Source organism: Streptococcus macacae NCTC 11558 (assembly GCF_000187995.2).
GTDB classification, from domain to species: domain Bacteria; phylum Bacillota; class Bacilli; order Lactobacillales; family Streptococcaceae; genus Streptococcus; species Streptococcus macacae.
Window position 1 is genome coordinate 1 of record NZ_AEUW02000001.1, and the last position, 461,373, is coordinate 461,373.

The following is a 461,373-nucleotide window of genomic DNA, read 5'->3' on the forward strand; positions in this document are numbered from 1 at the left end:
AGGGACTTATTTTGCCGCAGCCTTGGCTGCCGCCCTTGAGCACTGAGATTTTTGTACAGGATTTACGCCAAGACTGTTTCCAAGACCTCTGGCAAGGTGAAAGCCGCCTAGAAGCTATCATCGGTATGGTCGATATTCCGAGTGAACAAAGGCAAACGGTCGGAACTTATGCGTTAGCTGACGATGGGAACTTAGCCATTTTTGGCGGTCCGTCGATGGGGAAATCAAGTCTTTTACAAACCATCGTTATGGACTTGTCCAGACAACAGACACCTGAGCAGATTCACTTTTACATTTTTGACTTTGGAACGAGCGCCCTTTACCCCTTAAAAAACTTGCCTCATACGGCTGATTTTATCACTTCGGATCAGGAAGAAAAGTTGACAAAGTTTATGGATCTCATGAAGCGGGAAATCCAGTCACGCAAACGGCTTTTTAACCGTCATCATGTCAACTCCAAAGCAATGTACCAAGCTGTAACAGATGAAGCCCTGCCTCAAATTATGATAGTGGTGGACAATTATGAGGGCTATAAAGACATTCAAACCGAGCAGCTGCGAAACGGCTTTGATACCTTGACCCAAACACTGGCCAGAGACGGTAACAGTCTTGGGATAACGGTTATTGTCAGCGGCGGCCGCTTGGCAGCTATTCGCCCAGTCTTACTGGCCAATTTCAAGACTCGCCTGAGCTTAAAATTAACAGATGAATCAGAGATCAAAACGATTATGGGGCATTACACTATGTCTACGGAAAGTATTGCAGGCAGAGGACTTATAACGATAGAAGAAGTCGAGGTCTTCCAAGCAGCCCTTTCTAATCGAGGCGCAACTCCAGTCCAACGCCTTCAAGCCTTACGTCAAGAAATTAGCCAGATGGATCAATTCTGGCAAGGTGACAGACCCGCAGAAATCCCAATCGTTCCAGAAGAAATTTCACTGGCACAATTTATGGATCGGGCAGATACAAAAAATGCCATGGCCAAGCCAGCCTTACCGCTTGGTTTGGACATGACAACAGTCGAAACGATTGCCCTTGATTTTTCTGCTTTCAGGCACCTCATTGTCTTCTCAGATAATTCAGAGCAGATCCGCCTGATGGTTGATCGCCTTATAGCGACTGTGAGCCAGTCAAACTGGAGCCTCACAACCCTCTTGCTAGATGTTAACGAGGATTATCCAAATTACGAGTCAAAGGTATCGCACTATGTCAGTGATCCGACTCTCCTGAGTGATATGACGGATTTTATGGTTTCAGAAATTAAAAATCGAGAAACGGATGGATGGGATCAATATTGTATCGCCTTTATTCCTGATTTAGAGAGCTATGAGAAAGTGTCTGGATTAAGCCAGACCGAGTTGGCGGCGCTCATGACGAGAGGCCCGAGAGTTGGCTTTTTCATCATAGTAGGGACAGCCTATTCTTATTTAGTAAGCATTCATCCCGTGCCAAAGTATCTTAAGGAAAACGGCCAGTATCACTTTATCGGTATGAAACTCAGTGATCAGAATTTCTTGGATAAGGCTTACAATGCCAAGGAAAGGCATCCAGCTATGGATGAGGCCTATATCCATAATCGTAAAACTTATTACAAATTGAAATTAAGTCATAACAGCACAGAAGCAACATTCTAAGCTCAACATAAAGGAGGCTTTTATGAAACGATCCACCAAGATCACCTTAATTAGTTTAACAACACTAGCCATTTTAGCAGGAATAGGAGCTGCCGTGATGGTAATGAGCGATTTAAACAGCCGATATCAAGCCCTCGGAAAAGAAAGGCTAGAGCAAGAAATTAAGGAAGCTGAGAAAAAGAAGCGAGAAGAGGAGAGGGCAACCAAGGAGAAGCAGGTAGCTTATCTTAAAGAACATGAACAAGAAATGACAGGATATGTCAAATCACAAAATCCAGAAATAACTACTGTAAAATTTGATTGGGATAGTATTCGTGTGGTCACAGCTGGCAATGGAACTCCACAAGGAGGAAGTAAAGTTTTATTAATTTTTGGTTATGCTAACGGAAGTAAATTGACAAATATTAAATTAAAATTTGCTGTTGATAAAGAAAATATTCCTAAAATTGATTCAATTACTTCAGATAATTTAAACGATATTTAATAGTATATAAATGACCAAGTAGATTGGGCTAGTATTTAGAAGTTCATAATAATTAAGAGAAGAGTGTCTATGACTAACTGGAACCTAGAAAATTTTGATAGTATTTATGCTTCCCTAGCAGAGAGTGCCTATACTACTCGTCCTGATTCCTTTGCGATGAGTGACTTAAAGGCTGATCGGAAGAAGAGACTAGAAGATGGAGAATCTGTTAGATTCGACTTTTCACAAGATGTTAAGAAAGATGGCCAAGTCACCCAAGGCGGTCAGCACTTTGACAGCACCGATCCCAACAACGACGGGATTGTCTACCTGCAGCCCGATCAGAAAGGGCTTTTAGAGGACAAAGAGTCTGGTTATAATGCCTATTACCTGTCTGAAAACGAGACCATCAACCAGGATACCCACCAGACTTATTTCGTGGTGCGCGGCAGTGATGGGATGGGCGTGGATACCCTTAATGACTGGATTAATAATGATGCTCGCTTTGCGCTCACTGATGACTATATTCCCCAAGCTAAATTGGCTAATAAAGCTATGAAAGCTAAGATAGCTGAATTGGAGGAAAAAGTCCCCAAGGCCAAGATGAATGTGACCGGTCACTCGCTTGGAACCATAGTATCAGCTCAAGCTGTCGCCAATCTTAGCTATGATGAGCTGGATTCGTGTAGGAGTCTCTTATGAAGAAAAGTACTAAGATCACATTAATCAGTTTAACAACACTAGCCATTTTAGCAGGAATAGGAGGAAGCCTAATGGTAGCCAATGATTTTAACAGCCGCTTTGAGGCCTTTGTCAAAGCCAAACGCGACCAAGAAGCCAAAGAAGCCGAAAAAAAGAAACAAGAAGACAAGATGACAACCAAGGAAAAGCAGCTGGCCTATGTCAAAGAACACCAGCAAGAGATTGTGAAATTAATAAAGTCACAAAGTTCCAAGGTAGAATCCGTTCAAATTGATTGGGATGAAACAAAATGGAGTGATGGTGGACTTACTAAATCAGAATACTATATTAATCTTTATGGCCATATTAATGATATTGAAGATTCAGGATGGGTTGTTGATATTCCACTCAATGATGATAACAGTGTTAATATGAGTGTTAATATGGATGAAATGTATGTAGCCAATTCTATAGATATTGGAGGTGAACCAATTGAGTAATTGGAGTTTGGAGAGTTTTGATAATATTTATGCTTCATTAGCCCAGTCAGCTTATACAGGAAGACCAATTGTCTTTGATTATAGTAGCTTAAAAAAAGATCAGCAGAAAGCACTCGATTCAGGCCAATCTGTTAGATTTGATTTTTCACAAGATGTTGAGAAAAAAGGCCAAATCACCCAAGGTGCTTCAGGCGACGGTTACCCCGATAAGAGTGATCCCAAGGCCAGTAAAACGGAACTCTACCTCCAGCCCGACCAACAAGGTCTCTTGACGGATGAGAAGACGGGCTATCAGGCTTACTATGTGTCAGATACTGCGGAGATTAACCAGGATACCCACCAGACTTATTTCGTGGTGCGCGGGAGTGATGGCTTTGGGATTGATACGGATAAGCTAGCCAAAGATCCCTTGGACTATCTGGCCAATATGAACCCCAGTGACTTCAACTACGAGGACTGGATTAACAATGACATGGCTTTCGCCCTGACGGATGCTATTGTGCCCCAAGCTGGGGAAGCGACCAAAGGCATGAAGGCTAAAATCGCCGAACTCAATGCACGGGCAGCGTCTGATGCCCAGATGAGTATCACGGGGCATTCTCTTGGAACGATTGTTTCCATTCAGGGAGCCGCGGGTCTCAGCCATGCCGAACTGCAAAAAGTGGATCAGATTGTCCTCTTACAAATTGAAATTAAGTCATAACAGCACAGAAGCAACATTCTAAGCTCAGCATAAAGGAGGCTTTTATGAAACGATCCACCAAGATCACCTTAATTAGTTTAACAACACTAGCCATTTTAGCAGGAATAGGAGGAAGCCTAATGGTAGCCAATGATTTTAACAGCCGCTTTGAGGCTTTTGTCAAAGCCAAACGCGACCAAGAAGCCAAAGAAGCCAAAAAAAAGAAACAAGAAGACAAGATGACCACCAAGGAGAAGCAAGTAGCCTACCTTAAAGAACACCAGCAGGAAATTGTGGATTTTGTGAAACAATCTAATCCTAAAATCGAATCCGTGCAGATTGATTGGACGGATGTACGATGGGGGGAAGCTGGAAATGGAACTCCCCAAGGCGGAGGAGATATTGTAAATATTTATGGTACATTCAATAATATTGAAGATTCTGGGTGGAATGTTACGATTGAAATCAAGGATGGGCAACCAGATATGGATACGATGATGTTAACTAATGGATTAAGTATAGGAGGACAGCCTTTTGAGTAACTGGAATTTAGACAATTTTGATAGTATTTATGCTTCATTAGCCCAGTCAGCTTATACAGGAAGACCAATTGTCTTTGATTATAGTAGCTTAAAAAAAGATCAGCAGAAAGCACTCGATTCAGGCCAATCTGTTAGATTTGATTTTTCACAAGATGTTGAGAAAAAAGGCCAAATCACCCAAGGTGCTTCAGGCGACGGTTACCCCGATAAGAGTGATCCCAAGGCCAGTAAAACGGAACTCTACCTCCAGCCCGACCAACAAGGTCTCTTGACGGATGAGAAGACGGGCTATCAGGCTTACTATGTGTCAGATACTGCGGAGATTAACCAGGATACCCACCAGACTTATTTCGTGGTGCGCGGGAGTGATGGCTTTGGGATTGATACGGATAAGCTAGCCAAAGATCCCTTGGACTATCTGGCCAATATGAACCCCAGTGACTTCAACTACGAGGACTGGATTAACAATGACATGGCTTTCGCCCTGACGGATGCTATTGTGCCCCAAGCTGGGGAAGCGACCAAAGGCATGAAGGCTAAAATCGCCGAACTCAATGCACGGGCAGCGTCTGATGCCCAGATGAGTATCACGGGGCATTCTCTTGGAACCATGGTCTCTATACAGGGAGCCGCGGGTCTCAGCCATGCCGAACTGCAAAAAGTGGATCAGATTGTCCTCTTTAATGGACCGGACGCGACGAAGAGCTTACAAAAGGCAGGTTACAGTAAAGAACATATCCAAGAGCTTGGGAGTAAAACCACTTACTATGTCAATCCCTTTGATCCCGTCAGTATGCTCAATCGAGAGAAGCCATGGGAGGAACAGCTGGGAACTGTTAAAGTCATTGTTCCCATGGAGTATACGAGCATGACAGATAAGCATTCCTCCCATGACTTTGGGGCTTATCAGATCGATAGCCACGGGAATCCCTTGGCGGCTTCTGCTGACTATCACCCTGAGCTCCTAACAGCCGGGCATGATTTGGCGGCCTTAGAAAAGAAAAGTATCGATAAGCTCAAGGAATATATCCCCGAGGATCTTATCCAAAGTATCGTCGCCCTCAGTCCTGATGATTTTAATGAACTGGCTAAGCTAGCGCAAAAAGTGGCTAAAAATCCAAGTTTGAGCGGTGGTGCTGAAGTGATAGAGATGGCGGCTAAATTAGGCATCAATGTGAGCGATCTTGTTAGTGCCCTGACCCATGCCGGCGAACTCAAGGATGTTTTCCAAAATTTCCAGAAAGAATACCAGGCCATCATTGACAAGGCCAAGAAAGAAAGCCTCAAATGGACTCGGGATAATATCAATAGTTTCCACGATAAGATAAAACAGGCGACCGGGGCACAGAAGATCCTGCTGCGGACAGAGCTGCTCTACATGGCGACCCAGCTGGCGGAAGAAGATGTCACGAATAAGGTTGAAGCGGCCAAGAAACATATCAGTGATGTTAAGGATGAGGTTAAGGTGCTTTCCGAGATAGCGATAGCCGCATCAAAAGGCTTAGGGGCGCACCTCAGCGACAGTGAGATTGAAGAGCTGACATCAGAGATAAAAATGTCCAATATTTGGGATGAGGGGACAGAAGAGGCCGATAAGGCTGCGCTGGATACTTATAAGAATAAAATGTCTACCTTTGGTTCCGATTTAGTCCTTGCGGCTCAAAATATTGAAGCGGTTGATAGCCAGCAGGCCGGAGATATTTTCGCTAATTTATCTTAAAAATAACTATCAGACTGGAGAATTATTGTGAAGGATCTTAAAGAATTTCTAAAAAAGCAGGAGCAGGCAGCCATTAAGGCAATTGTTTCAGCAGCCTCTTCTGCTGTCAAAAGTAAGGGAATCAGCTTAAAATCAATGCTAGATAAAGATGCGAAAGCTTTGAAAAATTATACCTCAACTTATAAAAAGAACATTGCAGATGGCTTAGAAGGCCAAGCAGCGAAGGCAGCATCGGATTTTCTCACCCAGCTTCCTAAGCCTAATTTACAAAATCCTATTAGCTAGGAGGGAATGATGGCAGATATTAACATTAACAAAATTAGAGAGCTTGATGATCAGTACGAAGCCGATTTGAAAAATATTCGTAGGAAGCGAGACAGTTTAGAAGAAGATTACCACCATTTTATGCAGGTAACAGATCATCTGAAAGAACAGGTTTATCAAGCCACTCTAGGGCATGGAATGGAACTTTCTCCAGCAGCTAAGGGCCATTTATACCAAATGGACATTAATACAGATGATTTCACGTCAGAATTTCATCAAGAAATAACTAAACTGGATGAAGAGCAATCTCAACTGAAAAGAGAATACGCCAAGCAGGTTGATAAAATTTATGAGGAAGCTCGACAAAAGCAAGGAGATACCAGCTCTTAAGAGCATAGATTTTAACGAAGGAGCATGCTTAATGCTAAAGCAGATTTCAAAAAAAGAGTCTGAATAATAACCACTAAGGCAAGTTTCTTAGGTGGCAAGGAAAAGTTATGTTTAAAAAGAAAGTTATTTAGTGATATGAATGAAAAAGAAGTCTCTTTTTAATGCGAATTTTGAGGAGAGTCGCCACTTGTGGGGAAACCCTAAGTTAGGCCGACTGACAGCAATCTACCAGTGGCTGGAACCTAGGTATAAGAAAAAGGCGAGTGATTGACCTTTTCGGCTGATGTCTGTCCTTTTATCTTTGGTCTATCCGTTGGGAATCAGTGGCTAACTCGTCTTGCATGCCTCTCATTGGCTGGATCCTCATAGGAGACAAGTCGAGATTGCCTATTAGCATTTGGCTTTAACGCCTTTTATCGTCTATTTAATAGGGCTGACCCTTTGGCTAGCTCTATTAGTTTTGCGAAAAATAGCCAAATCAGCCTTTTTGAAGGCTTATTTCTGGCAGTTCCAGCAGAAGCTAGGGCTAATCAAGAGCTTCGCTTTTCTCCGCATTATGTCGTTTTGATTACAGATGAGTCCTTGGTGATGGATCATGTTATCATGGAGTATTTTGCCAAGGATCCGACATCCTTAGGCTGCAGTTTGATTTTTGTTCAGGATATTATGCGTTCGCTGTCAGAAAATGTTCAGACAGTAGTACGTGTCAAAGACCAGCTGACTGGAGAGCTTGTGATGGGAGAAGGGGTTATTTCCTATCGAACTTTTAACGCAAAACAGGCTTTAGAACTAACTTATGTTATTGGAAAAAAGATCTAGTTCAAATATCATTCTTGCTTATAATAATGGCTAATGCTAAATGACTAATTTAGCCTTTAAAAAGTTAAAAAAACTGACTTAGCTCTAATAGAGAGGCTAAGCCAGTTTTTTAATGACTATTAAAAGGGTAATTTCCCTGCAAAGGCTCCCATTGTTTTTTGCGTAGCACTTTCAATCTGACTCAGTGCATCATTAACTGCCTGAGCCGTCATATCTTGCAGGGTTTCTGTATCGTCTGGGTCAACGACAGCTTCTTTAAAATCAATCGCTACTAGTTTCTTATCACCTGTAAAGGTTGCTGTAACCAGTTCCTGTGCTGATTTGCCAATAAAGGTTTGCTGTGCTAATTCAGCTTGTTTGCTCTCCATTTGTTTTTGAAGTTTCTGTGCTTGCTTCATCATATTTTGCATATTCATCATAAGATTTTTAAGATTCCTTTCCTGTCAAGGGTTTGAGCCTTGTTTAGATTGGTTTGCAGAAATCAAACTTGCCTTACTGAAAAGTGCGAATCCAGCTAACCAATCTGTTTTTCATTATATCATTTTTGCTTGCTGAGGGGAAGCTGTCATTGGAAAATCATAAGGTGAAATCACTTTCTTTCAATGGAAAAAGAATACAGATTTGCAGTCTTGAAGAAGATAATGCTCTGTTAGACTTATCTCTAAAAAAATTGCTGTTTTTCTAACCAAAAAGAATAGAAAAATAAGAGAATTTTTAGTATATTAGATATATTAAAGAAGGTGAAGTAATGTCTGAAATAAGTAAGCAAGTAAGGCCAAAGCCTATTGATTTAGGCGATTATAAGTTTGGTTTTCATGATAATGTTGAACCAATTGTCTCAACAGGAAAGGGTGCGACAGAAGCTGCTGTAAGAGAACTGTCACGGACAAAAGGAGAACCTAAATGGATGTTAGATTTTCGTCTGGAGGCTTTGGCAGCTTTTCACCAAATGCCTATGCCGGATTGGGGGCCTGATCTATCTGAATTGGACTTTGATGAAATTATATATTATCAAAAAGCTTCTGAAAAAGCGGAGCATTCTTGGGAAGATGTCCCCGAAGAAATCAAAGAAACCTTTGAGCGTATTGGGATACCAGAAGCTGAGCGCCATTATTTGGCTGGAGCTGTTGTTCAGTATGAATCAGAAGTTGTTTATCATCATATGAAGGATGAGTATGACCGTTTAGGAATCATTTTTACAGATGCCGATACAGCTTTGAAAGAGCATCCCGAACTTTTTAAAAAATATTTTGCTAAAATTGTCCCGCCGAGCGATAATAAATTAGCGGCCCTAAATGCCGCTTTTTGGTCAGGAGGAACTTTTATTTATGTTCCTAAAGGTGTTCAGTGTGAGATTCCTCTTCAGACCTATTTCAGGATGAATCATGAAGAGACGGGGCAGTTTGAGAGAACCTTGATCATTGTTGATGAGGGAGCCAGTGTTCATTATGTTGAAGGCTGTACGGCTCCTATCTATTCAACAGCCAGTCTGCATGCCGCTATTGTTGAGGTTTATGCTCTAGAGGGTTCGCAAATGCGCTATTCTACCATTCAAAATTGGTCTAATAATGTCTATAATCTTGTCACCAAGCGTGCACGGGCAGATAAAGATGCGACTATTGAATGGATTGATGGAAATTTAGGGTCGCATACGACGATGAAATACCCTTCTGTTATTTTAGACGGCGAAGGTGCCCGCGGGACAATGCTTTCGATTGCTTTTGCAAACAGCAAACAGATTCAGGATACTGGGGGTAAAATGATCCACAATGCTCCGCGAACCAGTTCTTCTATTGTTTCAAAATCAATTGCTAAAGGCGGCGGTGAGGTTAATTACAGAGGACAGGTAGTTTTTAGCAAACAGTCCCAAAAATCTGTCAGTCATATTGAGTGCGATACGATTATTATGGACGATCTTTCAAAATCAGATACTGTACCCTTTAATGAGATCCACAATTCGCAGGTTGCTTTGGAGCATGAAGCTAAAGTATCTAAAATTTCTGAAGAGCAGCTGTATTACTTAATGAGTCGCGGGCTAACAGAAAGCGAAGCAACTGAGATGATTGTTATGGGCTTTGTTGAGCCTTTTACCAAAGAGCTTCCTATGGAATATGCACTTGAGCTGAACCGGCTTATTTCCTATGAGATGGAAGGATCGGTAGGCTGATGATAGACTACCGTCAGTCATTTTCAATGACTGTTAGCTTAAACTATTCTTACAGCCCCAGTGTTTTTGATGGGGGTGGGACTGCAAAATCGTTTTTCTGTCAAAATACGATTGAGACCTGCTCTCTTTTATTGTAGTTAAAATCATCTTTAATAGTGAGTTTTTGGGGATAAACTGCTAAAGCGATTTGTCTATTTTAGGAATAGCCAGGCTGGATTTTTCCATATCAATTGTTAAATGATAATGGCTGTTATCACGAATGGTGTGTTCAAAATCAGTTGTATAAAGGAGGAGGCGAAGAGTGTCTCCTTTTTTCAGCTGATAAATACTAGGCTGCAAGAGCAGCGTAAAAGTCATCCATTCATCGGGAATGACAGGTTCAATTGTTAGAAGCTTATGGCGATTTTGGAGATTAAGGACACTTTTAGTGATAACACGGTAGGCAGTCTCTTTGAAAGGCAGCTCACGCAAAGCTTCACGGGAAAAATTCTGTCCATTGTCAATACTGTCTGCTTCAAGAATACGGGGAATATCTGTCAGTCGTTTTTTGCTTCCCCAATCAAGCAGCTGAACAGATAAGAGACCCTTATTGCTGCTTGATTTGAGCCTAATAGTCAATTTTATCTGTCCGCTAATCAGCAGATCTTCCTCTACTGTATAGTCTATAAGAGCGGCATTGGCCTGTCCTGCAAAAAGAGCTTCTTTAAAGGTGGAATACTGCTTGCTGTAATCTTTAAAAGTATCTTCTGGATAATGGTTTTCAATCGTTTGGAGATGTTTGCCAAGCGGGAGTATTTTTGTTTGGTCTTCTCCCCACTTGTTTAAGCTTTTCCAGGTTTGTTCCTGAGTATTGTCCTGCCAGATAATCTCAGGCAGCTGAAAATGATTTTGATAGCCCAATAATTCAGCTGTTAAAAGGGCATTCATACTTTCTCGAAAATCAATTGATTGCCAGTTATGGAGATAGACATGGGAGCCTTGATGAAGGAAGAGGTGTTTTTGAACCTGCTGAGGCAAGGCCTTAAAGATTTGATAAACTTGATTTGGCTTCACATTCCAGTCTTGCAAGCCATGAGTATAAACGACATGCGCTTGTATTTTGTGAGCCTGCGGTAAGTAGTTGCGCTCATGCCAAAACTGATTATAATCACCGCTTGTCCGGTCTATTTGTTCAGTTTGTTCTGCCAGCATTTTTTGATACCATTGATTGTTTTGCAAATAATCACCGGCTGCTAGATTGCGTGAATAGGTTAATTCCGTCAGCACGTCTAGATCTTCTCCTGGATAACCGCCTGGACTGCAAACTAAACCGTTTTCCCGATAGTAGTCGTACCAGGAAGAAATAGCTGATTCGGCTATAATCACTTTGAGTTCTTTGATTCCTGTCGTTGCAAGTCCTGTAGACATTGTCCCTAAATAGGACTTGCCTGTTGTTGCGACAAGCCCATTGGTCCAGTCGGCGACGGCCTTTTTCCTTCGTTTATGATCAGTATAAGCATTAGCCCGGCCGTTTAGCCAGTCAATAACGGATTTAAAAGATTCAATTTGAGTGTAGTCACCGCTGGTCATAAAACCATCAGATCCCTTGGTCCCAATGCCAGAGACATAGATATTGGCAAAACCGCGGGCCAGTAAGTAGTCATTTAGGCTATAACTGTTAATATAAGAGAAAGTTTCCTCAGCCCGACTAATAGGAAGATCTGCTGTGTGAACGCTGCGCGGTTTGAAACCTGGATCTTTAACTGTAATTTCCTGGCTTTGTTTTACCGCTAATGTTCCTTCCATTTGATGCAGTCTTTTATCAGCAGCCCAGTCATTTGTCCCTTCATGATAAGGACTTGCTGTCATAATGACTGGCAGCTTTACTTTAGTTTTGGGCCGAATAATATTCACTTTAATCAGATCCAGTAAACCATCCTTATCAGTATCAAGAGGCGCTTCCACATAGATAGTTTCTCGAATTAAATTGCTGGTATTAAAAGTGGCTAAACTTTTGCCATTGAAAAAATGGTAAGTATTATCAGCTGGCAGAAAACCTTGGCTGATTAGCTTATCCAGCAAAATGTTCCCATTTTTAGTCCGGCTTCCAAGCAAATGATAAAGAGTTATCAAGAAATGATTTTCTTGGTAGCAAACGGGAAATTGTTTTTCTTTTAAAAAGCTAAAAGCATCTTGAAAGTCACTAAATGGTATAAAGTCAAGCAGTTGTGAGGCCACCCAGTAAAAGATAGTCTCTGTCAGCCCCTGCGAAGAGTCCCAAAATTCCTTAAAAGTGGTCTGTTTATCAGCAATAATGGTTTGAAAAAGATAGTCACTATCTGATTGTTGAAAGTAAACTTGCTTTATAAATTGTGCCAGATTTTCTTTGTTGGTCTTTTTTCTGCTTAAAAAAAAGCCTAGTTTTTGCAGCTCTTTTTCGGCAGTTTGGATTGATTTTGGCATATAACTGTATTGGTTGTATTTCATGTTAATCTTCCTTTAGGGAAACGTTTTAATTTTTTTATATCTTTACATTATGTATTATACTTGATAAAATAGTACTTGTCTAAAAAATTCAATTCGGAGGAACAAAAGACAAATGGACGTTACATGGACAGTGAAATATATCACTGAATTTTTAGGAACTGCTATCCTAGTCATATTGGGAAATGGGGCAGTTGCTAATGTTGAACTAAAAGGAACGAAGGGACATGCCAGCGGCTGGCTGACAATTGCTATTGGATATGGTATGGGGGTGATGATCCCGGCTCTTATGTTTGGTAATGTTTCTGGCAATCATATTAACCCAGCTTTTACACTTGGTTTGGCAACTTCAGGCCTATTCCCTTGGGCACAAGTTTTACCTTATATCTGTGCTCAGATGCTTGGAGCTATTGTAGGTCAGGGAGTTGTCGTTGCAACACATAAACCTTACTACTTGCAAACAACAAATCCTAATGCCATCTTAGGAACATTTTCAACAATCGTCAATGTTGATAATGGCAAAAAAGAAACGCGCAATGGAGCGTTAGTTAATGGCTTTATCAATGAATTTTTCGGTTCCTTTATTCTTTTCTTAGGGGCTATGGCAATGACCAAAAACTTTTTTGGCGGTGAAATCCTTCAATATGCTTCATCACAAGGTGTTGATGTTTCATCAATGCAGGCAAAACTTCAAATTGGTTCTCAGATCAATGCAGGCCTTGCAGTTGGCCATCTAGGACTTGGTTTCCTTGTTATGGCTCTGGTTACCTCATTGGGAGGTCCAACAGGACCTGCCTTAAACCCCGCTAGGGATCTTGGTCCTCGCCTTCTTCATTATTTCTTGCCTAAATCAGTTCTTGGTGAAAATAAAGGGGATTCCAAATGGTGGTATTCATGGGTACCGGTTATTGCTCCAATCCTTGCAGGTTTAGCAGCAGTTGCTTTATTTAAATACTTGTATACCTAAATAAATTAGTTCAATAATGACAGAAAAGAGGTTGAGATAAAGTCTCACCTCTTTTCTTATGTTTTCGGCTTGTTTAATAGGACAGCTATCTAATAGTTCAAAAATAAACTGATATAAAGAGAGCTTTATTTCTCTTTTTTTCTAATAATGTCTTGTCAAAAATAGGGTTTTTGTCTAAAATGTAAATGTGAAGGGAGAAGAAGATGGCACTATTTGAAGATATATATTTTTATTCACCCATTATCCGTTGCAAACTGCGAGACCGTCATATTGCCTTTTATCAGAAAACTCTAGGCTTTCGATTGATAAAAGAGGAAAATACACTGGTATCTTTTAGTGACTGGTCACAAGAAACAAGCCACTTTCAGCTTGAAGAAACCCCAGGACTTTTATCAAAAGACATTAGAGGGCCAAAGAAGCTGCACCAAATGATTATCAAAACTCCCTATCCTCAGGAAATCGAAAGCTTATTAGCCAATGGCGCTAAAGCAAGCAGAATTTTTAAGGGAGAAAAGGGTTATGCATTTGAAGCTTTTTCTCCAGAAAATGACTGTTTTTTACTGCATGCCGAAAATGATCTGGCTGCTTTAAAAGAGATAACAGCAGATCAGCTTAATTTTCATGCTTTAGAGGATTTTAAAGGTTTATCAGAGTTTAAGGTAGAGCGTATTATTTTGAATGTGCTTGATAAGAAAAGCTCACAAGCTTTTTATCAAGAGCTTTTTCAAAATCAATTTCCTCTTTCTCTTGATTTTGTTGAGACTAAAGGAGCTGATTTAGCAGCCGAACCTTACATCACCAGAGACTTAGAGATTTTGGAAATTCGTGTCCCCAAGGATTACGATTTAAAGGATGCCAAAGCCTATTTTGAAAGTAAAGGACAAAAAGTATATTTGGATAAGAGCGAGAAGGTTTTAGTTATCTCTGATCCTAGCCAAATTGAAATTTGGTTTCATAAAATCAAATGAGCTATCAAAAAATCATTGATAAGATAAAAGAACAAATTCAGCAGCATATTTATTTAGGAGCGAGTTTAGCACTTTATGATGGGAAGTGGCAGGAGTTTTATTTAGGAGAAGCTACTTCCCATCATAAGACAAAGGCAGGCCTTGTTTATGATTTAGCCAGTGTTTCTAAGGTGGTCGGTGTTGGAACCCTTATTATCTTTCTTGTTCAAGAGGGCAAGCTTAATTTAGATGCGCGTTTTCAAAGCTACTATCCTGACTTTCAAGATCCATCAGTGACTGTTCGTCAGCTCTTAACACATACAAGCGGTATCGATCCTTTTATTCCCAATCGGAATCATTTAAATGATTCCGAATTAAAAAGGGCGATTCATCAAGTTACTGTTAAGGCGGATAAATCATTTCATTATACAGATATCAATTTTATCTTATTAGGTTTCTTGCTGGAAAAAATTTATGGACAGAGCTTGAATCACATTTTACAAGAGCATGTTTTTGACTTATTTGGAATGGTAAAAACAAGTTTTGGACCTGTAAGAAATGCTGTTCCTACAGCAAAAAACATTCCTATAGGAACCGTCCATGATCCTAAGGCTCAAATTTTAGGTGTTCATACCGGATCAGCAGGATTATTCTCAACGTTAAAAGATCTAGAAGTTTTCACTAGTCATTATCTGAAGGATGATTTTGCTGCAGTATTGACTCAAGACTATGCTTTTTCTGATAAAAAACGCAGTCTTGCTTGGGATTTGCAAGGAGACTGGCTTTTGCACACAGGCTACACAGGAACTTTTGTCCTTATCAATATTCAAGAGCAAAGGGCTGCTGTTTTCCTATCTAATCGTACTTACGAAAAAGATGAGCGAGCCCAATGGATTTTAGATCGCGATGAATTGATAGGAGTGATTAAACAAGCTTTGTTGGAATCATACTCTTCGAAAATCTCTTCAAACTAGGTCAGCGTCATCTTGCCCTAGCTTAGCCTTGCCTGTAGCTAGCTTTCTCGTTTGCTTTTGGATTTTCATTGAGCATAAGGTTTTCATAAAGAAAAAGAGCGCTGTTTTTATAGCGCTTTTTCCATTAGAATATGCCTGATACCAGCTTCTTCGAATTCTTGGCCAATAGGTTTAAAATGCATTTTAAGGTAAAACCCTTGGGCAGCTATTTGGGCGTGCAAGTCCATTTTTTGAAACCCTTGTTTTTTAGCAAAGTCCATTGCAGCTTCTAAGATAATTTTGCCGTAATTTTTACCGCGGTTGCCAGACAGTACGGCCATACGTTGAAGCGTCACGCTGGATTGGCTCTTATCAGGAAGCAACCTGCAAGTAGCTGCAGCTTTTTCTGTCTCATCATACAAAACAAAATGAATGCAGTATGCTTCATTTTTATCTATTTCAAGTGCTAAGGGCACACCTTGCCCCTTGACAAAAACTGTCTGCCGGATTTTAATAGCATCTAGGTAGGTAGATGAGAGCGTATCACGAGTATATCTAATTTTCATAATCTTATTATAACAAAAGAAAGAGCCAGCAAGGGCTCTTTTCTTCATTTTCAATTTCCTAATTTCCTGAAATGCTTTCTGCAGCATCATCCATTGAAAGAACTTCGTGGAAGACACGCTGAGTCAATTCAGTTTTTTGCTCTTTCGTAAGGTATTTAGTATTAACACAGTAACCTGAAATACGGACAATGACATCTTCGCCAGACATAATCTTATCATAGACATCTTTAAGATCCATAACATTCAAATTAACATGCTGACCGCCATTTTCAAAGTAACCATCAAGAATAGTGACCAGATTATTCACTTGCTCATCATAAGTTTTACCAAGAGCTTTTGGAGAAACCTGAGTTGTCAGTGAAATACCATCAGCAGCATAACCAAAATCAAGACTAGCTAGTGAATTTAAGTTTTGCAGCCAGCCGCCGCGGGCTTTATTAGATGGGTTAGCACCTGGTGAGAAGAATTCAAGTTTTGAAAGATTGACGCTGCCGTCTTCATTAAGGTAAACCCCTTTATGAACTGGAGAGTTCCCTGTTTGTTTGGAATAAGCAACATTTGAAGTAATGGTAAGTAAGGATACTGTTGCTTCAGCATTCTTATACAGTTTATGACGGCGCAGACGGGTTGTATAGGCTTCAATCAGCCATTCTGCTAATTCGTTTGAACGAGGGTCGTCTTCACCCCAACGCGGATAATCTCCGACTGTTTCATAATCGTAAATATAGCCATCTTCATCACGGATTGGTTTTACAGTAGCATATTTAATAGCTGACAAGGTATCAACAGTATTGGCAAATCCACAGATACCAAATCCCATATTAGCGCGTTGACGTGTTGGCAAAAAGGCCATTTGAACAGCTTCATAGTTATACTTATCAGTCATATAATGAATGATATTAAGAGCATCCACATAAGTATCAGTCAGCCAATCAAGCGATTTTTCGAAGTTGGCTTTAACAGAGTCAAAATCAAGCACTTCATCACGAATTGGTTTGATATCAAACACTTTATAATCCTTGTGGACATCGTCATAGCCGCCGTTAAGCCCTGTCAGAAGAGCTTTAAGAACATTAACACGGGCACCGAAGTATTGGATATTGTGACGCTGCTCTTCATTTTCTGGATCAAGCGGTGATACACAGCATGAGATACAAGACATTTCACCATAGCCATCTTTAGCCATTGTGGTTACCCCTTCATATTGGATAGAAGAGTGCTTGTGGCTCATTACCATACAATAATGGCGGAAAGCATAAGGCAGTTTATCTGTCCAAAGAACGGTTAAGTTTGGTTCAGGAGAATTACCAATGTTATCCAATGTATTTAAGAAACGATAGTCCATTTTAGTGACACGATGGCGGCCATCGGCTCCCATACCAGCCATTGAAGTTGTGATGAATGTTGGATCACCAGAATAAAGCTGGTCATAAGCCTTTGTACGAGCAAATTTTACAGTACGCAGTTTCATAACGAAATCATCTACAAATTCTTGAATTTCGGATTCTGTAAATGTTCCGCGGGCAAGGTCACGTTCAGCAAAGATATCAAGGACAATTGGAACACGGCCTAAGGAAGTAGCAGCACCGTTGATGACACGAGCGACAGCCATAAAGGCGATATTAACCCACTGAATAGCTTCTTTAACATTCATGGCTGGCTTGCGAACATCAAAGCCATAAAGATCGCCAAGTTTAACAACTTCACCAAGTGCTTGGTACTGAAGGTTAACTTCTTCACGAAGACGGATAGATTCTTCATCAATCTCAGTAATAGCATTCCAGTCATTAACTTTTTCTTGCATCAGATAATCAGCTCCATAAAGAGCAAGACGTGCATAAACACCAATGATGCGTCCGCGTGAATATGCGTCTGGAAGACCTGTTACAGTGTGTGCATGACGCGCACGGCGGATATTTGAAGTATAAGCACGGAAAATACCATCATTAACGGTTGTTGTGTATTTGGTGAAGATTTCATGAACAGCAGGATCAGGTTCATAGCCATTTTCCTTCAAAGTTGTTTCAGCCATGCGGATGCCGCCTTTTGGCATGAAGTTTAATTTGAAAAGTTCATCATTTTGAAGACCAAAAATAAGTTCATTTTCTTTATCAATGTAGCCTGCTGGGATATCAGCAATAGAAGTTGGACGGGTATCCATTGGGAAACGCGTTTCTTCATAATGAGCTTTTGTCTCTTCTACAATTTTCTTGATTTTAAGAGAGCGTTCCGTTGCACCGGCTAGGAAACTTTCATCTCCATCGTAGGGGGTGTAATTGGCTTGAACAAAACGAGAAACACTTGCTTTTTCTTTCCAATCAGATCCTTTGAAGCCCTCCCAGGCTTTTTCAAAAATGTCTGTGTTAGTTTTAACAGTTGCCATAATGATTTTCCCTCATTTCTAGTAACAATCCAATCTGTTACATCTTTACAGCTACATTCTATCATACAGTAAACGGTTTCACAATGAAAAAGCAGCCTTGTAAACACTTTCTTTTATAATACAGAATGGCAAAATAGGTAAAACTGTACTACAAATGCTAAGATTGGCAGAATAGTAAATAAGATTGTATAATAATCTTGTATCATAACAACCAAAGTTAAGGAGGGATTATCATGCTTATATTTCCGCTTATTAATGACATCTCTCGGAAAATTATTCATATTGATATGGATGCTTTTTTTGCATCAGTGGAAGAGCGAGATAATCCTAAATTAAAAGGAAAGCCAGTTGTCATTGGAGCTGATCCTCGTTTAACCGGCGGCAGAGGAGTTGTTTCCACTGCCAATTATGTGGCTAGAAAATTTGGAGTCCATTCAGCGATGAGTTCCAAAGAAGCTTATGAACGCTGTCCACAGGCTGTTTTTATTAGAGGTAATCATACCAAGTACTATGAAGTAGGAATGCAGGTCAGAAAAATATTTAAACGTTATACAGATTTAGTAGAACCTATGAGTATAGATGAAGCTTACTTAGATGTTACTGCTAATAAACTCGGTTTGACTTCTGCTGTTAAAATAGCCAAACTCATCCAATATGACATTTGGAAGGAACTGCATTTAACCTGTTCAGCAGGGGTATCTTATAATAAATTTCTGGCTAAACTGGCTAGTGATTATGAGAAACCGCATGGTTTAACTGTTATATTGCCTGAAGAAGCCAAGACCTTTCTATCTTCTTTGCCAATTGAGAAGTTTCATGGAGTTGGTAAGCGATCGGTTGAAAAGCTGCATCACATGGGTGTTTTTACAGGCAAAGATCTGCAGGAAATACCTGAGATGACCTTGATTGATCTTTTTGGACGTTTTGGTTTTGATTTGTACCGTAAAGCGCGCGGTATCAGCAATTCACCTGTTAAAAGCCATCGCATACGCAAATCAATTGGCAATGAGAGAACTTATGCTAAACTGCTGTTTGATGATGCAGATATTAAACTGGAACTCTCTAAAAATGCTAAACGCGTGGCAGAAAATTTGGAAAAAAAGAAGAAAAAAGGAAAGAGTGTTGTGATCAAAGTCCGTTATGCTGATTTTGCAACGCTCACCAGGCGCAAAACACTAGAATTTGCAACACAAAGTTTTGAGATTATTGAACGTCAGGCTCATCAGCTATTTGATGATTTACCTGAAAAGGATTCAGGAATTAGACTTTTAGGGGTGACAGTAACAGCCTTAGAAGACAGTACTACAGAAGAGCTGTCACTAACTGCCGGAGATCTTTAAGAGAAATAGGATTTAATACTCTTTGGAAATCTCTTCAAACCAGGTCAGCATCACCTTGCCTTAGGCCATACTGCCTGCATCTTGCAATAGCTCAGAAAAATCAAATGAGGCCAAGGATTTTGATCCCGGCCTCTTTCTGGCTTATAAAAATATTTTTTCCAGTTCTTTGGCAACACCGTCATGATCATTATCAAACTGTGTCATTTTATCAGCATAAGGCAGCAGGACCTTACTGGCATTTTTCATGGCATAGCCAACACAAGCAAAAGCAAGCATCTGTGTATCGTTATGTTCGTCCCCAAAGGCAATTAAATTTTCTTGAGATAGATTGAGTGTTTTTAGCAGATTTTTAAGAGCATAGGCTTTATGGACACCTTTAGGAGAGAATTCTAAAATGTTCATCGGTCCGCCCCAGCTGCCAATCTCCATTTCATTTTTGAAATAGAGACGCATGTCATCAGCCAGAGCATATTTGTCAGCTGCTCGAGTCTGCATGAGTAAAGCATGAGGGTCGCGGGTAATTTTTTCAGGTTTTAGAAGCATCTGATCTGTGAATTTTTTGACGCCAAAAATTTCGGGCTTAATGGTTTGAGGATTGTTAAGTGTTAAATAAAATTTTTTGCGGTATTCGCTGGCGATAAAGTCTGCTTCAAAAGCTTTTTCGTTTTTTAAAACTTCAAAGAGGTATTTTCGATCAATGCGAGCTCTCTGTTCGCCAGCCCACTTTTTTTCTGGGATATGCGTTAGAGAACCGTTGAAATTAATCATAGGTGTTTTCAAGCCTAAAATTTTATAATATTCTACAGCCATACGATAAGGACGCCCAGTTGTAATGATAATGAAGTGTCCTTGTTTTTGGATTTTCTTGATAATGGCAATGGAATAATCTGAAATAGTTCCATCACTTTTCAGCAGCGTCCCATCTAAATCAATGGCAATCATTTTTTGTGTCATAGAAAAATTATAACAGAAAGGTTTTGATTAGAAAAGAAGCCAAGCTGCTTTTGCTAAAATATGTTATAATTTTATTTTGCTAGCAGGGAGGATGCTATGAAAAATAAATTAATTTTGAGCCATCTTTGTTTTGTGATTATTTCAGGAGCTTTCCTTTATTTTAAGATCACCCATACCTATCTCATTTGGAATATGTTTTTGGCACTTGCTGCTTTGGATTTTAGTTTTTGTTTGCATTATTTTAAAAATGCCTTTCTGACCTTTTTATCAGCCCTTTTGTGGTTCCTTTTTTATCCCAATACTTTTTATATGCTAACAGATATTGTTCATATGAATTTTCTGGCAAGTGTTCTTAACGATAGGAGCAGTTTAATTTTATACTTTGTCTTTTTAGCTAGCGTTTTGTTTGGCCTTTTATGCGGAGTTGAAAGTGTCCAGCAGGTCTTTAAACGTTTTGTCATTAAAGACTATTACTTTCGCTTCTTTTTGATCATCTTACTTTCTTGTATTTCTAGTCTAGCCATCCATATTGGCCGCTATGCAAGGCTGAACTCTTGGGATATTTTCACAAAACCAATGGCTGTTATCAGTGAAATCATGAAAGTCTTAACACCTAGTGCCTTTCCTTTTATTTTAGGTTTTACATTCATTCAAATCATGGTTCTTTTGTTTCTTGAGGGAAAAAGCGATTAATCAGCTCTTGAATGGAACTTAAACTTTAGCTATAATAAAAGCACAGCGTTCATATTTAAAAGGAGAACTTTATTTAAAATGGAAAAGTTTTTTAAGCTTAAAGAGAATAAATCAACTGTCCAAACTGAGGTGTTAGCGGGACTGACAACATTCTTTGCTATGTCTTATATTTTGTTTGTTAATCCGTCTATTTTAGGACAGACAGGAATGCCTGAGCAAGGAGTTTTTTTAGCAACAATTATCGGTTCTATTGCTGGTACTTTAATGATGGGGCTTTATGCTAATATTCCCTATGCCATGGCACCAGGGATGGGACTTAATGCCTTTTTTACTTATACGGTTGTCTTTTCTTTAGGCTATACTTGGCAGGAAGCTCTGGCTATGGTATTTATCTGCGGGCTTATTTCTATTGTTATCACCTTAACTAAAGTACGCCGCATGATTATTGATGAAATTCCAGATAGCCTGAAAAAAGCTATTAGTGCTGGTATTGGTGTTTTTTTAACTTATATTGGTTTAAAAAATGCTGGTTTATTAAGCTTTGCTATTGATCCTGGGACTTATACAGTATCTGGTAAGGGAGCAGATAAAGGGTTGGCCTCTATTACAGCTAATTCTTCAGCCACACCTGCCTTGGTTAATTTTAACAATCCTGCTGTCATTGTTGCCGTCATTGGGATCGTTATAACTGCCTTCTTTATTATTAAAAACATTAAAGGCGGTATTATACTCTCTATCATTTTGACGACTGTTATTGCCATTTTGGCTGGGATAGTTGATCTATCCAAAATTGATTTTTCAGCGAATAATCCAGTAGCAGCAGTAAAAGATTTAAAGACTATTTTTGGTGCAGCTCTTGGAAGCAAAGGATTAGGAGCACTCTTTTCTGATATCAGCCGTATTCCTGAAGTTTTGATGACAATTTTAGCTTTTGCCCTGACTGATATTTTTGATAATGTTGGAACACTCATTGGTACTGGAGCAAAAGCCGGAATTTTTGATATTACAGATGAATCACAATCAAATGGTTTGAAAAATAAGATGGATAAAGCCTTGTTCTCAGATATGGTAGGAACCACTGTTGGTGCCGTCGCAGGAACATCTAATGTGACTACTTTTGTTGAATCGGCTGCTGGCATAGGTGCAGGCGGTCGGACAGGCTTGACCGCAGTTGTAGTAGCAGCACTTTTTGCTGTTTCAAGCTTCTTTAGTCCGCTTTTAGCGATTGTTCCAACACAGGCAACTGCAGCAGTGCTGTTAATTGTTGGTATTATGATGTTATCAAGCCTTAAAGATATTGAATGGTCAGATATGAGTGAAGCGATTCCAGCTTTCTTTGCAACTATTTTTATGGGCTTAGCTTATAGTATTACACAAGGAATTGCAGCAGGTTTCCTCTTTTATACCTTCTCAAAAGTGATCAAGAAAGAAAGCAAAGACATTCATCCCATTATTTGGGTGCTGGATGTTCTCTTTGTCTTGAATTTTATAAGTTTAGCTATTTTATAATAACCATTTGATAAAGATAAGATAAAACGTGAAGGGCACTTCATAAGCTGGCTATTAACAATCCGGCTTATGAGGTGTTTTCTTATGAATTGAATAAAATGATGCTGATAAAAGGGCTGTTTATAAATGAAGACAAAAAGATCATCCCTAATTAAACTCTAAGCCCTATCATGAGACAAATGCAAATGGCCTATTCGAACTGCAGTCAGCAAGCAGAATCTGTTTCTTTTCTAGAAAATAGTTGGAAGAGATAAAACATTTTGATATAATATGGCTATGTTTTATAGCCAAAATGAAAATCAGCTCTTGGCCCTTGGTCAAAGAATAGGTCAAAAACTTAAGGCTCAGGATGTACTTGTTTTGACGGGGGACCTAGGGGCAGGCAAAACAACGCTAACAAAAGGAATTGCCAAAGGTTTAGCTGTTGAGCAGATGGTTAAAAGTCCTACTTATACGATTGTCCGTGAATATGAAGGAAGACTGCCGCTTTATCACCTAGATGTTTATCGCATTGGTGATGATCCTGACTCTATTGATTTAGATGATTTTCTTTTTGGCGACGGTGTAACAGTTATTGAATGGGGTGAATTGCTAGATTCTAGCCTCTTGGGCGATTATCTGACTATTCGTTTAGATAAGTTAGATGATGGCAGACAAGTGAGCCTTATTCCGCATGGGCTGCGCAGTCAGCAGTTGGCTAAGGAGATAGAAGATGCTTGAAGAAAAGGAAGTCGTCTTTATAGAAGCTCATGCTGAAGATGCTGCTGGCTTTATTGAGTTTCTGAACCAAGTAAATCAAGAAAGTGATTTTCTGATAATAGATCCTCTTGATCCTGAACAAGAACTTGAACAGGTGGCTGATATCTTGGCAGAATGTTTGCTTTCAAATGACCGCCTCTGTCTTCTGGCAAAGATTGATAGGGAGATCGTTGGACTTATCAGTGTTATGACTGATCGTAAGCCCCGCTTAAAGCATATTGGAGATGTTTTTATGGCTGTAAGCCGTGATTACTGGAATCATGGGATAGGTCAGATTCTGATAGAAGAAGCCATCATTTGGGCTAAAGAAAATCACATTTTAAGACGCTTAGAGTTAACCGTACAGGCCGGCAACAGCAGAGCTGTACATATTTATCAAAAATTTGGATTTAAAATTGAAGGCACTAAAATTCGAGGTGCTAGTACAGAAGATGAGGAGTTTCTTGATGTTTACCTTATGGGTAAATTGATTGACTAAAAGTAGAAAGAATGAAAATTGGTAAAAAGATTTTATTGATGCTGGGTGTAATTCTTATGACAAGTATTGTCGCGGTAGGAGTTTATGCTACAAGTATTTATAATTTTTCTCTAGATGAAATTTCCAAGACTTTTAAAGATTATGGCACGGGCTCTTCTGGAGATGATGCCATTTCTAAGTCAAAACCGTTTAGCATCCTCTTAATGGGAGTTGATACAGGATCAGAAGAGCGAACTTCCAAATGGGAAGGTAATAGTGATTCGATGATTTTGGTAACTGTTAATCCAAAAACCAAAAAAACCACGATGACAAGTTTGGAACGTGATGTTTTAATTAAGCTCTCTGGCCCTAAAAACAACGAACAAAACGGCCAAGATGCTAAACTCAATGCGGCTTATGCAGCTGGAGGAGCTAAAATGGCTATCATGACTGTTCAGGATATGCTTGATATCAAGATTGATAAGTATATGCAGATCAATATGAAGGGGCTGCAGCAATTAGTTGATGCTGTAGATGGCATTACTGTTACGAATAAATTTAACTTCCCTATTTCTATTTCAGAGCATGAACCTGAGTTTAAAGCCAGTGTAGAACCAGGAACACACAAGATTAATGGTGAGCAGGCTCTAGTTTACTCTCGGATGCGTTATGATGATCCTGATGGAGACTATGGCCGTCAAAAACGTCAAAGAGAAGTTATCAGTAAGGTTTTGAAAAAGATTTTAGCCTTGGACAGTGTTGGTAAATACCGTAAGATTCTTTCTGCTGTCAGCAAAAATATGCAAACTAATATTGAGATTTCAAGTAAAACTATTCCTGATCTTTTGGGCTACAGAGATGCGCTCAAAGAAGTTAAGACCTATCAGCTAAAAGGGGAGGCTGCAACTATTGATGGCGGTTCTTATCAACTGTTAACAAGTAAGGAAATTTTAAAAGTTCAAAATCGCATTAAGAAGCAATTAGGGATTAAGGAATCAGACTTAGAAAACTTAAAGACTACTGCTATGCTCTATGAAAATTATTCTGGAGATACCAGTGTCTATGACAGCAGCTCCAGCAGTGCTTCAGATTACAGCAGCGGGAATCCAGCCGCAGGTGCTTATTCAGGGTCAGGATCTACCTATGGTTATGATTCCAATTATGGATCATCTTCTAATTATAATTCAGGTGCAAATGCTGGAACAAATTCCAATTATGGCGGCTATTCCAGCCAAGGTTCTTATCAATAACTCTTTGCCGTTATTGGGCATTAAAACAGAAATAGTAAAAAGAGTCTGGGCATGATTTTCAAGCCCAGACTCTAGTTTGCATTTATGCTGCTAAAGTACTTTCTATGTTAAAAATAGAACAGATGATTGCTGCGCAATAGCCTGTAAAAAGATCTGTCATATAGAATAGGAGAGTTAAATTGCTTAGCCCATTATTGGCAAGTTTACGATACTGTCTATCCATAAGGAGGAAAGGGATAATCAGCTTTAGTCTTCTAATTTGTTTTGTATTTATCAGCTATATGTTGAATTTCGGAAAGATGTGCTTGGCTATCAGCTTGAAAAACGCGTAGTTTATAGGCTAGATCCTGTCCTAGCTGACGCAAGGTCTTTTCTTGACTTTGCAGAAAATCCAGATTGCCTTTTATATTTTCAATATCTGCTTTTGCTTGCTTCAAGTGCTTCTTATCAGCTTTGTAGGATGTTTTTAGCTTTTCACGGTTTTTGTAAAGGCAGAATAAGCTGGCGCCAGCGATTCCTGAAAAGATAAATGTTTTTATTTTCATGCTTGTATCTCCTTTTGGATATTTCCAGCCAGCAAGCCTAACTCTTCAAAATTAGGATCATGCTCAGTAAAATGGATAGCCAATCCATCTTCCTTGTTATAGCGGGGAAGAAGGTGGATGTGCGCGTGAAAAACAGTTTGACCAGCGATGGTTTCATTGTTGTTAATAATGTTAAGTCCACTGGCTGAGGTTACCTTTTTGAGGGCACGGGCGATCTTTGGAATAGGAGAAAAGAGCTGAGAGGCCATCTCTTCAGACATCTCTAAAACATTGCGAACATGTTTTTTGGGTACAACTAATGTATGCCCCTTGGTAGCTTGTGAAATATCAAGAAAAGCTATCACTTCGCTGTCTTCATAAATCTTTGATGCGGGGATTTCACCAGCAACAATTTTACAAAAAATACAATTTTCCATTACAAATCACCTTCTCAGCTTCTTTTTGTTATAATTATAATATAGTATATCAAAGTTAGAAAGAAACGTCATGTTAAAAATAGAAAATCTAACAGGCGGATATGTAAATATCCCTGTTTTAAAAAATATAAGTTTTGAAGTTGCTGATGGTGAATTGCTGGGCTTAATTGGATTAAATGGTGCAGGTAAATCAACGACCATTAATGAAATTATCGGGCTTTTAACGCCTTATGCTGGGAAGATCAGCATTGATGGCCTAACTCTTTTGGAAAGTGGTGCGGATTATCGGAAAAAAATTGGTTTTATCCCTGAAACACCTAGTTTATATGAAGAGTTAACTTTGAGAGAGCATATCGAAACTGTTGCCATGGCTTATGATATTGAAGTGGCATTAGTTTTAGAACGTGCACAGTCCTTACTTAAGCTTTTTCGTTTAGAGGATAAACTGGATTGGTTCCCTAGTCATTTTTCTAAAGGGATGAAACAAAAAGTCATGATAATCTGCGCCTTTGCTGTTGATCCCAGTCTTTTTATTGTAGATGAACCCTTCCTTGGTTTAGATCCTGTTGCTATCGCGGATCTTACAGAACTTCTGGCAAACGAAAAAGCTAAAGGTAAGTCTATTTTGATGTCTACGCACGTTTTGGATTCTGCAGAAAAAATGTGTGATCGTTTTGTTATTTTACATCATGGCCAAATAAGAGCCCAAGGGACCCTTGCTGAGCTGCGGACTCATTTTGGGGATGAACAGGCCAGTCTTAGCGATATTTATATGCATCTGACTAAAGAGGAATACTAATGGAACATATTTTCAAAAAAAGGCGTTTGAATTTTCTCTATCAATCATTGAAATACATGCGCTATGTCTTTAATGACCACTTTGTTTTGGTGCTGATTTTTCTGCTTGGTTTTTTGATGGTTCAATACAGCCGCTTTCTAAAAGCTTTTCCGGCTAACCATGTCCCTATCATTTTAGTTTTGCTGGTTTTGCTGCTTTTTTTGCTTTTTTGGGGCAATATTGCCACCTATTTGGAAGAAGCAGACAGTCAGTTTCTCTTGGTTCAAGAAGCAAAACTGATTGAGATAATCAGAAAAGCTAAAAGACGTGCTTATATTTTTTGGACTGGTATTCAGACTTTTTGCCTTTTGTTGCTGGCTCCTTTATTTCTCCGTTTAGGACTTTCATTCCCTTATTTTTTGCTTCTTTTGCTCTTTTTAGGAGCTGTTAAGGGACTGATAATGGAAAGAAAAAGCAGACAGCTCATTTCTTCTAAAAAAGTATTCTGGGATAAAGCCATTCATTATGAGCAGAAACGGCAGCAAAGGATTCTAAAATTCTTTTCTCTCTTTACGAATGTGAAGGGAATTTCAGCTAGTGTTAAGCGGCGTTCTTATTTAGATTTTCTGACTAACCTTCTGCAGAAAAGTCACCAAAAAACATGGTCGAACCTGTATTTGCGTGCTTTTTTGCGCAGCGGAGATTATTTAGGCTTAACTTTACGTTTGCTCATTTTGAGTCTTCTTAGCTTAATTTTTATTAAGAGTCCCTTGATTTCGGCTGGATTGGCTATTCTTTTTAACTATCTTTTGCTTTTTCAGCTGCTGGCTCTCTACAAACATTATGATTATCAGTATCTGACAGTTTTATTTCCAGTAGCCGGTCAGTCAAAAAAGAGCAATTTATTTCAACTATTACGTTGTATTTTATATCTTTTGACAATTTTTGAAGTCTGTCTTAGTTTTTCTTGGTTTAAGTGCGCTCTTTTAGTAGGAGCTATGCTTCTTTTAAACGAAGTCTACTTATCTTATAAAATAAAGAAGATAATTGACGAAGGCACTTAAAACAAGTAAAATAAGACTAGCAATTTTAATACAAAAGGAGGAGCAGTGTGGCACAATCAGATAAAGATTTGACTCTGACACCTTTGAGAGGAAAAAGCGGCCAAGCCTATATTGGGACTTATCCCAATGGCGATAAAATTTTTGTTAAAATCAACACAACTCCTATTTTAGCTGCTTTGGCTAAAGAGCAAATTGCACCACAGTTATTATGGGCCAAGCGTCTTGGTAACGGAGATATGATGAGTGCGCAAGAATGGCTGGACGGGCGCCTGCTTACAAGAGCAGATATGAACAGCAAACAAGTGATTCAAGTTTTACTGCAGATGCATAAATCAAAACCCTTGGTTAATCAGCTGCTAAAACTCAATTACAAAGTAGAAGGCCCGCTGGATCTTCTTTTATCTTGGGAACGCAATGCGCCTTATCAGATTGCTGAAAATGCTTACTTGCAATCAGTCGTTACAGAGATGAAACGAGAAGTTCCTGATTTTAAAAAGGATCAAGCAACGATTGTTCATGGTGATGTAAGACACAGTAACTGGATTGTTACGACTAGCGGCCTTATTTATTTAGTAGACTGGGATTCTGTACGTGTGGCAGATAGGATGTTTGATGTAGCTCATGTCTTAAGCCATTATATTCCAAAGACGCGCTGGGCAGATTGGCTGACTTATTACGGTTATAAAAAAAATGAAAAAGTCTTTCAAAAAATCAGCTGGTATGGACAGTTGTCTTATTTATACCAAATTTTACAGTACTACGATAACCGGGATATGGAAAATGTTAATCAGGAAATTTATGAATTGCGCAAATTCAGAGATTCTTTTTAAAGGGAGATCATGAGAGTTAGAAAACGAAAGGGCGCTAAGGAGCACCTAGAAAACAATCCTCAATATGTCATAGTTCATCCAGAAAAAGCTAAGGGCCGCTGGCAAGAAGTCTTTGGCAATCAAAACCCTATTCACATTGAAGTTGGCAGCGGTAAAGGGAGTTTTATTACAGGTATAGCTGCTCAAAATCCTCATATTAATTACATTGGGATTGATATTCAGACTTCTGTTTTGAGCCATGCTTTAGATAAAGTCTTGGCCAGCAGCCTGCCTAATGTTAGATTATTGCTGGCAGATGGATCAAGTTTGAAAAATTATTTTGCAGATAGCGAAATTGCACTGCTTTATTTAAACTTCAGCGATCCTTGGCCTAAGAAACGACATGAGAAACGCCGATTGACTTCTATAACTTTTCTTGATGTTTACAGACAAATTCTGCCGGAAAAGGGAGAAATTCATTTCAAAACGGACAATCGCGGTCTTTTTGAATATAGCTTGGCAAGTTTCTCACAATATGGTATGATTTTAGAGCGGGTATGGTTAGATTTACATGCTAGTGATTTTGAAGGCAATGTGATGACAGAATATGAAGAAAAATTTTCGCAAAAAGGCCAGGTTATCTATAGGCTGGAAGCTAGTTTTTAAGGCTGTCATTCTTTGTTTTTATACGATTTGAATTTTTATAACTAAATTGTGAAGCAAAAGAAAGAGCTTTGCTGATGGACTGTTTCTTTTTGCTTTATAAAATGGAGAGGTCGCATAGTGGCTGAGTGCGCACGCTTGGAAAGCGTGTAGTCCTTAACGGGGCTCGGGGGTTCGAATCCCCTCCTCTCCTTAATAATTACGGCTTAAAAAGCGGCAGAAACTATTTCTTTTTTTGGAGCTTACGATAGAGTTAAGAAACTGGTTTTAGGCTGAAAGGCTATTTTTCCTCTATATTAGGGGATTAAAGCTTATCTGAACTGCTATATCAGAGCAGTAATATTAGCTTGTATGAACAGTGATTATGTTTTTATCCCTGTCTTATCACAATTGGAACTTGTATTTTTTAAAATTTATGTTATAATAATAAAAAATAATACAGAAAGGGGCGAAGTTGTAACTTCGCCTCTTATGTGTGTGAGGAGGGAAAGATAATCGCAGCTATTGTTGATATCGTAAGTCAAGTTATTACACCTGCTATTGCAGAACCTTTTGAATTGGTGAGTGTTGAGTATGAAAAGATGGGAAAAGATCAGGTGCTTAGTATTTTAGTTGATAAGCCTGGCGGTATTACAGTAGAGGATACTGCAGAACTGACAGAGATTATCAGTCCTTTATTGGATGCTATTGAGCCTGATCCTTTTCCAGATAGATATATGCTGGAGGTTTCCAGTCCTGGTTTGGAACGTCCGCTTAAGACAGCTGAAAGCTTGACAAATGCTATCGGTCAGTATGTTAATATCAGCCTCTATCAGGCTATTGATAAGGTCAAACATTTTGAAGGAGATCTGGTGGCCTTTGATGGTGAAACGCTGACGATCACTTATAGAGATAAGACAAGCCAAAAAACCATTGATATTCCCTATCAGATGGTTGCTAAGGCCCGTCTTGCTGTGAAACTTTAGAAAGGAAAATCTTTGTTAGGCAAAGAGAAAAAATTATGAGCCAAGAAATGCTAGAAGCCTTCCGTATTTTGGAAGAAGAAAAACATATCAATAAAAATGACATCATTGAAGCAGTGACAGAATCATTGAAGTCTGCTTATAAGCGTCGTTATGGTCAGTCAGAAAGTGCTGAAATTGTCTTTAATGAAAAAACAGGTGATTTTCAGGTTTTTACTGTTCGTGAGGTTGTTGAGGAAGTTTTTGACAGCCGGCTTGAGATCAGTTTGAAAGATGCTCTTGAAATCAATACAGCCTATGAATTAGGAGATAAAATTCGTTTTGAAGAGTCTCCAAAAGAATTTGGACGTGTAGCAGCTCAATCAGCTAAGCAAACTATTATGGAAAAAATGCGCCGCCAAATGCGTGAAATTACCTATAATGAGTTTAAAGAACATGAAAATGAAATTATGACAGGAACTGTGGAGCGTTTTGACAATCGTTTTATCTATGTCAATTTAGGCAGCATTGAAGCGCAGCTGTCTCGTCAGGATCAAATTCCAGGTGAGAGTTTTGCTTCACACGATCGTATTGAAGTTTATGTCTATAAGGTTGAGAATAATCCTAAGGGTGTCAATGTTTTTGTCAGCCGCAGCCATCCAGAATTTATTAAGCGTATAATGGAGCAAGAGATTCCTGAAGTTTTCGATGGGACTGTTGAAATCATGAGCGTGGCGCGTGAGGCTGGGGATCGGACTAAGGTTGCGGTTCGCAGTCATAATGCGAATGTAGATGCTATTGGTACAATCGTTGGCCGCAAAGGAGCCAATATAAAAAAAGTTACGGGTAAGTTTCATCCAAAGCGTTTAGACCAAAAAACGGGTCTTTGGGTTCCTGTAGAAGAAAATATTGATGTCATTGAGTGGGTTGATGATCCGGCAGAATTTATCTACAATGCTATTGCACCTGCTGAGGTTGATCAAGTCCTTTTTGATGAGGAAGATGAGAAACATGCAACAGTTGTTGTTCCAGATAGCAAATTATCTCTTGCTATCGGCCGCCGCGGTCAAAATGTTCGCTTAGCAGCTCACTTAACGGGCTATCGGATTGATATTAAATCAGCCAGTGAATTTGACGAAATGGAATCAGCCTGGGAAGATCAAAATGCGCCTCTAGAAGAAATAGCTCCTGAGGACACAATAGCTAGTGATGAGATAGATGAGATCAGTGAGCCTGCTCCAGAATTTGCAGTTGATGATATAGAATAGGAAGTTAGAGGTGTTTTATGGCAAAGACAAGAAAAATACCTTTAAGGAAATCTCTTGTTTCAGGAGAATTGATTGATAAACGCGACCTGCTCCGTATTGTTAAAAATAAGGAAGGTGAAGTATTCATTGACCCTACTGGAAAGAAAAACGGTCGGGGAGCCTACATCAAGATTGATAATGGGGAAGCCTTAACAGCTAAGAAGAAGCGCGTTTTTAATCGCAGCTTTTCTATGGAAGTTCCGGAAGCATTTTATGATGAATTAATTGCTTATGTTGATCACAAGGTCAAAAGAAGAGAGTTAGGACTTGAATAATTTACAACGGTTATCAAACTTACTGGGACTTGCTCAGCGAGCAGGGCGCCTTATTTCAGGTGAAGAAATGGCTATCAAAGCTATTCAAACACAGCAGGCAAAACTTATTTTTTTAGCTAATGATGCTGGACTAAATCTGACTAAGAAGGTAAGAGATAAAAGCAACTATTACGATATAGAAGTCTCTACAGTGTTTTCAACACTGGAATTAAGTGCCGCTATTGGTAAGCCAAGAAAAGTGCTTGTCATAACGGATACTGGATTTTCAAAGAAAATGAGGACTCTTATGGAATAAAAAGAATAGGAGGACATAATTTGTCTAAGAAAAGATTATATGAAATTGCTAAAGAATTGGGCAAAGAAAGTAAAGAAATTGTTGCACAGGCAAAATCACTGGGTTTAGAAGTAAAAAGCCATGCTTCAAGTGTTGAAGAAACGGATGCTCAGCGTATTATTGACAGCTTTTCTTCGGCAGCAGAAACCGCAAGGAAGAAAACTGAAGCAAAAGCTGAACAAACAAGTACTGCTGAAGCGAAACCAGCAGTTAAAACTGCTGGCCGTCCAAGACCGCAAAACCGTAATTTTAAAGCGGAGCGCGAAGCGCGTGCAAAGGCAGAAGCAGAACGCCGCCAAAATCATAAGAAACAGCAAAATAAAAGAAATGACAATCGCCAAAAAGATAGTCAAAATGCCTCTAAAGCTAATCAGCAAAAGACTAATAATCGCTTTGCTAAGGATCATCAAAAAAATAATCGCCCTAGCGGTCGCGATAATAATCAAAATAGCAAACAAATGGATCAAAACGGATCGCGTATTGATTTTAAGGCACGTGCAGCAGCTTTGAAGGCAGAGCAAAATGCTGAGTACTCACGGCAAAGCGAAACACGTTTTCGTGAGGCGCAAAATGCTAAACGCCGTGAGCAAGAAGAAGAAAGAGTCAGAAAAGCTAAGCAGAAGGAACAAAAGCGCACAGAGCAGCTAGCTAGCTCCCAAGAGACTCAGCAGCCGAGGCCAACTGTAGCGGAAGCTCCTAAGCCGGCAGCTATCGATACACGCCGCAAAAAACAAGCACGGCCTGATAAAAACCGTGATTTTTCACATGAAAATGAAGATGGGCCAAAACAAAATAAAAATAAGAAAAATCGGAATAAACAAAACCAAGTGAGAAACCAAAAGAATAGTAATTGGAATAAGAAAAATAAAAAATCTAAAAACAATCGCGATAATACTAATCCTAAACCTGTTACTGAACGTAAATTCCATGAGTTACCAAAAGAGTTTGAATATACGGAAGGTATGACAGTTGCAGAAATTGCAAAACGGATTAAACGTGAGCCTGCTGAAATCGTAAAGAAGCTCTTTATGATGGGTGTTATGGCCACTCAAAATCAATCATTGGATGCTGATACAATTGAGCTATTGATGGTTGATTATGGTATTGAAGCGCACCAAAAGGTAGAAGTTGATGCGGCTGATATTGAACGTTTCTTTGTTGAAGATGATTACCTTAATAAAGATAAGATGGTTGAACGGGCACCAGTTGTTACTATTATGGGACATGTCGATCATGGTAAAACAACCCTGTTAGATACTCTTCGCAATTCACGTGTGGCTACAGGTGAAGCTGGCGGCATTACCCAGCATATTGGTGCATACCAAATTGAGGAGGCTGGCAAAAAAATTACTTTTTTGGATACACCAGGACACGCTGCTTTTACAAGTATGCGCGCACGCGGAGCATCAGTAACTGATATTACTATTCTTATTGTTGCTGCTGATGATGGTGTAATGCCACAGACAATTGAAGCTATCAATCACTCTAAAGCTGCTAATGTTCCCATCATCGTTGCTATTAATAAAATCGATAAGCCAGGTGCCAACCCAGAACGTGTTATCGGTGAGCTGGCCGAATATGGCGTCATTTCAACAGCTTGGGGCGGAGATTCCGAATTTGTTGAAATTTCAGCGAAATTTGGTAAAAATATTGAGGAGCTTTTAGAAACAGTTCTTTTAGTAGCAGAAATTCAGGAACTTAAGGCAGACCCAACTGTTCGTGCTATCGGTACAGTCATTGAAGCACGTTTAGATAAAGGCAAAGGTGCGATTGCTACCCTTCTTGTACAGCAAGGGACCTTACATGTGCAAGATCCTATTGTTGTTGGCAATACTTTTGGACGTGTTAGAGCTATGACTAATGATCTTGGCCGTCGTGTTAAAACAGCTCCTCCGTCTACTCCTGTCTCTATCACTGGCTTGAATGAAGCGCCTATGGCAGGAGATCACTTTGCCGTGTATGAAGATGAAAAGGCTGCGCGTGCGGCCGGAGAAGAACGTGCTAAACGTGCTCTGCTTAAACAGCGCCAGCTGACTCACCGCGTTAGTCTTGACAATCTTTTTGATACACTTAAAGCTGGCGAAGTTAAGTCTGTCAATGTCATTATCAAGGCTGATGTACAAGGTTCTGTAGAAGCCCTAGCAGCCTCCTTACTTAAGATTGATGTTGAAGGTGTTAAGGTAAGCGTCGTTCATTCAGCTGTCGGTGCTATTAATGAGTCTGATGTGACATTAGCAGAAGCTTCTAATGCAGTTATTATTGGTTTCAATGTCCGTCCTACCTCTCAGGCTCGTCAGCAGGCAGAAGCAGACGAAGTTGAAATTCGCTTGCATTCTATTATTTATAAAGTCATTGAAGAAGTTGAAGATGCTATGAAAGGAATGCTTGATCCAGAATTTGAAGAAAAGATTATTGGTGAGGCCTTAATTCGTGAAATCTTCAAAGTTTCTAAAGTAGGAACAATCGGTGGCTTTATGGTAACCAGCGGTAAAGTGACCCGCGATTCGAAAGTTCGTGTAATTCGAGATGGAGTTGTTATCTTTGATGGTGCTTTAGCAAGTCTTAAGCATTATAAAGATGATGTTAAAGAAGTTGGTAACGGTCAAGAAGGTGGTCTTATGGTCGAAAATTACAATGACATCAAGGTAGATGATATGATCGAAGCCTATATTATGGAAGAGATCAAACGATAATATAAAAGATTTCATTTAGAAACTAATATTGCTAGTTTAGTTCACCCTACTGTCATCGAAAGAATAGCTTATTTAGCTAAGTAGGGGGATAGCTTAGACATTAAATAGTTTGAGTCTTGGCTTTTGTCTTTCATTTCTGGCTGCTGCAATGATTTAGAAAGGAAAAGATAAACAATGGTGAATTATCGTCTTGACCGCGTTGGCATGGAAATTAAACGCGAAGTCAATGAAATTCTGCAAAAAAAAGTACGCGATCCCCGCGTTGCTGCTGTGACGATTACAGATGTGGAGATGCTGGGGGATCTATCACTAGCTAAGGTCTACTATACAGTCATGAGCGATTTGGCTTCAGATAATCAAAAAGCTCAAGTTGGTCTTGAAAAAGCCAAGGGAACGATTAAGCGTGAACTAGGAAAAAATCTGACTATGTACAAAATTCCAGACTTGACTTTTATTAAAGATGAGTCTATTGAATATGGAAATAAGATAGACCAAATGTTACGTGATTTGGAAAAAAAAGAATAATATGACAAGGGCTGGGCAAAAATGTGTCCAGCCCTTATATTTTGCCCTCAGTTTTGCGCTGCTTGCTTAAGCTTTTTCTTTCCTCTATTTGGGAAGAAGGTAAGACTGCCGTTTTACCTCTAGTGGTCTTAATTTAGAAAAATTTAAGTTATGTAAAGTTATGTTAATTTCATTTTGTTGTTTCGCAACAATAGTGTAAAAAAGATGAATTAAGCTAATAAAGTATCGTCAAATACAGTATGTGAAGCTATTGTAGCGATGCTATTATAATCATTCATTAAGGGGAGATTTCATGAAAAATAGTGGGCATTATAAGATGCGTAAAGTTAAAAAAAGATGGGTAACTGTTTCTGTTATACCTGCAATGCTGTTCTTATCTTTAGGGTTGGCAACTGTTAAGGCTGATGCTGAAACATCAGATAGCATGCCTAGCTCTACAGTGAGCAGAGAACAGACAACCGACCAAAGACAAGAACCTTCAGCAGCTGCATCAGAAACAAATAAGATTGCACTTGAAGGAGATAGTGTCTCACCAAAAGTAGGGTCAGAACAAACAGATCCAGCTAATGAAAAGATATCAGAGCAAAATAAAGCAGGTATTAGTGAAGAAACACAGAGAAAAAGCAGTGTGTCAGACCAAGCAGCTGCCACTAATGAACCTGTATCAAAAGATGTAATATCAGAAACGGCTGAAGTAAAAGCAGCACAAAAGGCTGCTGCACCTAAAACAGATGGTGTTATAGTGACAAAAAATGAAGCTGAGCAGACAGCTGCATCTGATCAAGAGTTAAATCAAGCAAAGGTTCAAGAGGCTATAGATTCATTAACAGCAGCTTCAAAAGGAAAGACAGTTTCTAAGGATCAAAACAGTCAGAAAGTACAGACAGTTTCTGAACTGCAAAAGGTAAATGGTCTTACTTCTACAGGAATTTCAACCTTAGATGCTGCGGCACTGACTTATGAGTTTGAAAGGGCAAGAATTAACGGGGCAACTGATGCTAATATTCTTAGCGAAGCTCAAAAAGGCGGAAAGATAATACCTTCTAATTTGCAGTATATTGCTGATTTCTATGATAATAATACAGGAACCAGCGGAACAGCATTTAAAGATACTAATATTAATAAAGTTGTTATCGCTTATACGGGAACTAACTCTGATGGCAATGAATGGAAGGATGCTGTAGGAGCTGATATCATGGGAATTGGTTTAGCCAGAGGTCAGCATTATCAGCCAGCTTATGATTTTTATGATAAAATGGCACTGGAATATGGAGCAGCAAACATTATCTTAACAGGACACTCTTTGGGCGGTAATGTTGCTCAGCGTGTTGCTCTGAAAAGGAATGTGCCAAACACTATTGTCTACAATGCCGCTCCTTTGTACATACCAATTATTGCTTCTGTCGGCAATGCGGTATATGAGTCTATTCGTAATCGTTTTCAGCTTCCACCCAATAAGGAAGAAGCTAAAAAAACGATCAGTGAAATAGAAAATGAACGCAAAAATTTTACTGGAAAAGTGACTAGGATTACGACACAAAAAGATTCTCTTAATAATATTGTTCGCAGATTAGGAGGCGTCTATATAGGCAAAGAGTATGTTATTAACAACTCTGGCGGTCATGATCTAAAGTTTATTGCCAGTGACCCTAAACAAATTGATAATATCAAAAATATTATCACTCTTTAATATCTAACTGGAGCAACTCTTTGAAAACAGTTAGTTACTCTTATTGTTAAAAAACTTTCTCAACATTTATGAAAAGCAGCAGGTCTGTTTGTCTTTATCATTAAAGATGAATTATGCCTTTTAGCTTTCGTAAGAGTTGAGAAGTTTTTTACTTTTTAGCCTTAAGAAGCTAAAGGCCGCATTTTTATTTGTGCTATAATAAATAAAGTTTATTTTATTATGAAAGAAGATATGTTTAATATGAACATTACTGTTTATCTTGGAGCTAGCAAAGGAAATTTGCCTGTTTATGAGGAAAAGACGCTTGAGCTAGCGCGTTGGATTGCTTCTAAAAATCATGTTTTAATTTATGGAGGCAGCAATAGGGGATTGATGAGGATTTTAGCGGATGAAGTGCTTGCTCAAGGTGCTAAAGTTTATGGTTTTATACCCGATTTTTTGCAAGTTAAAGAGATTGCCCATCCTAATTTGACGGATTTAACGATTGTCAGCGATATGGATCAGCGCAAAAGGCTGATGATGGAAGAAGGAGATGTTCTTCTTGCCCTGCCTGGTGGTCCAGGAACCCTTGAAGAGATCAGTGAAGCTATTTCTTGGGCACGTATCGGACGCAATCCTAAGCCTTGTATTTTGCTGAATATCAATGGTTATTATGATTTTTTAAAAGCCCAGTTTGATCATATGGTATTTCAAGGTTTTTTGACAAAAGAAGATCGCGCTAACATCCTTTTTTCGGATGATTTAAAAGAGATAGAGTCCTTTATTGAAAATTATCAGTCGCTAAGAGATAAGTTTTAGGATTGAGGAGCGATTGGCTCTAGCTGTTTGAGAAGATTTGGTTATCAGATGCAGAAGATCTTGTTATACTTGATTGGATCAGATGAAATTGATGATCAAGAGATAAAATTTTGTCACTTTGCTGACGAAGTCAGATGAAAGTATGCTATAATTGGTCATATGAAACGAAATTTTGATCATATCAAGCGTATTGTTATAAAAATCGGTACAAGTTCACTTGTTTTGCCCAATGGGAAAATTAATTTAGATAAATTGGATCAGCTAGCTTTTGTCATCTCTAGTTTGATGAATAAAGGCTTGGATGTTATCTTGGTTTCATCAGGTGCTATGGGTTTTGGCCTTGATGTTTTGAAAATGGCTAAAAGGCCTGCCGAAGTTGCTCGTCAGCAAGCTGTTTCCAGTGTAGGGCAAGTGGCAATGATGAGTCTGTATTCTCAGATTTTTTCCCATTATCAAACAAATGTTTCGCAAATTCTTTTAACACGTGATGTGGTAGAATTTCCTGAAAGTTTAGAAAATGTAACCAATACTTTTGAAACCTTGCTATCTATGCGGATTGTTCCTATTGTTAATGAAAATGATGCTGTTAGTGTAGATGAAATGGATCATACGACAAAGTTTGGTGATAATGACCGTTTATCAGCAATTGTGACAAATATTACCAACAGTGATCTTTTGCTTATGTTATCGGATATTGATGGTTTGTTTGATCGCAATCCCACTATTTATGAAGATGCTGTTTTGCGTGAACAAGTCACAGAAATTACAGAAGAGATTATGACATCAGCCGGCGGCGCAGGCAGTAAATTTGGAACAGGCGGTATGATGAGCAAAATTCAAAGTGCTCAAATTATTTTTGACAGCAACCGTCAAATGATTCTTATGAACGGTTCGAACCCTCGCGATATTTTGCGTGTTCTAAAGGGCGATATGATCGGAACTTTTTTCTCAAAGGAGTGATTAAGCATGACGATGATTAATAGACTTGGAAAGAATGCTAGAAAGGCTAGTTTTTTATTAGCGAAGTTAGAAACTGCTTCGAAAAATGAAGCTCTTCTTAAAATAGCAGAAGGTTTAGAAGCAGAGATTCCTTATATTCTTAAAGAGAATGCCAAAGATATTGCTAAGGCAAAAGAAAATGGTATTACAGATATTATGATAGACCGTCTGTATCTTGATGCTGAACGTATTCAGACCATAGCTGCTGCGGTGCGAGATGTTGCCCAATTAGATGATCCTATTGGTCAGGTAGTGCGCGGTTACACTAATATAGACGGTCTTAAAATTGTTCAAAAGCGTGTACCTCTGGGTGTTATCGCAATGATCTTTGAGAGCCGTCCCAATGTTACCGTTGATGCCTTTAGCCTAGCTTTCAAAACTGGCAATGCGATTATCCTGAGAGGCGGCCGTGATGCTATTCATTCAAATATAGCCTTTGTGACAATTATGCGACAAATCTTAGGGCGTCTGGGATTAGATGAAAATAGTGTTCAGTTAGTTGAAGATACTAGCCATGCCCTTGCTGAAGATCTGATGGCGGCTGTAGACTATATTGATGTACTTATTCCAAGAGGCAGTGCTAATCTTATTCAAACAGTAAAGGACAAGGCAAAGGTTCCCGTCATTGAGACAGGTGTTGGCAATGTTCATCTTTATGTGGATGAATCAGCTGATTTAGAAATGGCCAGCAGCATTGTTATCAACGCTAAAACACAGCGTCCCAGTGTTTGTAATGCGGCAGAAAGTTTAATTGTTCATGAGAAAATAGCTCAAGAGTTTCTGCCAAAACTGGAGAAGGCTATTAAACAAGTACACCCTGTAGAATTTAGGGCAGATGAAAAAGCGTTAACTATTTTTGCTGATGCTAAACCAGCAAAAATAGAAGATTATGCAGCAGAATTTCTAGACTATGTGATGTCTGTAAAGGTTGTATCTGATCTAGATGAAGCTATTGCTTGGATAAATACTTATAGCAGCCATCATTCAGAAAGTATTATAACGCGAGATCTTCGTTCTGCTGAACGTTTTCAAGATGAAGTTGATGCAGCAGTTGTCTATGTTAATGCTTCGACACGGTTCACAGACGGTTTTGTTTTTGGGTTGGGAGCTGAAATTGGTATTTCAACACAGAAAATTCATGCACGAGGGCCAATGGGATTGGAAGCTTTGACGAGCACAAAATTTTATATTAATGGAAATGGCCAAGTAAGGCATTAAGTAAGAGAAGTCTTTTAATGCTGAACTTAGAGAGAAGTTTTTTGGCTTCTCTTTTTTAGTTTATTCTGGAATAAAAATATGGTAAAATAAGGATTATGACTAATGATTTTCATCATATTACGGTCCTTTTACACGAAACAGTTGATATGTTAGCAATTAAGCCAGATGGTATTTATGTTGATGCCACTCTTGGCGGGGGAGGACACAGCAGTTACCTGCTTTCAAAACTTAGTAAAAAAGGCCATCTTTATTGTTTTGATCAAGACCAAAAGGCTCTTGATCATGCAAAAAAACGCTTAAAACCTTATTTTGAAGCAGGACAGGTTAGCTTTATTAAAGATAATTTTAGAAATCTCAAAGCCTGTTTAGCGGCAGAAGGTATTTTTGAAATTGATGGTATCTGCTATGATTTAGGTGTATCAAGTCCTCAATTTGATGAAGGAAAGCGCGGCTTTTCTTATAAAAAAGAGGCTCCTCTTGATATGCGAATGAATCAAGAAGCTGACTTGACAGCTTTTGATGTGGTGAATACATATGATTATCATGATTTAGTGCGTATTTTTTTTAAGTATGGGGAAGATAAATTTTCAAAACAAATTGCTCGAAAAATTGAAACTGCCAGAAAAGAGAAACCGATTGAAACGACAGCAGAGTTAGCAGAGCTGATCAAATCGGCTAAACCTGCTAAGGAACTTAGGAAAAAGGGGCATCCAGCTAAACAGATTTTTCAAGCCATTCGCATTGAGGTCAATGATGAATTAAGTGCTATAGCAGAATCCTTGAGACAAGCTTTAGATTTATTAACTATTGATGGACGCCTTTCAGTCATTACCTTTCATTCACTGGAAGATCGTTTAGTTAAACAGGCTTTTAAAGAGGTAACTGAAGTCAATCTACCCAAGGGTCTGCCTCTTATCCCTGAAGATTTACAGCCTAAATTTTCTTTAGTTAATCGCAAACCTATTTTGCCTAGCCAGGGAGAGCTGAGCGATAATAATCGAGCGCATTCAGCTAAATTGCGGGTTATTCAAAAAATTCGAAGATAAGAGACTACTATGACAAATGAGAAACGAAGCGAAGCTCTTTCGCAAGCCTTACAAAAACGTATAAGAACATTTAGCCGCTTAGAAAAGGCCTTTTACGGAGCTATTATTATTACAGCTGTTACTTTAGCGGTTAGTATTATTTATCTGCAGAGCCGCAACCTGCAAGTTCAGCAGGAAATCAGCCGTTTAAACAGTCAGATCAATGATAAAGAAACAGAATATAATAATGCCAAGCAAGAAGTTAATGAGTTAAGCCGATACGACCGTATTTCCAAAATAGCTCAAAAAGCTGGCTTAACTGTCCAAAAAGATAATATCAAGAAGGTGGAATAACCTATGAAAAACCTTAAGAAGAAATTTTTAGATTATGTCATAGGTGATCGCAGAACACCTGAAAAAAATCGAGAACGTGTTGGGCAAAATTTAATGATTTTGTCTATCTTTGTTTTCTTTGTTTTTGTTATTAATTTTATTATCATTATCGGAACAGACAGGAAGTTTGGAGTTAACCTTTCTAAAGGAGCTTCTTCTGTCTATCAGAGCGTTCAGACCGTTCAGGCTAAACGAGGAACCATTTATGATCGCAATGGCAATCCGATTGCAGAAGATTCAACAACTTATAATATTTATGCCGTTATCAGTAAATCTCACGTCTCTACTTCAGGGGAAAAACTATTTGTTCAGCCCTCGCAGTATGATGAGGTCGCTGACATTTTCCAAAAATATCTTGGAATGGATAAAAAGTATGTTATCAAGCAGTTGAGTCAGAAGAAGCTGACACAGGTATCCTTTGGGACAAAAGGCTCTAATATTACTTACAGTACCATGTCAGCTGTCACTAAAGCTATTGACAAAGCCAAGATTAAGGGAGTGGCCTTTACAACCAGTCCTGGCCGTATGTATCCTAACGGAACATTTGCTTCTCAGTTTATTGGATTAGCACAGGTTAAAGAGAAAAAAGATGGAAGCAAGATTCTTGCAGGTGCTACAGGAATGGAGGCTGCTTTAGATAAAATTCTATCTGGTAAAGACGGCCAAGTAACCTATCAAAAAGATCGTAATGGAAATACCTTGTTAGGAGCAGCAACAACTGTCAAAGAGGCTGAAAATGGGAAGGACGTTTATACTACTTTGTCAGCCCCGATTCAGACCTACCTTGAAACACGGATGGATGCCTTCCAAGAAAAGGCTAAGGGTGTTCAAGCAAGTGCCACACTTGTTAATGCTAAAACTGGGGAAATTCTAGCTACCTCACAGCGTCCAAGTTTTAATTCTGATACAAAAGACGGCTTAAATGCTAAAGGTTTTACCTGGCAAAATACGCTTTATCAAACAAATTATGAACCTGGTTCAACTATGAAAGTTATGCTCCTTGCTTCAGCCATTGATAAAGGGGTCTTTAATCCTAATGAAACGTATAATAGTGCTGAGGTAAAAATTGCTGATGCTACAATTAAAGACTGGGACGTTAATGAAGGTATTTCCTCTGGTCAATACTTAACATATGCCCAAGGATTTGCCCACTCCAGTAATGTTGGAATGACAAATCTAGAACAAAAAATGGGCAACAAAACTTGGCTGAACTATTTAGATAAATACAGGTTTGGTCTTCCGACCCGCTTTGGTATGGGAAATGAAGCGACAGGACTTTTACCGACTGATAATGTTGTCACAACAGCTATGAGTGCCTTCGGTCAAGGTATTGGTGTAACACAAACACAAATGCTCAGAGCTTTCTCATCTGTTTCAAATGATGGCGTTATGCTGGAACCGCAGTTTATTTCTAAAGTTTATGATCCTAAGACAGGAACCACGCGCTCAGCACAAAAAGAAGTTACTGGAAAACCAGTTTCAAAAGAAGCTGCCGTTAAAACCCGTCAGTACATGGTTACTGTTGGAACGGACCCTTATTATGGCACACTTTATGCCAATGGTGCACCTGTCATTCAGGTTGGAAATCAGTCTGTTGCGGTCAAATCAGGAACAGCCCAAATTGCTTCAGGAGATGGTTCAGGTTATTTAACTGGCAGTAATGACTATATTTATTCTGTTGTTGCTATGGTGCCTTCTGAAAATCCTGATTTTGTCATGTACGTTACTCTGCAGCAGCCAGAGCACTTTAGTGTTACCTTATGGCAAGATGTTGTCAATCCTGTTCTTGAAGAAGCAACTTTGATGAAGGATACCCTGCTATCGCCAGTAGAGACACCAAAAGATCAGCAGACTAAATACCGCTTATCAAAAGTTATTGGCAAAAATCCTGGCAATATAGCAGATGAATTGCGTCAAAATCTTGTGCATCCTATTATCCTCGGAACAGGTAATAAGATCACTAAAACCTCTGTTGATTCAGGTTCAAACTTAAATGAAAATGAGCAGATTTTACTGCTGACCAGTCATTTTGAAACAGTACCGGATATGTATGGCTGGACAAAGAAAAATGTTAAGAAGTTTGAAGACTGGACAGGCATAAAAGTCACCTTTAAAGGAAAAAGTTCGGGAACAGTTACCAATCAAAGCGTTGATGTTGGTAAAAATCTTAAAAAAGTAAAAAAAATAACGATCACTATAGGAGATTAAGATGTTAATCAATTTACTAATTGCAGGGGCTGTCGCTTTCTTGTTGACGGTTGTTGCTATGCCTTTTTTCATCAGGTTTTACCAGATGAAAAAAATCACCGGCCAACAGATGCATGAGGATGTTAAGCAGCATTTAGCCAAGGCTGGAACGCCAACAATGGGAGGTACAGTTTTTCTCCTGGTTGCTATCTTAGTGACCCTTCCCTTTGCTTTTTTTGATCATCTTGCCAAAGGTTCTGTTTCTGGAGCTAGCTTTGCCATTTTATTTGTCTTGTTAATATATGGTATTATTGGTTTTCTGGATGATTTTTTGAAAATTTTTAAGAAGATTAACGAAGGCTTGACAGCTAGACAGAAGATGGCTCTGCAGATTATTGGCGGTTTAGTATTCTATTTTGTTCATGTCCTGCCAAGCGGAACGCACTCCCTTAATCTTTTTGGCTATTCCTTAAACCTAGGGGTTTTTTATATCTTTTTTGTCCTTTTTTGGCTGGTTGGCTTTTCAAATGCAGTGAATTTAACAGATGGAATTGATGGTTTAGCTTCTATTTCTGTTGTTATCAGTTTAGCAGCTTATAGCATTATTGCTTATAACCAAAAACAGTTTGATGTTTTGCTTATTATTGTTACTATGATTGGAGCCTTGTTAGGCTTCTTCATCTTTAATCACAAACCTGCTAAAGTTTTTATGGGTGATGTGGGCAGTTTAGCACTGGGAGCTATGCTGGCGGCCATTTCAATAGCTCTTCGGCAGGAATGGACTTTACTGATTATTGGGATTGTGTATGTGCTTGAAACAACTTCGGTTATGCTTCAAGTATCCTATTTTAAATGGACTAAAAAACGTAGTGGTGAAGGAAAGCGCATTTTCAGAATGACTCCTTTTCATCATCACTTGGAACTTGGAGGCTTACGCTTAGGAGAATCTACTAAAAAATGGTCTGAATGGCAGGTAGATGCTTTTTTATGGCTGCTTGGTTTAGCTGCTAGTTGCCTGGTTTTAGCTATTTTATACTTATAAATGAAAGTAAAACCTGATAAACAAAGGATTTAGCTGTCATTTTAGCTTTCTAAAAAAGCCGACTGTCTCTCTAAATACTCAAGTTTAACAGTAAAGTGAAAAATTTTACGATCTAAATAAGGAGTGAGGAAACTCAATAGCATATTTTTTGAGCTTGCTTGCTTTTTTTATTGTCAGTCTGTCGCTGTCGCTTTGCTTTAGTCTAGCGTTTTTATCTTACAATGAATAAAGAGGAAACTATGAAATTTACAGATTTTAAATTTAAACCTTATATCAATGAAGCTTTAGCTGATTTACATTTTGATACCCCTACAGAAGTTCAAAGAAAACTTATCCCTGTTGTTTTGTCTGGACGGGATCTAGTAGGTGAATCCAAAACGGGATCAGGAAAAACTCATACTTTTTTGCTGCCTATTTTTGAGAACCTAGAGGAAGACTCGGAAAATGTACAGGCTCTTATTACAGCTCCCAGCAGAGAGCTAGCTGCACAGATATACCAGGCTGCTAAGCAGATTGCGCATTTTTCTAAAAAAGACATTCGTATTTCAAATTATGTTGGCGGTACAGATAAACTTCGTCAGCTTGAAAAACTTAACAATCAGCAGCCCCATATTGTCATTGGAACGCCAGGACGTATTTATGACTTAGTGCAGACAGGCCAGCTTCTTATTCATAAAGTTCATACTTTCGTTGTCGATGAAGCAGATATGACTCTTGATATGGGGTTTATTGATACAGTGGATAAGATAGCTGCTCGCTTGCCAAACCATTTGCAGTTTTTAGTATTTTCAGCAACCATTCCTCAAAAATTACAGCCGTTTTTGAAAAAGTATCTAACCAATCCTCTTATAGAGAAAATTAAAACCAATACAGTTATTGCAGATACTGTTGAAAATTGGCTTTTATCAACTAAGGGGCGCGATAAAAATAATCAAATTTTAGAAATAGCTAAGCTTTTAAATCCCTATCTTGCTATGATTTTTGTCAATACTAAAGAGCGGGCTGATGATCTGCATGCTTTTTTGCGAGCTAATGGCCTAAAGGCCGCTAAAATTCATGGGGATATCCCTCCGCGTGAGCGCAAACGTATTATGAATCAAGTGAAAAGGCTTGATTTTGAATATATTGTTGCGACAGATTTAGCTGCTAGAGGGCTTGATATTGAAGGTGTCAGCCATGTTATTAATGATGCTATCCCTCAGGATCTGTCCTTTTTTATCCATCGTGTAGGCCGGACAGGACGCAATAGCTTACCTGGTATAGCCATCACCCTTTATCAGCCAAGTGATGATTCAGATATTCGCCGTTTAGAAAAAATGGGAATTCATTTTCAGGCTAAAATAATAAAAGATGGAGAATTTCAAGATACTTATGACCGTGACCGCCGATTTAACCGTGAAAAAGAACCAGAGAAATTAGATATTGAAATGATTGGTTTGGTTAAAAAGAAGAAAAAGAAAATTAAACCAGGTTATAAAAAAAAAATTCAGTGGAAGGTTGATGAAAAACGACGAAAAGCACGCCGTTCAGCTAATCGCGCTAAAGGTCGTGCAGAACGAAAAGCTAAAAAGCAGTCCTTTTAACATTTGACTATAAAAGAAAGAGAAATAAGCCGATTGCCTGTTTTAGCATTTTAAGGACTAAGTTAGCGGACAGCTAGCCTGCACTTGTTATCTTTGAGATATCAAGTTTTGATCATAGTGATAAAATATCTCTATCACAGTGATAAAAAATAACTATTATACACTCTCTTCTGATCATGATAGACTGGAATATAATATCTAAGAGGAGATTATAATGAAAAGCTATAAAAAATGGTTAGCTGCTTTTATCATTGTTGCAGCTGTCTTAGTCTGGTTTTTTTTCTTTTTATCAGGCAGATCAAGTTCACGGCAAACGATAGTGGTGGCAACAGATTCTGATACTGCTCCTTATACTTTTAAGAAAAAAGGAAAATTTGATGGCTATGATATTGCTCTTGTTAAGGCTATATTTAAAGATTCTAAAGATTATAAGGTCTCTTTTGAGACAGTTGCATTCTCATCTATTATGACAGGGATTGATTCGGGCCGTTTTCAAATGTCAGCTAATAACTTTAACTACAGCAAAGAGCGTGCTGAGAAGTATTTATTTTCCAACCCTATTTCTAAATCAAACTATGCTATTGCTAGTAAAGAAGGAAGATATAAGACTTTAGATGACCTATCCGGTAAATCTGTCGAAGTTTATACAGGTTCAAATTATGCAGCTGTGCTGGAAAATTGGAATAAGAGAAATCGAGATAAAAAGCCTATTGTGATTAAATATGTTGCTAATACGGTTACTTTGGCACAGCGCCTGCAGCATGTTGAGGACGGCAGAACTGATGCCTTGCTTTATGATGCTATTTCTTTAAAAACGGTCATTAAAGATCAAAATATAACATTAAAAGTTACCACTGTAAAAGGAAATATTGGCGATAAAAGAGACGGTTTAGAATATCTTTTATTGGCAAATGATAAAACAGGAAAAGCTCTGCAAAAATATATCAATAGCCGTGTCAAAGAGCTTCGAAAAAACGGAACGCTGAAAAAATTAAGTCAACGTTATTTTGCTGGTGACTATGTGTCAACACTGGACTAATATTTTAGAAAAGAGAAGGTTATGTTTCATTTCATTTTAGCAGCAAATTGGTACGATCAATTTGTCTCCATGCTGCCTAATGGCAGTCTATTTAGTTGGCGAGCTGTATTTGATGCGATACCGTCTATTTTGGGAAAGATGCCAATGACGCTCTTTTTGACATTTGCAGGTTCCTGTTTTGGCTTGCTTTTGGCGCTTCTTTTTGCGGTTGTCAAGATTAATCGTGTCAGAATTTTGTACCCTATTCAAGCGTTTTTTGTATCTTTCTTACGCGGAACGCCTATTTTAGTACAGCTCATGCTGACTTACTACGGAATTCCTTTGCTTTTAAAGGCACTCAATCAAAAGATGGGAACAGATTTTAATATTAATGATATTCCGGCTTCTGTCTTTGCTATTACCGCTTTTGCTTTTAATGAAGCAGCTTATACTAGTGAGACGCTTCGTGCAGCTATTCAGTCAGTCAATCCTGGGGAGATTGAAGCAGCTAAAAGTTTAGGAATGACAACGGCTCAGGTTTATCGTCGTGTCATCATTCCTAATGCAGCAGTAGTTGCAACACCGACCTTAATCAATACTTTGATTGGTTTAACCAAGGGAACGTCGCTTGCTTTTAGTGCTGGTATCGTTGAAATGTTTGCACAGGCTCAGATTCTTGGCGGTGCTGATTACCGCTATTTTGAACGATTTGTATCAGTTGCCCTGATTTACTGGGGAGTCAGTGTGATTTTTGAACAAATTGGCCGTCTTATTGAAAAAAGAATGGAAATTAATTCTCCTAGCAATATTACCAAAGACCAGGCTGTGGAAGGAGGTGTCAGATAATGTTTCGCATTGCAAATTTGAGTAAAGAGTTCGCGGGACAAAAGGTTTTGGACAATCTTAATCTTAATATTGAAAAAGCTGAAGTTGTCGCTTTAGTCGGTGCTTCTGGAGCAGGTAAATCAACTTTCTTGCGCAGTTTAAATTACTTAGAGCAGCCCGATTCTGGCAGCATTGAGATTGATCAATTTAAAGTTGATTTTAATACTATTAGCCAAGAAGAAATTTTGGCCTTACGCCGCAAGCTAGCCATGGTTTTTCAGCAGTTTAATCTTTTTGAACGTCGGACAGCCTTAGAAAATGTCAAAGAGGGGCTTAAAATTGTCAAGAAATTACCTGATGAGGAAGCTACAAAAATCGCTAAAGAAGAACTCGCTAAGGTTGGTTTATCAGACCGTGAAAATCATTATCCTAGACATCTATCAGGCGGACAAAAACAGCGGGTTGCTTTGGCAAGGGCTTTGGCAATGAAACCAGATGTTCTATTATTGGATGAACCAACTTCAGCACTTGACCCAGAATTGGTGGGTGAGGTAGAGCGCTCTATTGCCAATGCGGCTAAATCCGGTCAAACGATGATTTTAGTCAGTCATGATATGAACTTTGTAGGCCAAGTAGCAGATAAGGTACTTTTTTTGGAAAAAGGGCAGATTTTAGAAGAAGGTTCTCCTAAACAAATCTTTAACCATCCTAAAAAAGAACGAACGAAAGAATTTTTTGCCAGTTACAAAAGAACCTTTATTTGATATAATTAATAAGTAAGCCTAAAAGTTAAAGCTAGTAGAGCTAGATGGACCTGAATAGATACAAGAAAAAGAGATAGGCTGTTTGCTGCTTCGGAATATTTGAGACATTAAGCTCAAATCCTAGATATGGAATTCCAAAGGAAGTTGCTGCCGTTCGTATCACCCAAGGAAAGTCTTAAAAGAAGACTTTAGCTTCAATCTGAAACAGTACAGAGGGAAATTCTAGGTTGACTAAAGTCAACAGAAATTTTTCCAACCCTTACGTCTTACAAATAGCTTAGAAAAATTAAACGAGGCCAAGGATTTTTATACGTAATCTTCACGATTACACTCTTTTCTGTGGGTGCGTGCGCAGCAATCATGGCTGTCTGTCCCAGTCTCTCATTGATGGTGATGATAATGTTAGTGGAAATTTTTAATTTTTATATACAAGGTTTGCTGTTATCCAGTTTAACGGTTGTATTTGTCAGCTCAGGATGGATTCTTTATCGAGCTATACGTAAAAAGGATAAAACATCTAAAGATCGGCTGACGATTTTATATGAAGCTTTATTAATGAACCTTGTTACCATTCCTATCTTATCTTTTGCCTTTATGGCTATTATCCTAATAGTCAAAGCATAAGATTAGCAAATTTTCCAAAAATCTTTTAAAATAAAAATGGATATAGATATTGAAAGAGGAGAATAAAGCAATGTATGATATTATCATTATTGGTTCTGGACCAGCTGGGATGACTGCAGCTCTCTATGCTGCTAGAGGCAATTTAAAAGTTGCTGTCTTAGAACAAGGCGCCCCAGGCGGACAAATGAATAACACATCAGATATAGAAAATTATCCAGGCTATGAATTGATTTCAGGGCCTGAACTTTCAATGAAGATGTATGAGCCCTTGGAAAAATTTGGTGTTGAAAATCTTTACGGCATTGTAACAGCTGTGGAAGATCACGGCTCTGTCAAAAAAGTGATCACAGATGATGACATTTATGAGTCCAAAACGGTTATTGTGGCAACAGGAGCCAAGCACCGTCTGCTTACAGTTGCTGGAGAAGATACCTATACTAGCCGTGGTGTTTCTTATTGTGCAGTTTGTGACGGTGCTTTTTTCCGTGGCCAAGATCTGCTTGTTGTAGGCGGGGGAGATTCGGCTGTTGAGGAAGCCTTATTTTTAACCAGATTTGCCAATAAAGTAACGATCATCCATCGCCGTGATGAACTGCGGGCTCAAAAATTACTTCAGGAACGCGCCTTTGCTAATGACAAGATCGAATTTATTTGGGATTCAGTTGTTAAAGAAATTAAGGGAAATGACACAAAAGTAACAAGCGTTTCTATTGAAAATGTTAAAACAGGCCAAGTTAGCACTCAGCCTTTTGGAGGTATTTTTATCTATGTTGGACTAGATCCTGTTTCTGCTATGGTGGCAGATCTAGGCATTACAGATGCAGAAGGCTGGATTCCAACAGATGAAAAGATGCAAACGCAAAAGGCCGGCATATTTGCTATTGGTGACGTAAGGCAAAAAGACCTTCGTCAAATTACAACAGCTGTTGGTGATGGTGCTGTTGCAGCCCAGGCGGCTTATCACTATATTGTTAATAATTTTTGAAAGTTAAAGGGAGGCTGGGACAAAAGTCCTTAGCCTCGTTTAATTTTTTTGAGCTTTGCAAGACATATAGGTTGAGAGAATTTCTGCTGCACTGTTTCAGATTGAAGCTAAAGTCTTGTTTGAGGTCAGCAACTAGAAACTGGGACTTGCTGAAAATCGAAGACTTGGTCTGACCGATTTTTGTCTCACTCCTTCATTTATTTTGTGAGCTGGCTTTATATATCCTTGTGACTAGCTGGCAGATTTTTATAAGGATGACGATGGCTCCTATTTTTAGATAACTGGCTGTCTGAACGGGAAACATTTGCTCAAGTTGCAGAAAGGCAGTGAAGCGTTAAATGCAGGAAATCATGACTTTTGCTTTCTTCCCTTTTGTATAAATTTGAGGGTAAAAAATTGTGGTATAATGATAGCAATGAAACTAAAGGAGAAGCATAATGTATTCTGATGACAGTTTAACCTTACATACAGATTTGTATCAGATTAATATGATGCAGGTTTATTTTGATCAAGGTATCCATAATAAAAAAGCTGTTTTTGAAATTTATTTTAGGGAAGAACCCTTTAAAAACGGCTATGCTGTTTTTGCAGGGTTGGAGCGGATTGTTCGTTATTTAGAAGATTTAACTTTTTCAAAAACAGATCTAGCTTATCTGCGAAGTTTAGGCTATCCCGAAACCTTTTTAAATTATCTTGGTGAGTTAAAGTTAGAATTAACTATTCGCTCGGCTAAAGAAGGGGACTTAGTTTTTGCCAATGAACCTATTATGCAAGTAGAAGGTCCCTTAGGACAGTGTCAGTTAGTGGAAACGGCTCTTTTGAATATTGTTAATTTTCAAACGCTGATTGCAACAAAGGCTGCTAGAATCAGATCTGTTATTGAAGAAGAACCTCTTTTAGAATTTGGAACGCGCCGTGCTCAGGAAATGGATGCTGCTATTTGGGGGACGCGAGCAGCAGTTATTGGTGGTGCTGATGCCACAAGTAATGTACGCGCTGGTAAAATATTTAATATCTCGGTCTCTGGAACTCATGCCCATTCTCTTGTTCAAACTTATGGAAATGATTATGCTGCCTTTAAAGCTTATGCAGCAACTCATAAAGACTGTGTTTTTCTCGTTGATACTTATGACACTTTGCGTTTAGGAGTGCCTGCTGCTATTCGTGTGGCTAAAGAGCTAGGAGATAAAATCAATTTTCTAGGCGTTCGTATTGATTCAGGAGACATGGCTTACCTTTCTAAAAAAGTTAGAAAACAGCTTGATGAAGCTGGTTTCTCAGATGCTAAGATCTATGCCTCCAATGATCTAGATGAAAATACTATTTTGAATTTAAAAATGCAAAAGGCTAAGATTGACGTTTGGGGTGTAGGAACCAAATTGATCACAGCTTATGATCAGCCGGCTTTAGGTGCTGTTTATAAGATTGTCTCTATTGAAAACGATCAAGGGATTATGCAGGATACTATTAAATTATCCAATAATGCCGAAAAAGTTTCGACACCTGGAAAAAAACAGGTTTGGCGGATTACCAGCCGTGCAAAAGGCAAGTCAGAAGGGGATTATATCACTTTTACTGATATAGATGTCAATCAATTAGATGAAATTCACATGTTCCATCCGACTTATACTTATATCAACAAAGATGTCAGAAATTTTGATGCTGTGCCGCTTCTTGTTCCTATCTTTGAAAAGGGACAATTAGTTTATCAGCTACCTAATCTCAAAGAGATTAAAGACTATGCACGTAAAGAATTTGATAAATTATGGGATGAATACAAACGTCTTCTCAATCCTCAGTCTTATCCAGTTGATTTGGCCAAGGACGTTTGGGATAATAAGATGAATCTGATTGACCGTATTCGCAAGGAAGCCTACCAAAAAGGAGAAGTGAAATGAGTTTGCAAGAGGAAATCATTAGCCAATTAGGGGTTAAACCAAAGATTAATCCAAAAGAGGAAATTCAAAAATCTGTTGACTTTTTAAAAACTTATCTGAAAAAGCATGACTTTATGAAAACCTATGTCCTAGGAATTTCGGGAGGACAGGACTCTAGTTTAGCAGGACGTTTAGCACAGATAGCGATTGAAGAGCTCCGTCAAGAAACAGGTGATTTAGATTATCAGTTTATTGCGATTCGGCTGCCATATGGAGTACAAACTGACGAAGCAGATGCACAACGTGCGCTGGATTTTATTAAACCAGATATCAGCTTTGCTGTTAATATCAAATCAGCCGTTGACAGTGAAGTTGCTGCTTTAGCCAAAGCCGGTGTGAAGGTTTCTGATTTTAACAAGGGTAATATCAAGGCTCGCCAGCGTATGATTACACAGTATGCTGTTGCTGGGGAAAATAGCGGAGCAGTTATCGGAACCGACCATGCTGCTGAAAATATAACAGGCTTCTTTACGAAGTTTGGTGACGGGGGAGCTGATATCTTACCCCTCTATCGGCTGAATAAACGGCAAGGAAAACAGCTTTTAGTGGAATTAGGAGCAGATAAAGAAATTTATGAAAAAGTACCAACAGCTGACCTTGAAGAAGATAAACCAGGGATTTCCGATGAAGCAGCACTTGGCGTGACTTATCATGATATTGATGATTATTTAGAAGGGAAACAGATTTCCTCAGAAGCTCAGAGAAAAATTGAAAGCTGGTGGAAAAAGACAGAACATAAACGCCACCTGCCAATTTCTATTTTTGATAATTTTTGGAAATAGTTGGTATAATTGAAAAAATAAAATAGCAGGAGAAAAATGATGACAGGTGAAATAAATCAAGATTTTACAGATAAGCTATATGCTGAATTTGAAGCCAGTACAAAATTTAGGGCTGTTGAAAATGCTGTTACTCACAATGGTCTTTTGAAATCTCTAGAAAGCCGGCAGAAATCAGCTGCTAATAATTTTGCTTTTTCGATTGATTTAACCAAGGATAAAGTATCTAATCAAAAGGCTTCAGGACGCTGTTGGATGTTTGCAGCCTTAAATACCTTTCGCCATAAGTTAATCAGTGATTTTAAATTAGAAGAATTTGAACTATCCCAAGCTCATACTTTCTTTTGGGATAAATATGAAAAATCCAATTGGTTTTTGGAGCAAATAATAGCAACTGCTGATCAAGAGTTAACAAGCCGCAAAGTACAGTTCTTGTTAGATACGCCTCAGCAAGATGGCGGACAGTGGGATATGGTTGTTTCTCTTTTTGAGAAGTATGGTGTTGTTCCCAAATCAGTCTATCCAGAATCTGTTTCCTCCAGCAACAGTCGCGAATTGAATCAGTATTTAAATAAATTACTGCGCCAAGATGCTCAGATTCTTAGAGACAGTATGGCACAAAAGGAATCAGATGAAGCTATCAAACTTAAAAAAGAAGAATTGCTACAGGAAATTTTCAACTTTCTAGCGGTAAATCTGGGGTTGCCGCCGCGGCAGTTTGATTTTGCTTATAGGGATAAAGAAAATAATTATCGAGCAGAAAGAAACATTACCCCTCAAGATTTTTATGAAAAATATGTTGGCCTTAAGCTATCAGATTATGTTTCTATTATCAATGCTCCAACTTCAGATAAACCTTACGGTCAATCTTATACTGTTGAATTGCTCGGCAATGTTGTTGGAAGCCCTGCTGTGCGCTATCTTAATGTAGATATAAAACGGTTTAAAGAACTGGCCCTTTCTCAGCTGAAGGCAGGTGAAACAGTTTGGTTTGGCTCAGATGTTGGTCAGTCAAGTAATCGCCAAACAGGCGTTATGGCAACTGGTCTTTATGATTTTAAGTCGGGTGTCGATATTACTTTTTCACAAGATAAGGCAGGACGCTTAGATTATGGTGAAAGCCTGATGACCCATGCCATGGTTCTAGCAGGAGTAGATCTAGATGATAAGGGGCAGCCAATTCAATGGAAAGTGGAAAATTCATGGGGTGAAAAAGTTGGAAGTAAGGGTTATTTTGTAGCTTCTGACAGTTGGATGGATGAATATAGCTATCAAATTGTTGTTCGTAAAGATCTGCTCACTCCTAAAGAGCGCGCAGCATATGAAGCTGAACCAAACGTATTGTCCCCTTGGGATCCTATGGGAGCTTTAGCTGACTAAAACAGAATTTGAAGCAGCACTATATTTGATTTGGGACTGTATTTCGGCAGCAAGTATGGTATAGCTTTAAGCATGAAAATAAAGAGTACAGCTAATACAAATAAGGAAAGAAGCTTGGGATTATGTTATCCCAAGCTTCTTTTATGTAAAAACGGCAATTCAAGCAAATAGAAAAAGTTGGGATTGTTTGTTTCCCAACCTTCTCTTTTTAAGGATTTGTAGTGGCACTTGAAGCATTGCTAGATGCTTCAGTATTATCATTAGAAGATTCACTAGACTGTTTATTATCATCATTATTTTGGTCATCATTATTATTACTGCTGTCACTTGATGAAGCAGACGAAGCAGCAGATGTTGCCGGCGGGGTACCATATCGGCTGTTTGAACCACTAGAGCCGTTGAGATAGAGATAGCCGCCGCTGCGATATAAGCCATCAGGCATTGTCCAGTCAGAGTTGCCAGAACTAGTCAGATAAGACATCATTGTCCGGTAGACTCGTGCGGCAACTTTTAGTCCTTCCCCATAGACTGGCATGAGGCGGTTTTTGTAACCTGTCCAGACTGCCATGGAATATTGGGGAGTATAGCCGACAAAGTTTTCATCAGGTGCAATAGTTCCTAGTCCATAAGGATTTATGCCTAATTTTTGAGACATTTCACTTAATTCACTATCATCATAATTTGACGTCCCAGTTTTACCTGCTTGATAAATTCCAGAGATAGCAGCTTCAGTACCCGTACCATATGTTAAAACTGTTTTCAGCATATCTGTCATCATGTAGGCAGTAGTTTCTTTCATAGCACGACTGCCTTTGGCATCATAATTTTCAGAAGTACCATCCTTAAATTCAATTTTGTTAACATACTGAGGTTCATAATAAGTACCGCCGTTTGAAAATGCAGAGTAGGCTGCAGCCATTTTTTCACTGCTGGCACCATATTTTTGATCAGAACTGCTAGTATTGCTCGAAATGGCATTAGAATACATCATTTCAGGATAATTAATTCCAAGCCCGCTAAGGAAGTTTTTAGCTGTATCTAGGCCTGCTGCATCAAGTGCCCGAACAGCAGGGACATTACGCGATTGCTGAATAGCTGTTTGAATGGACATCCAGCCATTGTAGCGGTGATCCCAGTCATAAACCTGGGTTGTTGAACCTGGATAATAGTAAACAGAGTCATTAAGCATCTGACCTGTTGTCGTAAAGGCTTCGCTGTCTAAAGCTGGTCCGTAAGCTGAAATAGGCTTCATTGTTGAACCCCAGTCACGGTCAGTTTGAACAGCTTGGTTCGTACCAAAGGAAACATTAGTATTTTGCTTTCTTCCGCCTAATTGGGCGATAACTTTCCCATTTGTAACATCCATAACGGTTGAAGCAACCTGGAAGTTGTCATCAGGATAAGAAACATACTGATCGGTATTGTAAATATTCCAAAGATATTGCTGCGCATCAGAGTTAACATTTGTATAGACCTTCATACCAGCTGAAAAGATATCTTGGCCAGTACGTTTCTTAACTTCTGAAATAACCTGTTTGAGATAATTATCCATATATTTTGGATAACTTGAGGTACGTTTCAATTCTTGAAGGCCATCGCTGATAGGTGTTGCAACAGCAGCTTTGTATTCACTTTGAGTAATCTTTTTGTGCTTGTACATTTCAGAAAGCACAGTATTGCGTCTGCTTGTTGCTGCCTTAGGGTGTGCATAAGGATCATACTGAGTTGGTGCCTGAGGAATACCAGCCAGCATAGCTAATTGCGGGATAGAAAGATTTTTTAAGTCTTTACCATAATAGGATTTAGCGGCTGTCCGCATCCCATAGTTTCCGTTGCCCATATAGACCTTGTTGATGTAGAAAGTTAAGATCTCATCTTTACTGTATTTTCTTTCCATTTGAAGAGAAAGCCAAACTTCCTGCGCTTTACGTTTTAAAGTTTGGTCGGACTCCTTGGTTGAAAAATAAGCCAACTTAATCAACTGCTGGTCAAGTGTAGATCCACCCTGTGTAGAGCTTCTGCGTAAATTATTCCACACAGCTCCGAAAATCCGATAAATATCCACTCCGCGATGTTTGAAAAAACGGTGGTCTTCAATGGAAGTGATTGAATTAACTAAATTAATCGGAATTTTATCAGATGAGATACTTTCGCGTTTTTCTGCTCCCAGATCAGCAATTAACTTATTGTTGCTATCATAGACTAAACTTGAATTGGTTGCCTTTAGTTTAGCTTCTGACAATTTAGGCGCAGTGCTAACATAATAAGTAAACATAAGTCCGCCTATAATAATGATCAAAATAATAGCACTAAGCAGAAAGCCAGCTGTATATTTAAGTAGTTTTAACCAAAACGTTTTATCAAACTTAAGGTCTTTAAAATTGAAATCTGGTTTTTTAAATTTTATTTTATCGAATTTGATTTTAATCACCGCCTAAAATGTTTTTATCCACAATATCTAAATAAGGAATTTGCGGAAAGACTGACTCCCTCACACTGTAACCATTTTTTTTGATATAATCTATTGGCATAGACTTCCCTCCATTATCAATGCGATAAAAACGAATAAGATGGGAAGCAGGGAGAAGATAGGTCTCCTTAAGCGCAGAGAAATGCAGTAAGACAAAGCAGATTCCCTTTTGCTTTAAAACTTGTGACATATGTTCAATCTGATGTGCATGAAAATTTTTCATAGGAATAGATGTTTTATGTCTGGTTTCCTTTGCTTCGAAATCAATGTAGTGCCCTTTATAAACTCCAGAATAATCTGTTGTTGAAGCCTGTCTAAAATAGGCTTCAACAATTTTTGCACGACTGCGCTTTGGATAGTCGACTTTAACGATTTGAACTGGGGTTGGTTTTTTATGAATAACAGCAATCTGACGTGCTAAATAAAAACTATTTGTTGCATTTATTGCTGCTTCAAAGGACATACCGCGATTGGCAAAGTTTGTTGTTTTAACTGCTTGTGCGGGTTGGCTTTGTTTACGAATTATGTGATGAGGATAGTTGACCATAGTTCTCCTGACTTTATCAATAAATAATCATAACATAAAGCACTACTATTATACCATAAAAATAAGAAGGATAACAAATTATGACAACAATTCTTATAACAGGTTACAAAAGTTTTGAATTAGGAATTTTTCAAGATAAGGATCCCAAAATTGCTGTCCTCAAACAGGTCATAAAAAAGGACTTGATACGGTTCATTGAAGAAGGAGCAGACTGGTTCGTTTTTATGGGAAATTTGGGATTTGAATATTGGGCATTAGAAGTAGCTGTTCAATTGAAAAAGGAATACAATATTCAGCTGGCAACGATTTTTCCTTTTGAGACTCATGGCCAAAAGTGGAATGAGAGCAATCAAGAAAAATTAAGGCAATTTAAACAAACGGATTTTGTCACTTATACGTATAAAAAATATCAAAATCCAAATCAATTAAAAAGCTATCATCACTTCTTGCTGGATAACACAGACGGTGCTTATGTCTTTTACGATGAAGAAATGAAAACAAATCTCAGCTACTTTTCCAGCCTGATATCAGCTAAAGAAGGGTATTTCGTGACAAGGTTAACCTTTGAAAGATTAAATGAAATCATTCAGGATTTTGATGATAATTTCTAAAATTAAATACTTGCTTTTTACTTTCTTTTTCTGTATAATTGCACCTGATAGAGTCGCTTTTAGCTGCTTTTAATAAAGAATGATATGTTTGGAGAAAAAAGATGGCAAATATTATTTATACCCCTAAAGAAATTTTTGAACAAGATTTTAAGGTAAGCGTGAGAGGCTTCAACCGCAAGGAAGTTGATGAATTTCTTGATGATGTTATCAAAGACTATGAAACATATATTGCAGCTGTTGAAGAATTGCGTTCAGAAAATACACGTCTAAAAGAAGAAATCAAAAAATTAAAGCAGCGTCCTGAAGCAGCTAAAACGGCTTCTACAGTAACGCCATCAGTAGATTCCACTCATGTAGCAGCTTCAGCTGCTACAAACTTTGACATTCTTAAACGTATCAGCCGCTTAGAAAAAGAAGTGTTTGGAAAGCAAATTTCAGAATAATGAAATAGTGTAACAGTGCAATTTTTGGATAATCGCGTGGTTATTGGTGACCATGAGGAAAGTCCATGCTAGCACTGGCTGTGATGCCGGTAGTGTTTGTGTTAGGCGAAAAAATAAGCCTAAGGATGTGGTTAACACATTACGGCGGATAAAATCACTAAGTCTTATGATATGTGAGAGTCATCCTGAAAGTGCCACAGTGACGTAGTTTTTATGGAAACATAAAAAGTGGAACGCGGTAAACCCCTCAAGCTAGCAACCCAAACTTTGGTAGGGGCACGGAAAAGCTGGAAGAAGAACAGTCTTTTCTGACTGCAAAGCAGTAGACAGATGATTATCAAAGAAGATAATACCTAGTTATCTTTGGAACAAAACATGGCTTATAGAAAATTGCATAATAGGTGAGCTAGCTTTTGCTAGCTTTTATTGTTTGTTTAGTGAGGACTTTTATGAAAAAAATGTTTGATTTAATAGCTACGACAGCAGCAGGAGTTGAAGCTGTCGTCGGCAAAGAAATAAAAGGATTAGGGATTGATTGCCGCCTTGAAAACGGCAGGGTTCTTTTTCAAGGCGATGTGGAAATAATAGCCAAAACGAATCTTTGGCTGCGTGCAGCAGATCGTATTAAAATTTTAGTTGGAGAATTTTCTGCCAAAACTTTTGAAGAGCTTTTTCAGGGTGTTTTAGCGCTTGACTGGGGAAATTACTTACCCTTAGGCTGTCAATTTCCTATTGCTAAAGCTAAGTCCGTTAAATCTAAATTGCATAATGAACCCAGTATACAGGCAATTACCAAAAAAGCTATTGTCAAAAAATTGCAAAAACATTTTCATAGGCCTCAAAATGTTCCTTTACTTGAGAATGGTCCTGAGTTCAAAATAGAAGTTTCCATTTTAAAAGACAGAGCAAGGATTATGCTGGATACAACAGGTCCAAGTCTGTTTAAGCGTGGTTATCGTATAGACAAAGGCGGGGCACCGCTTAAAGAAAATATGGCCGCTGCTATTATTTTGCTGAGCAACTGGTTTCCAGACAAGCCTTTTGTGGATCCAACCTGTGGTTCAGGAACTTTTTGTATAGAAGCTGCTATGATTGGTAAAAATATAGCACCAGGAACTAATCGCCATTTTGCTTTTGAAAAATGGCCTTGGGTTGATCAAGCCGTTATGAACAAAGTTCGTTCGGAAGCAAAGAGCCAAGTAACTGATCTTGAACTGGATATTTTGGGCTTTGATATTGATGGCCGAGTGATCGAAATTGCCAAAAATAATGTAAGGGCAGCAGGTCTTGAAGATGTTATCAAATTGAAACAAATGCGCTTTCAAGACTTTAAAACAGATAAAATCAATGGGGTTATTATTTCAAATCCACCTTATGGTGAGAGATTGCTTGATGACAAAGCGATTGACATTTTGTATAATGAAATGGGTAAGGCTTTTGCACCGTTAAAAACATGGAGCCAATTTATTTTAACAAGTGATGAAACGTTTGAGAAAAAATTTAATAGACAGGCTGATAAGAAACGCAAACTTTATAATGGGACTTTAAGGGTTGATCTTTATCAGTTTTATGGTCAGCGTGTTAAACGTGAAGATAAATAGAAAGGTGAAAAAATTCGTGTCAAAAGAGGATAAAAATCCATTAGAAAATGAAAATAATGATAATCTTGACTTTCAAGATGCCAAAGAGATGACGGTTGGCGAAGCTGTTCGTAAGGATGGTGAACTAAAAGCCGGCATCACAGAAGAAGATGGTGTTCTTGATCGTTATATTAAACAGCATCGGGATGAGGTTGCTTCGCGAAAATTTGAAACGAACAGTGAAGACTTTCAAAATATCGATACTAGTACGTTGGATAATTTCATTAAACAGCAGCGAAAAGAATTGGAAGACACCGGCTTAATTGAACCAATTAAAGAAGCAGATGAAGAAACTGTCCGCGAGGAAGCTGAGGCTGCTGAAGCAAAAGATGAAGATAATCTTGAGGATACTCTCATTGCACCGGCAGTTTCTCCAAATCAAGAAATTTGGAAAAAAGCTGAATTTGAGGATGTGGCCTTATCTGATGAGAACAATCAATCTGATGGAGAAGAAAAACATTGGTCAGATAGTTTAATTCCTCAATATGAAGAAGATGATGATGATTTTGATGACTTCAAAGAGGATGAGGAAGAGAAACCTTTTTATAAAAAGAAAAAGGTTATTATTACTTCTTTGATTATTCTGCTGCTTTTAGCTGGCGGAGCAGCTTATGGAGTTTATAGATTAACACATCAGGAAACAAAAACAGCTAAAACAACTACTTCTTCAACATCAGATAATAATGACAAAACGAATTCTATAGCGGACTCTAGGAAAGCCTTTGAAAAATCTTACACAGCTTTTTTTATTGACAGTAAAAGAACCAAATTAAAAAATAATCAATTTGCTAATCTTCCTAAACTTGAAAAGATGTTGACCAGTTTAAAGGGAAGCAAATATCATGATGAAGCTAAAAAGAAGTATGATAGTTTACAGCGGCAAATCGCTGCTATCAATGCTGTTAATGGTAAATTTAAGGAAAATGCTGTTGTTGATGGGCAAAAGAAAGCTGTTACGATCAAAGACAATGCTAACTTTGATGATATTTCAGATAAAACATTAAATACTGGAAATGCTACTTTAGATACTCTTTTAAAATCAGTTATTGCAGATGGACGTAAGCAACTGAAATCTAAAAAAACAGCTAATGACTCAGCTAAATCTGCGGCAGCTAAAAAGAATAATAATGCAGAGTCCTCAGGAAATTCAACGGCTAATTCAGGCTCTTCCAACAACTCAGGATCATCGGCTAATGGTAATAAGACGCAAGCAGCACCTGCTGCTCCGCAATCTCCTAATAATGGCAGTTCATCTGCTTCTGGGTCTTCTGGCTATGGCATTTCTAATTATCAAACTTCAAAACTCCAGCGCAATCGCAGCCGTGTTCCTTTTGATAATGCTAAAATAGCTGACACTTCTAATCCAGCTTGGACATTTAATCCGGGAATTTTAGAAAAAATTGTTTCTATTTCGCAAAGCCGCGGTTATATTACAGGAAATAATTATATCTTGGAAAAAGTCAATATTATCAACGGAAATGGCTATTATAACATGTACAAACCTGATGGTACCTATTTATTTACAATTAACTGTAAAACAGGCTATTTTGTTGGAAATGCTTCTGGGCATTCTGATAAATTAGATTATTAATCACTAAAAATGAGGTTGGGACTTATTGTCCCAACCTCTTATCTTTAGTTATAGCTATAAATGAATGAGCAGCAGCCAGACAGTCCATTGGCTTATTCGTTTTACTTAAGCTTTCTTCATAAACTGGGAGTTTAAAGCTAAAATAAAAGAATCAAGTATAAGGAAAATGTCCCACTGTCTATTGCTGTTTTTGATTTTTATGGGTCTAAACAAGATGGCGTTCGTAAGGATTATCAGATAATCCCTGCTTGAGAATAAGTTTTGCCCATTCTTGGGCAGAAAACAAACTGTGATCCTTATAGTTACCGCAAGATTCAATAGTTGTTCCAGGGACATCCTCCCAGGAAATAGCCGTGGCAATTTCTTCTAAGCTTGATTTAATGGCCTTAGCAATATCAGTAGTTGTATGTTTTCCCCACATAATGAGATGAAAACCTGTACGGCAGCCAAACGGTGAGCAGTCAATCATGCCATCAAGACGCTCACGAATAAGTTTTGCTAGTAAATGTTCAATTGTATGAAGTCCTGCAGTTGGGATAGCATCAGCATTAGGCTGTACTAGACGAATATCATAATTGCTGATAACATCCCCTTTTGGACCAAAATCTTCTGAAATTAGGCGAACATAGGGAGCTTTTACAATGGTATGATCCATTTCAAAACTCTCAACAATAACTTCTTTTGTCATAGGTAAACTCCTTTTATTTTTTCATTAATCATAACATAATTTATAAGATGCTGCTCTTAAATTTTGGATTGTAGAAAATGATAATTTATGATAAACTATAATTTGGATTTTTAATTGAAATCTAATAAAGATTGAGGTAAAAGCATGTTAAATATTCTTTTAGCACTTGTTTTCTCCCTCATTGGTTTGGTTATTGGTTATGCAGTTATTTCGGCACGCTTAAAGAAAGCTAAAGAAACTGCAGAACTAACTCTTTTAAACGCAGAACAAGATGCTGTTAATGTTCGAAGTAAAGCTGAAACAGATGCCGAACATATCAAAGAAACAGCTGAACGTGAAAGTAAAGCCTATAAAAAGGAAATACTTATAGAAGCTAAAGAAGAGGCTAGAAAATATCGAGAAGAGATTGAAAAAGAATTTAAGTCTGAGAGACAAGAACTCAAACAAATGGAGGCACGATTAACAGAACGTGCAACAACTCTTGATCGCAAAGACGAAAATTTAAGTAGCAAAGAACAATTACTTGATAGTAAAGAACAAAGTCTATCCGATAAATCTAGACATATTGATGAGCGTGAGCTACAAGTCGAACAACTGGAAGTTAAAAAGACTGAGGAACTCGAAAAAGTAGCAGCCTTAAGTCAAGAACAGGCGCGTGATATCATACTTTCTGAGACTGAAAAGAATTTATCGTATGATATTGCTAATCGTATTAAAGAAGCTGATCGGGAAGTTAAGGATAGAGTTGATAAAACAGCTAAAAATGTGCTGGCTCAAGCGATGCAGCGTTTGGCTGGAGATTATGTTACAGAACAGACAATAACGACTGTACAGCTGCCAGATGACAGTATGAAAGGGCGTATTATTGGGCGTGAAGGCCGCAATATTCGCGCTTTGGAAAGTTTAACGGGCATAGATATAATCATTGATGATACACCAGAAGTAGTTGTTTTATCAGGTTTTGACCCTATTCGCCGTGAAATTGCACGAATGACTTTGGAGGCTCTTATTCAAGATGGCCGTATTCACCCTGCCCGTATTGAAGAACTTGTTGAGAAGTATCGGCTGGAGATGGATAATCGTATCCGTGAATACGGGGAAGCAGCTGCTTTTGAAATTGGTGCGCCCAATCTTCACCCAGATCTTATTAAGCTGATGGGACGTCTGCAATTCCGTACTTCTTACGGCCAAAATGTCCTTCGTCATTCTGTTGAAGTTGGGAAATTGGCAGGACTTCTTGCCAGTGAATTAGGCGAGAATGTTGATCTTGCCCGTCGTGCTGGTTTTCTTCATGATATGGGGAAGGCTATTGATCGTGAAGTTGAAGGCAGCCATGTTGAAATTGGTGTTGAATTTGCCCGCAAGTACAAAGAGAACCCAGTTGTTATCAATACTATTGCCAGTCATCATGGTGATGTTGAACCTGAATCGGTTATTGCTGTCTTAGTTGCTGCAGCCGATGCGCTTAGTTCAGCTCGTCCAGGTGCCCGTAATGAGTCTATGGAAAACTACATCAAGCGATTGCGTGATTTAGAAGAAATTGCAACAGGTTTTGATGGGGTACAAACTAGCTATGCTCTTCAAGCAGGACGGGAAATTCGTATTATGGTTCAGCCAGAAAAGCTGTCTGATGCTGATGTAACGATTTTAGCCCATCAAGTACGCAAGAAGATTGAAAGTAATTTGGATTATCCAGGAAATATCAAAGTCACGGTTATTCGTGAATTGCGTGCTGTTGATTATGCTAAATAATTTGTGATAAGGAGTAGGAAAAGATTTCCTCTCTTTTTTGCTTGAAAGACTGCTTTTTTTCTATTCTTTAAAGTAAAGCTCTTTATCCTTTTAAGGTAAATGCAAAGGCATTGATATCAGTCTTTTTGCAGTTAAATCGTTATCAGAAGTCTTTTGAGGATTGGTAAAAATAACTTGCTAATAAACAGTCTTTTTGATAAACTAAGAGCAGAAACTTTAAGGAGCAAAAAATGGCTGAGCGTGGTTTGTTAATCGTTTTTTCAGGTCCTTCTGGTGTCGGTAAGGGAACAGTCAGGCAGCAAATTTTTTCAACGCCCGATCATAAATTTGAGTATTCCGTTTCAATGACGACACGTCCTCAAAGGCCGGGTGAAGTTGATGGTGTTGACTATTTTTTTCGGACACGTCAGGAATTTGAGGAACTCATTCGGCAAGGTCAAATGCTGGAGTATGCTGAGTATGTTGGCAATTACTACGGCACACCGCTAACCTATGTCAATGAAACACTTGATAAGGGAATTGATGTTTTTCTTGAAATAGAAGTTCAAGGAGCTCTGCAGGTCAAGCAAAAAGTTCCAGACGGTGTCTTTATTTTTCTAACTCCTCCGGATTTGGCTGAGCTAAAAGACCGGCTTATTGGGCGAGGTACAGATAGTCAAGAAGTTATTGAGCAGCGGATTGAACGTGCCAAAGAAGAAATTACTTTGATGCGTGAATATGACTATGCTGTAGTAAATGATGAAGTACCATTAGCAGCCGAGCGCGTTAAGGCTATCATCGCAACAGAACATTTTCGAGTGGAGCGTGTCATTGGCCGCTATGATAAGATGATCAAAGAAGAACTTTGTAGATAAATTAGAAAAGAGATAAAAATTATGATGTTAAGACCTTCCATTGATACTTTGCTGGATAAGATACCATCAAAATATTCACTTGTTATTTTACAAGCTAAACGTGCTCATGAGCTTGAATCTGGTGCAGAGCCTACTCAAGAATTTAAGTCTGTTAAGCCGACTCTTCAGGCACTTGAAGAAATCAATTCAGGCAATGTTGTCATTCATCCTGATCCCAATGCTAAACGTGCAGCAGTTTTGGCTCGTGCTGAAGCCGAGCGGTTAGCAAAGGAAGAAGAAGAGCGTAAAATTAAAGAACAGATCGCAAAAGAAAAAGAAGTAGAAGGAGAAAAAATCTAAGGTTGCTGTCAATCTTAGATTTTTAATATTGAGGTAGAAATATGGCCAAGATTGCTAAGGTTATTGTTGACATACCATTAATGCAGACAGATAAGCCTTTTTCTTATAAAATTCCCGAAAATCTGCAAGAAGTCATTGCGGAAGGTTCACGAGTGCATGTTCCTTTTGGGAAAAGCAACCGCCTTTTGCAAGGCTTTGTTATGGAAATACTAGAAGAAAAGGATCAAGGTTTAAAATTGATCAAAGAGGTCTTGGATGCTGAACCCGTCCTAAATCAGGAGCAGCTGTTTTTAGCGGATCAAATGCGAAAAACTGTTTTTTCTTATAAAATTTCAATTTTAAAATCAATGGTTCCCAGTCTTTTAAATTCCAGTTATGATCGTCTTTTGAAGCCAGCTCCAACTCTCTCTCAGGAGGAAGGAGAGCTTCTTTTTGCTGGTAAAAAGAAGATTTATTTTTCACATTTGGCCAAAGAAGAGCAGCTCAGAAGCTTACACTTGGCTCAGGCTGGAAAGATTACAGTAGACTATGTTGCAAAAGATCGAAAGAATATCAAAACTCAAAAATATTATGAAATCAATCACCTCAATCTGGCAGACTTAGAAATTAGCAAGCGTGCCAAAAAACGTCAAGAGCTTAAAACTTATCTATTAGAGCATTCTCAGCCTCGGCTTTTATCAGAGCTTTACCATTTGTTTTCAAGAGATGTGGTTAGATATTTTATTGACGAAAATGTTCTTAAAATTACTGAGCAGGCTGTTAATAGAAGCTCCGGCCATTTTGAGAAGATTTCGCAATCCTATTTTTTAGATTTGAATGAAGAACAAAGGACAGCTGTAGAGCGCATTGCAGCTGATATCGGATCGGCCAAGACTCCTTATTTACTAGAAGGGATTACTGGCAGCGGGAAAACTGAAGTTTATCTCCATATTATTGATCGGACTTTAAAAATGGGAAAAACAGCCATCGTTTTAGTCCCAGAGATATCTTTAACACCACAAATGACGAATCGCTTTATTTCTCGTTTTGGAAGTCAAGTGGCGATTATGCATTCGGGCTTATCTGATGGAGAAAAATATGATGAATGGCGCAAGATAAAATCAAAACAAGCAAAAGTTGTAGTAGGAGCCCGCTCGGCAATATTTTCCCCTTTAGAAAATATTGGGGCTATCATCATTGATGAAGAACACGAAGCTACTTATAAGCAAGAGTCTAATCCGCGTTATCACGCACGGGATGTTGCTTTGCTGCGGGCAAAGTACCATCAGGCTGTTTTAGTTTTAGGAAGTGCAACACCAAGCATTGAAAGCAGAGCTAGAGCTGATCGGCATGTTTATCAGCTTTTGCGCCTTACTCAAAGAGCTAATCCTTTAGCACAGACTCCAAAAGTTGAAATAATAGATTTTCGTGATTATATTGGTCAGCAGGAAGTGAGTAACCTAACTCCTTTTCTGATTGATAAAATCAAGGAGCGTCTAGCCAAAAAAGAACAGGTCGTTTTGATGCTGAACCGTCGCGGCTATTCTAGTTTTATTATGTGCCGTGACTGCGGGTATGTTGATAACTGCCCCAATTGTGATATTTCTTTGACGCTGCATATGGATACAAAGACTATGAATTGCCATTACTGTGGCTTTTACAAGAAGATACCTCTTCATTGTCCAAACTGTGGCAATAACAAGATTCGTTATTATGGAACTGGTACGCAAAAGGCATATGATGAGTTGCTGCAGGTTATTCCAGAAGCGCGTCTTATCAGGATGGATGTGGATACTACGCGGAAAAAAGGAGCTCATGAAAAACTGTTAACGACATTTGAAAAGCAGGAAGCAGATATCTTATTGGGAACTCAAATGATAGCTAAGGGACTTGATTTTCCTAATGTGACCTTAGTAGGAGTTTTAAATGCCGATACTGCTCTTAATTTACCGGATTTTCGCTCCAGTGAGCGCACTTTTCAGCTGTTGACGCAGGTAGCTGGCCGTGCTGGCCGTGCCGATAAACCTGGAGAAGTCCTCATTCAAACCTATAATCCTGATCATTACGCCATACAATTGGCGAAAGCGCAAGACTATGAAGCCTTTTATCAGTATGAAATGAAAATTCGCAAGAGTCTATCCTATCCTCCTTATTATTTCACAGTAGGGCTGACACTGTCGCATAAAGAAGAGCAAGTAGCCGTTAAAAAGTCTTATGAAATCATGCACTTATTAAAAGAGGGCCTGACAAATAAAATTAAGATATTAGGACCTACACCAAAGCCTATAGCTCGTACTCATAATCTTTATCATTACCAAATTATTGTCAAATACCGCTTTGAAGAAAATATGGAAAATGTTTTGAATCATATTTTAGGTTTAACACAGGACAAAGAAAATAAAGGTTTGCGCTTAATTATTGATTGTGAGCCGCAAAATTTTATGTAAACAGAAAATTAAGCCTATTAAAATTAGGGTATGATATAATAATTAAACGACAAGAGGTGACAAATGACAAATTTAATCTTTATGGGAACACCAGAATTTTCAGCAACAGTGCTAAGGGGTTTGCTTGAGGATCCCCAGTATACGGTTATAGCGGTTGTGACACAGCCTGACCGTGCTGTTGGGCGTAAAAAGGAAATTAAAATAACACCAGTAAAAGAAGTGGCTTTAGAATATCACTTGCCTCTTTTTCAGCCTGAAAAATTATCAGCCAGCCAGGAGCTTGATCACTTAATAGCTTTAGGAGCAGATGGCATTATTACAGCTGCTTTTGGGCAGTTTTTGCCTGAAAAATTATTGCATTCGGTTCCTTTTGCTTTAAATGTCCATGCTTCTCTTTTGCCAAAGTATCGAGGTGGAGCACCTATTCATTATGCATTGATTAAAGGAGAGCAAAAAACGGGAATCACCATTATGGAAATGGTCAAACAAATGGATGCTGGAGATATGGTTGCTCAGTCTTCTATAATGATTACAAAAGAGGATAATGTAGGGACGCTTTTCGTCAAATTAGCTGCTCTAGGCCGTGATTTACTGCTTGAAACGTTACCGGCTTATATGAGAGGAGAAATCATTCCCCAAGCACAAGCTGAAAGTGAGGCAAGCTTTTCTCCCAATATCACAGCAGCTGAAGAAAAAATTAATTGGAATCTTTCAGCAGAGGAAATTTTTAATCATATACGCGGTATGAATCCTTGGCCGGCTGCGCATACTTTATGGGAAGGAAAACGTTTTAAGATTTATGAAGCACAAGAAGTTCCAGGTAATGGTCAGCCAGGTCAGATTATTGATAAGACTAAAGAAAAATTGGTGGTCGCTGCAGGGCAAGAGGCTTTATCTCTCCAACTGATTCAGCCTTGGGGAAAACCCAAGATGTCTGTAAAAGACTTTTTAAATGGCTCAGGCCGCAAACTTGAAGTGGGTGATTTTTTTGGGGAATAATTGGTCAAAAAAAGCTCGTGGGCAAGCTCTGCTCATTTTGACGGATGTTTTTGACAACAGATCTTACAGTAATATTGCTCTTAAGCATTATCTAAATCGGTCTCATTTATCGCAAGAAGATAAAGCTTTAATAACAGAAATTGTCTATGGTACAGTTGCACGTAAAATCACTTTAGAGTGGTATTTAGCGCATTTTATTGCAGATCGTGAACAGTTAGACAGCTGGCTGTACTATTTGTTGCTGATGAGTCTTTATCAGTTGCTGTACTTACAAAAAATTCCTCAGTATGCAGTGGTTAATGATGCTGTCACTATTGCTAAGGACAGAAAAACAGGAACTGATAAACTCGTTAATGCTGTACTGCGAAAATTTTTACGCCAGAAAACACCTAAAATTTCAGAAATAAAAAGAAAAAATAAGCGTTATTCAATTGCTTATTCTCTACCTGTCTGGCTAGTCAGAAAAATGATAGACCAATATGGTGAAGACAGAGCCTTGGCCATCTTTGAGAGCCTTTTAGAAAGAAGTAAGGCCAGCATTAGAGTTGTTAAAACTGAAGATTTTGAAACGATCAAGCAGGATACCAAATCAGACTATTCTTTACTATCACCTCTTGGATTGGTGAAAGAATCAGGCCATTTTGCTAACAGTCACTGGTTTCAAAAGGGAGCAATTACAATACAAGATGAATCCAGTCAGTTAGTTGCTCCAACCTTATCTATTCAGGGCGATGAAAAGATTCTTGATGCTTGCAGTGCCCCCGGCGGAAAAAGTGCCCATATGGCTTCTTATTTGACAACAGGGCAGATTATAGCACTAGATTTATATGATCATAAATTAAAGCTGATAGAGGAAAATGCTCATCGTTTGGGTTTGTCTGATAAAATTAAGACAGAGAAATTAGATGCTCGCAAAGTTCATGAAAAGTTTCAGCCAGATACATTTGATAAAATTTTAGTAGATGCTCCTTGCTCAGGCTTAGGTTTGATGAGACGAAAGCCTGATATTAAGTACAATAAAAGCAATCAAGACTTTCACAGCTTGCAAAAGCTGCAATTGGAAATTCTGGATAGTGTTTGCCAAACTATTAAAAAAGGTGGTATAATAGCCTACAGTACTTGTACTATTTTCACAGACGAAAATCAGGAAGTAATCAAACAATTTTTGAAAGATCATCCAAACTTTATACAGATCCCTTTGGAGCATAAACAAAAAAACATTATGGTTGATGGCTGTATTGTTATCACACCAGAACAATATAAAACAGACGGCTTTTTTATTAGCCAGATTAAGCGTATTTCGTAGGAGATAGAAGGAGGCTGACTTTGTCAGACAAGGTACATATGAAGATTTCCCTTTTTACAGATATTGGTCAGAAGCGGTCAAATAATCAGGATTTTATTAATAAATTTGATAACCTTTCAGGAAACACGTTAATTGTATTAGCAGACGGTATGGGAGGACATCGTGCCGGCAATATCGCTAGTGAAATGACCGTTACTGATTTAGGACGTAAATGGGTTAATACAGAGCTGACTGACTTAGGTCAAGTTCGAGACTGGTTGGTTGAAAATATTGAAATAGTAAATCAGCACATCTATAATTTGGGGCAAACTGAAGATTTTAAAGGTATGGGAACAACTATTGAAGCTTTAGTTCTTATTGATAATAATGTTTTATTTGCTCATATAGGAGATTCCCGTATCGGTTTAGTCCATGAGGGAGCCTATACGCAGCTAACAAGTGATCATTCTCTTGTTAATGAACTGGTTAAAGCGGGTCAAATTACAGAAGAAGAGGCTGCCAGCCATCCACAGAAAAATATTATTACACAATCTATCGGTCAGTCTAATCCAGTCGAACCTGATTTAGGAATTCAGACTTTGGGAGCTGATGATTATTTGGTTATTAATAGTGATGGCTTAACAAATATGGTTTCTAAAGAAAAGATCGCAGAGGTTGTAGCCAATACAGCTGAAACCTTAGATGAGAAAGCTAAGCATCTTATCCAGCTGGCTAACAAGGCTGGCGGTCTTGATAATATTACAGTTGCTCTAGTTCAAGCCGAAAGTGAGGGAGAATAATGATTCAGATTGGCAAACTTTTTGCTGGTCGCTATCGAATTCTCCAATCTATTGGCCGAGGCGGAATGGCAGATGTGTATCTGGCTAATGATTTGATTTTAGATAATGAAGAAGTAGCGATTAAGGTGCTGCGGACAAATTATCAAACTGATCAAGTTGCTGTTACGCGTTTTCAGCGTGAAGCGCGTGCTATGTCAGAGCTCAATCATCCAAATATTGTAGCTATCCGTGATATTGGGGAAGAAGACGGTCAGCAGTTCCTTGCGATGGAATATGTTGACGGTGCTGATTTGAAAAAGTATATTCAGGATCATGCACCCTTATCAAATGCTGAGGTGATCAGAATCATGAAAGAAGTTCTTTCTGCTATGACTCTGGCACATCAAAAAGGCATTATCCATCGAGATTTAAAACCTCAGAATGTCCTTTTAACAAAAGACGGGACAGCAAAAGTAACGGACTTTGGTATTGCTGTTGCCTTTGCTGAAACAAGCCTAACGCAGACCAATTCTATGTTAGGTTCTGTCCATTATTTATCGCCTGAACAAGCTCGTGGTTCGAAAGCAACTGTTCAAAGTGATATTTATGCTATGGGCATTATGCTATTTGAAATGCTGACTGGGCATATCCCTTATGATGGCGATAGTGCCGTTACGATCGCTTTACAGCATTTTCAAAAACCGTTACCATCTATTATTAGTGAAAATAAAAATGTTCCTCAGGCGCTTGAAAATGTTGTCATTAAAGCAACAGCTAAGCGGCTAACAGATCGGTATACATCAACTGAGGAGATGCTGCAGGATTTAAAAACTTGTTTACAGCCAAATCGCAGCCGAGAGAGAAAGCTGATCTTTAATGATCCTTCTGATACAAAGCCTTTGCCTAAGTTAGAACAGTCCATGACGTCATCAACAAGTGCTCAGGCTCTAAAAGATAAGGCGGCCAGCAAGGCAGCAAGTAAAGAACCAAAAGCAAAACCAAAGAAAAAGCGGGGGCTTCTTTCTCGTCTTCTTAAACTCTTTTTTATCTTAGTCGTTCTAGGAATTGCTGTTTTGGCTTATATGATATTAACCAAGCCGAGTACTATTTCAGTACCAAATGTTTCTGGCTATAAACTTTCAAGCGCAAAAAGTAAGATTGTACAAGCGGGTTTGAAAGTTGGACAGGTTCGAAGAATCGAAGACGATAGTGTTGATGCTGGTAAAGTGGTTCGTACAAATCCTAGTGCCGGCAGTAAAAAACGCGAAGGCTCTAGTGTGGATATTTTTGTATCTGGCACTAATAGTTTTGTGATGGAAAACTATATTGGGCAAAATTACCAAAGTGCTATAGATAATCTGACCAACACGCATGGGGTGCCAAGGGATAATATTAGGATTAAAGAGGTCTCATCAGATGAATACGGCGGAGGAACTGTCATTGAGCAGTCCCCTAAATCTGGAAAAACATTTACCCCAGACAGCGGTAAGAAAATTACACTCAAAGTGGTTAAAGTCACAATGCCAAATCTTAAGAATTCAACGTATGAAGAAGCTGTTGCTACTTTGAAGGCATTAGGAATTGCTTCTAGCCGTATCAAGGTTTATGATGGAAAGGATTATTCGACAAAAATTTCTTCACCGTCTGCTTCTTCAGTAGTAGTTGGGCAACGCCCTTACTATGGTAATACTATCAGTCTTACATCTGATGATGATATTATCTTATACGTATCTGATGCTGTTGACACCAATACGCATACACGCGCACCTTCTTCATCAGAAGAAGAAAGCACTGAAAATACGACAACTAATAATGCCACAACATCCAATGAGAATACTAGTGAAGCTAGTTCTCCTAATGATAGTTAATATGATGTATAAATAGTTCAAAAAGTCTGTATGTTGTACCTCTCTTACCATTGAACAAGCAGTCAGTGCGTAAGGCAGGTCTAACATTGCAGACTTTTTTAGAAGGATTATGAAATTGTAGATGAAATTTATGTTGAATTTTGATACAATGGCTAATAATTACTAGACTGAGGTAATACATGCGAAAATTTCAATTTTTTCTTATTGTTGAAACGATCTTAATTGCTTTAGCTTTTTTAACGATCTTAGCAAGCAGTGTTTCGCGCTTTATTTTAATATTGGTGATTACCCTTTTGGCCTTACGCTTTTATCGTCTCGGCAGTAAAAGCGACTTTTTATTGACAGCCAGTCTGTTGCTATTATTTTTGATTTTTATGTTAAATCCTTATACCATAGCGGCAGTACTTTTTGGAATTCTCTATGTTATGATTAATCACTTTGCTCAAGTAAAAAAGAAAAATAATTATGCTTTATTACAATTTAAAAAAGAGGATCTTGATGTTAGAAAAAAACCGCATCAATGGATTGGTAACAGTGAGAATGTCTCTGAAGAAACTTACGTTTTTGAAGATGTTAATGTGATTCGGCTTAGTGGAAGCGATGTTATTAATTTAAGCAATGTCATTGTTAGCGGTGAAGACAATGTTATTTTGATTCGCAAGATTTACGGTCCAACTAAAATTTTAGTTCCGATTGATGTCTCGGTGACATTAGATGTCAGTAGTATATATGGAAGAGTTCATTTTTTTAATGCTCCAGAGTATGATTTACGTAATGAGGAGATAAGGTTTAGTGATTCTTGGGAAAGCTCAACGCGATCTGTAAAGATTGTTATCAATGTCATTGCTGGCTTGGTGGAGGTTGAGCGCGTATGAAGAAATATACCATATTTTTAATTTTTCTATATGCCGCAGTGACCATTCTTTCTATTGTTTTTGTTATTATTAATAGCTTTCATCTGGATATATCGGCTTTATTAAGAGATTGGTTAGTTTTAGAACAATTTTTATTATCTTTATTAGCGTCTTTTATTTCACTGACTTTTCTTTTGCTTTTAGTTTGGATGATTTTGGATGATTACAGCAAACGCCAAATTAATCAGAACCTAAGGCGCATCCTTCTCAATCAAAACATTACATTAGAGGATGATACAGAATTAGGAAAAAATATCAGCCGTTTATCACATAAAATGCAGCAGCTAACGAACAATCTTCAAAAAACAGAGAATACTTATATTGCAAACAGTCAGGAAATTGTCAAAAAAGAAAGAAAGCGAATTGCCAGAGACCTGCATGATACAGTCAGCCAGGAGCTTTTTGCTTCATCTATGATATTATCAGGTGTTTCACACAGTCTTGATCAGTTAGAGAAGGAGCAGCTGCAAACTCAGCTCTCAGCTGTTGAGGAAATGCTAAATAATGCTCAAAAAGATTTACGAATTCTCTTGCTGCACTTACGTCCTACAGAGTTAGAAGGAAGAACACTTTCAGAAGGCTTTTCCATGATTCTTAAAGAAATTACAGATAAAAGCAATATTGAAGTTGTTTATAAAGAAGATATTAGGCAGCTGCCCAAAACGATTGAAAGTAACTTTTTTCGGATTGCTCAGGAATTTATTAGCAATACTTTAAAACATGCTCAGGCCAGTCGTTTAGAAGTTTATCTGAATCAGACAGCTTCAGAAGCACAATTAAAAATGATTGATGATGGTGTTGGTTTTGATATGGATGAAGTGCGTGATTTAAGTTATGGACTAAAGAATATTGAAGATCGCGTTAATGATCTTGCAGGAACTGTGAAATTTTTAAGTTCAAAAAATAAAGGTGTTGTTATGGATATTCATGTTCCTATTATGAAGGAGGCTGCTGATGGGGCAAATTAAAGTTATTTTAGTTGACGATCATGAAATGGTTCGTCTAGGATTAAAAAGTTTTCTTGATCTACAGGCAGATATTGATGTTATCGGAGAAGCCAGTGATGGACAAGAAGGTATCGCTCTGGCACTGGAATTAAAACCAGATGTTGTTGTTATGGATTTAGTAATGCCTGAAATGGATGGGGTTGAAGCTACTCTGGAAATTTTAAAAGAATGGAAAGCAGCTAACATTTTAGTGTTGACTAGCTATCTGGATAATGAAAAAATCTATCCTGTGATTGAGGCTGGAGCTAAAGGCTATATGTTAAAAACTTCCAGTGCTGCTGAAATTTTAAATGCCATTCGTAAGGTATCTAAAGGGGAATTAGCTATTGAAACAGAGGTTGATGCTAAAATAAGAGACCATCGTAATAATCCTGACTTACATGAGGACTTAACTGCACGCGAACGGGATATCCTAAAATTACTGGCTAAGGGTTATGATAATCAGACAATTGCTGATCAGTTGTTTATTTCCTTAAAAACTGTAAAGACACATGTTTCAAATATTTTATCTAAACTGCAGGTAGATGATCGGACGCAGGCAGTCGTTTACGCTTTTCAGCATCATTTGGTGCCGCAGGATGAAATTTAGCTAGTATGCTATAATAAAGATTATCATAAGGGGCTATTATGGATGTAAAAACAAAATATAAAGCTAAAAAAGTTAAAGCTGTCTTTTTTGACATTGATGATACACTTAGAGTAAAAGATACAGGCTATATGCCTGATTCGATAAAAGCCGTTTTTAAGGAACTTAAGGAGAAAGGAATTCAGACAGGAATTGCTTCTGGCAGGGCCTTCTATGGAATTGTCCCAGAAATTCGTCAGTTAGAACCTGATTATTTTGTTACGATCAATGGAGCTTATGTGATTGATCATAAGGGCCTGGAAATTTTTAATGATCCTATTCCAACAGATATAATAGAAAAATATATTGATTGGTGTCATAAAGTTGGAATTGATTTTGGATTTGCAGGCAAAGATAAAGCAGTTGTTTCAAAACGAACAAAATTAATTGATGATGCTTTAGTACCTGTTTATGGCCTTTGTGACGTAGATCCCGATTTTTATAAGACAAATGATGTTTATCACATGTGGACATTTGAAGAGGTAGGAGACGCTTTAGAGCTACCAGAAACTTTATCAAAGGATATCCGCTTTGTGAGGTGGCACGTTAATTCATCTGATGTTGTAAAAAATGGGACATCAAAGGCTTCTGGTTTGGCCCATGTTCTTGATAAAGCTGGCTTGAAGCCAGAGAACATTCTTTTCTTTGGCGATGGGCCTAATGATGTAGAGATGTTTGACTATGTTGGCTTAAAAATTGCTATGGGAAATGGCCATGGGACATTGAAAGAAAAAGCAGATTTTGTAACAAAAAATGTAGAAGAAGATGGCATCTTGTATGCTTTGGAGGAGTTAGGTTTGGTAGAAAAAAAATTAGTATTCCCACAATTAGAATTAGAAAATGCTGAAGGACCGCTTGTGGTCATAAAAACTAATTTAGGAGCTATGAAATTGCAATTATTTCCAGAAGAAGCCCCTAAAACAGTTGCTAACTTTCTTGCTCTCGCAAGAGATGATTATTATAAAGATGTCATTTTTCACCGTATTATTAAAGATTTTATGATCCAAGGCGGTGATCCAACTGGTAGTGGTATGGGCGGCGAATCTATCTATGGAGAGCCTTTTGCAGATGAATTTTCAGAAAAACTTTATAATCTTCGCGGGGCTCTTTCAATGGCAAATGCTGGGCCAAATACAAATGGCAGCCAATTTTTCATTGTCCAAAACCATGATCTGCCATACAGCGAAAAAGAGTTAGAAAATGGCGGTTGGCCAAAGAAGATTGCAGCAGCCTATGCAGAAAGAGGAGGGGCTCCGCATCTTGATCGCAGGCATACTGTCTTTGGGCAGTTAGTTGATCAGTCATCCTATGAAACGCTTGATAAAATCGCAGAAACACCTACCGGACCTGCTGATAAACCCGTAGATGACGTTAGAATTGAAAGCATTCAGGTGATCAATGATGAAGATAGGTGATAAGATAAAAGGAAAAATCACAGGAATTAAACCTTATGGAGCTTTTGTTCAATTAGAAGATAATTCCATCGGTTTAATTCATATTTCTGAAATTAAAACAGGTTATATTGATAATATTTATCAGGCTTTGACTATTGGAGATGAGATTTTGACTCAAGTATTAGATTATGATGAATATACCCAAAAAGCAAGTCTTTCTCTGAGAACGCTTGAAGAAGAAAAGCATCATTATCAGCATAGACATCGTTTTTCCAATAGCCGTTTAAAGATTGGTTTCAAACCTTTAGAAGAGCATTTGCCTATTTGGACCAAGGAAGCTCTAGAGTATTTAAAAGAAGAGTAACTGTTTGGCAGATATAACAAGCTCAAGAGGTTCTGAAAAAATAGTAAACTTGATGCTTGTCCAGCCAAAGCAAGACAAGGGCTCTTGGTATAAGCGGCCGGCCTTATCTTTAACACTGCCTTATGATATGATCTGCTAAACAAAAAGAGCTTGGGACAAAAATAGTCCCAAGCTCTTTGCTGATATTAAATGAAATTTAGTTAAATTCATAAAGAGCAGTTGAAAGATAGCGTTCCCCATTATCGGGGGCGATAGCTAAAACTTTTTTACCTTTTCCAAGTTTTTTAGCAATTTCAATAGCTGCCCAGATAGCAGCAGATGCAGAAATACCGATTAAAAATCCTTCTTTACCGCCAAAGTTGCGTCCTGTAGCCAGAGCGTCATCTGATTTGACACGGATAATTTCATCATAAGAGTCAGTATCAAGAGCTGCTGGGATAAAGCCTGTTGAGATTCCTTGGATTTTATGAGGTCCAGGTTTATCACCAGATAAAACAGCTGACTCATCTGCCTCCAAGCCATAGATTTTAATATCAGGATTATCTTTTTTGAGTACTCTAGAAACGCCAGTAATTGTACCGCCTGTTCCTATACCTGAGATAAGAGCGTCCAATCCATGAGAACCAAAAGCTTCAAGAATTTCTGGTCCAGTTGTTAATTCATGAATTTCAGGATTTGCTGGATTATTAAACTGTAGAGGTACCCAGCCGCCTATCTCTTTGGCGATTTCGTGAGCTTTATCAATAGCACCTTTAGTACCAGCACTGCCTGGTGTCAGTACTAATTCAGCACCATAAGCTTGAATAATCTTTCGGCGTTCAACACTCATTGTTTCAGGCATGGTAATAATGACCTTATAGCCTTTTGCTGCACCAACCCAGGCCAATCCAATTCCTGTGTTACCGCTTGTAGGTTCAATGATGGTGTCACCAGGTTTAATAATACCGCGCTTTTCAGCATCTTCAATCATATTAAGAGCAATTCGGTCTTTTACCGATGACCCTGGATTAAAAGCTTCAAGTTTGACATAAATATCAGCTGCCTTTTCTGGGACAATGTTATTTAGTTTCACAATCGGAGTATGGCCTACTAGTTCAGTAATGTTATTATAAATTTTTGTCATGGGAATACCTCACAAAATTATTATGTTCTCAGTATAGGATGAAACATATTCTTTGTAAAATATAAATTATTTATCACTGTGATAAGGAAATTATATCACGGGAAGTTCTATTATTTTGCTGCCAACCAGCCTAGTATTGACTTTACCTTGATAAAATTCAGTTAGTCTATTTAATATAGTTTCTATATCTGATTTATCCACGTAAATAGTCGTTTTGACATTAACAGAAAAATCAGAACTATACTCAGTCAAATGATATTTGTTTAAGAAATTCCCGAAAGTTTGATATTGAGGATATGTTAACTCTATTTCAATTCCGCTTTGTTTTTTAACATTTATCAAACCTAATGTCTTTAGATTATTGGCAACACTTCCGCTATAAGCCCGAATAAGGCCGCCTGTCCCTAATTTTATGCCGCCAAAATAACGTGTTGTCACAACAATTAAATTTGTCAGTTGATTTTTTTCCAGGACACTAAGCATGGGTATTCCAGCAGTTCCGCTTGGTTCTCCATCATCGCTGGAGCGTTTAATATTGCTGTTTTCTCCGATAATCATAGCAGAACAGGAATGGCTTGCCTTATAATGCTCCTTTTTTATTTGAGAAATAAAGGAGCGTCCTTCTTCTTCTGAAAAAATTCTTTTAGACTGACAGATAAAGCGTGATTTTTTGATAATTTCTTCTGTAATACCATCTTTTGCAATAGTTTTATAATTCATAAAAAAAGTGTACACATTTTTTTATAAAGGTGCAAGTGAGTTTTAGTATATTTAACGAATATAAAATTGATGGAAAGACTAGATGATTATTATGGACGTATTTTTACAGAAGATCAGCTAAAAGAGGAGCTGAGGGAATTTGCTAAAATTTTGCCGGCAGTAAACCATTTTACAAATAGTAGAATTTGCAATCGCTGCGGCAGCCAAATAGCAGCTGAAAATAAATTACCTGATGGCTCTTTTTATTGTCGGGAGTGCATTATTTTAGGACGAAACAGCAGCGGAGCTTTATACTATTTTGAGCAAAAACCTTTTCCTGAAGGAAAGGTTTTAAAATGGCAAGGATCATTAACAGATCTTCAAAAAGAAGTGTCGGATAGTTTGAAAATAGGAGTTGAACAAAAAGAAAACCTCCTTATACATGCAGTAACAGGTGCTGGTAAAACAGAGATAATATATGAGACAGTAGCAAGTGTACTGGATAAAGGCGGAGCCGTAGCCTTAGCGAGTCCTCGAATTGATGTTTGTCTCGAATTATATAAACGCTTTAAAAATGATTTTTCCTGTTCAATAAGCCTGCTGCATGGAGAGTCAGAACCATACAGTCGCAGTCCTTTAGTTATTTTGACAACCCATCAGCTATTAAAATTTTATAAAGCTTTTGACCTTTTAATCATTGATGAAGTTGATGCTTTCCCTTTTGTTGATAATCCAAGCCTTTACTATGCCGTTGAACAGAGTGTAAAAGCAGATGGAGTCAACGTTTTTTTAACAGCTACTTCAACTGAACAATTGGATAAACAGGTGAAAAAAGGAAAGCTTAAAAAGCTGCATTTGGCGAGACGATTTCATGCTTCTCCTCTAGTTGTTCCAAAAACGGTTTGGTTATATCTTGCTTTAGAAAAATTACAAAGGGGCAAGCTTCCTTTTAAATTATTGAGGATTATAAAAGAACAGCGGCAAAGTCAGTTTCCTTTACTCATATTTTTTCCGGTAATTAAGTTAGGTGAGTTATTTTCAAGGTGTTTGAAGAATTATTTTCTAGATGAAAAAATAGCTTTTGTCTCCAGTATGACAGAAAATAGATTAGAAATAGTGGAGAAGTTTAGAAAAGGGCAAATAACGGTATTAATATCAACGACTATTTTAGAAAGAGGAGTGACCTTTCCCTTTGTAGATGTTTTTGTTATGATGGCTAATCATTATTTGTTTACAAAAAGTTCCTTAATTCAGATAGCGGGGCGCGTTGGCAGGTCTGCTGAGAGGCCGACAGGAACGCTGCTCTTTTTCCATAGCGGAAAAACAAAGAGTATCAGAAAAGCTATTTCAGAAATTAGAAGGATGAACCAGATTGGAGGATTTTGATGATATGTTTGATTTGCCGTACTCATTTTGAAGAGGAACTTCGCTTTACGGCTATTTTATTTTTATATAAGAATAGGGAATGGATTTGTCCGCAATGTCAATCTGCTTTTGTGCCTATATCAGAGAACCATTGCTTGACTTGTTATAAAGAGGGCAATGAAAGAAAATGCAATGATTGCTGTTTTTGGCAGACTAAAGGTTCTTTTGTTTGCCATGAAGCGCTTTATAGTTATAATTCTGCTATGAAGCATTATTTCAGTTTATATAAATTTCAAGGAGATTATCTTTTAAGAAAGGTCTTTTCGAAAGAAATTAAGAAAGCTTTAAAACGGTATTCCGATTTTACTTTAGTTCCGATTCCACTAAGTGAAGCATCTATAAAGCAGAGAAAATTCAACCAAGTAAATGCTTTTTTAGATGATACAGGGATAAATTATAGTGAACTTTTAGGTAAAAGAGATACCATTAAACAACAGTCTGATAAAACACGAAAGGAACGGTTGCAGAGCCAGCAGGCTTTCTATTTGAAAAAACAAAGCCCTCTTCCTCCTAAAATTTTACTTATTGATGATATTTATACCACCGGAGCAACTATTCAATTAGCTAGTGCGATTTTTCGTGAAAACGGGGTGAAAAACATATGTTCTTTTTCTCTGGCGCGTTAATAAAAAACTTGCAAATTTTCATGAAATCGGTATAATAAAGATGAAGAAAACGCTTAAGCGTAAGAAAGAGGTAGTCTATGATTAAACTTAGCATTCGTGGCGAAAATATCGAAGTAACAGAAGCTATTCGTAGTTATGTTGAATCTAAACTTAACAAGATTGAGAAATTTTTTAATGCTGAACAAAATTTGGATGTACGTGTCAATCTCAAAGTCTATCGCGAAAAAACAGCAAAAGTAGAGGTAACAATCCCTCTTGGATCTATTACGCTTCGTGCAGAGGATGTATCGCAGGATATGTATGGTTCTATTGATTTAGTCGTTGACAAAATTGGTCGTCAAATTCGAAAAAATAAAACCAGAATTGCCAAGAAACATCGGGAAAAGAAATCTGCTGGTGAAGTTTTTACATCTGAATTTGAATTAGAAGAAATTGAAGAAGCACCAGCAGTAAAGGTAGTTAGGACTAAAAACATTACACTGAAACCTATGGATCTTGAAGAAGCACGTCTACAAATGGACTTGCTGGGACATGACTTTTTTATCTATACCGATGCTAATGATAATACAACAAATGTTCTCTATCGCCGTGAAGATGGCAATTTAGGTGTTATTGAAGCAAAATAAGCTATCAAGAAATGCATTGAAGTGATATTTTGAGAGAAGACTGCTTTGCTGTTGGTCTTTGCAAGTTTACTTAAAGGACGTTTTAAGTAACCAGCATATATAAATCTCATATGCTTATATATCTAAAAGAGGCCGTTCATGAAACAGTCTCTTTTCATTTGTCTTGCCAAAGAGCAAATTGTTATGCTATAGTAATATATATAACATTTATATAATAACAGAAAGATATGTCAAAGTAGCTAAAAATCATTTTAATAAAGCACTAGAATATGAAGTATGGAGTGATAATAAAAAGCCAATTAAAGCATCTGAATTAAAATACAGAAATTCTAAAGAGAATAGAAGAGTTAAACTGAATGATCTAGTAACTGATGATAAAAAAATGAAAAATGTTGGAAGGAAATTTCTTATTTTTCCAGATTGGCGTGTAGCTGTAAAGCCAAGCTCAGCTGAAATATCAATTAATACAAAAGATCTTGATTTGTATATTAATAATAAAAAGGTGGCTAAAACAGATAGTGATAGCTATACTAAAAAAATCACACGACTTTATCCAGGTACTTATAATTTTACAGTAAAAGGAAAAGTATCTAATCAGGATGTTGAAGTTTCATCTGAACAAGATCTCCTTGGAGAAAATAAAGAAGTTGACTTAGATGTAGAATATCTCAGTTTTAAAGTAAACAGCAATCTTAAAGATGGTGATTTATATATAGGAAGTCAAAGGATTGGTAAGCTGAAAGATGGACAATACAATATTTCAAAAATGGCTGTAACGAATGATGCTAAAGTTTTTGTACAAAAGTCATTTCCTGGTAAGCCATCACTTAAATCTGAAGTCAAATCTATTCAAGATATATATGATGGCGATACAATCACGCTTGACGCTGAAGGCGTCTTAGAACATAAAACTGCTGTTTCGCTCATTACTGGAGCCTATAACAGATTATCTTCATATGCTGCATCACATAGAACGCCGGACAATTTAGACGAAGTTTTCTCTGGCGGAGATAAAAATAGTTTTTATACAGATGTCAAAAATAATATTGATACAAATACAACTGAAGCTAAGAATCGAAGTGCAGATTCTATTTTATATAGTGATATCAATGTTACAAAAATAACACAGACCAGCCCGACGACTTATACAGTAGATTTTACAGTGATTTATAATTTTTCTTTTATGTATGATTCTGAACATGAAACATCAGGAAATATTAAACAAAAATTATCCTGGTCTGCTAATGTATCTTATAACAGGGATGAGGACGATGATGAATATAGTTTTTATAAAGATTATAAAGGTTATCGTATTACATCAAGCAATGGCAAATCAAAAGTTTTAGAAACGAAGAATACCGTAAAATAATTTAAAACTTTCACCTCAAAGTAAAAGAGGTGAAAGTTTTTTTAAAATTTATACTAAAAAAGCCCAGAAAAGAGGTTGACAAAGTTGTTTAGAGTTGCTAGAATATAATAGTTGCCTCAAGACGAGACGAGTCCTTTGAAAACTGAACAAGACGACCAAGTGAGGGTGCTAGGGGACTAGTACCCGTCAAAACAAAGAACTAGTCAGCGACAGGAAAGAAGAGTCACATCAGACTGGACAAGAGAGTTTGATCCTGGCTCAGGACGAACGCTGGCGGCGTGCCTAATACATGCAAGTGGAACGCTGTTTCTGAGTTAGCTTGCTAACTGAGACGGCGTCGCGAACGGGTGAGTAACGCGTAGGTAACCTGCCTCTTAGAGGGGGATAAGGATTGGAAACGATAGGTAATACCGCATAATATCTCTCTAAGCCTTTAGAGGGATTGAAAGGTACAACAGTATCGCTAAGAGATGGACCTGCGTTGTATTAGCTAGTTGGTAAGGTAGAGGCTTACCAAGGCGACGATACATAGCCGACCTGAGAGGGTGACCGGCCACACTGGGACTGAGACACGGCCCAGACTCCTACGGGAGGCAGCAGTAGGGAATCTTCGGCAATGGGGGGAACCCTGACCGAGCAACGCCGCGTGAGTGAAGAAGGTTTTCGGATCGTAAAGCTCTGTTGTTAAGGAAGCAAGTTGGAGAGAGTGGAAAGTTCTCCAATTGACGGTACTTAACCAGAAAGGGACGGCTAACTACGTGCCAGCAGCCGCGGTAATACGTAGGTCCCGAGCGTTGTCCGGATTTATTGGGCGTAAAGGGAGCGCAGGCGGTCTGGAAAGTCAGTAGTTAAAAGCATTGGCTTAACCAATGTCAGCTATTGAAACTGTCAGACTTGAGTACAGAAGGGGAGAGTGGAATTCCATGTGTAGCGGTGAAATGCGTAGATATATGGAGGAACACCAGTGGCGAAAGCGGCTCTCTGGTCTGTGACTGACGCTGAGGCTCGAAAGCGTGGGTAGCGAACAGGATTAGATACCCTGGTAGTCCACGCCGTAAACGCTGAGTGCTAGGTGTTAGGTCCTAAGGGGCTTAGTGCCGTAGCTAACGCAATAAGCACTCCGCCTGGGGAGTACGACCGCAAGGTTGAAACTCAAAGGAATTGACGGGGGCCCGCACAAGCGGTGGAGCATGTGGTTTAATTCGAAGCAACGCGAAGAACCTTACCAGGTCTTGACATCCCGGTGCTATTTCTAGAGATAGGAAGTTACTTCGGTACACCGGAGACAGGTGGTGCATGGTTGTCGTCAGCTCGTGTCGTGAGATGTTGGGTTAAGTCCCGCAACGAGCGCAACCCTTATGGTTAGTTGCCATCATTGAGTTGGGCACTCTAGCCAGACTGCCGGTAATAAACCGGAGGAAGGTGGGGATGACGTCAAATCATCATGCCCCTTATGACCTGGGCTACACACGTGCTACAATGGTTGGTACAACGAGTCGCAAGCCGGTGACGGCAAGCTAATCTCTGAAAGCCAATCTCAGTTCGGATTGGAGGCTGCAACTCGCCTCCATGAAGTCGGAATCGCTAGTAATCGCGGATCAGCACGCCGCGGTGAATACGTTCCCGGGCCTTGTACACACCGCCCGTCACACCACGAGAGTTTGTAACACCCAAAGTCGGTGAGGTAACCGTAAAGGAGCCAGCCGCCTAAGGTGGGACGGATGATTGGGGTGAAGTCGTAACAAGGTAGCCGTATCGGAAGGTGCGGCTGGATCACCTCCTTTCTAAGGAAAAACAAGTAACAGAGGGCGTAAAAAGCGCCTTGATTTTAGGAAATCGACGCTGTGTTCGATGAACACAAGACGATTTATCTAAATCACCAGCTTTTAGCCTGAGTACAATTACTTAAATTCTGTTATGCGTTACAGAAGCACTTGCCGTCTTGTTTAGTTTTGAGAGGGTTGTGGGGGCCTTAGCTCAGCTGGGAGAGCGCCTGCTTTGCACGCAGGAGGTCAGCGGTTCGATCCCGCTAGGCTCCATTAAAACAGGATACGAACAGACGATTCGCTTTTTCTAAGAAGTTAGTCTGGCGTTCAACTCAAGGTCTTGTTTTAGTTGATATTAGAATACGATCCTAAACTTCCTAGGAATAAGTCACAAGCGCCTAGTGTCTAAGGGACACGTCGTTGGTTGTCTCCTTATTCTACGCAAGTTTTGCGGCAAACCGCACCGGATCTTAATATCATAAGATGGTTCATTGACAATTGAATAGCTAAACCCCTCTTTCTATAGATTACTCTATAGAAAGAGAGATAACAAAAAAGAAACCGAAGCGAAAAAGCCAAGAACCAAGAAGAGGTTAAGGTAGAAAGGGCGCACGGTGGATGCCTAGGCACTAGGAGCCGATGAAGGACGTGACGAACGACGAAATGCTTTGGGGAGCTGTAAGTAAGCGGAGATCCAAAGATATCCGAATGGGGGAACCCAACAGGTTAATGCCTGTTACCCAACTCTGTTAAGGAGTTGCGGGGGAAGACGCAGTGAACTGAAACATCTCAGTAGCTGCAGGAAGAGAAAGCAAAAGCGATTGCCTGAGTAGCGGCGAGCGAAAGGGCAGGAGGGCAAACCAGAGTGTTTACACTCTGGGGTTGTAGGACTGCAGGAGTGCATAAGGGTATAGAAGAATGACTTGGGAAAGTCAGCCAGAGAGAGTAAGAGCCTCGTATTCGACATAGCCTTATAAACGAGCAGTATCCTGAGTACGGCGGGACACGCGAAATCCCGTCGGAAACTGGGAGGCCCATCTCCCAACCCTAAATACTCCCTAGTGACCGATAGTGAACCAGTACCGTGAGGGAAAGGTGAAAAGCACCCCGGGAGGGGAGTGAAAGAGAACCTGAAACCGTGTGCCTACAAGAAGTTCGAGCCCGTTAATGGGTGAGAGCGTGCCTTTTGTAGAATGAACCGGCGAGTTATGATAAGATGCGAGGTTAAGTTGAAGAGACGGAGCCGCAGGGAAACCGAGTCTGAAAAGGGCGAGAGTATCTTGTTATAGACCCGAAACCAGGTGATCTACCCATGAGCAGGGTGAAGGTAAGGTAAGACTTACTGGAGGCCCGCACCAGGACACGTTGAAAAGTGTTTGGATGACTTGTGGGTAGCGGAGAAATTCCAAACGAACTTGGAGATAGCTGGTTCTCTCCGAAATAGCTTTAGGGCTAGCGTCGACCAGAGACCCTTGGAGGTAGAGCACTGTTTGGGTGAGGGGTCCATCCCGGATTACCAAACTCAGATAAACTCCGAATGCCAAGCGGTTATAGTCGGCAGTCAGACTGCGAGTGCTAAGATCCGTAGTCGAAAGGGAAACAGCCCAGACCACCAGCTAAGGTCCCCAAATAATTGTTAAGTGGAAAAGGATGTGGGGTTGCACAGACAACTAGGATGTTAGCTTAGAAGCAGCTATTCATTCAAAGAGTGCGTAATAGCTCACTAGTCGAGTGACCCTGCGCCGAAAATGTACCGGGGCTGAAACAATTTACCGAAGCTGTGGATTCCGTAAGGGATGGTAGGAGAGCGTTCTATGGGCAGAGAAGGTTTACCGTAAGGAGGACTGGAGCGCATAGAAGTGAGAATGCCGGTATGAGTAGCGAAAGATGGGTGAGAATCCCATCCACCGTAAGACTAAGGTTTCCAGGGGAAGGTTCGTCCGCCCTGGGTTAGTCGGGACCTAAGGAGAGACCGAAAGGTGTATCCGATGGCCAACAGGTTGATATTCCTGTACTAGAGTCAGGAGAGAAGGAGGGACGCAGAAGGCTAGCTAAAGCAGACGATTGGAAGAGTCTGTCCAAGCAGTGAGGTGAGTTAGGAGTCAAATGCTTCTAGCTAAGACATTGAGCTGTGAAGGGGAGCGAAGTTAAGTAGCGAAGTTAGCGATGTCAGGCTGCCAAGAAAAGCTTCTATCGAAGAGAGACTCTACCCGTACCGCAAACCGACACAGGTAGTCGAGGCGAGTAGCCTCAGGTGAGCGAGCGAACTCTCGTTAAGGAACTCGGCAAAATGACCCCGTAACTTAGGGAGAAGGGGTGCTCAGGCAACTGAGCCGCAGTGAAGAGGCCCAAGCAACTGTTTATCAAAAACACAGCTCTCTGCGAAATCGTAAGATGAAGTATAGGGGGTGACGCCTGCCCGGTGCTGGAAGGTTAAGAGGAGCGCTTAGATTAAGGTCGAAGGTGTGAATTGAAGCCCCAGTAAACGGCGGCCGTAACTATAACGGTCCTAAGGTAGCGAAATTCCTTGTCGGGTAAGTTCCGACCCGCACGAAAGGCGTAATGATTTGGGCACTGTCTCAACGAGAGACTCGGTGAAATTTTAGTACCTGTGAAGATGCAGGTTACCCGCGACAGGACGGAAAGACCCCATGGAGCTTTACTGCAGTTTGATATTGGGTATCTGTCACACATGTACAGGATAGGTAGGAGCCAAGGAAGAGTGGACGCTAGTTTACTTGGAGGCGCTGTTGGGATACTACCCTTGTGTGATGGCTACTCTAACCCGGTTGAGTGAACCTCAACGGAGACAGTGTCTGACGGGCAGTTTGACTGGGGCGGTCGCCTCCTAAAAGGTAACGGAGGCGCCCAAAGGTTCCCTCAGACTGGTTGGAAATCAGTCGCAGAGTGTAAAGGTAAAAGGGAGCTTGACTGCGAGACGGACAGGTCGAGCAGGGACGAAAGTCGGGCTTAGTGATCCGGTGGTACCGTATGGAAGGGCCATCGCTCAACGGATAAAAGCTACCCTGGGGATAACAGGCTTATCTCCCCCAAGAGTTCACATCGACGGGGAGGTTTGGCACCTCGATGTCGGCTCGTCGCATCCTGGGGCTGTAGTCGGTCCCAAGGGTTGGGCTGTTCGCCCATTAAAGCGGCACGCGAGCTGGGTTCAGAACGTCGTGAGACAGTTCGGTCCCTATCCGTCGCGGGCGTAGGAAATTTGAGAGGATCTGCTCCTAGTACGAGAGGACCAGAGTGGACTTACCGCTGGTGTACCAGTTGTCTCGCCAGAGGCAGAGCTGGGTAGCTATGTAGGGAAGGGATAAACGCTGAAAGCATCTAAGTGTGAAGCCCCCCTCAAGATGAGATTTCCCCTAACGATAGGTTAGTAAGAGCCCTGAGAGAAGATCAGGTAGATAGGTTGGGAGTGTAAGCCTGGTGACAGGTGAAGCGGACCAATACTAATCGCTCGAGGCCTTAACCGCAAGGCGCTGAGGGAGAGGGTTTAGCTGTTCAATGGTGAGTGAGCGATCATTCAAGAAGAGGTTAAGTGACGATAGCCTAGGGGATACACCTGTTTCCATGCCGAACACAGCCGTTAAGCCCTAGCGCGCCTGAAGTAGTGGGAGGCTGCCTCCTGTGAGATAGGGGCGTTGCTTAGCCAGAGGGAGTTTAGCTCAGCTGGGAGAGCATCTGCCTTACAAGCAGAGGGTCAGCGGTTCGATCCCGTTAACTCCCATCCGTTAGGTTACTAAGGACTTTAGTCCGAGTACGAATAGGTCCCGTGGTGTAGCGGTTATCACGTCGCCCTGTCACGGCGAAGATCGCGGGTTCAATTCCCGTCGGGACCGTTGAAAGAGGCAAGAAGCGCTTTCAAAGATAAGAGGAGGGACTCGTTAGCTCAGTTGGTAGAGCATTTGACTTTTAATCAAAGGGTCACTGGTTCGAGCCCAGTACGGGTCATAAGAAGCGGGTGTGGCGGAATTGGCAGACGCACCAGATTTAGGATCTGGCGCTTAAGGGCGTGGGGGTTCAAGTCCCTTCACCCGCATGCTTAAGAGAAAGCAAGAGAGAGGCCGGCTTAGCTCAGTTGGTAGAGCATCTGATTTGTAATCAGAGGGTCGCGTGTTCAAGTCATGTAGCCGGCATTTATGCGAACGTAGTTCAGTGGTAGAACATCACCTTGCCAAGGTGGGGGTCGCGGGTTCGAATCCCGTCGTTCGCTTTAAGAGGCCGGGGTGGCGGAACTGGCAGACGCACAGGACTTAAAATCCTGGGAAGGATACCTTCGTACCGGTTCGATTCCGGTCCTCGGCATAAGATAGAAAGAGCACCCTTGGCTCAACTGGATAGAGTACCTGACTACGAATCAGGCGGTTAGAGGTTCGAATCCTCTAGGGTGCATAGGGATGGAAGAAAGGGAGATCAGATAGTGACGGGAAGTAGCTCAGCTTGGTAGAGCACTTGGTTTGGGACCAAGGGGTCGCAGGTTCGAATCCTGTCTTCCCGATTAAACAGTTTTTGATATTTTATATGGTCAGCTTATGATGGGCGACTTATTTTTTACATTTAGAAGCCCATTTATAGTGAGTTGCCATGATTTAGAATTGAGAGAGAGCGAATTCGTTCTCTCTTTTCTTCTTTCCTTGTTTCTGTGAAACAAGCTATCAAGGCATATCCTTCAGCCTTTGACACTATTCAAAGCGATGAGAATGTATTGTTTAAAGTCGTTATCTTCCGAAAGCTGAAAGTGTTGTGTTTGATGGTATTGATTAAGTAATTGGCGACCTTAATATTGGGGGATAGATGCAAAGCGTTGATTATCTTATCTTGTCTTTGTCCTTTCAAGGAGTTCTAAAAGCAGTCTAAACAAGATGAAGGTCTCAGTTCAGCTTAAAGGCACAATGGCATTCACAAATACAACAGGTTTCATACGGAAGTTTAACAGCTATGAAGATGATAACAAAGGGTTTCAGTTGATTTACGGTCTCAATGGGGATGTTACTTCTTAGAGCTGTCTTTGTGCTATCAAGCTTCATATTAGGCGATATACTGGTCACTAAGGCTTCTTCAACAGTGGCAGAGAGCTTTCTTGATATGTTTATGATTTGGTGATTTTGGAGGATAACTAGGAGCTTTTTCTCTTCACCAAGAGCTTCTGCTCATGTGGGATACCCTTCTTAAGGAACTCCCAGAGATCGTAAGTATTCTCAACCAACTAGCTAGCTGAAAAGAACACCGGAAGCTAGATGAGCCAGATAAATTTGCCGGAACGATGTTGAAGGCCAGTCCGTAGAGACAAGAACGTCGTACGGGAGTTTTGTTTAAGGGAGGCTTGGTGAAGAAGTAAGAGTATAAGCAGGGAATTCTTAATGAGGATCCTTTTTATACTTTTACGTCTATCCTATTAAAATTGGGAAGTTTTTTGAAATATAGTTGTGCGAGCAAATAAATTGACCCCCTATTTAAATAACGATATACTAGGCAAATAAAATAAGAAAGGAGCAGATATAGCAACTATGAGCTTGATCCATCCAGTCAGGCCTTTGAGAATACGGAGGTTTCTCGTGAGACAGTGGTGGCAGCAATTTTGGAAAATAAGACAGGTTGTTTTATCCATGCAGCTTTGGAGTTGAAGAGGCGGATATGCACTATTTTGAGCCATCCTGCTCCTAGGAGAATTGATAAATCAATGGTTGACTCTCCAGCGGTTGGAACGGCAGATACAAGGAGATATGGAAAAGGCTCTAAGTCAAACGTCTTGTGTCATGACGCTTAATGAATTTCAGACCCTTTATTTTCTAGAAAAATTGAAAGAAATAAGTTGCTAATTGGCGAGTTGAGTGAGAAGGTTGGCCTTAGTATCAGTGCAACCTCTCGTATGTTGCTTCGTTTTGAAAAAAATGGTGGTGTCATCAAGCGACAAGTCTGCTTGGATGATAAGAGAGCAGTGGAGATTGTTCTGACAGACTTGGGATATAATACTTGGGATATAATAAATGTCTAACAATTGCTCAACAAGCCATTCAAGTCGTTTTAGATAACTATCAAGAGCAACTGAAACAATTACATATTAAAATAGAAGAGAGACTAAATTATGACTGAATTAAGTAAAACCCCAGTCCGTGATCGTGCGGAACACAATGCCTATTTCCCATCAGATTACTCTTTGAGTGTCTATACTAGCTCTGTAACTCCTTTTGATGGTTACAAGTTTGCTCAGCCTTATACAGGTGGAGATAAGAAAGTTCTCATGGTGGCTTCTGATGAGCGCTATGTGCAAGTACAAAATGGAAAATATTTTTCAACAGGAAATCATCCCGTGGAAACTTTGCTTCCTATGATGCATATGGCTACAGCAGGTTTTGAGATTGATGTAGCGACACTTTCAGGCAACTCTGTGAAATTGGAAATGTGGGCCATGCCGAAGGAAGATAAAGCTGTAATGGATTTTTATCACGAGTATTTGCCAAAGCTGGAAAATCCCTTGAAGCTTAGTGATATCCTTTCTCAAGTGGTTTCGGTTGGTTCGCCTTATGTTGCTGTCTTCTTCCCTGGCGGGCATGGTGCTCTCTTAAATCTCCCTGAAAGTCAGGAGGTTAAGGAGCTGCTCAACTGGGCCATGGCTACAGATAAGAAGATTATAACCCTTTGTCACGGTCCAGCTGCTCTTTTAGCAGCACGACTTAATGATGGAGATTTCCTTTTTGATGGGTATGAAATGACAGTCTTTCCAGATAGTCTTGATGAAGGTGCTAACCAAGATATTGGCTATATGCCAGGTCTCCTTAAATGGCGACTACAAGAAAGTCTCGAGGATCAAGGGGTGAAAATCCTCAATGAGGGGATTACAGGTCAAGTTCATCAAGATCGCAATCTCCTGACAGGTGATAGCCCGCTTGCAGCTAATGCACTTGGAATTCTTGCAGCAGATACCTTGCTGACTATGGTTGCGAAATAAATCGTTTATTTATTGAATACTTAACACTAGAAAAGGAATTATGATGTCACAGTCAACAGTTTTATTCGTTACGGGAGCCTCAAAAGGAATTGGTCTTGAAATTGTTTTAACCGGCCTAGACCAAGGCTATACTGTCGTAGGAACGTCACGCAATGCGCAAAAGCTGGAAGAAGCCGTAGCGGCTGCTCGTCCAGATCTGATAGGGCACTTTATGGCAGTTTCCATGACCTTTGATGAAGCCAATATTCAGGAAACGGTCAAAGCCATTATTGAGCGATTTGGCCGGATCGATATTTTAGTTAATAATGCCGGATTTGCAGTGCTTGGGGCTTTGGAAGAATTTTCTTTGGAAGAAGTCAAGGCTAACTTTGATGTCAATGTCTTTGGTCTCTTAGCGGTCATGCAAGCAGTCTTACCACAGATGCGTGCGCAAAAATCTGGTCATATCATCAATCTTGCTTCTATCTCGGGAACGGTTACTGGTCCAACCCAGTCCATCTATTCGGCTACCAAAGCTTCTGTCATTATGATGAGTGAGGCTCTAGCAGAAGAGGTAGCACCTTTTAACATTCAAGTGACCGCTATTTGCCCTGGAGGGGTACGGACAGATTTCCTGGATAATTCCTCTATGCGCCGTCCAGAAAAGCATATTGCGGACTACGAAGTTGTTCATCGTACTATGGAAGGGTTAGGACGTCTTAACCATAATCAAAGCGGGGACCCTAAACGTGTCGCTCAAGCCATTTTAACAGTTGCAGCTATGGAGCAAGCTCCTCGCCGTCTCTATCTTAACTCGGGTGCTGTTGCAGGTCTCCAGCAAAAAATTCAAGAAGTGGCAGCCGAGGTCAATCAATTTATGGACCTGAGTCTTAGTACAGACAGCCCAGAAGCCTAGTTGCTGAATTTAAAGTATGTGAGTAGGTCTTATCTCACCACTGGAATGTTTTTAATCAGGAAAAGAAGTTACCATGTTTAATCAATTGTAAGATGTTACAAATTTATTAGGATTACTTTTCCGATCATCCAAGCACCGATAAATTGGTTGACTAATATGGTCTTGGCCGCAGCAGTGTCAAACGCTAGAGTTCAGCTATCTTATGTCGGCACTTGTTTTTTGATGATGCAGGAGTCACCTATGACAAAAAATAGCAAAGCAGCCTTGTTTGCTGTTAAAAACGAAGATATGCTTTTGGCAGCTAAATAACAATAACGGCTTTGCTCGTCAGTTGGTTTCATTATATGAGTATACAGAAACTCTTTTGAAAATACCCAAGATATTCATAAGCGAGGAGGTATCCAAGCAGAGAGGCTAGCAGATAACTCGGTCAATAGCATGTCTCTGTCTCTATGAATAGCGGTATCGGAATCATTCGAGATCTGCCAAATGTAAAGTCCTTAATTGTCAGTCTGATGGGAGATGCCGACTAAGGTATGTTTAGAAAAAGAGAGCATCGTATTACTGCTATACTAAAGGTAAAGGGGCTTAGGGAGCCCCATCTTTTTTTGTTCTTAGAAGGAAAAAGCAGCTGATGGTTAATGTGTTCTATATGAGATAAGTCTTTTTAATGACTTACTTTGCCATTTTTTCACTAAAAATCAGAACTTTTTATAGATACTCAAAAAGCCCTATAATATCCTAGGGGGAGTCCATCTAGGATATTATAGAGCCCATAGTTGATAATAGGTCATTTTCATTATTGTAAGATTGCAAGCGATTTTAGGCTATTAATCTTTGGCTTTAAAAAAGGTCTGGTAGAGTGCTCTAATAGCGTCTTTTTCTTGCTCAGTTTTGATGACAAACATGACTGAAACTTCACTTGATCCTTGAGAAATCATTTCTAAGTTAATGTGTTTTTTTGAAAATGCTTCGGCTGCTTTAGAAGTAACACCTATATGACTTTTCATATTTTCACCCACTATCATTATAATGGATAAGTCTCTTTCAATTTCGACCTCGTCTACTTCTAACTTTCTTGTTAGTTGCGAGATGATTTCTTGTTCTTTTATGGGTGTCAGCTCACGCCCTCTCAATACGATTGACATGTCATCAATACCAGTGGGAATATGCTCCCAGCGAATATTTAATTCTTCTAAAATTTGCAATACCTTACGTCCAAATCCAACTTCTCTATTCATCAGATATTTTGAAATATTGATACTGACAAAATCGTTATCACCCGCTATACCAACAACAGGCGCACTGTGGCTAGTATGCTCTAAGATGATTTTAGTTCCAGGATGGCTTGGGTTATTGGTATTTTTAATAACTAAAGGTATTTTCCCGCGATAAGCAGGGATTAAAGCTTCATCATGAAGGACTGAAAAACCTGCATAAGCCAATTCCCGCATTTCACGGTATGTTAATTCTGAGATGGAATCAGGTTTATGAACAATACCTGGATGCGCAGCAAAAATACCATCTACATCTGTAAAGTTTTCATATAGATCAGCTTTCACTCCGGCAGCTACAATAGAACCAGTAATGTCTGAACCTCCGCGAGAAAAGGTACAGATTTGATCGTCAGCAGTAACTCCAAAAAAACCTGGAATAATTAAAATTTCATCACTATCACGTAATTCTTCCAGTTTATCGTAGCTTGATGGTAAAAGGCGTGCATTTCCAGGTTCGCTTGTGACGATGATCCCTGCTTCTTTTGGATTGATATAACGGGCATTTAAATTATTCTTTTTAAAAAATTCGGCAATTAATTTTGCATTATTGTCTTCACCGGCAGCTAAAAAAGTATCATAGAGAAATCTATTATTATCAATAGGTAGATTCGCCAAGTCAATAATAGCTTTTGTTATTTTTTCTAAAATATTTTGACCAAGCTTAAGCTCATCAATGATATCACGATAGCGCTGAATGATCCAATTTTGATTTTCTGTGACATCTTTTTCAGCGATATAAGCTTTATAATATTTTACTAGTGCATCTGTAACTTTTGTATCTTTGGCATCTCTTTTGCCGGGTGCAGAGACAACAACAAAACGTCTATCATCATCAGAATTAACGATATTGAGCACTTTTTCAAGCTGTGCAGCGGAAGCTAATGAACTGCCTCCGAATTTGATAACTTTCATTTTTTCTCCCAAATCTAATCACGATAAACAAATTATAACAAAATTCTGACAATTTGTCAGTCCTCTTTTTTTAAAAGGACAGAAAAAATGAAATGATGACCTTACTTAGAGCTATCTGCATTAAAAACCTTAGTTAAATAAATTTTGCTTTTAAATAAAAATATTTTATATTAAATTTCCTTTTGAGAACTTCTTATTTTTATGTTAAAATAAAGGAAATAGATTTGACCTTCAAACTATTTAAATATCAAATAATACAAGTTGGGTACATCTCTTGTACTGACTATTTAAAAGAAACTAGAGTGGAGCATAAAAATGAATTTTGAAAATATTCTTTATAGTGTGGATGATGGGGTAGCCACTTTGACACTTGATCGGCCTGAAGTTTCAAATGGTTTTAATATTCCGATTTGCGAAGAGATATTAGAAGCTATTTCATTGGCTTCTAAAGATAGCAGCGTTCACATTTTATTAATCAATGCTAATGGTAAAGTTTTTTCTGTTGGCGGTGACTTAGTAGAGATGCAAAGAGCTGTTGATGATGATAATGTGCAATCTTTAGTTCGTATTGCAGAACTTGTAAATGATATTTCATTTTCGCTCAAGCGGCTACCTAAACCTGTTGTTATGAGTACTGATGGGGCTGTTGCTGGAGCAGCAGCTAATATGGCAGTTGCAGCGGATTTCTGTATTGCAAGTGATAAAACAAAGTTTATTCAAGCCTTTGTTAATGTTGGCTTAGCACCAGATGCTGGCGGTCTTTTTTTACTGACCAGAGCTATTGGGATTACTCGTGCTACACAATTAGCAATGACTGGTGAGGCCTTAACTGCTGAGAAAGCATTGGATTATGGAATAGTTTATAGGGTTTGCGAATCAGAAAAATTAGAAAAGATGACAGAGCGTATTATTACCAGATTGAAGCGTGGTTCTGTCAATTCTTATAAAGCTATTAAAGAAATGGTTTGGCAAAGTTCATTTTATGGCTGGCAAGAATATGCAGATCTAGAATTAGAATTACAAAAGTCATTAGCCTTTACGGAGGATTTTAAAGAAGGAGTCCGCGCTTATACAGACAAAAGGCGACCTAAATTTACAGGTAAGTAATAGTTGACATAAGCCATTTCATATTTTGCATTATTAAGTGCTAAAGTATACTTTAAGCATGAAAAAGATCGCTATAGAAGTTAGTAAGAAGAATCTTTAAAAAAATGAAGGTTTTGACTAAAAGCCATTAGCTTATTTTGGGGATCTTAAACAAAATGAAACAGTGTAACTAAAATTTGCAATTTCAGTAATCTTTTGATAAACTTTGATAATCAAAGTTTGTTTTGCGTATGGGAGGTGACACATGGATTATAACCAAATAAATAGTTATTTAGTTGATATTTTCAATAAAATTTTGATCATTGAAGAAATGAGTCTAAAAACCAGTCAATTTAAAGATGTTTCTTTAAAAGAGATGCATACTGTTGATATTATTGGAAAAAATACTAAAGTGACGCCGAGTGATATTGCCCATGAACTATTGGTAACGTTGGGGACCGTTACAACTAGCTTAAATAAGCTTGAGAAAAAAGGTTATATTGAGCGGACACGCTCAAGAAAAGACAGACGAGTTGTTTACTTAGACTTAACACAAAAAGGTCGATTGCTTTATCGATTACATAATAAATTTCATAAAAATGTGGTCAACCAAATTACAGCGAAGATGGACACAACAGAGTTAGATGCTTTGGAAAAAGGACTGCAGAATCTTCATCAATTTCTTGAAAGGTTAGTTTAATGGCTTTTGCAAAAATTAGTCAGGTGGCATATTATGTGCCTTCACAAGTGGTAACAAATGATGATTTATCGAAAATGATGGACACGAGCGATGAATGGATAGTTAGCCGGACAGGGATAAAAGCGCGTCATATTAGTCAATCAGAAGATACAAGTGATTTAGCCAGTCAAGTTGCAGTTAAGCTGTTGGAAAAAGCTCAGTTAGACCCACTAGATATTGATTTCATTATTGTTGCGACCATTACGCCTGATTCAATGATGCCTTCAACAGCTGCTAGAGTACAGGCATTCATTAAGGCAGAAAATGCATTTTCCTTTGATTTAACAGCAGCGTGCAGCGGTTTCGTTTTTGCTTTATCAACTGCAGAAAAGTTAATAGCATCTGGACGCTATCAAAAAGGACTTGTCATCGGAGCGGAAGTTCTTTCTAAAACCATAGATTGGTCAGACCGCTCAACAGCAGTTTTATTTGGTGATGGAGCCGGAGGTGTTTTGCTAGAAAAAAGCTCATCTGAGTATTTTATGGCTGAATCTCTCCATTCAGATGGCAGCCGAGGAGAAAGTTTAACTTCTGGGAAGCATGCTATATCTTCTCCGTTTTCTGATGGTAAAAACAGAGACAATTATTTTCTAGAGATGGACGGTCGTACTATTTTTGACTTTGCGATTCGTGATGTTTCTCAAAGCATTTCTAAGCTTATAGAGGATTCTCATGTCGCAATAGACTCAATTGATTATTACTTATTGCATCAGGCAAATATTCGTATTTTGGATAAGATAGCCAAAAAAATAGGTGCTGATAGAGAAAAGTTCCTAGCGAATATGATGCAATATGGCAATACTAGTGCAGCTAGTATTCCCATTTTGTTGGCAGAGTATGTCGAAAAGGGTATCTTAAAATTAAATGGCGGTCAAACTATTCTTATGACTGGATTTGGTGGTGGTTTGACATGGGGCAGTTTAATTGTTAAAATTTAGTTATATAAAATGTGCTCAGCACAATATATAAAATATTATTTCTTAATATAAAGGAGAAAAACATGGCAGTATTTGAAAAAGTACAAGAGATTATCGTTGAGGAACTTGGTAAAGATCCAGAAGAAGTTAAAATGGAAACTACTTTTGATGAACTTGATGCAGATTCTCTTGATGTATTCCAAGTTATTTCAGAAATTGAAGATGAATTTGATATCCAAATTGAATCTGAAGACGGACTTAATACAGTTGGTGACTTGGTTGCTTTTGTTGAAGAAAAATCAAAATAATAGAAGTTTTTTAAGAGTATTCTTAAATAGAATATTCTTTCTTCTTATTGTGATAGTTTGACTGTCAAATTATTGATTGAAAGACTTAGAAAGTTTAATTAAAAATGAAAACGCGTATTACAGAATTACTAGATATTAAATATCCTATCTTCCAAGGAGGTATGGCTTGGGTAGCTGATGGTGATTTAGCTGCTGCTGTTTCAAAAGCCGGTGGTTTAGGTATCATTGGTGGAGGAAATGCTCCTAAAGAAGTAGTCAAAGCAAATATTGATAAGATTAAAGCTGTTACAGATAGACCTTTTGGGGTTAATATTATGCTCTTATCGCCTTTTGCTGATGACATTGTTGACTTGGTTATTGAAGAAGGCGTTAAGGTCGTGACAACGGGTGCTGGGAATCCAGGCAAATATATGGAGCGTTTCCATGATGCAGGAATTACTGTTATTCCTGTTGTTCCTAGTGTAGCTCTTGCTAGGCGCATGGAAAAGTTAGGAGCAGATGCTGTTATTGCTGAAGGTATGGAAGCTGGCGGTCATATTGGGAAATTGACTACTATGACCTTGGTTCGCCAAGTTGTTGATGCTGTCAATATCCCTGTTATTGGGGCTGGCGGAGTTGCTGATGGCCGCGGAGCTGCGGCTGTATTTATGTTAGGTGCTGAAGCCATTCAGGTTGGAACAAGATTTGTTGTTGCAAAAGAGTCGAATGCCCATCAAAAATTTAAAAATAAAATTTTAAAGGCTAAGGATATTGATACGGTTGTTTCTGCTTCAATTGTCGGTCACCCCGTTCGTGCTATTAAAAATAAACTTTCTTCTGCTTATGCCAATGCGGAAAAAGAATTCTTACGTGGAGAAAAGAGTCAGGAAGATATTGAAGAACTTGGTGCTGGCGCCCTTCGAAATGCTGTTGTTGATGGAGATGTAGATAATGGTTCTGTCATGGCAGGTCAAATTGCAGGCTTTGTTACCCAAGAGGAAACCTGTGAAGATATTTTAAAAGATTTGTACTACGGTGCAGCAGAAATTATTAAAACTGAAGCAGAACGCTGGGCAGATGTGGAGAAATAAGTATGACTAAAACAGCTTTTTTATTTGCTGGCCAAGGTGCACAAAAATTGGGTATGGCAGATGATTTGTATGCGCAATATCCTATTGTTAGGGAAACTTTTGAAGCTGCGCAAGCAGTGTTAGGATATGATATTCGTGCATTAATTGATAATGAAGAAAGTAAGCTTAATCAGACACGATATACACAGCCTGCTATTTTAACAACTTCGATTGCTATTTATCGTCTGCTAAAAGCAAATGGAATTCAGCCTAATATTGTTGCAGGCTTGTCTTTGGGAGAATATTCTGCTTTAGTTGCTGCAGGAGCTCTTTCATTTGAGACTGCTCTTGCTTTAGTAGCTAGGCGTGGGGAATTTATGGAAACAGCCGTGCCAGCTGGAGTTGGTAAAATGGTTGCCGTCATGAATACTGATCCTGATCTCATTGAAGAAGTTTGTCAAAAAGCGTCTTCTAAAGGGATAGTAGCGCCAGCGAATTATAATACTCCTGCCCAAATTGTTATCGGCGGGGAAGCTGAAGCAGTGGATTATGCAGTGGCGTTATTAAAGGAAGCAGGGAGCAAGTATTTAATTCCGCTTAATGTTTCAGGTCCTTTTCATACGGCTCTTTTGAAATCAGCTAGTCATGAATTAGCCAAAGCTCTTGAAGACGTAGAATTTTCGAATTTTGAAATTCCGTTAGTAGGAAACACTGAAGCTGAGATTATGAAAGAAGAAGACATCAAGGAGCTGTTAGCTCGTCAGGTTATGGAGCCGGTTCGCTTTTATGATTCAATTGCGATCATGCAAAAATTTGGTGTAGATCAGTATATTGAAATCGGTCCAGGGAAAGTGCTCAGCGGTTTTATGAAAAAAATTGATAAGTCGGCTAAAGTTTTTAATGTAGAAAATTTGTCTGGCTTGCAAACGCTTTTAAATCAATAGAGGGAGACCTTATTCATGGAAATCAAAAATAAAAATGTTTTTATTACCGGATCAACTCGCGGTATTGGTTTAGCAGTTGCACACAGATTTGCTCAGGCAGGTGCTAATATTATTTTAAATGGCCGTTCAGAAGTTTCAGAAGATTTGCTAGCATCTTTTAAGGATTATGATGGGAAGGTGCTAGCAATTTCTGGTGATGTTTCTCAGCTTGATGATGCAAAACGTATGGTTGATGAGGCAGCTGAAAAACTGGGAAATATTGATATTCTTATCAATAATGCGGGTATTACTAATGATAAATTGATGTTAAAAATGTCAGAGGAAGATTTTGAGAAGGTTCTTAAGGTTAACTTAACTGGTAGTTTTAATATGACGAAATCGGTTTTAAGACCGATGACCAAGGCGCGCCAAGGAGCTATTATTAACATGTCCAGTGTTGTGGGATTAATGGGAAATGTTGGACAAGCAAATTATGCTGCTTCAAAAGCAGGTTTAATTGGATTTACAAAATCAGTTGCCCGTGAAGTTGCTGCTAGAAATGTCCGTGTCAATGCTATTGCACCAGGTTTTATTGAGTCTGATATGACGGATCGTATTTCTGATAAGATGAAAGCTGCAATGCTTGATCAAATTCCTATGAAAACATTTGGAACTACAGAAAATGTTGCTGATGTAGCTCTTTTTCTAGCTCAGCAGGATTATTTAACGGGCCAAGTCATTGCTATTGATGGTGGCATGACAATGCAAAGTTAAGATAGAAGAATGCCGAGATTTTATTTTGTTCATACAGATGAATACATTTCGACAGTAAAAGGAGAAGGAAATATGTCTACAAATCGTGTTGTTGTCACTGGCTATGGAGTGACTTCCCCAATTGGAAATACACCAGAAGAATTTTGGAATAGTCTTTATAATGGTAAAATTGGTATTAAGCCAATCACTAAATTTGATACTTCAGAAATTCCTGTCTTTAATGCCGGTGAAATTCAAGACTTTCCGTTTGATAAATACTTTGTAAAAAAAGATACCAACCGCATGGATACTTATTCGCTTTATGCTATTTATGCAGCTTTAGAGGCTCTTGATAATGCAAAGCTGGATATGGATACTGTTGATCGTGACCGGACTGGTGTTATTGTTTCATCAGGAATCGGAGGCTTGCAAGAGCTTGAAGATCAAATTATTCGTATGCATGAACGTGGTATGAAGCGTATTAAACCGATGTTCATTCCTAAAGCTCTTTCGAATATGGGCGCAGGAAATATAGCTCTTAAGATTGGAGCTTATGGAGTATGCAAATCGATAACGACTGCTTGTGCTTCAGCTAATGATGCTATTGGAGAAGCTTTTCGTGAAATTAAATATGGCCATCATGATGTTATTCTTGCAGGTGGTTCAGAAGCTTCTATTACACGCATTGGGATCGGTGGTTTCAATGCCCTAACCGCTCTTTCAACGACTGAAGATCCTAAACGTTCTGCTATTCCTTTTGACAAAGACCGAAATGGTTTTGTTATGGGAGAAGGAGCTGGTGTATTGATTCTTGAGAGCCTTGAACATGCTCAAAAACGCGGGGCTAATATCCTTGCAGAAGTTGTCGGCTATGGCAGCAACTGTGATGCATATCATATGACGACACCAACTCCAGATGGTTCAGGTGCAGCTAAAGCGATTAAATTATCCCTCAAAGAAGCAGAAATTGATCCTTCGCAAGTAGGTTATGTTAATGCCCATGGGACTTCAACACAAGCTAATGAAAAGGGAGAAAGCCAGGCGATTGTTGCTGTTTTAGGTAAAGATATACCTGTATCTTCAACGAAATCATTTACAGGGCATTTGCTTGGTGCTGCAGGTGCTGTTGAAGCAATTGCTACAATTGAGGCTATCCGCCGCCACTATATTCCAATGACTGCAGGAACTAAAGAACTTTCTGAAGATATCGAAGCTAATGTCGTGTATGGACAAGGCCAAGAAGCAGATGTAGAATACGCTATTTCAAATACATTTGGTTTTGGCGGACATAACGCTGTTCTTACTTTTAAACGTTGGGAGGGCTAACTGGTGGAAATTAAAGATATTAAAGATTTAATGTCGCAATTTGATACTTCAAGTTTGCGAGAATTTTCATATAGTAATCATTCAGATCAATTGACTTTCAGTAAAAATGAGCTAACACGTGAAAAACCAAATACTATTGCAGAAACAAGTACAATAGAAGCAAGACCTTCTTCTCCAGCAGAGACAGCTGTTTTGGCTCCTGCTGGCCAAGAAACAGAAGAAACAATTGTGGAAGAACAAGCCGAAGGCGATGTCGTTGAAAGTCCATTGGTTGGTGTAGCTTACTTAGCTTCTGCGCCAGATAAAGCAGCTTTTGTTTCAGTGGGAGACACTGTTAAAAAAGGACAAACACTTCTTATTATTGAAGCTATGAAAGTCATGAATGAGGTACCGGCTCCACAGGATGGGGTTGTTACTGAAATTCTTGTTGCCAATGAAGAAGTTGTAGAATTTGGACAAGGGTTGGTACGTATTAAATGATTGATATAAATAAAATTCGTGAAGCTCTTCCGCATCGCTATCCTATGCTTTTAGTAGACCGTGTTTTAGAAGTTTCAGATGATGAAATTGTCGCTATAAAAAATGTCACTGTTAATGAGCCATTTTTTAAGGGCCATTTTCCTGATTATCCTGTTATGCCAGGTGTCCTTATTATGGAAGCTCTGGCGCAAACAGCAGGAGTTCTAGAGCTATCTAAAGAAGAAAACAAAGGAAAGCTTGTTTTTTATGCCGGTATGGATAAAGTTAAATTTAAAAAACAAGTTGTTCCGGGCGATCAACTGCTTATGACGGTAAAGTTTGTCAAACGCCGCGGTACTATCGCAGTTGTGGAAGCTAAAGCAGAAGTAGATGGAAAGCTTGCTGCCAGCGGAACCTTGACTTTTGCTCTTGGAAACTAAGATGCCTATTAAACCTTAAGCACAGGAGAAATTAATCACATGTTTAATAAAATTTTGATTGCCAACCGCGGGGAAATTGCTGTCCGCATTATTCGTGCAGCGCGAGAACTTGGGATAGAAACGGTAGCAGTTTACTCTGATGCTGATAAGGAATCACTTCATACGATTTTAGCTGATGAGTCCGTTTGTATCGGGCCAGCCCGTTCGACAGAGTCTTATCTTAACATGAATGCTGTCTTATCTGCTGCCATTGTGACAGGTGCGCAAGCTATTCATCCTGGTTTTGGATTTTTAAGTGAAAATTCCAAATTTGCAACTATGTGTGAAGAGTTAAATATCAAGTTCATTGGACCATCAGGCACCATTATGGATAAAATGGGAGATAAGATCAATGCGCGTGAGGAAATGATTCAGGCAGATGTACCAGTTATTCCAGGATCTGATGGAGAAGTGTTTACTTCGAAACAAGCGCTTGCTGTTGCTGATGAGCTGGGCTATCCGGTTATGCTTAAAGCATCTGCCGGAGGAGGCGGCAAAGGCATTCGCAAGGTAGATAAATCTGAAGATCTTGTTGCAGCTTTTGAATCTGCCTCTCAAGAAGCTTTAGCAGCCTTTGGTAACGGCGCAATGTACATTGAAAAAGTTATTTATCCTGCTCGCCATATAGAGGTGCAGATACTGGGAGATAGCTTTGGAAATATTATCCATCTTGGAGAACGCGACTGCTCTCTTCAACGCAACAATCAAAAGGTGTTAGAGGAAAGTCCTTCTATTGCTATTGGGCAAACACTTAGGGATAAGATCGGTGCTGCAGCTGTTCGTGCAGCTAAGGCTGTAGGTTATGAGAATGCTGGGACCATTGAATTTCTCTTAGATGAGAAAACAAATCAATTCTATTTTATGGAAATGAATACTCGTGTTCAGGTTGAACATCCTGTAACAGAGTTTGTTACTGGTGTTGATATTGTAAAAGAACAAATTCGTATAGCAGCTGGTCAAGAATTATCTTATAAACAAGATGATATTAAGCTAAGAGGTCATGCTATTGAATGTAGGATTAATGCTGAGAATCCAGCCTTTCACTTTGCACCTAGTCCAGGCAAGATAAAAGATCTCTTTTTGCCGTCTGGAGGTGTGGGACTGCGTGTTGATTCGGCTGTTTATAATGGTTATAGTATCCCACCTTACTATGATAGTATGATTGCTAAAATTATTGTTCATGGAGACAATCGATTTGATGCACTGATGAAAATGCAGCGCGCCCTTTATGAACTTGAAGTTGAAGGTGTTGTTACAAACAGTGATTTTCAGCTTGATTTAATTTCTGACCAGCGCGTTATCGCTGGAGATTATGACACATCATTTTTGATGGAGACATTCTTGCCCAATTACCAAAAAGATGAGAAATAGGAGTAATTAATGGCTTTATTTCAGAAGAAAGATAAATACATTCGCATTAACCCTAATCGTTCCATGAAGAATGTTAAGCATGTTGATCCTGAAGTGCCAGATGAATTGTTTGCTAAATGCCCTAACTGTAAACATATGATCTATCAAAAAGATCTAGGAGCAGAGAAGATCTGCCCAAAGTGCTCTTATAGTTTTCGGATTTCTGCTAAAGAGCGTTTGGCTATTACTGCCGATGAGAACTCTTTTGCAGAAATGTTTACAGATCTTAAAACAAGAGATCCCTTGCATTTTCCTGGTTATCAAGAGAAGTTAAAGGCAGCTCAAGAAAAAACAGGGCTTGATGAGGCTGTTGTGACAGGGGTTGCAGAATTTCATGGGCAAAAGGCTGCTTTAGCTATTATGGATTCTAATTTTATCATGGCCTCTATGGGGACTGTTGTTGGCGAGAAGATAACACGCCTTTTTGAGTATGCTGCAGCTAAAAAACTTCCGATTGTCATTTTTACGGCTTCAGGAGGAGCTCGTATGCAAGAAGGCATTATGAGTTTAATGCAGATGGCAAAAGTTTCTGCAGCAGTAAAACGTCACTCTAATGCAGGCCTTTTTTATCTGACAGTTTTAACAGATCCAACGACAGGTGGTGTGACAGCAAGTTTTGCTATGGAAGGTGATATTATTTTAGCAGAACCGCAAACTTTGATAGGATTTGCGGGCCGCCGTGTGATCGAAACAACTGTTCGTGAAACACTTCCGGATGATTTTCAGAAAGCAGAATTTCTTTTAGAACATGGTTTTGTGGATGCTATTGTTAAAAGGACTGAGATGCGCAAAACGATTGCTAAGTTATTAGCATTTCATGGAGGTAGCAAATGAGCGATGTATCAAGAACACTCAAAGAGGCTAGAAATCAGGCTCGATTGACGGCTCTGGATTATGCTGAGCAGATTTTTGATGAATTTATGGAGTTACATGGTGATCGTCATTTTGCTGATGATGGAGCAATTGTCGGAGGAATTGGACTTTTAGACTCAAAGCCTGTTACAGTTATTGGTATACAAAAAGGTAAAAATTTACAGGATAATCTTAATCGTAATTTTGGACAGCCAAATCCGGAAGGCTATCGTAAGGCTTTGCGTTTGATGAAACAAGCTGAAAAATTTAACCGGCCGGTTATTACTTTTATTAATACTGCCGGAGCTTATCCAGGAATTGGAGCTGAAGAACGAGGACAGGGCGAAGCTATTGCCAGAAATCTTTTGGAGATGAGTGACCTTAAAGTTCCTATTATTGCCATTATTATAGGTGAAGGCGGCTCTGGAGGAGCTCTTGCCTTAGCTGTTGCTGATAGAGTCTGGATGTTAGAGCATACGATGTATGCTGTTCTTAGTCCAGAAGGTTTTGCTTCTATTTTATGGAAAGACGGAAGTCGTTCAATAGAAGCAGCAGAGTTAATGAAAATTACAGCTGGTGAACTTTTAAATATGCAAGTTATTGATAAAGTGATTCCTGAGCATGGCTATTTTTCAAGTGAGATTGTGCAGGCAGTAAAGCAGAATTTAATTGAGGAAGTCAAATATCTTGAAAGCTTAAGTTTGGAAGAACTATTGGAAGAACGTTATCAGCGCTTTAGAAAATATTAAGATAATTAAGTGAACGGAGAGTGGAATAAAAAATCAATAATTCGAAGAATTTGATTTTTCAGCAAGTTCTAGTTTCTACTTGCTTCCCTAAAACAGTCCACAGGACTGTTTTACTCTCATAAATGACAAAAAATGCATAGGGCTGGGGACCTTCGTCTCAGCCTCTTTTTATATTTTTGAAGTTTTACCATTCAAGAAAAGTTTTTGAAGATATGTTATAATGCTAGGATAAGATAAAAGGTGGGAGAAAGATGAGTAAATTAATTCCTGGACGTATCCGCAACAAAGGGAAAAATCTTTATGAAGAAGGCTTGGTTTCTCTTGTAGAAGAAAAAAAGGACTCTCTGCTTGTACAAGTTGCTGATTGCAAGGTCCGTTTTTCCATGGAAGATGAGCTTGTATCTTGTCCTTGTGAAATGTTTCAAAAGAAAGCTTACTGTTCTCATCTTGCAGCTGTTGAATATTATCTAAAAAATCATCCTAAAGGGAAAGATTTAGCTTCTCATTTGGTTGCAGATGAGAAAGATAGTGAGAAAAGAGAGGAAAAGACATCATTTGGTAGTCTTTTTTTAGATAATCTGAAAGTAAATGAAGAAGAGACACTCAAATATCGCTTATCTGTACAGGGTTCCCAAAGTCCTTTTTCATCAGAATTTTGGTGGACCTTAAAAATCAATCGTTTACCAGATGAGCGTTCTTATGTTGTTCGTGATATTAAATCTTTTTTAACTATTATTAAAAAAGAATCTTACTATCAGATTGGCAAGAATTACTATGAGCCGCTGTCGCGTTTGCAATTTGATAGTGCCAGTCAAAAAGTCATAGAATTCTTATGGCGTATTCTGCCTGATTCAGATCGTGTCAATACCGACTATATTTTACCCAACCATTCTCGGAATCTTTCTTTGCCAAGTGGTTTTTTTGAAGAAGGAGTCACTCTTTTTAATCAGCTTTATGAGTTTTCTTTTGAAGGCCATCACCAGGTTTACCACCATCTAGTATTTAAGGAATTAGAAGGGAGCGATCATTTTTATCATTTTAAAGTGCTTGTTCATCAAAAAACAATTGAGTTGATTATCAATGAAAAACCTGTAAATTTTTATTATGATAATCAATATCTGCTTTATCAAGATACTTTTTACCACCTTAACCCCAAACAGACTAAACTAGTAAGTGCCTTGAGAAGTCTTCCAATTGAACAGGATTTGGCAAAACATATCTATTTTACTTTTGAAGATCATGCTAAACTAGCAGACAGTCTTATTGATTTTAAGCTGCTTGGGGAAGTAGAAGCGCCAGCAAGTTTTAATATTTATGACTTTAAAGTCATTTTCGCTTTTGATCTGGCGGATGATCAAAAAATTCTTTTAGACATGACCTTTGATTACGGACAAAAAAGAGTTTCCGATCAGGCTGAAAAAGAGGCCCTGCCATTTGCAAGCAATTTTAAAAAAGAAAAAAAGATTGCTCAGCTCTTGGAAGTGCACGGCTTTTCTAAAGGTTTTTCCTCTCAGCATTCTCCCTTAGATGCTAATGAATGGTATCTCTTTTTTACTGAAACTCTACCGCATTTCAGTCATTTTGGGGATGTCCTGCTTTCACCTCGTTTAAGAGAAATGCGCTATTTGGAAGCCCCTAAAGTAGATGTTCAAATGAATCAAGGTTTATTAGATATTTCTTTTGATTTTTCTACTGTTATTGAAGATGATATTGATACTGCTTTAACAGCACTTTTTGAACATAAGCCTTATTTCATTAATAAAAGTGGGAAATTGGTCGTTTTTGATGAAGAAGCACAAAAGGTTAGTCAAGTATTGCAGTCTCTTCGAGCTCAAAAGTTTCATAATGGTCACCTCAAAATAGGAAAAGTAGCAGCTTTTCAAGTTTATGAATCTCTTGGGAATATGGAGAATGTACGTTTTTCCAAAAGCTTTAGCCAGCTGGCTAAAGACTTGAGGGAACCAGAAAATTTTATGCTGCCAGAATTCACCATTGATGCCAGCTTACGTGATTATCAAATGATAGGAGTTCAATGGATGTCCATGCTGGATAAATATGGTTTTGGCGGTATTTTAGCAGATGATATGGGCTTAGGCAAGACCTTACAGACTCTTGCTTTTTTAAAAAGCCATTTAAAAAAAGGCAAGCGAGTCCTTATTTTATCCCCTTCTAGTTTGATTTATAATTGGCGGGATGAATGCCAGAAATTTACGCCTGATTTGGATGTGGCTGTTTCTTATGGCTTAAAAAGTATGAGGGATAAGATTATTGAAGAACAGCATCAAATAACCATTACAAGCTATGCTTCATTTCGTCAGGATTTTGACTGTTATGCTCAATTATCTTTTGACTATTTAATTTTAGATGAAGCTCAAGTGATGAAAAATACGCAAACTAAAATTGCCCAAAGTTTACGAAAATTTGATGTTAAAAATTGTTTTGCACTTTCAGGGACACCCATTGAAAATAATTTATTAGAAATCTGGTCCATTTTTCAAATTGTTCTGCCAGGGCTGTTGCCAAAGAAAAAAGACTTTTTAAAGATGTCAGCTAAGACAGTTGCCCGCTATATCAAACCTTTTGTTATGAGACGGCGAAAGGAAGAAGTGCTACCAGAATTACCTGATTTGATTGAAATCAATTATTCTAACGAGTTACTAGACAGTCAAAAGGCTATTTATCTAGCGCAGCTGCGCCAAATGCAGGAGAATATCAGTCAGTCATCAGATGCCGAGATCAAACAGCAAAAGATTGAAATCTTATCAGGCATCACACGCCTGCGCCAAATTTGCGATACCCCTAAGCTTTTTATGGATTACAAAGGAGAAAGCGGGAAAATTAACAGTCTGCGGGATCTCCTTTTGCAAATCAAGGAGAGCGGCCATAGAGCCTTGATTTTTTCCCAGTTTAAAGATATGTTGGCTCTTACAGAGAAAGAGATGACATCTATTGGATTAGCAAGCTATAAAATCACAGGCTCAACACCAGCTAAAAAACGGCAGGAAATGACCCGTGCTTTCAACAATGGAAGCCGAGATGCCTTCTTAATTTCACTTAAGGCCGGCGGAGTTGGGCTTAATTTGACGGGTGCAGATACTGTTGTTCTTATAGACCTTTGGTGGAATCCTGCAGTGGAGATGCAGGCTATTAGCCGTGCTCATAGAATTGGCCAAAAAGAAAAGGTTGAAGTTTATCGCCTTATCACACGCGGAACAATTGAAGAGAAGATTTTGGAACTGCAAGAAAGCAAAAAAAGTTTAGTCACAACCGTTTTAGACGGCAATGAGACCCGAGCCAGCATGAGTATAGAAGAAATTAAAGAAATTTTGGGAATTTCACAGTGAATACCTTTTAAAAAAGTCATTTTTAGTTTATAATAGGAATGTTTCAGAAAGGATGTGAGTTAATGAGTCGTGAAAGAAAATTTCCTTTAGTAGCTGATGAGGATATCGTTATAGAGTCTCCTGTAATGATGCACCTGTATGAGAATGAAGACTTGATTACCAATATTGACGGCCCCTATGAAGATAAAATTTATAACGACTTAACTCGGGATTATCAGATTATTTCGGATGATCCTAATCCTAAGCAAAGATACTCAAGACAAAAAGCTAATCGGCAGGCAGAAAAAACTGACGCGGAATTAGCGCGTGAACAAGCCAGACAGGATTTAAAGAGAAAACGGCAGGCGATTGTCACAAATGATTATGGCAGACGGATTGCTAGAGCCAATGATAAAAAATTAGAATCAAAGCAAGAAAGTTCATCAAAGCATAAAAGTGAATTAGGACGTTTTTCTGATCATTTGCACCAGGATTCCTATATTTTAGCTGAGATGACACAGAATTATTCAGAGCCAAAGAATCCTTCTAGAAAGAAACCCAAGAAGAATAACTATGATTTCTTAAAAAATAGTCAAATTTACAATAAAAAAGAAACACAAGAGCGCCGTGAACGTCAAGTAGCACAAGAATTAAATTTAGAACGCTTTAAAGACGTTAACTAGAGGAGAGAATAAAAAAACATGTCTAAAACCATTCATTTTATTGGAATTAAAGGGTCAGGAATGAGCGCTTTAGCACTGATGCTGCAGCAGATGGGCTATAAAGTTCAAGGAAGTGATGTTGAAAAATATTATTTTACACAACATGGACTTGAAAAAGCAGGAATTCCTATCCTGCCATTTGATGAAGCTAACATTACTGATGACATGGAAATTATTGCTGGCAATGCTTTTCATGAAAACAATAACATTGAAGTAGCTTATGCTGTAAAAAATGGATACCATTTTAAACGCTATCATGAATTTTTAGGAAAATTCATGCGCCAATTTACTAGTTTAGGAGTTGCCGGAGCACATGGCAAAACTTCCACAACAGGACTTTTGGCTCATGTCTTGAAAAATATTACAGATACCAGCTATTTGATTGGTGACGGTACAGGCCGTGGTTTGGCTAACAGTCAGTATTTTGTATTTGAATCCGATGAGTATGAGCGTCATTTTATGCCTTACCATCCAGAATATTCTATTATTACAAATATTGATTTTGATCATCCAGACTATTTCACGGGCGTAGAAGATGTTTTCAGTGCCTTTAATGATTATGCTAAGCAAGTTCAAAAGGGGCTTTTTGTCTACGGTGAAGACCCTTATTTGCGTCGGCTGACATCAGAAGCTCCAATTTATTACTATGGTTTTAAAGAGGACAATGATTTTATTGCTTATGATATAATGCGTTCAACAAATGGTTCTGATTTCAAAGTCAGACATGGGCAAGACCAGCTTGGTACTTTTCATGTTCCGGCTTTCGGACGTCATAATATCCTCAATGCGACAGCTGTTATAGCAAACTTGTACATGGCTGGTATTGATATGGATTTAGTCCGTCAGCATCTAAAGACCTTCTCAGGAGTAAAACGCCGATTCTCTGAAAAATTAATTAATGATGTTACTATTATTGATGACTTTGCACATCACCCAACAGAGATTATTGCAACGCTTGATGCCGCTCGGCAAAAATATCCTTCTAAGGAAATTGTCGCCATTTTTCAGCCGCATACCTTTACAAGAACGATAGCGCTGTTAGATGAGTTTGCACAGGCTTTAAATGAGGCAGACAGTGTTTATCTGGCACAAATCTATGGTTCAGCGCGGGAGGTAGACCATGGTGATGTTAAAGTAGAAGATTTGGCAGAAAAGATCATCAAACCATCAAAAGTTATCACAGTTGAAAATGTTTCTCCTTTATTGGATCACGATGGCGCCGTTTATGTTTTTATGGGGGCTGGAGATATTCAGCTGTATGAGCGCTCTTTTGAGGAATTGCTGGCTAATCTGACTAAAAATAATCAATAAGAAAATTGGGGATAGAGTAGAAAAGTTTTCATTTCACAGAAATAGAAATGAACTTTCCCTCATTCCCTTATTTTCTGGATAGGAGCCTGAACTTCCATCCTTATACAATGCTGTGGTTTATAAAAGCGGCTGAAAACAGCAATTAAGAACTCAACTATCGGTATAGTTTAAAAATCAGGCTGCATTTAATTTAGAGGCTGAGGCTTTCCTCTCCCTTTTTTAGAAGGAGTAAAAATGCTTACTATTAGGCATGCAAAAGATACAGATCTAAGCGACATTATCCGTATTGAAACTGAAAATTTTTCACCTGAAGAGGCCGCAGAGCTGTCAGTGATGAGAGAGCGCATCGCAAAGATATCAGATACTTTTTTAGTAGCTGAAATGAAGGGCCGCCTTGTTGGCTATATTGAAGGACCAGTTATTAATCAGCGTTATTTGACGGATGATTTGTTTCATAAAGTAATTCCGAACCCTAAAGAGTCAGGTTATATTGCTGTGACCAGCCTTTCGATAGACAAAACTTTTCATAAGCAGGGTGTAGGGACAGCTCTAATAGCTGCCCTAAAGGATCTAGCCCTTGCCCAAAAACGCTTAGGTATCACTTTAACCTGTCATGACTATCTGATTGCCTATTATGAAATGAATGGTTTTTTCAATGACGGGTTATCAGAGTCAGTGCATGGTGGATCAACTTGGTATAATATGATATGGGAAAATCCTAAAATTTAAGTCAAAAAACAAGGCTGTAGTTTGTCTTTAAAATACTTTTAGGTTATAATAGCCTGTAATAACTATGAGGAGGTTAAGCTTGACGGATATCTTTAATAACGAAGAAGAGAAAAAAGCTCAACAATCAACAAGTTTTAAAGAACGGATTCTAGCAGATATGAAAAAAGCTAGCCGTTTGAGAAGGAGGCGTGTCAGTCAATCATCGGAAGATGAAAAGAACAGTCATGATCAAAAATCTAAAGATTTTATAAGGTCAGCTAAAAATGATGAGTTAGAATCTGCCTCTGTTATGTCTGTCCCTGATGGGAAAATAACTAATCAGGATGTCGACGATGTTCTTGCAAATTTAGATGAAATTTTTTCACCTGATCATCTGGAAAAGGATACTAAGAAAAAGACATTTTCTCGAAAAACAAAAAGCGAGCCGACAAATGCTGAAAAAGCAGATGAAGTTGTTCAAAAAGAGCAGTCTAAACTGATGGAAAGTGTAGAAGATAGTAATTCTGCCAGTGAAGATTTAGAAGTGAAAGTACAGCAGACTAACAATTGGGTTGATGATGGTGAGGCAGAAAATTGGCAGGCTGCAGATACAGCCGCTCATAAGGAAAAACAGGCAGATGATAGAGCTGATGAAAAAACAAAAGATTTATCTTCTTTGCCTAATGCGATCGCCGCTCAGCAAAAAGAAATCCAAAAGACTTCAGAGGAAAACCAAAAAGAAGATATAGACAAAACTAACCAAGAGGCGGATGACCTCTCTGATAATGAAAAAATGAAGATGCGACAAGGCAGCCCTAATAGACAACAGCGAAATAAAAAAACACGTACTTTAGCAAGGAAAATTTCAACTGTTATTATCTCTCTTATTATTATCTTATTGTTAGCTACTGGGATATTTGGTTATTTTTATGTCTCGTCTGCTATCAAACCTCTTGATACGAAGTCTACCAAGTATATTCAAGTAGAAATTCCAAGTGGTTCTGGGAATAAAAAAATTGGTAAAATTCTTGAAAAAGCAGGCCTTATTAAAAATGGGACTATTTTTAGCTATTATGTCAAATTCCGTAATTATGGCAATTTACAAAGCGGCTATTATAACTTCCAAAAGAGTATGTCTGTAGATGATATAGCAAAAGCACTGAAATTAGGCGGGACGACAACTCCTCAGGCACCAACTCTAGGTAAGGTTCTTATTCCAGAGGGCTATTCTATTAAGCAGATTGCAAAAGCTATTACAAATAATGCTAATAGCAAAAAGAAATCAGCCAAGACTCCGTTTTCATCTAAGGAATTTCTGAAAACGGTACAGGATAAAACATTTATCAACAAAATGGTAAAAAAATATCCTAAACTTTTAGCTAGTTTGCCGGATGCTTCCAAAGTAAACTATCAGCTTGAAGGCTATCTCTTCCCAGCAACTTATAGTTATGAGAAAAGTACTACGGTTGAAGGCTTGATTGATAATATGCTATCTGCAATGGATACAAACCTGCAGAGTTACTACAGTACCATTGAACAAAAAGGTAAAACTGTTAATGAAATTTTGACAATGGCATCGCTTGTAGAAAAAGAAGGGGCGACAGATGATGATCGCAAAAAAATTGCTGGCGTTTTTAACAACCGGATCAAGGAAGGAATGCCTTTGCAGTCTAATATTGCCGTCCTTTATGCGATGAATAAACTCGGTAAAAAAACGAGTTTGAAAGAAGATGCTAAAATTGACACGAAGATAGATTCACCATACAATGTTTATGTTCACAAAGGCTTAATGCCAGGAGCTGTTGATAATCCTGGGCTGTCAGCTATTAAGGCAGCTGTAGAACCAGATGCAACAGATAATCTTTATTTTGTGGCAGATGTGACAACTGGTGAGGTCTACTATGCTAAAACTTATGAAGAACATTCAGCTAATGTTGAGAAATATGTCAATAAGAAGCTAAAGTCAAGCAGTGAGTAAAAGAGAGGCATGTTTTTAATACTTATCTGCGCTATCTCTGTCAAAATTGATGAAATTAAAAAGAGTTGAAATTTCATACCTAAGATTTGAGCCTAAGGTCTCAAATCTTCCGAAGCAGCAAAAACATTGCTGTTTCTGCTGCTTTTATCACAGCGGAAAGTCTCATTTGGAGCTCGCTTTGCTCGCATAAATGAGAGAAATTAAAACTGAAATTGATAGAAGCTAAAAAATTTTTATGTTGAAAAATAGTTTGTTTACATTCTAAAAGAGTTGGAACTTTTGTTCCATACTCTTTTCATGTTTAAAATACTAAATAGAAAAGAGAAATATAATGTCAGAAAAAACTTATCCTATGACCCTTGAAGAAAAAGACCAGCTTGAAAAAGAGCTTGAAGAATTAAAATTAGTCCGTCGTCCAGAAGTTATTGAACGGATTAAAATTGCTCGATCTTATGGTGATTTATCTGAGAACAGTGAATACGAAGCAGCTAAGGACGAGCAAGCTTTTGTTGAAGGGCAAATTTCAAGTATTGAAACTAAAATTCGCTATGCTGAAATCGTTGATAGTGATGCAGTGGCTAAAAATGAAGTAGCGATTGGCAAAACTGTTATCGTGCGTGAAGTAGGAACAGCAGATGAAGATAGTTATTCTATTGTGGGAGCTGCAGGAGCAGATGTTTTTGCAGGTAAAATTTCCAATGAAAGTCCTATTGCTCAGGCCTTGATTGGTAAGAAAACGGGGGATAAAGTGACTATTGAATCCCCTGCAGGAAGTTATGAAGTTGAAATTATTAAAGTAACAAAAACAAAATAAAAACAATAAAAGGCAAGAGTCCTGCTCCTCAAGCTCAAGAGGACAAGACTCTTGCCTTTTTCGGTACATCAGCCAGCTTAAAAGTTAACCGTTGTGCCATGCAGAGCTAGGCATTAGCATAAGCAGTCAGTCTAACCCTCAGCTGCAGCTGCTGCCTTATGATATAACTGCTAGATAAAAATAGCTTGGAACTATTTTCATTCCAAGCTATTTTTATTATTTACGGCTGCGCTGTTTGCCAGCGTTGCGGTTTGATTTTGGCTTCTTTTGCTTTTTAGATGTTGTAATAACTGTATTGTTCTTAGGTGTGGCAACTTGAGGGCTGTTTGCAGGCTTAAAGGGCTTAGGAGGATTTTTCTCAAATTCCTCTTCAATCTGCTGACGAAGTTTTGGTTTGATAATCTGGTTAGTAATCAACTGCTGAATAAGCCCAAATATCCCGCTGACTAGCCAATATAAAGCCCCTCCTGCTGGAGCACTGAATGAGATGACGATCATCATTATTGGCATGACTAACATCATGGACTTCATTTGCTGTCTTTGAGCTTCCGGAACACTTTGTGTGGACAGCCATGATTGGATAAAATACAGAATTCCGATAATGATAGTAATCACTATATTTGGTTTGCCAAGGTTAATGCCTAGAAAACTGTGATTAGCAATTCCTTGTGTATAGCGGGTAGCATAAAAAAGGGCAGAGAAGAAGGGCATCTGGATAAGGATAGGCAGGCATCCTAGACCGCCGAACATGCTGAGCCCATAATGGCGCTGTGCTTGCATAAATTCAGTTTGAGCCGCTAATTTTTCTTCCTGTGTTTTTGCATTTTTCATGCGTTCTTGAATAGGTTCAAAAACAGGTTTAAGGTAATTCATTCTTTCAGACTGATAAGTCGCTTTTCGGACTTGGCTCAATCCTAAAGGTAAAATAAAGATACGGACAACAATAGTGACAATAATGATGGCAAAGCCAAAACCAATTCCTACATCATTGGCTAAATATTTAATAACTGCTCCCATCGGTGCGACAAAAAATTTATAAACTACGCCATCACCAGTTGGTTTACCGTTTTTAGTCTGTACACAGCCAGATAGAAAAAAAAGTAAAGAGAGTGCTAAGCTCGAAAATAAGAAACGTTTAATATTTTTTTTCACAATAATCTTCCTTTAAATTAATAATACTTAACTATTTTACTGTTTTTTCATAAATTTCTCAATAGTCCTTAAGTCCTAAATTAGTTTAATTAGCTATTCGAAAATCATGATAATCTGAAAAAGAAGACAGAGTAACATCAACATAAGTAACTTTTGAAAAAGGAGAAGGTCCTTTGCGGATTTCTTGGATAAATTTAGCTATTTTCTCTGCATCTTCTGATTGTGCCAATATTTCAACGGTTCCATCATCATTGTTCCAAACACGTCCATAAATATCGCCAATATCTAAGGCCAGCTGATAGGCTGAATAACGAAAGCCCACCCCTTGAACACGGCCAGAAACTAACAAACGAACTTTTTTCATATTTCCTTCTCCTTTTTGCTATAATATCTTTATGACTATTATAACCTCAAAATCTAATTCTTTGTTGAAAAAAACAAAAAAATTACTGCGAAAAAAATATCGAAAACATTCTTATTTAATAGAAGGATGGCATCTTTTTGAAGAAGCTCAGCGAAGCCATGCAGCTATCCTTCGTATTTTTGTGACAGAAGATTTAGCTTCTAAAGTAAAGCAGCTCCCCAATGTCTTCATCGTAAAAGAAGAATTATTAAAAGATCTTTCAGAGTCTAAAACACCTCAGGGAATTATTGCAGAGATCGCTTTTCCCAAATGGGAAATGGAGCTAGCATTAAAAGGTAGATTTTTGGTATTGGAGGATGTCCAAGACCCTGGAAATGTGGGGACAATGATTCGTACAGCAGATGCAGCTGGTTTTGATGCCGTTTTTATCTCGGAAAAAACAGCTGATATTTATAATCAGAAGACTCTGCGTTCTATGCAGGGAAGCCATTTTCACCTGCCTATTTACCGTGTCAGTGTGCTAAATACCATTAAAGACCTGCAAGATTCTGGCGTTCAGATAATTGCTACAACATTGGCAAAAAACTCTGTCAACTACAAAACAATAACTGCACCAGAATCATTTGCTCTGGTTATGGGAAATGAAGGACAGGGAATTTCTTTGGAGATGGCACAGGCAGCAGATGTTCTAGCCCATATTGGCATGCCGGGTAAAGCTGAAAGTTTAAATGTTGCTGTAGCAGCAGGAATATTTCTCTTTAGTTTCATTTAAGTTTAATCTAATAGGATATGTTATAATAAGCTTAGAGGTGATGAATGTGAAAAAATATGAACAAGACAAAGAGTTCATGAGCCATGTCGGTCAGTTAATTGATCATCCCCGCTTCCAAAAACTAGATGGCATTGTACAGCACCATCATTCGACGCGTTTGGAGCATTCTATAAATGTCAGCTATACCAGTTATAAAATTGCGAAAAAGTTTGGCTGGGATGCTAAAAGCACAGCTCGCGGCGGTCTTTTGCATGATATGTTTTATTACGATTGGCGGGAAACCAAGTTTAATAAAGGCCATGCCTGGGTTCATCCAAGAATTGCAGTCAAAAATGCCCGTAAGTTAACCAAACTGAATCCAAAAGAAGAAGATATTATTCTAAAACATATGTGGGGGGCAACTATTGCTCCGCCTCGTTATAAGGAAGGCTATATTGTAACTATGGTTGATAAGTATTGGGCTATTAAGGAAGCTATAACTCCTTTGCGCAGCAAATGGCAGAAGCGTCGTGTTTTCAAACGTAAATATTTGAAAAGCCACCATCATTAATTAATATTTTTAGGAGAAGAAAATGGATAACAATTCGATTTATACACAGCGTAGTGACAGCAGGATTAGCAGTTTTTTTGCTAAAATTTATGGTTTAGTAGGAATTGGTGTTGCTTTATCAGCATTAGTTTCTTATCTCATGCTCTATGCTTTTTGGGAAAATACAGTAGCACTTATCTCTAATTCCCCTTGGATTTATTACCTTGCTATATTTGGAGAATTAGGGTTAGTTATTGCAGCAAGCAGCGCTGCGCGTAGAAATAGTACGGCAGCACTACCTTTATTTTTAGTCTATTCAGCTTTAAATGGCTTTACCCTAAGCTTTATTATTGCCCGTTATACGCAGACAACCGTTTTACAGGCTTTTATTTCATCGGCTCTTGTTTTCTTTGTGATGGCTTTAGTCGGTGTGACTGTAAAAAAAGATCTATCGGGTATGGCAAAAGCTTTAATAGCAGCTGTTGTTGGAATTATTATTGCCAGTGTGGTTAATTTATTTATCGGCAGCGGTGGTCTGAGTTATATTATCAGTATTGTGACCGTTTTGATTTTTTCAGGTCTTGTCGCTTATGATAATCAATTGATCAAGCGTGTGTATGACTATAATGGCGGTCATGTTGAAGATGGCTGGGCGGTGTCAATGGCTCTGAATCTCTATCTTGATTTTATTAATATCTTTATTAGTTTGCTTCGTATTTTTGGCAATAATGACTAGAAAGTACGAAAAAAATCAAAACTATAATTGCTTTTTAATCCATTATGTTTATAAGAAAAGTGAGAAGACAAAGCCTGTTTTTGGACAAGAAGAGCTTTCTTCTCATTTTTTATTATAATCTTTTGACTGAAAAAGTATCATAACAGAAGGAAGTATTGGGAAATAGAGTCCTACTCGATTTTTATGGCTTATGGTATAATAAGGAAACAATAATTTTTTGGAGATAACTATGAAGACACCTTTTATTTCGAGAGATGAATTAAACAAAATAACCGCTAAATTTCCAACTCCTTTTCACCTTTATGACGAAAAGGGAATACGTGAAACTGCCCGTGCTGTTAATAAAGCTTTTTCTTGGAATCCAGGTTTTAAGGAATTTTTTGCCGTAAAAGCGACTCCTAATCCTACTATCCTTAATATTTTAAAAGAGGAAGGCTGCGGAGTAGATTGTGCCACCGATATTGAATTGCAGATGAGTAAAAAGGTTGGTTTTGATAGTTCAGCTATTAGCTTTACTTCAAACGATACCTATCCTTCAGAGTTTATCTATGCGCGTGATATCAATGCTCTTATTAATCTAGATGCTTATGAGGATATTGCTTTTCTTGAAAAGACTGCTGGGCTTCCTGATAAAGTATCTTTGCGGTTTAACCCAGGAGGTGTTTTTTCGCTGGGAACAGATATTATGGATCATCCTGAAGAGTCTAAATTTGGAATGACAAAAGACCAGCTGTTTCAAGGATATAGAGAACTAAAAGAAAAAGGCGTAACTTCCTTTGGTTTGCACGCTTTTCTGGCTTCAAATACTGTTACTAATGATTATTATCCTACTTTAGCTGCCCAGCTGTTTGAATTGGCAGTTGAAATCAAACAAGAACTAGATATAACACTTGATTTTATTAATTTATCAGGAGGTATTGGTGTTGATTATACACCGGCTGATCAGCAAAATGATATTGCTGCTATTGGTCAAGGCGTTCAGCAAAAGTTTAACGATATCCTTGTACCAAATGGCTTAGGACATATTAGTATTTATACAGAACTTGGCCGGTATATGCTAGCTTCACACGGCCATTTAATTACAAAAGTAATTCATTTAAAAGATACCTATCGTCATTATGTGGGAGTTGATGCCTGTGCTGTTAATTTACTTCGTCCGGCTATGTATGATGCTTATCACCACATTACAAACATCAGCAATCCTGATGGGGCAATAGAAACTGTTGATGTCGTTGGTTCTCTTTGTGAAAACAATGATAAGTTTGCTAAAAACCGACAGCTCCCACAAGCACGTATTGGTGATATTTTAGTTATTCATGATACCGGTGCCCATGGTTTTTCAATGGGATACAATTATAATGGCCGCTTACGCTCAGCTGAGATTCTCTGGCAAGAAGATGCTAAGGCCAAAATGATTCGCCGTGCTGAAACAGCAGAAGATTACTTTGCAACACTTTATGGCTTTGATTTTGAACCGTAAATTCTTGGAATCCTTTTTAGTCTTGATAGAACTTGCAGCAGTTTTATTTGTGCAAGGATTTTAAATTTGATATAATAGTGGTGTAAAGAATTTAGGAGAAGCAAAATGAACACATTTTTTTGGATTATATTAGTTATTATTGCCTTACTCGTGGGGCTTGTTGGGGGTACTTTCATTGCCCGTAAACAGATGGAAAAATATTTAGAAGAAAATCCGCCGCTTAATGAAGATGTTATTCGTACAATGATGGGACAAATGGGGCAAAAGCCAAGTGAAGCAAAGGTACAGCAGGTTGTCCGTCAAATGAATAAACAGCAGCAAGCAGCCAAAGCAAAGGCTAAAAAGAAAAAATAAATCTTTTAATTAAGACTGGGATTTCCTAGTCTTATTTTAGAAAGAAGACAGTATGGATAATAGACCGATTGGTTTTTTAGACTCTGGTGTTGGAGGTTTGACGGTGGTTCGCGAACTTATGCGGCAGCTGCCGCATGAAGAAGTTGTCTATATTGGCGACTCAGCTCGTGCCCCCTATGGACCGCGTCCTGCTCAGGAAATCAAAAAATACACCTGGGAATTGGTTCGGTTTCTTCTCACTAAAGATGTCAAAATGATTGTTTTTGCCTGTAATACAGCAACTGCTGTAGCTTGGGAAGAGGTCAAGGAAAAGTTGGATATCCCCGTTTTAGGTGTTATTTTACCAGGTTCAAGTGCTGCTATCAAATCGACAGTTTCAGGAAATATTGGCGTTATAGGGACACCGATGACGATTGCCTCAAATATTTACGAGAAAAAAATTAAAGATTTATCCCCGCAAATGACAGTAAATAGTTTAGCCTGTCCTAAGTTTGTACCTATTGTTGAATCTAATGAGATCCAATCGAGTGTAGCCAAAAAGATTGTTTATGAGTCTTTGGCACCTTTAGCTGGCAAAGTGGATACGCTGGTGTTAGGCTGTACACATTACCCGCTTTTACGAAACATTATTCAAAATGTTATGGGGCCCCATGTTAAACTGATTGATAGCGGAGCAGAGTGTGTTCGGGATATTTCGGTGCTTTTAAACTATTTTGAAATTAACCGCAGCCGCAATATAGATAATAAGAAACATTGTTTTTATACAACTGCTAATATTGCTAGTTTTAAGGAAATCGCAGACAGTTGGCTGCCTGTGACTGTAAAGGTGGAGCATGTAAGGTTATGAGCGATAAAATTTATGAATATAAAGATGATCAAGATTGGTATATTGGTAAATGGACAGACTTTAATGCAGTAACGGCTATGGCTTCTATTTTAGAAGGAGACAGTGAACTCCAGTTATTAAAGGAAGAGCTGACTGCTTTGCTAGCCCAAGAGGAAAAAGGCTTTGCTATCACTGTGATTAAAAAGACTTCGGATTTTCGCTTAATCTCTTTTGCAGTAGATATGATTGCATCTGAGACCAAACGGCCTTTGAAAGTTACCCAGCATCAAGGAGCAGTTTTAGTATCTGAAAAAGATAAACTTTTACTCGTACATCTGCCTAAAGGAGGTACAGGCTTAACGAAATTTTTTGGAGATAGGAATCAATCCCTAGGGGATACCATACTTATTGCAACGCATAATGAAGGAAAAACCAAAGAATTTCGACAGCTCTTTGCCCAATTAGGTTTGAAAGTTGAAAATCTTAATCAATATCCTGATCTTCCTGAAGTCGAAGAAACTGGCCTAACTTTTGAAGAAAATGCTCGGCTGAAGGCAGAGACAATTGCAAAGCAAACAGGTAAAATAGTCCTAGCAGATGATTCTGGTCTCAAAGTTGATATTTTAGGTGGTCTTCCAGGTGTCTGGTCAGCTCGTTTTTCTGGAGCTGATGCTACAGATCAAAGTAATAACGCCAAGCTGCTTCATGAATTAGCTATGGTTTTTGATCTCAAAAAACGCTCGGCTCAATTCCACACGACACTTGTGGCTGCCAAGACAGGAAAAGAAAGTCTGGTTGTTGAGGCTGACTGGCCTGGTTATATTGCTTTAGAGCCAAGAGGAGAAAACGGATTTGGTTATGATCCCTTGTTTATTGTCGGTGAAACAGGCAAAACCTCTGCTGAGCTAACGGCTCAAGAGAAAAATGAAATTTCTCATAGAGGTCAAGCTGTTAAGAAGTTAATGGAGGCATTCCCAGCATGGCTAAATACACATTTGTCATAATGAGCGATTCTCACGGAGACCGCCACATTGTGCAGGAAATAAAAGACCGCTACCTAGGAAAGGTGGATATGATTTTTCATAATGGCGATTCAGAGCTGCCTGCTAGCGATCCTATTTGGGAGGGAATTCAGGTCGTTTGCGGTAATTGTGATTTTGGTGATTATCCTGATTATTTGGTCACTCAGCTAACTGATTTAACAGTTGCTCAAACACATGGCCATCTGCTTGGTATCAATTTTGGTTTTGAACATTTAGATTTATGGGCTCAGGAACAAGATGCTGATATTTGTACATATGGCCATTTGCATAGGCCTGCTGTTTGGAAAAATGGCAAAACACTTTTTATCAATCCTGGCAGCATCTCACAACCTCGCGGTGAAATCAATGAACGCCTTTATGCTATGGTTACAATTGATGCCAAAAAGGCAAAGATTGATTACTTAACACGAGATCATAAGATCTACCCAGCACTCTCACAGGAAGTAAGAAGATGATAGCAAAAGAATTTGAAGATTTTTTAAACCCGGTTTTGTCAAATTATCTTATACCAGAAGAAGAATTGGCCATTTTTATTGATACACATAATACTGATCATGTGCTGCTTTTGCTGCTTAATAATGGCTTTTCGCGTGTTCCTGTTATCACTAAAGATAAAAAGTATGTTGGAACAATCAGTGTGTCTGATATTGTAAAATATCAAAATGAAAAAGGTTTGACGGATGAAAAACTGGCTCAGCTGGATATTTCTTGTATAACTAATAAAAGTTTAGAAATAATGAGGCCAGATACGGACCTGACTGCTATTATGCATAAGCTGGTGGATGCTAATTTCTTGCCTGTTGTTGAAGATGATGGAACTTTTCTTGGTATCATTACCAGAAAAACTGTTTTAAAGTCTTTAAATAATTTACTCCATAATTTTACAAATGATTATATAATAACAAAAAAATGATACAATTTATTTCAGAATTTATTGCCAGTAAATCTCTAACGGCCAATTCACAAAAGTCCTATTTGTATGATTTGCAGCAATTTATGGAAATCACAGGTGAGACGATCAATCAGGAAAAGTTAACATTTTATGAACAATCTCTCTTAAAATTGAAAGTTTCAGCTAAGAAACGTAAAATTTCAGCTGTCAATCAGTTTCTTTTCTTTCTTTATGAAAAAGGTGAACTGACACACTTTTATAAAATAAAAAATAAAGAAAAACTGCAAATTCCTGCTGTCACTCATGAGAATTTAGATACCGCTCTTTTTTATCAAGCAACAACAGACAGCACTGGCCAGCTCATTGCTCTTTTGATTGTTGAATTAGGACTGTCGCCTAGTGAGCTTATCCAACTGCAATGGGAAGATTTCACATTAGATTTTCAGGTACTGACAGTTAAAAATGAAAAGACAATACGTGTTTTAGAATTACCCGATAAGCTAATGCCTTATCTTCGTCAATATCAAGCAAGAGGCTATCTTTTTAATAACAAAGGAAAAAGCTATTCAAGACAGTGGCTTTTTCGAAAACTGAGCCGTTATTTGGATTCATTGGGTTTGACAGAAATGACAGCACAAAAATTACGCGAACAATTTATTATCAAAGAGAAGAATAAGGGTGTTACAATATTTGATTTGGCCAAACATCTAGGCCTTAAAAGTCCGGTAACACTGGAAAAATATTATCGAGACTGATGGATATAAAATTAAAAGATTTTGAGGGACCTCTGGATTTACTGCTTCATTTGGTTTCCAAGTATGAAGTGGATATCTATGATGTTCCTATTGTAGAAGTTATTGAACAGTATTTATCTTACCTTGCTACTCTTCAGGCAATGAAGCTTGAGATTGCTGGAGAATACATGCTGATGGCAAGTCAGTTAATGCTGATTAAAAGCCGCAAACTCTTGCCTAAGCTTGTAGAAACCTTGGAAGAAGAGGATCCAGAGTTAGAATTATTGCAACAGATTGAAGACTATCGAACCTATAAGCTATTGGGAGAGCAGCTAAATCTCAGACATGAAGAGCGTGCTTTGTATTTTTCAAAACCTAAAATGGATTTAGTTTATGAAAATACCGCACTCAAGCATGATAAGTCAGTGTTGGACATTTTTCTTGCTTTTTCAAAAGTTATGTCTGAAAAACAAGAGGAGATCAAAAATAATCATACAACTATTGAGAGTGATGATTTTCGTATTGAAGATAAAATGATGATAATTGAGGAAGAACTGCTTCATCAAAGTAAGATGAATCTGTCAGACATATTCCAAAAAGCTCACTCTCCAAATGAAATTGTCACCATATTTTTGGCTGTTTTAGAACTTATTAAAGTCCATCGCGTTTTTGTCAAACAGGCTCATAATTTTAGTGATATTATTTTAACAAGGGAGAAAGTATGACACCTTTATCAAAAATAGAGGCCTTGCTGTTTGTAGCCGGTGAAGATGGGATAAGTCTGCGGCAGCTGGCAGATTTATTAGAGCTGCCTGCAACGGCCCTCATTCAGCAATTAGAAGAACTAGCCAAGAAATATAAAGCAGATGCTAATTGTGCTCTTTCTTTATTAGAATCTTCCAAGACTTATAAACTTGTTACTAAAAAAGATTATGCTGACTTGTTGCGGCAATATTCGAAAAGTCCTATTAATCAGAGTTTATCTCGAGCAAGTCTGGAAGTATTATCCATTATAGCTTATAAGCAGCCTATTACCAGAATAGAAGTAGATGATATCCGCAGTGTTAATTCCAGCGGTACGATTTCTAAATTGCAAGCTTTTGGACTGATCCGTGAAGCTGGGAAAAAAGAGGTCATAGGAAGGCCTCATTTATATGTGACTACAGATTATTTTTTGGATTATATGGGTATTAATAGTTTGGAAGAGTTGCCAGATGTTTCCAATATCGAACTAAAGGATGAGGAATTTACTCTTTTTGCTGATAAGACAAGAGCAAAGGATATCGAAAATGAGAATTAATAAATATATTGCACATGCTGGAGTGACAAGCCGACGTAAAGCAGAGACTTATATTAAAGAAGGCTTGGTGACTGTTAATGGCCAGGTGGTGACTAAGCTAGCTACGAATGTAAAGGCAGGTGATCTTGTAGAAATAAAGGGTCAGCCTATTTATAATGAAGAAAAGGTCTATTATCTTTTAAACAAACCTCGCGGTGTGATTTCTACAGTATCTGATGATAAAGGGCGCAAGACTGTACTTGATTTGCTTCCCAATGTTAAGGAACGCATTTATCCTGTTGGCCGTTTGGATTGGGATACAAGCGGCGTTTTGATCTTAACTAATGATGGTGATTTTACAGATCAGATGATTCATCCTCGAAATGAAATTGACAAAGTTTATTTAGCACGTGTTAAAGGACTTGCCAACAAGGAAAATTTGCGACCGTTGACGAGAGGTGTTCTTATTGATGACAAAAAAACAAAACCAGCACATTACCGTATTCTAAAAGTAGATACTGTAAAAAATCGTTCTGTAATTGAATTGACGATTCATGAAGGCCGCAACCATCAAGTCAAAAAGATGCTGGAAGCTGTCGGACTGCTGGTTGATAAGCTGTCGCGGATACGGTTTGGAACCATTGATTTAAAGGGATTAGGATCTGGAGAATCAAGGCGGCTAAGTAAAAAAGAAATTGGCCAGCTCTATAATGCTGCAGCACATAAAAAGAATGAAAAAAATAGTAATTAACTTTGTCAGATTTTATCAAAAGAGCATTTCTCCTATTTTTCCACCTTCTTGCCGTTACCAGCCAACTTGCTCCAATTATATGATTGAGGCAATTGAAAAACATGGTTTAAAGGGAGTATTGATGGGAGCTGCCCGTATCCTTCGCTGTCATCCTTTTGTTAAGGGCGGTGAAGACCCTGTTCCAGATCATTTTAGCTTGAAAAGAAATCATCAATTCAAAAATAAGTAAATCTGAAGTTATTAGACAAATTGTAACAATTTGCGAAATAAATACTTCCGGTAGCTCCAGTTAATCTTATTGCCTGTTTTACCTTAAGGGATACTATAAAAAACACCTCAAAGCGATTGTGTGAAGTTTTGAGGTGTTTTTGTTATTTATGTTTTTGACCAAGTTTTTGGTATAAAGAGCAATAGTAAAGGATAGATTTCCAAGCGACCTGCAATCATAGCAAAGGAAAGCACTAATTTTGAAAAAGGGCTAAAGATAGCAAATGTTTTATCTGTTCCTAAAATAGGGCCAATATTGTTAAAAGCAGAAGCAGCAGCGCTGACAACTACCATAAAATGATTATTGTCTAAGGTTAGAATGAAGACCAGTCCGATAAAAACTAAAATATAAATAGCTAGATATTTTAAAACACCGTGTTGAGTTTTTTTATCAAGTGGCTGATGGTTGATTTGCAGTGCTAAAACACGATTAGGGAAAAGACTTGATAGCACTTGGTTTTTGGCAATTTTTGTGATAATAAGACTTCTCATCACTTTAAAACCACCAGCAGTAGAACCTGCAGAGCCTCCAATAAACATGAGCAGCAGTAAGATAAACTGTGAAAAGAGGGGCCAGGCAGTTAGATTTGTAATACCAAAACCAGTTGTGGTGATGACAGTTGATACTTCAAAGAAGGATATTTCCAGCCCTTTAGCAGCAGAAGCAAAGAGGCCGCCAACGTTTAGCCAAATCAAAATGGTTGATACAATTACAATACCAAGATAAGTTCTCAGCTCTTCATCACCAAAGAAAGCCTTAAATTTTCGGATTAATAAAAGATAGTAGAGATTAAAGTTGACTCCAAAGGCTAGCATACCTACTGATACAAGATTAGTCAAAAGGGAACTGTGATAATGAGCCATCCCGTCATTAAAAACTGTAAATCCACCTGTACCAGCTGTTCCCATTGCAGTGACAAAACTATCGTAAAGAGGCATCCCTGCCAACCATAAAATAGCAGTAAAGATCACAAACATAGCCAAATAAATAATATAGAGAATTTGAGCCGTATCTTTTAGTTTTGAAACGATTTTGCCAAAAATAGGACCAGGAACTTCGGCTCTCATCATTTCTAAGTGGCTATTCTTATTATTTTCAATAATAGCAAGTGCAAATACTAATACCCCCATGCCGCCAATGAGATGCGTGAAACTGCGCCAAAAAAGCAAAGAATGCGAAAGAACAGAAACATCAGGCAAAATCGTGGCTCCAGTTGTTGTAAAACCTGAACTGACCTCAAAAAAAGCATCAATCATATTAGGAATTTGTCCTGCAAAAACAAAGGGCAAAGCACCAAAAAATGACCACAGTACCCAGCAAAGAGCCACAATTAAGAACCCTTCTTTAGTATAGATATGGTAATTTTTAGGCTTAAAAATAATACCGATAAAGCCTATTGCAAGAAGGATAGCTATCGTTCCCAAAATGCTAAAGACAACCGTTATACTTTCTTGGTAGATAAAAGCAACAAGAAGCGGAATCAATAAGAGAGTAGCTTCAATTAATAATAATTTAGATAAGAGATAACGTATCATACTTTTATTCATAACTTACCTCTTTAAGACATCATAAATGCGGCTGATATTTTCAAGCAGTGTGACAACAACAATTTTATCGCCTACTTTAAAAACGTCATCTCCGGTTGGAAAAATTGTTTTACCTTTTCGGATAATGGCAGCAATAAGCACATTGTCTTTGAATTTAAGACTGGCTAATGTTTTGCCTGCCATTTTATTATTTTCACGAATTTCGAATTGCAAGGTTTCAATACGGCCGTTTGCGACATGATGCATAGCATCTAGATTGGAATCTTGAGCGTTTTCACGGCCGCGAATAAAATGCATCATTGAGTCAACGGCAATATTTTTGGGTGTAATAACACTTGAAAACTGCGTTGGTTTAATAATTTCTAAAAGGCTTGTACGATTAACCTTGGTAATATTTTTTTGAACGCCAAGTGATTCTAAATACATTGAGGCAATAATATTTTCTTCATCAACTCCTGTAAGAGTAATGACGGCATCATAGTTTTCAGCACCTTCTTCTAGAAGGATATCTTTTACCGTTCCATCTCCCTGAACAACATGGATGTGAGGGAATTCTTGGCTGAAATATTCGGCCTTCTCGGCATCTCTTTCCAATACTTTAATATGAAGGTGTCTGTTAGTCGATTTGAAAATATTTAATAGATAGTAAGATATTTTTCCTGCACCGATAATCATGACATTTTTAATTGTTTTAGCCTTAACAAAGTTATGAAAAAGAAGCATGTCAATACGATTTCCAGTAACAAGGATTTTATCACCAGCCTGAATACTGGCTTCGCCATCGGGAATAATGAATTCATTGCCGCGTTCAATAGCGCAGATAACAATATTGCCGAATTTTTTACGAAATTGATTAAGGCTCATATTGCAGAGTTTATTATCATCCATAATGGTAAATTCCATCAGCATAACACGGCCATTGACAAAATGTTCGACCGACTGCGCATTAGGGAAGTCAATCATATTAGCGATATATCTTGCAGTTAAAAGCTCAGGATTAATGATAAGAGAAAATCCCAGAACATTTTTTTCTTTAAAGTAAGTATTGGAATATTCAGGATTGCGGACGCGGACAATGGTCTCTTTAGCTCCCATCTTTTTAGCCAGTACTGCAGCGACCATATTGACCTCATCCTTTTCAGTAATGGCAATAAAAATGTCACAATGTTGGACATCTGCTTGTTCTAAAATTCTGTAATTAGCGCCATTTCCAATAATCCCCATAATATCAAGACGTTTTGTAACGTAATTGAGAACTGATTCATTTTGTTCAATGAGAATGACATCATGCTGTTCGTCTACCAGCGAGCGACAAAGAGCTTTACCGACTTTGCCGCCGCCAACGACAATAATTTTCATATGCTACCTCCAAATATAATAACTATCATACCTCTTTTCAAAGGAAAATGCACGGTATTTTAATTAAAATAGTGAAGAAAATGACCGAGTCTGAGACAAAAGTCCTTGGTCTCGTTTGATTTTGCTGCTTCAGAAGATTTGAGAACTTAGGCTCAAATCTTAGGTATGGAATTCCAAAGGAGGCTGCTGCCATCCGTATCACCCAAGGAAAGTTTCAAAAGAAGACTTTATCTCCAATATGAAGCTGTCCTGTGGACTGTTTGAGGTCAGTAACTAAAAACTAGGACTTGCTGAAAAATCAAAGACTTCAAAATAACCGATTTTTATCTCACTCTAAAAAAATCCTTAAAATTTCGTTTACAGGTTCTTGACATTTCTTACGGAAATGATATACTAATAGATAAGTAGTTCATTGTTTTAAATCAAACCTGTTATGATTTAAGATAACGACCGCCATGCACCACGTTACCTGCTGAGCTGGACTCCGGGTTTCGTGGTTCTTTTTTTGCTATAAAAATGAAAGAGAAATAACAGAAAGATATTATAATGAACATTGAGATGTTAGAAGAAATGAATCAAGATGTATTGACCGGAAGGAACCATATTGTTCTTTTTGAACCGCAAATCCCAGCCAATACAGGCAATATTGCCCGAACATGTGCGGCAGCAAATGCTCCTTTGCACATTATCCGTCCTATGGGCTTTCCGATTGATGATAAAAAAATGAAGCGGGCTGGGCTTGACTATTGGGATAAGTTGACTATTCATTTTTATGATAGTTTGGATGAGTTTATGGAAAAATGTTCAGGAAAGATACATGTCATTACAAAATTTGCCAATAAAATTTATTCTGATGAAAACTATCAAGATCAAGAGGAGCATTATTTTATATTTGGCCGGGAAGATAAGGGACTTCCAGAAAATTTTATGCGTCATTATTCTGATAAGGCTTTGCGCATTCCTATGAATGACGAACATGTCCGAAGTCTTAATCTTTCTAATACTGTTTGTATGATTATTTATGAAGCTTTGCGGCAGCAAGGCTTTGCAGGCTTGGAACTTCATCACACATATGAAAAAGACAAGCTAAAGTGAATCTAAGCTAAAAGACAAGAAAGGCTTTCTCTAAAAAGGAGAGGCTTTTTTTCATCAGAGATATCGATATCATCCTATCACATTATTTCACTTTAATATTTCCTGTATCAGCCGTGATTTTGAGCTGATTTTTATTAAGACTTCCGCCTTGTAGCAGCTTGTCACTAATTTGACTTCTGCCAATATCCGACTTGGCTGAGATAAAGGTTGTTTTCGCACTTTGAGCAGATAGGGATACTTCTATATTTCCAGTATTATTATCTATGGTGACAGCGTTTGAAATGGTCATATTTTGTGCAAAAATATTTCCGGTATTTGTTATAAGGTCTATATTGGATAAATGGCTCTTTGTTGCATTAATATTTCCAGTATTTAGTTTAATTTTTCCATGTGCTAAGTGAGTGTTTGTCATAGAGAAATTTCCAGTATTTTGTTTTACTGCTATTTTTGAGATTTTTTGATCTTTTATAGTGATATTGCCCACACTGCTATGCATAGAGATATTTTTTAAGTCGGTGTTTTTAGGAACAGACAAGATTACAGTATTTGTCTTATTGTTGTTATAGAACCAATTGATCAAATCATTTAAACGGATAAGTTGGATACCAAAGTGAGATTTTTGATATAGAGATAATTGTTTTTTATTAAGACGGTGGGCAATTGTTTCTTTTTTATTTTGATAATAAGTCAGCTTAAACTGTTTACTTGTGGATTTTTTTATTTCAATATTTTTGATAGAAAGGTCTGAAGAAAAGGACTGAAGATGCTTGAATTGAATTTCTTTTTTCTGAGCATTATCGCTTTGCAGTTTTTTCAAGCCGCCTTCTGATAGGCCCAAGTAGATAAATAAAAGTCCTGATAAGATCAGCACAGATCCAATAATTGAGAACATGGAAAGTGTTTTTTTCATCATTTTTTTCCTCTCTTTATAATCCATTGGCTAAATTTAATCAATATTAATTTAATTAATCTTACGCTTAAAACAGTGATAACAGCAAGTATTAGAGATGAACCGAGTGAGAATAGGCTGCTTCCTAATGCTATAGAAAAAGAAGCAGTATTTGAAAGGGCAGCAAGAGCTTCCCAAAGTAAACTAAAAAAAGAAAGAAAAGCGATAATGCTTAAAGAAGCTGTGGTTAGAATAATAGATAAACCTACAGCAAAAATCGCAAGAATGAGCACTAATAAAGCGGCGATAAGCGGCAGCGCTATAGGAGCAGCCGAGATAGCTAAAATGGCAATCCAGATAATTTGCTTGGTATTTTTGGAGTATAGGCTCTTTTCTAAACCCTTATCTAAAAGACTGTTTAATATATTGCGAGCAGCTTCTTTAGGACTGCCTAAGTCGTCTATCACTGCAATTTCCTGTTCTGGACCGGCTTCATCAAAATATTCTCTAAAGTGCTCCATCGCTTCTTGATATTCTTCTTGGGGCAGTCTTCTTAAATATTTATCCAGTTGCTTAAGATACTCAGTTCTTGTCATGTCGAATTCTCCCTTCTATAATACCGTCAATGGTTTCCTTATAAAGTGACCATTGATGGGATAAAAAAGTCAGCTGCTCCTTGCCTGAATTTGTAATCGTATAGTACTTTCGCTGACGGCCATTATGTTCCTGACTGTAGGTTGTTAAAAAACCGGCTTTTTCTAATTTTTTTAAGATAGGATAGAGTGTTGATTCTTTGATATTTGCAGCTAATTTGATGGTTTGACTGATTTCATATCCATAAGAATCGTGACCTTTAACAATAGCTAAAATTAAATATTCTATAAGTAAGGCTGAGGTAGGATAATACATGAGTACTTCCTTTCTTTATATATAAAATTATTATATATATAAAATATAAACTTATTAAAAAGATTTGTCAACACCTAATCATAAAAAGAGCTTGTTATTCCTCTTTTTTTTTGATATGCTAGAAAAGTCTTCAGGGCAGGGTGCAATTCCCGACCGGCGGTGACTGTATTTTTTTCTTTGTTTCAGCTAAGCATATGCTGTAGCTAAGACCATGACCCAAGTGGAAATGGCGCTGATATGCTGATATATAGAAGGATCTATAGAAGTCCGCGAGCGTAAGCTGATGTAGTGCAATTCTACAACCGACAGTAAAGTCTGGATGGGAGAAGACGAAGAGTTTTTTAAGTATATTCAAACGGCTTTATACTCTTTGGAACTTCTTTCGATTTGTTAAAATTGGAGGAATTTTTTATGAAAAAAACACAGTCAATGACTATTATTGCTATTTTATCAGCACTTTCGTTTGTACTTATGATTTTTAATTTTCCGATTATTCCAGGTGTTGATTTTCTAAAACTTGATTTTAGCGTTATCCCCATATTGTTGGGTTTGCTTCTCTTGGATCTAAAGGCTGCCTATCTTATTTTACTTTTAAGATCGCTTTTGAAACTAGTTTTAGATAACGGCGGACCTGGAGGAATGATTGGTCTGCCCATGAATATGGCCGCATTAGCTGTTTTTGTATTGGCCTTTGCTGTGATATGGAAAAGCAGAAAGAGTAAATTGCAGTACATTCTGGCAAGCGTGGCGGGAACGTTTGGTCTGACCGTGTCAATGCTAATTTTGAATTATATCTATGCTGTCCCTCTCTATGCGAAATTTGCAGGATTTGATATTTCCAAAGCAATCGGTGTTGGAAAGTATCTTATCAGTATGGTTCTTCCTTTTAATATTTTGGAAGGTATCTTATTAGCACTGAGTTTTGCTCTTGTCTATGGAGCCATTTATCCTATATTAAAGTCTTATATAAAATATGAAAAATAAACAAATCTATTTTTTGAGTGCCTCTTTTGCTTTTTTATTATTTGTCATTTTGGGATATCTTGTTAAATTTTACCCTGAAAACTTAGCAGGATTGGATAAAAATATACAGACAGCTTTGCGCGGAAACTTTCCTTCATTAGCAACTCTGTTTTTTACTGGCGTCACAAAATTAGGGAATACTGCCGTTTTATTAGTCCTTTGCCTAGTGCTGACGCTATTTTTCTATCAGAAAAATTGGAAAGTAGAAGCCATTTATCTTCTGTCTGCTTTATTTCTGCTGTTACTTGCTTCCACAGCCTTAAAATATTTTTATAATAGGCAGCGTCCAGACATAAAATGGTTAGTCCAGACAACAGGACCTTCCTTTCCAAGCTGGCATGCAGCATCAACTTTACTGCTTGCACTTATACTTGCGATTATCATACAGCAACGCATGAAAAAAGGGTTTCTAAAATCTTTTTTAATCCTTTTTCTTATCTTTTTGGCCTTGTCTGTTGGCCTCTCTCGGATTTATGTTGGTGTCCATTATCCGACAGATGTTTTAGCAGGCTGGTTCTTGACGGCAGGTTTAGTCAGTCTAAGCTATCCTTTTTATGATGAATATCGCTTTAAATGGCGCTTCTATAGAAAACAAAAATAGGGGTTCATAGTTACCTGTAGTGGGGACTTATCTTAATATCGAGAGGGGACAAATTTGTCTTCTCTTTTTTGCTGTTCCCAGTGATGCAGATTTTTAGCCTTAATGTTCTTTGGCTGCTTAGTTTAGTATTGGCTAGTGTGTTTCGAATTATCTGGTATTTATTTAGGAAGTTTTGGTTACGACCAGCTAATCAACAGTTCTTTTTCAAGGATTATAGTTATGTTATAATAAAAATTAAGATTTTAATAAATAAGAAAAGGAAAATGATTTATGGTCAAAATGGTATTAGGGAGCTCTGATACCCAAGCCAGCTCAGTAGGAACGCTTGCTGATAATTATAAGGCTGGTTTTGAACAGCTGGTCAAATCCATAGACCAGCTGGCTAATGAAGACAGGCTGTCTGGTTCGGCCTACAGCAATATCAAGAACTATGGCAGCAGTGTGGTCAAACCTTTAGCCCAAGCCTTTGTCCTTCTGGCAGAGGCGGCTAAGGCCGATATCAAGAAGCTGCCGGATGAATACCGCGCCAGTGTCGGCAATGAGGATTTGGATGAAGAGACCTTAACGGCTCAGATCCATGCCTTGAACTCTACGCTTGCTACCAACCGCGCGACTAAAACGGCTATGAAACGCATTGACAGCGCTGCGGATACGCAGTCTTTCGATCAGGCGATTAGTGCTGATGAGGGGACTAAGCGGGATTTGGAAGAGAAGCTGCGCAAGCTCCGGGAGTACAATGCTAAATCTTCTGGCTTTTTCAGCGATATTGCAGGCTTAGAGAGTGCAGTCAATACGGGGCTTTCTCAGCTGCAAAGCGGGATCTCAGGTTTTAACGGTACATTCACCCTGCCCAGTAAGAAGGAGTTGGCTTGGACCAAGACGATTAAAACCCAGTGGGAAAAGCGGGAGGCTTATTTGGCAGCTGCTGCCAAGGTTAATAAGGGTGATAAACTCACTGACAAGGATGCCAAGGCGATTAAGGCTTACCAAAAGGCGCATCCCAATATCAAGCTGGATAAAACGACAAAGGCAGCGCTTGATGATCATAAGGCATCTAGGAAACTTCTGACTAAAGCAGAAGAAGCGCATAAAAAGGGGAAGATTGATGATAAAACTTACCAGTCCATCAAATCAGGTCTTGTCCAATTTGGTGCTAACTATGTCAAGGAGCTTATTAATGCAAAGATTACTGATAAAGCAGTTGAAACTTTCACAAAATCTGCAGTAGAATGGTTTACCCATAATATCAATGCGACCCAGATCGGGCATTCAGCGGCTTTAGTCGGTGGAGGAACGACGACACTGGCAAGTGATTTTAACCCTATATGGGCACAGTTCGCAAGAGGTGCTGTTAAATATGGAGTGAAATACGGTATTCCCATTGTTGGGTCTTTGGTAGATTTTGGCATGCAAAAAGCCAGTGGTGAGAATACAGGTGATGCCTTGATAAAAACAGGGGCACATGTTGGAATTGGATATGGAGCTGGTGTAGCAGGCGCTAAAGTCGGAGCAACTATCGGGATGTTTGCAGGAGGACCTGTAGGGGCAGTAGTTGGAGGAATAGCTGGAACTGTAATAGGTGCTGCAGGTAGCATGGCCTTCGATGCTGTTTATGATAATAAAGAGAAAATTGCAGATAGTCTTGTGACTACAACAAAGAAAGCCACTAAAGCGGTTGAAGATGTTGCAGATAAAGTAGGAGATGCTGTTTCAGACTTTGGTAAAACCCTAGGAGGTGTATTTGGATGACTATGAAAAAAATGCAGCATCTTGTTGTCATTGGACAGTATCAGTTAGGACAAACACTTTATCTAGACACCCAGCAACAAAAACTATTTGCCACAGATGATAAATCAGGACAGTCATCACTAAATTATTTTGTAGGTACCTTCTTGATAGTTAATGCAGTGGTGGGTTATTTAGGGCATATTATACTTTTTAATCAAATGTCCATAAAAATTGTCAGTTTATTAGTCAGTCAAACGGCAGCTTTATTATGTGCTAAGGTGATAAATATAATGATTAGGAAGAATCAATCGCTTTATGAAGTAGAACTATCAATAATAGAAACAGCAGATTTTTCTAAATGGTTTTCTAAAGTTAAGCGATTAGCTTGGGGTACATTTTTAATTGTCGTTATTGTCTATTTATTTTTTAATATTCTTTTCCTTGTTACAGGAAACTTTGTTATCCTTCTCCTAACCTTTCTTTGTTCAATTATGATATTTTTATTAAGTCAATCCCATATATTAAAAAGATTATTTTTAAAATTATCTGATTTACCATTAGAATAATGAATTATTGCTACTATTTATTATTAGATCTTGTCTCAGGTTTCGGTAAAACATTAGACAGTGTCTTTGGTTTTTGACAAAGGAGTAAAAAGTGTATTCAAATAAAAATATGGTTGGTTTAACCTCTCAAAATGGCATCAGTATCTATCTGGATCTTGTTGAGGGTGATTTAAAGAAAGATAAGATGCCTCGTAAGGTCAGCCAAGTAAAAATTTTCCTTGCGATTATACTGACACTCCCGATTATGCGGAGGAATTACTTTCAAGTCGTCTTGGCCAATACCAGTATCAGAATTAGTTTGTTTCTGATTTCTATTATTGTAGCGATTTTTTTAGGAATATTGGTTAATAAAAGAGGTTATCAAGGTTTAGAAGTTGAAACTGTGCGCTTTTCCCGAGCAGAATTTAAGGATTTTCAGGAAAGTGTGAGAAAGAACAATCAAGTCTTGCTTATATTAGGGTTTGTTTTGGTTGGACTGTTTTTCATTTGCAGTTGCCTCTATTTTGTCTATCCGCATATTTTTTCCCTATTTGTAGTGGCTTTCTCGGTGTGGTCGATTTATACATTGGCAACCAACAAAATGTTCACAGTGAAACGACATTTTGAAAAGTATTTGAACTTTGATAAAGTCTATTTAGAGGATGTGCTTGATACTTAATTCAACAGTGTTTTGCGCAAATTTTAATAGAAAATGAAAGAAAAAAATGAAGAAACTACTCCCCACTGGCAGTGTCGTTCGTTTATATAACGGTACAGTTGATTTAATGATTATTGAACACTTCCCACTTTATGAACAAGATGGAATACTTGGTTATTTTGATTATGTTGTATGATTATATCTGATGGGAGTAGCTGTTCTTGGAATTATGGTATTTGATAAAGTCTATGATAATAAAGAGAAAATTGCAGATAGTCTTGTGACTACAACAAAGAAAGCCACTAAAGCGGTTGAAGATGTTGCAGATAAAGTAGGAGATGCTGTTTCAGACTTTGGTAAAACCCTAGGAGGTGTATTTGGATGACTAATGAACGTTATTTAGGAAGAAACTTAATCCCGCTGGGAGAATATCGAAAAACACAATTTCTCTTTTATGACAGTGAGACTTCACAGTTGTATGCCATAGATGGTTATAACAATAATAATCAGTCTCTTTGGATATGGGGGGGGAATTGTGTTAGCTGTCCCTATCTTGAGGCAGTTATCAAATATCATCTTTATTCATAATAGCATTTTAAAATTATTATCAATTATTCTGGCAATTATTGTTTCTTTTATCATAAGTAAAGTTTTTCGGAAGAAATCTTTTAAAAATAAGAAAATTTATCAGGTCGATAAATCTTACTATCAAAATAGTGATTTCTATTCTTTTGCACATAGGGCTAATCAACTCGCTATAGAAGGTTTTGCTTTTGTTTGTACTGCTTCTTTAGTCTGTTTAGGGCTTTACTTATGGGGAGGAGATTTTCTGTTTTTCTTTTTCTTTTGTATGATGATCTTCTGTGTGTTTACATTTATAGAATTAAATCATTTAAAACGTGGGCAGGCTATTAAACAGTTAAAAGAGGAATCTTAAAATGCCAAAATATATTAACATGGGCTGTCTATCAACCGACCGCCTACCAAATCAGAGAACTTTTGGAAAATGGAAAATATCAAAGAATAGGTCAGCCAATCTTTATAGGGATTATGTCTAGCACAATTTTATTCCTCTCTTTTGATTACCTTATTTCTGGGAATATTAGACCACTTATTATTTTTACTAAGTGTAACGTTTCTTGTCATTTGGGATAATTCCCCTAAGAAGCGCCGCAAATTAATTCAACAATTAGAAAAGGAGTATTTTTAATGTCACAATTATTACCACTTGGAAGCGTCGTTCGCCTGCATAATGGAGAGGTTAATTTGATGATTATCAGCCGTTATGCTTTATATGAATCGGATAAGGGTGTAGGCTATTTTGATTATTCAGCTTGTTTACATCCATCAGGTGTCATAAACCAACGAACTTATTATTTTAATCAAGAAGATATTTCAAAAGTGCTTTTTGAAGGTTATATCGATCAAGCCGAAAAAAATATGCAGCAGATTTTTGAAACAGAGGCTCCTAACATTTCTTACCCACATTTTACTATTGAAGAGTTTAAAGAGATAAACGATTAAGGAATTTTTGGCTCATGAATAAAAATGATTAGAAAACTCTCTATGAACAGTTTAAAGATGTGATGGATAGTGATACTGTGAAATATCTTAGTGAAGCTTTGAAATTTATACCACAAACTATTTTTTGGGAAATCCTAACCGGAGTTGAACAGCAAGGAGTGACAGGAAAAAAAGCAGTTGACAGTATTTTTTAAACGGTCTGTCAAAATATGGAGACATTGGAAAGGCGTTAGGATTTGGGTGATAAACCATGACAAAGAAAAGATTATTTAACGCTAGTTTCGAAGGGAGTCTCAATCTTGAAGATGATACGGTCTCAAGCAAATTTATAGATAAAAATCTTCAAGAGGCACAAGAAAAGGAAAAATATAGAGGAACTTTTAAATTATACATATGGGTTGTCATCTTGACTGTCTTGTTTATATTTGGTCCTAATTGGCTTCTCTATGAGGGAAGTTACTATATCTTTCATCATGTTCAAAATAAACTCATACAACCAGCAATCTACAATTTTTTACCTAGCTGGGTATTCTTGCTATTAGGAACTATTTGGTTGTTAGTCATTTTAATTGGCAAAAGGTTTTACCAGCAGTTTATATTGATTTACAGAGGACAGTTTCACTTATTTGTAACCTACTTTTTATGGTTGCTGATTGAATGGAATTTGTTTTGTCTGACAGGCTTCTTTAGTACTCTTGGATTACTAGGCACGGTTTCTTTTTTAATTGTTAACTTTTATCTTGCTTATCTCATTTTTAGAAGTAGGTGTAAGAATCTTTTAAAAATCATGTATGATGAGGAGGAATCAAACTCAAAAGTAAATAATTTTGTCATAAAAATAGTCAATTATTTCATAATTCTTCTAGGGCTGTTTTCAGTACTCTGGCTTTGCTTAAAAACTTTTTTTATTTTTAAAGTTGAAGCTGGAAGTACATTAGGTATTCTAGGATTGATTGCTTTTTGGTTTTTCGTCAATATCATGTTTGCCATTTATGAAAGTTATTTAATCCTCCCTTTTATGTTACGTGGGTTTTATCAATTAAAATACCCAGAAGAATATCGCGAATGGGAAGGTAAAAGCTTAGAGGAATGGTATGGCAAAAAGTATCTGAAAAAGCATCCAGAACTGCTGAAAAAGGGGTTGTAGTCTAGAGGACTAGGAGCCTTTTATGGTTTGTGCAATCAATAGTCACCCATTTTGATATTATTTTTATCTTTTATTCCGAGAAAATTTGTGATAAGATTCAGCTGTTCTATATGAATCTTTCTAATGAGTTGTTTAGACATCTTTCATTAGAAGGCATATGGAACTTTTTGATATACTCAAAAAGTCCTGCATCCAAAGTAGTTTTACCAACTACAGATATTATAGTGCCAAAATAAGGAAATAAGCTATTGAAAACTTTCTGAAAAGTAGTAAACTTAACTAAAAGGAGTAGTAGTGTGAAATATTATGTTCAGTTGATGATAATTTTACTTTTTTCTTTAATAGGTGAATTATTGTCTAATAGTTTTCGTCTGCCTGTACCGGGTAGTATTATCGGACTTTTTTGTCTTTTCTTGGCTTTGCAGTTTAATTGGATTCGTTTACGTCACATTAATGATGTTGGTCAGTTTTTATTAGCAAATATGACCATTTTATTTTTACCAGCCGCGGTCGGTATTATGGATAAGTTTTCTGTGATTGCTCCTTATTTGCTGCCCATTTGCCTCATTGTTTTTGCTGCTATTATCCTTAATATAATTATTATAGCTTTAGTGGTTCACTTTATTAAAAATCATTATGAAGGAGACTATCCAGAATGAAACTTGTTTTGATGAGTCCGCTTTTTGGCCTTTGGCTGTCTATCTTTGCTTACTTAGTCGGTATATTAATTTTCAGGCGTTTCCCGCATCCTCTGACAACTCCTTTATTGTTAGCAACGATTATCATTATTGCCTTTTTAAAATTAACACATATTTCCTATCAAGATTATTATAAAGGCGGTGTTTATCTCAATACTTTAATCGTTCCTTCTACAGTAGCTTTGGGTATCCCTTTGTATCAAACCTTTCATCTAATGAGACACCATGCAAGAAGCATTCTTTTGGCTACTTCTTTAGCAGCTCTTGTTAACACAGGCTTTACAGCTATCGTTGCGAAAATTTTTGGAATGAACTTTTTCTTAGCGATCTCTTTATTTCCTAAATCGGTTACTACGGCTATGGCTGTTGGTATTGTGGATAAAATGCAAGGGATTGCAACAGTAACCCTGGTAGTTGTTGTGGCAACAGGTATTTTAACAAGCGTTATGGGACCAACATTATTGAAATTATTGAAAATTGAAGATCCTGTGGCTATTGGTTTGGCTTTGGGAGGAACAGGCCATGCTATCGGTACTGGAGTTGCCTTAAAATATGGCAGAGTTTCAGGGGCTATGGCAGGCCTGGCTATTGGGATAACAGGTTTGATGTATGTTTTTATTTCACCTATAGTTGCGGCTATTATCCTAAAATAAAAAATGAATAAATGGTGAAAGAAGCTTGAAGCTTTCTTTTGTTAATATAGAGGATATGATAAAATAGATTTATGAGGAAACGTTATAATACCTTAAATGCTTATTATCGCCATATTTTTGGTGAAAAAATTTTCAAAGTGCCGATTGATGCGGGCTTTGACTGTCCGAATCGTGATGGAACTGTAGCCCGTGGAGGCTGCACTTTTTGTACCGTTTCAGGATCTGGTGATGCTATTGTAGCACCAGAAGCGCCTATTCGGGAACAGTTTTATAAAGAAATAGATTTTATGCATCGCAAATGGCCTGAAGTTAGTAAATATTTGGTCTATTTTCAAAATTTTACAAACACTCATGATAAAGTTGACCTTATTCAAGAACGATATGAGCAGGCTATTAATGAGCCAGGTGTCATTGGGATTAATATTGGCACGCGTCCGGATTGTTTGCCTGATGAGACCATTGCTTACTTAGCTGACTTATCAAAGAGGCTGCATGTCACTGTTGAATTAGGTTTACAAACAACTTATGAAAGAACTTCTCAGCTGATTAATCGTGCGCATTCATATGAACTGTATGTTGAGACCGTTAAACGTCTGCGCCAATATCCTCAAATTGAAATTGTTTCCCATCTAATCAATGGTCTGCCAGGGGAAAATCATACTATGATGCTTGAGAATGTCCGCCGCTGTGTAACAGACAATGATATCCAAGGCATTAAACTTCACTTGCTCCATTTAATGACCAATACACGGATGCAGCGTGATTATCATGAAGGCCGCTTACGTCTCTTGAGTCAAAAAGAGTATGTTGATATCATTTGCGATCAGCTGGAAATTATTCCTAAACATATCGTCATTCACCGTATTACTGGCGATGCTCCGCGTCATATGCTGATTGGCCCTATGTGGAGCCTAAACAAATGGGAAGTACTTAATGCTATTGATGAGGAGATGGAAAGGCGCAACTCTTATCAAGGCTGCAAATTAGAGGTAGTATAATGATAAAAAGACCTATCCAGCTTTCGCATGATTTTTTAGCTGAAGTTTTAGATAAAAACAGCACAGCTGTTGATGCGACTATGGGAAATGGAAATGATACAGCTTTTTTAGCTAATTTTGCAAAGAAAGTTTATGCTTTTGATGTACAAAAACAGGCTTTGCAAAAGACAAAACAGCGTTTAGACAGTCTGAATATTACAAATGCCGAGCTTATTTTAGATGGGCATCAAAATTTAGAACAGTATATAAAGGAGCCGATCCGCGCAGCTATTTTTAATTTAGGCTATCTGCCAAATGCAGACAAATCTATTATTACAAAAGCTGATACAACGCTTTTAGCGATTACTAAAATTCTCAAACAATTAGAGGCTGGCGGGCGTGTTGCTATTATGATCTATTATGGTCATACTGGCGGTAAACAAGAAAAAGATGCCGTCTTAAATTTTGTCAGTCAGTTGGATCAAAAGCAGTACACGGCTATGCTTTATCAGCCGCTCAATCAGATGAATAAACCGCCGTTTTTAATTATGGTGGAGAAATTGCTGAATTAGATAAATCAGAAATTGGCGAAGACAAGGTAATTATGATATACTATGACTGTGATGGTTGCAATTAAAGAAGAGTCACGTAGCTGATTTAATCTTTTTTTGCCTCAAATATAACAGAAGTGATCTATTGTCTTCTAATGGGGACTCTAGATATTTTCTTTTTTATGATCTTGAAAAGCGAAGGTTTCTTAAAATGAATCAAACAGCAATTACACAGCATTTATCAGAAATGCGTGAAAAATATTTGGACAAAAAATCAGCCTGTGATATGGCACAAGGTCGGGAGCGTTCTCGCAAAATGGTTAAAATCAAAAAAAAATTGGTGACACTAGAGCGTGAACGCTGCCAAAAGCTCCTAGGCCAACGGGATCCTAGCCAAATTGATGCTAAAATTGAAGAACAAAAAAAATTATACAGCCAATGCTGTCGTCAAAAATAATAAAATAAATAGAAGCAGGAGGTTTTTGTGGAACATCTATTAATTTTAATTTATTGTGTTGCTATTCTGCTGGCCCTGCTCTTATCTAATATTCTCAGTAAGCTGTTTCCAAAGATTCCCTTGCAGATGATTCAAGTCATTTTGGGAATTGTGATTTCCTTTTTAACTCAGGAACATACCATTACCATGGATCCTGAGCTTTTTCTTTCTTTGGTCATTGCGCCCCTCCTTTTTCGTGAGGGAGAAGAAAGTGATATTACCAATGTGATGAGGCATTGGAGGATGGTACTCTATCTTGTTTTTCCTGTGATTTTAGCAACGACCTTAAGTGTCGGCTGGCTGGCCAATATTCTCTTACCTGTTAGTATTCCTCTTGCGGCTTGGTTTGCCGTAGGAGCAGCATTGGGGCCGACTGATGCTGTAGCTTTTGCTTCTTTATCTCAGCGTTTTGAATTTCCCAGGTATATCCAAAATATTTTAAAAGGGGAAGGTCTGCTCAATGATGCCAGCGGTTTGGTTGCTTTTCAGGTCGCTATCCTAGCGTTAACAACAGGGGAATTCTCAGCCTTAGAGGCTAGTTTTGAATTGATTTGGGTCTTGATTGGCGGTTTTTTAGTTGGTCTTTTATTCTCAACTATCAATCGCAGCATTTTGGCCTTGTTGGAAAATACGGATATTTCTGATGTTACGAGTTCTATTTTACTGGAGCTGATCTTACCTTTATTATCTTATTTTGTTGCTGAACAAATTCATGCTTCAGGAATTATTGCCGTAGTTGTGGCGGGAATTTTGCAGGCCAGTCGTTTCAAACGTATTACTTTGCTTGATGCTCGGATTGATTCGGTAACAGACACCGTCTGGCGGACAATTAGCTTTATTTTAAACGGCCTAGTCTTTATTTTGTTGGGAACGGAACTGATTCGGATTGTAAAGCCTGTTTTGACTGGTCCAACTTACAGCAATCTGCGCTTAATCGTATCTTTATTGGCTATTGTTGGGCTTATCTTTACCCTTCGTTTTATTATGATTTCCTTATTTTACTGGATTCGTCTGCTGCTTTTGAAAAAGCGCAAACCTTTTAAATCTTATGTTAAAGATGTCCTCATTTTGACGTTTTCAGGTGTTAAGGGCACGGTATCTATTGCTACTATTCTCCTTGTTTCATCTAGTTTAGCGAAGAAATACCCATTGATGCTGTTTGTAGTAGCAGGGGTGACTTTAATTAGTTTTGTAACAGGGATTTTGCTCTTGCCAAGATTAACTAAGCCCAAAGTACAGCATAGCAATCATTTAATGGAGATTGCCATTTTAGGTGAGGTCGTTGCAGTTTTAGAAGAGGAAGTCAAAACTGCTCAGAATAAGGGTTCTTATTATGCGGCTATTGATAATTATCAAAATCGCATTAAACATTTAATTTTAGATGCTGAGGATAATAATACCAAATCTGATCTGGCTAGCTTACAGGCTTTAATCATTCAAATTGAAGGAGAAGGACTTGAAAAAGCTTTTGATCAAAATAAAATCAGTATTCAGGCCTATCGTCTTTATCAACGCTATCTCAATAATTTGGAACGTGATATTGACCGTGGCTTTATTTCTAGCCTTTCTTATGCTTTGCTGATTTTTGGCCAGCTGCTGCGTTTGCTATTACGGGAACTCTTGACCTTTGGGCGCAGGCTGCGCAAGCTTAAAGGACTTATCAGCAATAAGCAGTTAGTGCTAACAGCTAAAGATAAGGAAGCTATCAAGACACTTTATTTTGATAATACTGCTATTATTCTTGATTCTTTAGAGCAATTAGAAGGAGTCTATGATGGAACCTTGATTGACTATTTACAAGATGCCCGATTGCGTGAGGCCGAAATTTTGAATTCGGATGCCTTTATTGATCGGGTCATCACCCGTCTTCGTCCCAATAATATTAAAGAAATGCTGCGTGGCTATCAGCTAGAACGTGATGCTATTTTCAGATATGAGGAGGATAAGCGGATAACACAGCGTCAAGCGAAACAGTTACGTGAAAATGTTAATCGGCTGGAGGATTATTCACTCAAGGAAAAAGCAAATACCCTACCTTATGATATGATTAATTATCGAAGACAGATAAACCAATAAGAAAGCAGAACAGCAAAACACCTATGACTGCAGCTGCAGTCATAGGTGTTTTGCTGTCCCGGCTTCATTTTTAGTGACGTTTTGAGGTCAGTACCTTTGTCTTTCTTAGACTTTTCTTTATATTTGAGGTTTGATAAAGAAGCGTTGCTCATCAATAGGAATAATGGTAACGTGATCATTATAAAAATCAGTGAGAACTTCTGGAGTAATAATGTCATCTTTTTTGCCTTGAGCCGCAATAGTCCCTTTTTTTAGAAGCAAAATGTGGTCTATCTTACTAGTAATTTCTTCAGCATGGTGGGTCACATAAAGAATAGTAGGTGTATGCGGAAGGTCCATTACCCTTTCAATTTGCTGCAGCAATTTTTCTCTGGCAAAAAGATCAAGACCTGTAGTCGCTTCATCCAAAATAATAATTTCAGGATTATCCATCAGACTTCTGGCAATAAGAAGAAGCTGTTTTTCACCTTGTGAAAGAGAAGCATAAGCTCGGCCAATGAGCTGCTCTCCTCCAATTGATTTTAGCATCTCTTTTGCTTCATCAATTTCTTTTTTACCATAAGATTTGTATAATAAGCTGCTTTTATATTTTCCAGTGAGAACAATTTTTTCGGCCAACATTGTTTTAGGAAGACGTTCAGCAATGAAAGAGCCGACAACCCCTATTCTTTTTCGCATATCAGGAATGTCACCTTGACCGAATTTAGTACCTAATATTTCAACTTCCCCTTCTGAAAACCAATAGTCAGCCATAATTAATTTTAAAAGAGTTGTTTTACCTGAACCGTTTAAACCCAGAATAGCCCAATGTTCTCCTTTTTTAACTTCCCAATTGAGATGGTGAAGCAGAATTTTTCCCTGCCTTTTTAGAGTAACATCTTTCATCGAAATTAATGCCATTTGAAACTCCTTCGTTGCTTGATTGTTATATATTATAGCATAATTTATGGTAAAATAAGCGCATAAGGGAGGAGCTATGTTTAAAAGCAGTAAATTGTTCTTTTGGACAGCCGAAATATTACTGGTTACCATCATTATTTTTACTTGGCGTCAAATGGGAAGTTTATTTAGCCCTTTTTTCAGTGTGGCTAAAACATTTTTTGTTCCTTTTCTGCTAGGTGGTTTTCTATATTATGTGACCAACCCTATAGTCATTTTTTTAGAGAAATATCTGAAAATTAGGCGCATGTGGGGGATTATTATTGTTTTTATTATTTTGATTTCTCTGGTGGTTTTATCAATCACAAATCTTATTCCCAGTCTGATTACGCAGCTGACTGAACTAATAGAAGCCAGTCAAAATATTTATGTAGATCTCCAGTCTCAGTTTAATAAATGGAAAGACAATCCCGCTTTTAAAAATATTGATTTTTCTTCGTTGCTTAAACAGCTAAACTTATCTTATGTTGATATCTTAAAGAATGTTTTAAATAGCGTAACAGTCAGTGTATCAAGTATTGTCACCATGATTACCAATACTGTTATGATTTTAGTGCTCTCACCTGTTATTCTCTTTTACTTATTAAAAGATGGTAATGGTCTTTTACCGATGCTAGAAAGAACCGTTTTAAAAAATGATGCACACGGGATCACTCAGCTTCTAAAACAGATGAATAAAACCATTTCACGTTATATCAGCGGCGTAGCTATAGACGCTTTGTTTATTTTTGTTTTTGCTCTTTTAGGTTATCAAATTATGGGGGTAAAATATGCCTTTCTTTTTGCATTAGTTGCAGGTATTACTAATGTCGTTCCTTATGTAGGGCCTTATTTAGGTTTAGTGCCAGTTGTTTTGGCTTATGTTGTCAGTGATCCTAAAAAAATGATTATTGCCATTATTTATATTATGATTTTGCAGCAGATTGACGGCAATATTGTCTATCCTCGGGTGGTTGGAAGCACTATGAAAATTCACCCCCTGACGATTATGGTGCTTTTGGTATTGGGCGGCAATATGGCTGGCTTAGTAGGAATGCTAGTTGCTGTACCAGCTTATGCTATCATAAAAGAAATAGTGAAATTTGTAACGAGTGTTTACGAATACCACAAGAAACATAAAAATGTGTTATAATAATCTGACTATACTATTTTTAGGGAGAGTTTACGATGGAAGACCCGAGCAGTCAATCCTTGCTTTTACAATTTTTATTACTATTTATTTTAACCTTATGCAATGCCTTTTTCTCTGCGACTGAGATGGCTCTGGTATCTTTAAACCGTGCGCGTGTTGAGCAAAAAGCAGAAGAAGGAGAAAAGAAATTTATTCGCTTGTTAAGGGTTTTAGAAAAACCAAATAACTTCTTATCTACTATCCAAGTCGGCATTACTTTGATTACTCTTTTATCAGGAGCTAGTCTGGCAGAGTCTTTAGGCCATGAAATAGCCGCATGGTTTGGAAATTCCGCAACTGCCCACACAGCTGGTAGTTTAATTTCATTGGCTTTCCTTACTTATATTTCTATCGTTCTTGGAGAATTGTACCCAAAACGAATTGCTATGAATTTAAAAGAAAATTTAGCAGTGATTTCAGCTCCCGTTATCATCTTTCTGGGAAAGCTTGTCAGTCCTTTTGTCTGGCTGCTATCAGCATCCACCAACCTGCTTAGCCGTATAACTCCTATGCAATTTGACGATGCTGATGAAAAGATGACGCGAGATGAAATTGAATATATGCTTACCAATAGTGAAGAGACATTAGATGCTGATGAAATTGAAATGCTTCAAGGTGTTTTCTCATTGGATGAATTAATGGCACGCGAGGTTATGGTTCCTCGAACAGATGCTTTTATGGTAGATATTAATGATGATACTACCGAAATTATTCAAGAAATTTTAAAGCAAAATTTTTCTCGGATTCCTGTGTATGATGGTGATAGAGATAAGATTATTGGCCTTATTCATACTAAGAAACTTTTAGAAGAAGGCTTTTACCAAGGTTTTGCGGCTATCAACCTAAGACAGATTCTTCAAGAACCATTATTTGTGCCAGAAACGATATTTGTAGATGATTTGCTGACTTCTTTACGAAGCACGCAAAAACAAATGGCCATTCTTTTGGATGAGTACGGTGGTGTTGCAGGACTTGTCACTTTGGAAGATTTACTGGAAGAAATTGTAGGCGAAATTGATGATGAGACAGATAAAACGCCTGTTTTTGTCCGTGAAATTTTTAAAGATACTTATATTGTATTAGGTACCATGTCGCTAAATGATTTTAATGAATACTTTGAAACAGATCTTGAAAGTGATGATGTGGATACTATTGCTGGCTTTTATTTGACTGGAGTTGGCACTATTCCTAGTCAAGAGGAGAAAAATCATTTTGAAGTAGACAGTAATGGAAAGCATCTTGAAATTATTAACGATAAGGTTAAAGATGGACGTGTCACCAAATTAAAAATCATTGTAACAGAAATAGAAGAAGAGGAAGAAGAGAAAAATTCTGGAGACTAAACTTGAGCCATCATTTTTTATAATATAGGAAATTTAATTTGTTTTTAAAAGGGAGCGGTGAGAACTTTTTGTTGGAAGTTCTTTCCTGCTCCCTTTTTTCGTCTAAAATGTTATAATAAATGTAAAAAAAATCCATAAGGGGAGGTAACTATGGCAGAAAAAGTAGACTATAAAAAAGTCACTGGACTTGTTAATTCAACAGAGTCTTTTGGCTCTGTTGATGGTCCTGGTGTACGTTTTGTTATTTTTATGCAAGGCTGCCAAATGCGCTGCCAATATTGTCACAATCCTGACACCTGGGCGATGACTAATGACAGAGCTACAGAAAGAACTGCGGAAGATGTTCTCAATGAGGCTCTGCGTTACAGAGGATTTTGGGGAGAAGAAGGCGGAATTACGGTTTCTGGCGGTGAGGCTACTCTTCAAATGGATTTTTTAATTGCGCTTTTTACTTTGGCAAAGGAAAAAGGCATCCATACAACCTTGGATACCTGTGCCTTAACGTTTAGAAATACGCCAAAATATCTGGAACAATATGAAAAATTAATGGCTGTGACAGATTTGGTGCTGTTAGATATTAAAGAAATTAACCCTGATCAGCATAAAGTTGTTACAGGTTACAGCAATAAAACAATATTAGCTTGCGCACGTTATCTATCTGATATTGGAAAACCAGTTTGGATTCGTCATGTCTTGGTTCCTGGTCTGACAGACCGTGATGAGGATCTTGTACATTTAGGAGAATTTGTGGAGACTCTAACCAATGTAGAGCGTTTTGAAGTGCTGCCTTATCATACTATGGGAGAATTTAAATGGCGTGAATTAGGGATCCCTTATCCTCTGGAAGGTGTTAAGCCCCCAACAGCCGACCGTGTTCGAAATGCCAAGCAATTGATGCATACAGAAACCTATGAAGAATATATGAAAAGAATTGCTGAAAAGTCCTGACAAGTGATATCCATGCAATGTATTAGCTTCTCCTAGCTATCAAAATGAGAACCTTAAGATGGGACCAAAGACTGATTTTTAAGAGCTCTTTATTTGTTAAAATGAAAAGTAGCTGAAATAAAAAGTTTTCCAAACTTAAACAAATTTAGCAATAAAAGCTAAATACAGCAGCTGATTGAATTCCTTATTCGTCTTTTAAGCTTGAAAAATAACCTGATTAACTTTTCGGAGATGGATTAGCAGCTAAAAGTTTTCCAGATGAGGGCTATTTACTCTTTGACTTTTGATTAAAAAGGGCAAACTTTTGTTTGTTTTTCCAAAACAAATGCAACTTTTCAGTATGAATAAAGAATTTTTTGATATAATAGATTTTGTTGCGATTTATTTGAATGATACGTAATGAAATAGAACACTGCATGTAGGAGGAACGTAAGGAAATTGAAATGATTAAACGAAGGACAGTTTATAAATTTTTATTACAGACTTTATTTTATTCTGTTATATTTTTAATTTTACTCTATTTCTTTAGTTATCTTGGTCAAGGTCAAGGCGACTTTATTTATAATGAATTTTAGGAAGAAACCATGTCTAATTTTAAAATAAAAAATATGATTGAAACAATTGAAAATTTTGCTGAAACACAAGCAGAGTTTCCAGTTTATAATGTTTTAGGTGAGATCCATACTTATGGTGAGCTGAAAGTAGATTCAGATTCATTGGCCGCTTATATTGATCACTCCGGCATAGCTGCTAAAACACCCGTGCTTGTATTTGGCGGTCAGGAATACAGTATGCTGGCTAGCTTTGTAGGACTTACAAAATCGGGTCATGCTTATATTCCTGTTGATCGCCATTCTGCTTTGGAGCGAGTTGAAGCTATTATGGAGGTGGCTGAACCAAGTTTAATTATCTCTATTGGAGAGTTCCCTCTTTCAGATGTTCAGGTTCCCCTTATTCAATTGGAAGAATTAGAAGCAATTTTTCAAGAAAAGACACCTTACGAACGGACACATTCAGTCCAAGGGGATGATAATTATTACATTATTTTTACTTCGGGGACAACTGGTAAACCTAAAGGTGTTCAAATCTCACATGATAATCTTCTTAGCTTTACTAACTGGATGATTACAGCGGAGGCTTTTGCAACTCCTCAAAGGCCTCAGATGCTGGCTCAGCCGCCTTATTCTTTTGACTTGTCTGTGATGTATTGGGCACCGACTTTGGCTTTGGGAGGCACTTTGTTTGCTCTTCCAAAGGAAATAACAGCTGATTTCAAACAATTATTTACAACCATCAATAAACTGCCTATCGGTATTTGGACTTCCACGCCTTCCTTTGTAGATATGGCTATGCTGTCAGATGATTTTAATGCTAGCCAATTGCCTCAGCTGACACATTTTTATTTTGATGGGGAAGAATTAACGATAAAAACAGCGCAAAAACTTCGTCAGCGTTTCCCTCAAGCAAGAATTGTCAATGCCTATGGACCAACAGAAGCAACTGTTGCTTTATCTGCCTTAGCTGTGACTGATGACATGCTTGAAACTTATAAGCGTCTGCCTATTGGCTACACTAAACCGGATTCCCCAACCTTTATTATTAATGAAGAGGGTAAGCAACTGCCAAATGGGCAGCAGGGTGAGATTATTGTGACAGGGCCAGCTGTCTCTAAAGGGTATTTGAATAATCCAGAGCGAACGGCTGCTGCTTTCTTTGAGCTTGAAGGAAAACCTGCTTATCATACAGGCGATCTAGGTATTCTAACAGATGAAGGCCTTCTGCTGTATGGCGGCCGAATGGATTTTCAAATTAAATTTAATGGCTACCGCATTGAATTAGAGGACGTTTCACAGATTCTGAATAAATCCCAATATGTTGACTCTGCTGTAGCTGTACCACGTTATAATAAAGATCACAAGGTTCAAAATCTTTTAGCTTATGTTGTCTTAAAGAGCGGTGTTTCTGAACAGTTTGAAAGAGAAATAGATATTACAAAGGCTATTAAGGCAGATTTACAAGATGTTATGATGGATTATATGATGCCGTCCAAATTTTTGTATCGCAGTGAGCTGCCCTTAACGTCAAATGGTAAAATTGATATCAAAGGTTTAATGGGAGAGGTAAATAACAGATGATCGACTTTTTAAGATATCTTCCTCATCTTGAACCCTATGGGAATCCTCAGTATTTCCTTTATATCATTTTAGCGGTACTGCCTATCTTTATTGGTTTATTTTATAAAAGACGTTTCCCTTTGTATGAACTTCTTGTCAGTCTTGCTTTTATTGTATTTATGCTGACTGGCCGATCATCCAGACAGATCTTTGCTTTGCTATTTTACATTATCTGGCAGATTATTTGGGTTTATTCTTATAAAATTTATAGAAATAAAAAAGATCATAAATGGGTTTTCTATCTTCATGTATTATTAGCAATTTTGCCTTTATTTCTTGTAAAAGTCACACCGGCAGTTTCAGGAAATAGCCATTCTTTATTAGGCTTTTTAGGAATTTCTTATCTTACTTTCCGATCTGTTGGTATGATTATGGAAATGCGTGACGGCGTCTTAAAAGAATTTACCTTTTGGGAATTCATGCGCTTTATGCTGTTTATGCCGACTTTTTCAAGTGGACCGATTGATCGTTTCAGACGTTTTAATGCAGACTATGAAAATATTCCGGAAAAAGAAGAATTGCTGGACATGCTTGAGCAGACTGTCCGTTATATTATGCTGGGTTTTCTTTATAAATTTATTCTAGCTCAGGTTTTTGGAAGCATGCTTCTTCCGCAGTTTAAGGAAATGGCTCTTCAAAGGGGAGGAATTTTTAATCTGCCTACTTTGGGTGTTATGTATACTTATGGGCTTGATCTTTTCTTTGATTTTGCGGGCTATTCAATGTTTGCTATCGCTATTTCCAATTTAATGGGGATTAAGAGTCCGGCTAACTTTAATCAGCCTTTTAAATCAAGAGATTTAAAGGAATTTTGGAATCGTTGGCATATGAGCCTTTCGTTTTGGTTTAGAGACTTTGTCTTTATGCGTTTAGTAAAAGTGTTAGTCAAAAACAAAGTATTTAGCGATCGTAATACAACTTCCAGTGTAGCTTATATTATTAATATGCTGATTATGGGATTTTGGCACGGAGTGACCTGGTATTATATCACATATGGACTTTTCCATGGTGTTGGGTTAGTCATCAATGATGCTTGGCTGCGAAAGAAAAAGAGAATAAATAAGGAAAGAAAAAGTAAAGGACTGCCGTCCTTGCCTGAAAATAGATGGACTAAAGTTTTAGGAATTTTTATTACTTTTAATGTCGTGATGCTATCCTTCTTAATTTTTTCAGGATTTTTAAATGATTTATGGTTTACGAGTGTTAATAAATAAAAGGAGTGTTACAGATAATGGACGTAAAATCAGAAGTATTAGAAATTATTGATGAACTTTTCATGGAAGATGTGTCAGATATGATGGATGAAGATCTATTTGATGCTGGGATTTTAGATAGTATGGGAACTGTGGAATTAATTGTTGAATTGGAAAGTCGGTTTGACATTACAGTTCCTGTTTCAGAATTTGGACGTGATGATTGGAATACGGCCAATAAAATTGTTGAAGGAGTAACGGAGTTACGTAATGCTTAAGCGCTTATGGTTGATATTAGGGCCGGTTTTTTGTGCCCTTATTTTGGTTTTCTCTCTTATTATGCTTTATCCTGCCAAAGGTTTAAAGCATAATTACACTGCAGAAAAGAATGATGCTGTTGCTCTCTCGCCAGCTAGTTTTAAAAATACAAATCGTAAAGTCCGCTCTCTGAGTGATAAAAAGCATGAATTTGTGCCTTTTTTTGGCTCAAGTGAATGGAAACGTTTTGATAGTATGCATCCTTCGATTTTGGCCGAGCGCTACAAGCGCTCTTATCGTCCCTACCTCCTTGGGCAAAAAGGGACAACTTCTCTGTCGCATTATTTTGGAATGCAGCAAATCAGCCGGCAATTACAAGGTAAGAAAGCAGTATATGTTATTTCTCCGCAATGGTTCGTTAAAAAGGGAACAAATGCAGCAGCATTCCAGCAGTATTTCAGTTCAGAGCAGCTGGTAGATTTTCTCTTAAAGCAGACTGGTAATGCTTCTGATCAATATGCAGCTAAACGCTTATTAAAAATAAAGCCTGATATCAGCATGTCTTCAATAGTCAAGAAAGTTGCTAATGGTAAAAAGCTTTCTTCTTTTGATCGGATCAGGCTTCGTTTAACCAAGACCTTTTTGAAAAAAGAGGAAGCTCTTTTTGGGCATTTTGATTTTAATAGTGATTATGCTCATCAAGTTGAAAAACGGGGCCAAAAATTACCTAAAGCCTTTTCTTATAAAAAATTAGAACAAATAGCAACACATGATGCTGAAATGCAAACAAAATCAAATCCTTTTGCGATTAAAGATAGTTTTTATAAAAAACGCATTAAAGGACAGTATCATAAGTTAAAGGGTTTTCAAAAACATTTATCTTATCTAAAATCACCAGAATACAATGATTTACAGTTATCCCTAACACAATTGGCAGCTTCAAAAACAAATGCTATTTTTGTTATCCCGCCTGTAAATAGTAAATGGGTAAAATACACAGGTCTTAATCAAAAGCTATATCAAAAAACAGTTCAAAAAATAAAATATCAGCTGCAAAGTCAAGGTTTCACCAATATTGCGGATTTATCAAAAGATGGACATAAACCTTACTTTATGCAGGATACTATCCATCTTGGCTGGAATGGCTGGCTGGCTTTTGATAAGGCAGTCCGTCCTTTTCTGACTGAGAAACAAAAATTGCCTCACTACACTATCAATGATAACTTTTTAAGTCAAAAATGGGCCCAATATGCGGGAGATCCTGCAAAGTTTTAAGAAAAGAGCTTTTGATAAATTTAAGTAAATTTGATAAAATAAACTGATTAATAAATGTGAGGTAGAATTATGTCTAAAATTTTAGTGTTTGGTCATCAAAATCCTGATACAGATGCGATTGCATCATCTTATGCTTGGTCTTATTTAGAACAGACTGCTTGGGGACGCAATACTGAAATGGTAGCTTTAGGTGCTCCCAATGAAGAAACAGCCTTTGTATTAGATTATTTTGGAGTGCAGACACCGCCTATTGTAAAATCTGCTAAAGCTGAAGGTGCTAGTCAGGTTATTCTGACCGATCATAACGAATTTCAGCAGTCTATCTCTGATATTCGAGATGTAGACATTTTAGCTGTTATTGACCACCATCGTGTGGCCAATTTTGAGACAGCTAATCCGCTCTATATGCGTTTGGAACCTGTTGGATCAGCTTCCTCTATTGTCTTTAGAGCTTTTAAGGAGACACGTACTGAAATCCCTAAAGAAATAGCCGGTTTACTGCTGTCAGGTCTGATTTCAGATACACTTCTTTTAAAATCACCAACAACACATGCTAGCGATCCAGCAGTTGCAGAAGAATTGGCTAAAATCGCTGGTGTCAATTTACAAGAATATGGTTTAGCTATGCTTAAAGCGGGTACCAATTTAGCTAACAAATCAGCTGCGGAACTCGTTGACATTGATGCGAAAACATTTGAACTTAATGGCAATCAAGTGCGTGTGGCCCAAGTAAATACTGTTGATATCAATGACGTTTTGGAACGTCAATCTGAAATTGAAGAAGCTATTAAGGCGTCACAAGCAGCTAATAACTATTCTGATTTTGTTTTGATGATTACTGATATTTTGAATTCAAATTCAGAAATCTTGGCCTTAGGCAATAACACAGATAAAGTAGAAGCAGCCTTCAATTTTAAACTTGAAGACAATCATGCTTTCTTGAAGGGTGCTGTTTCGCGTAAGAAACAAGTTGTCCCTCAATTGACTCAAAGTTTTAATGGCTAGAAAAATAAAAGAAGATAAGTCTCCAGATGGCCTTGGTTCTTATCTTCTTTTTTGTGTTACAATAAAAGGCAAAACTGAAATCTTTACAAGTTGGTCCCTAGTTAGTGAGGACTGCCCTATTTTAATGATTTAGGAGAATGTGATGATTAAAATTTTTAATGCTGATAAGTTAGCCCGTCAGCCGTTTTTCTTGGAGTTTATTAATTATTTGCAAAAACATAATGATGTTAATCTTCGCCAGATAAAAAAAGATTTTGCTGCTATTAAGCATCTAGAGCGCTCTATTGAAGATTATGTACAGGCGGGCTATATCTTACGTCAAAATAAGCGTTACTATAATGCTTTTGAACTATTAGAAACGCTTGATGGTCTGACATTGGATAGTCAGATTTTTGTAGATGATGACTCTGCTGTTTATCAAGATCTATTACAAGTCAATTTTGAAACGCGTTTACCTAATCGCACCAATGCGGCTCTTATCGTTGAAGAAACGAATATCACCAGAGACTCCTTAACACTGTCTAATTATTTTTTTAAACTCAAAGAGCAACTCCCCTTATCAAGGGAACAAAAGCCGCTGTATGATCTATTAGGAGATGTTAATCAAGAATATGCTCTTAAGTATATGACAAGCTTTCTTTTGAAATTTGGCCGCAAGGAAATTGTTAAGCAGAAGCGGCGTGATATTTTTGTGGACAGTCTTACTATTCTGGGTTACTTGACATCACTAGATGAGCAGACTTACAGCCTAAATATGACCTTTGATAAAGAAAAATTCATTTTCATATCATAGGATGTCATTGTTTTTTATCATGTTTAAGAGAAATAGGGGGACAAATGAAAGTAGAAAGATTATTGGTTATTTTATTACTGCTTTCGGAGAGAAATAAGGTTACAGCTAAGGAATTGGCAGAAAAATTTGAAGTGTCCAAACGAACCATTTATCGAGATTTAGAAAGCCTTAATCAATCGGGTATTCCTATCACCTCCTATACTGGCTGTAAGGGAGGTCTGTCCTTGATGAAAAATTATAAAATAGACAAACGGATTTTATCAAAGACAGATACTAAAAATCTCTACTCTGCCTTAAAGGGACTGCAAAGTATTAAACAGCAGCCGGAATTAACTGCCTTAATAGTGAAGCTTCTGCCTGAAGAAGACGGCAGACTTTTGGCAGATCATTATATTAACTTTTCTTCTTGGTATTCAAATGGTTTTATTCAAAAGAAAATTAAAAGTTTGCAAGAGGCCATTGACATAAAATCTTATGTCTTGCTGGATTATATTTCAAAATCTGGGAGAAGAAAGCGAGTCATTGAGCCTTATCAATTGGTCTTTAAAGATTCAGATTGGTATCTGTATGCTTTTTGCCAAAAACGTCAGGATTTTCGTCTTTTTAAACTGCAGCGTATGGTCTCTTTAACCTTGCTAAAAGAAAAATTCCAAGTTCGGCCTTGTCCAGCTCTGAACTTAGAAAGCAGGGCTTCTTCTGACTTTTCCTTAGAGCCTCTTGAAGGTTATAACAAAGTTGTTTTAGCTTATCATCCTGATGATGCTTTTTCCATAACTAAGGTGCTGGATGCTTCCCTATTAGCTGCTTCTGAAGGTGAAGGAGTGATTACTTTTTATACGTCAAATTTGGCGATGGCTTGCGATTTAGTCTTTCAATTACTAACAAAGGTCAGAGTTCTTGCGCCAATTGAATTACAGCAGTTGGTTGAAAGAAAGTTGGACGAAATCAAATTATTTTATAAAAGATGACATAAGGTTGTCATCTTTTTTAGTTTATACTAATAGCTGATAAAGTAGAAAGCAGGCAGAAAGAATGAAAAATGATATTCTTGTTTATATTTTTGACGGTTATGCAGACTGGGAGCCAGCTTATGTTTGTTCAGAATTAAACAGGCAGGACAGCCCTTTTCAGATTAAAACCATTGGTGCAAACAAGCAGCCTAAGAAATCCATGGGAGGTTTTTGTCTGATTCCTGATTATGATATTTCTGACTATCCTGAAGATTTTAAAATGCTGATTATTCCTGGTGGGGATAGCTGGCTGGCAGAGAAAAATACGGAAATCCTACCTGTAGTGGATTATGCAGCACATCATCGGATTTTGCTTGCTGCTATTTGTGCTGCTACTAATTTTTTAGCTCAAAATGGCTATTTAGATCATGTCAAACACACTGGCAATACTCTTGAACTGATGAAAGAAAATGCTCCTCATTATCAAGGAGAAGACTTCTATGTAGAAGAGCAGGCAGTCAGTGACGGCGGTATTGTGACAGCAAATGGAACAGCGGCTTTGGAATTTGCCAGAGAAATTATGCTTTTGCTGGATTTTAAGAACTCTAAAGAAATAAAGGATTGGTATGACTTTAATAAATTGGGGTTTCATCATTAGACATCTTTTAATATCATCTTATTTTGAAAAAAGGTATAATAATAGAAAGTAGGTTTTTTTATGATTGATCATTTTGGTATTACTGTAAAAAATTTGGAAAACAGCAAAGCCTTTTATCAAGCAACTTTAGCACCTTTAGGCTATGAGCTAAAATGTGACAGTTCTTTCGGCCTTAGTTTTGCAGAAGCCTGCAGTACAGATCCTGCAGGGGACTTTTGGATTAGACAGGGTGAAAAGTTTCCGCCAATGCATTTTGCTTTTAATGCCCAAACACGAGAGAAAGTGAGAGCTTTTTATCAAGCTGGTCTAAAGGCAGGTGCGGCTGATAATGGTGCCCCTGGGATTAGAAAAAAGTATCATTCTAATTATTATGCAGCCTTCTTGTTAGATCCAGATGGCCATAATATTGAAGCTGTTTGTCATAAGAAGGAGTAGATGATGGTAAAGCGTCCTGATTTTTTTAAAATTAAAACTTATGAGGAATTTTGCAGCTATTATTGGTATCAAAAAGAATTGCTGCAAATTTGTCGGCAGTTGGGCCTGGCACATTCGGGAATAAAGCAGGAATTAAATGACAGGATAAAAGCTTATTTTGCAGGGCATCTTCCTAAAGAGTCTAACGAAAAGACTGTTCGTCCAAAGACGGTGCAGGAGGTAAGCCTATCTAGTTCTTTGCTGCTATGCGGCTTTGCCTTTAACCAAAAATTTAGGGAATATTTTGCTCGGCAAACCGGAGTTGAACCCTTTAAATTTACTGCAGATATGGCAACGGCTTGGCGAAAAGTTAAGGCTGAAAATGATATTAACTTTACTATCCAAGATCTCTTAGATATTTATGCTGGAAAATCTGATTACGCAAAATATGATAATCGTTCCTGCCAATGGAATCAATTTTATAAGGATTTTTGTGCAGATAAAAGGACTGCTGCTATCAAAAATAAAATGAAAATAGCTTCAATTCTTTGGCAGGCTGTCAAAGAATCTAATCAGGCCAAAGTTTATTCATCTCAGTTGTGGGATAGCTATCCCAATTTATTAAAAAATGAATGACGAAAGTAGGATGGAGGTGTTTGATATGATAGAAAAACTGGATTTTATTTGTCCCACCATTCCTGAAGGCGGGGAATTTCCGCTTGAGCATACAGGAAAAGGTGAAGATAGGTCACCTGAATTTTATATCAAAAATCTTTCTCCTCATGCTAAAACACTGGCTATTACTTTGGAAGATTTGACCCATCCTCTCAAAAAGGAGTTTACGCATTGGCTGATCTGGAATCTTCCCGCTTCCAGTCATATTAAAGCTCATTTTCCTCCTGGTTTTGAAGTAGCGGATCCTAGAGAGGCTAGACAAGGTATAGCTTATGGCTGGCATCGCTATGCTGGTCCTAAGCCGCCTTTAGGTCAAAACCATAAGTATCGCTTTACGATCTATAGTTTAGATTGTTCTTTGCACTTAAACTTTTGGACAAGAAAAAGACAGCTTTTAAAAGCTATGGAAGGACATATCCTGCAAAAAGGCCAGTTGACAGCTTCTTTTGGCAATAAAAAGATCTGGAATCAAGATTCCAGACCAATGATGGCATAAATAAGCTGTGAAAAACTTGCAGCAGCGCGGGCTTTTAAGACATATTGAAGAGAGGTTTATTAAACAATAAAACGGACCTCTCTTTTATTTATCTGCTTTTGTCATCAAGTAGAGAAAGTAAGGAGCACCTAAAATAGATACGATAAGCCCTGTTGGAATACCTGTGCCAATGAGAAAGACCCGTCCGACAGTGTCTGCAAGTAACAAGATCAGCATACCAATCAGCATGGCGGCAGGTAAACTGATAAAGTGATTGCTCCCTAATAGCCTCCTTGCAATATGTCCAGCAACCAGACCAATAAAAGCGATATTGCCTACTAAGATAACACTAAAAGCAGCTAAACTCGTTGCAAGGATTAATGTGACTAGCCGCTCCTTTTGCAAACGTAATCCGAGAGCCAAAGCTGTATGATCATTTAAATTCATAATATTTAAAGTCTGGCTGCGGCTGTAGGTCCAAAGCCAAAGAAAAACTAATAATGGTGCTAAAATCAGCAAGGTGGTCCAATTGTCTCCGCTAATTTGCCCGCTCAGCCAATGAACAATATAATCCACTTTATACCGATTGATACTGCCAACAATAGAAACCATAGTTCCTGAGAGCATGGTGCTGACGCCAACTCCTGTAATAATTAAGCGTGTTGGGCTGATATTATTATTTTTCTGACGCGCAATGAAATAGACAAGTAAGATAGTAAAACAGCCGCCTAACATAGCCATTACTGGCAAAAAACTAATGATCAGGCGATTTTCGATATTCAGGTAAGAAATCGTCAAAGCAATAACTATGCCAGCACCAGTATTAATACCTAAAATTCCTGAGTCTGCCAAAGGATTATGTGTCAGTGTTTGCAGCAGCATACCGCTTAGAGCAAGAGAGGCTCCTGCAAAGAGACAAACCAAGATTCTTGGCAGACGAATATTGGTAATAATCATAACCATAGCATCGGAAGAACGGCCTAGAAAAATATCTAAAATATCAAAGACAGAAAAACGAACTTGGCCAATTGAAAGTGAAATGGGGCTAAAAATAAAGAGCAAGAAGATTAAGCAGAGAAAAACACGCTTTATCTTTACAGAATTTATCATAATTGCTTCCCCTTTCTAATTAGCCATAAGAAGCATGGCAATCCAATAATGCTGATAACAGCACTGAGAGGGGTTTCATAACCTGGATTTAGTATTCGGCAGACCAAATCAACCCAGAGCATAAAAGCAGCTCCTAAAAAAGCTGTTAGAGGAAGAATGTAGCGATAATTTCTGCCAACAAACATTCTGATAAAATGTGGAATAATTAAACCAACAAAGGCTAGAGATCCCACAAGGGCAACAGCAGAAGCAGATAGAATTAAAACTAAACTTAAAAGGATGGCAGTCATCATAAACGTTTTTTGACCCAATGATTTGGCAACTGTTTCATTGAGACTTAAGATCGTTAATTGATGTGCAAAAAGCTGAGCTAAGATTAAACCAATCAGAATAAAGGGAGCAATGATTTTGATCATATTCCAATTAATGGCTGCCAATCCGCCAGCCTGCCAGCCGATAACTGAAGTAGATAGGTTGAAGTAAATAGTAATAGCTTGCCCAAAGGCATTAAAAAGAGTTGCGATCATGGCACCCGCTAAAATGAGCCGCAGTTGATTGTATCCCTTTTTAGGCGAATAAGATAAAGAGAAAACTAAAATAGCAGCTAACGTTGCCCCTAAAAGGCATATTAAAAGAATAAAACTGTAATGAAGCTGTTTAAAAAAAGCATAAGCAATAATGAGAGCTAAACCAGAACCAGCATTGATTCCTAAAAGACCAGGATCAGCAATAGGATTTCTGGTTATCCCCTGCATGATACCACCAGCAACTGCCATAGCAGCACCAACTAAAATAGCAGCTATGATACGCGGCAGTCTGATATCAATAACTACATTCTGAGCTTTAGAGGATGTTAAGGGATGGCTTAATAATTCTGCTAAGGTTTTATTGGAATAATTGATAGCACCAAATCTTAGACTAAAGTAAAAACCACTGATAAAAACTATAAATATTATGAAAAAAACAAGCCAAAATATTTTTGGCTTATTTTTCTGGATAAGATTTTCCATCACTTACTCCTATTTGGCTGCCTTTAGAATCCCTTTTTCAAGAGTCTTCAATTCGTATTCTAATGTCAAAGGATCATTAAAGTAAAAAGCATTGGCATTCACTTTAATAACATGTCCCTTTTTCACAGCAGGGATATTTTTCCAAGCCTTACTTTCATAAAGTGAAGAGCCGGTTTTTTTATCCTCGGCAGCAACCACAACATAATCACCAATATAGTTTCCAATAACTTCTTGTGATATGGATAAATAGCCTTTTGGAAAGACTTCTTTGGTTACTTTTTCAGGAGCCTTAAATCCAAGTGCTTGATAGATAACTTCGCCGCCGCGTCCCCAGTTGTTACCGAATAAGTAAGTTTCTTTTTCAAAAAGTCCCATAACAGTGAAAGTTGCATCATTACCAACCGCTCTGTTTAGTTTTTTCTTGACTTTAGCTGTTTTGGATTTCCAAGCGCTAAGCCATTGTTTGGTTTCTTTTTCTTTCTTAAAAATTTTTCCAAAATCAGAAAAAATATCAAGATAATTGCGTTTGCCATATTCAATTGAAATGACAGGTGCAATTTTCTTTAATTGATCAATTTTTTCTTCTGTTGATCCAACAACAATAAGATCAGGCTTTAAAGCTGTAATAGCCTCAAGATCTGTTGACGTTACTTGCTTAGCCTTTTTTACCTTGTCTTTGAGAACAGGATTTTTCTTATCATAAGAAGAAACACCAACAAGATTTTGATTTAATTTTAAGAGGTAACCCGTATAAGTTGAGGTGATGCTAACCACGCGCTTAGGTGATTGCGGGACCTTACCATAGTAGGATACACCAGAAATTTTTGGCATGCTTGAAACAGCTTCTTTTTTGGTATCGGATGATTTTGATGATGAATTGCTGCAGGCAACAAGAGTAAAAGCAGCAGCAAATGTTATAAAGAGTGTTAAAACTTTTTTGAAAGTCATAATTATCTCCTAAAATCTATATTAACTGATAAGTCAGTAGAACAGGTCGTTTGTGGATAGGATCTTGGGTAATCTGAGCATCTATCTGGAAAATATCTTTTAAAACAGCAGGTGTCATAATCATTTGCGCTTTGCCTTGATATTTGATTTGTCCGTCTTTCATCGCAATAAGATGATCAGAGAAACGAGCAGATAGATTAAGGTCGTGAAGAACCATAATAATGGTCTTTTGTGTTTCGTGATTGAGTCTTTGCAGTAATTCTAATATTTCTAATTGATGACTCATATCAAGGTAAGTTGTTGGTTCGTCCAGAAAAATGGTATCTGTATCTTGAGCCAAGGCCATTGCAATCCAGACACGCTGACGCTGACCGCCTGATAAATTATCAACATCCAGTTTGGCAAAATCAGACACTTTAGTCACTTCCATTGCCCAGTGGATCTTATTCCTATCTTCTGCAGAAAGATTTCCTAAATATTTTTGATGGGGAAATCGCCCATATGAGATCAATTCATAAACTGAAATACCTTCAGTTGCTTCTAGAACTTGAGGTAACAGAGCTAATTTTTTAGCAACTGCTTTTGTTGGCAATTGGCTAATAGCTTGGCCATCCAATAAAATTTGCCCTTTTGCAATAGCTTGAATACGTGTTAAAGCTTTCAATAAGGTTGATTTACCACATCCGTTAGCGCCAATAATAGTCGTGATTTTCTGATCAGGGATTTGAAGACTGAGATCCCTGATAATAATATTCTTATCATAAGCAACTTGAATGGATTCAGCACGAATATCTGACATGTTTAGCCTCCTTTCTAAAAATTATGTTTATTATAGCATAGAAAAAAGGCTTTAATAAACCTTTTTAAGTAGAAAGTTAGAATTTTTTGAATTGCTTGACACTTATTTAGAATCATTCAAATGATTGCTTAAAATGATTATTATTAAAAAGAAAATCAACTAGCCATGCCAAATTTTTAAGTGTTCTTTGAGTTTTTGGTCGCTGTCTTTTTTAGCAGCTTCATTAGCCATCTTATTTCCGCCGACTGACAGATAAACGCCTTGGCTGCCAACAATTCCACTTCCAGCAAAAAGATGCCCTGCTTCTTTATAGATAGCTATTTGCGTGTGTTCGGGATGATACTTTGCTATAAGTCTGGCCGATTCAGCACTTGGCCACATAGCGTCTTTTTCTCCAGCAAAAATGAGAAAATTGGCCTTTGTCTTTTCAGCTTTAATGCGTTTCTCTTCGCTGTCTTTATCTTTTTTTATAATCTGCTTGTAGGTATTATAATAAGAAATAGGTGCTTTTACTAAAAAGTCATAGAAGAGTTTTAGAGAACTTTCTGAGCGGACATCTAAGTAAGGCAGGGCTTCGCCATTTTGTGACCAAGAGGAAGAATAATCTTTAAAATCCAAACCAGCATAAACATAGCTAGAAGGAGCATAGAGAACGACATTATCAATGGAATCATAAAGACTGGCAAGAAGTAAGGCATATTCTGCGCCTTTAGATGTTCCGATTAAAGTAATCACATCAGGCTGATTAAAATGCTGTGAAATATAACTCTCAATTTCTTGATAATATTCCACAGGCACCCTAGCAAGTGTCTTTTGCTGATTGGGCATACCAAAGAAAAACAGAGCTAAAACTTGATAGCCTTCTTTAGCGAGTTGAACCGCTTGCTCATAAGCGGGAGTTCCATCAGAACCGCCAAAAGTCACAACAACTCCTCTATGCTTGATATCGTTTGGAATCATCTTGAAACCATTAAGATAGTCTCCTGTTACGTGTTCAATTGTAAGACCAGCGACATCGGTTTTATAGAGAGAAAGTTCATTAGGATTAGCATAATAAGCAGGAATATTATCCATTCTTTGCGATCTGTATTTAACATCATGATAAAATCTCATGATAAGAATGAAAAGAAAACCTAAAATGATGACAAAAAGAATTCCTAAACCAATTGTTATAAGCATACCTGTATCCTACTTCCTAAATTATTAGTTATTTTTTGGGGCCAAATAATCTCAAACAGATTTTAACTCTAACCAAGGAATGACAATTTACTTTTCAAAATTTTCAGCTTAAAGATAGCCTTTAGCCACTTCAATATCACCAGCATATTCTGCACGCTGTCCCTTGACGATTTGAAAGGCATCAGCTCCCTTGCCAGCTACAATGACAGCATCGCTTTCAGTCTGAGTTAATGACATTGCTTTTTGAATGGCCTGTTTGCGATCAACAACAATATCTACTGGCCGTTTAATATGGCTGGCAATTTCCTCTGAGATAAGCTGAGGATTTTCATTATTAGGGTCATCTGCGGTTAGAATAACTTGCAGAGCTGGATGGGCATTGATAACACGGCCAAAATCAGCACGGCGGCTTTGACCTTTATTTCCGGGGGCTCCAAGGATAAGAAAAATATTACCTTTTTGATGTTCTTCAACAACTGACAGCAGTTTTTCTAAACTATCACCATTATGTGCATAATCAACAAAAACCTTAGCACCATTTCTTTGCGTAAGGACTTCCATACGGCCTGGTACAGTTGTTTGAGCGATGCCTTTTTGAATATCGGCTTGACTAGCTCCTAGCTGTAAGCAAGCAAGCCCAGCGGCAAGCGCATTTTCTTGATTGAAGGAGCCAGTCAGCTGAATATCATAATGCCCCGCTAATTTACCAGTCAGATCAAATGAGAAAGCCTTACTGTTTATTATTTGATTGTTAGAAGTATTTCCATAAAAATCATGTCCTTGGTCAGTCACCTGTTCTTGGACAAGGGCAAAATGATCCATTTGGCTGTTGACAATGGCATAACGGCTGTTCTTTAGTAAGAGCCGTTTATGATAAAAATAATCTTCAAAAGTAGGATGCTCAATCGGTCCAATGTGATCAGGGCTGATATTAAGAAAAACACCAACATCAAAAGTCAAACCATAAACGCGGCCAACCAGATAAGCTTGGCTGGAAACTTCCATAATGAGATGGGTCATGCCATGATCAACTGCCTGCGCCATCATTTTAAAAAGATCTAAACTTTCAGGAGTTGTTAGTTTTGATTTAAAGAATGTTTTGCCATCCAAGGTTGTACTCATGGTGGAAAGCATAGCCGGGCGATAGCTTTGTTTTAAAATATGATAAGCAAAATAAGCAGCAGTTGTTTTGCCCTTAGTTCCTGTAAAAGCAAGAAGCTTTAGTTTATCTTGGGGATTACCATAAAATTCTTTAGCAATCAGACTCATGGCATTTTTGATATTATTGACAAGAAGGACAGGGATTCCAACTTGATAATCTTTTTCAGCAACATAAAAACGCAGTCCCTTTTTCAAAGCATCTTTAAGAAATTCTTTTTTGAAGGCTGCACCTTTTATAAAGAAGAGTGTCGTTTCATGAACATCGCGGCTATCGTAAGAGATATGGTGAAAAGTCATGTTGGAACACTTATATTGATAATGGCCGTTATCAATAATTTCACGAAAGTTATTGTCTTTTTTAAGGATTTCTAAGATTTGTTCAATTGTTATCATACCTTTTATTTTAGACTTAAAGTTAGTGTTTTACAAGTATCAATCAAAAGTTTATAATAAATTTATCAAAACTCTAGAAAGAAGTTAAATGTCTGATAAACAAACAAAAATGACTCAGCAGGAGCAGATGGTTCGAGGAACTGCTTGGTTAACTGCTGGAAATTTCATCAGCCGCCTCCTTGGAGCTGTTTATATTATTCCCTGGTATGCTTGGATGGGAAGATTTGCGCCGGAAGCTAATGCGCTCTTTGGAATGGGTTATGAAATCTATGCCCTTTTTTTACTGATTTCAACAGTGGGGATCCCAGTTGCAGTTGCTAAACAGGTCTCTAAGTATAATACATTAGGAGATCCAAAAAAGAGCAGTTATCTTGTTCGTAAAATCCTGCATTTTATGGCAGTCCTTGGTGCTGTATTTGCTGCTGTTATGTATTTAGGATCGCCTGTTTTTGCAACTATGAGCCGAGGCGGAAAAGAGTTAGTTCCGGTTCTTAGAAGTTTAACTTTAGCGGTTCTTGTTTTTCCTTCTATGAGTGTTTTAAGAGGTTTTTTCCAGGGATTCAATAATCTCAAACCCTATGCGATGAGCCAGATTGCTGAGCAGGTAGTTCGTGTCATCTGGATGCTTTTAACAGCTTTTTTTATCATGAAATTAGGCTCAAAAGACTATGTGGAAGCTGTTACGCAATCAACCTTTGCAGCCTTTATAGGAATGTTTGCAGGTATAGCCGTCCTCATTTTCTTTTTATGGAAAAACAATTTGCTAGATGCCCTATTTGGCAAAAAGCCTGAAAATGTTGATATTGATACTAAAGATCTTCTCATTGAGACAGTAAAAGAAGCTATTCCTTTTATTATTACCGGTTCAGCCATTCAGGTTTTCAAATTGATTGATCAATTTACTTTTGGTAACAGTATGGCTATGTTTACAGATTACAGCAATCGGGAATTAAAAGTTCTATTTGCTTATTTTTCGACAAATCCAGGTAAGGTCACTATGATTTTGATTGCTGTTGCCACAGCAATTGCGGGGGTAGGCATTCCATTATTAACCGAAAATTTTGTTAAAAAAGATAAAAAAGCTGCTGCACGTTTAGTTGTCAATAATCTCCAGATGCTGCTGCTCTTTATGATTCCAGCTGTTGTGGGCTCTGTTATTTTGGCAAGACCGCTTTATACTATTTTTTATGGTCTGCCGCAAGGACAGGCCTTAGGGCTTTTTATTGCTTCTTTGCTGCAAACCATTATATTAGCTATTTATACCGTCTTGGCTCCTATGCTGCAAGCTTTATTTGAAAATCGCAAGGCCATTCGCTACTTCGTTTACGGTGTTATTGCTAAATTTATTTTGCAGACGCCTTTTATTTATTTCTTCCATGCTTATGGACCTATTTTATCAACAACAATTGCTTTACTTATTCCTATTGTGCTCATGTATTTTCAAATTCAAAAAATCACAGGCTTCAATCGCCTTGCTGTTAGGCGTACCAGCTTGTTAGTTATTATATTAACTGCTATTATGGCCTTTTTAGTTGCTGCAGCTGCCTGGCTGTTAGGATTTGTTTTGACAGATACGGGCAGAGTAGCCAGTCTCATTTATATTGTAATTGTTGGAGCAATAGGTGTTAGTGTCTATGGAATTCTAGCCTTAGTGACACGTTTACTTGATAAAATGCTGGGCAGTCGTGCAGAAGCTTTGCGTCGAAGATTACATCTCAACTAAAAAGACAAAAAGGCTGCGGTTCAAGGGGGTTATTGATATCTGCCTAGCTAGAGTTTAGGCCCTGACTAACTTCTTTTAGTTGGCTGTTGATAAGTATTTCGTGAAAAATTTCAAAAAGAGCTGCGGATATTCTTGGCTCTTTTTTATCTTAAGCGGTCAAGCTGGCTGTAAGGATGCCAAAAAAGATAGACTTAAAAAATAGAAGCTTTAATGATTCTTTCAGAGCATTCAGACTTCTATTTTTTAATATAGTTTCCTTTTATAACTAACTATTGAGAAATAAAATAAAGAGAAGAGCTGTTATATCAAGGAATAAGTGATAAAATAAAAGCATTAGACTTGAAAGGCAGAAAACTATGACTGAGGATTACAGATTAGATACGATTCTGGCACATGCAGGGATTAACACCGATGAGGCAACAGGTGCTTTGACAGCACCTGTTCATTTATCAACGACCTATCAGCACCCTCAATTTGGCCATTCAACAGGTTTTGACTATACGCGAACCAAGAATCCGACGCGTGCTGTTTTAGAAGAAACGCTGGCTAAGATTGAAAAGGCGCAGCATGCTTTGTTAACATCATCAGGTATGGCAGCGCTTGTTTTACTGTTTAATGGTTTTCCTATTGGAAGTAAGGTGGTTGCGGCGCGTGACTTATACGGCGGCTCTTTTCGTTGGTTCAATGAACAGGAAAAAATGGGACGCTTTTCTTTTATTTATACTAATACAGAAGCCGATATGATGGCTGCTATTTCAGAAGAGACGGATTATGTTTTTATCGAAACACCAACCAATCCGCTAATGATTGAATTTAATATTAAAAGAATTGCTGAAAGAGCTCATCAGTATGGGGCTAGGGTTATTGTTGATAATACTTTTTACAGCCCTATTTATCAGAATCCGCTTGTTTTAGGTGCTGATGTGGTTTTGCATTCAGCGACTAAGTATTTATCAGGCCATAATGATGTTCTTGCTGGTGTTTTGATGACTAATGATGACGAAATTTATGATAAACTTTTTTATGATCAAAATACGACAGGACCGACCCTTTCACCTTTGGATGCTTATTTATTGATGCGCGGACTCAAAACCTTAAAACTGCGTATGGAAAAGGCGACACAAAATGCCAAAGAAATTGTTGCTTATTTAGAGAGTTCGTCTGCAGTTAAAGAAGTCTTTTATACAGGAAAGGGCGGTATGATTTCTTTTAAAATTGCTGATGAGAAAAGAATTCCTCATATTCTTAATACCTTGCAAGTATTTACTTTTGCAGAAAGTTTAGGAGGAGTAGAAAGTCTGATTACTTATCCAGCAACACAAACGCATTTAGATATTCCAGCTGATGTCCGCCATTCTTATGGACTGACAGATGATTTGTTACGTTTATCCATTGGGATTGAAGATGCGAGAGATTTAATTGATGATTTAAAGATAGCTTTGGAATACTGAGGAGATACAAATGAGACAATATGATTTTACAACTCTGCCTGACCGTTTGAAAACAAATTCTGTCAAATGGAAAGAGGTTCAAAAAGATAAAGACTTACTGCCATTGTGGGTAGCAGATATGGATTTTCTTACCTTTCCAGAAATGACAAAGGCTTTTGAAGACTTTGCCCAATATGGCGTTTACGGCTATTCATCACCAAAAGAAAGTCTGTTTCAATCTATAATAGCTTGGGAAAAGCAAGAGCAAGATTACTTGGTGGAAAGAGATGCCCTTATTTTGATCGAGGGAGTTGTTCCGGCTATTTCAGTAGCTGTTCAAGCATTTTCTAAAGAAGGAGAGGCAGTATTGATTAATACACCTGTTTACCCTCCTTTTGCTCGGACAGTTAAAATGAATAAGCGAAAACTTATTACCAATTCACTGATAGAAATAAATGGACATTTTGAAATAGATTTTGCTCAGCTTGAAAAAGATATTAAGGAAAATGCAGTAAAAATCTTTATTTTTTGCAGTCCTCATAATCCTGGCGGGCGTGTTTGGTCATCTGAGGAGTTGCTCAAAGTCGGAGAAATCTGCCGTAAGTACGGTGTCATTCTGGTTTCTGACGAAATTCATCAGGATTTAGCTCTCTTTGGCCATAAACATCATACCATTAATACTGTTTCTGATAACTTTAAAGATTTTACTGTACTTTTATCAAGTGCAACCAAGACCTTTAATATTGCAGGGACCAAAAACAGTTTTGCAGTGATTGAAAACCCTGAGCTTCGTCAAGCTTTTAAAGAGAGACAGCTAGCTAATAATCAGCATGAAATTTCAAGCTTGGGCTTATTAGCAACAGAAACCGCCTATACTTATGGCAAGCCTTGGCTACAGGAGTTAAAAACTGTTATTGAAGAAAACATCAATTATAGCCTTGAAACTTTGACTAAAAATTCAAAAATCCAAGTGATGAAACCTGAAGGCACTTATCTCGTCTGGTTAGATTTCTCAGATTATACAGATAATCACAGTGCCTTGAGCCGAAAGATAAGGGAAGAGGCAAAACTCATTTTAAATGATGGTTTAAGCTATGGACGGGAAGGAAAAAAACATTTCCGATTGAATATGGCTGCGCCAAAAGAGGTTATTCAAGAAGCCTGTCAGCGTCTTGTTGAAACCTTTGCATAATTTATGAAAACGACAGAAGCAATAAGGAAATATGCCCTATTTTGGTATAGTCTTTTTGCTCCATCCTTTTTATGTTATAATTTATAATAAAGAAAATAATATAGAAGGTGAATTCTTATGGGGAAATTTCAAGTTATTTCGCATCCGCTCATTCAGCATAAACTCTCTATTTTACGCCGCTTTGATACTTCTACCAAGCATTTTCGCGAATTGGTAAATGAAATTGCTATGCTTATGGGTTATGAAGTGTCTCGTGAATTGCCATTGGAAGAGGTAGAGATTGAAACACCGATTACAAAGACTGTCCAAAAACAATTGGCAGGAAAGAAATTAGCTGTTGTTCCCATTTTACGTGCGGGCATTGGCATGGTTGACGGTCTCTTGAGTTTGGTGCCGGCAGCTAAAGTTGGCCACATTGGCATGTACCGTGATGAAGAAACCTTGGAGCCTGTAGAATATCTGGTTAAATTGCCGGAAGACATTGATCAGCGTCAGATTTTTGTTGTTGATCCCATGTTAGCAACGGGCGGTTCGGCTGTTTTGGCTATTGATTCCCTTAAAAAAAGAGGAGCAGCCAATATTAAGTTTGTCTGTCTTGTTTCTGCTCCCGAAGGCCTTAAGAGACTGCAGGAGGCACATCCCGATATTGATATTTACACAGCAGCTCTTGATGAAAAACTAAATGACAAAGGTTATATTGTTCCAGGTCTTGGAGATGCAGGCGATCGCTTGTTTGGTACAAAGTAAAAGTCCAGCGACTTTTACTTTTCTGATCATGAAAATGAAGGAAAAGATCAAGGAACAATCATTTTACTTTGTCTAAAAATAAGCTAGAACTTTCTGGATTTTTCTAGAAAGTTTTTAAAAAATTAAGGTAAATATTTGACCTTTCTTGACCAATGAGATATAATAACTCCAAGATTGAATTAGATTAAAGGAGAAGTAAAATATGATTCCTGTAGTTATTGAACAAACGAGCCGCGGAGAACGCTCTTATGATATTTATTCGCGTCTTTTAAAAGATCGCATTATTATGCTGACGGGTCCTGTTGAAGATAATATGGCAAATTCTATTATTGCGCAACTTCTTTTCCTTGATGCGCAGGATAATACCAAAGATATCTACCTCTATGTTAATTCACCAGGCGGTTCTGTATCTGCTGGATTGGCTATTGTTGATACAATGAATTTTATTAAGTCAGATGTGCAGACAATTGTAATGGGAGTTGCAGCTTCAATGGGCACCATTATTGCCTCTAGCGGAACAAAGGGTAAGCGTTTCATGCTGCCTAATGCTGAATACCTCATTCATCAGCCAATGGGCGGTACAGGCGGCGGTACACAGCAAACTGATATGGCTATTGCCGCTGAACAGCTTCTTAAAACCCGTAAGAAATTGGAAAAGATTCTATCAGATAATTCAGGTAAGACTGTAAAACAAATTCATAAGGATGCTGAGCGAGATTATTGGATGGATGCCAAAGAAACGCTTAAATATGGCTTTATTGATGAAATTATGGAAAATAATGAATTAAAATAGACATTTTCCTTTCTTAAAATCAATCAAACGAGGCTGGGACAAAAGTCCTTGGTCTCGTTTGATTTTTTCTCAGCTTTTATCTGGCATTCAAACGGTCAGCTCTTTCTCAGTATAAATGTAACTGTTTAGAAAAGTCAGTAAAGGTTTGAGCAGAAAAAAAGCAGTCATTTTTTGGTATAATAATTTTATGCTACATATTGATAATCATTTTTTAGAGATTGAAACTGCTATTGAAGAGTTAGCAGAAGCCTTCTTAGATTTAGAAGTTGTTTCTCATTATAGACAAGCTCAGAAAGCTTTTTTAGCTGATGATTCCCTCCAAAAAGAAATTGCGCTTTTTCAAAAGATGAATGAGGAGTACACCCAACAGAAAGCTTTTATCAAGTTTCGACCAGAAGTCAGACAGCTGAGAAAAGAACTTTTAGCCCAAAAAAGGCAATTGGATATCAATGATAAAGTAGTCAGAATGCGAAGAGCAGAAGTTGAGCTGCAAGAAACCTTAGCTGAATTGACCCAAGAAATTGCTTGCTCAGTTTCACCTGATATTTTTGTAGATACTGGATTGCCTCTTGCTCCGCATAAACCGCTGCATAAAAAGGGACGCGGCAATAATATTAAGGAAAGATAAGAATATAATGAAAACTCAAAAACGATTGGGACTGGCTGTTTACCTTTACTACAATAGAGATGCTAGGAAATTGAATAAATACGGTGAGATTCTTTACCATTCACGGCGCATGCGCTATTTAATTATCTATCTGAATCAAGAACAAAGTGAAGAAGTGATCAATGAAATAAAGCATCTCAAGTTTGTCAAAGAAGTACTGCCGTCTTATTTAGATGATATTGATCAAAACTTTGTGGGAAACTTAACACGTTAGATAAAATAGTGGAAAAAAGAAGTTATACATCTTGACAATTTTCAGATAATTCAGTATTCTTATTGTTGAATGACTTTTACGAAAACAGTAAGGAGAAAAAGATGAAGAAAAAAATAGCTTTAGCAGCACTTTCTTTTGTCAGCGCAGCTGTCCTAACAGCTTGTACAGCACCAAGCGGCTCTTCAAATGCCGCTGGAAATAAAATCGGTGATACCATTAAAATTGGTTATAATCTTGAATTATCTGGAGATGTAGCTGCTTATGGTCAGGCTGAAAAGAAGGGAGCTGATTTGGCAGTTGCAGAAATCAATAAGTCAGGCGGTATTGGCGGCAAGAAACTGAAGGTTGTTTCTAAAGATAATAAATCTGATAATGGTGAAGTGTCAACTATTTCAACTAACCTTGCAACCCAAAGCAAAGTTAATGCCATCTTAGGACCGGCAACATCAGGTGCCACAGCAGCAGCCAGCCCAAATGCGAATGATGCGGCAGTACCTCTTGTCACACCTTCTGGTACTCAAGACAGTCTGACCTATTCAAAAGGTAAGGTACAAGAGTATATTTACCGAACTACTTTCCAAGATAGTTTTCAGGGTAAGATTATTGCAAAGTATGCGACAGATACTTTGAAGGCTAAAAAAGTAGCCCTTTATTATGATAAATCGAGTGACTATGCTCAAGGTATTGCTGATTCATTTAAAAAGGCTTATAAGGGCAAAATTACTGTTGAAGATACCTTCCAAGCGAAAGATCAAGATTTTCAGGCAGCTCTGACAAAATTCAAAAATAAAGACTTTGATGCCATTGTTATGCCAGGCTACTATACTGAAACAGGGCTGATAACAAAGCAAGCGCGTGATATGGGACTTAATCAGCCAATTTTAGGGCCTGATGGCTTCAATGATGCTAAATATATTGAAGGTGCCGGTGCAGCAAATACTAATAATGTTTACTATGTATCAGGCTATTCTACTAAGGTTAGTCTGACTAAGAAGGCTGATAAATTCTTGAAAGATTATAAGGCTAAGTACGGAGATGAGCCAAATATGTTTGCGGCTCTTGCTTATGATTCTGTTTATATGATTGCTGATTCTGCTAAGGGTGCAAAGACATCAAAAGATATTGCTGGTAACTTAGCTAAATTGAAAAACTTTGAAGGTGTGACAGGAAAAATGACGATCGATAAGAAGCATAATCCTGTTAAATCTGCTGTTATGGTTGGACTTAAAGACGGTAAAGAAGCTACAGCAACTGCTGTTGAAGCAAAGTAGTATAAATAAGTCTGAAAGAATAGGAGGCTGGGACAAAGTCCTAGCCTCACTAATATTTTCTAATCAGTCAACAAGACGCAGCAGCACTTAGACGTTTAATACTCTTTGAAAGTCTCTTCAAACTGCATTAGTGTCACCTTACCGTAGGCTAAGTACTGCCTGCGGCTAGCTTCCTAGTTTGCTTTTCATTGAGTATAAAATGTTTTGTATAAGTTTTAATACTAATTGTATTTGTTTATTTTACACGATTAGGGAGCAGAACAAAATCATGAATTTCGCAGAAATTGTTGTTGTCCCACCCTTGACACATTCATTAGAAAACTCATTATCATTTGCTTGACAAGGGATACTTTCACAGTCCGCTGGACTTGAAAGGTTTAAGCTAGAACTATGATATGAAAATTTCAATCAGCAGTGATTCATTAGCGCTAAAATATCTAGTGAACTGCTAAAGATTAAGACTAAAGCTGATATATCCGGTATATCTTAGTCCCAATTGCTTGGTCAGCTAATGTTTTTAAATGAGGCTGGATTTTTATCCCACCCTCAACTTTACTTTAAGGAAAAGGAACATTAGGCTGATCTTGTTTTTATCCCACCTTCATTATTTATAGAAAGTCTGGTAGATATATGCTCCAACAACTGATAAATGGTCTGATCTTAGGAAGCGTTTATGCGCTTTTGGCTTTAGGTTACACCATGGTTTATGGAATCATTAAATTAATTAATTTTGCCCATGGGGATATTTATATGATGGGTGCTTTTATAGGGTATTTCCTCATTACACAATATCATCTTAACTTTTTTGTGGCACTTGTGCTGACCATGGTTTTGACAGCTATCTTAGGGGTAGTTATTGAATTCCTTGCTTATAGACCTTTGAGAAATTCAACGCGGATTGCGGCCTTAATTACTGCAATCGGTGTGTCTTTCTTTCTTGAATATGGTATGGTCCGACTTGTGGGTGCCAATAAATATCCATTTCCGCAAACACTTAAAACGATTAAATATAATTTAGGCCCTGTCAGCATCACTAATATTCAGCTGATCATTTTGGGTATTTCTATCTTATTAATGCTTGCTTTGCAGTTTATTGTCAAGAAAACTAAAATGGGTAAGGCTATGCGTGCCGTTTCGGTTGATAGTGATGCCGCTCAATTAATGGGGATTAATGTTAATAGTACTATCAGTTTTACGTTTGCTCTAGGTTCTGCACTTGCAGGAGCAGGCGGGGTTTTGATTGGACTTTATTATAATTCTGTTGATCCGCTAATGGGGATGATTCCTGGTATTAAGGCCTTTGTTGCTGCTGTTTTAGGCGGTATTGGTATTATTCCAGGTGCGGCAGTCGGCGGCTTTTTGATTGGACTTTTGGAAACTTTTTCTGTTTCCATTGGACTGGCAAGCTACAAGGATGCTGTTGTTTATGCTGTGCTCATCATTATTCTTTTAGTGAGACCAGCTGGTATTCTAGGAAAAAATGTGAAAGAGAAGGTATAAGCAATGAAAAATAATCTAAAAGCAAATACTAGTTGGTTTGCCTTAGTCCTTGTCGTATTCCTCCTCCTTTTAGGACTTATTAATACTGGTATTATTGATATTTATTATACTCAAATTCTGATGGGGATTGGTATTAGTATTATTATGGCACTTGGCACTAACCTAGTCCTTGGTTTTTCGGGCCAGCTTTCGCTTGGACAAGCTGGATTTATGGCTATTGGAGCCTATACAACAGCTATTTTAACCACCCAAAATCCAACTTATGCTGGCTTTTATCTATCTGTTTTACTGGGTATGTTCCTTGCGGCCATTGTAGCACTAGTCGTTGGTATCCCAACCCTTCGTTTAAAAGGAGATTATTTGGCTATTGCAACTCTTGGTGTTGCAGAAATTATTAGAAAACTCATTGAGAATGGCGGTAAGCTGACAAATGGCTCTAGAGGTATTATGGGGATTCTTAAATACACTACTTGGCCGGTAGTTTTCATTTTTGTGGTGGTCATTACGATATTAGTTCTTAATTATTTAAGAAGTCCGATCGGAAGAGAGGTGCTTGCAGTTCGTGAAGATGAAATAGCCGCAGAATCTATGGGAGTTAACATTACTAAAATTAAAGTGCTCACTTTTATGTTTGCTGCTGTTATTTCAAGTATTGCAGGCTCACTTTATGTTGGTTATATTGGGACAGTTGCTCCAAAAGACTTTACGATCATGAAGTCAATTGATTTTCTTATCGTTGCTGTTCTGGGAGGACTTGGCTCTGTAACTGGTACGATTGTTGCTGCAGTTGTTTTAGGTATTCTTAATATGTTCTTGCAGAATGTATCAGATATTCGTATGATTATTTATTCTTTAGCCCTTATTCTTGTGATGGTCTTTAGGCCAAGCGGTTTGTTAGGGACTTGGGAATTCAGCTTTTCCAAATTATTTGCTAAAAAAGCTAAGGAGGGCGACAGGTAATGGCACTTCTTGATGTAAAAAATTTAACAAAAAATTTCGGTGGTTTAACTGCTGTCGGAGATGTCACAATGGAGCTTCAAGAAGGTGAGTTGGTGGGACTTATAGGTCCTAATGGAGCTGGAAAGACAACTCTCTTCAATCTTTTAACAGGTGTTTATGAACCAAGTGAAGGAAGTGTAACGCTAAATGGGACACTATTAAATGGTAAGGAACCTTATAAGATTGCTTCTTTAGGTTTATCCCGTACTTTTCAAAATATCCGTCTCTTTAAAAATATGACTGTCCTTGAAAATGTTTTGGTCGGTCTGGGGAATACACGCCAACCGCACTTGTTCTCAAGCCTGTTGCGTTTACCCAAGTTTTATGCCAGTGAAAAGGAATTGCGTGCTAGAGCACTAGAGCTTTTAAGGATTTTTAAACTTGATGAAAAAGCTGAAACATTAGCGAAAAATCTTCCTTATGGACAGCAGCGCCGTTTAGAAATTGTTCGTGCTCTTGCAACGGAACCTAAAATTCTTTTTCTAGATGAGCCAGCAGCAGGGATGAATCCTCAGGAAACAGCTGAGTTAACCGATCTAATCCGCCAGATTAAAGAAGAGTTTCAAATTACGATTATGCTGATTGAACATGATATGAGTCTTGTCATGGATGTTACAGAGCGTATCTATGTTTTGGAATATGGCCGTTTGATCGCACAAGGAACCCCAGCTGAAATAAAGAATAATAAACGCGTTATTGAAGCCTATTTAGGAGGTGAAGCCTAGTGAGTATGTTAAATGTTGAAAATTTGTCTGTTCATTATGGTATTATCCAGGCAGTGAAGGATGTCTCTTTTGAGGTCAATGAAGGGGAAGTTGTATCTTTGATTGGAGCAAATGGAGCTGGTAAGACATCTATCCTTCGCACTATTTCAGGCTTGGTACGTCCTAGTTCAGGCAAAATAGAATTTCTTGGCAGTGAGATTCAAAAAATAGCCAGCCGTAAGATTGTTGCTTCAGGTTTATCTCAGGTGCCAGAAGGCCGTCATGTTTTTTCAGGTTTAACTGTTCTGGAAAATTTGGAAATGGGTGCTTTTCTTAATAATAATCGTGACGAAAATAAAGCTAACTTAAAGAGAGTTTTTGAACGTTTTCCACGTTTAGAAGAACGTAAAAATCAGGATGCTGCAACGCTTTCTGGAGGAGAACAGCAGATGTTGGCAATGGGACGGGCTCTTATGAGCCAGCCTAAATTGCTCTTGCTGGATGAGCCTTCTATGGGATTGGCACCGATCTTTATTCAAGAAATTTTTGATATTATTCAAGATATTCAAAAGCAAGGGACAACTGTACTTTTGATTGAACAAAATGCTCAAAAAGCTTTGTCAATCGCTAACCGCGGTTATGTTCTTGAAACGGGTAAAGTGGTGCTTTCTGGTACAGGAGAGGAACTTCTGGCTTCAGATGAAGTCCGTAAGGCTTATTTAGGCGGTTAATATTTAGTGAAATGAAATAGTTGATTGGTTCTGAGAAGAAAGATACACGCACTATTTCATTTTTCATATCAGCTGATTGGTTTAAACGACTGTCAAAAAGGATTAAATATGATAATTAGGGTAAAAGGAAAGAAGGTTTAAGAGATGCCGGTTAAGGATTTTATGTCTAAAAAAGTTGTCTATGTTTCTCCAGATACAACGGTTGCAAAAGCAACAGATATTATGCGGGAGAAAAGGCTGCGCAGACTTCCCGTTATAGAAAATGATAAACTGGTAGGTCTTGTAACAGAAGGAACAATCGCAGAAGCAACGCCTTCTAAAGCAACAAGCCTTTCTATCTATGAAATGAACTATCTTTTAAATAAGACAAAAATTCGTGATGTCATGATTCATGATGTGATTACTATTTCAAAAGATGCTCATTTGGAGGATGCCATTTATTTGATGATGAATCATAAAATCGGTGTTCTTCCTGTTGTTGATGAAGAGCAGATTTCTGGTATTATTACGGATAAAGATATCTTTAAAGCCTTTCTGGAAGTCTCTGGCTACGGTCAGGAAGGTATGCGCTTAACGATTATTGTTGATGACAAGATAGGGATTTTAGAACAGATTATTAAGGCTATTTCAACAGAAAGCCTCAATATTCGAAGAATTCTTGTAGCAGACCGTAAGTCAGGAAAAGTAAGGATTGAAATTCAATTAAGCGGTAAATGCGATGCTAAAAAACTTCAGCAAAAATTGGAAGAACAAGGTTTTGAAGTAAGATCTATTGCAGAAACCCAAAGAAAGGAAATCATTTAAAGATTAAACGCTGCTAAAGTCATTAGCAGTGTCTTTTTTATCATAATTTTGGTAAAATAAAGGTAATGATGAAAAAAACAAAGACAGTAAATAAGGGTTTTCTTCTTTCTCTGGAAGGTCCTGACGGTGCAGGTAAGACGACAGTTCTTGAAAAAATATTGCCGCAGCTGAAGCGTTTTGTCTCAAGTAAGGTGGTTGCGACGCGAGAGCCGGGCGGGGTGGCTATTGCTGAGCGTATTCGTGATATTATCCTTGATGTTGAACATACGAATATGGATGATAAAACAGAATTGCTGCTTTATATTGCTGCGCGCCGTCAGCATCTGGTGGAACGTATTTTGCCAGAGTTTGACCAGGGAAATTTTGTAATAGTAGATCGTTTTGTTGATAGTTCAGTAGCTTATCAAGGGTACGGCAGAGGTTTAGATAGGCAAGCTGTTTCCTGGTTAAATACTTATGTGACAGATGGCTTATATCCAGATTTAACACTTTATTTGGATGTTGATTCTGAAACAGGTTTACAAAGGATCGAGCAAAATAAAGAGCGTGAAGTCAATCGTTTGGATTTGGAAAAACTTGATTTGCATAAACGTGTGCGCGCAGGCTATTTAAAACTAGCTCAAGAAAATCCTGAGCGGATTGTCACCATTGATGCTGCTCAGCCGCTTGATAAAGTTGTAGCTGATGCAATGGCTGTTATTCAGCAAAAGTATTTAGAAAAGCAGACATAAGAATGTATATGGATTTAGAAAGGCTGCAGCCAAAAATCCTGCAGGAATTTAAACAAATCTTACAGTCAAATAGACTGAGCCATGCTTATCTTTTCGCAGGGGATTTTGCTAGTTTTAATATGGCTGTTTTATTAGCGCAAAGCCGTTTCTGTCAAGAAAAAAAAGAAGGCCTGCCCTGCGGAGTCTGCAGAACCTGCCGGCTAATTGCAGGAAATGACTTTTCAGATGTTAAGGTTATTGAACCAATTGGGCAAACGATAAAAACCGAAACTGTCCGCAGTCTCTTGCGTGAATTTTCAAGCTCAGGTTTTGAAGGGAAAACTCAAGTATTTATTATTCGCGATGCGGATAGGCTGCATATTAATGCGGCAAATAGCTTGTTAAAATTTATTGAAGAGCCTCAAAGTGATTCTTATATAATTCTTTTGACCCAGGATGAAAGCAATATTCTGCCAACCATAAGAAGCAGAACCCAGATTTTTCATTTTCCTAAGAATACAGCTTATTTGGTCAATCAATTAGAGTTGAAAGGACTGCTAAAATCACAGGCAGAAATTTTAGCTGATTTGGCTAAAGATCCAGAACAGGCAGATAGTTTTGGAGATAATGCAAAACTGCTTGATTTATTAAAAGCTTGCGAACATTTTGCTGCTGCTTTAGTAAAAGATGAAGATCTTGCTTTTCTTGAAATTCCTCAATTAGTACTGCTAGCTAATGAAAAATTTGAACAAAAATGGGTCTTTCATATGTTAACCTATCTTCTTTCAAAAAATTATCAAAAAAAAGAAGTTCTATCTTACTTGGAAGCTGTTTACCAGGCAAGAAATATGTGGTTTAGTAATGTTAGTTTTCAAAATGCATTGGAGTATATGGTGATCAAATGATAGAAGTAATTGGTATCAAATACAAAGATTTAGGCAATATTCAGTATCTTGCCGCTGATCAAAACTATCAAAAAGGTGACGTTTTGGTTGTTCAAACAGGAAAAGGAAATTATCTGGCTCAAGTTATTCAGGAAAAGATAGCAATGTCAGCAGAAAAATTACCAAGTTTACAAAACATGCCTAAGATTTTAAGGATTGCAAGTCCATCAGATAGTGATCGCTATCAGAAAAATCTTCTTTTAGCTAAGGAAAGTTTTGCTAAGGTTAATCATCTGATTCAAAAAAATCAATTAGATATGAGACTGATTGATATTATCTTTCCACTTGAACGTCATCCTGTTTTGATTACTTTTGTAGCTGAACACCGAGTTGATTTTCGTCAGCTTTTAAGGGATTTGGCTGGGCTTTTTAAGGCTCGCATTGAATTAAGACAATTAAATAATCGCGAAGAAACGAAAGTCTATGGTGGTTTAGGACCATGCGGCCGTGCTCTTTGCTGTTCCAGTTTTTTAGGAGAATTTCCGCCAGTTTCCATTAAAATGGCTAAAAATCAAAATTTATCACTTCATTCTGATAAAACAATGGGACTTTGCGGCAGATTGATGTGCTGTTTAAGCTTTGAAGATGATTTTTACCGAATATCCAAAGAAAAATTTCCTGATTTAGGAGAAAGTGTAGAGACTGCCAATGGTTATGGAACTATTGCAGGAATTGATGTGATTTCAGAGACTGTCAAAGTCCATTTTGACGATAAACCCAGTCTTTTAACCTATGCTTTGGAGGAGGTTAGGGTCAATGGATAAACGAGAATTATTTGATGCTTTTGATACTTTTTCTCAGAGTTTAATGGAGACCTTAGCTGAAGTGGAAGCTTTAAAAAAACAAGTGCAGGATCTGGTTGAGCAAAATACAGCTTATCGTCTGGAAAATGATAAGCTAAGAGAACGTCTTGATCATCTGACGCAAACAGATGACAGCGAAAAAGTTTCTAAAGTGACGACTGGCAGAAGAGAAAATCTTGAAAATATTTATGATGATGGTTTTCATATTTGCACTTCTTTTTATGGCCAGCGCCGAGAAAATGATGAGGGCTGTGCCTTTTGTATGGAATTATTATATAGAGAATAAATAGATGCAAGTACAGAAAAGTTTTAAAGACAAACGAGCTTTGGGCAAACTTTACCTAGTGCCTACTCCTATTGGCAATCTAGAAGATATGACTTATAGAGCAGTGAAGATACTAAGTAAAGTTGATTATATCTGCGCTGAGGACACTCGAAATACAGGTTTGCTGTTAAAGCATTTTAGTGTTCACGCAAAACAAATTAGTTTTCATCAGCACAATGCTTTGGAAAAAATTCCTTATTTATTAGACTTACTAAGGTCTGGAAAATCATTGGCACAGGTTTCAGATGCGGGTCTCCCCAGTATTTCAGATCCGGGTTATTACCTGGTTGAAGCAGCTGTAAAAGAAGATTTCTCTGTTGTGGCTCTGCCAGGTGCTTCTGCTGGTATCACAGCTCTTATTGCCAGCGGTTTGCTGCCTCAGCCTTATGCCTTTTATGGTTTTTTACCTCGAAAATCAGGCCAGCAAAAATCTTTTTTTGAGGAGAAGAAAGATTATCCAGAAACACAAATTTTTTATGAATCTCCTTATCGTCTTAAAAAGACTTTAGAAAATCTATTAAGTGTTTATGGGGATCGTCAGGCTGTTGTAGTGCGTGAGCTGACCAAGATATACGAAGAATATCAAAGAGGAACGATTACTGAACTTCTAGACTATCTTTCTCAAAATCCTCTAAAAGGAGAATGTCTTTTTATTGTAGAAGGGTTTCACGGGCAGACCGATGACTTGGAAGTAACATCAAATGACAGCTCTATAAAAGAACGAATTAATGCCTATATTGCAGGAGGCTTAAAACCTAATCAGGCTATCAAAAAAGTTGCCAAAGAGCGTCATATCAGCAGACAAGAGGTTTATAATCTTTATCATGGACTGAGCGGCTAAAGCTGCTCTTTTTTATATTTTGGGACGTAAAAGCTGACATAGAAATGTCAAAAAATCAGAATTTTTAGAAAATTCCGCAAAATTATATTTCTTTTTTTGGAAAATTATGTTATGTTTTATAACATAGCTTATAAAATTTAGGAGGTTGATTTTATGGATGTAGGAAATACAGCTTTTATTTTGATATCTGCGGCGATGGTTTTCTTTATGACGCCAGGTTTAGCATTTTTTTATGGTGGCTTGGGACGTCGTAAGAATGTGATATCTACAATGATGATGTCAGTAACTCCAATAGCAATTGCCATTATCATGTGGGTTGTTATAGGTTATTCGCTTTCCTTTTCAGGACAAGGGAAATTTTTTGGAAATTTAAACCATCTCTTTTTAAATGGTGTTAGTGAAACGACATCTCATTTGGGAAATAAAATTTCGGATATGACATTTTCAAGCTTTCAAATGATGTTTTCAATCATAACCTTGGCTATTATCATAGGTGCAGTAGTTGGCCGTATTCGCTTTACACCTTTGCTAATATTTATGCCCTTGTGGCTCTTGTTGGTTTACTATCCTTTAGCGCATATGGTTTGGGGCGGAGGATTGCTTGCAAAATTAGGAGCTCTTGACTTTGCTGGCGGAGATGTTGTCCATATCTCTTCTGGCGTAACGGGTCTGATTTTAGCCGTTGTTGTTGGAAAACGAAAAGATTACGGACGTATAGATTACCGTCCTCACAATGTTCCTTTTGTTCTATTAGGGACAGCTATTCTAGCATTTGGCTGGTTAGGGTTTAACGCAGGCTCTGCTTTATCAGCTGATTCATCAGCGACTCATGCCTTTATGACAACCATGCTGTCTGCTGCATCTGGAATGCTTTCCTGGATTTTGATTGAAAAAAAGCTCCATGCTAAGCCTTCACTTGTCGGTTCTTCAACAGGACTTGTGGCAGGTTTAGTAGCTATTACGCCCGGAGCAGGCTATGTTTCAATAGCTTCTTCTTTACTGATTGGTTTTTTAGTCAGTCCAGTTTGTTATTTCGCCATTTCTGTTTTGAAGCAAAAACTAGATTATGATGATGCTTTAGATGCTTTTGGCTGCCACGGGGTAGGCGGTATATTCGGTGGTTTGGCAACCTCAGTCTTTACAACACCAGGTTTGACATCAGAAAGTGGGAACTTTGGTCTTTTATATGGTTCAACGCATCTTTTGACAGCAATTCTCATAGGTATTTTATTAACCATTATTTGGACAGGAGTATCAAGCTTCATTATTATTAAAGCCATCAGTTACTTTATGCCGCTTCGTGTTAGTCAAAAAGAAGAAGCTCTTGGCCTTGATGATAGTGAACACAAAGAGACAGCTTACCCTACCTTTATGGGGATGGATTCATAATAGGAGGTGCTTTATGAAAAAAATTGAAGCTATTATCCGTACGGATAAATTAGAAGATTTAAAAGAAAGTTTAACCAAGGCTGGTTATGCTAAAGGAATGACGGTTAGCCAAGTTTTAGGATATGGTAACCAAAGAGGATTTGCAGAGTATGTCCGTGGTAAAAAGGTCATTCCTGCTTTACTGACTAAGGTCAAAGCTGAAATTGTTATCCAAGATGCTGCGGTTGAAAATGTCATTGAGGAAATTTGCAATGCTGTGAGAACAGGAGAAGTTGGTGATGGGAAAATTTTTATAACGCCTATTGAAGATGTTGTTCGAATTCGAACGGGTGAGCGCGGCGGGGATGCTATCTAACTCTTTTTAACAATAGTTTTGCGGCTTATACTGGCCGTCACCCTTTTTGTAGGAAATCTTCATTCAAAAGCAGGAGCTGTTAGCTTAATCTAACTCTAAATTGAAAATTTTTATCCAAAAAGATTTGCGATAATTTTATTCTAAAAGTGCTAAAAAAGTATCTGGCATTAGCCCTTGGTTTTTGAGATAGCTTTAGAGAGCGGGAATTAGGCCTTGTTTATTTTTATTTTATATCATTTAAGATTTTCTTCTGTCTCTGTGTTTTCTAAATTTTAGGTTCAAGAAAATAAGCTTACAAAATTCAGAAAATTTGTGATATAATTTACTTACTTTAAGGAGGTATTAAATGACGATTTATAATTTTTCTGCTGGACCTGCTGTTTTGCCAAAATCAGTTTTAAAGAAGGCACAAGCTGAGCTATTGGATTATAATCATTCGGGCATGAGTGTTATGGAATTATCCCATCGATCTAAAGAGTTTGATGATATCATTAAGGGTGCTGAAAGTTTACTTCGTGATTTGATGGCTATTCCTGATAATTACAAAGTACTTTTTCTGCAAGGCGGCGCTTCGACGCAGTTTTCAATGCTTCCGCTTAACCTTGCTCAAGGACGTAAAGCTTATTATGTTGTGGCAGGTTCCTGGGGTAAAAAAGCTTATACAGAAGCTGTCAAATTATCTCAAACGATTCCTTTTGAACCCATCCTTTTGGCTTCATCAGAAGAGACGGCTTACGATCATATCCCTCAAGTTGACTCTGCAAAGATTGATAAAGACGCTGCCTATGTTCATATCACTACTAACAACACCATTGAAGGGACTGCTATTTATAACCTTCCTGAAACAAACGGTCTGCCTATTGTAGCTGATATGTCTTCTAATATCTTAGCTGTTCGCTATAATGTTGCTGACTTTGGCTTGATTTATGCAGGAGCACAAAAGAATATTGGCCCTGCTGGTGTTACGATTGTGATTATTCGTGATGATTTGCTAAATAAAGAACCTGTTCTTTCAAGTATGCTTGATTATCGTATCCAAGCTGATAGTGGTTCGCTTTACAATACTCCGCCTACTTATGGGATCTATATGGCTAAACTGGTTTTTGAATGGCTTCAAGAACTTGGCGGTCTTGATGAAATGGAAAAAATCAATCGTGAGAAATCAAGCCTTCTGTATGATTTTATTGATCAATCTGATTTTTATACTAATCCAGTTAAAAAGACTTCAGACCGCTCAGTTGCCAATATCCCATTTGTAACACCGTCTAAAGATCTGGATGCAAAATTTATTGCTGAAGCTGATGCTTTAGGCTTTAAGAATATCAAAGGCCATCGTTCAGTAGGCGGTATGCGGGCCAGTCTTTACAATGCTTTTCCGCGTCAAGGCGTACTTGATTTAATTGATTTTATGAAAAAATTTGAGCAAGAAAATCAATAGTACAAAACAGACTCACTCTTGCTATGAAGTAAAAATAGAAAAGGAGAGCTAGAAAAGTATTTCTAGCCTTTAAGTGATTTATCATATGGTATTTAGTGTAAAAACATTTAATAATATTAATCAAATTGGTCTAAAAGAGCTAGGCAATAAGTTTCAGGTTGATGGGGACTTAGCAAAGAATCCAGATGCCTATATCGTTCGCAGTCAAAATCTGCATGATTTTGAATTTCCTAAAAATCTTAAGGCTATTGCACGTGCTGGTGCTGGTACTAATAATATTCCGGTTGAAGAGGCTTCTGCTCAGGGGATTGTTGTTTTCAATACACCAGGAGCAAATGCCAATGCTGTAAAAGAAGCTGTTCTTGCGTCTATCTTGTTAGCAGCACGTAATTATATTTCAGCTAATCGTTGGGTTAATACACTGACTGGCGATGATGTTCCCAAACAGATTGAGGCTGGTAAGAAGCAATTTGCTGGAACAGAAATTTCTGGAAAAACACTTGGGATTATTGGTTTGGGTGCAATCGGAGCGCGAATTGCAAATGATGCCCGCCGTTTAGGTATGAATGTCCTTGGCTATGACCCTTATGTATCTATCGAAACAGCTTGGAATATCTCAAGCCATGTTAAGCGTGTTAATGACTTAAAAGACATTTTTGAACAGTCTGATTATATTACGATTCATGTTCCCTTGACGGAAGATACAAGAAATATTTTCAACGCTGATAATTTTTCTTTGATGAATAAGGGGACAACAGTGCTTAACTTTGCTCGCGGGGAGCTAGTTGATAATGCGGCTCTCTTTGATGCTCTTGAAACAGGTACTGTTAAGCGTTATATTACGGACTTTGGAACAAAAGATCTGCTCAATAAAGAGGGCGTAACTGTATTTCCTCATGTCGGGGGTTCTACCGAGGAAGCTGAGCTCAATTGTGCCATTATGGCTGGAAAAACAATCCGTCGTTTTATGGAAACAGGAGAAATTACAAATTCTGTTAATTTCCCGAATATGCATCAAGCCTTGGTAGCACCTTATCGCATTACTTTAATCAACAAAAATGTTCCTAATATTGTAGCTAGGATTTCGACAGCGGTTTCTGACCTAGGCATTAATATTGACAATATTCTTAATCGCTCAAAAGGTGACTATGCATATACTCTTCTTGATCTTGATGAATCAGATGAGGCCAAGATTGATGCCTTGGTAGAAAAATTTCAGGCGAGCGATAATATTATCCGAGTTCGCTTGATTAAGAAATAGTGCAGTAAAGCTGTTAGTTCCATTATAAGATAAGTAATGCTGGTCTAATTTCAGCCTTAAAACGAATGGGATCTTAAACAGATAAAAAATGAGTAAAAAAGTTGCTTTTTACTCATTTTTTTATATGATAGTGGTATGGCATTATATAAAACACTATACCAAAGTCCTTTAGGGGACATTTCTTAGCGGACTTTGGTTTATGAATCAGAAGTATTTTGAGAAAGGTCTGCATGAGCCGCTTCTTTATCAAGAAAACCCGATTTTGAAACTTGCAGTTAAATGGCTGCAAGCCTACTTTTCTGGAGAAAAACCGTGTTTTTCTGATTTACCTTTAGATCTGTCAGGAACTGCTTTTCAAAAGAAAGTATGGAAAGAGCTGCAGACGATTTCATATGCTCAGACAATGACTTATGGACAAGTGGCTGAAAAGCTAGGAGTAAAATCAGCGCAAGCAATAGGTGGAGCTGTTGCCCGTAATCCAGCAGCCATTGTTGTTCCCTGCCATCGCGTCCTGGGCAGTCAAGGACAGCTGACAGGCTATGCAGGAGGACTAGAAAAGAAAATAGGGCTATTGAAACATGAAGGTATTAGATTTAATGATTGCCGTCCATAATAGGACACTAGCAAAGAAAAGGAGAAAGCATGCTAACTTTTTATGAGTATCCTAAGTGTACAACTTGCCGTCGTGCAAAGAATGATTTAGAGAAACTTGGTTTAGATTTTGAAAGGATTGACATTCAGAAAAAACCTCCTAAAGCCAAGCAGTTAAGAGAATGGATGGAACATTCTAATTTTACCATCAAAAATTTCTTTAATACCAGCGGCCAGTCTTACCGCAGTCTTAAACTTAAAGATAAAATCGATCATTTAACCATTGATGAGGCTAGTAATTTACTAGCCAGTGATGGCATGCTGATTAAACGTCCCTTACTTGTTCAAGATGGAAAGTTACTGCAAATTGGCTATCGAAAGACTTACGCTGATTTAGACTTATAAAGGGGAGATTATGGTTTTATCAAAAAAACGTGCGCGCAAGGTTATTGAAGAAATTATTGCTCTTTTTCCAGATGCACAGCCATCTTTAAATTTTAAAAACCATTTTGAACTTTTAGTGGCTGTTGTTTTATCCGCCCAAACAACAGATGCAGCTGTTAATAAGGCGACTCCTGCCTTGTTTGCAGCTTTTCCGACTCCTGAAAAGATGGCTAAGGCCAGTGAAGCAGAGATAGCTTCCTACATTTCAAAGTTGGGACTGTACCGCAATAAAGCTAAATTTTTAAAAAAATGTGCCAACCAATTATTGGAGAATTTTGGAGGCCAGGTACCTCAAACACGAAAAGAATTAGAGAGTCTATCAGGTGTTGGCCGTAAAACAGCCAATGTGGTTATGAGTGTTGGATTTGGTCTGCCTGCTTTTGCAGTAGATACTCATGTTGAGCGTATTTGTAAACATCACAATATTGTTAAAAAATCTGCAACACCTTTAGAAGTTGAAAAGCGTGTAATGGAGGTTCTTCCTAAAGAAGAATGGCTGCCTGCTCACCAAGCTATGATCAATTTTGGCCGCTCTATCTGTCATCCGCAAAATCCAGAATGTCATGACTATCCGCAACTTTATCAGTTTGATTAAAGATAAAGGAGGAAGGAGAAAGTAAAAAGAAGAGGATAAAATAGACTTTGCAGAAATTTATTTTATCCCTTTCTCTTTTATATTAAGATAAGTCAATCTCTAAAAGAATTGGCGTATGATCTTGACGTGAGCCTGAATCAATCATTTCAGATTTGAGAATCTTATCTGCTAAACGATTGCTGGTTAACCAGTAATCAATCCTCCAGCCGGAATTATTAATCTTGCTGGTCTTGCTGCGCTGAGCCCACCAGCTGTATACTTCAGGGATATCACCATGGATGTAGCGGAAGGTATCTGTAAACCCTTTATCTAAAAGATTGGTGAACCCTTGGCGTTCTTCATCTGTAAAACCTGGAGAACGGCGGTTTGAGGAAGGATGAGCAAGATCAATTTCTTTATGGGCAACGTTATAGTCACCAGTTGCTAGAACAGGTTTTTGTTTATCCAGATTCTCAAGATAATCCGCATACTTTTTATCCCAAATTTGCCGATCATCAAGGCGTTTAAGTCCGTCACCTGCATTAGGTGTATAGACCTGAGTAACGAAAAATTTATCAAATTCAAGGGTTATAATACGCCCTTCAGCATCCATAGTTGTAGGGGCATTAATTTCAGGACAAGTGATCATAGGATTTAAATTTGATTTATAGAGGAACATAGTACCAGCATAACCTTTGCGAGCTGGCTCGACAGAAGAACGCCAGGTACTCTTATAATTTGGAAAGTAGCTTTCTAAAATAGTAAGATGTTTTTTGGTTGGGCCATTAGCCGATAACTTTGTTTCTTGAATGGCGATAATATCAGCATTTTCAGTAACCAAGGTTTCGATAACCGCGCGTGATAAGAGTGCGCGGGCAGAATCACTTGTAAGTGCTGCATTAAGAGAGTCAATATTCCATGAGATAAGTTTCATAATCAATCCTTTTTGTTTTTTATCGTTATTATATCAAAAAATGAAGTAAGGTGCGATTGTAAGCTTATTTAACCACGATAAACGCACAAAAACATTCAGAGAAACTTTTCATGCGTTTGTCATGTAAGGGTGCAGTTCAGTGTGCACGGTTCCTGCTTTTTTGTTATAATAAAGTGTTATCAATAAAAGGTTTCATTAGCCTGGAGGGAAAAATGACAAATAAAAAACCATTCTACATTACAACGCCGATTTATTATCCATCTGGTAAGCTCCATATCGGATCAGCCTATACAACGATTGCCTGTGATGTTCTAGCACGCTACAAACGTATGATGAACTACGACGTTTTCTATTTAACAGGGCTTGATGAGCATGGGCAAAAGATTCAGTCTAAAGCAGAAGAAGCTGGGATTACGCCTCAGGAGTATGTAGATGATATGGCTGTTGGTGTAAAAGAATTATGGAAATTACTGGATATCTCATATGATAAATTTATCCGTACAACTGATGATTATCATGAAGAGGTGGTTGCTGCCGTTTTTGAAAGACTGCTGGAGCAAGATGATATTTATTTGGGTGAATATGCGGGCTGGTATTCCGTTTCTGATGAAGAATTTTTTACAGAAAGTCAGTTAGAGGAAATCTTTCGGGATGAAAATGGCAAAGTCATTGGTGGTATTGCACCGTCCGGTCACGAAGTTGAATGGGTTTCTGAGGAATCTTATTTTCTTCGATTAGGTAAATATGCTGATAAATTGCTTGATTTTTTCCGTACTCATCCTGACTTTATCCAGCCAGATGGCCGGATGAACGAAATCATTAAAAACTTTATTGAGCCAGGTTTGGAGGATTTGGCTGTTAGCCGTACTTCCTTTACTTGGGGTGTTAAGGTACCATCAGATCCTAAACATGTTGTTTATGTTTGGATTGATGCCCTGCTCAACTATGCAACAGCTCTTGGTTATGGCCAAAAAAATCATGCTAATTTTGATAAATTTTGGCAGGGAACCGTTTATCATATGGTGGGGAAAGATATTCTTCGTTTTCATTCCATTTACTGGCCCATCATGCTTATGATGCTGGATATGAAACTGCCTGACCGCCTTATTGCCCATGGCTGGTTTGTCATGAAAGATGGAAAAATGTCTAAATCCAAAGGGAATGTCGTATATCCGGAAATGTTAGTTGAACGCTATGGACTTGATGCTCTGCGCTATTATCTCATGCGGTCTTTACCAGTAGGTTCTGATGGAACCTTTACTCCTGAAGATTATGTTGGCCGTATCAATTACGAGCTAGCAAATGATCTAGGTAACTTGCTTAACCGTACAGTTGCTATGATTAATAAGTATTTTGCAGGTAATATTCCTGCTTACGCTGAGAATGTTACTGATTTTGATGCTGATTTGGCAGCAACCGTGGCTGAGAATTTGACAGAATATCATAAGCAAATGGATGCTGTAGATTATCCACGTGCTCTTGAAGCCGTTTGGAATATCATTTCTCGTACCAACAAATATATTGATGAAACAAGTCCTTGGGTTCTCGCTAAAGAAGAGACTGATCGTGATCACTTAGCTGCTGTCATGGCTCATTTAGCGGCTAGTTTGCGTGTGGTAGCTCATCTCATTCAGCCATTTATGATGACAACTTCTAATGCTATCATGGAACAGCTCGGTTTGGCTGGTCAATTTGACCTTGAAAATCTCAAGCTGTCAGGACTTCCAGCAGGTGTGAAGGTTGCAGCTAAAGGTACCCCGATCTTTCCACGTCTAGATATGAATGATGAAATCGCCTATATCAAAGAACAAATGGGTGACAGCGCTGCTGTTGCTCAGGCAGATAAAAAAGAATGGGATCCAAATGCAGTTGAGCTCAAAAACGAAAAGAAAGCCATTAAATTTGAAGATTTTGACAAGGTGGAAATTCGTGTAGCAGAGGTCAAAGAAGTGACTAAAGTTAAAGGTTCTGATAAGCTTCTCCAGTTCCGCTTAGATGCAGGTGATGGCAATGACCGCCAAATTCTTTCTGGAATTGCTAAATTCTATCCTAATGAACAGGAATTAGTCGGCCAAAAACTGCAAATTATAGCTAACCTCAAGCCGCGTAAGATGATGGGCTTGGTTAGCCAGGGCATGATTCTCTCTGCCGAACATGCTGATGGCAGACTTACAGTTTTGACAGTTGATGCAGCAGTCCCTAACGGCAGTCAGATTGGCTAGAAGACAGAATAAGTGAGACACAAGTGAATGGTTTATGCTTGATTTGATGATTGATAACTTGTGCTAAGTTACATATGAAGGTGTAAAGACGGCATTTATTTATGCTCTGCATTTTAAAATATTAAAACAAAATGAGCAACCAATATCTATTAGCTGGATTGGTATCATTAGATTAAAAAACGAATAAATAAAGAGAGTGGATAAAAACGGTAGTAAAAAGCCGATTATCACACTCTTTTATTTATGCTTAGCTAAAGACTAAGAGGCTAATATTTGGGTTAAATGTTTTAATGCTGTCATATAAACAAACCAAAGTTTAATGCATGTCTGCTATTTCAATATCAACTTGATTAGCATTTGTAGGGTCTTCAGTAAAAATCTTGAAGTCTTGTTTGTCTGATGAATTGAAACGTGCTACAGTATAAGACTGTCCATTTGGGAAAAGGAATTCAATACTATTTTTATCTGTTACTACCTTGATGTTAATCTTATGCTGATTGGCTAAGCCACTGTCAGCTAGATAACCATTTCCATTGCCTAAAAGGCCATTATAGTAGTAATCAAAGCCTTTTTGTCCATCTATACCGTTCTTTAACTCTTCTGCAGTTTGTTTAACGTTATAGAGGCCATTGGTAGGATCGTAGTTAAAGCGGACATAGTCAGCTCCTTGCCAGATATCGAAATAAATACGCCCCTTATAATTTCCTTTGCTATTAGAGAAAGTTAAGTTGTAGTATTGGTTAGCTGGCTGATCAGGAATGTCATATAGGCCATAGACATTGCCGTTGGTATCTTGACGATCAACCCATTCTTTGCCTTTTTCTGATTTAGGATTATTTTTATTAATACCTTTGTAGTTCTTTTTATTGCTTAAGGATGCTTCAGGGATTTTAAATGTCTGACTAATAGTCATATTGTTTTGAAGTTTTAGTTCCCGAGCACTTGAGTAAGAACCTAAGCGGCGAGCGTGGGGACTAGTGGCTTTTTGATCTGAGTGGACTCCGTTGGTGGAGTAGTTCCAATTACCGACCCAGCCAAAGGAAATTAGAGAAGCACTGGCGTGATCAATATGGTCACTCCCTGTAAAATTAGCCCCATAATAATCAGACCCCTGATCTAAACGTTTAACGTCTGTTTCAGCAACAAATAAGCCATTACTGTCTAGATGGCCGACAGTGTAGTAAGTTCCCGTTGTTTCTCCTTTTGAAGCGTCTTTAGCCCCAAAGAAAAGCACTTGTTTTGTTTGTCCATTGGGCATTTTCATTGTTTTGATGACAGGACATTCAACAGGAGCATTTCCTTCCCAAGAACGCCCTCGAAAGAAGGTGCTGCTGCGTATTTTTGACTCGTCCTGATTATCAGCTTTAGACCAAGAAATACCGTTTTCAGATTGGTAAACACCAATATCAGAGCCTTCGGCTACATACATAATCAGTTTATTATTCCAATAAAAAACATAAGAATCTCGAAAATCAGTATGTTTTCCAGCTACCGTATGAGGGGAATTGATATCAGCTACTGGTTTGCCGTCATTTAAAACATGCTTAAAAGTTTTGCCGTTATCAGAAGAATAAGCAGCATAAATATTTTGTTTTTGATCACTCTTGCGCAAACCTGTGAAGAAACTTACTTTAGCTCCTTTTGGAACTCCCTCTATATTTCCTGTATTGGTAACAATAGATCCTGTCCAAGCAGAGGCCCAACCTTCTTTGTCATCACCGCCTTTAGCTGCTAATGCACTGCTTTGTTCTGTATAATGAACAAAATCAGAAGTAGTTGTATGATACCAGTCTTGACCTTGATGGCCAAAAGGGTTAGTTGCACCATCTGCTGAATGCAGAAAGTAGATATCATAGTAATGGCCTTCTTCATTCCAAGAAATTGTTTGTAAATCATTTGACCAGCCATGGGCAGTAGTTAAATGTGCTTTTTGAACATGCTCATCTGATGTCAGTGTTTCTGCTCTGCTAAACGGCTTGAATGTTGAAAAAGCGGTGCAGGCCAATAATGCAGCACCTGCAACAGCAATAGTCTTATTAAAACGACTCGTTTTCATAATTATTCTCCTTAATGATATGATTCTTTTTTAGATTAAAGATTCATTAGATATTGTTTGTTTGCTTGGTTGCAATTCTCTTTTTTATTCCTCTTAACAGTAATCATACACAAGCTAGTTTACATTATTGTTACAATATCAAGAAAAGCCTAGGTCTATTTTTAGAATCTGAAACATAGGAAAAAACCTCTAATCAATAAATGCAGAGTAATAGTTTTGAAATTTTATAGAAATACTAATGAAATGTAAATTAAAATTAAAACGCTATCAGTAAGCATTTTTCTATTTTTTCTCATTTGTTTTTAAAAAAAAGCTATGCTAAAATTATAAAAATCACTAAAAAGAAAGGATAATATTATGACAGTTCGCAAAAAAATGCATAAATCAAAGAAAAAATGGGTTGTCGTCAGTGTTGTGACAACAGCTCTAGCAATTGGTGCCCAAGGCATGGAGGTATCGGCTAAGGCTGAGGAAACTTCCGGCAATGAGACTTCAGCAGCTAAACAACTAGAAGCGCCAGCCAGCCAGACTCAAACAGCCGCAGCAGAAACAAGTTCAGCTGCTAATAGCACTGAAAATGCAACAGTTCCATCACAAACAGAAGGAGTAAAGGACAATCAGTCTGCTGGACAAACAGTGCCTACTGAACAGGCTGCAGCTCAGACAGAAAAAACTGAAAATAGTTCTAATGTGAAGGCTCCTAGTCAGACAGAGGCAGAAACAACAAATAAAACTACCCATCAAGCAGCATCTCCAGTAAGCGAGAATACTACAAAAACAACAGCCAATAGTTCTGAAAATACTGGAAAAACGACATTAAAGAATGCTTCAACAGAAATTACAGGAAAATCTGTATCTGATTCTTCAAGTAAAGGATCAAATGAGACTCAGACAAGTAAACCTGCAACGCCTTCGGGAAAGGATGATAAAGTTACAGAATCAACCTATAATCCTAAAACAGGCCTGACTGAATCTGCTTATCAAATTGCTCAAGAAGCAGGGCTTGATATTAGTAAGTTAACGGCTGTTCAAAAACAAGCTCTTAATCGGATGAAGATGAATCAAGAGTCTCAGTCAGGTACGCAAATGACTTATAAACAGTTTCAGGATATCGCTGATGTGTTAGTCAAACAAGATCCTCGTTACGCTATTCCTTATTTTAAGGCAGATGCTATTCGAAATATGCCAGCAGCGACAACCAGAGATGCCCAAACAGGCCAAGTAGCTGATCTTGATGTCTGGGATTCTTGGCCGGTACAAGATGTCAAAACAGGAGAAGTTGTGAATTGGAATGGCTATCAGCTGGTTGTTGCTATGATGGGAGTTCCTAATACAAATGACAATCATATCTATCTCCTTTATAATAAGTACGGGGATAATGATTTAAAACATTGGAAAAATGCTGGGTCTATATTTGGCTATAATCAAAATGCGCTTACTCAGCAATGGTCCGGTTCTGCAACTGTTAATGACGACGGCACCCTTCAGCTTTACTATACAAAAGTAGATACAAGTGATAATAATAGTAATAATCAAAAACTAGCTTCTGCCACTTTAAAACTTTCTTTTGATGATGAAAATGTGCATATTGATTCGGTTGAAAATGATAAAGTGCTGACACCTAATGGTGGTGACGGTTATTATTATCAAAGCTATAAACAGTGGCGTTCCACCTATACTGGTGCTGATAATATTGCTATGCGTGACCCACATGTCATTGAGGATGATAAAGGAGATCGTTACTTGGTTTTTGAAGCTAGCACAGGCAGTCAAAACTATCAAGGCGAAGATCAAATTTACAACTGGAAAAATTATGGCGGTGACGCAGCTTACAATGTTAAAAGTTTATTTAGATTTCTAGAAGATTCTGATATGTATGAAAGGGCTAGTATTTCAAATGCTGCGATTGGTATTTTGAAACTTACAGGTGATGTCAAATCTCCAGAAGTAGCTGAATACTATACGCCGCTTATCAGCTCACCAATGGTTAGTGATGAAATTGAACGTCCTAATGTTGTTAAATTGGGTGATAAATATTATCTTTTTGCAGCATCACGCCTTAATCACGGAAGCAATAATGATGCTTGGCACCATGCTAATGATATTGTAGGGGATAATGTTGTTATGCTAGGCTATGTTTCAGATAAACTTACAGGCGGCTATAAACCTTTAAATAATAACGGAGCTGTTTTAACAGCTTCAGTTCCTGCTGACTGGCGGACAGCAACCTATTCTTATTATGCAGTCCCAGTTGCAGGTTCTAAGGATAAGGTTTTGATCACAGCTTATATGACTAACCGCAATGAAGTGGCTGGTAAAGGTAAAAACAGTACTTGGGCACCTAGCTTTTTGCTGCAGATACTGCCTGATAATACAACGAAAGTTCTCGCTAAAATGACTCAGCAGGGAGATTGGATTTGGGATGAATCCAGTGAAACACAAGATACTGTTGGTACTTTAGATACTGCTCATTTACCTGGTGAAAACGACGGTTATATTGATTGGAATGTTATTGGCGGCTATGGTTTGAAACCGCATACTCCTGATTCAGGCCAAGACCAAAATCCTACTGACAATAAGAAGCAAGATAATATTATAACAATTAATTATAACTTTAATTTTTCCGGCAGCTCTGTCCTGACTAAGCAGGATATCAAAGACTTTATTAAATGGCTTGCTCCTTATCTGACAGGTGATGTCAATAATAACAATAATAACAATAATCTAAATGTCAAAGACAATACCGTTACCATTAATATCAATTATAATGTAGCTAATAAATCGCAAGATGAAACAAAGTCTAAAAAGGATATCAGTCAAGAAAAGAAAGAATCTAAACTCAATACTATTGATTCTAATCATGCGCAGAAAGCTTCTGTAAATCCTCTTTTAGCTCCTTTCGCTCTTGGTTTGACACTTGTATCCGGCTGGTTTGGCTTTAAAAAATTTAAGAAAGACTAGGTTTACCATTATCCATTAATACGTTAATACACTCCAATGTTAGATTTTATATTTAACTTGGAGTGTTTTTTGTATAAGCTGCTTTTGGGATGAAGTAAATATATTAGCAGGAATAAATACTCTATTTGCTTAATTAGTTTAATCCGTTTGTTTTTCGTGGTACAATAAAAATGTTAGAACAAAATAAAAACGATCTATCCAAAACAAGTATGTTTTCCTGGATAGGGCTGTTTGATAATGCAAAGTAAGGGGTAAGTGAATGACATTTGAAGAGATTTTGCCAGGATTAAAGGCTAAGAAAAAATACGTTCGCATCGGCTGGACAGGCAGTGAAAATTATGTACAGCTTTTTGATACGATTGAAGTAGATGGCGAAAAACTTGAAGTAACACCTTATTTTTTGATAAATGTATCAGGTGCAGGGGAAGGCTTCTCTATGTGGAGTCCGACGCCTTGTGATATACTGGCAACAGATTGGATGGAAATTGATGACTAAAAAAGTGCTGGTAACAGGAGTGTCCAGCGGCATTGGTTTGGCTCAGGCTAAGATTTTTTTGGAAAATGACTACCTTGTTTACGGTGTCGATAAATCTAAAACACCAGATTTAGAAGGGAATTTTTATTTTTTACAGCTGGATCTAAGAGACAGTTTGCAAGAGCTTTTTGACTGGTGCCCTCAGGTAGATATTCTTTGTAATACAGCTGGAGTTTTAGATGATTACAAACCTCTTTTAGAGCAGACAGAGGACGAAATCAGACAGATATTTGCTATTAATTATTTCAGTCAGGTGGAAGTGACTCGAAACTATTTGCTTGGTATGCTAAAAAAGCAGTCAGGGACGATTATTAATATGTGCTCTATTGCTTCGCATTTAGCTGGAGGCGGCGGACATGCTTATACCAGTTCAAAACATGCTTTAGCAGGTTTTACACGGCAATTGGCTTTAGATTATGCAGATCAAGGCATACACGTTTTTGGTATTGCACCAGGTGCAGTAAAAACAGCCATGACTGCTAAAGATTTTGAACCGGAAGGTTTAGCTGCCTGGGTAGCTGATGAGACTCCTATTAAGCGTTGGATTGAACCAGAAGAGGTGGCAGATTTGACATTTTATTTATCTTCAGGGAGAACGCAGGCTCTGCAAGGTGATATTATTGAGATAGATGGCGGTTGGGGGCTGAAATAAAAAGAAAATGTAAGAAGGTTGAAAGCTTACTGCTTAGTGCAAAAACTCCCTTTTATGAGATTAAAAAGCTGGTAAGTTTATTGATAAACTAATCAGTTTTATTTATACTTTTTTGAGCCATTTCCTTATTTAACAACTTATTAGAAAAATGTTATAATGAAATGAACATTTTGTTGTCTATTATTTTATAGTATAAAGGAATTTTTATGAATAATTACGCTATTATCCTTGCTGCAGGCAAAGGAACACGAATGAAATCAGAACTTCCCAAAGTTTTACATAACGTTTCAGGCATTACCATGTTGGAACATGTTTTTCGCAGTGTATCAGCTTTGAAGCCTGCTAAAACGGTTACTGTCATTGGCCATAGAGCTGAGATGGTACGCGAGGTTCTGGGGGATCAGTCCGAATTTGTTATGCAAAAAGAACAATTGGGCACAGGCCATGCAGTTATAATGGCTGAGGAAAAATTGGCTGATTTAGAAGGGCAGACTTTGGTTATTGCTGGAGATACACCTTTAATTACCGGGGAAAGCCTTCAAAACTTGGTGGATTATCATAGAAGCCATAAAAATGTAGCCACTATTTTAACCGCTGAAGCTGAGAATCCTTATGGTTATGGCCGTATTGTCCGTAATCAAAATGAGGAAGTCACTAAAATTGTCGAGCAAAAAGATGCTTCTGATTATGAACAGCAGATTAAAGAGATTAATACAGGTACTTATGTATTTGATAATAAACAGCTTTTTGAGGCTCTTAAAAAAATTACAAGAAATAATGCTCAGGGAGAATACTACCTGACAGATGTGATTAGTATTTTCAAAGAAGCTGGTGAAAAAATTGGTGCTTATAAACTATTTGACTTTAATGAAAGTCTTGGTGTCAATGATCGTCTGGCATTAGCGACAGCTGAAAAAGTAATGCGCAACCGTATCAATAAGGACCACATGCTTAAAGGAATTACTTTTACTGATCCTGAAAACACTTATATTGATATTGATGTTGATATTGCACCTGATGTGGTTCTTGAGGCTAATGTTACTCTTAAGGGTAAAACGAAAATTGAAACAGGGGCTGTTTTGACTAATGGGACTTACATTGTAGATTCAGTGATTGGTGAGGGAGCAGTTATTACACATTCAATGATTGAGTCTTCACAGATAGGAAAAAATGTTACAGTAGGTCCTTTTGCCCATTTGCGCCCCAAAACGGTTCTTCATGAAGGCGTTCATGTTGGTAATTTCGTTGAAATTAAAGGTTCTATGCTGGGTGAAAGAACAAAAGCTGGTCATTTGACTTATATTGGAGATGCGACAGTTGGCCATGATGTTAATTTTGGAGCAGGAACCATTACAGTGAATTATGACGGGCAAAATAAATTTAAAACAACTATTGGCGATCATGTTTTTGTTGGAAGCAACTCAACACTTATCGCGCCTCTTAACATTAACAATAATGCTTTGACAGCAGCAGGGTCTACCATTTGTGAAGATGTTCCAGCAGATAGTGTTGCTATTGGACGCGCCCGCCAGGTCAATAAAGAAGGCTATGCTTTGAAAAAACCTCATCATCCCAATAATCAGTAGGAGTTACTATGGAATTTGAAGAAAAAACAATCAAGCGTCAGGATATTTTTAAAGGTAAAATATTTCAAGTGGCAGTTGATGACGTTACCTTGCCAAATGGTCTGGGAGAAGCTAAACGTGAGCTTGTTTTTCATGGCGGTGCAGTGTCTGTTTTAGCCGTGACTCCTGAAAACAAACTGCTTATTGTAAAGCAGTATCGAAAGGCCATTGAAAAAATTTCTTATGAAATTCCAGCAGGAAAGCTAGAAGTTGGAGAAAGCGGCAGTGAAAAAGAGGCTGCTTTGCGCGAACTGGAGGAAGAAACAGCTTATACAGGGGATTTAGAGCCTATTTTTGAATTTTATACTGCTATTGGTTTTTGCAATGAAAAGATTAAATTGTATGTTGCAACGAACTTAAAAAAGGTGGCTCATCCTCGCCCGCAAGACGATGATGAGGTTATTGAACTGTTTGAATTGACCTATAATGAGTGTATGGATTTGGTGGCATCAGGTGCTATTGAAGACGCAAAAACTTTGATTGCTCTTCAGTATTTTGCTCTGCATTTTAAGGATAAATAAAGGAAATTATTATGAGTAAACCGCTTTTGACAGATGAAATGATTGCGCGTGCTAATCGTGGTGAAAAATTAGATGACTATCATAAAGGAATCTTTGACAGCGAAGAGACGATTGTCATTTCAACGGATCATTACAAATCTGACTGGAAACAGGAAGAAGATAGAAACTTTAGGCCAGATTTTGATGTTTCTGATGATTATGATTACGATGAACCTATGGTTAAAAGCCGACGTATTGAAAATGCTAAGCGCGGAGAATTTCGAACGAAACTTAATTGGATTTTGCTAGGAATTGCTTTGTTATTAGCGATTTTAATATATGCAGTTTTTAAATTATGAATGAAAAGGAAAAGAAATGAAAATTGGAATTATTGCCGCTATGGAAGAAGAGCTAAAACTTCTTCTGGAACATTTAGAAAATAAGGAAGAAACAATACGTTTAGGGCGTTCTTACTACAGCGGCAACTTGGGGAAACACCAAGTTGTTTTGGTCCAAAGCGGTGTTGGCAAGGTGATGAGTGCTATGAGTGTAGCTGTACTTGTCGATTATTTTGAAGTTGATGCTTTGATCAATACAGGTTCAGCAGGAGCTTTGGCGTCTGATTTAGCTGTTGGTGATGTAGTTGTTGCAGACCGTTTAGCATATCATGATGTTGATTTAACTGCTTTTGATTATGCATTTGGACAAATGTCTGGACAGCCGCTTTATTTTGAATCTGATCCGATTTTTGTGAAAACTTTTACTGAGGTTTTGAAAAAACATCATATTAACAGTCGAATCGGTCTGATTACAACGAGTGATTCCTTTATGGCCGGTAAAGAAGGAAGGGATTTTGTTAAAGAAAGGTTTCCTCAGGTTCAGGCTGTTGAGATGGAAGGAGCTGCTGTCGCTCAGGCTTCTCTAGCAGCTGACCGTCCTTTTATTGTTGTTCGTGCTATGAGTGATACAGCTGCTCATGATGCTAATCTGACTTTTGATGAATTTATTATTCAAGCAGGAAAACAGTCAGCTCAAGTTCTTTTAGATTTTTTAGAAGAACTTGACTGAAAAGATGACTTGATGCACACAAAAAAAGCCTATCTGTCAGCTCTTTAAGTGAAGCTGCTAGATAGGCTTTTTACTATGGCTGCTCTTTCTATTTTCAGGGCTTGCCATTCATTAATGTTGAGAGTATTTCATTTAAAACTTTTGATAAAGCTATTATTTAAACTTGCCATTTTTAATGATGGTAATATGCTTGATGATAACTTTTTCTTGAGGCTTACCTTTATTATCAACTTTAACCTTAGAAATGTCATCAATAATATTCATACCTTTGATAACCTGTCCAAAGATAGTATATTGCCGATCGCCGCTTGGATACCCTCCCTTTTTATAAGCATTAATAATTTTTTGGGGATATAGTTTGGGATTTAATTGTTTAGAGACATTTTTATGATTTTGGACAATGTAAAACTGACTGCCATTTGTATTTTTACCTCTGTTGGCCATCCCTAGAGCACCTCGTAAATTATAAAGTTTATTGGAAATCTCATTGGCAAAGCCTTGTCCGGAATCTTTTCTCTTATCTTTTCCCTTCCAGATAGACTCTCCGCCGCTCCCGTCTCCTTTAGGATCTCCGCCTTGGATCATAAAATCAGCTATAACACGATGGAAAGTCAGGTTATTGTAATAGCCATTTTTAGCATGTGTGAGGAAATTTTCTACAGCTAAAGGTGCATATTTTGGGAAAAGTTTAAGAGTAATATCTCCTTTGGAAGTTGCTATTTTAACCTTTGCTTCATCTTTAGCTACCTTATTGGATAATTGGGGAAAATGCGATTTGTTTAGCTTTTTTAAAGTATCTTCAGCCTTCTTTTGGGCAATGCGGGCATCAACGTATTTATCACCTTTGACAGCACGATCAATAGTATCACAGCCAGCTAAAAAAATAAGTGCCACGATTATAATACTTAAATATTTTTTCATCACTTCTCCTTAAATATTAAAAGTTATATTTATTGTATCATAAAATTAAGGGAAGTAAGTCCTTTTCTCAAATAATAGAAAAATGATATAATAAAAATATGGCTAAGACAAAGAGTAAACGAAAGGGACGGACAACCCGCCGTCCAACAAAAGCAGAGCAAGAAAGACAAAAAGCAATAAAGCGCATGATAATAGCTTTTATCACAGCCTTTATTCTCTTTTTTGCGATTTTTAAATTAGGGCGTGTTGGTATAACAGTTTATAACTTTATTCGCTTATTTGTTGGCAGTTTAGCTTATCCTGCTATCTTTGCGGTTCTTATTTATCTTTTTGGGACAAAATGGCTTAGAAAATTTGAAGGTTTAGTCGGTGGTTTTGTTGTTACAATGATCGGTTTACTGTTAGAATGGCAAGCCTATCTTTTTTCCTTAGCTACTATGAAAAATCAAAATGTCCTAAAAGGTACTCTGCAGGTTGTTTTTAGTGATCTCGTAAATGTGCGTGTTGCCAATTTTGCTGGCGGAGGGATCTTAGGAGCTCTGATCTATATGCCGGTTGCTTTTCTCTTTTCAAATATAGGTTCTTTTTTAATTGGGGCTCTGTTCATTATTCTTGGTTTCTTTTTGATGAGTCCTTGGAATGTCTATGATGTTATGAATTTCTTTAAAAGAGCCTACAGTAAATTACAAACCAAACATCAAGAACGCCGTGAAAAGCGCTTTGCAGAGAAAGAAGAAAGACGCTTAGCAAATCAGGATGCTCTTCAAAAAGAAAATGCTAATGCTGCCTATAATGCCGCTATCGATCTCGAGACAGGCGAAGTTCTAGATCAGGCGCAAACGATTGATTTAGATGATATTCCAGACAGTCGCCATAAAGAACCTGAAATTATTGGCTACCAAGCAGAGCCAGACCTTTATGAGGTTTCAAAAGAAGCAGAAACTTTGGAAGAAAAAAATAAAAATAATCAAGCACCAGCAGACCAAGAGAATGAACTTGATGAACCACTGGTGATGGATTTTGCACCGAAAGAAAATTTGCATTATAAGCTTCCAAGCATAGATCTCTTTGCAAAAGATAAACCCAAAAATCAAAACAAAGAAAAAAAATTAGTACGTGAAAATATTAAAATACTGGAAGAAACGTTTGCTAGTTTTGGAATTAAAGCTAATGTTGAGCGGGCTGAAATAGGACCTTCTGTTACGAAATATGAAGTTAAGCCGGCTGTAGGTGTACGTGTCAACCGCATCTCCAATTTGGCGGATGATCTGGCTTTAGCTTTAGCTGCTAAAGATGTTCGGATTGAAGCACCTATACCTGGTAAATCTTTAGTTGGGATTGAAGTTCCAAATTCGGAAATTGCTACGGTTACTTTTCGTGAACTTTGGGAACAAGCTAAAACATCACCGGATAATCTTTTGGAAGTTCCTTTAGGAAAAGCTGTGAATGGCTCTGTACGCTCCTTTAATTTAGCCAGAATGCCGCATATTCTTGTAGCAGGATCAACTGGTTCAGGAAAGTCTGTTGCTGTTAATGGTATTATTGCCAGTATACTCATGAAAGCTCGACCAGATCAGGTTAAGTTTATGATGATTGATCCTAAAATGGTTGAATTATCTGTCTATAATGATATTCCTCATTTGCTGATCCCTGTTGTAACGAATCCTCGTAAGGCTAGTAAAGCTTTACAAAAAGTTGTTGATGAAATGGAAAGACGCTATGAGCTTTTTAGCCAGTTTGGCGTTCGAAATATTGCGGGTTATAATGCTAAGGTTGAGGCATTTAATCGTCAATCTGAGACAAAGCAGATTTCTTTGCCCCTATTAGTTGTTATTGTTGATGAGTTAGCTGATTTGATGATGGTTGCTAGCAAGGAAGTAGAAGATGCTATTATTCGCTTGGGGCAAAAGGCGCGAGCAGCAGGAATTCATATGATTTTGGCAACACAAAGACCGTCAGTTGATGTCATCTCGGGACTGATTAAGGCTAATGTCCCATCCCGTATTGCCTTTGCTGTCTCCAGTGGTACAGACAGTCGGACAATTTTAGATGAAAATGGGGCAGAAAAGCTGTTAGGACGCGGTGACATGCTTTTTAAACCAATTGATGAAAATCATCCCGTACGCCTACAAGGCTCTTTCATCTCTGATGATGATGTGGAACGTATCGTTTCCTTTATTAAAGAACAGGCTGAGGCTGATTATGATGACAGCTTTGATCCTGGTGAAGTAGCTGAAACTGAAGGTGCTGCCAATGAGGAATCTGCAGAAGGCGATCCTCTTTTTGAAGAAGCTAAAGCTCTGGTGTTAGAAACACAAAAGGCTAGCGCTTCAATGCTGCAGCGCCGCTTGTCGGTAGGCTTTAATCGTGCAACCCGATTGATGGATGAATTAGAAGAAGCAGGCGTCATTGGTCCTGCTGAAGGTACTAAGCCGCGTAAAGTTTTACAAAACAATTAATAAAAACAAAGGAGTAAACATAAAGGCCGATTTTTATAAATAGGAGCCTTTATGTCTACTCCTTTATTACTTTATTAAATAGTATACTAGCTTTAGTCAAGATATAAATCACTTGCTGTGAGCGCTTACAAATAATTACGATTTATGCTATAATGATCATAACGATAAGCAGAAAGGATGATTAAAATGGCTGAAAAAAATCGAGTTGCTGTTGTTACTGGCGGCGGCCGCGGTATTGGTAAAGGAATTGTTGCACAATTATGTGCGGATGGTTATGCAGTAGTTGTTGCTGATGTAGATGCTAATATTGCTAAAGCTACTGCTGATGAAATGCTGTCCAAAGGTTTTAAAGCAGTGAGTGTTGAAGGAGATGTTGCTAAAAGAGAAGATCACGATCGTTTTGTTCAAACTGCTGTTGACCATTTTGGACGTTTGGATACTTATATCAATAATGCTGGTATTGCCCAGATAAAAACATTACAAGAAGAAACTACTGAAGATTTAGAACGCATTTATGGTATCAATGTATTTGGGACTTTATATGGCATTCAGGCTGCAACAGCTCAATTTCGGAAACAAGATGATGGCGATAAGGTTCGTAAAATCATTAATGCCTCTAGTATTGCTGGTCATGTTGCCTTTGATCTATTGGGAGCTTATTCCTCAACTAAATTTGCTGTTCGTGGACTGACACAGGCTGCAGCGAAAGAACTAGGTAAAGAACATATTACGGTAAATGCTTATTGTCCTGGTATTGTTGGTACAGATATGTGGGATCTAATTGATGAAAAAATGGTTGAAGTCAAGGGAGGTCAAAAAGGACAATACCTTAAGCAGTATTCTCAGCTGATAACTTTAGGACGTGTGCAGACACCTGCAGATGTCGCTAATTATGTTTCCTATCTAGCCTCTGCGAAATCTGATTATATGACGGGACAGGCTGTGCAAATTGATGGCGGTATCCAATTTATATAAGAAATAAAAAAGCTAACTGTAAGGCAAAAAGACAGCTGCGCACAAGTTAGCTTTTTTTGGTTAACAGAGAATTTTCATGATACATTATATAAGAAAAATAGCAATAACAGTGGCTAAGTAGAAAAAGAAGGTCAAAATGAAACCTGCTCTCCAAAAGAATTTGATGAATTTCTTTAGAGAGAAAGCTTTTCTTTTTTGTAGTTGCCTAATAGCTAAAACTAATGATAAGACAGACATAGCAGCTAAATAATGCGGTAAAAAACTATGGGTATAGAATTTAGCAGAAACTAAAACAATTTCTGCTGCAAAAAGTGGCAAGGCAATATCAGCTAAATTAAGTCTGAAACGTCTAAGATTAAAGGTTGCTACAATAATATAAGAAAAAACTAAAGTCAGAAAAATAAAGGCAAGAGCCATTAGCTTATACATAATCATACATTCATTTTATAATGATTTTGAAAGAAAGTAAACTTTAAGAAACAAATTTACTAGAAAATAAAATGAAACATGACGAAATCTCTTGTATTTTCCTAAAGATAGTGTATAATGAATGAGTATGCATAAAGCATGCTTGTGGGAGGCAAAAATCTTTTAATTGCCGAGAGAACCACAATAGGAGGATTTTATATCATGGCTAAAAAAGTCGAAAATATTGTAAAACTTCAAATTCCTGCTGGTAAAGCAACACCAGCTCCGCCAGTTGGACCAGCACTTGGTCAAGCAGGGATCAACATCATGGGATTCGCTAAAGAATTCAATGCTCGTACAGCTGATCAAGCAGGTATGATTATTCCAGTTGTTATCTCAGTTTATGAAGACAAGTCATTTGATTTCGTAACAAAAACACCGCCAGCTGCTGTTCTTTTGAAAGAAGCTGCAGGTGTTGATAAAGGTTCCGGTGAACCAAACAAAACTAAAGTTGCTTCAGTGACACGTGCACAAGTACAAGAAATTGCTGAAACAAAAATGCCAGATTTGAACGCTGCAAACATTGAGTCTGCAATGCGTATGATTGAAGGTACTGCTCGTTCTATGGGATTCACTGTTACGGATTAACAGCAAAAAATCCTATTTACCCGCAATACTTGATCATAGGTGACGAGTGACGTGGGAGATTTTAAAATCAAATCGATATGACCACATTACAAGGAGAAGATAAAAATGGCTAAAAAAAGCAAACAATTACGTGCTGCTCTTGAAAAGATTGACAGTACTAAAGCCTACAGCCTTGAAGAAGCTGTAGCACTCGCAAAAGAAACAAATTTCGCAAAATTTGATGCAACCGTTGAAGTTGCTTATAACTTGAATATTGACGTTAAAAAAGCTGACCAGCAGATCCGTGGCGCTATGGTCTTGCCAAATGGTTCTGGTAAGACACAGCGTGTCCTTGTTTTTGCTCGCGGTGAAAAGGCTGAGGAAGCAAAAGCTGCTGGAGCTGATTTTGTTGGGGAAGATGATCTCGTTCAAAAGATTAATGGCGGTTGGTTAGACTTTGATGTTGTTATTGCAACACCTGATATGATGGCTATTGTTGGGCGCCTCGGACGTGTCCTTGGACCTCGTAACCTGATGCCAAATCCTAAAACTGGTACAGTAACGATGGATGTAGCCAAAGCAGTAGAAGAATCTAAAGGCGGTAAAATTACTTACCGTGCAGATAAAGCTGGTAATGTACAGGCGATCATTGGTAAAGTTTCATTTGACACTGATCAATTAGTTGAGAACTTTAAAGCCTTTAATGATGTTATTGCTAAAGCAAAACCTGCTACCGCAAAAGGAACTTATATTGCTAACCTTGCTCTTACAACAACGCAAGGGCCTGGTATCAAAGTAGATCCAAATTCATTATAGTTAGAGACGCTCAGACGAAAATCTGAGCGTTATTTTTTTGTCAACTTAATAGTGGGTGACGAAAAGCTATACCTGGAGAGAACCCGCTTAGTTCTCTCTTTTTGATGTTCAAGATTAAGAAAATGCGTTTCTTGAAGTTAGGGAAATTGCGATAGCCAAATCCTTGGTGCTTGATATCTTTGATAAATTTATTAATTGCTTCGAGTTTGGCGTTTGAGCGGTCTCATTCTAAAGCGTTTGCCATGTATGGCTTGTATTTTTCAAAGGTCTTAAAAACCGTCTGGAATAGCGGATTAGCAGTATCTTTGTGGTCATTAATCCGTTCGAAGAAAAGCTGGCTGATATCAACGGTGGTGATACTTATAAGTGTGTTGCCGGTACTGCGGGTACTGCAATATGTGGCGGTGTTGTAGGTGCTGGAGTAGGCGGTGCAATTGGTGCTGCTGCGACTTCTCCCGTTGCGGAAGGTCTTGGACTTGGTCCCCTTGTTGGCGCAGCTATTGGTTGGGATATTGGTGTTATCGGAGGAGGCCTTAAGGGTTACGCAGATTATTGTCGTTAGTCATCTCTCCTTTTTGGAGTTGTTCTATTTATATTTTCAAGTCATTAAGTTTGAATCACTCATACCTAAAATGAATATTTTAAAAGGGTTTGTTATGAGGATATCAACGATTGAATACTTGATGTAATGAATATGGGATGCTGACTACTGTAGCAGGTGGTGGCGTTATTGGAGCCCCCATTATGCTGTTCCTAGCTATTATGACCTAGTAGGCAGTGCGATGGTTAGGTTAGCAATATCACTGATATCATTAGAAATGCTATCGCTCATTACTATTGACTTCATTATTAATTAAGTTTAGCTGGTCTTTTTTCTGCTTGATGCGAAAAAAAGCCAGCTTTTCATCGGAAAATTACAAGTAATAAAATAACACCTCTAATTGGTTTTTGAATCAGTCTGAGGTATTATTTCTAGGCTCTATAATTTCTGTAGTGGGTAAAACCACCGCAGAGATTATAGGGCTTTTTTAAAGGAAAAGATACTATAAATTTTATAAGAAGTATGATAAAATATTAGAGATAATGTAAGGAGTAAGTATAATGGTAAATCCCAAATATAATCGTGTGTTGGTTAAGCTATCTGGTGAAGCCTTAGCTGGAGAAAAAGGAATTGGTATTGATATTCCTACCGTCCAGACAATCGCCCAAGAGATCAAGGAAGTTCATGATTCGGGTGTTGAAATTGCTCTGGTTATTGGCGGAGGTAATCTTTGGAGAGGTGAACCTGCATCAGAAGCCGGTATGGATCGTGTTCAAGCTGATTATACTGGGATGTTGGGTACAGTTATGAATGCTCTTGTGATGGCAGATGCACTTCAGCATGTTGGTATTGATACGCGTGTTCAAACAGCGATCGCCATGCAGCAGGTGGCTGAGCCTTATATTCGAGGTCGGGCACTGCGGCATCTGGAAAAGGGACGTATTGTTATTTTTGCGGCAGGTGTTGGTTCTCCTTACTTTTCGACAGATACGACTTCAGCCCTTAGGGCTGCTGAAATTGCAGCTGATGCTATTTTGATGGCTAAAAATGGGGTAGATGGCGTGTATAATGATGACCCGCGTAAAAATGCGGATGCTATTAAGTTTAATGAGCTGACCCATATGGAGGTACTAAAGCGCGGTCTTAAAATTATGGACTCCACTGCTAGCTCGCTGTCAATGGACAATGACATTGACCTAGTTGTTTTCAATCTTAATGAATCGGGTAATATTAAGCGTGTTATTTTTGGTGAACAGATTGGGACAACAGTTACAAATAAAATTTCGAAATAATAAGGAGAATAAAAATGGCTAATGCTATTATAGAAAAAGCTAAGGAACGTTTTGAACAGTCACACCAGTCTCTTGGACGTGAATTTGCCAGTATTCGTGCGGGTCGTGCTAATGCTGCTTTATTAGATCGTATTGAAGTAGAATACTATGGTGTTTTAACTCCATTGAATCAATTAGCTTCTATTTCAGTTCCAGAAGCACGTGTTCTTTTAATATCACCATTTGATAAATCATCATTAAAGGATATTGAACATGCTATTAATGCTTCTGATCTTGGAATCAATCCAGCAAATGATGGTTCTGTAATCCGCCTTGTCATTCCTGCTTTGACAGAAGAGACACGCCGTGATTTAGCTAAAGAGGTTAAAAAAGTTGGTGAGAGTGCTAAGGTAGCTATTCGCAACATTCGCCGTGATGCAATGGATGAGGCTAAAAAAGCAGAAAAAGCTAAGGAGATGACAGAAGATGAGCTGAAATCTCTTGAAAAAGATATCCAAAAAATTACTGATGAAGCAGTTAAGCATATTGATGATATGACTACTAATAAAGAAAAAGAATTACTTGACGTGTAGCAGTGAGATAAAACCCAGCTGGCAAAAGCTAGCTGGGTTCGTTTTCAATTGATCAGCTAAAATAAAAAAGATCTGCTGTTTACTAGTTAAAAACTATTTCAGAAACATCCCTTAAGAAGCAAAGAGCGGCAGAAAGTACGATAAAATGGCTAATAGCCATTATAAGCTATATTAGCAGCATTTGCCTCTTTCCATAAATCTTTGAAGAAATGAAGTTAACTAAACATACAGCATATAAAGCAGGAGCAAATGAAGGAGTAAGCATGAAGAATCAATTATTGGCAACAGTCCTTACTGGAATGGTGACTGACGAAAACAAAGAATTTTATTTTGTCCAAAAAGATGGCTTTACTTTTGCTGTAGACAAGGCTGAAGGACAGCACAAAATTGGTGATATGATCAAAGGTTTTGTTTATCTTGATAAGCAGCAGAAAGCACGTTTAACCACTATTGAGATAAGAGCAACACGTCAAACTTACGGCTGGGGGATTGTGACAGAGGTGAGAAGGGATTTGGGTGTTTTCCTAGATATAGGTCTGCCGGATAAACAAGTGGCTGTATCCTTGGATAATTTACCAAATTTAAGAGAACTATGGCCTAAAAAGGGCGATAAACTTTATGTTCATCTTGACATAGACAGAAAAGACCGTATGTGGGCAGTACCAGCTGCACCTGAAGTTTTTCAAAAAATAGCTGGACGAGCTTATAATAATATGCAAAATCAAACTTGGCCGGCCATTGTTTATCGTTTGAAAATGTCAGGAACTTTTGTTTATCTTCCTGAGAATAATATGCTTGGTTTTATCCACCCTAGTGAGCGTTATACAGAGCCGCGTTTAGGAGAAGTTTTGGATGCACGCGTTATTGGTTTTCGTGAAGTGGATCATACTCTTAATCTTTCTCTTAAACCACGTTCTTTTGAGATGTTGGAGAATGACGGAGAGATGATTTTAACCTATCTTAAGAGCAATGGCGGTTTTATGACTCTTAATGATAAATCTTCCCCTGCAGATATTAAGGCAGTCTTTGGTATCTCTAAAGGTCAGTTTAAAAAGGCGCTTGGCGGCTTGATGAAGGCTAAAAAAATTAAGCAGGATATGAACGGAACAGAATTACGATAATGAAGTTATGAAAAGGGTAAATTTATTTCCTTTTGTTTTGCTGATCCTTATTTTTAAAAGGCAGCTTTCTATTTTTTTAAAACGTGGCCTTATCTGTGAGGAAATAATTGATTAAAATATAATGAAACTTTTTTAATTTTAATGTTATTTTATGTAAGTAAATTGTAAGTATCATCTGCTGGACTGTTTAAGTTATATTTCCCAAAGGAAATCTAGATGATACAAAACTGTAATATAAGGTTTGACCGGCATTTTATAAGCTTTTAAAGCTTGACATTAACAGTAGAATACGTAAAATGATAGGTAAGAGCTGTGCTTATTATGCGATTCCGGATAGCATCTAGCAAGCTCTTACTTATTTTTAATCATTAAAATTTTTTAAGAATTTTAATGATTTTTGAGTCATCTCAACTAAAAGGAGACGTCATCGGTATGAAATTAAGTCAAAAAGTATCCCTTGTATTAGCTGCTTCTTTAGGACTAGCTGCAGCTGCTCTTGCTGCTAGCCCTTCGGTATCAGCAGATCAAGCTATTAATGCTGAGCAAGCAAAAACAATTGCTTTGAATGATGCTGGTCTTAGTGCAGGGCAGATTCATTCTATCAAAGTGCACAGTGATTCTGATAATGATAAGCCTGTCTTTGAAGTAGAATTCAGCAGTAATGATTCAGATTACGATTATACCATTGATGCGGCTACTGGTTTTATCACTGAAAAAGATACTGATAGCCACAGCAATGTCAATGGCTCCCAAAAAGGACTGGCTAAAATTTCTGCAAATGAAGCTAAAAATAAGGCTCTAAAAGACGCAGGTTTGAACGAGAGTCGGGTCTCGTCTTTAAAAGTAGAAGCTGATTCTGACAATGATGTGCCTACTTATAAGATTGAATTCAAATATGGTAAAAGAGAATATCGTTATGTCCTTAACGCTCTTAATGGAACAATTACGGCTAAAGAAACCAATTAGTCTCTTTGATATAATTTTTTGATAAAATAAGATAAGACAAGCCAAGCTGCATTTTCAGCTTGGTTTTTTATTGCTTGATTTAAGTGTAAAGAAGGCAAACCAAACAAGCTTTCGTCTTTTACTGCTAAGAGTTAGGTATTTAGTTAATGCTGGCTGAATTTGCTGGCTTTTTTGCTATTAGAATACTCAATTTTTTGTTATAATATAAAAAAATAAATAAGGAGTCCTAATATGCAGCGCTCTATCTTTGCAGGAGGCTGTTTTTGGTGCATGGTCCAGCCTTTTGAAGAAAAAGAAGGGATTGTTTCTGTCCGTTCAGGCTATACTGGCGGTTATCTTCCCAATCCCACTTATGAAGAGGTCTGTTCTCATAAAACAGGACACACAGAAGCAGTTGAAATTATCTTTGATGAAAATGACATTTCCTATGCTGATTTAGTCGCTATTTATTGGACTCAGACAGATCCAACGGATGCGTTTGGCCAGTTTGCAGACCGCGGGGATAATTATCGACCAGTCATTTTTTATGAGAATGATGAGCAAAAGCAGATAGCAGAAAATTCAAAAAGACAGTTGCAAGAGTCTGGCCGTTTTGATAGTCCTATTGTGACTAAGATTGAACCAGTGTAGCCTTTTTATCCAGCAGAAGATTACCATCAAGCATTTTATCGCAAAAATCCAGAGCGCTATGCTTTAAGCAGTGCTCTTAGGCATGCCTTTTTAAAGGAGAAGTGGCAATGAGAAAATCTTTTTACACTTGGCTGATGGCGCAGCGCAATGCAAAAAGCCATGAACCTGCAGCCCTTTTAGCAGAGTTAGCTTTTGAAGATACAGCTTTTCCCAAACACACGGATGATTTTGAAAAAGTGAGCCGTTATTTGGAAGATGAAGCGTCTTTTTCCTTTAATCTCAGTGAATTTGATAAGATTTGGGAAGATTATTTGGCACATTAAAGTCACGCGTTTAGCGTGATTTTTTGATATAATGAAGGGAATATAAAGGTGAAAAAAGGAGCAAAATTTGCAAAATTATTCTGTTGAAATTAACTTAAAGCATCCAGATGATATGATGAATCTTTTTGGTTCCAATGAGCGGCATTTAAAATTAATTGAAGAGAATCTTGCTGTGACCATTCATGCTCGAACAGAGCGCGTTCAAATTTTAGGTGAGACTGAGGATCTAGTTGAGCTAGCAGGTCTGACCATCAAAGCTCTGTTAGTCTTGGTTGAGCGAGGTATGATTATCAATACTTCTGATGTTGTAACTGCGCTTTCCATGGCACAAAATGGCAGTATTGATAAGTTTGTGGCACTTTATGAAGAAGAAATCATTAAAGATTCTTACGGTAAGCCCATTCGTGTCAAGACTCTTGGACAAAAAGTCTATGTCGACAGTGTAAAGAGTCATGATATTGTATTTGGCATTGGTCCTGCAGGGACGGGGAAAACCTTTTTAGCGGTGACCTTAGCTATCACTGCTCTCAAACGCGGACAGGTCAAACGCATTATTCTAACACGGCCTGCTGTAGAAGCTGGAGAAAGCTTAGGGTTTTTGCCTGGGGATTTAAAAGAAAAGGTTGATCCTTACTTACGTCCTGTTTATGATGCTCTCTATCGTATTTTAGGAAAGGAACAAACCGTTCGTTTGATGGAGAGAGAAATTGTGGAAATTGCTCCCTTAGCCTATATGCGCGGCCGTACCTTGGATGATGCCTTTGTCATCTTAGATGAAGCACAAAATACGACCATTATGCAAATGAAAATGTTTTTAACCCGGCTTGGTTTTAATTCTAAAATGATTATCAATGGTGATATTAGTCAGATTGATCTGCCTCAACATGTGACATCAGGATTAGTAGATGCTTCTGAAAAATTATCAGCGATTAAACAGATTGATTTTGTTTATTTTTCAGCTAAAGATGTTGTACGTCATCCTGTAGTGGCTGAAATTATTAATGCTTATGAAACAGACATTAATAAAGATAGATAAACAAAATTCTTGAATAATTATGGTATAAAAGTGTATAATAAAAATAGTTATTTTATATATCGAATTATTTGGGAGTTAAAACAAGAATGGAAAGAAAAAAATTAATAGCATTAGGTTTAACAGGAGGTGCCTTTACTTTAGCAAGTATTTCAGGAGCTAGCGTTTTTGCAGATGAAACGGCTAATGCAGCAACAAACTTAACAGAGGCTCAGCCAGCGCCAACCGCGCAAGCTGCTGATGGACTTGCAAAGGCTGGTCAAGTTGATGGAGGAATCTCTGTAGAAACGGATAAAACAGCTTTGGCTGACTCTGTTAAGGCTGCGCAAGATGCGGGTGTTACTGTTGTTAAAGAAGCAGACACTGATGCTGGTAAAACAACTTCTGCTAATGAAACGGCTCAAAAACAAGAAGAGATAGCCAAAGATTATCAAGCACAGGCAGAAACTATTAAAAAAGCAACTGATGATTATACGGCAGCTAAAGCAAAACATGAAGAAACGGTTAAAAATAATCAAGCTGACTATGATAAGAAAAAATCGGCTTATGATGCTGCTAAGGCTCAGTACGATAAAGATAAGGCGCAATATGATCAAGATCTGACTGCTTATCATAAAGATAAAGCTCAGTATGATCAGGATTTAGCGGCTTACAATAGAGCTAAGACTCAGTATGATCAAGATATTATTACCTATAAGGCTGCTAAGGCTAAATATGATCAGGATCTAGCGGTTTATAAGACAGCTAAGGCTAAATATGATCAGGATCTAGCGGTTTATAAGACGGCTAAGGCTAAATATGATCAGGATCTAGCGGCCTATACGATTGCTAAAAACAAATATGACCAAGATTTAGCGGCTTACACGATTGCTAAAAATAAATATGATCAGGACTTAGCAGCTTACAATAGAGCTAAGGCCCAGTACGATAAGGACAAAGCACAGTACGATCAGGACTTAGCAGCTTACAATACAGCCAAGGCCCAGTACGATAAGGATAAAGCGCAGTACGATCAGGACTTAGCAGCTTACAATAGAGCTAAGGCTCAGTACGATCAGGACAAAGCGCAGTACGATCAGGATTTGGCGGCTTACAATATGGCTAAAGCCCAGTATGATCAGGAGCTTATCGCTTATGAAGCTGCAAAAAGCAAATATGACCAAGATCTCATTGCTTATGAAAAGGCATTGAAAGAAGCGCAAGCAAAGCGAAATGAGGATGGTTACCTTGTCAAACCTGCGGCACAGACTCTGCTTTATAAAACGGAACCAAATGCTGTTTTAACTTTAGATCCATCTGCTAAAGCCTACAGTAAAGATGAACTGAACAGGGCTGTTCAATCGTGGGGAATCAGCGGAGATGCTTTGGACAAATACAACCTTTTGATGAGCTGGCGCAGCAATGATACAAAAGTTCTTCTTAAAAAAGATGTTCCTTTAAAAGTGACCTATACCAATCTTCAAAATTCAACTTTTGAAGGGAAAAAGATTTCTAAAGTTGTCTATACCTACACATTGAAAGAAACTCCAGTTAATGCTGGGGAATTACCTGCTTTCTTGGTTAAGGATCCGACAGAGACAATTTGGTTTCCTGATTTTAATGGTCAAGTCCGTATTAATTTAGCCGCTCAGTTTTATGATGAAGATGGACAATTATTAGATGTTACTGATTCTTTAGTCAGTTTTGCTTCCTTGAATTCAACGACTAATTCATCAGAATTTGTGACTAATTTTAATGGAGAATATATCCAAATTTCTGGTTCTTCTATTACACCGCATGCAGATGGAAGTGCGCGCGCAGATGGTTCAAACGAAAACAAAGCAGATGGCTCTCGCTTCTCGCAAGATGAGTGGGATGGTTCTAATAGTCCTAATAAGTGGTATGGTGCTATTGTTGGCCAGGCAAAAGGAAATGAAGTTTCTTTTGATATCGGCTCAAATAATCGCGGTCTTGTTTGGTTTGCCTTTGATTCAGACATTAAGGCAGTAGGCGTTCCTCTTAAACCTGTAGCGCCAACGGCGCCGACCGAGCCTGTAGCGCCAACGGCACCGACAGAACCCGTAGCGCCGACGGCGCCGACAGAGCCTGTAGCCCCGACGGCGCCAACTGAGCCTGAGGCACCAACGGCACCGACAGAACCCGTAGCACCAACGGCACCGACCGAGCCTGAGGCTCCAACCGCGCCGACAGAGCCTGTAGCGCCAACGGCACCGACAGAACCCGTGGCACCAACGGCGCCAACTGAGCCTGTAGCGCCAATCGAACCTCTGGCTCCAGAAAGAGCAGTAGATCCAGAACCGCCAGTTGCTCCTACTGTTCATTATCATTACAGTGTTTTATATGAACAGCCTCCTGTTAAAAAGACAGTGATGAATACTGACGGTGCTGATCTTGATAAAGCCCTTGTCAATAAAGGCAGTGTGGTTACATTTACATTGACAGCAGATAGCCTGCCTGCCCATCGCCAGCTCACAAAACAATTTCAGATAAGAGATTCCCTGCCTTCAGGCTATCAGCTAGATTTGACAGCTACTAAAGAAGCTAATAAAGGTTTTGATGTTGCTTATAATAGTGTTAGCCATACGGTTATTTTTACAGCTGGTGATCAGATTTTGGCACAGTTAAACGCTGATCTAAGCAGCAGTGTAACTCCAGCTGCTCCTGTTCTTATTGGGATCGTCACTAATGATCGAGCGGTTTATGTCAATAATTTTCATTTAAATGTTAATAATACTTATTCCATCTATTCGCAGCCCGTTCGAGTCAGTACTCCGCAGGATCCAGTCAAGCCTATTAAGCACAACACTAATAAAGACGGCCTTATCATTGACGGCCAGACTGTGACAGCAGGATCGGTTAACTACTATCGTCTGCTCTGGGATTTAGATCAGTATAAAGGTATAAAAGCCAGCAAAGATGAGATTGCTAAAGGTTTCTACTATGTGGATGATTTCCCCGAAGAGGCTCTGACTGTTAATGAAAAAGATATTCGTTTAATTGACAGCAAAGGGCAAGCAGTGCAGGGTGTAACTAGTCATATTTATCAAAGCCTTTCCCAAGCACCCGCAGAAGTCCAGAACTTTTTAAGGGCTGCAGGAATTAGCCCTAAAGGGGCTTTCCAGGTCTTTATTCCTAAAGATATGGAAACTTTTTATCAAACTTATGTGCTAACTGGAAATTCTATTACCATCATTGATCCCATGACAGTCAAGATGGAAATGGGGCAAACAGGAGGACAATTTGAAAACAGGGCTTATCAGATCGACTTTGGCAATGGCTATGCGACAGATGTTGTCGTTAATAATGTGCCTAAGCCAGATCCTAAGCAGCCGAATCCTTCAGATCCCAAACAAGTAAAACCAAAGAACCCTCTTCCAACTTCAGCTGTTTCGCACAATAAGACTGCTTATAGACCTATACAAGCATCAGTTTCCACGCCTAGTCTTCCAAAGACCGGAGAAAAAGACAATCTGATCTTGACTGTAGCGGGTGTTGTCACAATGGTGACTGCTGGATTTGGTTTTATTAGACTGACGAAAAAAGAAAACTAACCCTTAATGAAAAGTAAACTTAAAAAGCCTGTTTTGAGCAAGCAGTGACTTTAGAAGTTTACTTTTTTTATGCTATACTTTATACTCAATGAAACTTAAAAAGCATACGAGGAAGCTAGCCACACTTGGCCTACGGCAAGGTGACGCTGACCTAGTCTTTCAGAGATTTTTGAAGCGTATTAGCATGAAAATGCTGGCATTGTAAGGGTATAAATGCTTTGTAAAATAATGGATTCATTATTATATGAGAAATCAAAAAGAAGAGGTATTAAAGTCAGTAGGAAAGCATTTTATGTGATATAATAAAAGCAGTATTAATTTTGAAAGAAGAAGTCCATGTACATTGAAATGATTGACGAAACAGCTACTGTTTCTGAAGAAATGAAAAAACAGACTTTAGAGATTTTAAATTTTGCTGCCCAAAAGATTCATAAGGATGACAAAGAGATGGCCATCACTTTTGTGACTAATGAACGCAGCCATGAGCTCAATCTGAAATATCGCAACACTGATCGCCCCACTGATGTGATCAGTCTGGAGTATAAGCCAGAAGTTTCTCTTTCTTTTGATGAGCAAGAGTTAGAAGATGAGCCAGAATTAGCTGAGGTGTTAGCCGAGTTTGACAGTTATATCGGTGAACTTTTTATTTCTGTTGATAAGGCAAGGGAGCAGGCAAAAGAATACGGTCACAGCTTTGAGCGGGAAATGGGATTTCTTGCTGTTCATGGTTTCTTGCATATTAATGGTTATGACCATTACAGCCCTGAAGAAGCAAAGGAAATGTTTAGCCTACAGGAAGAGATATTGAGAGCATATGGACTTAAGAGATAATAGACAAAGCCCTAAAAAATGGAAAAACCGGACACTGACAGCTAGCTTAGAATTTGCCTTGACAGGGATTATAACGGCCTTTAAAGAAGAGCGCAATATGAAAAAACATGCGGTATCAGCTTTTTTGGCTGTTTTAGCAGGTTTGATTTTTAAAGTATCGATGATTGAGTGGCTTTTTCTTTTGCTGAGTATTTTCTTAGTTGTCACGTTTGAAATTATTAATTCTGCTATTGAAAATGTCGTTGACTTAGCCAGTGACTATCACTTTTCAATGCTGGCGAAAAATGCTAAGGATATGGCTGCTGGAGCGGTTTTAATGATTTCAGGTTTTGCAGCTTTAACGGGTTTCATTATTTTTGTGCCAAAGATATGGCAGTTGCTTTTTCATTAGTATATAGGAGGTTTTATGTCATTTAAATCAGGATTTGTTGCTATTTTAGGACGTCCAAATGTTGGGAAGTCTACTTTTTTAAATCATGTTATGGGCCAAAAAATAGCCATCATGAGCGATAAGGTACAGACGACGCGCAATAAAATTATGGGGATTTACACGACAGACCAGGAGCAGATTGTCTTTATTGATACACCGGGAATTCATAAGCCAAAGACTGCTTTGGGTGATTTTATGGTAGAGTCTGCCTATAGTACTTTGCGTGAGGTGGATACGGTCCTCTTTATGATATCTGCTGATGAAGCTCGTGGTAAGGGAGATGACATGATCATGGAGCGCTTAAAAGCAGCTAAGGTTCCTGTCATCTTGGTGGTTAATAAGATTGACAAGGTGCATCCTGATCAGCTGCTGAGTCAGATTGATGATTACCGCAAGCAGATGGACTTTAAGGAAGTTGTGCCGATTTCTGCTCTTCAAGGCAATAATGTTTCGCATCTGGTTGATATTTTAAGTGAAAATTTAGAGGAAGGCTTCCAGTACTTCCCAGCTGACCAGATTACCGACCACCCTGAGCGTTTTTTGGTTTCTGAGATGATTCGGGAAAAGGTTTTATTGCTGACACGTGAAGAAATTCCGCATTCGGTGGCAGTGGTTATTGACAGTATGAAGCGGGATGAGGAGACTGACAAGATTCATATCCGCGCTACCATTATGGTGGAAAGAGACAGTCAAAAGGGCATTATCATTGGCAAAGGCGGCTCTATGCTCAAGAAAATTGGCTCCATGGCTAGGCGGGATATTGAACTCATGCTAGGTGATAAGGTCTTTCTTGAAACTTGGGTTAAAGTCAAGAAAAACTGGCGGGACAAAAAGCTGGACTTGGCAGATTTTGGATATAACAAAAAGGAATATTAGAGACTAGAGAGAAACTCCAGTAGCTGCTGATTTTGAAACAGATAAGAAATTGAATACTAAAGAGTATGTCAGCCAAACTCTGCCTCATGCTGAAAGAAAATTTTACAAATAGCTTTGTCATGGGGCATTCATACTAAAAAGCTGAGTTATAAGCTCAGCTTTCTTTGACAGAAGGAGGACTTGTGATGACTTATTTAGAAATGCTGATAGATAGCCTCAATCGTGCGCGGGAACGTTTCTTGCGGATGCTGGATGGTGTGACTGTGGAAGAAGCTAATGCTTTTCCGCAAGCGGATAAAGCCCCGCAAATCAAATCGTTAACTTGGCTGACTTGGCATACAGCGCGTGAGTTGGATTTGCAGATTGCTGCGCTAGCAGAAACGGAGTCTGTATGGAAGCGTCAAGATTTTGCCTTGCGGTTTCCTTTTAAGTTAGCTGATCAAGAAGATGGATGGAATCATACTTTAGAGCAAGCTCAAAAGATTGTCACTAAAGATTTGGATAGCTTGACAGACTATCTCAATGCGGCCTCAAGCTTTGTGATTGATTATCTTCACTCACTTAATGAGGCAAATTTAGATGAGATTGTAGATGACTCTTGGACACCAGCTGTGACACGCGGCGTACGCTTAGTATCTATCATTGATGATGCTGCTATGCATTCGGGTCAAGCCGTTTATGCACGCCGCTTGCTGGGATTGAAGGATTAGTTTTTTTGAGAATGATAGAAGCTGTAAAAGAATAAGGAGTAAAGATGCCAGAATTACCAGAAGTTGAAACGGTTAGGCGCGGCTTGGAGCGTTTAATTGCCGGCAAAAAAATTGAATCGGCAGATGTGCGTGTGCCTAAGATGGTTAAAACAGGTGCAGAAGATTTTCAGCTGGATATTTTGGGTCAGACTTTTGAGAGTATTGGCCGCCGCGGCAAATACCTCATTTTTGATTTGGGGAGGCAGGTTTTGATTTCCCATCTGCGTATGGAAGGTAAATACCTACTTTTTAAAGATGAGCCACCTGTCAATAAGCATTTTCATCTTTTCTTTGGTTTGGATGATGGTTCTACTTTAGTTTATCAAGATGTACGTAAATTTGGGACGTTTGAATTGCTGGAAAAATCACAGCTTGAGGATTATTTTACCCAGAAAAAGATTGGACCTGAACCAAATGAAAGGGACTTTAAATTAAAGCCTTTTGAAAAAGGACTGGCAAAATCGCATAAGGCCATCAAAACGATTCTCTTGGACCAGCATTTGGTGGCTGGTCTTGGCAATATCTATGTGGATGAAGTGCTCTGGGCGGCAAAAATTCATCCGGAACGGCTGTCCAATCAATTGAAAAAATCAGAAATCAAACGAATTCACGATGAAACCATTGACATTTTACAGTTAGCTATCAAAAAAGGCGGTTCAACCATTCGTACTTACCGCAATGCTCTTGGTGAGGACGGAACCATGCAGAATTTCTTACAAGTTTATGCAAAGACAGATGAACCTTGTGCCCGTTGTGCCACACCGATTGAGAAAATTAAAGTAGGAGGAAGAGGGACGCATTTCTGCCCGTCCTGCCAAAAACGATGACAAAGATTATTGGACTTACAGGCGGTATTGCTTCTGGCAAATCAACAGTCACAAATTATCTCAGGCAAAAGGGCTATCAGGTCATTGATGCGGATCAGGTGGTTCATGACTTACAGGCTAAAGGCGGTAAACTCTATCAAGCATTGGTCAGCTGGCTAGGGTCTGCTATCTTGAACGAAGCTGGCGAGCTTGATCGTCCTAAACTGTCTCAGCTCATTTTTTCCAGCCAAGAGTATTTAGCGAAATCTTCCCAGCTGCAAAATGCTATTATTCGGCAAGAACTAGCCGATCGACGCGGGCAGCTGGCTAAGACTGAAGAGATTTTCTTTATGGATATTCCGCTCTTATTTGAGCAGGATTATGCAGACTGGTTTGACGAGGTTTGGCTGGTTTATGTGAATCCAGAGACACAGGTAGAACGGCTGAAACAGCGCAATGGCTATTCACAAGAAGAAGCCAAGCAGCGCCTTGCCAGTCAGATGTCTTTGAGCCAAAAGTGTCAGCTGGCAGACAAAGTCATTGACAATAGCGGAGACCTCAAGCAGCTGCAGGCGCAGATTGAGCAGCAGCTGAAAGGATTAGAAGGCTAGACTATGCGAACAGCTAATTTAATGACAGCTATGCTTTGGCCAATCGTGATAATTGAAGTGAGATAAAAAAGAAAAATTATAAGAGAAAGGAAGAGGAAGACAAAATGACTATTAGCATCAAATCTTACCAGTCTCACTATAAAGAGGCAATCCTGTCCCTGTCAATTGAAAGCTGGGCAGCGGTTTTTCCAAAAATGCGCTCTGCTGTTCCAGATTTTGTCTATGACAATTTTTATCCCCAAGGCTGGGAATCCCGCCAAACAGCAGATTTGTCGCAGGTCTTGGATGGAAAAAGCAATCAGATCCTGCTGGCCTTTTCAGATGATGAATTAGCAGGCTGGATTGCTTATCACATACATCCAGAGGATAAGATGGGCGAAATTTATGTTTTAGCCGTTGCACCAAAACATCAAGGCAAGGGTGTCGCCACAAAATTGATGGAAGATGCCTGTCAGAAAATTACTCAAGCCGGCATGAAGATGGTCATGGTGGAAACCGGCGGCGATCCTGGACACTTGCCCGCCCGCAAAACCTATGAGGCTTTTGGTTTTAAAACCTGGCCGGTCGCACGGTATTTTAAAAAACTGTGAAATGAAAAGAGCGCCATTCAAAAAGAAGGGCGCTTTGTTATGCGGCTTTTAGTTAAGCAGGGCTGTCAGGGTGATTGCTCAACTAAATAGAGCCTGTTTAAGCAGCAGTCCATTGGTGCTAAAGCACCTCATGAACAGTGCAGAGGGAAATTTCAGGCTGACTAAAGTCAACAGAAATTCTCCCAACTGCTGCGTCTTGCAATAGCTCAGAAAAATCAAACCAGATCAAGGACTTTTGTACGTAATCTTCACGATTGCACTCTTTTTCTGTGAGTGAGTGCGCAGCAATTATGGCTGTCTGTCCCAATCTCAGATAGACGGTCGGCCATGATTTTTTGCTATATTTGAGAAATGAGAGAGGTGAGGCTGTTATAGTCTTAAAACGCTGAATTATTCTATGCAGGAAATTTTTGATAACAAAAAGTCAGTATCTTATTTCTCATTTTCTCATCATAGGCTGACTTATGGTCTGATATTATGCTATAATAATCAAAGTTAAACAGGAAAGAAGATGAAGACCTATATCTGAGCAGCCTATTTCAGAGATTAATTGGAAGCAGAATTTACGTGTCGCTTGGCTTGGTAATTTTTTTACGGGAGCCAGTTTTTCGCTGGTCATGCCGTTTATGGCACTCTATATTGAAGACCTGGGCGAATCAGGTTCCTTGGTTGAGTGGTATGCGGGTTTGGCGGTTGCTATCTCAGCTTTGGCTTCGGCTTTGGTTTCCCCTATTTGGGGCCGCTTAGCCGATAGGTACGGCCGAAAACCAATGATGGTCAGAGCAAGCCTTGTCATGACCTTTACAATGGGAGGAATAGCCTTTGTTCCCAATGTGTATTGGCTATTATTTCTAAGGCTGATGAATGGCTTGTTTTCTGGCTATGTGCCTAATGCAACAGCGCTGATCGCTAGTCAGGTACCAAGGAATAAATCAGGCTATGCTCTTGGAACTTTAGCGACTGGCTTGACAGCAGGTACCTTGATAGGGCCGCTTTTAGGAGGCAGTTTAGCGCAATGGCTGGGCATGCGTCAGGTCTTTGTTTTTGTCGGCTTTATTTTATTGATTTGCTGCCTCATGACCATTTTTATGATTCGAGAGGATTTTGAACCGGTTGAAAAGGCTGATATGGTTTCGACTCGGACGCTGCTTAGAGAGATACCTCATAAATCTATTTTAGCAGGTCTTTTTGTGACCAGCTTGATTATTCAGATTTCAGCTCAATCCATCGCTCCGATTTTGTCTCTTTACATTCGTCATCTGGGTGAGAGGGAAAATATCCTCTTTGTGTCAGGGCTTATTGTGTCTGCTATGGGGATTTCCAGTATGCTATCCAGTCCTCATTTGGGTCGGCTGGGTGATGCCATAGGCAACCACCGTCTTTTAGTTCTGGCTCTTTTTTACAGCTTCATTATGTATCTGCTCTGCGGATTTGCACAGACTCCTCTGCAGCTTGGTAGTTTGCGCTTTCTTTATGGTTTTGGTGTCGGTGCTCTTATGCCGAGTGTCAATTCTCTTTTGACAAAGCTGACGCCTAAGGAAGGGATTAGCCGAATTTTTAGTTTTAATCAAAGTTTCAGCTATTTTGGACAGGTTGCAGGGCCTTTTGTTGGCTCTGCTGTAGCAACTGGGTTGGGCTATCGCTGGACCTTTTTTGTGACCGCAGGCATCGTCTTTATCAATTTTACCTGGTCAGTTATTATCTTTAGAAAATACTTAGGAGCAAAAGAAATCACGTGAGAGTAAAAATTAACCTCAAATGCAGCCAATGCGGCTCTATCAATTATCTGACCAGCAAGAATCAGAAAAACCATCCTGAAAAAATACAGGTACTTAAATATTGCCCTAAGGAGAGAAAAGTCACCTTGCATGTTGAATCTTAATATGAAATATGTTAGAATGGCTAAGACAATAGTGGAGGAAGTAAGGAAATGTATAACTTTTTAGTGACGATATTACTCGTTTTGTCAGGTATTTTGGTTATTGCTATTTTTATGCAGCCGCAAAAAAATCCTAGCAGCAATGTCTTTGATAATAGTGGTTCGGAAGCTTTGTTTGAACGTTCAAAAGCTCGAGGCTTTGAAGCCTTTATGCAGCGCTTCACAGCAATTTTAGTCTTCTTTTGGCTGGCTATTGCTTTAGCGCTTGCTGTATTATCAAGTAAATAAAAAGTGAGCTTGACATTGTCTGGCTTATTTTTTTTGAAAAGGTCAAGGAAAGAAAATGAAAGAAAAAATTATAACTTATTTAAAAGAGAAGGGAAAATCAAGTGTTGATGATTTAGCCAGCAGTTTAAATATGGCTGGCGCTAAAAAATTTCCTTCTCTGATCAAGGAGATTTCCAAGCTTGAAAGCAGGGGGCAGCTGCGTTTTGAGCAAGATGGAACGCTCTCGCTTAGAAAGAAAAAGGAAGAAAAAGAGCAGATTACTGTCACAGGTATTTTTCGCGCCAATAAAGCAGGTTTTGGCTTTGTCAGTGTTGATGAGGCAGAAGAAGATCTTTTCGTAGGACGCAGTGATACAGGCTATGCCGTGGATGGTGATACTGTTGAACTTGTTATAAAAAAAGTAGCTAACCGTCTAAAAGGAACAGCAGCAGAAGCACAAGTTGTTAAGATTGTAGAGCACAGTTTAAAAACAGTTGTCGGCCGTTTTGTTTTAGATGATGAAAAGCCTCCTTATATTGGCTATATTAAGAGTAAAAATCAAAAAATCAGCCAGAAAATTTATATCAAAAAAGAGCCTATTGTTTTAGATGGGACTGAAATGATAAAGGCGGTTATCGAAAAGTATCCAAGGCGCCATCATGATTATTTTGTAGCTAGTGTAGAAGATATTATCGGCCACCAGGATGATGATGGAATAGATGTTTTAGAAGTACTGGAGTCTATGGATATTGCTTCTGCTTTTCCAGAAGACGTTATGGCAGAAGCTCAGCAAGTGCCAGATAAGCTTAGTGATAAAGATTTGATAGGCCGAGTGGACTTGCGTAAAGAGCTTACTTTTACGATTGATGGGGCAGATGCTAAAGATTTAGATGATGCGGTTCATATCAAATTGTTAGCAAATGGCAATTTTGAACTCGGTGTTCATATTGCTGATGTTTCCTACTATGTCAAAGAAGGCTCAGCCTTGGACCGTGAGGCTTTGGCTAGAGGAACCAGCGTTTATGTGACTGACCGTGTGGTTCCTATGCTGCCAGAACGCCTGTCCAATGGCATCTGCTCTCTCAATCCAAATCTTGAGCGTCTGACACAGTCTGCTATTATGGAGATTGACAAACAGGGCCGCGTGCTCCATTATCAAATAAGGCAGACAGTTATCAAGACAGCCTTTCGTATGACTTACAATGATGTTAATGCTATTATTGCAGGTGACAAGGAGCTGACAGAGAAATACAGCGAAATTGTACCATCTATTCATGAGATGGCGGTCTTGCACAAGATTTTAGAAAAGATGCGTGAAAAACGAGGAGCCCTTAACTTTGACACTTCAGAAGCCAAAATTTTGGTTAATGACAAGGGTTTTCCACTGGATATTGTGCTGCGTCAGCGTGGAATTGCTGAGCGGATGATTGAGTCTTTTATGCTGGCAGCTAATGAATGTGTGGCTGAGCACTTTGCAAAGAAAGCTCTTCCTTTTATTTATCGGATTCATGAAGAACCTAAGGCTGAAAAGTTACAGCAATTTATGGACTATGCTAGTATTTTTGGCGTCTCTATCCAGGGGACGGCCCATAAAATCAGCCAAACAGCTCTGCAAGAGTTTATGAAAAAAATGGAAGGGCAGCCAGGGAGCGATGTCCTTTCTATGATGCTGCTGCGTTCTATGCAACAGGCGCGTTATTCTGAACACAATCACGGCCATTATGGTTTGGCAGCGCCGTACTATACGCATTTTACCAGCCCCATCCGCCGCTATCCCGATCTTTTGGTTCACCGCTTGGTGCGTGAATACGACAGGCCAACTGATGAAAAGGTAGACCATTTTGCTCAAATCATCCCTGAAATTGCCAATCAAGCCAGCAGTTTAGAACGCCGTGCTATTGATGCTGAGCGCACCGTTGAGGCCATGAAAAAAGCAGAATACATGGAAGAATATGTGGGACAAGAGTTTACAGGGGTCATCTCCAGTGTTGTCAAATTTGGCCTCTTTGTGGAGCTGCCCAATACCATCGAAGGCCTCATTCATGTGACGACCTTACCAGAATTTTATCAGTTCAATGAGCGCACTTTAAGTTTGCAGGGTGAAAAATCAGGTAAGGTTTTCCGTGTTGGTCAGTCCATCAAAGTAAGGGTAGTTAAGGCAGATAAGGAGACAGGAGATATTGACTTTGGCTATCTGCCAAGCGATTTTGATGTCATTGAAAAGCTCACAAACGCTAAAAAAGATAAACCGCGGCACTCACGTCACAATAGCGGCAGCAAAGTAAAAACTAGTAAACGCAGCAAGCAGTCAGCTCTTTCACAAAAGAAGAAAAAGAAGCCTTTTTATAAGGAGGCAATGAAAAAAGGAGGTAAGCATGGCAAAGGGTCAAGGAAGCGTCGTCGCTCAAAATAAAAAGGCTAGACATGATTACGAGATTTTAGAAACTTATGAAGCGGGCATTGTGCTGACAGGAACTGAGATAAAGAGTGTCAGAGCTGCTCGTATCCAGCTAAAAGATGGCTATGCTCAAATTAAGAACGGGGAAGCTTGGCTGATTAATGTTCATATTTCACCTTTTGAGCAAGGTAATATCTGGAATCAGGATCCTGATCGTACCCGCAAGCTCCTTCTTAAAAAGAGGGAAATTGCAAAATTGGAGAATGCACTCAAAGGAACAGGAATGACCCTTGTTCCGCTTAGAGTCTATCTTAATAATGGTTTTGCCAAGGTTCTTATCGGACTTGCCAAAGGGAAACATGATTATGACAAACGCGAAACGATCAAGCGCCGTGAGCAAGATCGAGACATTAAACGGCAAATAAAAGAGTTTAATAGGAGATAAATAGAAAAAAGCTGGGCAGATGTCCAGCTTTTTATGGTGTTATGATTTTATTTTTCCTGAAATTGGCTGAGACGGATGACTTCGATCTTATAGCCATCAGGATCTGTGATGAAGTAGTACATTTTTGGCTTGCCTGGCAGACCTGATAGGTCAGTCACAGTATAGCCAGATTCCTTATGGGCTTGGTGAGTGGCTTCTAGGTCCTCAACGCCTACAGCGATATGTCCGTAACCATTGCCGAGGTCGTAAGCTTTATGATCATAATTGTAGGTTAATTCCAGCTCATAGTCAGGATCATCTTCTAATTGCAGATAAATCAGAGTAAATTTATAGTCGGGAAAGTCATTGCGGCGAACTTCTTTAAAGCCGAGCGCTTCTTGATAGAATTTAAGTGAGGCATCTAAGTCTTTCACACGGATACAGGTATGTAAAAATTTCATTGGAATTTCCTTTCTTTTGAAAATAAGAGAGTTTTAATAGCGCCAAGTGACAACATCTGGACGGGGTTTGCGGCTGCGTGGATGTTTGGGGTTGTGCAAACGATAGCCAAAGGAGATCATACTGGCAATCCCTTCTGTTTCAGGATCAATAACATTAAATTCGGCTAAAATCTGGTTAACCTTATCGTAATGAAATCCTTCAATTGGGCAGGAGTCAATGCCAATCAAACTAGCAGCAGTGATCATATTAGCCATGGCAATGTAGGTTTGCTTAGCTGCCCAATCAAAGAGCTCGCGGCCGCTCTTTAATTTCAAATGTTCTTTCTGGAAAAGTTGGTAGAGTTCTAAACGATTGTCCAAGTCTTTCTTATCTGTTAGTCCTCGGCGGATCAAGCTCTGGCGAACATTTTCAGAATCATAGCCAACATCTTTTTTAGCAATGACAAGAACAAAATGGCTAGCTGTTTCCAACTGATTTTGGGCACCCCAAGAAACTGCTTTTAGTTCCTTTTTGATTATTTCATTTTCTAAAACGATAAAACGCCAAGGCTCAAGTCCGATAGAAGAAGGACTGAGCCAGGCACAGTCAAGGATGAAGTCCATGTCTTCTTTTGGGATCTTTTGATCACTATAAACACGGATTGCAGCACGGTTATCAAAAGCCTGACGGACTTGCTTTTTAATATCTTCTTTAGTCATAGTGAAATGCTCCTTATTTTGATAAACTTATCATATCATAATTTTCAGTAAAGATGAAAATTTCCCTAGTCTTTAAGAAAATGTTAACGTGAAGCCAAAATCCTTTCTGAGACTTTCCTTGGCTGATACGGATTCCATACCTAAGATTTAAGTCTAAGGTCTCAAATCTATATGGGCAGAATTTCAAAACCTATTTGTATCGAAAAAACATTTTTGTTTTCAATCTGAAATTTCCTTATTCCTTAAGGAAATTTTTTCTATTTTAATTTTGAAATCGTTTGCTAAAATAGAAGTAGAAAACTAAGGAGGTAGAATATGTCTAAATTACCTGAAAATTTTCTCTGGGGCGGTGCCGTTGCTGCCCATCAGCTAGAAGGCGGCTGGCAAGAAGGCGGTAAGGGAATTTCTGTTGCGGATGTCATGACGGCTGGACGCCATGGTGTTGCACGCGAAATTACAGCTGGCGTTCTTGAAGGAAAATATTATCCTAATCATGAAGCTATTGATTTTTATCATCATTATAAAGAAGACATTGCTCTTTTTGCTGAGATGGGGTTCAAATGCTTTCGGACTTCCATCGCCTGGACCCGTATTTTTCCAAATGGCGATGAAGCAGAACCTAATGAAGCAGGCCTGCAGTTTTATGATGCCCTTTTTGATGAATGTCTGAAATATGGTATCGAACCTGTTGTAACCTTATCGCATTTTGAGCTGCCTTATCATCTGGTTACGGAATACGGCGGCTTTACCAACCGCAAAGTCATTGATTTCTTTGTTCGTTTTGCTGAAGTTTGCTTCCATCGCTACAAGGATAAGGTTAAGTATTGGATGACCTTTAATGAGATCAATAACCAAGCTAATTATCAGGAAAATTTTGCCCCTTTTACTAATTCAGGAATTGTTTATAAAGAAGGGGATGATCGCGAAGCGATTATGTATCAAGCTGCTCATTATGAGCTAGTGGCTTCTGCGCGTGCTGTTAAAATTGGCCATAGCATTAATCCTGATTTTCACATTGGCTGTATGATTGCCATGTGTCCTATCTATCCTGCCAGCTGTAAACCAGCAGATGTACTCATGGCTCAGAAAGCCATGCAGAAACGTTATTATTTTGCAGATGTTCATGTGCATGGTTTTTACCCAAATCATATTTTCAAGTATTGGGAGCGCAAAGGTATTTCAATTGATTTTACGGCAGAAGATGCTAAGGACTTACTGGCTGGGACAGTGGATTATATTGGCTTTTCTTATTATATGTCCTTTGCTATTGATGCCCACCGTGAAAATAATCCCTACTATGATTATTTGGAAACAGAGGATTTAGTCAAAAATCCTTATGTCGAGGCTTCTGACTGGGATTGGCAAATCGATCCGGAAGGTTTGCGCTATGCTCTTAATTGGCTCACTGATATGTACCATTTGCCGCTTTTCATTGTGGAAAATGGTTTTGGCGCTATTGATCAAGTTGAAGCTGATGGCATGGTTCATGATGACTATCGAATTGACTATTTGGGGGCTCATATTAAGGAAATGATTAAAGCTGTTGATGAAGATGGTGTTGAACTTATTGGTTATACACCTTGGGGCTGTATTGATTTAGTTTCAGCAGGAACGGGTGAGATGCGAAAACGTTACGGCTTTATTTATGTTGATAAAGATGATGAGGGCAAGGGAAGCTATAAACGCTCACCCAAGCTTTCCTTTAATTGGTATCAGCAAGTTATCGCTTCTAATGGTGAAAATATTTAAGATAGGTGATTAAATGACTGCTTTGCTGTAATCGAAAAAAGTATTTATCCTAGATAATAGTAAGTACTCCAAATCCTTGGAGTACTTTTTGCTATGGCTATTGGCTGTTTCAATCTATATTTTTCCGTATCAATACGGCAAGATAGGAAATTGTCTTTGAAAGCGAATACAGTTATACTTAAACTATAAAAATATTAGGAGGAAATAAATATGCCTAAAGCTTTAATTATTTGTGCAGGAGGAATGTCTTCATCGCTTATTGCTAAAAAAACGGCTGCTTTATTAAATGATCAAGGATTTGAAATTGAAATGAATGCTGTGGGTGTGCCAGAAGGAGGGAAAAAAATTGCTAATGCAGAATATGATCTCTATTTGATTAGTCCACAAACAAAAATGCATTACAAACAATTTGAAGATGCTGCTCAAAAGGTCGGCAAACCAATTGTGCAAATTCCGCCGCAAGCCTATGTTCCAATTCCCATGGGAATTGAAAAGATGGCTAAATTAGTTAAAGAGAATCTTTAAAAGAAAGTACAGTTATTCTAAGAATAAAGGAGAGATAATGATGCTAAGCCAAAAGGAAAAATTAATTGTCCATTATTTATCTCAGCATCGAGACAGGTTTGTGACGAGTAAAGAATTGGCTAAGCATTTGTCCTGTTCGGATCGAACCGTTCGAGCTTATATCAAGTCCTTTATGGCTTATTCCTCAAAAGAAACAGGAGTGGAGCTGGTTGCTAAGCAAGGATATGGCTATCGTCTTCAGCTCATTGATGAACAGATATATTTCCGGTTTATATCTGAAAATAATTTAGATCAGATCAAGGAAACGATTGATATTAATGATAGGCACAACTATATTTTAAATCAACTTATTTTTGAACAAAATAAGGTTTTCTTTGATGATTTGATGGATCAGCTTTATGTTAGTCGCTCAACACTTTCTTCTGATTTTAAGAAAATCCGAAAAGAGCTCTTACAATATGATTTGACTGTTGAGAGCAGGGCTAATAAAGGCGTCTTTGTTAAGGGAAGTGAACACGATAAAAGACGCTTTATTATGGACTATTTTTTCAGCGGCCATTTTCTTAAAAATCTCCATCAGTATGTAGGAGATGACTTTTTTAAACTTCCGATTAGTTTTGAAGAGCTGACGATCATCGTTCTTGATGAATGCCGCAGCGAGCAGTTACAATTGTCTGATTTTATGATTCAAAATCTGATCGTTCACATTGCCTTAGCTATTAAGCGTATTAAAGACGGTTTTGAACTTTCGCCAATAGCTATTGATTATCAAAAATTTCAAAAAGAAATTAGAGTCTCAAAACGTATTTTGAACAGGATTCAAAAGCGTATGAATATCGTTTTCCCACAGGAGGAAGGCCAATACATTGCCTTGCATTTGATTACAAATAGTATTGATAGTCAAAAAGAAGAAAACAAAAATACAGAAACACCTATCCGATATGATTTAATGAAGGCTCTTAGGCAAATAGATGAATATTATCATTATCATTTTGCAGATGACTTCATTTTGATTGAAGGTTTACTGGTACATCTGGAAGTCTTAGAAAAGCGTCTGAAAATGAACGTTCATCTTAATAACCCTCTTTTAGAAGAAATAAAAGAACAATACAGTGACATCTTTCATTTGACTAAAGACTTACTGGCAAAATTAGAAGGCTTTTCCCAAATGACTCTATCAGATGACGAAATTGCTTACATGACGCTGCACTTGATGGCTGCTTTGGAGAGGTATAAGGAAAAAAATAAGCTAAATGTTTTGGTGATCTGTGCTACTGGCTATGGCAGTGCTCAAATGTTAAAAGAACGGATTGAAAATGAATTGAGTCCTTATCTCAATATTGTTGATTTAATTGGTTATTATGATATTAATGATGATAAATTACAGGGTATTGACCTTATTATCTCTTCCATTGATTTGTCACATTTAGTCTTTACAATCCCTGTTTTGACAGTTAGCGTCTTTTTAAAAGATGACGAGGTTGCTCAAATCAAAGAAAAAATAAGGACACTTCATCCGTCGCTGCAAAAAAAGGTTCGGTCTAATAGCGATTTAACATTGGAACAGGTTTTTGATCATTATTTTTCAGAAAAGTACTTTCAAATTTTTGACCAGATCAGCAAAGAGGAGCTTTTGGAGAAGATGGCAGCTTGTCTTAATGACAGAGGAAAGGCTGATTATACTAGTTCTATGCTTGATTTAATACGTCAAAGAGAAGAAATGAGCACTGTTCTTTTTAATGACTTCATTGCTGTACCTCATCCGCTTAAGGCAATTGATAAGATGCATAAGATTGGTATAGCCATTATGAAGAAAGGCTTGTATTGGGAAGATAAATTTAAGTCGATTCGGTTAGTCTTTTTGGTGTCACCATCAATTTGTGAGAATGAAGGCTTGCCTTTAATCATCAAAAGGATTGTTGACTTAACAGACCAAAAAGAGCTGCAGGAGCAATTAATCAAAAGTAACTCTTTTGCAGAGTTTAAGCGAATTTTTCTATCAGGACAGAAGAAAGGATAGCGGTTTTATGAAAAAAGAGGATTTGCAGCTAGCAGCATTTGAAATTATTTTAAACTCTGGCAATGCAAGGACGCTTGTTCACGAAGCTTTTAATGCTATGCGTGACAAAAACAATCAGTTAGCTAAACAAAAGCTGCAGGAAGCAAATGATGAACTGCTTAAAGCTCATCAGGCACAAACAGATCTGTTACAAGAATATGCTAATGGGACAGAGATTGAAATGGAGATTATCATGGTTCATGCCCAAGATCATTTGATGACGACAATGACACTGCGCGAAGTCGCTATTGAGATGCTGACCTTATATCAAAAAGTTAATGAGAAGGGAATATCGTCATGATGCAGCAAGGATATAAAAAATCAACAAAAGCAGCCCATCAAGAATGGAAACAAGAATTAAGTTTGAAAAACAGTTTATTTTCTCGCTATCTGCTTTTTAGATACAGTTTAGCTTTGTTTTTCTTTACTAATCTTTACTGGCTGCTTCCTTTTATTTATAAGCCAAGCATTTACTTTATTTTGCCAGTGAGTATGTTAGTTTTAATTGTGTTAGCCTGTGCTGAGCAATTTCAGCTTTATGGTGCTAAAGACGTTTGCCTTGAAAGAACAAAACGTGCTCTGCAAGCTCAAATCTTTGTGGTGCTTTTAGTGCTAGTCATCAGTGTTTTTCCAAAGCAATTGCCTCTGCTTGTTCCTTTCTTTTCGAATCAGCTGTCGGCACATTTATTTTTGGTATTGCTGCAATTTATCGGTTTATCTATCTCTTGCTATAATCTCAAACGTATTGGGGAAATTAAAAGGAATGCAGATAAATTTTACGACCGTTTTCATAAACATATTGCAAAATATAGTTAAGGGAGGGCAGTTTTATGGATGAACAAAAAGGAGTATTTGCTTTCTTAGATAAATATTTAATGGGTCCGATGAGTGTTATTGCACAATATAGAATTGTGCGTGCTATTATGGCAGCAGGAGTCGCCTCAGTTCCTTTCACAATTGTCGGTTCAATGTTTTTGGTGTTTAATGTTTTACCAGATTCATTTAGTTTTTGGCCAATTATAAGAGATATTTATGAGGCTTCCTTTTATAAATTTTCCAATCTTTATATGTTGGCTTATTATGTGACCATGGGTTCTTTATCTCTTTATTTTGTATTAACAATGGGATATGAATTAACCAAGATTTATGCGGATGAAGAAGATCTGAATCTTAATCCTTTAAATGGTGCCATGCTTTCACTATTTGCCTTTCTGATGACGGTACCGCAGCTTATCTTTAAAGGCGGCTCTATGGAGGTCGTTAGTCATTTAAAGAAGGGGAATCTTGTATTAGATGGTTGGGCTATTGCAGATGGTGCTATTACGCGTTTTGGAACAGCAGGAATTTTTACTGCTATTATTATGGCAATTTTGACCGTTATGCTGTATCGTCTATGTGTTAAGCGCAACTGGGTTATTAAAATGCCAGAGGCTGTCCCAGAAGGTGTTGCTCGTGGTTTTACCGCCTTAATACCAGGTTTTGTGATTGCCTTTGTTGTTTTATTCATCAACGGTGTCTTTGTCGTATTAGGAACAGATATTTTTCAAGTTATTGCAGCACCATTTGGCTTTGTCAGAAACTTAACAGACACTTGGTTAGGCATTATGATCATTTATCTCTTAACACAAGCATTGTGGAGTGTTGGTATCCATGGGGCCAATACTATCTTTGCCCCTTTTGTTAACCCGATTGCTCTGGCCAATATGGCAGCCAATGCTAAAGGAGCTCATTATATTGTGGCTGGTGAGTGGTCTAATATGTTTGTTATTGCTGGTGGCTCTGGTGCTACACTGGGACTTTGTATCTGGTTAGCAACCCGTGCTAAATCAGAACAGCTAAGTGCTATCGGCAAAGCTTCCGTTGTTCCTGCTATTTTCAATATTAATGAACCTCTTATTTTTGGAATTCCTATTATTTATAATCCTTCCCTCATTATTCCCTTTATTCTAGCACCTATGACATCAGCAACCCTTTATTACCTTGCTATGAAGTTAGAGTTGATTAAGGCCGTTTTTGCTCAGGTTGCTTGGCCAACACCTGTTGGTATCGGAGCCTTTACAGGAACAGGAGATTGGAGAGCGATTATTTTAGCTTTCATTTGCGTTTTAGCTGCCTTTCTTGTTTATTATCCTTTTATAAGAAATTACGATAGAAGGTTGTTAAAAGAAGAACAAGAAGCTCTAGCAGCTGATTAGATTAAAGGATTGTTCTCTTAATCCATAATGAACTAGTCTTTCTAAGGAATATTAAAAGCATCTCGCAAATTGGATAGAAAATCCAGGTGTGGGATGCTTTTAATATTCCTTTTTGGTTTTGCTTTCGTTAGGAAAAAGAAAAAGTTAACGAGAGTGCTATGGCTAAAGGCCTTTTTATTTTGCACTCGTTTGTTTAATAAATGAAAAAGCTGCACTTCTAAGTAAGATGACGGACTTTGCTTTTTTTGTTATAATCTAGGGATTGGATGTATACCATTTGGAGGAAATACATGAAAAAATTATGGCGTATCGTGTATAGTCGAACTTTTTTAGTAGTTCTGTCGATTTTAGTGGCGGTTGGGGTTATTATTGCCGCTGTTTCTTTTACAGCTAATGCTATTCCAGCTGTTTGGCTGGCTCTAGAATTATTTTCAATAGTTGTTGCGGTTTCCATTGTCAATCGTCCCATGAATGCGGCTTTTAAGTTGACTTGGATTGTCTTTGTTCTAGCTATTCCTGTTTTTGGAGCCCTGTTTTATTATATTTTACAGTCAAATTTAGAAGTTATCCTCTATCGGAGGCGGTTTGAATATCAAGCTAAGGCCTTGCACGATTATATTTGTGAACATGATGTGTATGGTCACAAGGCTCAAGACGTTTTAGCTCAAAAAGATAAAGAGCAGCTGAAATTAGCTCATTATATGGAAGATTATGTTGGCTATCCTTTGCATGTCAATACAGATGGTCAGTATTTTCCATCTGGTGAGGCTATGTTTAAAACTTTGGTTGAAGAATTAAAAAAGGCACAGCGCTATATTTTCATGGAATATTTTATTGTGGACTTTGGCTACATGTGGGATACCATTTTGGAGATATTAAAAGAGAAGGCAGCTCAAGGAGTAGAAGTACGCTTTATGTATGATGGGATGAATTCCCTAACACTTTTGCCCTACAGCTATTACAAAACATTACGTCAATATGGTATTCAAGCAAAAGTCTTCTCGCAGATCATTCCAGCCCTTTCAACTGTGCAAAATAATCGAGATCATCGCAAGATTACAGTTATTGATGGTCAAGTTGCTTTTACAGGCGGCGTCAATCTTGCTGATGAATACATTAATCAGATTAAGCGCTTTGGCTACTGGAAAGATGCAGCCATTATGATTAAAGGAGAGGCAGTTGCTAATTTTACCTTAATGTTTTTGCAAATGTGGAATTTTGATACCAAAGAAGAAAACGATGATTTTCTCTACCTGCAAGAGCATATGGCCAATCAAAAGGATACCATTCAGACAGATTCGGTCTTTTTGGCCTATGGTGAAAACCCTTTTGATGGTGAAGAAGTCGCACGAAGAGTCTACCTAGATATGATTCAGTCTGCTAGAGAGTCCATTGATATTATGACTCCTTACCTTGTTTTAGATGATGAAACCATTGATAATTTGACTTATGCAGCTAAACGCGGTGTGCAAGTCCGTTTATTATTGCCAGGTATTTATGATAAGCAGTCAGCTTACTTAGCCTCTCGAACTGATTTTGATCTTTACCTCAAAGCAGGGATTGCCATCTATGAGTATACGCCTGGTTTTGTCCATGCCAAAGTTATGTTAGTTGATGGCAAAAGAGCAACTGTTGGTTCTGTCAATATGGATTTTCGCAGTCTCTACCTCAATTTTGAATGCGGCCTTTATATCTACGGTCATAAGCAGATCCTTGCGGATATTGCCGAAGATTTTGAAGAATGTTTGGCACAGTCAAAACAGGTTACCTTAGAAGAATTTCAAACAACTTATCCTTTGTATAAACGCATTATAGGCTGCTGCATGAAAATATTATCCCCCTTAATGTAGAGAGAGCAGGGAGTTAAAGTGTAAAAATGCACCGCCGTTTCTTTTTAATAGTTTGTTTTTTAAAAGCGTATTTTTTCAATGCGGCAGAAATAGTTTGAGATGCATTTTTTCTTCATTTTTCAGTATGTCATCATCACTCCTTCTTTGAGTTTGTGCTATAATAAGTTTAGAGTAAATGAGGAGAAGGCTTTTGAAGACCATTGTGATGATGTATGTAACTCTGCTGCCTGTTTTTGCAGCCGGAGCTGCTAATAGAATTTTTTGTCAATTAGATATTTTAAAGTGGGCTTATTTGCCGATTGACGGCGGGATGAAGACCTCCAGCGGAAAACCTATTTTAGGAGATCATAAGACCTGGAAGGGTTTTTGGGGGATGATTGTACTGACGGCTGTTTTTCAGGTTTTTTGGGGATTTATTTTAAATCTTATCCCTAATTTCCTATCTTTATCGTTGGTAGCTAGTTATCATAATGATTTTTTCTTCAATCTTTTTTTTGGTTTTTTATTAGGCTGTGCCTCTGCCCTTTTTGAATTGCCAAATAGTTTTATCAAGCGACGGTTTAATATTCCTGCCGGACAGTTAGCTCAAGGAAATAAAAAGTGGATTTTTCTCTGTTTAGATCAAATTGCTCCTTTTCTTGGTTCTGTCGCTGTTATCGCTCTTTTTAATCGCATGACTTTTTCCTACTATATCATTTACGTCCTTTTAGGCGGAGCGACTGCCTTTCTTATAAACTGTCTGTTGCTGTTTTTAGAAACAAAGCGTAAAAAAACAGGCCCTAATATAGCCCTATTTACAGCTAAAAGAAGAAAGTAAACATTAAAAGAGCGGGAGAAACCCTATTATGATTACAATCATTGGGCTTTCTCCCACTCTTTTTGATTTTATATTCCGCGAAAATCACATTCAAACGTTGTCAGCTTCGCCTTGCCGTACCCCAGTACAGCCTGCAGCTCCCTTCCTAGTTTGCTTTTTGATTTTCATTGAGTATTAGGCCTATTTATGGCAGTTTTAGCTCAAAGAGTCTTATTAAAATCGGTATAATGATAAAGGAAAAAGGCTGGGCAGCACAGCATTTTCTGCCTGCCTATTGCCTTAATATTATGATGCAAGGAGTTATTTAAAAATAAAGCAATTCTTTTGAGGTTTTAGTAAAGGTCTGAAAACCCTGTTTGGTCACATGGCCGCAATCCTCAATACGAACGCCTACTTTTTCAGGAATATAAATCCCAGGTTCAACCGAAAAGCACATTCCTTCTTCAAGGACAATGTCATTTGTTGCTGTAATAGAAGGGAACTCATGGACACTCATACCAATACCATGCCCTAGCCGATGATTGAAATAGTCACCATAGCCAGCTTTTTCAATAACAGAGCGAGCTGCTGCATCAACCTGAGCAGCTGTAACGCCTGGCTTAATAAAATTAAGTGCAGTCAATTGAGCTTCTAAGCATAAGCTATAGATATCTTTTTTGAACTGACTGGGCTGGCCAAGAGCAACAGTACGGGTCATATCACTCGTATAGCCTAGAGTCTGAACCCCTAAATCAAAGAGAAGAAGGCTGTTGTTCTCAAGCCGTTTAGTTGAAGGAAGGCCATGAGGATCAGCAGCTTTTTTTCCTGTCAGAACTAAGGTATCAAAGCTCATTTTATCGACACCTTGCTTGCGCATCTCAAATTCAATTTGTGCTATAATATCCGTTTCAGTAGTATCAAGTGAAATATGGTCAAAACCAATTTGAACAGCCTTATCTGCTAAATTTCCTGCAGCGGTTAACTTTTGAATTTCATCAGGAGATTTAATCAAGCGCATACGGTCTAAAAAGGGGGTTAAATCCGTAAACTGTCCCGACAGCAGGGACTTTAGTCCCTGGTATTTGCTGATATTTAGATGATCATATTCAAGAGCGATTTTAGAAAAGTCAGTTTTTGACAGTATGGTTTTAAGTTTAGCCCAGGGATTTTCAGAATCACTATAGCCGACAATGGGCAAAGAAAGGAAATTTTTTGCTCTTGCAACTTCCAATTCTGGTAAAAATAATAAGCTTTCTTCTTGGAAAAGAAAAAGCAGCATAAGACGTTCATGGGGGTCACTGTAAAATTCAGTTAAATAGCTAATGGAGATAGGATCTGAAAGGACAGCAGCTTCTATTTCTGCTCGTTCAAGTTTTTGCTTAAGCTGTGTTATTTTTGACATATCAAAACCTTCTTTCTTTTCTTTATTTTTTCAAAAAAGAGAAGAAAAATCAAGTTTCTTAGTCTTTTTTCATTAATCCTAACCGTTTTGCTTGAAAGTGTTTTCAAAACGTGTTAAAATAATTATGTAAGCGTAATTTTCAAAATAGAAGGGATGATACAGGATGAATACAGATGACACGATTACGATATATGATGTTGCCCGTGAAGCAGGTGTGTCTATGGCGACTGTCAGCCGTGTTGTAAATGGAAATAAAAATGTCAAAGAAAATACTCGCAAAAAGGTTTTAGAAGTCATTGAGCGCCTTGATTACAGACCAAATGCTGTAGCGCGCGGTCTCGCCAGCAAAAAAACGACAACAGTCGGTGTTGTCATTCCCAACATTGCCAATGCTTATTTCTCCATCTTAGCTAAAGGAATTGATGATATTGCAACAATGTACAAATATAATATCGTTTTAGCATCCAGCGATGAAGATGACGACAGAGAAATCAATGTCATTAATACCTTGTTTGCAAAACAGGTGGATGGTATTATATTTATGGGGCATCATTTAACAGAGAAAATCCGAGCAGAGTTTTCTCGGGCACGTACCCCGATTGTTTTAGCAGGGACGGTAGATCTGGATCACCAGCTGCCCAGTGTTAACATTGATTACAGTAAGGCAACGCAAGATGCTGTTGATATTTTGGCAAGGAATAACAGCAAAATTGCCTTTGTATCAGGACCGTTAATAGATGCCATCAATGGTAAAGTGCGTTTGAACGGTTATAAAAACAGTTTGAAAAATAATAATTTGCCCTTTAAAGAAGGCCTTGTTTTTGAAGCACAGTATAAATATCAAGAAGGCTATAATCTTGCCCAGCGTGTGATGAATTCAGGTGCGACGGCAGCTTATGTCACAGAAGATGAATTGGCAGCAGGTCTTTTAAATGGTTTATTTGAGGCAGGTAAAAAAATTCCCGAAGACTTTGAAATTATTACCAGCAATGATTCAACGATTGCCCTTTACACACGTCCTAATATGACCTCTATCAGCCAGCCTATTTATGATTTAGGAGCTGTTGCTATGCGCATGCTGACAAAAATCATGAATAAGGAAGAATTGGATGAAAAAGAAATTATTTTGAATCATAATATTAAAGACAGGGGAACAACAAAACCATAGTAACTTAAAAAGTCTGGAAGTCTTATTTCTGGGCTTTTTGCTTAAAGGAGTTCAAAATGACAAATGAAACAATGATGCAGTATTTTGAATGGTATTTGCCTGATGATGGTAAACATTGGCAGCATTTAGCTGAAGATGCAGAACATTTAAAAGCTATTGGCATAACAAAGGTATGGCTTCCGCCTGCTTTTAAAGGAACGAGTTCAAATGACGTTGGTTATGGCGTTTATGATCTTTTTGATCTTGGTGAGTTTGAGCAAAACGGAACCGTTCGGACTAAGTATGGGACAAAAGCAGATTATCTAAGAGCTATTGCTTCTCTGAAGGAAAAAGATATAGTGCCTATTTCAGATATTGTTCTTAACCATAAGGCTAACGCTGATGCTAAGGAAAGATTTGCCGTTGTAAAAGTTAAACCAGATAATCGTTCAGAAACCATTTCAGAACCTTATGAGATAGAGGCTTGGACCCAGTTCAATTTTCCTGGACGGCAGGACAAATACAGTGATTTCAAATGGCATTGGTACCATTTCACTGGGGTGGATTATGACGCCTTACATGATGAAACGGGCATTTATATGATCTTGGGCGATAATAAAGGCTGGGCGGATTCAGAAAACATTGATCAAGAACTCGGCAATTATGACTACCTTATGTATGATGATATTGATTTTAGGCATCCAGAAGTTCAGGAGCATCTAAAATATTGGGCTGATTGGTTTTTGAAAACAAGCGGTGTTGGCGGCTTTCGCTTAGATGCAGTCAAGCATATTGATAAGGTCTTTATGAAAGATTTTATCCGCTATGTTCGCGAAAATCTCAAGGAAGATCTTTATGTTTTTGGTGAATATTGGAAAGACAGCAATAGTGACATTGTTCAGTATCTTGAAGCAACAGATCTGCAATTTGATTTAATTGATGTGATGCTGCATATGAATTTTTTTGAAGCGGGAGAAAAGGGAAGTGATTTTGATCTTTCAACTATTTTAGAGGATAGCCTCATGAAAAGCCACCCAGACTTTACCGTGACTTTTGTAGATAACCATGATTCACAAAGAGGGCAGGCACTAGAGTCAACAGTAGCAGAGTGGTTTAAACCTTTAGCTTACGGTTTGATTCTCTTACGTCAAGAAGGCACTCCCTGTATCTTTTTTGGTGATTATTACGGGATTTCCGGAGAATTCGCGCAAACAGGCTTTCAAGACATTTTAGATAAGCTTCTCTATATCCGGAAATATCATGTTTATGGTCCACAGGAAGATTATTTTGACCATCCTGACTGCATTGGCTGGACCTGTCTGGGTGATGAAAAGCATCCAGATGGTCTGGCCGTTGTCATGACAAATGGTGAGGCCAGCAGTAAGCGGCTAAATATGGGAGAGCTTAATCGCAATAAAGTGTTTGTGGACTATCTTAACAATTGTCCTCAAGAGGTCGTATTAGATGAAGCAGGCTGGGGAGAATTTCCTGTTCAGGCTGCTTCTATATCAGCTTGGGTTAATAAAGAAACTCATTTGTCAAGCTAGTCTGCACTGCTTTTGCTTGACAGCAGTCATTGGCATCTTAGCTGATTTAATGCTATAATTGATGACATGAAAGTTTTATTGTATTTGGAGGCTGAACAGTATCTAAAGAAATCAGGTATTGGACGGGCCATCAAACATCAAGAACGGGCTTTGACTCTGGCAGGGATTGATTATACCACTGATCCAAAGGAAAATTATGATTTAGTTCATATTAATACTTATGGCTTTAAAAGCTGGCGGCTTTTGAATCATGCCAAGAAGGCTGGTACAAAGGTTATTATGCATGGCCACTCAACGGAAGAAGATTTCAGAAATTCTTTTATTGGTTCAAATTTCCTTGCTCCTTTTTTTAGGCGCTATCTCTGTCATTTTTATAAAAAAGCAGATGCGATTATTACTCCCACAGCTTATTCAAAGCGCTTAATTGAAAGATATGGGATTACAAATCCTATCTATCCTGTTTCAAATGGTATTGATTTGGAACGCTATATTCCTAATAAGGCTAAAGAAAAAGCTTTTAGAGATTATTTTCAGCTGTCAGAAGATGAAAAAGTTGTCATTTGTGCAGGCCTTTATTTTAAACGCAAAGGAATAAAGGATTTTGTAAAAGTTGCTCAAAAAATGCCCCATGTTCGCTTTATTTGGTTTGGAGAAACAAATAAATGGGTTATTCCGCATGATGTCAGGCTTATAGTTTCTAAAAAACATCCTGCTAATGTTACTTTTGCAGGCTATATTAAAGGCGATATTTTTGAAGGGGCAATGAGCGGAGCCAGCGCTTTCTTTTTCCCTAGTCTAGAAGAAACCGAAGGAATTGTTGTTTTAGAAGCTCTAGCTAGCCATCAGCATGTGATCTTAAGAGATATTCCGGTTTATGAAGGTTGGATTACAGATGAAGCAGTTGAGCTGGCTACAACGGTTAATGGCTTTGTAGAGGCTATTGAGAAGGTTTTGGACGGTCACAGTCAAAAGAAAGAAATAGGCTATAAGGTTGCACAAAGCCGCAATATTGACAAAGTAGCTCATGAATTGAGTCAGGTTTATCAAAAAGTAATGGAGGGATAAGATGCATGTAGGACTTTTTACGGACACTTATTTACCGCAGGTTTCAGGTGTTGCAACGAGTACTCAGACCTTAAAAGATGAGCTGGAAAAGCAAGGACATGAAGTCTATATATTTACGACCACTGATAAGCATGTAGGCCGTTATGAAGATCCAACTATCATTCGTCTCCCTAGTGTTCCCTTTATTTCTTTTACTGACCGTCGTGTTGTCTACCGCGGACTTTTTGAATCCTATAAAATTGCAAAGACTTATCAGTTAGATATCATTCACACTCAAACAGAGTTTGGTCTTGGCATGCTTGGAAAAATGGTAGGAAAAGCCTTACGAATACCTGTTATCCATACTTACCATACACAGTATGAGGACTATGTTCGCTATATTGCTAATGGAAAAATTATTCGGCCCAATATGGTTAAGTATATTATTCGCAGTTATCTTTATGATTTAGATGGTGTTATCTGTCCTAGCCGCATTGCCTTAAATTTATTAGAAGGGTATTCGGTGAAGATACCTAAGAGAATTATTCCAACAGGAATTTATTTGGAGAATTATGTGCGGCCGGATATTACTGTAGCTGACAGTTTGGCTCTGCGAAAATCTCTGGCGATTGAAGCAGATGAAACCATGCTGCTTAGCTTGTCACGGATTTCTTATGAAAAAAATATCCAAGCTGTTATTGCTTATATGCCATCTATTTTAGCTAAGAATAGCAAAGTAAAATTAGTAGTAGTTGGTGATGGTCCTTATTTGGAAGAGTTAAAAAAACAAGCAAGAGCATTAAATATTGCTGACCATATCATCTTTACAGGTATGGTTAATCATGATCAGACAGCTCTTTATTATAAGGCATCGGATTTCTTTATCAGTGCCTCAACCAGTGAAACGCAAGGGCTGACTTATATTGAGAGTCTGGCCAGCGGCAGACCGATCATTGCTCAGTCCAACCCTTATTTAGATGATTTAATTACAAATAAGATGTTTGGGACACTTTATCAAAGGGAGTCTGACCTTGCTGATGCTGTTTTAGAGGCTATTGAATTAACACCTAAAAAAGAGGAAAAGCTGTGGCAGGAAAAACTGTACGAAATTTCAGCCCAGCATTTTGGCAAGTCAGTTTTTGCTTTTTATTTAGATACGATTATCTCTAAAAAAGCTAAAAAGAAAGAAAAACTATCACTGACTGTAGAAGGCAATCGAGCAGACACCTCTATTAAACTTGTAAAGTCCACTATTAAGCTGCCAGCTACCGTCTTTAAAAAAACAGCTCAAACTTCTGTAAAGGTTGTTAAAGCTCCTGCTCGGATTGTTAATGCTATTCGTGACTTTTTAGACTAAAAAGGCTGGTCTGCCCTTTTCGTCAGGATTTTTCAGACTTGAAAAGTTTAAAAATCCTGTTATAATTATCTTTGAAGACATGTTAAGTGTGCAAGGCTTTAAAGAGAGCGCTTGGCAGCTGAAAAAGCGTAAGCCTGTCATTTTAATACTACTTCCTTGTTTTTATGCAAACATAAAACGGTAGCTGCGTTATAGCTAAAACTGAGGTGTAGGGCTTTTTGCTGTACATGAATGAAGGTGGAACCACGTTGCGACGTCCTTTTTGGAGTCGTGATTTTTTATTTATAAAGGCCATATGAGTGATGATCTGTTTTAATACCCTTCGAAAAATCTCTTCAAACTAGGTCAGCTTCATCTTGCCTGCCCTACCTTAGCACTGCCTGTATCTAACTTCCTAATTTGCTTTTTGATTTTCATTGCGTATAAAGTAAATAGCCTTGTTAACTTTTCAAGGAAACAACGTTTGTCAGTTTTTTGCTAGCCCGGTTGCTATGATAAAAATGAATCATTTAGTTTTAAATGAGTAATAAAGGAGAAAATATATGATTAAAATCACTTTTCCAGATGGTGCTGTACGAGAATTTGAATCTGGAGTTACAACCTTTGAGATCGCAGATAGTATTAGCAAGTCTCTTGCTAAGAAAGCTTTAGCCGGTAAATTTAATGGGAAACTCATTGATACCACACGTGCTATCACGCAAGACGGCAGTATTGAAATTGTGACACCTGACCATGACGATGCCCTGCCAATTCTTCGTCATTCAGCAGCTCATCTTTTTGCCCAAGCTGCCCGCCGTCTCTTCCCAGACATTCACTTAGGTGTCGGTCCAGCCATCCAAGATGGCTTTTACTATGATACGGACAATCAAGCAGGGCAAATTTCTAATGAAGATCTTCCCCGCATTGAGGAAGAAATGAAGAAAATTGTTAAGGAGAACCTTCCATCAATTCGTGAAGAAGTTACTAAGGATGAAGCCCGTGAAATCTTCAAAAACGATCCTTACAAACTCGAATTGATTGAAGAGCATTCAGAGGACGAAGGCGGTCTAACAATTTACCGCCAAGGTGAATATGTCGACCTTTGCCGCGGGCCGCATGTGCCATCAACTGGCCGTATCCAAGTCTTTCACTTGCTCAATGTAGCAGGGGCTTACTGGCGCGGAGACAGTGATAATGCTATGATGCAGCGTATCTATGGTACTGCTTGGTTTGATAAGAAAGACCTCAAGGCTTATCTCAAACGTCTTGAAGAAGCCAAAGAACGCGATCACCGCAAGCTCGGAAAAGAACTTGATCTTTTTATGATTTCGCAAGAAGTCGGACAAGGCCTGCCATTTTGGCTGCCAGATGGAGCAACCATTCGCCGTATCATTGAGCGTTACATCACTGATAAAGAAGTAGCTTCAGGCTATCAGCACGTTTATACTCCGCCAATTGCTTCTGTGGATCTCTACAAAACTTCAGGTCACTGGGAACATTACCGTGAAGATATGTTTCCAACTATGGATATGGGAGATGGTGAAGCATTTGTGCTGCGTCCCATGAATTGTCCTCATCATATTGAAGTTTATAAGAATCATGTACATTCTTATCGTGAATTGCCCATCCGCATAGCAGAGCTTGGCATGATGCACCGTTATGAAAAATCAGGTGCCCTGTCAGGACTTCAGCGTGTACGTGAAATGACCTTGAATGATGGACACACTTTTGTTGCTCTTGATCAAGTGAAAGAGGAGTTCAAGCGGACGCTTCAATTAATTATTGATGTTTACCAAGACTTTAACTTGACAGATTACAGTTTTCGTTTGTCTTACCGGGATCCTAACGATACCCATAAATATTTTGATGATGATGACATGTGGGAAAAATCTCAAACTATGCTCAAAGCTGCTATGGATGATATGGGACTTGATTACTATGAAGCAGAAGGTGAGGCAGCCTTTTACGGACCCAAATTGGACATCCAAGTGAAAACTGCTCTTGGTAATGATGAGACCTTATCAACCATTCAATTGGACTTTTTGCTGCCCGAACGTTTTGAGTTGACTTATGTTGGTGCTGATGGTGAAGAACACCGTCCTGTCATGATTCACCGCGGGATTGTTTCAACCATGGAACGTTTTACTGCTTATCTTATTGAAACTTATAAAGGTGCTTTTCCGACTTGGCTGGCTCCTCATCAAGTTACCGTTATTCCAATCTCAAACGAAGCTCACATTGATTATGCTTGGGAGGTAGCTAAGGAACTGCGCAACCGTGGTATTCGTGTAGATGTGGATGACCGTAATGAAAAAATGCAGTACAAAATTCGCCAAAGCCAAACCAAGAAGATCCCTTACCAACTTATTGTTGGTGATAAGGAAATGGAAGATGGCACGGTCAATGTTCGCCGCTATGGCAGCAAACAAACGCATACCGAAACTATGGCAGAATTTACCAAAAATATCCTTCAAGATATTGAACGTAAATCTAGACCAACTGATGCTGAATAAGAAAAGAAAGAAGTCCATGTGGGCTTCTTTTTGATGTGATTTTGTGCTATAGTTACACTAACGTATAACTAGAATTTATTGTTTGTGTATCCGTAAACAATGATAAAGTGAACTGGGCGGCTAGTTTGATTTATTGCACCGGCTGAGAAATCGCTTTTATCAACGCTCGACAAGTCTCGCATAATGAGTAGTTATATGTTTTTTATTGCACATTCAGGAGAAAAATGTGATTTTCAAAGAAATAAAAGATCTTAATCATTTATCCAGTAGATTGGGAATTGATAGAAATATATTAAATAATTTGTTAAAACAAAAGTATCGTGAAAAGCTTTATGATGTTTATAATATTCCTAAAAAAGACGGTTCAGATAGACAAATTTGTGCCCCTAAGGAACCATTAAAGAGTGTTCAAAAAAAGATTGCAGAGCTTTTATGGCAAGAACAATTATGGATAAATCATGAAAAAGAAGAGAAATATATAAAAGATAAGAAAATGTTAAGAGAGGAAAATTTTCGTACACAAACGTTTTCTGAGGCTATTGAAGATATGAATAGTGGCTACAAACTGACCTTAGAGACCAAAAAATATTATAGATTTCAAAACGATATCATCCAAGCTTTTGAAAAGGGTAAGAGTATTCTTACGAATGCCCAAGTTCACAGAAATAAAAAGTATATTGTTAGTATAGATTTAAAAGATTTTTTTGATAGTTTTACATTTTATCGTGTCAAAGAATACTTTGAAAAGAATAGGGATTTTCAACTATCTAAAGAAATTGCAATGACTTTAGCTAACCTTGTTTGCTATAAATCTAAATTACCCCAAGGAGCTCCTAGTTCGCCAATTCTAACGAATATGATTGGAAGAATTTTAGATTCTCGTATTTTAAAAATTTGTAAAAAATACCGTCTAAAATATACTAGATATGCAGACGATATGACTTTTTCAACAAATGATGATGTAATCATAAAAAAATTGGATGATTTTTTATCTGATCTTAATAGTATTATTGACAATGCTAGCTTTAAGATTAACGAAAAGAAAACAAGAGTAAGTTATTGGAATTCTAGGCAATTAGTAACAGGATTGGTAGTTAATAAGAGAGTTAATACTCCAAGAGAATATTATAAAGCAACTAACTGGACGTTTTGCATTCATTAATCAAGTAGAACGATTTAATGCTGAGTGCATGAATTTAGAACAGACAGAATTTTCAGCAAAGGGAAAGACTTTTCAACGTTTTTTATTTTATAAAAATTTTTATGGTGCTGAAAAACCAGTACTTATTACCGAAGGTAAAACGGATATACGTTATATAAGAGCTGCTTTAAAAAAATTACATAATAAATATCCTAGTCTTATTACTCTTGAAGAAGGCGGAACGGCCAAGTATAAACTTACTTTTTTTAAAAAGTCAGACATAACTGAACAATATTTAGATTTGAATAAACATGGAGGCTCTATATTTGAAAAAGTTTGGAATCTTTATCACGATAATCAGATTTTTAGAAAGAAAAATTTTAATAACATCTATGATTATTTCCAAAGAATTGGCTCAAGATACAAGTCCCCTGTTATCATGATCTTTGATAACGAACTGGACGTGGAAGGTAGTCCTATCCAACAATTTATTAATAAATTTGGCTCAAATGCTAAAATAATATTTGATACAGAATATGAAGAAAATATTCATTTAAAGCGTCAGGAATTAAAGCAAGCAGGAAAAACTAGGCAACAAATAGATTCTGAAATAAAAAAGTTTCAAAAAGATTTTACTGAAGATAAAAAAACTCAACTTAAAACAAAACTTAGAAAAAATGAATGTATCCATTTAAAGGACAATCTTTATTTAATGTTAATCCCGTTAATAAAACCTGAACAAAGTAAATCTGATATAGAAGCTTTACTATTGCCAGAAGATATTGAAAAAATAAATCAAAAATTTGGAAAACAGTTTAATCCTTCTGAAAGGGAATTTATTGAAAAAGATAATTATAGTAAGGATAAATTATCAAAGCAGATAATGTATAGTTATCAAAATATTTCCTTTGAAAATTTTAAAAAATTGTTTGAGAATATAGAAAAAATTATTAATCATAATATTACATAGAGTTACAAATAATCCAAAGAAAAAATAAGTTTAGAGTCGGCAGAAAGCATCTTGGCCGATATCGCCCGTAAATCAAAGCCAGCTGATGCTGAATAGGTAAAAGAAGAAGTCCATGTGGCTTCTTTTTTGCTACGATTCTTAACAAAAAATTCTTATTTTGCCAGCGAAACTTGCTTGAAAGTGGGATAAGAATTCCCTATAATGTAATTAATTTAAAAAAGGTAGGAAAAGTATGATAAGTGAAACGATTCTTCTATTGAGAAAAAAGTTAGGTTATTCCCAGGAAAAATTAGCTGAAAAGGTAGGCGTATCTCGTCAGACCCTTAGTAAATGGGAACTGGGGGAAAGCTTACCGGATATTGTCTCTTCAAACCATTTGGCAGAGATTTTTGGTATCAGCTTGGATGAGCTGGTTAACGGAGATGAATCTCCTTTTGCAGGCAAAGCCAAAGAGGGTAAATATATCTTTGGAACAGTAACGGTTGGTGAAAAGGGACAAATCGTCATTCCTGCACAGGCAAGGAAACTATTTGATATCAAAAAGGGCGATAACCTTATGGTTTTGGGGGATATCAATCAAGGCTTAGCCTTATTGGACAGCGATTTCTTTGTTCAAGCTTTTGAAGAAATGGGGATACTAAAATGAAAAAATTAACAGTCTTTGGGATTGGCTTTACCTTGTTAATGTTTTTTCTGAATCTGATTGGCTGCTATGATTTTGTCATGGTAATAACGCGCAATCAGGCTTATTTTGTAGAACATTATACCTCAGCTATTGAGGCTTATTTTACCAACTATCCTCTCTTCTTTTTGATATTATGGATAAGCAATTTATTGGGTGGGATATTGACTCCAATTTTCTATCTTTTCAAAAAGAAATCAGCTCTTATTTTAGCTGGACTAGCCTTTTGGACAGATGCCATACTAATACTATTGACCAGTCTTTTTAGGAATCGTATTCAGCTTTTTGGTTGGCAATTCGTTTTTGATTTGCTCATTTTAGGCTTGTTTGGTGTCTATTATATGTATTTGCGGAACCTTGTGAAGGGTAATACTCTTTGAAAATCAAAACGATACGTCGTTGACTTCAGCTTGCCGTACTTTTTGAGGAAAGGCAAGCTTTCCTTATTACCATAACCTCAAAAGCTCCCCCGGACCTTTTGAGCTACCTGCGGCTCGTCGCGACGCGAGGAGGTGAAATCAATATTATTTCACCAACGAGCTAGTAAGGTCTTTAGCCAGCTTCATAGAGCTTGGCGTAGAAAATCTAGCATTAGCGGATTTTCTTAAGACGTTGCCTAGTCTAGATTGATTTTCTTTGAGTATAAACATTAATAGAAGAGGCTGAATGTAATTCATCTCAGTCTCTTTTTATAGCTCCATAAAACCACTGCTCGTAACACGACAAACGCATGAAGAAAATCATCTATTGAAAATGATTTGAAAATATCAAAAGAGCTATTTTATACAATTTTAAATGTAAACTGACGGTAGTTTTGTCAGAAATTCACTTTTTCAAACCTCAAATTAGACTATGAAATTTATGTTTACTGTGAATAATAGCCTAATTTTTCACTGTTTCAGAATCTAATTCATGCATTTCTAAAATATTCTGAAAAATTTTTCTTCATGCGTTTGTCCTGTGCTCGTAATGATTCTCTTGACAATTCTTACCTAAAATGATAAGTTTAGTTTGTAATGAACTAAAGGAACTAATGATGGAAGAAACAAAATTAAGAGAGATTGAAAAAATCACCAATATCTTCATGCAGCTGGATTATGCACGTACACCTTCCAGTATTTTGGCTTTTTTAATGCTGGAAGAAGAAGACAGTGTTACTTTTAACAAGATTATTGATCAGCTTGGTCTATCAAAAGCTAGCACCAGCACAGGTCTTCGTTTTCTGGAGGACAAAGGGATAATTAGCTATCACAGTCGCTTGAATTCACGAGAACGTTTTATTCACCTTAATCCTATGGGGATTGTAACTTGGTTAACTTCTAGGATGTCTGTCATTGAAGAAATGAAGAATCTGTTTACTGAACTAGCTGATTATCATGCCTCTGCTTATGGAGAGCAATTCAGAACACTTGCTCACCTCTATGATAAGATAGCTGCTGCTGTTGACCAAGTTTTAGATGATTTTGATAAAGGAGGAGTCTAGGATTTTCTTTTACTATTTTAGTTCAATTAGTTCGGAACAAAAACAAAAAAGGGAGGTCTTCACTAATGAAAGAAAATGATGCTATTTTGAAACGGCAAGATTATAAAATTAAGTTTAATAATAAAGATATGGATTTTTGTTTTAATTGGATGTTGGGAATTGGTCAAATTATCGGAATGAGTGCAGGTGAACTGTTTTATATCGCCAGCGGTATTCGGAATGGTAATCCTGCCGATTGGCGGAAACGCTTCAAGGATCATGCTGATTATTTGGAAAATGAAGCAGAAGAAGCTAAAAAGAACGGTTACCGAAACTTGGTATCTCATTTGTATTTTTCGGCCTGTTATTCCATCCGTGCAGCTCTTCAGTTTACAGATCCTAGTGTGCCGGAATTTATGGAAAATTTCTGAAAAATGGAAAAACTGTTTATGCTAGCTGTGGACAACAGCAAGATTCCGCTTTATGATGTTGCCCAAGTCTTTCGGGTTTCATTTTCAGCTGTACTAAAAACTCCTAAAACGGTTCTTAAATGGGGCAGCAAGCTGGTAACAAGTGTGAACAAGGTTGCAGCAGTCAATTTAAAAAAATATGCTTGGCAATTTGGTCAAGCTGATTTTACGAGCTCTGTCAGTGAAGTTTTGAAACAAGCTCAAACAGTAGACTATCACAAAATAAGCATTCCCAGTCTCTTTCTAGTAGGTGCAGGAGACAGTCCAGAACTCCTGCGACAGACAGAAGTGATAGCTGAAAATTTTCGTAAACGTGGTGTGCCTATCACTGTCAGAAAATTTGAATCCGCCAGCGGTTCAGATGCGCATTGTCAGGTTAATCATTTTCGTCTTATGAACTATGTCGTTTTTGAGTGGCTGAATCATGTTTTTAAGAAAGAGTATAAGGCAGACTAGGCTAGGAATGCTAGTTATAAACTAAATAACTATACTTGTAATGATGCCTTGTTAAAGCTAAATCAGAAAAAAAGAAGTCCTGATGGGCTTTTTTTGACAGACCAAATCAGTAACAATGGAATCACTACTATCAAAGAATCTGCTTCTGTCTTATTGCCTTTTTTGCTATAATAGGGGTTTGAAAGGAGAAAGCCTATGTGGCGTATTTTAAAAAGCTACCCATTTTCACGATCCGGTCTGCAGCAACGCTATCAGCAGGCAAAACAGTTGCTTTTATGGGAAAAGGCAGGCTGGAGCAGAGAAGAGCTCAAGCAAATAGCTCAAAGAGATTTACGGCCATTGGACTTTAGCATAGGCTCGCCGGTTTTTAATCTGCTGTGGCAGCGTGCTTATAAGCTCAAAGACCCTCAGCAGCTGCTTACCATTGTTTTAGATATGTCTGCTATGCCCCAAGAATTATCTGGACATCTAGAAGAAAACCAAAAGTTAGTTCAAGGCTTTTCAGATGATTTGGCACCAGACAGCGCTTTTTGGCATGAGCTGGCTGTCTTAGTCCAGCAAGTTTTCCCGCAGGATAGAATGAGTCAGAAAGATCTTTTGGCCAAAAGAGTTCATCAATTCCGCTATATTATTTCCAGTCAGCAAGCACAATATATTCGTAAACACTATAGAAAAGAAGGTATGGCAGATGATCAAGCCTTAGCCCTGTTTTTAAAAACAAAAAAGGGCAAAGTCTGCTACCGTAAAACTTATGATTACAGCTTATTTGAGTCTGCTAGGCTGCACAATAAGGCAGCCTTGATTGATGGTAAAATGACTTATCCTGATCAAGACTATTGTTTTAATTTTAAGATTCTTTTGCATTTTCACACTGAGTTTATCCTTGATAATAAGGGCCGCTTTTTGAATGAAACTGATGCTGAAGTTTTTCATTTAAACGGTGTCATTAATGGGGCCAGTTTCAATTATGCTAATCAAGGCGATAAACGCCATTGGGAGCTGGATGTGGATCCTGCAGCCTGCCATGATCCTGTTTTCAGAAACAAGGCAGTCTCTAATGACCAGCAAAAGTTTATTTCGCCCAAGTGGATTAAACGAAAAAATCAGGCGAAATCGGATAAAGAATGGCAGGAGAGCTATTTTAATAAAAAGGGACTTTATGCTTATCAAGGCAAGAGCAGTTTTAAGCAGGTTAAGTCTTTAGCACGGCGGTTTAAAAGAGAGATACGCAAAAGTAAAAGTCAGTAATCATTTTGCTGTTCATTTGACTTTTATAACTTAATTCCCAAATCTTCCCTAAAATTTGATAAAATAGGATAGAGAAGAATAGGTAAGGAGATAGCAAGTGGCAAAGAAGATTCGTTTGGTAGCAACAGATATGGACGGCACTTTTTTAAATGAAGCTGGTGCCTTTAACCACAAGCGCTTGGCTCGTTTATTAAAGCAGTTTGAAGACAATAATATTATTCTTGCTGCTGCTAGCGGCCGCGCGCTCTTAGCTTTAGATAAACTATTTGCGGGTTTCACTGATAAAATAGCGATTATTGCTGAAAATGGCGCTTTTATTCAATATAAAGGTGAAACTTTATTTGAACAGCATATGCCCAAAGAGCAATATCTTCAGCTAATTGATAAGATTTTGGAAAATCCTTATAACCGCGGAAAGGAATTATTATTATCTGGTAAAAAAGCTGCTTATATTTTAAAAGACAGCCCGCAGTCTTATATAGATCATATGAGGCTTTATTATGAAAATGTCCAAGTTGTCGAAGATTTTGAAAATCTAGAGGATACTATTTTCAAAATAACGACAAATTTTGCTCCCCAAGATGTCCGCAATGGTGAGAACTGGCTAAATGAACAATTGCCCCATATGCAGGCTGTAACAACTGGTTTTGCCTCTATTGATGTTATTCAGCGCGGATCAAATAAAGGTTTTGGGCTTGATCATCTTTGTCAGAAATTAGTTATTCCTTCCCATCAGACATTAGCTTTTGGCGACAATCTAAATGATTGGGAGATGCTGCGTTTTGCAGGCCATGCTGTTGCCCCAGAAAATGCACGATCAGAAATTCAAAAAATAGCTGATGAAGTAATTGGGCATCATAATGAAGAATCTGTCATGTCTTATATGGAAGGGCTGGTAAATGGCTAAAATTAAATTATTGGCTTTAGATTTGGATGGGACACTTTTTAATCAGAAAAAAGAAATCAGCCTGGAAAATAAAGCAGCTTTAAAGGCCGCGCGTGCCAAGGATGTCAAAGTGGTGCTGACAACAGGACGGCCAATCAAAGCAATGGAATATTTACTTAAAGAGTTAGATTTAATTTCTGATGATAATTATATTATTACTTTTAATGGTGGTTTGGTTCAAAAGACAAACGGAGATATCTTGGATAAAAGTGAGCTTAGCTATCAACAAGTCGAAAACATTCAGGCAGAGATGGAAAAACTAGCTCTTCCTGTAGATATTCTCAGCGATGGTATAGTTTACAGCATTTCGAATCAGGATCACCATTCACGGTATCACTTAGCTAACCCGACACTTTCCTTCAAAAAAATTGCAGGTTTGGATCATCTGCCGCGAGATATCATCTATAATAAAGTTGTCATTGTTTATGAGGCCGCTTTTTTGGACCAGCAAATCTTGAAAATTCCAGCTTATTTTTACGATAGGTTTGAGGTTTTTAAATCGCGTGATATTATTTTAGAAATTATGCCAAAAGGTGTACATAAAGCGGTTGGTCTTGACTTGCTCGTCAAACATCTAGGGATTGATGCCAGTGAGGTCATGGCTATGGGAGATGAAGAAAATGACCTAACAATGCTGAGATGGGCAGGTTTAGGTGTCGCTATGGCAAATGGGACTGCCGCAGCTAAACAGGCAGCAGATGCTGTGACTGCCCGCACGAATGAGCAATCAGGAGTTGCTGAGGCTATTGAAAAATATATTTTAAAAGAGGATAAAAATGGGATTATTTGATCGATTATTTGGAAAGAAAAAACAAAAAGAATCTGCACAAACACAATTAAATCAAGAAAACAAAGAAGATTTAAATAGAGAAAACCATGCTTCATTAACGGATTCTACTGAGAAAACAGAGCATAGCAAAGAAAAAGCAAAGCATACAGCAGACAGTGCTGATACGGTGAAGGAGACTCAAGATTCTTTTTCAGAGACAGAAGCAAGTTCGGCTAAGCAGGAATTGACAGAAGAAGGCTCATCTCTTAAAAAGGAAGAACAGTCCCAGGTATCAATCGAAAAAGACTCAGCAGCTATTTCAGATGAGACAGATCCAATAGGAGCAGTTGCTAACAAAGCTGCCCCTCAAGAAAGCAATGAACACGAGAAAGAGCATAACTCCTCTGATGCTTTTATGCAAGACTATTATGTGAGAAAAGCAGAATTAGCTCAGCAGGCTCAGTCAGAAAACAGCGAGAAACTCTCTGATGATAGGAATATGCTTGATGAGAATCAAGGATCGTCTCAATTAACAGAAACTAAAGAAGAGACTGTAGCAGAAGCTGCAGCTTTAAGTTCTGATAACGCTCAAAAATCAGAATCAGAAGAAGAAAAATACAATCGCAGCTTAAAGAAAACACGTTCAGGATTCGGTGCAAGGCTTAATGCTTTTTTAGCGAATTTTCGTAATGTAGATGAAGCGTTTTTCGAAGAACTAGAAGAAATGCTGATCCTTTCTGATGTTGGTGTACAGGTAGCTTCAACCTTAACAGAAGATCTGCGCTATGAAGCTAAGCTGGAAAAAGCTAAAAAGCCAGAAGCACTGCGCCGTGTTATCATTGAAAAGCTTGTTGATATTTATGAAAAAGACGGACAGTTTAATGAAAAAATTAACATGCAAAATGATGTCACCGTTATGCTTTTTGTCGGGGTAAATGGAGTCGGGAAAACAACTTCTATCGGAAAATTAGCTTATAAATATAAGCAGCAAGGCAAGAAAGTCATGCTCGTTGCCGCTGATACTTTCCGAGCTGGAGCAGTAGCCCAGTTATTAGAGTGGGGGCAGCGCGTGGGTGTTCCTGTTATTAAAGGTCCTGAAAAAGCTGATCCAGCTAGTGTTGTCTATGATGGTGTTGAAAAGGCAGCTGCAGAAGGAATTGATATCCTTATGATTGATACAGCTGGCCGCTTGCAAAATAAAGACAATCTAATGGCAGAGCTTGAAAAGATCGGCCGGATTGTTAAGCGTGTTATTCCAGATGCGCCGCATGAAACACTGTTGGCTCTTGATGCCTCAACAGGGCAAAATGCTCTCATTCAGGCTAAAGAATTTTCTAAAATAACACCTTTAACAGGAATCGTTTTGACAAAGATTGATGGTACAGCAAAAGGCGGAGTCGTTCTGGCTATTCGTCAGGAATTGGATATTCCGGTGAAATTTATTGGTTTTGGAGAAAAGATAGATGATATTGGTGAATTTAATTCCGAAGATTTCATGAAAGGACTTTTGGAAGGCTTGATCTAACGGTAAAGAGCGGCTGTGTCTTGTATTCTAGATCATTCTCTCATCAGTATTTGACATAAATGATAAGTAAATAAACTCTTGCAAACCTATTTAGCTAGTGTTTGCAAGAGTTTTTGTTTTTTAGCATAAGAAAAGTCTAAAGAAAACTTTATTTGTGATTTCTCTTTAAACCAAGAAGTTTATTATTTTTTTGTTATTGTTTCTTGTAAGCTAGCAAAGAGTAATTTGAAACATAGGAAAATGAAAATGACCAAAATGAATAAAACACTAAAAATGATTTTAACGCCGCTGGCCATATTAGGAGCGAGCTGAAGAACGACTGAGGACAGTGCTGTTCCTAAGGCACCAGCAAATTGCTGCATCATTTGAAAGATAGCCGTAGCATCCGCAGTTTTATCCTTAGGAAGCTGGGAAATGGCTACTGCCATAGTATTGTTAAAGGACATATTGCGTCCGAAAGTAAAAATGATATAAACCAAAGCCATCAGAGTCACTGATAAGGATTGATAGAAAAAAGCAAGTAAAATTAAACTGATCGCAAATAAACTATTTCCTAAATAAAGAGAAAGTTTTGGCCCTTTTAAGTCATATAGTTTTCCAAAAAAAGGAGCTAAAAGCCCACCCAAAAGGGTACCTGGCAGCAGTACAAAGCCTGCCAAAGTTGTTGAAACGTGATTAACCTGTACAAGGAAGTTGGGAATCACAAAATTAGAAGATAGGTTAATAAACTGATAGATGAAAAAAGGAATTAATCCTAAAAGAACAGGAGCTTGTTTTAAGATGCGAATATCTAAGAACGGCTGCTCTGATTTTAAAGTTCTAAAGATAAAAAGACTTAAGGCCGCCAGAAAAACAACTAAAGCAAAGAAATTGACAGAGCCTGATTCAAGACTAGAGATAACCAGCAGGAAAAAAGACAGGGCAAGAGCAAGCAATAAAAAGGCTAGCAGGTCAAAAGGTCTTTTCTTATTTTTAGGTGTGTTTTCCAAAGCAAAATAACTGATGACAAGGGCAATCACTGGAATAGGCAAGGTCAGTATAAAAATCCACTGCCAAGAAAAATGAGCGATCATAAAGCCGCCATAGGTCGGTCCAAAAGCAGGGGCTAGACTCATAATAAGCCCTCCTATCCCCATGTAGGTCCCTATATGGCTTATAGGGATACGCTCAATGATCAGGTTGAACATCAAAGGCATAGCGATACCGGTACTAAAACCCTGAAGAGCTCGTCCTATAATCATCAAACTAAAATTTTTACTGACAATACAAGTGATGGTTCCTAATAGAAAAAGTAAAACAGAAGTTATGAATTGCTGGCGCTCTTTCACATTTTGCTGTAAAGTAGCACTCAATGTCATAGCGATAGCTACTGCCAACAAATAAATGGTCGTAATCCATTGAAGACTGCTTAAAGGTAAATGAAAAACGCTCATCAATTTTGTAAAAGTAACATTCATACTGGTTTCAGACAAGATACCTGAAAATCCGACTAAAGCTGCTGCAATGATAGATAATTGTGTTTTTCGAGAGACATAATCTGTAGATTGTGAACTGTCCATAGAAACTCCTACTCTTATTTTTATTTCATTGTAACACAAAAAAATAGAGGCACCAAGTTTATTTGAAAATAAGCTTGGTGCCAACCCTGATAGGTATCAGCTCTCTATTGATTTAAAAAACACGGTAAACATAAGGATTTTTAGGCTTTGCGGTTGCTGAACTTTTATCAATGTGAAGGACAGGCAAAGTTTGTTTTAATTCCTGATTGTATTCAACAGAAATTTTGCCGCTTACCTTAACCCAGTCATTGTTATGATAATGCGCTGATCCCCCCTTGGTCAGGAGACCGTAGACTCCCGAATCAGCTATACAGTGGATAATTCCAAAGCGGAAGAGAAACTGACTGTTTTTATTTTTAGGGTCATTATAGACAAAACCGACATACTCAATTTCACGGTTTTTAAATTCTTCTGGAAAAAGATAGATGATTTCCATTACCTCCATATAGTTTTGTGTTGTAATGGTTAATTTGCCTTTGCCCCGGTAGCGTTTTAAGCTGGATTGCATTTCCTTGTTATAAGCTGATTTCGTGAAATAAAGACTGGTATCGGGCTTTAGGTATTGGACACGCGTCCCATCTGAGCTAGTTCCTGAATTAGCTGATCCTGCAGCTAGAGGAAAATGGTAGCCTTTAGCTGAAACGGTTGTTGAATCAAGGGAAACAGTTGGTACCAAAAGCCCTACGAAAACAGGAAGAACAAGAATCACAGGACTGAGAAATTTTGCCAGTCGGCTAGAGAGATGAGAAGGGACTTTTAGCTGTTTCATCCAAACAATTAACTGGACAATTGCTAAAATGAAGGACAGTGCCATTGATATGTAAGCTAAATAAGAATAATGATTATTGATATAATGATCAAGTTTTCCTGATAGCTGCAAATACATCCCTAATTCAAAATAGCCGGCTAAAATAAGAAATCGAATCATCCCATCACCCCCACAAGTAAGCAATATGCAATGATAATCAGACTAGAGGTTGTAACAAATTGCCAAATAAATTTAAAGGTAAAGGCATTGCGCATCATCATTAAATTTTTAATATCAACCATAGGGCCAATTAACAAAAAAGCCATAACTGGAGCTAAGCCAAAGCTTGCTAAAAGAGAGGAGCCAATAAAAGCGTCTGCTTCACTGCAAAGGGATAAAATAAATGCCAGCAGCATCATAATGAGAATAGCTGTAAATGGATTATGGCCAATACTTGTTAGGACTCGAGTGGGAATATAAATCTGCATGCAGGCCGCTACCAAACTGCCAAAAACAAGGTAGCGCCCTGTATCAAACAACTCATCCACCGCATGAACCAAGGCATAAAAGACTTTCTGATAAGCTTTCTTATCAGAGTAACTGTGAAAATGAGCAGGTTTAGCTGTTTTTTTGATAATGTCTTCATTGACGATAAAACCAAGTAAAATGCCCAAAGACAGAGCTACAATGATAGCTCCTACTAGTCGCAAGATAACAAAACGCCAAGAATTCCCAAAGGCCGAGTAAGTAGCAAAAAGAACGATAGGATTAATAATCGGAGCTGTTGCCAGAAAAGGAATGGCTGTATAGCTAGGGACTTTTTTCTCCAAGAAACGGTTGACAATAGGGATGATGCCACATTCACAAGAAGGGAAAATAAAACCTATAAAAGTGCCAAAAAGGATACGCGGGAACTTTTTTTTCGGTAGATATTTATTTACAATATCAGGGGTTAGATAAACTTCAATAAAACCAGATAAAATAGCACCTAACAGTATAAAGGGCAAAGCTTCAATAATAATCGAAAGAAAAATTGCTAAACACTGCAAGACGCTATTGGGTAAACTATTAAAAATTGCCATGAAATGTATTTCTATGCTTTCTTGTTTTCTTTTTCTTGTTTTTCTTTTTTAGAATTAGAATCTGGAGATGGTGCTTTATCTAAATTAGGTAATGTCGCAAAATTTTCCATCATTTTTTCTAATTCATCATTTTTATTAAATCTAATGGCCATAAAAGTTACTTCACCTTTCTCATTTAATATTCTTATTATACTACCAATTAAAAAAATATAACAGTTAAAAACTTTCTTTTTCAGCTGAGCTTATCAGTTGAAATTATTACTAATTAGTGTTAATTTATGATTTATCACTTTATCTAAAGGAGAAATATATGGTTATTGAATTAGGTATTTCAACATTTGGTGAAACAACACCGCTTGAAAAAAAGGGATATGCTCTCTCACATGCAGAACGGATTCGTAACATGGTAGCAGAAATAGAGTTAGCTGACCAAGTTGGACTGGATATTTATGCGATTGGTGAGCATCACAGAGAAGATTTTGCTGTCTCTGCTCCTGAAATTGTCCTTGCAGCTGGGGCTGTCAAAACACGGCAGATTCGTCTCTCCAGTGCAGTGACTATCCTTTCCTCCATTGACCCTATCCGTGTTTATCAGCAGTATGCCAGCATTGATGCACTGTCTCAGGGAAGGGCAGAAATTATGGCAGGACGAGGTTCTTTTGTCGAATCTTTCCCGCTTTTTGGTTATGATCTAGCAGATTATGAAGAACTGTTTGAAGAAAAACTAGCCATGTTATTAAAAATTAAAGAGAAAGAATACCTCAGCTGGCAAGGAAAACATACTCAAACTGTCCTTGAGCGTCCTGTCTATCCGCGGGCAGTTCAAAAAGATTTTCCGATTTGGGTGGCGACTGGCGGAAATTTAGACTCTACTGTAAAAATTGCTGAAAAAGGTCTGCCTATTACTTATGCTGCTATTGGAGGAAATCCTAAATCTTTTGCAGGGCTTGTTTCGATTTACAAAAAAATAGGGCAAAGAAGCGGCTATTCACTTGAACAGCTTAAAGTTGCGGCCCATTCCTGGGGCTGGCTGTCAGAGGATCATGAACAAGCTATTAAGGATTATTATTATCCTACCAAGATAATAACAGATCATATCGGGCGCGATCGTCCCCACTGGCAAGAGATGACCTATGATTCTTATCTGGAGGCGGTTGGTCCTGAAGGTGCTATTTTTGCAGGAGATCCAGATCATGTGGCTGAAAAAATAATTAACCTTGTAAAGGAACTTCAACTAAACCGCTTTATGCTTCATTTACCAGTTGGTTCTATGCCGCATGAGGAAACACTCAAGGCTATTAAGCTTTACGGAGAAAAAGTAGCTCCTAAAGTCAGAGCGTATTTTCAGTAAAGTTTCTTATCTCTTGTCATTAGCAGTCTGACAGACATAAAAGAACCTTTTTCTATCACGATTGTTTCATTTAGTGTTTGAGAGACATATCATGAGAAAAGAAGAATATAAAGACATAAGTTTGATTAAAATTTAGTTTTAATTATGCTATAATACTTTTTATGGAAATGATTGAAAGAATTGCTCAAGAATTGAGCCTAAAAGAAAAGCAAATTAAAAAAGTTTTAGAATTAACTTCAGAAGGAAATACGATACCCTTTATTGCCCGTTATCGCAAGGAAATGACAGACAATTTAAATGAAGTTGATATCAAGGCTATTATTGATCTAAATAAGAGTTTAACGGCTTTAAGTCAAAGAAAAGAAGCAGTTTTAGCTAAAATTGAAGGACAGGGGAAATTAACACCAGATCTGCAGAAGGCCATTGAAGCAGCAGCTAAGCTGGCCGATGTTGAAGAGCTTTATTTACCTTATAAAGAAAAACGCCGTACAAAAGCAACTATTGCGCGTGAAAATGGCCTTTTTCCGCTGGCACGCCTTATTTTACAAAATGTTTCAGATTTGCTAGATCAAGCTGCAAGCTTTGTTAATGAACTTTTTGACAGTCCTGAAAAAGCTTTAGCTGGTGCAGTAGATATTTTGGTTGAAGCTTTGGCAGATGATGCTAAGCTGCGTTCCTGGACATATAATGAAATTTGGGCCAATAGCTCTATTGCATCAGAGGTGAAAGATCCAAGTCTTGATGAGAAAAAGATTTTTCAAATCTACTATGATTTTTCTGAAAAAGTATCAAAAATTCAGGATTATCGTGTGTTAGCTCTTAATCGCGGAGAAAAATTAGGGATTCTTAAAGTTCAATTTGATCATAATCTCGATAAAATGCTTCGTTTTTTTGAGGCACGTTTTAAAGATAAGAATAGCTATATTGAGCAGACTGTTCAGGCTGCCCTTAAAAAGAAAATTTTACCATCTATGGAGCGCCGAATTCGGACAGAACTAACCGAGTCGGCAGAAGACGGTGCCATTCAGCTTTTTTCTGATAATTTAAAAAGTTTGTTAATGATTCCGCCTTTAAAAGGTAAAATGGTACTTGGTTTTGATCCCGCTTTTCGTACAGGTGCTAAATTAGCTGTTGTTGATCAGACCGGAAAATTAATTCACACTCAGGTTATTTATCCTGTGCCTCCAGCTAGCTCAGATCGAATCAAAAAGGCCAAGGATAGTTTAGGTAAACTTATCAAAGAGTATGCTATTGAAATTATAGCTATTGGAAATGGCACGGCCAGCCGTGAAAGCGAGGCTTTTGTAGCAGAAGTACTTAAAGAGTTTCCAAAAGTATCTTATGTTATTGTCAATGAGAGCGGAGCCTCTGTTTATTCGGCTTCTGAGTTAGCACGTCAGGAATTTCCGGATTTAACGGTTGAAAAACGTTCAGCTATCTCTATTGCCAGACGCCTTCAAGACCCTTTAGCAGAATTGGTTAAAATTGATCCTAAATCAATCGGTGTTGGTCAGTATCAGCATGATGTCAGCCAGAAAAAATTAGCAGATAAGCTTGATTTTGTTGTCGAAACGGTTGTTAATCAAGTAGGTGTTAATGTTAATACTGCCAGTCCAGCCCTTTTGGCACATGTGTCAGGACTGAATAAGACAATTTCTGAAAATATTGTAAAGTACCGAGAAGATAATGGTCTTTTAAAATCCCGCAAAGATATCCAAAATGTCCCTCGTTTAGGAGCCAAAGCGTTTGAACAGGCAGCTGGTTTTTTGCGTATCCCAAATGCAGAAAACATTTTAGATAATACCGGTGTCCATCCAGAATCTTACCAAGCTGTGGAAAAACTTTTTAAATTGCTGGAAATTAAGAACTTAGACACCGATGCCCAAACAAAACTGCGCTTACTAAATATTAATGAAACAGCTGATCAGATAGGGCTTGGTCAGGAAACGCTAAAAGATATTGTGACTGATTTGTTGAAACCAGGCCGTGATTTACGTGATGATTTTGCAGCTCCTAAGCTTCGTCAAGATGTTCTTGAGCTATCAGATTTAAAAATTAGCCAGCAGCTAGAAGGTACAGTTCGAAATGTTGTTGATTTTGGAGCCTTTGTTGATATAGGGCTCCATGAAGATGGCCTGATTCATATTTCACAGATGAGCAAAAGTTTTGTAAAGCATCCCAGTCAGCTGGTATCAGTTGGTGATGTTGTTACTGTCTGGGTTTCAAAAATTGATACAGAGCGCGAAAAAGTTAATCTGTCTTTGGTACCCTTAAATGAACTTAATACAATACGTTAAAAAAGTTTCTAGGGAAGACTTTGGTTTGCTCTTTCAGCACGAAGCCGTTTGGAACACACGCCTGCGTACGACAGGAGGCCGTTTTTTTCCCAAAGATGGACATTTAGAGTTTAATGTCAAACTATATGAAAATATTGAGTTGAAAACATTTCGGCAAATCGTACGCCATGAACTTTGCCATTATCATCTGTATTTTGCAGGAAAGGGTTACCGTCATAAAGATAGGGATTTTAAAGAGCTTTTGAAGCAGGTAGACGGTCTTCGTTATGCTCCTTCTATAAGGGAAAAACAGTTTTATCATTATTATCAGTGTCAGTCCTGCGGTCAGCTTTATCAAAGAAAGAAACGTCTAAACACCCAGAAATTTGTTTGCGGTAAATGCCGAGGAAAATTGAGGGAACAAAATCAAAATCAGTCGTAAGACTGATTTTATTTTGGAGAGGATATTTTATACTGATAAAGTAGGAGAGCTTAACAACCATTTTTATGGCAGCTGAAGAAGGGAAGCAGTTTTTATGTCAAAAGCAACGTTTTATAAGTTGAGGAAAAAGAGTATGGCTAGCGGTGTTATCGCTGGTTTAGCTGATAAATACGATTGGGAATTACCAATAGCCAGAGTTTTAGCAGCTCTTTTCATGTATATTTTTCCAGGAGGAATAGTTCTTTATATTATTTTAGCTGTCTGCTTACCCTATAAGGAAGATTTAGACAGAGAAGATTACCAAGCACATTACCATTCCCAAGGAAGCCGTAAGCGTAAAGATGCTGAAATTATCAGCGATGAAGAAGATAACTGGTTTTGACAATTCTAAGTTTTCCCATTTTTTATAATATAATCTTCTTATGAACAGGAAAGAAGGTTATTTTTTAATAATAAAAACTGACAGAGGTCAAGACTAAGAAGAGGTCATGGCCTCTTTATTTTTGTAACACTTCTTTAAGCTATTAACTTGCAAGCGAGACTCATTTTATCTAGCTATAAAACAGTTTTCATTTGCCTTTCTGAAGCAAAGTAACATGTTAAATTGATGTTTTACTTTACTTCTTTTGCCACTTTTTATGGCAACTTACTTTTTCTCTTTTGATTTTATGATATAATAGGGTGCTAAGGAGGTAGTATGGCAGTTACAGTACAAATGTTGGTTGACAAGGTTAAATTGGACGTTGTCTATGGTTCAGAAGAACTTTTACAAAAAGAAATTGTAACCTCTGATATTTCCCGTCCTGGCCTTGAGATGACTGGCTATTTTGATTATTATTCTCCAGAGCGCATTCAATTGTTAGGGATGAAGGAGTGGTCTTATCTCACTCAGATGACTTCTCATAATCGTTATTCTGTCTTAAAAGAAATGTTTCGCAGAGAAACGCCAGCCGTCATTGTTGCCAGAGATCTGACTATTCCAGAGGAAATGCTGAGAGCTGCTAAAGAGGAAGACATAGCTGTATTACAGAGTCATGTTCCTACTAGCCGGCTTTCAGGGGAGATGTCCTGGTATCTAGATTCCTGTTTAGCTGAGAGAACCAGTGTACATGGCGTTCTTATGGATATTTACGGAATGGGAGTACTTATCCAAGGGGATTCTGGCATTGGAAAAAGTGAAACTGGCCTTGAATTGGTAAAACGCGGCCACCGTCTTGTAGCAGATGATCGTGTTGATGTCTTTGCTAAAGATGAAGAGACGCTGTGGGGAGAGCCAGCCGAAATTTTACGTCATTTTTTAGAGATTCGCGGTGTTGGGATCATTGATGTTATGAGCCTCTATGGAGCTAGTGCTGTTAAAGACTCTTCACAGGTTCAGCTGTCCATTTATCTTGAAAATTTTGAAAAAGATAAGATTTTTGATCGTTTGGGAAATGGCAATGAAGATATTGAGCTCTCAGGAGTCAGGATTCCTCGTATTCGTATACCTGTGAAAACGGGTCGAAATGTTTCTGTAGTTATTGAAGCTGCAGCGATGAATTATCGTGCAAAACAAATGGGCTATGATGCGACAAAAACATTTGAAAATCGCTTAACAGATCTGATTGATCAAAATGAGGTGAACAATGATTAATCCAATTGCTGTAAAATTGGGCCCTTTGTCCATTCATTGGTATGCTATCTGTATTGTGTCAGGGCTTTTATTAGCTGTTTATTTGACAAGAAAAGAAGCTCCTAGAAAAAAGATCAAATCAGATGACATTTTGGATTTTATTCTGTTAGCTTTTCCCATAGCCATTATCGGTGCAAGACTTTATTATGTTGTTTTTAATTGGGATTATTATGGCAAAAATCCAAGTGAAATTCTCATCACCTGGCACGGGGGAATTGCTATTTATGGTGGTCTGATTGCAGGGACTATAGTTTTATTTATCTTTTCCTATTATCGGATGATTAAACCAATTGATTTTTTGGATATAGCTGTTCCAGGCGTCATGATAGCCCAGTCTATTGGCCGCTGGGGAAACTTTTTCAATCAAGAAGCGTATGGTAAAGCTGTCAGCCAGCTCAATTATTTGCCTGACTTTATCAGAAAGCAAATGTTTACTGACGGACATTATCGAACACCAACCTTTCTATATGAATCCTTGTGGAGTTTACTAGGCTTTATCCTTATTATAGCCTTGCGGCATAGGCCTAAATTATTTAAAGAAGGAGAGATCACTTTTTTTTACTTGATTTGGTATGGCTGTGGCCGTTTTGTCATTGAAGGAATGCGGACAGACAGTCTTATGCTGATGGGACTGCGTGTTTCACAGTGGCTGTCAGCTTTATTGGTTATTTTTGGTATTGCTATGGTGTTTATGAGGCGCCGTAATAAGGAATTGGCTTATTATTAGTCAATACATTATCATTATAATATATAGATTTAGGAGAAAATTATGTGGGAAATTGCTTTATTGATTTTTGCGATAGCATTTGCAGTCTTAACGATTTTTGTTATTTTACTGATTAGAAAAATGACAGAGACAGTCGATGAGACACGCCAGACCATTAAAATACTAACAAGCGATGTAAATGTCACACTTTTTCAAACCAATGAACTTTTAGCTAAAACAAATGTTTTAGTTGAAGATATTAATGGAAAAGTGGAGACCATTGATCCTCTTTTTACTGCTATTGCTGATTTATCAGAAAGTGTTTCTGATTTAAATCAACAAGCGCGTTATTTTGGACAAAAAGCAAGTAACTTTAGTGCTAATGCTGGCAAAGCAGGAGCAGCTTTTACTTTTGCTAAGGTCGCTTCAAAGCTATTTCGTAGAAAAGGAGAATAATTATGGGATTTTTAAAAACAGTTATTATCGGAGCAGCTTCCGGCGCAGCTGCAGCTTATTTCTTATCTACTGAGGAAGGGAAACGATTCCAAGAAAAGGTAGAAAAAACGATAAAAGGATACAAGGAAAGTCCTGAGGAATACCACCAATACTTTGCTCAAAAAGCATCAGAATACAAAGATGCTGCGGCTGATACTTTAAATACTTACAAAGAGAAATTTGAATCAGGTGAGTTAGGTAAGGAAGACGTTATTTCAGCGGTTAAAGAAAAAGCTAATCAGGCAGGAGATGTAGCTAATCAGGCTTTTTCAGGAGTTAAGGATCGCTTTACTCAGGCAAGAAGCCATTCTAAAAATGAAGGATCAAAAAAATTACTCATTTCAGATGAACAAGTATCATCTGATGATATTGTTATTGAGTATGAGCCTAAGGATAGTAAAGGAGCTTGGGATAAAAAATAGTCCCAAGCTCTTTATGGTTATAGCAGTATTGTTTTTTAAGTGTATTATACAACTAAAAAAGCTTCCTTTTCGGAAGATTTTTTATTGTTTGGCTTTAAAGTGTTTAAAAGCAGATTTAACAGCAGCTGTGACTCCCCAGCTGATTAATAGAGCAGAAGGAAAGGCAAAAAGAGGAGGGAACTTAGCGACCAACAGAATGAAGCAGGTCAGGATAGTCACAATACAAAAGAAAGCTAGCCTAGCGAAAAAGATAAGCTCACGCAGTTTTGTCCTGCTATCATCAAAATCTTGAAATTCTTGATACTTAGGCGTGTAGTCCTCTTGAAAATCATAATATTCATGATTTTCCGGCTGCCTATTCAGATTAGCTGGCATATCTTCCTCCTTTAAATATTCCATAACATATTATCATAAATCAAAGTATTTGTCATCTATTTTTTGAAAAAAAGTAGATTTTTATCTTAAATTTGATACAATGTTAAATATGAAAAAAATTAAGATAACAGCAACAGCTGAATCGATTGAACAAGTCAAAGCATTAGTAGCGGCAGGGATAGACAGGATATATGTCGGTGAAAAAGATTATGCTTTGCGTTTGCCGCATACGTTTACTTATGATGATTTAAGAGAGATTGCTCAAATAGTCCATGAGGCAGGAAAAGAATTAACAGTAGCTGCGAATGCTCTGATGCATCAGGAAATGATGGATAATATAAAGCCTTTTTTGGAGTTAATGAAGGAGATTAAAGTAGATTACCTCGTCGTTGGCGATGCGGGTGTTTTTTATGTCAATAAACGTGATGGTTATCATTTTAAGCTGATTTATGATACGTCTGTTTTTGTGACCTCTAGCCGCCAGATTAATTTTTGGGGGCAGCATGGTGCAGTTGAAGCTGTCTTAGCAAGGGAAATCCCTTCTGAGGAATTGTTTGCAATGTCTGAAAATTTAGAGATTCCTGCAGAGATATTAGTCTATGGGGCATCAGTGATCCATCATTCAAAGCGTCCTTTGCTGCAAAATTATTATAATTTTACACATATTGATGATGAGAAAACAAGGGAACGCGGTTTATTTTTGGCAGAACCTGATGATCCAGCATCTCATTATTCTATTTATGAAGATCAGCACGGGACTCATATTTTTATGAATAATGACATTGATTTAATGACTAAACTGTCAGACTTAGTTGAACATAATTACTTTAACTGGAAGCTAGATGGTATTTACTGTCCTGGACAGCATTTTGTTGAAATTGCTAAAGCCTTTGTCACAGCCAGAGATTTAATTCAGGCTGATAAGTTCAGTCAAGCGCAAGCTTTTCTTTTAGATGAGGAAATTCGTAAATGGCATCCCCAAAACCGCGGTTTGGATACTGGATTTTATGACTTTGATCCCAATCTTGTTAAATAATAGTGAGTAAATCAATAAAAAGGATATTAAATGACACAACAAATAAAGAAAAAAAGACCAGAGGTGCTGTCGCCTGCTGGGACATTAGAAAAATTAAAAGTTGCAGTTGATTATGGTGCAGATGCTGTTTTTATAGGAGGGCAGGCCTATGGTTTACGCAGCCGAGCAGGCAATTTCTCAATGGAAGAAATGGCTGAAGGTATCTCTTATGCCCACGATCATGGAGTAAAAGTCTATGTAGCTGCTAATATGGTAACCCACGAAGGTAATGAAATTGGAGCTGGTCAGTGGTTTCGACAATTACGTGACTTAGGCCTTGATGCTGTAATTGTGTCAGATCCAGCCCTTATTACAATTTGCGTAACAGATGCTCCTGGTTTAGAGATTCACTTATCAACGCAGGCCTCATCTACAAATTATGAGACTTTTGAATTTTGGAAAGAACTCGGCTTGACACGAGTTGTTTTAGCGCGTGAAGTATCAATGGCTGAATTAGCTGAAATACGTAAGCGTACCAGTGTTGAAATTGAAGCTTTTGTCCATGGTGCTATGTGCATTTCCTACTCTGGCCGCTGTGTTCTTTCTAATCATATGAGCCACCGTGATGCCAATCGAGGCGGCTGTTCTCAGTCCTGCCGCTGGAAATATGATTTATATGATCTGCCCTTTGGTCAAGAACGCCGTTCACTTAAGGGTGAAATACCAGAAGAATTTTCTATGTCAGCTGTCGATATGTGCATGATCGAAAACATACCGGATATGATCGAAAATGGTGTTGACAGTCTTAAAATTGAAGGACGTATGAAGTCTATTCATTATGTTTCAACAGTGACTAATTGTTATAAGGCTGCTGTTGACGCTTATTTGGAGAGTCCGGCAAAGTTTGAAGCTATGAAAGAGGATTTGATTGATGAACTATGGAAAGTTGCTCAGCGTGAATTAGCAACTGGTTTCTATTATCATAGACCGACTGAAAATGAACAATTATTTGGAGCCCGTCGGAAAATACCGCAATATCAGTTTGTTGGTGAGGTTATAGATTTTGATGAGACTGCCATGCGGGCGACTATCCGTCAACGCAATGTTATTAATGAAGGTGATTCTGTTGAATTTTATGGTCCAGGCTTTCGACATTTCAAAGCCTTTATTAAAGATTTACATAATGCTGATGGGCAAAAAATTGAACGTGCCCCAAAACCAATGGAACTATTGACTATTACTGTGCCTCAAAAAGTTAAAGCAGGTGATATGATTCGTGCCTGCAAAGAAGGTTTAGTCAATCTTTACAAAGAAGATGGCAGCAGTGTGACTGTTAGGGCATAAGATTGTTAAGAATTTAAAAACAAAGGATTATTTTTATCCTTTGTTTTTAAATTCTATTTCGTTCTTAGTTTTTGGGAATCTTGAACCGTTTTTGGAACAATAGTAAGTCGCTTAATATCTGAAATTTTAATAATAGCTGACATGTTTTTTTGAAAATTTTTTAAAATAAGTTTATTGTCTTCCTGATCATATTTGACAATATCACCAGTGAAACTTTTATCCAAATAAATAACATGTACAGCTTTGTGATCTTTTTGTGCTTGTGTAATGGTCTGTAGAAATTGGTTTCTTTTTAGAATAATATCATCAGGAGTTTTCTTGGTTGGATCAATAAATTCCCTAATATTTTCTAAAATAATTTTTAGGAATTTTTTCATAGCATTTTCTTTCCAAAATTGTTAGAATGATTATACCGCATTTTAAATTAAAATGAAATAGTTAAATAAAAATGATATGGCGGTTTGCTTATTGTTAGAGTTTAAAATGAATATCTTTTGCGAATAGATAAAAGTAGGAGGTAGCTATGGCTGAATTTACATTTGAAATTGAAGAAAACCTATTGGTATTGTCAGAAAATGAAAAGGGCTGGACAAAGGAACTGAACCGTGTTAGTTTCAATGGTGCACCGGCAAAGTTTGATATCCGTTCATGGAGTCCAGACCATACCAAAATGGGTAAAGGAATTACATTGACTAATGAAGAGTTTGATGTTCTAGTCAATGAATTAAAAAAATGAGCCTTATTTGATAAGGCTCTTTTTTAATACCATAGACAGATTTTAAAAACTTTGATGTTTAAAAGATTATATTAATAATTAATTGCAGGTTTAAAATCGTCAATAAGCTAGCAATGGCATAAGCAAGGTAGGTATTCCATTTAGCATTAACAAATTCTCCCATGATTTTCTTTTGTGAAGTGAAGTAAACCAAGGGGAAAATAGAAAAGGGAAGAGCAATAGAGAGAAAAACTTGTGAATAAACGATGAGTTCATCTAAAATTTTTTCTCTGCTTCCATAAAGGATAGCAGCAATCAAAACTGGCAGCAGGGCCAATAAGCGAGTCACTAAGCGAATAAGCCACTGAGGCATCTTGAGATGCAAGAAACCTTCCATGACAATTTGTCCTGTTAAGGTTCCTGTAATAGTTGAGTTTTGTCCGCTTGCTAAAAGGGCAATGGCAAAAAGAGTAGAGAGGAAGGAGCTAGCGACTGCGCCGGCAATATTGTTGTTAGCTAAAGCATTATACATTTGGGAAAAGGCGCTGATTTGACTAGCATGCCCGTAAAAAAGAGCTGCCCCTAAAATTAAAAGCAAAGAATTAACAACAAAAGCTAAACTAAGTTGGATATTGGAATCCCAAGTCATAAATTTTACAGCCTGTGCAACAGAGGCTTTTTGCTTATAATCTACCTGACGAGTTTGTGAGATTGAGGAATGCAGATATAAATTATGAGGCATAACAGTTGCTCCAATAATACCAAGTGCTAAAGTTAATCTGCTGTCAGTAGCAGCTTGCCTTGAGTCAAAAATAGAAAGATTAGGAGCATATCCTTTGAAAATACCAGAAAGGCTTGGGTGCGAAATAATCACTAAATAAAGAAAAATAATTAAAATAGTTAAAATAAGGGTCGAAACAATCGCTTCAATTTTCCTAAAGCCAAGTTTCATAATAGAAAGAAGTAAAAAAACATCTAAAATAGTGATGAAAATCGAAAACAGCAAAGGCCAGCCAAATAAAAGATGTAAAGCAATTCCAGAGCCAATGACTTCTGCCAAGTCTGTCGCCATCAATGCTAATTCAATAACAGCAAATAAAAGATAGCGTAGCCCTTTAGGAAGGTGAGCAGCCGTTGCTTGCGCCAAATCCAGGCGAGTAACGATGCCTAGTTTTCCAGCCATCTGCTGCAGCTGCATAGCAATTAGCGAAGAAATTAAAACAACGGATAACAAGAGGTATTTATAACTAGCTCCGCCAACGACACTGGTAATCCAGTTTCCAGGGTCCATATAACCGACAGCAACAAGAGCTCCTGGTCCTAAAAAAGCTTTTAAGGTAGCTAGAAAAGGGGCATTTTGAGGAACTTCCACACTTTGATTAACTTCACTTAGAGATCGTTTTTTAAACGTTTTTTTTGAAGAAGAGTGCATGGTACTTTGAAACTCTCTTTTCTAAATTTTTGATTATAGTATAACATAAAAAAATTAAATATGCTTAATTTTTTTAAAAAGGATACCTACTTATTTAAAATAATAAATTTGTCAATGCCAGCAATTTCGCTCTTGCTATTAACCTAACCTTAATATTTCTAACAATGCCGTTGTTTTTATATTACAAAGTCTGACTGGCATAGTATTTCATTTAATAAAGTGTTAAACTTAATAAAAATAACTAAAAGAAGGAATTTTTTATGAAGTTTGAAAAGAAGGAACATTATCGTTTACGTAAATTGAAATTTGGTTTGACTTCAGTAACCATTGCAGCTTCCTTATTTGGTATAACAACAATTGCTAAAGCTAACGATAAAGCTGCAGCTGAGCAAGCTAGCACAACAGTGACTCAGGTGCAAGAAGCTAGCAAGCAGACATGGTCAACGCAAGCAAAAACAAATGAGACGGTTAGCCAGAATGCTCAAACAACAACTCTAGCTAACGAATTAAGTACAGCGGCTAATACTCCTTCAACAAGTACTGTTAACGATGCAGCTAAAACCAAGCAGCAGTACGCTGTGACAGAAGCATCGTCAAACAGTCAGCAAACGACAACAGCGACGACAGCAGCAAGCACTTCTGATCAAAAGAGACCGCAAACTAAAGGTAAGTCTCAAAGCCAGCCTAGCACTGCTAGACAGACTGTTTCTGAAAATGATAGCTCACACTTGACCAATACTTTTGTAGATGATGGGCAAGGTAATTGGTATTATTTAGGTTCTGACGGTAAAAATGTTACAGGCAGTCAAATCATTGATGGCAAAACGATGTATTTTGGACAAGACGGAAAACAAGTCAAAGGCGGCTTTGCTAAAGATACAGATGGAAATAATCATTATTATGATCAAAATGATGGCAGTATGTGGACTGATCGATTTGTTAATGTCCAAGGGAACTGGTACTATCTTAATCATAATGGTACCCCCGTTACGGGGAAAGTGAGCCTTAACGGACAGAATCTCTATTTTAATCCAGATGGCAGTCAGGTTAAGGGGCAGTTTATTCAAGAAAACGGAGTTTCTTACTATTATGATGAGAACTCTGGCGATTTATTAAAAAATACAAAACGTATTATTAATGGAGCTGTTTATCAATTTGATGATAATGGCAGAGTAACAACCAATGATAAAGTAGAAGTTGTTAAATCCAGTATTGTTGTTGACAGTTATGAATTCGGACCTGCTGTTTCAAAGATTGTCCTTCAACTTAATCATAAAGTAACTACAGATGTTATCCACACAGCAGCAACTGTAACAACTGCAGGTGTTCAAAGAAAAATACTAAATTCCTATGTTTCTGATGCGGCTGGCCATGTTGTTTATTTTGATAATAGTCCTTATGTGACTCTTGAATTGGACGTTCCTTACGATCCTAATGATAGCAGTAAAAATGCTTCTCCTTTTATTTTTGATGCACAATCTTTTCGCAATAAATGGGTTGACCATTACACTGTTAAGCTAGAGAATTTACAGGTAAAAACTGGTAATTCTAATAGCAGTCAAACAATTAGTTCAGAGCAAGATACTATTAATAACCGCTTACTGTTAACAACAAACCGTTTTTCAGAGCGAGGAAGTTATGGAAATTATCATTACGCTGCCTACCGGCCTGCAAATACTAATAGCAGTCAGAAGAGACCTCTCCTTATCTGGCTGCATGGTGTTGGAGAAGTAGGGACTGATGTTAATATCCCACTTCTTGCCAGCAATGTTGTGCGTCTGACAGAAGATCCTATTCAAAGTCATTTTACCTCGACAGGCAAAGGCGATCAAAAAGGAGCCTATGTTTTAGCTCTTCAATCACCAACGCCTTGGAATAAAGATCAGACAGCCGATCTGATGAAAGCTATTAATGCTTATGTAGAAAGCCATCCGGATATTGACAGTCATCGTATTTATCTGGCAGGTGTTTCTAATGGCGGTGGAATGACTTTAGATATGGGAGTTGCTTATCCGCATTATTTTGCTGCTCTGGTGCCAATTGCAGCCTCTTACAATAATCAGTTAACAGATAATAATAGTCAGATTACTGCCAATGCCTGGAAATCTTTAAAAAATCAACCCATGTGGCTAATCCATACACGTGCTGATCAAGCGATATCAGCTGATACAAGTGTTCTTCCATTTTATAAAAAAATGCTTGAAAATGGAGCGCAAAATAAATGGCTTTCTTACTATGAGACGAATGTGGGCAATCATTATTCTGGTGTTATCTATAATGGTCATTGGTCTTGGATTTATTTCTTAAATGACCAAGTAAAGGGTGTCCAAAATAGTGATAATGCTAAAAGCTGGCCGGGTCTTACAGGTATGGTTGCAACTAATTCAACATATGGCGGAGATGCAAAGGCTAATGTTAATGGGGAAATCTATAATAATATTTTTGATTGGTTAAATAGGCAGCAAAGAGGATAAATAAAATAATCGTTCTTTAATAATCAGATCTTTTTTACTATAGCATCTCAAAAACATTTAAAAGAGAAACAAAGGCTGACATTCCTAAATTTTTGCGCTGCTTATAATGTCTCTGCAAAGTTTGGAAAATAGATTAGAGGGTAAAAGAGAACCAAGCTGACAAGCTTGGCCAAAAAGCCTTGCTAGAGGTGTTTTAGAGAGAAATGCTACAAAGAGTAGCTGTCTTTTTGGGAAATGTCATGCCTGCTTTCTTTCTCTTTTCAATGCTTTATCTTAAACTGTGAACAGACGAATCGTTTTAGAACGATAATTTATTTTAGAAGGCGGCTAATGACAGATGGCATTTGGCAAAACATTACGAACTTATCGAAAACAATTAGGCTTATCACAAGAAAAAATGGCTGAAAAACTTCATGTCTCTCGACAAGCTATTACAAAATGGGAAACAGGCGGGGGTATGCCGGATATTGCTAATTTGAAGGCTATTGCTGACTTATGTCAGGTTTCCGTAGATGATCTGCTTTCCTCAAGAGAAGCAGGCAGCCCTCAAAAGGACTTTCTTTATGATAGCTGGACAGAATATGATCTGGACGCTCAGAAGCATTTTGATCTAAAGCTAGGAGGTCTTCATCATCTTGTTCTGCAATCTAGCGACAGTGAAAAAATTAAAGTGCGCTTAGCCAGCAATTCTATTAAGGATTTGGCCAAGGGTCTCAAAGTTAAAATCGATGAGACGAAAGGCAAGATGGATGTGGGCTTAAAAAAATTAGCAGGGCTGACAGAGACAATGGCCAAAGAAGGACTCGTTGTTTTTGTGGATCTGCCTCAGCATTATCTTTTAGATGTTGAACTTTCTGTGAATTGCGAGAAGGTGGACTTAATCCAGATTTGCAGTGAGAACTTTGAGTTAGACGGTCGGGTATCAGAAGTAATCATTGATGGCGGTCAGGGGGAGAAGGAGCTCAATAGCAAGCTTGATATGGTGATAAAGGTCACTGATCATAAAGGAGACATTGCTGTTAACCAAGTTTTGGCAGCTTCCAAAATCTATCTGCCTGCAGCTTACGCCTTTAGAGCGCTTAAAAGAGGGCTGGGGACAAGTCTGACTTTTGAGGACAATGGGCATAAGACAGCTGATTTTTCTTCTCAAGACTCAGAGAATTCTATTGAGTTAAATGGTTTTCGAACTGAGCTGACTATTATCAGAAATAGTTAAAAGCAGTCATTAGCCAGAAACGGCGATAGAGATTGAGCGTAAGCCTACTCCGGAAATATTTTATAAATCTATGTTTCTCATAGCTGAGATATAAAAAGTACCTCCGTTGCCATCTAGTTATTAGATAGCAACGGAGGTATTTGTGTATATGGCTAAAAAATAGATGCTATAATACCCAAAATGATAATATAGCTATTTTGTACCAGTAGTGTATGTGTCAATGCAGTCTTATTTCATCGTTGGAAAGAGCAGTACATCGCGAATAGTAGTTGTATCTGTTAAGAGCATGACTAAGCGGTCAATACCAATACCAAGGCCTCCTGTTGGCGGCATGCCATATTCAAGAGCTTCAACGTAGTCATAATCAATACCTGTGGCTTCATCGTCTCCCAATTCTTTAGCTGCCGCTTGAGCCTTAAAGCGCTCCAATTGGTCAATTGGGTCATTTAATTCGGTGAAGGCATTTCCATATTCCTTAGTCATGATGAATAGCTCAAAGCGATCTGTGAAGCGAGGGTCATCTGTATTCTTTTTAGCCAGCGGTGAAACTTCAACGGGATGACCGTAAACAAAGATTGGCTGAATTAACGTTTCTTCAACAAATTCTTCGAAGAAGGCATTGATAATGTGTCCAACTGACGTGTAGTGTTTTTCAAGTGGAACATTTTTTTCTTTGGCAAGTGCCTGTGCTTCTTCCAAAGTCATTTCCGGCCAGAAATTAACTCCAGTCACTTCCTTAATTAAATCCACAATATGAGCACGTTTAAAGGGTTCATTAATTTTAATTTCAGTACCTTGATATTTAATAGGACCATTTCCCTTAACTGCCTTAGCAGCGTTTTGAATAATGTTTTCGGTCAGATCCATAATATCTTCAAAGTCTGCATAAGCTTGGTAGACTTCAATGGAGGTAAATTCGGGATTATGAGTGGCATCCATTCCTTCATTGCGGAAAATACGTCCCATTTCATAGACCCTTTCCATACCGCCCACAATCAGCCTTTTCAAATGAAGCTCTGTTGCGATTCGAAGCACCATATCCATATCCTGAGCATTATGATGGGTTGTAAATGGCTTAGCAGCAGCACCGCCAGCTTCGTTATGAAGGACAGGTGTTTCCACTTCTAAGAAACCAAGACTATCAAGGTAACGTCGTATTTCTGAGATGATTTTGGAACGCGTGACAAAACGTTCGAGACTTTCACGGTTAGAGATCAGGTCAAGATAACGCTTGCGGTAGATGGTCTCAACATCAGTTAAACCATGAAATTTTTCAGGTAGTGGGCGTAGAGCTTTGGAGAGGTGTGTCATATGAGTAGCTTTGATGGAAAGCTCTCCCATATCTGTGCGCATGACTTCACCTTCTACGCCTAAAAAATCTCCGATATCAGCTTTTTTAAAGATCTGATAGTTCTCTTCGCCAACAGTATCTTTGCGAACGTAAATTTGAATTTGTCCTTCACGATCTTGAAGATGGGCAAAGCCTACTTTACCCTTACCACGCTTTGTCATCAGACGGCCAGCAATTGTGGCCGTTTCATTAATATCATGCAATTCTTCTTTTGATTTATCAGCGTATTCTTCTTTTAGTTGTCCAGAAGTAGCCGTGCGCTCGAAACGTTTGCCGAATGGATCAATCCCTAGTTCAGCTAAAGCTGCCATTTTTTCACGGCGGACGATTTGTTGGTCATTCAATTCTTCTGTATGTTGATTTGCCATGTTTTCCTCCAAAAAGTTTTCCTATCCATTTTATCATAAAAATACAATAGAATACACTCTTTATTTTAGATTCCGTTTGAATCACAAAATAAAAAATAGTATAATTTTTTTGAAGAATACCAATTAGAAAGTTTTTTTATGATTACCGCTATTGTTTTTGATGTTGATGATACGATTTATGATCAACAAGCCCCTTATCGTCAAGCTATGCAAAAATCTTTTCCTGATTTTGATGTTTCACAAATGAATCAGGCTTATATCCGATTTCGTCATTACTCTGATACAGGTTTTCCAAAAGTTATTTCAGGTAAATGGACTACAGAGTATTTTCGTATTTGGCGCTGTCAGCAAACTCTTGCAGAATTTGGTTATCCTCATGTCAGTGAAGAAGAGGGAAGTCATTTTCAAGCTATTTATGAAAATGAACTAGATAATATCACAATGCTTGATGAAATGCGGCTTACGCTTGATTTTTTAAAAAAGAAAAAAGTCCCAATAGGTGTTATTACTAACGGACCAACAGAACATCAATTAAAAAAAGTTAAAAGATTAGGGCTTTATGACTATGTGGAGCCTAAGCGAGTAATTGTTAGTCAGGCTACAGGTTTTCAAAAACCCGAAAAGGAAATCTTTAATCTTGCTGCAGAACAATTTGACATGAATCCTGGAACCACTCTTTATGTTGGAGATTCTTATGATAATGATATCATGGGAGCTTTTAATGGAGGCTGGCATTCTATGTGGTTCAATCACCGTGGTAGAAGTTTGCAGCCTGGTACAAAACCTGTTTTTGATTTGGAAATTGACTCTTTTGATCAGCTTTTTGGAGCTGTCAAGGTTCTGTTTGATCTTCCTGATAATAAGTTTATTTTTGATCTTCAGGACAAGGAGAATCCTATTTTGCAGATGGGGATTGATAATGGTTTAATGATAGCGGCAGAACGTTTATTAGAAAGTAATATGAGTATAGATAAAGTCGTTATTTTACTTCGTTTAAATCCAAGTCAAGAAAAGATTCTTCGTTTAAAGTATGCTTCGAGACAGTAAGCAATAAAAAAGAAAGTAGCCAATAAATGAGTCATAAATTCATTTATTGGCTACTTTCTTTTTTATTAAAGCATTATTTGTGCTATCATTTTTTCTTGATAAGAAGTGTCATTCCAAGTGATAAGATCAAAGTGCTCAAAATCTTTTGTTTCTAAAATGGTGACACTGGCATTATTCAAACCGCCTTTTCGGCGCAATTGCGCTTGATTATAACCAAGTAAGTATTGAATAGATGCTGTTAATACAGCACCGTGTCCAACCAGCAGGATATTTTGAGCTTTTTCATTTCTTAAGTTTTTGACAAACTGTGAAATACGCTGTGTTACAGAATAAACAGATTCAGCATTAAACATAGAATTATCAAACTGAGCTAAATTATGGCGAAAAGCATTCATTTGTTTAGGATAGATGGCTGAAACAAGGCTAATTTTTTGTCCTTCTAAATTGCCTAGATCCCATTCCCGTAAGACCTTTGTATAATGAATAGTTGTTGGATGGTCATTTGCATCATTAAGAATTTGAGCTGTTGTTTTTGCTCTTTGTAAATCGCTAGAATAAATTTGGTCAAATGTGATCTCTTTAAGGTATTTTCCCAGTTCTTTAAGTTCTGCAATAGAAGTCTCTAAAAGCGGGGAATCACCATTAGCACCTTGAAAACGGCCTTCTAAATTCCATTGCGTTTTACCATGTCTTACAAAATATAATTTCATTTTAATTTATACCTCTTCCATAATAACAACACCAAAAGGAAAGAGACTGCTGCCGGCCATTTTAGCAGACTGCAACGCAAAAGGAATGCCAATGATTGTCAGGCAAAGAATAAAGCCTACTGCAGTCCAGCTGATCAAAGCCCAGATTCCAGAGCATAAGAACCAAATAATATTTCCCAATAAACGCATTTATATCTCCATTATATCTGCAAAATGAGCACCCACAAAATCAGCTAACTCTTGACTATCTATACGGATGGAGCGTCCAAGCTCACCAGCTGAAACGATCATTTGTCCTTTTTTTAAAGCGATGCTATCAATAAAAATAGGAAAATGATGCCTTTGTCTTATTCCAATAGGATTATTAGCTCCATGGACATAACCTGTTGTTTTTTGAAGTTCTTTTTGAGGAATCATGCTGACCTTTTTATTGCCAGAAATTTTAGCTAGTTTCTTTTCAGAAAGGTGCTCTGTAATGGGAACAATGCCAATAAGAGGACCTGTCTTATCTCCTGTAAGTGCGAGTGTTTTAAAGATATCTTCTTCTCTCACCCCATCTGGCAGTTTTCCAGCAAAAGCATCAATCGCCAAAGAATCATGTTCAATTTTTGCTTTGTCTAAAATTTGATCAACTAATGTTTTCTTTAATTTCGTTTTTTTGGTCATTATCTCTTTCCTTGGATAAAAAACTTCCTTTTATGCTATTATACCATTTTGAAAATGATTATAATAGTCTAAAACAGACCCTCTTTTTTGTTTTGGACCAAACAAAATACTTTTTAAGAAAAGAAAGTTGGATAGAAATTGTTATTGAAAGACAGCAGTTTTAGTCACTGGTCATTTACCCATTCCTTAAGAAGCAGCCTTTTTATCTAGTAGAAAAAAATGAGCTTGGCTGGGAATGAGAAAAACTAAAACAATGGCAACTAAAAGAAATGTAGCTAAACCGGCGCTAGCATTGACAGTAAAAGAATACCAGTAAGGGGAAATCCCTTTGGGAGCGTAGCTCCCCCAAAAAATAAAGCCGGCAAGATAATGAAAGAAGTAGCGAACAGCTGTCGCTGTAAATGCACCTCCAATAGCCCAAATGACTGCTGTAAATCTTTGATTTTGTCTTAAGGCCTTTTGTATAGAGCGATGGCTCAGCCCTGCAAGTCCCATGGAGGAAAAGGCTAAAATGTATTCAATAAAGACTTGGGAGAATGTAAGGTAATAAACTTTTGCCATTAGAAAATGCAGCAAACCCCAAATCAGTCCTGCAAGAAGGCCATATTTCATTCCTCTGCGCAATGCAAAGATGATTAAAGGAAGAGCTCCTAAAGAAGGCGTAAACCAACTAAAGAAATCTGGCACAAGTGATAAAGTCATTGATAGAGCAGCCGTTATGGCAACTTCTGTTAGAACACCGTATTTTTTAGACATAAAAAGCCCCCTTTTCAAGGAGCTCTCAGGTGTTAGTTGATGTTTATGATTAACCTTACCCATCACATTCCTACGCTAGTATTAACTAGATCAGGTCCCTAGGATTTCGCAAAAGCGATCTCAGCTGGTTAGCACTCCTTGTGATAATATCTATTTATTGTTTATTATAAGGCTATTGCCTGTAGCTGTCAACGTTATTTATTGAGAGTGCACAGCAATCATGGCTGTCTGTCTCAGTCTCTATTTATTAGCTGAACCAAATAATTTTTCATAAGTCGTTTTAGTATCTTTGTTAACGGCAATTTGATTGAGGTCAAATTCACCATGAAAACCTTCAATATGGCCTTGGGAGGTATACTGATGCAGTTCATAATTTAGTTTTGTTTTCGGAACAGCTTCAAAATAACCTGAATCACTTCCATAGGTCGGAATCCAGATAGCATCGAAACCTTTGGTTGAGATACTATGTTCTTCCATAAAGTAGGTACCAATATAAATTCCTACATTATCAGCTCCAAGACGTTTGAGTTCATCTCGAAAAGCTCTTATGCCCTTATCCATATTAGACATGGTCTTTTCCTCCACATCAAGCCAGTAGAAGGTTGGATTATATGGTGAAGCGTTCTTATAAAACGTTCTGGCTTCTTCTTTCATTTCTTTAATATTAGAGCCTCGGACATAAGCATAAACAGCTACAGGGACATTGCGTTTTTGAAATTCCTCAATATGAGTTTTAAACGATTTGTCAATTCCAGATTTATGGGCAGCATTATTTTTTTTAGCAATCCCAGAACCTCCCTGAACCCTGACAATAGCTCCTGAAATATTTTTAGAAAGCGTATCATAATTGATCTCACTAGGCAGCTGCCAGCCAGAAACGTCTATGATTGGATTAAGAGTAAAACTGTCTTTATCGGAATTCGTTTTTTGTCCTTTAGGAGTTTGTTTAGTTTCAGGAATAGCCTTTTTAGCTGTGCTCCATTCCCTTTGTCGGGCATTTTCTATATGGCGGTTTCCAAAAATTAAAATCATAATAAACAAACTAAAAAAAGCAAGAACAAAAACAGGTTTAATTCTTCTTCTCATTTTTACTATTGTAGCGTAAAGTCAGCAAAAAAGCAAAAAATAGCATTTTAGGAGTTTTCTTTCATTGACAGGTCATAGGGTTTAGGTTAGACTGAAAGGATGAAAAGTACTTTTAACCTCTCCCTCCAAAAAATCAGCCGAATCGCTATTTTATCAGCTCTTTGTGTCGCTCTTCGCTATGCTTTTTCTAGTCTTCCTAATATACAGCCTATTACAGCTATTTTTTTAATTACAGCGATTGTTTATGGCCTTTCTGATAGTATTCTCATTATGTCTCTGACTATGCTAGTATCCTCCTTTTTACTAATGTTTGGTCCTTGGGTAATTTGGCAGATTTTTTCTTTTACAGTTATTTTGGTTATTTGGAAATATCTTTTGTACCCACTGACAAAATTTCTAAAGTTTGCTAAAATAAATGAGATTGTTTGGCAATCCTTGTTTGCAGGCTTATTAGGAATTGTTTACGGCCTAGTGATTGATTCCTGTTATGCTTTTCTTTATGGCATGCCGTGGTGGACTTATGTTATGGCGGGCGCAAGCTTTAACATAGCTCATGCTTTATCCACAGTATGCTTTTATCCTCTTATATTGCCGATTTTAAGGAGAATGACTAATGAAAAAAATCATTAAATTATTATGTTTAACTTTCTCGCTGCTTTGTTTAGCAGCTTGTCAACATAACACCTCAGCTCAAAAATCACCGTCATCAAAACAGGCGACTGTCAGACTCATTGTTAAAACAGGCCATGGTAAAACAGATGAAAAAGTAACCTTTAAAGAAGGAGACACTGTTATGGATGTGTTAAAATCTAATTATAAAGTTAAGGAAAAAAATGGTTTTATCACATCAATTGATGGTTTATCTCAAGATGAAAAAGCAGGAAAATACTGGATGTATAATGTGAACGATAAGCTAGCTCCAAAAACTGCAGAAAAAATAAAAGTGAAAAAAGGTGATAAAATTGAATTCTATCAAGAAACTTATAAAAAAGGAAGATAGGGCAAAAGTTCTTCTTTTATAACATCAGCCTTGCCTCACCTTTTTACCTAGATCATATAACTGCTTATCTTAGATAGTTTTCAAGACTGTTTAAACTTATCATTTGTATAAAAAGTAACTAACCAATTAGCTGCTGCAGTAAGGGACTTTCTCAATATATTAAAGAGGTTGGATATTTATTCTAACCTCTTTTGATTTGCCTGCAAGTTGCTATAAGAATTGTCAGAAAATTGATTTACTTTTTTTTCAAAAGTGATATGATAGAAAGTATCAATAAAGAAGAGGAGCCTATTTCTGTGTCAATTAATAAATTAGAAAACAGAAAAGATGAAGCAGCAATCAGTGAAGAAGTGCGCATACTGACGCAATTACTGGATGATGCCACCCGAAAAATGATTGGTGATGATGGTTTTGATAAGATTGAGTTCTTTAAAAAGCTGTCAGGTGAAGAGAAATATCAGGAACTGGAAAATGAAATTGAACAATTAGATAATGAGGAAATGATCGTTGTTTCGCGTTATTTCTCAATTTTGCCTCTTCTGATCAATATCTCTGAAGATGTAAACCTTGCTTATGAGATTAACTACCAAAACAATAATGACATTGATTATTTAGGAAAGATGTCAGCAACGATTGACCTTGTTTCAGAACAAGATAATGCCAAAGAAATCTTGGAACATGTTAACGTAGTTCCTGTCCTAACGGCTCATCCAACGCAAGTACAGCGCAAAACGATGCTTGATTTGACAAATCACATTCACGAACTTTTGCGTAAATACCGTGATGTTAAAGCTGGTTCTATCAATAAGCAAAAATGGTTTGCTGATCTGCGCCGTTATGTTGAACTCATTATGCAGACTGATATTATTCGTGAGAAGAAACTGAAAGTGACCAATGAAATTACCAATGTCATGGAATACTATAACTCTTCTTTGATTAAAGCAGTAACTAAGCTGATTACCCAGTATAAACATTTGGCAGCCCAAAAAGGTTTTTCTTTGGACAATGCAAAACCGATTACTATGGGGATGTGGATTGGCGGTGACCGTGATGGTAACCCATTTGTTACAGCTGATACTTTGAAAGTGTCAGCTCTCGTTCAAAGTGAAGTTATTTTAAATTATTATATTGATAAGGTGGCTAATCTCTATCGTACTTTTTCCCTCTCCAATAGTTTATCAAGGGTTAACAAAGATGTAGAAAAGTTAGCAGCTCTCTCAACGGATGTTTCTGTCTTTCGAGAGAGAGAACCTTACCGTAAGGCATTTCATTATATTCAATCCAGATTGCAAAAAACACTTGCAGATATTAAAACTGGTAATTTCACTAAAACAACTGAAAAAATGGAGCCTGAACAGAATCAGCTTTTAGCCTATCAGTCTGTTCAAGAATTTAAAAAAGATCTTCAATGTATTGAAAAGTCACTGTTAGACCATAATGATTCAGCCCTTATTACAGGAGACTTAACAGAAGTTATTCAGGCTGCAGATATTTTTGGCTTTTTCCTTGCTTCTATTGATATGCGCCAAGATTCAAGTGTTCATGAGGCTTGTGTTGCTGAGCTTCTGCAGGCAGCTAATATTGTAGAGGATTACAGCAGTTTATCAGAAAACGAAAAGATTCAGGTTCTTTTAAAAGAATTGACTGAGGATCCTAGGACGCTTTCCTCAACTCACCGCGAAAAATCTGAAGTACTGCAAAAAGAACTAGCTATTTTTAAAACCGCTAGACTGCTGAAAGATAAATTAGGAGAAGAAGTCATCAAGCAGCATATCATTTCACATACAGAAAGTGTCTCTGATATGTTTGAATTGGCTATTATGCTCAAAGAAGTCGGACTGGTTGATACAGAAAAAGCGCGTGTTCAAATAGTTCCTTTATTTGAAACAATTGAAGATTTAGATAATTCTCGAGAAATTATGAAGCAGTATCTTAATTATGATATTGTTAAAAAATGGATTGCTGCTAATAATAACTATCAGGAAATTATGCTAGGTTATTCAGATTCTAATAAAGACGGCGGCTATTTATCATCTGGCTGGACTTTATACAAGGCCCAAAACGAACTGACCGAAATTGGTGCTGATAAGGGTGTGAAAATTACCTTCTTTCATGGACGCGGCGGCACCGTAGGACGTGGCGGCGGTCCTTCCTATGAAGCTATTACTTCACAGCCATTTGGCTCTATAAAGGATCGTATCCGTTTGACCGAACAAGGGGAAGTTATTGGTAATAAATACGGAAACAAAGATGTAGCCTATTATAATCTTGAAATGTTAGTTGCAGCAACGCTTGATCGTATGGTGACACGCCGCATTGTTAATGCCGATAATTTAGCAGGCTATCGCACGATCATGGACGGTATTGTAGAAGATAGTAATCATATTTATCGTGATTTGGTATTTGGCAATGAACATTTCTATGATTATTTCTTTGCGGCTAGTCCTATTCGTGAAGTTTCTAGTCTCAATATCGGCTCTCGTCCCGCTGCGCGTAAAACGATTACTGAAATCAGCGGTCTGCGAGCGATCCCTTGGGTATTCTCCTGGTCTCAAAACCGTATTATGCTCCCAGGCTGGTATGGTGTTGGCTCGGCCTTCCAGCATTATATTGATCAAGATGAGAGCAATTTAGCTAAATTGCAGGAAATGTATGAAGAGTGGCCTTTCTTCCACTCATTACTGTCAAATGTTGATATGGTTTTATCAAAATCTAATATGAATATTGCTTTTGAATATGCCAAATTGTGTCAAGACCAAGAGACTAGAGATGTTTTTAATACTATTTTAGACGAATGGCAGTTAACGAAGAATGTCATTTTAGCTATTGAAAAGCATGACCATTTATTAGAGGATAATGTCTATTTGAAAAAAAGCCTTGATTACCGTCTTCCTTATTTCAATGTGCTTAACTACATTCAGATTGAGCTGATTAAACGTCAGCGCCAAGGAGAACTGGTTGAGAATCTTGAAACTCTTATTCATATTACAATTAATGGGGTTGCTACAGGTCTTCGAAATTCAGGATAAAAATCAGCTCTATCACCGGCTGCAGTGCATATCTGCAAAAGAAACGCAGTGCTTGATCGCAATCGTAAATAAATGCCTTATTATCAAGTAAGGGGAATCGCAGCCCTGTGTTCTTGTGTTTTGCATATTGGCATGAAAATTTAAAAGATAAGCTTTCTTTTTGATATACTCCTCTTAAAGCAGATAGTGAAGAAGCAAAGCTTCACTAACCATTTAAGGGGAGTTTTCCTATGTCCATCTTTTTCTTTCTTTGTTTTAAGTTTAAAAGATGGTATAATGCTAATAATGTTACATTGTGAGAAATAATTTGAGGAAAAAAGATTATGCTTGATAAACGGCATTTGCTGAACTATTCAATATTGTTGCCTTATTTAATTTTATCTGTCCTAGGTTTAATTATCGTTTATTCTACAACTAGTGCTAGTTTGATTCAACTTGGCTTAAATCCTTTTCGGTCTGTTATTAACCAAGGAATTTTTTGGATCATTAGCTTGCTGGCTATTTTATTTATTTATCGGCTAAAATTAGACTTTTTAAAAAATAGCAGTGTTTTAACTGTTGTTATGTTAGTAGAAGTTGTTTTGCTCATTATTGCGCGTTTTTGGGCAAGGGAAGTGAATGGAGCCCACGGCTGGATTGTTTTGGGCCCCATTAGCTTTCAGCCTGCGGAATATCTCAAAATTATTATGGTATGGTTTTTGGCCTATACCTTTGAGAGGCGGCAGCAATCTATAGAAATTTATGATTATCAAGCTTTAACAAAACGTAAATGGTGGCCTAAGCGAATGAGCGACCTAAAGGATTGGCGTTTTTATTCTCTGATATTGATTCTTTTGGTTGCTGCTCAGCCTGATTTAGGTAATGCGACTATTATAGTGATGACGGCTATTGTTTTGTATTCTATCAGCGGTGTCGGTTATCGTTGGTTTTCAGCATTGCTGACTTTAACAATTACGATATCAACCGTGTTTCTAGGTCTCATTAGTATCATTGGCGTCAAAACTGTCAGCAAAATTCCTATATTTGGTTATGTGGCTAAGCGTTTCAGTGCCTTTTTTAATCCCTTTAAAGATGTTACGGATTCTGGACATCAGCTTGTGCACTCCTATTATGCAATGAGTAATGGAGGATGGTTTGGCCGAGGACTGGGAAATTCTATTGAAAAACGCGGCTACCTTCCAGAAGCTCAGACAGATTTTGTTTTTTCAATCGTTATTGAAGAACTTGGATTTATCGGAGCAAGTTTGATTTTAGCCCTTGTATTCTTTTTAATATTGAGAATCTTATTAGTTGGCATCAAAGCTAAGAACCCTTTTAATGCTATGATTGCCTTAGGAGTTGGCGGGATGATGCTGATGCAGGTATTTGTTAATATTGGCGGAATATCAGGTTTGATCCCTTCAACAGGAGTTACCTTCCCCTTCCTTTCCCAAGGCGGAAATAGTCTGCTGGTTCTTTCAGTTGCTATTGGATTTGTGCTAAATATCGATGCTAATGAGAAACGTGAAGAGATTTACAGAGAAGTAGCAGAAGCTGAAAGAGACCCTAATGATGTTTTTGTTGAAGATATGGAATATGGCAGATATTATGAATAACAAACCGATCTTCGGCTGCACTCTAAACGTTAGGTAATAAACCTGATAATTAGGGTGTTTTTTTATAGCAAATAGGACGAGTTCTTATGAAGAAAGTTTTGCAAAAAAACATAAAACACTTGCATTTTTGGCATAATTTGTTAAAATGGTAAGGTAAAGTTAGACTGTATGCCTACTGTCTATCTATAAAATATATTTTATTGGAGGCTTTTCCTAAAATGGCAAAAGAAAAATACGATCGTAGTAAACCACATGTTAACATTGGTACAATCGGACACGTTGACCATGGTAAAACTACTTTAACTGCAGCTATCACAACTGTACTTGCACGCCGTCTTCCAACAGCTGTTAACCAGCCTAAAGACTACGCTTCAATTGATGCTGCTCCAGAAGAACGTGAACGCGGTATCACAATCAACACTGCTCACGTTGAGTACGAAACTGAAAAACGTCACTATGCGCATATTGATGCACCAGGACACGCGGACTATGTTAAAAACATGATCACTGGTGCGGCTCAAATGGATGGTGCTATTCTTGTAGTAGCTTCAACTGACGGTCCAATGCCTCAAACGCGTGAACATATCCTTCTTTCACGCCAAGTAGGTGTTAAAAACCTTATTGTTTTCATGAATAAAGTTGACTTAGTTGATGATGAAGAATTGCTTGAATTGGTTGAAATGGAAATCCGTGATCTTCTTACAGAATATGATTTCCCAGGCGATGAACTTCCAGTTATCCAAGGTTCAGCACTTAAAGCTCTTGAAGGTGATACTAAGTACGAAGATATTATCATGGAATTGTTGGATACTGTAGATGATTACATCCCAGAACCACAACGTGATACTGACAAGCCATTGCTTCTTCCAGTCGAAGATGTTTTCTCTATTACTGGACGTGGTACTGTTGCTTCAGGACGTATTGACCGTGGTACTGTTAAGGTTAATGATGAAGTTGAAATCGTTGGTATTCGTGACGATATTCAAAAAGCAGTTGTTACTGGTGTTGAAATGTTCCGTAAACAGCTTGACGAAGGTCTTGCTGGTGATAACGTCGGTGTCCTTCTTCGTGGTATCCAACGTGATGAAATTGAACGCGGTCAAGTTCTTGCTAAACCAGGATCAATTCATCCACATACTAAATTCAAAGGTGAAGTTTATATTCTTACTAAAGAAGAAGGTGGACGTCATACTCCATTCTTTAACAACTACCGTCCACAGTTCTACTTCCGTACAACTGATGTAACTGGTTCAATTGATTTGCCAGCAGGTACTGAAATGGTTATGCCTGGTGATAATGTTACGATTGATGTTGAACTGATCCACCCAATCGCTGTTGAACAAGGTACAACTTTCTCTATTCGTGAAGGTGGCCGTACTGTTGGTTCAGGTATCGTTACAGAAATCGAAGCTTAATAGTACTAAGTTCCCAGATAACAATTTAAGTCAGACAGCTTAATTGATAAAGAGTCTCGTAAGGGGCTCTTTTTTGTTTAGTTTAGTACGAATCAAAAGCTATGGCTGTTTCGAATCTTCTTTAAATAAGTTGAAAACGTTTCGTGATTACGGCTGACTTTATAAAATATATTGAAGAAATGGACTTGAGCTTTTAATCGCTTGAGAAATGTGATAAAATAAGAAAGTAAATAAAAAGAGAAGAGGTATGTGAAATGTCACGTAAACCATTTATCGCTGGTAACTGGAAAATGAACAAAAATCCAGAAGAAGCAAAAGCATTTGTTGAAGCAGTTGCTTCTAAATTGCCATCATCAGAACTTGTTGAAGCAGGTATTGCTGCTCCAGCACTTGACTTATCAACTATTCTTGCAGCTGCTAAGGGTTCTAACCTTAAGGTTGCTGCAGAAAACTGCTATTTTGAAAATGCTGGTGCTTTTACTGGTGAAAACAGCCCTAAAGTGTTGGCTGAAATGGGAACAGATTACGTTGTTATCGGCCACTCAGAACGTCGTGAATACTTCCATGAAACTGATGACGACATTAACAAAAAAGCCAAAGCAATCTTTGAAAATGGCATGCTTCCAATTATCTGTTGTGGTGAAACCCTTGAAACTTACGAAGCAGGTAAAGCAGCAGAATTCGTCGGTGGACAAGTATCAGCAGCTCTTGCAGGATTGTCTGAAGAACAAGTCTCTTCACTTGTTATTGCTTATGAACCCATTTGGGCTATTGGTACTGGTAAATCAGCTAGTCAAGATGATGCACAAAAAATGTGTAAAGTTGTTCGTGATGTTGTAGCAGCTGACTTTGGTCAAGCAGTAGCTGACAAAGTTCGTGTACAATACGGTGGATCAGTTAAGCCTGAAAATGTGGCATCTTATATGGCTTGTCCTGATGTTGATGGTGCTCTTGTTGGCGGTGCTTCACTTCAAGCAGACAGTTTCCTTGCCCTTCTTGACTTTGTTAAATAAATTAAACCATTCGGCGAAAGTCAGGAAGTTCATTATAATATTAAAAGAGAGTGGGACTCAATCAAGATTTAGCAAAAATTGATTTTATAATCTGTCTCACCTCTTCGCAGATGATTAGAATTGAGGCCAACAAAAGTTGGCCTTGTTTGTTAGTACCAACAGTCTACTGCACTGTTGAAAACTCTAACCTAAAAATCAAAAAATGAAGATAGCAATCAACACTGATATGCTAAAGCAACCAATGAAACGGTTCAGGGGTAAGACTAGGGCTGGCCTAAGCAGCCAGTTTTATCCCCAGCAGCTTTCTTCTTATACTGCTGCTAGACAAAAGGAGTCTGGAACCTAAAATAGTCCCAAGTTCCTTTTGTTAGGGGATTCTAAAATGAGTAAAGATCTTAAAAGAAGATCTTTACCAGCTGCAGAAGAGAAAATGTTAAAAAGCTCCATAATATCTGTCATAGATGAATTCATCTATGACAGATATTATGGAGCTGATTTTTTTGTCTAACTTTCAGGGATAATTTAGTAAAAACGCTGCTTTTAGGCTGAAGACCAGGGCCGTACTGTTCATGGGAAATAGAACTAGCGTCTTAGTATTTTTTTGATCGTATTTAAAAATCTATATTTCAATGGTTTTGGATAGTAGTGGAAAGTTCCCATCTTACGGACAATATAGCCATTGAAATTTTGTTTGAAACGCAGTACACCGTCTGAACCGTCAAAATGTCCTGTGATACCGAGCAGATTATAAAAAGGAATGTCTCGTTTAATAGCTTCCAGCATCACATGTTCTTGCAGGAGAGCCGGAGCATAAAACTTGTTGAATTCAGGATAGGAGCCAGAGAATAGGTAAACGGCTTCTTGGGGTGTGTAGATGAATAAACTAGCAGCTAAAATAATATCTTTATCACCATATTTTTCAATGAGCTCTGCTGCCTCTTTTAGGCGTTCTGTAAAAGTATTGAACTGGCTGGTTAATTCACGAAGCTGATTTTGTTTTTTCTCAGAATGAGGGATTTTTTCTAAGTCTGACTGAAGTTTTTCTATTTTTGACTGAAGTTTATCCTGACTGGATTTTAAGTGGTTACGGTAATTTTGAAAATTTAAGCTGGCTAGCATAAATTCGGCTCTATCGCCAAAGCTGTCATAAAAGTCTTGATAATAGTCAAGACTTTTATCTGTATATTCCCTCCGGTCGGACGTAGCAGTAGTAATTTCTTTGAACAGATGGAGCTCATCACGGTTAAGTTTGCGGATCTTTGTGCCGAAGGTTTTAGCTTTTTTGACCAAAGGTTTTCCTTTTTTGCTAAATGACTTAAGCAGATCATTTTCAGTCAGTTTCGCAAGATTTTTTACATAATGCCAATCAGGTTCTCCGCCAGGATAATCAGTTTGTAAACCATCAAAATGATAGTTTAAATCAGTCAACTGTGTGATTAGTTCTTTGTTTTCAGAACTGACAGCTTGACCGTTTGTATCAAATGTCTGATAAGTATCATATGGCTTAATAACGAGTTCTAAAGCTTTTCTTTCTTTGATATAGCCTTTTAAGCCGCTATAGAAATCTGTTAGGTGATCTGGCTGGGTAATGACTGGGCCGCAGTTAATCTCAAAATAGCGTCCGCCGGTCATACTTGTACTGTATAATATGGCAGAGATTTCGATATCTCCATCTTCCACCCAAGCGATATAGTCAATATCAAATCCTCGTTTAGATAGTAAATCAGCCATTTCTAAGCTTTGCATAAATGATTTTTGTTGGGCAGTTTGAATATGAGATTCGAAGTCCTTTTTTGAAATGCTTTTTAAAGGCATTAATGTTTACTCCTTCGTTTTTTGCGTATCGTATAGGCAATATTAGCTAAATGGTACAATGGGCTGACAGGAAGATTAAATTCCCCGATAAATTCTTCAATTTCTGGTTTGAATTTTGACTTGAAATGATAGAGTCCGCCAGAGAGATCGTTTTCAACCCCTCCCATGTTTTGCCAGATGTTTCCTCTGTCAAAAGCATGGCGGGCTGTTTCAAACCAAGTATAGATGGCTGCTTGATATCGACGAAATTCTTCATCCATACCTGCATAGATATTTTCAGATGTTCCGCCGAATTCGAGAGATAATGTTCCTGAGAGAGGGACGATTTCATTGCCCTGAGATAAATGCTCTTGAAGAAAGGCAATTTCATCACTGAGGCGCTCGATTTCCTTTTTGGTATTATCGATTTTACTTGGTTTAACATTATCGCCAAATTTGGCAAGATTATTTTGAGCTTTTTCCTTTTGCTTTTCCAGTTCAGCAAGCCTTTCTGCTAGGTTGAGGCTAGCCAAAGTAATGAAAGATTGCTTGGGGTAGCTGTCTAAAAGTTTTCTATAATAATCTATTCCTCTGAGGTGAATACTTTTGCGATCTTCTGTTTTTTTCATCAAAAAGGCGAAATCTTCTAGCAAGTCATCATCACCAAACTGGATCATAACACCCTTATTTTTAGCTGTTCGGATAGATTGGCGAATTTTTTTGGAGAGATTTTCTTCTGTAAAGCCATCAGCATAAATATTGGCTTGAAAACGCGGCTGAATATTTTCTCCCATATCAGTTGTTTGCCCAAGCCATTCACAGCCCAAATTCTTTAAATTATTAATAATATCCTGTGCTTGCGGATTATCAATAGCTTCCTTATCAATTTGATGATGATTTAACAAAATAAAAGGATCGAACTTAATGAACAAGGCTCGCTTTCTTTTTGCTATTTTTTTTAAGGAGCTTAGTACGAAGTTGACCAAGTCTTTATTTTGATAGTCCATAACTGGGCCTCTTGGAATGTAGAACATTGTCATGCCAAGTGGCAGGGATCTGATTAAAATAGAAGCAGAAGCCACCAGCTGACCATCTTGGTAAAAACCAATTCGCTCATTTCCCCATTCATTTTTAACCTTTGCCCAAGAACTGCTTTGCAGCAGATTGGTTTGGCTGCTATTTTTGATAAAATGGTCATGTTCTTCTTGAGAAATACCGACTTTATATGTATACATTAATCTAATACCCACTCTCTGATTGCATATGCGACGCCGCTTTCATCATTAGATTTAGTGATATATTTTGCTATCTTTTTAAGCTGGGGAATACCGTTTTCCATAACAACTGGATTTCCAACTGCTTCCAGCATAGTGCGGTCATTTTCTTCATCTCCGATAGCCATTGTTTCTTCTGGATGCAAGCCTAATTTTTCAGCTAAGTGAGTGACCGCTGTGCCTTTGCTGGCTTTTTTATTCATGATTTCTAAATAAAAAGGTCTTGATTTAACAACGGTATAGTGCTCATAGAGTTCGGAGGGAAGTTTAGCAATAGCGGCATCTAAAAGTTCAGGCTCATCAACCATCATGATTTTCACGATTTCTTTGTTTACCATTTCTTCGGGAGTGCGATAGTAAACAGGCATATTAACCAGTGAGGCTTCATGGATGGTATATTTGCCAATATTTCTATTAGCTGTATAAATACCTTCTTTAGTGATGGCATGCATATGAAGGCCTAGTTTTCGGCTGAGCAGTTCAATGTTTAGATAATCATTGTAAGATAAGACTTCTTTGACAAGATCTTCTCCGGTTGCTGTGTCTTGAACCAGAGCACCATTGAAGGTGATCACATAATCTTCTTTATCTTGGAGCTTGAGTTCTTCTAATAAAGGAGCCACTCCAGCAATGGGACGTCCCGTTGCGATAACAATTTTAACACCGGCTTTTTTAGCCTCTTGAACAGCAGAGTAAACTTCTGGAGTTATTTCGCGTTTATGGTTCAGCAGTGTGCCATCAATATCGACAGCAACTAGTTTGATTGACATAATATACTTCCTTAGTTTTTGATTTACAAAATATTACAAGACTATCTTACTAAAAATAGCTGTATTTGTCATGCCATCTTAGCTGATTCAGCTAAAAAAGATAAGCGGTTTACTTATCTTGGATTTGTGTCTTGTGCAGCTGCCTGTTCTTTATATGGCAGGCAAATTTTTCTTTGATATCAATAAAAAGATCATCTTGAATTAACATTTCTTTGGGGAAATAAAAGCGCCTGTCACCGTGAATGGTTCCTGATAGGGTATGAACCAGCGCTGAAAGTGTGGATAATTCGGCAATCTGGCCATCCTCCTGAAGCATTTCAATTTGTGTTCGTGGATTTTTAACATCAGGTTTGTAAACATCATAGGGCAGATCAAAGTTTAAGTGAACAGCAGTATAATATTCTGGATCAAAGCCAAGAGCATAAATAAGTTCTCTCATATCTTTAAGTTCAGATGAACTGCCTTCGTCAAAGGTCACAGACTTAAAAACCTTACGGTTAATAAAACGGCTGGCTAGATCAGAGAGGATTTTATCCGTACTTTGCATCCAAGACTGGAAATAGGTATTCATGACTCCGTCGTCCAGACTGAGATAGTCTTCTAGGGTAACTTTATTTTCAAGGAAGGGAATTAAATGAGGAGATGTAATTGCAAAAAATTCTTTTTCTTTGGGATAAAGATATTTTGCACGTTTTAGCAGATTCTGCAACAGGACTTCCATAGCACGGCTGGCTGGGTGGAAGTAGACTTGCATATACATTTGATAGCGGCTGATAATATAATCTTCAACGGCATGCATCCCATCTATTGAAAAAGCAATTCCATTATCAAGAGGACGTATAACACGTAAAATACGGCTTAAATCAAATCTGCCATAACTGGCACCAGTAAAGTAAGAATCACGAAGAAGATAGTCCATTCGGTCGACATCAATTTGACTGGATATTAATTGTTCAACCTGTTTATTGGAATAAGTGTGATTAATAACGCTGGCTACTTTTTCGGGAAAGTCAGGTGAAAATTGACTCAAAACATGATTAACTTCTGTTTCAGCATTTAAAATAATATCTTGCGTAACAGCTTCATGATCTGTATCAAATAATCTTTCAAAACTATGTGAATAGGCTCCGTGGCCAATATCGTGCAAAAGAGCTGCAACCATAGTTAGTAAGGACTCACTGCTATCCCAAATATCTGCATATTTTTTATCAAAAATAGCAGTAACACGTCTAGCGAGATAATAAACACCAAGACAATGGGAAAAGCGGCTGTGTTCTGCTCCATGAAAAGTAAAACTGGATGAGCCTAGCTGTTTGATACGGCGCAATCGCTGAAATTCTTTAGTATTAATGAGTTTATAGATGAGTTCATCATCAACGGGAATATAATTATGAACAGGATCGCGAAATACTTTTTCAATCATACTTTCATTATAACAAAATCTATTTAAAAAATTTATTTTCTATTGTCTTTAAGATAAAAAATAATTTTTTATTTACGGATTTTAAAAATTGCATTATAATGAACTAATGACAAACGATATCATACTGCATGCAATACAAATTCTTTTACTGGGACTCATTATCTGGATTTTAGGAACTATTCTTTGGCATGCCAAAAAAAATCATATTTCGTTAAAAGAAAAATTTTATGCGGGTTTTTGGATTGGCTATGTTACTGATTTACTAGATACTTTGGGAATTGGGACTTTTGCCACGACGACTACTCTTTTTAAAGCTACAAAATTAGTTGAAGATGACCGCCAAATACCGCCTACTCTATCAACGGCTCATGTGATTCCTGTTTTAGTAGAGGCACTTTGTTTTGTTACAATCGTCAGAGTGGATATTGCAACTTTAGTCTGTATGGCTCTTGCTTCATTTACAGGAGCATTTGTTGGAGCACGGCTTACTAAAAATTGGAACACGCGTCAGGTTCAGCTTGTTTTAGGAGTTCTTTTGATTATTGCAGCTTTTGTCATGGTTTATCGGATGCTGACAAATCCAGGAGAAAATCTTTCTTTGACTGTTCGCGGTTTAAAAGGAATCTGGCTTTTGGTAGGGATTGTTTTTGACTTTGTAGTCGGACTTTTGATGACAATGGGATTGGGAAATTATGCTCTTGAGTTAATCTTTTTTTCCTTGATGGGAATTAATCCTGCTATTGCCTTGCCTGTTATGATGCTAGATGCTGCTATGATCTTAACGGCCAGTTCAATGGCATTTATCAAATCAGATCGTGTGAATTGGCCTGGGACTTTTGGAATCATTGTCGGCGGTAGTTTAGGCGTTTTAACAGCGGCTTTTTTCCTCAGCCATTTGAATATTAATAATCTTAAAATTTTAGTTGTTTTTATAGCGATCTTCACTGGGGGAATGCTGTTAAGGTCGTCTCTTATCAAACGATAAGAAATCGAAAACAAATTTGTAAAATGATAGAAAAGACGTGAAAAATGAACATTCAAATGCGAAATATCATTAAAGTAGACGATCAGACAGAAGTCCTAGAACAAAGCTATCCTGTTGAGATCGTCGTCAAAAAAGGAACGCATTATTTTATTTTTGAGAATGAGGAAAAAGAAAAAGTTATTATTAAATGTAATGAAAATGAACTGCTGATGACTCGCTTTTCCAAACCAAAATCAATGATGCGTTTTATAAAAAATGCTGAGGCAGAATTGCAGTTGGCAACGCCATTGGGTCTTCAGCGTTTCAGATCATTGACAAGGTATTATCTTTTTGATCAGAAAAAGAAGATTTTAGAGCTGCATTACCAATTATTGGCTTTAAATGAGGATTCTCATTTTGCTGATTATCAGCTTAGGATTTCTTGGGGCTAGCGGCCTTCATTTAGCAAAAGGTAAAAAACTAATTTTCCTAGTGAGTAAGCTGATGAAAGAGCTTTATATTTTACCTGTCGAAATGGTTTGTATTTTATGATATAATGGAAAACAATCAAGGGAGTAGCTAGCGGTTTAACCGTGATGCTGTCGTCAATCCGAAATTGTTTTCCGGCAGCATATTAAATAGCGAGACTTGTTTAGCCAATAAGCAGGTCTTTTTCATTTTTAATAAAGGCCAAAATAAGAAGGAGAAACAAAGTGTCCAAAGAACAGTTAAAAGATGCTTTTTATGTACAAAATAAGGAGGAGATTTTATCTCGGTTAGAAACGTCTCAAGAAGGCTTAAGCACTGCTGATGCTAAGGAGCGTTTAAAAAGTTATGGCTACAACGAATTAGAAGAAGGCAAGAAAAGATCTTTACTGGCCAAGTTCATTGATCAGTTCAAAGATTTAATGATTATTATTTTGCTCATTGCTGCTGCCCTTTCAGTGATTACTGAAGGGATGAGCGGCTTAACTGATGCTATTATTATTCTTGTTGTAGTTATCTTAAATGCAGCCTTTGGGGTTTATCAAGAAGGACAAGCAGAAGCAGCTATTGAAGCGCTGAAATCAATGTCAAGTCCGCTGGCGCGTGTACGAAGAGATGGCCATGTCACAGAACTTGATGCTAAGGAATTAGTACCTGGAGATATTGTCTTGTTAGAAGCTGGTGATGTGGTTCCAGCAGATATGCGCTTATTAGAGGCAGCCTCACTTAAAATTGAAGAAGCAGCCTTAACTGGAGAATCTGTTCCAGTTGAAAAAGATTTAACAGTTGCGCTTTCAGTAGATGCAAGTATTGGTGATCGTTTGAATATGGCCTACCAAAATTCAAACGTGACTTATGGCCGTGGTATGGGAGTTGTGACCAATACTGGTATGTATACAGAAGTAGGACATATTGCAGGTATGCTTGCTAATGCAGACGAAACAGACACCCCATTAAAAGAGAATCTCAATCAGTTATCTAAAGTCTTGACTTATTTGGTTGTTGCCATTGCTGCGATAACTTTTGTGGTTGGTGTTTTTGTCCGTCATGAAGATCCGCTTAGAGGCTTGATGACAGCAGTTGCTCTAGCAGTTGCTGCTATCCCAGAAGGACTGCCTGCAATTGTTACTGTTGTACTTTCTTTAGGGACCCAAACGCTTGCAAAACGTAAGTCAATTGTCCGTAAGCTGCCAGCAGTTGAAACGCTTGGTTCTACAGAAATTATAGCTTCAGATAAGACTGGTACACTGACCATGAATCAGATGACTGTTGAAAAGATCTATTTTGATGGCCAGCTGGCAGAGGTGGATGACGACATTGACACTAACAATATGGCGCTTAAAATCATGACCTTTGCCAATGATACAAAGGTAGATGCCAGTGGAAAACTAATTGGAGATCCAACAGAAACAGCACTGGTGCAATATGGTTTTGACCATCATTTTGATCTGCCTGATCAGCTTAAAAAAGAGCCGCGAGTTGCTGAGCTGCCTTTTGATTCAGATCGTAAGTTAATGTCAACGCTGCACCAATTAGCAGACAATAACTATCTTGTTGCTGTTAAAGGTGCACCAGATCAATTATTAAAACGTATTACACGAATTGAAGAAAAAGGCACTGTCCGCCCAATCACAGATGAAGATAAAAAGAATATTCTCTCAATAAATAAAACACTGGCTAAACAAGCTCTGCGTGTTTTGATGATGGCTTATAAATACGAATCACAGTTTCCTGCGCTAGAAAGCGATACTGTTGAAAATGATTTAATTTTTGCTGGCCTTGTTGGTATGATTGATCCAGAACGCCCAGAGGCAGCTGAAGCTGTTCAAGTTGCAAAAGAAGCTGGTATCCGTCCTATTATGATTACAGGTGATCATCAAGATACAGCTGAAGCAATTGCAAAACGCCTTGGTATCATTGACCCCGATGATTCAGAGGATCATGTATTTACAGGTGCAGAGCTCAATGAATTATCGGATGAAGAATTTCAAAAGGTTTTCAAACAGTATTCTGTTTATGCGCGTGTTTCGCCAGAACATAAAGTCCGTATTGTTAAAGCTTGGCAAAATGAAGGTAAGATCGTTGCTATGACAGGTGATGGTGTTAATGATGCTCCTTCTCTTAAAACAGCTGATATCGGAATTGGTATGGGAATTACAGGGACTGAAGTTTCTAAAGGAGCTTCTGATATGATTTTATCAGATGATAATTTTGCAACTATTATCGTAGCTGTTGAGGAAGGACGCAAAGTTTTTTCAAACATACAAAAATCGATTCAATATCTGCTTTCAGCTAATATGGCAGAAGTTTTCACTATCTTCTTTGCTACTCTCTTTGGTTGGGATGTGCTGCAGCCAGTCCATCTTTTGTGGATCAACTTAGTAACAGATACTCTGCCAGCTATTGCTCTTGGTGTGGAACCTGCCGAACCTGGTGTTATGACGCATAAGCCGCGTGGCCGCAAGTCCAGCTTCTTCTCAGGCGGTGTTATGGGAGCTATTATTTATCAAGGTATCCTCCAAACCCTTCTTGTATTAGGTGTTTATGGCTGGGCACTTTTATTCCCAGAACATGCAGAGAATCGTTTGGTGCATGAAGATGCCTTAACAATGGCTTTTGCAACGCTTGGACTGATTCAGCTGGTTCATGCTTACAATGTTAAATCAGTTTATCAGTCTGTTTTTAAAGTTGGCCTTTTCCGTAATAAATTATTTAACTGGGCTATTCCTTTAGCTTTCCTTATTTTAATGGTCACAATTGTCGTACCTGGTTTTAACCGATTCTTCCATGTATCACAACTTAGCCTGTCGCAGTGGTCTGTTGTTATTCTAGGCAGTCTATCCATGCTGGTTCTGGTTGAAATCATTAAATGGTTTCAGCGTGTAACTGGGCAAGATAAAAAAGCCATTTAGGCAGAAAAGAAAAATTAGGATATTAATAGGGAAAAACAGCAGGACTTAGATTTGGAATGTACCAGTCTAACTAAGCTTGGAGACCTCTTTGCTTAGAATCAGTGTTTTAAACTATTTGCTTATCCTACCTTTTGTTTAGCAAAAATCACCAAAAGGACTGGGAGTCACACTCCCAGCCCTTTTCTTCTTATAAATTTAGAAAGCGATAAATGACAGAAATTTTTGCTCATAGAGGCAGTAAGATCAACCGGCCGGAGAATACTTTAGCAGCTTTTGCAGAAGCCATTCGAGTAGGAAGTGATGGTATTGAAATTGATGTTCATCGTACAAAAGACAATCATTTGATTGTGATTCATGATGAAAGGGTTGATCGAACCACTAATGGCAGTGGTTTGGTAAGAAAATTAACATTGCAGGAAATTAAAGAACTTGATGCCGGTTCTTGGTTTCACCCTCATTATTTTCGTGAAAAGATTCCCACTTTAGAAGAAGTTTTAGATTACTTAGAAGAAAAAGGTTTTAGAGGCCGTTTAAATATTGAGTTAAAAACCAACAAATATCCTTATCCTAAAATTGAAAAACAAATAGCTCAACTTATGCAAAGTAAAAAGCTGCATTTTTCTTATCTATACTCAAGTTTTAATATTTGGAGTTTATATTTAATGAAAAAGCATGATCCTAAAGCTGATTTGGCTTATATTATAAAAGATCAGTTTTTCCTTTTATGCTGGGCTCAACGTCTTAAATTTGTTAAGAGTATTCATTTAAAGCACTCTGCTGTTTTTAAGCGAAAGGCTGTTTGGTCAAAAGAGCTGAGATTTTGGGCAGTTAATGAAGAAGCCTCCCTGCAGAAACTTTTATCAGACTGCGCAAGCGGTATTATAACTGATAAGCCAGAAGAAGCTGTTAAACTGAAAAATTTGTTATCAAAAGAGTGAAGGTGCTTTTCCTGTTTACTGCACAAAAAACTGCTATCAGGAGGCCGCTTAAAGAGACATTTTTATCAAAGGTCAAATAAAGTCATGGCATGATAGAATTCTTTAGCTAGATTTTGTTTTTTATAATTTTGATAAACGCTTAAATCTTTTACGGCATTGTAGCGTTTGCTGAGATTCCAGCTTTTGCTTGGATTGTACTGGGGATTTTGGCTGACAAAATCTATTGTTAAATTCCATTCTCTAAGATAGCCTAAGGGACGTGAGTGGTAGCTGATGCCGTCTATAATGGTAGTGCCGTATGAACGGTGAGCATGTCCAAAAACAACGTCTTTGACCTTATGTTTTTTAAAAAGTTCATGGAATTTTTGACTGCCTAAAAAGGCATTGAATGGTTTAAAACGCTCATGTGTCATGATGAAATTATAATGTGGTACAAAATGCATCGCCACAATTAAATGATTGCTGTCCAGAGAAGTTAGTGTTTTGTCCAAGCGAGTTAAACTATTTTCTGTCGTTTGAAGGTCATTTTTTTGTCGTTTCAGACGTCTGTCAAACCAAAAAGTTTGTTTTAATTTGCTAATATCGCTTTTGTTTTGATTGGAAAAAGAATAGTCATACCAGCCATGAAAAGCTAACAACTGTTTTTTACCTATTGAATGAAGGTGAAAATCCAAATCTTGGATCTCTTTTTCTTGCAGATCTAACATGTCATGATTGCCAAGATTATAAGTAACTTGGCATTCTTTTTGAAGTTCTTGAATAAAAGGAAGGCTATCTGTATAAAAATGATTTGAAATATCGCCTGCCAGATGGAGATGGCTGACATTTTGATTTCTTAAGACTTGCTTAAGTGTTTGTTTTTCAAAAAATCCAAAATGATTTAAATCAATGTGAAGATCGCTCATAATTGCTAATTTAGTCATATCTTTATTCTATCACGTTTTTTGAAGAAGATCTCCTTGCAAACTATTTTTACTTTCTTGCAGTCTTTCATGATTTGCTTTAAAATAACAGTATGGATATCAAGAGAGAAATCAAAGCACTAGCCAAAAGTATTGGTATTTCAAAAATCGGTTTCACGACAGCTGATGATTTTGCTTATTTGGAAAAATCACTCCGTGCTTCTGTAGAAGAAGGGCGTTCTTCAGGCTTTGAACACAAAAATATTGAGGAACGTATTAAGCCTAAATTATCTTTGAAAAGTGCTAAAACTATTATTTCAATTGCTGTTGCCTATCCTCATAAGCTTCCAAGTAAACCTCCAAAAACGCAATACAGGCGTGGGAAAATAACGCCAAATTCTTGGGGATTGGACTATCATTATGTCCTTAAAGATAAACTGCAGCGCTTAGCTCAAGGTATTGAAGAATTATGCCAAGACTTTTCTTTGGAGCATAAAGCTATGGTAGATACCGGAGCCTTGGTTGATACAGCTGTTGCCCAAAGAGCAGGACTTGGCTTTATTGGAAAAAATGGTTTGCTTATCTCCAAAGAATTTGGTTCTTATATGTACTTAGGTGAATTGATTACTAATCTTGAAATTGAGCCTGATCAGCCGGTAGATTATGACTGCGGAGATTGCAATCGATGTCTTGAAGCCTGTCCGACTTCCTGTCTGATAGGTGATGGGACTATGAATGCAAGGCGCTGCCTGTCTTTTCAAACACAAGATAAAGGCATGATGGAGCTTGAATTCAGAAAAAAAATTAAAACAGTTATTTATGGCTGTGATATCTGTCAAATCTGCTGTCCTTACAATAAAGGTATCCATAATCCCTTAGCCAGTGAAATTGATCCTGAATTGGCAGAGCCAGAGCTGATTCCTTTTTTAGATTTGTCTAACAGTCAGTTTAAGAAAAGATTTGGTAAGATTGCAGGTTCTTGGCGGGGGAAAAATATTTTGCAGCGCAATGCCATTATCGCCTTAGCCAATGCACATGATAGGACAGCGATTGTCAAATTATTAGAAATTATTGAAAAAGAACAAAATGCTATTCATGCAGCTACAGCTATTTGGGCTTTAGGAGAAATTGTCAAGAAACCAACAGAAGGATTATATGACTTTATTTTAAGCATCAATTCAGATAATAAAGATATCATGAAAGAACGAGATGACTTGCTCAATAGATGGCAATTTTGATGGAACTATGTTAGAATAAAAAAGATACTGAAAAATGAGGTAGAGATTATGGATATGGCAGAAATTCGCCAAAAAATAGTAGAAAATCAAGAGAAGTTGACTAGCTTCCGGAGGTCTCTTTGACTTAGATCATCTAGAAGAAGAGATTGCCCTTTTAGAAAATCAAATGACAGAACCAGATTTTTGGAACGATAATGTTGCAGCCCAAAAGACTTCGCAGGAATTAAATGAACTCAAGCTTAAATATGAAACATTTAATAATATGCAGGAATTATCAGATGAAACAGAACTTCTGCAAGAGATGCTAGAAGAAGATGAGAGCCTGCAGGGAGAGCTTGAGGAAAATCTGGAAAAGCTTGGTAAAATGATGGCCAGTTATGAAATGACCTTGCTGTTATCAGAACCTTATGACCATAACAACGCTATCTTAGAGATTCATCCAGGATCCGGCGGAACAGAAGCTCAGGACTGGGGAGATATGCTTTTACGCATGTATACACGTTTTGGGAACAATCAAGGTTTCAAGGTTGAGGTATTAGATTATCAAGCAGGGGATGAAGCAGGTATTAAATCTGTCACTTTGTCTTTTGAAGGGCCAAATGCTTATGGTCTTTTAAAATCAGAAATGGGTGTCCATCGCTTGGTAAGGATTTCTCCTTTTGATTCGGCAAAGCGCCGCCACACTTCTTTTGCTTCTGTTGAAGTGATGCCAGAGCTTGATGAAACAATAGAAGTAGATATCAGAGATGAAGATATCAAAATGGATACCTTTCGCTCTGGCGGAGCAGGGGGACAAAATGTTAATAAAGTATCAACAGGAGTGCGTTTAACGCATACACCGACAGGTATTGTAGTGGCATCAACCGTTGATCGTACACAGTATGGAAACCGCGATCGTGCCATGAAGATGCTTCAGGCAAAACTTTACCAAATGGAAGAAGAAAAGAAGGCTCAAGAAGTGGATGCTTTAAAGGGTGATAAAAAAGAAATTACCTGGGGCAGCCAAATCCGTTCTTATGTTTTTACACCTTATACTATGGTTAAAGACCATAGAACCAACTATGAAGTTGCTCAGGTTGATAAGGTGATGGATGGTGATTTAGACGGTTTTATTGACGCCTTCTTGAAATGGCGGATGGAATAATAATGAGAGGAAATAGTAATTATGGCATTAATTCAGATGAAGGGTGTTACAAAGAAGTATCATCGCAGTACAACAGCCTTACGAAACATATCAATTTCAGTTGATCAAGGAGAGTTTGTTTATTTAGTGGGCCCCTCAGGAGCTGGGAAATCAACTTTTATTAAGCTTCTTTATCGTGAAGAAAAAACAACAAAAGGTGCTTTGAAAGTTGGGAAATTTAATTTAGCGAAGATGAGAAAGCGGGATATCCCTATCCTTCGACGCAGTATTGGTGTTGTTTTCCAAGATTATAAGCTCCTGCCTAATAAAACGGTGGCGGAAAATATTGCCTTTGCCATGGAAGTTATAGGCGAAAAACCTCGAGTGATTAAAAAACGCGTTCAGGAGGTGTTAGAGCTCGTTGGATTAAAGCATAAAATGCGCTCTTTTCCTGACCAGCTGTCTGGAGGGGAGCAGCAACGTGTAGCTATCGCACGTGCCATTGTCAACAACCCTAAAGTATTGATTGCAGATGAACCTACGGGTAACTTGGATCCAGAAATTTCTTGGGAAATTATGCAGCTGCTTGAGCGTATCAACCTTCAGGGAACGACAGTCTTTATGGCGACTCACAATAGCAATATTGTGAACACTCTGCGCCATCGTGTTGTCGCAATTGAGGACGGACGTATTGTTCGTGATGAAGAGGAAGGAGAGTACGGATATAATGATTAGAAGATTTTTTCGTCATTTATGGCAGTCTATCAAGAATCTTAAACGTAATGGCTGGATGACTGTTGCAGCGGTTACTTCGGTAACCATTACTTTAATATTAGCGGGTATTTTTGCAGCTTTTTTGCTAAATACGGAAAAACTAGCATCAGGTGTTGAAAAAAATGTGCAAATCAATACCTATCTGCAGGTGGATTCAAAAGATAATATGGAATCCTATGTGGATACAAATGACAATAATAAAAAGGTTAAAAATCCCGATTATCATAAGGTTTACGATAAGATCAATCAAATCAGCGGAGTTAAGTCTATTACTTTTTCCGGAAAAGATGAGCAACTCGAAAAGCTGAAGAAAACTATGGGGGATGATTGGAATTTGTTTGATGGAGATTCTAACCCCTTGTATGATGTTTATATTGTAAAAACGACTTCACCAAGTAAAGTAAAATCAGTAGCTAAGACGATTGAAAAAATAGAAGGTGTTGATTCTGTTGTCTATGGCGGAACTGATACAGATCGTATTTTTGGAATGGCTAATTTTGTCCGTACTTGGGGATTGATTGGAACAGGACTTTTGGTCCTTGTTGCTGTCTTTCTTATTTCAAATACAGTTCGTATTACTATCCTTTCGCGCCGCAATGAAATTCAAATTATGCGACTTGTTGGTGCCAAAAATGGCTATATTAGAATGCCTTTCTTCTTTGAAGGAGCTTGGGTTGGTTTAATTGGAGCTATCATTCCGGCAGTAGTTGTATTTTATCTCTATCACTTTGCTTATACAAAATTTAACCCAGATTTAGCCAATCAAAACTTGTCACTTTATGCGCCTAATCCTTTTATCTTCTATGTAATCGGTGCTATGTTTGTCATTGGCATTATTATTGGAGCTTTAGGATCAGTATTATCCATGAGACGTTTCTTGAAGATATAAAAAAAGCCTTAAAAAGGCTTTTTTTGCTTGTAGACAATCTTATTTTTCAACATCAAAATTTTTTAGTTTCTATCAATTTTAGTTTTAATTTCTCTTATTTACGCGAGCAAAGCGAGCTCCAAAAGAAGATTTTATCTTCAATCTGAAAAGCCTTTTTTAAGGTTTTTTTGCTTGTTTTAGTAAACAAGTTTTAAAAAACTTGCATCAAGATAAGCAGCAGACATATTCGTCAATCATGATCATTGAAAAAAGGATTAAAATTCTTTTCATGGGCAATTGTTGTCTCTTTGCCATGGCCAGGAAAGACACGGTAATAATTGGGCAGGGAAAAAAGATTTTTTCTGATACCAGCAATCAATTCGTCATAGTTACTGGTTGGTAAGTCTGTGCGGCCGATAGTTTCTCGGAAAAGGGCATCCCCTGAAAAGACCATTTCTGCTTCTTGAAAAATAAAAGATACTCCTCCCCATGAGTGTCCTGGAGTTTCAACGACCTTAAATTGAAAACCGCTGATAGTGTATTCCTTTTCATAATGAAAATAAAAATCAGCAGGAGCAGCCACAACATCTTCCATATCATCATGGCGCGGTAAACCTGAGAGGTTATCCTTTGGGCTGGTTAGCCATGAAGCCTCTTTTTCTGAAACATAAACAGGTGGGTGATTATATTTTTCACGGACTAAATCAAGGCTCATGATATGATCATAGTGAGTATGCGTCAAGAGAATGGCGGCTACAGGTTTATTGATTTTTTGAAGAGTAGCTAGAATTTCTTCGCCATTGCTTCCTGGATCAATGACAAGGGCAGCCTGCTCATTAACAAGGTAATAAGTATTTTCTAAAGCTACCGTATTTAGGGTTTTAAATAGTTCCATATCTCAAGTTTATCAAAAAATAAAGCAATTGAAAAATGAAAAGTTAAGGTTTTAGTTTTTGTTTGACAACGTTTTCACAAAAGTATATACTAGCAAATAATAAAGGAGGTATCTTAAATGACAAAAGTTGCTATTGTTACCGGAGCTGGTCAAGGTATTGGCTTTGCGATTGCACAAAGGCTTCATCAGGATGGCTTTAAAATCGGTATAGTAGATTATAATCAAGAAACAGCTCAGGCTGCTGCTGAGAAAATATCTGCCAAGGATACGCTTGCTGTTGTAGCAGATGTATCAAAACGCGATCAAGTATTTGCTGCTTTCGACAAAGTTGTTGAACACTTCGGTGATCTAAGTGTCGTGGTTAATAATGCAGGTGTTGCACCAACTACACCCCTAGATACAATTACTGAAGAACAGTTTACAAATGCATTTGCTATTAATGTTGGCGGTACTATTTGGGGCAGTCAGGCTGCTCATAAGCATTTTAAAGCTCTGAGGCATGGCGGTAAAATCATTAATGCTACTTCTCAGGCTGGCTGCGTTGGTAATCCTAATTTAACAGTTTATGGCGGTACAAAATTTGCTGTTCGTGGAATTACACAAACTTTAGCAAAAGATTTAGCTGATGATGGGATTAATGTCAATGCCTATGCACCTGGTATTGTTAAAACACCTATGATGTACGATATAGCTCATGAAGTTGGTAAAAATGCTGGTAAAGATGATGAATGGGGCATGCAAACATTTGCTAAAGATATTACACTAGGCAGATTATCAGAGCCAGAAGATGTCGCTAGTGCAGTCAGCTTCTTAGCAGGTCCTGATTCAAACTACATTACAGGACAAACAATAGTTGTTGACGGTGGTATGGTTTTCCATTAAGTTATATCAAAAGAGACCGAAAGGTCTTTTTTTGCTGCAGTAGAGCACTAAATAATCTGAACATTTTGACATTTCCGTAGAATTATCCTCCAAATTGTGCTAGACTAAAGAAGTAAAAGTTAGGAAGGACAGTGGATAGTCTTATGGATAGAAATTTAAATTTTGTAATGATTTCACCGCATTTTCCAGCCAATTTTGAGACCTTTGCGCATCGTTTATCTGAAAATGGCTTTAATACATTAGGGATTGCAGATGCTCCTTATGAGGAACTGACACAGGGCCTGCGCGATCATTTGACAGAATATTACCGCGTAGATAATATGGAAGATTATGATCAGGTTTACCGCGCAGTAGCTTATTTTGCCCATAAATACGGCAGGATTGATCGTATTGAGTCTCATAATGAATACTGGTTAGAATTAGATGCCCGCTTACGGACGGATTTTAATGTCTTCGGCTATAAAACTAAAGATATGCTGTCCATCAAAACCAAAGCGCAAATGAAGACAATCTTTCAAAAGATAGGTATTGCGGTTGCTTGCGGCCGTGTTTTTACTAGTGCTGCAGACGCTCGTACTTTAGCTAAGGAACTTGGTTTTCCTCTTATCATAAAACCTAATTCAGGCGTTGGTGCCTCAGATACCTATAAAGTGAAATCCGAAGCGGAACTGGAGAATTTTTTAAAACAGCAAAATCCAGCTGTTGAGTATATCATGGAGGAATTTATAGACGGTGACATTGTTACTTTTGATGGTTTGACAGATCATGAAGGAAATATTGTCTTTTATTCCAGTTTAGAATATTCAGAAGCCGTACTGGATATGGTTGATAAGGATGATGACATGTTTTATTATGTTCCGCGGGATATCTCACCAGAGCTTGTCCGCTTAGGTCAAAAATGTGTTGAGGCTTTTAATGTTAAAGAACGTTTTTTCCATTTCGAATTTTTTCGAACTAAAAAAACAAAAGATTTAATGGCGCTTGAGATCAATTGCCGGCCGCCAGGTGGCTTGACGATTGATATGTGGAATTATGCCAATGATTTTGACGTTTTCAATGAATATGCGCATATTGTCAAAGATAATCGTTTTGAAGCAAGGATCACACATCCCTATAATGTAGTTTATATTTCGCGTAAGGCAAATAAAAATTATGCGCATTCAATTGATGATATAAAAGCAAACTATGGGGAAGCTATTATTGATATTGAAACGGTCCCAGGAATTTTTGCTAAGATTATGGGAGAAGTAGGGATTTTAGCACGCACTCAGACGATGGAAGACATGCGCACTATTATTCAGTACGCTCAGGAAAAAGCTTAGAAAGGAAAAAAGATAATGCATTTTGAAAGAAGAAGCCACTGGAGCGGTGAACTAGGCCGTGAAATGTATTTTAATATTTACGGGCATGCGGGGAAACCAGTTATTGTCTTTCCGTCATCTGGCGGCAGTCAAAATGAATATGGCGATTTTGGGATGATTGAGGCTTGTCAGAGTTTTATTGACAGAGGACTTGTGCAGTTTTATACACCAGATTCTATAGATCGAGAATCTTGGCTGGCAGAAAGTAAATCAGGACATGATATGGCTTTGGCCCACGAGGCTTATGATCGTTATATCATTCATGAGTTGGCAGCTTTGATTCGCTATGAATCAGACTGGCAAGGACCTATGATGGCGACAGGATGCTCGATGGGAGCCTTCCATACGGTTAATTTTGCACTGCGCCATCCGGATTTATTTGACGTTTCCATCGCCTTATCTGGTGTTTATGATGCACGCTTTTTTACAGGCGAGTACTATGGCGATCCATTCGTTTATTATAATTCTCCCATTGATTATCTATGGAATCAGGAAGATCCTTGGTTTTTGGACCGTTACCGTCAAAATCATTTTATTATAGCTGTCGGTCAAGGGGCTTGGGAGGCTCCTCATGTAGTTGATACACTGCGTCTAAAAGAGGCCTTTGAAGCTAAGTCTATACCAGCCTGGTTTGATTTTTGGGGAAATGATGTCGCGCATGATTGGGAATGGTGGCGTGTCCAGATGCCTTATTTCTTAGGAAAATTGGAAGAAGAAGGGCAGATTTAAAAAACAGCCAGATAGTTAAAAACATAAAAAATAGCGAAGGAAAAAGTATGGCAAAAGGGAGTGAGACAAAAATCGATCAGACGAAGCCTTCGATTTTCCAGCAAGTCCCAGTCTCTTTTGCCATAGATTATTTTAAAAGTGTAATTCGTTTAAAAACAGAAAAACTTCATTAAGACTTAATTCATTTATAATAAGGTATAAAGGAGGTTCTATGACAGCTAATAAAAAGCAGCATCAAGTATTATGGATAGTATTAGGCAGTCTTTTGGGAGTTATTATATTAATTGCAGGCGTTATAGGAGGGAAATATTATATGGACAAACAAAGAGCAAGAGAGCTTTATCAACATGGTTTTCGCTTGTATGAAGAACAAATCGCGACATATCTTAAAGAGCATTATTCAGGCATTAAAAAAATAGAATTTTCGCCTATATTTATCCGAAGAGGCGGCATGTCGAATGCCAATATTGTACCTGTTATTTATGATGAGTATGGTCATAGAGAAATATTAGGAGATTCTGGGAAATTAGATGGTATGAGGTCCTATGGCCTTTCAAACGGTATTGAACTTGATTTTGATGGTGCGACAGGTAAGAAAATTATCGTTCTAGATGACAATGATAAAAAAGATTTAGAAGTTCAAGACTATGATCATTTACCTGATAAAGCAAAATGGGATTCAGAGATATATATAGATGAAAATATTTTGAAACTTGTTAAACAAGGCCATTTAAAAGGAATAAAAAAAGACTCCAAAGGAAGTCCTAATGCAAGGACTGTCTATAATCTAGAAATTAAAGAAGGTGAGTATTGGAAATGGCACTGACAGATAAGCAAATGCAGTATTTACAAGGTCAAATACAAAAGTATTGTCAAGATGATATTAAAACAATAATAACTAACGAGAAAACAGGAGAGAAGTATAAAGTAATAAATAAAGTTGATGACACCACTCAAGCCATAGCTGTTGCACCAGTAAAGAAAGATGGCTCGGTTGATTACAGCCAAACGTCTATTGCTGTCTATGGCACCCAGCCGGGACTGAATACTTCAACAGGCAATGCGATTAAGGCTTTCGGCGGCATGACGCCTCAGTACAGTGATATTAAAAAGTTTTATGATAAAACCGCCAAGAAGGTCAGTAAGCATGAGGGCATGATTTCTAATATGTCGGGCTACAGTCAGTCTGGTCCCGCCGTCGCTAAGGTGGCAGCCCAGCATAAGGTAGGGAAGATTACCAATTTTGCGGACTGGGGAGCTCAGGCAGCTTATGACCATGGCGATATCACTAAGAAAGAAAAGGCCTACCTAGATAAGCATGCGACTGTCTACACGGATTCCGATAAAGATCTGACCTGGGCGAATAAGGGCGGCAAAATTCCCTATGGAAAGCAGGCCGTTGTTGAAGGGAAACACGACCTCAATCCTATAGGAGACCATGACTACGCTTATGCCCAAATCAAAGGCAACGGTCCTGATATCAACTGGTATATTAAACACCATCAGTTTTGCTCGGGCATGACGAAAGCACAGTCCGTTTAAAGACGGGAATGTTCTTCATTAAAGCTTTTTTTATGCTATACTATAAGGGAACTACCCCTTAGTTCATTTGTAAAATAACATAAAGGCGGTTTATTATGGTAAGAAAGAAAACAAGGTCCAAAGCCTTATGGATAGGGTTTGGCAGCTTCATTGGTATGATTATCCTTATTTTAGGGATTATAGGAGGAAACAAATACATGACTTATCAAAAAGAGAAACAAAAACAGCTAGCGAAAGACCATGCCTTGTATAAACATGGCTTTCGTCTCTTGGAAGAGCAACTGGCCACCTACATTAAAGAGCACTACGAAGGAGTGCGTAAGATTGAATTTTCTCCCATTTTTGAGGATGGTGGGGATGGCTATAGTATGCATACATTGGATATTGTGCTAGCTATCCATGATAATTATGGAAATCGAGCAGTTATGAAGAGAAAAATCAATGAATCTTTTGGGCTAAGTGAAGGATTATCTTTAGATTTTGATGGTGTGGGAAAGGAAGTTATTGAATTAAAGAAGTACGATAGTAATGAAGTCATTGATGTATCGGGTTATGAACACTTACCAGAAAATGCTAAGTTAAGTAGTTATCATTTTTTTGATGAACTGATGGGAATTCTAGTACAGACGGATCAGCTTAAAGGTATTCAAAAATCGAATAATGGTAGCCCAGATGCAGAAGTTGTATACAATTTAGACATTAAAAGAGGAGATTATACTAAATGGCGTTAACAGATGAACAAATGCAGGATTTGCAGAAAGAAGCAAAGGTAAATTCTGCTACTCTTAGAGAAGGTGATCCACTTCACGTTGAAGGGAAAGATTATAAAGTTGTTGCTTCTACCGGATCAGGCAGTGTTACTCAAGGAATCTCTGTAGCCCCTGTTGACAAAAATGGAAATGCTGATTACTCTCAAACGGCCGTCGTTGTCGCAGGAACTCAGCCCCCCGGAGATAAAAATGGTAATGGGCTATTGCCTGAGCTTGGTTCGTTTTTCAATGCTGTTGGTGCCAGAGGGCATATGACCAGCCAATATGGGGATGTTGAGGCATTATATGAGACGACTGAAAAAAATCTTAAAGGCAAAAACAATGCAGGGATCACTAACATGTCTGGCTTTAGTCAATCTGGCCCTGCTGTTGCCAAAGTTGCCGCTGAACATAAAGTTGGTAAGATTACAAATTTTATGGATTGGGGCAGTGAAGCAGCCTTAATGGATGATGCTGGGGCACCTCGAGAGGCTAATGATATCACTAAAGAGGAGAAAAAATGGATTAATAAACATGCCCATGTCTACTCTGATTCAGGAAAAGATGTCACTGAATATGATGGCGGTGATGGTGAAATAGCCTATGGAAAAGTGAAAACATTTGAGGGGAAAGATCACGATACGCAAGCACCTCGTATTAAAGGAAATGGATTGGATGTTGATTGGTATGTCAAACATCACAAATTTTGTTCTGGCATGACGAAAGAGCAGGTTAAAGAAGTTTCTAAGTATAAGGCTGCACATGATAGTAAAAAATCTAAAAAAGACGCTGACGACTATGTCAAAGAGTACCAAAAAAAGTACGGCGACTATGCCAAAAAGAAAACGTCTAAAATCAAGAACAAAGGTAAAATCAAGGCTAAGCCAACCTCGGCAACTTCACTGCATCTCAAGCATAAGTTCGGCCAAAAGCTAGACTTTAAAGACCTGCTCAGGCACTATCAGGGAGCGCAAGGCTCTAAGCGGATATTATTAAGAAAAGCTCTGCTCTTTGCGGGCCTCTCCGCAGCAATTGAAGATGTCGGCGATCTCACCAAGAAGGTGCAGCAGCTGATGGACCAGTCCAAGGAAGATATCAAGGAGACGGTTGAAGAGACGCGCGCTAAGGCCTTTGATTTTGCTCAGGAATTGGACGCTGCGGAAGTGGAATCGCTTTTAGCTGAGATTGACTTTAACCGTATCTGGTCTGAAGGCATTGAATCTGAGAATATCGCCCAAGCTAAAAATTTTGCGGCCAAAGTTGAGGCGTTAGGCCAGAAGGTTTTATCAGCTGGCGATGCTATTGAAGAAGCCGATCAAGGAGCAGCCGAGAAGGTCGTCGTCTTTAACGAGGCCGTCATTAGCGACTTTAATTAAGGAGATGACAGAAATGGCCATTGAAAAGGATATTGAGGAAATACAGGAGGCCTTAAAAGAAATGCGTAAAGAACAGGAACGCACAGTTATTAAGGCCATGGTAGCCGCCGCAAGAGGTAAAATTTCCACTATAGATGCCGTCCTGTTAGGCAGCTTGGAAGGTTTATCTTCAGACCTAAAGTCGCGCGCGGCTTCCAAAGTTTCTGGCGCCGTAGAACCAGCCCTAGAAGGCTTGGCAGCGGATCGAGCTCTGGAACAGGCTTCGGCCTTGCCAGAGCCCCGTTTTAGCAATCCAGTGATAGGATAGAAAGGAAGGAAAATATGGATCGAAAAACCTATGAACGTTTAGAAGATGCCCATTTAGCCAAGCTTCGCCAATTTGATGAAGCTGAATGGGACCTTTATGATCTGAAAAATGAAAACAAGCGCATTTGGGACGAGGGTCAGATGATGATTCAGGATATTCAAATGCAGATTCCCGAGGTTAATCTCAACAATTTTATGTTTGATCTCGAAGAGCGCTTTGATAGGTTTCATAGGCAAGTTCTGCAAAAGGAGGATGACCTTGAAGAACTGCGTTACCAAGAAAAGCAGGCTTTTATGAAAAAGACAGAAAGTTATAAGCCTTCTTCTTTTTGGTAAGAGTGCCTTCAGCAGACTTTAGTTAAAAGGAGCCTGAGACAAGAAACAGTCTCAAGCTCCTTTTAGTTCTTTAGGGTAAAGCGCAGAAAGTCAATAAAATGATCGGCCCAGTATTTTTCATGATGAATTTCATTAGCCATAATATGCAGGTCGATATTTTCCATAGGAAGACCAGTATGTAAGAGTGTTTGGTAATAATGAAGTGTGCAGTCAATGTAGGCTTGATTCATATTGGGGGAAAAAGCTTCATCAACGTCATCGCCTTCTTTAGTACCAACTTGTATAAAGACTTTACTGTCCTTATCTAGAGGATGATGATTAATAAAGCGAAGGAAATCACGTTCGCTAAACCAAGAAGCTAATGAAAATACGCCAAGATTACCAAAGACATGCGGGTAGGCAGCTCCCATGTAGGCTGTGATAATACCTCCCATTGAGGAACCTGCCAACAAAGTATGCTCAGCTTCTGGTTTAGTCCGATAAGTTTGATCAATAAATGGTTTGATACTATGAACAAGCCATTTGCCATAAGCCATACCATCACCGCCAACACTAGCAGTTTCAGGTGTTGTACCGACATCTGTCATCCAAGGAGCATATTCATTCAGCCGGTTATCTCCAGCATTATCAATACCAACGACAATAAGCTTTGGCAGTTCTTTATGGTTTTTAATGGTAGGGATGATTTTCCATGAATAACCAGAAAAAGATTCCTTGCTATAAAAAACATTTTGGCCATCGTGCATGTAAAGGACAGGATAGTGAGCCCAGTCTTCTTTATCATAGTCTTTAGGAAGGAGGACGCGGATCCGTCTTTTTTCATCATAATAAGGAACATCAAAGTAATGTTCTGTCATTTCAAGATAGTAATTATTGAGTTTGGTTTTCTTTTTCACAGTACATTCTCCTTTGAAGCTATCGCATTAAGCTTATTATATCATAGAAAAAAATGAAAAAATAGGCGAAAAAGTTAAATCTTAAAAAATGCCAAGGCTGGGACAAGAGTCTTGTGGACTGTTTGAGGCCAGCCAGTAGAAACGAGGACTTGCTGAAAAATCGAAGACTTCATCTGACCGATTTATACGCAATCTTTACGATTATACTCTTTCTGTGGGTGAGTACGCAGCAATCATGGCTGTCTGTCTCACCCCCTGCAGTGAAGAAATAGAAAAAAAGCTCATCATTTCTATTGAATATTGAAATATGGTATAATTTTAATGTTATGACGGAGAAAGAAACAAGAAGGTATGCTGTAGTTGATTTGGAGGCAACGAGTGCAAGCCCTGCAGCCTCTATTATCCAAGTAGGCATTGTTATTATTGAAAATGATCAAATAGTAGATACTTATCAAACTGATGTTAATCCACATAAGAAACTTTCCAAATCCATTATCAATCTTACAGGTATTACAGATAGTCAGCTGCAGAAAGCTCCTGACTTTTCGCAAGTAGCAGCTGAGATTTATCATCTTATTTCTAATTGTATTTTTGTAGCTCATAATGTCAAATTTGATGCTAATCTTTTGGCAGAACATCTCTTTTTGGAAGGATTTGAGCTGCTAACTCCTCGCGTCGATACCGTTGAATTGGCTCAGATTTTTTATCCTACTTTTGATAAGTATTCTTTGGAAAATTTAACAGAATTATTAGCGATTAAACTATTAGATGCCCACACAGCTATTGCTGATGCTAAGGCGACAGCAGAGCTCTTTTTAAAATTAAAGAAGAAAATGGCTAGTCTGCCTCGGCTAACCTTAGAGAGAATTTTAGAATTTTCAGACAGTCTCTTATATGAGTCTTATTTGCCTATAAAAGAAGCTTTGACTAGAGCTTCTGCTCAGCTGCCATCAGATTATCAGGAAGTTGCTGGTATTGTCTTAAAAAAAGAAGAGCCGCTTTTGCAAGAGCGCCGTTTGTCACAGGATTTTGCAACTAATCTGGCTTTGTTAAATCTTGAAGATAGACCTTTGCAGCTTAAATTTGCTCACTTGATCGATAAGCACTTTCAAGAAAAAACAGCCACTTTTATTGAAGCCCAGTCTGGTATTGGTAAGACTTATGGTTATCTTTTGCCTCTTCTTGGACAGGTGCCTAAGGAACAGATTATTATCAGTGTTCCGACTAAGATTTTACAAGATCAGATTATGGCAAATGAAGCTCAGGCTTTAAAAAATATTTTTTATATCAATGCTCACAGTTTAAAAAGTCCACAAAATTATCTTAAGTTGGATGCTTTTTATGAAAGCTTGATGAGAAATGACACGAATCGCTTGCTTAACCGCTATAAAATGCAGCTTTTGGTTTGGCTGTTGGAAACAAAAACGGGAGACTTGGATGAAATTCGCCAAAAGCAGCGCTATGCTGCTTACTTTGATGAAGTCAGGCACGATGGTTCTCTCAGTAAACAGTCTTTATTTTATGACTGTGATTTTTGGCAGCAAAGTTATCGGAGAGCCAAATCCAGCCGTTTGCTGATTACCAATCATGCTTATCTCTTGACACGTATGGAAGATGACCAAGATTTTGTTAAAAATCATATTTTGGTTATTGATGAAGCTCAGAGACTGTTTCTGGCTTTAGAACAGTTTTCACAATGTCAAGTTAATATGACTAAGATGTTGCAGCAGTTACATCAGCTTTTAGAGAATTCCCAAGATATCTTAGAGCAGCGTCTTTTGGAAAATCTCCAGTTTGAACTGAATCATCTTTTACAGCTTTTTTACAGACAAAAGAAGAAGCAGATCAAGCAAGAAGATGCTGAGCGCCTGCGTCAGCACCTAGCAGAAATCTCTTTGCCTGAATTAGCAGAATTGCAAAATGTATTTGCAGCCTCTTTTTCGGATTTTTGGTTTGAAGAAAGTTTTTCATCAGATCATCGAACGGTTTTGTTAAAATCAGCACGAGTGGATTTTACTGATTTTACCCAATCTTTTCCAGCTGCCAAAAAAACTTATTTGATTTCAGCAACCCTTCAGATCGGACCAAAAATTAATTTGGCCAATCTTTTGGGTTTTCAGGAATACACATTTGACAAAATGGTAGGTAAACAGACAAATCAGCAGGCGATTTGGATTGATCAAACCATGCCTAGTGTAGATGAATTATCAAATCAAGACTATGAAAGACTATTAGCAGACCGTCTGTCTCAAATAGCACAGCTTGATAAACCCACTCTAGCTCTTTTTAATTCAAAAAAGACAATGCTGGCTGTCTCAGAACTGTTGGATAGCAGTCAGTTATCGCATTTAACACAGGAAAAAAACGGGACAGCTTTTAATATCAAACGGCGCTTTGACAGAGGGGAGTCTCTTTTGCTGCTTGGAACAGGAAGTTTTTGGGAGGGTGTTGATTTTGTCAAACAAGATCAGCTGATTGAAGTTATCACGCGCTTGCCTTTTGATCATCCTGAGGATATCTTTATTAAAAAATTGAACCGCAAACTCAGGCAGGAAGGAAAAAATCCTTTTTATGACTATGCTTTACCAGCTGCCATTTTACGTCTTAAGCAGGCTATTGGCCGCACTAAAAGAAAGGATAAGCAGCTATCCAGTATAGTCATTTTAGATGGCAGAGTTTTGACTAAACGTTATGGAAAAATCATTTTGCAGTCGTTAACGGAAAACTTTCCTGTTAGGATTCAAAATTTTTCAGAACTGCTCGCAGAAATGAAGAATTTTTTATATAATAAGAAGTAATCATGCATAAATAAGTTTATCTCAAAAGATAAGCAAAAGGAGAAACAATGACAAAGCTATCAAAACGTGTATTGGCAATGGAAGAGTCTGTCACCTTGGCTGCAGGTGCTAGGGCTAAAGCTTTAAAGGCTGAAGGAAGGGATATTTTAGAGCTGACATTGGGCCAGCCTGACTTTGTTACTCCTAAACATATACAAGAAGCAGCAATTGCATCTATTAAAAATGGATCTGCTTCTTTTTATACTATTGCTTCTGGCCTAGCAGAACTTAAAGAAGCTATAAGACAGTATATGGAGAATTTTTATGGCTATAAGGTAACACCTGATCAAGTGGTTGCAGGAGCAGGAGCAAAATATGTTTTATATGCTTTTTTTGCAGCGGTTCTAAATCCTAAGGATGAAGTCATTATCCCAACCCCCTGCTGGGTATCTTATGTTGAACAAGTAAAGATGAATGAGGGAGTACCGGTCACTTTGATGACCTCTCAAGAAAATCATTTTAAAGTAACCGTTGAACAGCTAGAAGCAGCGCGTACTGATAAGACAAAGGTCGTCTTATTAAACAGCCCTTCTAACCCTACTGGTATCATTTATGAGCGTCATGAGCTGGAAGCGATTGGCAACTGGGCCGTAAAGCATGATCTCATACTTCTTGCAGATGATATTTATAGCCGCCTAGTTTATAATGGGGCAAAATTTACACCGATTTCAAGCATCTCAGAAGCCATTCGAAAGCAGACGGTCGTCATTAACGGGGTGTCCAAGGCCTATGCGATGACTGGCTGGCGTGTGGGTTATGCTGTTGGAGATTCTGATATTATTAAAGCCATGGCTAAAATTATCAGTCAAACAACGTCAAATTTGGCAGCTGTTTCTCAATATGCGGCTATCGAAGCTTTAACAGGAAGTCAAGATTCTGTTGAGCAGATGCGTCAAGCCTTTGAAGAACGTCTTAATACAATTTATCCGCTGCTGGCTGAAATTCCAGGATTTAAAGTGGTTAAGCCGCAAGGAGCTTTTTATCTGTTTCCTAATGTTAAAAAAGCTATGGAGCTGAAAGGTTACACAGATGTGACTGACTTTACGGCAGCTATTTTGGAAGAAGCAGAAGTAGCCTTGGTCAGTGGGGCTGGCTTTGGAGCAGCTGAGAATGTAAGATTGAGCTATGCAACGGATATGACTACTCTGAAAAAAGCTATCAAGCGTCTTAACAGCTTTATGATGAAATGATAAAGCTATGCCTTAAAATAGAAAAAGAAAGATAATATTAGAAAAGAGCAAAAGAAAGACATGTCTAAAGATTTAGTGTCCATTATTGATGTCAAAAAGTATGTGGGGAAAGAAGTAACTATTGGTGCCTGGGTAGCTAATAAATCAGGTAAAGGGAAAATTGCATTTTTACAGCTGCGTGACGGAACCGCTTTTTTTCAAGCTGTGGCCTTTAAGCCAAACTTCATTGACAAATTTGGCCAAGAAGAAGGGCTGGAAAAATTTAATAGGATCAAAAAGTTAAACCAGGAAACTTCTGTATTGATTAAGGGGATTGTGAAAGAAGATGAGCGTTCTAAATTTGGCTATGAATTAGATGTGACAGATCTTGAGATTGTCGGTCAAAGTGATGATTATCCAATCACACCTAAAGACCATGGTACAGACTTTTTAATGGATCATCGCCATCTTTGGCTGCGTTCCCGTAAACAGCATGCTATTATTTTGATTCGCAATGAAATTATCCGTGCTACCTATGAGTTTTTCAATTCAAGAGGATTCGTAAAAGTTGATTCACCAATCTTAACAGGTTCAGCTCCAGAAGGCACAACAGAACTTTTTGAAACAGATTATTTTGGTCAGCCTGCTTTCCTTAGTCAGACAGGCCAGCTTTATGCAGAAGCAGGTGCTATGGCCTTTGGCAAGGTCTTCACCTTTGGTCCGACTTTTCGTGCAGAGAAATCAAAGACACGCCGCCATTTAACCGAATTTTGGATGATTGAGCCTGAGATGGCCTTTGTTCATCATGAAGAGTCTATGGATATCCAGGAAGCTTATATCAAGTTTCTTCTGCAAGCAGTCTTAGATAACCAAGCCTATGCTCTTGAAGTTTTAGAACGTGATAAAGCACTCTTGCAAAGATATATTGATGAACCTTTTAAGCGTGTCACCTATGATGATGCTATTACTCTTCTTCAAGAAAAAAGTGCTGAAAATGACTATGAACCGATTGCATGGGGAGATGATTTTGGCTCACCGCATGAAACATTTATTTCCAATTATTATGGAGTGCCAACATTTATTATTAATTACCCTAAAGCGATTAAGGCCTTTTATATGAAGCCGCATCCAACGCGTGATGACCTTGTCATCTGTGCTGATTTGATTGCGCCAGAAGGTTACGGAGAAATTATTGGCGGTTCTGAGCGGGCAACAGATTATGACTATCTTAAAGCTAAAGTAGAGGAATACGGCCTCTCAGAAGAAGAATACAGCTGGTATCTTGATCTTCGAAAATACGGCTCAGTTCCCCACTCAGGTTTTGGACTTGGTCTAGAGCGGGTTGTTACTTTTATAACAGGCAATGAGCATATTCGTGAAGCTATTCCTTTTCCACGTATGCTTCATCGCTTAAAACCTTGATAAGATAAACAAAAAGCGAAGCAAATATTATGATTTTGCCTCGCTTTTTATTTATCATTTTATAAAATATCACTCTCTTTAAGCTCTTAGAGCTGAGCTTTGTAAATATTTCCATCTAACTTAAATTTTGCTATAATAATGATGAAATTTCTATTTGGAGGAAACCCATTATGTCAAAGACACTTCATACGGATAATGCCCCTGCAGCAATTGGACCTTATGTCCAAGGAAAAATTTCTGGCAATCTTTTATTTGCATCAGGCCAAGTGCCCTTATCACCAAAGACAGGAGAAGTCATTGGCACCACTATCCAAGAACAAACCCAACAAGTTTTAAAAAATATTTCAGCCATTTTAACTGAAGCTGGAACAGATTTCGATCATGTTGTTAAAACAACTTGCTTCTTAAGTGATATCAATGATTTTTCCGCTTTTAACGAAGTTTATGCAAAGGCCTTTAATGCAGATTTCCCAGCTCGTTCAGCTGTGGAAGTGGCACGATTGCCCAAAGATGTCAAAATTGAAATTGAAGTCATTGCAGAAGTTAGTCCATAAAAATCTTCTTAGCAATTGATTTGAATAGGAAATGAATTAGACTTCTGATGGTAAATGGATACAAAAGAGGCTGGGACAAAACCTAACCTCGTTATATGTAATAGTGATGACAGTTTGACGCAGTGGTTGGAAGGCTTTGTATCCTAAGTGTAAGTTCAACTTTTTAACAGTCTGAGAGACTGTTTGAGGCAGCCAATCAGGTCAGCTGTGTTGGTCATAATTCTAATCAACTGTGCGGGAGTGGATGATAAAATTGATTTTGGCGAAATCATGACTGGGTCCCACTCCCTTAAGATTAAGAGCGAGGAAAGGTAGTATGGTGAGTAAGAATCAAGTTAGTCCAAGCAAGGAGCAATCAGATGGCAGCCTGTTTAAGGATTTAGATCAAGGGCTGCAAAAAGAAATATTAGCTGTTTCCCCTGATATCAAAGAAGATACCTTTATTTCCAATCAGGATATGACAAAATATTCTCTGCACTATATGGATAAAATTATTGAGCAGGCTAAGGAAAAAAACGATAGTATCAAAGGATACGTATCAGCACTAAGCCGTGAAGAGATGCATGGCAGTGTTGAAGAACAGCTGCAGGCAAAAATCACTTTTGGCCAAAAAATTGCAGATGCCGTTGCAAAATTTGGCGGTTCTTGGACCTTTATTATTACTTTTATACTGCTGATGGCTCTATGGATGGCTGTTAATCAGCTGCATATTTTTGGTCTTCGCTTTGATGCTTATCCCTTTATTCTTTTGAATTTGGCTCTGTCAACTTTAGCAGCGGTACAAGCACCGCTCATTATGATGAGTCAAAACAGAGCAGCAGAGCATGATCGCCTGCAGGCTAATAATGATTTTAGAGTGAATAAAAAATCAGAAGAAGGTATCCGCTCTTTACATGCCAAATTAGACCATATCGTTCAGCAAGATCAAAGTGAGCTTTTGGAAATACAGCGTCTGCAGACAGAAATGCTGGCTTCTATCAGCCAGCAGATTACACGCTTAGAAGAAGTGCAGAAGCAATTAGGAAAAGAGGAGAAGAGGCATGAGTGACAATGCTAAACAAATTGATCTGGTGATTGTAACAGGCTTAAGCGGCGCAGGAAAAACTGTTGCTATCCAATCATTTGAGGATTTAGGCTATTTTACAATTGATAATATGCCGCCAGCACTGGTTCCTAAGTTTTTGGAACTTGTTGAAAATAATGAAGAAAATAATAAAGTGGCTTTAGTGGTTGATATGCGCAGCCGTTATTTTTTCAAAGAAGTCAGCTCTATTTTAGATAAAATAGAAGCCAATGATGCCATTAATTTACGTATTCTTTTTTTGGATGCTACTGACGGTGAGTTGGTGTCTCGGTATAAAGAAACACGGCGAAGCCATCCCCTATCTCCAGATGGCCGTGTTTTAGACGGTATAGCTCTGGAGAGGGAATTGTTGGCTCCTTTAAAAAGCCTAAGCCAAAATGTTGTTGATACCACAGAACTAACACCTCGTCAATTGCGCCAAACAATTTCAGAACAATTCTATGGGCAAAAAAATGAACACAATTTTCGTATTGAAGTCATGAGTTTTGGTTTCAAATATGGTTTGCCTATTGATGCCGATCTTGTTTTTGACGTACGTTTTTTGCCAAATCCATACTATAAGCCTAAGCTGCGCAATAAAACGGGGCTAGATAAAGAAGTAGAAGATTATGTGATGCAGCATAAGGAATCTGAGGATTTTTACAGTCATTTACTGGGCTTACTTCAGCCTATCCTGCCAGGCTATCGTAAGGAGGGAAAAGCTGTTCTGACGATTGCTGTTGGCTGTACAGGAGGCCAGCATCGCAGTGTTGCTTTTGCCCATCGATTGGCTAAAGATCTTTCAAACGATTATTCTGTCAACGAAAGCCATCGAGATAAAAATCGACGTAAGGAGTCTGTAAACCGTTCATGAGAAAGCCCAAGATAACAGTTATCGGCGGAGGGACTGGCATTCCAGTTATTTTAAATAGCCTACGCCATAAAGACCTTGATATTACAGCTATTGTAACTGTTGCTGATGATGGCGGCAGTTCTGGTGAAATCCGCCATGCTACGCAGCTGACACCGCCGGGAGATCTGCGAAATGTATTGGTTGCTATGAGTGATATGCCGCGGTTTTACGAAAGGATTTTTCAATATCGATTTAATAAAGAAGATGGTTCCTTGGCCGGCCATCCTTTAGGAAATTTAATTATTGCAGGTATTTCTGAAATGCAGGGGTCTACTTATAATGCCATGCAGATTTTAACCAAATTTTTTCATGTAACAGGTAAAATTTATCCTTCCAGTGAAAAAGCCTTGACCTTGCATGCTGTTTTTAAAGATGGCCAAGAGGTTATCGGTGAAAGCCATATTTCACAGCATAAGGGGATGATCGATCATGTTTTTGTGACCAATGATTATGATGACAGCAAGCCAAAAGCTAGCCGTAAGGTCGTTAAAGCGATAATGGAAAGCGATATGATTGTTTTAGGCCCGGGTTCTTTATTTACCTCTATCTTGCCGAATTTAGTTATCGAAGAGATTGGGCAGGCTGTATGCGACACTAAAGCAGAAGTCGCTTATGTCTGCAATATTATGACCCAATACGGTGAAACAGAGCATTTTACAGATGCGGATCATGTGCGGGTCCTTAATCGCCATTTAGGCCAAAAATTTATTGATACTGTTTTGGTTAATGTAGAGAAGGTCCCGCAGGAATATATGAATTCAAATAAATTTGATGAATACTTGGTACAAGTAGACCACGACTTTGCTGGCCTGCAAAAGGAAGTTTCGAGAGTTGTATCTTCTGATTTTTTATGTTTGGAAAATGGAGGTGCTTTTCATAATGGTGAAAGTGTTGTTGCTGAGCTGATGAATTTGATTGGGATGAAAGAGCTATGAGTTTTACAACGCAAGTAAAAGAAGAAGTCCTTAATTTGGATTTGGCAGATAAAAATGAACTAGCTGCTATTATTAAAATGTCAGGGAGCTTAGGTTTAACAAACCATGGCTTGACCTTATCTCTCAATATTGAAAATGCCAAAATTGCACGGCATATTTATGCTTTAATTGATCAGGTTTATCAGATGGCACCTGAGATTAAATACCATCAAAGAACGAACTTAAAAAAGAATAGAGTCTACACTGTTTTTTTAGATAATAAAGTGGTTGAGATTTTATCGGATTTACAGCTATCGGATTCTTTTTTTGGTCTTGAAACAGGTATTGAAGAAAAAATAATGTCAGAAGATGAGGCTGGACGTTCCTATTTGCGGGGAGCTTTTTTAGCAACAGGCTCTATTCGGGATCCTGAGTCTGGCAAATATCAGCTGGAAATCTTTTCGGTTTATTTAGATCATGCAGATGATTTAGCTAGATTAATGCAAAAATTTATGCTAGATGCTAAAGTTATTGAACATAAAAACGGGGCTATCACTTATTTACAAAAAGCAGAAGATATTATGGATTTTTTGCTTGTCATTGGCAGTATTGAGACAGCACAAATTTTTGAAAAAATAAAAGTATTGCGTGAAGAACGAAATGATATCAATCGTGCTAATAATGCTGAAACAGCCAATATTGCTAAAACCATTAATGCCAGTATGAAAACAATTAATAATATTGTTAAAATTAAGGATAGAATTGGTTTGGAGTCTTTACCTGTAGAATTGCAGCAGATTGCTCAAATTAGGATTGCTAATCCTGATTTTTCAATTCAGCAGATTGCAGACAGCTTAGATAAACCTCTGACTAAGAGCGGCGTCAATCACCGTTTGCGAAAAATTAATAAAATTGCCAATGAACTGTAGGAGTCTCCTTTAATAAAGCACAAAACTTTCTTATTTGATGAAGAAAATTTCAGACTAAAAACAATCTATTTTTCAGCGTCAAAATGTTTTAGCTTCTAGCAATTTCAATTTTAATTTCTCTTATTTAGGCGAGAAAGCGAGCTCCAAACGAGTCTGCTGACGTCCATATCACCCAAGGAAAGTCTCAAAAGAAGACTTTATCTTCAGTCTGAGTTTTTTTATGATAAAAAGGGCTTGTAAAATTTTTAAAGTATGATATACTTAACCAGTAAACTATTAACCGGTTAAGAAAAAGGAGATAAAATGAAGAAAAAACCTTTTATTATCATATCTTTACTTATTGTTATCCTCTTGGCATCTGTTGCTTTTTTAATGCGCAAAAATCAAGAAGTAAGAGATAAGGGGAAACTCAATGTTGTCACAACTTTTTATCCTATGTATGAATTTACAAAAAATATCGTAGGAAAAGAAGGAAATGTCTCTCTTTTGATTAAAGCTGGGACAGAAGTACATGATTTTGAACCTTCTACCAAAGATATTGCAAAAATCCAAGAGGCGGATGCCTTTGTTTATGACGATGACAGCATGGAAACTTGGGTGAAATCTGTCAAAAAATCTGTCAATACACAAAAAGTTCCTTTCATCAAAGCGACAGGGAAAATGATCTTGGCACCAGGAACGAAAGAAGAGGAAGGTGAGCATAAAGATGCAGGCCATAGCCATGATTATGACCCCCATGTTTGGCTGTCTCCTAAGCGTGCCATAAAGCTTGTTGACAATATCCGCAGCAGTCTTTCTAAGAAATTTCCTAAAAGCAGTAAGGTTTTCCAAAAAAATGCAGCTGCCTATATCAAAAAATTGAAAGCTCTTGATAAAGAGTACGCAGCAGCCTTGTCTCAAGCTAAGCAGAAATCCTTTGTCACACAGCATGCTGCCTTTGGCTACTTAGCCTTAGACTATGATTTGACCCAAGTTCCTATTACTGGCTTAACGGCAGAGTCAGAACCTTCAGCTAAACGTCTGGCTCAGCTTTCCAAGTATGTCAAAAAATACGGGGTCAAATATATCTATTTTGAAGAAAATGCTTCTTCTGCCGTTTCAAAAACACTGGCTAAAGAGGCAGATGTACAGACGGCTGTTTTAAATCCCTTAGAAAGCTTGAGTCAAAAGCAAATTACAGCAGGAGCCAATTATTTTTCTGTTATGCGCAGTAATTTGCAAGCTCTTAGAAAAACAACGGATCAAATAGGCAGTGCTATTAAACCTGAATCAGATACTGATGATAAAACAGTAGCTAAGGGCTATTTTAAAAATAAAGATGTTAGCAATCGTCACTTATCGGATTGGACAGGCCATTGGCAGTCAGTTTATCCTTACCTAAAAAAGGGAAGCTTAGACAGTGTTTGGGACTACAAGGCTAAGACGCAAAAAGATAAATCTGCTGAAGATTACAAGAAATACTATGCCAAAGGCTATCAGACTAATGTTGAAAAAATAGACATTAATGGGAAGAAAAAAAGAATAACATTTTATCAAGAAGGCAAAAAACATTCCCATATTTATAAATATAAGGGATATAGAATTTTGAATTATAAAAAAGGCAATCGCGGTGTTCGTTATCTTTTTGAACCGAAGGATAAAAATGCTGGTTCCTTTAGATATGTTCAATTCAGTGATCACGGGATTCGATCACAAAAATCAGAACATTTTCATCTTTTTTGGAGCGGCGACAGCCAAGACAAGCTCTTAGAGCAGCTGGATAATTGGCCAACTTACTATCCAGCTAAGCTGACGAGCCAAGAAATTGCTCAAAAAATGATAGCTCATTCTTAAAAAGAAGCCTAAACAAAGCTTGCCTTGTTTAGGCTTCTTTTTCAATTACAGTTGATTATTGTTAGAATATTTTATAAACTAAAATTCTAAATAAAAATTTTTCTGAAAAGGTGATAGAGATGACTAAAAAAGAAGTTGGCCATAACTTTCTTGCTAGATTAGGGAAGAAACGTTTACGTCCCGGCGGTATTACAGCTACCGCTTGGCTGATTAATCAGGGGCAGTTTCATAAAAACAGCAAAGTATTAGAAGTTGCCTGCAATAGGTGTGCGACTGCTATTGATTTAGCCAAAACTTATGGCTGTCAGATTGAAGGCGTAGATAGTGATCCCAAGGTTTTAGAAAAAGCGCGGATTTATATTAAAGAAGCTAACTTGGATGAGCTGATTCATGTGCAGCAGGCTAATGCTATGAAGCTTCCTTTTTCAGATAATTCTTTTGATATTATTATCAATGAAGCTATGCTAACCATGTTAAAAGGTGAGGCTAAAATCAAGGCTGTTAAAGAATATTTGCGTGTTTTAAAACCTGGCGGTCAGCTCTTAACGCATGATGTTTCTTTTCAAAATAAAAATGTGGAAAGCCAGCTGATGCAACTGCGCCAAACGATTAATGCCAATGTTGAACCGCTTCATATAAGCGATTGGCAACAATTATTTAAGGCAGCAGGTTTTTCAAACGTAAAAAGCCATTATGGCAGGATGACATTAATGTCGCTGTCTGGGATGATTAAAGATGAAGGTCCTTTGGGGACTCTGAAAATAATTTACCGAGGCTTAAAAAAAGAAAACCGACAGCAATTTTTGAACATGTATCGTTTTTTTAATAGAGCAAAAAGGGATTTGTTGTATATCGCAGTTTGCAGTACAAAGCAGTGCAGTTAAAAAGAAAGGAGCTTTTATGGCTTATATTGAAAAAATAGCACAAGGACAAGTATTAGATTTAAAAACAGAGGTACCAATTGAAAAAGAGCAGATGCTTAGTAAAACCTTAGTTCAACGAAAAGATTTAGGGATGACTGTCTTTTCATTAGACAAAGATCAAGAAATTAGCCGCCACTCATCACCAGGAGATGCCATGGTTACTATTTTAAGCGGTTTGGCAGAAATCACTATTGACAAGGAAATATTTGAAGTTGCGGCAGGACAAACCATTGTCATGCCAGCTAATATTCCGCATAGTCTTTATGCTAAAGAAGCTTTTCAAATGCTTTTAGTTGTTGTAAAACCAGAGGTAGACCATGATTGATAATCTCCTAGATTTGGTAAAATACCATGATGATCAAATTGCCAGTCGTTCTTTAACTAAGAAATTAAAAATAGATAATCCTATCACTCTCTATGCTCTGCCAGTCGGTGAGTCTATCAGCAATGAAAGCAGTAAATGGTGTAAATTGATTCAGGTCTTAGAAGGAAGCCTGCAAGTGGAAATAAGAGGAGATAAGTATGTTATCAGTCATCAAGGCTTGATGAGTATTGCTGCCAATCAGGTACATAGTCTCTATGCACTTGAAGACAGTAAGATCTTGCAGATAGAAGTAGAAGATAAGAGACCTAAATAAAAAACCTTGCCAAAGCAAGGTTTTCTTCATTATTTGAGACCGTATTTTTTGTTGAAACGATCGACACGTCCGTCTGCTTGTGTGAATTTTTGACGTCCTGTGTAAAATGGATGTGAATCTGATGAAATTTCAACACGGATAAGTGGATAAGTTTGGCCTTCAAATTCAACTGTTTCATTTGAAGTTTTAGTTGAACCACTGAGAAATTGGTATCCCGTTGAAGAATCCATAAAGACAACTGGATGGTATTCTGGATGAATATCTTTTTTCATTTTAAAAAATTTCCTTTCTGCCATAGCTTTTTTTGAGCCATAGTTAATAACCATTTTATTTTACCAAAAATAGAGTTCCTTGACAAGTTTTTTTAAAAAATGATTGCCGTTTTCTAGATCTGGTTTGCATCAAAACCGTGTTTAGTATCAACAAAACGAATGTAGAGATTTCTTGTTTTAAATTTCCAGATCCCATTTTCTTTAACAAAGCTGTCATTATAACGGATGGCGACATTCATTAAAGCATTTTCGCCATTTACTTCGGTTTCATGATAGGCAAGAGTATAAGTCTCAGCTGCAGCTTTTTCGCCGCTTTCATCAAGATCAATCATTAACTGCCCATTAAAGTGAAAAGTCATTTTATAGTGTTCAAGATTTTCAAAAACAGCTAGAAACTCTGCCGGGCTAGTATAGACTTGTACCGGACGATCCTCATTGCCAGCTGCAAATACCTTAAATACTGCACCATCAGCAAAAAGATCTGCTTGTGCCTGTGCTTGGCGTGTATCTGCATAATGTGCATATAAATCAATTGTACGGCGAATGCCTTTTTCTTCTAAATATCTATCCATGATTTTTCCTTTTATTTTTTCTAATAGATGCTTTTTCAAGCCTCATTTTCGTGATGAGCAAAAGGCTAGATTCTAGCAGGCTGCTGCTGAAAATTGTGCTTAAGGTCATCATTTTTTTGTTAAAGACGGTTTCTAAGTTTTGCAGGCAAGCAGCTCAAACCTTGCTAAGAGGATAGCTACACCCTGCATATTTATGATATACTAAAGTCATCATTCAATAAAGGAGAAAGAATATGGCCCGCCCTAAAAGCGAGGAGAAACAATTAGCCATCCTTAACGCAACAAGTTTTTTAATTGCTCGCTACGGTCTAACAGGAAGTCCAACCTCTCTTATCGCCAAACAAGCAGGCGTTTCAGAAGGAACTATTTTTCATTATTTTTCAAACAAGGAAAAGTTACTCAATCAGCTTTATCTCCATATAAAAAGTCAGCTTGCTTCAGATTTAAAACAAATACTGAAAGAGGACTATTCTTTTAAAGATTACCTTTGGCATATCTGGGAAGCTTATATCCGCTGGGGATGCCGCAATCCTAATGACAGTAAAACGCTGAATCAGCTGCTTAATGCCGGTATTTTATCTCCGGTAACACTCGAACAAGTAAAAACAGTCTTACCTCAATTAGATATTGGTTTAACGACCTCAGAAGAAAAGCGCTTTGGGCAAGAGAATGACTTTGTAGAAGCTCTTTTTATTGCTCTTGCGACAACAACTATTGAATTTTCAATTGCTCAGCCCAAGAAGAAAACAGTTTATCTAGACCGAGGCTTTTCCCTGCTGTGGAAAATGTATGAAAATGACACGAGCAGCTAAAAGGCGTAAAAGCTTTTATAAAAAAGAAAGGTAGATTGGCTTGTGAGTCTTTGCTTTTTTACCAATCTACTTTCTGCTTTTCATAGTTCCTGCACGATTTACTTTTAAGTGGCTGCAAAAACCTCTTTGGTCTTGCTGCAAATTATTCTTAACTTCCTTTGCCTTTTAGGCCATTTATTGGGAATATAAACTCTGAAATTTAGGACCAGATAAGCTAAACGATAAATCACTATAGTCAACATAGCCAACCGTTTGATGGCTTTGGTATAATTCTTCCAAAAATGCCGCAACATCTGTGCTTGTATTAGAAACTTCAAAATAGGCATAGTCTGTCCTGTCCGTTGCAATGGCAGCAAATTCAGTGCTAGTAGCAGAAGGAGCCAGAACTTTTGCCTTTAATTTTGCGCCATTAGCCTGCAGCTCTTGGGCTAATCCTTCGGTAAAAGAAGTCACAAAAAATTTAGTTGCACAGTAAGTTGTTGCACTTGGAGAGACAATATAGCCTGCAGCAGAAGCAATATTAATCAGCTGTGCTCCTTCAGCATCAGCATAATCCTGCACGTAAAGAGTAGATAAAATCGTGACTGCTTCGACATTTAATTTCAGCATATTTTCGACTTTGCCCAAAGAATTGTCTTTAACTTCTCCCAGCAAGCCAATCCCAGCATTATTAATCCAAGTGTTGATATTATATTCCTTTAGGCTATCATAAAAAGAGTAGAGCTTTTCAATATCTGTCAGATCACATTTGACAGTGACAATATCTAAACCTTCATACTTGTTTAGAAGGTCTTTTTTTAATTCTTCTAAACGATCAAGCCGTCTTGCGACTAGAATGAGATTTCTTCCTTTGCTGGCAAATAATTCTGCTGTTGCTTGTCCTATTCCGGAACTAGCACCTGTTATTAAGCTATAATTGTTAGACATAGTAGCCTCATTTTTAATTAATTGAGTACTCACTCAATAGTATAGCTCAAAAAAAATAATTTTGCAAGAATTTTGCAGGTTTCGTGCTATAAAATGAAATAGCAGCTAAAATAAAAAAAAGATGGCAAAAAAACAGCTCTCAGAATTCTTTTACAAATAAATAGCCTGTTTAAGAAGGCCATAATTGGCTCGCCTTCCTAACAGGCTATAGTAGTTATCAGCCGCACAGTTTGAGATCGTACATTCTCAAAACGGCCTTAATGGTTCTTTTATGTTAAAAGTTCTTTTAATTCTTGATAGATTTCTTCATTTTCTTTAAGACTGTAAGAATTAGCCCCGCTGGCAAAGGGGTGGCCTCCGCCCTTATGCCTTTTGGCAACTTCGTTGATTATAGTGCTTTTACTGCGGAGTCGAACGCGATAGTGTCCGTCAGCTTGTTCGACAAAGATGGCCCAGGCTTGAACACTGTCTATTTTACCTGGTGTTCCAACAATCGCAGCTGTCTCGGCATCTGTTACATCAAATTTTTTAAGAATATCTTGGGTTAATAAAATGCATGCAGCTCCTTTTTCATCAATTTTGAGATTATTGAAAATATAAGCTTGCAGTTTAGCAATTTTGATCGAGAAAGAATCCATCCGACGTGACATAGCAGCAAAATCAAAGTTATATGTCCGCAGTTTGCTGGCAATAGCAAGGGTTTTACTTGTTGTAGCTGGGTAAAGAAAGTGTCCGGTGTCGCCGATGATCCCATTGTAGAGCAGCTTTGCTGCGGTATTGGACAAGTTTAATCCTGTTTTTAAAGCAAAATCAGTAATGATTTCGCTTGCGCTGGAAGCAGAGGTATCAACATAATGAATATCCCCGTAAACATCATCATTAGGATGATGGTCAATTTTAATAAGGAAATCACCTTTTGTATAGCGTTTATCATCAATACGGGGAGTGTTTGCAGTATCAGTAACAATAACTAATGCTCCCTTATAATCTTCATCTTGGACATCATCCATTTCAGCAATCCATGTTAAAGTAGGTTCATTAAAACCTGCAGCTTTGACTGTTTTATCAGGGAAATTATACTTGATGATTTCCTTTAACCCCACTTGGCTGCCCAAAGCATCGGGATCAGGCTTCATATGCCGATGGATAATAATGCTATCATAATGTTTGATTTTTTCTAAAATATCTTGGAAAGCAGTCATAAATAAGTCCTTCATTTTTATTTTTTATTATTATAACATAGAAAAGGTGCTGAAAAATCAAATTCTTCGAATTATTGATTTTCTGTCCCAGTCTCTTTTGCCATAGATTATTTTAGAAATACAATCCGTTTAAATACGGAAATAATATCTCATTAAATCTTTTTTATGCTATACTATAAGGGAATTAAGATTTAGTTCATTTATAATAAGGTATAAAGGGGGTTCTATGACAGCTAATAAAAAGCACCATAAAGTATTATGGATAGTATTAGACAGTCTTTTGGGAGTTATTATATTAATTGCAGGCGTTATAGGAGGGAAAATATATATGGATCATAAAAAAATGGAGCATCTTTATCAACATGGTTTTCGGTTATTGGAGGAACAGACAGCTCTATATGTCAAAGAGCACTATTCTGGTGTTAAAAAGATTGAATTTTCTCCAATCTTTAAAGATGGCGGAGGAGGATTTACTCAGCTGACTTTAACGGTTGTTCCGGTTATTTATGATAAAGATGGGCATCGTGCTTATTTAGGTGGGACAGTCGGTAATACAGTTTATAGTAGCTATGGCTATCCAACTGATTTTTATGCTCTTGAGATTGGGAGTTATGGAGAAGAGATTATTGATTTAGCGGCTTCAAACAATGGTGATTATGTTGAGGTTTCTCATGATAAGACGTTGCCAAAAAAAGCCAAATTAGATAGTGCCGAAGGGATAGATGATAATATTGATGCTCTGGTAAAGAATGGTCAACTGAATATTAAGAAACAAAAAGACGGCAGTCCACATGCTAAGATTACCTACAATACTGAGATTAAAAAGGGAGACTATAAAAAATGGCGCTAACCGATCAACAAATTCAACAAATCCAAGGTAAACGAGAAGATTATCCTGACTATAAGAAAAGGCAGATAGTTGATGTAGGTAATAGAAAACATCATGTATATTATAAAGTAGTAAATGTTCTGAATGGAACGACACAAGCAGTAGCTTTGGCACCTTGCGATAAAAATGGCAAACATATCGATTACAATCAAACAGCTATCGTGGTAAACGGTACCCAGCCAGGGATTAATCAATCCACTGATAATGCTTTAAAAGCGACAGGCGGCATGACACCTCAGTACAGTGATATTAAAAAATTTTATCATGCTACTGAAAAGAAAGTTAGTCAGCATGATGGCACGATTTCTAATATGTCAGGCTACAGTCAGTCTGGTCCCGCCGTCGCTAAGGTGGCAGCCCAGTATAAGGTAAAAAAGGTTACTAACTTTATGGACTGGGGAGCTCAGGCAGCTTATGACCATGGCGATATCACTAAGAAAGAAAAGAGCTATTTAGATAAACATGCTACAGTATATACGGACTCAACAAAGGATATAACTTGGGCAGATGGTCATGGTGGAACTATTCCTTATGGCAAGAAGATACATATTGAGGGAAGTTGGAACCCAGTATCGGATCATGATCCCAAATATCCTCACATTAAAGGCAACGGTCCTGATATCAACTGGTATATTAAACACCATCAGTTTTGCTCGGGCATGACGAAAGCACAGGTTGAACAGGTTGCTAAATACAAGGCCAAACATGATCTCGATCCCTTCAAAAGCAAAGAAGATTACATGACAGACTATAAAAAGCTTTATGGCGCCTACGCCAAGGTCAAAAAGGCCAAGGTCAACAAATGGGCTGTTGATAAGAAAGCAGGCAAAGGCAAGACAGCTCCTAAGTCTGCTTCCAAGAAGATCCTGCTCAGGAAATCGCAGCTGACAGCTCTTGCCAGCCAAGCGGTTCAAGAGTCCGAGACCTTTGAACAGGAGGTGGCACAAAAGCTGGCTGAAGCCAAAGCTTCTGTTCAGGACCTTGTTGACAGAACTCGGGCTCAAGCATATGAAATTGCTCAGCACTTACCGGCTGGTGAAGTTGAGGAACTTTTAGCTAGGATTTCTTTTCATCAGGTTTGGGACGAAGGCGCTGAAGAAGCTAACCGTGCCGAAGTTAGGGAGTACAGCCAAAAGATCGAACAGCTCTCAGATAACTTAAAAAGAACGGCAGCCAAACTGGAAGAGGCAGACCTAGAAGAGGCCAGCCAGATTAACTTGTTATAAGGAGGGTCTTTGTTTTTATTATGGAAGCATTAGAGAGACTTCTTCAAGAGGTGACAGAAGCTCAGCTAGAGCTGAAAAAGATGCAGGAAAGGATAGTGCTAAGAGCGCTGGCTGCAGCAGCCAGCGAACAATTGGCTGAACAAGGTGAAGAGCTTAGAGATTCCTTAGACAGTTTAGGCCAGACGGCCAAGTCACAGTTGGCGGCCAAGGTCATCTCGGGAATTGAGGGGATCTTTGAAGGAAAAGCTGCAGATTCTGCTAAAAGTCAGCTCAGCCATTTACCCGCCCCTGTCTTTGATAATCCGATTCGAGCATAAGGAGATTTGGCATGGATAAGAAAGAATTTGAACGCTTAGAGGATGCGCATTTTCAAAAAATGCGGCGCTATGATGAAGCTGCTTGGGATCTTTATGATATCAGACAGGACAGTAAAAAGACTTATGAGGAGCTGTCTAATTTTGTCATGTCTTTGCAGCACAATATGCTGGGAGCCCCACTTAACTTTTATCTGTTTGATCTAGCAGATTCTTTTGAGGCATTTGACAAATGGGCTTACCGCAAAGAAGATGATTTAGAAGAACTGCGTTACCAAGAAAAGCAGGCTTTTATGAAAAAGACAGAAAGTTATAAGCCTTCTTCTTTTTGGTAAGAGTGCCTTTAGCAGACTTTAGTTAAAAGGAGCCTGAGACAAGAAACAGTCTCAAGCTCCTTTTAGTTCTTTAGGGTAAAGCGCAGAAAGTCAATAAAATAATCAAGTCCAGTCTTCTTTATCATAGTCTTTAGGAAGGAGGTACGGATCCGTCTTTTTTTTTCATCATATGAAGCTATCGCATTAAGCTTATTATCGTATAGAAAAAAATGAAAAATAGGTGAAAAAGTTAAATCTTAAAAAATGTCAAGGCTGGGATCACAATCCATGGCCTCATTTTAATGGAGCTGTTTATACCTTATATAATATATCAGTTGACATTCTTTATTTAATCTCTTTATATTTAGCGTCTAAGCCGCGTTTGACCGCAGGGCGTTCAGAGATTTTTTCAGTCCAATTTTGCAAGTGCTTATATTCTTTTACATTAAGAAAGATACCGGCTTTATCCCAAATTTTATCTTGAGCCAGCCGTCCGTACCAAGACCAGATCGCAATATCTGCGATACTGTAATCATTGCCCGCAATATAGTTTTTTTGAGCTAATTCTTTATCTAAAAGATCCAGCTGGCGTTTAGCTTCCATGCTAAAGCGATCAATAGCATATGTGATCTTTTCAGGAGCATAATGGAAAAAATGGCCAAAACCGCCTCCTAAAAAAGGAGCAGCTCCTGTTTGCCAAAAGAGCCAATTCAGGACTTCTGTACGTTTGGCAAAGTCTTCTGGTATCAATTGTTTAAATTTGTCAGCTAAATAAAGAAGAATGGAGGAAGATTCAAAAATGCGAACCGTTTTTTCTCCTGATTGATCTAAAAGAGCAGGTATTTTCGAATTGGGATTAATAGCTACGAAATCCGAACCAAACTGCTCACCTTCACCAATAGCAATACGATACAAATCATAATCAGCTTCTTTTATATTCAGCTCTTTTAATTCTTCCAGCATAATAGTAGCCTTAATACCATTTGGGGTACCAAGGGAATAGAGCTGAAAGGGCTTGCTGCCAAGAGGTAATTTTTGCTGAAAGCGACTGCCAGCAGTTGGTTTATTAATACTTCCCCAAGTCCCTCCAAGATCATCTGGAATCTTCCAAACCTCAGGTAAAATAGCGTTAGACATAGAAATTCTCCTTATCCTTAATTTACTTATAATAGGTTTATCCTATCAAAAATGAGATAGATTTTCAAAAAAGGAATATCATAAAAACAGTATTTGCAAATTCTTTCTATTTTGATAAGATGGAAAACAGAAAAGGAAAATAATGTGGTTAAAGATATTTTACAGCAATTAGCAAAAGCAGAGCTGCACTGTCATTTAGATGGTTCTTTATCTCTTGAGTGCATCAGGCAATTAGCTGCTATGGCTCAAGTAGACATACCCGAATCAGACCTTGAACTAAAAAGTTTGGTGAGTGCTCCTAAAAATGCCAAAAACTTGATGGATTATCTAAAGAGCTTTGATATCATTCGTCCGCTGCTGCAGACAGAAAAAGCGCTCAGTCTAGCGGCCTATGATGTCGCTAAGCAAGCGGCTAAAGAGCATGTTATTTATATAGAAGTTCGTTTTGCACCTGAATTATCAATGGATCAAGGTTTAACAGCCATCCAGACAGTAGCGGCGGTAGAAAAAGGTTTAAGGCAGGCACAGAAGGACTTTGGAATAGTGGCAAAGGCTCTCATTTGCGGGATGAAACAGTCTCATCAAAAAAAGACCAAGTCGATTTTTAAATCTCTGCTGCAGTCAGAAAGTTTAGATTTTGTTGGTTTTGATTTCGCAGGAAATGAACTTGATTTTCCGCCTGAGAATTTTGCTGATATCATCCACGATGTGCAACATGCAGATTATCCCATGACCTTCCATGCAGGAGAATGCGGTTGCCCTCATTATATTGCTCAGTCTCTAGCTTTGGGCATCAAACGGTTGGGACATATAACGGCGATTTGCCATCAGCCTGATTTATTGGCAGAGTTGGTGCAGCAGGGGGTGACTGCTGAGCTTTGTCTAACGAGCAACCTGCAAACAAAAGCAGCAGCCTCTATAGCTGACTTTCCCTATCGGGAACTTTATGAACTAGGTGCTAAAATAACGATTAATACAGACAATCGAACCGTCTCTGATACAAGCTTGACCAAGGAATATCATCATTTTCAGGAGCTGTTTGCTACAACTGTGAGTGATTTTTATCAATTCAATCAAAATGCTCTTGAAGCTGCTTTTGCTTCAGAATATGAAAAGAAAGAGCTTTTAACCCAATTGGCAAAATCTTATGAAAAATTCCTAAAATAAAATATTTTAAAAGTGCTGAAACTGTGATATAATCAAGCTAGTTTTAATTTGGAGGAAAATATGGCGCTCGCTAAGATTGTTTTTGCAAGTATGACAGGAAATACGGAAGAAATTGCTGATATTGTCGCCCAGAAGTTTGAGGAATTAGGCCATACAGTCGAAGTTGACGAATGTACGACTGTTGAAGCTGATGAGTTTCAGGACGTTGATATTGCTATTGTAGCTAGTTATACTTATGGAGATGGTGATCTGCCTGATGAAATCGTAGACTTCTATGAAGATTTGCAGGATCTGGATCTATCAGGAAAAATTTATGGTGTTGTTGGTTCAGGGGATACTTTTTATGATTACTTCTGCAAAGCAGTTGATGATTTTGAGTTAGCTTTTGAAGGAACTGGTGCTACAAAGGGAGCAAAATCTGTCAAGGTGGACCTTGCCGCAGAGGATGACGATATTGAAAAGCTGGAAAAATTTGCTGAAGAAATTTCTGAAAAAATTAGCTGACTCTCGTTTAGTCAGCTTTTTTATTATCTGAATGCAGATAATAAAAGTCTTTCTAAACTTTGTTCATTTCTTTTTTCATTTTTAATGCTCTTTGAAAATCTCTTCAAACTGGCTCAGCATCACTCTTCCCTACCTTAGCCCTGCCTGCGGCTAGCTTTCTCATTTGCTTTTTGATTTTCATTGAGTATAAGAACTGAATTTTCATTAAAAAAGGAGTATAATGAAAAAAAGGTCAATCCTTTTAAGTTCAAACAAAATGAGTTTTGTTTTTAGAGGTGAGGTGAAGCAGGTTGAAAAATAGAGATTATGCTTTTGGTTTTCACGATGACGTTAAACCTCTTTATTCAACAGGCAGAGGCTTAACAGAAGAAGTCGTTAGAGATATTTCTGAGATAAAAAATGAACCGCAGTGGATGTTGGATTACCGTCTGCGCTGTTTAGAGCTTTTCCATAAATTACCTATGCCTGAATGGGGGCCAGATTTATCTGGTATTAACTTTGATGACGTGATTTATTATCAAAAGCTCAGCGGTCAAGCTTCCAGAAGCTGGGAAGATGTTCCTGATGAGATTAAAAGGACTTTTGAGCGTTTAGGTATCCCAGAAGCAGAGCGTCAGTTCTTATCTGGAGCAGTAGCACAATATGAGTCAGAAGTGGTCTACCACAATATGAAGGAAGAATTTGCCAAATTGGGTATTATTTTTACGGATACAGATACAGCTCTGCAAGAATACCCTGACCTTGTCAAACAATACTTTGCAACAGTTATTTCACCTGCTGAGCATAAATTTGCAGCTTTAAATGGTGCTGTGTGGTCAGGAGGAACTTTCATTTATGTCCCTAAAGGGGTGCAGTGCCAAATTCCGGTTCAAACCTATTTTCGGATTAACGGTGAAAATGCCGGTCAGTTCGAACGTTCACTTATAATCCTGGAAGAAGGAGCCTCCATTCAATATATTGAAGGCTGCACGGCTCCAACGTATTCCACCAATAGTTTGCATGCTGCTACGGTGGAGATTATCGTTAAACGAGATGCCTTCTTTCGCTATACAACTATTCAGAATTGGTCAGATAATGTCTATAATCTTGTCACTGAGAGGGGAACTGTAGAAGAAAACGGGACTTTAGAATGGATCGATGGAAATTTGGGCAGTAAGGTCAATATGAAATACCCATGCTCCATTTTAAATGGCAGACAAGCGAGAACATCTGTTTTATCCATGTCCTTTGCTAACTATGGACAGCACTTAGATGCCGGCTGCAAAGTTTATCATAATGCACCGCATACTTCAAGCACCCTCATTTCTAAGTCTGTCGCTAAAGACGGTGGTAAAACGGACTATCGCGGAGCCGTTATTTTTGGCAAAAACAGTGCAGGTTCCAAGTCACATATTGAATGTGATACCATTTTAATGGATGGTGAATCAAGCTCAGATACCATCCCCTTTAATGAAATTCATAATTCAGATGTTTCTTTAGAACATGAAGCAAAAGTATCAAAAGTTTCTGAGGAACAGCTTTATTATATTATGAGCCGCGGCATTAGCGAAGAAGAGGCAACAGCCATGATTATCAATGGTTTTATGGATCCTATTACCAAAGAACTTCCAATGGAATATGCTGTTGAGTTAAATGCCTTGATTAGTATGAGTATGGAAGGTTCGGTCGGTTAAAAAGCGAGAATCTCTTACCTAATCTTATGGCAAACATAAAAGCTAAAAAGTAGGATACATCACTTTCTGTGAAATGATGATGTTTACCTGCTTTTTTTAGTGATGGATTGCATTTTACGCCTAATTTTTTTACAATAGGCAAAAAAACAAGAAAGATTTACAATTTAAAGGTTTTATTTTGGAAAAAGTTCATATGAAAAAAATTCGTGTAAAATACAAGCAGATAAGCCGGCTTTTTATGCTGATCGGCATATTCATTATAGCTGTTTATATTGCTTTTGTTCTCTATCGTTATTGGAACCAATGGCTGGTTTTGGTCAATCCGCAAAGAGCGTTTAAGGTTTTTGAGCAGCAATTTCGTTCGGAAACTATCTTTAATTTTATGATTTTAACACTTTTGACCAGTCTTACCTCCGCCATCCCTTTTCTATCCAGCTCCGTTTTGTCAGTATTTAATGGACTTGTTTTTGGCTCTGGAATTGGGATTATAATGAATATTGCTGGAAATACTTTAGGTCATTTTTTCCTGATCCAGTTTATGGCACGTATTGATTTGGCTGATAAAGACAGTAAGTTAAATAAGCATTTAGAAAAGCTTGCCAAGATAAAAAATCCCTATCTTGCCCTCATTTTAGGTTATATGATTCCTTTTATTCCTTCCTTTTTAGTGGATTATACAGCTCTTGATACAAAAATGCCTTGGCATCGTTGGTTAATCTGCTTGATTCTTGGTGTTACTCCAGCAAGTGTTCTTTATGCTTTTGGAGGGCATGCTATTATAGATGGAAATGTCAAGGAGTTAATAGTTCTTGTCTTGTTTGTTCTTGTCTTGCTGCTGCTTTATAAAGGTTTTGAAAAAAGAAAAGCTGCTAAAGATTAAGACCAGCAAAGCTTAAACAGACAGCCCTCAGCTGGCTGTCTATGGGGAAAATTGATCCCTGCAAAATCAATTTTGTCCCATGCCCTTGTTTTTGCTATAATAAAGCGAAAGGAGAAGAGATGGATTTAGAAACTATTAGAGAGCAGATTGATAATATTGATAAAAAATTAGTTCAGGATTTGGAACAGCGAATGGCTTTGGTTAATCAGGTTGCCCACTATAAAAAGGCGGCTGGCAAACAGGTGCTTGATCCAAAACGCGAACAGGCTCTGTTAAAAAAGATAGCTGGATTAGTTGATGATGACACCTATCGTTCAACGATCTCAGCGATTTTTACAGATATTCTCAAACATTCCAGAGAATATCAAAGGAGAGTTTTGGATGAGAACTGACATTAAGTCTTTTCTTGATTTAAAGAAAAACGGCCATCTCCTATTAATCTCAATAGCAGCGATCCTTGTTGGTGTATTGGTTGGTATCATTGATATGATTTTTGGTGCCGTTTTAAATGTTTTAACAGCATTTCGGCAAATGCATTTTTTATACCTGATTCCTTTTCTTCCGCTCTCAGGTTTGCTGATTGTTTTTCTTTATGATCGTTTTGGAGGAAAAAGCATCAAGGGGATGGGCTTAGTATTTGACGTTGCAGATAAAAAGGAAGTGACAATTCCTAAGAGGTTAGTCCCTTTAGCTATTTTTTCCACTTGGTTAACCCATCTTTTTGGTGCCAGTGCTGGCCGTGAGGGAGTAGCTGTTCAGATTGGGGCAGCCTTATCGCATGCTTTTTCACCTATTTTTAAATTTGAGGAGTCTTCCAGAAGTTTTTTAATCATTGGTATTGCAGCAGGTTTTGCAGGTTTATTTCAAACACCCATGGCTGCTATTTTATTCGCCTTAGAAGTCCTTGTTATTGGCCGTTTAGAATTATCTACTTTATTGCCAACAAGTTTAGCAGCTTATACTGCCAGCTATACATCTCATTTATTAGGATTAAAAAAATTCACTCATCTAATCAGAGTAACCATTGAATTAAATCCGGTTCTCTTTTTAAAATTGGCTTTTTTGGGAGTCTTATTTGGCTTAGTAGGAACTTTATTTGCCTACTTATTGAGAAGAACGAAATTAGCTTTGATTTTACGCTTTAGACGGCCTTATCAGCGTATAGTGCTTGTGGGTCTCCTGCTTAGTGTTCTCTTAACTGTACTGGGCATGGGACGCTATTCTGGTTTAAGCACAGGTCTTCTTATCAATAGCTTTAAAGGAAATGTGTTTGTCTTTGATTGGCTGTTTAAGCTGATTTTAACGGTCTTAACCTTATCAGCAGGTTATCAAGGCGGTGAGGTGATGCCTATGTTTACTATAGGTGCAGCTCTAGGGGCCGTCTTAGCTCCTTTCTTTAACCTGCCGGCAGCTTTTGTAGCAGCTTTAGGCTATGCAAGTGTTTTTGGCAGCGGAACCAGTACGTTTTTAGCTCCTGTTTTTATTGGAGGAGAAATTTTTGGTTTTGAAAATATTCCCTATTTTTTTATTGTGGTTTGTTTTGCCAGTATTGTTAAAAAGCAAATAAGTGTCTACAGCTCTCAAAAGGTTATTAATGGCTAGCTCTAAAGACTGTATTTTATTTATGGGATAAGACAGTCTAAATTTTTGTCTTATCCTGTCACTTTCACTTTTATAAAAGGAAGTTTTATGGTTGAAAAAAGAATTAAAGAAACAAGTGACTTATCCTATTTGACTTTGCTTGTTTTAGCTTTGATGGGACTTATCATTGGGGGACTGGTTGGTTTAGTTGATACTGTTTTTGGGCGTGTATTGATTGATCTGACTGCGATTAGAGATAAAAATCCCTGGTATTGGCTTCCCTTTTTAAGTGTGGCTGGCTTAACTATTGTCTATTTGTATCAGACCATAGGCGCTAAAAGCGCTAAGGGGATGGGCTTAGTATTTCAGGTTGGCTTTGAAGAAGAAGATACTATTCCTAAGCGTCTGATACCAATGGTTATTGTCACGACTTGGCTAACTCATCTTTTTGGCGGCAGTGCTGGCCGGGAGGGAGTCGCTGTACAATTAGGTGCGACAGTTGCTCATTGGTTTAACCGATTTTTTCATTTTCCAAATAAATCGCGTATTTTTCTGCTGACGGGCATGGCCGCTGGTTTTGCCGGCTTGTATCAGACACCGATGGCCTCCGTTTTATTTGCTTTAGAGGTGCTGGTGATTGGCAATCTTGAGCTTGGCGCTTTGGTTCCCATGACCATTGCTTCTTTCACAGCTAGTCTGACATCGCATACCCTAGGCCTAGAAAAATTTTCTCATACTTTGGCAAGGACGGTTTCTTTGACACCAACTGTCTTTATTCAGTTGCTTATTTTGGGATTGGTCTTTGGTTTAGCAGGAAATCTATTTGCTTATTTATTAGCTTGGTGTAAGCAGCTGCAGGCACAGTTGTTTCCGAATCCCTATAGGCGTATTTTCCTTCTTGGCCTCCTCTTAAGTCTTCTTTTTCTGTTGCTTTATCAAGGACGTTATTCTGGTTTAGGAACGAATCTGATTGCTGCTAGTTTTTCAGGAGGAAAAATATATGCTTACGATTGGCTGCTGAAGTTATTATTGACTGTCATAACCTTAGCCGCTGGTTTTCAAGGCGGAGAAGTAACGCCTTTGTTTGCTATTGGCTCTTCTTTAGGAGTTCTTCTAGCTAGCCTTTTTCATCTGCCGATTGCATTCGTAGCTGCTCTTGGTTATATTTCTGTTTTTGGCAGTGCGACCAATACTTATTTAGCCCCTATTTTGATTGGCGGAGAGGTTTTTGGCTATCAAAATTTACCAGCCTATTTTATTGTCTCGACTTTTGCTTATATTGTTAATCGTAAACACTCTATCTACACTTTGCAGAAAATCAGCGTAAGAAGTTAAAAGAAATTTAAAGACTCTAAAATTCTCAATTAAGGCATATCTTCCTTAAAAAGAGGACTTTACAATAAAAATAAATTTTGTTAAAATGAATTTTGTGTGTAATGGACACATATAAACGGCTAATCCGCTGAGATCAGTTCTTAAGATTAGTAAGAGAAGGAGAATAAATAAAATGAATCCATTAATTCAAAGTTTAACTGAAGATCAGCTTCGTACAGATATCCCTGATTTTCAGCCCGGAGACACTGTACGTGTTCATGCTAAGGTCGTCGAAGGAAATCGTGAACGTGTTCAGGTTTTTGAAGGTGTTGTGATTTCACGTAAGGGCCAAGGCATTTCAGAAATGTACACTGTTCGTAAAATCTCAAGCGGTATCGGTGTTGAACGTACATTTCCGCTTCATACACCGCGTGTTGAAAAAATTGAAGTGACTCGCCATGGTAAAGTACGCCGTGCTAAACTTTACTATCTGCGCGCATTGCAAGGTAAAGCTGCACGTATTCAAGAAATCCGTAAATAAGAAACAGTTACTCAACTGCTTGAGAGTGGGACAACGAAATCAAATTCTTCGAATGATTGATTTTCTGTCCCGCTCTTTTTTTATTAATAAGAACAAAAACTCTTAGAATGCCGTTATACCAGTGATTCTAAGAGTTTATTATGATGGGTTGCTCTCTTTAAAAGCTGCTTTTTTAAAATAAGTCAGGTTTATTTTCTGCATTAGCAGTCTAATAGGCTGGCTTTTTTACTTTTGTTTAACATGTGATGGTTTATCTTCCAAATGATCAGATAAGCTTTTGAACATATTATTTAAAGTCACCAGACGTTTTTCAACTTTTTTTACAGAAGCTTCTAAAGTAAACCCTTCTTCTAACATTTCTTGAATTAAAAGCATTTTTTTTATGTTTATATAATCATATCTTCTGGTTGTCCCCTCTTTATTATTTTGAGAGTGGATAATTCCTTTTTCTTCCCAATAGCGGATTTTTCGAATAGGGATAGCAGTGATTTTGGAAACTTCACCAATACCGACAACTAATTTTTTTAAGAGTTCTACATCCAATAAAGCTGAGTAATCTTCATCTCTTTTTGCCATAAGACAGTCCTTTTTAATCATTATAAGATAAGTTTTTTTGATAGCTCTATTTTACAATATTGAGAGCAGAAGGACAATTTTTCTTGACTAATAATTGTATTTATTTTACAATTATTGTAGAAAATCTACAAATTAGTGATTTAATTCAAATAAAGATTTAAGGGAAATAAGCGTATGAAAAAAGCACTGGTGTTAGGAGCAACTGGCAGAACAGGAAGTTTGGTGATAGAAGAATTGTCCAAATACAAATCTATTCAGGTTATTGCTGGTTTAAGAAGGGAAGAAGATAAGGAGAGGCTGCCCAAATTAAATTCAGCAATAGAGACAGCAGTGGTTGATATTGAGGATGTCTGCAGTCTGCGTAAGGCCCTGATTGACAGTGATATTATTATTCAAGCAATTCGTTTACGGGGCGATATAGAAGAGAATGCTTTAATTCAGCTGGACCAGCGGATTCATCAAGCTCTTAATCCATCAAAGAAAGTTCACTTAGTTACAGTTGGAGGAGCAGGTTCCCTAAAATTAGCGGCAAATCAGCGCTTCTGGGAAGATGAACATTTTCCAAAACAAACCTTGCCGAGAGGAAGAGCTCATGCTAAATTAAGAGATTATTTGGAAGGATCAGTTTTTAACCACACTTGGACCTATTTACTTCCTCCGCCAGTTTATCTTGCTGAAGGAGCAAAAACTGGCTCTTATAAGCTATATCATTCTGCACAGATAGAAGCATTTTTTCTCAGTAAATCCATTTCTTATGCAGATTTTGCTCTTGCGATAGTAGATGCTGCAATGCAAGACTGGCAAGGTGTCTATTTGATTGCAGGAGCAAACTAATATCTCCTTTTAATTGCTGCAAACAGCTTTGCAAAGCTTGCATTCATTTCTTGTCTGAGGTACAATAGAGGGAGCTGTTTTGTCCCCTTAGTTAAATGGATATAACATCTTCCTCCTAAGAAGCAGTTGCTGGTTCGATTCCGGCAGGGGATATACAAAATAAAAGAGCCATTTGTTTTTTCTTGAGTGTCTGAGAGAACTGTGGCTTTTTGATTTTATTTTAGAAACAGTCAATGGATCAATTGGCCTTGTGTAGGAGAAATCCTTTCATACTAAGCTTTTAAATTTGGCAGATTTTTCGCTTTTTGACTGTTGTGACAAGATAAAAATGATATAATATCTTTTATAAAATTTCTAGGGAGTATTCATGGCAACGAAAAAAAAACCGATTGACAGTCGTGTGGATTATTCACTTATTTTACCTGTTTTCTTTTTAATTTTAATTGGACTTTATTCTATTTATACAGCGACGAGTCATGATTATGCCAGCAAAACTGCAGTGGTTATGGGGCAGCAGATGATTTGGTTAATCATAGGGATTGGACTGAGTTTGATTGTTATGCTTTTTAGTACCGAGCTGCTTTGGAAGATGACGCCTTATTTTTATGGATTTGGTCTGGCTTTGATGGTGCTGCCCTTGATTTTTTATAGTCCGGAATTAGTTGCCTCTACTGGAGCCAAAAACTGGGTATCTATCGGTTCTGTCACGCTTTTTCAGCCTTCTGAATTTATGAAAATTTCTTATATTCTGATTTTAGCAAGGCTGGCGGTAAGTTTTAAACAGAAATACCATGATAGAGATTTAAGAGAAGATGGGAAACTGCTTCTTAGATTTGCGCTGCTTACTTTGCCGGTTATGATTCTTCTGGCTCTTCAGAGGGATTTAGGAACAGCTATGGTTTTTATGGCGATTTTAGCAGGAATGGTTTTAATTGCCGGTGTATCTTGGCAGATTATTTTGCCTGTGGTTGGTGGAGTGATTCTTATAATAGGCTTGTTTCTTCTGGCTTTTCTTTTACCGGGAGGAAAAGAGTTTTTCTATAATCATTTAGGGATGGACACTTATCAGATTAACCGTCTGTCAGCTTGGCTGAGTCCATTTGATTATGCCGGAACAATAGCTTATCAACAAACGCAAGGGATGATTTCCATTGGCAGCGGTGGTTTATTTGGCAAGGGGTTTAATGTAGTTGATCTTCCCGTTCCTGTCCGTGAAAGTGATATGATCTTCACTGTCATTGCTGAGAATTTTGGCTTTATTGGCGGCAGCATTGTCTTAGTTTTATATTTACTGCTGATTTATCGCATGTTGCGTGTTACTTTTGCGTCTAATAATCTTTTTTATACTTATATTTCAACTGGCTTTATTATGATGATTTTATTCCATATTTTTGAAAATATCGGAGCTGCTATTGGGATTTTGCCTTTAACAGGGATTCCTCTTCCTTTTATTTCTCAAGGGGGAAGCTCTCTGATTTCTAATTTAATAGGTGTTGGTTTAGTGCTTTCTATGTCCTATCAAAACAGTGTTAATCAAGAAAGAGCAAGGGATCAGCATTTTGCACAGCAAAGAAAGAAGGGTCTAGAGAACTAGGCTCTTTTCTTGTATTCTAAACTGTAAAAAAATAGAAAAATATGTTACAATAAAAAGCATGGATTATCATGATTATATCTGGGATTTAGGCGGAACTTTGCTTGATAATTATGGTTTATCAACAAAGGCCTTTCTTTCTGCACTGGCTGAATTTGGTATTTCTGCAGCCTCTCAGGACGTTTATGATAAATTGAAAGAATCAACAGCAGCTGCAGTCAGCTATTACGCGCCGGATATCCCCGAATTTCTGAAAATTTATAAACAAACTGAAACTAAGTTTTTAGAAAATCCTATCCTCTTTAAAGGGGCCAAGGAAGTACTTGAGAAAATTGTAGCTTGCGGCGGCCGAAATTTTTTAGTTTCTCACCGCAACAATCAAGTACTAACTATTTTAGAAAAAACGGGCATAGATTTTTTATTCACTGAAGTTGTCACCAGCAATAACGGATTTGCAAGAAAACCTAATCCAGAAAGCATGCTTTATTTAAAAGACAAGTATAACATTACTAAAGGGCTTGTTATTGGTGATCGTGAAATTGATATAGAAGCTGGAAGAGCAGCTGGCTTTGCTACCATGCTTGTTGATGGCTCTCAGTCTTTGATAGAAATCGTTACATAAAGGTTGGAATAATGACAGAAGAAAATAAAGATTTAAAACAAGTGGCACAGGAATATGACGCTAGTCAAATTCAGGTGTTAGAGGGACTTGAAGCTGTGCGCATGCGTCCAGGCATGTATATTGGGTCAACCTCAAAAGAAGGTCTTCATCATTTGGTCTGGGAAATTGTTGATAATTCCATTGATGAAGCTCTGGCAGGCTTTGCCAGCCACATTCAGGTATTTATTGAAAAGGACAATTCGATTACTGTTATTGATGATGGCCGCGGTATTCCTGTAGATATTCAGAAAAAGACCGGCCGTCCCGCGGTTGAAACAGTTTTTACGGTTCTTCATGCTGGCGGTAAATTTGGCGGAGGCGGCTATAAGGTATCTGGCGGCCTTCATGGGGTAGGTTCCTCTGTCGTTAATGCGCTTTCCACGCAGTTAGATGTGCGTGTCTATAAAAATGGCAAAGTCTATTTTCAAGAATATAGACGCGGAGTGGTTGTAAATGATCTTAAAGTTATTGATGAAACAGATATCACAGGAACAACAGTTCATTTTACACCGGATCCTGATATTTTTACAGAAACCATAGAGTTTGATTTTGATAAACTGGCAAAGCGTATTCAAGAATTAGCTTTTTTAAATAAAGGCCTTAAAATTTCTATTACAGATAAACGAAAAGATAAAGAACAAAATAAAGAATATCATTATGAAGGTGGTATTGTTAGTTACGTAGATTTCATCAATGAAAATAAAGAGGTCATTTTTGAAAATCCTATTTATACAGATGGTGAGCTAGAAGGTATTGCAGTAGAAGTTGCTATGCAATATACGACTGGTTACCATGAGATTATTATGAGCTTTGCCAATAATATTCATACACATGAAGGTGGTACTCATGAACAGGGCTTTCGCACGGCTCTGACAAGGGTTATTAATGATTATGCTAAAAAGAATAAAATTCTTAAAGAAAATGATGATAATTTATCGGGCGAAGATGTCCGTGAAGGTTTAACAGCAGTCATTTCAGTTAAACACCCTAATCCACAGTTTGAAGGACAGACAAAGACCAAGCTGGGAAATTCAGAAGTGGTTAAAATTACGAACCGTCTGTTTAGCGAAGCTCTCAATCGATTTTTACTAGAAAATCCACCTATTGCTAAAAAGATTGTTGAAAAAGGGATTTTAGCTTCTAAAGCGCGGATCGCTGCTAAAAGAGCAAGGGAAGTAACGCGTAAAAAGTCTGGACTTGAAATTTCCAATTTACCAGGAAAATTAGCAGACTGTTCTTCCAACGATCCTATTCAAAATGAACTTTTTATCGTTGAAGGAGATTCTGCCGGCGGTTCAGCTAAATCAGGCCGTAACCGTGAGTTTCAGGCTATTCTGCCTATTCGCGGGAAAATTCTCAATGTTGAAAAGGCGACAATGGATAAAATTCTAGCTAATGAAGAAATCAGAAGTCTGTTCACAGCTATGGGAACCGGATTTGGAGCAGATTTTAATGTTGCAAAGGCGCGCTATCATAAACTTATTATCATGACAGATGCGGATGTTGATGGTGCTCATATTAGAACTCTTCTTTTAACTTTGATTTATCGTTTTATGCGTCCGGTTTTAGAAGCTGGCTATGTTTACATTGCTCAGCCGCCTATTTATGGTATTAAGCTTGGAAGTGAGATTAAAGAATATATTCAGCCTGGCAATGATCAAGAAGAAGTTCTGCAGGAAGCTATTCAAAGATACAGCCAAGGACGTTCTAAACCAACTGTTCAGCGTTACAAAGGACTAGGTGAGATGGATGATCATCAATTATGGGAGACAACGATGAATCCAGCTAACCGCCTTATGGCAAAGGTTTCAGTAGATGATGCTGCTGAAGCAGATAAAATCTTTGACATGCTTATGGGAGATCGCGTAGAGCCTCGCCGTGAGTTTATCGAAGCAAATGCAGTCTACAGTACGCTTGACATTTAATCAGAGATTTTTTTGAAAAGCACCTGGAAGTATGTTATAATCGTAGCGTTATAGCTTATTTTGACAATAAATAAGACAATTTAAGGAGATTAAGATGTCTAGCGGAATAGTGTTGCTGATAGTGGCGATCGTACTGGTAGTTATTACTGCCTATCTCGTAGCTGTTATCATCAGGAAACGAAATGACTCGTTAATTACAAAATTAGAAGAACGCAAACAAAATCTTTTTGATTTGCCTGTCAATGATGAAATTGAAGAAATTAAAAAACTGCATCTGATTGGTCAAAGTCAAACGACTTTTCGTGAATGGAACCAAAAATGGGTGGATTTGTCATTAAATTCTTTTAGCGATATCGAAAATCATATTTTTGAAGCTGAAAACCTTAATGACACCTTTAATTTCATTCGTGCTCACAGTCAGATTAATAATATTGAAAGCCAGTTAAATCTTGCAGAAGAAGATATTAAAGCTATTCGTGAAGGCCTTTCGATCTTAAAGGAGCAGGAAGAAAAAAACAGCGCGCGTGTTTTGCATGCACTTGAGCTGTATGAAAATCTTCAGTCTTCTGTTGAAGAAAGCGACAGTAATTTTGGTGCTACCATGCCTGAAATTGAGACACAGCTGAAAAATATTGAAGCAGAATTCTCACAGTTTGTCACCCTTAATTCTTCTGGAGATCCAGTAGAAGCTGCCCAAATTCTTGATCGTGCAGAAGAGCATACGATTGCTCTTGGTCAGATGACAGAAAAAATTCCTGCTATTGTGGCTAAATTAGAAGATGATTTTCCTGATCAATTAGATGATTTGGAGTCTGGTTACCGCCGCCTTTTAGAAGAGCACTATCATTTTCCAGAAAAGAATATCGAAGAGCGTTTTCAAGAGATTCGCGAAGCTATTGGTAAGAACTCTAATGATTTAGTTTCTTTGGATCTAGATAAGGCAGAAACAGAAAATACAGCTATTCAAGAAAAAATTGATGCGCTTTATGATGTTTTTGAGCGTGAGATTCAGGCACACAAGCAAATTGTCAAGAATAAAAAAATAATTCCTGCTTATTTGGAACATGCTAAAAGCAATAATGAACAGCTGGAAAAAGAGATTGAACGGCTCGCTGAGATTTATATTCTAAATGATAAAGAGGAAGTTAATATTCGTGACTTCAAGCAGGATTTATCAAAAATTGAAACTGAAATTCTGCCGATTATTGAGAACCTTGATACGCAGGAAAAACCATTTTCAGTCTTAGAGGAGCGTTTCAGCCGTGCCATTAAGACACTTGATTTGGTTGAGGAAGGGCAGCTAGATGTCTTTAACAGCTTGAAAGATATTGAAAATGTTGAAAAAGACTCTCGCCAAAAATTAGATAGCTATATTAATCAGCTTCATGCTGTTAAGCGTTTTATGGAAAAACGCAATTTGCCTGGTATTCCTAAAGACTTTTTAACGGTTTTCTTTACAACAAGTACTCAATTAGAAAACTTAATGGATGAATTAAACCGTGCCCGTATCCATATTGAGACCGTTACACGCATGACGGAGACGGCTACAGCAGCGGTTGAAAATTTAAAAGAGACGGCTTACCTTGTTGTTCAAAATGCTATTTTAACAGAGCAGCTGCTGCAGTATTCTAACCGTTATCGCAGTTTTGAACCAAGCGTTCAGGAAAGTTTTGATATTGCTCTGAAACTTTTTGAAGAAGATTTCGATTATCAAGCTTCCTTTGATGAAATATCTTATGCATTGGAGACTGTAGAGCCTGGAGTGACAGAGCGTTTTGTTACTTCCTATGAAAAAACACGCGAAACCATTCGTTTTTAATAAGTCTAACAACACTGATTAGCAATACTAATCGGTGTTGTTTAATTTTTAGAATAAAATAACCTGTATGTCAGTTGATTAACCGTTATCAAAAAAGTCCATTGGATTATCTTATAAATGGTGAAACAAGACAGAGCCAATCCAAATAAATCACTTAAATGATAGCACTAAACGTTATTATTACTGTTGTTAAATAAAGTAAAAATTGTTAAACTAATATCATTAAAGAAAAATATTTGTCAAAAAATAAAAGGAGAATTTGACGCACACCTTAGCTTTGGACTCAATGGTATTTGAAAATTTTGAGACAGTAGAAAATGATTACCTTGCTACTATCAATGGTGAAGGTTGGGGAGGAGCAACCCTCGGTGGAGCTGCTGGTTCTCTTATGCCTGGTGTAGGTAATGCAGCCGGGACATTAGTAGGCGGTGCTATTGGTGGTGTCGCAGGCGGTATTGTAGGCGGTATTGGTGGAGCTATTACCGGAGGTATTGTCGGATATCAGTTACCATTTTAATGAGTCGTTAATACATGAAAGGCAAGTTATTATGATACCTTCAAAAAAATCACTTTATCTAAGTTATGGATATTTATTTAGTCTGAGGCTAAGCAAAAATTCATCCAGTATTTCTGTTTTGGCCTAAACTCTTGGCGCAGTGGTTGGCTGGTTTTCCTTTTGCCACAAGGCCAAAGCGGAAAATCTAGCCAACTGTGCGGGGGTGGGAATACGAACCAAAATTTTCAATTTTTGGGTTCTTTCCCACTCCCTTCAGTTTTTTCAAAAAATACAGCGGTTAAGATTATTATTTTTGGCATTTTTATAGCTGAATCTATCTTAGTCATTACATTTTGCTGGAAAGATTTTGTAAAAATCTTCAAAGGCATTGTCGATTTTATGAAAAATAAATAGAGAAGCAATGCTTGTCAGCTTTAGTGCTGCAAATCTAAGTTCAATGTCAGCTGTAATGGGATGCCTTATCTTAACATCTGGGGAGGCCTTCTGGCCTTCTCTTTTTTTGATGTCCCAAGTGATGAGGAATTTTAGTTTAACATTTTTAAGCTCCTTAAGATTTCCAGACTGTAAATCTGGAAACTTTCATGAAAGAGTAATGTAAGCGCTTTTATTTAAAAGAGAAAAATGCTATAATAATAATGAAAAATAACGTTAATGTTATGACAGAGAGCTGTTTATGCTTGTTATGAATGACTGCTTGCACAGTCAAATCCGAAAAAGAGAACCAACATGTTTAAAAAGCCTTCAAATTTGAAATGAGTCAAATGGACTTGGAATATGAAAGAGGCAGCCCTTTCATTTCTAAAAAATTGATGGTCAAGGGGGGAATTACCATGTTATTAGTCAAACAAATAAACAGCAGCTTAATGCAATTATTAGCTGTTTTAGTGATTTCTTATATTGTGTATCGCCTGTCACCGGAAAAATCAAGGCTGCGATTTAGCCAGTGGATTGGTTTGGTAAAGACAAAAATCCGTTGGGGATACTGCTGTGTCATTGGTTTTTCTTACTTCATTGTAGGATTTCTTATAGCATATTATCTGTACAGCAGTCATCTGGTTCAAAATACTAGCGTGATGGGGCGTTCTTATCAGGCAACGGGTTTTAGTATTGAAACAATCTTAATTATTTTAATTTGGGCTATTGTTCAAACGTCACTGACAGAAGAAATTCTCTTTCGTGCCTGCCTGCGCAAGCTTTCTGCGAGATTTTTAGGTAAGAGAGGCGGCAACATCCTACAAGCTCTTTTGTTTGCCGCTCTTCATCTCCTGATTTTAAGCTCTTATGATTTGCTCCCAATGTTGATGATCTTTGCTATGACTTTCTCTATTGCTTATGCTTTGGGCTGGTTAGTTTCTAGCAATTCAAAAGAAAGCATTATGGAGACATGGCTGATACATGCTGTGACCAATATCCTTTCACAAGGGTTGATTTTAGCCTTTTTGATCTGATTATCTTATACGGCGCAGCTAGAAGGCTGACGTCATCGCCTTAAACAGAAATAAAGTGTCGGTATATGCTTTGCTAAAGAATAGTAATGGCAATATTTCGGGCTTATAGCTATTTGCTTGATGGTTTTTCTTATAACTAGGCTATACTTAATCTATTTGGGACTTGCAATATTCAGAATTTTCTTGTAAAATAAAGAAAATAGTAAATCAGTGAGAGAAAAAATCTGAGTCATCAAAGACAGAGAGTATGGAGGCTGAAAACATACATTAGACTCAGATGACACCTTCTTGAGTGCAGATGCCAAATTTTGATAAAAAAAGTAGTGTCTGACGGTTGATTCTCGTTACGAATCGGAGTTTCAAACTCCCTGAGGGCAGTCTTGGCGACAGGCTGCTAAATGAAGGTGGAACCACGTCTTGAGCGTCCTTGCAAGTTTTTTGCGAGGGCGCTTTTTGCAGTGCTTGTTGAGAGGTGATATATGATAAGAGGATTAAGAAAAATTGAACCTTATACTGCAGGTGTACAGCCTGCCAAAGAGAAGATGATTAAGTTAAATACTAATGAAAATGCTTATGGCGCCAGTCCTAAGGTTCATGAGGCTTTGGCAAGTTTTGATGCTGATCGTTTACGCAAGTATTCGACATTGGATCAAGCTGACTTGCGTTTTGCCTTGGCGGATAATTTACAGGTCAGACCTGAGCAATTGATGATTGCTAATGGTTCAGATGATGTTTTATCCATCGCCTTCTTGGCCTTTTTCAATAATGATGAGCCTGTCCTTTTTCCAGATTTAACCTATGGTTTTTATAAGGTTTGGGCAGACCTTTATGGGGTTAACTATCATGAAGTGCCTTTGGCTGAGGATTTCACCATTCAAACAGAGGATTACTTGGCTGATAATGGCGGTATTATCTTAACCAATCCCAATGCTCCGACAGGCATTTATAAACCGCTTGCGGAGATTGAAGCTATTCTCAAGGCTAATCAGGATACTGTGGTTATTGTTGATGAAGCTTATATTAATTTTGGCGGACAATCGGCCATCCCTTTACTGGATAAATATGATAATCTCGTTATTACAAGAACTTTTTCTAAGGATGCTGCTTTAGCTGGCTTGCGCGTTGGTTATGCAATTGCTAATGAAGCTTTGATTGCTGTTATGAATGCTGTTAAACATTCCATTAATCCTTATTCTGTGGATTTGTTGGCTGAAAAACTAGCAAGAGCAGCAGTTGAAGATTGGGCTTACTATCAAGTAAATGCTAAAAAAATTCAAAAAACCCGATCTTGGTTTTCTGAACAATTACTCCGGCGAGGTTTTGATGTTCTACCTAGTCAGGCCAATTTTGTTTTGGCCAAACCAAATGACCTTGCAGCAGACAAGCTGTTTAAAGGTTTAGAAGCTAGAAATATCTATGTGCGCTATTTTCCAAAGGTAGAGCGGATTAAGGATTATTTACGTATTTCGATAGGAAAACAAGAAGAAATGAAAGCGGTCATTAAGGCCATTGAGGAAATACAAAGATGAAGAAAACAAGTTTACCAGTTGGTATGCATGATAAGCTTTTTAAGCGAGCGCGTGTCATGTATGAGATTGAACGAGACATTAGTGATCTTTTGATTGAACAAGGCTTTAATCGAATTGAGACACCGACTCTGGAACATTTTGAAGTTTTTACGGATGAGGTGTCATCGGAACATTACCATCTTTTTGATAAAAAAGGGAGTCTCCTTAGCCTGCGTCCTGATATCACCAGTCAGATCGGACGTGTCATTGCTTCGACACGTGTTAAAACACCCATTAAGTTTTCTTATTCGGGCAAGGTTTTCAAGTATAATGAAGAGCTTCGCGGCTTGGCTAATGAGCATACTCAGGCAGGTGTTGAGATTGTCGGCTATGAGGCCAAGTCAGCTATAAAAGATGCTCTGCTGTCAGCCAAAGATGCTTTGAAAGTTAGTGGTTTAAAAAATTATAAATTTGAATTTTCCCATGCCCATGTCTTACAAACGATTTTTGAGAACTTAGATATTCCTGAGACGGGCAAAAAAGACTTAGCTGTTTTCATTCAGGATAAAAATATCACGGGACTTAATGAATTCACCTATCAGTATCCTAGTGAATTTGACGCCTTAATCAGACAGCTCCCCTTTCTTTTTGGGGAAAGTCAGCAAGTTTTAAAAAAAGCGCGGCAATTGACTGCTAATAAGATGATTTTATCAGCCCTGGCTGACTTAGAAGACTTATTGCAGGAGCTGACAGCTTCATTGCCAGAAGTCACCATAGATTTGGCACAAATTGCCAGTATGCCTTATTATACAGGGCTTATGTTCAAAGTCTTTGGTGATAAGATTCCAGATGCTTTTGTATCAGGCGGCCGCTATGATAAGCTGTTTGAACGTTTTGGAGCTAAAGAATTAACAGCTATTGGCTGGACACTGGATATTGATAGCGTTTATCAGGCTATTCATGATGCTATTGCTTTTAGGAGAGAATTATGACCGAACAATTAACCATTGCTCTAACAAAAGGGCGCATTGAAAAAGATACCGTCAAGCTTCTTGAAAGAGCAGGTTTTGATATGTCTTTTATGGCGGATAAGGGACGAAATCTTATCTTTGAAAGTCCTGATAAGCGTTTTCGTTTTCTCTTGGTCAAGGCAGCTGATGTGACGACCTATGTCCGCCACGGTGTGGCTGATATCGGTGTTGTGGGAAAAGATGTTTTGATTGAGCATCCAACAGGCTATTTGGAAATTCTTGATCTGAATTTTGGCCTTTGCAAATTTTCAGTAGCCTCGACACCAGACTATAATCCTAGTGATCATAAACGCAAACGAATAGCAACCAAATATCCAACAGTTGCTAGAGATTTTTTCAATCAAAAAGGCGAAGATGTAGAGATTATTTCCATTCAGGGCAGTGTAGAAATCGCTCCTGTTATTGGTCTGGCAGATGCTATTGTTGATATTGTGGAGACAGGCAATACGCTGCTTGCTAATGGTTTGGAAGTTTTTGAAGATATTTGCCGGATCTCAGCTCGTATGATTGTCAATAAGGCCAGCCTGAAGAATAAGCCGGAATTATTGTCCTTCATCAAAAAAGTAGAAGACCTTGTTGGTGATAGAGAGGTGGCTTTTAAATGAAACGTTTAACAGGAACCAATGATGAAATAGCTAAGATTTTATCTCAAGAGCAGCTGGAGCTTAGCAAGGAAAATTTAGATGCTGAAGCAACTGTTCGTGAGATTATTGAAAGAGTCAAGGAAGAAGGAGATGAGGCTTTACGGGCTTATTCTAAGAAATTTGATCAAGTAGAGCTCTTTGATTTGCAAGTTTCGGATCAAGCCATTAATGAAGCTTTTGACAAGATTGACAGGGATGTTTTATCGGCACTTCAAAATGCTAAGGCCAATATTGAATCCTATCATAAGCAGCAATTAGAAACAGGCTTTGAAGATCAGCCTTCGCAAGGAGTGATTCGCGGTCAGCTTATCCGCCCGATTGAGCGCGTTGGTGTCTACGTTCCAGGCGGTACGGCAGCCTATCCTTCCTCAGTGCTCATGAATGTGCTTCCAGCTAAAATTGCAGGCGTTAAAGAAATCATCATGATAACACCGCCGCAGAAAGACTTCAACCCAGCTATTTTAGTTGCAGCCAAAATGGCTGGTGTGGATAAGATCTATCAGGTTGGAGGCAGCCAAGGGATTGCAGCCTTAGCTTATGGCACACAAACCATTCCAAAGGTTGATAAAATTACTGGCCCTGGCAATATTTTTGTGGCAACAGCTAAGAAATTGGTTTATGGTCTCGTAGGAATTGACATGATTGCTGGACCGTCAGAGATCGGAGTGATTGCAGATGAAACAGCCCATCCTGCCTATGTGGCTGCTGATTTGCTGTCTCAGGCAGAACATGATGTGCGGGCTCGTGCTATTTTAGTGACTGACTCGGAAGAATTGGCTGATGCTGTAGAAGCGGAAATTGAAAGGCAGCTGCAAACATTGCCGCGTCAGACTATTGCTCGCCCGTCAATTGAAAATAATGGCCGAATCATTATTGCTCAGGATGCAGATAGCATGTTTGAACTCATGAATTTGGTGGCTCCGGAACATCTGGAAATTGCTATGGATAAGGCATATGATTATTTAGATAAGGTTCAAAATGCCGGATCTGTTTTCCTTGGTCATTACACCAGTGAGCCTATTGGTGATTATTATGCTGGTGCTAATCATGTCTTGCCGACAACGGCGACCAGCCGCTTTTCATCGGCACTTGGCGTTCATGATTTCATCAAGCGTATCCAGTATACTCAGTACGACCAATACGCTGTCAATCAGGCTGAAAAAGATATCACGACCCTTGCCTATGCTGAAGGGCTGCAGGCACATGCCAGAGCGATCGAGGTGAGACATGACAAACATTAAGGGACTCTTAGTTATGGATGTAGACTCAACGCTAGTACAAGAAGAGGTTATTGACTTGTTAGGAGATGAGGCTGGTCTTGGCAAGCAGGTGGCAGCTATTACTGAGCGTGCTATGCGAGGAGAGCTGGATTTTAAGCAGGCGCTAGAGGAGCGTGTGGCAGGCTTGAAGGGTTTGCCAGAAAGCATTTTTGATAAGGTTTATGCTCGCCTTCATTTCAATAAAGGCGCCAAGAAACTGGTAGCTGAACTGCATGCGCGTGGTTACAAGGTTGGTCTGGTTTCGGGCGGTTTCCATGAAACAGTTGATCGGTTAGGCAAAGAAGCAGATATTGATTATGTTAAGGCTAATCACTTGGAAGTAGCAGACGGTCTTTTAACGGGTAATACTTATGGCGATATTGTCACTAAGGAAGTTAAGCTTCAAAAACTCAAAGATTGGGCAGCTGAAAACCAACTGGAACTTAGCCAGACTATTGCTATGGGAGACGGTGCCAATGATCTGCCCATGATTCAGGCAGCAGGCATTGGCATTGCCTTTTGTGCCAAACCAATCGTGCGTGAGCAAGCGCCTTATCAAATCAACCAAGCTGATTTGTATCAAGTGATTGAAATTATAGATGCTATCAAGGAGGATGACAAATGAGACAAGCAAGCATAGAGCGCAATACTTTTGAAACCAAAATCAAGCTGAGTTTAAATCTAGATGCGCAAGAACCTGTTGATATCAGCACAGGTATAGGCTTCTTTGACCACATGCTGACCCTCTTTGCCCGTCATGGACGCCTGTCCTTGGTGGTCAAGGCTGATGGTGATTTGCATGTGGATAGCCACCATACGGTGGAAGATGTTGGCATTGTTCTTGGTCAAGCCTTGTGCCAGGCCTTGGGAGATAAGGCTGGTATTAACCGCTACGGGACAAGCTTTGTGCCCATGGATGAGACACTTGGTATGGCCAGTCTTGATTTGTCAGGCCGCAGCTATCTAGTCTTTGATGCTGATTTTGACAATCCCAAACTAGGCCAATTTGACACCGAATTGGTAGAAGAATTCTTCCAAGCACTTGCTTTTAATGTCCAAATGAATCTGCACTTAAAGATTTTGCATGGCAAAAACAATCACCATAAGGCAGAAAGTTTATTTAAAGCAACTGGCCGTGCTCTTCGTGAAGCCATTACCATCAATCCAGAAATCCATGGGGTTAATTCAACAAAAGGGATGTTATGATATGAAGATTATTGTCATTGACTACGATGCGGGAAATACGGCCAATGTTCTGCGGGCACTGGAAAAAGTGGGTATCAAAGCGGAGCTGTCTGCGGACAAGTCAAAGATTTTGGCTGCTTCTGGTTTGATTTTACCAGGGGTCGGCGCTTTTCCGGCTGCTATGGCTGAACTTGAAAGAAGGGGGCTGGTGCCGGTCATCAAAGTAGCAGCAGCTGCTGGTACACCGATCTTAGGCATTTGCCTTGGGATGCAATTATTGCTTAAAAAAGGTCTGGAGCATGGTGAAACAGCTGGTCTTGGCCTTATTCCCGGACTTTGCCGAGAAATTCCTGCTAAGGCTGGCTATCCAGTTCCCCATATGGGTTGGAATGACTTGCAGGTCAAGCAGGCGTCCCCGCTGACGGCTGGTTTGCAAGATGAGTCCGTTTATTTCGTGCACAGCTATTTTACAGATGTCCCTGAAGAATATCTGGATGCAGCAGCCGATTATTCTATCCAAGTACCTGCCATGATTCATAAGAATAATGTCTACGGTGTCCAATTTCATCCTGAAAAGTCAGGAGACGTTGGGTTGGGTATTCTCAAAAAATTTGTTGCTTTGTGTGATTAGCGCAGCTATTGCAACCGAAATGAGCAGAGAACCAGTTGACTGACTCTGACGAAACTACTCCTTACTTAAAAGAGATATCATCAAAAAGGATTTAGCAAGATTTAATTCAGGTATTTGAATAAAACGCCATTTAATCTTAAGAGAATAACCACGTTATTGCTTGTTAGATAACTAAGACAGAAAGGAATTGAGTTCGAGCTAAAAGCTCGGTTACTTGAGTCAACTATTATTATAGAAAGGAAGGTTCAGTCGGAGCTTTTCGAACTGAACTCGTGCTAAAATCTAAAAGAATAACCATGTTATTGCTTGTTAGATAACTAAGACAGAAAGGAATTGAGTTCGAGCTAAAAGCTCGGAATTTAGATAAGTCGTCTAAGGAATCAGGATTCCTTGCCGCCTTCCTAAAATTCGGTCGCTTTTTAGACGCTCTCACATCTTATATTATGCAAATTTTACCAGCTATTGATATTAAAAATGGCCGTGCTGTTCGCCTTTTTAAGGGTGATTTCAAGCAGGAGACAGTTGTTAATCCAGATGTTTTGGCTCAAGCGAGGGCTTTTGCGGATGCAGGGATTCACTATATTCATGTCGTTGATTTAGATGGGGCTTTAGAAGGCAAAGCGGTTAATCGTGATTTGATTGCTGCTTTAAAAGTGGCTACAGGTTTGAAAGTTGAAGTTGGCGGCGGTATACGAACTTTAGAACAAATCCAAGACTATCTAAATGTGGGTATTGATCGCCTGATTATTGGTTCTATGGCCGTTAAAAATCCTGACTTTGTTAAAGAAGCACTTGCCAAATTTGGCAGCCATAAGATTGTTGTCGGTATTGATGCCAAAAACGGTATGGTAGCTACAGAAGGCTGGCTGGAAACCAGCAATTTGGACTATGTCAGCCTAGCTCTAGAGATGGAAAAGATGGGGGTCAGACTCTTTGTTTATACTGATGTTGACCGTGACGGCACACTGACAGGTCCTAATTTTGCGCATTATGAAAATTTAGTGGCTCACTTGACAAGTGCCAAGGTTATTGCTTCAGGCGGCATTCATACTCTGTCGGATCTGGAACGATTAGAAAGGATTGGCCTTACCGGAACCATTGTTGGTAAAGCTTACTATAATGGTGATCTTAGTCTGAAAGATTTAAGAGAGTTTGAGGGGGAACCATGTTAAAAAAACGGATTATTCCTTGCCTAGATGTCAAGGACGGGCGCGTGGTCAAAGGCGTTAATTTTGTTAATCTGACTGATGTCGGAGACCCTGTGGCTGCAGCGCGTGCTTACTATGAAGCAGGCTGTGATGAACTGGTCTTCCTAGATATCACAGCAACATCTGATAATCGCGAGACGACAGTGGACATGGTAAGGCGCGTGGCCGATCAGGTCTTTATCCCCTTTACAGTGGGCGGCGGTATTCGCTCAGTTGACGATATGAATAAAATGCTCAAGGCTGGTGCCGATAAAGTAGCTGTCAATTCATCAGCTATTGCCAATCCCCAGTTAATCAAGGACTGCGCTGAGAAATTTGGCAGCCAGTGTGTGGTGCTTGCCATTGATGCTCGAAAAGAAGCAGATGGATCCTGGCATGTCTACGCGGCAGGAGGACGAAAAGACACAGGTATAGACCTCTTAGTCTGGGTTAAAGAAGCTATCCAGCTGGGTGCGGGTGAGATTCTCTTAACCAGTATGGATAAGGATGGCACCAAGACCGGTTTTGACTTGGATATGCTAAATGCCGTTGCCCAACTGGCTGATCTTCCCATTATCGCCTCAGGCGGTGCCGGAAATAGTGAACATATCGTGGACGTTTTTGAGAAAACGCCAGCAACTGCTGCCTTAGCAGCATCCATTTTCCATTATGGTCAGGTTTCGATTGCAGATACCAAGAAAGCCATGCAGGAGCATGGAATTGAGGTGAGATGATGACAGAATTATCTTTAGATTTTAAAAAACAAGGCGGCCTGCTGCCGGTCATTGTGACAGACTTTCAGACTGGACAAGTCCTCATGCTGGCTTATATGAATGAAGAAGCTTATCAAAAAACGCTGGAAAGCAAAGAAATGTATTACTGGAGCCGCTCGCGTAAGGAACTCTGGCATAAAGGAGATACCAGCGGTCATTATCAATATGTCAAATCCATCAAGACCGACTGTGACCAAGACACTCTTCTCATTGCCGTCGAACAAGTCGGTGCAGCCTGCCATACAGGAGCCTATTCTTGCTTTTTTAATGAGATTTATGAGGAGCAAATTGATGGAAAAATTTAATAATGAAGTTTATCAATCACTTACTTCAGACCTTATAGGAGATATTTTCTATTTAGATGGTAGATCTAATAGAGGAAAAGTATCTTCCATTCGACAGTATACTGAAATAATTATACGACGGATATTAAATTATCCGCAAAAAGACAGGCTTACTATTGGGAATCGTAAAATTCAATCTAAAATAAAATCTTACTCTTCAAATCCGCTACTGCAAGATTCTATAGAAATTATCTTGAATAATGGAAATTCTAGTTCTCATACCCAAATAGTGGAGTCTCCTACTGATGAGGATGTAGAAAAAGTTATTGATGCACTATTTAAACTATATGCTTTCTTGCTAGTAGACTATTTTGAAAAATATGAGTTCGGTTCCAATAATAAGGTTATGACTTTATTTTCAATACTTCCACCAATTATACGCTGGATTACATTAGATTATTTATTTAAACAAGATAATACAAATAATGCCGTTATTGATAAGTTAGCACTTGCTACTTTAAAAGCTTATGATAAAGAAACAGCATTAAATTGGATAGAAGAAAATAAAGATTTATTGATCAAACGGTCTAGTATCAAAGACAGCGATGATATTAGAAAAATTATAGAATTTGTAGGTGTTGAAAATTTACCTATATTTATAAATAAAACAATGTATGATGTTTGTATAGAAAAAATAAATTTAATCAATCAGCAAGTTGAACAAAACGGCAGATTATATACAAATTTTGAGGAAGCTATTGACTTTTATAAAGAAAATGGGAAAATTGATGATATCTCTGAAGAAATAATGGAATTCAATTCAATAATGGAATTTTTATATTTAGGTAGAAAAAATACTATAAGTGAAAATAAAAAAATTAGGGATGGTAAATTATGCTAGAAACACTTTACAAAGAAGCTTTAGATCGCAAACAGCATCCAAAAGAAGGATCTTATACCAACTACCTTTTTGAGAAGGGCTTGGACAAGATTCTCAAAAAAGTTGGTGAAGAAGCGACAGAAGTCGTTATCGGTGCCAAAAATGCAGACAAGGATGAAATTGCCAATGAAACAGCCGACGTCCTTTATCATTTGGCAGTCATGCTGGTTGAAACAGGCGTCACACCAGATCATGTAGAGGCTGTTCTCAAATCCCGTCAGGGCAAGCAATCCAATGTCCATGACCGCAAAGCCATTACGGATTATTAGGGAGTATGGAGCAGACTGCCCTAATCGAAAAAGACAAGAAAGAGAGCAAATATGTCTTTAACCAGTCAGCTTATTACAGCAGATTTTCCAGATTTACAAAAGGCAGAAGCGCTAAACAAGGAAGCTTTTCCTGAAGAGGAGCGTGTTCCTCTAGCAGAACTGCTGCGTTATAGCAGTGAAGAATTTTCACATTTCTTTGCCTTTTATGATGGAGACGAATTTGTCGGTTTTGCCTTTGCAGTCTATAATGCTAAGGTTTTCTATATCAGCTTTTTTGCGATTATGCCCCATCTGCGCAGCCATGGCTACGGCAGCCAAATCATTGCCAAATTAACGGACTTCTATCAAAGGACTATGGTACTTGAAGTGGAGCGCTTAGATGAACCCTGTGACAATCTGGAACAGCGCAAGTCTCGGATGGCCTTTTACCTGAGCAATGGCTTTCAGTCTTCTCATACCTATCTAGAATATGAAGGACTTAGTTTTGAAATACTCTATAAAGGACCCTTTTTTGACGAAGCAGCTTATTGCGATATCTTCCATAAAATTCAGAAAAAAGACTATTTTGAATTTGAAATTAAACATAGCCGCGATGATGATTAAAGAACTTCGAGAAATGATGTATAGACCATAAAAAAGACTGCCAAACATTTGTGACAGTCTTTTTTAAATGATCAATTTTGGGAGCCAGAACAATGGCATCATCAATTCCTTTGTAGACAGAAAACTCTGTCCCTTCCTCAATATTTAAGCTCTTTGGGATAGTCACCGCCACTGAATTACCAACCTTTCTTGCCTTAACTGTTGTCATGTAGCTTACCTCGTTTCTTTATTATCTTTTCAAGTATATACTTAGTGTATATTTGAAAAGGTGTGAGGTCAAATTTCTTTCTCACCATTTAGCAAGCTCTCTAATTTTTATGGACAGTCAACCTTTTATTCCATCTCTTCCTTAATTGGCGGATTTTTAAAGCTTTCTTCTCTGGCTGGCACTTTGACATTTCGACAATTCAGCAGTTTGCTGAATTGTTGGTCTTTTGGCGGATATCATTGGAAAGGACGAAAATGTCCGAAGATTTATAACATATAAGTATTATTTTAAAAAGTTGAACAAAGATTAAAGATGGTTGGAGAAGGAAATAAGTGGATAATCAGAGTCAAATATTCTATAAAATAGTGGTATAATATTAATATTGATGGCATGAAACTTAATATAAAAATAAAGGAAATAGAAATGGCAAAAAAGACAAATGCAAAAATTGGATTTGAAAAAGAGTTATGGAATGCTGCAGATGCTTTGCGTGGACATATATCAGCGTCTGACTATCGGAAAATTGTTATTGGTCTTATTTTTTTAAAATATGTTTCCGATGCATTTGATGAAAAATATACGGACTTAGTAGCAGAAGGATCTGGATTTGAAAATGACCCTGATGCCTACACTGAAGAGAATATTTTTTTTGTTCCAGAAAAGGCAAGATGGCATTTTATTGCCAGTCATGCTCATTCTTCACAAATTGGAACGATTTTAGACGAAGCTATGCGTGAAATAGAAGATGATAATCCAAGTTTGGATAATGTTCTTCCGCAAATTTATGCAAGTCCAGATTTGGATAAACGAGTCTTAGGTGAAGTGGTTGATATCTTTACTAACATTAACATGTTTGAAGGTGCAGAAGAAAAAGATCTCCTGGGGAGAGCTTATGAATATTGTATTGAACAATTTGCGGCACACGAAGGTAAGCGTGGCGGTGAATTTTATACACCAACCAGTATCGTTAAAACCATTGTTGAAATTTTAAAGCCTTTCCGCGGTCGTGTCTACGATCCTGCTTGTGGATCAGGTGGTATGTTTGCACAATCAGCTAAATTTGTAAAAAGTCACAGTGGAAATATTTCTAATCTATCTATTTTTGGTCAAGAATCTAATGCGGACACGTGGAAAATGGCGAAAATGAATATGGCCATTCGAGGTATTGATGCTGATTTTGGTGAACATCAGGATAATACTTTTTACAATGATTTACATCCTACTCTAAAAGCAAACTATATCATGGCGAATCCACCTTTTAATATCTCAGGTTGGGGTGCAGATAAGCTAAAAGATGACATTCGCTGGAAATATGGAACGCCCCCTGATGGAAATGCCAACTATGCTTGGATTCAGCATATGATTCATCACATGGATCCAAGTAATGGAAAGATTGGTTTGGTATTGGCTAATGGTTCTCTTTCCTCTACCACGAAAGGTGAGGGAGACATTCGTCAAAAAATTATTGAGGACGACTTGATAGAAGGGATTGTCGCCTTGCCGTCAAATCTATTTTACAGCGTGACTATCCCTGCTTGTCTCTGGTTTATCAGTAAAAATAAAAAACAAAAGGGAAAGACAGTCTTTATCGATGCCCGTAATATGGGTGAAATGGTTGATCGAAAGCACCGTGACTTTAGTGATGAAGATATCAAAAAAATAGCAGATACTTTTGAAGCTTTTCAAAAAGGAGAACTTGAAGATATCAAAGGCTTCTGCGCTGTCGTAGAGACCGCTGACATTGCCAAACAAGACTACATTTTAACACCTGGCCGCTATGTTGGTATTGAAGAGCAGGAAGATGACGGAGAATCATTTGAAGAAAAAATGGACCGCTTGACTAGTGAGCTATCAGAACTCTTTACCAAATCGCATGAACTGGAAGGTGAGATCCGCGAAAGATTGGAGGCGATTGGATTTGAAATATAAAGAAGTAAATTTAGGCGAGCTTGTTAGTTTTGTTTCAAAGGGAATTCCGCCAAAATATATAGAAACCAAGTCTCATAATACTATTGTTGTTCTCAATCAGAAAACGAATAGAAATTTTCAAATTGACTATTCGCTATCACGACTAAATGATTTAACTAAGAAAAAAGTCCCAAAGGATAAGATACTTGTGAATAATGACATTTTGATAAATTCAACCGGTGTTGGAACAGCTGGGCGAATCGCTCAATTAGTAAAAGTACCTGAATTAACTACTGTGGATGGACACATGATAATTGTTAGACCAGATGTAGAGAAAATCGATCCGTTGTACTTAGGCTATGCTCTTAAAGCACAACAAGCAAAAATTGAAGGATTACAAGAAGGATCAACTGGGCAAACTGAGTTAAATCGACAACGATTATTGAATGATATTGTGATACAATTTCCTCAATCGAGAGAATTACAACAAAAGATTTCTAAACTATTTTTCTCATTTGATGAAAAAATTGAAAATAATAAAAAGATAAATCATCATTTAGCGGCTTGAGAGACGGGAATTTCGCCAGACGTTAGTTTAGGTAAGAGTGTGTCACGTAGTTCAGATAAGCTATGAATCTCGGATAGGTTGAAACAAAATAACTTATAAAGAGGTAATAGCATTTTGTCTAATTTGATTAAATCATTAATTGTAATATTCAAGTCATAATTATTAACTGCAAAAGGACTTAAATTGGCCTGTGCTGAGCCACTAGAAAGTTCAATTAAATCTGTAATTATATTTTCTTGTTGCAGAATAGACCAAAGGACTGCATAAGAAAGATTTGTCTTGGTATAAAATAAACCAACGCGCTGATTGATGTATCCCTTAAAGTTTTTTGGGATAACACCTATCTTTCCGGTAGTTGCTCCTGTTAAAGCCATTACAATTTCTTCTCCAAAGACCTTAAAGTTTGAAGCTTTTGTTAATTCAGATTTATTATTTACATAATCAAAATTAGTAAAATCAATTGAAGTTCCGTTTATATCTTTAATTTTAATTACCGGTTTCCCCTCATCACTCCAATCTTTACTCTTAAATGCATAGCCTGATTTCAATTCAAATAAATCTCCTAATTTAATACATTTATTTGAATGGAAGCTCTTAAAATAATTCTTGCTAATCTCTTCTAAATGATGATTTATCTTTACTACTAAAACTAATAAGGAGGTCCTATCTTTGGATTCTAACGATAAGTATTTAGAATATGCAAAATCCCATAAAGAAACATTCATCAATGACATTATTCAAGGGAAGGTTCCGGATGGTGAGAAGGATGCTGTTTTTATGGCGGGGAGTCCGGGAGCTGGTAAGACAGAGGTCGCCTTGGGTCTTGCTGAAAATTATGATAATCATGTCATCATTGATGCGGATGCTTTTCGATCAAAGTTTCCAGACTATAACGGGAAAAATTCTTCTGACTTTCAAAAGGCTTCCTCTTGGTTGGTGGAACAGGCTTTGAAATTTGTCCTTGAAAAAGGCTATTCTTTCATCTTGGATGCGACTTTTGCTATTCTCTCTGCCGAGAAAAATGTTATTCGTGCTGAGAAGAAGGGCTTTCGAGTGACGATTATCTATGTCTATCAAGACCCGCAAATCGCTTGGCAGTTTACAAAAGAACGGGAAAGGGCAGAAGGGCGAAAAGTTCCCAAATCAACCTTTATCAATGCCTATTTCAAGGCAAGAGAAAATATCAAAAAAGTCAAAGAAAGACATCCAGATATCGTTTTGCATATTATTGTCAAAGATTATCAAAACAATATAGCAGAGGTTCACTATGCAACAGACAATGTGCACTTGGTACTGCCTGAACGGTACACTCGACAAGAATTGGAGGAATGCTTAGATGACTGAAAAAGAACAAGTTAAAGAAATTGTGGACAAGTATAATAAGAGTATTGCGGACTTGTCTGACAAGGCCACCGCGAAGGAGTTTAAGACGGTAATGAAGTACATTGCTAATCAAGCAAACTCTAGACAACGTAAATTAGTTGGCTTAGACAAGTAATTTATGTTCTCCATTGTTAAAATAGAATAGAGTATTAACAAATGGAGGACAATATGAAAGATAAGATCATAACCGAAATTCAAAACAAAATGGCGCGGTTGCTGAACCATAAACAGCTTGATGAACTTGGTAAGGTGATAAATGCGGCACTAAGTAGTGTAGAGCTGGTTGTTAAGACGGATAATACTGTGGCAAATCAGGACTTACTAGATGCTTTCCTTTCTGCAAAACGGATTGAAGGATGTTCGGAGAAGTCCATCAAATACTATGAGTCAACCATTAAGACGATGATTGAAAAGGTTGCCCAGCCTATTCGTCAAATTTCAACCGACCATCTGAGAACCTATTTATCAGATTATCAGAAAGGCCGTGGGTCAAGCAAGGTTACTATTGACAATATGCGCCGAATTTTCAGCTCTTTCTTTGGTTGGCTGGAGGATGAGGACTATATCCTGAAAAGTCCAGTACGCCGGATTCATAAGATAAAAACGGATAAGCCAATCAAGGAGACGATTTCTGATGAAGGACTAGAGCTATTGCGTGATACTTGCGATCAAATGAGGGATCTAGCCTTGATCGATCTTTTGGCATCAACTGGTATTCGGGTTGGCGAATTAGTTGGTCTGAATCGTGAAGACATCAATTTCCAGGAAAGGGAATGTGTAGTCTTAGGTAAAGGTGGGAAGGAACGCTTGGTATACTTTGATGCTCGAACCAAGATTCATTTGATGAATTATCTGGAACAGCGAAAGGATAGCAATCCTGCACTATTCGTCAGCCTGTCATCACCGTTTAAAAGGCTGCAAATAGGAGGAGTAGAGACACGGCTGCGAGAACTGGGAAAGAGAGCAGAAGTAAACAAGGTCCATCCACACAAGTTCAGAAGAACACTAGCGACAAGAGCCATTGACAAAGGAATGCCAATAGAACAAGTCCAGCAGCTGCTAGGGCATGTAAAAATAGATACTACCATGCACTATGCCATGGTCAATCAAGCAAATGTAAAAAATTCACATCGAAAGTTTATAGGGTGAGGAGAGAAGGATGCTATATAACTGGGAAACAGTATATCTAGGTGATGTTTGCAAAATTAAATATGGGAAGGATCATAAAAAATTATTGGAGGGTAATATCCCTGTCTATGGAACGGGAGGGATAATGCGATATGTTGATACTCCTCTCTATAAAAATAAGTCGGTACTAATTCCTAGAAAGGGATCTTTAGGGAATCTTTATTTTGTTGATGAGCCATTTTGGACCGTGGATACACTCTTTTATACTGAAATCGATGAGACTAAAATATTACCTGAATTTTTGTTTTATAAATTAAAAACATACGACTTAGCTAGTATGAATGTTGGCAGTGCAGTTCCAAGTTTAACAACTTCTGTATTAAATGCAATTAACATACAATTACCTCCGCTTAGTGTTCAGGAAGAAATAGTTAAAGTTTTAGGAATAATAGACTCAAAAATTCAAAACAATAAAAAGATAAATCATCATTTAGAAGAGATGGCGCAAGCAATTTTTAAGTCGTGGTTTGTTGATTTTGAACCGTTTGGCGGAATGACTCCCAGGACATGGAAAGAAAAAATATTTTTTGATGTAGCTAAAGTCAATTATGGAAAAAACTTACCAACCAAAAATTTACTCTCTAAAGGATATCGTGTTTTTGGAGGAAATGGACAAATTGGCTACTACACAAAATTTCTTCATCAAAAGGAACGTATATTAATTTCGTGTCGAGGCGCTGCTTCGGGTACCGTTCAATTATCTCGGCCATTTTCATTTATAACAAATAATTCTTTAATAATAAATGAAACAAAAGACGTTTATTTTGCCTACCTAAAACAATGGTGTCTCAATCGTCAGTTTTTTGATGTTGTCACGGGATCTGCCCAATCTCAAGTTACAGTAGATTCACTTAAAAATATCACCATCATACTCCCAGATAGCACGACATTAAAAGAGTTTTCAAATATCATGTTACCACTTTATTCACAAATAGAAAAAAATCTGGAAGAAAATGAAAAATTGATAAATCTTCGAGATAATCTCCTTCCCAAACTAATGTCTGGTGAAATCCTTATCAATCAAGCCGCTAAATGATGATTTAGTTTATAAAAAGAAAGGAATTCTTCTTATGCCCACTAGAAATAGTTATTATGAAAAATTAATTAGTGAAATAATAGACAATTCAGAAGCTAATACATGGGATTCAGCGGTGATAGAATGGAAAATTGTTGACGTTGAAGAAGATGAATATTTAAAAGAATCATGTGTATGTGGTAAAGAGAATTTGCGATATTTATATACTATCCAAAATGTCTTTAATAACAAAATACTTTATCCTATTGGCAGCTCTTGTATTAAAAAGTTTGAACGTGAAGATCTAAATGCAGAAATTAATGTTAAAGAACAAATGTTCAAGTTATTACATGCTGTAGAAGAAAACGCATTTTTAGAATTATCATCAGAATTCTTCTCAAGAAAGCTTTTACTGTATTTGTATGAACAAGGAGCTTTTAAAGCAACAAGATATAATAACTTTAACCCCCATGAGGATTATCAGTTTATATTGGATATGTTTAATAAGCGAAAAGTATCTGACAGGCAAAATAGGAAGGCAGTTGCAATAATACTAAATTCTATTAAACCATTTGTTCAAGAGCAGTTAAAAGGTAAAGTACGAGGATGTTAGATGAACATTAAAAGGAATAATTTTTATGAATAATAAATTATTTATAATCGGCAATGGTTTTGATCTGGCTCATGGCTTGCCAACTAAATTTGATCCTGATTTTAAAAAAATTGCTGAAAATAATGAAGTTGATCCATCATTTTGGGAACTTTACCAATCACAAACAGCGAATATATAGTCTGATTTTGAAAATTTATTGGCAAAACCGGATTTTAATTCACTGGTAGAAATATTTGATGGATATGATCCTGATTATTTATCTGACAGAGAAAGTGACCGTGATGGAATTATACTTCAAGCAGATATGAGTGGGAATCTGCAGGAATCACTAGACGAGTTTGCTAATAAAGCAGAAGCTACTCTTTTGAATGTTAGTCCTAAAGAACAATTTGAAAGATTGTTTAGAAATGGTGATTTATTTATTAATTTCAACTATACTCACACTCTGGAGCAAATTTACGGTATTGAAGCAAGACAAGTTTTGCACATTCATGGAGAAGTTGGAGAAAATAATTTATTGTTAGGCTATCCAGAAGGTGATTTTTCGCCTGAGATTATTCAAGATGATGTACGTAAAAAAGGAAGAAGACCGTACAGAGAGACTCCTTTAAAAGGATATATTGACAATATTGAGGATTCCTATGTTAGAACTGTTTATAAAAATCTAGCTGATAAAGTTGAGTCTTTCAAAAAAGAGTTTCAAATTGGATTTGTAGAAAAATTTCTTAGTAACTATGAAATAAACGAAATTATTGTGTATGGTCACTCTTGCGCAATTGATTTTCCTTATTTTGAATACCTCAATCAGCAATTTCCGCATGCACAGTGGATATTTTATGCATTTGATGATCCAACAAGATGGAACATTGAGGACATGGTGGCATGTGTCGGAATAAGTCATTATAACATCATTGGACAAGAAAGGGTTTAATTTATGGCATTCACTGAAAATAACTACGAAAATGCGGTGATGGAGCTTTTTCATGATGGTTTGGGTTATTCATCTCTTTATGGACCAGATGTGGATCGCAATTATAGAGAACCTCTCTATTTGGATGAGCTTTATTCTGCTTTGGAAAAGATAAATGCTAAGCTGCCAGCTGTTGCTATTCAGCAAGCAGTTGAAAAGCTTCAGCGTTTTGAGAATGGATCTTTAATTCAAAAAAATAAGGTTTTTATGGACTATTTACAAAATGGTATAGAAGTTTCCTATTTTTATCAAGGCAAACGGCAGTCCGATCTTGTTTATCTGGCTGATTTTGAGAATATCAATAATAATACCTTTACTGTTATTAATCAGTGGACAATTATAGAAAAGAGTAATAAACGTCCAGACGTTATCGTATTTTTGAATGGCTTGCCTATAGTTGTTTTTGAGTTAAAAAGTCCGTCTCGTGAAGAAACAGACGCGTCAGCTGCCTATCGTCAGTTAAAAGCTTATCAGAAAGAAATTCCAAGTTTATTTACCTACAATGCTTTTTGTGTCATGACTGATTTGGCTACCTCAAAGGCAGGGACCATTACTGCTGGCGAAGACCGCTTTATGGAATGGAAGACCACAGATGGTCGTTTTGAAGATACGCAATATGCCAATTTCACGACCTTTATTGAAGGAATTTTTGATAAGGCAAGATTCTTAGATATTTTAAAGAATTTTATTTGTTTTTCTGACGATGCGAAAATTTTAGCTGCTTATCATCAGTATTTTGCGGTGAATAAAGCTGTTGTTTCTACCTTGAATGCAACTAAAAGTGATGGTCGTGGGGGTGTCTTTTGGCATACGCAGGGAAGCGGAAAATCATTATCAATGGTTTTTTACGTTCATTTGTTGCAGAAGGTTTTGGATTCACCAACTATTGTTGTTTTAACTGATAGGAATGATTTAGACGATCAGCTCTATAGCCAATTTTCAAAATGTAAAGATTTTCTCAGGCAAACGCCTGTTCAGGCAGAAAGCCGTCTTCACCTGAAAGAATTATTAACTGGTCGTCAGGCTAATGGCATTATCTTTACCACCATGCAGAAATTTTCAGAATCTGCCGAAGCTCTTTCTGAGAGAAGAAATGTTGTTGTTATGGCAGATGAAGCCCACCGAGGTCAATATGGATTAGAGGAGAAGGTTGATGCAAAAAGCGGCCGTTTAGTCGTTGGTACGGCCAGAGTTATTAGAGATAGTTTGCCCAATGCGACTTATATTGGCTTTACAGGAACACCTATTTCTACTAAGGATAAATCAACGACTGAAGTTTTTGGTAATTATATTGACGTTTATGATATGACACAAGCTGTTGAAGATGGAGCGACTCGTCCTGTTTACTATGAGAGTCGTGTTATGCACTTGAAATTGGATGAAAATATTTTACGTCTGATTGATGCTGAATATGATTTAATGGCAGAAAGTGCAGAAACTCATGCAATTGATAAAAGTAAGAAAGAATTGGGGCGTCTGGATAGTATTTTAGGAGCAGACCAGACTATCAGTGCGCTTTGTGATGATATTATCAAACATTATGAGGAAAATCGTGCACAGGAATTGACTGGCAAGGCTATGATTGTTGCTTACTCACGTCCGATTGCTATGAAAATTTATCATCAATTACTTAAAAAGCGCCCTAATTGGACAGAAAAGATTGGTGTTGTCATGACTTCCAGCAACAATGATCCAGAAGAATGGCATGATATTGTTGGCAACAAACGTCATAAAGAAGAAATGGCTAAGCAATTTAAGGATAATGACAGTCCATTTAAGATTGCGATTGTGGTTGATATGTGGCTGACTGGTTTTGATGTTCCGAGTCTAGCAACTATGTATGTTTATAAGCCTATGCAGGGACATAATTTGATGCAGGCTATTGCACGTGTCAATCGTGTTTATCAAAATAAAGAGGGTGGCCTTGTTGTTGATTATATTGGTATTGCTGGAGCTCTAAAACAGGCCATGAATGATTACACAAATCGGGACAAAGGCAATTTTGGAGACACTGATATCGCTAAGACTGCTCTACCAAAATTCATTGAAAAACTAGAAGTCTGTCGTGACTTATTTTATGGTTTTGATTATTCAGAATTTATGAATTCTGAATCGGGCGATTTAGTCAGAGCTAAAGCAATTAGCGGTGGGGTGAATTTCTTATCCAGTATGGATAAGGAGAAAAAGAAAGAACTCTTTATCAAAGAATCTTTATTTTTGCGCCAAGCCTTATCGCTTTGTCGATCTTTACTTACACCCGAACAACGATTCGAAGCAGCTTACTTTGAAGCAGTTAGAACATTGCTGACTCGAATTACTGGAGAAGGAAAAAAATTATCTCTTAAAGACATTAATAACCGCATCAATGACTTGTTAAAAGCGTCTATCAAGAGTGAAGGTGTCATTAACTTATTCTCGGACATTGATACAGGTTTTTCCTTGTTTGATCCTAAATTTTTAGACGAAATTTCTAAGATGAAGGAAAAAAATTTAGCTGTTGAACTTCTGAAAAAATTATTAAAAGAACAAATTACTTTATATCAAAGAACAAACTTGGTAAAATCTGAAAAATTTTCAGAAATTCTATCACGCTCTATGCGAGCCTATCTCAATGGGATGCTTTCAAATGAAGAAGTCATTGCTGAATTAATGAAAATGGCTAGAGAGATGGCGACAGCTCATGAGGAAGGAAATTCTCTAGGATTATCAGATGAGGAATTGGCTTTCTATGATGCATTAACTCAGCCGCAAGCAGTTAAAGATTTTTATGAAAACGATGAACTGGTTGCGATGACACATGAATTAACGGATATGTTGCGTAAAAGCAGAACAATTGATTGGCAGAAAAAACAATCAGCGCGTGCCCGTATGCGTATGCTTGTTAAACGCCTTCTAAGGAAATACAAATATCCACCAGAAGGTGTCGAAGATGCAATTGTAACTGTTATCAAACAATGTGAAATGTGGACGGATAATCCGGATAATAATTACGATTCTTATTCTCAGCCTGAGGCATTAATGGTTGCCGAAGAAGAGCACTTTTAAAAATGCAGACAATCTATTTTTTAACGTCAAAATGTTTTAGCTTTGTCAATTTCAATTGTCATTTCTCCTATTTAGGCGAGCAAAGCGAGCTCCAAACGAGACTTAATCTTCAATATAAGCACTATTTAATAAAAATAGTGCTTTTTCTTGAACTGATAATTAAAAAATGTTAAACTAATAATAGTAAATCTAGCAAAGGAGTTATAAATCTATTGTCGGCGCAGAAATATTCAGAGCAAGAAATCGAAGATGTTTTAAATCAGATTAAGTTCTTGGTGTCAAAAAATAGATTTATTATCAGTACTGGCGAAAATAGACAAAAGAATGATGAATTTGCAGATGAGTTCAATCTGGATACTAGTAAACGAAAGGAACTTATCTTAAAGATAGAAGTTCATGACTTTTGTGATTGTGTTCAGTCACCGAATCCTTATCGTAATCATGATGATTATTTTATCTTTGGGCCTCAATTCACTTTGGAAGATTTTTTAGGTGATAAAAGAAGTGTACAGGTTTATGCAAAATTTGTACTGGCTGCTAGTCAGACTTCTGGTCTAAAAACAATTGTTGTTTCCTTTCATGAAGCTGAAAGGCCGCTGAGTTATTATTTTCAATAATAATAAAGGAGTTGAATGTATCATGGCAGAAAAAAGAATTTTTTGTGAACATTGCTTGGACGATGTTGCTTATCATATTGAAAATCGTGAGTTGACACGAAAATTAAAAGGAAAAAATTATACTTTCAAGGGCCAGGAAGCTATTTGTGATAATTGTAAAAAACCTGTTTTTGTTACAAAAGTTGATAGTGGCAATAGACAGGCTCTTTATGCTTCTTTTAAAAGGGAAAATAATATTATTTCTGTTTCTGAGATTGAAGCTGTTCTTAAAAAATATAATATTGGAGCCAAACCTTTGTCAGAGCTTTTAGGCTGGGGTATTAATACTATCCCTAGATATTTAAAGGGTGATATTCCAAAACCAGCTTATTCTGATTTACTTAGAAAGATTGCTGTGGAACCTGCTTATTTTTTATCACTTTTAAAAAGCGGTTCTGATATTTTAAAACCTGTTGCTTATGAGAAAAGTTTAGCAGCAGCAGAACAGCTGCTAAAGGAGACAAAAATTGATAAAGAAGTTTTAGTGTCTTACTATTTGTTATCAAAAAATGATGAAATAACACCACTAGCCTTGCAAAAATTACTTTACTATACTCAAGGTTTTTCCTACATTTTTATAGGGGAATTTATGTTTGCAAGTGATTGTGAAAGCTGGGTGCATGGTCCTGTGTACAGGGATATTTATAATCAATTTCAAGAGTTTGGCAGAGAACCAATTGTTCTTGATAGAACTTATGATATCAGCTCTTGTTTTACATCACAGGAGATATTGCTTCTGGACAGCATTGTCCAACATCTGAGTGTGTATAATGGTAAGGTATTGGAGAAATTTACTCATGAAGAAAGCCCATGGTTATCAGCGCGGGGGGATTTAAAAGAAGACGAACCGTCTAATAAGATTATTGATAAGAATGGCATTGCTGATTTTTTCACAAGAGTAAAGGAGAAGTATGATATGCTCACAGTGGATGATTTGTCGGCCTATACAAAAGCAAGATTTGAGAATCTTAGCTTTTGATGTATAGTAAAACCGCTTTTTTAGCTTATCGAAGTTAGAAAAGCGGTTTTATTTTTTTATTGATATGTTTTTGCTTTTAGGATAAAAGTATTTTTCTTAAATCTGCTACAGTTTTGGCCATATCCTTCGCACCTGCTTTTTCTAATTCCTCTTGGCTGCCAAAGCCATAAAGGACAGCGATAGTCTCTAGATTATTTTCTCTAGCACCTATAATGTCGTGTTTGCGATCAGAAATCTGCGCAGCTGCTAGTCCATAGGCAATGATATCTCCTTTTTGACGTCTCATACCATCCATGCTGGCACTTGCTATGAAGTCGAAATTATTATAGAGGTCAAAATGCTTCAAGATTTGAATGGCAAATTCCTCAGGTTTTGAGGTTGCGACTAGCAGTTTTTTTCCTTGCTTTTTCAGCTTTTCTAATAACTGAGGAATGCCTTGATAAACCTCATTTTCATAAATGCCCTTATGGCGGAAGTAGTCCCTGTAAAAAGCGACTGCCTTGAGACTGTCTGCCCTTGAAAATTGGTAGAAGTGTTCAAAAGAATCTTGTAAGGGCAGACCAATAAAACGGTAAAGATCCTTTTTATCAGTTACTTCAATCTTAAATTTTCTTAGTGCATAAATAAGGGAATTGGTAATGCCTAGAGCAGGATTGGTCAAGGTCCCGTCTAAATCAAAAAGAATGGTTTGATACATATTTTACCTCCTTGAAAATAACGATAACACAAAAATTGTTAACAATGCCTTCTTTTATTGTATAATAAAAGAAAAAGGAGTAATAAGATGACCGTTCATTTTTCAGAAACAAATGAGGATTTAAGTCCTTTCTTTGATCCTATCTTTGAAGCGCAGTATGTTCAGCATTTTCAGGCAGATAAACCCAAAAAGCAGAAAAAACAGCTGCAGTTTGTAATGAAAGATGATGCTGATCAAATTTTAGCAGCAGCTTCTTGCCAGCAGCTTTACCAAATGCTGAAGATTGAGGACTTAGCAGTTGATCCTGCGCTTCAGCACCAAAAATTAGGCAGTCAGTTATTAGATTATATCAAAGACTATGCCAGCTCTCACAATCTTTTGACGCTAATATTAACTACACGTTCCTATCAAGCTAAAGATTTTTACCTTAAACAGGGGTTTAGCATTTATGGCCAATTGGCGGATGTGCCGTTTGAAGGTGTGACGACTTACTATTTCGTCTATAAAGTATAAGGAGGTGCCTATGCATATTCTTATTGCACCGGATTCTTTCAAGGAATCTTTATCAGCTCCCAAAGTGGCACAAAGCCTTCAAAAGGGATTTTCTAAGTCCTTGCCTCAAGCAACTTTTGATCTCTTGCCTCTTGGCGATGGCGGCGAAGGAACCCTAGAAGCTCTGGCTCAGGGTTTACACTTAAAAAAAGCAGCTGTGAAAGTTTCAGGTCCTTTTGGAGATCTTGTTGAGGCAGAATATGCTTTCAAAGATGACTTGGCTGTTTTTGAAATAGCTGCCATTACAGGCTTAGAACAGATTCCCAAAGATAAGAGAAATCCTTTGACCATTAGCAATCGCGGTATTGGAGAACTGATCGTTTTTCTCGCTCAAAAAGGGATGAAGCGCCTTATGATTGGTGTTGGCGGCAGCTCGACCAATGATGGCGGAATCGGTATGGCAGAAGGACTAGGATATGCCTTTTTTGATGCCAGTGGAAATAAAGTTGAAGCAGTTGGAGATAACTTGGGTAAAATTGTTGGCCTGTCAGATCAGGCAGTGCCTTCCTGTCTTAAAAATTTGGAAGTAACCATTATTACAGATGTAACCCATTATCTCTGCGGTCCACAGGGAGCAGCCTATACTTTTGCAGGCCAAAAGGGGCTGGCAAAGTCAGCGTTTGAAGCAGCTGATAAGGCTATGCAAAGCTTTTATAAGCTTGTCAATCCAGGTATTTTCAACCTCCAAGGGGCAGGAGCAGGTGGCGGTTTAGCAGCTGGTTTAGTCACCTTTGCAGCTGGCAAAATCGTCTCAGGTATTGATGCCGTTTTAGATAATTTAGACTTTGAGCGGCATGTCCAAAAGGCGGACTTAGTCATTGTCGGCGAAGGGCGTATGGATAAGCAGAGTTTATCTGGTAAAGCCCCTGTGGGTGTGGCTAGACGGACACCCGCTAACATTCCTGTTATTGCTGTTTGCGGCAGTTTGGCTGAGGATCTGCCGGACTTTCCTCTTGATAATATCCAGGCAGTGTTTCCCATTATTTCAGAAGCTGCAAGTTTGGAACACACTTTAGCACGGGCAGCAGACAATTTGGAGCGGACTGCTGCTAATATTGGCAGCCTTCTGCAAATAAATCTATAAAAGAGATCTGATAAGAAGCACTCACTGGCTAAGGGCTGTATCACCTCTGTACAGTTGATGAGCTATGACTGCTGCACAAAATGAGCTTGGGACTATTTTGTCCCAAGCTCATTTAGGAGTTAAACCATTTTTGCCAAAAGGATTTCTTCTGTTTTGGCTCCTTTGTTTTTTCAGCAAAAATCTGGGGATAGAGCAGCCTTACATCTGTATGTTTGAGATTTTCAGCTTTATCTGTATGAATGAGGATACCAAAGGGTGAACGCTTTTTATCATCATTGATAATAGTTGCTGTTAAGCCAGATTGCTGAGCTTTTTTCATATAATCCATCTGTTTGGCCAGCGATAAGTTGGCTGAAATTTTAACAGTTACCTTTTCTTGGGGATAGTTGGCTTGTATGGAAGCTAAAATATCACTAAAATGATTTAAAATCAGTGAGTTCTCAGCATCTTTGAGCAAAATGGTCAAAAGGACTCTTTCTTTAAAGGTACCGAAGTATTTTCTTTGCTCATCAGGATTTAATTGGTGTTCGCCGCAAGCGCTTTCTAAAATTTTTTGATTTAAATCAACCATGGTTTTCCTCACAAAAATTGATAAGAAAATTATACACTATTTTAATCAAAAAGTATTCTGAAAACTAGAATGTTATTGATTTTATATCTTAAATAATGTTATAATAAATCAAACTAAAATAATGTTATAATAAATCAAACTAAAAGTGAGGGAAGACGATGGAAAAAAAAGCAAATGTTTGGAAAGTTCTAGGAATTGTCTTTATTGTTTTGGCTAGTGTTTTTATCATTGCAACAGCGACAATGACGACTCTTTTGGTCTTATCCAATCAAGAAGTTCACCGTTTGGCTGAAAATGCTGATAAAAACAGCAAAGATTTGTCGAACTACAGAAAAAAAGAAAAGAAATTCTGGGAAGACTATACCAAGAAGCTTAATTCGTATTACAAATCGCGCAGCCGTTATTATGGCAATTATAATTCTGATTCCGACAGCAGCTCTGGATCTGATAAAAGTTATGGTGGCAATAGTCGGGATTCTGATTCTAAATCACGTTCAAAGAGCATTTCCGTCAAGGTGAATGGCCCGGCTTATTAAAAAAGAAAGAGATTGAGGAAAAATGGAAAAAAAGACAAATGTGTGGAAAGTTATAGGGATCATTTTTATATCTATAACAGCTTTCTTTTTTATTGCAACGATCGCTCTATCTGCTTTTTATGCAGTCTCCAGACAAGATGCTTCTAATTGGAAAGAAACCAATGCGATGCAAAAAGACACTCTTTCAAGCAAAAGACAATGGTTAAAGAGTTTAGGAGTTTTGAACAAACCTTTCAGTGAAGACTATTATTCAGCCACTAGAAATTATGCAAGAGTGAAACGGCATTATATAGGTGAGTCAGTGACACTAGGCACTGGTGAGCAAATGACTGTCACCAGTTTAAAATATGATGCAGATATTAAGCTTAAAGATGCTTCTGACAATGATAAAACAGCAGTTTTAAGCGTTAATATTAAAAATACCAAAAGCAGACCTATCCAGTTTAATATCAAAGATTTCTATGTTTTAGACAATATTTATGATCTTGCTAAATTAAGCAGTGATTCCAGAAATAAAAAAGGAACCAGTGTTATTCAGCCTGGTCAGACCATTAAAACAAAGGTCTATTTTACCATTCCTAAAGAAGGACCTTATTTAGTCATTTACGGCAAGGATTACTGGATGCCAAATAGTGATGAAAGGCAAGGATCCTCATCAAATTCGCTGTAATACAGCTGCTTAATACCGTGAGAACAAGTAAATTGTTCTCATTTTTGTTTGCCTTAGGTTAAACTTTGTGGTATGATTAACATGTAAAAATTAAAACTCATAAGGAGAGTAACACAATGTCAATTATTACTGATGTTTACGCTCGCGAAGTCCTTGACTCACGCGGTAACCCAACACTTGAAGTAGAAGTTTACACTGAATCAGGTGCTTTCGGACGTGGTATGGTTCCTTCAGGAGCTTCTACTGGTGAACACGAAGCAGTTGAACTTCGCGACGGAGACAAATCACGCTATGGTGGTCTTGGTACTCAAAAGGCTGTTGATAACGTAAATAATATTATTGCTGAAGCACTTATCGGATACGATGTTCGTGATCAACAAGCAATCGATAAAGCCATGATCGCACTTGATGGTACTCCAAACAAAGGTAAACTTGGTGCTAATGCTATTCTTGGTGTTTCTATTGCTGCGGCTCGTGCTGCTGCTGATTTCCTTGAAATTCCGCTTTACAGCTATCTTGGCGGATTTAACACTAAAGTTCTTCCAACTCCAATGATGAACATTATCAATGGCGGTTCTCACTCAGATGCTCCAATTGCTTTCCAAGAATTCATGATTGTACCTGCTGGTGCACCTACATTTAAAGAAGCTCTTCGCTGGGGTGCTGAAATCTTCCATGCGCTTAAGAAAATTCTTAAAGAACGCGGTCTTGAAACAGCTGTTGGTGACGAAGGAGGATTTGCTCCTAAGTTTGATGGAACAGAAGATGCTGTAGAAACGATCATCAAAGCTATCGAAACAGCTGGCTACAAACCAGGTGAAGAAGTCTTCCTTGGATTTGACTGTGCTTCATCAGAATTCTATGAAGACGGTGTCTATGACTACACTAAATTCGAAGGTGAAACTGGAGCAAAACGTTCAGCTGCTGAACAAATTGACTACCTTGAAGAATTGGTTAACAAATACCCAATCATCACTATTGAAGACGGTATGGATGAAAATGACTGGGAAGGCTGGAGAGCTCTTACAGAACGTCTTGGCAAACGCGTTCAATTGGTTGGTGACGACTTCTTCGTAACGAACACTTCTTACCTTGAAAGAGGTATCAATGAAGGCTGTGCAAACTCAATTCTTATCAAAGTTAACCAAATCGGTACACTTACTGAAACATTTGATGCTATTGAAATGGCTAAAGAAGCTGGCTATACTGCAGTTGTATCACACCGTTCAGGTGAAACTGAAGATTCAACAATCGCTGATATCTCAGTAGCAACAAACGCTGGACAAATTAAGACTGGTTCTCTTTCACGTACAGACCGTATTGCTAAATATAACCAATTGCTTCGCATTGAAGATCAATTAGGTGATGTAGCTGAATACCGTGGTTTGAAATCATTCTACAACTTGAAAAAATAAGCTGTTCATGCTGATATGAAAAGAAGTTAGAACAAAGATTCTAGCTTCTTTTTTATATTACAAATAAAGAAATCATTGTCTTGGACTTGTCTCTAAATTAACAAAGTGTCTTTCTTGAAGCCCCATTTTAAACATGCTATAATAAAATGCATTATTATATTAAAGGAATTTAGGATGGAAAAAAGATTCATTAAAACTTACCTCGTTGTACCTTTGGCACTAACAATGTTTGCTGCTGCAAAAGTCTCAGCAGATGAAAGCCAAGCAGCGGACAATCAAACCTCAGCTGCAAAAACGGTGGTATCAACTAGTTCACAAAGTTCAGTTAGCAGACAGACTGCTGCAGCTGAGACATCATCTGATCAGATGAATTCAGCTTCTAATACTGGAAATACTGGACAAGAAGCAAATGCAGAAAAGTCTGAGAATACTACTACAGAGGCTAGCACTGAAAATCCTAGGCAGCAGGGAGATACAAGTGTCAGGGAGGAAACGACTGAACCTAGCTCTCAAGAAGTTTCAAAGGCAAGCAGCAGTACTGATTCCCAAACACTAACAAATACAGCAAATACGACAAGCCGTTCAGCAGATGAAAAAATATCTGATGAAAAGGCCAGTCAGCCAAAGACACAGTCTTCACAGGCAAAACCAGAGAGATTAAAACGCTCAAGCTTGACAGCAGTGAGTCAGGTAAATCAGCCTGCTTCAAAAATACAGCAGTCTTCCAAAAAAGAAGATAGAGCTAAAGAGGTGACAAAGGCAATTGTTGAAGAGAAGGGCATCAAGCTGCAGTATAATGACAGCATTGCTCCAAATACTAAAATTCAGTTTGCTGTTTGGTCAGATAGTAATGGGCAAGATGATCTTAGGTGGTATACGGCCAATAATATGGGTGCTGCCTATGTTGAGTTTAAAAATCACCGAAGTTACGGCAGTTATAATATCCATACTTATGCCAACAAAAACGGTAAAATGATTGGACTGAATGCTGCCAAAATAACGATTCCTCTGCCTCAGGTTAAAACAAGTATAACAAAAACATCAGCTAGGAATTTTGATATTGTTGTCTCTAATGTTCCTAATACCATTACAAAGGTCAGTGTCCCTGTCTGGTCAGCTATTAAAGGACAGGATGACCTTAAATGGTATCAAGCTTCCAAGACAGCTCCTGGTACGTATAAGGTGACTGTTAATACCAAGGATCATGGAAATGATTTAGGTCATTATCAGGCTCATGTTTACGGTTATAGTACGGTGACAGATTCCCAGATTGGCTTAGCTGCTACTTCAGGTTTTGATAATAATAATAATGTTAAGCTTACAAATGCTTCTGTCTCCATCGCAAATTATGACCAAAACAAAACGACCTTTGATGTTAATGTTAAAGGAAGTGAAAATACTAAGACCCTAAAAGCTGTTCGTGTAGCTGTCTGGTCTCAGGAAAATGGTCAGGACGATTTGAAATGGTATACGCCGCAAGTTAAAAATAATCAGGCGACTGCTAAAGTGGATATTGCCAATCATGCTAATGTTTCGGGTGATTATAATGTTCATGTTTATACAGATTATACTGACGGGACAACTTCAGGCACTGTTCTTGGAACTTATAAAATCATAAAATCCCCTGTTTCAGCTAAGTTAACATCAAATGGTATTGCCTTGAAATTTGAGGCAAACACTATAAAAGATAAATCCAAAGTTTCTTTTGCCGTTTGGTCTGATGTGAAAGGACAAGATGACTTAAGATGGTATAGTGCCAATGATAAAGGTGAAGCTCTTGCTGCTTTTACGAATCATAAAGGGTATGGTAATTACAACATTCATACTTATGTTAATCAAAATGGTAAAATGATTGGCCTGGATGCTAAAACTTTGATGATTAACCCGCCAAATATCTCCACACACATCACCAAGGCCGGAGATAATCAATATACGGTTACCTTAAAAAATGTCCCTGATTATATATCGTCTGTTCAGGTTCCTGTTTGGACAGAGCAAAAAGGACAGGATGATATCAAATGGTATCAGGCACAAAAAACTGCTGATAAAACTTATGAGGCTAAGATTTTACTTAAAAATCATTCTTTTGAAAAAGGCCATTATAATGTTCATGTATATGGTCACAGTCAGTTAGAAAGCAATAATCAGATAGGACTAGGAACTTCTGGTTTTGATGTTTCTTCTGTAAAAATAGAAGATGCCCAAGTTTCAGTGACTAACCACAATGCTAAAAATGGAAGTTTAGATGTTGTTGTTTCAGAAACGAATCATTCTAAGAAGTTGAAAACTGTCCGTGTAGCTGTCTGGTCCACAGCTAATCAAAGTAATCTTTACTGGTATACAAGCAGTGATGTCAAAAATGATCGTATAAACATTGCCGTTAATGAAAGCAACCATCAGTATATTAAAGGAAATTATAATGTTCATGTTTATGTCACCTACCAAGATGGACAGGAAAAAGGCTTTAATAAAGGAAGCTATCGTTTAGAAGCAGACAGACCTGCTGTTCAGCTGCCGTCCTATTTTATTGATATCAGCAGCCATAACGGCTCTATTTCTGTTGATGAATTTAGGCGATTAAAACAGGCTGGTATTGAAGGCGTTGTCGTCAAACTAACGGAAGGAACTACCTATACCAATCCTTTAGCCAGATCCCAAATTACTAATGCTAAAGCAGCTGGTATCAAGGTATCAGCCTATCATTACTCACATTATACTTCAGCCGCAGCAGCTCAGGCAGAAGCTCGTTATTTTGCCAATGCAGCTCAGGCTCATGGGTTAGGTGCAGCAACAGTAATGGTTAATGATATGGAAGAGTCTTCTATGCTGGCAAATGTTAATAATAATGTCCAAGCCTGGCAGGATGAAATGAAGCGTTTGGGCTATGGAAATCTTGTCCATTATACTATGGCAAGCTGGCTGGATATTAGAGGCGGTCAAGTCAATACTTCAAGATTTGGAATCAATAATTTTTGGATTGCCCATTATGCTAAAGGCTATAACTATATGACGCAGGCAGAAGCTAAATCCAACGGGCTGTATTCTAATGCAGCGGCTTGGCAATATACAAGTGTCTCACCTAAGTTAGGCCGCTCTTTAGATGAAAATATCGATTATACAGGCCGCTTTACAAGATAAGAACAGTATGGAGAAAGTTTATGATGAAAAGAAAACTTGAGGCAATTTTTCTAGTTTTTTTGACAGCGCTGTTGCTAACAGGCTGCTCACCGCATAAGAAAGATAAAGCTGCTCAAAGGAGCCATTCAGAAAGGACGACTCAGCAGACAAAACAGAAAAATACCAGCAGGACAAGGACAACAGAAGCTGATCAAACGACTTCTGCGGCTTCCGCACCTAATACAGCAGATGGAAAAGATAGTTCAAAATCAAAAAAAGCATTTGCTTCAATAGATACAGGTGCTATCTTAAAATCGGATTATACTACGATGTCAGGAAACTGGACTAATGCTAAAGGGCAGACTTTGACCTTTAATCAAAAAGGACTGTCATCAAAAGGAATGACTGGAACTTATCTTGATATTGATCAAAATGGAGTATTGCTACTAAAGGTTGATACTGAAAGAGCAAGCAATCTTATACTTTATATTGTCCCTGCTAACAAAACACTGCCTGAACAGTATTTTCCAAGTGGTCTGTCTGATACTTCTGATACATCTAGAGATCGTATTATCCCTTCTACCGATCTAACTCGCAATATGGCTAGTGCTGTTTATTATCGTCACTCAAATCATTAAAATTCTTCATAAAATTTAGAAAAAACCACACGTGTTTGTGGTTTTTTCTGATATAATTAAAAGGAATAATAAAAAAACTTAGCTGCTAACAACTAAGTGAAAAAATACTGCTAATGAGATGACGATGTCAGCTCATTTAAGTAGCAGAGTTTGGAAAATAGAATGAACTGTGATAAAATAAACTCACATATGGAGGAAACAACTTGATTAAAATATTTGGGAAAATGCGATATCATTGGCAGCCAGAATTATCCATATTGATTATATATTGGTCAATTGCCATTACTCCAATATTTATTGGTTTGTCGCTCTTACGTGAGCATACGCAGATTCCTAGTCAGTTTTTTATATTGGCCATTTTATTCATTGTTTTAGTAGGGGCAGGCTTTCATCGCTATTTTGTCATTGAGGAAAATGGAAAGCTGCGGATTGTCTCACTGAATTTTTTTAGAAAATCACGCATAGCTATTGCACAAATCGAAAAAGTAGAAGTGACTAAGTCAAGTATAACTCTGATTGTCAAGAATCAACCCAACCGTATCTTTTATATGCGTAAATGGCCCAAAAAGTATTTTTTAGATGCTTTGGCGCTTCATCCTGATTTTAAAGGTGAGGTAGAATTGCTAGATAATTTTATTAATCTGGACTATTTTGAAACTTATAAGAATGATAAAAAAGCTCTTACAAAGAAGATCTAAGAGCTTTTGTAGGACAAAATTTGACAGCAGTGAGAATGTCATCATCTTCAGAAAAGATTTGAACTTTCTCATCTGAATCTGCAAAGCGGACGATGCCATCATCATTATAGTCAAAAACGTTTGAATAAGTTTGGCAAAGACCGCAGGCGATACATTTTTCTGGAATAATTTCTATTTTCATAGTAGTATTGTATTACAATAGTTGGTATTAAACAAGGGGAGGGAATCATGTCAAAAAAACCATGGGAAGAAAAAGTAGCTGATACTGAAGATAATCAAGATGAAATGACAAGGACATCAAAGGAAAATACTATTATCAGTACTCCTATTTTAACGATTTTATTGAGCCTTTTTGTTCTTATTATTATTGGTGTTTTATTCTTTGTTTTTTATACTTCAAACGGCGGGAGCAATGAACAGAAAGCGACCTCAGGTTTTTATGGCAGTTCTAAAACGACGAAAAAAAACAATAATAATAACAATAAAACGAGTGCACAAAGCAGTCAGGAAAATCAAGAAACAACGGTTTCAGAATCTACTGAAGCAACGACCTCAGAAACGACTACCAGCTCTTCAGACGAAGATGGCAAAAATACCATAACCGTTGAAGGAGGAGAAGGAGCAGCTGGTATCGCTGCAAGAGCAGGCATTTCAGTTGATAAGCTCTATGAACTTAATCCTGATCATATGACACAAGGTTATTGGTATGCCAATCCTGGTGATAAAATAAAGATAAAATAAAGAGGCAAAAATGACAGGTATTAAAATTGCAATTGACGGTCCTGCTTCCAGTGGAAAAAGTACTGTAGCAAAAATTGTTGCTAGAGATCTCGATTATATTTATCTAGATACAGGTGCTATGTATCGCTCAGCAACCTACTTAGCGCTTAAAAATGGTGTTTCGCTGACAGATGAAAAAGCTATTATTAAACTGCTAAGAGAATATCCTATCAGTTTTGGCCGCCGTAAGGACAGTCAGCAAATGGTTTTTGTAGGTGACGTTGATATTACTGATCCTATTCGTGGAAATGAAGTGACCAATAATGTATCAACAGTAGCAGCCTTGCCGTTGGTTCGGCAGGCCTTAGTTGAATTGCAGCAGCAAATCGCTAATCAAGGCGGTATTGTCATGGATGGCCGAGATATTGGGACGGTAGTTTTACCTGATGCAGACCTAAAAATTTTTATGCTAGCTTCAGTTGAAGAAAGAGCTAGACGCCGTTATAAAGAAAATTTGCAAAAGGGTATTGAAACAGATTTTGACACCTTAAAAGAAGAAATTGCCGCCCGTGATTACAAGGACAGCCATCGAAAAACATCTCCTTTAAAACCGGCTGAAGATGCTATAACTTTTGACACTACAGATGTAGATATCGCAGGTGTCGTGACTTTTATTGAAGAAAGAGCGCAAAAAATTATTGACAGTCTGTAGAAACTTTGATATGATGTTTAGAGTGAGAAAAGCAGAAGTGAGAGCTTCTCGCCTTGCGACTAACGTTGTCTGGCTCTACATATCAAGTTTCAGTAAATGAAAGATAATTGTAGTGCGGATTTGATTGGTCAAATCCGCTTTCGTTTTTCTCAAAAAATAAAAAAGGGGTGAAGAATATCGCTAAAAAAGATTTATTCATAAATGATGAAATTCGTGTCCGCGAAGTTCGTCTTGTTGGTCTTGATGGTGAACAGTTAGGAATCAAGCCGCTCTCAGAAGCTCAGGCTGTTGCTGATGATGCTAATGTTGATTTGGTTTTGATCCAGCCGCAAGCGACACCGCCTGTTGCAAAGATTATGGACTATGGAAAGTTCAAATTTGAGTATCAAAAGAAACAAAAGGAACAACGCAAAAAACAAAGTGTTGTTACCGTAAAAGAAGTGCGCCTCAGTCCTGTTATTGATAAGGGAGATTTTGAGACAAAGCTTCGTAATGGCCGGAAATTTCTCCAAAAGGGAAATAAGGTTAAGGTTTCTATTCGGTTTAAGGGCCGAATGATTACTCATAAGGAAATTGGAGCAAAGGTATTAGCAGACTTTGCTGAAGCAACACAAGATATTGCTATCATTGAGCAAAGAGCTAAAATGGATGGACGTCAAATGTTTATGCAGCTTGCACCAATTCCAGACAAAAAATAAAGTCATACAATAAATAATGAGGAGAATAAAAATGCCAAAACAAAAAACACACCGCGCTTCAGCAAAACGTTTTAAACGCACAGGTTCAGGTGGTTTAAAACGTTTCCGGGCCTATACTTCGCACCGTTTTCACGGTAAAACTAAAAAGCAACGTCGTCATCTTCGTAAAGCAGCCATGGTGCACTCAGGAGATTTCAAACGTATTAAATCAATGCTTACTGGCTTGAAATAAGCATAACAATATTAAAAATAAAAGAATTATTGGAGGATCTATAAATGGCTCGTGTTAAAGGTGGCGTTGTTTCACGCAAACGTCGTAAACGTGTTTTAAAATTAGCTAAAGGTTATTATGGTTCAAAGCATATCCTATTTCGTACTGCTAAAGAGCAAGTACTAAATTCATATTACTATGCTTACCGTGACCGTCGTCAAAAGAAACGTGATTTTCGTAAACTTTGGATTACTCGTATTAATGCTGCAGCGCGTATGAATGGACTTTCATACTCACAATTGATGCATGGCTTAAAATTGGCTGAAATTGAAGTAAATCGTAAGATGCTTGCGGATTTAGCAGTTAATGATGCAGCTGCTTTTACAGCTCTTGCAGAAGAAGCTAAAGCAAAGCTTAGCAAATAACAAAAAAATAAGCTGGAATTAATTTTCCAGCTTATTTTTTATTAAGGCTGTGGCTAAAGAAACCGTCATATTAAAGGATTTGACAAAAGTTGAGATAAGAGAACGATGTCAAATAACCTTCTTTATTTCTTTTTATTAGATGTTGATTTTGTTGATTGCTCATTGTCTGCTTCCGGATGCAATTCTTTATAGCTTGGAGCTTTGTATAAATCCTGTGTTGATCTATCCCCGTGTTTCGTATAGAGACTTGTTGATTTTTTACCGAGTTTCTCTTCTGTTTCCTTTAACTTATCCAGTGCATCTTTTTTGTAGGTAATGGATTTGAGATCGGTAGAGCTTAAGCCGCTGTCTTTATCAAAGCGCAGTAGATCTCCCGTTTGGATCTTATCACTGATCTTCAATTGTTCATCTACAGCATCACGCAATTCCTTGAGCTTAGCAGATGTTGCTTCGTCAGGATTTGTAATTTCAACTCCTGTTTTTGTATTGTAAACACGGCCGCTGAAGCTTGTATAATCAGGACTGAAGTAATCACCTTGAGAATGACGGAAGGCAACTATTTGTTTGTTATCAGGAGAAAGCAGGTCTTGCCCTAGTTCTACGTATTTCTTTGTATCAACGCCTAGTAAATGCAAGAGAGTTGGCAGAGCATCAACTTCTCCTCCAAAAGTATTGTTGATAAATCCTTTGTTCATACCTGGAATATGAATCATATAAGGCACACGCTGTAACATGGCGTTGTTATATTCGGTCCAAGTTTGTGAATCTTTGCCAAGAAGCGGAGCAAGGTCTGTGTTTCTTGAATCCGCAATACCATAATGGTCACCATACATAACGATTACAGAGTTATTATACAAACCAGAAGCTTTGAGATAGTCGAAAAAGTTTTTGATAGCAGAATCTAAATAATTAGCTGTTGCAAAGTAACCGTTTATTGTCTTATCCTCTGTTTTTGCTAGAGGAAAGCCCTTGTCATCGCCAGACAAACTTTGATAAGGGTAATGGTTGGAAACCGTAATAAATTTAGTATAAAAAGGCTGCTGCATGTGTTCAAGGTACTTAATAGAATCCGCAAACATTACTTTATCATTGAGACCGTATTGGAAAGAATTGTCCTTAGTCATTTTAGACATAAACGATTGGTCAAAGAAATTTTGATAGCCTAGCTGTTTATAAGCATTATTGCGATTCCAGAAAGTTCCGATGTTACCATGAAAGACAGCACTGCTGTAACCTTGCGTTTTGTTTAAAATATGAGGGGCTGCCTGCTGAGTATTATCACCTCCGTATTGAACAAAGAAAGAACCTTGGTTCAGCCCAAACAGTGAAGTCTCCATGAGGGTTTCAGCATCTGAAGTTTTCCCTGCTTTAACCTGATGGAAAAAGTTGGAAAACGAGAAGGTTTCTTTGGAATGATATAAGGAGTTAAGAAAAGGTGTGACCTCATATTCTTTATTGTCAACATTGAGCTTATAATCAATTAAAAACTGCTGGAAACTTTCCAAGTGTAAAACGATAACATTTTTGCCCTTGGCAATTCCGTAGTATTTGGGATTCGGTTTTGCATAGTGTTTTTGAACATACTTTTTAACGGCTTTAAGTTCACCTGATGTTGCTTCTGAGCGTATTTTATTAGTCTGGTAGGTTTGGTTGGCACTGTAAGCTGTAAAGGCTGGAAGCCCTAATGCACGAACAATATAAACATTTGAAAACCCGCGTGATAAAAGCTCAGGACGATCAACTTCAGCCATAAAAAGATTGATAGAAAAGAGCAATCCTGACAGAGCTGTGATAGCAAAACCAGCTCTTTTATTGAATGGTCTTTGATCAAAGCTCAACTTTTTAAATGAAAATGCAGCTATAAAAATTAAATAATCAGCAATATACAGAATATCCCAAGGTCTTAGCAAATTAAGAGCTGAAGCTCCAAGACCAGCTGATGTTTTACTGCTTGCAAGAGCTGCATTAACTGTAATGAAATCTGAAAACTCTCTAAAATAAATAGAATTTGTAAATAAAAGTATATTTAATAGAGTATAGACAATAGCTGTCGTAATATAGAAAACTTTTGTATTTTTAATATATAAAGCCAGCCCCATCAACAGTAAACTCAGCGGAATAGGGTTGATAAGCATTAGAATATATTGATACGAAGTATCTAAATCAAGCTTAAAGTCAACATTGTAAGCCCAAACGGTTTTAAGCCAGTAAATTAAAACGAGCGTTAAAATGAATCCTAGGCGTGTATTAATAGCATTTAGGAGAAATTTTCCTACTTTTTTCATTTTAGTGTTTTCCTTATTTAATTTTAAAAATAAAATCTTAGTATGATTATATCATAATTTTAATATTGGCAAATGATAGAAATGTATTTTAAAGGAGAAATTTTCTCATTTTTTTGTTATAATAATTGCTATGAATAAACTTACAGTAGGTTCTTCAGCAGAGAAAAAGATAAAAGAAGGAGTGCGGCTGCTGGGAAGTAAGGATTATCCAGATTTAAATAAGGATAATCAGCTTGTTTATTTATATTCAAGATCAAATACCTTCTTAGGGACAGCTTATCTATCAAAGCAAAACAAGGGAATCGGTTGGCTAATTGCAGACCAGGAAATTAAGCTGGATAGGGATTTTTTTGAGACTCTTTTTCAGCGTTCTAAAGGAAAACGCAAAAATTTAGCGAAATCTGATACAACAACTGCCTATCGCCTTTTTAATCAGGAGGGGGACAGTTTTGGCGGTTTAAGCATTGATCGCTATGGAGATTTTGCACTTTTCACTTGGTATAATACTTTTGTTTACAGCATTAAAGAGATTATAATAGAAGCTTTTCAGCAGATCTATCCAGAATTTGTGGGTGCTTATGAAAAAGTCCGTTTTCCTCAAGCGGGCCATCAGTCTGCTCATTTATATGGAAAAGAAGCACCAGCGTATTTTGATGTGCTTGAAAATGGTGTATCTTACAGTGTCTTTTTAAATGATGGCTTGATGACAGGAATCTTTTTAGATCAGCGCTATGTTCGGGATCGTTTAGTGAATGGCTTGGCTTTGGGCAAAAGATTGCTCAATCTTTTTTCCTATACGGCAGCTTTTTCAGTAGCTGCAGCAATGGGTGGAGCTGTCTCAACAACTTCTGTAGATTTAGCAAGACGTTCCAAAGAGCTTTCTTATAGGCATTTTCAGGCTAATCAGCTAGATATGTCCTCTCACCAATTAGTCGTTATGGATGTTTTTGATTATTTGAAATATGCTAAGCGGCACGATTTATCTTATGAAATTGTTGTGATAGATCCTCCAAGTTTTGCCAGAAATAAAAAACAAACATTTTCAGTACTTAAAGATTACCATAGATTAATCCATCAAGTACTTGATATTTTATCCCCAGATGGTATGATTATTGCTTCAGCTAATACCTCTAATATGCCTGTTTCTCAATTTAAAAAAGAGCTAGAAAAAGGTTTTGGCAGCCATAAGCATACTTATATAGACCTGCAGCAGTTGCCAAATGATTTTGCAGTTAATGAAAAAGATGAAAGTAGTAATTACTTAAAAGTATTTACAATAAAGGTTTAATAATTTATGAAAATTGTAGTTCCCGTAATGCCACAGAATATTGAAGAAGTTAATCAGCTTGATTTATCAAAATTGGCTAATGCAGATATTATTGAATGGCGGGCAGATTATTTACCCAAAGATGATATATTAAGGATAGCACCAGCTATTTTTGAAAAATTTGCTGGTCATGAAGTGATTTTTACATTGCGAACTGAAAAAGAAGGCGGCTATATTTCGCTTTCTAATGAAGATTATCTCGCTATTATCCGTGATATTGCGGCTTTATATCAGCCTGACTATATTGACTTTGAATACTTCTCTTATAAAGAAATATTTGATGAAATGTACGAATTTCCCAACCTAGTGCTTTCTTATCATAACTTTGAAGAGACTCCTGAAAATTTAATGGAAGTCTTCTCGGAGCTAACAGCTTTGGCGCCGCGCGTTGTTAAAGTTTCTGTTATGCCTCAGAATGAACAGGATGTGCTTGATTTAATGAATTATACGAGAGGATTTAAAGCACTCAATCCTGAACAGGAATACGTTACCATGTCTATGTCTAAAATAGGAAGAGTTTCGCGTCTAGCCGGTGATTTAATAGGCAGTTCCTGGACATTTGCCAGTCTGGAACAAGCGAGTGCTCCTGGGCAAATATCGCTTCAAGATATGCGTAAAATTAAGGAGGTTCTTGATGCAAATTGATGGCTATACACGTTTGGCAGCAGTTGTTGCTAAGCCCATAAAACACTCCATCTCGCCTTTTATTCATAACTATGCCTTCAATAAGACGGGTGTTAATGGTGTTTATATTGCTTGGGAAATTCCGGAATCGGATTTGGCTGTGACTTTGGAAAATGTTAAACGCTATGATATGTTTGGACTTAACATTTCGATGCCTTATAAGCAAGCTGTTATCCCTTATCTTGATGAAGTGACTGAAGCAGCAGATTTAATCGGAGCGGTCAATACAATTGTCAATCAATCAGGAAAACTTGTAGGCTATAATACGGATGGCTTGGGCTTTTTTAAGAGCCTGTCAGCTTTTGCAGATTTTGAGGTTAAAGATAAAACGATGACTATTCTTGGCGGCGGCGGTGCAGCAACTGCTATTATTGCTCAAGCAGCTATCAATGGCGCTAAACATATTCATATTTTTAATCAAGCAGACTTTCTTGAAGAGACAAAGGCAAAGGCCTTACAGCTATCTCTAAAAACCGGGGTTCATTTAGAGGTCTTTCCTGTTGAAGATTTAAAGTTGATCCAAGAGAAGGTTTTACAGTCGGATCTGCTAGTTAATGCAACAAGTGTCGGTATGGACGGGCAATCTATGATTATTAATGATAAGTTCACATTTCCAGAGCAGCTGATGGTTGCAGATGTCATTTATCAGCCTTTTGAAACGCCATTTTTAAAGCTAGTGCGCAGCCGCGGTTTAAAGGCTGTCAATGGTTTGGGAATGCTTTTATTTCAAGCGGCAGCAGCTTTTGAGCTTTGGACGGGTATAGAAATGCCCAGTCAAGATATTTGGCAGGCATTAGCTGAAAAATATAAGACTAAATAAGAATAGGTGATTGAATGAAATTAGCTGTGAATCTTCCGCAAAATCCTTATGATATTATCATTGAAAAAGGCAGTTTATCAAAGGTTGGCCAGTGGGTCAAGGAACTTTGGAAACCTCAAAAAATTACCCTTATCACCGATAACCGTGTAGGCAGTCTTTACGCTGAAAAAGTAAAGCTCAGTCTTGAAGATGCAGGTTTTAATGTTGCTGTTTTTGACTTTTTGGAGGGTGAAGCCAGTAAAAATCTAACGACTGTCAATAAAGCTTATGAATTTTTGCTAAAGCAGGGTATGACAAGAAGTGATGGTATTATTGCCCTTGGCGGTGGTGTGGTTGGAGATTTGGCTGGATTTGTGGCTTCAACTTATATGCGTGGTATCCATTTTCTGCAAATTCCAACTAGCCTGACCGCTCAGGTCGACTCATCCATTGGCGGGAAAACAGGTGTTAATACACCTTTGGCTAAAAATATGGTCGGTACTTTTGCGCAGCCAGATGGTGTTCTGATTGATCCAGATACTCTCAATACACTCGGGCAGCGGGAGCTGATTGAAGGTATGGGAGAAGTGATTAAATATGGTTTAATTGCTGATAGTGAGCTGTGGGAAAATTTGGAAGGTTTAGATGGTTCCATAGAATCTATTTTAGAAAATGCTGAAATGATTATTTATCATTCCTGCAATGTGAAACGTCAGATTGTCGTTGAAGATGAGCTGGATAACGGCGTTCGCCTTTATCTCAATTTTGGTCATACCATTGGCCATGCGATTGAAGCGACAGCTGGCTATGGCAAAGTCATGCATGGTGAAGCCGTTGCTATTGGAATGATACAGCTTTCTCGTGTTGCTCAAGCTAAAGGGCTGATGCCTCAAGGGATAACAGAAAAAATAAAAGCCATGTGCTCTAAATTTGGTCTGCCTATAGATTATGAACCATGGGATATCAATAAACTGTATGCTGTTTTAAGTCACGATAAAAAAGCACGCGGAAACAGCATTAAGACAGTCATTGTTCCTGAAATCGGCAAGGCTGCCATCAATCAAATTCCTCTAGAAGAAATGAAAGAATACTTGGAGAAGTGAAATGAGATATTTTACAGCTGGTGAGTCGCACGGACCTCGCCTGACAGCTATTATTGAAGGAGTACCAGCAGGGCTGCCCTTAACAGCTGACTATATTAATACTGAACTAAAACGCCGCCAAGGCGGCTATGGCCGCGGTGGGCGTATGAAGATTGAATCAGATCAGGTTGAAATCACTTCAGGCGTTCGTCATGGTGTTACCATAGGAAGTCCTATTACGCTCAATGTTACCAATCGGGATTTTAAAAACTGGACTGAAATTATGAGTGCGGCTGATATTGAAGAAAAGAAAAAATCTATTCGAAAGTTAACCAAACCTCGTCCAGGTCACGCTGATTTAGTTGGTGGGATGAAATATCGTTTTTCTGATTTGCGTAACAGTTTGGAGCGCTCTAGTGCGCGTGAGACAACTATGCGCGTGGCAGTGGGAGCTGTGGCAAAACGTATTTTAGAAGAAGTGGAAATAGCTATTGCTAGTCATGTTGTTGTTTTTGGCGGCATTGAAGTGGCTATTCCCAAAGAGCTGACAGTTGCTGAGATTAAAGAACGGGCCGGCCAATCAGAAGTTTCCATTGTTAATCAAGAATATGAACAAGAAATTAAGGATTATATTGACCAGATAAAAAAAGAAGGCAATACTATTGGCGGTGTGATTGAAACTGTTGTTGGCGGTGTTCCAGTTGGTCTAGGTTCTTATGTTCAATGGGATCGCAAATTAGATGCTAAAATTGCTCAAGGTGTTGTTTCTATTAATGCTTTCAAGGGTGTTGAATTCGGTTTGGGCTTTAAGGATGGCTATCTTAAAGGGAGTGATGTCATGGATGAAATTATCTGGTCTAAAGAAGATGGTTATAAGCGTCAGTCAAACAATCTTGGCGGTTTTGAAGGCGGTATGACGAATGGACAGCCGATTATTGTCCGTGGCGTTATGAAGCCAATTCCGACACTTTATAAGCCCTTGATGAGTGTTGATATTGAAACACATGAACCTTATAAGGCCAGTGTTGAACGTTCTGATCCAACGGCAGTTCCTGCAGCTGCAGTAGTTATGGAAAATGTCGTGGCAACAGTTTTAGCAACAGAAGTTCTGGCTAAATTCTCTTCTGATAATATGGAAGAACTAAAAGAGGCTGTGAAAAGCCATCAAAAATTTGTGAACGCATTTTAAAAGCTTAAGTGTTTCATTTATATGTAATCAAAAAAAGTCTCTTAAATATCAGCTATGGTGGAGAAAATATGACAAAAAAAACAATTTATATTGCAGGGCTGGGACTAATCGGAGGCTCTCTTGCCTTAGGAATAAAACGCGATCATCCTCATTATAAAATTATGGGCTACAATCGTTCTGATCAGTCACGTGCTATTGCTCTTGAACGCCAAATTGTAGATGAAGCAACAGCTGATTTTAGAGAATTTGCTCCTTTGGCAGATGTTATTATTTTGGCAGTTCCTATTAAAAAGACAATTGAATTTATCAAAATTTTAGCAGAATTAGAGTTAAAAGAAAATGTTATTATCACTGATGCTGGCTCTACTAAATATGAAATTGTTAGAGCTGCAGAACATTACCTGAAAGATAAAGCTGTCCAGTTTGTAGGGAGCCATCCTATGGCTGGCAGCCATAAGTCAGGGGCAATTGCAGCAGACGTCAATCTTTTTGAAAATGCTTATTATATCTTTTCACCTTCATGTTTGACTAAAGCCAATACCATTTCTGAACTGCAGGATCTTTTATCAGGTCTGCATGCTAGATATGTTGAAATTGATGCAGCAGAGCATGATTGTGTTACGAGTCAAATCAGCCATTTCCCGCATATTATGGCTTCTAGCCTGATGGAGCAGGCAGGTGATTTTTCAGAAAGCCATGAAATGATCAAGCATTTTGCTGCTGGCGGTTTTCGTGATATGACACGAATTGCTGAAAGTGAACCAGGTATGTGGACGAGCATTCTGCTGACCAATCAGGAGGCAATTTTAGATCGTATTGAAAATTTTAAGCAGCGCTTAGATGATATTTCTGATTGGATTAAAGCTAAAGATGAAAAGACTATTTGGGAATTTTTTAATAGAGGCCGGCAAATTCGCAAAAACATGGAAATTCATAAGCGAGCAGGTGTTGATAGCTTCTATGATATTTATGTTGATGTTCCTGATGAAGAAGATGTCATTTTAGAAATTTTGGAACTTTTGCGAGGAACATCGCTGGTTAATGTCCATATTAATGAAGAAAATCGCGAAGATATCCACGGCATTTTGCAGATTTCTTTTAAAACTGCTAAAGATCTGGCACATGCCAAACAGATGATTGAAAGCTATACAGATTATCAGGTCTTTATAAACTAGTTTGATCTGTTATGAAAAATACCAATACTATACTCACCAATTCAATAGATAAAAGGAGTTTAATATGTCAGAAAATATTTATGATTTAGCCAATGAATTAGAACGCGGTATCCGTGCTCTTCCTGAATATCAGACCGTTAAGGAAGCTAAAGAAAAAATTGAAGCTGATGAAGAAGCTAAAAAATTATGGGATGAATTTATGACATTTCAGGAAAAAATTCAGACAATGATGCAAACAGGCCAAATGCCCACACCTGAAATTCAGCAGGAGATGCAGGATTACGGTCAGAAAATTGAAGCCAATCCTGTTTTGAAGCAGTATGCTGAAGCTCAACAAGCTTTTGGAGTTTATATCAATGATATTGAACGTATTGTTTTTTCACCTTTACAAGATTTAAATAAATAGTTAAAAAAAGCAGAATTTTGCTGCTTTTTCTACTGTCTAGGGTGAAGCTTAGATAGTTATCTCTCTTTGCCTCTTCCTCTTTTTTAAACTTAAAAGATTGATATGAAGTCCAATCAGCAGCAGTTAATAGTGCTCAATACTTCATCATTAATTAAGAGACAAGACAGAAAAAACTGGCCTAAGGGGTAAGTCAGTTTTAGCCCTAATCTATAGCTTAATATCCACTGTATGGGCAGCTTAGTTTAATATCTGGAGAGAATCAAGCTGATTCTCTCCTTTTTGATACTAAAAGCAATAAGAATTTTCGTTTTTAAATTAAGTCTAAAGGTTGATGTTTGATGTTCTTGATGAGTCCGTTGCTGGCTTTTATTTTTTAATACTCTGCGAAAATCTCTTCAAACTAGGCCAGCATCAAGCTTGCTCTACCTTAGCACTGCCTGCGGTTAGCTTTCTAGTTTGCTTTTTATTGAGCATGAAATGAGAATGGAGATTGTATTTTTATGAAAATACTGCCTCATTTATGATACAATAGAAGGAAATAAAACATGGGAGTTTTGGATGAAATTACAAACGGATGTCCATCATTTAAAGGGCAGCATACACGTTCCGGGGGATAAATCAATTAGCCACCGTTCCATCATGTTTGGCAGTCTGGCACAAGGTGTTACAAGAGTTTACGGTATTTTGCATAGTGAAGATGTTTTATCAACCATGCAGGCTTTTCAAGATCTAGGTGTTAAGATTGAGGATAGAAATGGTGTTATAGAAATCCACGGGCTTGGTTTTAAGGGCTTAAAGGCACCTCAAAAAGCTTTGAATATGGGAAATTCAGGAACGTCAATACGCTTAATTGCAGGTGTTTTAGCTGGTCAGGATTTTCAAGTAGAGCTGTTTGGTGATGATTCTCTCTCAAAACGCCCTATGGATCGGATTACGATTCCTCTGCGTCAGATGGGGGTTGAGATTTGGGGACAGACAAATCGGGATTTGCCGCCTTTAAAAATGAAGGGTTCTCAAACGCTGCGTCCCATTCAATATCAGCTTCCTCTTGCTTCGGCACAAGTCAAGTCAGCTCTTATCTTTGCTGCTCTTCAGGCAGAAGGAAAAAGCATTATAGTTGAAAAAGAGCAGACAAGAAATCATACAGAAGATATGATCAAGCAATTTGGCGGTCAAATTGCTATCAAAGGCAAGGAAATCCAGATTGTCGGCGGCCAAGAGTTTACAGCACAAGAGGTTCTTGTCCCAGGTGATATTTCCAGTGCTGCTTTTTGGTTGGTAGCGGGCTTGATTGTTCCCAATGCTCAACTGGTTTTGAAAAATGTTGGTATTAACGAGACACGTACAGGCATTTTAGACGTTATTGAAGCTATGGGCGGAAAAATCAGCTTGACAGATAAGGATGAGATAGCAAAGTCTGCCGCTATTCGGGTTGAAAGTTCAGAGTTAAAAGGCATCGAGATCAAGGGCAGCATCATTCCGCGTCTTATTGATGAATTACCTATTATTGCTTTATTAGCAACTCAGGCAAAGGGGAGAACAGTTATTAGAGATGCTGAAGAATTAAGGGTTAAGGAAACGGATCGTATTCAGGTCGTTGCAGATGCTTTAAATGCTATGGGAGCACATGTCTTAGCAACTGAGGATGGCATGATTATTGAAGGAAAAACGGCTCTTCATGGAGCTAAGATCAATACTTTTGGCGATCACCGTATTGGCATGATGGCAGCGATTGCAGCTCTTTTAGTAAAAAAAGGAGACGTCGAATTGGAACGTGCAGAAGCAATCAACACAAGCTATCCTAGCTTCTTTAAAGATTTGGAGAGTATTTGCAATGGCTAAAATTTTAATCGGATTTATGGGAGCTGGTAAGTCGACAGTTTCACGGCTTTTAGACCCAGATTTCATAGATATGGATGATGTGATTACGGAAAAAATCGGTATGCCGATTGCTGATTTTTTTGAGCAAGAAGGAGAAGAGGCTTTTCGCCGCCTTGAATCTGAAACGCTGGCTAATTTGGCTGATTCTCAGCTTGTTTTATCTACAGGCGGCGGAGTCGTTGAGAGTATGCGCAATCGAGAAATCTTAGCGCAAAATGGTGATACGATTTATCTGAAAGCGGATTTTGACACACTCTATAAGCGTATTGAACAAGATAAAAATCATTTGCGTCCGCTTTTTCTTAATAACAGCCGTCAGGAATTTAAGAAGATCTTTGATCGCAGGCAGGCGTTCTATGAAGAGGCCGCCAATAGAGTTATTGATGTCAGCAAGAAAACACCAGAACAGATTATTGAGGAACTTAAATGAAAGTTGCTTATTTAGGACCAAGCGGTTCTTTTACACATAATGCTGCCCTTAAGGCTTTTCCTCAGGCAGATTTATTGTCTTTTGAGAATATTACCGAAGTCATTAAGTCTTACGAAGATGAGATCGTTGATTTTGCCATTGTTCCAATTGAAAATTCAATAGAAGGAAGTGTCCACGAGACATCTGATTATCTTTTTCATCAGGCAGAAGTTGGAGCAGTTGCTGAAATTATTCAGCCTATTAAACAGCAATTAATGGCTGCGAGTTCTACTAAGAAAATTGATACTATTTTTTCCCATCCTCAAGCTATTGCACAGGGGAAAAAATATATTAAGGAAAATTATCCAGAGGCTAAAATTGAAATAACAGCCAGTACAGCTTATGCAGCTCGCTTAGTTGCTGAAAATCCTAAGGAAAACTTTGCAGCGATTGCACCGCATGCCGCAGCTAATGAATACGGTCTTGCCATTATAGCTAGAGATATTCAGGAAATAGAAGAAAATTTTACGCGCTTTTGGATTTTGGGAAAGCAAGTGCCGCATCTATCTTTATCTAAGATTGATCACAAGATCTCTTTGGCTTTGACGCTGCCAGATAATTTACCTGGAGCTCTATACAAAGCACTTTCTGTTTTTGCTTGGAGAGGGATTGATCTGACTAAGATTGAAAGCCGCCCTTTAAAGACTGTCTTAGGTGAATACTTCTTTATCATTGATTTTGAAAATAATAATGATGAATTGGTTTCTTTTGCGCTCCAAGAGTTGACAAGTATGGGAATTCATTATAAAATTTTGGGTAAGTATGCCGTTTACAGGCTGTAAAAATAGATTAGAATACTATGAAATGAGATAGAGATAAAGACATGAGCAGAAATGACAAAGGAAAAGTAAGCCGCCACGAACAGTTGCGCTATGAGTACCTCCTAAAAAATATAGCCTATCTCAGCAGTCGTGAACAGGCTGAGTTTGATTATCTTCGAAAGAAGGTTGAAGCCAGAGATGCTAAGGCTTATTCTTATGAAGAACCTGATACTGATTATTCCTCTTATGGTTCTGCTAGCTATGGGCATTCAAATCTTTCTTACGATGATTATGATGATCCATATCAGGATGCTGAACAGTGGGATGATTATTACTCCGGCAGTGATTATACAGATCAAGGCCTGCCAGTTTATCAGGACAATGATCAAAAGCGTCAAAAACGCAAAGAAAAAAGACCTGTGTCTGCAGCAGGTTCAGGGAGAAGGCCTAGGAAAGGCCGCCGTCTGACCTTTAAACGGCTATTAAAGATCGCTTTTCTTCTTTTATTGGCTATTATAGCCGGAATGGTGTTCATGTTTGTAAAAAGCATGAACGATATTTCTTCTGGCAACAATAAAAAATATAAGCCAGCAGTGGTTGAAAAGTTTAATGGACAGGATACTAAAGATGGTACTAATATCTTGGTTTTAGGAAGTGACCAGCGTGTAACACAAGGGTCATCAGATGCTAGAACAGATACTATCATGGTTGTTAATGTCGGCAATAAAGACAAAAAAATTAAGATGGTCAGCTTTATGCGGGATACTCTTGTCAATATCAAAGGTGCCAGTGCTGATAGTTATTCTAAAGATAATAAGCTAAACACCGCATTTAACATTGGTGAACAAAATAATAATCAAGGTGCAGAGCTTATGCGCAAAACACTCAAGCGCAATTTTGATATTGATATCAAATATTATATGATGGTTGATTTTCAGACCTTTGCAGAGGCTATTGATACCCTTTTCCCAGGCGGTGTACGTATCAATGCAAAATTTGCGACAGTAGGCGGCCAAGCTGTAGATAAAGTGGATGTACCTGATGATTTGAATATGAAAGATGGCGTTGTCCCCAATCAAACCATTTCTACTGGAAAACAAAAGATGGATGGGCGGACTCTGCTCAATTATGCACGTTTTCGTAAAGATGATGAAGGTGATTTTGGGCGGACCAAGCGTCAGCAGCAGGTTATGTCGGCTGTCATGTCTCAGATTAAAGATCCTACAAAGCTTTTCACTGGATCTGCAGCCTTGGGTAAGGTTTATGCTTTGACATCAACCAATGTTCCCTTTAGGTTCTTGTTAAGCAATGGTTTATCAACTCTGACAGGCGGTAAGGGCGTTAAGCAGGTGACTATTCCTGAAAATGGAGATTGGGTTGATGAAATGGATATGTATGGCGGTCAAGCTTTATCAATTGACTTTGATAAGTATCAAGAAAAGCTAAAAGATCTAGGCCTGCGCTAATACACTAATATGATATAATAGAAGGCGGCCATAGAGCCGCCTTTTGTATTGGAGAAAAAATGTTAACAAAAAATGATATTGTCGAAACAGAAATTAGTGATTTGAGCCATGATGGCGCGGGTATTGCCAAAGTGAATGGTTTTGTTTTCTTTGTTGAGAATGCTCTTCCGACTGAAAAGATCCATATGCGTGTTCTTAAGGTGAAAAAAAGAATCGGGTTTGGCAAGGTGGAAGCCTTTATTAAAATGTCCGATCAGCGTCAAAAGAAACTTAATTTGACTTACCTAAGGACAGGCATTGCTGATTTAGGACATTTAAAATATCCCGCACAGCTGGCTTTTAAGCGTCAGCAAGTTCAAAATAGTCTTTCTAAAATTGCTGGGATAACAGACGTGGATGTTCCTTTGACACTTGGCATGGAAGTTCCTTTCGCTTATCGCAATAAAGCCCAAGTGCCGGTCCGACGAATTAAGGGACAGCTTGAGACTGGCTTTTTTCGCAAGAATTCTCATGATCTTGTCCCAATTGAAGATTTTTGGATTCAAGATAAAGAGATTGACCGATTAATCCTTTATGTGCGCGATCTTTTCCGCCGTTTTGATCTCAAACCTTATGATGAAAAAGAGCAAACCGGCTTGATCCGCCATATTCTGGTTCGTCGCGGCCATTATACAGGCCAGCTTATGTTGGTTTTGGTGACGAGCCGTCCTAAAATTTTCCGTATAGAGCAAATGATTGAAAAAATCGTGGAAGCTTTTCCTGCTGTTAAGTCCATTATTCAAAATATTAACGATCAAAATACGAATACGATCCTGGGAGAGGAATTTCGCACTCTTTATGGCAATGATAGGATTGAGGATATAATGCTTGGCAACCGCTATGCCATATCAGCTCAGTCTTTTTATCAAGTTAATACTGCTATGGCCGAAAAACTATATGAAAAAGCAATTGAATTTGCGGATGTATCGGAGGATGCTGTTGTTATTGATGCTTATTCGGGGATTGGAACGATAGGTTTATCTTTTGCTAAACAGGTGAAAGCTGTCTATGGTGTTGAAATCGTTAAAGAAGCTGTCCAAGATGCTAGGGAAAATGCTGTTTTAAATGGTATTTCTAATGCAGTTTATACAGCCAACTCAGCTGAAAAAGCCATGGCTCAATGGTCGAATGAAAATATCCAGCCAGATCTTGTTGTCGTTGATCCACCACGTAAAGGCCTTACAGAAAGTTTTATTAAGGCTTCTGCAGATATGCAGCCCCAAAAGATAGTCTATATATCCTGCAACCCAGCTACTATGGCGCGTGACATCAAGCTCTACCAAGAATTAGGCTACAAGCTCAAGAAAGTTCAGCCAGTTGATTTATTTCCGCAGACACATCATATCGAGTGCGTCAGTTTGCTAGTCAAGGAGTGAAAGAACGAAGAACAGCAATGCAATAACGTTAGTATGCGGTAACAGCGAAGCTGAGTGCGCAGCTCTGCTGGTGAAAGTCTATACAAGGCAAAAAGAATATTCATAGAAAATTGTTTATCAACAAGAACAGTTGTTATATTGTTCTTGTTTTTATTTTGCGGTTTTAGACTGTCGAAGGTGCACGGAGACAGCAGACTAAGGAATAGAATACAGATGCACTGATAGATATTAGGATAGATTAGCTTTTGGCTGATCACTAAACAAACAAGAATTTTATTGCCAAAAAAGATTCAATTGAAAGGATAATAATACAAGGAGTTTTCATTGGCTATTGATTATCTTTTTTGTATCTCTGCCATTAAGCGGAACTGTACTGCTTACTGAGGAAAGTGAGCTTACCATTTCCAGATACATCTGAACAAAGAGCTGAGCATAGTATCCGCCTGCACTATGCCCTATCAGCTTTACCGATCTAACATGATATTTTTTTAGAACAGCATGAGTCTCTTGTAAAAAACTCTCTGTAGTAAGGAATGACAGATGATCCTCCCACTCCTGGTCTTATTTTTCTTATTTGTAAATTTAATTTTTTTAAAAAACAAGCAATTAACTAGAAATAATTGTCATATAAATGTATAATATTATCGTTTGATGATTAAAATGACTAAAGCAAGATGATTTAATAGTGATGAATTAAAGGAGATCTTTGTGGAACAAAGAATGAATGAAAAACAGCGCTTTTCTATTCGTAAGATGAAGAGAATCGGTGCAGGCTCTGTAATGGTTGGTTTAACCTTTACATTGGGTTTGGCACCAATAAACGCTCGAGCTGAAGATTCAAGGACTCAGACTGTGACAGCCCCGACTGATACGGAACAGACTCAGACTGTAACTGAGTCAGCTACTGTAGCACCTGCAACTGAAGCAAGAACAGATCAAGCAGCATCTGCTCCTGCACAGTCAGAAACGACAACAGCAGAGCAGCCTCGGACAGTGGCGGTCGGTTATACAGTTGTTTATGTGGATGGATCTGGCCAAGAGGTCTATCGTGCAAGCAAGAGTACAGATGTTACTGTAACAGGAACACAGCCAGCCAGCACAAGTGTTACAGAGACGGCAGATATGACAGCTCTGCCAGACTATCAGTTAGCTGGTGCATCTTTGGTGACTCAGACTGTTACTGAAAATGGTAGCAATGTCATTACTTTTACTGTATCCAAAAAAGCTGAAGTTTCTGCTGACCAAAAAAGTAGAGTTGCAGCTGATCATGCTTCGACCTTAGAAGCTGATCGAGCATCTCATAAAGATGAAAGCACAGCTTCAGCTGCTGAGGCTAAAGAGCCAGCTGATAAGTCTGCCTTAGAGGCCTTAGTGTCAGAAGCAGACACAGTGCTGGATGAGTCTGTTAAGACAGAAAACCGCGACTCTGAATTAGTCGCTAGCTATACTAATTTTTATAATCACGTTAGAGATAAAATTGCTGCTATTAGGACCAATGTCCTAAATAATGGTAATATTACACAAAAGGATATTGACAGAGAAGTCAGCGAACTGGGAATGCTTCTCAGTCAGCTAAAAGACAGCATTAATGCCCTCAATCAGGATTATCCAACTTACTATTTTTATGATGAACTAAAAGGCGATAAGCCTTTTCAGACGCAGATCATTTCTACAGAGAATAGAAGCTTAACAGAACCAGCAACTCCGACACCGCCAGCAGGAAAGGTCTTTGTAGGCTGGTTCTATCGCAGCGGAGCTAAGGCTGGTCAGCCAGTTGATTTTACAGAAATCATTACTGCTGCAAAAGTTTCTGACTATGAACACTTTATTGAAGCACGCTATGAAAACAAAGTCAGCGTGACTTATATCAGTGAAGGGATCGCTTTAAAGACCGTTCAGCTAAAAACAGGAGAATTGGCTCAGCCAGAGCCTGTTGATATTAGAAGCAGTGGGATGACCTTTAAGCACTGGTCCTTGACACCTAATGGAGATGCTTATGACTTTTCAATACCTGTTCAGGCGGATATAACCCTTTATGCAGTTCTACAGGAAAAATGGAAGATCTCTTTTAATACAATGGGAGGCTCACCGGTCGAGCTGGCTCTGCGTAATCCCAATGAAGCCCTCAATGTTGGTGGTGTCACAACAACGCGAGCTGGCTATACCTTTAAACACTGGTCTTTGACGCCAGATGGGGATAAGGTTGCTGATAGTACACTTGTGACAAGTGATCTGCAGCTTTATGCGGTTTGGGAGAAAAATACGAATACTCCTTACACCGTTCTTTACTATTATGAAAATGCTGAAGATAGTAATTATTCTTTGCATTCATCTGAGGTTTTAACAGGAAGGACAGGTGATACAACTCGTTATAGCTTCACACCGACAGACCAGTACCAATTGAACCATGCAGAAACGGCAAAGATTGCTGCTGATGGGACTACGGTCATTAGAGTCTATGTTGATCGTAAGGTTTATCGCTATACCTTTTACAGATACGATGGCAGACAAATTCGTACGGGAAGGGCTAAGGTCGGTAAGGATATGACCGACATCTTTAGGGAGGTTAATGCCCAAGTTAACAACCCTGAATATGCATACTGGGATGTAGATTATAAGATGGAACGTTATGTTACCAACGGCTACAACCGAGGCATGTGGGATTCTAATGTTGAAATTTATGAGAAAAGAATAATTGGAAACTATCGTATTTACCAGTATGTGCTTGGAGAAGGTCTTAGAAATGTTGTTACTGTCGGGGCTATTGGCAATGTCTTGATGCGGATGATTAATTACTCAATCCCGGGCTTCACAGCTCAGTATGTGGGATCAGGAACGGCTAGTGAGATGAATGGCATCAGTTCCGGCAATGAGCGATATCTTTTATCCAGAAATACGCCTAATGTTTATATTTTCTATAAACGCAATCATTATACATTTGAATTAGTTCCAAACCGCAAAGGGATTACCGAAAATGCGATTAGCTTTACAGTGCCTTACGATGCTTATCTATCTGACCATGTCAATCTGAATGCTCCAGGTTTTGTGGTTGGACAAACAAGTTATGAGGCAGATGGTACCAAATATACCTTTACCGGTTGGTATGAGTCTGAAACAGGAACTGGAGAACCTTATGATATCACAGGTATCAAAATGCCTGAAGAAAATATCCGCCTTTATGCTGGCTGGAGAGCTGAACCATTGAATGTGACGGTCTATCATGATGCTGACAGGACTCAATCTACCGTCTTAAAGGTCTATAAGGAAAATGCTGTTGATGCGAATGCTGTCAATCGTTTGTTGAGTATTCCTGAAGGTTATGACATGAGTTACTTCAAGGGCTGGTACACGGAAGTTAACGGTGTTCTGGTTGCCTTTGATCTATCCAATTTAATCGTTGCAGATACAAAGCTGATTCCGGTTTGGGATCCGATTGTCAGAAAAATTTCCTATGACGCCAACGGCGGAAGCGGGACAGTACCAGAAGCAGCAGAGCAGGTTCAAGGCAGCAATTATGTTATTCAGGGTGGATCTAGTCTGACTTATGACAATAAGCAGTTTATTGGTTGGAATACAAGAGCAGATGGGCGTGGAACTTCTTATAGACCAGGTCAGACAATTGCTTTAAAAGAAGATACAGTTCTTTATGCACAGTGGAGTACACCGACACCGCTTGCTATTTCAACAGGCAGTCAAATTTTGCTTGAGAAGTCTAGACAAAGTTCGAGAAAAGTTGTTTTCACCAACAAGACACCTAGTCAAACAGTGGCAGCTCCACTGCCAGAAGGTGTTTCAGGTTTGCAAATTAGCAATTCAGGCATTCTCTCAGCTACTCCAAGAATTACGAACTGGGAAGATAATGAAGACAGCCGCAGTTTTGATTGGCCTGTAACCGTAACTTCGGGAAATGAAACTGTAACTGGAAGTGTTAAAATCACCATCTTGCGCGATACAGATGGCGACGGCATTCCAGATACCACTGATCCGGATGACGATAACGACGGTATTCCGGATAGCGAGGACAAGCATCCGAAGGCAGCAGATACGGAGCCGCCAGTCATTACTGCAGATAATGCTACGGTAATAGAGAAGAGTCCGATCACCCCAATTTCAGTTGGCGTTACCGATAACGACGATCAGACGATTGACCTTAATAGTGATGTCACGGTATCCAGCTTACCGGATGGCCTAACCTACAGCAATGGTCAAATCACCGGCAGTGCTAATCAGGAAGTTTGGGCCAATGACAGCGAAGAATCGCATGCCTATACGGTAACTATTACCGCTAAGGACAGTGCGGGCAATCAAGCGACGAAGACCATTACGATTACCGTTCTTCGTGACACGGATGGTGATGGGATCTCCGATACGGAAGATCCGGACGACGATAACGACGGTATTCCTGATAGCGAGGATAAACATCCAAAGGCAGCTGATAATACGGCTCCTGACATTACTGCTCAAGATAAGACAATTACGGAGAAGAGTCCAATCACCCCGATTCCAGTCAGTGTCACTGATAATGATGACCAGACGATTGATCTCAATCGCGATGTGACGGTGAGCGGCCTGCCAAACGGTCTGACCTACAGCAATGGTCAAATCACCGGCAGTGCTAATCAGGAAGTTTGGGCCAATGAGAGCGAAGAATCGCATGTCTACACGGTAACTATCACGGCTAAGGACAGCGCGGGCAATGTAGGCACCAAAACCATTACCATTACGGTCTTGCGCGATACCGATGGCGACGGCATTCCAGATACCACTGATCCTGATGATGATAACGATGGTATTCCGGATAGCGAGGACAAGCATCCAAAGGCAGCAGATACGGAGCCGCCAGTCATTACCGCAGACAACGCCACGGTGACAGAGAAAACGGCGATTACCCCGATTCCAGTCAGTGTCACTGATAATGATGACCAGACGATTGATCTTAATAACGATGTGACGGTGAGTGGTCTGCCAAATGGTCTAACCTACAGCAATGGTCAAATCACAGGTAAGGCTAACCAAGAATCTTGGGCCAATGACAGTGAAGAATCGCATGCTTATACGGTAACCATCACGGCTAAGGACAGCGCTAGTAATCAAGCAAGCAAGACCATTACCATTACGGTTCTTCGGGACACGGATGGTGACGGCATCCCAGATGTTAACGATCCGGACGATGATAACGACGGTATTCCGGATAGCGAAGACAAGCATCCAAAGGCAGCAGATACAGAACCGCCAGTCATTACCGCAGACAATGCCACGGTGACAGAGAAAACGGCAATCAGCCCGATTCCAGTCAGCGTCACCGATAACGACGATCAGACGATTGACCTTAATAACGATGTGACGGTGAGCGGTCTGCCAAGTGGCCTCAGTTATGCGAACGGGCAAATCACCGGCAGCGCTAATCAGGAAACCTGGACAGGTTATACGGATGAGTCCCACGCTTATACGGTAACTATCACGGCTAATGACAGCGCGGGCAATGTGGCGACGAAAACCATTACCATTACGGTTCTTCGGGATACGGATGGCGACGGCATTCCAGATACAGAAGATCCAGACGACGATAACGACGGTATTCCGGATAGCGAAGACAAGCATCCAAAGGCAGCAGATACGGAGCCGCCAGTCATTACCGCAGATAATGCCACGGTGACAGAGAAAACGGTGATTACCCCAATCCCCATCGCAGTGACTGATAATGATGACCAAACGATTGATCTCAATAGGGACGTGACGGTGAGCGGTTTGCCAAATGGTCTGACCTACAGCAATGGCCAAATCACCGGCAGTGCTACCCAAGAAACCTGGACAGGCGATCCGGATGAGTCCCACGCCTATTCAGTCACCATCACAGCTAAGGACAGCGCCGGCAATCAAGCGACGAAAACCATTACCATCACGGTCTTGCGCGATACCGATGGTGACGGCATTCCAGATACCACTGATCCGGACGATGATAACGACGGTATTCCAGATAGCGAAGACAAGCATCCAAAGGCAGTGGATAATACGGCTCCTGACATTACTGCTCAAGATAAGGCAATTACAGAGAAAACGGCAATCAGCCCGATTCCAGTTAGCGTCACTGATAATGATGACCAGACGATTGATCTTAATACGGATGTGACCGTGACTGGTCTGCCAAGTGGCCTCAGTTATGCGAACGGCCAAATCACCGGCAGCGCTACCCAAGAAATCTGGACAGACGATACGGATGAGTCTCATGCCTATTCAGTCACCATCACGGCTAAGGACAGCGCCGGCAATCAAGCGAACAAGACCATTACGATTACGGTCTTGCGCGATACCGATGGCGATGGGATCCCTGATACAGAAGATCCAGATGACGATAACGACGGTATTCCGGATAGCGAGGATAAACATCCGAAGGTAGCGGATACAGAACCGCCAATCATTACTGCAGAAAACGCTACGGTGACAGAGAAGAGCCCGATCACCCCAATCCCTATCGCAGTGACTGATAGTGACGATCAAACGATTGACCTCAATCGTGATGTCACCGTATCTGGTTTACCGGATGGTCTGACCTACAGTAATGGTCCAATTACCGGCAGTGCTAATCAGGAAACCTGGACAGGCGATACGGATGAATCCCACGCCTACTCAGTCACCATCACAGCCAGAGATAGTGCGGGCAATCAAGCGACGAAAACCATTACCATTACGGTTCTTCGGGACACGGATGGCGACGGTATCCCAGATGTTAACGATCCGGACGATGATAACGACGGTATTCCGGATAGTGAAGACAAGCATCCGAAAACTACGGATACGGAGCCGCCGGTTATCACTGCAGACAATGCCACGGTGACAGAGAAAACGGCGATTACCCCGATTCCAGTCAGCGTTACCGATAACGACGATCAAACGATTGATCTTAATCGTGATGTCACAGTATCCGGCTTACCAGGTGGTCTGTCCTACAGCAATGGTCAAATCACCGGCAGTGCTACCCAAGAATCTTGGGCCAATGACAGCGAAGAATCGCATGCCTATACGGTAACTATTACCGCTAAGGACAGCGCTAGTAATCAAGCAAGCAAGACCATTACCATTACGGTTCTTCGGGACACGGATGGTGACGGCATCCCAGATGTTAACGATCCGGACGACGATAACGACGGTATTCCGGATAGCGAAGACAAGCATCCAAAGGCAGTGGATAATACGGCTCCTGACATTACTGCTCAAGATAAGGCAATTACAGAGAAAACGGCAATCAGCCCGATTCCAGTTAGCGTCACTGATAATGATGACCAGACGATTGATCTTAATACGGACGTGACCGTGACTGGTCTGCCAAGTGGCCTCAGTTATGCGAACGGTCAAATCACCGGCAGTGCTACCCAAGAAACCTGGACAGGTGATCCGGATGAGTCCCACGCCTATTCAGTCACCATCACAGCTAAGGACAGCGCCGGCAATGTAGCGACGAAAACCATTACCATCACGGTCTTGCGCGATACCGATGGTGACGGCATTCCAGATACCACTGATCCGGACGATGATAACGACGGTATTCCAGATAGCGAAGACAAGCATCCGAAAGTTAAAGATGCTCTTCCAACTCCTTCGGATCCTAAACCTAATAGACCTAAGATTCCTAATACGGAAACTTCTCATGGGAATGGTAATCTACATCATGAGGCACAGGTTCTTAAAGAGGAAAGATCTGAATTGCCTAAGACAGGAGATACTGATGAAAACAGCTTCTTGCCAATTGTTGGTGGTTTATTATCTTTCTTTGTCCTATTAGGAGGATTAAGGAGAAAAGAGACAAAAAAGGGTAAATAATCTTTAAAAAGAAGACAAGGGAACTAAACTCTTATCAAAGTCCTCTACAAACGATTATTGACAAGCTTTTACTGACCTAAAAAAGGAAGAACAAGCTCACATACTGAGCAGTTCTTCCTTTTTGTTATGCGGCTTTTAGTCCCTTTTGCTCCTAAGGTGCAAAACAAAGAAACCACCCGTTTGACGAGTGGTTATGATTATTAGAGTTGGCTATATTGAATTGATGACTATCTAAGAGTAAGAGGAATGAAGTAGGTCAGTGAGGGAAACAGTTAAGTAGTGAAAATGCAGTTGCAGTGTTATTGCGGATATAAAAACAAAAGATCGTGATTTAGCAGGAATCACCCTGTTTGTTTTGGCACTCTTTAAGAAAAATCGCGGAGATTCTTTCTTGGATCTGGATGTGGAACATTGTGTTTTTCTCGCTGCTGTCTGCGGAAGTTTAACCCCAGTCTCATCATGATATAATTCATGATTACGAGACAGACTCCCATCAGGCTGAGCTGGTCTCTAAGGAAGTAAATAGCAAGAATTCCTAAAATCAAGGTAATGCTGTACTTCCTAAGAATAGAGCGATTTGGTTTGTAAATCTCTTGGTTATAGGCGGATGTTGATAAGACCCCAATATAAAAGGTGAAGACAGATCCGATAAAGAAGAGTGCTCCCAAGTCATGATGATGGTGATCTGCCAGAAATTCAAGACCTACTGTAAAAAAGAGTAAGCCAATGATAATCAAGGCATGAGAATAGAAGAGCCTAGTCACAGAAGCTTTCTGATGATGGTTGATATTGATAAAGGTCTGAGTCATGTAAAAGATAAAGAGTGTCGCCATCCCTAGGAAAAAGACAATTCCTTCAATGTGATATTCTGTGAGAGGGTAGGTGCGGATGATGCCGATAACGCTTTCTCCAAAGGTAAGAATGGTCAAGAGTTGGTTACGCTCTACTGCGTGAGGGAAGTTGATGTATGTACGGCCATGATAGTTATTTATAAAGGGTAAACGTAGCAACTGGGGTAAGAACAGTGGAACAAAGTAAAAAATAATCACAAAGTAACTATAATTCCAGAGACCCGTCGCCACAGGAATCAGAGGTATCAGATAGATGATTTGTAAAACCATATTGGTTTTGATATCCGGTGTAAAGCCGAGTGCCCGCCCTTTGAGATAGTATTGAACAGCAATCGTTCCATAGCAGAGAATCAGCATAGTGTTAAAAATTTGGACATTGGCCGGATTTTCTCGAAGATAGCTGATATCAAAATTAAAGGCCAAGGCTAAGTTACCTACCCAAAGCATAAGGACAATGACAGAGTAGATATCAGCCCGTCTGGAATCACCATATTTGTTGTAGTAAAAGGCTTCATTATTCCAGATATTAAGGATAATAACACATCCTGCAAGAAATGAAATGATCTCGTTGATTCCAACATGTGCCACATGAATAGCTGAGGTCAGCTGGCCTATGGCTAAGACAACTGCTAAATCAAAAAAGAGTTCATAATTAGAAACGCGTTTGGCTTTGTGCTTGGACATAATAGCTCCTTTAGTATAAAAATTAACTTTATTAGTGTATCAAAAAGTGATCTTATTTTCTACAGATCTTTTAAATATAAAACCATTTATTGAGCTAGAAAGAATCATTAGCCTAAATCCTATCTTTTCTTTTATTATAACTAAAAAGAATAATTAACTATGTTTTTAAAGTATTTTACTTTTTGCTTGCTGGGGATTATACTGTTTTTATTCCAATTGAAAGGAGAGAAATACAATGAATAAAGGATATACGGAGGTCTTTCTATGTGTAAGATAGCGGAATCTTTGTCATTCTTATGATGAATGATAAATGGGTTTCTTGGTAAATAAAGTGGCTGCCTGAGCGAATGGCTAGAAGATTTTAAGGGATTTGCTATACTTAGGACGGCCATTAAAGAATAAAAATCTTGCATGAGAGAGACTGCACTTACTTTCTTGACTTAAAAGGAGGTTAAGATGTGAAATACGGTTATGCAAGGGTTTCGACTAAGGAACAAAATACAGACCGTCAGATTCATTCCCTCATCAAGGAGGGAGTAGACAAAAATAATATATATGTAGACAAATTATCAGGTAAGAATTTTAAGCGTCCGCAGTATCGGCGCATGTTGAGAAAACTTAAAAAAGGAGATGAGCTGTATCTTAAGTCCATTGATCGGCTCGGCCGCAATTATGAAGAGATCATTGAACAGTGGAATTATCTGTCTAAGATAAAAGGTGTGGCGCTAATTGTTCTGGATTTTCCGCTCTTGAACACTAAAAATACAGTACATGGGCTAACGGGACAATTTTTAACAGATCTCGTTTTGCAAATTTTGTCCTACGTAGCCCAGGTTGAACGGGAAAATATTCGTCAGCGGCAGCAAGAAGGCATTGCTCTAGCCCAGAAAAAAGGAGTACGGTTTGGCCGTCCGCCGCTGAAAAAACCTTCTAACTATGAAGAAATTCTTCAGCTAAGGCGTGAGGAAAAAATCAGTATACGAGAAGGAGCAACCTTATTGCAGGTATCACCGGCAACCTTTTACCGCTGGCTGCAAGAATAAGGAAAAGTTCAAATACTATACATTTTGATACAGGCCATTATCATGCAAAAAAAGAATAAAAATCAAAGCATTCAATAGTTTATCACACTTGTTTCTGATTGTATACATTATGAAATAGACCTAACTTTTCTTAAAATGGCTAAAAATCAGAGTATTCTTGTAAGGATATCTGATATAGAAAGGAATCATCTTATGTTTTTAATGACTATTACCATCAAAGATGAGGGAGTGGGAAAGAACCCAAAAATTAAAAATTTTGGTTCGTATTCTCACCCTCGCACAGTTGGCTAGGTTTTCCGCTTTGGCCTTGCGGCAAAAGGAAAAACAGCCAACCACTGCGCTGAGAGTTTATTCCAAAACAGGAATACTGGACGGGTTTTTACCTAGTCTCAAGCCGTTTAGCAGCTTATCGTGCCTGGTTTACAGAAAAGCAGTTTGAAAAGGGTAATTTCCTTATTGTAGACCATACAAAAATAAGGAAATAGCCGGTCTTGTGATTGCTCAAGCAGAATAGTAAGGAAGTTATTGAGCCTCTTATTGCTCAAGATGCCTGCTATCTAGACTCTGCCAGCTATGAGATCAGTGAATTTACTGCCAATATGACTGCAGAAAATGTGACGGCATTAAAGGAAAATGAAAATAAAGGAGAAAACAAATGACAAACACAACTCATTCAAAAATCGCACTTGGAACTTGGTCTTGGGGATCGGGTATGTTTGGCGGCAATGCTGTTTTTGGTAATACACTGGATACAGCAGATCTAAAAGCTGTCGTAGATACCGCTCTGGCTAACGGTCTCAATGTTTTTGATACGGCCTATGCCTATGCAGCTGGTGAATCAGAACGCATTCTTGGCGAGCTTATTGCCCCTTATAAACGTCAAGATGTGATTATCTCTACCAAATTTACTCCTGGTATGCAAGATGATCAGGCGGCAAATCCTGTAGAGGATATGTTGGATGGCAGTATGAAACGCCTTGGTACAGATTATATTGATATCTATTGGATCCACAATTCTGCTGATGTCGAACGCTGGACACCTTATCTGGCTGACCTAGTTAAATCAGGAAAAGTTAAGCGTGTCGGAGTGTCCAATCATAGCCTTGATCAAGTCAAGCGTGTCCAAGAAATTCTAGAGCCGTCAGGTGTAAAGATTTCTGCTGTCCAAAATCACTTCAGCCTTCTTTATCGCAGTTCTATTGAAGATGGGCTTCTTGATTACTGCAAGGAAAATGATATCCAATTCTTTTCCTACATGGTTTTGGAACAAGGAGCTTTGTCTGGTAAATATGATGAAAATCATCTTCTGCCAGCAGATTCGCAGCGCGGTCAAACCTATAACCCACTTTTCCCAGCCCTTCGCGACTTACTGGCTGGACTTAGGGAGTTAGCTGCTAAGTATGATGCTTCCCCAGCTCAAATTGCAACAGCTTGGGCTATTGGACGCGGTACGACTCCTATCCTTGGTGTCACTAAGGTGGAGCAGGTTGAAGATGCTGCCAAAGTCGCTTCACTTGCCCTAACAGCTACAGAAGTCAGCCAGCTTGAATCTTTGGCTGCAGCCTCAGGTGTCGATACACGCGGTGGCTGGGAAGGTAAGGCTTAACCTTTGAATGTTTTAAATTCAAAGATTATCGCATCCAAAATTAAGTAGATTTCAGCAGATCTTCATCAAATCTATAATGTGGAGATGTGACAAAAGCTTTGCTATCGCTATTGAGACTAAAAGCCTTATGAAACGATTTTGTCCTTAAAGCAAAAAGTTTGACTTAGACCCCACTCCAAGTGATATAATGTAAGACGTTTGTGATCAAACAAATTAACAGAAAGAGGAAACTTATGTACACAGAATTAGCAGGAAAAACAGCCGTTGTAACAGGCGGTTCTAAAGGAATCGGAACAGCCATTGCTAAACGCTTTGGTGCTGAAAAAATGAATGTTGTCGTGAATTATTTTTCAGACAGCAAAGGTGCTGAAGCAGCAGTAAAAATTATTGAAGAAGCTGGCGGTAAAGGCTTGGCTGTTCAAGCCAATGTTGGTGAAGAAGCCGGTGCCCAAAAACTTTTGGATGCTGCTATCAATACTTTTGGAAGTGTTGATATTTGGGTTAACAATGCAGGTGTAGAAAACCGCAGTGCAACGCATGAACTCAGCCTTGAAGATTGGAATCGTGTTATCACAACCAATTTAACAGGTGTTTTCTTAGGATCAAAAGTAGCCCTCAAATACTTTGTCGATAATGGCAAAAAAGGCAATATTATCAATATGTCATCTGTCCACGAGCAAATTCCATGGCCAGGCTTCGCTCACTATGCAGCTTCTAAAGGCGGGGTAAAACTTTTTACAGAAACGACTGCTATGGAATATGCGAAACAAAATATCCGTGTTAATAACATCGGACCAGGAGCTATCAATACCCCTATTAACGCTAAAAAGTTTGCTGATCCAGTGCAATATGAAGAAACAGCTGGAATGGTCCCTATGCATCGCATCGGAGATCCAGAAGAAGTGGCTGCGGCAGCAGCTTGGCTGGCTTCAGATGAGTCTAGCTATGTTACAGGTGTTACACTCTTTGTGGATGGCGGTATGACCTTATACCCTGCTTTCCAAGACGGGAAAGGATAAGGTTAAATGTCAGTCACAAGTCTTTTACTCGCCCTTGTCCCAGCCCTTGGTTGGGGAATTCAGCCGATCTTTCTTCGTAAAATTGGAGGAGATACGACTAATGAAGTTCTGGGATTTGGAATAGGGGCGGTAGTCGTTGGCCTCTTTGTCCAATTCGCCTTTCATCCAGCTGCCATTAGTTGGGAAACTTTTCTGATTAGTTTTGTTTCGGGTGCCTTTTGGATTTTTGGACAGTCTGGTCAGGTTCGCTCTTATGATATCATTGGGGTTTCTAAGACTATGCCCTTATCAACTGGCCTCCAGCTGATTGGGACCTCGCTTATAGGTGTTTTTGCCTTTGGTGAGTGGCCCGGTATCGTCAATAAAATCTTTGGCTTCCTTGCGATTGCTATTTTGATTCTGGGTGCCTATATGACTTCGGTAGATCCAGAAGGTACAGATAGCAATGAAGGCCAGGATCTTCCCCGAGGGGTTCGTGTTTTGTTGCTGACCAGTGTTGGTTACTGGGTTTACAGCGCTGCACCACGCTTGGTAAATGCCAATGGCTTGTCCATTTTTTTACCGCAAATGCTGGGTATATTAACAGGAGCTGTTGTTTTTGCTCTTGTAACCCGCAGAGAAGCTCTCAAAGAAAAAGAAAGCTGGGTATCAGGCCTGGTGGGCTTGATCTTTGGAGTGGCCTCCCTTGCTTATATCTTTTCAGCTAGGGCTAATGGTGTGACCATTGCTTATATTCTCACTCAGCTTAATGTCGTCATTGCCACACTTGGAGCTGTCTTTATCCTTCGCGAGAAAAAGAGTTCAACACAAATGCGGCTAACCTTTATTGGTTTAGCCTTGATTGTTGGAGCAAGTGTTATTACAGTCTTCTTATAAAATTAAAGAAATAATATTATTTGGAGGAAATAGAAATTATGAAATCAGCCGTATATGTAAAATCTGGTGAAGTTGGTATTGCTAATATTGATCGTCCGCAAATCGTTGAGCAAGATGATGCAATTATCCGCATCGTACGGACCTGTGTCTGCGGCTCTGACCTCTGGAGCTATCGCAGTGAAGACACTGCACCAGATACACCAAACAGTGGACATGAAGCGATTGGTATTGTTGAAGAAGTTGGGAGTCAAGTGACCACTGTCAAACCTGGCGACTTTGTTATTGCCCCATTTACCCATGGATGCGGTGAATGTGATGCTTGCCGTGCTGGATTTGACGGTACTTGTGATCGTCACACAGGCTACAGTAACTGGTCAAGCGGTGTTCAAGCTGAGTATATCCGCTTTCAATATGCCAACTGGGCTCTGGTTAAAATCCCTGGTCAGCCAAGTGACTATTCAGAAGGGATGTTAAAATCTCTGCTAGCACTTGCTGATGTTATGCCGACTGGCTATCACGCAGCTCGTGTAGCTGATGTTCATTCTGGTGACAAGGTTGTTGTCATTGGTGATGGAGCTGTTGGTCAATGTGCAGTCATCGCGGCTAAAATGCGCGGTGCCTCACAAATCGTCCTGATGAGCCGTCATGAAGACCGTCAAAAGATGGCTTTAGAATCAGGTGCGACCGCTGTTGTTGCTGAACGCGGTGAAGAAGGAATTGCTAAAGTTCGTGAAATCCTTGGAGGCGGAGCAGATGCAGCTCTTGAATGCGTAGGCTCTGAAGCTTCCATTGACCAAGCACTTGGTGTGCTTCACAATGGCGGACGTATTGGTTTTGTCGGATTGCCGCACTATGACAAGCATCCTCTTGGATCAACTTTTGCACAAAATACGATCATTGGCGGCGGCTCTGCCTCTGTAACAACTTATGATAAGCAGATCTTGCTCAAAGCGGTGCTTGATGGTGATATTAATCCAGGACGTGTCTTTACAGATACTTATAAGTTAGATGATATTGACCAAGCTTATCAAGATATGGATCAGCGTAAAACCATTAAATCAATGATTGTTGTTTAGTTTTTCTGTTTAAAAAATAGAAAGTGTGAATCATATGGTAAACATTTCAGTTTTTGGCCGTGGCAATATGGGCAAAGCAGTCGGCGGTGTGTTTGCAGATGCAGGCCATGAAGTAGTACATTTTGGCCATGACAGTCAAGTGCCTGATGATTTGGGACAAATTGTCATCCTTGCGACGCAATACAAGGATATGGCTGCTGTAATTGATGCGCATAAGGAAAAGCTCAAAGGCAAGATTGTCATTGATATTTCAAATCCAGTCAACTTTGAGACTATGGATGAGATGCTGATTCCAGCAGGGACATCAGCTGCGGAAATCTTTGCCGATAAGCTTCCGGAATCAACGGTTGTGAAAGCTTTTAACACGAACTTCTTCGCTAATTTAACCAGCAAAAAAATTGCAGATCAGATTACAACAACGGTGCAGATTGCTGGAGATGATGAGAAGGCAAAAGCGACTGTGAGTCAGTATATCAAAGATGCTGGCTTAGGCGTTGCTGATGTCGGTGCCTTGAAACGCTCCCGTGAGCTTGAGGCTATGGGCTATCTGCAAATCCTTCTTGCTGTACGTGAAGAAGTCACATTCCAAGGCGGCTACGCTATTTTAAAATAATGATAAATAAAGACAAGCAGACAAAGAGGAAATGCGATCTTTGCCTGCTCATTTTTTATCTATGAAGGGGCTCTATTATGATCAGTTCATTAATGCGCTAAATGTTGCACGCGTTCTAAAAATTCCTCGGCTAAGCCAGACATTGCTTGATCTTTCTTCCAAATAAGGCGAAGACTGGGTTTGGCAGCTGGAGCCAAGGGACGAAAGGTTAGATCATGAGGGAGAGGAATACCCTTGAGGCAAAAGGCCAAGCCAAGCCCTGCCTGAGTCATCTGAATGCCAATGGATGGAACATTGAAGGAGCCTACAAAATGAATCTTACCAAGACTGGTTCCCATCCAATTGCTTAGGTCAGTATAAGAATATTCTTGACCAAAGGCAATGATGGGATAGTTTTCTAAATCCTGTTCTGTAATAGTTTCTTTTTCTGTCAAGGGGTGATTAAGAGGCATAAGGAGAATGCCAGTATCTGTCCAGGGAAGGCGGACTTGTTCATATTTATCAGCATTAACCAAGCCCACTGACACAACAAAATCTAACAGGCCCTTATCTAATTTTTCAAAGGCAAGATCTGTAGTCATGCCATGCAGGTGAAACTGAGTATCAGGATTTTCTCGCTGAATATCCGTAAAGACATGGGCTAAATGCTTTAGCTGCGGTGACTCGTTAGCTCCGATATGGAGCTGACCGCTGAGCTGCTCACGGGTATGGATATTAGCGACAGTATGGTCAACCAAAGATAGGATTTCCCGAGTTTTACGCAGAAAATATTGGCCATCTTCTGTTAGAGTGATGGTGCGGTTTCCCCGCATAAAAAGAGTGAGATCTAGCTCATCTTCTAAATCCATGAGCTGTTTGGAGAGTGTGGGCTGTGAGACATGAAGGCTCTGAGCTGCGCGTGTAATATTGCGCTCATTGGCTACGGCGACAAAGTAGCGAAGGACACGTAATTCCATAGTTTTCCTTTCATAATTAAAAAGAATAGTTGAACATAATTTTTAGGTATTTTACTTTTATAGTATAGAAGATTATAATAAATTCATCAAGTGATAGTTGGTGAAAAATGAAGCTAATAGTGACTTTTAGTCTGTATTTCCACCCTTTATTTGTTGAAGATAATCAAGATGAAGCAGCCATTCTAAAAAAGAATAGAAAGGATAAAAAATGAAAATACTGCTTATGTATTTTTCAAAAACAGGAACAACGAAAGCCTTAGCAGAACTGATAGCTAATCGTTTAGGCGCAGATATTTATCAGATTCAAGAAGAGCAAGCATACACAGCAGCGGATCTGGACTGGAATGTGCCAACAAGCCGTGCTAATTTGGAACAAGGAGATGAGGCGAGCCGTCCTGCTTACAAGGGAGAATTGCCTGATGTGTCTTCTTATGATCAAATCATCATTGGCCATCCGACTTGGTGGGGGCTGCCTCCGCGGATTATTGAGACAGTGATAGAAGATCTGGATTTATCAGGCAAGCAGCTTGCAAGCTTTGCCACATCAGGAGGATCAAGCTATGCACAAGCACAGACTCTTATGAATCAAATTTTAGATCACCCAGCGCCAGGCCGTGTATTAAGCAATGAAAGAGATGCCATTTCTTGGCTGACAGCTATTAATTTCTAGAATTGCGGCATGCTTAAGCCAATCTTAATGGACAAGCTAACTTATTATATTGAATTTAAGAAAGGAAGTAAATCATGGATTATGTCACATTAAATACGGGAGCTAAAATGCCTATTTTGGGCTTTGGCGTTTATCAAATTCCGCCAGAAGAGACAGAACGTGCTGTCGGTGATGCTATTGCACTAGGCTACCGTCATATTGATACAGCGCAGTATTATCGCAATGAAGCAGGTGTAGGACATGCCCTTAAAGCATCCGGCCTGCCACGCGAAGAATTCTTTATTACCACTAAGGTGGGAACGTCGGGCTATCGTGACACCAAGCATCAAATCGAGAGAGCTCTGCGCCATTTGCAGACTGACTATATTGATCTGATGCTGGTTCACTGGGTTATGTCTGATTATCACGGGACTTATCAGGCTTTAGAAGAAGCACACAGAGAAGGCAAGCTCCGTGCTATTGGCTTATCTAACTTTAATCAGCGTCAGATTCAAGGAATAATGGCTCAGTTTGCAACAGTCCCTGCTGTCTTGCAAAATGAAATGCACATTTTTCATCAGCAAAACGCCATGAGGGAATTTACCAAGGAAAAAGGGATCCAGTTTGAGTCTTGGGCACCATTTGGCGAAGGAGCACATGATATTTTCAACCACCCTGTTATTGCGCAAATTGGCACTAAGTATGGTAAAACAGTTGCTCAAGTTATCCTGCGCTTTATTATTCAAGAAGGTGTGGTTGCTATTCCTAAATCTATCAGAAAAGAACGAATGGCTGAGAATTTTGCCATCTTTGATTTTGAATTAAGTCCAGCAGATATGGCAGCACTTCGGCATCTTAATGAAGATCGAGGTTTGTTTGGTTGGAATAACTAAACTAGAGTTTTAAGAGTTAGCTTGACTGGCTAACATAGTCCAAATTCTGTTATAATAAAATTATTAACACATTTAGAAAGAATCCATATGACACAAAAAATAGATGTTTTTGCCCATGTTCTATTGCCGAAATTTTATGAGGAAATGCTAAGCATTGAGCCTAAGCTTCCTGACTTGTTCCCATTTATCCAGCATCCTCATTTAACACATTTAGAGAAGCGCCGCCTTGCCTGGGATGGAAAAACCAGACAGATCATCTCATATGTCAATGTTAATCCAGAAGATTATCTTGAGCCCCAAAGAGCTGCGCTGCTGTGTCAAGCGGCTAATAATGAGCTGACAGAAACTGTCCGTACTAATGATGATATGTTTGCTGCTGGTGTGGCTATGATTCCAATGAATAATCCAGAAGCAGCCGTGCAGATTTTAGAACAAACGGCTAAGTCTGATGAACTTGCAGGTGTTCAGCTTTTTACACGTGCTTTAGGGAAATCCATTGCTGATCCAGCTTTTCATGTCATTTTTGAAACTTGTGCCCGTTTAGACCTGCCTATCTGGCTCCATCCGATTTTTGACGGCCGGAAACCTGATAATAATATTATTTTTTCATGGGAATATGAGCTGACTCAGGCTATGCTGCAGATTGTACAGGCTGGTCTTTATCAGAAATACCCTGATCTTAAGATTATTGTTCATCATGCTGGTGCCATGGTGCCTTTCTTTGGGGAGCGTATTTATTATATTCTCCCTGAGGCACAGGTAGCAGATTTTCATAAGTTTTATGTGGATACAGCTATTTTAGGCAATCCTAAGGCACTTGAGCTGACAATAGACTATTTTGGTGCAGAACATGTCCTTTTTGGGACGGATGCCCCCCTTGGCATTGCCCCATCAGGAGCAACACAGGTAATTGCAGAGGCTATTGAGGAACTGCCGCTTTCTAAGACGGATAAGCAGGCAATTTTCTCTGCTAATATTGAAAGAATGATTGGAAAGAGGCTGTTATGAAAAAACCCGTTGTCCATTTATTTCATTTAGGAGTAAATCCAGTAGATCTAGAAACCTTTCACCAAGCAGGTGTACACAATTTAACAACTTCTTATCAAAAAGAAGCAGGGACTTTAGCCATGTATGCCAGCAGTCTTAAAGACATTCCGACAGAATTTATTGTCTTTGAGGTTTATGCAGATGAAGCGGCTTATCAAACACACCGCAATTCCCCTCAATATCAGGCCTATGTCCAACAAGTTGGATCTCAGCTGACCAAACGAGAAGCTTATGAAGCGACCCCTATTTTTTTAGAAGAAAAGCTGCCATCAGGGCAATGGATCGGCCCCCAGTATTATTTCTTAAAGTTTGCCCAAATAGAGGTAAAAGAGACTGCTCAAGCAGCCTTTGAAAAGAGTGTTTTGACTAATATGCAGATTTCGCTAAAAGAAGAAGCAGGTGTGCTGGCTATGTATGCCCTCAAAGATCATCAAAATCCACAAATCTGGTATTTCTATGAAGTCTATGCCAATGCTGCAGCCTATGCCGCTCATGGCAGGACAAAACATTTTCAGACCTATCTAGCTGAGACAAAAGATTTGCTCATCAGTAAAACATTGCTGGATCTAGAAAATGATACAGCAGTGACTAAGGGTCAGCTAGCATTTTCTTAGGTAGGCCATGCTATTTAAAGGGAGTCAGACAGGCAGCCGTGCCGGCGATGCCCTCACCCACAGAAAAGAGTGCAATCGTAAAGATAACGTATAAAAAATCGCTCAGACGAAGTCTTCGATTTTTCAGCAAGACCCAGTTTCTGCTTGCTGACCTAAAACGGTCCATAGGACTGTTTTAGAATGCAGACAGTCTAGTTTCAGCGTCAAAAGGTTTTAGCTTCTGTCAATTTCAATTGTCATTTCTCTTATTTAGACGAACAAAACGAGCTTCAAACGAGACTTTATCTTCAAACAGAAGGAAAATTCTAGGCTGACTAAAGTCAGCAGAAATTCTCCCAACCCTTGTGTCTTGCAAATAGCTCAGAAAAATCAAACAAGGCTAAGGACTTTGTCCTAGCCTTTTTATCTAGCTTCTCTTTTATCTTCCAACCATACAAACTCCTAATCTCCTTTGAAAGCCTCTTCAAACTAGGTCAGTGTTGCTTAGCCTTACCTTAGCACTGCCTGCGGTTAGCTTTCTCGTTTGCTTTGTGATTTTCATTGACTATAATTACAGCTATGCGATGGCCATTGCTATAATTAAACTACATAGCAGTATGAACAAGGAACATTGTTCAAAGATTTTATAAAGGTTTATAATAGGGATATAAAGATTGAAAGAAGGAAAGACAAATGAATGATACAAGATTAAACGATGGAAATCAGATTCCTACAGTTGGTTTTGGAGTCTTCCAAATCCCAGCTGATGGCTCAACCTATGAGGCTGTCAAGGAAGCCTTGAAAGCTGGCTACCGTCATATTGACACAGCCCAAGCTTACTTCAATGAAAAGGAAGTAGGGCAAGCCATTGCAGACAGCGGTCTTCCGCGTGAGGAAATTTTTGTCACAAGTAAACTCTGGATTCAAGACTATGCTTATGAAACAGCTAAGGCAACGATTGATGCTGCCTTAGAAAAAATGGGGCTGGACTACCTCGACCTCTACCTTCTCCACCAACCATACGGTGAAGTAGAACAAGCCTGGCAAGCCTTAGAAGAAGCAAAAGCGGCCGGTAAAATCAAATCCATTGGTGTTTCAAACTTCACACCGCATTTTTGGAATCAATTTGTTCCGCATTTTAAAACAATTCCAGCTGTTAATCAAGTAGAGCTGCATCCTTATTTCCAGCAAAAAGAACTGCGCAGACTGCTAGCCAAGGATGATGTCAAGATTGAGGCTTGGGGACCGCTGGGTCAAGGAAATCATGAGCTTTTAACAGAACCTCTTATTGTCAAACTTGCTGAAAAATACGGCAAAGACGTCGGTCAAATCATTCTGCGCTTTGAAGTGCAAGAAGGCATCATTGTTCTTCCAAAAACAACAAATCCCAAACGTATGCTAAGCAATAAAGATATCTTTGACTTTGAACTGACAGATGAAGAAATGGATGCCCTTCGTGCGCTGGATAAAGGACAGGGTGCCCACAATCCAGATGCAGCGGGAGTAGGAGAATATCTACTAGCCAATTATGATGTCCATGCCAATGACTAGGGAGTAGGAAAGAAAATCAGTAAGACAAAGTCTTCGATTTCGTTGCCGCACGCCCGCAAGGTTGAGTAGGTCTGTAAAGGTTGATTTATCAACCGAATAAAGACCACTCATCTACTGCGCCTTATAAGCTTATCAGACTGTGTCTAGATATGGGACTGCTATCTTGATCTCCGCATAAGTCTCTTGATAACTAGAAAATAATAGAAGATCCTCTAGGCAGTTGCTTAGAGGATCTTGTTTAGACAAGCTTTTGTTCCTTGCTTTTATAACTTTAGGCTTAAGATTGAGCATCATTGTTTAGAGTCCTAGTGTCTTTAATAGACCTTTATTTTTTTCTAGGACACTGATATAGAAGGTTTTAGTAGCCTTATCGTCAGTAATGGGAATATTAATACGCCTTGATGATTCCCCGTAGTAATCTTCAGTGATATTGGTAGAAAAATGCGGGAGATCAGAGGCGGCAATCAGGTCAGTAAAGGCTTGGCTGTCCGCTTGCTTGATAAAGTTAGTCTCAGTGAGACTCTCTGTAATAGCATCCCAAGACCCCAGATTGGTACGCAAGAGCATACTGAGTCCTTTGAGATCGCTGAGCTGCAATTCCTCTCGTTCTGCTAGGATATGTTTGGCGGGAACAGAGAGAAGGAGCTGTTCCATAAGGAAGTATTGCGAAAGAATCCCTTCTTTTTGGATGAGCTGCTCTGTGATAATGACTTGAAATTCTCCATTTTCCAGCCCTTCAAGGAGCTGGCTTTCGTCTTGAATACTGAAATCAAGCTGCTGGGTCAGGTGATTTTCATCTGCCAGTGCTTCTAGATCAATGATGGGGCCTGGTGCGGTAACGCCGATAAAGAGTTTGGTATTGCGCAGAGCTTGGTGGTGAATATTGGTCAGAAATTCTTCAGTCTGTCTCAAGAGCTGTCTAGCTTGCTTGGCAGTATAGAGTCCTGTCTCTGTGAAGCTAGTCTTATTTTTCTGGCGGTCAAAGAGCTGGATGTCTAGCTCCATTTCTAACTTTTGCAGACTGCGAGTCAGAGCAGGCTGAGAGATCAGCAGCTTTTGAGCTGCCTTGGTAATGGTTCCTTCCTCTTCAAAAGTGACTAATTGCTGCAGTTGTTCGAGATTAATCATAGTCTCTCCTTTTCATTCACTATGCATTTATATTATACCACAATAGCAAAAACCCATTGTACGAAAAAGCCTTGAGACGATAAAATGGAATTATCAAGAAAGGAGGGACCATGATTAACCAACAATCAACTATAAATGACATTTTGAAAAGACCTGAATTTTCAGGTTTTGGTGAAAAGCTATTTCCTATGGATTTACAGCTTAGCAAGGCTCTCTCACTTCAAGAACTATCCAGCAGTCTGCCTTGGTATTCTCATATAAGCACGGAACGGTCAGTTGCGGTGCTTAAACAGCTATCTCTCAGCGCCCAAACTGGTCAGACCATATTTTATGATATTTACACTGAAAAAGAAAAAGGCAAGGATCCTCGTAAGGCAAGGACCGGTCTCTTCTTTTTCCGGGGCGAAAAAGGTGCATCGACGGCCATCATCAGTGCAGGCGGCGGTTTTCAATATGTGGCGGCTATACATGATAGTTTTCCGCATGCTCAAGAGCTTTCTCGACAAAGCTGCAATGCTTTTGCCTTGATTTATCGTTCTGGTGCTCGGACAGGAAGTGAAGATTTAGCGAGAGCTATTGCCTTTCTTCATGAACACCAAGAACAGCTGGGCATTGATATGACAGGCTACTCTCTTTGGGGTGGTTCAGCAGGAGCCCGTATGGCAGCTTGGCTGGGCAATACCGGACCTGGACCTTACGGTGAGAAGCTTTATCCAAAGCCAAGTGCGGTCATCATGCAGTATACAGGCTTATCAGAAGTGACTGGTCAGGAACCAGCGACCTTTGCAGCAGTGGGAACCAGCGATTGGATAGCGGATTATCGGATCATGGAAAGGCGTATTCAAGCTATCAAATCTAAGGGAACACCAGCTGAGATACGCATTTATCAAGGTTTACAACATGGATTTGGTTTGGGAGAAGGAACCAAGGCTGAAGCTTGGATTGATCAAGCCCTTCATTTTTGGCAAGAGCAGTTAGCCTAAAAAGCTGATTAAGTAAGGGCCCTGCTTAGGTTAAAGAAGCTCGATAATTGAGCACAGGCAGCTGTGTGCCTTTCTTTTGGAAAGAAAAAGCCTAATTGAGCTAATGGTTAGAGGCCGTATTTCTTTGTAAATGATGATGGCAGCAGTATTTGCAAGACAATACAGAGATAAGGAGGATGTGATGTATAAGATACCTGAAACATTAGAAAAAATTCCCTGTTCTTACAGGAGACCAGCAGACTATCCAGGCCGATTGGAAGTTTTCAACTATCAAACTAAGGATGCTTTAGATCTTAGCTGCGACTTAAGCAAGAGAGCACTTGTTTACTTACCCTATGATTACGATAAACGTCAGCCTTATGACATTGTTTATCTTAGTCATGGAGGCTGGAGTACTGAGGAAAGCCTAATGGGGACTCCAAAAGCTCCTGATAGTTTTAAGCATGTTATTGATCATGCTATAGCTGCTGGTAAGATCAAGCCTATGATTAACGTCCTTGTCACTTATAACAATCGGACCTCGCGTGATAGCTGGAATTATAGCTTGGCTATTGAATTGACTAAACGTTTTCACAGAGAGTTGATCCAGGATCTTCTGCCAGCTCTTGAATCGCATTACAGCACCTATGCCAAGTCAGCTAGCTTAGAAGATCTGAGAGCTTCCCGCCTGCACCGAGGATTCGCTGGTTTTTCTATGGGTTCTGTCAATACTTGGCGAACCTTTGAATATGCTCTGGATTACTTTGCCTACTTCATGCCCATGAGCGGCAATGTTAAAACAAATAAACTGGATTTTGAGCAGCTGGTGCAGGATAAGCAACCGTCCTTCTTTATCTTTGCCATGTCAGGCGATCGAGATTTTGCTTATGAAGCTTTTAAAGAGCAGGTAGTAAATCTTCAAGGATTAGTATTTAGATTTGCGGACAATGAGGCAAAAGGCAATATTGCCTTTCGCGAGATGCCTGGCTACCAGCATGATAAGCTAGCAGCAGATACCTATACTTACAACGGCTTACAATTCTTTTGGAAAAATCATATGGAGGCTATCAAATGAGTATTTTATTTATCAATGCCAGTCCTAATAAAAATGGCAATACAAGCCAATTAGCCAAGCAAGTGCTTGCAGAGAAAAACTACGGCAGCTTGCAGCTAATCGATTATAAGATTTATGATTACGGGCAGGATTTCCCAGATGACCAGCTAGAGGAGGTCTTGGCGCAGGTGTTGGCTGCTGATACGCTGGTCATTGGTTCGCCCGTTTACTGGCACAGTTTCACTGGTCTGCTCCCACTCCTGATGTTCTTAAAATGGCTGACTATACCATAAACCGTTACGCTGATCTTTATGGAATGGATTATCTGGGAATGGTCACCGATGGACAAGGAGCTCGCCGCATGGCAGAGCAATTGTGAGTGAAGCTGGGGAAGGCAAGTTGCTTATGACAGTATGGTATAATAGGGAAAATATTTTCAACTAAAGGAGTCCTAAACTATGACTGTTGAGATTCGGCAGGAGCTGCCATCAGAGTACCGTGAAGTCGAAAATCTTGTCCGTGAGGCCTTTTGGAATGTTTATCAGCCAGGCTGCTCGGAGCACCTGATCCTACATCAGTTTCGCCATCATCCCAATTACCTGAAAGACTTGTCTAAGATTATTCTGGTTGATGGTCAGATAGCAGGGCAAATCACCTATAGCAAGGCCCTGCTCCGCCATGAAACGACGAATGAGACCAAGGAAATTGCTCTTTTTGGTCCCTTTGCCATTTCCCCAGATTTTCAAAAACGTGGGCTAGGCAAGCAATTATTGCAGACGACCCTTGATGAGGCCAAGGCAGCTGGCATTTCCTATGTCATCATTCTTGGTGACCCCGACTATTACAAAAAGTTTGCTTTCCTTCCTGCCAGTACTTATGGGGTGGCTCTAGAAGGGCAGGATAAGTCGGAGCCCTTTGACTTCTTGCAAATCCTTGACCTGCAAGCTGATGGCAGCATCAGTCAAGCCACTGGCCCATGGATTTTTGCAGATCCAGAAGGCTACGAAGTGGATGAAAAGACTCTGGAAGCTTTTGACAGCCAATTCCCAGCTAAGGAGAAGAAAGTCCTGCCGGGGCAATTATAGAGAGAAGCAAAGGACCTAACTAGGGTCTTTTTTGCTAGCCGAAGCAGCCAAGATCTCACTATGCAGATTCCTTATACTGGCATGATCAAGCTCTATTGTACTTCTTTTTAGCAGCAGCTTATAATAAACTTATCAAATGAAAGAGGTAGATGATATGAAAACAGAATGTAAAAAAATAGCCATTATCGGAGCTGCTGGACAAATTTCCCGCATGCTCATTGAGCGCTTATTGGAAGAAACAGATCTGCAGCTGACCCTTGCCTGGCTTTGGAAAAAGGGCATAGATAGCCCAATTATGGGGGTCACCAAGGAAAACTATCTAGATGACTTCCTCGGAGCCTTTGATGTCAAATTAACAGAACAAGATATAACCTATTTAGATGAACTCTACAAACCGCACAAAGTTGTAGGCGCTTTGTAACAAACAGCCAAGTTTTTTAGCCTGAGACTGGCTAAACTTGTTCTTTAAAAAAGAATCATATAATCATGGCCACCCGTTTAGCGGGTGGCCATGATTTTGCACTTATCTTGTCAATGTTAGATATAGAAAACTCTACAATACCTATAGCAGATTTACCCACTGCAGATATTATAGAGCCTAAATATTATACGTTTAATTGCTTAATTAAACAGCAATAGAAGAATTAGTCAAACTACTTATTCTTGATGAGGTCAATCGAGTTATTGATAATCAGTATTATACAATCAATACTGCTTTTTCTCAATAATTCTTTTTCTTTATTCGAATGTTCAGAATACAGAAGTTCATCTACAGTTGACGAGAGAAGGTTAAATATGACTTCTGAAAGAATTTTTAATTTTTGGCTTTCTTTAAAACCGGTATAATTTAAAAAGCATTGATAAGTTAGTTCCTTAACTTTGTAATGATGGGACTCTAAAACTAATTTTACTTTTGGTATGGTAAATGCCAGCATTTCTATTTGAGAATGGAATTCCTTGTCTTCGCTTTTTAAGAGTTTCTCCATTAAGATGTTTAAACATTGTCTAGGATTGTTCTTGAATAATTCAAAAAAATCCTGAGTGTTGATATCATCAAAGATTTGAATAAAAGTATTATTATAATGATTTAATAATGCTATTAGAATTGCTTCTTTATCAGAAAAGTAAGCATATAAAGTACCGATAGATACCCCGGCCTTTTTTGCAATTTCATTTGTTGTTACATTAAAGTAATTTTTCTCGGAGAATAGCTGTTTTGAAGTTTCTAATATTCTGTTTAATTTATCCATGCTCCTTTTTTGTGTAGGAGTCCGCACTGTTTTCCCCATAGTATAAACCTCAGTTATAATATTGATTCAGTCTTGTAACTGATATAGTATCATATTTTTCAGAAAAAACAAAAACTTGCCAACATAAAATATGAGTATTTATTCATATTTTCTGTTGACAAGTTTTCAATAGAAGAGTACCATAATTATGAGTAAATGCTCATATTAAATAAAAGGAGTTCAATTCAATATGTTAAAAAAAATATTATTAACATTTGCGATGTGTTTAGGTATCTTTCTGGTTATGCTGGATACAACAATTATGAATATTGCACTGCCTGCCATTAAAGACGGGATAAGTGTCAGTACTGATAAGCTATCTTGGGCTTTAAATGCCTATACAATTGTATTTGCAACATTTACTATTCCATTAAGCAGACTAGCTGATATTTATGGCAGGAAAAAGTTGTTGGTGATTGCTTTCATTTTGTTTGGCCTAGGCAGCTTGCTCTCAGGTTTATCTAATGGTTTTTATCAATTAATTGCTGGCAGGATTATTGCTAGTCTTGGAGCTTCTATTTTATTACCAGTTGGTAATGCCTTGGGCATTTCCACTTGGAGTGTTGAAGACAGGTTTAAGGTAGTTGCTGCTCTAGGTTTAACACAAGGTGGAGCTGCAGCTATTGGTCCAACCTTAGGTGGTATTATTACTGATAATTTATCATGGAACTGGATTTTCTTAATTAATATTCCGATTGCTCTTATCGCTATTATTTTATTGACTATGTCATATGCCTCCGCAGAGGAAGTTTTAAATAGAAAAATTGATTGGTTGGGCAGTTTGATTTCAATGATGGGTCTCTTTGCAACAGCATTAGGACTGATTAAGTATAGAGAATGGGGAGTTAGCGATGCAAAAACTTTAATATGTCTAGCAGTTGCTATTGTTTCAGTTGTCATATTTATTGGTGTTGAAAAGCATATAAATTATCCTATGATTGATTTAGCCTTGTTTAAGAAGAAAGTGTTTACTGTTTCATCGCTAATTGCTTTTATTGCTCAATTTTTCTATATTGGTGTCATTGTCATCTTACCGACCTTCTTTACTCTTGTTCAAGGAAAAAATGAACTGGATGCTGCTTTAATCTTATTACCAATGTCGATAACTGTTTTTTTATTTGGTGGCTTAGGAAGTTTAGTCATTAATAAACTTGGTCCAAGATTGCTAGTTTTTATTGGTTTACTCTCCATTTTAGTATCTTACTATTTGTTAACAAATTGCGATTCTGGCAAAGTTTCAGCTATTATTCTTTCAACTTTTATTCTTGGTATTGGTTTTGGTATTATTGCTGGGCCAATTAATGTATTAGCAGCCTCAGATTTTTCTGGAGGAATGTTAACAGCTTCTCAAAGTGTTATTAGTGTCATAAGGCAAATTGGTTCTGTATTTGGTGTATCGGTATTTATGTCCATGATGACTTCTAACTTAAAAAATCTATCGATTCACGATTTTTCGCACCTATCAAATGCTTATCTTTCTATCTATAAACCATGGCTGTTACCATTGCTTTTATTATTAATGCTGACTTTCCTTTTCCCAAAAAAGGAAAACTATCTCGAAAATTAGAAAAAATCATTATTAAAATAAGACTTCATAAAGTAAATTTAAATATAAAAAGAAAACATTTAAAGGCACTCAATTAAAAAACAACATTATAAAATTAATTGTGATATAGAATCTATTGTAATTAAGCAGTTGGTATTCTAATCTCAAAAATGATATTCCTAGATTCTTTGAGATAGTGCAGTATAAACTTGTATAAAAAACACCCCAATTGTTAGATTTTTGTCTAACTTTTGGGGTGCGGTTCTGCTTTCCTGTTTTTTTGATGATGGGGTTTTTACAAATGGGGGTGTCTCCTATCCTTTTAGTGATTAGCTTTTATATCTTCTTTTTAATGAGATCGGCTAGGAGAGCTATGTGAGCTTCACTGGTGTTAAGAGCAGGGATATAGCGAAAGTGTTTTCCGCCTGCTTGTAAAAATAAATTACGGTTCGTGATTGCGATTTCTTCTAATGTTTCTAAACAGTCTGCTGCAAATCCTGGACAGATGACAGCCAACTTTTGAATTCCTCTTTGCGGTAAACTCGCTATTGTTTCGTCTGTATAAGGCTTTAGCCACTCTTCACGCCCAAAGCGGGATTGATAGGATAGCAGCCATTGGCTGCCAGACAGTCCTAAATGCTGGGCAACCAATCTAGCGGTCTGCCAGCAGTGGTCAGGATAGTAATCACCTTCTTTTTCATAGCGTGCAGGTATACCGTGAAAAGAAAACAGCAGCGTTTCATCTTTTTCTAAATTAATGGAGTCTGCCAAAGCTTTAATATAGGCTGGGTGATCATGATAATGATGGATTAACTCAAAAGGGGGCAGCCCTTTTTGATGGTAAATGGATCTAGCAAAAGCATCAACACCCGCAGCAGTTGTTGTAGAACTGTATTGAGGAAACAAGGGGAGAATAATAAGTTTGCTGATATTTTCCGCCAATAATTCATCTAAAGCGTTATTAAAACTAGGCTTACCATAAACCATGCCAACTTTAACAAGACTATTTCTATCTTCATGATCTAAATAAGCCTGCAGGGCTTTGGCCTGCTTTTCTGAGATAACCCGCAAAGGGGAGCCTTCTTTGGTCCAGATATTGTCATACAAGGGACGGATTTTGTGAGGCCTTCTAGGTAAAATAAAGCCATAGAGAGCTGGCAGCCATAGCCATCTTTTAAAATCAATAACCCGATGATCTGATAAAAAAGGTCTAAGAAAAGCGCGGATAGCTTTTGGAGTTGGAGCTTCCGGCGTTCCAAGATTAACTAATAAAATACCCAATTTTTGAGCCATCATCATTTCCTTTCTCTATCCATAACTGTTTCTCTATCATAACTTAAAACTGTTCAAATAACAAATATCATAACATTTTTATTCCCAAAGATATCGTGTTTTAAAATCTTGTTTTTCCTCATAAGCTTATTGCGATCCTAAGGAGTCTTTTAGCTTAGAATATGGTATACTATTAGGAAAGATCGAAGTCAAAAGGCTGCTTTCCTTTTGGCGGATTGCTTGATCTTTTACCGATAATACGGCGCAGATAATAGGAACATTGCAAGATGAAACAATATGACAATTTTTATGAAAGACAGACAGCTTTTTTTAGAAATAGGCCTAGAGCTATCTTCTGGCTGAGATTAGCCAATAGTATGACGGTAAAGCTGATGTCTGTTGTCTATGCCATCTTATTAACTGCTGTATTTAAGACGCGTGGCGGATTAGCTTTGCTTCCTTATCTTTTGCTGCCGAGCATTAGTTTTATTGCTTTGTCGCTTGTTAGAATTTGGCTTAATCAGCCAAGGCCTTATGAAGTTTGGCAGATAAAACCACTGATTGTCAAAGAAACCAAAGGAAAATCTATGCCCAGCCGCCATGTCTTTTCAGCCACCATGATCAGTATGTGTGTATTGCATGAGAATCTCACTTTAGGTGCGGTGCTCTTGCTAGTATCTGCCTTGCTGGCTTTTTGCCGTGTCTGGGGCGGAGTGCACTACCCTAAAGATGTGATAGCGGGCTATATGATCGGTCTGGCAGCAGGGGGATTATTGTTTCTTTTTTAATAAAAATGAAGAAAGGAGATAAGCTATGGGAGTAATACAATGGTTTAAAGATAAGATGTCTCCGCCAACTCCTGAACCTGGCTTGTATTTAAGCAGCCAGACTGCTGATATTTTTAACCCAAGTGCGAAAGAAGTAGAAGAGGCTGTTCGTTTAGCAGATAAGCCTGAAGAATTTGTCACACTGTCTTGGACAAGTGTCACCGGTGAGACCTGTTTTATACAAGCTTTGGGTTCTGAAGGGTTTTATAATATTGAATATCGGACCAGCGATTTAAAGGAGGGCTATGTCTTTCAGAAAAAGAATGTTCCAAGTAATGAGACCTTAGCCTTGTTTACAGCCTTTTGGGAAAAGCAGGCTATTTCTCTTGATGCAGCTTGGATCAAAGAAAAGGTGTATTAGTATTTGTCTATAGCAGCTGTTTATGAGGAAAGGAGGTGTTTCTATCATGACGCCGCATCAGCACTTTGTTCAATATTATGAAACAGACCGTATGGGGATTACCCATCATTCCAATTATATTCGCTGGATGGAAGAAGCGCGTGTTCATTTTCTGACAGAACTTGGCTGGCCTTATGAACTATTGGAAGAAAAAGGCATTATCTCTCCTGTTACGGCTGTCAGCTGCCATTATTTGGCGACCTCTACTTTTGCTGACCAGATTAAGATTAGTGTCAAGGTAGCAAAAATAAAGGCTGCCCGTTTTATCCTTACCTATGAAATGTTTAATCAAAAAGATCAGCTCATTTGCCAGTCGCAATCAGAACACAGCTTTTTAGATAGGAAAGGCCGTTTTGTCAATTTAAAAAAGATCCTTCCAGAATTTTACGGGAAACTGCAGGAGCTGTCTTAAAAAAGCTGTCATTGATCTATTTTTAGAGAAAGTAAGCTCTGTCAGTAAAATGGCTTTAAAATTGATAAAAAAGAAAGGAATTTAATCTAATGACGATTGCTATTACAGGAGTAACAGGAAACATAGGTTCCAGAGTTGCTGAACTTATTTCTCAAAAAGGTTTATCGGCAAGGCATCTTGCCAGAAGTCCTGAAAAAGCTAAGAAATACGCAAAGGCTGAACTTTTTAAAGCCTCCTTTGACTATTCTTCTCAGACTATTGCAGCTTTAAAGGGAGTAGATACGCTTTTTATGGTGTCTGCTGCAGAACATCCCAAACGGCTGCAGCAGCATTTTGCTTTTATTGATGCAGCCAAAGAAGCTGGTGTTAAGCATATTATTTATACTTCTTTTTACAATGCTCGGGAACAGTCTGTTTTTACTTTGGCCCGCGACCATGCCAAAACAGAAAATTATATCAAAGAAAAAGGCTTTGCTTATACATTTTTACGGGATAATTTTTATTTAGATTTCTTCTTAGATTTATGCCTGGAAAACAGTGAAATTCGAGGCCCAGCTGGTGATGGTAAGGTTTCTGCTGTTGCTAGAGAGGATGTGGCTGAAGTAGCAGCAGTATTATTAACGCAGCCAGAAAAATGGCTTGATCGCGTTTTGAATTTAACAGGTCCTAAAGAGCTGTCAATGTCTGCTATTGCTGAAACTGTCAGCCATAAAACTAAGCAAGTAATTCCTTATATAGATGAGACAGTTGAGGAAGCTTATGCTTCACGCCGAGCTTGGCCTGCCCAGCAGTGGGAATATGATGCTTGGGTCAGTACTTATACAGCCATCAAAGCAGGTGAGCAGGCAGGCTTAACTTCAGATATTGAAAGAGTCTTAGGGCGCCCTGCAAAATCTTTAGAAGAATTGCTGAAAGACAGAGCCCCAAAGTCATTTTCATCTGATAATTAAAAACTTAAAGGAAAAGACATGCGCTTGGACAAATTTTTAACAGAATGCGGTCTTGGCTCGCGTTCTGAAGTGAAAATACTGCTAAAGAAAAAACTGATTAAAGTTAATGGTAAGATAGAAAGTTCACCTAAATATCATGTTAATGAGGCTTCTGACAGTATTTGCTTTAAAGACCAGAAGCTAGTCTATGAGAATTTTCTGTACTATATGCTAAATAAACCGCAAGGGGTTGTTTCAGCGACAAAAGATGATCAGCATCAAACCGTTTTGGATTTATTGGACCAGCCAGCACAAAACAAATCTGTTTTTCCTGTAGGACGCTTGGATATTGATAGCCATGGTCTTCTTTTACTGACTAATAATGGCGCCTTAGCACATGTCCTTCTATCACCTAAACAGCATGTGAATAAGCTTTATCGTGCTAAGATTTCTGGCCTTATGACAGCAGCCGATATTTTAGCTTTTGAAAAAGGTATTGAACTGGAGAATTTTGTCTGTCAGCCAGCACAGCTGGAAATCTTGTCTTTGGATAAGGAAGAAAATACCAGTCTGGTTCATATTAACATCAAAGAAGGAAAATTCCATCAAGTGAAGCGTATGGTTCAAGCATGTGGAAAAAAAGTAATTGATCTTAAGCGTCTGTCTATGGGTCCTCTGGTTTTAGATGAGCAGCTTAAACCAGGAGAATACCGGCGGCTGACGAAAGAAGAACTCCGCCAGTTGGCTGTATTCAATGTAAGCTTGTAGATAAAAGTGAGGCAGGGATGAAGAAAAAGTATGGGTTTTATCTGATGATTTTAGCTGCGGCAGGCATTGTATTATGGCTGCTGTATGTTAGAGCAGTTCCCAAAACATCAAGTAATGCTATTAAAAGCCATCAAAAATTATACGGAGTAACAGTTGATGATAGTTGGTATGGTAAAGTGAAAACAGCTGATATTGTCGCAGCTTTAAAAGCAATGCCAGTTAAACCTACAGTAAGAATCGTTATGTCCAAAGATCGTTCGGCAAAAGCCTATCAGCCTTTGTTTCAAAAGATACATCAAGTCGCTTATATTATGGCTTCTCCTGTTGATTCTTATGAAATGAACTTATATAAGGATACAGCCAGTTATCAAAAACGCTTTAAAGAGGCCTATCAGCAATTATCTGCCTATACTGACATATGGGAAATTGGCAATGAAGTAAATGGTACAGATTGGATCAAGCAAAAAGATCAGCTGATTAGCCACAAACTTTCTGCAGCCTATGACACGATTTCTTCGGCAGGCGGTAAGACAGCTCTAACCTTTTATTATGAAAATCCTGATCATCAGCACGATATGTTTCGCTGGATTAAAAGAAATATCTCCAATCATTTACGCAAGACAGTTGATTACAGTTTTATTAGCTATTATGAAGATGACAATGAAAATTATCAGCCTCATTGGTCCAGTGTTTTTAAAAAATTGCAGACTTTATTTCCGCATTCAGATGTAGGGATAGGAGAGTGTGGCAATACAGCAAAGAAGGCTACGGATAAAAGTAAGAAAGCTATGGCTCAAAGATACTATTCGATGCCCAACTATACGAGTCGCTATGTGGGAGGTTATTTTTGGTGGAATTGGGTGCAAGACTGTGTTCCGCATGAAAATAATACTGTTTATAAGACTATTTATCATCAATTGAAGTAGCTTCTTTATATCCTAAAACTATTTAACTTTCTCCTTAGCTATTATTCTGTACCTAACCTTAGCATAATTGTGTCTTTCTCTCAAAAATTAAAAGAAGATTTTATAACTTGATATTTGCTTATTCTTTCAATTCGTGATAAGATAAGTAAGATAAATAAGCAAAAAAGAGGTAAGAAAATTGGCTTTTGGAGATAATGGATCGCATAAAAAAACAGCTTTTGAGCGATTAACTTTAGTTGTCGTTGTTGTTATGGTTTTAGTGACTGTTGGAGCATTGGTTCTTAGCGCACTTAGTGCTGTTATTTAAAAAGAAACGCTTATGGGCGTTTTTTTAAGCGAATCAAGATAGGAAAAAAGTATGAGCATGTTTTTAGATACAGCTAAAGTGTCGGTTAAAGGCGGCCGAGGGGGCGATGGAATGGTAGCCTTTCGTCGGGAAAAGTATGTCCCTAATGGCGGACCTTGGGGAGGAGACGGAGGCCGAGGGGGCGATGTTATTTTTGTCGTTGACGAAGGCCTTCGCACTCTGATGGATTTTCGTTACAATCGCCATTTCAAAGCAAAAGCTGGTGAGAAAGGCATGACAAAAGGGATGCATGGCCGCGGTGCGGAGGACCTTTATGTTCATGTACCGCAAGGAACAACTGTCCGTGATGCAGAGACAGGCAAAGTGATAACCGACTTAGTAGAAAATGGCCAAGAATTTATTGCAGCTCATGGCGGCCGCGGCGGCCGCGGCAATATTCGTTTTGCGACATCGCGCAATCCAGCTCCGGAGATTTCCGAAAATGGGGAACCTGGTGAAGAACGTGAATTGACTTTAGAATTAAAAATTTTAGCTGATGTTGGTTTGGTTGGCTTTCCCTCAGTGGGAAAATCAACGCTTCTTAGCGTTATTACAGCTGCTAAACCTAAAATCGGTGCTTATCATTTCACGACTATTGTGCCTAATTTGGGTATGGTACGGACCAAATCTGGAGCTTCTTTTGCCCTAGCTGACTTACCAGGTTTAATAGAAGGAGCTAGTCAGGGTGTTGGCCTAGGAACACAATTTCTGCGGCATATTGAGCGAACACGCGTTATTTTACATGTGATTGATATGTCAGGAGCAGAAGGCCGTGATCCTTATGAAGATTATTTGGCTATTAATAAGGAATTAGAAACTTATAATCTGCGTTTGCTGGAGCGTCCGCAAATTATTGTGGCTAATAAAATGGACATGCCCCAAGCAGCAGAGAATCTTGAAAAATTTAAAGAAAAATTGGCTGCCAGCTATGGCGAATTTGATGATAAGCCACCAATTTTTCCTATCTCAGGTCTTGCGCATCAGGGCTTGGATGCTCTTTTGGATGCGACAGCGCAGCTGTTAGATCAGACAGATGATTTTCTGCTTTATGATGAATCAGATATGCAGGAAGAAGCTTATTATGGCTTTGCCCAAGAAGAAAAAGATTTTGACATCTCACGCGCAGACGATGCTGCTTGGCTGCTGTCAGGTGAAAAACTAGAGAAACTTTTTGCCATGACTAATTTAGAACGGGATGAGTCTATTATGAAATTCTCTCGGCAATTACGAGCTATGGGCGTTGATCAGGCTCTTCGTGAACGCGGAGCCAAGGACGGAGATCTTGTCCGTATTGGCAAGTTTGAATTTGAATTTGTGGATTAAAAAAAGATACAAAGTCCGTCAAGCGAGCAAAGCAAAAATAGGAATTTTGACGAAGAGCCGTGAGCTCTAGGGAAAAATTATCTTTTTTGCATAGCTCGTAGGACGTGTTCAGTTACTATGTTAGTCGTTATAGTGGACTAGCTACCAACCTTACTAACTACGTTAAGGACAGTAAGTATCGACTGTCTTAACTCCGTGTCGTAACAAATTCTATGCTGAGTTAGCCGGCTATGGTGTTCTGGCTTAATTCTGTGACTAGCAAAACTATCTAACGACTAGACGGCAAGCTCTATAGAGAGCATGCCTAGTCATCTTACTAGATCGAAAATGGGTTGGTATCGAACCCATTTTCTCCCGTCGTAATTGAGCTATTAAGCAAGTAGCGTAAAAATTATCTTTTTGCCCAGCTCCTTAGGACGTGTTCAATTGCTGAGTTAGCCGGCTAAGGTAGTCTAGCGCCTAACCTCACTAACTGCGTTAAGGCAGTAAGATTAACTGAAACGGCATAAGTGGGAGTCAGTCAAAACATTTAAAACGATCAAGATGGAGGTTTTACTATGGGCGATAAACCAATATCATTTAAAGATAAAGATGGCCATTTTGTATCAGCAGCCGATGTTTGGAATGCTGAAAAATTGGAAGAACTTTTCAATAAACTCAATCCCAATCGTAAATTGCGTTTGGAACGTGAGAAATTAGCTAAAGAAAAAGCAGGCGAAGCCAAGGAACAAGAGTCATAATGCTTGCCTTACTTACCTGCATAGAGGCTGGGTCAAAAGTGCTCAACTTCTTTATTAGTATAGGAATAACTTACAAGACGCAGTGGTTTGGAGAAACTCTGTTGACTTTAGTCAACTTAGAGTTTCCCATGCACAATTGATTAGACACTTTAGTGCCAATCAATCACTGTTGAGTGGGATCTAATGCGCTGATAAATCAGCTTTTACAACCCTACTCAACTGTGCGGGGGTGAGACGACGAAATCAAGTTTCTGCGAAACTACTGATTTCTGTCCCACTCCCTTTTTAATATTTTTGAAGGTCTTTGTTAGTCAATAGATAACGCGCATTAGCAACGTCGTCAATGAATTTTCTATCGTGAGAAACACTGATAATACAAGCCGGAAAATCCCTGAAGAGTTGCCGGATAAGAGGTTGACTGGTTGAAGAAAAATGCCTTGTCGGCTCATCAAGAATTAAGATATGATTTTGGGCTAAAACCATACGTGCTAAGAATAATTTTGCTTTTTGCCCGCCTGAAAGTTCAAGGACGGAGTGTTCGATTTCTTGTCTTGTAAATTGAAGGCTAGCAAGGAGTGTTCGAGCTTTTTCGATGTCTGATACCTGTGTTAAAAATGTTAAAGCAGTCATTTCTTTGTGAAAAACACTATCGTAATCTTGTGGCATATAACCGATTGAAAAATGATTTTTATCTAGCTCTTGGTAAATTTGTGTGAGCAGACGTGTCTTTCCGATACCATTTTTCCCAGTAATCACGAGTTTATCTTGACCTAAAATGGTTAAACTGACTTTTTGGCCAGTTGGTAAATCATGATTGCCCCAAGACAGAAGTTTTTTCTTTTTATCAAGAGGGACAATATCATCGAAAAATAGTTTTATACTATCCATTTCTTCAGGAAAATCGGCCAATTTTTCCTCTTCTTTGGCATAGCGTTTTTCAAGAGATAAGACATTTTTCATCTTTTTAGCCGCTAATCTCCCCATAGTGCTATCATGAGTATTTCGCACATTATATTCTGCCGCCTGATGAAGCCGTTGTATTTTAGCGTCTCTTTTAGCTTTTATACGGCGGTCGTTTTTGGCTTGTTCCAGTTGTTTGGTGTAAGCTTTGTGACGATAAGTCATATAATCTGTGTAATTTCCTGAAAAATAGCTTACGCGAGCAACTTGACGACGCTTTATTAACTCAAGGTGTAAAACAGCGGTAGCAGTTTTTTCTAGCAGAGCTTCATCATGAGAGATAAAAATAATTGCCTTGTCAGATGATTGAATGAATGCTTGTAAAATATCAATTGCCTGCGCATCAAGGTCGCTAGAAGGTTCATCTAGCAGGAGTAAATCATTATTTTCACCAGCTAATTTAGCCAGTTGCAGTTTTAATTTTTCTCCGCCAGATAAACTTTTCAAACTCTGATTTCTCTTTTCTAAGGCTTGAATATCCAAATCTAATCGCGCAGCCATTTGGTAAAAAGCATTGAAATCGAAGCTAACATAATCTAAATCATCATAAAGAAATTCTGAAACGGTCATCTTTTCTTGTTTTTGTGACAAAGCTTGTGGTAAATATCCAATTTTAGGAAAATGATTATCAATTTTCCCCTCGAGAATACAGTAGTTAGCAATTAATTGCGGAGACAAAATAGCCTTTAAAAGTGTTGACTTGCCAGTACCCTCTTCGCCAACAATAGCTAATTTATCCGCAGAATTGACGATTACATTTAAATCAGAAATTAGCTGTGTTAAGTCTTTAAGATGTGTAATGGTTAAATGATTAATTTGTAGCATAAGAACCTCGCTTTCAATAAAAAACTCTCTACCAAATCAAGTAGAGAGTGAGGTTCAGTTTTATCAAATCAAAAAGCAACCCAATAATGGTAATAAACGACCAGTAATTGGAATTGAAAATGAATTAAGAGCACACTAAAAACAAAACTTGATATGGTAGTATCAAAAATTTCTGTTCTTAGTTGTTCATTGCTCCATTTCCTCCTGAATGTTAAGTTGGTATTAGTTTACCAGAAGGCAAGATAAAAGTCAAAATTTATAGTAGATAGTACTAACAGCAGGTAACGTAAAAGATCAAGATGGTTTAGCATCCGACCTATAAAAAAGGTTATGACGCAAAAGGAGCAGGTTATTATCGAACCTGCTCCTTTTGCTAATAAGTGAGTTAGCTAAGTGTTATAGCTAACAGCTTTAGCTGTTAAGTTTTCTTACTCAGTTACACATTCAGCACCTTATCTAAAAAGTCCTTAAGACGTGGATGCTGCGGGTTATCAAAGATTTCTTCAGGCGTCCCATCTTCGAGGAATTGTCCGCCATCAGTGAAAATAACACGATTAGCAACTTTACGGGCAAAGCCCATTTCGTGAGTGACAATCAGCATGGTCATGCCTTGCTCAGCCAAGTCCCTCATAACATTAAGAACATCGCCAACCATTTCAGGGTCAAGAGCGGATGTTGGCTCATCAAACAGCATGATTTCTGGATTCATTGCTAGGCTGCGCGCAATAGCGACACGTTGCTTTTGACCGCCGGAAAGACTGTCAGGATAAGCTTGAGCTTTATCAGAAAGTCCCACTTTTTCTAAAAGTTCCATGCCGTGTTTTTGAGTTTCTTCCTTAGAGCCTTTACCAAGTTCGATAGGCGCAAAAGTGATGTTATCAAGAACAGTCATATGGGGGAACAGATTAAAGTGTTGGAAGACCATACCGATATTTTCTCGTGCCTTATCAACATTGGTAGAGGAGTCTGACAGCTCGTACCCATCCACAATAACCTTACCGCTAGTAACTGTTTCAAGGAGATTTAAAGTGCGAAGAAAGGTTGACTTTCCTGATCCCGAAGGTCCGATGATACAAACCACATCACCCTCGTGAAATTGAACATCAATTCCTTTAAGAACTTCATTTTTGCCAAAGGATTTATGTAAATCCTGAACATCAATTTTTAAGTCAGTCATTATTTAATCCTCTTTTCTAAACGTTTTGCTAGGCGGGTTAAGAGCGTTATGATTACAAGATACATAATAGCTAAAATAGCATACATGCGGAAGGATTGATAATTACGCGCAATGATAATCTTTCCTGCTTGGAAGAGTTCAATTAATCCAATAGCAGAGATAATAGTTGTATCCTTTAGTGAGATGACAAATTGATTGATAAAGTTAGGCAGCATCAATTTAAACGCTTGTGGCAAAATAATTCTTCTCATAGTTGTCTTATATGGAACACCCAAACTGCGGCTAGCTTCCATCTGACCGCTAGGAACAGCTTCAATACCGCCGCGGACAATCTCAGCAATGTAAGCACCGCCGTTTAACGTAAGAGCAATCGTACCTGCAACAAAGTCGTTTATTGGGCTTTGTTGGCCAGTGATGGACTCAATAAGGTTAGGAATTCCCCAGAAAATAAAGGCAGCAACAATCATCAATGGAATACCGCGAATCACATCAACAAAGATAGAAGCTATAATTCGAAGTGTCTTATAAGGGCTAACACTCATCATTCCAAAGAGGATACCGACAATCATAGCAAGAGCAAATGAAAGGATCGCTAAACTAAGTGTTGTACTAAGCCCTGATAAGAGTTGTTTATAGTTATTGGCAAGAAGTCCCCAAATGGTTGACTCATTAGAAGCTGAAGAGCCTTCTTTATTTTGGCTGTCATTAGAGAGGTATTTATTAATGATTTTATCGTATTGGCCCGATTTTTGAAGAGCAGCTAAACCATTGTTAAACATCTTAATCAGCTCAGGATTTGTTCCTTTTTTGACGGCAAAACCATACTCACCTGACTTTTCTCCAGGAATAGGCGCATCAAACTTACGCCCTTGTTTGATGGCGTATTTTAAAACAGCTTCATCATCCATGAGGGCATAGATGGAGCCTGAATTTAGACTATCATACATGGTTGAAGCTTCATCGAAAGATTTAACCGTGTAGCCGTATTTATCCTTATTTTTTTCCAGGAAAGTATAAGAAGCAGTCCCGTTTTTAGCCCCCACCTTTTTTCCTTTTAAATCTTTATAGGAGACGACTTTGCTGCCCTTACGAACAGCTAGCAAGGTATTAGAGGTATAGTAAGGATCTGAAAAATCAAAAATCTTTTTGCGTTCGTCAGTGATAGACATACCTGCCATTACAGCGTCTGCTTGACTAGATTGAACAGTATTTAAAGCAGCGTCGAAACCAGGGTTTTCCGTTGTAATCGAAAAACCTTGCTGTTTGGCAATAGCTTTGATGAGATCAATATCAATACCCACATATTTGCCGCTGCCATTTTGAAATTCAAAGGGTGCAAAAGAAGAATCCATGACAATCTTATAATTCTTTTTAACAGGTTTTGCTTTAGCTTTGGCATTACCAGTACTTGTACTGAGCGTTGATTTGGAACTTTTATTTGAAATCCATTTGGCCATAATAGCATCATAAGTGCCATCTTTTTTCATTTTTTTGAGCGCTTTATTAAAATCTGTGATGAGATGCTCATATTTGCTTCCTTTTTTAACGGCGAAAGCAAAGCTGCCAATAGACTCCCCTTTCATTTCAATGCGGAGATTTTGTCCTTGATTAATAGCATACTGTGCAACTGGCTTATCATCCATTACAGCATCAACAGCAGCAGATTCTAAACTATTATACATGGAATCGCCTGTGTCAAAAGATTTGATCTTATAGTCATACTTATCCTTATGTTTTTCAAGGAAATTCTGAGCGGCTGTACCATTTTTTACGCCGACTGTCTTTCCTTTCAATTGACTGTATTTAGTGATTTTATCTTTTTTGCGTGTAGCGATAACAATTTTTGTATCATAATAAGTATCTGAGAATGCAAAAACTTTTTCCCGCTCTTTGGTAACAGTTGTACCAGCCATTAAAGCATCGGCCTGGCCAGACTGAACAGCATTTACAGCGGCATCAAAACCAGGAAAGGACATCTTATAATCCCAGCCGCTGATCTCAGCAACCTTCTTGATAATATCAACATCAATCCCTTTGTAAACGTGATCGCTGTCTTTAAATTCAAAAGGTGCATAAGTGGAATCTGATACAATTTTAATATTGTCAGCCGAAGCCCTACTGCTGAACATAAAGAACAGTGCACCTATAGCTGTTACAAGAGCCAATAATTTCCTCTTCATGTTTACACTCCTTCATAAAAATTACGCCTTATTATACCAAATATTGATTCTTTAGGCAAGTTGGACCATCAATATATGTTAGGTTTTATAACATGTACAAGAATTTTTACTTTCCAGCATTTTAAAGAAGTATGTTAAAATAAGAGGGAGGTAACGATATGATTGATAAAAAAAGTGATAATAAATTTAAATTAGTTTCGAAATTTCAGCCTTCAGGTGATCAGCCGCAAGCAATTGAAAATTTAGTGGATAATATTGAAGGCGGCGAAAAAGCTCAGATACTAATGGGAGCAACAGGAACTGGAAAAACTTATACCATGAGTCAGGTCATTCAGCAAGTCAATAAGCCAACCTTGGTTATAGCTCATAATAAGACCTTAGCAGGCCAGCTTTATGGTGAATTTAAGGAATTTTTTCCTGATAATGCGGTAGAGTACTTTGTATCTTACTACGATTATTACCAGCCGGAAGCCTATGTCCCCTCTAGTGATACCTATATCGAAAAGGATAGTTCTGTTAATGATGAAATAGATAAGCTGAGGCATTCAGCAACGTCAGCTCTTTTAGAACGCAATGATGTTATTGTCGTAGCTTCTGTTTCTTGTATCTATGGTTTGGGTTCTCCAAAAGAATATGCCAATAGCGTTGTCAGTTTGCGTCCTGGTCAGGAAATTTCCCGAGATAAACTGCTTAATGACCTAGTAGGTATTCAATTTGAGCGCAATGATATTGATTTTCAGCGGGGACGTTTTCGTGTGCGCGGGGATGTTGTGGAAATTTTCCCAGCTTCCCGTGATGAACATGCTTTTCGTATAGAGTTTTTTGGTGATGAAATTGATCGTATTCGTGAGATTGAAGCATTGACTGGAAAGAATTTAGGGGAAGTAGAACATTTGGCTGTTTTTCCAGCAACTCACTTTATGACAAATGATGAACATATGGAATTAGCAATTGCTAAAATTCAGGCAGAGCTTGAAGAGCAGTTAAACTTGTTTGAATCTGAAGGTAAACTGTTAGAAGCACAACGCCTTAAGCAAAGAACGGATTATGATATCGAAATGCTGCGTGAAATGGGCTATACTAATGGTGTTGAAAATTATTCCCGACATATGGACGGAAGAACAGAAGGAGAGCCGCCTTATACACTGCTTGATTTTTTCCCAGAAGATTTTCTGATTATGGTGGATGAAAGCCATATGACTATGGGACAGATTAAAGGTATGTATAACGGCGATCGCTCGCGAAAAGAAATGCTAGTGAATTACGGTTTTCGTCTGCCTTCTGCTTTAGATAACCGCCCCTTGCGCCGTGAGGAATTTGAAAGCCATGTGCATCAAATTGTTTATGTATCTGCAACACCTGGAGATTATGAGATGGAGCAGACAGATACTGTTATTGAGCAGATTATCCGGCCGACAGGCCTTCTTGACCCAGAAGTAGAGGTCCGTCCAACCATGGGGCAGATGGATGACTTGCTGGAGGAAATAACCAAACGTACGCAAAAGAGCGAACGTACTTTTATCACCACTTTAACTAAAAAGATGGCAGAAGATCTGACAGACTATCTTAAAGAGATGGGAGTTAAAGTCAAATATATGCATTCTGATATCAAAACATTAGAACGTACGGAAATTATCCGTGATTTACGTTTAGGTGTCTTTGATGTTCTGATTGGAATCAACCTCTTGCGCGAGGGTATTGATGTGCCGGAAGTTAGTTTGATTGCTATCTTGGATGCCGATAAAGAAGGTTTTCTTCGCAATGAACGCGGTCTTATCCAAACGATCGGCCGCGCAGCGCGCAATAGTGAAGGACATGTGATTATGTATGCTGATACAGTCACTCATTCTATGCAAAGAGCTATTGATGAAACCCATCGCCGCCGTCAAATTCAAATGGCTTACAATAAAGAACATGGCATTGTTCCGCAAACAATTAAGAAAGAAATCCGCGACCTCATTGCTATTAGCAGAGCAAGCGATACAGATGTTACTGAAAAAGCAATTGATTATGAAGCAATGACAAAAGCAGAACGTCAAAAAGCTATTAAGAAATTACAAAATCAGATGCAAGAAGCAGCAGAATTGCTTGATTTTGAGTTAGCAGCTCAAATTCGGGATATGGTGCTGGAATTGAAAGCGATGGATTAGCTTTGATTTATCCATTACTTAAGAATAAAGGGAATTAAAGGAGAAAAAGAAGCATGCCTCGTAGTCAGGAAGTAATTTTAACCAATATGTGTATGATTGAAGACGGTGAGGGAAATATTGTTGTTCAAATCCGCGATCCTAAAAGATATACTTGGTCAGGTGTCGCTTTGCCTGGAGGTCATATTGAAGAGCATGAGTCCTTGCATGAATCCGTTGTCCGTGAAATTTGGGAAGAGACGGGCTTAGTTATTAAGGAGCCTAGATTGGTAGGGATGAAACATTGGCACACTGAAGACGATATCCGCTATCTTGTATTTTTATATAAAACGAATCACTTTGAAGGGACAGTTCGTTCAACAGAGGAAGGAGAGGTGTCTTGGGTTAAAAAGGCAGATTTACCGAAGATGGACTTAGCATATGACCTTCTAAATCTGATTCGTGTCTTTGATGACGAAAATCTTTCAGAACTTTTTTATAGTGAACGTCTAGCAGATGGCTTTGTTCGAGAATTTTGGTAAATTCAGTTGAAACCAATTGAATTTTTATAAAAAAATACTTGACAAATGCATAATTATAAAATATAATTTATAATATCTTATCGCTATTAAAAAGAATTGAGGTTAATTATGAAATTACTAAAGAAAGTTTTGTTAGGAACAGGCGCTCTTATCGCTTTAACAGCCCTTACTGCTTGTGGCAGCTCTCAAAAAGATACACTGAAGGAGATTAAAAATAAGGGAAAAATTGTTGTCGCCATGAATCCGGAATTTGCTCCTTTTGAATTTAAGACTTTGCAAAAAGGAAAAGATACTATTGTTGGTTCTGATGTTGAACTGGCAAAAGCTATTGCTAAGGAAATTGGGGTCAAAGTTGAATTTTCTTCAATGTCTTTTAATAATGTCTTATCAAGCGTTCAGTCAGGTAAAGCAGATGTAGGTATTTCAGGTATTTCTGCTACTAAGGAACGCCAAAAAGCTTATGATTTTTCAGAAACCTATTATGAATCTGTTAATGTTGTTATTGTTAAAAAGTCTGAACTGAATAAATATAAAAAGACGAATTCTTTCAAAGGCTTATCTGTAGCTACACAAAAAGGTTCCATCCAAGAAACGGTTGCTAAGGAACAGCTTACAGGCGCTAAGAATGTTTCTCTTGTTCAAAATGGTGAGATGATTAATGAACTAAAATCAGGACAAGTTGATGGTGTTGTTTTAGAAAAGCCTATTGCAGAAGGCTATGTTGCTAAAAATGATGATCTTGCTATTGCTGAAGTCAAACTGAAATCAGGATCATCTGATGCCTATGCCGTAGCTATGCCAAAAGGCAGCACAAAACTGAAAGCTAAGATTAATAAGGTTATTAAGAAACTTAAAAAGACAGATCAGATCAATAAATATGTCAAAGAGGCCTATAAGTTATCGGTATCTCATAAAAAATAGGAAGAAGTCAAGTTTTAAACTGCATCCTTCAAGTTGGACAAAATAGCCAATTTGGATGCAGTTTATTTTTGTTTTCTTTCCTTTTTACCGCTCAAGGGACTGTGTTTTAATATTGACAAGTCAAGCCTTATTCAGTATCATCAATATAGGTTAGAAAATCAAAGGAGTCAGTATGAAATTACCACGTTTTGGAGTGGAAGAGTGGCTAAATGTACATGAAAAAAGTGCCAGTCATGATATCGCTGGTGTAACAATATCTTCTTTAAGCTTGGCGGAACTTTTTGAGCTAACGCAACAAGATATCAATCTTTTTTACCAAGAACTGGCTCTAAAGAAAATGGATTATGGCTGGATAGAAGGCTCTCCAGAGTTCAAAAAAGAAGTTTGCCAACTTTATGAAACAGTCACAACTGAGCAAGTTTTGCAGACTAACGGAGCGACAGGTGCTAATATGCTTGTGCTTTATGCACTTATTGAACCCAAAGATCATGTTATTTCCATGTTTCCAACTTATCAGCAGCTCTATGATATTCCCAAATCTTTAGGAGCGCAAGTTACTTTGTGGCCTGTTAAGGAAGAAAATAAGTGGCTGCCAGATTTAGATGAGCTGCGTCAGTTAATTCGTCCTAATACTAAGATGATCTGTATCAATAATGCCAATAATCCAACAGGTGCTATTATGGATGAAACTTATTTAAAGGAATTAGTTTCCATTGCTGAGTCCTGCGGAGCTTATATTTTAGCTGATGAAGTCTATAAATCCTTCTCCTTGCAGCAAAATGTCCCAGCTATTGTAGATCTTTATGAAAGAGGGATCTCTGTAGATAGTCTTTCCAAAACCTATTCTTTACCAGGTATTCGAGTTGGCTGGGTGGCTGCTAGTAAAGCTATTTCGGATATTTTAAGAGACTATCGTGATTATACAATGATCTGTGCTGGTGTTTTAGATGACATGCTGGCTGCTTTTGCTTTGAAGCATCGTTTAGCGATTATTAAAAGGAACCAAAAGATAGTTACGAAAAATTTCCAGATTTTAAAGAACTGGTTAGCTAAAGAAACAAGAGCTCAGGCAGTGTTGCCGAATCATGTCTCAATGGCCTTTGTTAAACTTGATGTTCCGCTTGCTATTGAGGCATTTTGTAAGCAGCTTTTAGCAGATTATGGTGTTTTGCTTGTTCCTGGAAATCGCTTTGGGATTGAAGGCCATGTCCGTCTAGGATATTGCGGCGATCAAGATATGCTTAGAGAAGCCTTAAATAGACTTTCCCAGTGTTTACATCAATATGATTGATTTCCCTTTTATATTGCTGCTGTAAAAAATTAGAAAAGAGAAAAATGAAAATGAAAAAAATTGGTCTGTTGCTGCTTAGCTTTTTAGCTGCAATCTTATTAGTAGCTTGTACTTCTTCAAATTCCAATAATCTGGAGAATAACATTAAAAATAAGAAAAAACTGGTTGTAGCTGTTAGTCCTGATTATGCACCTTTTGAATTTAAAGCTTTAATGAAGGGCAAGGATACCATTGTGGGTGCTGATATTAAATTAGCAAAAGAGATCGCAGATGAGTTGGGAGTAAAGTTAGAACTATCATCAATGAGTTTTGACAATGTGCTGTCTAGTTTGAAAACAGGGAAAGCCGACATTGCTATTTCTGGACTTTCTTATACAAAGGAGCGAGCTAAAGCATATGATTTTTCTACTCCTTACTACAAGACCGAAAATGCTATTCTTGTTAAAAAATCTGATCTTAACAAATACACCTCCCTATCTTCATTTAATAAAGCTAAAGTTGCTGTCCAAAAAGGAACTATTGAAGAAAAGCTGACAAAAGATCAATTATCACAGTCGAATGTGACGGCTTTGACAGCCATGGGAGAAGCAGTAAATGAACTGAAATCAGGCCAGGTCGATGCTATTGATCTGGAAAAGCCGGTAGCAGAAGGGTATCTGACACAAAATAAGGAGCTAGCTATTGCTAAAGTCGCCTTAAAGACAGGTGAAGGAGACTCCAAAGCGGTAGCATTGCCAAAAAATAGTGGTAAACTTGTGAAAACCGTCAATAAGGTTATTAAAAAACTGAAAAAAGAAGGAAAATATAAACAATATATCAGCGAGTCTGCTCAATTAACAGATAAGCAGGTAAAGGATTAATACTATTTAAATTAATACTAGCTATTAGCAGAAAAAATTTGGAATTTTCTATTGGTTCATAGGATCATAGCCAGCTTTCACTGTTTTATGAGTCACAATAATGAAAATAGAAGGAAAATACGAGAAAATGTCTTGACATCTACGCCAGATTTTGTGTATAATGTCTGGGAACGTATTATGTTACAATGAAATTGAGGGGAGTGAGATACATGTCAAAAACTGTAGTGCGTAAAAATGAATCACTTGATGATGCTCTTCGTCGTTTCAAACGTTCTGTAACGAAAGCTGGTACTCTTCAAGAATCACGCAAACGTGAATTCTACGAAAAACCTTCTGTAAAACGCAAACGTAAATCAGAAGCAGCTCGCAAACGCAAAAAATTCTAAAAGTGATCTAATAAAACTAAGAGAAGGCAAGTGCCTTTTTTTAGTTTATAACAAAGTGGATTTTGGTCAACTGGAGTGGGTTGACATGACCTAACATCAAGAGAGGACAAGATTTGTCCTCTCTATTTTGATGTTCAAGGCAGTGCAGATCTTTAGTCTTAATATTTTTCTTGCTGTTAGTTTGGTATTGGCCAGTGTGTTCCTAATAAGCTTAAGATTATGATATAATAAAAACGATCATTTTAAGAACAAGAAAGGGAAATAATTATGGTCAAGATGGTTTTAGGGAGTTCAGACGCCCAAGCCAGTTCCGTAGGAACGCTTGCTGATAATTATAAGGCTGGTTTTGAACAGCTGGTCAAATCCATAGACCAGCTGGCTAATGAAGACAGGCTGTCTGGTTCGGCCTACAGCAATATCAAGAACTATGGCAGCAGTGTGGTCAAACCTTTAGCCCAAGCCTTTGTCCTTCTGGCAGAGGCGGCTAAGGCCGATATCAAGAAGCTGCCGGATGAGTACCGCGCCAGTGTCGGCAATGAGGATTTGGATGAAGAGACTTTAACAGCTCAGATCCATGCCTTGAACTCTACGCTTGCTACCAACCGCGCGACTAAAACGGCTATGAAACGCATTGACAGCGCTGCGGATACGCAGTCTTTCGATCAGGCGATTAGTGCTGATGAGGGGACTAAGCGGGATTTGGAAGAGAAGCTGCGCAAGCTCCGGGAGTACAATGCTAAATCTTCTGGTTTTTTCAGCGATATTGCAGGCTTAGAGAGTGCGGTCAATACGGGGCTTTCTCAGCTGCAAAGCGGGATCTCAGGTTTTAATGGGACTTTCACCCTGCCCAGTAAGAAGGAGTTGGCCTGGACCAAGACGATTAAGTCCCAGTGGGAACAGCGGGAGGCTTATTTGGCAGCTGCTGCCAAGGTTAATAAGGGTGATAAACTCACTGACAAGGATGCCAAGGCGATTAAAGCTTATCAGAAAAATCATCCAGGTTTAAATATTGATAAGTCTGTGATTAAGGCGGCTGATAAGAAAATGGGTGACGTCAAAGATTTTGCCAAACAACTTTCTAAAGAAATTGGAATCAGTTATGAAGAAGCCTATAACTTTATCGTAAATGGTGTTCTTTCAGACGAAAATAAGCAAAAAATGAAACTACTAAAGAATAGCGTTAAGTATGCAAAAGGTGGTTTGTATATTAAATCTTCTTATAGGTATTGGCTGAAACATAAAGGTGAGTGGACAGATGAGATGTTTAAAGCTAGAACATTTTCAAAGGGAGGCGCTCAAATTGAGGATGTCAAATATGCTGGAAAATATTTAAAGAAAAGCAAAAAACTCAAAACGATCACTTCCAAGCTCACATCTTATGAACATGGTCGTCTAAACAGAGATCTAAAGATGATGAAAGAAAACCAGGTTGCTGGAAGACTCGGAAAAATCGGTAAAGCGGCAGGTAAAGCCCTAAAAGTTGCTGGATGGTTAGGTACTGCTATTGATGCTAAGGTTTCAGCTGAAGGTTATAAGAAAAAAGGTTACAGTAATGAGCAGACGGCAGCACTAGCTACCCGTAAGGTAGCGGTTGACATGACAGCCTCTGCTGTTGGAAGCAATGTCGGTCGTGTAGCAGGTGCATGGGTCGGGCAAATGATTATTCCAATTCCGGGAGTAGGAGCAGCTATTGGTTCAGTCGCAGGAAGCATTCTTGGAGGAATAATTGGAAGTAAAGTTGGCGATGCAGTTAATGCCCAAATGGATAAAGGAGTAAAACCTAAAAAATCAGGATGGAGTTGGCCATGGTGATGATATTAAGAACACTATTGTTTCCCATTGATAATGGGATGGGAAAAGGATTAAGTGGAGATGGCTATTCTGCTGAGTACGATGTCTGGACGGGCAAGGTAACTTGGCGAAAAGCTACAAAGGAAACGATTGAAAAGCAAAAATCACTGACATCAATTTTGATGATCATTTCCGCTTCCTTATCCCCTTTTGTAGTAGCGGGACTCTTGCTGCTCGTGAGACAGTTAAATCTTTTGGGTAGTGCGTGGTCAGGTAAGATTGATAAATATGCGCCGATTATTCTTGGAGTTATTCTATTTCTAGCTTTTGAAGCTTTAATGCTGGCTATAAGGGTGCGTGATCCTTTGGCTGATGCGGCACCCCCTATCGAAAGGCAACATGAGTACTTTAAGGAGATGTTTGATTTCGCAATAAGAAAGAATATTGGCGGAGATAGAATTCCTCCTTACGTAGGCACGTATTTATCTGTTTTAGTAGCTCTGCTTGCTATTCCACTTAGTTACTATTTTTACCTGCATTCAACTTCATCTGGGGATTATCTTGAGATGTTATCTGTAACAAGTGTTTTGGTTTCTTTGTTTCCCAGCTTTCTGTGGAATGGTGTTTTAAAACACATTATTTATCTCAAACTCATTCGTAAAACGAAAGGACAAGCCAATGAGTAAACTGGATAATATTTTATGAATCAGTAGGCCAGTTGGATTAGTAGTAAAGTTAATGAAAACTTGGATATAGATAGAAAACCTAAAAAATCAGGATGGACTTGGCCATGGTAATGATATTAAGAACATTGTTGTTTCCCATTGATAATGGGATAGGAGAAGGATTAAGCGGAGATGGCTATTCTGCCGAGTATGATTTATGGACTGGCAAAGTGACTTGGCGACAAGCGACAAAGAAAACAATTGATAAACAACAGGCTCTTACTTTTAAGCTGTTAGCCGTTTCCTCTGTTTTGTCTCCGCTTACGGTAGCAGGACTTTTAATGTTGAGTCGTAGTTTTCCTATTTTTAATACTGATTTATCTGATAAACTCGATCGGTATGCTCCGATTATTCTAGGAATTGTTTTATTTCTAGCTTTTGAAGCTTTGATGCTTGCCATAAGGGTTCGTGACCCAATTGCACAGGTAGAACCCAGTTTGGAGAGACAACATGAGTATTTTAAGAAGATGTTTGACTTTGCCATAAGGAAGAATATTGGAGGTAAAATTCCTTATTTAACAGCCTATTTATCTACTACTCTTGCCTTAATCTGTATACCGCTTAGTTATTATTTTTACTTGCATCCGACTTCATCTGGAGATTATCTGGCTGCGTTATTTGCAACAAGTTTTTTTGTTTCTCTGTTTCCAAACTTAATATGGAACCTTATTATTAAACACATTATTTACCTTAAACTCATTCGCAAAACGAAAGGACAATAATTATGAATAAACCAGAACATATTTTACCGATTGGTACGGTCGTACTGACTGAAACAGGAGAAGTGCCTTTGATGATTATCAGCCGTGCCTCTCTTTATGATGATAATGGAGAAATCGGCTATTTTGACTATGCTGCGGTCCCTTACCCAGAGGGTATGGGAAATGACAATGAATACCTTTTCTTTAATCATGAGGATATCGCTGATGTCATTTATTTTGGCTATATCAATTCGCATGAACAAATTTTCGCTGAGCAGTATGATGAACTGGTGAAAGAATCAGGTTATAAAAAATTAACTTTAGATCCTAGTCAAATTAAATAGCAGTATCAAAAGCTATAAATCAGCTGTTAATAAAAGGCTCAGAAGTTATTTGATGCTTTTGCTAAAGGAGTTAAGCTTCAAAAGTGCTTTTATGATGAAAAGGCAGGTAAAGAAATCGTTATAATTTTTGTTGGCTATGGCTTACTAAAAATTAAAAGTCTAGTGGTCAAAATGGTATTAAGAAGCTCTAATGCCCAAGCCAGTTCCGTGGCTGCTCTAGCCAGTAACTACAGCATGGAGTTTAGAAGACATAAGAAAAAGGTTGGATTTTCTGCCAACCTCTTTTCTTATATTTATTAATTTTGTTTTTTAAGAAGATCTTTAATTTCTGTAAGCAATTCAACTTCTGTAGGACCAGCTTCAGTCTCGGCTTCAGCTTCTGGCTTTTTGCCAAATGACATTGCTTTGTTCGCAGCTTTAACAACGAAAAAGAGCGTTGTGCCGACGATAAGAAAATTAATGACGGCGCTTAGAAAGCTGCCATAAGCTATACCATTCCAGGAAAGGTCAGCGATGTTTTTAACTTGAGCAGCTTTCAGAAGTGGATTGAGGAAAAGAGGGGTTATCACATCAGAAACTAATGAAGTAATGATAGCATTGAAGGCAGCCCCCATAACTACGGCTACAGCTAAATCAAGGACATTTCCCTTAAACAAAAATTCTTTCAGTTCTTTAATCATGACAAGATGATATTTCCTTTCTTTTTTATCAGTTTTTAATTATACCTTAAGACTGTAGGGTTGACAATAGATATGCTCACTTAGACTTAAATTTTAATAAAAGTGTCATATCAGGTTAAAAGGTTTGAGAATATTGGCAGCTCCGCCCTAGTCTTTTGTTTTACAAAAGTGCTCTCAAGTGGTATAATTTTAATGCTAAAATGCATTTTTAGGCGGAGGTGATAACTTGGCTATTGACAAAGAAGCAATCAATGAAATCAAAAGCAAGATCAACATTGTAGATGTGATCGGAGAAGTTGTCAGCCTTTCACGAGCAGGACGTAACTATTTAGGCTTATGTCCTTTTCATAAAGAAAAAACGCCATCTTTTAATGTTATTGAAGATAGGCAGTTTTTTCATTGCTTTGGTTGCGGTAAGTCTGGAGATGTTTTTAAATTTCTGGAAGAGTATCGCAATATCAGCTTTTTAGAAAGTGTCCAGCTCTTAGCAGAACGCTCAGGAGTTTCAATAGCAATTTCCGATCAGCAGAGTCAAACCAAGAAACAAGAACACCCTCATCAGGGATTGTTTAATATTAACGAGGATGCCTGTAAATTTTATCAAGCTGTCTTAAAAACGACGAAAGTCGGAGAAGCAGCTCGCCGCTATCTTTATCAGCGCGGTCTGACAGATGAACTGATTGACTATTTTAAGATTGGTTTGGCTCCGGATAAACATGATTATCTTTACCGTGCTATGCTGAAAAAGTATAGTGAGCAGGCGATGATGGATTCTGGACTTTTTAATTTATCAGAAAGAAATGCTGTTTATGATGCTTTCAGAAATAGGATTATGTTTCCCTTAGCAGATGAATATGGACATGTTCTTGGTTTTTCAGGCCGGATCTGGGCAAAAAAAGACCTTCAGAATAAAGCAGCAAAATATAAGAATACACGATCTACGGTTATTTTTAATAAATCTTATGAACTCTACCATTTAGATAAAGCAAAAGCAACTGCTAGAAAGACACATGAGCTTTATCTGATGGAAGGTTTTATGGATGTTATTGCGGCTTATCGCTCAGGCGTGACAAATGCTGTGGCTTCTATGGGAACTTCTTTAACCGCAGAGCATGTTGAACATCTAAAAAAACATGCCCGAAAAGTGGTATTAACCTATGATGGAGACAGTGCTGGGCAAAATGCCATAGCTAAATCATTGGAGCTCTTGCATGATTTAGCTGTAGAAATTGTTAGAATTCCTGGACAGATGGATCCAGATGAATTTGCTAAGGAAAATTCAGAAGAAGAACTGGCTAAACTCTTACAGCAGTCACGAATTAGCAGTGTCGAATTTTGGATTGATTATCTCAAACCAGAAAATAGTGATAACTTACAGGCAGAAATTGATTATGTAGAAAAAATAGCCAAAATTATTGCAGCTTCTCCGTCAATAACAGCTCAAAATACTTATGCCAATATCGTAGCAGACTTACTGCCTGATTTTGATTATCAGCAGGTTGAGCAGGCTGTGAATGCGGAACGGTTACAGGTACGTTCTCAAATCAGCCAGCAGTCTCAGGCTAATCAAACTGTTATTAGGGAAATGCCTGTGGCTAAACAACTAACAGCTCTGATAAAAGCAGAAAGTCAGCTTTTTCACCGCTTACTTCATCATGATTATCTTTTAAATGAATTTCGAAACCGTGAAGATTTTGAATTTGAGACAAAAGATATTCAAGAACTTTATCAAATTTTAAAAACGAATGGCGAGATCAATCCATATGATTTATCTCAGCTCCCGTCTCATTTGCAGGCAGCCTATTATCGTATTTTAGAGGAAAATCTGCCTGAGGAAATAGCAGATGGTGAATTGCAGCAGATTGAACTTTGGCGAGAAAAGTATCTAAAAAAGCAAGAGATGCAAAAACAAAACAAACTTATTCGTGAGAACAGCAGTCACGGAGATATAGAGGCAGCTGTCAAAGGTTTAGAAGAGCTTATCGCTCAGAAAAGAAATATGGAATAAGAGGAAAACATGGCAACTAATAAAAAAATACCAACTACTTTTAATGTTCAAGTCGCAGATTTTATTCGAAATCATAAAAAAGAAGGAATAGCTGTTGATGATGAAATCACTGATAAATTAGTCATTCCCTTTGAGCTGGAAGCTGAGCAAATTGATGATTTGCTTGAGCGTTTGACAGACGGCGGTATTTCTATTACTGACCAAGAAGGTAACCCTTCTACAAAATATGTTGTTGAAGAAATTAAACCCGAAGAATTAACGGATGAAGAACTTTTAGGCAATAATTCTGCTAAAGTCAATGATCCTGTTCGGATGTATTTAAAAGAAATCGGTGTTGTCCCTCTTTTAAGCAATGAAGAAGAAAAAGAACTTGCCATTGCTGTAGAAAACGGAGATTTAGAAGCTAAACAGCGTTTAGCTGAAGCTAATCTGCGCCTGGTCGTATCGATTGCTAAGCGTTATGTCGGCCGCGGTATGCAATTTCTTGATCTGATTCAGGAAGGGAATATGGGCTTGATGAAAGCCGTGGATAAATTTGACTATTCTAAAGGGTTTAAGTTTTCTACTTATGCGACTTGGTGGATTCGCCAAGCTATTACACGAGCAATAGCCGATCAAGCACGGACTATCCGCATTCCTGTCCATATGGTGGAGACGATCAATAAATTAGTTCGTGAACAGCGCAATCTTTTGCAGGAATTAGGGCAGGATCCTACACCAGAGCAGATTGCAGAACGTATGGACATGACACCTGATAAGGTACGTGAAATTTTAAAAATTGCTCAGGAGCCTGTTTCTTTAGAAACTCCCATTGGAGAAGAAGATGACAGTCATCTAGGGGATTTTATTGAAGATGAAGTTATCGAAAATCCTATTGATTACACAACTCGTGTTGTTCTTCGTGAGCAGTTAGACGAAGTTTTAGATACACTTACAGACCGCGAAGAAAATGTCCTTCGGTTACGTTTTGGATTAGATGACGGAAAGATGCGTACACTGGAAGATGTTGGCAAGGTCTTTAATGTTACGCGGGAGCGGATCCGTCAGATTGAAGCAAAAGCACTTCGTAAATTAAGACACCCGAGCCGCAGTAAGCAGCTGCGCGACTTTGTTGAAGATTAAGAGGTAAGGATAATGGCAGATACAAACTATACTCCAGAGGAAGTAACCAAAATTAAAGATAGAATTCTTGAGGCTCTTGAAATGGTTATTGATCCAGAATTGGGCATTGATATTGTTAATCTAGGCTTAATCTATGATATTCGTTTCAAAGATTCTGGACAGACAGAGATTGATATGACTCTGACAACTATGGGCTGTCCTTTGGCTGATTTGATTACTGATCAAATCCATGATGCTTTGAAGGATGTGCCAGAAGTTTTGGATATTGACGTTAAATTAGTTTGGTCTCCGGCTTGGTCAATTGAGAAGATGAGCCGCTATGCTAGAATAGCATTAGGGATTCGTTAGCGAAGTATAAAAAAAGCAAATCGCCTAACTGCTGTGTTCATTAGCAGTTGTTTATCATGCTACTAAAAAGAGACGGCTCTTTTGCCGTGCTTCTTTATAATGAATGACACAGTCATCATGGTGTAATGACACAGTCATCATGGTGTTTAGAAATCTATCTTATTTTCGTCTTGATGTGATGAAATAAAAAATTGTTTAAAGGAGTTTATTTTATGATTTTGATTACAGGAAGTAATGGTCAGTTAGGAACAGAACTGCGTTATTTGCTTGATGAAAGAGATGAAGAATACGTTGCTGTTGATGTGGCTGAAATGGACATTACAAAGGCGGAAAAAGTGGATGAAGTTTTTGCACAAGTACGCCCGACGCTTGTTTACCACTGTGCAGCCTTTACAGCTGTGGATGCTGCTGAGGATGAAGGGAAAGAACTTGATTATGCCATCAATGTAACAGGGACAGAAAATATTGCACAGGCCTGTAAGAAATATGATGCCGCTCTTGTTTATGTTTCTACTGATTATGTCTTTAATGGTGAAAAGCCAATCGGTCAAGAGTGGGAAGTAGATGATAAAACGGATCCTCAGACGGAATACGGACGTACAAAGCGTCTGGGCGAGGAAGCTGTTGAAGAAACTTTGGATCGTTTTTATATTATCCGTACAGCTTGGGTATTTGGCAATTATGGTAAAAATTTTGTTTTTACCATGCAAAACCTTGCTAAAAAACACAATACTTTGACAGTGGTTAATGACCAGCATGGGCGTCCAACCTGGACACGAACCTTAGCAGAATTTATGACTTATTTGGCTGAAAATCAAAAGGACTTCGGCTATTATCATCTATCTAATGATGCGAAAGAAGATACAACATGGTATGATTTTGCCGCTGAAATTCTTAAAGATACTGATGTAGTTGTTAAGCCAGTTGATTCAAGCCAATTTCCTGCCAAGGCAAAGCGCCCTTTTAATTCAACAATGAGCTTGAAGAAGGCAAAAGCGACAGGTTTTGTTATCCCTACCTGGCAGGAAGCTTTGCAGGAATTTTATAAACAAGACGTAAAGAAGTAATACAGAAAAAAATAGAGTTTCAGCTTAATAGACACTATTTCCAGAACTTTACTGAAAGGTTATAGTCATTAGAAAGTCAGGCTTTAATCAATTCTGTGTTTAAAAATATAAAGAGCCATCATATTATCATATGATAGAGGAGGCTGGGACTAAAGTCCTGCCTCTTTTTTTGTATGATACTCGTCAAGCTAGCTCAGTGTTGCCTTGCCGCAGGCAGGACTGCCTGCGGCAAGCTTTCTCTTTTGTTTTTTGGATTTTCATTGAGTTAAGGCATTTACTGATTATTTCCTCTCTTATTTTTCGCAAAATCCCTTTGAATATGCTATAATGATAATATTGCAGTTTTAAGATGGAGGAGTGTCATTTGCGTCATATATTCATCATTGGAAGCAGAGGTCTGCCGGCGAAATATGGCGGTTTTGAAACTTTTGTGGAGGAATTAGTCAAACATAGAAAGTCTAAAAACATATCCTATCACATTGCTTGTCTCAGCGATACTGAACAGCATAAACATTTTGACTATTTAGGTGCAGACTGTTTCACTATCAAGGCTCCTAAAATAGGACCGGCGCGTGTCATTGCCTATGATATCATGGCAGTCCGTTATGCCTTAAAGCTTGTAAAAGAACAAAATATAACTAAACCTATTTTTTATATTTTGGGAAATACGATAGGTGCTTTTATTAGACCATTTGCTAGAAAAATTCAGAAAGTAGGCGGACTTCTTTTTGTCAATCCCGATGGACTGGAATGGCGTCGTTCAAAATGGTCCCGTCCCATTCAGTTTTATTTGAAATATGCTGAAAAATGTATGACAAAATCAGCTAATATAATGATTTCGGACAATGCAGGCATTGAAAGTTATCTGAAGCAGTCTTATCCATGGTCAAAAACAGCTTTTATTGCTTATGGTACGGATTTGTCTCCTTCAGGCCTAGATGAAAATGCTGAAAAGGTTCAGAGCTTTTATCAGAAATGGTGTCTTAAAGAAAAGGATTATTATTTGATTGTAGGGCGCTTTGTTCCTGAAAATAATTATGAAACAGCTCTTATAGAGTTTATGAAGTCTAAAACTAAGCGTGATTTGATTATTATATGTAACTATGAGGGCAGTGATTACTTTGAGAAATTGCGGGAAAAAACAGGATTTGATAAAGATTCTCGTGTTAAATTTGTTGGCACTGTTTATGATCGGGCTCTTTTAACTTACATTCGGGAAAATACTTTTGCCTATATTCACGGCCATGAAGTTGGGGGGACCAATCCAGGTTTGCTTGAGGCTTTGGCCCATACAGACTTAAATCTTGTCTTGGGAGTTGATTTTAATAAAAGAGTAGCAGAAGAAACAGCTTATTATTGGAATAAAACTTCAGGAAATTTATGTCAGCTGCTAGAAAAGGTGGATGGACAGACAGATTATTCTGCCTTAGGGCAAATGGCAAAAGAACATATGAGATCTTATTATACTTGGGAGAAAATTGTAGGAGAGTATGAGGAATTGTTTTTAAATGAAAATTAATATTCTACTATCAGCTTACAATGGCCAAGAATTTATTGCAGAACAAATCGAAAGCATTCAAAAACAAAGTATAAAAGACTGGAACCTTTTCATTCGTGATGATGGTTCAACCGATAAGACTCCTGAAATTATTGCAGCTTTTGCTAAGCAGGATGAACGCATTCATTTTATTAATGCCAATCATCGCGAAAACTACGGTGTGATTAAAAATTTTTATACTCTTTTAAAATATGATAAGGCTGATTATTATTTTTTCAGTGATCAAGATGATATTTGGATCCCTCAGAAATTAGAATTAACGCTAAAAAGTGCCCAAAAAGAAAAGCAGACAGAGCCGCTTTTAGTTTATACCGATCTAAAAATAGTGAATCAGGAATTGACCGTCTTACATGAGAGTATGATCAAGACACAGTCTCATCATGCCAATACAAGCTTGCTGCAAGAGCTGACTGAAAACACAGTCACCGGCGGCACAATGATGATTAACCATAGTCTTGCTGAAAAGTGGGAGAGACTTGATCATATTATCATGCATGACTGGTATTTAGCTTTACTGGCAGCCAGTTTGGGAAAATTAATTTATCTTGATGTTCCGACAGAATTATACCGCCAGCATGATAGCAATGTACTTGGTGCCAGAACTTGGAGCAAACGATTAAAAAATTGGCTGAGACCGGATCAATTATTTGCGAAATATTGGTGGTTGATCACAGCCAGTCAGAAACAAGCTAAACTGCTGTTGGCATTTGATTTATCAAAAGAGAAGCGCCAGCTGGTTGAAGCCTATGTAACCTTGCTGGAGCAATCATTTGTAAAAAGAATAAATTTACTCAGACAGTATGGGTTTGCCAAAAATAGAGCTTTTCATACTTTTGTCTTCAAAACATTGATTATTACGAAAATTGGTTATAGGAGAAAATAAATGGACTTTTTTAGTCGTAAGAATCGTATTCTTTTAAAAGAACTTATTAAAACAGACTTTAAACTGCGCTATCAGGGCAGTGCTATTGGCTACCTCTGGTCAATCTTAAAGCCTCTTTTGCTCTTTGCTATCATGTATATTGTATTTGTTCGCTTTTTGCCTTTAGGAGGAGATGTTCCTCATTGGCCTGTTGCTCTTTTATTGGGAAATGTTGTTTGGAGCTTTTTCCAAGAAGCGACTTTAATGGGAATGACCTCTATTGTAACCCGCGGGGACTTACTGCGTAAGCTCAATTTTTCTAAACAGACAATTGTGATTTCAGCTATTTCAGGAGCAACGATTAATTTTGGAATTAATTTGCTTGTTGTTTTGGTCTTTGCTCTTCTTAATGGGGTTCACTTTGGTTTGCATTGGAATTTGTTGCTTTTAGTTCCTCTCTTTATTGAGCTTTTACTGTTTTCAACAGGTATTGCTTTTATCCTTTCTACTTTATATGTCAAATATCGTGATTTCGGTCCTGTCTGGGAAGTTGTTTTGCAAGGTGGTTTTTATGCCACACCGATTATTTATGCGATTACCTTTATTGCAGCTCGTAATATTGTAGCAGCTAAGGTTCTTTTGCTGAGCCCTATTTCTCAGATTATCCAAGATATGCGCTATATTTTGATTGATCCTGCCAATGTGACCATCTGGCAAATGATTAATCATAAAGGTATTGCCGTTCTTCCTTATTTGGTGCCTATTTTGGTATTCTTTATTGGTTTTGCTATTTTTAATC

At 38.2% G+C, this 461,373-nt stretch carries 448 protein-coding genes, 12 tRNA genes, 3 rRNA genes, 1 other RNA gene, 15 pseudogenes, 2 riboswitches and 1 other annotated feature (1 of these 482 only partly in view); of the genes and pseudogenes, 403 read left to right on the plus strand and 76 right to left on the minus strand.

The window, feature by feature from the left end; translation table 11 throughout:
- From STRMA_RS00005 to STRMA_RS10030, 10 genes and pseudogenes are all read left to right on the plus strand, one after another.
- Positions 1-1,634: FtsK/SpoIIIE domain-containing protein (locus STRMA_RS00005; RefSeq protein ID WP_040841383.1), on the plus strand; the 1,634-nt coding region annotated here is incomplete at its 5' end.
- 22 nt (positions 1,635-1,656) lie between these two features.
- Complete coding sequence (locus tag STRMA_RS00010) at positions 1,657-2,118, plus strand: hypothetical protein (RefSeq protein ID WP_003081654.1); 462 nt, start codon at positions 1,657-1,659, stop codon at positions 2,116-2,118.
- Between the two features lie 69 nt (positions 2,119-2,187).
- A complete protein-coding gene (locus STRMA_RS00015) occupies positions 2,188-2,799 on the plus strand; it encodes a lipase family protein (protein ID WP_003080170.1) in 612 nt (203 codons plus the stop codon).
- A complete protein-coding gene (locus tag STRMA_RS00020) occupies positions 2,796-3,278 on the plus strand; it encodes a hypothetical protein (RefSeq protein WP_003081631.1) in 483 nt (160 codons plus the stop codon). The genes STRMA_RS00015 and STRMA_RS00020 overlap by 4 nt, the downstream gene beginning before the upstream one ends.
- On the plus strand, positions 3,262-3,981 hold the full coding sequence (locus tag STRMA_RS00025) for a triacylglycerol lipase (RefSeq protein WP_412093830.1): 720 nt from the start codon (positions 3,262-3,264) through the stop codon (positions 3,979-3,981). Before STRMA_RS00020 ends, STRMA_RS00025 begins: the two co-directional genes overlap by 17 nt.
- Positions 3,982-4,025: 44 nt before the next feature.
- Positions 4,026-4,502 (plus strand): hypothetical protein, encoded by a 477-nt coding sequence (locus tag STRMA_RS00030; protein ID WP_003078632.1) that lies wholly within the window; start codon positions 4,026-4,028, stop codon positions 4,500-4,502.
- A complete protein-coding gene (locus tag STRMA_RS00035) occupies positions 4,495-6,222 on the plus strand; it encodes a hypothetical protein (RefSeq protein ID WP_003078545.1) in 1,728 nt (575 codons plus the stop codon). Before STRMA_RS00030 ends, STRMA_RS00035 begins: the two co-directional genes overlap by 8 nt.
- Before the next feature lie 24 nt (positions 6,223-6,246).
- Positions 6,247-6,507, plus strand: coding sequence for a hypothetical protein (locus STRMA_RS00040; RefSeq protein WP_040841392.1), 261 nt, complete (start codon positions 6,247-6,249; stop codon positions 6,505-6,507).
- Between the two features lie 9 nt (positions 6,508-6,516).
- Complete coding sequence (locus tag STRMA_RS00045) at positions 6,517-6,876, plus strand: hypothetical protein (RefSeq protein WP_003080051.1); 360 nt, start codon at positions 6,517-6,519, stop codon at positions 6,874-6,876.
- A 528-nt stretch (positions 6,877-7,404) separates the two neighbouring features.
- Positions 7,405-7,629: pseudogene (locus STRMA_RS10030) on the plus strand (hypothetical protein); the annotation flags it as partial.
- 185 nt (positions 7,630-7,814) lie between these two features.
- On the opposite strand, the gene STRMA_RS00055 reads toward STRMA_RS10030, so the two are convergent.
- Complete coding sequence (locus tag STRMA_RS00055; RefSeq protein ID WP_003080059.1) at positions 7,815-8,114, minus strand: YbaB/EbfC family nucleoid-associated protein; 300 nt, start codon at positions 8,112-8,114, stop codon at positions 7,815-7,817.
- A gap of 329 nt (positions 8,115-8,443) precedes the next feature.
- Between STRMA_RS00055 and sufB (STRMA_RS00060) the strand changes: the two genes are divergently transcribed.
- Positions 8,444-9,862 (plus strand): Fe-S cluster assembly protein SufB, encoded by a 1,419-nt coding sequence (gene sufB / locus STRMA_RS00060; protein WP_003079489.1) that lies wholly within the window; start codon positions 8,444-8,446, stop codon positions 9,860-9,862.
- A gap of 177 nt (positions 9,863-10,039) precedes the next feature.
- Here the strand turns inward: sufB (STRMA_RS00060) and STRMA_RS00065 are convergent, their stop codons facing one another.
- The gene (locus STRMA_RS00065) at positions 10,040-12,328 is read right to left on the minus strand and encodes a Xaa-Pro dipeptidyl-peptidase (protein ID WP_003078570.1); all 2,289 of its coding nucleotides are present in this window, start codon (positions 12,326-12,328) and stop codon (positions 10,040-10,042) included.
- 112 nt (positions 12,329-12,440) lie between these two features.
- Between STRMA_RS00065 and gla the strand changes: the two genes are divergently transcribed.
- The 3 genes from gla (at position 12,441) to STRMA_RS00080 (ending at position 15,213) form a co-directional block, all read left to right on the plus strand.
- Positions 12,441-13,292, plus strand: a complete 852-nt coding sequence (gene gla / locus STRMA_RS00070) for an aquaglyceroporin Gla (RefSeq protein WP_003080729.1) — start codon at positions 12,441-12,443, stop codon at positions 13,290-13,292.
- A 203-nt stretch (positions 13,293-13,495) separates the two neighbouring features.
- Positions 13,496-14,260 carry a CppA family protein gene (locus STRMA_RS00075; RefSeq protein ID WP_003079474.1) on the plus strand — a complete coding sequence of 255 codons (765 nt, stop codon included), beginning with the start codon at positions 13,496-13,498 and terminating at the stop codon, positions 14,258-14,260.
- Complete coding sequence (locus tag STRMA_RS00080; RefSeq protein ID WP_003079715.1) at positions 14,257-15,213, plus strand: serine hydrolase domain-containing protein; 957 nt, start codon at positions 14,257-14,259, stop codon at positions 15,211-15,213. The genes STRMA_RS00075 and STRMA_RS00080 overlap by 4 nt, the downstream gene beginning before the upstream one ends.
- Positions 15,214-15,320: 107 nt before the next feature.
- Here the strand turns inward: STRMA_RS00080 and STRMA_RS00085 are convergent, their stop codons facing one another.
- Positions 15,321-15,758, minus strand: coding sequence for a GNAT family N-acetyltransferase (locus STRMA_RS00085; protein WP_040841681.1), 438 nt, complete (start codon positions 15,756-15,758; stop codon positions 15,321-15,323).
- A 58-nt stretch (positions 15,759-15,816) separates the two neighbouring features.
- Positions 15,817-18,141, minus strand: coding sequence for a formate C-acetyltransferase (pflB, locus tag STRMA_RS00090; RefSeq protein WP_003080274.1), 2,325 nt, complete (start codon positions 18,139-18,141; stop codon positions 15,817-15,819).
- Between the two features lie 233 nt (positions 18,142-18,374).
- On the opposite strand from pflB, the gene dinB reads away from it, so the two are divergent.
- Positions 18,375-19,481, plus strand: a complete 1,107-nt coding sequence (gene dinB, locus STRMA_RS00095; protein ID WP_003082146.1) for a DNA polymerase IV — start codon at positions 18,375-18,377, stop codon at positions 19,479-19,481.
- 141 nt (positions 19,482-19,622) lie between these two features.
- Here the strand turns inward: dinB and STRMA_RS00100 are convergent, their stop codons facing one another.
- On the minus strand, positions 19,623-20,435 hold the full coding sequence (locus STRMA_RS00100; protein WP_003079760.1) for a Cof-type HAD-IIB family hydrolase: 813 nt from the start codon (positions 20,433-20,435) through the stop codon (positions 19,623-19,625).
- 96 nt (positions 20,436-20,531) lie between these two features.
- On the opposite strand from STRMA_RS00100, the gene STRMA_RS00105 reads away from it, so the two are divergent.
- The 5 genes from STRMA_RS00105 (at position 20,532) to lytR (ending at position 25,103) form a co-directional block, all read left to right on the plus strand.
- Positions 20,532-21,128: a DUF1361 domain-containing protein gene (locus tag STRMA_RS00105; protein WP_003081960.1), complete on the plus strand. Its 597-nt coding sequence runs from the start codon at positions 20,532-20,534 to the stop codon at positions 21,126-21,128.
- 78 nt (positions 21,129-21,206) lie between these two features.
- Positions 21,207-22,637, plus strand: a complete 1,431-nt coding sequence (locus STRMA_RS00110) for an NCS2 family permease (protein WP_003081251.1) — start codon at positions 21,207-21,209, stop codon at positions 22,635-22,637.
- Positions 22,638-22,913: 276 nt separating this feature from the next.
- Entirely contained in the window at positions 22,914-23,357 is a 444-nt protein-coding gene (gene tsaE / locus STRMA_RS00115; RefSeq protein WP_040841683.1) for a tRNA (adenosine(37)-N6)-threonylcarbamoyltransferase complex ATPase subunit type 1 TsaE, read from the plus strand.
- Positions 23,350-23,874, plus strand: coding sequence for a GNAT family N-acetyltransferase (locus tag STRMA_RS00120; protein WP_003080287.1), 525 nt, complete (start codon positions 23,350-23,352; stop codon positions 23,872-23,874). The genes tsaE and STRMA_RS00120 overlap by 8 nt, the downstream gene beginning before the upstream one ends.
- 11 nt (positions 23,875-23,885) lie before the next feature.
- Positions 23,886-25,103, plus strand: a complete 1,218-nt coding sequence (gene lytR, locus STRMA_RS00125) for a glycopolymer--peptidoglycan transferase LytR (protein WP_003082433.1) — start codon at positions 23,886-23,888, stop codon at positions 25,101-25,103.
- Positions 25,104-25,357: 254 nt separating this feature from the next.
- Here lytR and STRMA_RS00130 read toward each other — a convergent pair whose 3' ends face one another.
- Together STRMA_RS00130 and STRMA_RS00135 are read right to left on the minus strand one after the other, a co-directional pair.
- Positions 25,358-25,648, minus strand: a complete 291-nt coding sequence (locus STRMA_RS00130; RefSeq protein WP_003080825.1) for a hypothetical protein — start codon at positions 25,646-25,648, stop codon at positions 25,358-25,360.
- Positions 25,645-26,064 (minus strand): HIT family protein, encoded by a 420-nt coding sequence (locus STRMA_RS00135; RefSeq protein ID WP_003079344.1) that lies wholly within the window; start codon positions 26,062-26,064, stop codon positions 25,645-25,647. Before STRMA_RS00135 ends, STRMA_RS00130 begins: the two co-directional genes overlap by 4 nt.
- Positions 26,065-26,134: 70 nt before the next feature.
- Between STRMA_RS00135 and STRMA_RS00140 the strand changes: the two genes are divergently transcribed.
- The 29 genes and pseudogenes from STRMA_RS00140 to pepC all read left to right on the plus strand — a co-directional run bounded on the left by STRMA_RS00140 (position 26,135) and on the right by pepC (position 54,700).
- Complete coding sequence (locus tag STRMA_RS00140) at positions 26,135-26,863, plus strand: ABC transporter ATP-binding protein (protein WP_003081097.1); 729 nt, start codon at positions 26,135-26,137, stop codon at positions 26,861-26,863.
- Positions 26,863-27,906: an ABC transporter permease gene (locus STRMA_RS00145; protein ID WP_003081862.1), complete on the plus strand. Its 1,044-nt coding sequence runs from the start codon at positions 26,863-26,865 to the stop codon at positions 27,904-27,906. Before STRMA_RS00140 ends, STRMA_RS00145 begins: the two co-directional genes overlap by 1 nt.
- 47 nt (positions 27,907-27,953) lie before the next feature.
- Positions 27,954-28,736, plus strand: coding sequence for a cell cycle regulator CcrZ (ccrZ, locus tag STRMA_RS00150; RefSeq protein WP_003079525.1), 783 nt, complete (start codon positions 27,954-27,956; stop codon positions 28,734-28,736).
- 9 nt (positions 28,737-28,745) lie between these two features.
- Positions 28,746-29,381: a tRNA (guanosine(46)-N7)-methyltransferase TrmB gene (gene trmB / locus STRMA_RS00155; protein ID WP_003081415.1), complete on the plus strand. Its 636-nt coding sequence runs from the start codon at positions 28,746-28,748 to the stop codon at positions 29,379-29,381.
- A 103-nt stretch (positions 29,382-29,484) separates the two neighbouring features.
- Positions 29,485-29,571 (plus strand) — tRNA-Ser (locus STRMA_RS00160).
- Positions 29,572-29,851: 280 nt separating this feature from the next.
- Positions 29,852-30,343 carry a ribosome maturation factor RimP gene (gene rimP / locus STRMA_RS00165; RefSeq protein ID WP_003078952.1) on the plus strand — a complete coding sequence of 164 codons (492 nt, stop codon included), beginning with the start codon at positions 29,852-29,854 and terminating at the stop codon, positions 30,341-30,343.
- 35 nt (positions 30,344-30,378) lie between these two features.
- Positions 30,379-31,587 carry a transcription termination factor NusA gene (nusA, locus tag STRMA_RS00170; protein ID WP_003080887.1) on the plus strand — a complete coding sequence of 403 codons (1,209 nt, stop codon included), beginning with the start codon at positions 30,379-30,381 and terminating at the stop codon, positions 31,585-31,587.
- Between the two features lie 17 nt (positions 31,588-31,604).
- The gene (rnpM, locus tag STRMA_RS00175; protein WP_003078909.1) at positions 31,605-31,901 is read left to right on the plus strand and encodes an RNase P modulator RnpM; all 297 of its coding nucleotides are present in this window, start codon (positions 31,605-31,607) and stop codon (positions 31,899-31,901) included.
- Positions 31,894-32,196: a YlxQ-related RNA-binding protein gene (locus tag STRMA_RS00180; protein WP_003082463.1), complete on the plus strand. Its 303-nt coding sequence runs from the start codon at positions 31,894-31,896 to the stop codon at positions 32,194-32,196. Before rnpM ends, STRMA_RS00180 begins: the two co-directional genes overlap by 8 nt.
- A gap of 20 nt (positions 32,197-32,216) precedes the next feature.
- Positions 32,217-32,856, plus strand: a pseudogene (locus tag STRMA_RS10035) (translation initiation factor IF-2 N-terminal domain-containing protein); the annotation flags it as partial.
- A 206-nt stretch (positions 32,857-33,062) separates the two neighbouring features.
- Positions 33,063-34,928: a translation initiation factor IF-2 gene (gene infB, locus STRMA_RS00185; RefSeq protein ID WP_412093832.1), complete on the plus strand. Its 1,866-nt coding sequence runs from the start codon at positions 33,063-33,065 to the stop codon at positions 34,926-34,928.
- A gap of 174 nt (positions 34,929-35,102) precedes the next feature.
- Positions 35,103-35,453 (plus strand): 30S ribosome-binding factor RbfA, encoded by a 351-nt coding sequence (gene rbfA / locus STRMA_RS00190; protein WP_003081978.1) that lies wholly within the window; start codon positions 35,103-35,105, stop codon positions 35,451-35,453.
- 292 nt (positions 35,454-35,745) lie between these two features.
- Positions 35,746-37,143 (plus strand): KxYKxGKxW signal peptide domain-containing protein, encoded by a 1,398-nt coding sequence (locus STRMA_RS00195; protein ID WP_003079873.1) that lies wholly within the window; start codon positions 35,746-35,748, stop codon positions 37,141-37,143.
- A 240-nt stretch (positions 37,144-37,383) separates the two neighbouring features.
- Positions 37,384-37,941: an LOG family protein gene (locus STRMA_RS00200; RefSeq protein ID WP_003082417.1), complete on the plus strand. Its 558-nt coding sequence runs from the start codon at positions 37,384-37,386 to the stop codon at positions 37,939-37,941.
- Positions 37,942-38,100: 159 nt separating this feature from the next.
- Entirely contained in the window at positions 38,101-38,901 is an 801-nt protein-coding gene (gene proB / locus STRMA_RS00205) for a glutamate 5-kinase (protein WP_003080163.1), read from the plus strand.
- 6 nt (positions 38,902-38,907) lie between these two features.
- Complete coding sequence (locus STRMA_RS00210) at positions 38,908-40,158, plus strand: glutamate-5-semialdehyde dehydrogenase (protein ID WP_003081630.1); 1,251 nt, start codon at positions 38,908-38,910, stop codon at positions 40,156-40,158.
- Between the two features lie 95 nt (positions 40,159-40,253).
- Complete coding sequence (gene rsmH / locus STRMA_RS00215; RefSeq protein ID WP_003081374.1) at positions 40,254-41,204, plus strand: 16S rRNA (cytosine(1402)-N(4))-methyltransferase RsmH; 951 nt, start codon at positions 40,254-40,256, stop codon at positions 41,202-41,204.
- Between the two features lie 9 nt (positions 41,205-41,213).
- The gene (ftsL, locus tag STRMA_RS00220; protein WP_003082335.1) at positions 41,214-41,537 is read left to right on the plus strand and encodes a cell division protein FtsL; all 324 of its coding nucleotides are present in this window, start codon (positions 41,214-41,216) and stop codon (positions 41,535-41,537) included.
- A gap of 3 nt (positions 41,538-41,540) precedes the next feature.
- On the plus strand, positions 41,541-43,784 hold the full coding sequence (gene pbp2x / locus STRMA_RS00225) for a penicillin-binding protein PBP2X (RefSeq protein WP_003080058.1): 2,244 nt from the start codon (positions 41,541-41,543) through the stop codon (positions 43,782-43,784).
- Between the two features lies 1 nt (position 43,785).
- Complete coding sequence (gene mraY, locus STRMA_RS00230) at positions 43,786-44,805, plus strand: phospho-N-acetylmuramoyl-pentapeptide-transferase (protein ID WP_003080645.1); 1,020 nt, start codon at positions 43,786-43,788, stop codon at positions 44,803-44,805.
- A gap of 239 nt (positions 44,806-45,044) precedes the next feature.
- Positions 45,045-46,388, plus strand: a complete 1,344-nt coding sequence (locus STRMA_RS00235; RefSeq protein ID WP_003080389.1) for a DEAD/DEAH box helicase — start codon at positions 45,045-45,047, stop codon at positions 46,386-46,388.
- Positions 46,389-46,602: 214 nt separating this feature from the next.
- Positions 46,603-47,427, plus strand: a complete 825-nt coding sequence (locus STRMA_RS00240) for a transporter substrate-binding domain-containing protein (protein ID WP_003081352.1) — start codon at positions 46,603-46,605, stop codon at positions 47,425-47,427.
- A 21-nt stretch (positions 47,428-47,448) separates the two neighbouring features.
- Positions 47,449-48,252, plus strand: a complete 804-nt coding sequence (locus STRMA_RS00245; protein WP_003078993.1) for an amino acid ABC transporter permease — start codon at positions 47,449-47,451, stop codon at positions 48,250-48,252.
- Entirely contained in the window at positions 48,252-48,995 is a 744-nt protein-coding gene (locus STRMA_RS00250; RefSeq protein WP_003079832.1) for an amino acid ABC transporter ATP-binding protein, read from the plus strand. Before STRMA_RS00245 ends, STRMA_RS00250 begins: the two co-directional genes overlap by 1 nt.
- 399 nt (positions 48,996-49,394) lie before the next feature.
- A complete protein-coding gene (locus STRMA_RS00255; RefSeq protein ID WP_003081679.1) occupies positions 49,395-49,619 on the plus strand; it encodes a DUF4059 family protein in 225 nt (74 codons plus the stop codon).
- Between the two features lie 70 nt (positions 49,620-49,689).
- Positions 49,690-50,604 carry a thioredoxin-disulfide reductase gene (trxB, locus tag STRMA_RS00260; RefSeq protein WP_003078749.1) on the plus strand — a complete coding sequence of 305 codons (915 nt, stop codon included), beginning with the start codon at positions 49,690-49,692 and terminating at the stop codon, positions 50,602-50,604.
- A gap of 437 nt (positions 50,605-51,041) precedes the next feature.
- The gene (locus tag STRMA_RS00265) at positions 51,042-52,502 is read left to right on the plus strand and encodes a nicotinate phosphoribosyltransferase (protein WP_003080905.1); all 1,461 of its coding nucleotides are present in this window, start codon (positions 51,042-51,044) and stop codon (positions 52,500-52,502) included.
- A complete protein-coding gene (gene nadE, locus STRMA_RS00270; protein ID WP_003080050.1) occupies positions 52,499-53,323 on the plus strand; it encodes an ammonia-dependent NAD(+) synthetase in 825 nt (274 codons plus the stop codon). Before STRMA_RS00265 ends, nadE begins: the two co-directional genes overlap by 4 nt.
- A gap of 39 nt (positions 53,324-53,362) precedes the next feature.
- On the plus strand, positions 53,363-54,700 hold the full coding sequence (pepC, locus tag STRMA_RS00275; RefSeq protein ID WP_003082366.1) for an aminopeptidase C: 1,338 nt from the start codon (positions 53,363-53,365) through the stop codon (positions 54,698-54,700).
- Between the two features lie 208 nt (positions 54,701-54,908).
- On the opposite strand, the gene pbp1a is transcribed toward pepC, so the two are convergent.
- Entirely contained in the window at positions 54,909-57,128 is a 2,220-nt protein-coding gene (gene pbp1a / locus STRMA_RS00280; RefSeq protein WP_459541131.1) for a penicillin-binding protein PBP1A, read from the minus strand.
- On the minus strand, positions 57,124-57,717 hold the full coding sequence (recU, locus tag STRMA_RS00285) for a Holliday junction resolvase RecU (RefSeq protein ID WP_003081901.1): 594 nt from the start codon (positions 57,715-57,717) through the stop codon (positions 57,124-57,126). Before recU ends, pbp1a begins: the two co-directional genes overlap by 5 nt.
- Before the next feature lie 80 nt (positions 57,718-57,797).
- On the opposite strand from recU, the gene STRMA_RS00290 reads away from it, so the two are divergent.
- From STRMA_RS00290 to STRMA_RS00305, 5 genes are all read left to right on the plus strand, one after another.
- Positions 57,798-58,328 carry an SLOG family protein gene (locus STRMA_RS00290; protein ID WP_003080958.1) on the plus strand — a complete coding sequence of 177 codons (531 nt, stop codon included), beginning with the start codon at positions 57,798-57,800 and terminating at the stop codon, positions 58,326-58,328.
- 101 nt (positions 58,329-58,429) lie between these two features.
- On the plus strand, positions 58,430-58,771 hold the full coding sequence (gene gpsB / locus STRMA_RS00295; protein WP_003079218.1) for a cell division regulator GpsB: 342 nt from the start codon (positions 58,430-58,432) through the stop codon (positions 58,769-58,771).
- A 20-nt stretch (positions 58,772-58,791) separates the two neighbouring features.
- Positions 58,792-59,159: RNase P RNA component class B (gene rnpB / locus STRMA_RS09395), an RNA gene on the plus strand.
- A 61-nt stretch (positions 59,160-59,220) separates the two neighbouring features.
- Positions 59,221-60,372, plus strand: coding sequence for a THUMP domain-containing class I SAM-dependent RNA methyltransferase (locus STRMA_RS00300; RefSeq protein ID WP_040841412.1), 1,152 nt, complete (start codon positions 59,221-59,223; stop codon positions 60,370-60,372).
- Positions 60,373-60,388: 16 nt separating this feature from the next.
- Positions 60,389-62,002, plus strand: a complete 1,614-nt coding sequence (locus STRMA_RS00305) for a cell division site-positioning protein MapZ family protein (protein ID WP_003080384.1) — start codon at positions 60,389-60,391, stop codon at positions 62,000-62,002.
- A 205-nt stretch (positions 62,003-62,207) separates the two neighbouring features.
- Here the strand turns inward: STRMA_RS00305 and STRMA_RS00310 are convergent, their stop codons facing one another.
- The gene (locus STRMA_RS00310) at positions 62,208-62,690 is read right to left on the minus strand and encodes an S-ribosylhomocysteine lyase (RefSeq protein WP_003080350.1); all 483 of its coding nucleotides are present in this window, start codon (positions 62,688-62,690) and stop codon (positions 62,208-62,210) included.
- Between the two features lie 144 nt (positions 62,691-62,834).
- Between STRMA_RS00310 and STRMA_RS00315 the strand changes: the two genes are divergently transcribed.
- The 13 genes from STRMA_RS00315 to STRMA_RS00375 all read left to right on the plus strand — a co-directional run bounded on the left by STRMA_RS00315 (position 62,835) and on the right by STRMA_RS00375 (position 77,296).
- Positions 62,835-64,442, plus strand: coding sequence for a ribonuclease Y (locus STRMA_RS00315; protein WP_003081512.1), 1,608 nt, complete (start codon positions 62,835-62,837; stop codon positions 64,440-64,442).
- A 230-nt stretch (positions 64,443-64,672) separates the two neighbouring features.
- Positions 64,673-65,296, plus strand: coding sequence for a guanylate kinase (gene gmk, locus STRMA_RS00320; RefSeq protein ID WP_003079877.1), 624 nt, complete (start codon positions 64,673-64,675; stop codon positions 65,294-65,296).
- A 21-nt stretch (positions 65,297-65,317) separates the two neighbouring features.
- Positions 65,318-65,635 (plus strand): DNA-directed RNA polymerase subunit omega, encoded by a 318-nt coding sequence (gene rpoZ, locus STRMA_RS00325; protein WP_003080897.1) that lies wholly within the window; start codon positions 65,318-65,320, stop codon positions 65,633-65,635.
- Positions 65,636-65,676: 41 nt separating this feature from the next.
- Complete coding sequence (locus STRMA_RS00330) at positions 65,677-68,061, plus strand: primosomal protein N' (RefSeq protein ID WP_003078586.1); 2,385 nt, start codon at positions 65,677-65,679, stop codon at positions 68,059-68,061.
- A 63-nt stretch (positions 68,062-68,124) separates the two neighbouring features.
- Positions 68,125-69,060, plus strand: a complete 936-nt coding sequence (gene fmt / locus STRMA_RS00335) for a methionyl-tRNA formyltransferase (protein ID WP_003081332.1) — start codon at positions 68,125-68,127, stop codon at positions 69,058-69,060.
- Positions 69,014-70,366: a 16S rRNA (cytosine(967)-C(5))-methyltransferase RsmB gene (gene rsmB / locus STRMA_RS00340; protein WP_050897456.1), complete on the plus strand. Its 1,353-nt coding sequence runs from the start codon at positions 69,014-69,016 to the stop codon at positions 70,364-70,366. The genes fmt and rsmB overlap by 47 nt, the downstream gene beginning before the upstream one ends.
- Positions 70,367-70,404: 38 nt before the next feature.
- Positions 70,405-71,145 (plus strand): Stp1/IreP family PP2C-type Ser/Thr phosphatase, encoded by a 741-nt coding sequence (locus tag STRMA_RS00345; protein WP_040841416.1) that lies wholly within the window; start codon positions 70,405-70,407, stop codon positions 71,143-71,145.
- Positions 71,145-72,992: a Stk1 family PASTA domain-containing Ser/Thr kinase gene (pknB, locus tag STRMA_RS00350; protein ID WP_003078779.1), complete on the plus strand. Its 1,848-nt coding sequence runs from the start codon at positions 71,145-71,147 to the stop codon at positions 72,990-72,992. The genes STRMA_RS00345 and pknB overlap by 1 nt, the downstream gene beginning before the upstream one ends.
- Before the next feature lie 179 nt (positions 72,993-73,171).
- Complete coding sequence (gene liaF / locus STRMA_RS00355) at positions 73,172-73,867, plus strand: cell wall-active antibiotics response protein LiaF (RefSeq protein ID WP_003080079.1); 696 nt, start codon at positions 73,172-73,174, stop codon at positions 73,865-73,867.
- Positions 73,864-74,874: an envelope stress sensor histidine kinase LiaS gene (locus STRMA_RS00360; protein ID WP_003080812.1), complete on the plus strand. Its 1,011-nt coding sequence runs from the start codon at positions 73,864-73,866 to the stop codon at positions 74,872-74,874. Before liaF ends, STRMA_RS00360 begins: the two co-directional genes overlap by 4 nt.
- Complete coding sequence (locus STRMA_RS00365; protein WP_003082065.1) at positions 74,861-75,502, plus strand: response regulator transcription factor; 642 nt, start codon at positions 74,861-74,863, stop codon at positions 75,500-75,502. The genes STRMA_RS00360 and STRMA_RS00365 overlap by 14 nt, the downstream gene beginning before the upstream one ends.
- A 38-nt stretch (positions 75,503-75,540) precedes the next feature.
- The gene (locus tag STRMA_RS00370; RefSeq protein ID WP_003080313.1) at positions 75,541-76,953 is read left to right on the plus strand and encodes a Cof-type HAD-IIB family hydrolase; all 1,413 of its coding nucleotides are present in this window, start codon (positions 75,541-75,543) and stop codon (positions 76,951-76,953) included.
- Entirely contained in the window at positions 76,940-77,296 is a 357-nt protein-coding gene (locus STRMA_RS00375) for a S1 RNA-binding domain-containing protein (protein ID WP_003079785.1), read from the plus strand. The genes STRMA_RS00370 and STRMA_RS00375 overlap by 14 nt, the downstream gene beginning before the upstream one ends.
- 196 nt (positions 77,297-77,492) lie before the next feature.
- On the opposite strand, the gene cysK is transcribed toward STRMA_RS00375, so the two are convergent.
- Both cysK and STRMA_RS00385 read right to left on the minus strand, forming a co-directional pair.
- On the minus strand, positions 77,493-78,419 hold the full coding sequence (cysK, locus tag STRMA_RS00380) for a cysteine synthase A (protein WP_003081389.1): 927 nt from the start codon (positions 78,417-78,419) through the stop codon (positions 77,493-77,495).
- 90 nt (positions 78,420-78,509) lie between these two features.
- Complete coding sequence (locus tag STRMA_RS00385; RefSeq protein WP_003079022.1) at positions 78,510-79,139, minus strand: YigZ family protein; 630 nt, start codon at positions 79,137-79,139, stop codon at positions 78,510-78,512.
- A gap of 69 nt (positions 79,140-79,208) precedes the next feature.
- Between STRMA_RS00385 and STRMA_RS00390 the strand changes: the two genes are divergently transcribed.
- From STRMA_RS00390 to STRMA_RS09610, 21 genes and pseudogenes are all read left to right on the plus strand, one after another.
- Entirely contained in the window at positions 79,209-80,504 is a 1,296-nt protein-coding gene (locus STRMA_RS00390; RefSeq protein ID WP_003080792.1) for a DEAD/DEAH box helicase, read from the plus strand.
- Entirely contained in the window at positions 80,504-81,169 is a 666-nt protein-coding gene (locus STRMA_RS00395) for a ComF family protein (RefSeq protein ID WP_003078542.1), read from the plus strand. Before STRMA_RS00390 ends, STRMA_RS00395 begins: the two co-directional genes overlap by 1 nt.
- Before the next feature lie 77 nt (positions 81,170-81,246).
- Positions 81,247-81,795: a ribosome hibernation-promoting factor, HPF/YfiA family gene (gene hpf / locus STRMA_RS00400; protein ID WP_003081889.1), complete on the plus strand. Its 549-nt coding sequence runs from the start codon at positions 81,247-81,249 to the stop codon at positions 81,793-81,795.
- Positions 81,796-82,009: 214 nt separating this feature from the next.
- Positions 82,010-83,164 (plus strand): annotated as a pseudogene (locus STRMA_RS00405) (zinc ribbon domain-containing protein); the annotation flags it as partial.
- 235 nt (positions 83,165-83,399) lie between these two features.
- Positions 83,400-84,948 (plus strand): 16S ribosomal RNA (locus STRMA_RS00410).
- Between the two features lie 182 nt (positions 84,949-85,130).
- A tRNA-Ala gene (locus STRMA_RS00415) sits at positions 85,131-85,203 on the plus strand.
- Between the two features lie 318 nt (positions 85,204-85,521).
- A 23S ribosomal RNA gene (locus tag STRMA_RS00420) occupies positions 85,522-88,415 on the plus strand.
- A gap of 61 nt (positions 88,416-88,476) precedes the next feature.
- Positions 88,477-88,592 (plus strand): 5S ribosomal RNA (rrf, locus tag STRMA_RS00425).
- Together the 16S, 23S and 5S rRNA genes with 10 tRNA genes alongside form the textbook arrangement of a ribosomal RNA operon.
- Positions 88,593-88,596: 4 nt before the next feature.
- Positions 88,597-88,669, plus strand: a tRNA-Val gene (locus tag STRMA_RS00430).
- A 39-nt stretch (positions 88,670-88,708) separates the two neighbouring features.
- Positions 88,709-88,781, plus strand: a tRNA-Asp gene (locus STRMA_RS00435).
- Between the two features lie 39 nt (positions 88,782-88,820).
- Positions 88,821-88,893 (plus strand) — tRNA-Lys (locus tag STRMA_RS00440).
- A 6-nt stretch (positions 88,894-88,899) separates the two neighbouring features.
- Positions 88,900-88,981, plus strand: a tRNA-Leu gene (locus tag STRMA_RS00445).
- 24 nt (positions 88,982-89,005) lie between these two features.
- A tRNA-Thr gene (locus STRMA_RS00450) sits at positions 89,006-89,078 on the plus strand.
- Between the two features lie 5 nt (positions 89,079-89,083).
- A tRNA-Gly gene (locus tag STRMA_RS00455) sits at positions 89,084-89,155 on the plus strand.
- A 7-nt stretch (positions 89,156-89,162) separates the two neighbouring features.
- Positions 89,163-89,247, plus strand: a tRNA-Leu gene (locus STRMA_RS00460).
- 13 nt (positions 89,248-89,260) lie between these two features.
- A tRNA-Arg gene (locus STRMA_RS00465) sits at positions 89,261-89,334 on the plus strand.
- Positions 89,335-89,366: 32 nt separating this feature from the next.
- Positions 89,367-89,440: transfer RNA gene (locus tag STRMA_RS00470), tRNA-Pro, on the plus strand.
- A 1,314-nt stretch (positions 89,441-90,754) separates the two neighbouring features.
- Complete coding sequence (locus tag STRMA_RS09320; protein ID WP_050897458.1) at positions 90,755-90,937, plus strand: MarR family transcriptional regulator; 183 nt, start codon at positions 90,755-90,757, stop codon at positions 90,935-90,937.
- Between the two features lie 90 nt (positions 90,938-91,027).
- A complete protein-coding gene (hchA, locus tag STRMA_RS00480) occupies positions 91,028-91,891 on the plus strand; it encodes a glyoxalase III HchA (protein WP_003080683.1) in 864 nt (287 codons plus the stop codon).
- Positions 91,892-91,931: 40 nt separating this feature from the next.
- Complete coding sequence (locus tag STRMA_RS00485; RefSeq protein ID WP_115276997.1) at positions 91,932-92,786, plus strand: SDR family NAD(P)-dependent oxidoreductase; 855 nt, start codon at positions 91,932-91,934, stop codon at positions 92,784-92,786.
- A 147-nt stretch (positions 92,787-92,933) separates the two neighbouring features.
- The gene (locus tag STRMA_RS09610) at positions 92,934-93,095 is read left to right on the plus strand and encodes a hypothetical protein (protein ID WP_155812139.1); all 162 of its coding nucleotides are present in this window, start codon (positions 92,934-92,936) and stop codon (positions 93,093-93,095) included.
- Positions 93,096-93,616: 521 nt separating this feature from the next.
- Here the strand turns inward: STRMA_RS09610 and STRMA_RS00490 are convergent.
- Positions 93,617-94,975 (minus strand): aspartate kinase, encoded by a 1,359-nt coding sequence (locus STRMA_RS00490; protein WP_003078785.1) that lies wholly within the window; start codon positions 94,973-94,975, stop codon positions 93,617-93,619.
- Between the two features lie 315 nt (positions 94,976-95,290).
- On the opposite strand from STRMA_RS00490, the gene STRMA_RS00495 reads away from it, so the two are divergent.
- From STRMA_RS00495 to greA, 19 genes are all read left to right on the plus strand, one after another.
- Positions 95,291-96,082: an enoyl-CoA hydratase gene (locus STRMA_RS00495; protein ID WP_003080091.1), complete on the plus strand. Its 792-nt coding sequence runs from the start codon at positions 95,291-95,293 to the stop codon at positions 96,080-96,082.
- A gap of 244 nt (positions 96,083-96,326) precedes the next feature.
- Positions 96,327-96,761 (plus strand): fatty acid biosynthesis transcriptional regulator FabT, encoded by a 435-nt coding sequence (gene fabT / locus STRMA_RS00500; protein ID WP_003082319.1) that lies wholly within the window; start codon positions 96,327-96,329, stop codon positions 96,759-96,761.
- The gene (locus STRMA_RS00505) at positions 96,761-97,738 is read left to right on the plus strand and encodes a beta-ketoacyl-ACP synthase III (protein ID WP_003081244.1); all 978 of its coding nucleotides are present in this window, start codon (positions 96,761-96,763) and stop codon (positions 97,736-97,738) included. The genes fabT and STRMA_RS00505 overlap by 1 nt, the downstream gene beginning before the upstream one ends.
- A gap of 62 nt (positions 97,739-97,800) precedes the next feature.
- A complete protein-coding gene (locus tag STRMA_RS00510; protein WP_003078848.1) occupies positions 97,801-98,025 on the plus strand; it encodes an acyl carrier protein in 225 nt (74 codons plus the stop codon).
- A gap of 104 nt (positions 98,026-98,129) precedes the next feature.
- Positions 98,130-99,095 (plus strand): enoyl-[acyl-carrier-protein] reductase FabK, encoded by a 966-nt coding sequence (gene fabK / locus STRMA_RS00515; protein ID WP_003080656.1) that lies wholly within the window; start codon positions 98,130-98,132, stop codon positions 99,093-99,095.
- Between the two features lie 2 nt (positions 99,096-99,097).
- Complete coding sequence (fabD, locus tag STRMA_RS00520) at positions 99,098-100,018, plus strand: ACP S-malonyltransferase (RefSeq protein ID WP_003080429.1); 921 nt, start codon at positions 99,098-99,100, stop codon at positions 100,016-100,018.
- A 15-nt stretch (positions 100,019-100,033) separates the two neighbouring features.
- Complete coding sequence (gene fabG / locus STRMA_RS00525) at positions 100,034-100,771, plus strand: 3-oxoacyl-[acyl-carrier-protein] reductase (protein WP_003082244.1); 738 nt, start codon at positions 100,034-100,036, stop codon at positions 100,769-100,771.
- 72 nt (positions 100,772-100,843) lie between these two features.
- On the plus strand, positions 100,844-102,076 hold the full coding sequence (gene fabF, locus STRMA_RS00530; protein ID WP_003079910.1) for a beta-ketoacyl-ACP synthase II: 1,233 nt from the start codon (positions 100,844-100,846) through the stop codon (positions 102,074-102,076).
- Positions 102,077-102,079: 3 nt separating this feature from the next.
- Complete coding sequence (accB, locus tag STRMA_RS00535; RefSeq protein ID WP_003081825.1) at positions 102,080-102,556, plus strand: acetyl-CoA carboxylase biotin carboxyl carrier protein; 477 nt, start codon at positions 102,080-102,082, stop codon at positions 102,554-102,556.
- Positions 102,553-102,975 carry a 3-hydroxyacyl-ACP dehydratase FabZ gene (gene fabZ / locus STRMA_RS00540; RefSeq protein ID WP_003079390.1) on the plus strand — a complete coding sequence of 141 codons (423 nt, stop codon included), beginning with the start codon at positions 102,553-102,555 and terminating at the stop codon, positions 102,973-102,975. The genes accB and fabZ overlap by 4 nt, the downstream gene beginning before the upstream one ends.
- A 39-nt stretch (positions 102,976-103,014) precedes the next feature.
- The gene (locus STRMA_RS00545; protein ID WP_003081336.1) at positions 103,015-104,385 is read left to right on the plus strand and encodes an acetyl-CoA carboxylase biotin carboxylase subunit; all 1,371 of its coding nucleotides are present in this window, start codon (positions 103,015-103,017) and stop codon (positions 104,383-104,385) included.
- A 9-nt stretch (positions 104,386-104,394) separates the two neighbouring features.
- Positions 104,395-105,258: an acetyl-CoA carboxylase, carboxyltransferase subunit beta gene (gene accD / locus STRMA_RS00550; protein ID WP_003078773.1), complete on the plus strand. Its 864-nt coding sequence runs from the start codon at positions 104,395-104,397 to the stop codon at positions 105,256-105,258.
- Complete coding sequence (locus STRMA_RS00555; RefSeq protein ID WP_003078639.1) at positions 105,255-106,025, plus strand: acetyl-CoA carboxylase carboxyl transferase subunit alpha; 771 nt, start codon at positions 105,255-105,257, stop codon at positions 106,023-106,025. The genes accD and STRMA_RS00555 overlap by 4 nt, the downstream gene beginning before the upstream one ends.
- Positions 106,026-106,276: 251 nt before the next feature.
- A complete protein-coding gene (locus STRMA_RS00560) occupies positions 106,277-109,369 on the plus strand; it encodes a DEAD/DEAH box helicase (RefSeq protein WP_003081090.1) in 3,093 nt (1,030 codons plus the stop codon).
- Between the two features lie 62 nt (positions 109,370-109,431).
- Positions 109,432-110,031 (plus strand): hypothetical protein, encoded by a 600-nt coding sequence (locus tag STRMA_RS00565; RefSeq protein WP_003079875.1) that lies wholly within the window; start codon positions 109,432-109,434, stop codon positions 110,029-110,031.
- Between the two features lie 18 nt (positions 110,032-110,049).
- The gene (gene murC, locus STRMA_RS00570) at positions 110,050-111,381 is read left to right on the plus strand and encodes a UDP-N-acetylmuramate--L-alanine ligase (protein ID WP_003081687.1); all 1,332 of its coding nucleotides are present in this window, start codon (positions 110,050-110,052) and stop codon (positions 111,379-111,381) included.
- A 234-nt stretch (positions 111,382-111,615) separates the two neighbouring features.
- Entirely contained in the window at positions 111,616-112,110 is a 495-nt protein-coding gene (locus STRMA_RS00575; protein ID WP_003079690.1) for a GNAT family N-acetyltransferase, read from the plus strand.
- A gap of 289 nt (positions 112,111-112,399) precedes the next feature.
- Positions 112,400-114,067: an endolytic transglycosylase MltG gene (mltG, locus tag STRMA_RS00580; RefSeq protein WP_412093833.1), complete on the plus strand. Its 1,668-nt coding sequence runs from the start codon at positions 112,400-112,402 to the stop codon at positions 114,065-114,067.
- Between the two features lie 331 nt (positions 114,068-114,398).
- Positions 114,399-114,881: a transcription elongation factor GreA gene (gene greA / locus STRMA_RS00585; RefSeq protein WP_003080658.1), complete on the plus strand. Its 483-nt coding sequence runs from the start codon at positions 114,399-114,401 to the stop codon at positions 114,879-114,881.
- Positions 114,882-115,097: 216 nt separating this feature from the next.
- On the opposite strand, the gene yidC is transcribed toward greA, so the two are convergent.
- Positions 115,098-116,033 (minus strand): membrane protein insertase YidC, encoded by a 936-nt coding sequence (gene yidC, locus STRMA_RS00590; protein ID WP_003082049.1) that lies wholly within the window; start codon positions 116,031-116,033, stop codon positions 115,098-115,100.
- A gap of 85 nt (positions 116,034-116,118) precedes the next feature.
- Complete coding sequence (locus STRMA_RS00595; RefSeq protein ID WP_003081249.1) at positions 116,119-116,397, minus strand: acylphosphatase; 279 nt, start codon at positions 116,395-116,397, stop codon at positions 116,119-116,121.
- Between the two features lie 31 nt (positions 116,398-116,428).
- Here STRMA_RS00595 and STRMA_RS00600 point away from each other — a divergent pair, with 31 nt between their 5' ends.
- The 14 genes from STRMA_RS00600 to yidD all read left to right on the plus strand — a co-directional run bounded on the left by STRMA_RS00600 (position 116,429) and on the right by yidD (position 126,022).
- Complete coding sequence (locus STRMA_RS00600; protein ID WP_003078850.1) at positions 116,429-117,169, plus strand: TrmH family RNA methyltransferase; 741 nt, start codon at positions 116,429-116,431, stop codon at positions 117,167-117,169.
- Between the two features lie 46 nt (positions 117,170-117,215).
- The gene (locus STRMA_RS00605) at positions 117,216-117,719 is read left to right on the plus strand and encodes an HD domain-containing protein (protein ID WP_040841421.1); all 504 of its coding nucleotides are present in this window, start codon (positions 117,216-117,218) and stop codon (positions 117,717-117,719) included.
- A 22-nt stretch (positions 117,720-117,741) separates the two neighbouring features.
- A complete protein-coding gene (locus tag STRMA_RS00610; protein WP_003082198.1) occupies positions 117,742-118,434 on the plus strand; it encodes a Bax inhibitor-1/YccA family protein in 693 nt (230 codons plus the stop codon).
- Positions 118,435-118,663: 229 nt separating this feature from the next.
- The gene (locus tag STRMA_RS00615; RefSeq protein WP_003081460.1) at positions 118,664-119,914 is read left to right on the plus strand and encodes a diaminopimelate decarboxylase; all 1,251 of its coding nucleotides are present in this window, start codon (positions 118,664-118,666) and stop codon (positions 119,912-119,914) included.
- Between the two features lie 105 nt (positions 119,915-120,019).
- Positions 120,020-120,268 (plus strand): YneF family protein, encoded by a 249-nt coding sequence (locus STRMA_RS00620; protein ID WP_003079388.1) that lies wholly within the window; start codon positions 120,020-120,022, stop codon positions 120,266-120,268.
- Between the two features lie 52 nt (positions 120,269-120,320).
- On the plus strand, positions 120,321-121,115 hold the full coding sequence (gene racE, locus STRMA_RS00625; protein WP_003081225.1) for a glutamate racemase: 795 nt from the start codon (positions 120,321-120,323) through the stop codon (positions 121,113-121,115).
- Positions 121,112-122,098: a nucleoside-triphosphate diphosphatase gene (locus tag STRMA_RS00630; protein ID WP_003079068.1), complete on the plus strand. Its 987-nt coding sequence runs from the start codon at positions 121,112-121,114 to the stop codon at positions 122,096-122,098. Before racE ends, STRMA_RS00630 begins: the two co-directional genes overlap by 4 nt.
- Positions 122,074-122,592, plus strand: a complete 519-nt coding sequence (locus tag STRMA_RS00635; protein WP_003081411.1) for a metallophosphoesterase — start codon at positions 122,074-122,076, stop codon at positions 122,590-122,592. The genes STRMA_RS00630 and STRMA_RS00635 overlap by 25 nt, the downstream gene beginning before the upstream one ends.
- The gene (gene cbpB, locus STRMA_RS00640; RefSeq protein ID WP_003080906.1) at positions 122,589-123,050 is read left to right on the plus strand and encodes a cyclic-di-AMP-binding protein CbpB; all 462 of its coding nucleotides are present in this window, start codon (positions 122,589-122,591) and stop codon (positions 123,048-123,050) included. The genes STRMA_RS00635 and cbpB overlap by 4 nt, the downstream gene beginning before the upstream one ends.
- Positions 123,047-123,784 (plus strand): site-specific tyrosine recombinase XerD, encoded by a 738-nt coding sequence (gene xerD / locus STRMA_RS00645; RefSeq protein WP_003079079.1) that lies wholly within the window; start codon positions 123,047-123,049, stop codon positions 123,782-123,784. Before cbpB ends, xerD begins: the two co-directional genes overlap by 4 nt.
- Complete coding sequence (locus STRMA_RS00650) at positions 123,784-124,488, plus strand: segregation/condensation protein A (protein WP_003080161.1); 705 nt, start codon at positions 123,784-123,786, stop codon at positions 124,486-124,488. Before xerD ends, STRMA_RS00650 begins: the two co-directional genes overlap by 1 nt.
- Positions 124,485-125,063, plus strand: coding sequence for an SMC-Scp complex subunit ScpB (gene scpB, locus STRMA_RS00655; protein ID WP_003078904.1), 579 nt, complete (start codon positions 124,485-124,487; stop codon positions 125,061-125,063). The genes STRMA_RS00650 and scpB overlap by 4 nt, the downstream gene beginning before the upstream one ends.
- A complete protein-coding gene (locus tag STRMA_RS00660; RefSeq protein ID WP_003079734.1) occupies positions 125,053-125,793 on the plus strand; it encodes a pseudouridine synthase in 741 nt (246 codons plus the stop codon). The genes scpB and STRMA_RS00660 overlap by 11 nt, the downstream gene beginning before the upstream one ends.
- The gene (gene yidD / locus STRMA_RS00665; RefSeq protein ID WP_040841423.1) at positions 125,774-126,022 is read left to right on the plus strand and encodes a membrane protein insertion efficiency factor YidD; all 249 of its coding nucleotides are present in this window, start codon (positions 125,774-125,776) and stop codon (positions 126,020-126,022) included. The genes STRMA_RS00660 and yidD overlap by 20 nt, the downstream gene beginning before the upstream one ends.
- Positions 126,023-126,168: 146 nt before the next feature.
- Here the strand turns inward: yidD and STRMA_RS00670 are convergent, their stop codons facing one another.
- Both STRMA_RS00670 and trkA read right to left on the minus strand, forming a co-directional pair.
- Positions 126,169-127,608, minus strand: coding sequence for a TrkH family potassium uptake protein (locus STRMA_RS00670; RefSeq protein WP_003081168.1), 1,440 nt, complete (start codon positions 127,606-127,608; stop codon positions 126,169-126,171).
- Between the two features lie 3 nt (positions 127,609-127,611).
- Entirely contained in the window at positions 127,612-128,967 is a 1,356-nt protein-coding gene (gene trkA / locus STRMA_RS00675) for a Trk system potassium transporter TrkA (protein ID WP_003079297.1), read from the minus strand.
- A 546-nt stretch (positions 128,968-129,513) separates the two neighbouring features.
- On the opposite strand from trkA, the gene STRMA_RS00680 reads away from it, so the two are divergent.
- Positions 129,514-130,062 (plus strand): tRNA (cytidine(34)-2'-O)-methyltransferase, encoded by a 549-nt coding sequence (locus STRMA_RS00680; RefSeq protein ID WP_003080583.1) that lies wholly within the window; start codon positions 129,514-129,516, stop codon positions 130,060-130,062.
- Between the two features lie 82 nt (positions 130,063-130,144).
- Here STRMA_RS00680 and STRMA_RS00685 read toward each other — a convergent pair whose 3' ends face one another.
- Genes STRMA_RS00685 through STRMA_RS00695 form a run of 3 tightly spaced genes read right to left on the minus strand, consistent with a single transcriptional unit; the run spans position 130,145 to position 131,860 of the window.
- The gene (locus STRMA_RS00685) at positions 130,145-130,975 is read right to left on the minus strand and encodes a DUF4097 family beta strand repeat-containing protein (RefSeq protein WP_003078565.1); all 831 of its coding nucleotides are present in this window, start codon (positions 130,973-130,975) and stop codon (positions 130,145-130,147) included.
- Complete coding sequence (locus STRMA_RS00690) at positions 130,972-131,547, minus strand: DUF1700 domain-containing protein (protein ID WP_003078543.1); 576 nt, start codon at positions 131,545-131,547, stop codon at positions 130,972-130,974. Before STRMA_RS00690 ends, STRMA_RS00685 begins: the two co-directional genes overlap by 4 nt.
- Positions 131,534-131,860, minus strand: coding sequence for a PadR family transcriptional regulator (locus STRMA_RS00695; protein WP_003080394.1), 327 nt, complete (start codon positions 131,858-131,860; stop codon positions 131,534-131,536). The genes STRMA_RS00690 and STRMA_RS00695 overlap by 14 nt, the downstream gene beginning before the upstream one ends.
- A 122-nt stretch (positions 131,861-131,982) precedes the next feature.
- A riboswitch (FMN riboswitch) is annotated at positions 131,983-132,195 on the plus strand.
- Positions 132,196-132,271: 76 nt separating this feature from the next.
- Here STRMA_RS00695 and STRMA_RS00700 point away from each other — a divergent pair.
- The 17 genes from STRMA_RS00700 to STRMA_RS00775 all read left to right on the plus strand — a co-directional run bounded on the left by STRMA_RS00700 (position 132,272) and on the right by STRMA_RS00775 (position 144,537).
- Positions 132,272-132,844, plus strand: a complete 573-nt coding sequence (locus tag STRMA_RS00700) for an ECF transporter S component (protein WP_003080159.1) — start codon at positions 132,272-132,274, stop codon at positions 132,842-132,844.
- Entirely contained in the window at positions 132,834-133,484 is a 651-nt protein-coding gene (locus STRMA_RS00705; protein ID WP_003082395.1) for a phosphatase PAP2 family protein, read from the plus strand. The genes STRMA_RS00700 and STRMA_RS00705 overlap by 11 nt, the downstream gene beginning before the upstream one ends.
- 270 nt (positions 133,485-133,754) lie before the next feature.
- On the plus strand, positions 133,755-135,233 hold the full coding sequence (locus STRMA_RS00715; RefSeq protein WP_003080601.1) for a T7SS effector LXG polymorphic toxin: 1,479 nt from the start codon (positions 133,755-133,757) through the stop codon (positions 135,231-135,233).
- Positions 135,230-135,778, plus strand: coding sequence for a hypothetical protein (locus STRMA_RS00720; RefSeq protein WP_003078932.1), 549 nt, complete (start codon positions 135,230-135,232; stop codon positions 135,776-135,778). Before STRMA_RS00715 ends, STRMA_RS00720 begins: the two co-directional genes overlap by 4 nt.
- 91 nt (positions 135,779-135,869) lie before the next feature.
- On the plus strand, positions 135,870-136,436 hold the full coding sequence (locus tag STRMA_RS00725; protein ID WP_003078808.1) for a hypothetical protein: 567 nt from the start codon (positions 135,870-135,872) through the stop codon (positions 136,434-136,436).
- A 46-nt stretch (positions 136,437-136,482) separates the two neighbouring features.
- Positions 136,483-136,611, plus strand: coding sequence for a DUF4176 domain-containing protein (locus tag STRMA_RS09615; protein ID WP_003081119.1), 129 nt, complete (start codon positions 136,483-136,485; stop codon positions 136,609-136,611).
- Between the two features lie 9 nt (positions 136,612-136,620).
- Positions 136,621-136,800 (plus strand): hypothetical protein, encoded by a 180-nt coding sequence (locus STRMA_RS00730; RefSeq protein WP_003079216.1) that lies wholly within the window; start codon positions 136,621-136,623, stop codon positions 136,798-136,800.
- The gene (locus tag STRMA_RS09620) at positions 136,797-137,003 is read left to right on the plus strand and encodes a hypothetical protein (RefSeq protein WP_142743716.1); all 207 of its coding nucleotides are present in this window, start codon (positions 136,797-136,799) and stop codon (positions 137,001-137,003) included. The genes STRMA_RS00730 and STRMA_RS09620 overlap by 4 nt, the downstream gene beginning before the upstream one ends.
- Positions 137,004-137,624: 621 nt before the next feature.
- Positions 137,625-137,939 carry a DUF4176 domain-containing protein gene (locus tag STRMA_RS00740; RefSeq protein ID WP_003079483.1) on the plus strand — a complete coding sequence of 105 codons (315 nt, stop codon included), beginning with the start codon at positions 137,625-137,627 and terminating at the stop codon, positions 137,937-137,939.
- Positions 137,940-138,001: 62 nt separating this feature from the next.
- Positions 138,002-138,133, plus strand: coding sequence for a hypothetical protein (locus STRMA_RS09985; protein ID WP_268741099.1), 132 nt, complete (start codon positions 138,002-138,004; stop codon positions 138,131-138,133).
- 56 nt (positions 138,134-138,189) lie between these two features.
- Positions 138,190-139,086, plus strand: coding sequence for a hypothetical protein (locus STRMA_RS00745; RefSeq protein WP_003079884.1), 897 nt, complete (start codon positions 138,190-138,192; stop codon positions 139,084-139,086).
- Positions 139,087-139,382: 296 nt separating this feature from the next.
- The gene (locus STRMA_RS00750) at positions 139,383-139,745 is read left to right on the plus strand and encodes a CidA/LrgA family protein (protein WP_003081921.1); all 363 of its coding nucleotides are present in this window, start codon (positions 139,383-139,385) and stop codon (positions 139,743-139,745) included.
- A complete protein-coding gene (locus STRMA_RS00755; protein WP_003080486.1) occupies positions 139,742-140,437 on the plus strand; it encodes an LrgB family protein in 696 nt (231 codons plus the stop codon). Before STRMA_RS00750 ends, STRMA_RS00755 begins: the two co-directional genes overlap by 4 nt.
- A 71-nt stretch (positions 140,438-140,508) precedes the next feature.
- Positions 140,509-141,435, plus strand: a complete 927-nt coding sequence (locus STRMA_RS00760; RefSeq protein WP_003078719.1) for a TIGR01212 family radical SAM protein — start codon at positions 140,509-140,511, stop codon at positions 141,433-141,435.
- Positions 141,435-141,986, plus strand: a complete 552-nt coding sequence (locus tag STRMA_RS00765; RefSeq protein WP_003079949.1) for a tRNA (mnm(5)s(2)U34)-methyltransferase — start codon at positions 141,435-141,437, stop codon at positions 141,984-141,986. Before STRMA_RS00760 ends, STRMA_RS00765 begins: the two co-directional genes overlap by 1 nt.
- 190 nt (positions 141,987-142,176) lie before the next feature.
- Positions 142,177-142,422, plus strand: coding sequence for a hypothetical protein (locus STRMA_RS00770; protein WP_003081274.1), 246 nt, complete (start codon positions 142,177-142,179; stop codon positions 142,420-142,422).
- Positions 142,423-142,449: 27 nt separating this feature from the next.
- The gene (locus STRMA_RS00775; protein ID WP_003080263.1) at positions 142,450-144,537 is read left to right on the plus strand and encodes a cation:proton antiporter; all 2,088 of its coding nucleotides are present in this window, start codon (positions 142,450-142,452) and stop codon (positions 144,535-144,537) included.
- A gap of 117 nt (positions 144,538-144,654) precedes the next feature.
- Here the strand turns inward: STRMA_RS00775 and STRMA_RS00780 are convergent, their stop codons facing one another.
- The gene (locus STRMA_RS00780) at positions 144,655-145,437 is read right to left on the minus strand and encodes an ABC transporter ATP-binding protein (protein ID WP_003081721.1); all 783 of its coding nucleotides are present in this window, start codon (positions 145,435-145,437) and stop codon (positions 144,655-144,657) included.
- Between the two features lie 76 nt (positions 145,438-145,513).
- Here STRMA_RS00780 and STRMA_RS00785 point away from each other — a divergent pair, with 76 nt between their 5' ends.
- The 15 genes from STRMA_RS00785 (at position 145,514) to STRMA_RS00855 (ending at position 158,829) form a co-directional block, all read left to right on the plus strand.
- Positions 145,514-146,608, plus strand: coding sequence for an AI-2E family transporter (locus tag STRMA_RS00785; protein WP_003078911.1), 1,095 nt, complete (start codon positions 145,514-145,516; stop codon positions 146,606-146,608).
- Between the two features lie 35 nt (positions 146,609-146,643).
- Positions 146,644-147,990: a hemolysin family protein gene (locus tag STRMA_RS00790; RefSeq protein WP_003080447.1), complete on the plus strand. Its 1,347-nt coding sequence runs from the start codon at positions 146,644-146,646 to the stop codon at positions 147,988-147,990.
- Between the two features lie 150 nt (positions 147,991-148,140).
- Positions 148,141-148,938, plus strand: a complete 798-nt coding sequence (pflA, locus tag STRMA_RS00795; protein ID WP_003081705.1) for a pyruvate formate-lyase-activating protein — start codon at positions 148,141-148,143, stop codon at positions 148,936-148,938.
- A 443-nt stretch (positions 148,939-149,381) separates the two neighbouring features.
- Positions 149,382-149,513, plus strand: coding sequence for a teichoic acid D-Ala incorporation-associated protein DltX (locus STRMA_RS00800; protein WP_003079275.1), 132 nt, complete (start codon positions 149,382-149,384; stop codon positions 149,511-149,513).
- A 9-nt stretch (positions 149,514-149,522) separates the two neighbouring features.
- Positions 149,523-151,073, plus strand: coding sequence for a D-alanine--poly(phosphoribitol) ligase subunit DltA (gene dltA / locus STRMA_RS00805; protein WP_003079931.1), 1,551 nt, complete (start codon positions 149,523-149,525; stop codon positions 151,071-151,073).
- Entirely contained in the window at positions 151,070-152,326 is a 1,257-nt protein-coding gene (dltB, locus tag STRMA_RS00810) for a D-alanyl-lipoteichoic acid biosynthesis protein DltB (RefSeq protein ID WP_003080794.1), read from the plus strand. The genes dltA and dltB overlap by 4 nt, the downstream gene beginning before the upstream one ends.
- 17 nt (positions 152,327-152,343) lie before the next feature.
- Entirely contained in the window at positions 152,344-152,583 is a 240-nt protein-coding gene (gene dltC, locus STRMA_RS00815; RefSeq protein ID WP_003082141.1) for a D-alanine--poly(phosphoribitol) ligase subunit DltC, read from the plus strand.
- Positions 152,576-153,838: a D-alanyl-lipoteichoic acid biosynthesis protein DltD gene (dltD, locus tag STRMA_RS00820; protein ID WP_003081509.1), complete on the plus strand. Its 1,263-nt coding sequence runs from the start codon at positions 152,576-152,578 to the stop codon at positions 153,836-153,838. Before dltC ends, dltD begins: the two co-directional genes overlap by 8 nt.
- Before the next feature lie 69 nt (positions 153,839-153,907).
- On the plus strand, positions 153,908-154,843 hold the full coding sequence (locus tag STRMA_RS00825) for a manganese-dependent inorganic pyrophosphatase (protein WP_003078642.1): 936 nt from the start codon (positions 153,908-153,910) through the stop codon (positions 154,841-154,843).
- A 142-nt stretch (positions 154,844-154,985) separates the two neighbouring features.
- Positions 154,986-155,636, plus strand: coding sequence for a DUF1803 domain-containing protein (locus STRMA_RS00830; protein ID WP_003079123.1), 651 nt, complete (start codon positions 154,986-154,988; stop codon positions 155,634-155,636).
- A gap of 44 nt (positions 155,637-155,680) precedes the next feature.
- A complete protein-coding gene (locus STRMA_RS00835) occupies positions 155,681-156,604 on the plus strand; it encodes a helix-turn-helix transcriptional regulator (RefSeq protein WP_003080677.1) in 924 nt (307 codons plus the stop codon).
- 64 nt (positions 156,605-156,668) lie between these two features.
- Entirely contained in the window at positions 156,669-157,244 is a 576-nt protein-coding gene (locus tag STRMA_RS00840; RefSeq protein WP_003080655.1) for a type 1 glutamine amidotransferase family protein, read from the plus strand.
- Positions 157,245-157,304: 60 nt separating this feature from the next.
- Positions 157,305-157,679, plus strand: coding sequence for a VOC family protein (locus STRMA_RS00845; RefSeq protein WP_003078890.1), 375 nt, complete (start codon positions 157,305-157,307; stop codon positions 157,677-157,679).
- A 3-nt stretch (positions 157,680-157,682) separates the two neighbouring features.
- Positions 157,683-158,294 (plus strand): SAP domain-containing protein, encoded by a 612-nt coding sequence (locus STRMA_RS00850; protein WP_003081216.1) that lies wholly within the window; start codon positions 157,683-157,685, stop codon positions 158,292-158,294.
- A gap of 25 nt (positions 158,295-158,319) precedes the next feature.
- Positions 158,320-158,829, plus strand: a complete 510-nt coding sequence (locus tag STRMA_RS00855) for a YbhB/YbcL family Raf kinase inhibitor-like protein (RefSeq protein WP_003079339.1) — start codon at positions 158,320-158,322, stop codon at positions 158,827-158,829.
- Positions 158,830-158,913: 84 nt separating this feature from the next.
- Here the strand turns inward: STRMA_RS00855 and STRMA_RS00860 are convergent, their stop codons facing one another.
- The 6 genes from STRMA_RS00860 to STRMA_RS00885 all read right to left on the minus strand — a co-directional run bounded on the left by STRMA_RS00860 (position 158,914) and on the right by STRMA_RS00885 (position 165,408).
- Complete coding sequence (locus STRMA_RS00860) at positions 158,914-159,918, minus strand: FecCD family ABC transporter permease (RefSeq protein ID WP_003079798.1); 1,005 nt, start codon at positions 159,916-159,918, stop codon at positions 158,914-158,916.
- The gene (locus STRMA_RS00865; RefSeq protein ID WP_003081011.1) at positions 159,915-160,928 is read right to left on the minus strand and encodes a FecCD family ABC transporter permease; all 1,014 of its coding nucleotides are present in this window, start codon (positions 160,926-160,928) and stop codon (positions 159,915-159,917) included. Before STRMA_RS00865 ends, STRMA_RS00860 begins: the two co-directional genes overlap by 4 nt.
- 9 nt (positions 160,929-160,937) lie before the next feature.
- Positions 160,938-161,876 carry an ABC transporter substrate-binding protein gene (locus tag STRMA_RS00870; RefSeq protein WP_003079190.1) on the minus strand — a complete coding sequence of 313 codons (939 nt, stop codon included), beginning with the start codon at positions 161,874-161,876 and terminating at the stop codon, positions 160,938-160,940.
- Between the two features lie 16 nt (positions 161,877-161,892).
- Entirely contained in the window at positions 161,893-162,675 is a 783-nt protein-coding gene (locus STRMA_RS00875; protein ID WP_003080538.1) for an ABC transporter ATP-binding protein, read from the minus strand.
- Positions 162,676-162,834: 159 nt separating this feature from the next.
- Positions 162,835-163,854: an acyl-CoA thioester hydrolase/BAAT C-terminal domain-containing protein gene (locus STRMA_RS00880; protein ID WP_003080918.1), complete on the minus strand. Its 1,020-nt coding sequence runs from the start codon at positions 163,852-163,854 to the stop codon at positions 162,835-162,837.
- 108 nt (positions 163,855-163,962) lie between these two features.
- A complete protein-coding gene (locus STRMA_RS00885; protein ID WP_003082148.1) occupies positions 163,963-165,408 on the minus strand; it encodes a UDP-N-acetylmuramoyl-L-alanyl-D-glutamate--L-lysine ligase in 1,446 nt (481 codons plus the stop codon).
- 88 nt (positions 165,409-165,496) lie between these two features.
- Here STRMA_RS00885 and STRMA_RS00890 point away from each other — a divergent pair, with 88 nt between their 5' ends.
- The 26 genes and pseudogenes from STRMA_RS00890 (at position 165,497) to nth (ending at position 187,879) form a co-directional block, all read left to right on the plus strand.
- Positions 165,497-167,131 (plus strand): putative polysaccharide biosynthesis protein, encoded by a 1,635-nt coding sequence (locus STRMA_RS00890; RefSeq protein WP_003081892.1) that lies wholly within the window; start codon positions 165,497-165,499, stop codon positions 167,129-167,131.
- Positions 167,132-167,487: 356 nt separating this feature from the next.
- The gene (locus tag STRMA_RS00895) at positions 167,488-168,582 is read left to right on the plus strand and encodes a cystathionine gamma-synthase (protein WP_003079223.1); all 1,095 of its coding nucleotides are present in this window, start codon (positions 167,488-167,490) and stop codon (positions 168,580-168,582) included.
- A gap of 10 nt (positions 168,583-168,592) precedes the next feature.
- On the plus strand, positions 168,593-169,753 hold the full coding sequence (locus STRMA_RS00900) for a MalY/PatB family protein (protein WP_003081123.1): 1,161 nt from the start codon (positions 168,593-168,595) through the stop codon (positions 169,751-169,753).
- A 117-nt stretch (positions 169,754-169,870) separates the two neighbouring features.
- Entirely contained in the window at positions 169,871-170,500 is a 630-nt protein-coding gene (upp, locus tag STRMA_RS00905; RefSeq protein WP_003080738.1) for a uracil phosphoribosyltransferase, read from the plus strand.
- A gap of 202 nt (positions 170,501-170,702) precedes the next feature.
- Entirely contained in the window at positions 170,703-171,293 is a 591-nt protein-coding gene (clpP, locus tag STRMA_RS00910; RefSeq protein WP_003079031.1) for an ATP-dependent Clp protease proteolytic subunit ClpP, read from the plus strand.
- 187 nt (positions 171,294-171,480) lie between these two features.
- Positions 171,481-171,921 (plus strand): YlbF/YmcA family competence regulator, encoded by a 441-nt coding sequence (locus STRMA_RS00915; RefSeq protein WP_040841689.1) that lies wholly within the window; start codon positions 171,481-171,483, stop codon positions 171,919-171,921.
- A 7-nt stretch (positions 171,922-171,928) separates the two neighbouring features.
- Positions 171,929-172,174 (plus strand): DUF2129 domain-containing protein, encoded by a 246-nt coding sequence (locus STRMA_RS00920; RefSeq protein ID WP_003078477.1) that lies wholly within the window; start codon positions 171,929-171,931, stop codon positions 172,172-172,174.
- Between the two features lie 101 nt (positions 172,175-172,275).
- Complete coding sequence (locus tag STRMA_RS00925) at positions 172,276-173,445, plus strand: ABC transporter substrate-binding protein (protein WP_003079991.1); 1,170 nt, start codon at positions 172,276-172,278, stop codon at positions 173,443-173,445.
- A 630-nt stretch (positions 173,446-174,075) separates the two neighbouring features.
- Complete coding sequence (locus tag STRMA_RS00930; protein ID WP_003081940.1) at positions 174,076-174,945, plus strand: branched-chain amino acid ABC transporter permease; 870 nt, start codon at positions 174,076-174,078, stop codon at positions 174,943-174,945.
- A gap of 3 nt (positions 174,946-174,948) precedes the next feature.
- A complete protein-coding gene (locus tag STRMA_RS00935; RefSeq protein WP_003080474.1) occupies positions 174,949-175,905 on the plus strand; it encodes a branched-chain amino acid ABC transporter permease in 957 nt (318 codons plus the stop codon).
- Positions 175,905-176,669: an ABC transporter ATP-binding protein gene (locus STRMA_RS00940; protein WP_003082305.1), complete on the plus strand. Its 765-nt coding sequence runs from the start codon at positions 175,905-175,907 to the stop codon at positions 176,667-176,669. Before STRMA_RS00935 ends, STRMA_RS00940 begins: the two co-directional genes overlap by 1 nt.
- On the plus strand, positions 176,669-177,379 hold the full coding sequence (locus STRMA_RS00945; RefSeq protein ID WP_003081151.1) for an ABC transporter ATP-binding protein: 711 nt from the start codon (positions 176,669-176,671) through the stop codon (positions 177,377-177,379). Before STRMA_RS00940 ends, STRMA_RS00945 begins: the two co-directional genes overlap by 1 nt.
- Before the next feature lie 144 nt (positions 177,380-177,523).
- Complete coding sequence (locus tag STRMA_RS00950) at positions 177,524-178,183, plus strand: CBS domain-containing protein (protein WP_003079323.1); 660 nt, start codon at positions 177,524-177,526, stop codon at positions 178,181-178,183.
- A 65-nt stretch (positions 178,184-178,248) separates the two neighbouring features.
- Positions 178,249-178,914: a dTMP kinase gene (gene tmk / locus STRMA_RS00955; RefSeq protein ID WP_003081828.1), complete on the plus strand. Its 666-nt coding sequence runs from the start codon at positions 178,249-178,251 to the stop codon at positions 178,912-178,914.
- 8 nt (positions 178,915-178,922) lie between these two features.
- A complete protein-coding gene (locus tag STRMA_RS00960) occupies positions 178,923-179,798 on the plus strand; it encodes a DNA polymerase III subunit delta' (RefSeq protein WP_040841693.1) in 876 nt (291 codons plus the stop codon).
- Positions 179,795-180,601, plus strand: a complete 807-nt coding sequence (ricT, locus tag STRMA_RS00965) for a regulatory iron-sulfur-containing complex subunit RicT (protein ID WP_003078829.1) — start codon at positions 179,795-179,797, stop codon at positions 180,599-180,601. The genes STRMA_RS00960 and ricT overlap by 4 nt, the downstream gene beginning before the upstream one ends.
- Positions 180,594-180,926, plus strand: coding sequence for a DNA replication initiation control protein YabA (yabA, locus tag STRMA_RS00970; RefSeq protein WP_003080042.1), 333 nt, complete (start codon positions 180,594-180,596; stop codon positions 180,924-180,926). Before ricT ends, yabA begins: the two co-directional genes overlap by 8 nt.
- 88 nt (positions 180,927-181,014) lie before the next feature.
- Positions 181,015-181,731 (plus strand): annotated as a pseudogene (gene rsmI, locus STRMA_RS00975) (16S rRNA (cytidine(1402)-2'-O)-methyltransferase); the annotation flags it as partial.
- Positions 181,711-181,806, plus strand: a pseudogene (locus STRMA_RS10040) (16S rRNA (cytidine(1402)-2'-O)-methyltransferase); the annotation flags it as partial. The pseudogenes rsmI and STRMA_RS10040, both read left to right, overlap by 21 nt.
- 153 nt (positions 181,807-181,959) lie before the next feature.
- The gene (locus tag STRMA_RS00980) at positions 181,960-183,195 is read left to right on the plus strand and encodes an ammonium transporter (protein WP_003078709.1); all 1,236 of its coding nucleotides are present in this window, start codon (positions 181,960-181,962) and stop codon (positions 183,193-183,195) included.
- 13 nt (positions 183,196-183,208) lie between these two features.
- Entirely contained in the window at positions 183,209-183,550 is a 342-nt protein-coding gene (locus STRMA_RS00985; RefSeq protein ID WP_003080928.1) for a P-II family nitrogen regulator, read from the plus strand.
- 346 nt (positions 183,551-183,896) lie between these two features.
- Positions 183,897-184,988, plus strand: a complete 1,092-nt coding sequence (serC, locus tag STRMA_RS00990; protein ID WP_003080171.1) for a 3-phosphoserine/phosphohydroxythreonine transaminase — start codon at positions 183,897-183,899, stop codon at positions 184,986-184,988.
- A gap of 85 nt (positions 184,989-185,073) precedes the next feature.
- The gene (locus STRMA_RS00995) at positions 185,074-186,249 is read left to right on the plus strand and encodes a phosphoglycerate dehydrogenase (RefSeq protein ID WP_003082471.1); all 1,176 of its coding nucleotides are present in this window, start codon (positions 185,074-185,076) and stop codon (positions 186,247-186,249) included.
- 135 nt (positions 186,250-186,384) lie between these two features.
- A pseudogene (locus STRMA_RS01000) lies at positions 186,385-186,862 on the plus strand (methylated-DNA--[protein]-cysteine S-methyltransferase).
- 29 nt (positions 186,863-186,891) lie between these two features.
- Positions 186,892-187,245 (plus strand): arsenate reductase family protein, encoded by a 354-nt coding sequence (locus STRMA_RS01005; protein ID WP_003078926.1) that lies wholly within the window; start codon positions 186,892-186,894, stop codon positions 187,243-187,245.
- Positions 187,246-187,255: 10 nt separating this feature from the next.
- The gene (gene nth, locus STRMA_RS01010) at positions 187,256-187,879 is read left to right on the plus strand and encodes an endonuclease III (RefSeq protein WP_003080208.1); all 624 of its coding nucleotides are present in this window, start codon (positions 187,256-187,258) and stop codon (positions 187,877-187,879) included.
- An 82-nt stretch (positions 187,880-187,961) separates the two neighbouring features.
- Here the strand turns inward: nth and STRMA_RS01015 are convergent, their stop codons facing one another.
- Positions 187,962-188,792, minus strand: a complete 831-nt coding sequence (locus STRMA_RS01015) for an exodeoxyribonuclease III (RefSeq protein WP_003078535.1) — start codon at positions 188,790-188,792, stop codon at positions 187,962-187,964.
- A gap of 212 nt (positions 188,793-189,004) precedes the next feature.
- Between STRMA_RS01015 and metG the strand changes: the two genes are divergently transcribed.
- Positions 189,005-191,014, plus strand: coding sequence for a methionine--tRNA ligase (gene metG / locus STRMA_RS01020; RefSeq protein WP_003080680.1), 2,010 nt, complete (start codon positions 189,005-189,007; stop codon positions 191,012-191,014).
- A gap of 316 nt (positions 191,015-191,330) precedes the next feature.
- On the opposite strand, the gene STRMA_RS01025 is transcribed toward metG, so the two are convergent.
- Entirely contained in the window at positions 191,331-193,070 is a 1,740-nt protein-coding gene (locus STRMA_RS01025; protein WP_003079886.1) for a glycoside hydrolase family protein, read from the minus strand.
- 357 nt (positions 193,071-193,427) lie between these two features.
- On the opposite strand from STRMA_RS01025, the gene STRMA_RS01030 reads away from it, so the two are divergent.
- From STRMA_RS01030 to STRMA_RS01060, 7 genes are all read left to right on the plus strand, one after another.
- Positions 193,428-196,031 (plus strand): glycoside hydrolase family 68 protein, encoded by a 2,604-nt coding sequence (locus STRMA_RS01030; RefSeq protein ID WP_003080963.1) that lies wholly within the window; start codon positions 193,428-193,430, stop codon positions 196,029-196,031.
- A gap of 259 nt (positions 196,032-196,290) precedes the next feature.
- The gene (locus tag STRMA_RS01035; RefSeq protein ID WP_003080303.1) at positions 196,291-196,527 is read left to right on the plus strand and encodes a DUF2829 domain-containing protein; all 237 of its coding nucleotides are present in this window, start codon (positions 196,291-196,293) and stop codon (positions 196,525-196,527) included.
- Entirely contained in the window at positions 196,520-197,218 is a 699-nt protein-coding gene (locus STRMA_RS01040; RefSeq protein ID WP_003082189.1) for a 3-oxoacyl-ACP reductase, read from the plus strand. The genes STRMA_RS01035 and STRMA_RS01040 overlap by 8 nt, the downstream gene beginning before the upstream one ends.
- Positions 197,219-197,424: 206 nt before the next feature.
- Positions 197,425-198,804 carry a bifunctional UDP-N-acetylglucosamine diphosphorylase/glucosamine-1-phosphate N-acetyltransferase GlmU gene (gene glmU, locus STRMA_RS01045; RefSeq protein WP_003079958.1) on the plus strand — a complete coding sequence of 460 codons (1,380 nt, stop codon included), beginning with the start codon at positions 197,425-197,427 and terminating at the stop codon, positions 198,802-198,804.
- A gap of 8 nt (positions 198,805-198,812) precedes the next feature.
- Positions 198,813-199,364, plus strand: a complete 552-nt coding sequence (locus tag STRMA_RS01050) for an NUDIX hydrolase (protein ID WP_003081888.1) — start codon at positions 198,813-198,815, stop codon at positions 199,362-199,364.
- A gap of 11 nt (positions 199,365-199,375) precedes the next feature.
- Positions 199,376-199,702 (plus strand): cell wall synthase accessory phosphoprotein MacP, encoded by a 327-nt coding sequence (macP, locus tag STRMA_RS01055; protein WP_003079940.1) that lies wholly within the window; start codon positions 199,376-199,378, stop codon positions 199,700-199,702.
- Positions 199,703-199,718: 16 nt separating this feature from the next.
- A complete protein-coding gene (locus tag STRMA_RS01060; protein ID WP_003082259.1) occupies positions 199,719-200,411 on the plus strand; it encodes a 5'-methylthioadenosine/adenosylhomocysteine nucleosidase in 693 nt (230 codons plus the stop codon).
- A gap of 153 nt (positions 200,412-200,564) precedes the next feature.
- Here the strand turns inward: STRMA_RS01060 and STRMA_RS01065 are convergent, their stop codons facing one another.
- A complete protein-coding gene (locus STRMA_RS01065; RefSeq protein ID WP_003080360.1) occupies positions 200,565-201,332 on the minus strand; it encodes a peptidylprolyl isomerase in 768 nt (255 codons plus the stop codon).
- A gap of 509 nt (positions 201,333-201,841) precedes the next feature.
- Between STRMA_RS01065 and STRMA_RS01070 the strand changes: the two are divergent.
- Positions 201,842-203,791, plus strand: a pseudogene (locus STRMA_RS01070) (DNA translocase FtsK); the annotation flags it as partial.
- 186 nt (positions 203,792-203,977) lie between these two features.
- Positions 203,978-204,766 (plus strand): acetoin reductase, encoded by a 789-nt coding sequence (locus tag STRMA_RS01075; protein WP_040841700.1) that lies wholly within the window; start codon positions 203,978-203,980, stop codon positions 204,764-204,766.
- A gap of 84 nt (positions 204,767-204,850) precedes the next feature.
- On the opposite strand, the gene STRMA_RS01080 is transcribed toward STRMA_RS01075, so the two are convergent.
- Positions 204,851-205,201 (minus strand): DUF3397 domain-containing protein, encoded by a 351-nt coding sequence (locus STRMA_RS01080; protein ID WP_040841434.1) that lies wholly within the window; start codon positions 205,199-205,201, stop codon positions 204,851-204,853.
- Between the two features lie 195 nt (positions 205,202-205,396).
- Between STRMA_RS01080 and rplK the strand changes: the two genes are divergently transcribed.
- Together rplK and rplA are read left to right on the plus strand one after the other, a co-directional pair.
- Positions 205,397-205,822: a 50S ribosomal protein L11 gene (rplK, locus tag STRMA_RS01085; protein ID WP_003078507.1), complete on the plus strand. Its 426-nt coding sequence runs from the start codon at positions 205,397-205,399 to the stop codon at positions 205,820-205,822.
- A 105-nt stretch (positions 205,823-205,927) separates the two neighbouring features.
- On the plus strand, positions 205,928-206,617 hold the full coding sequence (gene rplA / locus STRMA_RS01090) for a 50S ribosomal protein L1 (RefSeq protein ID WP_003080784.1): 690 nt from the start codon (positions 205,928-205,930) through the stop codon (positions 206,615-206,617).
- A 29-nt stretch (positions 206,618-206,646) separates the two neighbouring features.
- Here the strand turns inward: rplA and STRMA_RS09625 are convergent.
- A pseudogene (locus STRMA_RS09625) lies at positions 206,647-206,948 on the minus strand (transposase); the annotation flags it as partial.
- Here STRMA_RS09625 and STRMA_RS01095 point away from each other — a divergent pair.
- The 23 genes and pseudogenes from STRMA_RS01095 (at position 206,925) to smpB (ending at position 226,528) form a co-directional block, all read left to right on the plus strand.
- The gene (locus STRMA_RS01095; protein ID WP_003081944.1) at positions 206,925-207,179 is read left to right on the plus strand and encodes a hypothetical protein; all 255 of its coding nucleotides are present in this window, start codon (positions 206,925-206,927) and stop codon (positions 207,177-207,179) included. The pseudogene STRMA_RS09625 and the gene STRMA_RS01095 sit on opposite strands and share 24 nt — an antisense overlap.
- A 539-nt stretch (positions 207,180-207,718) precedes the next feature.
- On the plus strand, positions 207,719-208,450 hold the full coding sequence (pyrH, locus tag STRMA_RS01100) for a UMP kinase (RefSeq protein ID WP_003081292.1): 732 nt from the start codon (positions 207,719-207,721) through the stop codon (positions 208,448-208,450).
- A gap of 14 nt (positions 208,451-208,464) precedes the next feature.
- Positions 208,465-209,022, plus strand: a complete 558-nt coding sequence (frr, locus tag STRMA_RS01105; RefSeq protein ID WP_003079926.1) for a ribosome recycling factor — start codon at positions 208,465-208,467, stop codon at positions 209,020-209,022.
- 263 nt (positions 209,023-209,285) lie between these two features.
- The gene (locus tag STRMA_RS01110; RefSeq protein WP_003081753.1) at positions 209,286-210,143 is read left to right on the plus strand and encodes a CvfB family protein; all 858 of its coding nucleotides are present in this window, start codon (positions 209,286-209,288) and stop codon (positions 210,141-210,143) included.
- A 432-nt stretch (positions 210,144-210,575) separates the two neighbouring features.
- Positions 210,576-211,109 carry a PepSY domain-containing protein gene (locus tag STRMA_RS01115; RefSeq protein WP_003080035.1) on the plus strand — a complete coding sequence of 178 codons (534 nt, stop codon included), beginning with the start codon at positions 210,576-210,578 and terminating at the stop codon, positions 211,107-211,109.
- Between the two features lie 231 nt (positions 211,110-211,340).
- A pseudogene (gene msrA / locus STRMA_RS01120) lies at positions 211,341-211,850 on the plus strand (peptide-methionine (S)-S-oxide reductase MsrA).
- On the plus strand, positions 211,847-212,062 hold the full coding sequence (locus tag STRMA_RS01125; RefSeq protein WP_003081453.1) for a YozE family protein: 216 nt from the start codon (positions 211,847-211,849) through the stop codon (positions 212,060-212,062). The pseudogene msrA and the gene STRMA_RS01125 overlap by 4 nt, the downstream one beginning before the upstream one ends.
- Positions 212,063-212,129: 67 nt before the next feature.
- Entirely contained in the window at positions 212,130-213,098 is a 969-nt protein-coding gene (locus STRMA_RS01130) for a PhoH family protein (protein WP_003078664.1), read from the plus strand.
- A gap of 86 nt (positions 213,099-213,184) precedes the next feature.
- A pseudogene (locus STRMA_RS10060) lies at positions 213,185-215,050 on the plus strand (GbpC/Spa domain-containing protein); the annotation flags it as partial.
- 828 nt (positions 215,051-215,878) lie between these two features.
- A pseudogene (locus tag STRMA_RS10065) lies at positions 215,879-216,424 on the plus strand (SspB-related isopeptide-forming adhesin); the annotation flags it as partial.
- Positions 216,401-216,646, plus strand: a complete 246-nt coding sequence (locus STRMA_RS10070) for an LPXTG cell wall anchor domain-containing protein (RefSeq protein ID WP_447462937.1) — start codon at positions 216,401-216,403, stop codon at positions 216,644-216,646. The pseudogene STRMA_RS10065 and the gene STRMA_RS10070, both read left to right, overlap by 24 nt.
- 336 nt (positions 216,647-216,982) lie before the next feature.
- Positions 216,983-217,477: an rRNA maturation RNase YbeY gene (gene ybeY, locus STRMA_RS01140; protein ID WP_003082282.1), complete on the plus strand. Its 495-nt coding sequence runs from the start codon at positions 216,983-216,985 to the stop codon at positions 217,475-217,477.
- Positions 217,461-217,868 carry a diacylglycerol kinase gene (gene dagK / locus STRMA_RS01145; RefSeq protein ID WP_003079084.1) on the plus strand — a complete coding sequence of 136 codons (408 nt, stop codon included), beginning with the start codon at positions 217,461-217,463 and terminating at the stop codon, positions 217,866-217,868. Before ybeY ends, dagK begins: the two co-directional genes overlap by 17 nt.
- A 15-nt stretch (positions 217,869-217,883) precedes the next feature.
- Positions 217,884-218,783 carry a GTPase Era gene (gene era / locus STRMA_RS01150; RefSeq protein WP_003081767.1) on the plus strand — a complete coding sequence of 300 codons (900 nt, stop codon included), beginning with the start codon at positions 217,884-217,886 and terminating at the stop codon, positions 218,781-218,783.
- 185 nt (positions 218,784-218,968) lie between these two features.
- Positions 218,969-219,493 (plus strand): DinB family protein, encoded by a 525-nt coding sequence (locus tag STRMA_RS01155; protein ID WP_003079045.1) that lies wholly within the window; start codon positions 218,969-218,971, stop codon positions 219,491-219,493.
- Between the two features lie 44 nt (positions 219,494-219,537).
- Positions 219,538-220,359, plus strand: coding sequence for a DNA-formamidopyrimidine glycosylase (mutM, locus tag STRMA_RS01160; RefSeq protein ID WP_003081360.1), 822 nt, complete (start codon positions 219,538-219,540; stop codon positions 220,357-220,359).
- The gene (gene coaE, locus STRMA_RS01165) at positions 220,356-220,949 is read left to right on the plus strand and encodes a dephospho-CoA kinase (RefSeq protein ID WP_003078551.1); all 594 of its coding nucleotides are present in this window, start codon (positions 220,356-220,358) and stop codon (positions 220,947-220,949) included. The genes mutM and coaE overlap by 4 nt, the downstream gene beginning before the upstream one ends.
- Before the next feature lie 104 nt (positions 220,950-221,053).
- Positions 221,054-221,539: a GNAT family N-acetyltransferase gene (locus tag STRMA_RS01170; RefSeq protein WP_003080730.1), complete on the plus strand. Its 486-nt coding sequence runs from the start codon at positions 221,054-221,056 to the stop codon at positions 221,537-221,539.
- A 545-nt stretch (positions 221,540-222,084) separates the two neighbouring features.
- Positions 222,085-223,278 (plus strand): multidrug efflux MFS transporter, encoded by a 1,194-nt coding sequence (locus STRMA_RS01175; RefSeq protein ID WP_115276999.1) that lies wholly within the window; start codon positions 222,085-222,087, stop codon positions 223,276-223,278.
- On the plus strand, positions 223,275-223,421 hold the full coding sequence (gene rpmG, locus STRMA_RS09405; protein ID WP_003081833.1) for a 50S ribosomal protein L33: 147 nt from the start codon (positions 223,275-223,277) through the stop codon (positions 223,419-223,421). Before STRMA_RS01175 ends, rpmG begins: the two co-directional genes overlap by 4 nt.
- Before the next feature lie 48 nt (positions 223,422-223,469).
- Complete coding sequence (secG, locus tag STRMA_RS01180; protein ID WP_003078658.1) at positions 223,470-223,706, plus strand: preprotein translocase subunit SecG; 237 nt, start codon at positions 223,470-223,472, stop codon at positions 223,704-223,706.
- A 55-nt stretch (positions 223,707-223,761) separates the two neighbouring features.
- On the plus strand, positions 223,762-226,098 hold the full coding sequence (rnr, locus tag STRMA_RS01185; protein WP_003080010.1) for a ribonuclease R: 2,337 nt from the start codon (positions 223,762-223,764) through the stop codon (positions 226,096-226,098).
- Entirely contained in the window at positions 226,061-226,528 is a 468-nt protein-coding gene (smpB, locus tag STRMA_RS01190; protein ID WP_003079120.1) for an SsrA-binding protein SmpB, read from the plus strand. The genes rnr and smpB overlap by 38 nt, the downstream gene beginning before the upstream one ends.
- 47 nt (positions 226,529-226,575) lie before the next feature.
- On the opposite strand, the gene gloA is transcribed toward smpB, so the two are convergent.
- Both gloA and STRMA_RS01200 read right to left on the minus strand, forming a co-directional pair.
- Positions 226,576-226,968, minus strand: a complete 393-nt coding sequence (gene gloA / locus STRMA_RS01195; protein ID WP_003081556.1) for a lactoylglutathione lyase — start codon at positions 226,966-226,968, stop codon at positions 226,576-226,578.
- Between the two features lie 33 nt (positions 226,969-227,001).
- Positions 227,002-227,667: an NAD(P)H-dependent oxidoreductase gene (locus STRMA_RS01200; RefSeq protein WP_003080587.1), complete on the minus strand. Its 666-nt coding sequence runs from the start codon at positions 227,665-227,667 to the stop codon at positions 227,002-227,004.
- 315 nt (positions 227,668-227,982) lie between these two features.
- Between STRMA_RS01200 and STRMA_RS01205 the strand changes: the two genes are divergently transcribed.
- The 8 genes from STRMA_RS01205 (at position 227,983) to STRMA_RS01240 (ending at position 236,862) form a co-directional block, all read left to right on the plus strand.
- Positions 227,983-229,416: a 6-phospho-beta-glucosidase gene (locus STRMA_RS01205; protein ID WP_003079433.1), complete on the plus strand. Its 1,434-nt coding sequence runs from the start codon at positions 227,983-227,985 to the stop codon at positions 229,414-229,416.
- Positions 229,417-229,626: 210 nt separating this feature from the next.
- Complete coding sequence (locus STRMA_RS01210) at positions 229,627-229,941, plus strand: PTS cellobiose transporter subunit IIB (protein ID WP_003082160.1); 315 nt, start codon at positions 229,627-229,629, stop codon at positions 229,939-229,941.
- Positions 229,942-229,981: 40 nt separating this feature from the next.
- The gene (locus tag STRMA_RS01215) at positions 229,982-231,961 is read left to right on the plus strand and encodes a BglG family transcription antiterminator (protein ID WP_040841707.1); all 1,980 of its coding nucleotides are present in this window, start codon (positions 229,982-229,984) and stop codon (positions 231,959-231,961) included.
- Between the two features lie 7 nt (positions 231,962-231,968).
- Positions 231,969-232,301 carry a PTS cellobiose transporter subunit IIA gene (locus STRMA_RS01220; RefSeq protein WP_003080454.1) on the plus strand — a complete coding sequence of 111 codons (333 nt, stop codon included), beginning with the start codon at positions 231,969-231,971 and terminating at the stop codon, positions 232,299-232,301.
- Positions 232,298-232,816, plus strand: coding sequence for a hypothetical protein (locus tag STRMA_RS01225; protein WP_003082043.1), 519 nt, complete (start codon positions 232,298-232,300; stop codon positions 232,814-232,816). The genes STRMA_RS01220 and STRMA_RS01225 overlap by 4 nt, the downstream gene beginning before the upstream one ends.
- Before the next feature lie 14 nt (positions 232,817-232,830).
- Complete coding sequence (gene celB / locus STRMA_RS01230; RefSeq protein ID WP_003082161.1) at positions 232,831-234,195, plus strand: PTS cellobiose transporter subunit IIC; 1,365 nt, start codon at positions 232,831-232,833, stop codon at positions 234,193-234,195.
- A 290-nt stretch (positions 234,196-234,485) separates the two neighbouring features.
- Positions 234,486-236,045 (plus strand): cardiolipin synthase, encoded by a 1,560-nt coding sequence (gene cls / locus STRMA_RS01235; RefSeq protein WP_003081666.1) that lies wholly within the window; start codon positions 234,486-234,488, stop codon positions 236,043-236,045.
- Between the two features lie 190 nt (positions 236,046-236,235).
- A complete protein-coding gene (locus STRMA_RS01240; RefSeq protein ID WP_003079265.1) occupies positions 236,236-236,862 on the plus strand; it encodes a CDP-archaeol synthase in 627 nt (208 codons plus the stop codon).
- 304 nt (positions 236,863-237,166) lie between these two features.
- On the opposite strand, the gene STRMA_RS01245 is transcribed toward STRMA_RS01240, so the two are convergent.
- Positions 237,167-238,243: a M24 family metallopeptidase gene (locus STRMA_RS01245; protein WP_003081065.1), complete on the minus strand. Its 1,077-nt coding sequence runs from the start codon at positions 238,241-238,243 to the stop codon at positions 237,167-237,169.
- Between the two features lie 163 nt (positions 238,244-238,406).
- On the opposite strand from STRMA_RS01245, the gene ccpA reads away from it, so the two are divergent.
- The 15 genes and pseudogenes from ccpA to ftsY form a co-directional block, all read left to right on the plus strand.
- Positions 238,407-239,411, plus strand: coding sequence for a catabolite control protein A (gene ccpA / locus STRMA_RS01250; RefSeq protein ID WP_003081473.1), 1,005 nt, complete (start codon positions 238,407-238,409; stop codon positions 239,409-239,411).
- Between the two features lie 56 nt (positions 239,412-239,467).
- Positions 239,468-240,937 (plus strand): alpha-amylase, encoded by a 1,470-nt coding sequence (locus STRMA_RS01255; protein WP_003078577.1) that lies wholly within the window; start codon positions 239,468-239,470, stop codon positions 240,935-240,937.
- A gap of 66 nt (positions 240,938-241,003) precedes the next feature.
- Positions 241,004-242,002: a glycosyltransferase family 4 protein gene (locus STRMA_RS01260; protein ID WP_003078515.1), complete on the plus strand. Its 999-nt coding sequence runs from the start codon at positions 241,004-241,006 to the stop codon at positions 242,000-242,002.
- Between the two features lies 1 nt (position 242,003).
- Positions 242,004-243,338 carry a glycosyltransferase family 4 protein gene (locus STRMA_RS01265; protein ID WP_003079111.1) on the plus strand — a complete coding sequence of 445 codons (1,335 nt, stop codon included), beginning with the start codon at positions 242,004-242,006 and terminating at the stop codon, positions 243,336-243,338.
- 542 nt (positions 243,339-243,880) lie between these two features.
- Positions 243,881-245,830 (plus strand): threonine--tRNA ligase, encoded by a 1,950-nt coding sequence (gene thrS, locus STRMA_RS01270; protein WP_003079705.1) that lies wholly within the window; start codon positions 243,881-243,883, stop codon positions 245,828-245,830.
- A gap of 226 nt (positions 245,831-246,056) precedes the next feature.
- Positions 246,057-246,992, plus strand: coding sequence for a reverse transcriptase domain-containing protein (locus STRMA_RS01275; protein ID WP_003082357.1), 936 nt, complete (start codon positions 246,057-246,059; stop codon positions 246,990-246,992).
- A gap of 28 nt (positions 246,993-247,020) precedes the next feature.
- Positions 247,021-247,941, plus strand: a complete 921-nt coding sequence (locus tag STRMA_RS09330) for a hypothetical protein (protein WP_003079740.1) — start codon at positions 247,021-247,023, stop codon at positions 247,939-247,941.
- Positions 247,942-248,173: 232 nt separating this feature from the next.
- Entirely contained in the window at positions 248,174-248,587 is a 414-nt protein-coding gene (locus STRMA_RS01280; RefSeq protein ID WP_003081006.1) for a helix-turn-helix domain-containing protein, read from the plus strand.
- On the plus strand, positions 248,584-249,003 hold the full coding sequence (locus tag STRMA_RS01285) for a hypothetical protein (RefSeq protein ID WP_003079063.1): 420 nt from the start codon (positions 248,584-248,586) through the stop codon (positions 249,001-249,003). The genes STRMA_RS01280 and STRMA_RS01285 overlap by 4 nt, the downstream gene beginning before the upstream one ends.
- 653 nt (positions 249,004-249,656) lie before the next feature.
- Positions 249,657-250,106, plus strand: coding sequence for a helix-turn-helix domain-containing protein (locus STRMA_RS01290; RefSeq protein WP_115277000.1), 450 nt, complete (start codon positions 249,657-249,659; stop codon positions 250,104-250,106).
- 65 nt (positions 250,107-250,171) lie between these two features.
- Positions 250,172-251,011 (plus strand): annotated as a pseudogene (locus STRMA_RS01295) (hypothetical protein).
- Positions 251,012-251,206: 195 nt separating this feature from the next.
- A complete protein-coding gene (locus STRMA_RS01300) occupies positions 251,207-252,259 on the plus strand; it encodes a DUF3114 domain-containing protein (RefSeq protein ID WP_003080633.1) in 1,053 nt (350 codons plus the stop codon).
- Positions 252,260-252,356: 97 nt separating this feature from the next.
- The gene (locus STRMA_RS01305) at positions 252,357-253,166 is read left to right on the plus strand and encodes a Cof-type HAD-IIB family hydrolase (protein WP_003079412.1); all 810 of its coding nucleotides are present in this window, start codon (positions 252,357-252,359) and stop codon (positions 253,164-253,166) included.
- Positions 253,159-253,995: a Cof-type HAD-IIB family hydrolase gene (locus STRMA_RS01310; protein WP_003080636.1), complete on the plus strand. Its 837-nt coding sequence runs from the start codon at positions 253,159-253,161 to the stop codon at positions 253,993-253,995. The genes STRMA_RS01305 and STRMA_RS01310 overlap by 8 nt, the downstream gene beginning before the upstream one ends.
- 571 nt (positions 253,996-254,566) lie before the next feature.
- A pseudogene (gene ftsY / locus STRMA_RS10045) lies at positions 254,567-255,499 on the plus strand (signal recognition particle-docking protein FtsY); the annotation flags it as partial.
- A 182-nt stretch (positions 255,500-255,681) separates the two neighbouring features.
- Here the strand turns inward: ftsY and STRMA_RS01320 are convergent.
- The 4 genes from STRMA_RS01320 to STRMA_RS09760 form a co-directional block, all read right to left on the minus strand.
- On the minus strand, positions 255,682-257,058 hold the full coding sequence (locus STRMA_RS01320; RefSeq protein ID WP_003081271.1) for a DHA2 family efflux MFS transporter permease subunit: 1,377 nt from the start codon (positions 257,056-257,058) through the stop codon (positions 255,682-255,684).
- 112 nt (positions 257,059-257,170) lie between these two features.
- The gene (locus tag STRMA_RS01325) at positions 257,171-257,986 is read right to left on the minus strand and encodes a TIGR03943 family putative permease subunit (protein WP_003079919.1); all 816 of its coding nucleotides are present in this window, start codon (positions 257,984-257,986) and stop codon (positions 257,171-257,173) included.
- Positions 257,983-258,888: a permease gene (locus tag STRMA_RS01330; protein WP_003081847.1), complete on the minus strand. Its 906-nt coding sequence runs from the start codon at positions 258,886-258,888 to the stop codon at positions 257,983-257,985. The genes STRMA_RS01325 and STRMA_RS01330 overlap by 4 nt, the downstream gene beginning before the upstream one ends.
- Positions 258,889-258,899: 11 nt before the next feature.
- Positions 258,900-259,040, minus strand: coding sequence for an SPJ_0845 family protein (locus STRMA_RS09760; protein WP_003080442.1), 141 nt, complete (start codon positions 259,038-259,040; stop codon positions 258,900-258,902).
- Between the two features lie 158 nt (positions 259,041-259,198).
- On the opposite strand from STRMA_RS09760, the gene STRMA_RS01335 reads away from it, so the two are divergent.
- The 8 genes from STRMA_RS01335 (at position 259,199) to STRMA_RS01370 (ending at position 266,252) form a co-directional block, all read left to right on the plus strand.
- Positions 259,199-260,239, plus strand: a complete 1,041-nt coding sequence (locus tag STRMA_RS01335; protein ID WP_003078697.1) for an LLM class flavin-dependent oxidoreductase — start codon at positions 259,199-259,201, stop codon at positions 260,237-260,239.
- Positions 260,240-260,400: 161 nt separating this feature from the next.
- The gene (locus tag STRMA_RS01340) at positions 260,401-262,536 is read left to right on the plus strand and encodes a Tex family protein (RefSeq protein WP_003080472.1); all 2,136 of its coding nucleotides are present in this window, start codon (positions 260,401-260,403) and stop codon (positions 262,534-262,536) included.
- A complete protein-coding gene (locus tag STRMA_RS01345) occupies positions 262,514-262,957 on the plus strand; it encodes a SprT family protein (protein ID WP_003080694.1) in 444 nt (147 codons plus the stop codon). The genes STRMA_RS01340 and STRMA_RS01345 overlap by 23 nt, the downstream gene beginning before the upstream one ends.
- A 94-nt stretch (positions 262,958-263,051) precedes the next feature.
- Positions 263,052-263,339 (plus strand): PspC domain-containing protein, encoded by a 288-nt coding sequence (locus STRMA_RS01350; RefSeq protein WP_040841444.1) that lies wholly within the window; start codon positions 263,052-263,054, stop codon positions 263,337-263,339.
- 315 nt (positions 263,340-263,654) lie between these two features.
- Positions 263,655-264,590 (plus strand): HPr(Ser) kinase/phosphatase, encoded by a 936-nt coding sequence (hprK, locus tag STRMA_RS01355; protein WP_003079116.1) that lies wholly within the window; start codon positions 263,655-263,657, stop codon positions 264,588-264,590.
- Positions 264,583-265,356: a prolipoprotein diacylglyceryl transferase gene (lgt, locus tag STRMA_RS01360; RefSeq protein ID WP_003079887.1), complete on the plus strand. Its 774-nt coding sequence runs from the start codon at positions 264,583-264,585 to the stop codon at positions 265,354-265,356. The genes hprK and lgt overlap by 8 nt, the downstream gene beginning before the upstream one ends.
- Before the next feature lie 42 nt (positions 265,357-265,398).
- Positions 265,399-265,791: a DUF948 domain-containing protein gene (locus STRMA_RS01365; RefSeq protein WP_003078626.1), complete on the plus strand. Its 393-nt coding sequence runs from the start codon at positions 265,399-265,401 to the stop codon at positions 265,789-265,791.
- A gap of 2 nt (positions 265,792-265,793) precedes the next feature.
- Positions 265,794-266,252, plus strand: a complete 459-nt coding sequence (locus tag STRMA_RS01370) for a YtxH domain-containing protein (protein WP_003081575.1) — start codon at positions 265,794-265,796, stop codon at positions 266,250-266,252.
- 81 nt (positions 266,253-266,333) lie between these two features.
- Here STRMA_RS01370 and STRMA_RS01375 read toward each other — a convergent pair whose 3' ends face one another.
- The gene (locus tag STRMA_RS01375) at positions 266,334-266,627 is read right to left on the minus strand and encodes a DUF3270 domain-containing protein (protein WP_003080752.1); all 294 of its coding nucleotides are present in this window, start codon (positions 266,625-266,627) and stop codon (positions 266,334-266,336) included.
- A gap of 109 nt (positions 266,628-266,736) precedes the next feature.
- On the opposite strand from STRMA_RS01375, the gene STRMA_RS01380 reads away from it, so the two are divergent.
- Both STRMA_RS01380 and STRMA_RS01385 read left to right on the plus strand, forming a co-directional pair.
- Positions 266,737-267,663, plus strand: coding sequence for a peptidase U32 family protein (locus STRMA_RS01380; protein ID WP_040841712.1), 927 nt, complete (start codon positions 266,737-266,739; stop codon positions 267,661-267,663).
- 30 nt (positions 267,664-267,693) lie between these two features.
- On the plus strand, positions 267,694-268,986 hold the full coding sequence (locus STRMA_RS01385) for a peptidase U32 family protein (RefSeq protein WP_003082356.1): 1,293 nt from the start codon (positions 267,694-267,696) through the stop codon (positions 268,984-268,986).
- A 53-nt stretch (positions 268,987-269,039) separates the two neighbouring features.
- Here the strand turns inward: STRMA_RS01385 and STRMA_RS01390 are convergent, their stop codons facing one another.
- A complete protein-coding gene (locus STRMA_RS01390) occupies positions 269,040-269,363 on the minus strand; it encodes a hypothetical protein (RefSeq protein ID WP_003080216.1) in 324 nt (107 codons plus the stop codon).
- A gap of 146 nt (positions 269,364-269,509) precedes the next feature.
- Here STRMA_RS01390 and STRMA_RS01395 point away from each other — a divergent pair, with 146 nt between their 5' ends.
- On the plus strand, positions 269,510-269,722 hold the full coding sequence (locus STRMA_RS01395) for a YdbC family protein (protein WP_003081185.1): 213 nt from the start codon (positions 269,510-269,512) through the stop codon (positions 269,720-269,722).
- Positions 269,723-269,780: 58 nt separating this feature from the next.
- Here the strand turns inward: STRMA_RS01395 and STRMA_RS01400 are convergent, their stop codons facing one another.
- The gene (locus tag STRMA_RS01400; RefSeq protein WP_003079214.1) at positions 269,781-271,133 is read right to left on the minus strand and encodes an Nramp family divalent metal transporter; all 1,353 of its coding nucleotides are present in this window, start codon (positions 271,131-271,133) and stop codon (positions 269,781-269,783) included.
- Positions 271,134-271,393: 260 nt separating this feature from the next.
- Here STRMA_RS01400 and STRMA_RS01405 point away from each other — a divergent pair, with 260 nt between their 5' ends.
- Positions 271,394-273,607, plus strand: coding sequence for a YSIRK-type signal peptide-containing protein (locus STRMA_RS01405; RefSeq protein ID WP_003081030.1), 2,214 nt, complete (start codon positions 271,394-271,396; stop codon positions 273,605-273,607).
- A gap of 337 nt (positions 273,608-273,944) precedes the next feature.
- On the plus strand, positions 273,945-274,823 hold the full coding sequence (locus STRMA_RS01410) for a helix-turn-helix domain-containing protein (RefSeq protein WP_003079149.1): 879 nt from the start codon (positions 273,945-273,947) through the stop codon (positions 274,821-274,823).
- Positions 274,824-275,051: 228 nt separating this feature from the next.
- Here the strand turns inward: STRMA_RS01410 and lysS are convergent, their stop codons facing one another.
- Complete coding sequence (gene lysS, locus STRMA_RS01415; RefSeq protein WP_003080508.1) at positions 275,052-276,542, minus strand: lysine--tRNA ligase; 1,491 nt, start codon at positions 276,540-276,542, stop codon at positions 275,052-275,054.
- A 138-nt stretch (positions 276,543-276,680) separates the two neighbouring features.
- On the opposite strand from lysS, the gene STRMA_RS01420 reads away from it, so the two are divergent.
- Positions 276,681-277,589 (plus strand): HAD family hydrolase, encoded by a 909-nt coding sequence (locus STRMA_RS01420; RefSeq protein ID WP_003078825.1) that lies wholly within the window; start codon positions 276,681-276,683, stop codon positions 277,587-277,589.
- Positions 277,590-277,654: 65 nt separating this feature from the next.
- Here the strand turns inward: STRMA_RS01420 and STRMA_RS01425 are convergent, their stop codons facing one another.
- From STRMA_RS01425 to STRMA_RS01445, 5 genes are all read right to left on the minus strand, one after another.
- Positions 277,655-278,299: a histidine phosphatase family protein gene (locus tag STRMA_RS01425; protein ID WP_003082285.1), complete on the minus strand. Its 645-nt coding sequence runs from the start codon at positions 278,297-278,299 to the stop codon at positions 277,655-277,657.
- A 6-nt stretch (positions 278,300-278,305) separates the two neighbouring features.
- Positions 278,306-278,488, minus strand: a complete 183-nt coding sequence (locus STRMA_RS01430) for a YccF domain-containing protein (RefSeq protein WP_003080416.1) — start codon at positions 278,486-278,488, stop codon at positions 278,306-278,308.
- On the minus strand, positions 278,489-278,965 hold the full coding sequence (locus STRMA_RS01435) for an aminoacyl-tRNA deacylase (RefSeq protein ID WP_003081808.1): 477 nt from the start codon (positions 278,963-278,965) through the stop codon (positions 278,489-278,491).
- A 186-nt stretch (positions 278,966-279,151) separates the two neighbouring features.
- Entirely contained in the window at positions 279,152-279,721 is a 570-nt protein-coding gene (thiT, locus tag STRMA_RS01440; RefSeq protein ID WP_003082151.1) for an energy-coupled thiamine transporter ThiT, read from the minus strand.
- Between the two features lie 50 nt (positions 279,722-279,771).
- Positions 279,772-279,870: riboswitch (TPP riboswitch) on the minus strand.
- Between the two features lie 91 nt (positions 279,871-279,961).
- Positions 279,962-280,807: a glycoside hydrolase family 25 protein gene (locus STRMA_RS01445; RefSeq protein WP_003079722.1), complete on the minus strand. Its 846-nt coding sequence runs from the start codon at positions 280,805-280,807 to the stop codon at positions 279,962-279,964.
- 99 nt (positions 280,808-280,906) lie between these two features.
- Between STRMA_RS01445 and STRMA_RS01450 the strand changes: the two genes are divergently transcribed.
- The 7 genes from STRMA_RS01450 (at position 280,907) to STRMA_RS09990 (ending at position 289,367) form a co-directional block, all read left to right on the plus strand.
- Positions 280,907-281,437, plus strand: a complete 531-nt coding sequence (locus STRMA_RS01450; RefSeq protein ID WP_003080970.1) for an ECF transporter S component — start codon at positions 280,907-280,909, stop codon at positions 281,435-281,437.
- On the plus strand, positions 281,421-281,807 hold the full coding sequence (locus STRMA_RS01455) for a DUF4430 domain-containing protein (protein WP_003078492.1): 387 nt from the start codon (positions 281,421-281,423) through the stop codon (positions 281,805-281,807). The genes STRMA_RS01450 and STRMA_RS01455 overlap by 17 nt, the downstream gene beginning before the upstream one ends.
- Before the next feature lie 296 nt (positions 281,808-282,103).
- Positions 282,104-284,836 (plus strand): phosphoenolpyruvate carboxylase, encoded by a 2,733-nt coding sequence (gene ppc / locus STRMA_RS01460; RefSeq protein WP_040841715.1) that lies wholly within the window; start codon positions 282,104-282,106, stop codon positions 284,834-284,836.
- 323 nt (positions 284,837-285,159) lie between these two features.
- Complete coding sequence (ftsW, locus tag STRMA_RS01465) at positions 285,160-286,431, plus strand: cell division peptidoglycan polymerase FtsW (RefSeq protein ID WP_003079157.1); 1,272 nt, start codon at positions 285,160-285,162, stop codon at positions 286,429-286,431.
- A 218-nt stretch (positions 286,432-286,649) separates the two neighbouring features.
- Positions 286,650-287,846: an elongation factor Tu gene (tuf, locus tag STRMA_RS01470; RefSeq protein ID WP_003079810.1), complete on the plus strand. Its 1,197-nt coding sequence runs from the start codon at positions 286,650-286,652 to the stop codon at positions 287,844-287,846.
- A 254-nt stretch (positions 287,847-288,100) separates the two neighbouring features.
- On the plus strand, positions 288,101-288,859 hold the full coding sequence (gene tpiA / locus STRMA_RS01475) for a triose-phosphate isomerase (RefSeq protein WP_003082061.1): 759 nt from the start codon (positions 288,101-288,103) through the stop codon (positions 288,857-288,859).
- A 382-nt stretch (positions 288,860-289,241) separates the two neighbouring features.
- Positions 289,242-289,367, plus strand: coding sequence for a hypothetical protein (locus tag STRMA_RS09990; RefSeq protein ID WP_003081789.1), 126 nt, complete (start codon positions 289,242-289,244; stop codon positions 289,365-289,367).
- 74 nt (positions 289,368-289,441) lie between these two features.
- On the opposite strand, the gene STRMA_RS01480 is transcribed toward STRMA_RS09990, so the two are convergent.
- The 4 genes from STRMA_RS01480 to STRMA_RS01495 form a co-directional block, all read right to left on the minus strand.
- Entirely contained in the window at positions 289,442-290,674 is a 1,233-nt protein-coding gene (locus STRMA_RS01480) for an aminoacyltransferase (RefSeq protein WP_003078672.1), read from the minus strand.
- Positions 290,674-291,888 (minus strand): aminoacyltransferase, encoded by a 1,215-nt coding sequence (locus STRMA_RS01485; protein ID WP_003080967.1) that lies wholly within the window; start codon positions 291,886-291,888, stop codon positions 290,674-290,676. Before STRMA_RS01485 ends, STRMA_RS01480 begins: the two co-directional genes overlap by 1 nt.
- Entirely contained in the window at positions 291,888-292,697 is an 810-nt protein-coding gene (gene yidA / locus STRMA_RS01490; RefSeq protein WP_003078510.1) for a sugar-phosphatase, read from the minus strand. The genes STRMA_RS01485 and yidA overlap by 1 nt, the downstream gene beginning before the upstream one ends.
- A gap of 109 nt (positions 292,698-292,806) precedes the next feature.
- On the minus strand, positions 292,807-294,120 hold the full coding sequence (locus tag STRMA_RS01495) for an HD domain-containing protein (protein ID WP_003080894.1): 1,314 nt from the start codon (positions 294,118-294,120) through the stop codon (positions 292,807-292,809).
- Positions 294,121-294,226: 106 nt separating this feature from the next.
- Here STRMA_RS01495 and STRMA_RS01500 point away from each other — a divergent pair, with 106 nt between their 5' ends.
- From STRMA_RS01500 to STRMA_RS01515, 4 genes are all read left to right on the plus strand, one after another.
- Complete coding sequence (locus STRMA_RS01500) at positions 294,227-295,105, plus strand: sulfite exporter TauE/SafE family protein (RefSeq protein WP_003080054.1); 879 nt, start codon at positions 294,227-294,229, stop codon at positions 295,103-295,105.
- A 44-nt stretch (positions 295,106-295,149) separates the two neighbouring features.
- On the plus strand, positions 295,150-295,536 hold the full coding sequence (locus STRMA_RS01505; protein ID WP_003082449.1) for a YwiB family protein: 387 nt from the start codon (positions 295,150-295,152) through the stop codon (positions 295,534-295,536).
- 261 nt (positions 295,537-295,797) lie between these two features.
- Entirely contained in the window at positions 295,798-298,482 is a 2,685-nt protein-coding gene (locus STRMA_RS01510) for a cation-translocating P-type ATPase (RefSeq protein WP_003079197.1), read from the plus strand.
- A gap of 209 nt (positions 298,483-298,691) precedes the next feature.
- Positions 298,692-299,420 carry a glycerophosphodiester phosphodiesterase gene (locus tag STRMA_RS01515; RefSeq protein ID WP_003081246.1) on the plus strand — a complete coding sequence of 243 codons (729 nt, stop codon included), beginning with the start codon at positions 298,692-298,694 and terminating at the stop codon, positions 299,418-299,420.
- A gap of 65 nt (positions 299,421-299,485) precedes the next feature.
- On the opposite strand, the gene STRMA_RS01520 is transcribed toward STRMA_RS01515, so the two are convergent.
- Positions 299,486-300,343 carry a metallophosphoesterase gene (locus tag STRMA_RS01520; RefSeq protein ID WP_003078877.1) on the minus strand — a complete coding sequence of 286 codons (858 nt, stop codon included), beginning with the start codon at positions 300,341-300,343 and terminating at the stop codon, positions 299,486-299,488.
- A gap of 92 nt (positions 300,344-300,435) precedes the next feature.
- Here STRMA_RS01520 and queG point away from each other — a divergent pair, with 92 nt between their 5' ends.
- From queG to ftsX, 4 genes are all read left to right on the plus strand, one after another.
- The gene (queG, locus tag STRMA_RS01525; protein WP_003080081.1) at positions 300,436-301,560 is read left to right on the plus strand and encodes a tRNA epoxyqueuosine(34) reductase QueG; all 1,125 of its coding nucleotides are present in this window, start codon (positions 300,436-300,438) and stop codon (positions 301,558-301,560) included.
- 48 nt (positions 301,561-301,608) lie between these two features.
- Positions 301,609-302,704 (plus strand): peptide chain release factor 2 gene (prfB, locus tag STRMA_RS01530; protein WP_115277002.1). Its coding sequence is split into 2 segments (ribosomal slippage): positions 301,609-301,680 and positions 301,682-302,704, totalling 1,095 coding nucleotides; the frame shifts between segments, so codons are not numbered across the junction.
- 21 nt (positions 302,705-302,725) lie between these two features.
- Entirely contained in the window at positions 302,726-303,418 is a 693-nt protein-coding gene (gene ftsE, locus STRMA_RS01535) for a cell division ATP-binding protein FtsE (protein WP_003080893.1), read from the plus strand.
- Entirely contained in the window at positions 303,411-304,346 is a 936-nt protein-coding gene (gene ftsX / locus STRMA_RS01540) for a permease-like cell division protein FtsX (protein WP_003078621.1), read from the plus strand. The genes ftsE and ftsX overlap by 8 nt, the downstream gene beginning before the upstream one ends.
- Before the next feature lie 229 nt (positions 304,347-304,575).
- Here ftsX and STRMA_RS01545 read toward each other — a convergent pair whose 3' ends face one another.
- Entirely contained in the window at positions 304,576-305,220 is a 645-nt protein-coding gene (locus STRMA_RS01545; RefSeq protein WP_003081894.1) for an MBL fold metallo-hydrolase, read from the minus strand.
- A 117-nt stretch (positions 305,221-305,337) separates the two neighbouring features.
- On the opposite strand from STRMA_RS01545, the gene STRMA_RS01550 reads away from it, so the two are divergent.
- The 9 genes from STRMA_RS01550 (at position 305,338) to STRMA_RS01590 (ending at position 312,501) form a co-directional block, all read left to right on the plus strand.
- A complete protein-coding gene (locus STRMA_RS01550; RefSeq protein ID WP_003081933.1) occupies positions 305,338-306,102 on the plus strand; it encodes a (S)-acetoin forming diacetyl reductase in 765 nt (254 codons plus the stop codon).
- A gap of 143 nt (positions 306,103-306,245) precedes the next feature.
- Positions 306,246-307,424: an ATP-grasp domain-containing protein gene (locus tag STRMA_RS01555; protein WP_040841717.1), complete on the plus strand. Its 1,179-nt coding sequence runs from the start codon at positions 306,246-306,248 to the stop codon at positions 307,422-307,424.
- A 15-nt stretch (positions 307,425-307,439) separates the two neighbouring features.
- The gene (locus STRMA_RS01560; protein WP_003081498.1) at positions 307,440-308,192 is read left to right on the plus strand and encodes an esterase family protein; all 753 of its coding nucleotides are present in this window, start codon (positions 307,440-307,442) and stop codon (positions 308,190-308,192) included.
- A gap of 211 nt (positions 308,193-308,403) precedes the next feature.
- Positions 308,404-309,018 (plus strand): hypothetical protein, encoded by a 615-nt coding sequence (locus tag STRMA_RS01565; protein WP_003082386.1) that lies wholly within the window; start codon positions 308,404-308,406, stop codon positions 309,016-309,018.
- The gene (locus STRMA_RS01570; protein ID WP_003078569.1) at positions 309,009-309,734 is read left to right on the plus strand and encodes a hypothetical protein; all 726 of its coding nucleotides are present in this window, start codon (positions 309,009-309,011) and stop codon (positions 309,732-309,734) included. Before STRMA_RS01565 ends, STRMA_RS01570 begins: the two co-directional genes overlap by 10 nt.
- Before the next feature lie 95 nt (positions 309,735-309,829).
- Entirely contained in the window at positions 309,830-310,465 is a 636-nt protein-coding gene (locus tag STRMA_RS01575) for a hypothetical protein (protein WP_003079764.1), read from the plus strand.
- The gene (locus STRMA_RS01580) at positions 310,456-311,859 is read left to right on the plus strand and encodes a hypothetical protein (protein WP_003081990.1); all 1,404 of its coding nucleotides are present in this window, start codon (positions 310,456-310,458) and stop codon (positions 311,857-311,859) included. Before STRMA_RS01575 ends, STRMA_RS01580 begins: the two co-directional genes overlap by 10 nt.
- 4 nt (positions 311,860-311,863) lie before the next feature.
- Entirely contained in the window at positions 311,864-312,166 is a 303-nt protein-coding gene (locus STRMA_RS01585; protein ID WP_234943955.1) for a hypothetical protein, read from the plus strand.
- A gap of 14 nt (positions 312,167-312,180) precedes the next feature.
- Positions 312,181-312,501: a hypothetical protein gene (locus STRMA_RS01590; RefSeq protein WP_003079089.1), complete on the plus strand. Its 321-nt coding sequence runs from the start codon at positions 312,181-312,183 to the stop codon at positions 312,499-312,501.
- A gap of 62 nt (positions 312,502-312,563) precedes the next feature.
- Here the strand turns inward: STRMA_RS01590 and STRMA_RS01595 are convergent, their stop codons facing one another.
- Positions 312,564-313,397 carry an alpha/beta hydrolase gene (locus STRMA_RS01595; RefSeq protein WP_003078496.1) on the minus strand — a complete coding sequence of 278 codons (834 nt, stop codon included), beginning with the start codon at positions 313,395-313,397 and terminating at the stop codon, positions 312,564-312,566.
- 326 nt (positions 313,398-313,723) lie between these two features.
- Between STRMA_RS01595 and STRMA_RS01600 the strand changes: the two genes are divergently transcribed.
- From STRMA_RS01600 to STRMA_RS01655, 12 genes are all read left to right on the plus strand, one after another.
- The gene (locus STRMA_RS01600; RefSeq protein WP_003080733.1) at positions 313,724-316,195 is read left to right on the plus strand and encodes a bifunctional DnaQ family exonuclease/ATP-dependent helicase; all 2,472 of its coding nucleotides are present in this window, start codon (positions 313,724-313,726) and stop codon (positions 316,193-316,195) included.
- Between the two features lie 47 nt (positions 316,196-316,242).
- On the plus strand, positions 316,243-317,424 hold the full coding sequence (locus tag STRMA_RS01605; RefSeq protein ID WP_003080095.1) for a pyridoxal phosphate-dependent aminotransferase: 1,182 nt from the start codon (positions 316,243-316,245) through the stop codon (positions 317,422-317,424).
- Positions 317,425-317,484: 60 nt separating this feature from the next.
- Entirely contained in the window at positions 317,485-318,825 is a 1,341-nt protein-coding gene (asnS, locus tag STRMA_RS01610; RefSeq protein WP_003082378.1) for an asparagine--tRNA ligase, read from the plus strand.
- A 170-nt stretch (positions 318,826-318,995) separates the two neighbouring features.
- Entirely contained in the window at positions 318,996-319,379 is a 384-nt protein-coding gene (locus tag STRMA_RS01615) for a RidA family protein (protein ID WP_003080994.1), read from the plus strand.
- 316 nt (positions 319,380-319,695) lie between these two features.
- Positions 319,696-320,427 carry a DUF1003 domain-containing protein gene (locus STRMA_RS01620; protein WP_003082413.1) on the plus strand — a complete coding sequence of 244 codons (732 nt, stop codon included), beginning with the start codon at positions 319,696-319,698 and terminating at the stop codon, positions 320,425-320,427.
- Entirely contained in the window at positions 320,420-321,316 is an 897-nt protein-coding gene (gene rapZ, locus STRMA_RS01625) for an RNase adapter RapZ (protein ID WP_003080858.1), read from the plus strand. Before STRMA_RS01620 ends, rapZ begins: the two co-directional genes overlap by 8 nt.
- Positions 321,313-322,290: a YvcK family protein gene (locus STRMA_RS01630; protein ID WP_003081983.1), complete on the plus strand. Its 978-nt coding sequence runs from the start codon at positions 321,313-321,315 to the stop codon at positions 322,288-322,290. Before rapZ ends, STRMA_RS01630 begins: the two co-directional genes overlap by 4 nt.
- Positions 322,287-323,198, plus strand: a complete 912-nt coding sequence (gene whiA / locus STRMA_RS01635) for a DNA-binding protein WhiA (protein ID WP_003079683.1) — start codon at positions 322,287-322,289, stop codon at positions 323,196-323,198. The genes STRMA_RS01630 and whiA overlap by 4 nt, the downstream gene beginning before the upstream one ends.
- 303 nt (positions 323,199-323,501) lie before the next feature.
- The gene (locus tag STRMA_RS01640) at positions 323,502-325,031 is read left to right on the plus strand and encodes a zinc ABC transporter substrate-binding protein AdcA (protein WP_003078990.1); all 1,530 of its coding nucleotides are present in this window, start codon (positions 323,502-323,504) and stop codon (positions 325,029-325,031) included.
- Between the two features lie 119 nt (positions 325,032-325,150).
- Positions 325,151-325,915 (plus strand): class I SAM-dependent methyltransferase, encoded by a 765-nt coding sequence (locus STRMA_RS01645; protein WP_003081893.1) that lies wholly within the window; start codon positions 325,151-325,153, stop codon positions 325,913-325,915.
- A gap of 16 nt (positions 325,916-325,931) precedes the next feature.
- A complete protein-coding gene (locus STRMA_RS01650; RefSeq protein ID WP_003078701.1) occupies positions 325,932-326,279 on the plus strand; it encodes a cupin domain-containing protein in 348 nt (115 codons plus the stop codon).
- Positions 326,272-326,592 carry a cupin domain-containing protein gene (locus STRMA_RS01655; protein ID WP_003081394.1) on the plus strand — a complete coding sequence of 107 codons (321 nt, stop codon included), beginning with the start codon at positions 326,272-326,274 and terminating at the stop codon, positions 326,590-326,592. Before STRMA_RS01650 ends, STRMA_RS01655 begins: the two co-directional genes overlap by 8 nt.
- Before the next feature lie 29 nt (positions 326,593-326,621).
- Here STRMA_RS01655 and STRMA_RS01660 read toward each other — a convergent pair whose 3' ends face one another.
- Both STRMA_RS01660 and STRMA_RS01665 read right to left on the minus strand, forming a co-directional pair.
- Positions 326,622-326,864: a type B 50S ribosomal protein L31 gene (locus tag STRMA_RS01660; RefSeq protein ID WP_280523027.1), complete on the minus strand. Its 243-nt coding sequence runs from the start codon at positions 326,862-326,864 to the stop codon at positions 326,622-326,624.
- A gap of 113 nt (positions 326,865-326,977) precedes the next feature.
- Positions 326,978-327,436, minus strand: a complete 459-nt coding sequence (locus STRMA_RS01665; RefSeq protein WP_003080213.1) for a nuclear transport factor 2 family protein — start codon at positions 327,434-327,436, stop codon at positions 326,978-326,980.
- A 233-nt stretch (positions 327,437-327,669) separates the two neighbouring features.
- Between STRMA_RS01665 and STRMA_RS01670 the strand changes: the two genes are divergently transcribed.
- Positions 327,670-328,248 carry a TetR/AcrR family transcriptional regulator gene (locus STRMA_RS01670; RefSeq protein WP_003082143.1) on the plus strand — a complete coding sequence of 193 codons (579 nt, stop codon included), beginning with the start codon at positions 327,670-327,672 and terminating at the stop codon, positions 328,246-328,248.
- 174 nt (positions 328,249-328,422) lie between these two features.
- Here STRMA_RS01670 and STRMA_RS01675 read toward each other — a convergent pair whose 3' ends face one another.
- Together STRMA_RS01675 and STRMA_RS01680 are read right to left on the minus strand one after the other, a co-directional pair.
- Complete coding sequence (locus STRMA_RS01675; RefSeq protein WP_003080828.1) at positions 328,423-329,175, minus strand: SDR family NAD(P)-dependent oxidoreductase; 753 nt, start codon at positions 329,173-329,175, stop codon at positions 328,423-328,425.
- 269 nt (positions 329,176-329,444) lie between these two features.
- Positions 329,445-330,377 (minus strand): DHH family phosphoesterase, encoded by a 933-nt coding sequence (locus STRMA_RS01680; RefSeq protein ID WP_003078519.1) that lies wholly within the window; start codon positions 330,375-330,377, stop codon positions 329,445-329,447.
- Positions 330,378-330,603: 226 nt separating this feature from the next.
- On the opposite strand from STRMA_RS01680, the gene STRMA_RS01685 reads away from it, so the two are divergent.
- Genes STRMA_RS01685 through STRMA_RS01700 form a run of 4 tightly spaced genes read left to right on the plus strand, consistent with a single transcriptional unit; the run spans position 330,604 to position 333,141 of the window.
- Entirely contained in the window at positions 330,604-331,227 is a 624-nt protein-coding gene (locus STRMA_RS01685) for a hypothetical protein (protein ID WP_003078466.1), read from the plus strand.
- Positions 331,218-332,492, plus strand: a complete 1,275-nt coding sequence (locus STRMA_RS01690; protein WP_003081395.1) for a hypothetical protein — start codon at positions 331,218-331,220, stop codon at positions 332,490-332,492. The genes STRMA_RS01685 and STRMA_RS01690 overlap by 10 nt, the downstream gene beginning before the upstream one ends.
- 20 nt (positions 332,493-332,512) lie before the next feature.
- Positions 332,513-332,809, plus strand: coding sequence for a hypothetical protein (locus STRMA_RS01695; protein ID WP_003079040.1), 297 nt, complete (start codon positions 332,513-332,515; stop codon positions 332,807-332,809).
- 11 nt (positions 332,810-332,820) lie between these two features.
- Complete coding sequence (locus STRMA_RS01700; protein WP_003081971.1) at positions 332,821-333,141, plus strand: hypothetical protein; 321 nt, start codon at positions 332,821-332,823, stop codon at positions 333,139-333,141.
- Between the two features lie 324 nt (positions 333,142-333,465).
- On the opposite strand, the gene yghU is transcribed toward STRMA_RS01700, so the two are convergent.
- Positions 333,466-334,257: a glutathione-dependent disulfide-bond oxidoreductase gene (gene yghU, locus STRMA_RS01705; protein ID WP_003079262.1), complete on the minus strand. Its 792-nt coding sequence runs from the start codon at positions 334,255-334,257 to the stop codon at positions 333,466-333,468.
- A 144-nt stretch (positions 334,258-334,401) separates the two neighbouring features.
- On the opposite strand from yghU, the gene add reads away from it, so the two are divergent.
- From add to rplS, 8 genes are all read left to right on the plus strand, one after another.
- Positions 334,402-335,424 (plus strand): adenosine deaminase, encoded by a 1,023-nt coding sequence (add, locus tag STRMA_RS01710; protein ID WP_003081047.1) that lies wholly within the window; start codon positions 334,402-334,404, stop codon positions 335,422-335,424.
- Positions 335,425-335,484: 60 nt separating this feature from the next.
- A complete protein-coding gene (locus tag STRMA_RS01715) occupies positions 335,485-335,928 on the plus strand; it encodes a flavodoxin (protein ID WP_003079901.1) in 444 nt (147 codons plus the stop codon).
- Between the two features lie 290 nt (positions 335,929-336,218).
- The gene (gene sufB, locus STRMA_RS01720) at positions 336,219-337,601 is read left to right on the plus strand and encodes a Fe-S cluster assembly protein SufB (RefSeq protein ID WP_003079206.1); all 1,383 of its coding nucleotides are present in this window, start codon (positions 336,219-336,221) and stop codon (positions 337,599-337,601) included.
- A 193-nt stretch (positions 337,602-337,794) separates the two neighbouring features.
- Positions 337,795-338,481 (plus strand): TVP38/TMEM64 family protein, encoded by a 687-nt coding sequence (locus STRMA_RS01725; protein WP_003082023.1) that lies wholly within the window; start codon positions 337,795-337,797, stop codon positions 338,479-338,481.
- A 119-nt stretch (positions 338,482-338,600) separates the two neighbouring features.
- On the plus strand, positions 338,601-338,873 hold the full coding sequence (locus tag STRMA_RS01730; RefSeq protein WP_003079736.1) for a chorismate mutase: 273 nt from the start codon (positions 338,601-338,603) through the stop codon (positions 338,871-338,873).
- Complete coding sequence (locus STRMA_RS01735; protein WP_003082392.1) at positions 338,863-340,083, plus strand: chloride channel protein; 1,221 nt, start codon at positions 338,863-338,865, stop codon at positions 340,081-340,083. Before STRMA_RS01730 ends, STRMA_RS01735 begins: the two co-directional genes overlap by 11 nt.
- Positions 340,084-340,170: 87 nt before the next feature.
- Entirely contained in the window at positions 340,171-341,397 is a 1,227-nt protein-coding gene (locus STRMA_RS01740; protein ID WP_003080067.1) for a voltage-gated chloride channel family protein, read from the plus strand.
- Between the two features lie 172 nt (positions 341,398-341,569).
- Complete coding sequence (gene rplS / locus STRMA_RS01745) at positions 341,570-341,917, plus strand: 50S ribosomal protein L19 (protein WP_003078753.1); 348 nt, start codon at positions 341,570-341,572, stop codon at positions 341,915-341,917.
- A gap of 225 nt (positions 341,918-342,142) precedes the next feature.
- On the opposite strand, the gene STRMA_RS01750 is transcribed toward rplS, so the two are convergent.
- Complete coding sequence (locus tag STRMA_RS01750) at positions 342,143-342,493, minus strand: MerR family transcriptional regulator (RefSeq protein WP_003080257.1); 351 nt, start codon at positions 342,491-342,493, stop codon at positions 342,143-342,145.
- Positions 342,494-342,667: 174 nt separating this feature from the next.
- On the opposite strand from STRMA_RS01750, the gene STRMA_RS01755 reads away from it, so the two are divergent.
- The 21 genes from STRMA_RS01755 to STRMA_RS01855 all read left to right on the plus strand — a co-directional run bounded on the left by STRMA_RS01755 (position 342,668) and on the right by STRMA_RS01855 (position 361,602).
- Positions 342,668-343,327: an NAD(P)-dependent oxidoreductase gene (locus STRMA_RS01755; RefSeq protein ID WP_003079076.1), complete on the plus strand. Its 660-nt coding sequence runs from the start codon at positions 342,668-342,670 to the stop codon at positions 343,325-343,327.
- Positions 343,328-343,408: 81 nt separating this feature from the next.
- Positions 343,409-343,480 (plus strand) — tRNA-Arg (locus STRMA_RS01760).
- Positions 343,481-343,694: 214 nt separating this feature from the next.
- Complete coding sequence (locus tag STRMA_RS01765; RefSeq protein WP_003081417.1) at positions 343,695-344,921, plus strand: FtsW/RodA/SpoVE family cell cycle protein; 1,227 nt, start codon at positions 343,695-343,697, stop codon at positions 344,919-344,921.
- 58 nt (positions 344,922-344,979) lie between these two features.
- Positions 344,980-345,540 carry an HAD-IA family hydrolase gene (locus tag STRMA_RS01770; RefSeq protein ID WP_003080296.1) on the plus strand — a complete coding sequence of 187 codons (561 nt, stop codon included), beginning with the start codon at positions 344,980-344,982 and terminating at the stop codon, positions 345,538-345,540.
- A gap of 11 nt (positions 345,541-345,551) precedes the next feature.
- On the plus strand, positions 345,552-347,504 hold the full coding sequence (gene gyrB / locus STRMA_RS01775) for a DNA topoisomerase (ATP-hydrolyzing) subunit B (protein ID WP_003081841.1): 1,953 nt from the start codon (positions 345,552-345,554) through the stop codon (positions 347,502-347,504).
- 94 nt (positions 347,505-347,598) lie between these two features.
- A complete protein-coding gene (gene ezrA / locus STRMA_RS01780) occupies positions 347,599-349,323 on the plus strand; it encodes a septation ring formation regulator EzrA (RefSeq protein ID WP_003080056.1) in 1,725 nt (574 codons plus the stop codon).
- A gap of 259 nt (positions 349,324-349,582) precedes the next feature.
- Entirely contained in the window at positions 349,583-349,840 is a 258-nt protein-coding gene (locus STRMA_RS01785) for a hypothetical protein (RefSeq protein ID WP_003082238.1), read from the plus strand.
- Positions 349,841-350,592: 752 nt separating this feature from the next.
- Positions 350,593-351,288 (plus strand): CPBP family glutamic-type intramembrane protease, encoded by a 696-nt coding sequence (locus STRMA_RS01790; RefSeq protein ID WP_050897460.1) that lies wholly within the window; start codon positions 350,593-350,595, stop codon positions 351,286-351,288.
- A gap of 479 nt (positions 351,289-351,767) precedes the next feature.
- A complete protein-coding gene (gene hisC, locus STRMA_RS01795; protein WP_003079074.1) occupies positions 351,768-352,817 on the plus strand; it encodes a histidinol-phosphate transaminase in 1,050 nt (349 codons plus the stop codon).
- On the plus strand, positions 352,814-353,788 hold the full coding sequence (locus STRMA_RS01800) for an ATP phosphoribosyltransferase regulatory subunit (protein WP_003081115.1): 975 nt from the start codon (positions 352,814-352,816) through the stop codon (positions 353,786-353,788). Before hisC ends, STRMA_RS01800 begins: the two co-directional genes overlap by 4 nt.
- Positions 353,785-354,432: an ATP phosphoribosyltransferase gene (hisG, locus tag STRMA_RS01805; protein WP_003078871.1), complete on the plus strand. Its 648-nt coding sequence runs from the start codon at positions 353,785-353,787 to the stop codon at positions 354,430-354,432. The genes STRMA_RS01800 and hisG overlap by 4 nt, the downstream gene beginning before the upstream one ends.
- Positions 354,429-355,712, plus strand: coding sequence for a histidinol dehydrogenase (gene hisD / locus STRMA_RS01810; protein ID WP_003080564.1), 1,284 nt, complete (start codon positions 354,429-354,431; stop codon positions 355,710-355,712). Before hisG ends, hisD begins: the two co-directional genes overlap by 4 nt.
- The gene (serB, locus tag STRMA_RS01815) at positions 355,699-356,355 is read left to right on the plus strand and encodes a phosphoserine phosphatase SerB (protein ID WP_003080174.1); all 657 of its coding nucleotides are present in this window, start codon (positions 355,699-355,701) and stop codon (positions 356,353-356,355) included. Before hisD ends, serB begins: the two co-directional genes overlap by 14 nt.
- Positions 356,352-356,936: an imidazoleglycerol-phosphate dehydratase HisB gene (hisB, locus tag STRMA_RS01820; protein ID WP_003082408.1), complete on the plus strand. Its 585-nt coding sequence runs from the start codon at positions 356,352-356,354 to the stop codon at positions 356,934-356,936. Before serB ends, hisB begins: the two co-directional genes overlap by 4 nt.
- 1 nt (position 356,937) lies before the next feature.
- Positions 356,938-357,546 carry an imidazole glycerol phosphate synthase subunit HisH gene (gene hisH, locus STRMA_RS01825; RefSeq protein ID WP_003078916.1) on the plus strand — a complete coding sequence of 203 codons (609 nt, stop codon included), beginning with the start codon at positions 356,938-356,940 and terminating at the stop codon, positions 357,544-357,546.
- A 443-nt stretch (positions 357,547-357,989) separates the two neighbouring features.
- Positions 357,990-358,718, plus strand: coding sequence for a 1-(5-phosphoribosyl)-5-[(5-phosphoribosylamino)methylideneamino]imidazole-4-carboxamide isomerase (gene hisA, locus STRMA_RS01830; protein WP_003080595.1), 729 nt, complete (start codon positions 357,990-357,992; stop codon positions 358,716-358,718).
- Positions 358,712-359,467 (plus strand): imidazole glycerol phosphate synthase subunit HisF, encoded by a 756-nt coding sequence (gene hisF / locus STRMA_RS01835; protein WP_003079468.1) that lies wholly within the window; start codon positions 358,712-358,714, stop codon positions 359,465-359,467. The genes hisA and hisF overlap by 7 nt, the downstream gene beginning before the upstream one ends.
- A complete protein-coding gene (gene hisI / locus STRMA_RS01840; RefSeq protein ID WP_003081351.1) occupies positions 359,467-359,811 on the plus strand; it encodes a phosphoribosyl-AMP cyclohydrolase in 345 nt (114 codons plus the stop codon). Before hisF ends, hisI begins: the two co-directional genes overlap by 1 nt.
- Positions 359,798-360,691, plus strand: coding sequence for a hypothetical protein (locus tag STRMA_RS01845; RefSeq protein WP_003082070.1), 894 nt, complete (start codon positions 359,798-359,800; stop codon positions 360,689-360,691). The genes hisI and STRMA_RS01845 overlap by 14 nt, the downstream gene beginning before the upstream one ends.
- Positions 360,685-360,999 carry a phosphoribosyl-ATP diphosphatase gene (gene hisE, locus STRMA_RS01850; protein ID WP_003081934.1) on the plus strand — a complete coding sequence of 105 codons (315 nt, stop codon included), beginning with the start codon at positions 360,685-360,687 and terminating at the stop codon, positions 360,997-360,999. Before STRMA_RS01845 ends, hisE begins: the two co-directional genes overlap by 7 nt.
- A 51-nt stretch (positions 361,000-361,050) precedes the next feature.
- Positions 361,051-361,602, plus strand: coding sequence for a GNAT family N-acetyltransferase (locus tag STRMA_RS01855; protein WP_003082184.1), 552 nt, complete (start codon positions 361,051-361,053; stop codon positions 361,600-361,602).
- On the opposite strand, the gene mazE is transcribed toward STRMA_RS01855, so the two are convergent.
- Entirely contained in the window at positions 361,577-361,810 is a 234-nt protein-coding gene (gene mazE, locus STRMA_RS09825) for a type II toxin-antitoxin system PemI/MazE family antitoxin (RefSeq protein ID WP_003079507.1), read from the minus strand. The genes STRMA_RS01855 and mazE overlap by 26 nt on opposite strands.
- Before the next feature lie 423 nt (positions 361,811-362,233).
- Here mazE and STRMA_RS01865 point away from each other — a divergent pair, with 423 nt between their 5' ends.
- Complete coding sequence (locus tag STRMA_RS01865; RefSeq protein WP_003080459.1) at positions 362,234-363,739, plus strand: type I restriction-modification system subunit M; 1,506 nt, start codon at positions 362,234-362,236, stop codon at positions 363,737-363,739.
- Positions 363,729-364,286 (plus strand): restriction endonuclease subunit S, encoded by a 558-nt coding sequence (locus STRMA_RS01870; protein ID WP_003078935.1) that lies wholly within the window; start codon positions 363,729-363,731, stop codon positions 364,284-364,286. The genes STRMA_RS01865 and STRMA_RS01870 overlap by 11 nt, the downstream gene beginning before the upstream one ends.
- Here the strand turns inward: STRMA_RS01870 and STRMA_RS01875 are convergent.
- Positions 364,271-364,921 (minus strand): restriction endonuclease subunit S, encoded by a 651-nt coding sequence (locus STRMA_RS01875; RefSeq protein WP_327078763.1) that lies wholly within the window; start codon positions 364,919-364,921, stop codon positions 364,271-364,273. The two genes, STRMA_RS01870 and STRMA_RS01875, sit on opposite strands and share 16 nt — an antisense overlap.
- A gap of 34 nt (positions 364,922-364,955) precedes the next feature.
- Here STRMA_RS01875 and STRMA_RS01880 point away from each other — a divergent pair, with 34 nt between their 5' ends.
- The 9 genes and pseudogenes from STRMA_RS01880 to STRMA_RS01915 all read left to right on the plus strand — a co-directional run bounded on the left by STRMA_RS01880 (position 364,956) and on the right by STRMA_RS01915 (position 374,135).
- Entirely contained in the window at positions 364,956-365,630 is a 675-nt protein-coding gene (locus STRMA_RS01880) for a zeta toxin family protein (RefSeq protein WP_003081936.1), read from the plus strand.
- The gene (locus STRMA_RS09765) at positions 365,623-365,784 is read left to right on the plus strand and encodes a hypothetical protein (RefSeq protein ID WP_003081193.1); all 162 of its coding nucleotides are present in this window, start codon (positions 365,623-365,625) and stop codon (positions 365,782-365,784) included. The genes STRMA_RS01880 and STRMA_RS09765 overlap by 8 nt, the downstream gene beginning before the upstream one ends.
- Before the next feature lie 53 nt (positions 365,785-365,837).
- Positions 365,838-366,818 carry a site-specific tyrosine recombinase/integron integrase gene (gene xerA, locus STRMA_RS01885; RefSeq protein WP_003079335.1) on the plus strand — a complete coding sequence of 327 codons (981 nt, stop codon included), beginning with the start codon at positions 365,838-365,840 and terminating at the stop codon, positions 366,816-366,818.
- A gap of 10 nt (positions 366,819-366,828) precedes the next feature.
- On the plus strand, positions 366,829-367,893 hold the full coding sequence (locus STRMA_RS09415) for a restriction endonuclease subunit S (RefSeq protein WP_003080899.1): 1,065 nt from the start codon (positions 366,829-366,831) through the stop codon (positions 367,891-367,893).
- A gap of 34 nt (positions 367,894-367,927) precedes the next feature.
- The gene (locus STRMA_RS01895) at positions 367,928-368,485 is read left to right on the plus strand and encodes a hypothetical protein (protein ID WP_003082351.1); all 558 of its coding nucleotides are present in this window, start codon (positions 367,928-367,930) and stop codon (positions 368,483-368,485) included.
- Between the two features lie 25 nt (positions 368,486-368,510).
- Positions 368,511-369,416 (plus strand): annotated as a pseudogene (locus STRMA_RS01900) (AbiH family protein).
- Between the two features lie 3 nt (positions 369,417-369,419).
- Complete coding sequence (locus tag STRMA_RS01905; protein WP_003081376.1) at positions 369,420-372,500, plus strand: type I restriction endonuclease subunit R; 3,081 nt, start codon at positions 369,420-369,422, stop codon at positions 372,498-372,500.
- Between the two features lie 212 nt (positions 372,501-372,712).
- Positions 372,713-373,117 carry a hypothetical protein gene (locus tag STRMA_RS01910; RefSeq protein WP_003078948.1) on the plus strand — a complete coding sequence of 135 codons (405 nt, stop codon included), beginning with the start codon at positions 372,713-372,715 and terminating at the stop codon, positions 373,115-373,117.
- A gap of 22 nt (positions 373,118-373,139) precedes the next feature.
- A complete protein-coding gene (locus STRMA_RS01915) occupies positions 373,140-374,135 on the plus strand; it encodes a type II toxin-antitoxin system antitoxin SocA domain-containing protein (protein WP_003080951.1) in 996 nt (331 codons plus the stop codon).
- Positions 374,136-374,211: 76 nt separating this feature from the next.
- On the opposite strand, the gene STRMA_RS01920 is transcribed toward STRMA_RS01915, so the two are convergent.
- A complete protein-coding gene (locus tag STRMA_RS01920; RefSeq protein WP_003078669.1) occupies positions 374,212-374,832 on the minus strand; it encodes an HAD hydrolase-like protein in 621 nt (206 codons plus the stop codon).
- A gap of 87 nt (positions 374,833-374,919) precedes the next feature.
- On the opposite strand from STRMA_RS01920, the gene STRMA_RS01925 reads away from it, so the two are divergent.
- Both STRMA_RS01925 and STRMA_RS01930 read left to right on the plus strand, forming a co-directional pair.
- Positions 374,920-375,345 carry a GNAT family N-acetyltransferase gene (locus tag STRMA_RS01925; protein ID WP_003082461.1) on the plus strand — a complete coding sequence of 142 codons (426 nt, stop codon included), beginning with the start codon at positions 374,920-374,922 and terminating at the stop codon, positions 375,343-375,345.
- A gap of 10 nt (positions 375,346-375,355) precedes the next feature.
- On the plus strand, positions 375,356-376,468 hold the full coding sequence (locus STRMA_RS01930) for a glycerate kinase (RefSeq protein ID WP_003079732.1): 1,113 nt from the start codon (positions 375,356-375,358) through the stop codon (positions 376,466-376,468).
- Between the two features lie 112 nt (positions 376,469-376,580).
- Here STRMA_RS01930 and STRMA_RS01935 read toward each other — a convergent pair whose 3' ends face one another.
- Complete coding sequence (locus STRMA_RS01935) at positions 376,581-377,039, minus strand: YueI family protein (protein ID WP_003082017.1); 459 nt, start codon at positions 377,037-377,039, stop codon at positions 376,581-376,583.
- A gap of 158 nt (positions 377,040-377,197) precedes the next feature.
- On the opposite strand from STRMA_RS01935, the gene STRMA_RS01940 reads away from it, so the two are divergent.
- The 6 genes from STRMA_RS01940 to STRMA_RS01965 all read left to right on the plus strand — a co-directional run bounded on the left by STRMA_RS01940 (position 377,198) and on the right by STRMA_RS01965 (position 384,113).
- Complete coding sequence (locus STRMA_RS01940) at positions 377,198-377,575, plus strand: hypothetical protein (protein ID WP_003079135.1); 378 nt, start codon at positions 377,198-377,200, stop codon at positions 377,573-377,575.
- A 22-nt stretch (positions 377,576-377,597) separates the two neighbouring features.
- A complete protein-coding gene (locus STRMA_RS09830; RefSeq protein ID WP_003082039.1) occupies positions 377,598-378,245 on the plus strand; it encodes a DUF4352 domain-containing protein in 648 nt (215 codons plus the stop codon).
- A 116-nt stretch (positions 378,246-378,361) separates the two neighbouring features.
- Complete coding sequence (eno, locus tag STRMA_RS01950) at positions 378,362-379,660, plus strand: surface-displayed alpha-enolase (RefSeq protein WP_003078838.1); 1,299 nt, start codon at positions 378,362-378,364, stop codon at positions 379,658-379,660.
- Between the two features lie 174 nt (positions 379,661-379,834).
- Positions 379,835-382,798, plus strand: coding sequence for a GBS Bsp-like repeat-containing protein (locus tag STRMA_RS01955; protein WP_003079779.1), 2,964 nt, complete (start codon positions 379,835-379,837; stop codon positions 382,796-382,798).
- A gap of 20 nt (positions 382,799-382,818) precedes the next feature.
- Complete coding sequence (locus tag STRMA_RS09740; RefSeq protein ID WP_003081771.1) at positions 382,819-383,415, plus strand: DUF6287 domain-containing protein; 597 nt, start codon at positions 382,819-382,821, stop codon at positions 383,413-383,415.
- A gap of 203 nt (positions 383,416-383,618) precedes the next feature.
- Positions 383,619-384,113 carry an EbsA family protein gene (locus STRMA_RS01965; RefSeq protein WP_003079011.1) on the plus strand — a complete coding sequence of 165 codons (495 nt, stop codon included), beginning with the start codon at positions 383,619-383,621 and terminating at the stop codon, positions 384,111-384,113.
- On the opposite strand, the gene STRMA_RS01970 is transcribed toward STRMA_RS01965, so the two are convergent.
- Entirely contained in the window at positions 384,097-384,294 is a 198-nt protein-coding gene (locus STRMA_RS01970; protein WP_003081548.1) for a ferredoxin, read from the minus strand. The two genes, STRMA_RS01965 and STRMA_RS01970, sit on opposite strands and share 17 nt — an antisense overlap.
- Before the next feature lie 47 nt (positions 384,295-384,341).
- Here STRMA_RS01970 and STRMA_RS01975 point away from each other — a divergent pair, with 47 nt between their 5' ends.
- The 5 genes from STRMA_RS01975 (at position 384,342) to rplT (ending at position 386,879) form a co-directional block, all read left to right on the plus strand.
- On the plus strand, positions 384,342-384,854 hold the full coding sequence (locus STRMA_RS01975) for an SAG1386/EF1546 family surface-associated protein (protein ID WP_003078634.1): 513 nt from the start codon (positions 384,342-384,344) through the stop codon (positions 384,852-384,854).
- Positions 384,855-384,864: 10 nt separating this feature from the next.
- Positions 384,865-385,545 (plus strand): (d)CMP kinase, encoded by a 681-nt coding sequence (gene cmk, locus STRMA_RS01980; RefSeq protein WP_003082262.1) that lies wholly within the window; start codon positions 384,865-384,867, stop codon positions 385,543-385,545.
- 23 nt (positions 385,546-385,568) lie between these two features.
- Positions 385,569-385,697: a sequence feature (ribosomal protein L20 leader region), on the plus strand.
- Between the two features lie 15 nt (positions 385,698-385,712).
- Positions 385,713-386,243, plus strand: coding sequence for a translation initiation factor IF-3 (infC, locus tag STRMA_RS01985; protein ID WP_003079425.1), 531 nt, complete (start codon positions 385,713-385,715; stop codon positions 386,241-386,243).
- Between the two features lie 31 nt (positions 386,244-386,274).
- Positions 386,275-386,475 (plus strand): 50S ribosomal protein L35, encoded by a 201-nt coding sequence (gene rpmI, locus STRMA_RS01990; RefSeq protein ID WP_003080688.1) that lies wholly within the window; start codon positions 386,275-386,277, stop codon positions 386,473-386,475.
- Positions 386,476-386,519: 44 nt separating this feature from the next.
- Positions 386,520-386,879: a 50S ribosomal protein L20 gene (gene rplT, locus STRMA_RS01995; protein WP_003079101.1), complete on the plus strand. Its 360-nt coding sequence runs from the start codon at positions 386,520-386,522 to the stop codon at positions 386,877-386,879.
- Positions 386,880-387,001: 122 nt separating this feature from the next.
- Here the strand turns inward: rplT and STRMA_RS02000 are convergent, their stop codons facing one another.
- Positions 387,002-389,164: an LTA synthase family protein gene (locus STRMA_RS02000; protein ID WP_003080900.1), complete on the minus strand. Its 2,163-nt coding sequence runs from the start codon at positions 389,162-389,164 to the stop codon at positions 387,002-387,004.
- 130 nt (positions 389,165-389,294) lie between these two features.
- Here STRMA_RS02000 and STRMA_RS02005 point away from each other — a divergent pair, with 130 nt between their 5' ends.
- The 13 genes from STRMA_RS02005 to STRMA_RS10020 all read left to right on the plus strand — a co-directional run bounded on the left by STRMA_RS02005 (position 389,295) and on the right by STRMA_RS10020 (position 409,636).
- Entirely contained in the window at positions 389,295-390,452 is a 1,158-nt protein-coding gene (locus tag STRMA_RS02005) for a class I SAM-dependent rRNA methyltransferase (RefSeq protein WP_003081134.1), read from the plus strand.
- 6 nt (positions 390,453-390,458) lie between these two features.
- The gene (gene aroD, locus STRMA_RS02010; protein WP_003078615.1) at positions 390,459-391,136 is read left to right on the plus strand and encodes a type I 3-dehydroquinate dehydratase; all 678 of its coding nucleotides are present in this window, start codon (positions 390,459-390,461) and stop codon (positions 391,134-391,136) included.
- Positions 391,126-391,995 carry a shikimate dehydrogenase gene (locus STRMA_RS02015; protein ID WP_003081463.1) on the plus strand — a complete coding sequence of 290 codons (870 nt, stop codon included), beginning with the start codon at positions 391,126-391,128 and terminating at the stop codon, positions 391,993-391,995. The genes aroD and STRMA_RS02015 overlap by 11 nt, the downstream gene beginning before the upstream one ends.
- A 14-nt stretch (positions 391,996-392,009) precedes the next feature.
- Positions 392,010-393,077: a 3-dehydroquinate synthase gene (gene aroB / locus STRMA_RS02020; RefSeq protein WP_003079043.1), complete on the plus strand. Its 1,068-nt coding sequence runs from the start codon at positions 392,010-392,012 to the stop codon at positions 393,075-393,077.
- Between the two features lies 1 nt (position 393,078).
- Positions 393,079-394,245, plus strand: coding sequence for a chorismate synthase (gene aroC, locus STRMA_RS02025; protein WP_003081845.1), 1,167 nt, complete (start codon positions 393,079-393,081; stop codon positions 394,243-394,245).
- 68 nt (positions 394,246-394,313) lie between these two features.
- On the plus strand, positions 394,314-395,420 hold the full coding sequence (locus tag STRMA_RS02030; protein WP_003079662.1) for a prephenate dehydrogenase: 1,107 nt from the start codon (positions 394,314-394,316) through the stop codon (positions 395,418-395,420).
- A gap of 64 nt (positions 395,421-395,484) precedes the next feature.
- Positions 395,485-395,826: a YlbF/YmcA family competence regulator gene (locus tag STRMA_RS02035; RefSeq protein ID WP_003080506.1), complete on the plus strand. Its 342-nt coding sequence runs from the start codon at positions 395,485-395,487 to the stop codon at positions 395,824-395,826.
- 558 nt (positions 395,827-396,384) lie between these two features.
- On the plus strand, positions 396,385-397,668 hold the full coding sequence (gene aroA, locus STRMA_RS02040; protein WP_003081674.1) for a 3-phosphoshikimate 1-carboxyvinyltransferase: 1,284 nt from the start codon (positions 396,385-396,387) through the stop codon (positions 397,666-397,668).
- Positions 397,661-398,137: a shikimate kinase gene (locus STRMA_RS02045; protein WP_003080393.1), complete on the plus strand. Its 477-nt coding sequence runs from the start codon at positions 397,661-397,663 to the stop codon at positions 398,135-398,137. The genes aroA and STRMA_RS02045 overlap by 8 nt, the downstream gene beginning before the upstream one ends.
- Positions 398,134-398,958, plus strand: a complete 825-nt coding sequence (pheA, locus tag STRMA_RS02050) for a prephenate dehydratase (protein ID WP_003082225.1) — start codon at positions 398,134-398,136, stop codon at positions 398,956-398,958. Before STRMA_RS02045 ends, pheA begins: the two co-directional genes overlap by 4 nt.
- A gap of 41 nt (positions 398,959-398,999) precedes the next feature.
- Positions 399,000-400,403, plus strand: coding sequence for an LCP family protein (locus STRMA_RS02055; protein ID WP_003080555.1), 1,404 nt, complete (start codon positions 399,000-399,002; stop codon positions 400,401-400,403).
- Between the two features lie 59 nt (positions 400,404-400,462).
- On the plus strand, positions 400,463-401,818 hold the full coding sequence (rlmD, locus tag STRMA_RS02060; RefSeq protein ID WP_003078888.1) for a 23S rRNA (uracil(1939)-C(5))-methyltransferase RlmD: 1,356 nt from the start codon (positions 400,463-400,465) through the stop codon (positions 401,816-401,818).
- Between the two features lie 708 nt (positions 401,819-402,526).
- Complete coding sequence (locus STRMA_RS10020) at positions 402,527-409,636, plus strand: putative Ig domain-containing protein (protein WP_003080885.1); 7,110 nt, start codon at positions 402,527-402,529, stop codon at positions 409,634-409,636.
- 365 nt (positions 409,637-410,001) lie between these two features.
- On the opposite strand, the gene STRMA_RS02070 is transcribed toward STRMA_RS10020, so the two are convergent.
- On the minus strand, positions 410,002-411,171 hold the full coding sequence (locus STRMA_RS02070) for a low temperature requirement protein A (protein WP_003081117.1): 1,170 nt from the start codon (positions 411,169-411,171) through the stop codon (positions 410,002-410,004).
- 458 nt (positions 411,172-411,629) lie between these two features.
- On the opposite strand from STRMA_RS02070, the gene STRMA_RS02075 reads away from it, so the two are divergent.
- The 6 genes from STRMA_RS02075 (at position 411,630) to STRMA_RS02100 (ending at position 417,404) form a co-directional block, all read left to right on the plus strand.
- Positions 411,630-412,214, plus strand: a complete 585-nt coding sequence (locus STRMA_RS02075) for a recombinase family protein (RefSeq protein ID WP_003081598.1) — start codon at positions 411,630-411,632, stop codon at positions 412,212-412,214.
- Between the two features lie 655 nt (positions 412,215-412,869).
- On the plus strand, positions 412,870-413,820 hold the full coding sequence (locus STRMA_RS02080) for an aldo/keto reductase (RefSeq protein ID WP_003081003.1): 951 nt from the start codon (positions 412,870-412,872) through the stop codon (positions 413,818-413,820).
- Positions 413,821-414,053: 233 nt separating this feature from the next.
- Entirely contained in the window at positions 414,054-414,839 is a 786-nt protein-coding gene (locus STRMA_RS02085; protein ID WP_003078517.1) for a glucose-1-dehydrogenase, read from the plus strand.
- A 6-nt stretch (positions 414,840-414,845) separates the two neighbouring features.
- The gene (locus STRMA_RS02090; protein WP_003080886.1) at positions 414,846-415,715 is read left to right on the plus strand and encodes a GRP family sugar transporter; all 870 of its coding nucleotides are present in this window, start codon (positions 414,846-414,848) and stop codon (positions 415,713-415,715) included.
- A gap of 38 nt (positions 415,716-415,753) precedes the next feature.
- On the plus strand, positions 415,754-416,791 hold the full coding sequence (locus tag STRMA_RS02095; RefSeq protein WP_003078541.1) for an alcohol dehydrogenase catalytic domain-containing protein: 1,038 nt from the start codon (positions 415,754-415,756) through the stop codon (positions 416,789-416,791).
- Between the two features lie 34 nt (positions 416,792-416,825).
- Positions 416,826-417,404 carry an NADPH-dependent F420 reductase gene (locus STRMA_RS02100; RefSeq protein WP_003081247.1) on the plus strand — a complete coding sequence of 193 codons (579 nt, stop codon included), beginning with the start codon at positions 416,826-416,828 and terminating at the stop codon, positions 417,402-417,404.
- A gap of 89 nt (positions 417,405-417,493) precedes the next feature.
- On the opposite strand, the gene STRMA_RS02105 is transcribed toward STRMA_RS02100, so the two are convergent.
- Positions 417,494-418,360: a LysR family transcriptional regulator gene (locus STRMA_RS02105; RefSeq protein ID WP_003081212.1), complete on the minus strand. Its 867-nt coding sequence runs from the start codon at positions 418,358-418,360 to the stop codon at positions 417,494-417,496.
- Positions 418,361-418,568: 208 nt separating this feature from the next.
- Between STRMA_RS02105 and STRMA_RS02110 the strand changes: the two genes are divergently transcribed.
- From STRMA_RS02110 to STRMA_RS02130, 5 genes are all read left to right on the plus strand, one after another.
- A complete protein-coding gene (locus STRMA_RS02110; RefSeq protein ID WP_003081982.1) occupies positions 418,569-419,030 on the plus strand; it encodes a flavodoxin in 462 nt (153 codons plus the stop codon).
- A 74-nt stretch (positions 419,031-419,104) separates the two neighbouring features.
- Positions 419,105-419,902 carry an aldo/keto reductase gene (locus STRMA_RS02115; protein ID WP_003079516.1) on the plus strand — a complete coding sequence of 266 codons (798 nt, stop codon included), beginning with the start codon at positions 419,105-419,107 and terminating at the stop codon, positions 419,900-419,902.
- Positions 419,903-419,989: 87 nt separating this feature from the next.
- Positions 419,990-420,910, plus strand: coding sequence for an amidohydrolase family protein (locus STRMA_RS02120; protein WP_003082352.1), 921 nt, complete (start codon positions 419,990-419,992; stop codon positions 420,908-420,910).
- The gene (locus tag STRMA_RS02125; protein WP_003079858.1) at positions 420,907-421,563 is read left to right on the plus strand and encodes a putative quinol monooxygenase; all 657 of its coding nucleotides are present in this window, start codon (positions 420,907-420,909) and stop codon (positions 421,561-421,563) included. Before STRMA_RS02120 ends, STRMA_RS02125 begins: the two co-directional genes overlap by 4 nt.
- Positions 421,564-422,235: 672 nt before the next feature.
- Complete coding sequence (locus tag STRMA_RS02130; protein WP_003079154.1) at positions 422,236-423,093, plus strand: aldo/keto reductase; 858 nt, start codon at positions 422,236-422,238, stop codon at positions 423,091-423,093.
- Between the two features lie 297 nt (positions 423,094-423,390).
- On the opposite strand, the gene STRMA_RS02135 is transcribed toward STRMA_RS02130, so the two are convergent.
- On the minus strand, positions 423,391-424,221 hold the full coding sequence (locus STRMA_RS02135; protein ID WP_003081627.1) for a LysR family transcriptional regulator: 831 nt from the start codon (positions 424,219-424,221) through the stop codon (positions 423,391-423,393).
- Between the two features lie 110 nt (positions 424,222-424,331).
- Between STRMA_RS02135 and STRMA_RS02140 the strand changes: the two genes are divergently transcribed.
- The 6 genes and pseudogenes from STRMA_RS02140 to STRMA_RS09745 all read left to right on the plus strand — a co-directional run bounded on the left by STRMA_RS02140 (position 424,332) and on the right by STRMA_RS09745 (position 427,961).
- Entirely contained in the window at positions 424,332-425,204 is an 873-nt protein-coding gene (locus STRMA_RS02140; protein WP_003079236.1) for an alpha/beta hydrolase, read from the plus strand.
- Between the two features lie 181 nt (positions 425,205-425,385).
- Positions 425,386-426,258 carry an alpha/beta hydrolase gene (locus tag STRMA_RS09345; RefSeq protein WP_003080528.1) on the plus strand — a complete coding sequence of 291 codons (873 nt, stop codon included), beginning with the start codon at positions 425,386-425,388 and terminating at the stop codon, positions 426,256-426,258.
- Positions 426,255-426,530, plus strand: a complete 276-nt coding sequence (locus tag STRMA_RS02150) for a flavodoxin family protein (RefSeq protein WP_003079707.1) — start codon at positions 426,255-426,257, stop codon at positions 426,528-426,530. Before STRMA_RS09345 ends, STRMA_RS02150 begins: the two co-directional genes overlap by 4 nt.
- Before the next feature lie 165 nt (positions 426,531-426,695).
- Positions 426,696-427,322: a GNAT family N-acetyltransferase gene (locus STRMA_RS02155; RefSeq protein ID WP_003081176.1), complete on the plus strand. Its 627-nt coding sequence runs from the start codon at positions 426,696-426,698 to the stop codon at positions 427,320-427,322.
- 247 nt (positions 427,323-427,569) lie between these two features.
- Positions 427,570-427,743 (plus strand): annotated as a pseudogene (locus tag STRMA_RS09850) (aldo/keto reductase); the annotation flags it as partial.
- A gap of 65 nt (positions 427,744-427,808) precedes the next feature.
- Positions 427,809-427,961 carry a hypothetical protein gene (locus STRMA_RS09745; RefSeq protein WP_162097592.1) on the plus strand — a complete coding sequence of 51 codons (153 nt, stop codon included), beginning with the start codon at positions 427,809-427,811 and terminating at the stop codon, positions 427,959-427,961.
- A gap of 14 nt (positions 427,962-427,975) precedes the next feature.
- Here STRMA_RS09745 and STRMA_RS02165 read toward each other — a convergent pair whose 3' ends face one another.
- On the minus strand, positions 427,976-428,611 hold the full coding sequence (locus STRMA_RS02165) for a TetR/AcrR family transcriptional regulator (protein ID WP_003079485.1): 636 nt from the start codon (positions 428,609-428,611) through the stop codon (positions 427,976-427,978).
- Positions 428,612-428,801: 190 nt separating this feature from the next.
- On the opposite strand from STRMA_RS02165, the gene STRMA_RS02170 reads away from it, so the two are divergent.
- A complete protein-coding gene (locus STRMA_RS02170; RefSeq protein WP_003078602.1) occupies positions 428,802-430,178 on the plus strand; it encodes an MFS transporter in 1,377 nt (458 codons plus the stop codon).
- 315 nt (positions 430,179-430,493) lie between these two features.
- On the opposite strand, the gene hemH is transcribed toward STRMA_RS02170, so the two are convergent.
- Positions 430,494-431,453, minus strand: coding sequence for a ferrochelatase (gene hemH, locus STRMA_RS02175; RefSeq protein WP_040841462.1), 960 nt, complete (start codon positions 431,451-431,453; stop codon positions 430,494-430,496).
- A gap of 263 nt (positions 431,454-431,716) precedes the next feature.
- On the opposite strand from hemH, the gene STRMA_RS02180 reads away from it, so the two are divergent.
- The 9 genes from STRMA_RS02180 to STRMA_RS02215 all read left to right on the plus strand — a co-directional run bounded on the left by STRMA_RS02180 (position 431,717) and on the right by STRMA_RS02215 (position 438,100).
- Positions 431,717-432,217 (plus strand): phosphatase PAP2 family protein, encoded by a 501-nt coding sequence (locus STRMA_RS02180; protein ID WP_003079244.1) that lies wholly within the window; start codon positions 431,717-431,719, stop codon positions 432,215-432,217.
- A gap of 25 nt (positions 432,218-432,242) precedes the next feature.
- Positions 432,243-432,617 (plus strand): hypothetical protein, encoded by a 375-nt coding sequence (locus STRMA_RS02185; protein ID WP_003079511.1) that lies wholly within the window; start codon positions 432,243-432,245, stop codon positions 432,615-432,617.
- 46 nt (positions 432,618-432,663) lie between these two features.
- Entirely contained in the window at positions 432,664-433,068 is a 405-nt protein-coding gene (locus STRMA_RS02190) for an acyl-CoA thioesterase (RefSeq protein WP_003082278.1), read from the plus strand.
- Between the two features lie 89 nt (positions 433,069-433,157).
- Positions 433,158-434,018 carry an SDR family oxidoreductase gene (locus STRMA_RS02195; RefSeq protein ID WP_003080075.1) on the plus strand — a complete coding sequence of 287 codons (861 nt, stop codon included), beginning with the start codon at positions 433,158-433,160 and terminating at the stop codon, positions 434,016-434,018.
- A gap of 18 nt (positions 434,019-434,036) precedes the next feature.
- Positions 434,037-434,765, plus strand: coding sequence for a pseudouridine synthase (locus STRMA_RS02200; RefSeq protein ID WP_003082266.1), 729 nt, complete (start codon positions 434,037-434,039; stop codon positions 434,763-434,765).
- Between the two features lie 17 nt (positions 434,766-434,782).
- Positions 434,783-435,691: a hypothetical protein gene (locus STRMA_RS02205; RefSeq protein ID WP_003078505.1), complete on the plus strand. Its 909-nt coding sequence runs from the start codon at positions 434,783-434,785 to the stop codon at positions 435,689-435,691.
- Between the two features lie 178 nt (positions 435,692-435,869).
- Positions 435,870-435,998, plus strand: coding sequence for a DUF4044 domain-containing protein (locus tag STRMA_RS09435; protein WP_003081276.1), 129 nt, complete (start codon positions 435,870-435,872; stop codon positions 435,996-435,998).
- 51 nt (positions 435,999-436,049) lie between these two features.
- Entirely contained in the window at positions 436,050-437,360 is a 1,311-nt protein-coding gene (gene obgE / locus STRMA_RS02210; protein WP_040841464.1) for a GTPase ObgE, read from the plus strand.
- 557 nt (positions 437,361-437,917) lie between these two features.
- A complete protein-coding gene (locus STRMA_RS02215; protein ID WP_003081256.1) occupies positions 437,918-438,100 on the plus strand; it encodes a hypothetical protein in 183 nt (60 codons plus the stop codon).
- 285 nt (positions 438,101-438,385) lie between these two features.
- Here STRMA_RS02215 and STRMA_RS02220 read toward each other — a convergent pair whose 3' ends face one another.
- The 3 genes from STRMA_RS02220 to STRMA_RS02230 form a co-directional block, all read right to left on the minus strand.
- Positions 438,386-439,885 carry an ATP-binding cassette domain-containing protein gene (locus tag STRMA_RS02220; protein WP_003080382.1) on the minus strand — a complete coding sequence of 500 codons (1,500 nt, stop codon included), beginning with the start codon at positions 439,883-439,885 and terminating at the stop codon, positions 438,386-438,388.
- 436 nt (positions 439,886-440,321) lie between these two features.
- Complete coding sequence (locus STRMA_RS02225; protein ID WP_003081684.1) at positions 440,322-441,062, minus strand: amino acid ABC transporter ATP-binding protein; 741 nt, start codon at positions 441,060-441,062, stop codon at positions 440,322-440,324.
- Entirely contained in the window at positions 441,062-443,242 is a 2,181-nt protein-coding gene (locus STRMA_RS02230; RefSeq protein WP_003078534.1) for an ABC transporter substrate-binding protein/permease, read from the minus strand. The genes STRMA_RS02225 and STRMA_RS02230 overlap by 1 nt, the downstream gene beginning before the upstream one ends.
- A 158-nt stretch (positions 443,243-443,400) precedes the next feature.
- Between STRMA_RS02230 and uvrB the strand changes: the two genes are divergently transcribed.
- From uvrB to STRMA_RS02280, 10 genes are all read left to right on the plus strand, one after another.
- Entirely contained in the window at positions 443,401-445,392 is a 1,992-nt protein-coding gene (gene uvrB / locus STRMA_RS02235) for an excinuclease ABC subunit UvrB (RefSeq protein ID WP_003082370.1), read from the plus strand.
- Positions 445,393-445,445: 53 nt separating this feature from the next.
- Positions 445,446-445,910, plus strand: a complete 465-nt coding sequence (locus tag STRMA_RS02240; RefSeq protein WP_003080578.1) for an 8-oxo-dGTP diphosphatase — start codon at positions 445,446-445,448, stop codon at positions 445,908-445,910.
- A gap of 108 nt (positions 445,911-446,018) precedes the next feature.
- The gene (locus STRMA_RS02245; RefSeq protein ID WP_003078746.1) at positions 446,019-446,831 is read left to right on the plus strand and encodes a transporter substrate-binding domain-containing protein; all 813 of its coding nucleotides are present in this window, start codon (positions 446,019-446,021) and stop codon (positions 446,829-446,831) included.
- A 172-nt stretch (positions 446,832-447,003) separates the two neighbouring features.
- Positions 447,004-448,122 carry an aminotransferase gene (locus tag STRMA_RS02250; protein ID WP_003081141.1) on the plus strand — a complete coding sequence of 373 codons (1,119 nt, stop codon included), beginning with the start codon at positions 447,004-447,006 and terminating at the stop codon, positions 448,120-448,122.
- Positions 448,123-448,166: 44 nt separating this feature from the next.
- The gene (locus STRMA_RS02255; RefSeq protein ID WP_003079282.1) at positions 448,167-448,982 is read left to right on the plus strand and encodes a transporter substrate-binding domain-containing protein; all 816 of its coding nucleotides are present in this window, start codon (positions 448,167-448,169) and stop codon (positions 448,980-448,982) included.
- Between the two features lie 209 nt (positions 448,983-449,191).
- Entirely contained in the window at positions 449,192-449,368 is a 177-nt protein-coding gene (gene rpsU, locus STRMA_RS02260; RefSeq protein ID WP_000048058.1) for a 30S ribosomal protein S21, read from the plus strand.
- A gap of 267 nt (positions 449,369-449,635) precedes the next feature.
- Positions 449,636-451,180, plus strand: coding sequence for a T7SS effector LXG polymorphic toxin (locus STRMA_RS02265; RefSeq protein ID WP_003079685.1), 1,545 nt, complete (start codon positions 449,636-449,638; stop codon positions 451,178-451,180).
- Positions 451,174-451,845, plus strand: a complete 672-nt coding sequence (locus tag STRMA_RS02270) for a hypothetical protein (RefSeq protein ID WP_003081966.1) — start codon at positions 451,174-451,176, stop codon at positions 451,843-451,845. The genes STRMA_RS02265 and STRMA_RS02270 overlap by 7 nt, the downstream gene beginning before the upstream one ends.
- A gap of 104 nt (positions 451,846-451,949) precedes the next feature.
- Positions 451,950-452,606, plus strand: a complete 657-nt coding sequence (locus STRMA_RS02275) for a hypothetical protein (protein ID WP_003080012.1) — start codon at positions 451,950-451,952, stop codon at positions 452,604-452,606.
- A gap of 2 nt (positions 452,607-452,608) precedes the next feature.
- Complete coding sequence (locus STRMA_RS02280; protein ID WP_003079997.1) at positions 452,609-452,929, plus strand: DUF4176 domain-containing protein; 321 nt, start codon at positions 452,609-452,611, stop codon at positions 452,927-452,929.
- 296 nt (positions 452,930-453,225) lie between these two features.
- Here the strand turns inward: STRMA_RS02280 and mscL are convergent, their stop codons facing one another.
- Positions 453,226-453,609 (minus strand): large conductance mechanosensitive channel protein MscL, encoded by a 384-nt coding sequence (gene mscL, locus STRMA_RS02285; protein WP_003080713.1) that lies wholly within the window; start codon positions 453,607-453,609, stop codon positions 453,226-453,228.
- A 226-nt stretch (positions 453,610-453,835) separates the two neighbouring features.
- Between mscL and dnaG the strand changes: the two genes are divergently transcribed.
- The 7 genes from dnaG to STRMA_RS02325 all read left to right on the plus strand — a co-directional run.
- Positions 453,836-455,617 carry a DNA primase gene (gene dnaG / locus STRMA_RS02290; protein ID WP_003080631.1) on the plus strand — a complete coding sequence of 594 codons (1,782 nt, stop codon included), beginning with the start codon at positions 453,836-453,838 and terminating at the stop codon, positions 455,615-455,617.
- Between the two features lie 9 nt (positions 455,618-455,626).
- Positions 455,627-456,739, plus strand: a complete 1,113-nt coding sequence (rpoD, locus tag STRMA_RS02295; protein ID WP_003078860.1) for an RNA polymerase sigma factor RpoD — start codon at positions 455,627-455,629, stop codon at positions 456,737-456,739.
- A 12-nt stretch (positions 456,740-456,751) separates the two neighbouring features.
- Positions 456,752-457,087 (plus strand): metal-sulfur cluster assembly factor, encoded by a 336-nt coding sequence (locus STRMA_RS02300; protein WP_003081262.1) that lies wholly within the window; start codon positions 456,752-456,754, stop codon positions 457,085-457,087.
- Positions 457,088-457,299: 212 nt separating this feature from the next.
- Positions 457,300-458,154, plus strand: a complete 855-nt coding sequence (rfbD, locus tag STRMA_RS02305; protein ID WP_003081637.1) for a dTDP-4-dehydrorhamnose reductase — start codon at positions 457,300-457,302, stop codon at positions 458,152-458,154.
- Positions 458,155-458,518: 364 nt separating this feature from the next.
- Positions 458,519-459,673 (plus strand): beta 1-4 rhamnosyltransferase Cps2T, encoded by a 1,155-nt coding sequence (gene cps2T, locus STRMA_RS02315; protein ID WP_003078960.1) that lies wholly within the window; start codon positions 458,519-458,521, stop codon positions 459,671-459,673.
- Positions 459,663-460,595: a glycosyltransferase family 2 protein gene (locus STRMA_RS02320; RefSeq protein ID WP_003081370.1), complete on the plus strand. Its 933-nt coding sequence runs from the start codon at positions 459,663-459,665 to the stop codon at positions 460,593-460,595. The genes cps2T and STRMA_RS02320 overlap by 11 nt, the downstream gene beginning before the upstream one ends.
- A protein-coding gene (locus STRMA_RS02325) for an ABC transporter permease (protein ID WP_003078494.1) crosses the window boundary here: on the plus strand, positions 460,596-461,373 show its 5' portion. It continues 32 nt past the right edge of the window; 778 of the gene's 810 nt are visible here — the first part of the coding sequence; the start codon lies at positions 460,596-460,598; its stop codon lies beyond the right edge, outside the window.

Bases quoted from the DNA above. Each gene is read 5' to 3' on its own strand.
- STRMA_RS01110 (WP_003081753.1), top strand. From the start codon at position 209,286: ATGAAGAATCAATTATTGGCAACAGTCCTTACTGGAATGGTGACTGAC.
- STRMA_RS00745 (WP_003079884.1), top strand. From the start codon at position 138,190: ATGACAAAGAAAAGATTATTTAACGCTAGTTTCGAAGGGAGTCTCAAT.
- STRMA_RS00315 (WP_003081512.1), top strand. From the start codon at position 62,835: ATGTTAAATATTCTTTTAGCACTTGTTTTCTCCCTCATTGGTTTGGTT.
- STRMA_RS01495 (WP_003080894.1), bottom strand. From the start codon at position 294,120: ATGATTGAAAAAGTATTTCGCGATCCTGTTCATAATTATATTCCCGTT.
- STRMA_RS01580 (WP_003081990.1), top strand. From the start codon at position 310,456: ATGGCGTTAACAGATGAACAAATGCAGGATTTGCAGAAAGAAGCAAAG.
- STRMA_RS01605 (WP_003080095.1), top strand. From the start codon at position 316,243: ATGACAAAGCTATCAAAACGTGTATTGGCAATGGAAGAGTCTGTCACC.
- STRMA_RS02320 (WP_003081370.1), top strand. From the start codon at position 459,663: ATGAAAATTAATATTCTACTATCAGCTTACAATGGCCAAGAATTTATT.
- hisG (WP_003078871.1), top strand. From the start codon at position 353,785: ATGACCGAACAATTAACCATTGCTCTAACAAAAGGGCGCATTGAAAAA.
- STRMA_RS01325 (WP_003079919.1), bottom strand. From the start codon at position 257,986: ATGATTCGATTTCTTATTTTAGCCGGCTATTTTGAATTAGGGATGTAT.
- macP (WP_003079940.1), top strand. From the start codon at position 199,376: ATGAGTAAACCGCTTTTGACAGATGAAATGATTGCGCGTGCTAATCGT.
- serC (WP_003080171.1), top strand. From the start codon at position 183,897: ATGACGATTTATAATTTTTCTGCTGGACCTGCTGTTTTGCCAAAATCA.
- nth (WP_003080208.1), top strand. From the start codon at position 187,256: ATGGTTTTATCAAAAAAACGTGCGCGCAAGGTTATTGAAGAAATTATT.
- STRMA_RS02190 (WP_003082278.1), top strand. From the start codon at position 432,664: ATGACGCCGCATCAGCACTTTGTTCAATATTATGAAACAGACCGTATG.
- STRMA_RS00140 (WP_003081097.1), top strand. From the start codon at position 26,135: ATGTTAAAAATAGAAAATCTAACAGGCGGATATGTAAATATCCCTGTT.
- STRMA_RS00920 (WP_003078477.1), top strand. From the start codon at position 171,929: ATGAAAACTCAAAAACGATTGGGACTGGCTGTTTACCTTTACTACAAT.
- era (WP_003081767.1), top strand. From the start codon at position 217,884: ATGTCATTTAAATCAGGATTTGTTGCTATTTTAGGACGTCCAAATGTT.
- ricT (WP_003078829.1), top strand. From the start codon at position 179,795: ATGATAGAAGTAATTGGTATCAAATACAAAGATTTAGGCAATATTCAG.
- STRMA_RS01930 (WP_003079732.1), top strand. From the start codon at position 375,356: ATGCATATTCTTATTGCACCGGATTCTTTCAAGGAATCTTTATCAGCT.
- scpB (WP_003078904.1), top strand. From the start codon at position 124,485: ATGACACCTTTATCAAAAATAGAGGCCTTGCTGTTTGTAGCCGGTGAA.
- STRMA_RS02270 (WP_003081966.1), top strand. From the start codon at position 451,174: ATGGTGATGATATTAAGAACACTATTGTTTCCCATTGATAATGGGATG.
- mazE (WP_003079507.1), bottom strand. From the start codon at position 361,810: ATGACAACAGTTAAGGCAAGAAAGGTTGGTAATTCAGTGGCGGTGACT.
- STRMA_RS00575 (WP_003079690.1), top strand. From the start codon at position 111,616: ATGCTTACTATTAGGCATGCAAAAGATACAGATCTAAGCGACATTATC.
- STRMA_RS02200 (WP_003082266.1), top strand. From the start codon at position 434,037: ATGCGCTTGGACAAATTTTTAACAGAATGCGGTCTTGGCTCGCGTTCT.
- STRMA_RS00850 (WP_003081216.1), top strand. From the start codon at position 157,683: ATGGTAAAGCGTCCTGATTTTTTTAAAATTAAAACTTATGAGGAATTT.
- cbpB (WP_003080906.1), top strand. From the start codon at position 122,589: ATGATAGCAAAAGAATTTGAAGATTTTTTAAACCCGGTTTTGTCAAAT.
- hisH (WP_003078916.1), top strand. From the start codon at position 356,938: ATGAAGATTATTGTCATTGACTACGATGCGGGAAATACGGCCAATGTT.
- STRMA_RS00985 (WP_003080928.1), top strand. From the start codon at position 183,209: ATGAAAAAAATTGAAGCTATTATCCGTACGGATAAATTAGAAGATTTA.
- STRMA_RS02170 (WP_003078602.1), top strand. From the start codon at position 428,802: ATGTTAAAAAAAATATTATTAACATTTGCGATGTGTTTAGGTATCTTT.
- pknB (WP_003078779.1), top strand. From the start codon at position 71,145: ATGATTCAGATTGGCAAACTTTTTGCTGGTCGCTATCGAATTCTCCAA.
- STRMA_RS00885 (WP_003082148.1), bottom strand. From the start codon at position 165,408: ATGATAACAATTGAACAAATCTTAGAAATCCTTAAAAAAGACAATAAC.
- lgt (WP_003079887.1), top strand. From the start codon at position 264,583: ATGATTAATCCAATTGCTGTAAAATTGGGCCCTTTGTCCATTCATTGG.
- upp (WP_003080738.1), top strand. From the start codon at position 169,871: ATGGGGAAATTTCAAGTTATTTCGCATCCGCTCATTCAGCATAAACTC.
- STRMA_RS09740 (WP_003081771.1), top strand. From the start codon at position 382,819: ATGATGAAAAGAAAACTTGAGGCAATTTTTCTAGTTTTTTTGACAGCG.
- ezrA (WP_003080056.1), top strand. From the start codon at position 347,599: ATGTCTAGCGGAATAGTGTTGCTGATAGTGGCGATCGTACTGGTAGTT.
- hchA (WP_003080683.1), top strand. From the start codon at position 91,028: ATGACTGAATTAAGTAAAACCCCAGTCCGTGATCGTGCGGAACACAAT.
- STRMA_RS00660 (WP_003079734.1), top strand. From the start codon at position 125,053: ATGAGAATTAATAAATATATTGCACATGCTGGAGTGACAAGCCGACGT.
- STRMA_RS00715 (WP_003080601.1), top strand. From the start codon at position 133,755: ATGGTCAAAATGGTATTAGGGAGCTCTGATACCCAAGCCAGCTCAGTA.
- hisI (WP_003081351.1), top strand. From the start codon at position 359,467: ATGACAGAATTATCTTTAGATTTTAAAAAACAAGGCGGCCTGCTGCCG.
- STRMA_RS00930 (WP_003081940.1), top strand. From the start codon at position 174,076: ATGCTCCAACAACTGATAAATGGTCTGATCTTAGGAAGCGTTTATGCG.
- STRMA_RS00855 (WP_003079339.1), top strand. From the start codon at position 158,320: ATGATAGAAAAACTGGATTTTATTTGTCCCACCATTCCTGAAGGCGGG.
- rlmD (WP_003078888.1), top strand. From the start codon at position 400,463: ATGTTAACAAAAAATGATATTGTCGAAACAGAAATTAGTGATTTGAGC.
- STRMA_RS09745 (WP_162097592.1), top strand. From the start codon at position 427,809: ATGGCCACCCGTTTAGCGGGTGGCCATGATTTTGCACTTATCTTGTCA.
- clpP (WP_003079031.1), top strand. From the start codon at position 170,703: ATGATTCCTGTAGTTATTGAACAAACGAGCCGCGGAGAACGCTCTTAT.
- STRMA_RS00110 (WP_003081251.1), top strand. From the start codon at position 21,207: ATGGAAAAGTTTTTTAAGCTTAAAGAGAATAAATCAACTGTCCAAACT.
- STRMA_RS00045 (WP_003080051.1), top strand. From the start codon at position 6,517: ATGGCAGATATTAACATTAACAAAATTAGAGAGCTTGATGATCAGTAC.
- hisA (WP_003080595.1), top strand. From the start codon at position 357,990: ATGCAAATTTTACCAGCTATTGATATTAAAAATGGCCGTGCTGTTCGC.
- STRMA_RS01005 (WP_003078926.1), top strand. From the start codon at position 186,892: ATGCTAACTTTTTATGAGTATCCTAAGTGTACAACTTGCCGTCGTGCA.
- STRMA_RS01430 (WP_003080416.1), bottom strand. From the start codon at position 278,488: ATGCGTTTATTGGGAAATATTATTTGGTTCTTATGCTCTGGAATCTGG.
- pheA (WP_003082225.1), top strand. From the start codon at position 398,134: ATGAAAGTTGCTTATTTAGGACCAAGCGGTTCTTTTACACATAATGCT.
- STRMA_RS00615 (WP_003081460.1), top strand. From the start codon at position 118,664: ATGAAGACACCTTTTATTTCGAGAGATGAATTAAACAAAATAACCGCT.
- STRMA_RS01125 (WP_003081453.1), top strand. From the start codon at position 211,847: ATGAGAAAATCTTTTTACACTTGGCTGATGGCGCAGCGCAATGCAAAA.
- STRMA_RS01755 (WP_003079076.1), top strand. From the start codon at position 342,668: ATGAAAAAAGCACTGGTGTTAGGAGCAACTGGCAGAACAGGAAGTTTG.
- STRMA_RS01500 (WP_003080054.1), top strand. From the start codon at position 294,227: ATGACAAACGATATCATACTGCATGCAATACAAATTCTTTTACTGGGA.
- celB (WP_003082161.1), top strand. From the start codon at position 232,831: ATGGATGAACAAAAAGGAGTATTTGCTTTCTTAGATAAATATTTAATG.
- STRMA_RS02250 (WP_003081141.1), top strand. From the start codon at position 447,004: ATGAAATTACCACGTTTTGGAGTGGAAGAGTGGCTAAATGTACATGAA.
- STRMA_RS01740 (WP_003080067.1), top strand. From the start codon at position 340,171: ATGGTTGAAAAAAGAATTAAAGAAACAAGTGACTTATCCTATTTGACT.
- STRMA_RS00925 (WP_003079991.1), top strand. From the start codon at position 172,276: ATGAAGAAAAAAATAGCTTTAGCAGCACTTTCTTTTGTCAGCGCAGCT.
- STRMA_RS02230 (WP_003078534.1), bottom strand. From the start codon at position 443,242: ATGAAGAGGAAATTATTGGCTCTTGTAACAGCTATAGGTGCACTGTTC.
- mltG (WP_412093833.1), top strand. From the start codon at position 112,400: ATGTCTGTCCCTGATGGGAAAATAACTAATCAGGATGTCGACGATGTT.
- STRMA_RS02220 (WP_003080382.1), bottom strand. From the start codon at position 439,885: ATGCTACAAATTAATCATTTAACCATTACACATCTTAAAGACTTAACA.
- pyrH (WP_003081292.1), top strand. From the start codon at position 207,719: ATGGTAAATCCCAAATATAATCGTGTGTTGGTTAAGCTATCTGGTGAA.
- rpsU (WP_000048058.1), top strand. From the start codon at position 449,192: ATGTCAAAAACTGTAGTGCGTAAAAATGAATCACTTGATGATGCTCTT.
- STRMA_RS02255 (WP_003079282.1), top strand. From the start codon at position 448,167: ATGAAAATGAAAAAAATTGGTCTGTTGCTGCTTAGCTTTTTAGCTGCA.
- STRMA_RS00740 (WP_003079483.1), top strand. From the start codon at position 137,625: ATGTCACAATTATTACCACTTGGAAGCGTCGTTCGCCTGCATAATGGA.
- STRMA_RS02165 (WP_003079485.1), bottom strand. From the start codon at position 428,611: ATGGGGAAAACAGTGCGGACTCCTACACAAAAAAGGAGCATGGATAAA.
- STRMA_RS01220 (WP_003080454.1), top strand. From the start codon at position 231,969: ATGAAAAAAGAGGATTTGCAGCTAGCAGCATTTGAAATTATTTTAAAC.
- STRMA_RS00620 (WP_003079388.1), top strand. From the start codon at position 120,020: ATGAACACATTTTTTTGGATTATATTAGTTATTATTGCCTTACTCGTG.
- ybeY (WP_003082282.1), top strand. From the start codon at position 216,983: ATGTACATTGAAATGATTGACGAAACAGCTACTGTTTCTGAAGAAATG.
- STRMA_RS02155 (WP_003081176.1), top strand. From the start codon at position 426,696: ATGACTGTTGAGATTCGGCAGGAGCTGCCATCAGAGTACCGTGAAGTC.
- sufB (WP_003079489.1), top strand. From the start codon at position 8,444: ATGTCTGAAATAAGTAAGCAAGTAAGGCCAAAGCCTATTGATTTAGGC.
- STRMA_RS00385 (WP_003079022.1), bottom strand. From the start codon at position 79,139: ATGAATTATAAAACTATTGCAAAAGATGGTATTACAGAAGAAATTATC.
- STRMA_RS01800 (WP_003081115.1), top strand. From the start codon at position 352,814: ATGAAGAAAACAAGTTTACCAGTTGGTATGCATGATAAGCTTTTTAAG.
- STRMA_RS00870 (WP_003079190.1), bottom strand. From the start codon at position 161,876: ATGACTTTCAAAAAAGTTTTAACACTCTTTATAACATTTGCTGCTGCT.
- STRMA_RS01845 (WP_003082070.1), top strand. From the start codon at position 359,798: ATGGAAAAATTTAATAATGAAGTTTATCAATCACTTACTTCAGACCTT.
- STRMA_RS00130 (WP_003080825.1), bottom strand. From the start codon at position 25,648: ATGAAAATAAAAACATTTATCTTTTCAGGAATCGCTGGCGCCAGCTTA.
- STRMA_RS00865 (WP_003081011.1), bottom strand. From the start codon at position 160,928: ATGGAAAATCTTATCCAGAAAAATAAGCCAAAAATATTTTGGCTTGTT.
- STRMA_RS01365 (WP_003078626.1), top strand. From the start codon at position 265,399: ATGTGGGAAATTGCTTTATTGATTTTTGCGATAGCATTTGCAGTCTTA.
- rplK (WP_003078507.1), top strand. From the start codon at position 205,397: ATGGCTAAAAAAGTCGAAAATATTGTAAAACTTCAAATTCCTGCTGGT.
- hisD (WP_003080564.1), top strand. From the start codon at position 354,429: ATGAAACGTTTAACAGGAACCAATGATGAAATAGCTAAGATTTTATCT.
- STRMA_RS09415 (WP_003080899.1), top strand. From the start codon at position 366,829: ATGCTATATAACTGGGAAACAGTATATCTAGGTGATGTTTGCAAAATT.
- STRMA_RS01155 (WP_003079045.1), top strand. From the start codon at position 218,969: ATGACTTATTTAGAAATGCTGATAGATAGCCTCAATCGTGCGCGGGAA.
- STRMA_RS01405 (WP_003081030.1), top strand. From the start codon at position 271,394: ATGAAGTTTGAAAAGAAGGAACATTATCGTTTACGTAAATTGAAATTT.
- STRMA_RS02180 (WP_003079244.1), top strand. From the start codon at position 431,717: ATGAAACAATATGACAATTTTTATGAAAGACAGACAGCTTTTTTTAGA.
- glmU (WP_003079958.1), top strand. From the start codon at position 197,425: ATGAATAATTACGCTATTATCCTTGCTGCAGGCAAAGGAACACGAATG.
- pflA (WP_003081705.1), top strand. From the start codon at position 148,141: ATGGCAGAAAAAGTAGACTATAAAAAAGTCACTGGACTTGTTAATTCA.
- STRMA_RS02150 (WP_003079707.1), top strand. From the start codon at position 426,255: ATGAGTATTTTATTTATCAATGCCAGTCCTAATAAAAATGGCAATACA.
- STRMA_RS00075 (WP_003079474.1), top strand. From the start codon at position 13,496: ATGGCACTATTTGAAGATATATATTTTTATTCACCCATTATCCGTTGC.
- STRMA_RS00065 (WP_003078570.1), bottom strand. From the start codon at position 12,328: ATGAAATACAACCAATACAGTTATATGCCAAAATCAATCCAAACTGCC.
- rnr (WP_003080010.1), top strand. From the start codon at position 223,762: ATGAAAGAAAAAATTATAACTTATTTAAAAGAGAAGGGAAAATCAAGT.
- lysS (WP_003080508.1), bottom strand. From the start codon at position 276,542: ATGGCAAATCAACATACAGAAGAATTGAATGACCAACAAATCGTCCGC.
- STRMA_RS01040 (WP_003082189.1), top strand. From the start codon at position 196,520: ATGACTAAAAAAGTGCTGGTAACAGGAGTGTCCAGCGGCATTGGTTTG.
- STRMA_RS09615 (WP_003081119.1), top strand. From the start codon at position 136,483: ATGAAGAAACTACTCCCCACTGGCAGTGTCGTTCGTTTATATAACGGT.
- STRMA_RS00700 (WP_003080159.1), top strand. From the start codon at position 132,272: ATGAAAAAAACACAGTCAATGACTATTATTGCTATTTTATCAGCACTT.
- trxB (WP_003078749.1), top strand. From the start codon at position 49,690: ATGTATGATATTATCATTATTGGTTCTGGACCAGCTGGGATGACTGCA.
- STRMA_RS02115 (WP_003079516.1), top strand. From the start codon at position 419,105: ATGGATTATGTCACATTAAATACGGGAGCTAAAATGCCTATTTTGGGC.
- rplA (WP_003080784.1), top strand. From the start codon at position 205,928: ATGGCTAAAAAAAGCAAACAATTACGTGCTGCTCTTGAAAAGATTGAC.
- STRMA_RS02265 (WP_003079685.1), top strand. From the start codon at position 449,636: ATGGTCAAGATGGTTTTAGGGAGTTCAGACGCCCAAGCCAGTTCCGTA.
- STRMA_RS00630 (WP_003079068.1), top strand. From the start codon at position 121,112: ATGAGCGATAAAATTTATGAATATAAAGATGATCAAGATTGGTATATT.
- fabT (WP_003082319.1), top strand. From the start codon at position 96,327: ATGGATTATAACCAAATAAATAGTTATTTAGTTGATATTTTCAATAAA.
- STRMA_RS01385 (WP_003082356.1), top strand. From the start codon at position 267,694: ATGACACAACAAATAAAGAAAAAAAGACCAGAGGTGCTGTCGCCTGCT.
- STRMA_RS01915 (WP_003080951.1), top strand. From the start codon at position 373,140: ATGGCAGAAAAAAGAATTTTTTGTGAACATTGCTTGGACGATGTTGCT.
- STRMA_RS01450 (WP_003080970.1), top strand. From the start codon at position 280,907: ATGAAAAGTACTTTTAACCTCTCCCTCCAAAAAATCAGCCGAATCGCT.
- fmt (WP_003081332.1), top strand. From the start codon at position 68,125: ATGACAAATTTAATCTTTATGGGAACACCAGAATTTTCAGCAACAGTG.
- STRMA_RS02030 (WP_003079662.1), top strand. From the start codon at position 394,314: ATGACAAAAAAAACAATTTATATTGCAGGGCTGGGACTAATCGGAGGC.
- STRMA_RS01335 (WP_003078697.1), top strand. From the start codon at position 259,199: ATGGTTATTGAATTAGGTATTTCAACATTTGGTGAAACAACACCGCTT.
- STRMA_RS00995 (WP_003082471.1), top strand. From the start codon at position 185,074: ATGGTATTTAGTGTAAAAACATTTAATAATATTAATCAAATTGGTCTA.
- STRMA_RS01200 (WP_003080587.1), bottom strand. From the start codon at position 227,667: ATGACTAAAGAAGATATTAAAAAGCAAGTCCGTCAGGCTTTTGATAAC.
- fabG (WP_003082244.1), top strand. From the start codon at position 100,034: ATGGAAATCAAAAATAAAAATGTTTTTATTACCGGATCAACTCGCGGT.
- STRMA_RS00375 (WP_003079785.1), top strand. From the start codon at position 76,940: ATGAAGATAGGTGATAAGATAAAAGGAAAAATCACAGGAATTAAACCT.
- dinB (WP_003082146.1), top strand. From the start codon at position 18,375: ATGCTTATATTTCCGCTTATTAATGACATCTCTCGGAAAATTATTCAT.
- STRMA_RS00370 (WP_003080313.1), top strand. From the start codon at position 75,541: ATGGATGTAAAAACAAAATATAAAGCTAAAAAAGTTAAAGCTGTCTTT.
- STRMA_RS00895 (WP_003079223.1), top strand. From the start codon at position 167,488: ATGACTGAGGATTACAGATTAGATACGATTCTGGCACATGCAGGGATT.
- STRMA_RS01260 (WP_003078515.1), top strand. From the start codon at position 241,004: ATGAAAGTTTTATTGTATTTGGAGGCTGAACAGTATCTAAAGAAATCA.
- STRMA_RS01035 (WP_003080303.1), top strand. From the start codon at position 196,291: ATGACATTTGAAGAGATTTTGCCAGGATTAAAGGCTAAGAAAAAATAC.
- whiA (WP_003079683.1), top strand. From the start codon at position 322,287: ATGAGTTTTACAACGCAAGTAAAAGAAGAAGTCCTTAATTTGGATTTG.
- dagK (WP_003079084.1), top strand. From the start codon at position 217,461: ATGGACTTAAGAGATAATAGACAAAGCCCTAAAAAATGGAAAAACCGG.
- STRMA_RS00135 (WP_003079344.1), bottom strand. From the start codon at position 26,064: ATGGAAAATTGTATTTTTTGTAAAATTGTTGCTGGTGAAATCCCCGCA.
- STRMA_RS01555 (WP_040841717.1), top strand. From the start codon at position 306,246: ATGGATAGAAATTTAAATTTTGTAATGATTTCACCGCATTTTCCAGCC.
- STRMA_RS00010 (WP_003081654.1), top strand. From the start codon at position 1,657: ATGAAACGATCCACCAAGATCACCTTAATTAGTTTAACAACACTAGCC.
- STRMA_RS02105 (WP_003081212.1), bottom strand. From the start codon at position 418,360: ATGGAATTACGTGTCCTTCGCTACTTTGTCGCCGTAGCCAATGAGCGC.
- STRMA_RS00800 (WP_003079275.1), top strand. From the start codon at position 149,382: ATGATTAAACGAAGGACAGTTTATAAATTTTTATTACAGACTTTATTT.
- STRMA_RS00210 (WP_003081630.1), top strand. From the start codon at position 38,908: ATGACGATGATTAATAGACTTGGAAAGAATGCTAGAAAGGCTAGTTTT.
- STRMA_RS01590 (WP_003079089.1), top strand. From the start codon at position 312,181: ATGGATCGAAAAACCTATGAACGTTTAGAAGATGCCCATTTAGCCAAG.
- nusA (WP_003080887.1), top strand. From the start codon at position 30,379: ATGAGCCAAGAAATGCTAGAAGCCTTCCGTATTTTGGAAGAAGAAAAA.
- fabZ (WP_003079390.1), top strand. From the start codon at position 102,553: ATGATTGATATAAATAAAATTCGTGAAGCTCTTCCGCATCGCTATCCT.
- hisF (WP_003079468.1), top strand. From the start codon at position 358,712: ATGTTAAAAAAACGGATTATTCCTTGCCTAGATGTCAAGGACGGGCGC.
- greA (WP_003080658.1), top strand. From the start codon at position 114,399: ATGTCAGAAAAAACTTATCCTATGACCCTTGAAGAAAAAGACCAGCTT.
- hisB (WP_003082408.1), top strand. From the start codon at position 356,352: ATGAGACAAGCAAGCATAGAGCGCAATACTTTTGAAACCAAAATCAAG.
- trkA (WP_003079297.1), bottom strand. From the start codon at position 128,967: ATGAAAATTATTGTCGTTGGCGGCGGCAAAGTCGGTAAAGCTCTTTGT.
- fabD (WP_003080429.1), top strand. From the start codon at position 99,098: ATGACTAAAACAGCTTTTTTATTTGCTGGCCAAGGTGCACAAAAATTG.
- STRMA_RS02090 (WP_003080886.1), top strand. From the start codon at position 414,846: ATGTCAGTCACAAGTCTTTTACTCGCCCTTGTCCCAGCCCTTGGTTGG.
- STRMA_RS00600 (WP_003078850.1), top strand. From the start codon at position 116,429: ATGACTATTATAACCTCAAAATCTAATTCTTTGTTGAAAAAAACAAAA.
- STRMA_RS09760 (WP_003080442.1), bottom strand. From the start codon at position 259,040: ATGGCCATTAGATTTAATAAAAATGATGAATTAGAAAAAATGATGGAA.
- STRMA_RS00790 (WP_003080447.1), top strand. From the start codon at position 146,644: ATGGAAGACCCGAGCAGTCAATCCTTGCTTTTACAATTTTTATTACTA.
- STRMA_RS02045 (WP_003080393.1), top strand. From the start codon at position 397,661: ATGGCTAAAATTTTAATCGGATTTATGGGAGCTGGTAAGTCGACAGTT.
- hisE (WP_003081934.1), top strand. From the start codon at position 360,685: ATGCTAGAAACACTTTACAAAGAAGCTTTAGATCGCAAACAGCATCCA.
- STRMA_RS01375 (WP_003080752.1), bottom strand. From the start codon at position 266,627: ATGCCAGCTAATCTGAATAGGCAGCCGGAAAATCATGAATATTATGAT.
- STRMA_RS01340 (WP_003080472.1), top strand. From the start codon at position 260,401: ATGGAAATGATTGAAAGAATTGCTCAAGAATTGAGCCTAAAAGAAAAG.
- STRMA_RS01505 (WP_003082449.1), top strand. From the start codon at position 295,150: ATGAACATTCAAATGCGAAATATCATTAAAGTAGACGATCAGACAGAA.
- STRMA_RS01905 (WP_003081376.1), top strand. From the start codon at position 369,420: ATGGCATTCACTGAAAATAACTACGAAAATGCGGTGATGGAGCTTTTT.
- STRMA_RS00505 (WP_003081244.1), top strand. From the start codon at position 96,761: ATGGCTTTTGCAAAAATTAGTCAGGTGGCATATTATGTGCCTTCACAA.
- proB (WP_003080163.1), top strand. From the start codon at position 38,101: ATGAAACGAAATTTTGATCATATCAAGCGTATTGTTATAAAAATCGGT.
- STRMA_RS01515 (WP_003081246.1), top strand. From the start codon at position 298,692: ATGACAGAAATTTTTGCTCATAGAGGCAGTAAGATCAACCGGCCGGAG.
- rpoD (WP_003078860.1), top strand. From the start codon at position 455,627: ATGGCAACTAATAAAAAAATACCAACTACTTTTAATGTTCAAGTCGCA.
- STRMA_RS09345 (WP_003080528.1), top strand. From the start codon at position 425,386: ATGTATAAGATACCTGAAACATTAGAAAAAATTCCCTGTTCTTACAGG.
- STRMA_RS00765 (WP_003079949.1), top strand. From the start codon at position 141,435: ATGATAAAAAGACCTATCCAGCTTTCGCATGATTTTTTAGCTGAAGTT.
- STRMA_RS01645 (WP_003081893.1), top strand. From the start codon at position 325,151: ATGACTAAAAAAGAAGTTGGCCATAACTTTCTTGCTAGATTAGGGAAG.
- STRMA_RS01940 (WP_003079135.1), top strand. From the start codon at position 377,198: ATGGAAAAAAAAGCAAATGTTTGGAAAGTTCTAGGAATTGTCTTTATT.
- STRMA_RS01115 (WP_003080035.1), top strand. From the start codon at position 210,576: ATGAAATTAAGTCAAAAAGTATCCCTTGTATTAGCTGCTTCTTTAGGA.
- STRMA_RS01310 (WP_003080636.1), top strand. From the start codon at position 253,159: ATGGCTAAAATTAAATTATTGGCTTTAGATTTGGATGGGACACTTTTT.
- STRMA_RS00695 (WP_003080394.1), bottom strand. From the start codon at position 131,860: ATGTATTATCCTACCTCAGCCTTACTTATAGAATATTTAATTTTAGCT.
- STRMA_RS00345 (WP_040841416.1), top strand. From the start codon at position 70,405: ATGAAGATTTCCCTTTTTACAGATATTGGTCAGAAGCGGTCAAATAAT.
- nadE (WP_003080050.1), top strand. From the start codon at position 52,499: ATGAGTTTGCAAGAGGAAATCATTAGCCAATTAGGGGTTAAACCAAAG.
- STRMA_RS00980 (WP_003078709.1), top strand. From the start codon at position 181,960: ATGGATGTAGGAAATACAGCTTTTATTTTGATATCTGCGGCGATGGTT.
- STRMA_RS01700 (WP_003081971.1), top strand. From the start codon at position 332,821: ATGGATAAGAAAGAATTTGAACGCTTAGAGGATGCGCATTTTCAAAAA.
- STRMA_RS01445 (WP_003079722.1), bottom strand. From the start codon at position 280,807: ATGAGAAGAAGAATTAAACCTGTTTTTGTTCTTGCTTTTTTTAGTTTG.
- STRMA_RS00395 (WP_003078542.1), top strand. From the start codon at position 80,504: ATGATATGTTTGATTTGCCGTACTCATTTTGAAGAGGAACTTCGCTTT.
- secG (WP_003078658.1), top strand. From the start codon at position 223,470: ATGTATAACTTTTTAGTGACGATATTACTCGTTTTGTCAGGTATTTTG.
- STRMA_RS02215 (WP_003081256.1), top strand. From the start codon at position 437,918: ATGGGCGATAAACCAATATCATTTAAAGATAAAGATGGCCATTTTGTA.
- tpiA (WP_003082061.1), top strand. From the start codon at position 288,101: ATGTCACGTAAACCATTTATCGCTGGTAACTGGAAAATGAACAAAAAT.
- STRMA_RS00290 (WP_003080958.1), top strand. From the start codon at position 57,798: ATGACAACAATTCTTATAACAGGTTACAAAAGTTTTGAATTAGGAATT.
- STRMA_RS01725 (WP_003082023.1), top strand. From the start codon at position 337,795: ATGAAAAAAATTCGTGTAAAATACAAGCAGATAAGCCGGCTTTTTATG.
- STRMA_RS02095 (WP_003078541.1), top strand. From the start codon at position 415,754: ATGAAATCAGCCGTATATGTAAAATCTGGTGAAGTTGGTATTGCTAAT.
- STRMA_RS02015 (WP_003081463.1), top strand. From the start codon at position 391,126: ATGCAAATTGATGGCTATACACGTTTGGCAGCAGTTGTTGCTAAGCCC.
- STRMA_RS01670 (WP_003082143.1), top strand. From the start codon at position 327,670: ATGGCCCGCCCTAAAAGCGAGGAGAAACAATTAGCCATCCTTAACGCA.
- STRMA_RS00875 (WP_003080538.1), bottom strand. From the start codon at position 162,675: ATGTCAGATATTCGTGCTGAATCCATTCAAGTTGCTTATGATAAGAAT.
- STRMA_RS00880 (WP_003080918.1), bottom strand. From the start codon at position 163,854: ATGCTTATAACAATTGGTTTAGGAATTCTTTTTGTCATCATTTTAGGT.
- STRMA_RS01650 (WP_003078701.1), top strand. From the start codon at position 325,932: ATGGCTTATATTGAAAAAATAGCACAAGGACAAGTATTAGATTTAAAA.
- STRMA_RS02005 (WP_003081134.1), top strand. From the start codon at position 389,295: ATGAATAAACTTACAGTAGGTTCTTCAGCAGAGAAAAAGATAAAAGAA.
- STRMA_RS01395 (WP_003081185.1), top strand. From the start codon at position 269,510: ATGGCTGAATTTACATTTGAAATTGAAGAAAACCTATTGGTATTGTCA.
- STRMA_RS01390 (WP_003080216.1), bottom strand. From the start codon at position 269,363: ATGAAAAAATTCCTAAAAATTATTTTAGAAAATATTAGGGAATTTATT.
- STRMA_RS00560 (WP_003081090.1), top strand. From the start codon at position 106,277: ATGAGTAAATTAATTCCTGGACGTATCCGCAACAAAGGGAAAAATCTT.
- cmk (WP_003082262.1), top strand. From the start codon at position 384,865: ATGACAGGTATTAAAATTGCAATTGACGGTCCTGCTTCCAGTGGAAAA.
- ccpA (WP_003081473.1), top strand. From the start codon at position 238,407: ATGAATACAGATGACACGATTACGATATATGATGTTGCCCGTGAAGCA.
- STRMA_RS00555 (WP_003078639.1), top strand. From the start codon at position 105,255: ATGAGCGATGTATCAAGAACACTCAAAGAGGCTAGAAATCAGGCTCGA.
- STRMA_RS02035 (WP_003080506.1), top strand. From the start codon at position 395,485: ATGTCAGAAAATATTTATGATTTAGCCAATGAATTAGAACGCGGTATC.
- STRMA_RS00845 (WP_003078890.1), top strand. From the start codon at position 157,305: ATGATTGATCATTTTGGTATTACTGTAAAAAATTTGGAAAACAGCAAA.
- STRMA_RS02000 (WP_003080900.1), bottom strand. From the start codon at position 389,164: ATGAAAAAAGTAGGAAAATTTCTCCTAAATGCTATTAATACACGCCTA.
- STRMA_RS01300 (WP_003080633.1), top strand. From the start codon at position 251,207: ATGTGGCGTATTTTAAAAAGCTACCCATTTTCACGATCCGGTCTGCAG.
- STRMA_RS02135 (WP_003081627.1), bottom strand. From the start codon at position 424,221: ATGATTAATCTCGAACAACTGCAGCAATTAGTCACTTTTGAAGAGGAA.
- gloA (WP_003081556.1), bottom strand. From the start codon at position 226,968: ATGAAATTTTTACATACCTGTATCCGTGTGAAAGACTTAGATGCCTCA.
- STRMA_RS09990 (WP_003081789.1), top strand. From the start codon at position 289,242: ATGAGTAAAGATCTTAAAAGAAGATCTTTACCAGCTGCAGAAGAGAAA.
- lytR (WP_003082433.1), top strand. From the start codon at position 23,886: ATGAAAATTGGTAAAAAGATTTTATTGATGCTGGGTGTAATTCTTATG.
- metG (WP_003080680.1), top strand. From the start codon at position 189,005: ATGACAAATAAAAAACCATTCTACATTACAACGCCGATTTATTATCCA.
- STRMA_RS01205 (WP_003079433.1), top strand. From the start codon at position 227,983: ATGTCTAAATTACCTGAAAATTTTCTCTGGGGCGGTGCCGTTGCTGCC.
- coaE (WP_003078551.1), top strand. From the start codon at position 220,356: ATGACAAAGATTATTGGACTTACAGGCGGTATTGCTTCTGGCAAATCA.
- liaF (WP_003080079.1), top strand. From the start codon at position 73,172: ATGCGAAAATTTCAATTTTTTCTTATTGTTGAAACGATCTTAATTGCT.
- yabA (WP_003080042.1), top strand. From the start codon at position 180,594: ATGGATAAACGAGAATTATTTGATGCTTTTGATACTTTTTCTCAGAGT.
- STRMA_RS01290 (WP_115277000.1), top strand. From the start codon at position 249,657: ATGATGGAAGAAACAAAATTAAGAGAGATTGAAAAAATCACCAATATC.
- hprK (WP_003079116.1), top strand. From the start codon at position 263,655: ATGGCAGTTACAGTACAAATGTTGGTTGACAAGGTTAAATTGGACGTT.
- STRMA_RS00235 (WP_003080389.1), top strand. From the start codon at position 45,045: ATGAAATTTACAGATTTTAAATTTAAACCTTATATCAATGAAGCTTTA.
- STRMA_RS01030 (WP_003080963.1), top strand. From the start codon at position 193,428: ATGACAGTTCGCAAAAAAATGCATAAATCAAAGAAAAAATGGGTTGTC.
- STRMA_RS00195 (WP_003079873.1), top strand. From the start codon at position 35,746: ATGAAAAATAGTGGGCATTATAAGATGCGTAAAGTTAAAAAAAGATGG.
- rsmH (WP_003081374.1), top strand. From the start codon at position 40,254: ATGACTAATGATTTTCATCATATTACGGTCCTTTTACACGAAACAGTT.
- STRMA_RS00835 (WP_003080677.1), top strand. From the start codon at position 155,681: ATGAAAGTAGAAAGATTATTGGTTATTTTATTACTGCTTTCGGAGAGA.
- STRMA_RS01420 (WP_003078825.1), top strand. From the start codon at position 276,681: ATGATTACCGCTATTGTTTTTGATGTTGATGATACGATTTATGATCAA.
- STRMA_RS00200 (WP_003082417.1), top strand. From the start codon at position 37,384: ATGAACATTACTGTTTATCTTGGAGCTAGCAAAGGAAATTTGCCTGTT.
- STRMA_RS01615 (WP_003080994.1), top strand. From the start codon at position 318,996: ATGTCAAAGACACTTCATACGGATAATGCCCCTGCAGCAATTGGACCT.
- aroD (WP_003078615.1), top strand. From the start codon at position 390,459: ATGAAAATTGTAGTTCCCGTAATGCCACAGAATATTGAAGAAGTTAAT.
- STRMA_RS02205 (WP_003078505.1), top strand. From the start codon at position 434,783: ATGAAGAAAAAGTATGGGTTTTATCTGATGATTTTAGCTGCGGCAGGC.
- STRMA_RS01925 (WP_003082461.1), top strand. From the start codon at position 374,920: ATGACCGTTCATTTTTCAGAAACAAATGAGGATTTAAGTCCTTTCTTT.
- mutM (WP_003081360.1), top strand. From the start codon at position 219,538: ATGCCAGAATTACCAGAAGTTGAAACGGTTAGGCGCGGCTTGGAGCGT.
- STRMA_RS00145 (WP_003081862.1), top strand. From the start codon at position 26,863: ATGGAACATATTTTCAAAAAAAGGCGTTTGAATTTTCTCTATCAATCA.
- STRMA_RS01080 (WP_040841434.1), bottom strand. From the start codon at position 205,201: ATGATTATGTATAAGCTAATGGCTCTTGCCTTTATTTTTCTGACTTTA.
- pbp2x (WP_003080058.1), top strand. From the start codon at position 41,541: ATGAAAAACCTTAAGAAGAAATTTTTAGATTATGTCATAGGTGATCGC.
- STRMA_RS00100 (WP_003079760.1), bottom strand. From the start codon at position 20,435: ATGACACAAAAAATGATTGCCATTGATTTAGATGGGACGCTGCTGAAA.
- STRMA_RS01660 (WP_280523027.1), bottom strand. From the start codon at position 326,864: ATGAAAAAAGATATTCATCCAGAATACCATCCAGTTGTCTTTATGGAT.
- STRMA_RS00085 (WP_040841681.1), bottom strand. From the start codon at position 15,758: ATGAAAATTAGATATACTCGTGATACGCTCTCATCTACCTACCTAGAT.
- STRMA_RS00720 (WP_003078932.1), top strand. From the start codon at position 135,230: ATGACTATGAAAAAAATGCAGCATCTTGTTGTCATTGGACAGTATCAG.
- STRMA_RS00310 (WP_003080350.1), bottom strand. From the start codon at position 62,690: ATGACAAAAGAAGTTATTGTTGAGAGTTTTGAAATGGATCATACCATT.
- STRMA_RS01550 (WP_003081933.1), top strand. From the start codon at position 305,338: ATGACAAAAGTTGCTATTGTTACCGGAGCTGGTCAAGGTATTGGCTTT.
- aroC (WP_003081845.1), top strand. From the start codon at position 393,079: ATGAGATATTTTACAGCTGGTGAGTCGCACGGACCTCGCCTGACAGCT.
- STRMA_RS00595 (WP_003081249.1), bottom strand. From the start codon at position 116,397: ATGAAAAAAGTTCGTTTGTTAGTTTCTGGCCGTGTTCAAGGGGTGGGC.
- STRMA_RS00360 (WP_003080812.1), top strand. From the start codon at position 73,864: ATGAAGAAATATACCATATTTTTAATTTTTCTATATGCCGCAGTGACC.
- STRMA_RS00760 (WP_003078719.1), top strand. From the start codon at position 140,509: ATGAGGAAACGTTATAATACCTTAAATGCTTATTATCGCCATATTTTT.
- STRMA_RS01285 (WP_003079063.1), top strand. From the start codon at position 248,584: ATGAAAAAATTAACAGTCTTTGGGATTGGCTTTACCTTGTTAATGTTT.
- STRMA_RS00490 (WP_003078785.1), bottom strand. From the start codon at position 94,975: ATGAAAGTTATCAAATTCGGAGGCAGTTCATTAGCTTCCGCTGCACAG.
- STRMA_RS00265 (WP_003080905.1), top strand. From the start codon at position 51,042: ATGTATTCTGATGACAGTTTAACCTTACATACAGATTTGTATCAGATT.
- STRMA_RS00020 (WP_003081631.1), top strand. From the start codon at position 2,796: ATGAAGAAAAGTACTAAGATCACATTAATCAGTTTAACAACACTAGCC.
- fabK (WP_003080656.1), top strand. From the start codon at position 98,130: ATGAAAACGCGTATTACAGAATTACTAGATATTAAATATCCTATCTTC.
- STRMA_RS01600 (WP_003080733.1), top strand. From the start codon at position 313,724: ATGACGGAGAAAGAAACAAGAAGGTATGCTGTAGTTGATTTGGAGGCA.
- accD (WP_003078773.1), top strand. From the start codon at position 104,395: ATGGCTTTATTTCAGAAGAAAGATAAATACATTCGCATTAACCCTAAT.
- STRMA_RS02140 (WP_003079236.1), top strand. From the start codon at position 424,332: ATGATTAACCAACAATCAACTATAAATGACATTTTGAAAAGACCTGAA.
- ftsW (WP_003079157.1), top strand. From the start codon at position 285,160: ATGCTTGATAAACGGCATTTGCTGAACTATTCAATATTGTTGCCTTAT.
- STRMA_RS01520 (WP_003078877.1), bottom strand. From the start codon at position 300,343: ATGACTAAATTAGCAATTATGAGCGATCTTCACATTGATTTAAATCAT.
- STRMA_RS00365 (WP_003082065.1), top strand. From the start codon at position 74,861: ATGGGGCAAATTAAAGTTATTTTAGTTGACGATCATGAAATGGTTCGT.
- STRMA_RS01695 (WP_003079040.1), top strand. From the start codon at position 332,513: ATGGAAGCATTAGAGAGACTTCTTCAAGAGGTGACAGAAGCTCAGCTA.
- STRMA_RS01320 (WP_003081271.1), bottom strand. From the start codon at position 257,058: ATGGACAGTTCACAATCTACAGATTATGTCTCTCGAAAAACACAATTA.
- racE (WP_003081225.1), top strand. From the start codon at position 120,321: ATGGATAATAGACCGATTGGTTTTTTAGACTCTGGTGTTGGAGGTTTG.
- murC (WP_003081687.1), top strand. From the start codon at position 110,050: ATGTCTAAAACCATTCATTTTATTGGAATTAAAGGGTCAGGAATGAGC.
- STRMA_RS01480 (WP_003078672.1), bottom strand. From the start codon at position 290,674: ATGCCTTTAAAAAGCATTTCAAAAAAGGACTTCGAATCTCATATTCAA.
- STRMA_RS00755 (WP_003080486.1), top strand. From the start codon at position 139,742: ATGAAACTTGTTTTGATGAGTCCGCTTTTTGGCCTTTGGCTGTCTATC.
- STRMA_RS01400 (WP_003079214.1), bottom strand. From the start codon at position 271,133: ATGCACTCTTCTTCAAAAAAAACGTTTAAAAAACGATCTCTAAGTGAA.
- STRMA_RS00495 (WP_003080091.1), top strand. From the start codon at position 95,291: ATGAATTTTGAAAATATTCTTTATAGTGTGGATGATGGGGTAGCCACT.
- STRMA_RS01585 (WP_234943955.1), top strand. From the start codon at position 311,864: ATGACAGAAATGGCCATTGAAAAGGATATTGAGGAAATACAGGAGGCC.
- asnS (WP_003082378.1), top strand. From the start codon at position 317,485: ATGTCTAAAGATTTAGTGTCCATTATTGATGTCAAAAAGTATGTGGGG.
- yidA (WP_003078510.1), bottom strand. From the start codon at position 292,697: ATGTCAATCAAACTAGTTGCTGTCGATATTGATGGCACACTGCTGAAC.
- STRMA_RS09620 (WP_142743716.1), top strand. From the start codon at position 136,797: ATGACTAATGAACGTTATTTAGGAAGAAACTTAATCCCGCTGGGAGAA.
- STRMA_RS01225 (WP_003082043.1), top strand. From the start codon at position 232,298: ATGATGCAGCAAGGATATAAAAAATCAACAAAAGCAGCCCATCAAGAA.
- rbfA (WP_003081978.1), top strand. From the start codon at position 35,103: ATGGTGAATTATCGTCTTGACCGCGTTGGCATGGAAATTAAACGCGAA.
- STRMA_RS02245 (WP_003078746.1), top strand. From the start codon at position 446,019: ATGAAATTACTAAAGAAAGTTTTGTTAGGAACAGGCGCTCTTATCGCT.
- queG (WP_003080081.1), top strand. From the start codon at position 300,436: ATGGATATCAAGAGAGAAATCAAAGCACTAGCCAAAAGTATTGGTATT.
- serB (WP_003080174.1), top strand. From the start codon at position 355,699: ATGACAAACATTAAGGGACTCTTAGTTATGGATGTAGACTCAACGCTA.
- STRMA_RS02240 (WP_003080578.1), top strand. From the start codon at position 445,446: ATGCCTCGTAGTCAGGAAGTAATTTTAACCAATATGTGTATGATTGAA.
- STRMA_RS01330 (WP_003081847.1), bottom strand. From the start codon at position 258,888: ATGGCAATTTTTAATAGTTTACCCAATAGCGTCTTGCAGTGTTTAGCA.
- yghU (WP_003079262.1), bottom strand. From the start codon at position 334,257: ATGTCTAACGCTATTTTACCTGAGGTTTGGAAGATTCCAGATGATCTT.
- thiT (WP_003082151.1), bottom strand. From the start codon at position 279,721: ATGTCTAAAAAATACGGTGTTCTAACAGAAGTTGCCATAACGGCTGCT.
- rplT (WP_003079101.1), top strand. From the start codon at position 386,520: ATGGCTCGTGTTAAAGGTGGCGTTGTTTCACGCAAACGTCGTAAACGT.
- mscL (WP_003080713.1), bottom strand. From the start codon at position 453,609: ATGATTAAAGAACTGAAAGAATTTTTGTTTAAGGGAAATGTCCTTGAT.
- xerA (WP_003079335.1), top strand. From the start codon at position 365,838: ATGAAAGATAAGATCATAACCGAAATTCAAAACAAAATGGCGCGGTTG.
- STRMA_RS01665 (WP_003080213.1), bottom strand. From the start codon at position 327,436: ATGGATAGATATTTAGAAGAAAAAGGCATTCGCCGTACAATTGATTTA.
- STRMA_RS01170 (WP_003080730.1), top strand. From the start codon at position 221,054: ATGACTATTAGCATCAAATCTTACCAGTCTCACTATAAAGAGGCAATC.
- STRMA_RS02125 (WP_003079858.1), top strand. From the start codon at position 420,907: ATGAAAAAACCCGTTGTCCATTTATTTCATTTAGGAGTAAATCCAGTA.
- STRMA_RS01345 (WP_003080694.1), top strand. From the start codon at position 262,514: ATGAACTTAATACAATACGTTAAAAAAGTTTCTAGGGAAGACTTTGGT.
- STRMA_RS01730 (WP_003079736.1), top strand. From the start codon at position 338,601: ATGGATTTAGAAACTATTAGAGAGCAGATTGATAATATTGATAAAAAA.
- tuf (WP_003079810.1), top strand. From the start codon at position 286,650: ATGGCAAAAGAAAAATACGATCGTAGTAAACCACATGTTAACATTGGT.
- rnpM (WP_003078909.1), top strand. From the start codon at position 31,605: ATGGCAAAGACAAGAAAAATACCTTTAAGGAAATCTCTTGTTTCAGGA.
- hisC (WP_003079074.1), top strand. From the start codon at position 351,768: ATGATAAGAGGATTAAGAAAAATTGAACCTTATACTGCAGGTGTACAG.
- gpsB (WP_003079218.1), top strand. From the start codon at position 58,430: ATGGCAAATATTATTTATACCCCTAAAGAAATTTTTGAACAAGATTTT.
- ftsE (WP_003080893.1), top strand. From the start codon at position 302,726: ATGGCATTAATTCAGATGAAGGGTGTTACAAAGAAGTATCATCGCAGT.
- STRMA_RS00300 (WP_040841412.1), top strand. From the start codon at position 59,221: ATGAAAAAAATGTTTGATTTAATAGCTACGACAGCAGCAGGAGTTGAA.
- thrS (WP_003079705.1), top strand. From the start codon at position 243,881: ATGATTAAAATCACTTTTCCAGATGGTGCTGTACGAGAATTTGAATCT.
- frr (WP_003079926.1), top strand. From the start codon at position 208,465: ATGGCTAATGCTATTATAGAAAAAGCTAAGGAACGTTTTGAACAGTCA.
- tmk (WP_003081828.1), top strand. From the start codon at position 178,249: ATGATGAAAAAAACAAAGACAGTAAATAAGGGTTTTCTTCTTTCTCTG.
- STRMA_RS01690 (WP_003081395.1), top strand. From the start codon at position 331,218: ATGGCGCTAACCGATCAACAAATTCAACAAATCCAAGGTAAACGAGAA.
- STRMA_RS02110 (WP_003081982.1), top strand. From the start codon at position 418,569: ATGAAAATACTGCTTATGTATTTTTCAAAAACAGGAACAACGAAAGCC.
- STRMA_RS02185 (WP_003079511.1), top strand. From the start codon at position 432,243: ATGGGAGTAATACAATGGTTTAAAGATAAGATGTCTCCGCCAACTCCT.
- STRMA_RS00635 (WP_003081411.1), top strand. From the start codon at position 122,074: ATGGCTAAATACACATTTGTCATAATGAGCGATTCTCACGGAGACCGC.
- xerD (WP_003079079.1), top strand. From the start codon at position 123,047: ATGATACAATTTATTTCAGAATTTATTGCCAGTAAATCTCTAACGGCC.
- pepC (WP_003082366.1), top strand. From the start codon at position 53,363: ATGACAGGTGAAATAAATCAAGATTTTACAGATAAGCTATATGCTGAA.
- STRMA_RS00080 (WP_003079715.1), top strand. From the start codon at position 14,257: ATGAGCTATCAAAAAATCATTGATAAGATAAAAGAACAAATTCAGCAG.
- STRMA_RS09765 (WP_003081193.1), top strand. From the start codon at position 365,623: ATGACTGAAAAAGAACAAGTTAAAGAAATTGTGGACAAGTATAATAAG.
- STRMA_RS00940 (WP_003082305.1), top strand. From the start codon at position 175,905: ATGGCACTTCTTGATGTAAAAAATTTAACAAAAAATTTCGGTGGTTTA.
- STRMA_RS01545 (WP_003081894.1), bottom strand. From the start codon at position 305,220: ATGGAACTATTTAAAACCCTAAATACGGTAGCTTTAGAAAATACTTAT.
- STRMA_RS01410 (WP_003079149.1), top strand. From the start codon at position 273,945: ATGGCATTTGGCAAAACATTACGAACTTATCGAAAACAATTAGGCTTA.
- STRMA_RS09330 (WP_003079740.1), top strand. From the start codon at position 247,021: ATGAATTTAGAACAGACAGAATTTTCAGCAAAGGGAAAGACTTTTCAA.
- smpB (WP_003079120.1), top strand. From the start codon at position 226,061: ATGGCAAAGGGTCAAGGAAGCGTCGTCGCTCAAAATAAAAAGGCTAGA.
- STRMA_RS00055 (WP_003080059.1), bottom strand. From the start codon at position 8,114: ATGATGAATATGCAAAATATGATGAAGCAAGCACAGAAACTTCAAAAA.
- rpmI (WP_003080688.1), top strand. From the start codon at position 386,275: ATGCCAAAACAAAAAACACACCGCGCTTCAGCAAAACGTTTTAAACGC.
- STRMA_RS00240 (WP_003081352.1), top strand. From the start codon at position 46,603: ATGAAAAGCTATAAAAAATGGTTAGCTGCTTTTATCATTGTTGCAGCT.
- STRMA_RS01215 (WP_040841707.1), top strand. From the start codon at position 229,982: ATGCTAAGCCAAAAGGAAAAATTAATTGTCCATTATTTATCTCAGCAT.
- STRMA_RS01680 (WP_003078519.1), bottom strand. From the start codon at position 330,377: ATGACTGCTTTCCAAGATATTTTAGAAAAAATCAAACATTATGATAGC.
- STRMA_RS00960 (WP_040841693.1), top strand. From the start codon at position 178,923: ATGGATTTAGAAAGGCTGCAGCCAAAAATCCTGCAGGAATTTAAACAA.
- STRMA_RS01765 (WP_003081417.1), top strand. From the start codon at position 343,695: ATGGCAACGAAAAAAAAACCGATTGACAGTCGTGTGGATTATTCACTT.
- STRMA_RS01455 (WP_003078492.1), top strand. From the start codon at position 281,421: ATGAAAAAAATCATTAAATTATTATGTTTAACTTTCTCGCTGCTTTGT.
- STRMA_RS00915 (WP_040841689.1), top strand. From the start codon at position 171,481: ATGCTACATATTGATAATCATTTTTTAGAGATTGAAACTGCTATTGAA.
- STRMA_RS01735 (WP_003082392.1), top strand. From the start codon at position 338,863: ATGAGAACTGACATTAAGTCTTTTCTTGATTTAAAGAAAAACGGCCAT.
- rpoZ (WP_003080897.1), top strand. From the start codon at position 65,318: ATGATGTTAAGACCTTCCATTGATACTTTGCTGGATAAGATACCATCA.
- STRMA_RS00690 (WP_003078543.1), bottom strand. From the start codon at position 131,547: ATGACAAGAACTGAGTATCTTAAGCAACTGGATAAATATTTAAGAAGA.
- STRMA_RS02300 (WP_003081262.1), top strand. From the start codon at position 456,752: ATGGCAGATACAAACTATACTCCAGAGGAAGTAACCAAAATTAAAGAT.
- STRMA_RS01935 (WP_003082017.1), bottom strand. From the start codon at position 377,039: ATGGTTGATTTAAATCAAAAAATTTTAGAAAGCGCTTGCGGCGAACAC.
- STRMA_RS01685 (WP_003078466.1), top strand. From the start codon at position 330,604: ATGACAGCTAATAAAAAGCACCATAAAGTATTATGGATAGTATTAGAC.
- STRMA_RS02275 (WP_003080012.1), top strand. From the start codon at position 451,950: ATGGTAATGATATTAAGAACATTGTTGTTTCCCATTGATAATGGGATA.
- STRMA_RS02225 (WP_003081684.1), bottom strand. From the start codon at position 441,062: ATGACTGACTTAAAAATTGATGTTCAGGATTTACATAAATCCTTTGGC.
- STRMA_RS00935 (WP_003080474.1), top strand. From the start codon at position 174,949: ATGAAAAATAATCTAAAAGCAAATACTAGTTGGTTTGCCTTAGTCCTT.
- STRMA_RS01255 (WP_003078577.1), top strand. From the start codon at position 239,468: ATGACAAATGAAACAATGATGCAGTATTTTGAATGGTATTTGCCTGAT.
- STRMA_RS01970 (WP_003081548.1), bottom strand. From the start codon at position 384,294: ATGAAAATAGAAATTATTCCAGAAAAATGTATCGCCTGCGGTCTTTGC.
- uvrB (WP_003082370.1), top strand. From the start codon at position 443,401: ATGATTGATAAAAAAAGTGATAATAAATTTAAATTAGTTTCGAAATTT.
- STRMA_RS00830 (WP_003079123.1), top strand. From the start codon at position 154,986: ATGATTAAAATTTTTAATGCTGATAAGTTAGCCCGTCAGCCGTTTTTC.
- rapZ (WP_003080858.1), top strand. From the start codon at position 320,420: ATGAGTGACAATGCTAAACAAATTGATCTGGTGATTGTAACAGGCTTA.
- STRMA_RS02055 (WP_003080555.1), top strand. From the start codon at position 399,000: ATGAGCAGAAATGACAAAGGAAAAGTAAGCCGCCACGAACAGTTGCGC.
- STRMA_RS02130 (WP_003079154.1), top strand. From the start codon at position 422,236: ATGAATGATACAAGATTAAACGATGGAAATCAGATTCCTACAGTTGGT.
- STRMA_RS01630 (WP_003081983.1), top strand. From the start codon at position 321,313: ATGAGAAAGCCCAAGATAACAGTTATCGGCGGAGGGACTGGCATTCCA.
- STRMA_RS01015 (WP_003078535.1), bottom strand. From the start codon at position 188,792: ATGAAACTTATCTCATGGAATATTGACTCTCTTAATGCAGCACTTACA.
- gmk (WP_003079877.1), top strand. From the start codon at position 64,673: ATGGCTGAGCGTGGTTTGTTAATCGTTTTTTCAGGTCCTTCTGGTGTC.
- mraY (WP_003080645.1), top strand. From the start codon at position 43,786: ATGTTAATCAATTTACTAATTGCAGGGGCTGTCGCTTTCTTGTTGACG.
- recU (WP_003081901.1), bottom strand. From the start codon at position 57,717: ATGGTCAACTATCCTCATCACATAATTCGTAAACAAAGCCAACCCGCA.
- STRMA_RS00685 (WP_003078565.1), bottom strand. From the start codon at position 130,975: ATGATGAAAAAAACACTTTCCATGTTCTCAATTATTGGATCTGTGCTG.
- STRMA_RS00770 (WP_003081274.1), top strand. From the start codon at position 142,177: ATGAATCAAACAGCAATTACACAGCATTTATCAGAAATGCGTGAAAAA.
- STRMA_RS01425 (WP_003082285.1), bottom strand. From the start codon at position 278,299: ATGAAATTATATTTTGTAAGACATGGTAAAACGCAATGGAATTTAGAA.
- STRMA_RS01370 (WP_003081575.1), top strand. From the start codon at position 265,794: ATGGGATTTTTAAAAACAGTTATTATCGGAGCAGCTTCCGGCGCAGCT.
- rsmB (WP_050897456.1), top strand. From the start codon at position 69,014: ATGGCTCAGGCCGCAAACTTGAAGTGGGTGATTTTTTTGGGGAATAAT.
- obgE (WP_040841464.1), top strand. From the start codon at position 436,050: ATGAGCATGTTTTTAGATACAGCTAAAGTGTCGGTTAAAGGCGGCCGA.
- STRMA_RS02100 (WP_003081247.1), top strand. From the start codon at position 416,826: ATGGTAAACATTTCAGTTTTTGGCCGTGGCAATATGGGCAAAGCAGTC.
- ftsX (WP_003078621.1), top strand. From the start codon at position 303,411: ATGATTAGAAGATTTTTTCGTCATTTATGGCAGTCTATCAAGAATCTT.
- dltC (WP_003082141.1), top strand. From the start codon at position 152,344: ATGGACGTAAAATCAGAAGTATTAGAAATTATTGATGAACTTTTCATG.
- STRMA_RS01790 (WP_050897460.1), top strand. From the start codon at position 350,593: ATGAGTCAAATGGACTTGGAATATGAAAGAGGCAGCCCTTTCATTTCT.
- STRMA_RS00245 (WP_003078993.1), top strand. From the start codon at position 47,449: ATGTTTCATTTCATTTTAGCAGCAAATTGGTACGATCAATTTGTCTCC.
- STRMA_RS01565 (WP_003082386.1), top strand. From the start codon at position 308,404: ATGACAGCTAATAAAAAGCAGCATCAAGTATTATGGATAGTATTAGGC.
- STRMA_RS02080 (WP_003081003.1), top strand. From the start codon at position 412,870: ATGACAAACACAACTCATTCAAAAATCGCACTTGGAACTTGGTCTTGG.
- STRMA_RS01570 (WP_003078569.1), top strand. From the start codon at position 309,009: ATGGCACTGACAGATAAGCAAATGCAGTATTTACAAGGTCAAATACAA.
- STRMA_RS01895 (WP_003082351.1), top strand. From the start codon at position 367,928: ATGCCCACTAGAAATAGTTATTATGAAAAATTAATTAGTGAAATAATA.
- gyrB (WP_003081841.1), top strand. From the start codon at position 345,552: ATGACAGAAGAAAATAAAGATTTAAAACAAGTGGCACAGGAATATGAC.
- STRMA_RS01280 (WP_003081006.1), top strand. From the start codon at position 248,174: ATGATAAGTGAAACGATTCTTCTATTGAGAAAAAAGTTAGGTTATTCC.
- pflB (WP_003080274.1), bottom strand. From the start codon at position 18,141: ATGGCAACTGTTAAAACTAACACAGACATTTTTGAAAAAGCCTGGGAG.
- STRMA_RS00650 (WP_003080161.1), top strand. From the start codon at position 123,784: ATGGATATAAAATTAAAAGATTTTGAGGGACCTCTGGATTTACTGCTT.
- STRMA_RS09830 (WP_003082039.1), top strand. From the start codon at position 377,598: ATGGAAAAAAAGACAAATGTGTGGAAAGTTATAGGGATCATTTTTATA.
- STRMA_RS00785 (WP_003078911.1), top strand. From the start codon at position 145,514: ATGTTTAAAAGCAGTAAATTGTTCTTTTGGACAGCCGAAATATTACTG.
- STRMA_RS00730 (WP_003079216.1), top strand. From the start codon at position 136,621: ATGGGAGTAGCTGTTCTTGGAATTATGGTATTTGATAAAGTCTATGAT.
- STRMA_RS00680 (WP_003080583.1), top strand. From the start codon at position 129,514: ATGAACATTGAGATGTTAGAAGAAATGAATCAAGATGTATTGACCGGA.
- STRMA_RS00610 (WP_003082198.1), top strand. From the start codon at position 117,742: ATGGATAACAATTCGATTTATACACAGCGTAGTGACAGCAGGATTAGC.
- cysK (WP_003081389.1), bottom strand. From the start codon at position 78,419: ATGACAAAAATTTATAATAACATTACTGAACTAGTAGGCCATACTCCG.
- STRMA_RS02120 (WP_003082352.1), top strand. From the start codon at position 419,990: ATGACACAAAAAATAGATGTTTTTGCCCATGTTCTATTGCCGAAATTT.
- STRMA_RS00780 (WP_003081721.1), bottom strand. From the start codon at position 145,437: ATGGCATTAATTTCGATGAAAGATGTTACTCTAAAAAGGCAGGGAAAA.
- STRMA_RS00030 (WP_003078632.1), top strand. From the start codon at position 4,026: ATGAAACGATCCACCAAGATCACCTTAATTAGTTTAACAACACTAGCC.
- STRMA_RS00390 (WP_003080792.1), top strand. From the start codon at position 79,209: ATGGAAAGACTAGATGATTATTATGGACGTATTTTTACAGAAGATCAG.
- tsaE (WP_040841683.1), top strand. From the start codon at position 22,914: ATGTTTTATAGCCAAAATGAAAATCAGCTCTTGGCCCTTGGTCAAAGA.
- STRMA_RS01770 (WP_003080296.1), top strand. From the start codon at position 344,980: ATGGATTATCATGATTATATCTGGGATTTAGGCGGAACTTTGCTTGAT.
- STRMA_RS01075 (WP_040841700.1), top strand. From the start codon at position 203,978: ATGGCTGAAAAAAATCGAGTTGCTGTTGTTACTGGCGGCGGCCGCGGT.
- rfbD (WP_003081637.1), top strand. From the start codon at position 457,300: ATGATTTTGATTACAGGAAGTAATGGTCAGTTAGGAACAGAACTGCGT.
- STRMA_RS01975 (WP_003078634.1), top strand. From the start codon at position 384,342: ATGTCAAAAAAACCATGGGAAGAAAAAGTAGCTGATACTGAAGATAAT.
- STRMA_RS01050 (WP_003081888.1), top strand. From the start codon at position 198,813: ATGGAATTTGAAGAAAAAACAATCAAGCGTCAGGATATTTTTAAAGGT.
- hemH (WP_040841462.1), bottom strand. From the start codon at position 431,453: ATGATGGCTCAAAAATTGGGTATTTTATTAGTTAATCTTGGAACGCCG.
- STRMA_RS01210 (WP_003082160.1), top strand. From the start codon at position 229,627: ATGCCTAAAGCTTTAATTATTTGTGCAGGAGGAATGTCTTCATCGCTT.
- STRMA_RS00900 (WP_003081123.1), top strand. From the start codon at position 168,593: ATGAGACAATATGATTTTACAACTCTGCCTGACCGTTTGAAAACAAAT.
- STRMA_RS01350 (WP_040841444.1), top strand. From the start codon at position 263,052: ATGTCAAAAGCAACGTTTTATAAGTTGAGGAAAAAGAGTATGGCTAGC.
- STRMA_RS00950 (WP_003079323.1), top strand. From the start codon at position 177,524: ATGCCGGTTAAGGATTTTATGTCTAAAAAAGTTGTCTATGTTTCTCCA.
- hpf (WP_003081889.1), top strand. From the start codon at position 81,247: ATGATTAAACTTAGCATTCGTGGCGAAAATATCGAAGTAACAGAAGCT.
- STRMA_RS01920 (WP_003078669.1), bottom strand. From the start codon at position 374,832: ATGTATCAAACCATTCTTTTTGATTTAGACGGGACCTTGACCAATCCT.
- STRMA_RS01640 (WP_003078990.1), top strand. From the start codon at position 323,502: ATGAAGAAAAAACCTTTTATTATCATATCTTTACTTATTGTTATCCTC.
- STRMA_RS01380 (WP_040841712.1), top strand. From the start codon at position 266,737: ATGAAAAAAATTAAGATAACAGCAACAGCTGAATCGATTGAACAAGTC.
- STRMA_RS00485 (WP_115276997.1), top strand. From the start codon at position 91,932: ATGATGTCACAGTCAACAGTTTTATTCGTTACGGGAGCCTCAAAAGGA.
- aroB (WP_003079043.1), top strand. From the start codon at position 392,010: ATGAAATTAGCTGTGAATCTTCCGCAAAATCCTTATGATATTATCATT.
- STRMA_RS02085 (WP_003078517.1), top strand. From the start codon at position 414,054: ATGTACACAGAATTAGCAGGAAAAACAGCCGTTGTAACAGGCGGTTCT.
- STRMA_RS00565 (WP_003079875.1), top strand. From the start codon at position 109,432: ATGAGTCGTGAAAGAAAATTTCCTTTAGTAGCTGATGAGGATATCGTT.
- STRMA_RS01715 (WP_003079901.1), top strand. From the start codon at position 335,485: ATGGCGCTCGCTAAGATTGTTTTTGCAAGTATGACAGGAAATACGGAA.
- STRMA_RS00255 (WP_003081679.1), top strand. From the start codon at position 49,395: ATGTTAGTGGAAATTTTTAATTTTTATATACAAGGTTTGCTGTTATCC.
- STRMA_RS01265 (WP_003079111.1), top strand. From the start codon at position 242,004: ATGCATGTAGGACTTTTTACGGACACTTATTTACCGCAGGTTTCAGGT.
- STRMA_RS00705 (WP_003082395.1), top strand. From the start codon at position 132,834: ATGAAAAATAAACAAATCTATTTTTTGAGTGCCTCTTTTGCTTTTTTA.
- STRMA_RS00670 (WP_003081168.1), bottom strand. From the start codon at position 127,608: ATGAATAAAAGTATGATACGTTATCTCTTATCTAAATTATTATTAATT.
- gla (WP_003080729.1), top strand. From the start codon at position 12,441: ATGGACGTTACATGGACAGTGAAATATATCACTGAATTTTTAGGAACT.
- STRMA_RS00105 (WP_003081960.1), top strand. From the start codon at position 20,532: ATGAAAAATAAATTAATTTTGAGCCATCTTTGTTTTGTGATTATTTCA.
- STRMA_RS01560 (WP_003081498.1), top strand. From the start codon at position 307,440: ATGCATTTTGAAAGAAGAAGCCACTGGAGCGGTGAACTAGGCCGTGAA.
- STRMA_RS01865 (WP_003080459.1), top strand. From the start codon at position 362,234: ATGGCAAAAAAGACAAATGCAAAAATTGGATTTGAAAAAGAGTTATGG.
- STRMA_RS01675 (WP_003080828.1), bottom strand. From the start codon at position 329,175: ATGTCTAACAATTATAGCTTAATAACAGGTGCTAGTTCCGGAATAGGA.
- STRMA_RS00825 (WP_003078642.1), top strand. From the start codon at position 153,908: ATGTCTAAAATTTTAGTGTTTGGTCATCAAAATCCTGATACAGATGCG.
- eno (WP_003078838.1), top strand. From the start codon at position 378,362: ATGTCAATTATTACTGATGTTTACGCTCGCGAAGTCCTTGACTCACGC.
- STRMA_RS01855 (WP_003082184.1), top strand. From the start codon at position 361,051: ATGTCTTTAACCAGTCAGCTTATTACAGCAGATTTTCCAGATTTACAA.
- STRMA_RS00015 (WP_003080170.1), top strand. From the start codon at position 2,188: ATGACTAACTGGAACCTAGAAAATTTTGATAGTATTTATGCTTCCCTA.
- ftsL (WP_003082335.1), top strand. From the start codon at position 41,214: ATGACAAATGAGAAACGAAGCGAAGCTCTTTCGCAAGCCTTACAAAAA.
- STRMA_RS01655 (WP_003081394.1), top strand. From the start codon at position 326,272: ATGATTGATAATCTCCTAGATTTGGTAAAATACCATGATGATCAAATT.
- STRMA_RS00510 (WP_003078848.1), top strand. From the start codon at position 97,801: ATGGCAGTATTTGAAAAAGTACAAGAGATTATCGTTGAGGAACTTGGT.
- dltA (WP_003079931.1), top strand. From the start codon at position 149,523: ATGTCTAATTTTAAAATAAAAAATATGATTGAAACAATTGAAAATTTT.
- STRMA_RS00860 (WP_003079798.1), bottom strand. From the start codon at position 159,918: ATGATAAATTCTGTAAAGATAAAGCGTGTTTTTCTCTGCTTAATCTTC.
- trmB (WP_003081415.1), top strand. From the start codon at position 28,746: ATGAGAGTTAGAAAACGAAAGGGCGCTAAGGAGCACCTAGAAAACAAT.
- fabF (WP_003079910.1), top strand. From the start codon at position 100,844: ATGTCTACAAATCGTGTTGTTGTCACTGGCTATGGAGTGACTTCCCCA.
- dltB (WP_003080794.1), top strand. From the start codon at position 151,070: ATGATCGACTTTTTAAGATATCTTCCTCATCTTGAACCCTATGGGAAT.
- STRMA_RS09985 (WP_268741099.1), top strand. From the start codon at position 138,002: ATGGATAGTGATACTGTGAAATATCTTAGTGAAGCTTTGAAATTTATA.
- STRMA_RS02195 (WP_003080075.1), top strand. From the start codon at position 433,158: ATGACGATTGCTATTACAGGAGTAACAGGAAACATAGGTTCCAGAGTT.
- STRMA_RS01025 (WP_003079886.1), bottom strand. From the start codon at position 193,070: ATGAAAACGAGTCGTTTTAATAAGACTATTGCTGTTGCAGGTGCTGCA.
- cls (WP_003081666.1), top strand. From the start codon at position 234,486: ATGAAAAAATTATGGCGTATCGTGTATAGTCGAACTTTTTTAGTAGTT.
- STRMA_RS01750 (WP_003080257.1), bottom strand. From the start codon at position 342,493: ATGGCAAAAAGAGATGAAGATTACTCAGCTTTATTGGATGTAGAACTC.
- STRMA_RS00120 (WP_003080287.1), top strand. From the start codon at position 23,350: ATGCTTGAAGAAAAGGAAGTCGTCTTTATAGAAGCTCATGCTGAAGAT.
- yidD (WP_040841423.1), top strand. From the start codon at position 125,774: ATGAAAAAAATAGTAATTAACTTTGTCAGATTTTATCAAAAGAGCATT.
- STRMA_RS00890 (WP_003081892.1), top strand. From the start codon at position 165,497: ATGTCTGATAAACAAACAAAAATGACTCAGCAGGAGCAGATGGTTCGA.
- aroA (WP_003081674.1), top strand. From the start codon at position 396,385: ATGAAATTACAAACGGATGTCCATCATTTAAAGGGCAGCATACACGTT.
- STRMA_RS01435 (WP_003081808.1), bottom strand. From the start codon at position 278,965: ATGACCAAAAAAACGAAATTAAAGAAAACATTAGTTGATCAAATTTTA.
- STRMA_RS01485 (WP_003080967.1), bottom strand. From the start codon at position 291,888: ATGTATACATATAAAGTCGGTATTTCTCAAGAAGAACATGACCATTTT.
- dltD (WP_003081509.1), top strand. From the start codon at position 152,576: ATGCTTAAGCGCTTATGGTTGATATTAGGGCCGGTTTTTTGTGCCCTT.
- STRMA_RS01955 (WP_003079779.1), top strand. From the start codon at position 379,835: ATGGAAAAAAGATTCATTAAAACTTACCTCGTTGTACCTTTGGCACTA.
- STRMA_RS01065 (WP_003080360.1), bottom strand. From the start codon at position 201,332: ATGAAAAAATATTTAAGTATTATAATCGTGGCACTTATTTTTTTAGCT.
- STRMA_RS00330 (WP_003078586.1), top strand. From the start codon at position 65,677: ATGGCCAAGATTGCTAAGGTTATTGTTGACATACCATTAATGCAGACA.
- STRMA_RS00250 (WP_003079832.1), top strand. From the start codon at position 48,252: ATGTTTCGCATTGCAAATTTGAGTAAAGAGTTCGCGGGACAAAAGGTT.
- STRMA_RS01575 (WP_003079764.1), top strand. From the start codon at position 309,830: ATGGTAAGAAAGAAAACAAGGTCCAAAGCCTTATGGATAGGGTTTGGC.
- STRMA_RS00840 (WP_003080655.1), top strand. From the start codon at position 156,669: ATGAAAAATGATATTCTTGTTTATATTTTTGACGGTTATGCAGACTGG.
- STRMA_RS02280 (WP_003079997.1), top strand. From the start codon at position 452,609: ATGAATAAACCAGAACATATTTTACCGATTGGTACGGTCGTACTGACT.
- STRMA_RS01245 (WP_003081065.1), bottom strand. From the start codon at position 238,243: ATGTCAAAAATAACACAGCTTAAGCAAAAACTTGAACGAGCAGAAATA.
- STRMA_RS01620 (WP_003082413.1), top strand. From the start codon at position 319,696: ATGGTGAGTAAGAATCAAGTTAGTCCAAGCAAGGAGCAATCAGATGGC.
- rplS (WP_003078753.1), top strand. From the start codon at position 341,570: ATGAATCCATTAATTCAAAGTTTAACTGAAGATCAGCTTCGTACAGAT.
- STRMA_RS00545 (WP_003081336.1), top strand. From the start codon at position 103,015: ATGTTTAATAAAATTTTGATTGCCAACCGCGGGGAAATTGCTGTCCGC.
- STRMA_RS01060 (WP_003082259.1), top strand. From the start codon at position 199,719: ATGAAAATTGGAATTATTGCCGCTATGGAAGAAGAGCTAAAACTTCTT.
- STRMA_RS02070 (WP_003081117.1), bottom strand. From the start codon at position 411,171: ATGTCCAAGCACAAAGCCAAACGCGTTTCTAATTATGAACTCTTTTTT.